343 protein-coding genes, 3 tRNA genes, 5 pseudogenes and 1 riboswitch (1 of these 352 only partly in view) are annotated in these 358418 nt (G+C 72.1%); of the genes and pseudogenes, 151 read left to right on the forward strand and 200 right to left on the reverse strand.

The window, feature by feature from the left end:
* Positions 1–389: the 5' portion of an ABC transporter permease gene (locus IE124_RS14790; RefSeq protein ID WP_189508213.1), read on the reverse strand. The gene continues 298 nt to the left of window position 1, outside the view; the window shows 389 of its 687 coding nt (coding positions 1–389); it begins with the start codon at positions 387–389; its stop codon lies beyond the left edge, outside the window.
* 145 nt (positions 390–534) lie between these two features.
* Between IE124_RS14790 and IE124_RS14795 the strand changes: the two genes are divergently transcribed.
* Positions 535–1527: an ABC transporter ATP-binding protein gene (locus IE124_RS14795; protein WP_189508214.1), complete on the forward strand. Its 993-nt coding sequence runs from the start codon at positions 535–537 to the stop codon at positions 1525–1527.
* Between the two features lie 41 nt (positions 1528–1568).
* Here IE124_RS14795 and IE124_RS14800 read toward each other — a convergent pair whose 3' ends face one another.
* Complete coding sequence (locus IE124_RS14800) at positions 1569–2681, reverse strand: alpha/beta hydrolase (RefSeq protein ID WP_189508215.1); 1113 nt, start codon at positions 2679–2681, stop codon at positions 1569–1571.
* A 165-nt stretch (positions 2682–2846) separates the two neighbouring features.
* Between IE124_RS14800 and IE124_RS14805 the strand changes: the two genes are divergently transcribed.
* The 6 genes from IE124_RS14805 (at position 2847) to IE124_RS14830 (ending at position 7729) form a co-directional block, all read left to right on the forward strand.
* Positions 2847–4709, forward strand: a complete 1863-nt coding sequence (locus IE124_RS14805; RefSeq protein ID WP_189508216.1) for a phosphatidylglycerol lysyltransferase domain-containing protein — start codon at positions 2847–2849, stop codon at positions 4707–4709.
* Between the two features lie 51 nt (positions 4710–4760).
* Positions 4761–5621 carry a dihydropteroate synthase gene (gene folP, locus IE124_RS14810; protein ID WP_189508217.1) on the forward strand — a complete coding sequence of 287 codons (861 nt, stop codon included), beginning with the start codon at positions 4761–4763 and terminating at the stop codon, positions 5619–5621.
* Entirely contained in the window at positions 5618–6106 is a 489-nt protein-coding gene (locus IE124_RS14815; RefSeq protein WP_189508218.1) for a nuclear transport factor 2 family protein, read from the forward strand. Before folP ends, IE124_RS14815 begins: the two co-directional genes overlap by 4 nt.
* A 121-nt stretch (positions 6107–6227) precedes the next feature.
* Positions 6228–6587, forward strand: a complete 360-nt coding sequence (gene folB, locus IE124_RS14820; RefSeq protein ID WP_189508219.1) for a dihydroneopterin aldolase — start codon at positions 6228–6230, stop codon at positions 6585–6587.
* A complete protein-coding gene (gene folK, locus IE124_RS14825) occupies positions 6584–7183 on the forward strand; it encodes a 2-amino-4-hydroxy-6-hydroxymethyldihydropteridine diphosphokinase (protein ID WP_189508220.1) in 600 nt (199 codons plus the stop codon). The genes folB and folK overlap by 4 nt, the downstream gene beginning before the upstream one ends.
* 60 nt (positions 7184–7243) lie before the next feature.
* Positions 7244–7729, forward strand: a complete 486-nt coding sequence (locus tag IE124_RS14830) for a DUF3180 domain-containing protein (protein ID WP_189508221.1) — start codon at positions 7244–7246, stop codon at positions 7727–7729.
* Between the two features lie 26 nt (positions 7730–7755).
* Here the strand turns inward: IE124_RS14830 and IE124_RS14835 are convergent, their stop codons facing one another.
* The 7 genes from IE124_RS14835 to dacB form a co-directional block, all read right to left on the reverse strand.
* Positions 7756–8748, reverse strand: coding sequence for a hypothetical protein (locus IE124_RS14835; protein WP_229832471.1), 993 nt, complete (start codon positions 8746–8748; stop codon positions 7756–7758).
* Between the two features lie 71 nt (positions 8749–8819).
* On the reverse strand, positions 8820–9425 hold the full coding sequence (folE, locus tag IE124_RS14840; RefSeq protein ID WP_189508222.1) for a GTP cyclohydrolase I FolE: 606 nt from the start codon (positions 9423–9425) through the stop codon (positions 8820–8822).
* Positions 9426–9523: 98 nt separating this feature from the next.
* The gene (ftsH, locus tag IE124_RS14845) at positions 9524–11542 is read right to left on the reverse strand and encodes an ATP-dependent zinc metalloprotease FtsH (protein WP_189508223.1); all 2019 of its coding nucleotides are present in this window, start codon (positions 11540–11542) and stop codon (positions 9524–9526) included.
* A gap of 182 nt (positions 11543–11724) precedes the next feature.
* On the reverse strand, positions 11725–12264 hold the full coding sequence (gene hpt / locus IE124_RS14850; RefSeq protein WP_030219931.1) for a hypoxanthine phosphoribosyltransferase: 540 nt from the start codon (positions 12262–12264) through the stop codon (positions 11725–11727).
* A 41-nt stretch (positions 12265–12305) separates the two neighbouring features.
* Positions 12306–13316, reverse strand: coding sequence for a tRNA lysidine(34) synthetase TilS (gene tilS / locus IE124_RS14855; RefSeq protein ID WP_189508224.1), 1011 nt, complete (start codon positions 13314–13316; stop codon positions 12306–12308).
* 207 nt (positions 13317–13523) lie between these two features.
* Positions 13524–14663 (reverse strand): zinc-dependent metalloprotease, encoded by a 1140-nt coding sequence (locus IE124_RS14860; protein WP_189508225.1) that lies wholly within the window; start codon positions 14661–14663, stop codon positions 13524–13526.
* An 82-nt stretch (positions 14664–14745) separates the two neighbouring features.
* Positions 14746–16305 (reverse strand): D-alanyl-D-alanine carboxypeptidase/D-alanyl-D-alanine endopeptidase, encoded by a 1560-nt coding sequence (gene dacB, locus IE124_RS14865; RefSeq protein ID WP_189508226.1) that lies wholly within the window; start codon positions 16303–16305, stop codon positions 14746–14748.
* 102 nt (positions 16306–16407) lie between these two features.
* Between dacB and IE124_RS14870 the strand changes: the two genes are divergently transcribed.
* On the forward strand, positions 16408–16899 hold the full coding sequence (locus IE124_RS14870; protein WP_024758444.1) for an inorganic diphosphatase: 492 nt from the start codon (positions 16408–16410) through the stop codon (positions 16897–16899).
* 157 nt (positions 16900–17056) lie between these two features.
* The gene (locus tag IE124_RS14875) at positions 17057–18715 is read left to right on the forward strand and encodes a threonine/serine exporter family protein (RefSeq protein WP_189508227.1); all 1659 of its coding nucleotides are present in this window, start codon (positions 17057–17059) and stop codon (positions 18713–18715) included.
* A gap of 92 nt (positions 18716–18807) precedes the next feature.
* Here IE124_RS14875 and IE124_RS14880 read toward each other — a convergent pair whose 3' ends face one another.
* On the reverse strand, positions 18808–19563 hold the full coding sequence (locus tag IE124_RS14880; protein ID WP_189508228.1) for a DedA family protein: 756 nt from the start codon (positions 19561–19563) through the stop codon (positions 18808–18810).
* A gap of 152 nt (positions 19564–19715) precedes the next feature.
* Here IE124_RS14880 and IE124_RS14885 point away from each other — a divergent pair, with 152 nt between their 5' ends.
* From IE124_RS14885 to gad, 3 genes are all read left to right on the forward strand, one after another.
* Positions 19716–20084, forward strand: a complete 369-nt coding sequence (locus IE124_RS14885) for a YbjQ family protein (RefSeq protein WP_189508512.1) — start codon at positions 19716–19718, stop codon at positions 20082–20084.
* Between the two features lie 105 nt (positions 20085–20189).
* Entirely contained in the window at positions 20190–21482 is a 1293-nt protein-coding gene (locus IE124_RS14890; RefSeq protein ID WP_189508229.1) for an ion channel protein, read from the forward strand.
* Between the two features lie 51 nt (positions 21483–21533).
* Positions 21534–22952 (forward strand): glutamate decarboxylase, encoded by a 1419-nt coding sequence (gene gad / locus IE124_RS14895; protein WP_189508230.1) that lies wholly within the window; start codon positions 21534–21536, stop codon positions 22950–22952.
* A 22-nt stretch (positions 22953–22974) separates the two neighbouring features.
* On the opposite strand, the gene IE124_RS14900 is transcribed toward gad, so the two are convergent.
* From IE124_RS14900 to IE124_RS14930, 7 genes are all read right to left on the reverse strand, one after another.
* Entirely contained in the window at positions 22975–24057 is a 1083-nt protein-coding gene (locus IE124_RS14900) for a beta propeller repeat protein (RefSeq protein WP_229832472.1), read from the reverse strand.
* A 274-nt stretch (positions 24058–24331) separates the two neighbouring features.
* Positions 24332–25096 (reverse strand): ABC transporter permease, encoded by a 765-nt coding sequence (locus tag IE124_RS14905; RefSeq protein WP_189508231.1) that lies wholly within the window; start codon positions 25094–25096, stop codon positions 24332–24334.
* The gene (locus IE124_RS14910; RefSeq protein ID WP_189508232.1) at positions 25093–26067 is read right to left on the reverse strand and encodes an ATP-binding cassette domain-containing protein; all 975 of its coding nucleotides are present in this window, start codon (positions 26065–26067) and stop codon (positions 25093–25095) included. The genes IE124_RS14905 and IE124_RS14910 overlap by 4 nt, the downstream gene beginning before the upstream one ends.
* Positions 26068–26159: 92 nt before the next feature.
* The gene (locus tag IE124_RS14915; protein ID WP_189508233.1) at positions 26160–26801 is read right to left on the reverse strand and encodes a PadR family transcriptional regulator; all 642 of its coding nucleotides are present in this window, start codon (positions 26799–26801) and stop codon (positions 26160–26162) included.
* Positions 26802–26845: 44 nt separating this feature from the next.
* Positions 26846–27385: a DinB family protein gene (locus tag IE124_RS14920; protein ID WP_189508234.1), complete on the reverse strand. Its 540-nt coding sequence runs from the start codon at positions 27383–27385 to the stop codon at positions 26846–26848.
* Positions 27386–27466: 81 nt separating this feature from the next.
* Positions 27467–28924 (reverse strand): aldehyde dehydrogenase family protein, encoded by a 1458-nt coding sequence (locus IE124_RS14925; protein WP_189508235.1) that lies wholly within the window; start codon positions 28922–28924, stop codon positions 27467–27469.
* 62 nt (positions 28925–28986) lie between these two features.
* Positions 28987–29859, reverse strand: coding sequence for a Sco1979 family transcriptional regulator (locus IE124_RS14930; protein ID WP_189508236.1), 873 nt, complete (start codon positions 29857–29859; stop codon positions 28987–28989).
* A 342-nt stretch (positions 29860–30201) separates the two neighbouring features.
* On the opposite strand from IE124_RS14930, the gene IE124_RS14935 reads away from it, so the two are divergent.
* The gene (locus tag IE124_RS14935; RefSeq protein WP_189508237.1) at positions 30202–30708 is read left to right on the forward strand and encodes an ATP-binding protein; all 507 of its coding nucleotides are present in this window, start codon (positions 30202–30204) and stop codon (positions 30706–30708) included.
* Between the two features lie 136 nt (positions 30709–30844).
* On the opposite strand, the gene IE124_RS14940 is transcribed toward IE124_RS14935, so the two are convergent.
* The 7 genes from IE124_RS14940 to IE124_RS14970 form a co-directional block, all read right to left on the reverse strand.
* Complete coding sequence (locus tag IE124_RS14940; RefSeq protein WP_030219358.1) at positions 30845–31057, reverse strand: DUF397 domain-containing protein; 213 nt, start codon at positions 31055–31057, stop codon at positions 30845–30847.
* Between the two features lie 271 nt (positions 31058–31328).
* Positions 31329–32120 (reverse strand): hypothetical protein, encoded by a 792-nt coding sequence (locus IE124_RS14945; RefSeq protein WP_189508238.1) that lies wholly within the window; start codon positions 32118–32120, stop codon positions 31329–31331.
* Positions 32117–32689, reverse strand: a complete 573-nt coding sequence (locus tag IE124_RS14950; protein WP_229832473.1) for a SigE family RNA polymerase sigma factor — start codon at positions 32687–32689, stop codon at positions 32117–32119. The genes IE124_RS14945 and IE124_RS14950 overlap by 4 nt, the downstream gene beginning before the upstream one ends.
* Before the next feature lie 109 nt (positions 32690–32798).
* Entirely contained in the window at positions 32799–33416 is a 618-nt protein-coding gene (locus IE124_RS14955; protein WP_189508240.1) for a hypothetical protein, read from the reverse strand.
* Positions 33417–33446: 30 nt separating this feature from the next.
* Positions 33447–35537 (reverse strand): FUSC family protein, encoded by a 2091-nt coding sequence (locus tag IE124_RS14960; RefSeq protein WP_189508241.1) that lies wholly within the window; start codon positions 35535–35537, stop codon positions 33447–33449.
* A gap of 422 nt (positions 35538–35959) precedes the next feature.
* Positions 35960–37084: a DUF2786 domain-containing protein gene (locus IE124_RS14965; protein WP_229832474.1), complete on the reverse strand. Its 1125-nt coding sequence runs from the start codon at positions 37082–37084 to the stop codon at positions 35960–35962.
* Entirely contained in the window at positions 37081–37470 is a 390-nt protein-coding gene (locus IE124_RS14970) for a winged helix-turn-helix transcriptional regulator (protein ID WP_189508243.1), read from the reverse strand. The genes IE124_RS14965 and IE124_RS14970 overlap by 4 nt, the downstream gene beginning before the upstream one ends.
* A 73-nt stretch (positions 37471–37543) precedes the next feature.
* Here IE124_RS14970 and IE124_RS14975 point away from each other — a divergent pair, with 73 nt between their 5' ends.
* The 3 genes from IE124_RS14975 to IE124_RS14985 all read left to right on the forward strand — a co-directional run bounded on the left by IE124_RS14975 (position 37544) and on the right by IE124_RS14985 (position 41404).
* Positions 37544–38362 (forward strand): NAD(P)H-binding protein, encoded by an 819-nt coding sequence (locus IE124_RS14975; RefSeq protein ID WP_189508244.1) that lies wholly within the window; start codon positions 37544–37546, stop codon positions 38360–38362.
* A 70-nt stretch (positions 38363–38432) separates the two neighbouring features.
* Positions 38433–39290 carry an ABC transporter ATP-binding protein gene (locus IE124_RS14980; RefSeq protein WP_229832475.1) on the forward strand — a complete coding sequence of 286 codons (858 nt, stop codon included), beginning with the start codon at positions 38433–38435 and terminating at the stop codon, positions 39288–39290.
* Positions 39284–41404, forward strand: coding sequence for an FtsX-like permease family protein (locus IE124_RS14985; protein ID WP_189508246.1), 2121 nt, complete (start codon positions 39284–39286; stop codon positions 41402–41404). The genes IE124_RS14980 and IE124_RS14985 overlap by 7 nt, the downstream gene beginning before the upstream one ends.
* A gap of 210 nt (positions 41405–41614) precedes the next feature.
* Here IE124_RS14985 and IE124_RS14990 read toward each other — a convergent pair whose 3' ends face one another.
* On the reverse strand, positions 41615–42205 hold the full coding sequence (locus IE124_RS14990; protein WP_189508515.1) for a GNAT family N-acetyltransferase: 591 nt from the start codon (positions 42203–42205) through the stop codon (positions 41615–41617).
* 83 nt (positions 42206–42288) lie between these two features.
* Entirely contained in the window at positions 42289–43248 is a 960-nt protein-coding gene (locus tag IE124_RS14995) for an NADP-dependent oxidoreductase (protein WP_189508247.1), read from the reverse strand.
* Between the two features lie 215 nt (positions 43249–43463).
* Here IE124_RS14995 and IE124_RS15000 point away from each other — a divergent pair, with 215 nt between their 5' ends.
* Both IE124_RS15000 and IE124_RS15005 read left to right on the forward strand, forming a co-directional pair.
* A complete protein-coding gene (locus IE124_RS15000; RefSeq protein WP_189508248.1) occupies positions 43464–44708 on the forward strand; it encodes a LuxR C-terminal-related transcriptional regulator in 1245 nt (414 codons plus the stop codon).
* 200 nt (positions 44709–44908) lie between these two features.
* Positions 44909–46600, forward strand: coding sequence for a bifunctional 3'-5' exonuclease/DNA polymerase (locus tag IE124_RS15005; protein WP_189508249.1), 1692 nt, complete (start codon positions 44909–44911; stop codon positions 46598–46600).
* 118 nt (positions 46601–46718) lie between these two features.
* Here the strand turns inward: IE124_RS15005 and IE124_RS15010 are convergent, their stop codons facing one another.
* Both IE124_RS15010 and IE124_RS15015 read right to left on the reverse strand, forming a co-directional pair.
* On the reverse strand, positions 46719–48023 hold the full coding sequence (locus IE124_RS15010; protein WP_189508250.1) for a hypothetical protein: 1305 nt from the start codon (positions 48021–48023) through the stop codon (positions 46719–46721).
* Positions 48024–48090: 67 nt separating this feature from the next.
* Entirely contained in the window at positions 48091–48600 is a 510-nt protein-coding gene (locus IE124_RS15015; protein WP_189508251.1) for a SigE family RNA polymerase sigma factor, read from the reverse strand.
* 141 nt (positions 48601–48741) lie between these two features.
* Between IE124_RS15015 and IE124_RS15020 the strand changes: the two genes are divergently transcribed.
* Together IE124_RS15020 and IE124_RS15025 are read left to right on the forward strand one after the other, a co-directional pair.
* Positions 48742–49128 carry a DUF6479 family protein gene (locus IE124_RS15020; RefSeq protein WP_189508252.1) on the forward strand — a complete coding sequence of 129 codons (387 nt, stop codon included), beginning with the start codon at positions 48742–48744 and terminating at the stop codon, positions 49126–49128.
* A gap of 29 nt (positions 49129–49157) precedes the next feature.
* Positions 49158–50006 (forward strand): sigma factor-like helix-turn-helix DNA-binding protein, encoded by an 849-nt coding sequence (locus IE124_RS15025; RefSeq protein WP_189508253.1) that lies wholly within the window; start codon positions 49158–49160, stop codon positions 50004–50006.
* Positions 50007–50030: 24 nt separating this feature from the next.
* Here the strand turns inward: IE124_RS15025 and IE124_RS15030 are convergent, their stop codons facing one another.
* The 20 genes from IE124_RS15030 to IE124_RS15125 all read right to left on the reverse strand — a co-directional run bounded on the left by IE124_RS15030 (position 50031) and on the right by IE124_RS15125 (position 69626).
* Complete coding sequence (locus IE124_RS15030; protein ID WP_189508254.1) at positions 50031–50747, reverse strand: pyridoxamine 5'-phosphate oxidase family protein; 717 nt, start codon at positions 50745–50747, stop codon at positions 50031–50033.
* Positions 50748–50794: 47 nt separating this feature from the next.
* A complete protein-coding gene (locus IE124_RS15035; RefSeq protein WP_229832476.1) occupies positions 50795–51478 on the reverse strand; it encodes a 4'-phosphopantetheinyl transferase family protein in 684 nt (227 codons plus the stop codon).
* A gap of 39 nt (positions 51479–51517) precedes the next feature.
* Positions 51518–52813 (reverse strand): MFS transporter, encoded by a 1296-nt coding sequence (locus IE124_RS15040; RefSeq protein WP_189508255.1) that lies wholly within the window; start codon positions 52811–52813, stop codon positions 51518–51520.
* 6 nt (positions 52814–52819) lie between these two features.
* On the reverse strand, positions 52820–53872 hold the full coding sequence (locus tag IE124_RS15045; RefSeq protein ID WP_189508257.1) for a polysaccharide deacetylase family protein: 1053 nt from the start codon (positions 53870–53872) through the stop codon (positions 52820–52822).
* Positions 53872–55242 carry a condensation domain-containing protein gene (locus IE124_RS15050; protein ID WP_189508258.1) on the reverse strand — a complete coding sequence of 457 codons (1371 nt, stop codon included), beginning with the start codon at positions 55240–55242 and terminating at the stop codon, positions 53872–53874. Before IE124_RS15050 ends, IE124_RS15045 begins: the two co-directional genes overlap by 1 nt.
* A gap of 296 nt (positions 55243–55538) precedes the next feature.
* Complete coding sequence (locus IE124_RS15055; protein ID WP_189508259.1) at positions 55539–56411, reverse strand: hypothetical protein; 873 nt, start codon at positions 56409–56411, stop codon at positions 55539–55541.
* Positions 56408–56674 carry an acyl carrier protein gene (locus tag IE124_RS15060; protein WP_055642736.1) on the reverse strand — a complete coding sequence of 89 codons (267 nt, stop codon included), beginning with the start codon at positions 56672–56674 and terminating at the stop codon, positions 56408–56410. Before IE124_RS15060 ends, IE124_RS15055 begins: the two co-directional genes overlap by 4 nt.
* Complete coding sequence (locus tag IE124_RS15065; protein WP_189508261.1) at positions 56674–57654, reverse strand: 3-oxoacyl-[acyl-carrier-protein] synthase III C-terminal domain-containing protein; 981 nt, start codon at positions 57652–57654, stop codon at positions 56674–56676. The genes IE124_RS15060 and IE124_RS15065 overlap by 1 nt, the downstream gene beginning before the upstream one ends.
* Positions 57654–58478, reverse strand: coding sequence for a class I SAM-dependent methyltransferase (locus IE124_RS15070; RefSeq protein WP_189508263.1), 825 nt, complete (start codon positions 58476–58478; stop codon positions 57654–57656). The genes IE124_RS15065 and IE124_RS15070 overlap by 1 nt, the downstream gene beginning before the upstream one ends.
* A 21-nt stretch (positions 58479–58499) precedes the next feature.
* Complete coding sequence (locus IE124_RS15075; protein ID WP_024755837.1) at positions 58500–58733, reverse strand: phosphopantetheine-binding protein; 234 nt, start codon at positions 58731–58733, stop codon at positions 58500–58502.
* Complete coding sequence (locus IE124_RS15080; protein ID WP_189508264.1) at positions 58730–59179, reverse strand: holo-ACP synthase; 450 nt, start codon at positions 59177–59179, stop codon at positions 58730–58732. Before IE124_RS15080 ends, IE124_RS15075 begins: the two co-directional genes overlap by 4 nt.
* The gene (locus IE124_RS15085; protein WP_189508266.1) at positions 59176–60078 is read right to left on the reverse strand and encodes a class-II aminoacyl-tRNA synthetase family protein; all 903 of its coding nucleotides are present in this window, start codon (positions 60076–60078) and stop codon (positions 59176–59178) included. The genes IE124_RS15080 and IE124_RS15085 overlap by 4 nt, the downstream gene beginning before the upstream one ends.
* Entirely contained in the window at positions 60075–60947 is an 873-nt protein-coding gene (locus IE124_RS15090) for a diiron oxygenase (RefSeq protein ID WP_189508267.1), read from the reverse strand. The genes IE124_RS15085 and IE124_RS15090 overlap by 4 nt, the downstream gene beginning before the upstream one ends.
* A 181-nt stretch (positions 60948–61128) precedes the next feature.
* Positions 61129–61776, reverse strand: coding sequence for a pyridoxamine 5'-phosphate oxidase family protein (locus IE124_RS15095; protein ID WP_189508269.1), 648 nt, complete (start codon positions 61774–61776; stop codon positions 61129–61131).
* A complete protein-coding gene (locus tag IE124_RS15100; protein WP_189508517.1) occupies positions 61773–62801 on the reverse strand; it encodes a LuxR C-terminal-related transcriptional regulator in 1029 nt (342 codons plus the stop codon). Before IE124_RS15100 ends, IE124_RS15095 begins: the two co-directional genes overlap by 4 nt.
* 379 nt (positions 62802–63180) lie before the next feature.
* Complete coding sequence (locus IE124_RS15105) at positions 63181–65979, reverse strand: BTAD domain-containing putative transcriptional regulator (protein WP_189508271.1); 2799 nt, start codon at positions 65977–65979, stop codon at positions 63181–63183.
* A 217-nt stretch (positions 65980–66196) separates the two neighbouring features.
* A tRNA-Thr gene (locus IE124_RS15110) sits at positions 66197–66270 on the reverse strand.
* An 85-nt stretch (positions 66271–66355) separates the two neighbouring features.
* Positions 66356–67915 carry an alpha/beta hydrolase gene (locus tag IE124_RS15115; protein ID WP_189508273.1) on the reverse strand — a complete coding sequence of 520 codons (1560 nt, stop codon included), beginning with the start codon at positions 67913–67915 and terminating at the stop codon, positions 66356–66358.
* A gap of 249 nt (positions 67916–68164) precedes the next feature.
* The gene (locus IE124_RS15120; RefSeq protein WP_189508275.1) at positions 68165–69367 is read right to left on the reverse strand and encodes a DNA polymerase III subunit delta'; all 1203 of its coding nucleotides are present in this window, start codon (positions 69365–69367) and stop codon (positions 68165–68167) included.
* A gap of 67 nt (positions 69368–69434) precedes the next feature.
* Positions 69435–69626: a hypothetical protein gene (locus tag IE124_RS15125; protein ID WP_189508277.1), complete on the reverse strand. Its 192-nt coding sequence runs from the start codon at positions 69624–69626 to the stop codon at positions 69435–69437.
* A 204-nt stretch (positions 69627–69830) separates the two neighbouring features.
* Here IE124_RS15125 and IE124_RS15130 point away from each other — a divergent pair, with 204 nt between their 5' ends.
* Together IE124_RS15130 and IE124_RS15135 are read left to right on the forward strand one after the other, a co-directional pair.
* A complete protein-coding gene (locus IE124_RS15130; protein WP_189508279.1) occupies positions 69831–71099 on the forward strand; it encodes a sensor histidine kinase in 1269 nt (422 codons plus the stop codon).
* Positions 71087–71731, forward strand: coding sequence for a LuxR C-terminal-related transcriptional regulator (locus tag IE124_RS15135; protein WP_189508281.1), 645 nt, complete (start codon positions 71087–71089; stop codon positions 71729–71731). Before IE124_RS15130 ends, IE124_RS15135 begins: the two co-directional genes overlap by 13 nt.
* On the opposite strand, the gene IE124_RS15140 is transcribed toward IE124_RS15135, so the two are convergent.
* From IE124_RS15140 to IE124_RS15205, 14 genes are all read right to left on the reverse strand, one after another.
* Positions 71721–74255 carry an FtsX-like permease family protein gene (locus IE124_RS15140; RefSeq protein ID WP_189508282.1) on the reverse strand — a complete coding sequence of 845 codons (2535 nt, stop codon included), beginning with the start codon at positions 74253–74255 and terminating at the stop codon, positions 71721–71723. The two genes, IE124_RS15135 and IE124_RS15140, sit on opposite strands and share 11 nt — an antisense overlap.
* Entirely contained in the window at positions 74252–75022 is a 771-nt protein-coding gene (locus IE124_RS15145; RefSeq protein ID WP_189508283.1) for an ABC transporter ATP-binding protein, read from the reverse strand. The genes IE124_RS15140 and IE124_RS15145 overlap by 4 nt, the downstream gene beginning before the upstream one ends.
* Positions 75023–75166: 144 nt before the next feature.
* On the reverse strand, positions 75167–78595 hold the full coding sequence (gene tmk / locus IE124_RS15150) for a dTMP kinase (RefSeq protein ID WP_189508284.1): 3429 nt from the start codon (positions 78593–78595) through the stop codon (positions 75167–75169).
* A gap of 185 nt (positions 78596–78780) precedes the next feature.
* Positions 78781–81651, reverse strand: a complete 2871-nt coding sequence (gene topA, locus IE124_RS15155) for a type I DNA topoisomerase (RefSeq protein ID WP_189508285.1) — start codon at positions 81649–81651, stop codon at positions 78781–78783.
* A gap of 282 nt (positions 81652–81933) precedes the next feature.
* A complete protein-coding gene (locus IE124_RS15160) occupies positions 81934–82131 on the reverse strand; it encodes a hypothetical protein (RefSeq protein ID WP_189508286.1) in 198 nt (65 codons plus the stop codon).
* Positions 82132–82304: 173 nt separating this feature from the next.
* Complete coding sequence (locus IE124_RS15165) at positions 82305–83096, reverse strand: ABC transporter permease (RefSeq protein WP_189508287.1); 792 nt, start codon at positions 83094–83096, stop codon at positions 82305–82307.
* A gap of 14 nt (positions 83097–83110) precedes the next feature.
* Positions 83111–83884, reverse strand: a complete 774-nt coding sequence (locus IE124_RS15170; protein ID WP_189508288.1) for an ABC transporter permease — start codon at positions 83882–83884, stop codon at positions 83111–83113.
* Positions 83881–84942, reverse strand: a complete 1062-nt coding sequence (locus tag IE124_RS15175) for an ABC transporter ATP-binding protein (protein WP_189508289.1) — start codon at positions 84940–84942, stop codon at positions 83881–83883. Before IE124_RS15175 ends, IE124_RS15170 begins: the two co-directional genes overlap by 4 nt.
* 77 nt (positions 84943–85019) lie before the next feature.
* A complete protein-coding gene (locus IE124_RS15180; RefSeq protein ID WP_189508290.1) occupies positions 85020–86024 on the reverse strand; it encodes an ArsR/SmtB family transcription factor in 1005 nt (334 codons plus the stop codon).
* Positions 86021–87601 (reverse strand): N5-glutamine methyltransferase family protein, encoded by a 1581-nt coding sequence (locus IE124_RS15185; RefSeq protein ID WP_189508291.1) that lies wholly within the window; start codon positions 87599–87601, stop codon positions 86021–86023. The genes IE124_RS15180 and IE124_RS15185 overlap by 4 nt, the downstream gene beginning before the upstream one ends.
* A 299-nt stretch (positions 87602–87900) precedes the next feature.
* Entirely contained in the window at positions 87901–88572 is a 672-nt protein-coding gene (locus IE124_RS15190) for a prolipoprotein diacylglyceryl transferase (RefSeq protein ID WP_189508292.1), read from the reverse strand.
* Between the two features lie 161 nt (positions 88573–88733).
* Positions 88734–91061, reverse strand: coding sequence for a sodium-translocating pyrophosphatase (locus tag IE124_RS15195; protein WP_189508293.1), 2328 nt, complete (start codon positions 91059–91061; stop codon positions 88734–88736).
* A 171-nt stretch (positions 91062–91232) separates the two neighbouring features.
* The gene (locus IE124_RS15200; RefSeq protein WP_189508294.1) at positions 91233–91691 is read right to left on the reverse strand and encodes an ATP-binding protein; all 459 of its coding nucleotides are present in this window, start codon (positions 91689–91691) and stop codon (positions 91233–91235) included.
* A 14-nt stretch (positions 91692–91705) separates the two neighbouring features.
* Positions 91706–92059: an STAS domain-containing protein gene (locus IE124_RS15205; protein WP_055642712.1), complete on the reverse strand. Its 354-nt coding sequence runs from the start codon at positions 92057–92059 to the stop codon at positions 91706–91708.
* A gap of 80 nt (positions 92060–92139) precedes the next feature.
* Here IE124_RS15205 and IE124_RS15210 point away from each other — a divergent pair, with 80 nt between their 5' ends.
* A complete protein-coding gene (locus tag IE124_RS15210; protein ID WP_189508295.1) occupies positions 92140–94620 on the forward strand; it encodes a DEAD/DEAH box helicase in 2481 nt (826 codons plus the stop codon).
* On the opposite strand, the gene IE124_RS15215 is transcribed toward IE124_RS15210, so the two are convergent.
* The 7 genes from IE124_RS15215 to ssd form a co-directional block, all read right to left on the reverse strand.
* Positions 94559–94987 carry an Rv3654c family TadE-like protein gene (locus IE124_RS15215; RefSeq protein WP_189508296.1) on the reverse strand — a complete coding sequence of 143 codons (429 nt, stop codon included), beginning with the start codon at positions 94985–94987 and terminating at the stop codon, positions 94559–94561. The two genes, IE124_RS15210 and IE124_RS15215, sit on opposite strands and share 62 nt — an antisense overlap.
* Entirely contained in the window at positions 94984–95331 is a 348-nt protein-coding gene (locus IE124_RS15220; RefSeq protein WP_189508297.1) for a TadE family type IV pilus minor pilin, read from the reverse strand. Before IE124_RS15220 ends, IE124_RS15215 begins: the two co-directional genes overlap by 4 nt.
* A gap of 10 nt (positions 95332–95341) precedes the next feature.
* Positions 95342–95539 (reverse strand): DUF4244 domain-containing protein, encoded by a 198-nt coding sequence (locus IE124_RS34900; protein WP_381861248.1) that lies wholly within the window; start codon positions 95537–95539, stop codon positions 95342–95344.
* Between the two features lie 140 nt (positions 95540–95679).
* Positions 95680–96318 carry a type II secretion system F family protein gene (locus tag IE124_RS15230; RefSeq protein ID WP_229832477.1) on the reverse strand — a complete coding sequence of 213 codons (639 nt, stop codon included), beginning with the start codon at positions 96316–96318 and terminating at the stop codon, positions 95680–95682.
* A complete protein-coding gene (locus IE124_RS15235; RefSeq protein ID WP_370468770.1) occupies positions 96315–97205 on the reverse strand; it encodes a type II secretion system F family protein in 891 nt (296 codons plus the stop codon). The genes IE124_RS15230 and IE124_RS15235 overlap by 4 nt, the downstream gene beginning before the upstream one ends.
* Entirely contained in the window at positions 97202–98395 is a 1194-nt protein-coding gene (locus IE124_RS15240; RefSeq protein WP_189508299.1) for a TadA family conjugal transfer-associated ATPase, read from the reverse strand. The genes IE124_RS15235 and IE124_RS15240 overlap by 4 nt, the downstream gene beginning before the upstream one ends.
* The gene (gene ssd, locus IE124_RS15245) at positions 98392–99489 is read right to left on the reverse strand and encodes a septum site-determining protein Ssd (protein ID WP_189508300.1); all 1098 of its coding nucleotides are present in this window, start codon (positions 99487–99489) and stop codon (positions 98392–98394) included. The genes IE124_RS15240 and ssd overlap by 4 nt, the downstream gene beginning before the upstream one ends.
* A 509-nt stretch (positions 99490–99998) precedes the next feature.
* Here ssd and IE124_RS15250 point away from each other — a divergent pair.
* A complete protein-coding gene (locus IE124_RS15250) occupies positions 99999–100865 on the forward strand; it encodes an HAD family hydrolase (protein ID WP_189508301.1) in 867 nt (288 codons plus the stop codon).
* 345 nt (positions 100866–101210) lie between these two features.
* Here the strand turns inward: IE124_RS15250 and IE124_RS15255 are convergent, their stop codons facing one another.
* Complete coding sequence (locus IE124_RS15255) at positions 101211–102092, reverse strand: Fic family protein (RefSeq protein ID WP_189508302.1); 882 nt, start codon at positions 102090–102092, stop codon at positions 101211–101213.
* 102 nt (positions 102093–102194) lie between these two features.
* On the opposite strand from IE124_RS15255, the gene IE124_RS15260 reads away from it, so the two are divergent.
* Positions 102195–103181: an ATP-binding protein gene (locus IE124_RS15260; RefSeq protein ID WP_189508303.1), complete on the forward strand. Its 987-nt coding sequence runs from the start codon at positions 102195–102197 to the stop codon at positions 103179–103181.
* A gap of 173 nt (positions 103182–103354) precedes the next feature.
* Here IE124_RS15260 and IE124_RS15265 read toward each other — a convergent pair whose 3' ends face one another.
* A complete protein-coding gene (locus IE124_RS15265) occupies positions 103355–104707 on the reverse strand; it encodes a polysaccharide deacetylase family protein (protein WP_229832479.1) in 1353 nt (450 codons plus the stop codon).
* A gap of 323 nt (positions 104708–105030) precedes the next feature.
* Between IE124_RS15265 and IE124_RS15270 the strand changes: the two genes are divergently transcribed.
* The 6 genes from IE124_RS15270 to IE124_RS34905 all read left to right on the forward strand — a co-directional run bounded on the left by IE124_RS15270 (position 105031) and on the right by IE124_RS34905 (position 113216).
* Positions 105031–107595, forward strand: a complete 2565-nt coding sequence (locus IE124_RS15270) for a SulP family inorganic anion transporter (RefSeq protein WP_189508304.1) — start codon at positions 105031–105033, stop codon at positions 107593–107595.
* A gap of 193 nt (positions 107596–107788) precedes the next feature.
* Positions 107789–109744 carry an acetate--CoA ligase gene (acs, locus tag IE124_RS15275; RefSeq protein WP_189508305.1) on the forward strand — a complete coding sequence of 652 codons (1956 nt, stop codon included), beginning with the start codon at positions 107789–107791 and terminating at the stop codon, positions 109742–109744.
* A gap of 243 nt (positions 109745–109987) precedes the next feature.
* Positions 109988–111379: a Na+/H+ antiporter NhaA gene (gene nhaA / locus IE124_RS15280; protein ID WP_189508306.1), complete on the forward strand. Its 1392-nt coding sequence runs from the start codon at positions 109988–109990 to the stop codon at positions 111377–111379.
* A gap of 89 nt (positions 111380–111468) precedes the next feature.
* On the forward strand, positions 111469–111954 hold the full coding sequence (locus tag IE124_RS15285; RefSeq protein WP_189508307.1) for a phage holin family protein: 486 nt from the start codon (positions 111469–111471) through the stop codon (positions 111952–111954).
* The gene (locus IE124_RS15290) at positions 111951–112886 is read left to right on the forward strand and encodes an alpha/beta fold hydrolase (protein ID WP_189508308.1); all 936 of its coding nucleotides are present in this window, start codon (positions 111951–111953) and stop codon (positions 112884–112886) included. The genes IE124_RS15285 and IE124_RS15290 overlap by 4 nt, the downstream gene beginning before the upstream one ends.
* 135 nt (positions 112887–113021) lie before the next feature.
* Positions 113022–113216, forward strand: a complete 195-nt coding sequence (locus IE124_RS34905) for a hypothetical protein (protein WP_078627229.1) — start codon at positions 113022–113024, stop codon at positions 113214–113216.
* A gap of 67 nt (positions 113217–113283) precedes the next feature.
* Here the strand turns inward: IE124_RS34905 and IE124_RS15295 are convergent, their stop codons facing one another.
* The 3 genes from IE124_RS15295 to nth form a co-directional block, all read right to left on the reverse strand.
* Entirely contained in the window at positions 113284–114483 is a 1200-nt protein-coding gene (locus IE124_RS15295) for a MarP family serine protease (RefSeq protein WP_189508309.1), read from the reverse strand.
* Between the two features lie 46 nt (positions 114484–114529).
* The gene (locus IE124_RS15300) at positions 114530–115264 is read right to left on the reverse strand and encodes an NUDIX hydrolase (protein ID WP_189508310.1); all 735 of its coding nucleotides are present in this window, start codon (positions 115262–115264) and stop codon (positions 114530–114532) included.
* Between the two features lie 130 nt (positions 115265–115394).
* Complete coding sequence (gene nth, locus IE124_RS15305; RefSeq protein ID WP_189508521.1) at positions 115395–116201, reverse strand: endonuclease III; 807 nt, start codon at positions 116199–116201, stop codon at positions 115395–115397.
* A gap of 465 nt (positions 116202–116666) precedes the next feature.
* On the opposite strand from nth, the gene IE124_RS15310 reads away from it, so the two are divergent.
* A complete protein-coding gene (locus tag IE124_RS15310; RefSeq protein WP_015034542.1) occupies positions 116667–117341 on the forward strand; it encodes a Crp/Fnr family transcriptional regulator in 675 nt (224 codons plus the stop codon).
* A 99-nt stretch (positions 117342–117440) separates the two neighbouring features.
* On the opposite strand, the gene IE124_RS15315 is transcribed toward IE124_RS15310, so the two are convergent.
* From IE124_RS15315 to sp36, 5 genes are all read right to left on the reverse strand, one after another.
* Positions 117441–118325: a prohibitin family protein gene (locus IE124_RS15315; RefSeq protein ID WP_189508311.1), complete on the reverse strand. Its 885-nt coding sequence runs from the start codon at positions 118323–118325 to the stop codon at positions 117441–117443.
* Between the two features lie 144 nt (positions 118326–118469).
* Entirely contained in the window at positions 118470–119300 is an 831-nt protein-coding gene (locus tag IE124_RS15320) for an MBL fold metallo-hydrolase (protein WP_189508312.1), read from the reverse strand.
* Entirely contained in the window at positions 119297–120175 is an 879-nt protein-coding gene (locus IE124_RS15325; protein WP_189508313.1) for an NUDIX hydrolase, read from the reverse strand. Before IE124_RS15325 ends, IE124_RS15320 begins: the two co-directional genes overlap by 4 nt.
* A gap of 124 nt (positions 120176–120299) precedes the next feature.
* On the reverse strand, positions 120300–120770 hold the full coding sequence (locus IE124_RS15330) for a RidA family protein (RefSeq protein ID WP_189508314.1): 471 nt from the start codon (positions 120768–120770) through the stop codon (positions 120300–120302).
* Positions 120767–120925: a Sp36 family protein gene (gene sp36 / locus IE124_RS15335; RefSeq protein WP_015034547.1), complete on the reverse strand. Its 159-nt coding sequence runs from the start codon at positions 120923–120925 to the stop codon at positions 120767–120769. The genes IE124_RS15330 and sp36 overlap by 4 nt, the downstream gene beginning before the upstream one ends.
* 73 nt (positions 120926–120998) lie before the next feature.
* On the opposite strand from sp36, the gene bagA reads away from it, so the two are divergent.
* Complete coding sequence (bagA, locus tag IE124_RS15340) at positions 120999–121961, forward strand: ATPase BagA (RefSeq protein WP_189508315.1); 963 nt, start codon at positions 120999–121001, stop codon at positions 121959–121961.
* A 68-nt stretch (positions 121962–122029) separates the two neighbouring features.
* Positions 122030–123385, forward strand: coding sequence for an ATPase BagB (gene bagB, locus IE124_RS15345; protein WP_370468771.1), 1356 nt, complete (start codon positions 122030–122032; stop codon positions 123383–123385).
* Positions 123386–123421: 36 nt separating this feature from the next.
* Here the strand turns inward: bagB and IE124_RS15350 are convergent, their stop codons facing one another.
* Entirely contained in the window at positions 123422–123766 is a 345-nt protein-coding gene (locus IE124_RS15350; RefSeq protein WP_015034550.1) for a WhiB family transcriptional regulator, read from the reverse strand.
* A gap of 417 nt (positions 123767–124183) precedes the next feature.
* On the opposite strand from IE124_RS15350, the gene IE124_RS15355 reads away from it, so the two are divergent.
* Positions 124184–126424, forward strand: a complete 2241-nt coding sequence (locus IE124_RS15355; protein ID WP_189508316.1) for a transglycosylase domain-containing protein — start codon at positions 124184–124186, stop codon at positions 126422–126424.
* Positions 126425–126492: 68 nt separating this feature from the next.
* On the opposite strand, the gene IE124_RS15360 is transcribed toward IE124_RS15355, so the two are convergent.
* Positions 126493–126957, reverse strand: coding sequence for a GatB/YqeY domain-containing protein (locus tag IE124_RS15360; RefSeq protein ID WP_189508317.1), 465 nt, complete (start codon positions 126955–126957; stop codon positions 126493–126495).
* A gap of 74 nt (positions 126958–127031) precedes the next feature.
* Here IE124_RS15360 and IE124_RS15365 point away from each other — a divergent pair, with 74 nt between their 5' ends.
* The 5 genes from IE124_RS15365 to IE124_RS15385 all read left to right on the forward strand — a co-directional run bounded on the left by IE124_RS15365 (position 127032) and on the right by IE124_RS15385 (position 130382).
* Positions 127032–127970: a metallophosphoesterase gene (locus IE124_RS15365; RefSeq protein ID WP_189508318.1), complete on the forward strand. Its 939-nt coding sequence runs from the start codon at positions 127032–127034 to the stop codon at positions 127968–127970.
* Positions 127971–127987: 17 nt separating this feature from the next.
* Positions 127988–128707, forward strand: coding sequence for a Pr6Pr family membrane protein (locus IE124_RS15370; protein ID WP_189508319.1), 720 nt, complete (start codon positions 127988–127990; stop codon positions 128705–128707).
* A 38-nt stretch (positions 128708–128745) separates the two neighbouring features.
* Positions 128746–128819, forward strand: a tRNA-Pro gene (locus IE124_RS15375).
* A 239-nt stretch (positions 128820–129058) separates the two neighbouring features.
* The gene (locus IE124_RS15380; protein WP_229832480.1) at positions 129059–129916 is read left to right on the forward strand and encodes a TIR domain-containing protein; all 858 of its coding nucleotides are present in this window, start codon (positions 129059–129061) and stop codon (positions 129914–129916) included.
* Positions 129917–129929: 13 nt separating this feature from the next.
* Positions 129930–130382: a hypothetical protein gene (locus IE124_RS15385; RefSeq protein WP_229832481.1), complete on the forward strand. Its 453-nt coding sequence runs from the start codon at positions 129930–129932 to the stop codon at positions 130380–130382.
* Positions 130383–130472: 90 nt separating this feature from the next.
* On the opposite strand, the gene IE124_RS15390 is transcribed toward IE124_RS15385, so the two are convergent.
* The 3 genes from IE124_RS15390 to IE124_RS15400 form a co-directional block, all read right to left on the reverse strand.
* A complete protein-coding gene (locus IE124_RS15390) occupies positions 130473–131990 on the reverse strand; it encodes a LacI family DNA-binding transcriptional regulator (protein ID WP_189508322.1) in 1518 nt (505 codons plus the stop codon).
* A gap of 28 nt (positions 131991–132018) precedes the next feature.
* Entirely contained in the window at positions 132019–132396 is a 378-nt protein-coding gene (locus tag IE124_RS15395; RefSeq protein ID WP_229832482.1) for a helix-turn-helix domain-containing protein, read from the reverse strand.
* Positions 132397–132531: 135 nt separating this feature from the next.
* Positions 132532–133047 carry a helix-turn-helix domain-containing protein gene (locus tag IE124_RS15400; RefSeq protein ID WP_189508323.1) on the reverse strand — a complete coding sequence of 172 codons (516 nt, stop codon included), beginning with the start codon at positions 133045–133047 and terminating at the stop codon, positions 132532–132534.
* Between the two features lie 270 nt (positions 133048–133317).
* Between IE124_RS15400 and IE124_RS15405 the strand changes: the two genes are divergently transcribed.
* The 4 genes from IE124_RS15405 (at position 133318) to IE124_RS15420 (ending at position 137955) form a co-directional block, all read left to right on the forward strand.
* Complete coding sequence (locus tag IE124_RS15405) at positions 133318–134574, forward strand: DUF3631 domain-containing protein (RefSeq protein WP_189508524.1); 1257 nt, start codon at positions 133318–133320, stop codon at positions 134572–134574.
* Between the two features lie 197 nt (positions 134575–134771).
* A complete protein-coding gene (locus IE124_RS15410) occupies positions 134772–135569 on the forward strand; it encodes a DUF2637 domain-containing protein (protein ID WP_189508324.1) in 798 nt (265 codons plus the stop codon).
* An 89-nt stretch (positions 135570–135658) separates the two neighbouring features.
* The gene (locus tag IE124_RS15415; protein WP_189508325.1) at positions 135659–136291 is read left to right on the forward strand and encodes a MobC family plasmid mobilization relaxosome protein; all 633 of its coding nucleotides are present in this window, start codon (positions 135659–135661) and stop codon (positions 136289–136291) included.
* Positions 136288–137955 (forward strand): relaxase/mobilization nuclease domain-containing protein, encoded by a 1668-nt coding sequence (locus tag IE124_RS15420; protein WP_189508326.1) that lies wholly within the window; start codon positions 136288–136290, stop codon positions 137953–137955. Before IE124_RS15415 ends, IE124_RS15420 begins: the two co-directional genes overlap by 4 nt.
* Before the next feature lie 191 nt (positions 137956–138146).
* Here the strand turns inward: IE124_RS15420 and IE124_RS15425 are convergent, their stop codons facing one another.
* A complete protein-coding gene (locus IE124_RS15425) occupies positions 138147–138386 on the reverse strand; it encodes a hypothetical protein (protein WP_189508327.1) in 240 nt (79 codons plus the stop codon).
* Positions 138387–138550: 164 nt separating this feature from the next.
* On the opposite strand from IE124_RS15425, the gene IE124_RS15430 reads away from it, so the two are divergent.
* From IE124_RS15430 to alaS, 9 genes are all read left to right on the forward strand, one after another.
* Positions 138551–139783: a helix-turn-helix domain-containing protein gene (locus IE124_RS15430; RefSeq protein WP_189508328.1), complete on the forward strand. Its 1233-nt coding sequence runs from the start codon at positions 138551–138553 to the stop codon at positions 139781–139783.
* A gap of 55 nt (positions 139784–139838) precedes the next feature.
* Positions 139839–140282, forward strand: a complete 444-nt coding sequence (locus IE124_RS34910) for a hypothetical protein (protein ID WP_229832483.1) — start codon at positions 139839–139841, stop codon at positions 140280–140282.
* On the forward strand, positions 140279–140497 hold the full coding sequence (locus IE124_RS15440; RefSeq protein ID WP_189508329.1) for a hypothetical protein: 219 nt from the start codon (positions 140279–140281) through the stop codon (positions 140495–140497). Before IE124_RS34910 ends, IE124_RS15440 begins: the two co-directional genes overlap by 4 nt.
* A gap of 108 nt (positions 140498–140605) precedes the next feature.
* Positions 140606–141436, forward strand: a complete 831-nt coding sequence (locus IE124_RS15445) for an aspartyl/asparaginyl beta-hydroxylase domain-containing protein (protein ID WP_189508330.1) — start codon at positions 140606–140608, stop codon at positions 141434–141436.
* A gap of 46 nt (positions 141437–141482) precedes the next feature.
* Positions 141483–142355 (forward strand): hypothetical protein, encoded by an 873-nt coding sequence (locus IE124_RS15450; protein WP_229832484.1) that lies wholly within the window; start codon positions 141483–141485, stop codon positions 142353–142355.
* Complete coding sequence (locus IE124_RS15455; protein ID WP_189508332.1) at positions 142352–142924, forward strand: SLOG cluster 4 domain-containing protein; 573 nt, start codon at positions 142352–142354, stop codon at positions 142922–142924. Before IE124_RS15450 ends, IE124_RS15455 begins: the two co-directional genes overlap by 4 nt.
* A complete protein-coding gene (locus IE124_RS15460; protein WP_189508333.1) occupies positions 142921–143475 on the forward strand; it encodes an orotate phosphoribosyltransferase in 555 nt (184 codons plus the stop codon). Before IE124_RS15455 ends, IE124_RS15460 begins: the two co-directional genes overlap by 4 nt.
* Positions 143472–144113 (forward strand): HAD family hydrolase, encoded by a 642-nt coding sequence (locus IE124_RS15465; protein WP_229832485.1) that lies wholly within the window; start codon positions 143472–143474, stop codon positions 144111–144113. Before IE124_RS15460 ends, IE124_RS15465 begins: the two co-directional genes overlap by 4 nt.
* 253 nt (positions 144114–144366) lie before the next feature.
* Complete coding sequence (gene alaS / locus IE124_RS15470; protein ID WP_189508334.1) at positions 144367–147021, forward strand: alanine--tRNA ligase; 2655 nt, start codon at positions 144367–144369, stop codon at positions 147019–147021.
* Between the two features lie 45 nt (positions 147022–147066).
* On the opposite strand, the gene IE124_RS15475 is transcribed toward alaS, so the two are convergent.
* Positions 147067–147609 carry a GNAT family N-acetyltransferase gene (locus IE124_RS15475; protein WP_189508335.1) on the reverse strand — a complete coding sequence of 181 codons (543 nt, stop codon included), beginning with the start codon at positions 147607–147609 and terminating at the stop codon, positions 147067–147069.
* A gap of 356 nt (positions 147610–147965) precedes the next feature.
* Between IE124_RS15475 and IE124_RS15480 the strand changes: the two genes are divergently transcribed.
* Positions 147966–149165: a PP2C family protein-serine/threonine phosphatase gene (locus IE124_RS15480; RefSeq protein WP_189508336.1), complete on the forward strand. Its 1200-nt coding sequence runs from the start codon at positions 147966–147968 to the stop codon at positions 149163–149165.
* Between the two features lie 37 nt (positions 149166–149202).
* Here the strand turns inward: IE124_RS15480 and IE124_RS15485 are convergent, their stop codons facing one another.
* Complete coding sequence (locus IE124_RS15485; RefSeq protein ID WP_189508337.1) at positions 149203–149697, reverse strand: DUF5994 family protein; 495 nt, start codon at positions 149695–149697, stop codon at positions 149203–149205.
* Between the two features lie 270 nt (positions 149698–149967).
* On the opposite strand from IE124_RS15485, the gene IE124_RS15490 reads away from it, so the two are divergent.
* The 3 genes from IE124_RS15490 to IE124_RS15500 all read left to right on the forward strand — a co-directional run bounded on the left by IE124_RS15490 (position 149968) and on the right by IE124_RS15500 (position 150981).
* A complete protein-coding gene (locus IE124_RS15490) occupies positions 149968–150522 on the forward strand; it encodes a DUF5994 family protein (RefSeq protein ID WP_189508338.1) in 555 nt (184 codons plus the stop codon).
* Positions 150523–150526: 4 nt separating this feature from the next.
* A complete protein-coding gene (locus tag IE124_RS15495) occupies positions 150527–150736 on the forward strand; it encodes a hypothetical protein (protein ID WP_189508339.1) in 210 nt (69 codons plus the stop codon).
* A gap of 95 nt (positions 150737–150831) precedes the next feature.
* The gene (locus tag IE124_RS15500; RefSeq protein ID WP_189508340.1) at positions 150832–150981 is read left to right on the forward strand and encodes a hypothetical protein; all 150 of its coding nucleotides are present in this window, start codon (positions 150832–150834) and stop codon (positions 150979–150981) included.
* 17 nt (positions 150982–150998) lie between these two features.
* Here IE124_RS15500 and IE124_RS15505 read toward each other — a convergent pair.
* Positions 150999–152218 (reverse strand): IS3 family transposase gene (locus IE124_RS15505; RefSeq protein ID WP_189508341.1). Its coding sequence is split into 2 segments (ribosomal slippage): positions 150999–151903 and positions 151903–152218, totalling 1221 coding nucleotides; the frame shifts between segments, so codons are not numbered across the junction.
* Between IE124_RS15505 and IE124_RS15510 the strand changes: the two genes are divergently transcribed.
* On the forward strand, positions 152217–152429 hold the full coding sequence (locus IE124_RS15510) for a hypothetical protein (protein ID WP_189508547.1): 213 nt from the start codon (positions 152217–152219) through the stop codon (positions 152427–152429). The two genes, IE124_RS15505 and IE124_RS15510, sit on opposite strands and share 2 nt — an antisense overlap.
* A 467-nt stretch (positions 152430–152896) precedes the next feature.
* Here IE124_RS15510 and IE124_RS15515 read toward each other — a convergent pair whose 3' ends face one another.
* The 3 genes from IE124_RS15515 to IE124_RS15525 form a co-directional block, all read right to left on the reverse strand.
* Positions 152897–153370, reverse strand: a complete 474-nt coding sequence (locus IE124_RS15515) for a hypothetical protein (protein ID WP_189508342.1) — start codon at positions 153368–153370, stop codon at positions 152897–152899.
* 73 nt (positions 153371–153443) lie between these two features.
* Entirely contained in the window at positions 153444–154322 is an 879-nt protein-coding gene (locus tag IE124_RS15520) for a glycosyltransferase family 2 protein (protein WP_229832486.1), read from the reverse strand.
* A 75-nt stretch (positions 154323–154397) separates the two neighbouring features.
* A complete protein-coding gene (locus IE124_RS15525; protein ID WP_189508343.1) occupies positions 154398–155006 on the reverse strand; it encodes a gamma carbonic anhydrase family protein in 609 nt (202 codons plus the stop codon).
* A gap of 116 nt (positions 155007–155122) precedes the next feature.
* Here IE124_RS15525 and IE124_RS15530 point away from each other — a divergent pair, with 116 nt between their 5' ends.
* The gene (locus tag IE124_RS15530; protein ID WP_268246726.1) at positions 155123–156319 is read left to right on the forward strand and encodes a serine/threonine-protein kinase; all 1197 of its coding nucleotides are present in this window, start codon (positions 155123–155125) and stop codon (positions 156317–156319) included.
* Between the two features lie 25 nt (positions 156320–156344).
* Here the strand turns inward: IE124_RS15530 and IE124_RS15535 are convergent, their stop codons facing one another.
* Positions 156345–156626, reverse strand: a complete 282-nt coding sequence (locus tag IE124_RS15535) for a hypothetical protein (RefSeq protein ID WP_189508344.1) — start codon at positions 156624–156626, stop codon at positions 156345–156347.
* A gap of 152 nt (positions 156627–156778) precedes the next feature.
* On the opposite strand from IE124_RS15535, the gene IE124_RS15540 reads away from it, so the two are divergent.
* Positions 156779–158620 carry an alkyl/aryl-sulfatase gene (locus IE124_RS15540; RefSeq protein WP_189508345.1) on the forward strand — a complete coding sequence of 614 codons (1842 nt, stop codon included), beginning with the start codon at positions 156779–156781 and terminating at the stop codon, positions 158618–158620.
* Between the two features lie 49 nt (positions 158621–158669).
* Here IE124_RS15540 and IE124_RS15545 read toward each other — a convergent pair whose 3' ends face one another.
* Positions 158670–159677, reverse strand: a complete 1008-nt coding sequence (locus IE124_RS15545) for a YdcF family protein (RefSeq protein ID WP_189508346.1) — start codon at positions 159675–159677, stop codon at positions 158670–158672.
* 42 nt (positions 159678–159719) lie between these two features.
* Positions 159720–161168: a tetratricopeptide repeat protein gene (locus tag IE124_RS15550; RefSeq protein ID WP_229832487.1), complete on the reverse strand. Its 1449-nt coding sequence runs from the start codon at positions 161166–161168 to the stop codon at positions 159720–159722.
* A 177-nt stretch (positions 161169–161345) separates the two neighbouring features.
* On the opposite strand from IE124_RS15550, the gene IE124_RS15555 reads away from it, so the two are divergent.
* A complete protein-coding gene (locus IE124_RS15555) occupies positions 161346–162377 on the forward strand; it encodes an Lrp/AsnC family transcriptional regulator (RefSeq protein ID WP_189508347.1) in 1032 nt (343 codons plus the stop codon).
* Positions 162378–162534: 157 nt separating this feature from the next.
* Positions 162535–162825, forward strand: a complete 291-nt coding sequence (locus IE124_RS15560; RefSeq protein WP_189508348.1) for a DUF6191 domain-containing protein — start codon at positions 162535–162537, stop codon at positions 162823–162825.
* Between the two features lie 93 nt (positions 162826–162918).
* On the opposite strand, the gene IE124_RS15565 is transcribed toward IE124_RS15560, so the two are convergent.
* The gene (locus IE124_RS15565; protein WP_189508349.1) at positions 162919–163749 is read right to left on the reverse strand and encodes a class I SAM-dependent methyltransferase; all 831 of its coding nucleotides are present in this window, start codon (positions 163747–163749) and stop codon (positions 162919–162921) included.
* A 71-nt stretch (positions 163750–163820) separates the two neighbouring features.
* Here IE124_RS15565 and IE124_RS15570 point away from each other — a divergent pair, with 71 nt between their 5' ends.
* Positions 163821–165674: a S9 family peptidase gene (locus IE124_RS15570; protein WP_189508350.1), complete on the forward strand. Its 1854-nt coding sequence runs from the start codon at positions 163821–163823 to the stop codon at positions 165672–165674.
* Between the two features lie 61 nt (positions 165675–165735).
* The gene (locus tag IE124_RS15575) at positions 165736–166476 is read left to right on the forward strand and encodes an SURF1 family protein (RefSeq protein WP_189508351.1); all 741 of its coding nucleotides are present in this window, start codon (positions 165736–165738) and stop codon (positions 166474–166476) included.
* A gap of 140 nt (positions 166477–166616) precedes the next feature.
* On the opposite strand, the gene IE124_RS15580 is transcribed toward IE124_RS15575, so the two are convergent.
* The 9 genes from IE124_RS15580 to IE124_RS15620 all read right to left on the reverse strand — a co-directional run bounded on the left by IE124_RS15580 (position 166617) and on the right by IE124_RS15620 (position 175739).
* A complete protein-coding gene (locus IE124_RS15580) occupies positions 166617–168029 on the reverse strand; it encodes a hypothetical protein (protein ID WP_189508352.1) in 1413 nt (470 codons plus the stop codon).
* Positions 168026–168754 carry a SigE family RNA polymerase sigma factor gene (locus IE124_RS15585; RefSeq protein WP_189508353.1) on the reverse strand — a complete coding sequence of 243 codons (729 nt, stop codon included), beginning with the start codon at positions 168752–168754 and terminating at the stop codon, positions 168026–168028. The genes IE124_RS15580 and IE124_RS15585 overlap by 4 nt, the downstream gene beginning before the upstream one ends.
* Positions 168755–169018: 264 nt before the next feature.
* Positions 169019–170086 carry an aspartate-semialdehyde dehydrogenase gene (locus IE124_RS15590; RefSeq protein ID WP_189508354.1) on the reverse strand — a complete coding sequence of 356 codons (1068 nt, stop codon included), beginning with the start codon at positions 170084–170086 and terminating at the stop codon, positions 169019–169021.
* The gene (locus IE124_RS15595) at positions 170083–171354 is read right to left on the reverse strand and encodes an aspartate kinase (RefSeq protein ID WP_189508355.1); all 1272 of its coding nucleotides are present in this window, start codon (positions 171352–171354) and stop codon (positions 170083–170085) included. Before IE124_RS15595 ends, IE124_RS15590 begins: the two co-directional genes overlap by 4 nt.
* Before the next feature lie 115 nt (positions 171355–171469).
* Positions 171470–173368 carry a tetratricopeptide repeat protein gene (locus IE124_RS15600; RefSeq protein ID WP_189508356.1) on the reverse strand — a complete coding sequence of 633 codons (1899 nt, stop codon included), beginning with the start codon at positions 173366–173368 and terminating at the stop codon, positions 171470–171472.
* Positions 173365–173808: a hypothetical protein gene (locus tag IE124_RS15605; protein ID WP_229832488.1), complete on the reverse strand. Its 444-nt coding sequence runs from the start codon at positions 173806–173808 to the stop codon at positions 173365–173367. The genes IE124_RS15600 and IE124_RS15605 overlap by 4 nt, the downstream gene beginning before the upstream one ends.
* A 194-nt stretch (positions 173809–174002) precedes the next feature.
* On the reverse strand, positions 174003–174668 hold the full coding sequence (locus IE124_RS15610) for a DUF5063 domain-containing protein (RefSeq protein ID WP_189508357.1): 666 nt from the start codon (positions 174666–174668) through the stop codon (positions 174003–174005).
* A gap of 44 nt (positions 174669–174712) precedes the next feature.
* Complete coding sequence (gene recR / locus IE124_RS15615; RefSeq protein WP_017240166.1) at positions 174713–175312, reverse strand: recombination mediator RecR; 600 nt, start codon at positions 175310–175312, stop codon at positions 174713–174715.
* A gap of 91 nt (positions 175313–175403) precedes the next feature.
* Positions 175404–175739 (reverse strand): YbaB/EbfC family nucleoid-associated protein, encoded by a 336-nt coding sequence (locus tag IE124_RS15620; protein ID WP_189508358.1) that lies wholly within the window; start codon positions 175737–175739, stop codon positions 175404–175406.
* Between the two features lie 270 nt (positions 175740–176009).
* Between IE124_RS15620 and IE124_RS15625 the strand changes: the two genes are divergently transcribed.
* Positions 176010–176735 (forward strand): SLATT domain-containing protein, encoded by a 726-nt coding sequence (locus tag IE124_RS15625; protein ID WP_229832509.1) that lies wholly within the window; start codon positions 176010–176012, stop codon positions 176733–176735.
* A gap of 206 nt (positions 176736–176941) precedes the next feature.
* Here IE124_RS15625 and IE124_RS15630 read toward each other — a convergent pair whose 3' ends face one another.
* The 3 genes from IE124_RS15630 to IE124_RS15640 form a co-directional block, all read right to left on the reverse strand.
* Positions 176942–177592, reverse strand: a complete 651-nt coding sequence (locus IE124_RS15630; protein ID WP_189508360.1) for a putative DNA-mimic protein — start codon at positions 177590–177592, stop codon at positions 176942–176944.
* Positions 177593–177717: 125 nt separating this feature from the next.
* The gene (locus tag IE124_RS15635) at positions 177718–178425 is read right to left on the reverse strand and encodes a GntR family transcriptional regulator (RefSeq protein ID WP_189508361.1); all 708 of its coding nucleotides are present in this window, start codon (positions 178423–178425) and stop codon (positions 177718–177720) included.
* A gap of 84 nt (positions 178426–178509) precedes the next feature.
* Positions 178510–179874, reverse strand: a complete 1365-nt coding sequence (locus tag IE124_RS15640) for an aspartate aminotransferase family protein (RefSeq protein ID WP_189508362.1) — start codon at positions 179872–179874, stop codon at positions 178510–178512.
* 166 nt (positions 179875–180040) lie between these two features.
* Here IE124_RS15640 and IE124_RS15645 point away from each other — a divergent pair, with 166 nt between their 5' ends.
* From IE124_RS15645 to IE124_RS15655, 3 genes are all read left to right on the forward strand, one after another.
* On the forward strand, positions 180041–180646 hold the full coding sequence (locus IE124_RS15645) for a DJ-1/PfpI family protein (protein ID WP_189508363.1): 606 nt from the start codon (positions 180041–180043) through the stop codon (positions 180644–180646).
* Between the two features lie 10 nt (positions 180647–180656).
* A complete protein-coding gene (locus IE124_RS15650) occupies positions 180657–181130 on the forward strand; it encodes a MarR family winged helix-turn-helix transcriptional regulator (RefSeq protein WP_189508364.1) in 474 nt (157 codons plus the stop codon).
* Between the two features lie 217 nt (positions 181131–181347).
* Positions 181348–182181 (forward strand): NAD(P)H-binding protein, encoded by an 834-nt coding sequence (locus IE124_RS15655; protein ID WP_189508365.1) that lies wholly within the window; start codon positions 181348–181350, stop codon positions 182179–182181.
* A gap of 101 nt (positions 182182–182282) precedes the next feature.
* Here the strand turns inward: IE124_RS15655 and IE124_RS15660 are convergent, their stop codons facing one another.
* From IE124_RS15660 to IE124_RS35520, 6 genes are all read right to left on the reverse strand, one after another.
* Positions 182283–183194 carry a glycoside hydrolase family 19 protein gene (locus IE124_RS15660; RefSeq protein ID WP_189508366.1) on the reverse strand — a complete coding sequence of 304 codons (912 nt, stop codon included), beginning with the start codon at positions 183192–183194 and terminating at the stop codon, positions 182283–182285.
* Between the two features lie 177 nt (positions 183195–183371).
* Positions 183372–184226: an FG-GAP repeat domain-containing protein gene (locus IE124_RS15665; protein ID WP_189508367.1), complete on the reverse strand. Its 855-nt coding sequence runs from the start codon at positions 184224–184226 to the stop codon at positions 183372–183374.
* 245 nt (positions 184227–184471) lie between these two features.
* Positions 184472–185317, reverse strand: a complete 846-nt coding sequence (locus IE124_RS15670) for an FG-GAP repeat domain-containing protein (protein ID WP_189508368.1) — start codon at positions 185315–185317, stop codon at positions 184472–184474.
* 180 nt (positions 185318–185497) lie between these two features.
* Positions 185498–185719, reverse strand: a complete 222-nt coding sequence (locus IE124_RS15675) for a hypothetical protein (protein WP_189508369.1) — start codon at positions 185717–185719, stop codon at positions 185498–185500.
* A 137-nt stretch (positions 185720–185856) separates the two neighbouring features.
* On the reverse strand, positions 185857–186798 hold the full coding sequence (locus IE124_RS15680; RefSeq protein ID WP_189508370.1) for an NADP-dependent oxidoreductase: 942 nt from the start codon (positions 186796–186798) through the stop codon (positions 185857–185859).
* A 140-nt stretch (positions 186799–186938) separates the two neighbouring features.
* Complete coding sequence (locus IE124_RS35520; protein ID WP_189508371.1) at positions 186939–187445, reverse strand: hypothetical protein; 507 nt, start codon at positions 187443–187445, stop codon at positions 186939–186941.
* A 135-nt stretch (positions 187446–187580) separates the two neighbouring features.
* Here IE124_RS35520 and IE124_RS15690 point away from each other — a divergent pair, with 135 nt between their 5' ends.
* Positions 187581–189470, forward strand: a complete 1890-nt coding sequence (locus tag IE124_RS15690) for a serine/threonine-protein kinase (protein WP_189508372.1) — start codon at positions 187581–187583, stop codon at positions 189468–189470.
* 3 nt (positions 189471–189473) lie between these two features.
* On the opposite strand, the gene IE124_RS15695 is transcribed toward IE124_RS15690, so the two are convergent.
* The 4 genes from IE124_RS15695 to IE124_RS15710 form a co-directional block, all read right to left on the reverse strand.
* Positions 189474–190763, reverse strand: a complete 1290-nt coding sequence (locus IE124_RS15695; protein ID WP_189508373.1) for a hypothetical protein — start codon at positions 190761–190763, stop codon at positions 189474–189476.
* A gap of 195 nt (positions 190764–190958) precedes the next feature.
* Positions 190959–191324: a hypothetical protein gene (locus tag IE124_RS15700; RefSeq protein WP_189508374.1), complete on the reverse strand. Its 366-nt coding sequence runs from the start codon at positions 191322–191324 to the stop codon at positions 190959–190961.
* Positions 191321–191878, reverse strand: coding sequence for a DUF6232 family protein (locus IE124_RS15705; protein WP_229832489.1), 558 nt, complete (start codon positions 191876–191878; stop codon positions 191321–191323). The genes IE124_RS15700 and IE124_RS15705 overlap by 4 nt, the downstream gene beginning before the upstream one ends.
* 171 nt (positions 191879–192049) lie before the next feature.
* Positions 192050–192964 carry a LysR family transcriptional regulator gene (locus tag IE124_RS15710; protein ID WP_370468768.1) on the reverse strand — a complete coding sequence of 305 codons (915 nt, stop codon included), beginning with the start codon at positions 192962–192964 and terminating at the stop codon, positions 192050–192052.
* 89 nt (positions 192965–193053) lie between these two features.
* Between IE124_RS15710 and IE124_RS15715 the strand changes: the two genes are divergently transcribed.
* Positions 193054–193884, forward strand: coding sequence for an oxidoreductase (locus IE124_RS15715; protein WP_189508376.1), 831 nt, complete (start codon positions 193054–193056; stop codon positions 193882–193884).
* 69 nt (positions 193885–193953) lie between these two features.
* On the opposite strand, the gene IE124_RS15720 is transcribed toward IE124_RS15715, so the two are convergent.
* Positions 193954–195237 (reverse strand): adenylosuccinate synthase, encoded by a 1284-nt coding sequence (locus IE124_RS15720; RefSeq protein WP_056653106.1) that lies wholly within the window; start codon positions 195235–195237, stop codon positions 193954–193956.
* 110 nt (positions 195238–195347) lie between these two features.
* On the opposite strand from IE124_RS15720, the gene IE124_RS15725 reads away from it, so the two are divergent.
* Positions 195348–196196 (forward strand): diacylglycerol kinase family protein, encoded by an 849-nt coding sequence (locus tag IE124_RS15725; RefSeq protein ID WP_189508377.1) that lies wholly within the window; start codon positions 195348–195350, stop codon positions 196194–196196.
* Positions 196197–196274: 78 nt separating this feature from the next.
* Positions 196275–197681, forward strand: a complete 1407-nt coding sequence (locus IE124_RS15730; protein ID WP_189508378.1) for a hypothetical protein — start codon at positions 196275–196277, stop codon at positions 197679–197681.
* Positions 197682–197710: 29 nt separating this feature from the next.
* On the opposite strand, the gene IE124_RS15735 is transcribed toward IE124_RS15730, so the two are convergent.
* From IE124_RS15735 to IE124_RS15820, 18 genes are all read right to left on the reverse strand, one after another.
* Entirely contained in the window at positions 197711–198907 is a 1197-nt protein-coding gene (locus IE124_RS15735; protein WP_189508379.1) for a cytochrome P450, read from the reverse strand.
* A 27-nt stretch (positions 198908–198934) separates the two neighbouring features.
* Positions 198935–199600 (reverse strand): response regulator, encoded by a 666-nt coding sequence (locus tag IE124_RS15740; RefSeq protein WP_189508380.1) that lies wholly within the window; start codon positions 199598–199600, stop codon positions 198935–198937.
* Entirely contained in the window at positions 199597–200919 is a 1323-nt protein-coding gene (locus tag IE124_RS15745) for a sensor histidine kinase (protein WP_189508381.1), read from the reverse strand. The genes IE124_RS15740 and IE124_RS15745 overlap by 4 nt, the downstream gene beginning before the upstream one ends.
* 96 nt (positions 200920–201015) lie before the next feature.
* Positions 201016–201885: an alpha/beta hydrolase gene (locus IE124_RS15750; protein WP_189508382.1), complete on the reverse strand. Its 870-nt coding sequence runs from the start codon at positions 201883–201885 to the stop codon at positions 201016–201018.
* Positions 201886–201988: 103 nt separating this feature from the next.
* Entirely contained in the window at positions 201989–203191 is a 1203-nt protein-coding gene (kynU, locus tag IE124_RS15755) for a kynureninase (RefSeq protein WP_189508383.1), read from the reverse strand.
* Positions 203184–204026: a tryptophan 2,3-dioxygenase family protein gene (locus IE124_RS15760; protein ID WP_056653149.1), complete on the reverse strand. Its 843-nt coding sequence runs from the start codon at positions 204024–204026 to the stop codon at positions 203184–203186. Before IE124_RS15760 ends, kynU begins: the two co-directional genes overlap by 8 nt.
* 124 nt (positions 204027–204150) lie before the next feature.
* Complete coding sequence (locus IE124_RS15765) at positions 204151–204966, reverse strand: DUF3152 domain-containing protein (RefSeq protein ID WP_229832490.1); 816 nt, start codon at positions 204964–204966, stop codon at positions 204151–204153.
* Between the two features lie 340 nt (positions 204967–205306).
* Positions 205307–205720: a DUF3151 domain-containing protein gene (locus tag IE124_RS15770; RefSeq protein ID WP_055642639.1), complete on the reverse strand. Its 414-nt coding sequence runs from the start codon at positions 205718–205720 to the stop codon at positions 205307–205309.
* 329 nt (positions 205721–206049) lie between these two features.
* Positions 206050–207501, reverse strand: a complete 1452-nt coding sequence (locus tag IE124_RS15775; protein ID WP_189508385.1) for an MFS transporter — start codon at positions 207499–207501, stop codon at positions 206050–206052.
* 72 nt (positions 207502–207573) lie between these two features.
* Positions 207574–208734, reverse strand: coding sequence for a MalY/PatB family protein (locus tag IE124_RS15780; RefSeq protein ID WP_189508386.1), 1161 nt, complete (start codon positions 208732–208734; stop codon positions 207574–207576).
* A 78-nt stretch (positions 208735–208812) separates the two neighbouring features.
* On the reverse strand, positions 208813–209835 hold the full coding sequence (fbaA, locus tag IE124_RS15785; protein WP_189508387.1) for a class II fructose-bisphosphate aldolase: 1023 nt from the start codon (positions 209833–209835) through the stop codon (positions 208813–208815).
* A gap of 220 nt (positions 209836–210055) precedes the next feature.
* Entirely contained in the window at positions 210056–210595 is a 540-nt protein-coding gene (pyrE, locus tag IE124_RS15790) for an orotate phosphoribosyltransferase (RefSeq protein ID WP_150268609.1), read from the reverse strand.
* A gap of 35 nt (positions 210596–210630) precedes the next feature.
* Entirely contained in the window at positions 210631–211416 is a 786-nt protein-coding gene (locus IE124_RS15795) for an aldose epimerase family protein (RefSeq protein ID WP_189508532.1), read from the reverse strand.
* Between the two features lie 35 nt (positions 211417–211451).
* Positions 211452–212498: an SRPBCC family protein gene (locus IE124_RS15800; RefSeq protein ID WP_189508388.1), complete on the reverse strand. Its 1047-nt coding sequence runs from the start codon at positions 212496–212498 to the stop codon at positions 211452–211454.
* A gap of 87 nt (positions 212499–212585) precedes the next feature.
* Positions 212586–214445 (reverse strand): spermidine synthase, encoded by a 1860-nt coding sequence (locus IE124_RS15805; RefSeq protein WP_370468769.1) that lies wholly within the window; start codon positions 214443–214445, stop codon positions 212586–212588.
* A 75-nt stretch (positions 214446–214520) separates the two neighbouring features.
* The gene (locus tag IE124_RS15810; protein ID WP_055642633.1) at positions 214521–215039 is read right to left on the reverse strand and encodes a DUF2617 family protein; all 519 of its coding nucleotides are present in this window, start codon (positions 215037–215039) and stop codon (positions 214521–214523) included.
* 278 nt (positions 215040–215317) lie between these two features.
* Entirely contained in the window at positions 215318–215527 is a 210-nt protein-coding gene (locus IE124_RS15815) for a hypothetical protein (RefSeq protein WP_189508390.1), read from the reverse strand.
* 51 nt (positions 215528–215578) lie between these two features.
* Positions 215579–215767, reverse strand: a complete 189-nt coding sequence (locus tag IE124_RS15820) for a hypothetical protein (protein ID WP_189508391.1) — start codon at positions 215765–215767, stop codon at positions 215579–215581.
* Positions 215768–215957: 190 nt separating this feature from the next.
* Here IE124_RS15820 and IE124_RS15825 point away from each other — a divergent pair, with 190 nt between their 5' ends.
* Entirely contained in the window at positions 215958–217136 is a 1179-nt protein-coding gene (locus IE124_RS15825; protein ID WP_189508392.1) for a pyridoxal phosphate-dependent aminotransferase, read from the forward strand.
* An 89-nt stretch (positions 217137–217225) separates the two neighbouring features.
* Here the strand turns inward: IE124_RS15825 and IE124_RS15830 are convergent, their stop codons facing one another.
* Together IE124_RS15830 and clpB are read right to left on the reverse strand one after the other, a co-directional pair.
* Positions 217226–217759 (reverse strand): type III secretion system chaperone family protein, encoded by a 534-nt coding sequence (locus tag IE124_RS15830; protein ID WP_055646184.1) that lies wholly within the window; start codon positions 217757–217759, stop codon positions 217226–217228.
* 106 nt (positions 217760–217865) lie between these two features.
* Positions 217866–220457, reverse strand: a complete 2592-nt coding sequence (gene clpB, locus IE124_RS15835) for an ATP-dependent chaperone ClpB (protein ID WP_189508393.1) — start codon at positions 220455–220457, stop codon at positions 217866–217868.
* Positions 220458–220589: 132 nt separating this feature from the next.
* Between clpB and IE124_RS15840 the strand changes: the two genes are divergently transcribed.
* On the forward strand, positions 220590–220994 hold the full coding sequence (locus tag IE124_RS15840; RefSeq protein ID WP_189508394.1) for a pyridoxamine 5'-phosphate oxidase family protein: 405 nt from the start codon (positions 220590–220592) through the stop codon (positions 220992–220994).
* 152 nt (positions 220995–221146) lie between these two features.
* Here the strand turns inward: IE124_RS15840 and IE124_RS15845 are convergent, their stop codons facing one another.
* Together IE124_RS15845 and IE124_RS15850 are read right to left on the reverse strand one after the other, a co-directional pair.
* Positions 221147–221464, reverse strand: coding sequence for a Rieske (2Fe-2S) protein (locus IE124_RS15845; protein WP_056653193.1), 318 nt, complete (start codon positions 221462–221464; stop codon positions 221147–221149).
* Between the two features lie 8 nt (positions 221465–221472).
* The gene (locus tag IE124_RS15850; RefSeq protein ID WP_189508395.1) at positions 221473–221721 is read right to left on the reverse strand and encodes a hypothetical protein; all 249 of its coding nucleotides are present in this window, start codon (positions 221719–221721) and stop codon (positions 221473–221475) included.
* Positions 221722–221854: 133 nt separating this feature from the next.
* Here IE124_RS15850 and IE124_RS15855 point away from each other — a divergent pair, with 133 nt between their 5' ends.
* Both IE124_RS15855 and IE124_RS15860 read left to right on the forward strand, forming a co-directional pair.
* Complete coding sequence (locus IE124_RS15855) at positions 221855–222835, forward strand: helix-turn-helix transcriptional regulator (RefSeq protein ID WP_189508396.1); 981 nt, start codon at positions 221855–221857, stop codon at positions 222833–222835.
* 5 nt (positions 222836–222840) lie between these two features.
* On the forward strand, positions 222841–223308 hold the full coding sequence (locus IE124_RS15860) for a hypothetical protein (RefSeq protein ID WP_189508397.1): 468 nt from the start codon (positions 222841–222843) through the stop codon (positions 223306–223308).
* A gap of 71 nt (positions 223309–223379) precedes the next feature.
* Here IE124_RS15860 and IE124_RS15865 read toward each other — a convergent pair whose 3' ends face one another.
* The 4 genes from IE124_RS15865 to dnaK are packed head-to-tail and all read right to left on the reverse strand — an operon-like array spanning position 223380 to position 227528.
* Positions 223380–223823 (reverse strand): heat shock protein transcriptional repressor HspR, encoded by a 444-nt coding sequence (locus tag IE124_RS15865; RefSeq protein ID WP_055642625.1) that lies wholly within the window; start codon positions 223821–223823, stop codon positions 223380–223382.
* A gap of 4 nt (positions 223824–223827) precedes the next feature.
* A complete protein-coding gene (dnaJ, locus tag IE124_RS15870) occupies positions 223828–225006 on the reverse strand; it encodes a molecular chaperone DnaJ (RefSeq protein WP_189508398.1) in 1179 nt (392 codons plus the stop codon).
* Between the two features lie 30 nt (positions 225007–225036).
* Positions 225037–225693 (reverse strand): nucleotide exchange factor GrpE, encoded by a 657-nt coding sequence (gene grpE / locus IE124_RS15875; RefSeq protein WP_189508399.1) that lies wholly within the window; start codon positions 225691–225693, stop codon positions 225037–225039.
* Complete coding sequence (gene dnaK, locus IE124_RS15880; RefSeq protein ID WP_189508400.1) at positions 225690–227528, reverse strand: molecular chaperone DnaK; 1839 nt, start codon at positions 227526–227528, stop codon at positions 225690–225692. The genes grpE and dnaK overlap by 4 nt, the downstream gene beginning before the upstream one ends.
* A 266-nt stretch (positions 227529–227794) precedes the next feature.
* Between dnaK and IE124_RS15885 the strand changes: the two genes are divergently transcribed.
* Positions 227795–228283, forward strand: coding sequence for a sugar transferase (locus tag IE124_RS15885; RefSeq protein WP_189508401.1), 489 nt, complete (start codon positions 227795–227797; stop codon positions 228281–228283).
* Positions 228284–228390: 107 nt separating this feature from the next.
* Positions 228391–230652: a (Fe-S)-binding protein gene (locus IE124_RS15890; protein ID WP_189508402.1), complete on the forward strand. Its 2262-nt coding sequence runs from the start codon at positions 228391–228393 to the stop codon at positions 230650–230652.
* Between the two features lie 63 nt (positions 230653–230715).
* Here the strand turns inward: IE124_RS15890 and IE124_RS15895 are convergent, their stop codons facing one another.
* A complete protein-coding gene (locus IE124_RS15895) occupies positions 230716–231399 on the reverse strand; it encodes a hypothetical protein (protein WP_189508548.1) in 684 nt (227 codons plus the stop codon).
* Between the two features lie 222 nt (positions 231400–231621).
* On the opposite strand from IE124_RS15895, the gene IE124_RS15900 reads away from it, so the two are divergent.
* Positions 231622–232548: a Yip1 family protein gene (locus tag IE124_RS15900; protein WP_189508403.1), complete on the forward strand. Its 927-nt coding sequence runs from the start codon at positions 231622–231624 to the stop codon at positions 232546–232548.
* Positions 232549–232692: 144 nt separating this feature from the next.
* Here the strand turns inward: IE124_RS15900 and IE124_RS15905 are convergent, their stop codons facing one another.
* Both IE124_RS15905 and dcd read right to left on the reverse strand, forming a co-directional pair.
* Complete coding sequence (locus tag IE124_RS15905) at positions 232693–233190, reverse strand: phosphoribosyltransferase (protein ID WP_141302456.1); 498 nt, start codon at positions 233188–233190, stop codon at positions 232693–232695.
* Positions 233191–233203: 13 nt separating this feature from the next.
* Positions 233204–233779 (reverse strand): dCTP deaminase, encoded by a 576-nt coding sequence (gene dcd / locus IE124_RS15910; RefSeq protein ID WP_150268561.1) that lies wholly within the window; start codon positions 233777–233779, stop codon positions 233204–233206.
* Positions 233780–234208: 429 nt separating this feature from the next.
* Here dcd and IE124_RS15915 point away from each other — a divergent pair.
* The 12 genes and pseudogenes from IE124_RS15915 to IE124_RS15970 all read left to right on the forward strand — a co-directional run bounded on the left by IE124_RS15915 (position 234209) and on the right by IE124_RS15970 (position 242447).
* A tRNA-Gly gene (locus IE124_RS15915) sits at positions 234209–234279 on the forward strand.
* A 119-nt stretch (positions 234280–234398) separates the two neighbouring features.
* Positions 234399–234833, forward strand: a complete 435-nt coding sequence (locus IE124_RS15920) for a WXG100 family type VII secretion target (RefSeq protein ID WP_189508404.1) — start codon at positions 234399–234401, stop codon at positions 234831–234833.
* A gap of 20 nt (positions 234834–234853) precedes the next feature.
* Positions 234854–235159, forward strand: a complete 306-nt coding sequence (locus tag IE124_RS15925) for a WXG100 family type VII secretion target (protein WP_189508405.1) — start codon at positions 234854–234856, stop codon at positions 235157–235159.
* Complete coding sequence (locus IE124_RS15930; protein ID WP_189508406.1) at positions 235159–236928, forward strand: RNase A-like domain-containing protein; 1770 nt, start codon at positions 235159–235161, stop codon at positions 236926–236928. The genes IE124_RS15925 and IE124_RS15930 overlap by 1 nt, the downstream gene beginning before the upstream one ends.
* Positions 236929–236955: 27 nt before the next feature.
* Positions 236956–237516, forward strand: a complete 561-nt coding sequence (locus tag IE124_RS15935) for a hypothetical protein (protein ID WP_189508407.1) — start codon at positions 236956–236958, stop codon at positions 237514–237516.
* A 41-nt stretch (positions 237517–237557) separates the two neighbouring features.
* A complete protein-coding gene (locus IE124_RS15940) occupies positions 237558–237857 on the forward strand; it encodes an RNase A-like domain-containing protein (RefSeq protein WP_189508408.1) in 300 nt (99 codons plus the stop codon).
* A gap of 13 nt (positions 237858–237870) precedes the next feature.
* The gene (locus IE124_RS15945) at positions 237871–238524 is read left to right on the forward strand and encodes a contact-dependent growth inhibition system immunity protein (RefSeq protein ID WP_189508409.1); all 654 of its coding nucleotides are present in this window, start codon (positions 237871–237873) and stop codon (positions 238522–238524) included.
* Between the two features lie 378 nt (positions 238525–238902).
* Positions 238903–239145 (forward strand): annotated as a pseudogene (locus tag IE124_RS15950) (hypothetical protein); the annotation flags it as partial.
* A gap of 588 nt (positions 239146–239733) precedes the next feature.
* On the forward strand, positions 239734–239937 hold the full coding sequence (locus IE124_RS15955; protein WP_030323642.1) for a cold-shock protein: 204 nt from the start codon (positions 239734–239736) through the stop codon (positions 239935–239937).
* Positions 239938–240195: 258 nt separating this feature from the next.
* The gene (locus tag IE124_RS15960; protein WP_189508410.1) at positions 240196–241707 is read left to right on the forward strand and encodes a DEAD/DEAH box helicase; all 1512 of its coding nucleotides are present in this window, start codon (positions 240196–240198) and stop codon (positions 241705–241707) included.
* Positions 241708–241753: 46 nt separating this feature from the next.
* Positions 241754–242086, forward strand: coding sequence for a CBS domain-containing protein (locus IE124_RS15965; RefSeq protein WP_189508411.1), 333 nt, complete (start codon positions 241754–241756; stop codon positions 242084–242086).
* A 49-nt stretch (positions 242087–242135) separates the two neighbouring features.
* Positions 242136–242447 (forward strand): SCO5918 family protein, encoded by a 312-nt coding sequence (locus tag IE124_RS15970; protein ID WP_189508412.1) that lies wholly within the window; start codon positions 242136–242138, stop codon positions 242445–242447.
* Between the two features lie 131 nt (positions 242448–242578).
* Here IE124_RS15970 and IE124_RS15975 read toward each other — a convergent pair whose 3' ends face one another.
* Entirely contained in the window at positions 242579–242938 is a 360-nt protein-coding gene (locus IE124_RS15975; RefSeq protein WP_189508413.1) for a hypothetical protein, read from the reverse strand.
* Positions 242939–243652: 714 nt separating this feature from the next.
* Between IE124_RS15975 and IE124_RS15980 the strand changes: the two genes are divergently transcribed.
* Complete coding sequence (locus IE124_RS15980; protein WP_189508414.1) at positions 243653–244024, forward strand: helix-turn-helix domain-containing protein; 372 nt, start codon at positions 243653–243655, stop codon at positions 244022–244024.
* 239 nt (positions 244025–244263) lie between these two features.
* Positions 244264–244776: a hypothetical protein gene (locus IE124_RS15985; RefSeq protein WP_189508533.1), complete on the forward strand. Its 513-nt coding sequence runs from the start codon at positions 244264–244266 to the stop codon at positions 244774–244776.
* Positions 244777–244824: 48 nt separating this feature from the next.
* Here the strand turns inward: IE124_RS15985 and IE124_RS15990 are convergent, their stop codons facing one another.
* The 5 genes from IE124_RS15990 to IE124_RS16010 form a co-directional block, all read right to left on the reverse strand.
* Positions 244825–245493, reverse strand: coding sequence for a response regulator (locus tag IE124_RS15990; protein ID WP_189508415.1), 669 nt, complete (start codon positions 245491–245493; stop codon positions 244825–244827).
* A complete protein-coding gene (locus IE124_RS15995) occupies positions 245490–246596 on the reverse strand; it encodes a sensor histidine kinase (RefSeq protein ID WP_189508416.1) in 1107 nt (368 codons plus the stop codon). The genes IE124_RS15990 and IE124_RS15995 overlap by 4 nt, the downstream gene beginning before the upstream one ends.
* Complete coding sequence (locus IE124_RS16000; protein WP_189508417.1) at positions 246593–247234, reverse strand: DUF998 domain-containing protein; 642 nt, start codon at positions 247232–247234, stop codon at positions 246593–246595. The genes IE124_RS15995 and IE124_RS16000 overlap by 4 nt, the downstream gene beginning before the upstream one ends.
* 183 nt (positions 247235–247417) lie before the next feature.
* A complete protein-coding gene (locus IE124_RS16005) occupies positions 247418–248203 on the reverse strand; it encodes a GNAT family N-acetyltransferase (RefSeq protein WP_189508418.1) in 786 nt (261 codons plus the stop codon).
* Between the two features lie 42 nt (positions 248204–248245).
* A complete protein-coding gene (locus IE124_RS16010) occupies positions 248246–249277 on the reverse strand; it encodes a helix-turn-helix transcriptional regulator (RefSeq protein WP_189508419.1) in 1032 nt (343 codons plus the stop codon).
* A 325-nt stretch (positions 249278–249602) separates the two neighbouring features.
* On the opposite strand from IE124_RS16010, the gene IE124_RS16015 reads away from it, so the two are divergent.
* The gene (locus IE124_RS16015) at positions 249603–250313 is read left to right on the forward strand and encodes an NIPSNAP family protein (RefSeq protein WP_189508534.1); all 711 of its coding nucleotides are present in this window, start codon (positions 249603–249605) and stop codon (positions 250311–250313) included.
* 34 nt (positions 250314–250347) lie between these two features.
* On the opposite strand, the gene IE124_RS16020 is transcribed toward IE124_RS16015, so the two are convergent.
* Positions 250348–250548 (reverse strand): hypothetical protein, encoded by a 201-nt coding sequence (locus tag IE124_RS16020; protein WP_189508420.1) that lies wholly within the window; start codon positions 250546–250548, stop codon positions 250348–250350.
* Positions 250549–250646: 98 nt separating this feature from the next.
* On the opposite strand from IE124_RS16020, the gene sigJ reads away from it, so the two are divergent.
* Together sigJ and IE124_RS16030 are read left to right on the forward strand one after the other, a co-directional pair.
* Complete coding sequence (gene sigJ, locus IE124_RS16025) at positions 250647–251591, forward strand: RNA polymerase sigma factor SigJ (RefSeq protein ID WP_189508421.1); 945 nt, start codon at positions 250647–250649, stop codon at positions 251589–251591.
* 123 nt (positions 251592–251714) lie between these two features.
* Positions 251715–252917 (forward strand): NAD(P)/FAD-dependent oxidoreductase, encoded by a 1203-nt coding sequence (locus tag IE124_RS16030; protein ID WP_189508422.1) that lies wholly within the window; start codon positions 251715–251717, stop codon positions 252915–252917.
* A gap of 184 nt (positions 252918–253101) precedes the next feature.
* Here IE124_RS16030 and IE124_RS16035 read toward each other — a convergent pair whose 3' ends face one another.
* Positions 253102–254514: an aminotransferase-like domain-containing protein gene (locus IE124_RS16035; protein ID WP_189508423.1), complete on the reverse strand. Its 1413-nt coding sequence runs from the start codon at positions 254512–254514 to the stop codon at positions 253102–253104.
* A 67-nt stretch (positions 254515–254581) separates the two neighbouring features.
* Between IE124_RS16035 and IE124_RS16040 the strand changes: the two genes are divergently transcribed.
* Together IE124_RS16040 and IE124_RS16045 are read left to right on the forward strand one after the other, a co-directional pair.
* On the forward strand, positions 254582–255775 hold the full coding sequence (locus IE124_RS16040; RefSeq protein WP_229832492.1) for an aminotransferase class V-fold PLP-dependent enzyme: 1194 nt from the start codon (positions 254582–254584) through the stop codon (positions 255773–255775).
* Positions 255776–255884: 109 nt separating this feature from the next.
* A complete protein-coding gene (locus tag IE124_RS16045; protein ID WP_189508425.1) occupies positions 255885–256100 on the forward strand; it encodes an antitoxin in 216 nt (71 codons plus the stop codon).
* A 125-nt stretch (positions 256101–256225) separates the two neighbouring features.
* Here IE124_RS16045 and IE124_RS16050 read toward each other — a convergent pair whose 3' ends face one another.
* Positions 256226–256828, reverse strand: a complete 603-nt coding sequence (locus tag IE124_RS16050) for an MBL fold metallo-hydrolase (protein WP_189508426.1) — start codon at positions 256826–256828, stop codon at positions 256226–256228.
* A 153-nt stretch (positions 256829–256981) separates the two neighbouring features.
* Here IE124_RS16050 and IE124_RS16055 point away from each other — a divergent pair, with 153 nt between their 5' ends.
* Positions 256982–257893 (forward strand): GlxA family transcriptional regulator, encoded by a 912-nt coding sequence (locus IE124_RS16055; protein ID WP_189508535.1) that lies wholly within the window; start codon positions 256982–256984, stop codon positions 257891–257893.
* Positions 257894–258008: 115 nt separating this feature from the next.
* Here the strand turns inward: IE124_RS16055 and IE124_RS36070 are convergent, their stop codons facing one another.
* Positions 258009–258566: a hypothetical protein gene (locus tag IE124_RS36070; protein ID WP_381861241.1), complete on the reverse strand. Its 558-nt coding sequence runs from the start codon at positions 258564–258566 to the stop codon at positions 258009–258011.
* A gap of 80 nt (positions 258567–258646) precedes the next feature.
* On the opposite strand from IE124_RS36070, the gene gadC reads away from it, so the two are divergent.
* The 3 genes from gadC (at position 258647) to IE124_RS16080 (ending at position 260929) form a co-directional block, all read left to right on the forward strand.
* Positions 258647–260107, forward strand: coding sequence for a glutamate/gamma-aminobutyrate antiporter GadC (gene gadC / locus IE124_RS16070; RefSeq protein ID WP_189508429.1), 1461 nt, complete (start codon positions 258647–258649; stop codon positions 260105–260107).
* Positions 260104–260544: a hypothetical protein gene (locus IE124_RS16075; RefSeq protein ID WP_189508430.1), complete on the forward strand. Its 441-nt coding sequence runs from the start codon at positions 260104–260106 to the stop codon at positions 260542–260544. The genes gadC and IE124_RS16075 overlap by 4 nt, the downstream gene beginning before the upstream one ends.
* A gap of 151 nt (positions 260545–260695) precedes the next feature.
* Complete coding sequence (locus tag IE124_RS16080) at positions 260696–260929, forward strand: hypothetical protein (RefSeq protein WP_189508431.1); 234 nt, start codon at positions 260696–260698, stop codon at positions 260927–260929.
* Positions 260930–261172: 243 nt separating this feature from the next.
* Here IE124_RS16080 and IE124_RS16085 read toward each other — a convergent pair whose 3' ends face one another.
* Positions 261173–262531, reverse strand: a complete 1359-nt coding sequence (locus IE124_RS16085) for a hypothetical protein (RefSeq protein WP_229832493.1) — start codon at positions 262529–262531, stop codon at positions 261173–261175.
* A gap of 140 nt (positions 262532–262671) precedes the next feature.
* On the opposite strand from IE124_RS16085, the gene IE124_RS16090 reads away from it, so the two are divergent.
* A complete protein-coding gene (locus IE124_RS16090; RefSeq protein WP_189508536.1) occupies positions 262672–263634 on the forward strand; it encodes a D-2-hydroxyacid dehydrogenase family protein in 963 nt (320 codons plus the stop codon).
* A gap of 130 nt (positions 263635–263764) precedes the next feature.
* Here the strand turns inward: IE124_RS16090 and IE124_RS16095 are convergent, their stop codons facing one another.
* Entirely contained in the window at positions 263765–264571 is an 807-nt protein-coding gene (locus tag IE124_RS16095; protein WP_189508432.1) for a CbtA family protein, read from the reverse strand.
* Between the two features lie 23 nt (positions 264572–264594).
* Positions 264595–264822 carry a CbtB domain-containing protein gene (locus IE124_RS16100; RefSeq protein ID WP_055642578.1) on the reverse strand — a complete coding sequence of 76 codons (228 nt, stop codon included), beginning with the start codon at positions 264820–264822 and terminating at the stop codon, positions 264595–264597.
* Between the two features lie 243 nt (positions 264823–265065).
* On the opposite strand from IE124_RS16100, the gene IE124_RS16105 reads away from it, so the two are divergent.
* Entirely contained in the window at positions 265066–265713 is a 648-nt protein-coding gene (locus IE124_RS16105) for a histidine phosphatase family protein (RefSeq protein ID WP_189508433.1), read from the forward strand.
* 216 nt (positions 265714–265929) lie between these two features.
* Here the strand turns inward: IE124_RS16105 and IE124_RS16110 are convergent, their stop codons facing one another.
* On the reverse strand, positions 265930–266286 hold the full coding sequence (locus IE124_RS16110) for a GntR family transcriptional regulator (protein WP_056653345.1): 357 nt from the start codon (positions 266284–266286) through the stop codon (positions 265930–265932).
* A gap of 2 nt (positions 266287–266288) precedes the next feature.
* Entirely contained in the window at positions 266289–267239 is a 951-nt protein-coding gene (locus tag IE124_RS16115) for a DUF1648 domain-containing protein (RefSeq protein WP_189508434.1), read from the reverse strand.
* Between the two features lie 121 nt (positions 267240–267360).
* Between IE124_RS16115 and IE124_RS16120 the strand changes: the two genes are divergently transcribed.
* Complete coding sequence (locus tag IE124_RS16120; RefSeq protein WP_189508435.1) at positions 267361–268359, forward strand: S8 family peptidase; 999 nt, start codon at positions 267361–267363, stop codon at positions 268357–268359.
* A gap of 89 nt (positions 268360–268448) precedes the next feature.
* On the forward strand, positions 268449–269435 hold the full coding sequence (locus IE124_RS16125; RefSeq protein WP_189508436.1) for a nucleoside hydrolase: 987 nt from the start codon (positions 268449–268451) through the stop codon (positions 269433–269435).
* A gap of 27 nt (positions 269436–269462) precedes the next feature.
* Here IE124_RS16125 and IE124_RS16130 read toward each other — a convergent pair whose 3' ends face one another.
* Positions 269463–269906 (reverse strand): MarR family winged helix-turn-helix transcriptional regulator, encoded by a 444-nt coding sequence (locus IE124_RS16130; protein ID WP_229832494.1) that lies wholly within the window; start codon positions 269904–269906, stop codon positions 269463–269465.
* Positions 269907–269998: 92 nt separating this feature from the next.
* Here IE124_RS16130 and IE124_RS16135 point away from each other — a divergent pair, with 92 nt between their 5' ends.
* Positions 269999–270346 (forward strand): DoxX family protein, encoded by a 348-nt coding sequence (locus IE124_RS16135; RefSeq protein WP_189508438.1) that lies wholly within the window; start codon positions 269999–270001, stop codon positions 270344–270346.
* Between the two features lie 116 nt (positions 270347–270462).
* Here the strand turns inward: IE124_RS16135 and cobN are convergent, their stop codons facing one another.
* Complete coding sequence (gene cobN / locus IE124_RS16140; protein WP_189508439.1) at positions 270463–274101, reverse strand: cobaltochelatase subunit CobN; 3639 nt, start codon at positions 274099–274101, stop codon at positions 270463–270465.
* A 77-nt stretch (positions 274102–274178) separates the two neighbouring features.
* Positions 274179–274314, reverse strand: a riboswitch (cobalamin riboswitch).
* 90 nt (positions 274315–274404) lie between these two features.
* On the opposite strand from cobN, the gene IE124_RS16145 reads away from it, so the two are divergent.
* Genes IE124_RS16145 through cobJ form a run of 3 tightly spaced genes read left to right on the forward strand, consistent with a single transcriptional unit; the run spans position 274405 to position 278047 of the window.
* Positions 274405–275865 (forward strand): ferredoxin-like domain-containing protein, encoded by a 1461-nt coding sequence (locus IE124_RS16145; protein WP_229832495.1) that lies wholly within the window; start codon positions 274405–274407, stop codon positions 275863–275865.
* A complete protein-coding gene (locus IE124_RS16150; protein ID WP_189508440.1) occupies positions 275862–276515 on the forward strand; it encodes a precorrin-8X methylmutase in 654 nt (217 codons plus the stop codon). Before IE124_RS16145 ends, IE124_RS16150 begins: the two co-directional genes overlap by 4 nt.
* Complete coding sequence (gene cobJ / locus IE124_RS16155) at positions 276512–278047, forward strand: precorrin-3B C(17)-methyltransferase (RefSeq protein ID WP_189508441.1); 1536 nt, start codon at positions 276512–276514, stop codon at positions 278045–278047. Before IE124_RS16150 ends, cobJ begins: the two co-directional genes overlap by 4 nt.
* 21 nt (positions 278048–278068) lie before the next feature.
* Here the strand turns inward: cobJ and IE124_RS16160 are convergent, their stop codons facing one another.
* From IE124_RS16160 to IE124_RS16175, 4 genes are all read right to left on the reverse strand, one after another.
* Positions 278069–278524: a hypothetical protein gene (locus IE124_RS16160; protein ID WP_189508442.1), complete on the reverse strand. Its 456-nt coding sequence runs from the start codon at positions 278522–278524 to the stop codon at positions 278069–278071.
* A gap of 86 nt (positions 278525–278610) precedes the next feature.
* Positions 278611–280206, reverse strand: a complete 1596-nt coding sequence (locus tag IE124_RS16165; RefSeq protein ID WP_229832496.1) for an alpha/beta hydrolase — start codon at positions 280204–280206, stop codon at positions 278611–278613.
* 7 nt (positions 280207–280213) lie between these two features.
* Positions 280214–280513: a hypothetical protein gene (locus tag IE124_RS16170; protein ID WP_189508443.1), complete on the reverse strand. Its 300-nt coding sequence runs from the start codon at positions 280511–280513 to the stop codon at positions 280214–280216.
* 169 nt (positions 280514–280682) lie between these two features.
* Positions 280683–282230, reverse strand: coding sequence for a serine hydrolase (locus IE124_RS16175; protein WP_189508444.1), 1548 nt, complete (start codon positions 282228–282230; stop codon positions 280683–280685).
* 158 nt (positions 282231–282388) lie between these two features.
* On the opposite strand from IE124_RS16175, the gene IE124_RS16180 reads away from it, so the two are divergent.
* Complete coding sequence (locus tag IE124_RS16180) at positions 282389–283801, forward strand: fibronectin type III domain-containing protein (RefSeq protein WP_189508445.1); 1413 nt, start codon at positions 282389–282391, stop codon at positions 283799–283801.
* On the opposite strand, the gene IE124_RS16185 is transcribed toward IE124_RS16180, so the two are convergent.
* Positions 283798–284523, reverse strand: coding sequence for a cobalt-precorrin-6A reductase (locus IE124_RS16185; RefSeq protein WP_189508446.1), 726 nt, complete (start codon positions 284521–284523; stop codon positions 283798–283800). The two genes, IE124_RS16180 and IE124_RS16185, sit on opposite strands and share 4 nt — an antisense overlap.
* Before the next feature lie 12 nt (positions 284524–284535).
* Between IE124_RS16185 and IE124_RS16190 the strand changes: the two genes are divergently transcribed.
* Entirely contained in the window at positions 284536–285669 is a 1134-nt protein-coding gene (locus IE124_RS16190; RefSeq protein WP_189508539.1) for a cobalt-precorrin-5B (C(1))-methyltransferase, read from the forward strand.
* Positions 285670–285767: 98 nt separating this feature from the next.
* Complete coding sequence (locus IE124_RS16195; protein WP_189508447.1) at positions 285768–286328, forward strand: GNAT family N-acetyltransferase; 561 nt, start codon at positions 285768–285770, stop codon at positions 286326–286328.
* On the opposite strand, the gene IE124_RS16200 is transcribed toward IE124_RS16195, so the two are convergent.
* Positions 286313–286990 (reverse strand): hypothetical protein, encoded by a 678-nt coding sequence (locus IE124_RS16200; RefSeq protein WP_229832497.1) that lies wholly within the window; start codon positions 286988–286990, stop codon positions 286313–286315. The genes IE124_RS16195 and IE124_RS16200 overlap by 16 nt on opposite strands.
* A gap of 96 nt (positions 286991–287086) precedes the next feature.
* Here IE124_RS16200 and IE124_RS36005 point away from each other — a divergent pair, with 96 nt between their 5' ends.
* Positions 287087–287161 carry a 50S ribosomal protein bL37 gene (locus IE124_RS36005; protein ID WP_099895366.1) on the forward strand — a complete coding sequence of 25 codons (75 nt, stop codon included), beginning with the start codon at positions 287087–287089 and terminating at the stop codon, positions 287159–287161.
* Positions 287162–287233: 72 nt separating this feature from the next.
* On the opposite strand, the gene cobM is transcribed toward IE124_RS36005, so the two are convergent.
* The 4 genes from cobM to IE124_RS16220 form a co-directional block, all read right to left on the reverse strand.
* Entirely contained in the window at positions 287234–287983 is a 750-nt protein-coding gene (cobM, locus tag IE124_RS16205; RefSeq protein WP_189508449.1) for a precorrin-4 C(11)-methyltransferase, read from the reverse strand.
* Positions 287980–289263, reverse strand: a complete 1284-nt coding sequence (gene cbiE / locus IE124_RS16210; RefSeq protein WP_189508450.1) for a precorrin-6y C5,15-methyltransferase (decarboxylating) subunit CbiE — start codon at positions 289261–289263, stop codon at positions 287980–287982. The genes cobM and cbiE overlap by 4 nt, the downstream gene beginning before the upstream one ends.
* A 51-nt stretch (positions 289264–289314) precedes the next feature.
* Complete coding sequence (locus tag IE124_RS16215) at positions 289315–290508, reverse strand: RNA-guided endonuclease InsQ/TnpB family protein (RefSeq protein WP_189508451.1); 1194 nt, start codon at positions 290506–290508, stop codon at positions 289315–289317.
* A gap of 222 nt (positions 290509–290730) precedes the next feature.
* A complete protein-coding gene (locus IE124_RS16220; protein WP_189508452.1) occupies positions 290731–290874 on the reverse strand; it encodes a DUF6126 family protein in 144 nt (47 codons plus the stop codon).
* Between the two features lie 100 nt (positions 290875–290974).
* Here IE124_RS16220 and IE124_RS16225 point away from each other — a divergent pair, with 100 nt between their 5' ends.
* The 4 genes from IE124_RS16225 to IE124_RS16240 all read left to right on the forward strand — a co-directional run bounded on the left by IE124_RS16225 (position 290975) and on the right by IE124_RS16240 (position 293608).
* A complete protein-coding gene (locus tag IE124_RS16225) occupies positions 290975–292054 on the forward strand; it encodes an LLM class flavin-dependent oxidoreductase (protein ID WP_189508453.1) in 1080 nt (359 codons plus the stop codon).
* Between the two features lie 4 nt (positions 292055–292058).
* Positions 292059–292700 carry an FMN reductase gene (locus IE124_RS16230; protein ID WP_189508454.1) on the forward strand — a complete coding sequence of 214 codons (642 nt, stop codon included), beginning with the start codon at positions 292059–292061 and terminating at the stop codon, positions 292698–292700.
* Between the two features lie 96 nt (positions 292701–292796).
* Complete coding sequence (locus IE124_RS16235; RefSeq protein WP_189508455.1) at positions 292797–293225, forward strand: universal stress protein; 429 nt, start codon at positions 292797–292799, stop codon at positions 293223–293225.
* A gap of 5 nt (positions 293226–293230) precedes the next feature.
* Entirely contained in the window at positions 293231–293608 is a 378-nt protein-coding gene (locus IE124_RS16240) for a VOC family protein (RefSeq protein WP_189508456.1), read from the forward strand.
* A gap of 68 nt (positions 293609–293676) precedes the next feature.
* Here the strand turns inward: IE124_RS16240 and IE124_RS16245 are convergent, their stop codons facing one another.
* The 6 genes from IE124_RS16245 to IE124_RS16270 form a co-directional block, all read right to left on the reverse strand.
* Complete coding sequence (locus IE124_RS16245) at positions 293677–294756, reverse strand: MerR family transcriptional regulator (protein WP_189508457.1); 1080 nt, start codon at positions 294754–294756, stop codon at positions 293677–293679.
* Positions 294757–294865: 109 nt separating this feature from the next.
* Positions 294866–295735 (reverse strand): ABC transporter permease, encoded by an 870-nt coding sequence (locus tag IE124_RS16250; RefSeq protein WP_189508458.1) that lies wholly within the window; start codon positions 295733–295735, stop codon positions 294866–294868.
* Positions 295732–296700, reverse strand: a complete 969-nt coding sequence (locus IE124_RS16255) for an ATP-binding cassette domain-containing protein (RefSeq protein ID WP_189508459.1) — start codon at positions 296698–296700, stop codon at positions 295732–295734. Before IE124_RS16255 ends, IE124_RS16250 begins: the two co-directional genes overlap by 4 nt.
* A 116-nt stretch (positions 296701–296816) precedes the next feature.
* The gene (locus tag IE124_RS16260) at positions 296817–297446 is read right to left on the reverse strand and encodes a DUF6879 family protein (RefSeq protein WP_189508460.1); all 630 of its coding nucleotides are present in this window, start codon (positions 297444–297446) and stop codon (positions 296817–296819) included.
* Positions 297439–298692 (reverse strand): hypothetical protein, encoded by a 1254-nt coding sequence (locus tag IE124_RS16265; RefSeq protein WP_229832498.1) that lies wholly within the window; start codon positions 298690–298692, stop codon positions 297439–297441. The genes IE124_RS16260 and IE124_RS16265 overlap by 8 nt, the downstream gene beginning before the upstream one ends.
* Before the next feature lie 125 nt (positions 298693–298817).
* Entirely contained in the window at positions 298818–299975 is a 1158-nt protein-coding gene (locus IE124_RS16270; RefSeq protein WP_189508461.1) for a ThiF family adenylyltransferase, read from the reverse strand.
* 344 nt (positions 299976–300319) lie between these two features.
* Between IE124_RS16270 and IE124_RS16275 the strand changes: the two genes are divergently transcribed.
* The gene (locus IE124_RS16275; protein ID WP_189508462.1) at positions 300320–300964 is read left to right on the forward strand and encodes a hypothetical protein; all 645 of its coding nucleotides are present in this window, start codon (positions 300320–300322) and stop codon (positions 300962–300964) included.
* On the opposite strand, the gene IE124_RS16280 is transcribed toward IE124_RS16275, so the two are convergent.
* The 5 genes and pseudogenes from IE124_RS16280 to IE124_RS16300 all read right to left on the reverse strand — a co-directional run bounded on the left by IE124_RS16280 (position 300922) and on the right by IE124_RS16300 (position 305271).
* Positions 300922–301338, reverse strand: coding sequence for a hypothetical protein (locus IE124_RS16280; protein ID WP_189508463.1), 417 nt, complete (start codon positions 301336–301338; stop codon positions 300922–300924). The two genes, IE124_RS16275 and IE124_RS16280, sit on opposite strands and share 43 nt — an antisense overlap.
* A gap of 140 nt (positions 301339–301478) precedes the next feature.
* Positions 301479–301976 (reverse strand): RidA family protein, encoded by a 498-nt coding sequence (locus IE124_RS16285; RefSeq protein WP_229832499.1) that lies wholly within the window; start codon positions 301974–301976, stop codon positions 301479–301481.
* A complete protein-coding gene (locus IE124_RS16290) occupies positions 301973–303193 on the reverse strand; it encodes an MFS transporter (RefSeq protein ID WP_189508464.1) in 1221 nt (406 codons plus the stop codon). Before IE124_RS16290 ends, IE124_RS16285 begins: the two co-directional genes overlap by 4 nt.
* A gap of 127 nt (positions 303194–303320) precedes the next feature.
* Positions 303321–303794, reverse strand: coding sequence for an RrF2 family transcriptional regulator (locus tag IE124_RS16295; protein ID WP_189508542.1), 474 nt, complete (start codon positions 303792–303794; stop codon positions 303321–303323).
* A 71-nt stretch (positions 303795–303865) separates the two neighbouring features.
* Positions 303866–305271, reverse strand: a pseudogene (locus IE124_RS16300) (aminotransferase-like domain-containing protein).
* A 74-nt stretch (positions 305272–305345) separates the two neighbouring features.
* Here IE124_RS16300 and IE124_RS16305 point away from each other — a divergent pair.
* From IE124_RS16305 to IE124_RS16345, 9 genes and pseudogenes are all read left to right on the forward strand, one after another.
* Positions 305346–306158: an alpha/beta fold hydrolase gene (locus IE124_RS16305; protein WP_189508465.1), complete on the forward strand. Its 813-nt coding sequence runs from the start codon at positions 305346–305348 to the stop codon at positions 306156–306158.
* A gap of 37 nt (positions 306159–306195) precedes the next feature.
* The gene (locus IE124_RS16310; protein WP_189508466.1) at positions 306196–306621 is read left to right on the forward strand and encodes a DUF7144 family membrane protein; all 426 of its coding nucleotides are present in this window, start codon (positions 306196–306198) and stop codon (positions 306619–306621) included.
* A gap of 50 nt (positions 306622–306671) precedes the next feature.
* A complete protein-coding gene (locus tag IE124_RS16315; protein WP_189508467.1) occupies positions 306672–307151 on the forward strand; it encodes a hypothetical protein in 480 nt (159 codons plus the stop codon).
* A 5-nt stretch (positions 307152–307156) separates the two neighbouring features.
* Positions 307157–308194 carry an endonuclease/exonuclease/phosphatase family protein gene (locus tag IE124_RS16320; protein ID WP_189508468.1) on the forward strand — a complete coding sequence of 346 codons (1038 nt, stop codon included), beginning with the start codon at positions 307157–307159 and terminating at the stop codon, positions 308192–308194.
* A gap of 45 nt (positions 308195–308239) precedes the next feature.
* On the forward strand, positions 308240–308476 hold the full coding sequence (locus IE124_RS16325) for a DUF2630 family protein (protein ID WP_189508469.1): 237 nt from the start codon (positions 308240–308242) through the stop codon (positions 308474–308476).
* A 252-nt stretch (positions 308477–308728) separates the two neighbouring features.
* A pseudogene (locus tag IE124_RS16330) lies at positions 308729–309223 on the forward strand (GtrA domain-containing protein); the annotation flags it as partial.
* Positions 309224–309480: 257 nt separating this feature from the next.
* Positions 309481–311444 (forward strand): annotated as a pseudogene (locus tag IE124_RS16335) (FUSC family protein).
* Positions 311445–311665: 221 nt separating this feature from the next.
* Positions 311666–313150, forward strand: a complete 1485-nt coding sequence (locus IE124_RS16340; RefSeq protein WP_189508470.1) for an APC family permease — start codon at positions 311666–311668, stop codon at positions 313148–313150.
* 119 nt (positions 313151–313269) lie between these two features.
* On the forward strand, positions 313270–314271 hold the full coding sequence (locus IE124_RS16345; protein ID WP_189508471.1) for a hypothetical protein: 1002 nt from the start codon (positions 313270–313272) through the stop codon (positions 314269–314271).
* Positions 314272–314310: 39 nt separating this feature from the next.
* Here the strand turns inward: IE124_RS16345 and IE124_RS16350 are convergent, their stop codons facing one another.
* Complete coding sequence (locus IE124_RS16350; protein WP_189508472.1) at positions 314311–316374, reverse strand: PhoX family protein; 2064 nt, start codon at positions 316372–316374, stop codon at positions 314311–314313.
* A gap of 271 nt (positions 316375–316645) precedes the next feature.
* Here IE124_RS16350 and IE124_RS16355 point away from each other — a divergent pair, with 271 nt between their 5' ends.
* The gene (locus IE124_RS16355; RefSeq protein ID WP_229832500.1) at positions 316646–318262 is read left to right on the forward strand and encodes a VWA domain-containing protein; all 1617 of its coding nucleotides are present in this window, start codon (positions 316646–316648) and stop codon (positions 318260–318262) included.
* Positions 318263–318386: 124 nt separating this feature from the next.
* Here the strand turns inward: IE124_RS16355 and IE124_RS16360 are convergent, their stop codons facing one another.
* Together IE124_RS16360 and IE124_RS16365 are read right to left on the reverse strand one after the other, a co-directional pair.
* Positions 318387–319478: a sensor histidine kinase gene (locus IE124_RS16360; protein ID WP_189508474.1), complete on the reverse strand. Its 1092-nt coding sequence runs from the start codon at positions 319476–319478 to the stop codon at positions 318387–318389.
* The gene (locus tag IE124_RS16365) at positions 319475–320131 is read right to left on the reverse strand and encodes a response regulator transcription factor (protein WP_189508475.1); all 657 of its coding nucleotides are present in this window, start codon (positions 320129–320131) and stop codon (positions 319475–319477) included. The genes IE124_RS16360 and IE124_RS16365 overlap by 4 nt, the downstream gene beginning before the upstream one ends.
* Before the next feature lie 88 nt (positions 320132–320219).
* Here IE124_RS16365 and metG point away from each other — a divergent pair, with 88 nt between their 5' ends.
* The gene (gene metG, locus IE124_RS16370) at positions 320220–321824 is read left to right on the forward strand and encodes a methionine--tRNA ligase (protein ID WP_189508476.1); all 1605 of its coding nucleotides are present in this window, start codon (positions 320220–320222) and stop codon (positions 321822–321824) included.
* A 65-nt stretch (positions 321825–321889) separates the two neighbouring features.
* Here the strand turns inward: metG and IE124_RS16375 are convergent, their stop codons facing one another.
* Complete coding sequence (locus IE124_RS16375) at positions 321890–322243, reverse strand: DoxX family protein (RefSeq protein WP_229832501.1); 354 nt, start codon at positions 322241–322243, stop codon at positions 321890–321892.
* 498 nt (positions 322244–322741) lie between these two features.
* On the opposite strand from IE124_RS16375, the gene IE124_RS16380 reads away from it, so the two are divergent.
* From IE124_RS16380 to IE124_RS16420, 9 genes and pseudogenes are all read left to right on the forward strand, one after another.
* Positions 322742–323611: a helix-turn-helix domain-containing protein gene (locus IE124_RS16380; protein ID WP_189508477.1), complete on the forward strand. Its 870-nt coding sequence runs from the start codon at positions 322742–322744 to the stop codon at positions 323609–323611.
* 565 nt (positions 323612–324176) lie between these two features.
* Positions 324177–324671, forward strand: coding sequence for a colicin immunity domain-containing protein (locus IE124_RS16385; protein ID WP_229832502.1), 495 nt, complete (start codon positions 324177–324179; stop codon positions 324669–324671).
* A complete protein-coding gene (locus tag IE124_RS16390) occupies positions 324668–325222 on the forward strand; it encodes a hypothetical protein (protein WP_189508478.1) in 555 nt (184 codons plus the stop codon). The genes IE124_RS16385 and IE124_RS16390 overlap by 4 nt, the downstream gene beginning before the upstream one ends.
* 16 nt (positions 325223–325238) lie before the next feature.
* A complete protein-coding gene (locus IE124_RS16395; protein ID WP_189508479.1) occupies positions 325239–325568 on the forward strand; it encodes a hypothetical protein in 330 nt (109 codons plus the stop codon).
* A 565-nt stretch (positions 325569–326133) separates the two neighbouring features.
* On the forward strand, positions 326134–326718 hold the full coding sequence (locus IE124_RS34920) for an SseB family protein (RefSeq protein ID WP_229832503.1): 585 nt from the start codon (positions 326134–326136) through the stop codon (positions 326716–326718).
* Complete coding sequence (locus tag IE124_RS16405) at positions 326715–327362, forward strand: hypothetical protein (RefSeq protein ID WP_189508480.1); 648 nt, start codon at positions 326715–326717, stop codon at positions 327360–327362. Before IE124_RS34920 ends, IE124_RS16405 begins: the two co-directional genes overlap by 4 nt.
* Positions 327362–331616: pseudogene (locus tag IE124_RS35525) on the forward strand (putative T7SS-secreted protein); the annotation flags it as partial. The gene IE124_RS16405 and the pseudogene IE124_RS35525, both read left to right, overlap by 1 nt.
* A 222-nt stretch (positions 331617–331838) precedes the next feature.
* A complete protein-coding gene (locus IE124_RS16415) occupies positions 331839–332030 on the forward strand; it encodes a hypothetical protein (protein WP_189508550.1) in 192 nt (63 codons plus the stop codon).
* Positions 332012–332353, forward strand: a complete 342-nt coding sequence (locus IE124_RS16420) for a hypothetical protein (protein ID WP_189508481.1) — start codon at positions 332012–332014, stop codon at positions 332351–332353. Before IE124_RS16415 ends, IE124_RS16420 begins: the two co-directional genes overlap by 19 nt.
* Before the next feature lie 115 nt (positions 332354–332468).
* On the opposite strand, the gene aspS is transcribed toward IE124_RS16420, so the two are convergent.
* Positions 332469–334277, reverse strand: a complete 1809-nt coding sequence (gene aspS / locus IE124_RS16425) for an aspartate--tRNA ligase (RefSeq protein ID WP_189508482.1) — start codon at positions 334275–334277, stop codon at positions 332469–332471.
* A gap of 171 nt (positions 334278–334448) precedes the next feature.
* Between aspS and IE124_RS16430 the strand changes: the two genes are divergently transcribed.
* Positions 334449–336566 carry a SpoIIE family protein phosphatase gene (locus IE124_RS16430; protein ID WP_189508483.1) on the forward strand — a complete coding sequence of 706 codons (2118 nt, stop codon included), beginning with the start codon at positions 334449–334451 and terminating at the stop codon, positions 336564–336566.
* A gap of 174 nt (positions 336567–336740) precedes the next feature.
* A complete protein-coding gene (locus IE124_RS16435) occupies positions 336741–337556 on the forward strand; it encodes an MBL fold metallo-hydrolase (protein ID WP_189508484.1) in 816 nt (271 codons plus the stop codon).
* An 85-nt stretch (positions 337557–337641) separates the two neighbouring features.
* Here IE124_RS16435 and IE124_RS16440 read toward each other — a convergent pair whose 3' ends face one another.
* The 3 genes from IE124_RS16440 to IE124_RS16450 all read right to left on the reverse strand — a co-directional run bounded on the left by IE124_RS16440 (position 337642) and on the right by IE124_RS16450 (position 340364).
* Complete coding sequence (locus IE124_RS16440; RefSeq protein WP_189508485.1) at positions 337642–338703, reverse strand: AI-2E family transporter; 1062 nt, start codon at positions 338701–338703, stop codon at positions 337642–337644.
* 245 nt (positions 338704–338948) lie between these two features.
* On the reverse strand, positions 338949–339743 hold the full coding sequence (locus tag IE124_RS16445) for a pirin family protein (protein WP_189508486.1): 795 nt from the start codon (positions 339741–339743) through the stop codon (positions 338949–338951).
* 126 nt (positions 339744–339869) lie between these two features.
* Entirely contained in the window at positions 339870–340364 is a 495-nt protein-coding gene (locus tag IE124_RS16450) for an SseB family protein (protein ID WP_189508487.1), read from the reverse strand.
* Between the two features lie 148 nt (positions 340365–340512).
* Here IE124_RS16450 and IE124_RS16455 point away from each other — a divergent pair, with 148 nt between their 5' ends.
* The 6 genes from IE124_RS16455 to IE124_RS16480 all read left to right on the forward strand — a co-directional run bounded on the left by IE124_RS16455 (position 340513) and on the right by IE124_RS16480 (position 347268).
* Positions 340513–340953: a hypothetical protein gene (locus IE124_RS16455; RefSeq protein ID WP_189508488.1), complete on the forward strand. Its 441-nt coding sequence runs from the start codon at positions 340513–340515 to the stop codon at positions 340951–340953.
* 4 nt (positions 340954–340957) lie between these two features.
* Complete coding sequence (locus IE124_RS16460; RefSeq protein WP_189508489.1) at positions 340958–342742, forward strand: alpha/beta hydrolase; 1785 nt, start codon at positions 340958–340960, stop codon at positions 342740–342742.
* Positions 342742–343314 carry a hypothetical protein gene (locus tag IE124_RS16465; protein ID WP_189508490.1) on the forward strand — a complete coding sequence of 191 codons (573 nt, stop codon included), beginning with the start codon at positions 342742–342744 and terminating at the stop codon, positions 343312–343314. Before IE124_RS16460 ends, IE124_RS16465 begins: the two co-directional genes overlap by 1 nt.
* 239 nt (positions 343315–343553) lie before the next feature.
* Positions 343554–345392 carry an acyl-CoA dehydrogenase gene (locus IE124_RS16470; protein ID WP_189508491.1) on the forward strand — a complete coding sequence of 613 codons (1839 nt, stop codon included), beginning with the start codon at positions 343554–343556 and terminating at the stop codon, positions 345390–345392.
* A 155-nt stretch (positions 345393–345547) separates the two neighbouring features.
* On the forward strand, positions 345548–346855 hold the full coding sequence (locus IE124_RS16475) for a M18 family aminopeptidase (RefSeq protein WP_189508492.1): 1308 nt from the start codon (positions 345548–345550) through the stop codon (positions 346853–346855).
* 68 nt (positions 346856–346923) lie between these two features.
* Positions 346924–347268 carry a hypothetical protein gene (locus IE124_RS16480; protein ID WP_189508493.1) on the forward strand — a complete coding sequence of 115 codons (345 nt, stop codon included), beginning with the start codon at positions 346924–346926 and terminating at the stop codon, positions 347266–347268.
* Between the two features lie 47 nt (positions 347269–347315).
* Here IE124_RS16480 and IE124_RS16485 read toward each other — a convergent pair whose 3' ends face one another.
* Positions 347316–347615: a hypothetical protein gene (locus IE124_RS16485; protein WP_189508494.1), complete on the reverse strand. Its 300-nt coding sequence runs from the start codon at positions 347613–347615 to the stop codon at positions 347316–347318.
* A 136-nt stretch (positions 347616–347751) separates the two neighbouring features.
* Complete coding sequence (locus tag IE124_RS16490; RefSeq protein ID WP_189508495.1) at positions 347752–349557, reverse strand: NHL domain-containing thioredoxin family protein; 1806 nt, start codon at positions 349555–349557, stop codon at positions 347752–347754.
* Positions 349558–349653: 96 nt separating this feature from the next.
* Here IE124_RS16490 and IE124_RS16495 point away from each other — a divergent pair, with 96 nt between their 5' ends.
* The gene (locus IE124_RS16495) at positions 349654–350139 is read left to right on the forward strand and encodes an LURP-one-related/scramblase family protein (RefSeq protein ID WP_189508496.1); all 486 of its coding nucleotides are present in this window, start codon (positions 349654–349656) and stop codon (positions 350137–350139) included.
* 14 nt (positions 350140–350153) lie between these two features.
* Here IE124_RS16495 and IE124_RS16500 read toward each other — a convergent pair whose 3' ends face one another.
* On the reverse strand, positions 350154–351422 hold the full coding sequence (locus IE124_RS16500; RefSeq protein WP_229832504.1) for a trans-sulfuration enzyme family protein: 1269 nt from the start codon (positions 351420–351422) through the stop codon (positions 350154–350156).
* Positions 351423–351485: 63 nt separating this feature from the next.
* Here IE124_RS16500 and IE124_RS16505 point away from each other — a divergent pair, with 63 nt between their 5' ends.
* Together IE124_RS16505 and IE124_RS16510 are read left to right on the forward strand one after the other, a co-directional pair.
* Positions 351486–352964, forward strand: coding sequence for an aminotransferase-like domain-containing protein (locus tag IE124_RS16505; protein WP_189508497.1), 1479 nt, complete (start codon positions 351486–351488; stop codon positions 352962–352964).
* A 26-nt stretch (positions 352965–352990) separates the two neighbouring features.
* Positions 352991–353587: a hypothetical protein gene (locus IE124_RS16510; RefSeq protein ID WP_189508498.1), complete on the forward strand. Its 597-nt coding sequence runs from the start codon at positions 352991–352993 to the stop codon at positions 353585–353587.
* Positions 353588–353915: 328 nt separating this feature from the next.
* On the opposite strand, the gene IE124_RS16515 is transcribed toward IE124_RS16510, so the two are convergent.
* Entirely contained in the window at positions 353916–354719 is an 804-nt protein-coding gene (locus IE124_RS16515) for a carbon-nitrogen family hydrolase (protein ID WP_189508499.1), read from the reverse strand.
* 155 nt (positions 354720–354874) lie between these two features.
* Here IE124_RS16515 and IE124_RS16520 point away from each other — a divergent pair, with 155 nt between their 5' ends.
* The gene (locus IE124_RS16520) at positions 354875–355702 is read left to right on the forward strand and encodes a maleylpyruvate isomerase family mycothiol-dependent enzyme (protein WP_189508500.1); all 828 of its coding nucleotides are present in this window, start codon (positions 354875–354877) and stop codon (positions 355700–355702) included.
* Positions 355703–355706: 4 nt separating this feature from the next.
* Here the strand turns inward: IE124_RS16520 and IE124_RS16525 are convergent, their stop codons facing one another.
* From IE124_RS16525 to IE124_RS16535, 3 genes are all read right to left on the reverse strand, one after another.
* Positions 355707–357017, reverse strand: coding sequence for an MFS transporter (locus IE124_RS16525; RefSeq protein WP_189508501.1), 1311 nt, complete (start codon positions 357015–357017; stop codon positions 355707–355709).
* Positions 357014–357688 carry a GntR family transcriptional regulator gene (locus IE124_RS16530; protein ID WP_189508502.1) on the reverse strand — a complete coding sequence of 225 codons (675 nt, stop codon included), beginning with the start codon at positions 357686–357688 and terminating at the stop codon, positions 357014–357016. The genes IE124_RS16525 and IE124_RS16530 overlap by 4 nt, the downstream gene beginning before the upstream one ends.
* A gap of 106 nt (positions 357689–357794) precedes the next feature.
* Positions 357795–358262 (reverse strand): hypothetical protein, encoded by a 468-nt coding sequence (locus IE124_RS16535; protein ID WP_189508503.1) that lies wholly within the window; start codon positions 358260–358262, stop codon positions 357795–357797.
* Positions 358263–358418: the final 156 nt, after the last annotated feature.

Raw genomic sequence — 358418 nt, forward strand, 5'->3', positions numbered from 1 at the left:
TACCCCATGCCCCGGGCGGCCTCGCGCGTCTCGGCCGGCACGGCGTCGAGCCCCGCCAGCGTGTTCCGCACGAGGATCGTCAGCGCGTAGAGCACGAGGCCGGTCACGACGAGCGCCGCCGAGAGCCCGAAGACGGGCAGGAGCAGCGAGAACATCGCGAGCGACGGCACCGTGTAGAGCAGGGTCGTCAGCCCGAGGACAGGGCCCGCGAACCGCGGCCTCGCCCGTACGAGCAGCGCCAACGGCACGGCGACGAGGATCGCGAGGAGCACGGACACGACCGTGATTCCCACATGCTGGAGGGTCGCCTCCGTCAGCTCCTCGCTGCGCGTCCGCAGATACTCCCCGCATATCCAGTCGTTGGTGACCAGACAGTTCGGCGTGCTCATCCGCCCCTCCCCCCGGGTCGCCCGCTCGCTCCGAACGTATGTCTGACGACCCTAACCCCGGCCACCGACAATCACCGGGATCCGCCACAATGCGGCAACACGCCCTTCACACACCCCCGTCGGCCAGGGGCCAGAATGGGGAACCATGATCCGGTTCGAGCACGTGACCAAGCGGTACGCGGACGGCACCACGGCCGTCGACGATCTCTCCTTCGAGGTCGCCGAGGGCGAACTCGTCACCCTGGTCGGGCCGTCCGGCTGCGGCAAGACCACCACGATGATGATGGTCAACCGGCTCGTCGAACCGACCTCCGGCCGCGTCCTCGTCGACGGCCGCGACATCGCCGGCGTCGACCCGGTCGCCCTGCGCCGCAAGATCGGCTACGTCATCCAGCAGGTCGGGCTCTTCCCCCACCGCACGGTCCTCGACAACACCGCGACCGTCCCCGCCCTCCTCGGCTGGAAGAAGGCCGCCGCACGCGCGCGTGCCGCCGAACTCCTCGACCTCGTCGGCCTCGACCCGGCCGTCTACGGCTCCCGCTACCCCGCCCAGCTCTCCGGCGGCCAGCGCCAGCGCGTCGGCGTCGCCCGCGCGCTCGCCGCCGACCCGCCCGTCCTCCTCATGGACGAGCCCTTCGGCGCCGTCGACCCGGTCGTCCGCGAGCGCCTCCAGAACGAGTTCCTCGCGCTCCAGGCCACCGTCCGAAAGACCGTCCTCCTCGTCACCCACGACATCGAGGAGGCCGTCCGCATGGGCGACCGCATGGCCGTCTACGGGCAGGGCCGCATCGAGCAGTTCGACACCCCCGCCACCGTGCTCGGCTCCCCCGCCACCCCGTACGTCGCGGACTTCGTCGGCAGCGACCGCGGGCTCAAGCGGCTCGCCGTCACGCCCGTCACCGAGGCCGACCTCGACATCCGGAAGGGAAGCCCCGAAGGGGACGTCGGAGGCCCCGAGGAATACGAGAACGGCGCCCACGTACCCCTCGGGTCCTCCCTCAAGGACGCCCTCGCCCTGCTGCTCCAGCACGACACCGGCCGCCTCACGGTGACCGACGCGGCCGGCCGCCCCCTCGGTGTCCTCACCCCGGAGGGAGTCCACCGCGCGCTCCGCAGGGCCACGGCGGAACAGACGTGAAGTCGTGAGGGGAGCGGACGCGCGGAGCCGAGGCCCCGGCCTCAGGCCGCGCTGAGCCGCCCGGCCATCCAGACCAGCCCCGGCGGGATCTCGCGGTTCCACGTGTTGAAGTTGTGGCCGCCGCTCTCCAGCGTGATCGACGAGACCCGCGCCGGGCTCTTCACCTTCTTGACGAAGTCGAGCGTCCCCTTCAGATTGCCCTCGCCCTGCTTCGACGTCGTCACCAGGAACGACGACTTCCCCTGCGGCAGATGGTCCAGGCTCCACAGCAGGTTCCCCCGCTTGCGCAGCCGGTCGTCGCCGTGGAAGAGGTCGCCCGTCGTCACGTCCTCCGCCGCCTTGTAGTACGCCGAGAGGCCCGCCCCCGCCGCGTACCGGTCCGGGTGGTGCAGCGCGATCTTCAGCGCGCAGTACCCACCGGTCGAGTTCCCCATGAAGCCCCAGTTCCGGGGCTTCGTCCCCACGCGGTACGTCTCCGAGACCGCCTTCGGCAGATCCTCCGCGAAGAAGGTCTCCGTCTGCGGTCCGCCCGGGATGTCCACGCACTCGGTGTCCCGCGGCGGCGCCACCGTCGGACGCAGCATCACCAGGATCATCGGCTGCATCTTCCCGGCCTTCGCCTGGGTGTACGCCGTCCTCGGGTACTTCAGGCCCTTGAGCAGGTTCTCGGCCGTGCCCGGGTATCCGGTGAGCACCACCGAAGCCGGGAAGGTGTTCTTCGCGTACTGCTTCTGGAAGTACTCCGGCGGCAGGTAGACGTAGGCCGGCGAGGTGATCCCCGACCTCTCCCCCTTGATGACGACCTTCTGTATCTGGCCGCCGACCTCGGGCCGGGACCCGCCGGGCACCTTCAGCGCCTGCTTCTCGACCACCTGCACGTCCTTCGCGGCGGCCGAGTGGTCGACGACCACCCCCATGTCCTGCTCCTGCCCGAACAGGTCCGCCCAGGAGCCGTAGAAGAGGAAGGAACGGTTCGCCGCGAGACCCACCGCCGCGAACAGCGCCACCTGGGTCACGAGCAGCAGCCCCACCCGCCCCACGACGGCACGCCAGCCGCGCCGCGCGAGCCGCGGCCAGAGCCAGACCGTGACGAGGAACAGCGCCACGGCCAGCACGACGGCCAGCACGAGGACTTTGTTGCTGATGAGCCCCATGAGACGCCCGAGCCTTCTTTCCAAGAATTTCCTGTGAACCGATGAACCCGGCTCCGTGCGACTCCGTCCTAGAGAGCGCACCAGCCGGTAAGGCCCGCCGAACGCGCCGCAGGGCCCGGCCGGAGTCAGAGACCCCTCGCAGGACCACGGGAAGTACGGGAAGCCATGTCTGTCACGGTAGATGGGGACAAATCGCGATTGGTTCCGGTTCAGGTACGCCGGATTCTGCGCGGCCCCCGCCCCGAGAAGGTCCCCGCCCTCGTCGGCACCGCCTGCACCCTCGGCGGCCTCATCGACATCGCCGCCGGAGTCTTCCCCCGCTTCCGCGCCAGCCGCATGCACGCGGTCGCCGAAGTCCTCCCCGGCACCCTCGGCCACCTCTCCGCCGCCCTCTCCCTCAGCGCCGGCGTCCTCCTCCTGCTCCTCGCCCACGGCCTCAAGCGGCACAAGCGCCGGGCCTGGCGCGCCGCCGTCGTCCTCCTCCCCGTCGGCGCGGCAGCCCAGTTCGTCTGGCGCCACTCCGTCATCGGCGCCCTCTTCTCCCTCGCGCTCCTCGCACTGCTGCTGCGCCACCGCGCCGAGTTCGCCGCCCTCCCCGACCCGCGCAGCCGCTGGCGGGCACTCGCCAACTTCGTCGTCATGGGCGCCGGATCCATCGCCCTCGGCCTCGTCATCGTCAGCGCCCACCCCCGCCGCGTCGTCGGCGACCCCAGCCTCACCGACCGCCTCGAACACGTCCTGTACGGACTCCTCGGCTTCGAAGGCCCCGTCGCCTACACCGGCGGCGTCGACTGGACCGTCGGCTACTCCCTCGGCGCCCTCGGCATGCTCACCGCCCTCACCACCACCTACTTCGCCTTCCGCCCCGAGCACCCGGCCGCCCGCCTCACCGACGACGACGAGACCCGGCTGCGCGCCCTCCTCGACCAGCACGGCGGCCGCGACTCCCTCGGCCACTTCGCCCTCCGCCACGACAAGGGCGTCGTCTTCTCCCCCAGCGGCAAAGCCGCCGTCTGCTACCGCGTCGTCTCCGGCGTGATGCTCGCCAGCGGCGACCCCATCGGCGACGTCGAGGCCTGGCCCGGCGCCATCGAACGCTTCATGGACGAGGCCAAGGCCCACTCCTGGACCCCCGCCGTCATGGGCTGCTCCGAGACCGGCGGCCAGGTCTGGACCCGCGAGACCGGCCTCGACGCCCTCGAACTCGGCGACGAGGCGATCGTCGACGTCGCCGACTTCTCCCTCTCGGGCCGCGCCATGCGCAACGTCCGCCAGATGGTCAAGCGCATCGAACGCAACGGCTACACCACCCAGGTCCGCCGCGTCCGCGACCTCGACGACGAGGAACTGGAACGAGTCCGCCGCGCCGCCGCCGACTGGCGCGGCACCGACACCGAGCGCGGCTTCTCCATGGCCCTCGGCCGCATCGGGGCCACCGGCGACGGAGACGCCGTCATAGCGACCGCCCACAAGGACGACCCCGAGGACCCGGCCCACCCCGCCTCCCCCTACGGGGACCTCAAGGCGATCATCCACTTCGTGCCCTGGGGCCCCGACGGCATGTCGCTCGAACTCATGCGCCGCGACCGCTCCGCCGACCCCGGCATGAACGAACTCCTCATCGTCGCCGCCCTCCAGGCCTCCCCCACCCTCGGCATCGAACGCGTCTCCCTCAACTTCGCCATGTTCCGCTCCGCCCTCGCCCGCGGCGAGAAGATCGGCGCGGGACCCGTCCTGCGCGCCTGGCGCGGACTCCTCGTCTTCCTCTCCCGCTGGTTCCAGATCGAGTCGCTCTACAAGTTCAACGACAAGTTCCGGCCCCGCTGGGAACCCCGCTTCGTCGTCTACCGCAAGAGCCGCGACCTCCCCCGCATCGGCCTCGCCGCCATGCGCGCCGAAGGATTCGTCACCGTCTCCCTCCCCCGCCTCTTCCCGCACCGCCGCCCCGCCCGCGCCCCACGCCCCTGCGCCCACATCGTGCCCACGCTCACCCCGGCACCCGCCGAGCGCGAGGTCCAGGCCGCCTGATCCACACCGCCTGATCCCACCCCGGCAGGCCCTGGGCCCTAGGCTGGAGACATGAGTACGACGATCGACCGGGGCACTGCCCAGGGCCTGCCGGAGTGGGACCGCTGCGCGGTCATGGGCGTGGTCAACGTGACCCCCGACTCCTTCTCCGACGGCGGCCGCTGGTTCGACACCACGGCCGCCGTCAAGCACGGCCTCGACCTCGTCGCCCAGGGCGCCGACCTCGTCGACGTCGGCGGCGAGTCCACCCGCCCCGGCGCCAGCCGCGTCGACGAGGACGAAGAGCTCCGCCGCGTCGTCCCCGTCGTCCGCGGCCTCGCCGCCGAAGGCGTCACCGTCTCCGTCGACACCATGCGCGCCACCGTCGCCGCCCGCGCGGTCGCGGCCGGCGCCGTCCTCGTCAACGACGTCAGCGGCGGACTCGCCGACCCCGCCATGGTCCCCGCCGTCGCCGCCGCCGAGGTCCCCTTCGTCGTCATGCACTGGCGCGGCTTCAGCCGGGGCATGAACGACCTCGCCGTGTACGACGACGTCGTCGCCGAGGTCGTCGCCGAACTCCGCACCCGCCTGGACGCCGTCGTCGCCGGCGGCATCACCCCCGAACGCATCGTCGTCGACCCCGGCCTCGGCTTCGCCAAGCTCGCCCCCCACGACCTGGCCCTCGTCGCCCACCTCCCCGAGCTCCGCGCCCTAGGCCGGCCCCTCCTCGTCGCCGCCTCCCGCAAGCGCTTCCTCGGCCACGTCCTCACCCGCGACGGCGCCACCCCGCCCCCCGCCCGCGAGCGCGACGCCGCCACCGCCGCCGTCTCCGCCCTCGCCGCCCACGAAGGCGCCTGGGCCGTCCGCGTCCACGAGGTCAGGGCCACCGCCGACGCCGTACGCGTCGCACGCGCCGTCGAAGGAGCCAGGTGACCGACAGCCACCGCCAGTCCGACCGCGCAGCCGTGGAAGCCGCCAACACCGCCTTCTACGAAGCCATGGAGACCGGCGACTTCGAAGCCGTCTCCGCCCTCTGGCTCGACGACGGGGCCACCCCCATCAGCTGCGTCCACCCCGGCTGGCCCGTCCTCACCGGCCGCGGCGAGGTGCTCCGCTCGTACGCCCTGATCATGGCCAACACGGAGTACATCCAGTTCTTCCTCACCGACCTCAGGATCTCCCTGGCCGGCGGCACCGCCGTCGTCACGTGCACCGAGAACATCCTCAGCGGCGGACCGGCCGAGGACGGAGCCGAGCTCGGCCCCCTCGTCGGCCAGCTCGTCGTCGCGACCAACGTGTTCCGCGACACACCGGACGGCTGGAGGATCTGGTCCCACCACGCCTCTCCCGTCCTTACGGAGACCGAGGACACGGACACCGAAGGCCCCGGCGTCGACGGCACGGAACCCCCGGCCTGAGCCACCCTTGGCCCCCCGAGGGCAAGCGCTGTCGGTCCTCGCGGGTAGATTCGAAGTGGACACCCGGCCGTCCGCACCCGGCTGCGTGGCCACCCGAACTACGACAGCAGGAGTGATTCGCGTGGATCGTGTCGCGCTGCGCGGCCTCAAGGCCCGAGGCCACCACGGCGTCTTCCCCAAGGAGCGCGAGGAGGGCCAGACCTTCATCGTGGACCTTGTCCTCGGTCTGGACACGCGCCCGGCGGCCGCCGACGACGACCTGGCGAAGACCGTGCACTACGGCGTCGTCGCCGAGGAAGTCGTCGACGTCGTCCAGGGCGAACCCGTCGACCTCATCGAGACCCTGGCCGAGCGCATTGCCCAGCAATGCCTCAGCCACGCCGGGGTACAAGAGGTGGAAGTCGTCGTCCACAAGCCGGACGCCCCCATCACCGTGCCCTTCGACGACGTGACCATCACGATCACCCGGAGCCGACGATGAAGCCGACGCAGAGCGACCCCACCGTCCAGCCCGTACCGGCCTCCGTCGTCGCCACCGTCGACGCGGCCGACACGACCCTGTCCAACCCCCGCTGGGCCGTCCTCTCACTCGGCGCCAACCTCGGCAACCGCCTGGAGACCCTCCAGGGCGCCGTCGACGCCCTCGGCGACACCCCCGGCCTCCGGGTCAAAGCCGTCTCCCCCGTCTACGAGACGGCCCCCTGGGGCGTCGAGCCGGGCACCCAGCCCTCATACCTCAACGCCGTCGCCCTCGTGAAGACGACCCTGCCGCCCTCCTCCCTCCTGGAGCGGGCCCACGCCGTCGAGGAGGCCTTCCACCGCGTCCGCGAGGAGCGCTGGGGCGCCCGCACCATCGACGTCGACATCATCACGTACGCCGACGTCGTCTCCGAGGACCCCGTCCTCACCCTCCCGCACCCCCGCGCCCACGAGCGCGCCTTCGTCCTCGCCCCCTGGCACGACGTGGACCCCGCCGCCCAGCTCCCCGGCCGCGGCGCCGTCTCCGACCTGCTCGCCGCCCTCGGCAGCGCGGGCGTCACTCCCCGTGTCGACCTGGAACTCCGTCTGCCCGAGTAGTCGTTACGCTTCGTGGCAGACCGCCCACGACCACGACCACGACCACGTGAAGGACACCCGGTGAAACAACTGCGGCTGAAGGTACTCACCGGACTGTTCCTCGTGGCGGGCATCCTCTCCTGGGGCGCCGCCCGCCTGTGGGACTCCGTCGGCACCCTCCCCAGCGTGCCGATCGCCGCACCGATCGTCCTCGCCGTGATCGCGGTCGTCCTCATGGCGACCGCCCTGTCGATCCGCATCCGCCTCAAGGCCCAGCGCGAGCGCCGCCCCGGCGCCAAGGGTGTCGAGCCCCTGATGGCGGCCCGTGCGGTGGTCTTCGGCCAGGCGAGCGCCCTGGTGGCCGCCCTCGTCGCCGGCATGTACGGCGGCACCGGCGTCTTCCTCCTCGGCTCCCTCGACGTCCCGGCCCGCCGCGACCAGGCCCTCTACGCGGCCCTCGCGGTCGTGGCGGGCATCGGCGTCATCGCGGCGGCCCTCTTCCTGGAGCGCGTCTGCAAACTCCCGGAAGACGAGAACGGCGAAGGCCCGGGCAAGGCCCGGGCCTGAGACCGTCCGGCGGCTCCACCCCGGCACTACCAGGGCTCACGCACGAGGTGCCCGTTCAGCAGGAAGGTCGGGTACGGGGCGAGCCGGTAGCTGTAGAAGGTGAAGGGCTTGGTGCCGAGGGCGGGGCGGGGGCGTACCTCTTGGACCTTGATCCAGGAGGACTCGGGCGGGTGGATGGGGTGGTCTTCGGGCGCGAAGGTTCCTCGATAGACCCAGCCGTCCGTCACGTAGAGCTGTGAGCGCAGTCCCCGCTTCGAGGGTGTGAACCGGGCCCCGATGATCTGTGCCAGATCCGCCAGGAACGGAACGTTCGCGCTGACGACATGGCGGCCTCCCCGGCCCTTGGCACGGCAGCCGTCCCCCTCGATGTACCCGTCGAGGAACCCGTCGAAGGTATCGATGTCCCGCAGCACCACACGGGGAAAAGCCTGCCGCATGTGGTGAGCGTCCCCACCCGCATAGGACCGCAGGGCGTCAGAGAGGTACGAGGAGACCACCCGTACGCGGAAACCGGGTAAGTCCCGCTTCAGATAGCCGGACGGCCGGGTCACCGCCTCAAGGCGGGCCGGGAGTCCTGTGCAGGCGGTCAGCGCGGTCGCGTACCGGGTCGCGAATTCCTCCTCGTTCACGACCAGCGACACATAGTTCTTGCCCACTGTGCCGTCGGCACACGTGGCACCGACGAAATAGCCGAACTCGTACCCGGACCTGATCGTCAGCCGCTCGCGGCACAGCTTCCGTGCATGCGTCCAGGCGACCGATTTCCCCAACACGTCCGCCGCGCGCGTCCAGCCGTCCGGCGTGGCCAGCAGCAGATCCGGACTGGCGGAGAACGTCATGTGATCCGTGACCACGTCGACGGCGGCACGGGCTTTCACCGCCGACACCTCCACGACCGTGGTCTGCACCGTCCGGTCTCCGTCCAGTGTCCACAGCGTGCTGCCCGGAGCTACGTTCTTCGCCTGGACACAGCCGTCCACCAGGTTCACCAGCATCTTGCTGGTCGGCCCGTACCCCATACCGATCCCCCTTGATCAGCGATCAACTCCACTGATCGGGGACGGTATGGAGCAAGGGGGACAGTCCGCGACTAACGGGCCAATATCAGGGACATAGCCTCAGCGCGTGTAGTAGCGTCGCGAAGTTGACCACGTACCGCCGAGGTGGTCGTCTTCGCGCCCGGCTTACGGACGCCACGCAGCGCCATGCACATGTGCTCGGCCTCGATGACGACGATCGCGCCACGGGCATCGAGGATGCGCATCAGCGAGTCGGCGATCTGCGTCGTCAAGCGCTCCTGCACCTGCGGACGGCGGGCGAAGACGTCGACGAGACGTGCCAGCTTGGACAGACCGGTGATCTTGCCCGTTTCTGCCGGAATGTAACCAATGTGAGCTACGCCATGAAACGGCAGCAAATGATGTTCACATTGGGACGTCAGTTCGATGTCCTTCACCAGGACCATCTCGTCGTGCCCGAGGTCGAACGTCGTCGTCAGGACATCCTCGGGCTTCTGCCACAGACCTGCGAAAAGCTCCCTGTACGCCCTCGCCACGCGCGCCGGCGTCTCGCGCAGTCCCTCGCGGTCCGGGTCCTCGCCGACCGCGATGAGGAGCTCTCGTACGGCGTTCTCGGCGCGCTTCTCGTCGAACTCGCCGATCGGGCCCTCGCCGTCCAGCGTCACCGGGTCGGTCATCTCTGTGCCTCGTTCCGTCTGAACCGTCGTGCGCGAAATGCCGCGCCCCCACAGGCTAGAACCTGTGGGGGCGCGGCAGCCATTCCGGATCGGGACGGTCAGTCCTCCGGGGTGTCCACCGGGGCGATCTCGATGCCCTTCGTGGTGTCGACCGCGGGGGTCGCCGTGCCGTTCGCGCTGTTCGTCAGTGCAAGCTCCTTGGGGGAGAGCACCGGCGGGCGCGTGGAGGGCGTGCGGCGGGAGGAGCCGGTCCAGGCCGGGCGGGCCGGGCGCTTGACGATGGGGGCGAAGATCTCGGCGATCTCCTCCTTGCCCAGCGTCTCCTTCTCCAGCAGCGCGAGGACCAGGTTGTCGAGAAGGTCACGGTTCTCGACGAGGATCTCCCAGGCCTCGTTGTGCGCGGTCTCGATGAGCTTCTTGACCTCTTCGTCGACCAGCGCCGCGACCTCTTCCGAGTAGTCGCGCTGGTGCGCCATCTCGCGGCCGAGGAACGGCTCGGTGTTGTCGCCGCCGAACTTGATGGCGCCGAGACGCTCGGTCATGCCGTACTGCGTGACCATCGCGCGGGCCGTGGCGGTGGCCTTCTCGATGTCGTTCGCCGCGCCCGTGGTCGGGTCGTGGAAGACGAGCTCCTCGGCCGCGCGGCCGCCCAGCATGTAGGCCAGCTGGTCGAGCATCTCGTTGCGCGTGGTCGAGTACTTGTCCTCTTCCGGGAGCACCATCGTGTAGCCCAGGGCGCGGCCGCGGGACAGGATGGTGATCTTGTGGACCGGGTCGGAGTTCGGCGAGGCCGCCGCGACCAGGGCGTGACCGCCCTCGTGGTACGCGGTGATCTTCTTCTCCTTGTCCGACATGATCCGGGTCCGCTTCTGCGGGCCCGCGACCACTCGGTCGATCGCCTCGTCCAGAGCCTTGTTGTCGATCAGCTTCTGGTCGCTGCGGGCGGTGAGGAGCGCTGCCTCGTTGAGGACGTTGGAGAGGTCCGCACCGGTGAAGCCGGGGGTGCGGCGGGCGACGGCGCCGAGGTCGACGTCCGGCGCGACCGGCTTGCCCTTCTGGTGGACCTTGAGGATCTCCAGACGGCCCTGCATGTCCGGACGGTCGACGGCGATCTGCCGGTCGAATCGGCCGGGGCGCAGGAGGGCGGGGTCGAGGATGTCGGGACGGTTCGTGGCGGCGATCAGGATGACGCCGCCCTTGACGTCGAAGCCGTCCATCTCGACGAGCAGCTGGTTGAGGGTCTGCTCGCGCTCGTCGTGACCGCCGCCGAGGCCGGCGCCGCGGTGGCGTCCGACGGCGTCGATCTCGTCGACGAAGACGATGGCCGGTGCGTTGGCCTTGGCCTGCTCGAAGAGGTCGCGGACGCGGGAGGCGCCGACGCCGACGAACATCTCGACGAAGTCGGAGCCGGAGATCGAGTAGAACGGCACGCCGGCCTCGCCGGCGACGGCGCGCGCGAGGAGCGTCTTGCCGGTTCCGGGCGGGCCGTAGAGCAGGACGCCCTTCGGGATCTTGGCGCCGACGGCCTGGAACTTCGCGGGCTCCTGGAGGAATTCCTTGATCTCGTGGAGTTCCTCGACGGCCTCGTCCGAGCCTGCGACGTCGGCGAAGGTGGTCTTGGGCGTGTCCTTGGTGATGAGCTTCGCCTTGGACTTGCCGAACTGCATGACGCGGGAGCCGCCGCCCTGCATCTGGTTCATCAGGAAGAGGAAGACGACCACGATGAGGACGAAGGGGAGGAGGGAGAGCAGGATCGAGACGAAGGGCGACTGCTTCGTCGGGGAGACGGTGTAGCCCTTCTCGATCTGCCCGGCCTCGAACTTCTCCTGCAGCTTGTCCGCGACGTCGACGCCCTGGGAGCCGATGTAGCTGGCCTGGACCTTGCTGCTGTTGTCGATCTTCTGACCGTCGACGAGTTCGATCTTGATGATCTGCTCGTCACCGGTGGTGACCTTTGCCTGCTTGACCTGGTTCTTGTCGATCGCCTGGACGACCTTGCCGGTGTCCACCGTCTTGTAGCCCTCGGACGAGCCGACGACCTGCATCAGCACGACCACGGCGAGGACGGCCAGCACGATCCACATGACCGGCCCACGGAAGTATCGCTTCACGTCCATCCATACGGAGCGAGAACGCCCCGTCCCTCCTGCCCGTAGGAAAATGCTGCTGTGAGAGCTGCATGAGTGCTGCTATGTGAAAAAGCTGTTCTTCGGACGGTACCTCAGCATCGTCGCCCGCGACCGCCTTCCCATGGTTCAACGGGGGGAAGGCGGTGCGGGTTCCCCGTCCGGGCGGGTGTTCAGCCGCCGTAGACGTGCGGGGCGAGCGTGCCGACGAACGGAAGGTTCCGGTACTTCTCCGCGTAGTCGAGGCCGTAGCCGACGACGAACTCGTTCGGAATGTCGAAGCCGATCCACTTGACGTCGATGGCGACCTTGGCGGCCTCGGGCTTCCGGAGGAGGGTGCAGACCTCCAGGGAGGCGGGCTCGCGGGAGCCGAGGTTCGACAGCAGCCAGGACAGGGTCAGGCCGGAGTCGATGATGTCCTCGACGATGAGGACGTGCTTGCCCTTGATGTCGGTGTCGAGGTCCTTGAGGATCCTGACGACTCCGGAGGACTGGGTGCCGGCTCCGTAGGAGGAGACGGCCATCCAGTCCATGGTGACGGGGGTGGACAGGGCGCGAGCCAGGTCCGCCATGACCATCACCGCGCCCTTGAGGACACCGACGATGAGCAGGTCCTTGCCCGCGTATTCCGCGTCGATCTTCGCGGCCAGCTCTGCCAGCTTGGCGTCGATCTCTTCCTTGGTGATGAGCACCGACTGGAGGTCGGTGCCCATGTCCTTCTCGTTCACCCGGGTCACTTTCGTTGCAGCGTGCGTCAGCCTTGCCGGATGACAAGTCTGCCACCCTGGCGGCGGGCTTCGACGCGACCGGGCAGGTTGATGGCGCCTTGGCCGCGCCAGCCGGTGATGAGCCGGTCGACTTCCTCGATGTGGCGGGCGAAGAGGGAGCCGGCGGGGGCGCCCTCGGCGATGACGGCGCGGCGCAGGACACGGCGGCGTACGGCGGGGGGCAGGCCGAAGAGCTTGGCGCACTCGAGGGCGCCGGCCTCGTCGCGTACGGCGGTCTCGGCGTCGGCGGCCCAGGTGTCGAGGGCGTCGGCGTCGTCCCGGGAGAGCTGGGCCGTCCGGGCGAGGGCTTCGACGACGCCCTTGCCGAGGGCCTTCTCGAGGGCGGGGAGGCCTTCGTGGCGAAGTCGGGAGCGGGTGTACGCGGGGTCGCTGTTGTGGGGGTCGTCCCAGACGGCGAGTTCCTGTGCGATGCAGGCCTTGCGGACGGTCTGGCGGTCGAGCTGGAGGAACGGACGCCGGTAGCGGCCGGCGGCGCCGGAGACGGCGGCCATGCCGGAGAGCGAGCGGATCCCGGAGCCGCGGGCGAGGCCGAGGAGGACGGTTTCCGCCTGGTCGTCGCGGGTGTGGCCGAGGAGGATCGCGGCGGCGCCGTGGCGTTCGGCGGCGGCGTCGAGGGCCGCGTAGCGCGCGTCGCGGGCGGCGGCCTCGGGTCCGCCTTCGCGGCCCACGGTGACGGTGATCGCCTCGACGGGGGTGAGGCCGAGGGCGGTCATGCGTCCGAGGACCTCGGTGGCCCGGGTGTCGGAGCCGTTCTGGAGGCCGTGGTCGACGGTGATGCCGCCTGCGCGTACGGGGAGCTTGCGGGTCTCGAAGGCGAGCGCGGAGGCGAGCGCCATGGAGTCGGCGCCTCCGGAGCAGGCGACGAGGACGAGCGGCTCGTCCGTGCCGGCGGGGTCGGTGGTGTGGTCGGTGAGGACGTCGTGGAGTACGCGGCGGACCGCCAGGCGTATCGCCGCGACCGCAGGATGGGGACCCATGTCCGGTGCCCTTCGTGATGGGGTGGGGTGCCTCGGTCGGAGTCTTAACGGTCGGAAAGGGGGTTTCGGTCACTCAGAGTGCGTCGATGGTGACAGAAACCCGGCCGTTACCCGAGCATTGCACGCCTCACCCCATGCCCAGGGTCCCTCGGATGGGTGATTGGCGGGTTGTTCTCCCGTGTCACTGCGCCGTCCGGCGCACCTGTCTCACGAGTCTGCCTTACGGTGCACCCTCGCGATCCAGTCGGCGGGGGCGGCGATCTCGGACTTGGTGGGGAGCGTGTTGGGGGAGGTCCACACGCGGTTGAAGCCGTCCATGCCGACCTGGTCGACGACGGCGCGGACGAAGCGCTCGCCGTCGCGGTACTGGCGCAGTTTGGCGTCGAGCCCGAGGAGCTTGCGCAGGGCGAGGTCGAGGCGGGAGGCGCCGCGGGCGCGGCGCTGCTGGAACTTCTCGCGGATCTCGGCGACGGAGGGGACGACGTCGGGGCCGACGCCGTCCATGACGTAGTCGGCGTGGCCTTCGAGCAGGGACATGACGGCGGTGAGGCGTCCGAGGATCTCGCGCTGTTCGGGGGTCTGGACGATCTCGACGAGGGAGGGGGCGGGTTCGCCGGCCTCGCCCTCGGGGCGGCCGCCGGCGAGGGCCTGGGCGGCTTCGCGGAGGCGTTCGACGAAGGTGCCGGGGTCGACCTCGGTGGCGGCGAGGAAGGACTGGATCTCGCCCTGGAGGTGGTCGCGGAGCCAGGGGACGGCGGTGAACTGGGTGCGGTGGGTCTCCTCGTGGAGGCAGACCCAGAGCCGGAAGTCGTGGGGCGAGACTTCGAGTTCGCGTTCGACGTGGACGATGTTGGGTGCGACGAGGAGGAGTCGTCCGCCGCCGTCGGCGCCGGCGGGGAGTTCGCGGGTGGCGGGGGCGAAGGTCTCGTACTGGCCGAGGATGCGGGAGGCGAGGAAGGACAGGAGCATGCCGAGTTCGACGCCGGTGACCTTGCCGCCGACGGCGCTGAGGACGGCGTTTCCGGGGGTGGTCGAGCGGCGTTCCTGCATCTTGCCGAGGAGCGGGGTGAGGAGTTCGCGGAAGCCGGCGACGTTGGCCTTGATCCAGCCGGCGCGGTCGACGACGAGGACGGGGGTGTCGTGGACGTCGGCGCCCTCGGGGAGCATCCGGGTGTAGGCGCGGACGTGCCGCTCTGAGGCTTTGGCGTGCTTGCGGAGTTCGGCGACGACCTCGCGGGCCTCGTCGCGGCTGACTTCGGGTCCGGGCCGCACGAGGCGGGTCGCGGTCGCGACCGCGAGGTTCCAGTCGACCATCCCGGATGTGCCTGCGCCACCGATGCTCGTCATGCGTCAACCGTACGGTCTCGGCGCCCGATCGGTGCGGGTTCGGAGCGGGTCGGGCGTCGGTGGGGTGCGGGTGGGCGGTGGGTCAGCCCTGGTCGGCGAGGGCGGCGGAGAGCCGGTCGAGGGCGGGCTGTGCCTCGTACGGGGAGAGGGTGCGGCCGGCGAGGAATGCGAAGGCGAGGAGCCGTCCGTCGGGGGTGACGACGGTGCCGGCGAGGGTGTTGACGCCCGTGAGGGTGCCGGTCTTGGCGCGGACGAGTCCGGCGCCGGCGGTGGCGGGTGCGGTGTCGAAGCGGCCGGAGAGGGTGCCGGTGAAGCCGCCGACGGGCAGGCCGGTGAGGACGGGGCGGAGGGTGGGGTGGGCGGGGTCGGCCGCGCGGGTGAGGAGGGTGGTGAGGAGGGCGGCGGAGACGCGGCCGCGGCGGTCGAGTCCGCTGCCGTCGGCGAAGCGGGCGCCGGCGAGGGGGAGGTCGAGCTCGGCGAGTTCGGCCCGTACGGCCTTGCCTGCGCCTTCGAAGCTCGCGGGCAGGTCGTGGGCGAGCGCGGTCTGCCGGGCGAGGGCCTCGGCGAGGTCGTTGTCGCTGAGGGTGAGGGTGCGCTCGGCGAGGTCGGTGAGGGGGGCGGAGTAGGTGCGGGCGAGGGGGTCGGCTTCCGGGGCGGGGCCGGCGCCGGGGGTGGTCGCTTTCGTCGTGGCCTTGGCTGCGGGCGCTGCCGAAGCCGTGGCTGCGGATGTGGCTGCGGGCTCTGTCGGAGCCGTGGCTGCGGCCGCCTTGGCTACGGCCTTGGCCCTTGCCGGGTGTCCGGTGGCCTCCGTCGGCGCTCCGGTGAGCTTGACGCCGGCGTCGGTGAGGAGGGCGGCGAAGGCGGTGGCGGTGTCGGCGGCCGGGTCGGCGGTGCGGGGCGCGGGGCCGCTGCCGCTCTCGTCGAGGCGTCCTTCGCGGGTCATGAGTGCGGTGACGGGGGCGAGGTTCTCGTTGGGTCCGATGGGGTGGAGCTCGGGGCCCTCGTAGAGGCTCGTGTCGTAGGTGAGCCGTACGGAGGTGAGGCCGCGGGTCCTGAGGGCGCGGGCCGTGTCGGCGGCGAGGCGCTCCAGGCGGGCCGGGTCGAGGGTGGGGTCGCCGCCGCCCGTGAGGGTGACGGTGCGGCCGTCGGGGGTGGCGGTGACGGTGGTGGGGATGCGGTGGTCAGGGCCGAGGGCGGAGAGCGCGGCGGCGACGGTGGCGATCTTGACGGTGGAGGCGGGTGTCATGGGGGTGCCGGCGCCTTCGCCGTACAGCTGGGTCCCGGTGGCGGTGTCGACGACGGAGGCCGTGCGGAGCGGGCCGAGGCCGGGGTCGGCGAGGAGCGGTACGAGGGTGGCGGCGAGGTCCGCGGGGCGGGTCGCGGGGCGGCCGGCGACTGCCGGGGCGTGGAGTGCGGGCAGGACGCCGGCGGCGCTGGGGGCGGGTGCGGGTCGGTGGGGCGCGATGGGCGGCGGGGGCGGGGCGTGATGTGCGCCACCCGCCACGGGGGCGGCGGCGCGGGCCCGCTCGGCCGTACGCTGGCCCGAGTCCCAAGGGCCCGCCGCGGTCACCGCCACGGCGGCCAGGGCCAGTCCGAGGGCGGCGGAGCCCGCCGTGAGCTGCCACAGCCTCGGCTCGGGCATTGCTGACCAGCCCCTTTCGCGATCACGGTCGTCCGTGAGGGACACTTAATCACCGCGCGTCGTCGCGAGCATTCACTTGTGTTGATTCAGGAGGAGCCACCCGTGGAGTTCGACGTTCTCATCGAGATCCCCAAGGGATCGCGTAACAAGTACGAGGTCGACCACGAGACGGGTCGCATCCGTCTGGACCGTCGTCTGTTCACGTCGACGGCCTACCCGACCGACTACGGCTACGTCGAGAACACCCTCGGTGAGGACGGCGACCCGCTGGACGCGCTCGTCATCCTCGACGAGCCCACGTTCCCGGGCTGCCTGATCAAGTGCCGCGCGATCGGCATGTTCCGCATGACGGACGAGGCGGGCGGCGACGACAAGCTGCTGTGCGTCCCGGCCACCGACCCGCGCATGGAGCACCTGCGGGACATCCACCACGTGGCGGAGTTCGACCGCCTGGAGATCCAGCACTTCTTCGAGGTCTACAAGGACCTGGAGCCGGGCAAGTCGGTCGAGGGCGCCGACTGGGTCGGCCGCGCCGAGGCCGAGGAAGAGATCGAGAAGTCCTACGCGCGTGCCAAGGAGCAGGGCGGCCACTGAGCTCCCGCTTCCTGACGGCCCTCACGGGCTGATCTTCTGATCGCGTGAAAGGCGGTGCACCCTTCGGGGTGTACCGCCTTTCGCACGTCTGTCGCACCTTCGTACCTTCGGACCTTCATACTGGAATCCACGATTCCCTGGGGATGAGGCGGAGAGAGTGGTGGCGGAGCCGGAGGGCCCCGAGGAGGCTCCGGAGGACCGGAAGCCTCAGTCGGACGAGGCACGGAGCGCGTTCGTCCCGCCGGCCGGCGTGGAGCAGCCGGCGCCACCCGAGGAGGAGCACCCGACCTCCGAGTTCGCGCTGCCGCCCGGTCTGACCCCGGAGCCGCCGCAGGAGCAGGAGGGGTCGGCGTTCGCGACACCCGCCACCTACTCGGCGAAGACCTCGCCGCCTGTGTTCACCCCGGCGTACGGGGTGCCCCTGGTGCGGCTCTCGCAGGACGCGCCGTGGCAGGACCGGATGCGGACCATGCTGCGGCTGCCGGTGCACGAGCGGCCGGTGCCGGAGGCGGCGGGCAAGGTCGACGAGTCCGGCCCTTCGGTGCCGCGCGTCCTCGACCTGACCCTGCGCATCGGCGAGCTGCTGCTCGCGGGCGGGGAGGGCGCGGAGGACGTCGAGGCGGCGATGTTCGCGATCTGCCGTTCGTACGGGCTGGACCGGGTCGAGCCGACGGTCACCTTCACCCTGCTGTCCGTCACCTACCAGCCGTCGCTGGTGGACGACCCGGTCACGGCGAACCGGACGGTACGGCGGCGGGGCACGGACTACACGCGGCTCGCCGCGGTGTACACGCTGCTCGCGGACATCAACGCGCAGGCGCACGAGGTGACGCCCGAGGAGGCGTACCGCAGGCTCGCGGAGATCCGGCGGAACCGGCACCCGTATCCGGGGTGGGTCCTCACTGCGGCGGCGGGGGTGCTGGCGGGCGCGGCCTCGGTGCTGCTCGGCGGCGGGCCGACGGTCTTCTTCGTGGCGGCGCTCGGCGCGGTGCTCGGGGACCGGCTGGCGTGGCTGTGCGCGGGGCGCGGGCTGCCGGAGTTCTACCAGTTCCTGGTGGCGGCGATGCCGCCGGCGGCGATGGGTGTGCTCCTGACGCTGCTCCACGCTGACCTTCGGCCCTCGGCGGTGATCACCGGTGGTCTGTTCGCGCTGATTCCGGGGCGGGCGTTGGTGGCGGCCGTGCAGGACGGTCTGACGGGCTTCTACATCACGGCCTCGGCCCGGCTCCTGGAGGTCGCGTACTTCTTCGTCGCGATCGTGGTGGGCGTGCTGTCGGTGCTGTACGTAGCCGTGCAGTTCGACGCGCAGCTGAACCCCGAGGGGGCGCTGCGGGCGGTGGAGCGGCCGGTGACGCAGATCCTGGCGTCGATGGTGCTGTGCGCGACCTTCGCGATCCTGCTGCAGCAGTCGCGGTCGACGGTGCTCTTCGCGACGCTGAACGGCGGGGTTGCGTGGGTGATCTACGCGTCGATCGCGGTGACGGCCGAGGGGTCGACGGTGATGGCGACGGCCGTGGCGGCCGGTCTGGTGGGGCTCTTCGGGCAGCTGATCGCCCGGTACCACCACACGTCGTCGCTGCCGTACGTGACGGCGGCGATCGGTCCGCTGCTGCCCGGTTCGGCGACGTACTTCGGAGTGCTCGCGATCGCCCAGAACAACCTGGACCAGGGCTTCGCCTCGCTGGCGAAGGCGGCGGCCCTGGCCCTGGCGATCGCGATCGGGGTGAACCTGGGGAGCGAGCTGGCGCGCCTCTTCATGCAGGCCCCCGGTGCGGCGGCGGCCCGCAGGGCCGCGAAGCGCACCAGGGGCTTCTAAAAGCCGGAGCCGCCCCGAGGGGACTCGGGACGGCTCGGGGCTGTGCGAGTGTCCCGAGGGGACTCGGGACGGCTCGGGGCTGTGCGCGGGGGTCAGCGCTTGGCGTGGCGGCCGCGGGAGGCCGGGGGGTTGGGGGTGCCGGGGGCGTCGTGCCCGCCGTGGGTCCCGTGGCCGCTCTGGCCACTCTGGTCGCTCTGGTCGCCGTGCTCGCCGGCGGCCTTGGCCTTCTTGGACTGGGAGCGGGCCCGGAGGTACTCGATCACGATCGGGACGACCGAGAGCAGGACGATCCCGACGAGGATCATCTCGATGTGCTGGTGCACGAAGTCGATCTTGCCGAGGGAGGCACCGAGCAGGGTCACGCCCGCGCCCCACAGCACACCGCCGATGATGTTGAACGTGATGAACTGGCGGTAGTTCATCTTGCTGACGCCGGCGATGATCGGCGTGAACGTCCGGACGATGGGGACGAAGCGGGCCAGGATCAGCGACTTCGGGCCGTGCTTCTCGAAGAACTCGTGGGCCTTCTCGACGTTCTCCTGCTTGAAGAGCTTCGAGTCGGGGCGCTTGAAGAGGGCCGGTCCGACCTTGCGCCCGAAGAGGTATCCGACCTGGTCGCCGATGACCGCCGCGGCCACGATCAGCGTGCACATCAGCCAGAGCGGCATGTCCAGCTTGCCGGTGGTGATCAGCAGGCCGGTGGTGAAGAGCAGCGAGTCGCCGGGCAGGAAGAACCCGATGAGGAGACCGGACTCGGCGAAGACGATGGCCAGGACACCGATCGGACCAAAGGTCTGAATCAGATAGTCCGGGTCCAGCCAGCTCGGTCCGAGGGCAAGCGTGTTCACGGGTTCCGGGCTCCTGCGGTCAGTGGGGGCATGGGGGGACGGCTCGCCCCAAGCTATCAACGCGGACGGGACCCGACCGGTTCCACCCGGCTCCCACAGGATGCGGAGCGGGACTCCGGGCCCGAGGGTGGGGGGCCAGGAGGTGTATGCCGATGGGCATCGAGGAGTACGGAGGCGGCCAGGAGCCGCACCCGGACGTGCTGGTCGTGACGACGAACGACGTGCCGGGATACGAGGTCAGACAGGTCATCGGTGAGGTCTTCGGGCTCACCGTGCGCTCGCGCCATCTGGGCAGTCAGATCGGCGCGGGGCTGAAGTCGATGATCGGCGGTGAGCTGAAGGGTCTGACCAAGACCCTGGTGCAGACCCGCAACCAGGCGATGGAACGACTGGTCGAACAGGCCCAGGCTCGCGGCGCGAACGCCGTGCTGATGTTCCGCTTCGACGTGACGGAGGCGGCGGACGTGGGCACGGAGGTGTGCGCCTACGGAACGGCCGTGGTGATCGCCCCGCGGGTCTGAGTCGCGCACGTCACGTGAGCCACTGGGGGGGCAGCACGTTCGTGCGGTTCCGTTTCGCATGGATTTCGGGATGTTGTGCGGCATTTGCTCACTTATGGTGGGCCGGTGGCCCCTGATCATGCTCCGCCCGCACCGTCACCCTCCCCCGCGGAGGACCAGTTCCGGATCCTGCTGCCCCAGGTCCTGCCCGCGCTCGTGGTCGGTGTGGCGGCGAGCCTCATGTACCTGGGGATCAGCTACGTCTCCGAGGAGTTCCAGGTCGTGCTCTGGGACGACCTGCCGGACGCGCTCGGCATCGGCAGGTACTCCTCCCTCTGGATCATCACCATGCTCACGGCGACCGGCATCGCCGTGGGCCTCGTCGTGTGGAAGGTGCCCGGACACGCCGGTCCCGACCCGGCTTCCCAGGGCCTCGGCGGCGCACCGCTCGCCCCGGCAGTGGTACCGGGTCTGCTGCTCGCGAGCGCGCTCGGGCTGGCCGGCGGCGTCAGCCTCGGCCCCGAGAACCCGATCATCGCCGCCAACATCGCCCTCACCTACTGGATCGGCCACAGGATCCAACCCTCGCTGCCGGGAGCCGCCTGGGTCGCCCTGGCCTCGGCCGCGACCGTCGGCGCACTCTTCGGTACGCCGGTGGCCGCCGCCCTCATCCTCTCCGAGGCCCTGGCGTCGCAGCAGCCGGGCCGCGGCTCCCTCTGGGACCGCATCTTCGCCCCGCTCGTCGCGGCCGGAGCCGGCGCGATGACCACCCAGCTGATCTCCAATCCCAGCTTCGACATCGGACTGCCGACGCTGACCGACCCCGGCTACGAGGACCTCCTGGCCGCCGTCGTCATCGCCCCCGCCGCCGCCGTCTTCGGGCTCGCCGCCTGCTACCTCTTCCCCTACGTCCACGCGGCCTTCCAGCGCCTGCGGCACCCGATGCTGATGCTGCCCCTGGGCGGACTCACCCTCGGTCTCCTGGGCGCCCTCGGCGGGCAACTGACCCTCTTCAAGGGCCTGGACGAGACCGAGGAGCTCGCCGCCTCGGTCGGCTCCTGGTCCTCCGGCGAACTCGCCAAGCTGGCCGTCGTCAAACTCCTCGCCCTCCTCGTCGCCGCCTCCTGCGGCTTCCGGGGCGGCCGCATCTTCCCCGCCGTCTTCATCGGCTCCGCCTTCGGACTGCTCGCCCAGGCGCTGGTCCCCGAGATCCACCCGGCCGTCGCCGTCTCCTCCGCCGTCCTCGGCGTGCTCCTCGCCACCACCCGGCAGGGCTGGATCAGCCTCTTCACCGGCGCCGCCCTCGCCGCATCGCCCTCGATCCTCGCCCTCCTCTGCATCGCCTCCCTCCCCGCCTGGCTGATCGTCACCGGCCGCCCCCAGCTCGAACTCGACCGCGAGGGCAGATCGCTGCACTGACCTCCCACCCCGCCCCATCCCACGCCCCCCACCCGGACAGAAGGAATCCCCATGCCGCTGCACCAGGGTCCCGATGCCTCCAAGCCCGAGCACGAACACCGGCTCGCGCTCAACCCCTTCTACGGGGCGGCCGACCCCATCGGCGACATGACCGAGGCCCCACCGCGCCACCAGCTCCCCGACGGGCCGCTGCCCCCGATGCACGCCTACCAGCTCGTCCACGACGAGCTGATGCTCGACGGCAACTCCCGGCTCAACCTCGCCACCTTCGTCACCACCTGGATGGAGCCCCAGGCCGGTGTCCTGATGGGCGAGTGCCGCGACAAGAACATGATCGACAAGGACGAGTACCCGCGCACCGCCGAACTGGAGCGCCGCTGCGTCGCCATGCTCGCCCACCTGTGGAACGCCCCGGACCCGGGCGCGGCCGTCGGCTGCTCCACCACCGGCTCCAGCGAGGCCTGCATGCTCGCCGGCCTGGCCCTCAAGCGCCGCTGGGCCAAGCGGAACGCCGACCGCTACCCGGCCACCGCCCGCCCCAACCTGGTGATGGGCGTCAACGTCCAGGTCTGCTGGGAGAAGTTCTGCGAGTTCTGGGAGGTCGAGCCCCGGCTCGTGCCCATGGAGGGCGGCCGCTTCCACCTCGACGCCGAGTCCGCCGCCGCGCTCTGCGACGAGAACACCATCGGCGTCGTCGCCGTCCTCGGCTCCACGTTCGACGGCTCCTACGAACCGGTCGCCGAGATCTGCGCCGCCCTGGATGCCCTCCAGGAGCGCACCGGCCTCGACATCCCCGTCCACGTCGACGGAGCCTCGGGCGCCATGGTCGCCCCCTTCCTCGACGAGGACCTGGTCTGGGACTTCCGCCTCCCCCGTGTCTCCTCGATCAACACCTCCGGTCACAAGTACGGCCTGGTCTACCCGGGCGTCGGCTGGGCGCTGTGGCGCTCGCCCGTCGAACTCCCCGAGGAGCTCGTCTTCCGGGTCAACTACCTGGGCGGCGACATGCCCACCTTCGCCCTCAACTTCTCCCGGCCGGGCGCCCAGGTCGTCGCGCAGTACTACACCTTCCTGAGGCTCGGCCGGGGGGGCTACCGGGCGGTGCAGCAGACCTCCCGGGACGTCGCCCGGGGCCTCGCCGAACGCATCGAGGCCATGGGCGACTTCCAGCTCCTCACCTACGGCAACCAGCTGCCCGTCTTCGCCTTCACCACCGCGCCCGACGTCACCTCCTTCGACGTCTTCGACGTCTCCCGGCGACTGCGCGAACAAGGGTGGCTGGTCCCCGCCTACACCTTCCCGGCCAACCGCGAGGACCTCTCCGTCCTGCGCGTGGTCTGCCGCAACGGCTTCTCCGCCGACCTCGCCGGACTGCTCATCGAGGACCTGACCCTGCTGCTGCCCGAACTACGGCGCCAGACACGTCCGTTCACCCACGACAAGGACGCGGCGACCTCCTTCCACCACTGAGCGGCCCACCGGGCCCCGCCCCTCAGGACTCCTCACCCTCACAGGCCAGCCGGAACTCCGACCACCGCACACCGTCGGCCGTCAGCGCGTACCGGCAGGGGGCCGTCTCCCGCAGCAGTCCCAGCGGGGTGCGGCGGGTGAAGTGCGCGCCGTCGCCGAGCCGGACGAACGTACGCCCGCCGTCCCCGCTTCCGTACCCCGACAGCTCCCCGCCGATCTCCACCCGGCCGCCGGGGCCCGGCACCGGCAGCCCCAGCAGCGTCCGGGGCTCCCGCTCCGGTCCCGTCGTCCACATCCGCTGCCACGTCCGGCCGCCGTCCACCGAGCGGTGCAGCGCCCGCATCGGGTTCTTCACGGGCTCGCCGCCCGTCAGCTCCCCCATCTCCGCCGCGTACACCGCGTCCTGGCCGACCGCCACCGCCGTGTACCACCCGGGACCCGTGGCCGGGCTCGGCAGCCGGCTCACCGTCCAGCTCCGGCCCGCGTCCCGGGAGACGGCGACCGCCGCACGCCCCGAGAGCGGATCCGTCCCCGAGACCCACCAGGACCCGTCGGGCTCCTGCCGCTCCGCCGGTCGCGGGTGCGCCCCCAGAAGCGGTACCCGGGCCAGCGCCCTGCGCCGCCCGTCCTGCGGCGAGACCACGACGACCCGCGTCCTCGCGCAGTCGTCCACCGAGGCCCCGGCCGGCGCCGGGCAGTCGGTGGCGAGCACCGCTCCCACCGGTATCTCCGGGGTCGTGCCGACCGTACGCCGGTCGCCCGCCCGCCAGGTCCTGCCCCCGTCCCGCGTGAACCAGGTCCGGTCCCCCGGCCCGGCGCCGCCGGCCTCGACCAGCGCCCGGCCCGGCCCGAGCACCAGCAGATTCGCCGAGATCCCCGTCGCCGACGACACCTCGGGCAGCGGCGACCGCCGCAGCACCCACTCCTTCGCCCCCGCGTCCAGCACGGCCACGTGCTGCCGGCAGACGCCGCCCTCCGGTGCCTCTTCGCCCTCCCGGCACTCGGCGAGGAGGGCGAATCCGCTGCCGTCGCGCGCGAGCCCCGGACTGTGCGACCAACCCGGCAGCGCCGGCGACGAGGGCAGCCGGGGCGCCGCCCCGAACACCCCCGTCGGGCGCGGGGATGACCCCCCGGAGCTCCCGGGCCCCGCGGATCCCCCGGACCCCGCAGCGCCCCCTGGCGCCCCGGCCCCGCGCGGGTCGTCGCTCCCGCCCGGGGCCGTACACCCCGTCAGTACCGCCAACACCAGCGCCACGACGGCGCCGGTCGCTCCCACGAGCCTGCGCATCGCACGACCCCCCTTGTCCCTCGGGCGGTTCGCGGTGAACCGCTGCTTTCAATACACCGCTCACCGCCTCCGGGTTCCCACTTCCGCGCGGCTACTTCCCGAGCCGCCCGAACCTCCGTACCGCCAGCGGGAAGAAGACCGCGAGCAGCACCAGCGGCCACACCACCGCCGCCATCACGTGCCCCGGTTCGCCGCCCGGATTGCCGAAGAGCTCGCGCACCGCCGTCGCGGTCGCCGACATCGGGTTCCACTCCACGACCGTGCCGAGCCAGCCCGGCATCGAGTCCGGCGAGGCGAAGGCGTTGGAGAGGAAGCCGACGGGCCAGACCAGGATCTGCACGGCCTGCACCAGCTCCGCCCGGCCCGCGACCAGGGCGAGGAAGATCCCGATCCACAGCATCGCGAAACGCAGCAGGAGCAGTAGCCCCAGCGCCCCCAGGGTGCTCCCGGCTCCGCCGCTCGCCCGCCAGCCGATCGCGTACCCGACGCCCACCATCACGAGCAGCCCCGCGGCCGACTGGAGCATGTCGGCCGCGGCCCGCCCGACCAGGACGGCCCCGTCGGTCATCGGCATCGCCCGGAACCGGTCGATCACGCCCTTGTTCAGGTCCTGCGTCACCGCCGTCATGGTGCCTTCGAGCCCGAAGACCATGGTCAGCGTGAGCATCCCGGGCACCAGGTAGTCGACGTAGTCGCCGTCGACGGTCCGCCCGCCGCCCACGAGGTAGCCGAACATCAGCAGCATCATCACTGGGAACACGAGCCCGACGAGGACCTGCACGGGCTGGCGCGCCCAGTGGGCCAGCTCGCGGCGGGTCATCGTCCAGCAGTCGCTCACCACGTACGCGACGCTCATGCCGCGACCTCCTTCCCGAGCAGGGCGTCCCGCCCTGATTCCCCCTCCGTCAGCCGCAGGAAGGCCTCGTCCAGCGTCGGCCTGCGCAGCGCGATGTCCTCCGCCTCGATCCCGGCCTCCCCGAGCACCCGGACGGTCTCCGTGAGCGAGGCCATCCGGTCCGCCACCGGGGCGCTGAGGAGCCGCCGGTCGGCGTCCACGCTCACCTCCGCCCGCGCCGCCGGCAGCAGCCCGGCCGCCTCTTCGAGGCGTGCCGCGTCCCGTACGACGACGTCGATGCGGTCGGCGCCGACCCTCGCCTTGAGCTCGTCCGCCGTGCCGTCGGCGACGACCCGCCCCCGGTCCACGACCGAGATCCGGTCGGCGAGCCGGTCGGCCTCCTCCAGGTACTGCGTCGTGAGCAGGACCGTCGTGCCCCCGCCGACCAGGGAGCGCACCGACTCCCACACCTCTCCGCGGCCGCGCGGGTCGAGCCCGGTCGTCGGCTCGTCGAGGAAGAGCACCTCGGGTTCGGTGATCAGCGAGGCGGCCAGGTCCAGCCGCCGCCGCATGCCGCCGCTGTACTGCTTGACGGGCTTGCGGCCGGTGTCCGTGAGGCCGAACCGCTCCAGGAGTTCGTCCGCCCGCGCCCCGGCGCCCCGCGCGCCCAGGTGGTGGAGCCTGCCGAACATCTCCAGGTTCTGCCGGCCGCCCAGCTCCTCGTCGAGGGCGGCATGCTGCCCGAGCAGCCCGATCCGCCGGCGCACCTCCCGCGCCTCGGTCCGCACGTCGTGTCCCGCGACCCGCACCAGGCCCTCGTCGTGGCGCAGGAGCGTGGCGAGGATCCGTACGGTCGTCGTCTTCCCCGCGCCGTTGGGGCCCAGCAGGCCGTGGACGGTGCCGCGGCCGACGGTCAGGTCCAGCCCGGCGAGGGCGTCCTTCTCCCCGTACCGCTTCCGTGCGCCCTCGACGAGGATCGCTTCCCTGTCCATTCCGATTCCTCCCGAAAAATCCTTAGTCAAATTTGACCACTTGCCGCCGACGGAGGAAGTTATGCCCCCACAGGGCATCTAGTCAACCTTGATCAGTCGGTGGATTCCGAGTCGTCGGAGCCCGTCGCGAAGGGGTTCTCCTCGCCCTCGGCGAGCACGCCCACGAAGGGATCGCCCTCCCCCGCGAACACGTACGCCCCGCCCTCGATCCGCTCGATCAGGCCGAGCGTCCACTCCTTGCCGGCGTCCGCCGAGTGGATCCACATGTGCATGATCTCGCCGATGTGCCCGAGCTGACCCGGGCCGCCCTCCGGCGTGTAGTACTCGGTGACCGCGTCCCGCCACTCGTCGAGCGCCCGCACCCGCCGCCGCAGCAGCTCCGCCGCCTCCTCCCTGGGGAGGTCCACGATGAAGCCGATGCCGGCGGACAGGACGTCCATCTTCTGGTCGTACGTGGTCAGGGCCTCGCGCAGCAGGGCGAAGTACTCCTCCGTGCCCTGCTCCGTCAGCTCGTACTCGACGCGCGGTGGCCCGCCGACCGTGCTCGGCGCGATCTCGGAGGCGTGCAGCAGTCCCTGCTTCGCCATCTGCTTGAGCGCGTGGTAGATCGAGCCGGGCTTGGCGTTGGACCATTCGTGCGCGCCCCAGAACTCCAGGTCGTTGCGCACCTGGTAGCCGTGGGCGCGGCCGTGCATCTTCACCGCACCCAGGACGAGCAGCCGGATCGCCGACATCGCCGTACCTCCTGGTCAATTTTGACCAGGGTACGCGCGCGGGGTCACCGCCCCTGCTCCTGCGCGATCAGGTCGAAGGAACCCTTGCCGTCCAGGGACTCGCGGATGACGTCCGCGTGCCCGGCGTGCCGCCCGGCCTCCTGGACGAGGTGGAGCAGCATCCAGCGGACCGACACCCGGCCGTCCTCCGGGAACCAGGGCGCCTCCGGCAGCGGGAAGGTGTCGTCGAGGCTCGGCACCGAGCGGGCGAAGTCCTCGGTCTCCTTGGCCACGCCCGCCCAGAACGCCATGATCTCCGGGATCGTCTCGTCCCCGACGAGCCGGAAGCCCTCGCCCCAGGTCTCCTGGGACCGCTGCTTCTCGTTCGGACGCTGCTGCGCGAGGCGGAGCCAGTTCAGCTCCACCTCCGCGACGTGCTTGAGCAGGCCGGACAGGCTCAGCTCGCTGACGCTGGGACGGCTCGCCGCCTGCTCCTCGGTGAGACCGAGGAGGGAGCGGCGGATCGCGGCGCGCTGGGCCTCGATGAAGTTGAGGAGCGCGCCGCGCTCGTCGCCGTGGGCCTCGATGGGAACGAGAGCGACCATGATGTCCACCTTGGGTAGGGGGCTTCTTTTCGACACCCTCAACCTACGGACCCTTGCGGACAGCTACGGTCCTCAACTCCGTCAGAAGGGGAAACGGCTCCGGCCGTGCTGGATGGAGATCCACTTCTGGGTGGTGAAGGCGTCCACCATCGCATCGCCGTTGAGCCGCCCGATGCCGGAGTGCTTCTCGCCGCCGAAGGGCACGATCGGCTCGTCGTGCACGGTGCCGTCGTTGATGTGGATCATGCCCGTGTGGATGCGCTGGGCGACCCGCACGCCCCGCTCGACGTCCCCGGTGTGGACGGCGCCGCTGAGCCCGTACGGGGAGTCGTTGGCGATCCGCACGGCCTCCTCCTCGCCGTCGAAGGGGACGATGAGCGCGACCGGGCCGAAGATCTCCTGGCTCAGCACGGGCGAGCCGGCCGGGATGTCGGACAGGACGGACGGGGAGACGACGTTCCCCTCGGCCGAGCCGTGCAGCAGCGCCGTCGCGCCGGCGGCGACCGTCTGGTCGACGAGCGAGGAGACGGCCTCCGCCTGCTGCGAGTTGATCAGCGGGCCGATGTGGGTGGCGGGGTCGGCGGGGTCGCCGACGCGCAGGGTCTTCACCTTCGCCACGAACTTCTCGGTGAACTCCTCCTCCACCGTCCGGTCCACCAGGATGCGGTTGGCGGCCATGCAGACCTGGCCCTGGTGCACGAAGCGGCTGAAGACGGCCGCGTCCACGGCGTAGTCGACATCGGCGTCGTCGAGGACGATCAGCGCGCTGTTGCCGCCGAGTTCGAGGACGGCGTGCTTGAAGTTCTGCGCGCAGACCGTGGCGACGTGGCGGCCGACCCGGTCGGAGCCGGTGAAGGAGATGACCTTCGGGACGGGGTGGGTCAGGAGCGCGTCGCCGATCTCGGCGATGTCGGTGACAACGACGTTCAGCAGACCGGCCGGGAGGCCGGCCTCCTCCAGGACCTTGGCGACGAGGGTGCCGCCGCAGATCGGGGTGTTCTGGTGGGGCTTGAGGACGACCGCGTTACCGAGGGCGAGGGCGGGGGCCACCGACTTGATCGAGAGGAGGAAGGGGAAGTTGAACGGGGAGATGACGCCGACGACACCGACCGGGAGGCGGTAGACGCGGTTCTCCTTGCCGTCGACCGGGGACGGCAGGATGCGGCCCTCGGGACGCAGCGCCAGCTGCACGGCCTCGCGCAGGAACTCCTTGGCGAGGTGCAGCTCGAAGGCGGCCTTGAGGCGGGTGCCGCCGAGCTCCGCGACGATCGTCTCGGCGATCTCCGCCTCACGGTCCTCGATGATCCGCAGCGCCCGCTCGAAGACGAGCCGGCGCGCGTACGGGTTGGTCGCCGCCCACTCGACCTGCGCGCGCTCGGCGGCCCGGTAGGCGCGGTCTACCTCGTCGGCGGTCGCGACGGTGATCGAGGCGAGCTTCTCCCCGGTGTACGGGTTGAAGTCGATGATGTCCCACGAGCCGCTGCCCGGCTTCCACTCGCCGTCGATGTACTGGTGGGCCAGGTCGGTGAAGTGCGACATGGTGGAGACCCCTCTAACCGCTACCCGTGATCAGACTGATGTGGCGTCATCGTACTGATGTGTCAGGAGAGTTGAAGAAGTCCACGGAGAAGATCCCGGCTTTCGGCCGGATCCGGACTGTCCTTCTGGAGGCGCTCCATCACGCGCTGGTACTGGGCGACCTCCTCGCGCTTGTCGACGTAGAGGGCGCTGGTCAGCTGCTCCAGGTAGACGATGTCGGAGAGGTCGGACTCGGGGAAGCTCAGCATCGTGAAGGCGCCGCTCTCGCCGGCGTGGCCGCCGAAGCTGAAGGGCATGACCTGGAGGGTGACCCCGGGGTGCTCGGAGATCTCGATCAGATGCTTCAACTGCCCCCGCATGACGGCCCGGTCGCCGTACGGACGGCGCAGCGCGGCCTCGTCGAGGACGGCATGGAACTGCGGGGCCCGCTCGGAGACGAGGACCTTCTGGCGCTCCAGGCGCAGGGCGACGCGACGGTCGATCTCGGCACGCGGTGCCTCGGGCATGCCGCGCGTGACGACCGCCTGGGCGTAGGCCTCGGTCTGCAACAGGCCGTGCACGAACTGGACTTCGTAGACGCGAATGAGGGAGGCCGCGCCCTCCAGGCCGATGTAGGTGGGGAACCAGCCGGGCAGGACGTCGCCGAAGCTGTGCCACCAGCCGGTGACGTTGGCCTCGCGGGCGAGCCCGAGGAGCGCGCCGCGCTCCGTCTCGTCGCCGACGCCGTAGAGCGTCAGCAGGTCCTCGATGTCCCTGGCCTTGAAGCTCACCCGTCCCAACTCCATGCGACTGATCTTGGATTCGGACGCGCGGATCGAGTAGCCGGCCGCCTCGCGGGTGATACCGCGCGACTCGCGCAACCTCCTCAGCTGGGAGCCCAGCAGGATGCGCCGGACCACACTCCCGCTCGTGCCACCGGATTCGCCTGCGGTCACGGCTCTCAGCCTCCCCTTTTACGGTGTCGAGCCCCCGTCGAGCCCCGGATTCTGCCACCAAACGCTTCAGCGCGTACACATTCGATTACGGAAAGAGGGCGACTTCCGGGCATCTGCTCGACGAACAGGGGCGCACGAGGGGGCGTATGCGCGCCGAATCGGCCGTCAACCCGCAGAAGATATGCACAGATTCACCACAGGGACGGACAGGTCCGGCGCGTGCACGTGCATCTGCCCTTGCATCCCGTCGGCGCATTCGGAACCATGGACCCCGCGCAGCCGCGTACTCGTTCGTGTTGTCGTGTTGTCGCACCACAGTCGCGATTCCCGGGAGTGCCTCGCATGGGGACCAATGGATCGACCGTGCTCGAGCCGTTACGGCAGGGCCTTCCGCCGATCGATCCCGGCGCCGTCTCCACCTCCGCCTCCTGCGCCCTGCCCGCCCGGTACGAAGCCGTGCGCGGGGCCCGGAAGTTCACCAGTGCGACGCTCGACCGCTGGGACATGGGCGACCGCTTCGACGACGTGGCCCTGGTCGTCTCCGAGCTCGTCACCAACGCGCTGCGGCACGCGGTGCCCACCGACGCGCCCCAGGAAGACGGCCAGAACCCGCCCGTGAGGCTGCATCTCATGCGCTGGGCCTCGCGCCTCGTGTGCGCCGTGCGCGACCCGAGCGGGGAGAGCCCGGAGGCACGCGGCGGCGAGGAGGACTTCGCCGCCGAGTCTGGGCGCGGGCTGTTCCTGGTCGAGGCGTTCAGCGACAGCTGGGGCTGGCACCCGCTCGCCGGGACGCTCCGGGGCAAGGTCGTGTGGGCGCTGTTCCGGGTCGGTCCGGAGCAGCAGCAGTAGCGGGGAAGTCCCCGTACGGACGAAGGAAGGGCCTCGGCGGAAACCGCCGGGGCCCTTCCTCATTTCCTCACGCCGCTCTCGCGCGGCCCTCGTGCCGTCGTCGCGCGGTCCTCGCGCGGCCCTGAGGGCACTCGGCTCACACCAGGTGGTCGAACTCCCCGTCCTTGACGCCGAGCAGGAGCGCCTCTATCTCCGCAGGCGTGTAGACGAGCGCGGGCCCGTCGGGGTGACGCGAATTGCGGACGGCGACGTTTCCCCCCGGGAGCTTGGCGAACTCCACGCAGGATCCCTGGGAGTTGCTGTGCCGACTCTTCTGCCACACGACGCCTCGCAGCTCCGTGGCCGCCATGCCGTTGTACGCACGATGCGCATGATGCACTGGTAGCTCCCCGAGTTGCTTGGTGCAGGTGTCAACTTCCTCGGATCATAGCTGTGTTCATATGCCGATGCATGAGCAGATGCACGTGCACGGGCGGTGGCGTAGCGGCTACGCGACTCAGCGTGCTACCGGCAAGTACGGCGGGCGCGCCCTCCGACCAGCCTACGACTCCTGATCTTCCTCGGACCGGCCTGCTTCCTGCCTGGGGTGCGGAAGGCCTCGTGGTGACGGCGGCCGTCGGTCAGCCCGGGAGGGCCGAGAGGAGCTTGCCCGCGCGGTCGTACATCGCGACGGAGAGATCCCCGCTCGTCGCCCCGGTGTGCGCGTACCAGACGCCCCAGCCGGGGCGGCCCGGCAGTTCGAGCAGGGTCGCGGTGATCCTCTCGCCCCCGGGGCCCGTGAGCTCGACGCCGCCCACCGCGCGGGTCCCGTAGTACAGGCCCGAGTGGAAGGCGCCCGCCGGGTTTCCGCTGCTCTGGTGCGACACACCGGGCTCGGCCGTGTCGACGTTCCCGTCGATGACGCTGCGGGAGTTCTCCAGCCCGTCCGGACCCACCCAGTGCTTGCCCTCGGCCGTCAGCCAGACCTTCCAGCCCTTCCCCGCGTCGACGCGCTCGCCGGGGGCCACGACCCGGACCTGCGTCGACGTCCGTGGCGGCGTGGAGGTGGGCTCGGGCGAGGACGTGGGCGAGGGGGCCCGGGGGGTGACGGTGGCCGGTGGCGCTGCCACCGGGGCGGGGGCCGAAGAGGACGGGTCCGTGTACGCCACTGCGACCACCACGGCCGCCGCGACCGTCGCGGCGCCGAGGGCCGACAGCGCCGAGAACGTCGCCGTGCGGCGGCGCCGGAACGACCGGCCCGCGCTCCGGACCGCCGCCAGCGGCACCGGACTCGGGGTGACGCCGAAGGCCTCCCGCGCGAACGCCTCACGGATCCGGTCGACTTCGGCCCGGGTCGCGGAGTCGTCCGGGTCGGGCGCGGGGGCGCTTCCGGGTCCCGTCTCGGGGTCGGGGGCGGTTCCGGGGGTGGTCATCGGCGGGCTCCGGACGGGGCGGGGGCGTACGGGACGGGGGCGGCGGCGAGCCGGGGGTGGGTGCGCAGCGCCGCCAGGCCGCGTCTGGCATGCGTCTTGACCGTGCCGATCGAGCAGCTGAGCACGCTCGCTATCTCCTGCTCGGTGAGGTCCTCCCAGTAGCGGAGCACCATCACCGCGCGCTGGCGGGCGGTGAGGTCCGCTAACGCCTCCTGGAGCGCGGTGCGCTGTTCGACGTGCTCCGCGTGTCCCGCGTGTGTGTGCCGGAGCGACTCGGGGAGTACGGGGGTGAGGAGCAGCGCGACCCGCTTGCGGCGGAGGCGGCTGAGGTTGTTGTTGACGAGGGCCCGGCGCACGTAGAGCTCGATCTCACTCCGGGGGACGCGCCGCCAGCGCCCGTACACCTTGGCGAGCGTCGTCTGGACCAGGTCCTCCGCCTCGTGGAAGTCGCCGGTCAGGAGCTGGGCCGTGCGTACCAGCCGGGGCCAGGCGGCGACGGCGAAGGCGGCGAAGCCGTCGTCGTCGGCGGTGGCTTCGGGCTCGGAGTCGGCGGCGGGCTCGTGCGGCACGGTGGCGGACCTCGCGATCGTTCGGTGGTGGAGAGGGCGGGGCCAGCCCCGTGCCGGGCCCCGCCACATTCATGGGTGCGGCCGGTCGTCCGGCCGTCCGGCCGTCCGGTCAGAAGTCCCAGGCCGGCAGGTCTGCCAGGAGCTTGCCCGAGCGGTCGTACAGCGCGACGGCCGGGCTCCCGCCCTGGGTCGGGGCGATGTGGACGTACCAGACGCCCCAGTCGGAGCGGCCGGGCAGCGCGACGAGGGTGGCGAGGGTCTTGCGGCCGTCCGCGTCGGTCAGTTCGACTCGGCCCGCGGCGCGGGTCCCGTAGTAGAGCCCGGAGTGGAAGACGCCGCTCTCACCGCCCTCGCTCTGGTGGCTCACGCCCGGCTGGGACCGGTCGATGTTGCCGTCGACCACGCTCCGGAAGTTCTCGTAACCGTCCGGCCCCGACCAGTACTTGCCCTTCTTCGTCAGCCAGACCGTCCAGCCCTGCCCGGCGTCGACGCGCTCACCGGGGCGGACGGTGCGGACGGGGGTGTTCTGGACGGGGGCCTTGGAGGGGGTGGTCCTCGTCTCCAGGGCCGTGGTCGTGACCGTGGACGGGGACGTGGACGTGGACGTGGCCGTGGCCGTGACGGTCTTGGCCGTCACCGTCCCGGCGGTCGCCGATGCCGGGGCGGCGAGGGTCGCCGCGGCCATCACGGCGACCACGGCCGACACGTACTGCTTCTTCGTCATCATGCGGTTGCTCCTTCGGGGTCTTCACTCCTCTCAACTCCGTTCGGGCCTCCGCTGGATGACACGATCCCGGAAATCGGGCGCCAGCGCGTCCGTGAGCTCGTCCAGGACGTCGAGGAGCAGCCGGCCGCCCCTTTCGAGGAGGAAGTGGTCCGGCGGGTCCGCCGACCAGCCGGCGACGGTCTCCCGGAGGTCGTCCCAGTGCGGCTCCCTGCGCTCGCGTACGTCCTTCGCGCCCTGCTCCGTCGAGCGGCGCAGGGCCTCCGCGAGGCCCGCGGCGGCGGGCAGCGGAGTGGCGCCGCGGTCCGGGAGGTGCGCCTCCAGGAGCATCGCCGCCCGGCCGAACTCCGCGACGGCGTGCCCGGCCGCCTCCGCCGTCGCGTGCGAGAGCCCCCGGTGGCGTACCGGCTCGTGGGTCGCCCGGTCCACCGCCTCCTGCCAGGCCACCCGGGCGGCCCTGGCGGCGAGGAGCGCCTCCCGGACGTCGGGGCAGGACTGGCCGGCGGGTTCGGCGTACCGGGCGGCGACGGCGGCGGCGTACCGGCCGGAGGCCGACAGCCAGTCCGCGAGGCGGCCACGCAGCCGGGGCGTCTCCCAGGCCGGGTAGACGGCGTAGCCGAGCATGGCGAGCACCCCGCCGAGGAGGGTCAGCAGCACGCGCTCCCGGACCGTCTGGGTGAGGCCGGCGCCGTCCATGCCGAGGAGGAAGACGACGTATGCGGCGACGCAGGCCTGGGCGACGGCGTACCCCGTGCGCATCAGGAGGTACATGCCGAAGGCGCACAGCACCGCGAGGGCGGCGGACAGGTACACGCCCGGGTGGGCTGTCCGGACGACCGCCGTCGCGAGCGCCACGCCGACGAGCGTGCCGCCGAAGCGGGCCACGGAGCGGGCGTACGTCTGCGTGAAGTCCGGCCGCATCACCATGACGGAGGCCATCGGCGCCCAGTACCCGTGGCCGAAGGGGAGCGCGGTGCCGAGGAGGTAGCCGGCGGCCGTGACCGCCGAGACGCGGACGGCGTGGCGCAGGATCGGGGAGTCGGGGCGCATCTCGGCACGCATCTTCGCGAGGACGATCGGCCCGAGCCGGACCATCGTGGGGCGGGTGCGGGCCTCGTCCGAGCTCGTCTCGGTACGCGGCTCCGCCGTCTCGACGACGTCGCCGAGCAGGGCGGCGAGCCGGTGGGCGGCGCGGCGGGGCGGGCCGGAGAGGATCGCGCCGGTGTCGGGGGTGCGGAGTGCGGCGACGGCCGGCGGGGGGAGGGTGACCGGCTCGCCGTGCCGGATCGCGTGCGCGGCGGCGTCGAGGACGGCGGCCGTGGCGGCGAGCAGCTCGCGCACGCGGTCCCGCTGCGGCCCCTTCTCCGGCACGCCGACGGCCGGGTCGGCGAGCGAGGCGAGGACCGGGCGGATCCGCTCGGCGAGGCCGCGCGCGCCGTGCAGTTCCGCCGGGCGGCGGCGGGCCTGTCGCGGGGTGACGGCGGCGGCGCTGCGGGCCGTCATGAGCGGGACGGGGTCGAAGGGGGCGACCGGGTCGTGGCGGAGGCGGCGGGCGTAGTCCGCCTCGGCGGCGAGCGCGTCGGCGAGGGCGTCGCGCTGGGCGCCCCAGCGGCGGACGGGGAGGAGGACGACGAGGGCGGCCTGGGCGACGCCGCCCGCGAAGATCATGGCGGCGTGGCCGGCGGCGGTGGCGACGGAGGTGGGGAGGGTGACCGTCACCAGCATGATCGCCACGTTGGAGGAGGCGATGATGCCGGCGGTGGGGCCGGCGGCCCAGGCGAGGCCGGAGAGGAACGTCCAGAGGAGCAGCAGGGCGAGGAAGAGGAAGGGGTGGGAGCCGGCGCCGGTGACGTAGCCGAGGAAGGTCGACACGGCGAGGCTGGCGCCGGAGGCGAGGGCGAGGGTGGGGCGGGGGCGCCAGGAGCGCTGGAAGGTGGCGATGGCCGCCTGGAAGGCGCCGAAGGCGGAGGAGGCGGCGACGGCGGGGCCGAAGAGGGCGAGCGAGAGGCCGACGACGAGGGCGAGGCCGAGGGCGCCGCGGGCTGCGATGACGGGTTCGAGCTGCCGCCGCTCGACGGTGAGCCCTGAGCGGGCGGTCTCCTTCAGGGCCCGGAGCCAACTCATGGGCCTGAGCGTATCCGCGAACCCGTACGAAACGGGTGTTTCCCTCCCCCGCCCCGCCCCTTCCCGAAACCCTGCCGGGGGCGGGTGGGGGTGCTGTCCGGGGGGACGCAGTCCCCCGGACCCCCTGGCGGGGGGGCGCGGCGGCTGCGCGCCGGGGGCCCGGCCCCCCGGGGGGCCGGTGGGGCGGTCGGGTCGGGGCTCGGCAAGCCCCCGGGGCGCGGGGCCGGTGAGGTCGTGGCCCGGCAGGCCCCCGGGGCGCGGGGCCGGTGAGGTCGTGGCCCGGTAGGCCCCCGGGGCGCGGGGGGCCGGTGGGGCGGTCGGGTCGTGGCTCGGCAGGCCCCCGGGGCGCGGGGGGCCGGTGGGACGGTCGGATCGTGGCCCGGCAGGCCCCCGGGGCCCGGACGGGAGCGGTGTCGGGGGTGTTACGGGAGGTGGGGGCGGTTGGGGTGGAGGGAGGTTTTGTCGGCTGCTGTGGTGCCGTGGGTCCAGCCGTCCTCGTCCCAGGCCGCTCTCACCCTCGTCGACCTCGTCTCCGGGAAGAGTTCGTCCGTGCGGTTCGTGACCGCGAGGTCGCGGGAGGCCAGGGCCGGGAGGAGGGTCGGGGTCTCCGCGGCGACCCGTCGGGACGTCGCCGACAGGCGGGCGCCCAGGCGGTTGGCGTAGGCCAGGAGGAAGGACTGGCGGAACGACTTCGTGCGCTTCCGGCCGCCCGCCCGCTGCTCCGCTTCCGCCCTCGTCATCGCCGCCGTGCCCTGGACCAGCAGCGAGGTGTAGAGCAGCTCCACCGGGTCCAGGTCCGCCTCGAAGCCGACCACCGTCGAGAAGCCGTACGCCTCGTTCCACACCGCCCGGCAGTGGTTCGCCGTCGCCACCGCGTCCAGCAGGATCGCCTTCGCCTGTTCGTACGGCGGCTCCACCCCGATCCGGATCGCGCCCGGCGTCTCCGGAGACGGCGCGCCCGCCGCGAGCGTCGCCTCGTCCAGGCTGTGCCGCGCCATCAGCTCCTGGGCCTTCGCCGTGAGGGCCTCCGCCTCCTCCGGGTACCCCGTCGCCTCCGCCTTCGCGAGCAGCGCCCGGATCCGGGACAGCATGCGGGGCTCCCCGGCGACGGGCGGCGGCAGCTTCTCGCCCGGGACCGGGCCGACCGCGTCGAGCCTCGGCAGCCGTACCAGGATCCGGTACAGCTCCAGGACGGTCGTCGCGGACGAGAAGCGGTCCGTCGGCCGGACGGCGCCGGGGTCCAGCTCGTCCAGCTGCGCCTGCCAGCGGTGCGGCAGCCGCTCGTAGCCCGCCGTCTCCGCCCTGATCACGCTCGCGAGGACGCGGACGTGCTCGTCCGAGAGCTCGCGGCGGACCGTGCGCGCCAGGTCCGCCGGCTGCCAGCCCCGCCCCCACAGCGTCCGTACGAACTCCTCGCCGCGCCGCGCCAGTTCCGCGTCGGCGGCCCGGTCCGCGGCGGCGAGGAGCGAGGCCGCCGTGTCGAGCGAGACGTCGTCGCTCGCATACAGCGCCTCGAAGGCCTTGTCGATGATGCCGGTGCCGCTCACGCCGTCCTCGCGTCCCATTCCTCGCGCGACCGGGCGATCACCGCACGGTGGTCGAGCGACCAGTCGATCAGTCGGCTGATGAGGTGGGTCATGCTCCGGCCCGTCTCGGTCAGCGCGTACTCCACCTGCGGCGGAGTCGTCGGGTACACCGTCCGCGAGACCAGTCCGTCGCGTTCGAGGCGGCGCAGGGTGAGCGTCAGCATCCGCTGCGAGATGCCGGTGACCAGCCTCTGGAGCTCGCGGAACCGCCGTGGCCCCGGGGCCAGTTCGACGACGACATGAACCGTCCACTTGTCGCCCAGGCGGTCCTGCACGTCCCGTACGCCGCACTCCTCCGCGCAGCTCACCGGCGCGCCGGTGGTTACCTCCGTGTGCCCTTCCGACATCGAAGTGCCTCCTTCCGCGATCTTTCCCGTCCCCTCACGATGGTCTCAGCCGTCACCACCCCAGGGGGAATCCATGCTGCTCGTCACCGGCGTCTCCGGCGCCCTCGGCTCTCTCGTCGCCGCCCGTCTCGCCGGCCGCGCCGACGTCGTCCTCGGCACCCGCGCCGGACTGCCCGGCACCCGCCGCGTCGACTTCGACGCGCCCGAGACCCTCCCGGAGGCCTTCGCCGGGGTCGGCACCCTGCTCCTCGTCTCCGCCGGGTACGGCGAGGACGACACGGTCGTCGCCCGGCACGAGGCCGCGATCTCCGCCGCCGAGCGGGCCGGCGTCCGCCACCTCGTCTACACGAGCCTGTCCGGCGACGGCGACCACCTCGCGTACTCCCTCGCCCACCGCTGGACCGAGCGGCGGCTCCGGCGGTCCACCACGCTCGACTGGACGATCCTGCGCAACGGCCTCTACGCCGAGCTCCTCGCCGGGATCGCCGCCCCCGACGCCGAGAACCGCATCACCGGGCCCCTCGGCGAGGGCCGGCTCGCCGCCGTCGCCCGCGAGGACCTCGCCGACGTCGCCGTCTCCGTCGCCACGGACCCCGCCGCCCACCGCGGCCGCGTCTACGAGCTCGTCGGCGAGCGCCCCCTCGGCGGCGCCGACCTCGCGGCGGCGCTCGGCGCCACCTACGCCCCGGGCTCGCTCGCGGACGCCCGCGCGGCCGTCGCCGCCTCCGGGGCCGTGCCCTTCCAGGTGCCGATGCTGGCGAGCACGTACTCGGCGATCGCGCACGGCTTCCTCGACGGAACGGGCGTCGAGAGCGATCTCCGCACGCTGCTCGGCGGGCGCGAACCCCTCGACGCACTGGATGTGTTCATGAAGGCCGTACGCGAGGGGTAGGGCCAGGCATACCTCCCGGACGCCCGGCAGTGGTCGTGATCGGTGGCGGCGGAAACGGTTCGCTTGAGCCATGACGAAGACGAGGACGACCGCGACCACGACCACCAGCACCAGCACCAGCACCAGCACCAGCACCAGCACCAGCACCACGAACGCGGCCACGAACACCGCAGCTGTGCGTCTCCGGGGCCTCGCCCGCCACCACCGCGACGTCCGCGCCCTCGACGGCGTCGACCTCGACTTCGCCGCCGGGACCTTCACCGCCGTCATGGGTCCCTCGGGCTCCGGCAAGTCCACGCTGCTCCAGTGCGCGGCCGGGCTCGACCGGCCCACCGCCGGGAGCGTGGAGGTCGGCGGAACGGCCCTGGAGGGGCTGAGCGAGCGGCGCCTGACCCTGCTGCGGCGGGACCGGATCGGCTTCGTCTTCCAGTCGTTCAACCTCCTGCCCAGCCTGACGGCCGCACAGAACGTCGCCCTGCCGCTCCGCCTCGCCGGCCGCCGCCCCTCTCGTACGGAGGTGGGAGAGGCCCTCGCCCGCGTCGGGCTCGCCGGGCGGGAGCGGCACCGGCCGGGGGAGCTCTCCGGCGGGCAGCAACAACGGGTCGCGATCGCCCGGGCGTTGATCACCAGACCCGCCGTCCTCTTCGGGGACGAGCCGACGGGCGCGCTCGACTCGACGACGAGCCGCGAGGTCCTGGCCATGCTGCGCCGGCTCGTCGACGAGGACGGCCAGACGATCGTCATGGTCACCCACGACCCGGTGGCGGCGGCCCGCGCGGACCGGGTGGTGTTCCTGGTCGACGGCCGCCTGGCGGGCGAACTGGCCGCGCCGACCGTGGAGTCGGTCGCGGCCCGGATGGCGGGCCTCGAAGCACCCGAGGATGCCCGCCGTGGCTCCGGCGAGCCCGTGGGGAGCCCGGCATGCTGAGCGTCGTCCTCTGCGGTCTCCGTGCCCGCTGGGCCTCCTTCCTCGGCGGATTCCTCGCCCTCGCCCTCGGCGTCGGGCTGCTCACCACGATGGGTCTCGGCCTCTCCGCCACTTTCCACGCGCCCGAGCGTTCTCCCCAGCGGTTCGCCTCCTCGCCGGTCGTCGTCCAGGGCCAGGACCGGCTGACGCTCGACGTGCGGCGCGGGCCGGACACCGTCCCCGTGTCGCAGCGGCTCGACCGTCCACAGCCTGTGGACAGAGAACTCCTGCGCGAGCTCCGCACCCGCTGGCCCCTCACCACCTCCGGCGGCCCCGACGCCGTCGGCCTCGACGCCCCCGCCGCCGAGGTCCGGGCCCTGGTCGGCGACCGCGCCCGGGTCCTCACCGGCGACGCGCGGCGCGACGCCGACCCCGACCCCGAGCGGGCCGCCCAGGCCCTCGTCGGACTCAACGCCCTCCTCGGCACCACCGGCGGCGTCACCGCCTTCGTCTCCGTCTTCGTGGTCGCCTCCACCTTCGCCTTCGCCGTCGCCCTGCGCCGACGCGAGTTCGGCCTCCTCCGCACCGCCGGAGCCACCCCCGGCCAGGTCCGCCGGATGCTCCTCGCCGAGGCCACGGCGCTCGGCGTGCTCGCCTCCGCCACCGGCTGCGCGCTCGGCGCCGCCGGCGCCCCCTTGCTGGCCCGGGCACTCGTGGACGGCGACCTGGCGCCCGAGTGGTTCGCGGTCGGCGACGCCGCCTGGCCCTTCCACCTCGCCTTCTGGACCGGCCTGACCGTCGCCCTCGCCGGGGCCGTCGCCGCCTCCCGCCGGGCCGGGAAGGTCGGCCCGACGGCCGCGCTCCGCGAGGCGGACGTCGACACCGACGTCCTGCCGCCCGGCCGGGCACTCTTCGGCGCGGGGCTGCTCCTCGCGGGGCTCGGGCTGCTCGTCTGGACGTACGCCACCGAACCGTCGGAGCTGCTCAAGCGGAAGACGTACACGACCTTGCCGATGCTCCTCGTCGGCGGCGTTGCGCTCCTCTCCCCGCTCCTGGTGCGGCCCGTCGCGCGGCTGCTGCGGCTGCGCGGGGCCGTGGGGACGCTCGTACGGGAGAACAGCGCCGCCTCCGTACGCCGCACCGCCGCCATCGCCGCGCCCGTCCTCGTCACCGTCGCGCTCGCCGGGACGCTCTTCGGCTCGGCGGCGAGCGTCACACGGACGCGGGGCGTCGAGGCGCGGGAGCAGACGGCCGCTCAGTACGTGGTGAGCGGCGAGGACTTGAAGGAGGTCGGGCCTTCCGCCCTCCCGGACGGGGCCGTCGCCTCACCCACCGCGTCGACCTCCCTCTTCGTACGGGACGGGGCCGAGGCCGTCGTCAAGTACGGGGCGCGGGCGGTGGCCGACCCGGCGGCCTTCGCGGAGCTGGCCCGGCTGCCCGTCGTCGCGGGGGACCTGCGGGACCTCGACGACCGGTCGATCGTCGTCAACGAGGAGTTCGAGCGGCACCGGATCGGCGAGACCGTCGAGATCTGGCGCGCCGACGGGAGCGGTCCCGTACGGCTCCGGGTCGTGGCCGTCCTCGCGCTCGGGACCGGCGACAACGGCCCGTACGTCACCCGGGCGAACGCACCCGGCGCCCCGCTCGACCGGATCGATGCGAGCGGCGGCGGCGCGGCCACGGTGCGGGCCCTGGAGGCGAGCGGCGGGACCGTCAGGACCGCCGGAGCGTGGGCCGCGGCCGGCCATCCGGAGAGCGGCCCGCAGGCCCGGCTCGGGATGATCCTGGTCCTCGGGATCGCGCTCGTCTACACGGTGATCGGGCTCGCCAACACGCTCCTCATGGCGACGTCCGTACGCGGCGGGGAACTGGCCTCCCTCCGGCTGGCCGGCGCCACCCGCGCCCAGATCCTGCGGGTCGTGACGGGCGAGGCGGTGCTCGCCACCGCGATCGGGGCGCTGCTCGGCCTCGCGGTGACGGCGGCCGTCCTCGGCACCTTGGGCGCGGGCCTCGCCGCGCTCTCGGCCCCCGTCGCCCTGGTCCTCCCGTGGGCCACGGTCGGCGCCGCCGCGGGGGTCTGCGCGGCGGTCGCGGTCGCCGCGTCGGCCCTCCCCGCGTGGCGCCTCACGCGCTGAGCGGCGATGGTGGGACGACGGGGCGGTGACAAGGGTCGGAGCCGGGTCACCGCCCCTCCACGCACGCGCGTGGCGGGTCGACGGCCCGCCACGCGCGCGTGCCCGGACCAGGGCCTGACCCCCGAGCAGGCCCTGGTCCGGGCCGCGTGCGTGGAGCGGGGCCCACCGCGTCACGACGTCACCGCGCCACGACGTCACCGCGCCACGACGTCACTCCGACCCCGACTCCGACTCCGACTCCGTCGGCTTCTTCGCCTCCCGCCACTCCCGCGCGAGGACCGACCAGACCTCCTCGTCGTGCAGCGCGCCCCGGTAGGCGTAGCTCTCCCGCAGGACGCCGTCCCTGGTCATGCCGAGGCGTCTGGCGACGGCGATGCTGGGCCCGTTGCCGGCGGCGACCACCCACTCCATCCGGCGGATGCCCCGCACCTCGATCGCCCAGTCGATCAGCGCCCGCGCCGCCCGGGTCACCAGGCCCTTGCCGGCCCCTGCGGGCTCCAGCCAGCAGCCCGCCTCGGCACGGCCGGACCTCGTGTCCAGCGTCCGGAGGATCACGGCGCCGACGAGCGTGCCGTCGGCCAGCCAGATGCCGTGGATGCGGCCCGTGTCGGCCGCCGCCTTCTCCGCGTACGCGCGGAGGAAGGCCCGGCTCGACTCCAGGTCGGTCACGACGTCGGGCAGGCCGTTGCGGGCTCCGATGAACTCCCGCCCCCGGTCCATGTGCGCCAGGAACTCGTCTGCCTGCCACGGTTCGAGCGGGCGCAGCTCCGCGCCGTCGTCACCCAGGGACATCGCGTACATCGTCGTCGTCGCCTTCCACTGCACGGTCGCCGGATCCAGCCACACAAGGGGTGGATCTTCTCACCCTCCGCCGGGCGCGGGACCTACGGGAGCAGGACCAACTTCCCGCGCATGTGGCCGGATTCGCTCAGTTCCTGCGCGCGGGCCGCCTCCTTCAGGGGGAGGGTGTCGGCGATCCGGACCGTGAGGGTGCCCTCCACCGCCTGCCGGGCCTGGGCGGTGAGCCCGGCGCGTACGACGTCGGGGGCGGCCGTGACGCCCGAGAAGGCGATCCCGTGCTCCGCCGCGTCCGTCGCCGCGATCGTCGCGATCCGCCGCTTGTCCGCGGCCCCCTCCCCGCCCAGGAGCTCGATCGCGACCGGGAGCACACCGTGGCCGGCCGCGTCGAAGACCGCGTGGACGCCGTCCGGCGCGGCGGCCCTGACCCGCTCGGCCAGCCCCTCCCCGTACGCCACCGGGATCGCGCCGAGCTCCCGCAGGTAGGCGTGGTTGGACTCGGAGGCGCTGCCGACGACCGTGATCCCGGCCGCCACGGCGAGCTGGACGGCCACCGAGCCGACGACCCCCGCCGCCCCGTGCAGGAAGAGCGTCTCGCCCTCCCGTACGCCGATCAGGTCCAGGACCCGCTGGGCGGTCTCCCCGGCCACCGGCAGGCTCGCGGCGGCCTCCCAGGAGAGCTCGGCCGGCTTGGGCGCGATGATGCCGGCGATGGCGTACTCGGCGTAGGCGCCGGTCTTCGTCCAGCCGATGACCTCGTCGCCGACGGCCAGGCCGGGGAAGCCGTCGCCGGAGCCTTCGGCGCCCTCGACGCCTTCGCCGAGCGCGTCGACGGTGCCGGCGAACTCAAGGCCGGGGACCGCGGGGAAGGTCGTCGGGTAGAACTCCTCGACCCAGCCGTAACGCCGCTTCCAGTCCACCGGGTTGACGCCCACGGCCTTCACCCGGACCCGGACCTCGCCGGGGCCGGGCTCCGGCACGGCGACACCGGTCGTGTGGCGCAGCACCTCGGGGCCGCCGAACTCCTCGTACACGATCGCTTCCATCTCAGCCTCCAGCGCTGCCTGTTCACATCGTTCGCCGCTTGTCGAGTTCCTCGAAGAGTCGCCGCTCATGGAATTGCTCGACGCGTTCCTCGTCGCCTTCTTCGACGTGCTCCAGCCTGCGCCCCGCCCCTTCCTCGCCCCGCCCTCCCAACGGCCAGTCCCACCTGTCCGAAGGACCGGCCGGACCCGTCCCCGCCCGCCGTACGCTGAACCGCATGGACGCGCTCACCCTGACCACCGCGTACGAGATCCTCCGGCAGCCGCTCGGCGAGATCCTCCCCAAGGTCTCCGCCGCCCTCGCCCCCCTGATCCCGCATGCGGACGCCGCCGAACTCTCCACGCACTGCGCCCACTCCCCCTTCAAAGCCCTCGGCGGTACGGAGCTGCTGACCTCCGCCGAACTGACGCCGCTGCTCCTCGCGGGCGTCCCCGGGGAGCCCTGGCAGGGCCTCGCGACGATCGGCGGCCGGGCGCGCGAGGCCGTCGCCGTGAAGAGCGACGCGACCCGGCGCGGGGCCGTCCTCGTGCTCGTACGGGAGGACGGCGCCGCCCCGGCACAAGCGCCCGAACTGGCCGTGGCGCAGGCCCTGTGGAACCTGGTGACCAGCCACTTCGACCGGTTCGCCACGGAGGCGATGCCCGGGGCCCTGGCTCGATCGCGCGCGGCCGCCGACACCCGGGCCCGGGTCATCGCCGAGCTGTCGACCGCGCACGCGGCCGCGCTCTCCGGGGTCCTCGGGGTGCTGCGCAGCCGCGCCCTCGACGACTCGACGGCCCGGGCGACCGCGACCGACCTGGCCGCCACGGCCCTGATCGAGATGCGGGCCGAGCAGCGGCGGGACCGGGCGCTCGCGGAGGAGCCCGCGCGGGACGCCTTCGAGCGGCTCGCCGGCGAGCTGCGCCCGATGCTGCGGCACAGCGCGGTCCGGCTCGACCTGGGCGCGCCGGACTCGGACCGCTCGCTCGCAGCGGACGTCGCGCACAGCGCGCGGGCGATCGTCCGCGCGCTGCTCCTGGTCGTCCTGGAGCAGGATTCCGTGCGCCGGGTCCACGTGGGCTGGCAGCTGACCGAGCACGAGCTGAGGGCCTCGGTGCGGGACGACGGGGCGGGCGCCCTGGCCCCGTGCGACCTGGGGGCGGGCAGCATCCGCGACCGGCTGGACGTGCTCGGCGGGCGGCTCGACATGGACGCGGTGCCGGGCTGGGGCACGACGATCACGGCGGTGGTCCCGCTCGCGACCCCGGAGGCGCCGGTCGAGGCGGCGCACCCGCTGACCGGGCTCGGCGAGCGGGAGGTGGAGGTGCTGCGGCACCTTGCGCTCGGCCACCGGAACCGGCGGATCGCGGAGGAGCTGCACATCAGCGAGTCGACGGTGAAGTTCCACGTCGCGAACATCCTGAACAAGCTGGGCGTCGACTCGCGCGGCGAGGCGGCCGCGCTCTTCCACGCGGCGGCGTAGGCGCCCTCCGGGGGGGGGGAGGCGCGACGCTCTTCCACGCGGCGGCGTAGGCGCCCTCCGGGGGGGGAGGCGCCGCGCTCTTCTACGCGGCGGCGTAGGCGCCCTCCGGGGGGAGGCGCCACGCTCTTCCACGCGGCGGCGTGACGCTCGCCTGATGTCGTGACCCGGCGCTGTCAGTGGCGGGTGCCAGACTCGCACCCATGAGCGAGAGGTGGGCGCTGGCCGCCGAGGCCGAGGGGGACGGGGCGCTGCTCGTGCCCCTCGGGCAGGACGGGCTGCCCGCCGGGGAGGTGCGGCGCGAGCCGGACCTGGTGGCCGCCGTGCGCACCCACCCCGAGGTGGCCCGCTGGGTGTGGCGGTCGACGGCCGAGGTGTACCCCCGGCTGCTCGCCGCCGGCGTGCGAGTCGAGCGGTGCTACGACGTGGAGGACGCCGAGCAGCTCCTCCTCGGGCACGAGGGGCGGCTCGGCGAGCCCCGGTCCGCGGCGGCGGCCTGGGCGCGCCTGCGGAACGCCCCGGTGCCGCCCGACCCGCCGCAGCGCAGCGCCGAGCCCGGTTCGCAGGACTCGCTCTTCGAGCCGCGGCCCGTCGTCTCCGTGCCCTTCGAGGGCCTCCTCGCGGTCTACGCGGAGCAGCTGCGCCGCCACGACCGGACCGAGCACCCGGGCAGGATGCGGCTGCTCACGGCCGCCGAGTCGGCGGGGATGCTGGTCGCCGCAGAGATGCACCGTGCCGGGCTGCCGTGGCGGGCCGACGTGCACCGGGACCTGCTGCACGAGCTGCTCGGCGAGCGGTACGCGGGCGGGGGCGAGCCGCGCCGCCTCGCCGAGCTCGCGGACGAGGTCTCCGCGGCCTTCGGGCGCCGGGTGCGCCCGGATCTGCCCGCCGACGTGGTGAAGGCCTTCCAGCAGGCCGGCATCCGGCTGAAGTCGACCCGCCGCTGGGAGCTGGAGGAGGTCGACCACCCGGCGGTCCAGCCGCTGATCGCGTACAAGAAGCTGTACCGGATCTGGACGGCGCACGGCTGGTCGTGGCTGGCCGACTGGGTGCGGGACGGTCGCTTCCGGCCGGAGTACCTGCCGGGCGGCACGGTCAGCGGGCGCTGGACGACCAACGGCGGTGGGGCGCTGCAGATCCCGAAGGTGATCCGGCGGGCCGTGGTCGCCGACGAGGGCTGGCGGCTCGTCGTCGCGGACGCCGACCAGATGGAGCCGCGCGTCCTCGCCGCGATCTCCCGGGACCCGGGCCTGATGGAGGTCGCGGGGCACCCCGACGACCTGTACGCGCGCCTGTCGGACCGGGCCTTCTCCGGCGACCGCGACCACGCCAAGATCGCGCTGCTCGGCGCGATCTACGGGCAGACGAGCGGCGACGGCCTGAAGAACCTGGCGGCGCTGCGGCGCCGCTTCCCGCGCGCGGTGGCCTATGTGGACGACGCGGCCAAGGCGGGCGAGGAGGGGCGGCTCGTCCGGACCTGGCTCGGCAGGACCAGCCCGCGGGCGGTCGGCGCGGGCGACGACGAGGAGGCCGGGCTGCCCCAGGAGAGCGGCGAACCGGTGGCGTCGGAGGGCGAGTTCGTCCCTGGGTACGCCTCCGGGAACGCCCGGGCGCGGGGCCGGTTCACCCGTAACTTCGTCGTGCAGGGAAGCGCCGCCGACTGGGCGCTGCTGATGCTGGCGGCGCTGCGGCGCTCCCTCGGGGGGATGCGGGCGGAGCTGGTCTTCTTCCAGCACGACGAGGTGATCGTGCACTGCCCGGCGGAGGAGGCGGAGGCGGTCACGGCCGCGATCAGAGCGGCCGGGGACGAGGCGGGGCGGATCGCGTTCGGGGAGACGCCGGTGCGGTTCCCGTTCACGACGGCGACGGTCGAGCGGTACGCGGACGCCAAGTAGACAGAAGAGGACGGTACGCGGACGCCAAGTAGACAGAAGAGGAGGGGTGGCGGGCCGCCGCCCACCACCCCTCGCTCCCCCGTGCACTCCCCGGTGCACGCCCCCGTTGGTCCTGGTGTTAGTTCTTGGGCGCCTTCAGCCACTTCGGGCTCAGCGCGATCGTCTTGAGCTGCTCGATCGTCAGCGCGGGCTCGGCGCGCGTGGCGTCCTGGCGGTGCCCCCCTGCGTTGAGGGAGGAGACGACGACCCGGAAGCCGTCGGCCGTCATGGTGTCGACGGTCCACGAGACGACACCGGAGCCGCCCTTCTCGGCGGTCCCCTGGGTGACCTTCACCCTGCGGCCGTCGGGCAGGGTGGTGACGTCCCCGCTGCCGTAGAGCTGGTGGGCCACGTCGCCCATCCTCGGCTGGACGTTGATCTCGAAGAGGCTCTTGCCCTTGCCGTCGTCGACGACCAGGAAGCCGTAGCCGTAGTCCCCGTCCCTGTCCGTCACGCGCAGGCCCTTGGGCAGGAGCGAGCGCATGGTGGACTGGATCTCGGGGCCGCCGGTCTCCCCGGGCATCGCCCCCGCGGGGGTGTCCGTCTTCGGGAGCTTGGGCAGCTGCTTGAGCAGCGGGCGCCAGCCGTCGGCCGTGACGAGGGCCTTCAGCTGGGTCGCGGTGAAGGGCGGGTTCTCACGGGTGACCTCGGCGCCCTTCTGGGCGGGGGCGTTCCACTCGCTCGCGTCGACCAGGAAGCCGTCCTTGGTGAGCAGGACCGCCCGCCAGTTCTTGGTGTCCTCGCGCTTGTCGGGGTATTCGTACCCCTGGATGACCATGAGCCGGTCGCCGCCCGGCAGCGTGCCACTGGTGCACTTGTCGAAGGGGACGTGGACCTTGCTCGGGCACTCGACCTGGCCCGCGCCGGCCTCGCCGTCACCGCCCGCCGAGCGGTAGAGGCCGACGGAGACGGCGGCCTTGCCGCCACCGTCGTCGTAGATCCCGAGGGCCGACTGGCCCTTGCCCTCCGGGTTCTCGAACTGCCACTGCCCGGACGGGGTGTTGGCCTGGATGACGGCCGCGATGTCCTTGACCGGGATCTGCGCCTCGGCCGGACCCACGCCCTCGGCCGAGCCGACCTTGTCCCCCGGAGCGGGCTTGGGGGACCCGGCCACGCCGGCGGACGTCGACGCCCCGCCGGTGCCGAGCAGCGAGCCGCCGTACACGCCGCCGATGCCGACGGCGGCGAGCGCGAGGGCGCCGCCGGTCACCGCGAGGCGGCGGCGCACCAGGCGGCGCCGGCCGCGGGTGAGTCCGCCCGAGACGAGCTCGCGCCGTCCTTCGACGGAGAAGCCTTCGCCCGTGCTGCGCAGGACCGCGCCGAGCTCTTCCTCGAAGCCCTCGCGCGGGGCGTCGTCGTGCGGGGAACCTTCGTTCAGAGGCATGCCGAGATCACCGTCTCCGGTCCGTGGGTGAAAAGAAGTCTGATGGATGGGCCCTGCGGGGTGCAGGTCAGCGGGTGGCGAACTCGGCGATGCTGCCGCCGAGCCGTTGCCGCAGCTTGGCCAACGCCCTTACGGAGCGGGTGCGGACCGCCGCCGAGCTGACGTGCAGGGCGTCGGCGGTCTCCTCGATGCTGCGGTCCTCCCAGTACCGCAGCACCACGACCGCCCGGTCCTTGGGCGCGAGTCCGGCCAGCGCGTCGAGCAGCGCGATCCGGAGTGCCGGGTCCTCGCCGTTCTCGGGTGCGCGGTCGGGCAGCTCGCCGAGGGGGCGCTCGGTGGCGGAGCGGCGCCTCTGGTGGCTGAGGAACGTGCGGACGAGCACGGTCTGGGCGTACGCGGCGGGGTTGCCGATCCGTGCCATGCGGCCCCACATGGCGTACATCCGGCCGAGCGTCTCCTGTGTGAGGTCCTCGGCGAGATGGGTGTCGCCGCTGGTCAGCAGGCATGCGGACCGGAACAGGTGCCCCGTGCGTGCGGAGGCGAACTCCAGGAACTCGTCCGCGCGGGACTTTCTCATGCCCCTCCTTTCCCTCGCGGTCACGTGGCGTGGTCGCCGTACACCTCATTGACGCGACGAGGGCGCGGGAATGTTTCAGAAATCTTCGAAGGGTTCCCCGCCCGACGGGTCCGAAGAAGCGGAATCGGGTAATCCTGAAGTATGAACACTCTCAGCGCAGCAGAGGTCCTGGCCGCTGGGGTTTGGCAGTCAGGCCTCGGACAGGTACTCGGCGGGATCGTTCTCGTCGCCATACTCATCGGCGCGTTCTGGCTCGGCTACCGGATCCGTGACCGCGAATCCGACACGCCCAAGCCGGAGGAGCAGCCACACCGGCCGGAGACCGACCAGCTGCCCGGCGAGATGTCCGAATACCGCAGGCCCGAGGAGATGCCGCACACCGACGGTGAGCACCGCCTCATGCCGTACCAGCTCAAGAAGTCCGGCGGCACCGAGACCTCGACGGACCCGCCGAGCGAGGAGAAGCGCAAGTGGGGCGGCATCTCCAGCGGAGGCTTCGGCAGCGGAGGCACCGGACACGGCGACTGACGCCCCCACCCTCACGGAGGTCATCACCCGTGGATGACGACGACGCCCTCGCCGGCCGCTCCCGCCTGGAGGCCGTGGCGTACCGGATGCTCGGCTCGGCCGACGAGGCCGGCGAGGCGGTGGACGAGGCGCTGCGGGAGTCGGAGCGCCTAGCCACCGTCGGCGGACGGCCGCTCGACACGCTGGCCCGGATCTGTCTGGAGCGGCTCCGGGCCCGCGAGACCCACCGGACGGCCCCCTGGGACCCCTGGGATCCGTGGGACACCCCGGCGGAGCGGCCCGGGCCGGGCACCACCCCGACCGGCCCACCGGATCCCGCCCTCCTGGCGGCCCTGGAGGCGCTCACCCCGCCCGAGCGGCTCGCCTTCGTCCTCCACGACCTCTTCGACGTGCCGTACGAGGAGATCGCCCCGGTCCTGGAGCGCACCCCGGCCGCCGCCCGGCAGCTGGCCGCCCGGGCCCGGCACCGGGTGCGGGGCACGGAGGAGATGCCGGAACCCGACCCGGCGCGCCAGCGGGAGACCGTCGCCGCCTTCCTGGCGGCCGCGCGGGACGGGGACTCCGAGGCGCTGCTCGCGCTCCTCGACCCGGACGTGGCGCTGCGGGCCGACCCCACCGCCGTACGGGCCGGGATGCGGACCGCGCACGGGGCGGGGACGGTGGCCCTGGCCCTCGCCGGACCGATCCGGGAGGCCCGTCAGGCGCTGGTGGACGGGGCGGCGGGCCTGGTCCTGACACGCGGAGGACGGCCGGACACGGTCTTCGCCTTCACCGTGCTGGAGGGCCGGATCACCTCGGTGGACGTCCTCGCGGACGAGGGCCACCTCGGCCGCCTCACGGTGCGGCCCCTGACGGAGAACAGCAACACCGCCCCCTGAGCCCGGCCGGGCCTCCGGCCACGCTCACTCCCCCGGGATCTCTCCCAGCACCCGGCCCGCGCGCGAGGCGACGTGCGCCGGCGGGGCGAGGTCCTCGGGCAGGACGGGGTCGGTGACCGGCTCGCCGAAGGTGGTCACGACGGGCAGGACACCCGCCCACAGGCCGAGCGCCGCGTCCTCGGAGTCGCCGTCGTCCGGCGGGCCGCTGCGGGTCTTCACCGAGGCCTCGGTGAGGTCGAGCGCCAGGACGGAGGTCGCGGCGAGCTCCTTGCGGCTGGGCTGCCGCACGTACTCCCACTGACCCGGCGAGCTCTGCTCGGTGAGCGCCCGCAGCCCGCGCAGCTTCTCCTCCGGGTCCGTCACGATCCGCGGTATGCCGTAGACCATCGCACAGCGGTAGTTGACGCCGTGCTCGAAGACGGAGCGGGCGAGGACCAGCCCGTCGACATGGGTGACCGTGACGCAGACGGTGGTGTCGGGGGCCTGGACCAGGCTGCGGCTGGCGACCGAGCCGTGCAGGTAGAGGTGGTCGCCGTCCACGCCGTACGCGGTGGGCACGACCATCGTCGTCCCGTCGACCGGGACCCCGAGGTGGCACAGGAAGCCCGCCGCGAGCACGGCGTCCAGATCGGCCCGCCGGTGGCTGCCCTTCTCCCGCATGCGCCGCAGCCGGGTCCGCTCGGTGACGGCCAGGTCGCCGTCGCCCGTCGGGCCGGCGGTGGCTTCTGTGGTGGTGCTCATGATGCCCTCTCGTTCCGCGTACCGGTTGCTGCTGGTGTTCTACGGGCTCACAGCCCGTCACCGCCAGCGGCGCCCACCTGTCGGAACGTCCCGCCCTGGACGCGCCGTTCGGTCCAGGCGCAGCAGGCCGGGACCGCCTGCGCCTCGCGCGGGGCGCTCCAACTGACCTGCTCCCAGGCGCCCGTTCGCTGCCCGAGCGTCACCGGGACGGTCCAGGGGCGGCCCGCGAAGCCCGTGCCCACGGCCTTCACGCAGGCCTCCTGGACGGTGAAGATCCAGGCGAACTCCCTTCTGCGGCCTTCCTCGGGCAGGGCGGTCAGCGCCTCGGCGTCGCCGGGCGCGCAGCACAGCCGCAGCAGGCGGCCGCCGACGGCACGCGGGGTCTGGACGTCGACGCCGACGTCCCGGTCCCCGGCGACGGCGGCGGCGACCCAGCCCGAGGAGTGCGAGAGGCTCACGCCCAGGTCGGGCCGGTCGGGGAGGTACGGCCGGCCGCTCGGGAGCGCGGCGACCGGACCGCCCCGGAGGTCCTCGCCGATCTCCCGCAGCAGGGCCCGCAGGAGGGTGCGCGAGGCGGTGTGCTCCAGGGTGCGCCAGGGCGGGAGTCCCGCGGCGGTCGCCCGGTCCGGCGCGGCGACGGGCAGCTCGGCGAGGACCTCGTCGCCGCGGCGGACCAGGTAGTGCACGCCCTCCGTCGGCGACCGGGCGTCCGGCGCGGATCGTCCGCTCACGTCCCCCGCCGATCGTCCGGTGGCGCCGCCCGGGGCAGCTCAGACGCGGTCCGGGACACGTTCGAGGGTCCGTATCGGACGGGCGGCCAGGAGGGCGGTGGCGGTGAGGAAGGAGACCACCACGCCCACCAGGAGCACGGTGTCCGTGCCGAACGCGCCGACGGCGGGACCGGCCAGGGCGCTGCCGATGGGGTACATGCCGACGGAACCGGCGACCTCGTAGGCGTGGACGCGGTTCAGCACCTCGCCCGGCACCTGCGTCTGCACGCTGGTGGCCCACATGACGCCCCAGACGCCGATCCCGGCGCCGACGAGGACCTGGGCGACGGCGAGGAGCCAGACCGGCCAGTCGAGGACGATGCCGAGCGGGTAGATCGGGTACGCCATCATCGCCACGGCTCCGGCGGCGAGCGGCCGTTGGGGCTTGTAGCGGATCGCGAGGAGACCGCCGGCGACGGTGCCGGCGCCCAGCGCGGCGTTGATGAGACCGAAGGCGGACGCGCCGTGCTCGGGCACGAGGACGCCGGCGGCCACCGACAGCTGCGGCCCCCAGGAGAGCACCGCGTAGAACATCCAGACCAGGATGACCCCCCAGAGCCAGCTGCGGGAGGTGAACTCCTGCCAGCCGACGGCCAGGTTGCGCCACAGGCTCTGGCCGGCCGGCGGGGCGGGCACCACACCGAGGCGCAGCACGAACAGGCAGATCGCGCTGGTCCCGTAGGCGACGGCGGAGATCACCATCACCCAGCCGGTGGACCCGAAGCCGACCAGCGCGCCGGCCAGGGCCGGGCCGCCGAGGCCGGTGATCGCCTCGGAGGTGCGCAGCACGCCGTTGGCGCCCTGCACGTCCCGGGAGACCAGCGGGACCGTGGAGGAGGCGCCCGGCTGGAACAGCGCGTTCGCCGTGCCGGCGACCACCAGCAGCCCGTACAGCTGCCAGAGGTGGTCGATGCCGTGGATGAAGAGGAGGGCCAGCAGGACGTGGGCGGTGAGGTTGGCCAGGTCCGCGATGATCATCATGCGGCGGGCGGTGAACCGGTCGGCGAGGACCCCGCCGAACAGCACCAGGCCGGCGAACGGAGCGACCAGGAAGGCCATCGAGTACCCGGCGGTGTCCAGGCCGTACCCGCCGGCGAGCAGACCGGCCGAGACCGCGACCGGCAGCATGGCCCAGCTGAGCAGACCGGCGCTGCGGGCCGTGAAGTAGTACCGGAAGTTACGGGACCAGATCGCCGGCTCCCCGGAGGACGGCGAGCCGGGCGGGGCTCCGTCGGGCCCGTCCTTCGTCGGCGGGGGCGCATCCGCCGCGGTGTGCTCGGCGAGACGTTCTTCCATGGCTGTTCAACCCTTCGATCGTTGAGCGTGGTCTTCGAGTTCCGCGACCGTGACCGGCTCCAGGCCGCGTTCGAGCAGGCCCTCGACGATCGACGGAAGGGCCGCCACGGTCTGGGAGCGGTCGCCGGCGCCCTCGTGCATCAGCACCACCGAGCCCGGGCCCGCGGACTCCAGGACGGTCGCGGCGATCCGCTCCGGCCCCGGCCTCGCCCAGTCCCGGGTGTCCACGTCCCACATCGTCAGCCTCGTCGGATACCCCTCCAGCGCGGCCAGCACCTCGGGGCTCAGCGCCCCGTACGGCGGCCGGAAGCGGGTCGGGGCCTCCTCGCCCGTCACCTTGGCCACGGTCTCCGCCGTCCGGTCGAGCTGCTCGCGCAGCTGCTCCGGGGTGAGGTCGGGCAGGTAGGGGTGCGACCAGGAGTGGTTGCCCAGCTCGTGGCCGGCGGCGGCGGTCCGGCGTACGAGATCGGGCAGCGCCGCGACGTGGTGCCCGACGCAGAAGAACGTCGCCCGGGCTCCGTAGCGGTCCAGGATGTCCAGGACCTGCCGGGTGAAGACCGGATCGGGCCCGTCGTCGAAGGTGAGCGCGACCCGGGGGTCGTCCCGGCGGCCGCGCTCGAAGCAGCGCCCGCTCGCCGTCAGCTCGGCCACGATCGGCTCGCCGCGCTTCACCCCGGCGAAGTACTCCTCGGCACGGCCGGTCAGGGTGCCGCCCTCGGCCGTGACCCGGGCCAGCTCGCCGGGCGCGGTCCTGGCCCGCTCCGCCAGCAGCCCGGCCGGGACGGAGCCGAAGCCCGGCCGCGGCGGCAGCAGCCACGGATCCGCGCGGTAGACCTCCAGGCCGGCCGCCGTCATCGGCCCGTCGAGCAGGCCGTTGGTGCTCTCCAGGACCACGGCCGGAGGCCGCCCGCCGTCGAAGTCCCGCAGCCAGGCGATGAGTTCGCGACACTGGGCGCCGCTCCAGCGGCTCGGCTCCACGACCCGGCGCCCCTCGCCGTCCAGCACCTCGACCCGGTAGCCCTCGTCGGTCCAGGCGATTCCCGCGTACGTCTGCGTCATCAGTCCCCCAGCGCTATCGCCTCGGCGACGATCAGCCGCTCGACCCCGCGCAGGAACCGCTCCATGCCGTCGCGGTCGAGGACGGCCGGGTCGGCGGTCATGGCGAGGTCCAGGGCGCCCGGGGCGGTCAGCACGTCCACGGCCATCGAGACGTTCTTGCGGGGCAGGAACTCCGTCGGCCAGCTCAGCTCGGTCCGGCCGATCAGCTCGCTCAGCGGGGCCTTCGGCCGCTCGCCGCCGTCGAAGGGCCCGACGCCCGGGTCGCGGGTGTCGTTCCACCAGTACGAGTGGTCGGCGGCCTCGCCCTTCTCGACCAGCGGCGCCACCTCCCGGTCCAGCGCCCACTTGTCGTACGCGGCGTGGCGGAAGGCGCTGAAGGCGACGGACCGCGTCCGCCGCACCGCGTCCTCGAAGTCCCGGTCCGCGTCCGTCAGCCGGAAGAGGGCCTCCTGCGCGACCGTGCTGACCGCCGCTGCGGCGGCCGGCTGGAAGCGGTTGCCCACGACCACCTGGAAGAGCACGTCGCTGCTCCCCGACATCCTGGCCAGTTGGTGGGCGGCCGCACCGAGCAGCACCGCGGCGTCGCTCACCTCCAGCTCCGCCGCCACCCGCCCGACGGCGACCGCCAGCGCGGGCGAGCGCAGCAGCGCGTTCGGGAACATCCGGTTCGGGTCGTCCGCGAGCTCCGGCGCCGCGGGCTCCCGGAAGATCTGCCGGGGTCCCGCGGTCAGCTGCTCGCACCAGTAGCGGCGGGCCGCCTCGTCCCGGCGGCGGCCGAGCGGCGAGGCCTGGACCTCGGCGGCGTCCAGCGGCTGGAGCGAGGGGCGCGCCTGGCGCAGCGAGGCGGCGGTCTCCCCCGACTCGACCGACTCCAGGTCGCGAAGGAGCCGGCCGAGGCCCCAGTAGTCCATCCCGGTGTGCGCGCCGACCAGCACCAGCCGGTGGACCAGGCCCTCGCACTCGACCAGGCCGACCCGCAGGGGCCATTCCCGGGTGTGGTCGAAGGAACGCCCGGCGAGCTCCCCCTTCAGGGCGGCTCCGGTCTCGGCGGCCCGGTCGGCGGAGCACGTACGGGTCTCCACCGGAAGCTCGCCGCTGCCGTCCACGACCTGCCGCAGTCCGTCCTCGCCGTCCGGCAGGAAGCGGGTGTGCAGGCTGTCGTGGAGCAGGAGCAGCTCCGTCACGTCCGCGAGGACGCGGGACGCGGGGCGGGGCGGGGTGACGGGGAGGTCGACCGGCACGTTGTAGCGGGGCGCGTCGTCGCCGAGCCGGGTGACGACGCCCCAGATGGCCCGCTGCCCCCAGGTCGCCGGGCCGGTGCCGGCCCTCGCGGAGTCCAGCCTGATGGTCCGCGTCTCAGCCGTGGTCATCGTGTTCCACCTTCCCTTCGGTTCGGTTCGGTTGCCTTGCGCGATGTCTGTCGAAAGCCGTGCCGTACAGCCGGTGTCTGTCGAAAGCCGTGCCGTACGGCCGGTGTCTGTCGAAAGCCGTGCCGTACGGCCGGTGTCTGTCGAAAGCCGTGCCGTACGGCCGGTGTCTGTCGAAAGCCGTGCCGTACGGCCGGTGTCTGTCGAAAGCCGTGCCGTACGGGCGACCGGGGCGAGCCCGTCCACCACGGCGGGGGCGTGGTGGACGGGCTCTCCCCGAGGGCCGCGCGGGTGGGGTGTTATCCCTCGCCGCGGGCGAAGACCGCCACGTGGCTGCGGCCGGTGCGGGGGTCCGTGTCGCACAGGACGATCCGCCGGTGGCTCTCCCGCCACTCCTGCCAGTGGTCGGCCAGCGCCAGCCAGAGGCTGGTGCAGTAGCTGCCCGGGGCCACTCGGTGCGTCGCGGAGCGCTCCGGGAGGTCCTCGGTGACCCAGGGGCCGAGGACGAGGAGGGTGCCGTCCTCGCCGGGGCCCCGGCCCAGGGCGCCCGCGCCGAGCGCCTCCGCCGCCGAGGCGGCCGAGTGGGCCCGTACGAACCGCAGACCGTCCTCGTCACCGGCACCGGCACCGTCCCCGGCGCCGCCACCGTCATCGGCACCGGCACCCGCGCCGGCACCGAGGACCAGCGCCGCCGCCGAGTCGATCAGCGGGGTCTCCTGGACCAGCGGGAAGGACGTCGGCAGCGTGGTCTGTTCGAGCACCGCGATCACCACCTCCGCGGCCCGCCCCGAGCGGTGGTACGCCGAGGCGATCCGCAGCGCGGTGAAGGGCGCGGCCAGACCCTGCTGGCCGATCGCGAAGTTGGCCGCCCGGCCGCCGAGTCGACCGGTCATGTGCGGCGCGACGGCGGTGAACGGCACCACGTCCGGCAGAGCGTGGGTGACGATCAGCAGCTCCGGCCTGCTCCGGCCGACGCCCTCGTCGGCGACGAGCAGGTCCGCGAGGTCCCGGTGCTGGACGTGCGCGCCGCGGCTCAACAGCTCCTCGTCCGGCTTCTCGCCGAAGGGAGTGAGCAGGTCGCGGAAGTAGTCCAGCGCGTCCGGCCGGTCCTCGGGGGCCCGGCCCTCCGGCGAGCGCACCGCGGCGGCGGCCCGGACGGCGAGTCCGCTCATGACGTCCCCTCTGCTTCGCGGAGTGCGGCCTCGACGTAGTCGGCGAAGGACCGCATGGTCCGCAGGTGGTCGATGTCGAGCTCGTCCGGGTCGACCGCGATGCCGGTCGCCTCCTCGACGGTCATGAGGAGCCCCAGTACGGCGATGGATTCGAGCTGGAGCTCGTCGAAGAGCGCGGTCTCCTCGGTGAGCCCGCTGACCGGCCGCTCCAGGACCTCGCTGAGCGCCTTCTCGATGACGAGCAGGATCTCCTGACGCTCCATCACTCCTCGCCCCCCGCACGGTGGGTGATCACCATCGCGCCGAAGGTGGCGCCCAGACCGACGGAGACCAGCAGGTAGTGAGCGCCGTCCACGAGGCGGCCCTCGTCCCGCAGGGTCGTGTAGTTGACGAAGACGTCCGAGGCGAAGGTGTGGCTGTAGCGCGGGACGTTGTCCAGGAAGACCTTCTCCGGCGCCACCTCCAGCTCCTTGATGGTCTGCCGCCAGGCCAGCTTGTTGACGTTGTGCGGGATCACCAGGTCGACGTCGTCGAGCGTCAGCCCCGCCTCCGCCACGGCCTGGTGGATCACCTCGGCGATCCGGCTGCCGTACTGCTCCCCGAACTGCGTGTTCTGCTCGGCGGTCAGCTCCAGCCACTGGGCGTACTCGCCCAGGGTCCGGGTGGCGAAGGAGCGGACGACATCGCCCTCGCCGTCCAGCGTGATCAGGCAGGACGCGGCGGCGTCGGCCATGATCGAGGTGTTGGGGACGTGCTGGACGATCGGCGAGTACGCCTGCTCGCCGGTGACCATCAGGGCGTACGCGCCCTCGGCGCCCTCCGCCCGCAGCAGTTCGCCGAGGACCTCGATGGCGCCCAGGCTGCTGACACAGGCCTGGTGGCTGAGGCCGAAGGCCTCGGTGCCGGTGCCGGTGAGACCGAGGTCCTCGCCGACGGCCTGGGCGATGTCCACATCGGCCGGGGCCACGGCCTGGGTGGTGTGGGCGTAGGCCAGGTAGTCCACCCGGCCGCCCTCGGGGAGGGCGGCCAGGGCTCCGCGCGCGGCGGGCCGCAGCAGGTCGAGCAGCGGCAGCTCGGGGTCGAAGCGGAGGGTGTCCAGGCCGTAGAACTTCCGGAACACCCCCAGCTCCGCCCGGCGCAGACCGAGCCGCTCGCCCAGCTCCTCGATCCGTACGCTGCGCTCGGGCAGGTACGACTCGATCCGCTCCAGGGTGATCCGCCGGTCCGTGGTCGGCCGAGCCATCAGGCCGTCGCCATCTCGGCGCGGATCAGCCACAGCCGGTTGGCGCCCCGGCGGTCCCTCGGCTGGACGTCGTACGGCCAGCGGCCCTCGCCGGCGCCGGGCTGGCCGGGCTCGCGCAGGTCGGTGGTCTTCCAGCCGTTCGCCGTCAGGAACTCCTCGGGCTCGTCCGTGCCGAAGATCCACGGCGTGCCGTCGGCGGCGAGGGTGTCCAGCCAGCGCTTCGAGAAGGGGCTGCGCAGCAGGGCGCGGCCGAGGATGTCGAATGCCAGGTGGCTGCCGGGCGCCGAGGCGGAGGCGAGCAGCTGGAGCAGTCCGGCGGCCTGCTCCTCGGTGAGGAAGAAGGTCAGCGCCTCCGCGACCCACAGGGTCGGGCGGGTGCGGTCGAAGCCGGCGGCCTCCAGGTCGGGCATCCACTCCTGGGTGAGGTCGGCGGAGACCTCACGCCTGTCGACGCGCGGCTCGGCCCCGAGGGCGTCGAGGCGGCGACGCTTCTCCGCGATCAGGAGGGCGTGGTCGACCTCGAAGACCCGGGTGGCCTCCGGCCAGTCGAGGCGGAACGCCCGGGTGTCCATGCCCGCCGCGATCAGCACGACCTGCTGGATGCCGCCCTCGGCGAGGACGTCCTTGATGGCGTCGTCCAGGAACCGGGTCCGGATGGAGATGAAGGGCAGCAGGCCGCCGCCGTCGTAGCGCTCGATCAGCTCGAAGCCGCGGGGCGCGGCGAGGTCCTTGGCCAGCGGGTCGACGAAGAGCGCGTCCTCCCGCTCGGACTCGATGGAGCGGGCGGCGGCCATCCACTGCGCGGTGTACGAGACTGCATCCATGGTGAAGATCCCTCCTCGGGATCAGGCGAAGAACGCCTTCTCGATGGTCGCGAGGGTCTGGAAGTCCTCGATGTCGATGTTGTCGAAGTCGATCTCGACGCCCGCGGCGTCCTCGATCGTGTAGACGAGCTCGACGAAGGCGAGCGAGTCGACGAGACGGCTCTCGATGAGGTCGACGTCGGCGGCGAGCTCGGTGCGCTCGGGGTGACGGCCGAGGATCCAGTCCCGGACCTTGTCGATACCTGCGGAACTCATGGCATTCCCTTCGGAGTCGCTGACTGCTGAGAGTGGGGGTGGTCGGGAGAAGTGGCGGGAAGGGCGGAGGAAGAGGTCGCGACCGCGATCGCGAAGCCGGCGTCGTGGCTGATGCTCACGTCGATCGGGCCGAGCCCGGCGTCGCGGGCCAGCTCGGCCGCTCTGCCGGAGAGCCGGATCCCGGGCCGCCCTCCGGGACCGCGCAGGACCTCGATGCCCTGCCAGGGGACGGGCCTTCCGACGGCGCCGAGGAGCTTGAAGACGGCCTCCTTGGCGGCCAGCCGGCCGGCGATCCTGGCCTGGTCGGGTGCGCCGTCCGGGGTCCGGGAGACGGTCAGTTCCTCTGCGGAGAGGTACTTCCTGAGCAGCGGCCCGATCCCGGGATCGAGGAGTTCGCCGACCCGCGAGATCGGCACGAGGTCGACGCCGATCAGGGGCAGGCTCACGACGGAACGGCTGCGGGGGCTGCTGCCACCGGGGCTGCCGCCGCTGCTGCCGCTGCTGCGGGCGCTGCTGCGGGCTCTGCTGCGCGTACGGCGGTCAGCGCGGCGTCGAGGTCCTCGCCGAAGTGCTCGGTCAGAACGGCGATCCAGCGTTCGAGCCCGAAGGCCACGCAGGAGGTGTAGGCGTGCTCGCCGGACTCCAGCCGGATGCCGCACCGCTCGCCGAAGAAGTTGCGGTGGGTGTTGACGGAGGCGATGGCCAGGTCGCCGTACTGGAACTCGTACTTGACCGGGCTGAGCTTCTGCAGCAGCGCGCGGCCGTTGTCGTTCTTGAAGAACGGGTCGCCGGCCGGCACCTTGCCCAGGTCGATCCCGAGCGTGCCGGCGAAGGACCGGATCCGCTCGGTGAAGCGGGCCAGCACCTGCTGGGTGTGCTCGAAGCTGCCGATGGCGACGATCTCGCGCATCTGGAAGCTGGCGAGGCGGCGCAGGCCGCCGTAGTGGTCCTCGTTGCGGAAGCAGCGGTTGACCAGGGTCACCAGGGTGTCGTCGGCGACCTGGTGACCCTCGTGGAAGAGGTAGGCGCCGTAGCAGGTGGCGTGCGGCAGCCCGTACCGCGCCTCGGTCACCGCGCCGGGCCCGAACCGACCGTCCACCGGCTTGAACTGATCTCTGGTCAGGTCGAGCGAGCCCGCCACCCAGGCGAGCTGGGGGAAGTTGGTGTAGACGTCGAACTTCTCCAGGTCGGTCACCGGGAAGAGCGGCGGGGCGCTGATCTCCTCGGCGCCGTCCTCGGTGCCCCACCCGGTGAAGACCCGGTCCAGCTCCTTGACGAGCCGGGTGGCCGGCGGCCCGAGGATGGCGAGTGCGGGCGCGCCGTCACTCCCGGTCAGGCGGTTCATCGGATGAGTCCCGTCTTCTCGAGGTACTTGGCGGTCTTGCGGAAGGTGCGCTGCTCGGCCTCGGCACGGGCCGGCGACTCCATGAGGGACCGACGCAGCTCGTGCGGGTTCTCCAGGCCGGCGTCGCGGTAGACCTGCGGGTGGTAGAGCGAGTCGAAGCTGTGCTTCAGGTAGCGGCGCAGGTAGGCGGAGATCTCGTCCAGCTCCTGCTCGGTGGCCGTCTCCTTGAGGTCCTGGTGGAGCAGGCCGACCAGTTCGCGGCCGAAGGCGATGTGCCGCGACTCGTCCTGGTGGTGGATCCGGTTGATGCCGCGGATGGTCTCGTGCAGGCGCTCGTCCTCGGCCATCAGCGAGTTGAAGTGGTCGACCAGCTCCTCGAAGATCAGGATGCGGGTGAACACCAGCAGGCTCTGGACCTTGGCCGAGGAGCCGGCCACCTCGGCGCCGCCGGCCGGCTGCTTGTAGATCTTCTTGCCGTAGCGCAGGCAGAATTCGGCAAAGAACCACATGTGCTCGTTCTCCTCACCGATGAAATGGTGGAAGAACTCCGAAGGCGTTTCAAAACCGGCGGTGTGAATCCGGGCGACCACCTCGATGAGCAGTTCCCGGATACCGTGCACATTGAGGCTGTAGAAATTGATGCTCTCGTGCTTGGAAAGCGTGTGAAGCTGCTGCGGACTGAGCTTCTCGGCCCATTCCGTCCCGTACGTGGTGGTGAGCTCGGGGCTCATCCACCACATGTCCTCGGGCAGTCGGTCCGGCCACTCGAACAGCCGGTACGGGTTGTAGTAGTCGTCGATCGACTTCGTGGCGAGCCGGTCCAGGATTCCCCGGAACCGATCGTTTCGGTCGATCACTTCGCTGACCATCGCGCGATGTCTCCGTCCGCTTCGAGGGCTCTTCGCTGAATCCAGAATGGATTCCGACTCGAGGTTCTCTCAAGGACCGGAACCGGCTGCCGAATTCGGTCAGCGGATGGTGTGGCCAGCCGGCGGAACGCTGCCCGGACCGGTCGGCAGGGCGCTCCCCGGACCGGTCGGCAGGGCGCTCTCAGGGCCGGTCGGACAGTTCCGCGCGCAGGGCGGCGTTCTCCTGCTCCAGGCGGGCGAGACGGTCCAGGACCGGCGCCATGGCGTCGGAGACCTCGGCCCGGGTGAACCGGGGCGTGATGTGGTTGGGGCAGTTCCAGGCGAAGGCCTCGACCCGGATGGTGACGAGCTGCTCGACCGTGCCCTCGGTACGGTGCGCGCCCAGCCGCTCGACGAGCTCGGCGGCCACGCCGCCCTGTCCGACGGCCTCGTCGACCGACACGGCGGTGGCGCGGCCGAAGAGCTTCAGGCGGGTCTGGCGGGCGTGGTCGATGAAGAAGAGCGCGATCCGGTCGTTGCCCCGGACGTTGCCGGTGGTGATGTACTGCCGGTTTCCCCGGACGTCCAGATAGCCGAGGGTGTGCTCGTCCAGGACGTGGACGAACCCCGGCGGGCCGCCCCGGAACTGGATGTACGGCCATCCGGTCTCGCCGACGCTCGCGAACAGGAAGCCGTCGAGGCCCTGGATGAAGGACGCCGCCGCCGCGGTGAGCGGCTCGGCCTCCCCTGCCGGCTCCCGCAGCCGGCGGTCGGTCGCCGTGGCGCTGCCCATCTCCTCCTGGACCCTGCGCACCGACGAGGTGTACGCGAGCCGGTCGTAGCGGCTCATGCGGCACCCCGCAGGGCCGTGTCGACCAGACCGGTCCGGGCGGCGAGCACACCGGCCTGGAAGCGGCTGGAGGCCGACAGGTCCTGCATGATCGTGGCCACATGGCGGCGGAGGGTCCGCTCGGACATGCCCACGCGGCGCGCGATCACCTCGTCCTTGGCGCCGGAGGCCAGCAGGTCGAGCAGGGTCGCCTTCAGGTCCCCCATCGTCCCCGCGTAGCCGGCCGCGCCGGAGTCGAAGTCGAACGCGGACTCCCAGACCCGGGCGTGCAGCCCGGCCAGGAAGGCCGCGACCGCCCCGTCGTAGACGACGGCGATGGCCTCGCCCTCGCCGGCCGGAATGAAGGCCGTCCTCCGGTCGAAAACCAGGAAGCGGTCGCGCACCTCGTTGGTGGTGCGCACCTGCCCACCCGCGGGGAGGAGTTCGCCGAGGTGCGCGCGGGTGTCGGAGTCGCCGCGGGCGGTGTGGGGGTAGAGGATCCGGCCCTGCGCACCGCGCCGGACCGCCTCCAGGACGAGCGGCCGGGCCAGCCGCAGTTCGCTGGTCTCGCGGGCCACGCAGGGCTGCATCACGAGGACCTCGGTGGTGCAGCCCTGGGCGGCCTCCAGGAGGCGCAGTTCGATCTCCTCGCGGTCCTCGGTGATCACCACCGGTTCCGCCCGGCTCCTGGACTGCTTCTCGAAGGCCGACACGAAGGAGCTCAACTGCCCCTTGAAGCCTTCGAGTCGGTGGCGGCTGTCGAGGATCTCCCGCTCCAGGGGGACCAGCAGCTCCATCTGGGCGGCCTCGGGACTGACCGCGACGAAGCGGTCCGCTCCGCCTTCCGCCGGCTTGACCAGACGCAGCTCACGCAGCACGCCGACCGCCTGCTCGGCGCGCTGCCGGGGGACGCCCAGCTCCTCGGCGATCCCGGCCGGGCTGAAGTCGGCACGTGCGAGGGTGCGTTCGTAGAACGCGACCACGAACTCGTTCACCTCGGCTGTGCGCCGGGCTTCCTGACGTGAGGTCTGTGCCGGGGATTCCATCGTCACCTTTCTGATCGCGCGGTGGTGCGGGTCTGTGGGCATGACCGAAGGAGAGGGTCCCGGAACGCGCTCGGCACGGGGTGGCCGCGAAGGCCAACGTGAGCTGTGGCAACGCGTCACCTCATGTATCGGCACGGGGAACGGCCTTCCGGTGCGGCCACCGTACGATTCCGGGCTGGGCGGGCTCCTACAGCGGGACCAGAGGACCGGAAGCCCCCGGAGCACCGCCCGCACCGCCCCTGACCTACGGTTCTGCCGGTAGCCGCAGAACGGCCCGCGGGGACCGGCAGAACCGGGGCAACTGCCGGAGTAATGGTCCTGCCGCCGGAGGCGGCCCGACCGCCCGACCGCCCGGGCCTCGGGCGCGGGACAGCGACCCTCAGCAGGTCAGCCCCACGTCGCGGACGTCGCCGAGGTCACCGACCTCACCTGCGTCGCCCCTGGCGGGCTCCAGCCCGCTGCCGCGCCGGGTGAGTCGCCGCGCCTGGGAACGGTGGTCGCAGGCCGGCCTCATGCCGCCGCCCTCCTGGTACGCGGCGCGGATGCGGCGCAGCGCGAGGTCCTGTCCCTCGTCCCAGTCGGCCAGCCGCGCGAGTTCCAGGGCGCTGCCGAAGAGCTCCAGCGCCTGTGCGGTGTTGGCCAGGACCCAGTGGCATTCGGCGCGCCGCAGCTGCGCGGCGGCCTGGGCCCGCAGCTCGCCCTCGGCGACGGCGGCGAACAGGCTGGCGGTCGCGACCTTGAGGCAGTCGCCGGTGTACATCCCCACCGAGAGGTAGTCGTGCAGGCTCTCCGCCAGCCGCCAGGCGAGGGAGGTGAAGCCGGCGCCGGAGGCCTGCAGGACGGCGCCCGCCAGGTTCTCCCGCTCGCTGTCCAGCCACTCCGAGGCCTCGCGCCGCCCTGCGAAGACGGGCGTGGACGAGGGAGCGGCCCCGCCGGACGGCTCCACCCCCGCCCCGGGATAGAGCAGCCGGGCGGCCGCGTCGGTGTGGTGGAGGTACCAGTCGAAGATCCGCCGCCGGGCGGCGTGCGCCTCCTCGCGGCTGACGAGCTCGCGGCCGTACGAGCGGAGCAGGTCGTGCATGCCGAAGCGGCCGGCGGCCCGTTCGCGTACGAGGTGGGCGTTCGTCAGGCTCACGAGGAGGCGGGCCGCTTCGGCCGGGGCGGAGTCCGCGAGCGCCGCGGCGCCGGCGGCGGTGACGTCGGGACCGGGGACGAGGCTGAGGAGCCGGAACATCCGCTGGGCCGCGGCGGGGAGGGCGCGGTAGGAGAGGTCGAAGGCGGCGCGCACGGTGGAGCGCCGGTCTCCTTCGATGCGCAGCCGGCTGAGCATGTCGTCGCCGGCCAACTCGGCGCAGTAGTCGGCGATGCCGGCGTCGCGGGCGAGGAGGTTGGCGCCGGCGATCCTGATGGCGAGCGGCAGGCCTCCGCAGAGCCGCACGAGTCTGCGGGCCGCTTCCTCCTCGGCGGCGACCCGGCTCTCGCCGATGGTGCCGCCGAGGAGCTGGCGGGCCTCGTCCGGGTCGAGCACGTCCAGGACGAGCTGGCGGGCGCCGTCGCTCGCGACGAGCCCCGCGAGCCGGCTGCGGCTGGTGATCACCACGGCGCAGCCCTGGGCGCCGGGGATGAGGGGCCTGACCTGTTCGGCGTCGCGGGCGTTGTCCAGCACGATCAGCATCTGCTTGTCGGCGAGCAGCGTGCGGTACAGCGCGGCGGCCTCGTCCTCGTCGGCGGGCAGCTGGTCGGGCGGGGCGCCGAGGGCGCGGAGGAACTGTGCGAGGACGTCGCCGGGGCGGAGGGTCGGGAGCGGCGAGTGGCCGCGCAGGTCGACGAAGAGCTGCCCGTCCGCGAAGTGCTCGCGCCGGGCGTGGGCCCAGTGCTTGGCGAGGGCGGTCTTGCCGACGCCGGGGGCGCCGACCACGGCGACGAGGTGCGAGCGCCGTGCGGGGTCGGGCGAGACGAGGGCGTCGAGCTCCCGCATCTGCCGCCGCCGTCCGACGTACGAGCCGGCGCTGGCGGGGAGTTGGGCGGGAAGCGGCCCGCTGGGAGCGGTACGGCCGGTGGCCACCGCGCGACCGGCGGGCCCGGGGCTCTCGGGGGACGCGGGCTGCTCGACCCGTCTTTGCGCGAGGGGAAGCTGCTGGCGCAGCACTCGCAGATGGGCGTCGCGGACCTCCGCGCTGGGGGCGATGCCGAGCTCCTCGTCGAGGCGGTCGCGCAGCCGGTTGTGGACGTTGAGGGCGGCGGCCTGTTCCCCGCAGCTGGCGAGGGCGAGGATCAGCCGGGCGTGCAGGCCCTCGTGCAGGGGCTCGGTGTTCACCATGTCCCAGAGCACGGGGACGGCCTCCTCGGGCCGGCCGAGGAGCAGTGCGGTGTCGGCGTGCAGCAGCACGGCCTTGACCCGTCGTTCGTTGGCGACCACGGCGGCGGGATGCTGGCGCAGCACCGGGTCGCCGTCGGCGAGCACGGGGCCGCGCCACCACTGGAGGGCCCGCGCCAGGGCCTCGTACGCGGCGCGCGGGTCGGGCGCGCGGTGCAGGCGCTCGGCCTCGGCAAGGAGGTCGTCGAAGTGGCCGAGGTCGATCTGGTTCCGGGGGGCCTCCAGCAGGTAGCCGATGGGCGTCCGGACGACGGTCGGGGGCGGGACGGTCCGCAGGGCGCCCTGTTCGAGGAGCCGGCGGACCTGGCTGACGTAGGTGTGGACGAGGCTCTGGTGGGAGCTGGGCGGCCCGGACGGCCAGAGCGTGTCGGTGATCTCCTGCTGCGTGGCGGGCTCGGGGTGCTTGAGCGCGAGGAGCCCGAGCAGCCGGCGCAGCATCGGGCTGGTGACGGGGACGGGGGTCCGGCCGCTCTGGAGGGAGAGCGGACCGAGGATCAGCAGGCGCGGCCGCCCGGCGTCGCGCGGGGGCCCGGTACCGGCGGTGGCCAGCAGGTCGGCCAGCTCGCCGTTGCTCAGCCCCAGCGCCTGGGCCAGTCGCTGGAGGGTCCGCGACTGGGGCCGCCGGACCCGGCCGCGCTCGATGTCCCGCAGCGCCCTGGTACTGATCCCGGCCCGCGCCGCCGCCACCTCCTGGCTCAGCCCGGCCCGCCCGCGTAACTCCTGGAGCCGCGCCCCGAACGCCCCGGCCTCGCCTGCCGGACCTCCCCGGGAAAGCCCCGTGGCCGCCGTCCTCTCTGACATGGCATCCCCCTCATCCGATGACCGCGACGTGTCGATCAAGACCGGCGGTGGCATTGCGGGCTGTGCATGGCCGACTCCGCGGAGGCTTCGTCAATCGATCAGTTTGGACTAGACCAATGAGCCAAGCAAGGGGCCCTGACACCCGCCCGGGGGCCGCAGCCGCACCCGGGCATGAAAAAACCCCAGGTCACGGCGAGTGAGTCCTGGGGTAATTCCGAGCCGCCTTCGGGATTCGAACCCGAGACCTACGCATTACGAGTGCGTTGCTCTGGCCAGCTGAGCTAAGGCGGCTTGCCGTGCAGACCCATGTTGGGTGCAGCAGCGCGGCCAAGTCTACACAGTTTCCGGGGGTGCTCCGACCACCCCCGGATCACGGCTATGAGCAGCGCTTTCCGTCCTGTGGAGGGGTGCCTTCCAGGAGGTAGGCGTTGATGGCCGTGTCGACGCAGTCGCTGCCCCGGCCGTAGGCGGTGTGGCCGTCGCCCTCGTAGGTCAGGAGGGTGCCCGAGGAGAGCTGGGCGGCCAGGGACCTGGCCCACTTGTACGGGGTGGCCGGGTCGCGGGTGGTGCCGACGACGAGGATCGGCGCGGCGCCCTCGGCGGTGATGCGGTGGGGGCTGCCCGTGGGCCGCATGGGCCAGTAGGTGCAGTTGAGGGCCGCCCAGGCGAGGCCCTCGCCGAAGACCGGGGAGGCCTTCTCGAAGGACGGCACCGCCTTCTCGGCATCGGCGGGACCCGTGTAGGCGGCCGGCAGGTCGAGGCAGTTCACGGCGGCGTTGGCGTACATCAGGTTGGCGTACGTGCCGTCCGCCTCCCGCTCGTAGTAGCTGTCGGCCAGGGCCAGCAGCCCCGAGCCCTCGCCGCCGATCGCCCTGGTGAGCGCCTCCCGCAGCTGGGGCCAGGCGCCCTCGTCGTACATCGCCGCGATCACGCCCGTCGTCGCGAGCGACTCGCCGAGCTCGCGGCTCTCCCCCGTCGGCACCGGCTTCGCGTCGACGTCACGGAAGAACGCCCTCAGCGCCTCCCCGGCCGCCGCGGCCGACTCCGTACCCAGCGGGCAGTCCTCCTTGCGGACGCAGTCGGCGGCGAAGGCGCGGAAGGCGGTCTCGAAGCCGGCCGTCTGGTCACGGTTGAGGTCGAGCGCGGACAGGGACGGGTCCATCGCCCCGTCGAGGACCAGCCGGCCCACCCTGTCGGGGAACAGCTCGGCGTACGTGGCACCCAGGAAGGTGCCGTACGAGGCCCCGACGTACGTGAGCTTCTCGTCGCCGAGCACCGCGCGCAGGATGTCCATGTCCCGGGCGGTCTCGACGGTGGAGACGTGTGGCAGGACCTTCCCCGAGCGCTTCTGGCACCCCGCCGCGAACTCCTTGAAGGCCGCGCTCAGCGCGTTGGTCTCCGCCACCGTGTCGGGGGTCTGGTCCACCTGCGTGTACGCGTCCATCCGCGGGCCCGTCAGGCACTCGACCGGCGCGCTGCGGGCGACCCCGCGCGGGTCGACGGCCACCATGTCGTAGCGGGCGCGGACGGCGGCGGGGTAGCCGATGCCCGCGTACCCCTGGAGGTAGCCGACGGCCGAGCCGCCGGGCCCGCCCGGGTTGACCAGGAGCGAGCCGAGCCGCTTGCCCGGGCCCGTGGCCCTGATCCGCGAGACCGCCAGCTCGACGTCACCGCCGTCCGGCTTCGCGTAGTCGAGCGGGGCCAGCAGCGTCGCGCACTGGAAGCCCGTGACCCCGCAGTCCCGCCACTTCGGCTTCTGCCCGTAGTACTTCTCCAGCGCCTCACTGTCGGGCGCGGCGGACGCGGACGCGCGGGCGGCGGCCTCCGTCGTCGTCCGGGACGCTGCGGCGTCGCTTCCGCCCGTGCAGCCGGAGAGGATCAGCCCGGCGGCCGCGAGGGCCGTGGCGGACGTACGGAGCAAACGCCTGGAGTCCATTCCCGGAGCGTATCCGGACGGGTACGCACCGTGTCCAATCGCGCCGGGGCCTTAGGTCCTGTCGTCGAACTCCCGTCGTCCGCCCGAAGGGCGGGCTCTGCCGCCTCAGGTGCGTGCTCTCGGCGTGCCGGGCGCGGGCCCGCGTACTGGATGTACGCGGGTCTGCGCCCGGTGCGGCGAGAGTGCGTGCATGGCGTCGCAGAGCAGGCGGGAGGTCGACGCCAGGGCCTAGCCCGCCCTCGAAAGGCGTCAGTCGCGGAGCGCCATCGTCATCGCCTCCACCGCGAGCAGCGGTGCCACGTTCCGGTCGAGGGCGTCCCGGCAGGCCAGGATCGCCTCGATGCGGCGCAGGGTCCGCTCCGGCGCGCTGTCCCGGGCGATCCGCTCCAGCGCGTCCCGCACGTCCGCGTTGGCGATGGGCGAGCGGGAGCGGAGCTGGAGCGCGAGGACGTCGCGGTAGAAGCCGGTCAGGTCGGTGAGCGCGAGGTCCAGGCTGTCGCGCTGCGTGCGCGTCCTTCGCCGCTTCTGCCGGTCCTCCAGCTCCTTCATCACACCGGCCGTGCCGCGGGGCATCCGTCCGCCCTGCGCGGCGCCCAGCGCCGCCTTCATGTCCTCGGTCTCCTTGACGTCGACCTCCTCCGCGACCTGCTTCGCGTCCTCGGCCGCCGCGTCGACCAGCTCCTGTGCGGCCTTGAGGCAGCCGCCGATGTCCCCGACCCGCAGCGGCAGCCTGAGGACGACGGCCCTGCGCGCGCGGGCCCGCTCGTCGGTGGCGAGCCGCCTGGCCCGGTCGATGTGCCCCTGGGTCGCGCGGGCCGCCGCGTGCGCCGCCTCCGGCTCGATGCCGTCGCGCCGGATGAGCACGTCCGCCACGGCCTCCACCGGCGGCGTCCGCAGCGTCAGGTGCCGGCAGCGGGACCGGATCGTCGGCAGCACGTCCTCGATGGAGGGCGCGCAGAGCAGCCAGACCGTGCGCGGCGCGGGCTCCTCGATCGCCTTCAGCAGGACGTTTCCCGCGCCCTCGGTGAGCCGGTCGGCGTCCTCCAGGACGATCACCTGCCAGCGGCCGCCCGCGGGCGAGAGCTGGGCGCGCCGGACGAGCTCGCGCGTCTCCTTCACACCGATGGACAGCAGGTCCGTACGGACGATCTCCACGTCCGCGTGGGTGCCGACGAGGGTGGTGTGGCAGCCGTCGCAGAATCCGCAGCCCGGGACCCCGCCCATCGCCCGGTCGGGGCTCACGCACTGCAGCGCGGCGGCGAACGCCCGCGCCGCGGTCGCCCGCCCGGAGCCCGGCGGGCCGGTGAACAGCCAGGCGTGGGTCATCTTCGACGCCGCGGGGGCGGGCTCTCCGGCGGCATGGGCGGTCACGAACACGTCGGCGTCGCGCGCGGCGGCGGCGAGCTGCTCCTCGACCCGCGCCTGTCCGACCAGGTCGTCCCATACGGCCATGTCTGCCCCTCCTCAGGTACGCCCTCCATTGTGGGGCAGCGCTCTGACGAGCCGGGCCGACCGGGCGTCAGACCGCGCCGCGGGCCCTGCCCCCGGCGGGCGTGCGGGTCAGCCACAGGCCGACCGCGGAGCCGAGCACGAGCACGCCCGAGACGACACTCGCCGCGATGTGCGCGGCACCCGTCCAGCCCGAGAGGATGTTGACGAAGGCGTTGACGAGGACGCCGGCCGTGAACAGCAGCCAGAGCAGGAACCGCATGATGATCTCCAGAGGGGAGGGGTGGGTGGGTCGTACTCGCGAGGAGTGGGTGGTCGTACTCGCGAGGAGTGGGTGGTCGTACTCGCGAGGAGTACTGATTCGATCTTCGTCGCGGATCCGTTCCGGCACAGCCGTGCCCACCCCCGGACCGATGGTGGAGCCTGCACCACCGTGTCCGTCGGGTCTGCCGCCTAACCTGTCGGGATGCGCGAGGCGATCAAGGAAGCGGCCCGGGCCTGGTGGCATCTGCTCATCGGGGCCGTGTTCGCGGTGCTCTGTCAGCTGATGGCGGCCGTGGCCCTCTTCACCGCCTTCCTCACCCTCACCGTCATCGGCGCCGGGGTCCTCCCCGAGAGCGTCCTGCTGCTGCGCCTGCTCGCGGGCCGGGAGCGGAGCCGTACCGCCGCCAGGACCGGTGCGCCCGTCCCGGAGGCGTACCTTCCGCTCGAAGGCCCCCTCCCCGCGCGCGTGCGGACCGCCGTCACCGACCCCGGCACGCACCGGGACCTGGTCTGGGCCGCCGCGCACGCCGTCTACGGCATGGCGCTGTGGTGCGTCTCGCTCGTGGTGTGGGCGTGCGCGCTGCCGGTCGACGGGGTGTGGACCGGGCTCGCGGGGCGCCGCCCGCTCGTGCTGCCGCTGATCGGCCGGCTGGCCGGTCTGGAGACCGACTGGGCGCGCGCGCTGCTCACCCCGGCCCCGTCCGCCGCCCGGGACGCGGCGCTCGCCGCCCGTGTCGAGCAGCTGACCGCCACCCGGGCGGGCGCGGTCGCCGCGCACGGCGCCGAGCTCCGCCGGATCGAGCGCGACCTGCACGACGGCGCACAGGCCCGGCTCGTCGCCCTCTCCATGCGGATCGGCCTGGCCAGAAGGGCGTACGACTCCGATCCCGCGACCGCGCGGAGACTGCTCGACGACGCCCAGGACCAGGCCGAAGAGGCGCTCGCCGAGCTGCGCCACGTCGTCCGCGGCATCCACCCGCCGATCCTCACCGACCGCGGCCTGACCGGGGCCGTGCGGGCCCTCGCCGCGAGCAGCGGCCTGGAGGTGGAGGTGTCCGTGACCGGCCTCGACGGCCATGGCGGCCACGACGAGGGCAACGGGCGCAAGGGGAGCGACGCGAGCAACGGGAGCGACGCGAGCAACGGGAGCGACGCGAGCAACGGCGGCTACGGGACCCGCGCCCCCGCCGCCGTCGAGGCCGCCGCCTACTTCGTCGTCGCCGAGGCCCTCACCAACGCCGCCAAGCACAGTGGCGCCGCCCGCGCCTCCGTCGCCCTCCTCCGCGAACCCGCCGGCCTGCGCGTCCTCGTCGAGGACGCGGGCCGCGGCGGGGCCGAGGCCGGCGAGCGCGGCGGCTCCGGCCTGACGGGCATGCGCCGCCGGGTCGCCGCGCTCGACGGCACCGTACGACTGACCAGCCCCCGAGGGGGCCCGACCGTGATCGAAGTGGAGCTTCCGTGCGTGTGGTGATCGCCGAGGACAACGCCCTCCTCAGGGAGGGCCTGGTGCTGCTGCTGTCCTCCTCGGGCCACGAGGTGGCCGGCGTCGCCGCCACCGGCCCCGAGATCCTGCCGCTGCTCCTGGAGCAGCGCCCGGACGTCGCCGTCCTCGACGTACGGCTGCCGCCCGGCTTCCGCGACGAGGGGCTGCGGGCGGCGCTCGCGGCGCGCGAGCAGCTGCCCGGACTGCCGGTGCTCGTCCTCTCCCAGTACGTCGAAGAGACATACGCGGCCGAGCTCCTCGGTGGCGGCGCCCGGGGCGTCGGCTACCTCCTGAAGGACCGCATCGGTCGGGTCGACGAATTCCTCGACGCCCTGGAGCGGGTCGCCGCCGGCGGTACGGCCCTGGACCCGGAGGTCGTCGCCGAGCTGCTCGCCCGGCGCCGCGACGACCCCCTGGACTCCCTCACCCCGCGCGAGCGCGAGGTCCTGGAGCTGATGGCCCAGGGGCACGACAACGGCACGATCGCCCGCTCGATGGTGGTCACCGAGCGGGCCGTGCACAAGCACATCGGGAACGTCTTCGCGAAGCTCGGCCTGCCGCCGAGCGACAGCGGCGGCCACCGCCGGGTCCTCGCCGTGCTCGCGTACCTCAACGCCTGAGGCGCCGCCCCGAGGCGGGCAGGAACACGCCCGCCACCACCGTCACGACCACCGTCCCCGCGATCAGCCCGGCCTGCGCCGGCGGCAGGTAGGGCAGCCCGCCGGTCAGGGCCCAGGCGAAGGCGGTCAGCGGCAGCGCGGCCACCACGGCCCCGAGGAGCAGGCCGGTGGCCGTCAGGAACCCGGCCTCCAGGCCGAGCATCCACCGCACCTGACCGGCCGAGGCACCCACCTGGCGCAGCAGCGCGAGCTCGCCGCGCCGGCCGGCGCCGATGAGGGCGAGGGTGCTCAGGACGGAGAGGACGGTCAGCGCGCCGATCGCGGTGACGATCGCCGCGGAGACGATCCCGTGCAGCTCGGCCCCGGCCGCCGTCACCCGCTCCGGTACGACGCCGCCGGCGGCGTCCGGACCCGCGGCCCCGTCCTCCGTCGCCGCCAGCACGCGCGCGGGGTACGGGTCGGTCATGTGCGGGGCCAGTTCGGCCTTCGGCAGCAGGAACTCGCCGAGCGCGAGCGAGCGCTCGTACACCGCGACCACCCGCAGCCGCTTCTCCGTGCCGTCGCCGAGCCGCAGGGCGACCGTCACACCGGGCCGCGCGTCCAGCGCGTCGGCCGTGTCCGCGCCGACCGCGACCGTCCCGCGCGCCTTGAGGCCGGCCAGGTCACCCGCGACGACGCCCGGGTCGAGCGTGCCCTTCAGACCGGCGGCGTCCACGCCGAGCACCGGGAGCCGGTCGAGGCGCGGCGTACCGGCCTCCGTGCGGGCCAGGACCACCGTCGAACGCAGCACGTCCGTCGCCGCGGTCACGCCCGGCAGCTTCCGCACCCGCTCCGCCGTCGTGCCGGAGACCGCGAGGTCGGCGGTGGTCGCGGCCTTCGCCTGCTCCTCGGCCGCCCGTCCCATGGTCGAGCCCGCCGTGAGCTGCACCAGCGCGAAGGAGGTGACGAGGACGACCGGGACGAGGGCGGCGCCGAGCCGCCGCGAGTGCGCGGTCGCGCCGGCCGCCGTGAGCCGTCCGGGCGCCCCGCCGAGCCGCCGCAGCGGCCCGTCCAGGAACCGCATCGCGCCCCGCGCGATCCACGGCCCGAGCAGCGCGCACCCGGAGACGAGCGTCACCGTGGCCGCACTCGCCGCGGCGCCGGCCGCCTCGCCGCCCTGGGCGGTGGCCGTCACGGCGGCCGCCGCGCCCAGGACCAGCAGGACGAGCCCGCTGATCCGGCGTGCGGAGCCCTTGCCTGCCCGGCCCGCACGGCGGGTCGAGAAGAGGACGACGAGCCGGGCGGTGCCCACGACGACGACCGCTACGACGAGCACGGAGGCGAGCAGCCAGGGCGGCGTGGGCAGGACGAGCCCCTCCGGTACGACTCCGGTACGGGCCCGCAGCAGCGACCACGCCGCCAGGAAGGCCGGTACGGCCGCCAGCGCGCCCAGCACGGCCGCGACGCCCGCCACCCGGGTCACCTCCCGCCCGGCGGCGGCCCGCACCTGACGGGGCGTCGCGCCGACCGCGAGCAGGAGCTGCCGCTCGGGGCCGCGCTGGCCGAGCGCCTGCGCGACGAGCGAGGAGAGGACGAGGACGGCGATGAGGAGAACCGTTCCGGAGACGGCGGCGAGGATCTGGAGGAGCTCGGTGCGGGCGGGCGGCGCGGCGAGGTGCTCGGCGGCGCCCCGGCCGTCGCCGGTGAGCGCCCGGAGGGGGCGGCCCGCCGCGGTGTCCTTGAGCCCGGCGTCGTCCAGAGCCGCCCGCACGCGCGCGTGGAGGGTGTCCACGGGGACGCCGGGCTCGGCGAGGACCCCGACCGCGTCCACGGCGCCCGGGTGCCCGGCGAGCCGCCGCGCCTCCTGCGCGGTGACGTACAGGGCGGCGGGCCCGTCGGCCACGCCGACGACCTTCCGCCCGGCCACGGTGTCCCCGACGCGAACCCCGGCTCCGCCTCCCGTCCCCGTCTCCGTCCCCGTCTCCGTCCCCGTTCCCATTCCCCCGCCGGTCCCGGCGACGACCTCTCCGGCCGTACGGGGCTCCCGCCCGTCGAGCAGCGCGTACGGCGCGAGCGCGGCGGCCTCCCAGGACCGCCCGGTGTAGGCCGTGCCACCGCCACCGGCGGCAGCCCCCGAACCGGTCCCCGAACTCGTCCCCGTACCCGTATCCGTCCCCGGCTCCCGTACGACGAAGACGTCGTCCGGGACCGCGGCCCGGACGCCCGGCACCTCGCGCAGGACGTCGACGGCCGCGGCCGGGATCCGTACCCGCTCGGTCAGCCCCGCCGAGACGGTCGTCGGCTCGCTGCCCCAGGGGTCGGTCGTCCAGCTGATCTCCTGGTCGCCCGCGACGACGACGGGCGCCGCGGCGTACCGCTCCACGTGCGCGTGGCCGACTGCGGTCGAACCGATCGCGAGGGCGAGCGCGCCGAGCAGCGCGGAGGTGACGACGACGGCCGCGAAGACGGCCGCCCATGCCTTGCGGTGCGTCCGCAGCGACCGGGCGGCGAGCAGCCTCACCGCCGGGTTCCCGAGCGCGCTCATCGGGCGACCGCCAGGTGCTGACCGGTCTGCGCGCCGAGGGCCGCACGGACCGCGGCCTCGTCCGGCCTGTCGAGGCGGCCGACCAGCCGGCCGCGCTCCAGGAACACCGCCTCGTCCGTCCACGCCGCCGCCACCGGGTCGTGCGTGACGAGGACCACGGTCCGGCCGCGCTCGTCCACCGCGCGCCGCAGCAGGGCGAGGACCCCGGCGGCGGTGACCGGGTCGAGTGCGGCGGTCGGCTCGTCGGCGAAGACGACCTCGGGTTCGTTGACGAGGGCCCGGGCGATCGCCACCCGCTGCCGCTGACCGCCGGAGAGGTTCTCCGGCACGTCCTCGGCCCGGTCGGCGAGTCCCACGGCGGCGAGACCGGCCAGTGCGCGGGCGTCGAGCTCACGGCCTTCACGGGCGCCGGCGAGCAGCAGGGGCAGGGTGACGTTCTCGCGAACGTTCAGGGCGGAGACGAGGTTCAGCGACTGGAAGACGAAGCCGACGCGGTCGCGCCGCAGCCGGGTGAGCGCGGGCGCCTTCAGGGTGGCGAGGTCGGTGCCTCCGACCCGTACCGTGCCCGCCGTCGGCCGTTCGAGGCCCGCCGCGCACCGCAGCAGCGTGGACTTCCCGGAGCCCGACCGGCCCATCACGGCCACGAAACGCCCGCGCGGGACGACGAGGCTCACCCCGTCGAGCGCGGGCGCCCCTCCTCCGTACGACCGGCTCACCCCGTCCAGGGCAAGGGCGGCACCGCTCTCCGTCACTGCTGTCGTCGTCATACGACCACGCTAGAAAAGCGCAGGTCACAGCGGTATGGAGCTGGCTTCCGAGTCGATGGTGGGGCTAGCTACACCATCGGCCCGGAAGCACTCGGTACGTACGTCGGCGCTGCGGCGGTGACGACCGCCGCCGTCGGCGCGGCATCAGCGGCGGCGTCGGCCGTCGTTCTCGTCGTCGTGCGGGCCGAAGAGCTCGTCCGCGAGGGTCGGCAGATCGTCGAGGGGAGTCTCCTCGGCCCAGTCCGAACGGCGGCGCGGCTGCCCGTTCTCGTCGAGCTGGGGCAGCTCACGGGTCCGGTCGTTCGCCCCGTCCGGCTGCGCCGGCCGCTGCTGCCGCTCGTCGCGGAAGATGCCCTGCGGCACCCGGTCGGCCGGGTCGGACACCCGAGGATCCCGGGATTCCCGGGGATCTCGGGGATCTCGGGGATCTCGGGGATCCTGTACGGCGGGCAGGACGGCGGTCTCGTCGACGGCCCGCGGGTCCCGGATCTGCGGCAGGACGGCCGTCTCGGCCTCCGGCTTCAGGATCGGGGTGGCCACGGTGACCTCTTCGGGCGAGACGGTGGGCGCCTCGCGCGCGGCGTCCGGCTTCACGACCGGCGTCGGCACGGTGACCTCGTTCGCCGACACCTCCGTGGCACGAGCGGCCCGCTCGGCAGCGGCCTTCTCCGCCACGGCCTTCGCGGCGGCCGCCTTCTCCGCCGCGGTCTTCTCGGCAGCGGCACGCTCGGCGGCGGCCTTCGCCTCGGCCGCCGCACGCCCGGCCTCCGCCTTCTCGGCAGCGGCCTTCCTCTCGGCGGCCGCCTTCCTCTCCGCCTCCGCGCGCTGCGCCGCCGCCAGCTCCGCGGCGGCCCGCTCGGCAGCGGCCTTCTCGGCGGCGGCCTTCGCGGCGGCCTCGGCGGCGACCTTCTCCGCGGCAGCCTTCACCGCGGCCTCCTCCGCCGCCTTGGCGGCGGCAGCGGCCTCGGCCATCCGGCGGGCCTCCTCCGCCCGGAGCAGGGCCTCCTCGGCCTTGCGCTGCTTCTCCAGGCGGCGCTCCTCCGCCTCGGCCCGGAGCCGCGCCTCCTCCTCGGCCTCCTTGCGGATGCGCTCCTGCTCCTCCAGGCGTGCCTTCTCCTCGGCGGCGAGCCGCTTGCGCTCCTCCTCGGCGGCGAGCTCGGCGGCGACCCTGGCCTCCTCGGCCCGGCGGCGCTCCTCCTCAGCCTGCCGCTCCGCCTCGAGACGGCGCGCCTCTTCCTCCTCGCGCCGCTTGCGCTCCTCCTCCTCGGCGCGGAGCCTGGCGAGCTGCTCCTGCCGCTCGCGCTCCAGGCGCTCCTCCTCGGCCTTGCGGGCGGCCTCTTCCTCGGCCAGGCGCCGCGCCTCCTCCTCGGCCTTCCGGCGGGCCTCCTCGGCGGCCTTCACCTCGGCCTCGGAGAGCGGCAGCACCCGGTCGAGCCGGTGGCGTACGACGGTGGTGACGTCCTCGGGCTCCTGCCCGGCGTCGACGACGAGGTAGCGGCTCGGGTCGGCGGCCGCGAGGGCGAGGAAACCGGCCCGCACGCGCGCGTGGAACTCCGGCGGCTCGGACTCCAGCCGGTCGGGCGCCTCGGTGAAGCGCTCCCGGGCGGTCTCCGGGGAGACGTCGAGGACCACGGTGAGGTTCGGGACGAGCCCGTCCGTCGCCCAGCGCGAGATCCGGGCGATCTCCGTCGGGGAGAGGTCGCGGCCGGCGCCCTGGTAGGCCACGGACGAGTCGATGTACCGGTCGGAGAGGACGATCGCGCCCCGCTCCAGGGCCGGCCGGACCAGGGAGTCGACGTGCTCGGCGCGGTCGGCCGCGTACAGCAGGGCCTCGGCCCGGTTCGAGAGCCCCGCCGACGACACGTCGAGGAGGATCGAGCGCAGCCGCTTCCCGATCGGGGTGGCACCGGGCTCGCGGGTGACGACGACCTCGTGGCCCTTCGCCCGGATCCACTCGGCGAGCGCCTGGACCTGGGTGGACTTCCCGGCCCCGTCGCCGCCTTCGAGGGCGATGAAGAAGCCGGTCGCGGCGGGCGCCTGGGCCGGGTCGGAGCCGCGCAGCGCGTCGCGCAGGTCGCGGCGGAGCGGGACGCCGGCGCGGTCGTCGGTCTTCGCGAGGACGAGCGCGGCGACGGGCAGCAGCAGCGCGCCGACCAGGGCGAGCGTGAAGGCGGCGCCGCCCTCCGCGATGACGGAGTCGCCGGAGGCGAGCCGGTACGGCCCGATGGCGGCGGCGAGCAGCGGCGCGGCGAGCGCGCCGAGGGCCATGCCGACGCGTGCGTTGGCCTGGAGGTGCTCGGTGGTCCGGGCCCGGCGCGGCTCCTCGGTCTCCTGGTCGACGAGGGTGTGGCCGGTGTTGGCGGCGACGCCCGCCGCGTACCCGGCGAGGACGGCGAGGAACAGCACGGTCGCCGTGTCCGGGACCAGGCCCATGGCGATGAGCGCGACACCGGTGACGGCGGTCGCGAGGGCGAGCAGCCGGCGCCGGGACAGGACGGGCAGGACCTTGCGCGCGGTGCGGATGCCGACGGCGGTGGCGCCGCTGAGCGCGAGGATCAGCAGCGCGTAGGTGACGGGGCCGCCGCCCAGGCCGTACGCGTGGAGCACGGCGAGGGACGCGGCCGCCGCGATGGCCCCGGCGACGGTGGCACAGGTCAGGACGAGCAGCGGCAGGGCGCCGGTGCGGCCCTTGTCGGCGGCACGGCTCTTGCCCTCGCCGGCGGAGTCGGCGCCGCCGGCCACCGGCGGGCGGCGCAGGCCCTCCAGCGGCGAGCGGGGCCTCGGCGTGGCTCCGCCGGGCAGGGCCATCGCGTAGAGGCCGGTGACGGAGGCGGCGAACAGGCCGGCCGCCACGTACGAACCGAGGGCGGCCTGGTGCAGCGAGAACCAGTCGAATCCGGCGCCGAGCAGATTGCCGACGAGGGTCGCGACGAGCAGGACGGCGGCCGCGGCGGGCACCGCGAGGAAGCCGGTGCGCTGGGACAGCCGCCGCAGCGAGCCGAGGTGGTCGGGGAGCGGCCGCACGGCGTCGCCCTCCAGCGGCGGGGCGGGCAGCAGCGCGGGCGCGGCGCCCTCGCGGCAGACCGTCCAGAGCCGCTCGGCCGCTCCGGTGACGAAGACGGTGCCGAGCACGTACCAGAGCGCGTTCTCGGGGGTCCAGTCGATCCACAGGGGCGCGATGACGAGGAGCGCGATCCGCAGCCCGTCGGCACCGATCATGGTCCAGCGGCGGTCGAGCGGGCCGTCGGGCCCGGTGAGCGAGGTGAGCGGCCCGAGCAGGACGGCCCCGAAGAGGACCGTGGCGAGCAGGCGCGTACCGACGACGGCGGCCACGGCGAACGCAGCGCCGCGGTAGCCGCCCCCGAGCGCACCCGCGGCGACGGCCGCCTGGAGGCCGAGGAGGACGAGGACGAGGAGGGCGAGGGCGTCACCGACGCCGCCGGCGACCTGGGCGCCCCACAGCCTGCGCAAGGGCTGATGGCGCAGGAGGGCCCGTACGGCACGCTCCTGGGAATCCGCGACGAGTGCGGCGTCGGAATCGCCGAGGCGGTCTGGCTGCTCTGCTCGCGTCATCCGTCCACCCTATCCGGACGCCCTTGCTCCCCGCGGCCTCCGACCGAACATCCGGACGAGCCTGTGACAGGACGGACGCGGGAGGGGCGAAGGCCACCGGCCCCCGCCCCTCCCGCACACCCTGCTCCGAACCTCGGAACGACTAGCTCCGAACTCGGAACGACTAGCTCCGAACCTCGGAACGACTACTCCGGCTGGGCCGCCGCGGTCTTCTTGGCCGCGGCCGTCTTCTTCGCGGCGGTGGTCTTCGCCGCCGTGGTCTTCTTCGCGGCCGTCGTCTTGGCGGCGGTGGTCTTCTTCGCCGCCGTCTTCGTGGCCGTCTTCTTGGCCGGCGCCTTCTTCGCGGTGGCCTTCTTCGCCGGGGCCTTCTTGGCGGCCTTCTTCGCCGGTCCCTTGGCGCGCTTCTCCGCGAGGAGCTCGTAACCGCGCTCCGGCGTGATCGTCTCCACGCTGTCGTCGGTCCGCAGGGTGGCGTTGGTCTCGCCGTCCGTCACGTACGGGCCGAAGCGCCCGTCCTTGACGACCACGGGCTTCTCGCTGACCGGGTCGGTGCCCAGCTCCTTCAGCGGCGGCTTGGCCGCCGCCCGGCCACGCTGCTTCGGCTGCGCGTAGATCGCGAGCGCCTCGTCGAGCGTGATCGTGAAGAGCTGCTCCTCCTCGGTGAGCGACCGCGAGTCCGTGCCCTTCTTCAGGTACGGGCCGTAGCGGCCGTTCTGCGCGGTGATCTCGACGCCCTCGGCGTCCGCGCCGACGACCCGGGGCAGGGACATCAGCCGGAGCGCGTCCTCCAGGGTGACGGTGTCGAGCGCCATCGACTTGAAGAGGGAGGCCGTCCGCGGCTTCACCGCGTTCTTGCCGGTCTTCGGGGTGCCCTCGGGCAGGATCTCGGTGACGTACGGGCCGTAGCGGCCGTCCTTCGCGACGATCTGGTGGCCGCTGACCGGGTCGGTGCCCAGCTCGAAGTCGCCGCTCGGCTTGGCGAGCAGTTCCTCGGAGTACTCGACGGTCAGCTCGTCGGGTGCCAGGTCGGCCGACACGTCGGCCTTCTGGTAGCCCTCCTGGTCCTTCTCACCGCGCTCGATGTACGGGCCGTACTTGCCGACGCGGAGCATGATGTCGTTGCCGACGGGGAAGGAGGAGATCTCCCGCGCGTCGATCGCGCCGAGGTCGGTGACGAGCTCCTTGAGGCCGCCGAGGTGGTCCCCGTCGCCGTTCCCCGCGTCCGCCGCACCGCCGGAGGCGCCCGCGCCGGAGCCGTCGCCCTCACCGAAGTAGAAACGCTTCAGCCACGGCACGGACTGGGCCTCGCCCCGCGCGATGCGGTCGAGGTCGTCCTCCATGCGGGCGGTGAAGTCGTAGTCGACGAGCCGGCCGAAGTGCTTCTCCAGGAGGTTGACGACGGCGAAGCTCAGGAAGGACGGCACGAGGGCCGTGCCCTTCTTGAACACGTAGCCGCGGTCGAGGATGGTGCCGATGATCGACGCGTACGTCGACGGGCGGCCGATCTCGCGCTCTTCGAGCTCCTTGACCAGCGAGGCCTCGGTGTAGCGGGCCGGCGGCTTCGTCGCGTGGCCGTCCACGGTGATCTCGTCGGCGGTCAGCGCGTCGCCCTCGGCGACCTGCGGCAGGCGCCGCTCGCGGTCGTCGAGCTCCGCGTTCGGGTCGTCGGCGCCTTCGACGTAGGCCTTCATGAAGCCGTGGAAGGTGATCGTCTTGCCGGACGCGCTGAACTCGGCGTCACGGCCGTCGGCGGCCCGGCCGCCGATCTTCACCGTGACCGAGTTACCGGTGGCGTCCTTCATCTGGGAGGCGACGGTCCGCTTCCAGATGAGCTCGTAGAGCCGGAACTGGTCACCGGTCAGGCCGGTCTCCGCGGGGGTGCGGAAACGATCACCCGAAGGGCGAATCGCCTCGTGCGCCTCCTGCGCGTTCTTGACCTTGCCGGCGTAGACGCGCGGCTTCTCCGGCAGGTAGTCGGCGCCGTAGAGCTGCGTGACCTGCGCCCGCGCCGCCGTCACGGCGGTGTCGGACAGGATCGTGGAGTCCGTACGCATGTAGGTGATGAAGCCGTTCTCGTACAGCTTCTGCGCCACCTGCATGGTCGCCTTCGCACCGAAGCCCAGCTTGCGGCTCGCCTCCTGCTGGAGGGTCGTGGTGCGGAAGGGGGCGTACGGCGAGCGGCGGTACGGCTTCGACTCGACCGACCGCACGGAGAACGCGGTGTCGGCGAGCGCGGCGGCGAGCGCCCGTGCCTTCTCCTCGTCCAGGTGGAGCACGCTGTCGGACTTCAGCCGGCCGTCGGCGCCGAAGTCACGGCCCTGCGCGACGCGCTTGCCGTCGATCGTGTTCAGCCGGGCGACCAGCGAGGACGGGTCGGACGCGTCACCGGAGCGGCCGGTGCCGAAGGTGCCGGTCAGGTCCCAGTACTCGGCGGAGCGGAAGGCGATGCGCTCGCGCTCCCGCTCGACGACGAGCCGGGTGGCGACGGACTGCACGCGGCCGGCGGACAGCCGCGGCATGACCTTCTTCCACAGGACCGGCGAGACCTCGTAGCCGTACAGCCGGTCCAGGATGCGGCGGGTCTCCTGGGCGTCGACCATGCGCTGGTTGAGCTCGCGCGGGTTGGCGACGGCCTCGCGGATCGCGTCCTTGGTGATCTCGTGGAAGACCATCCGGTGGACCGGGACCTTGGGCTTCAGGACTTCCTGGAGGTGCCACGCGATGGCCTCGCCCTCGCGGTCCTCATCGGTGGCGAGGAAGAGTTCGTCGGACTCGGCGAGCAGCTCCTTGAGCTTCCTGACCTGCGCCTTCTTGTCGGCATTGACGACATAGATGGGCTGGAAGTCATGCTCGACGTCCACTCCGAGGCGGCGCACCTCGCCGGTGTACTTCTCCGGCACCTCGGCGGCGCCGCTGGGGAGGTCGCGGATGTGCCCGACGCTCGCCTCGACGACGTAGCCGGGGCCGAGGTAGCCCTTGATCGTCTTCGCCTTGGCAGGCGACTCGACGATGACGAGTCGGCGGCCGCCGTGTGCGGTCTCGCTGGTCGGGGACAACTTCGCTCTTCTCTCCGGATCGACACTCTCTGGCACGTACGGCACTGGCACGCACGGCAGCGGCACGGACGGTGACGCTCCCGTCGCTGCGGAGTGTGACGGTACAACCCGCCCCCGTGTCAAACGGCGAAAGCCCGCAACGGCCACTCGAACGGTAACCCGAGTCCTGGCATTCCTGCCGCCCGGACTCCCGGTCGGGCGGGGCGGGCGGCGGAGCGGGCGACGCGCCGGAGCGCCTGCGGGAGACCCCGGGAGGATGCGGGGAGAGCTCCGGGGAGAGGTTCAGAACCGGCCGAAGCACCAGACGCCGAGGAGGATGAAGGCGGCGCCGAAGAGGCTCGTGGCCGCCAGGGCCGTCCGCGGCCCGACCCCGTACGCCACGGGCTCACGGTGCAGTGTCCGCACGGTGGTCCACAGCAGCAGCGCGCCTCCGAACAGCGTGAACGCCGCCCCCGCGAAGATCGCCGGCCCGCTCTCCATGCCCGTACCCCGTTCCGTCCCTGTGCGGGGTTCGGTCTCCCGCGCTCGTCTCCCGCAGCCGAGGCTGACACCTCCGGGCATCGAGGGCGCGAATTCCGGGTGAACGACGCGGACCGTCGCGTACGGTTTCACGAAGATGGCCGGTAGTGACCCACTCCCTCCCGCTTCTCCTGTCACATCACGTCGAGCGTGGCCCGGCGCCTGCTGCCGCGCTCGAAGACGGCGAGCAGGGCGACGGCGAGCAGCGCCCAGCCGGCCCCGACCGCGAGCTCGGTCCCGAGCAGGGCCCCGTCCAGGCCGCCTCCCGCGGTCAGCCGCCGTGCCGCGTCCGCCGCGTGCGTGAGCGGCAGCAGCTCGCCGGCGAACCGCATCCACTCCGGCAGCGACTCCCTCGGCACGGCGGCGCCCGTCAGCAGGAGCAGCCCCGAACTCGCCACGTTGGACACCAGGAAGACATCGCGGAAGCGGAGCCCGAGCGCCCCCAGCGCGAGCCCGAAGGCCGAGCACGCACCGGCGGCGGCGAGCAGCACCAGACCGAGCCCGGGCAGTGCCCCGGCGGGCACGGGCAGTCCGAGCACGAGCGCGGCGGCGGTGAGCACGAAGGCGCTGACGAACAGCCCGTTGAGGACGTACGGGAGGGCGCGGCCGATCCAGAGCGGGACCCGGTGCCGGGGCGAGAGCAGGACGGCGCCGAGCGTGCCGTACCGGCGCTCGTTGGCCACGGCCATCGTGCCGCCGTACACGCAGGAGGTGGAAGCCGCGAGAACGGCGTTTCCCACGAGATGGAAACGGTCGTCGGCGACGCCCAGTTCCCGTCCGAGGAAGACGAAGAAGAAGACTTGGAGAAGCGGCCCCACCAGCAGCGTTCCGATGAACATCGGCGGGGTCGTCCAGTTGAAGAGTGCCCGGTAGGAGATCGTGCCGCCGACGACGACGAGCCGGGCGGTGGCGAGGAAACGGAACATTTCTGGCCGGCCTTTCAGGCGAGGGCGAGGGTGGCGGCGGCGCGCGCCCGGCGCTCCACCCGCCCGAGGACGAGGACGGCGGCCAGGGCGTAGCCGGCCCCGAGCGCGGCGGCGGTGAGCAGCGGCGTGATGACGTCCCCGCCGGAGGTCGCCGCGTGCACGGCCCGCGCGCCCCAGGTGGTGGGCAGCGCCCAGGACAGCGGCTGTGTCCAGTCGGGGAGCACGGTGACGGGAACGAGGAGCCCGGACAGCAGCCAGACGGGCGTGTCCAGCGGGTTGGCCAGGGCGTTGGCGTTCCGCAGCAGGACGAAGGTGGCGGCGAGGAGGAGCCCCATCATGCCGAGGGCGAGGACGCAGACGGGCACGGCGAGCAGGAAGAGCAGCGGGTGCGCGAAGTCGAGCGGGACGCCGAAGAGGACCACGCCCCAGAGGACCGTCGCGCCCATCGCGTAGGTGCCGATGACGGCGGTCGCGAGGGTGATCGGGAGCAGGACGAGCGCGAGCGGCGCCGGCGCCACGACCAGGGTCTCCAGGGTGCCGAGCCAGCGCTGGTTCTGCACGGCGCCGCCCGAACCGAAGAGCACCGAGCCCCAGATGCCCATCAGCCCGGCGCCGACGGAGGCGGTGAGCAGCCGGTCGGGGTCGCCCGCGGCCCGGAAGAGGTAGACGGCGAGGGTCGCGTAGACGAGCGGGACGAGGACGGCGAAGGTGATCTCGATCGGGGAGCGCGACATGTACGAGACATGGGTGCGCACGCCGACCACGACCAGCCGCAGGACGCGCCTCATACGGCAAGCTCCTCGGCCTCGGCAGGCTGCTCGGCATCGGCCGACACCGCGGTCTCAGCGGGCTCCACGGAGGGGTCCACGGCGCCCGCAGCCTCCTCCACGATCGTGATGTAGGCGTCCTCCAGGGAGGGTTCGCGGCTCGTGACCCGGCCGATCCGCAGACCGTCGAGCGCGGCCAGCACCGGCCCGTGCAGCTCTGCGGAGCCCCGGCCGGTCTGCACGGTGACGACCTGGAGCGCGCCCCGGTCCTCGACCGACACGCCCCGCACGCCGGGAAGGCGCCGCACCCGGTCGAGCCGCTCCTCGTCCACCCCGTACGCCTCGATCTCCAGCACGTCCCGGTCCCGCACACGGGACTTGAGGCTCTCGGGCGTGCCGAGGGCGCAGATCCGGCCACCGGCGATCACGGCGATCCGGCCGCAGAGCTCGTCGGCCTCGGCCATGTAGTGGGTGGTGAGCAGGACGGTGGTGCCGGCCGCGGCGAGGTCGGCGACCGTGCGGCGCAGGTCGCGGGCGGCGACCGGGTCGACGCCGATGGACGGCTCGTCGAGGAAGAGCACGTCGGGGCGGTGGAGGAGGCCGCGGGCGATGTGGAGGCGCTGCCGCATGCCGCGCGAGTACCCCTCGACGCTCTCCTTCTCCCGGCCCACGAGCCCGACCAGGTCCAGGAGTTCGGCGATCCGCCGCTTCTGGTCGCGGGCCTCGACGCCGTACAGCTCGGCGAAGTAGCGGAGGTTGTCGAGCGCGGAGAGCCGGTCGTACAGGCCGCGGTCGCCGCCGAAGACGTACCCGATCCTGCGGCGTACGGCGACGGGGTCGCGGGCCACGTCGTGGCCGAACACCCGGGCCGTGCCGGAGGTCGGCAGGAGCAGGGTGTTGAGCATCTTGATGGTGGTGGTCTTCCCGGCGCCGTTGGGGCCGAGCAGGCCGAACAGCTCCCCCGGTGCCACCTCGAAGGTGACGCCGCGCACGGCCTCGGTCTCGGTCCGCCGGGGCTTCAGCCATCCGGTCCTGCTGGTGTAGGTGCGGCGCAGCGCGTCCGCCTCGATTGCGAGCATGAGGCGGACGCTAGAAGCCCGTGGAGGGGCCGGGCCATCGATTCGGGAGGCCCCGAATCGTCGGGCGCTGGCGCCGCTCAGGCCACGGCTCTGAGGATGTCCTCCCCGGCGAGCAGGGCGAGCAGCGACCGGCCGGTGTCCGTGAGCTGGTAGTACACCGAGCGTCCGACGCGGTGCCGGGTGACCACGCCGGCCTCCGAGAGCACCGACAGGTGCTCGGAGACGGTGCTGGGCGCGAGACCGAGCCGGTCGGCGAGCCCCGCCGTGGTCAGCGGTCCGCCCAGCTCGCGCAGGACCGCCGCGCGGCCCCGGCCGAGCATCAGCCCGAGCCGGTCCTCGGCGACGGGCTCGGCCTGTTCGCGCAGCGCGCCCGCGCCCCGGGCCTGGAAGCTGAGCGCGACCACCTCGGGGTCGTCCGTCGAGTACAGCCGGCAGCCCTCCGCGAAGACGAGCGGCACGAGGACGAGTCGCCGCTCCCCGGGCGCGTACTCGACGTCGATGTACTTGGTCAGTTCGAGCACGGGAGGGGCCCACCGCCCCCGCGTCTCCAGGCCCGCGAAGAGCGCGTCGACACCCTCGGTCGCGAACGTCCTGGCCCGGACGAGCACTTCGTCCTCGACGAGCCGGCGCATCGTCGGCCAGTACGGCTCGATGGCCCCCTCCCACCAGGCCGCGTACGCCTCGGCGAGCGCCGCGCAGGCCGCCTCCGGATCCTTCAGATACGGCTGTACGAAGGGCTCGTCGGCCATGCCCGGGTAGCAGACGTCCACCTGCTCGCGCACGAACGCGTGGTCGGTGGCCCGCAGCGCGTCGAGCTCCTCGCGGACGTGAACCGTGCCGAACGGTTGCGGCAGCAGGAAGTCGGAGACCTGGCCCCGCTCCGGGACGAACAGATCCCACAGCGGGCGCAGCCGGTCGTCCTCGCGCCACACCTCGCGCGCCTGCCCCACCCACTCCTGGTACGGCCAGGAAGGGTGTCGGTGCGGCAGCGCGAGGTGGGCCGCGCAGAACGCGTCCCGCAGCGGGCTGATCGCGATCCGGGTCGCCCCGAGCGAGGCCTCGTCGAGTTCGATCCGTATCAAGCGCCGCTCCCCTGGCCGACGGCCTCGCCGTCCTCGCCGACGGGCAGCAGGAAGCCCTCCTCGACGAGCAGCCGGATCGCCTGCGGGGTGCGGTCCCGCAGTATGACCGGGTCCTCCCCCATCAGCTGCCCGATCGCGTCGAGGATGCGGCCGGCGCTGAGGGTGCCGTCGCAGACTCCGGCGAAGCCGGCGCCGACGTGGTCGACCTTGGTGGCGCGGCGCATGCCGCGGTTCTGCCGGAGCACGACGTGCTCGGGGTCCTCGGCGCCCGGCAGCCCGACCTGCTCCTGCATCACCTCGGGCGCGAGCGTGAAGCGGTCGGCGAGCAGCGCGGCGTCGTCGTGGCTCCGCAGGTAGTCCTGGCGCTCGAAGTGGGCGCGGATGGTGTCGCCGAGGGGCTGCTCGACGGGGTGCGGCCACTCCTCGATCAGGATCGAGGGCTCGGCGCGGCCGGCCTCCACCGCCGCGTTCCGCCGGATCGTGATCCAGCCGAAGCCGATCGCCCTGGTCTTGCGGGCCTCGAACTCGTCGAGCCAGCGCCCGTAGGCCAGCCGGTACTCCTCCGGGTCGCCCCGGTGGTCGCCGCTGTCCCGCAGCCAGAGCTCCGTGTACTGCGTGACGTCCTGGACCTCGCGCTGCACGACCCAGGCGTCACAGCCCCGCGGCACCCAGGACCGCAGCCGGTCCTGCCACTCCTCGCCCTCCACGTGCTGCCAGTTGGCGAGGAACTGGGCGTATCCGCCGTCGTTGAGCCGCTCGCCCGCCTGCTGCACGAGCGTGCGGCACAGGTCGTCGCCGCCCATCCCGCCGTCCCGGTAGGTGAGCGTGGCGCCGGGGGAGATGACGAACGGCGGGTTGGAGACGATCAGGTCGTACGTGTCGCCGTCGACCGGCTCGAAGAGCGAGCCTTCGAGCAGCTCGGCCTCCCGGGCGCCGGAGAGGGCGAGGGTGAGCCGGGTGAAGTCCAGGGCGCGCCCGTTGAGATCGGTGGCGGTGACCAGCGTGGCGTGCTGGGCGGCGTGCAGCGCCTGGATGCCGGAGCCGGTGCCGAGGTCGAGCGCGGAGGACACCGGGGTGCGGACGGTGATCCCGGCGAGCGTGGTGGAGGCTCCGCCGACGCCGAGGACGACGCCCTCGGCCTTCTTCCCGATGCCCCCGGCGCCACCGACCGCGCAGCCGAGGTCGGAGACGATGAACCAGTTCCCGCCGTCCTGGGCGCCGTCCGGGCCGCCGTACGGCCGGATGTCGACCGTGGCGAGCACGGCGTCGTCCTCGCGGACCACCCAGCCGTCGGCGAGGGCCTCGGCCAGCGGGAGCGCCGCGGCGGCCTTGGCATGGTCGACGGCCCGCTGGAGCAGGAAGAGCCGGACGAGGGTCTCCAGCGGCGAGTCGCCGCGGGTGGCACGCAGGGCGGGCACGGTCTCGCTGCGGGCGAGCGCCGCGTAGGCGGGGGCGCCGAGCAGGTCGAGCAGTCCGTCGGCGGTGTAGTCGGCGGCGAGCAGTGCCTCGCGCAGACGGTCGGCGTGCGCGGGCACCGGGAGGCGGGGGGGCAGGCTGGTCGTACTCACGGATCCCATTGTGACGGCCGCCACCGACATCCGGGCGGCCGACCCGGCCGCAGACCGACGGCAGACTGGCGGCAGGCGGCAGGCAGACGGCCGACAGCCGCTGCCACCACCGGGCCGCCACCACCGGGCCGAGGCCTGCGCCGGACCTACCCCGGGGCCTGCTCCGGGGCCTGCCCCCAGGGCCTGCAACGGGCGTGCTTGGGACCGGGTCCGGACCGCTCCGGACCCGCTCCGGACCCGCTCCGAGGGTGGTTTCCGGATCGGCTCCGGGGCTACTCCGAGGACGTGGTTCCGGATCGGCTCCAGGCCTACTCCGAGGACTCCTCGCTGGGCTTGGCGGAGGTCGAGGGCTTCGCGGAGGTGGAGGCCTTGGCCGAGGCGGTCGCGCCGGACTGCGGCGAGGCCGTGGCCGATCCGGAGGTCTTCGGCGGGACCGAGGCCGTGGGCTTCTGGCAGCCCGGCTGCTTGGCCATCGCCTGGCCCAGCTCGCCCTCCTCCAGCTTGGCGAGCGCCGCCTGGTCCATCTTCTCGATCTTGGTCAGCCCGTCGGCGACGTCCTGGAGACCGTCCGCGAACTTCTGCTGGTTGGCCGGGTCGAGCGCGTCGACTTCCTTCTTGAGCCCCTCGTAGGCCACGGCGGTGGCGTTGAGCTCCTTGATCGCGTCCTGCTGGACCTTCTCGCCGTTCTCGACGGGTGGGGCGCCGGCGGCCTCTACGGCCTTGGCGAGCGCGCGGTCCGCGTCGGCGATGTCCTGGAACGCCTTCGAGTCCGCGGCCTGGATCTCCGCCGGCTTACTGTCGGCGGCCGTCGAGATGATGATCTGGTGGGCGTTGGCCCGCTTCTGGATCTGAGGCTTCGCCTGGTCGCAGAACGCCTTCGCCCAGTCCTCCACCTTGTTGCCCTCGTCGTCGCTGCAACCGGACAGCACGAGCACCAGTACCGCACCGCCGGACAGCGCGGCCGCAAGCTTCTTGTTCACCGGATCGGTCCCTTCCAAGGCTCTCGGCCCCGGAACATACACGCCGAACGGGCTACTTCCACCTTTCGTGGGACGGATTCATCCCACATTGCAGTCTTTTGAACCAAGGGAGAAGACCCCTCGGACACCGCCCACGACCGGGAAATGAGACGGACGACACGTCAGGAGACGGCTACCGAACGCCGCTTGGAGAGCCGCACCGCGACGACCACGACGAGGACCGCGAGTCCGGCGACCACCGCCCTCACCCAGTCGCTCGCGTCCTCCCCGTATCCGAACTGCACGACGGCGGGGGCGATCAGCAGCGCGACGAGGTTCATGACCTTCAGGAGAGGGTTGATCGCCGGTCCCGCGGTGTCCTTGAAGGGGTCGCCGACCGTGTCCCCGATGACGGTCGCCGCGTGCGCGTCACTGCCCTTGCCGCCGTGGGTACCGTCCTCGACCAGCTTCTTCGCGTTGTCCCACGCACCACCGGAGTTGGAGAGGAAGACCGCCATCAGGGCGCCCGTGCCGATCGCCCCGGCGAGGTACGCGCCGAGCGGGCCGACGCCGAGCGCGAAGCCGACCGCGATCGGGGCCGTCACGGCGAGCAGCCCGGGCGTGGCGAGTTCGCGCAGCGCGTCCCTGGTGCAGATGTCGACGACCCGCCCGTACTCGGGCTTCTCGGTGTACGTCATGATCCCGGGGTGCTGGCGGAACTGCCGCCGCACCTCGTGGACCACCGAACCGGCCGACCGGGAGACCGCGTTGATCGCGAGCCCCGAGAAGAGGAAGACGACCGCCGCACCGAGGATCAGCCCGAAGAGGTTGTTGGGCTGCGAGATGTCCATCGAGAGCGTCAGGAGGTCGGCCGCCCCGCCGATCGCCTTGGCCCCGCCGGCCTCGGCGACGGCCGTCGCGATGGCGTCCCGGTACGAGCCGAAGAGCGCCGCGGCCGCCAGGACGGCGGTGGCGATGGCGATGCCCTTGGTGATGGCCTTCGTGGTGTTGCCCACGGCGTCGAGGTCGGTGAGGACCTGCGCGCCAGCGCCCCGGACGTCCCCGGACATCTCCGCGATGCCCTGCGCGTTGTCGGAGACCGGGCCGAAGGTGTCCATGGCGACGATCACGCCGACCGTGGTGAGCAGGCCGGTCCCGGCGAGGGCGACCGCGAACAGCGCCAGCATGATCGAGGCGCCGCCGAGGAGGAACGCCCCGTAGACGGCCAGTCCGATCAGCAGGGCCGCGTAGACGGCGGACTCCAGGCCGAGGGCGACGCCCGCGAGGACGACGGTGGCGGGGCCGGTGAGCGAGGACCTGCCGATGTCCCGCACCGGCCGCCTGCCGGTCTCGGTGAAGTAGCCGGTGAGCTGCTGGATGAGGGCGGCGAGGACGATGCCGATGGCGACCGCGACGAGGGCGAGGACCCGCGGGTCGCCGTCGTGGCCGGGGATGCCGGGCTCGGTGACGCCTTCGAGCTCGGCGTACGAGGACGGCAGGTAGGTGAAGGCTGCGACGGCGACCAGCACGAGCGAGACGGTCGCCGAGAGGAAGAAGCCCCGGTTGATCGCGCTCATCCCGCTGCGGTCGGCGCGCCGCGGGGCGACCGCGAAGATGCCGAGCACCGCCGTGACCACGCCGATGGCCGGAACCATCAGCGGGAAGGCGAGGCCGTGGTCACCGAAGGCGGCCATGCCGAGGATGAGGGCCGCGACCAGCGTCACCGCGTACGACTCGAAGAGGTCGGCGGCCATGCCCGCGCAGTCGCCGACGTTGTCGCCCACGTTGTCGGCGATGGTGGCGGCGTTGCGCGCGTCGTCCTCGGGAATGCCCTGCTCGACCTTGCCGACCAGGTCGGCGCCGACGTCGGCGGCTTTGGTGAAGATGCCGCCGCCCACCCTCATGAACATCGCGATGAGCGCGGCGCCGAGCCCGAAACCCTCCAGGACCTTCGGCGCGTCGGCGGCGTAGACGAGGACGACGCAAGAGGCTCCGAGCAGCCCGAGACCGACGGTGAACATGCCGACGACCCCGCCCGTGCGGAACGCGATCCGCATGGCCCGGTGCGCGACCTCGGTGAGGTCCTTCTCGGGTTCGCCCGGCCCGGGGGTGGCCTCCCTGGCCGCCGCGGCGACCCGCACGTTGGCCCGGACGGCGAGGCGCATGCCGACGTATCCGGTGGTCGCCGAGAACAGCGCCCCGACCAGGAAGAACAGGGACCGTCCGGCGCGCTGCGCCCAGTCGTCGGCGGGCAGCAGCATCAGCAGGAAGAACACGGCGACCGCGAAGACGGCGAGGGTACGCAGCTGCCGCGCGAGATAGGCGTTGGCGCCCTCCTGCACGGCGGCGGCGATCTCCTTCATCTTCTCGGTGCCCTCGCCGGCCCTGAGCACCTGGCGGACGAGGAGCTGGGCGACGACCAGCGCGCCGAGGGCGACGGCCGCGACGACGACCACGATCGTCCGGTTCCCGCTCGTGAGCACCGCCGCGGCGAGCGAAGTGGGGTCCATGGAGACGGATCATAAGGAGAGGAACCGGCACAAACGGGGACCCCGCGGGGCCACCGCGCGGATGCACCAATCCGAGCGGGCCCATCGAGGCGGACCCGGGCCGGGAACGCAGAAGAGGCCCCGCACTGGGCGGGGCCTCTTCTCGTCGCTCTCGTGCCGCTCTGGGCGGGGTCAGGACAGGACGTCCGCCGGGCTGGTCGGCCAGCTCATGCGGATGGTGCCGCCGTCCTCGCCGGCGCTCACCTCGAAGTCGTCGACGAGCCCGCGGATCACCGCGAGACCCATCTCGTCCTCGCCGTCGGCGTCGTCGAAGTCGTCGGCCGGGGCCGAGGACCGCGCACCGGGCACACCGGCGGCATCCGCCGCCGCCACGCCCGCGCCCGGCACCTCGTCGCCGACCTCGATGGAGAAAGCCTTCTCCTCCTCGGTCAGCACGACCCTGATGGGGGTCGTGACGCCGTTGCTGCGATGCAGCCCGACCGCACGGGAACAGGCCTCGCCGACGGCGAGACGCACCTCGTCGAGGACCGCCTCGTCCACTCCGGCCCTGCGGGCGACCGCGGCCGCCACCAGGCGGGCCGTACGGACGTGCTCGGGCTGAGCGCTGAATCGGAGTTCAACGGTGGCCATGCGATCCCCCTGGGTCAGTCGACCGCGTTGACGGCCTCGTCGACCGACTGGTGGATCGGGAACACCTTGGTGAGCCCCGTGATCCGGAAGATCTTCAGAATGCGCTCCTGGTTGCAGACCAGACGCAGCGAGCCCTCGTGCGCGCGGACGCGCTTCAGGCCGCCGACGAGCACACCGAGGCCGGTGGAGTCGAGGAAGTCCACGCCCTCCATGTCGACAACCAGGTGGTAGCTGCCGTCATTCACCAACTCGACCAACTGCTCGCGCAGCTTGGGCGCGGTATACACATCAATCTCGCCACCGACCTCGACGACCGTACGGTCACCACCAGCGCCGGACACATTGCGAGTCGACAGGGACAGGTCCACGGATCCTCCAGCACCTTGCTATCGGGCGATCGCCCCCTCGGGCCTCCCGGGCGGAGCCAGGGAACTGATCGCCAGCCGCAATGGCATTCAATCACTTACGAGCAGCCATGCACGACGCCTTGGAAGCATTGTCCGTCCTGGCAGTGACACACTCGGTGCCGATGGCCAAGAATCAGCGCCCCCCTCGACCGGCCGGGGACACGGGCAGTCGCCCCTCCCCCGGCATGGTCCTCGACCGGCTCTCCGCAGGCGAGAGTCGGGCCGCGCGCATCACTCATATGGAGCACATGCCCGCCCGGGAGGGCCGTCATGCCGTCTGGCCGCACCTGATCCGTCCCGAGGTGATCAGCGCGATCCAGGAAGCCGGGATCGAGCACCCCTGGGCTCATCAGGCCGAGGCCGCGGAGGCCGCCCTGAACGGCGATTCCGTGGTGATCGCCACAGGAACCGCCTCGGGCAAGTCGCTCGCCTACCTCGCCCCGGTCCTGACGACCCTCCTGGACGGCGCGGAGGCCCCCAACGGACGCGGGGCCACCGCCCTCTACCTCTCGCCCACGAAGGCCCTCGCCGCCGACCAGCGCCGCGCCGTACGGGAACTGGCCGCCCCGCTCGGCACCCGGATCCGCCCCGCCGTCTACGACGGCGACACGCCGGTCGAGGAGCGCGAGTGGGTCCGCCAGTACGCGAACTACGTGCTGACCAACCCCGACATGCTGCACCTGGGCATACTTCCCTCCCACCCCAGGTGGTCCTCCTTCCTGCGCGCCCTGCGCTACGTCGTGATCGACGAGTGCCACACCTACCGAGGCGTCTTCGGCTCGCACGTCGCCCAGGTGCTGCGCCGCCTGCGCCGGATCTGCGCCCGGTACGGCTCCGATCCCGTCTTCCTCCTCGCCTCGGCCACCTCCGCCGAACCGGCCCTGGCCGCCGGCCGCCTCACCGGCCTGCCGGTCACCGAGATCTCCGATGACGCCTCCCCGCGCGGCGAACTGGTGTTCGCCCTGTGGGAGCCGCCGCTCACCGAGCTCCACGGCGAGCGCGGCGCGCCCGTACGCCGCACCGCCACCGCCGAGACCGCCGACCTGCTGACCGACCTGACCCGGCAGGGCGTGCGCTCGGTCGCCTTCGTCCGCTCCCGGCGCGGCGCCGAACTGATCTCGGTGATCGCCCAGGAACGGCTCGCCGAGACCGACCGCGCCCTGGCCCGCCGGGTCGCCGCCTACCGGGGCGGCTACCTGCCCGAGGAGCGCCGCGCCCTGGAGCGGGCCCTGCATTCGGGCGAGCTCCTCGGCCTGGCCGCCACGACCGCCCTGGAGCTGGGCGTGGACGTCTCCGGCCTCGACGCCGTCGTGATCGCCGGCTACCCGGGCACCCGGGCCTCCCTGTGGCAGCAGGCGGGCCGCGCCGGCCGCTCGGGCGAGGGCGCCCTCGCGATCCTCGTCGCCCGGGACGACCCGCTGGACACCTTCCTGGTCCACCACCCGGAAGCGATCTTCGAGCAGCCCGTCGAATCGACCGTCCTCGACCCCGACAACCCCTACGTCCTCGCCCCCCACCTCTGCGCCGCCGCCGCGGAGCTCCCGCTGACGGACACGGACCTGACGCTCTTCGGCCCCGCCGCGCCCGGTCTGATGCCCCAGCTGGAGGGCGCCGGGCTGCTGCGCCGCCGCTCCACCGGCTGGTACTGGACCCGCCGCGAGCGGGCCGCCGACCTCACCGACATCCGGGGCGGCGGCGGCAGTCCCGTCCGGATCGTGGAGGCCGGCACCGGCCGCCTCCTCGGCACGGTCGACGAAGCCGCCTCCCACACCGCCGTCCACGAGGGCGCCGTCCACCTCCACCAGGGCCGCACCTACCTGGTGCGGGAGCTCGATCTGAAGGACTCCGTGGCATTCGTGGAGGAGGCCGTCCCGCCGTACTCCACCACCGCCCGCGACACCACCTCCGTCTCCGTCCTCGAGACCGACACCGAGATCCCCTGGGGAGCCGGCCGCCTCTGCTTCGGCTCCGTCGAGGTCACCAACCAGGTCGTCTCCTTCCTGCGCCGCCGTCTGATCACCGGCGAGGTCCTCGGCGAGTCCAAGCTCGACCTGCCACCCCGCACCCTGCGCACCCGGGCCGTGTGGTGGACGGTCACCGAGGACCAGCTCGACGCCGCCCGGATCACCCCCGAGATCCTCGGGGGCGCCCTGCACGCCGCCGAGCACGCCTCCATCGGCATGCTGCCGCTCTTCGCCACCTGCGACCGCTGGGACATCGGCGGCGTCTCCGTCCCCCTCCATCCCGACACGCTGCTGCCGACGGTCTTCGTGTACGACGGCCATCCGGGTGGCGCGGGCTTCGCCGAGCGCGCCTTCCACACGGCCCGGGCCTGGCTGACCGCGACCCGCGAGGCCATCTCCTCCTGTGAGTGCGAGGCGGGCTGCCCCTCCTGCGTCCAGTCCCCGAAGTGCGGCAACGGCAACGATCCGCTGCACAAGCGCGGCGCGGTCCGCCTCCTCACGGAACTGCTGCGGGAGGCCCCGGAGCCGCCGCCCGCGGAGGCCCCGCCCGCGAGCTGACATCCGGCCGGTAGGGCCCGCTCACCGCCCTGGCCGTCACCTCGGCGAGTTCGCCGCGCACGGCGCACCGCAGCAGCTCGGCGCCCTGCGCGGCCGCCACCCGGGAAGCGACGCCGCATGCCTCGGCCTCGCCCCACAGGGCCCGGTCGGCCGCCGCGAGAGCGGCCAGATCCGCCGCGCCGCCGGCCTTGTGCCGGGCCGCCACCGCCTGCCCGAGCGCCAGCACCGCCCCGAACACCACACACAGCGCACAGGCCGCGAACGCCGCCCACACGGTCGCCGCGCCCCGGTCGCCACGGCCGCCCGGACCGGCCCGGAGGCCCCGGCCGAGCCGACGGGCAGGGCCGGACCCGCGGTCCGCCGTCACGGTGGGCCCCCGACCGCCAGGGCCTCGCCCACCGTGTCCTCCGCGAGGGCCGCCGCACCCGCCCGCAAGGTCAGTCCCATGCCCCGGGGGCCCGGCGCGGCCACCTCCACCGTCACCCGCCACAGCTCCCCCGACCGCGTCACCGACACCCGGGCGCCCTCGGGCGCCGCGGCCCGGGCGGCTCCTTCGGCGGCGGCCACCGGTTCGGAGCGGGCCGCGGCCCTGGCCCCCGCCCGCGCCGCGTCGACGCACCGGATCTGCGCGGCGGCCGCGGCCAGCGCCCAGAGCAGGGTCACCGTGAACAGCGCGACCACGGGCAGGACCATCGCCGCCTCCACGGTCACGAACCCCCGGTCAGAACGGCGCATCGAGGGCCTTGCCGATCATCGACTCAAGCGCTCCCGAGACGGTCCCGCTCGTCACGATCTTGTAGAGGACCGCGGCGAAGGCCGCCGCGGCGATCGTGCCCACCGCGTACTCGGACGTCGTCATGCCCGAATCGGACCGCAAGGCCCGCCGCCTGGCCCGCCACCACCCCCTCACCGCACGCAGCCGGCCGCCCTTCGCCGAGCCGTTCTCCGTCGCCGCGTCCGTCACGCCCGCCGTGTTCACGGTGTGCACGGTGTTCAACGTGTTCGCCATATTCGTCATGTCCGTCATGTCGATCTCCTTGTCCCGTCCTGTCGTTGCCTTCATCGGTCCATCAGTCCCGCAGCCAGCCCGATCACCACGGGCGCCACCCCCACCGCCAGGAACGCGGGCAGGAAGCAGAGCCCCACGGGCGCGCTGATCAGCACCTGTGCCCGGCGGGCCCGGGCTGCTGCCGTCCGGGCACGGGCGGCCCGCAGGCCGGCCGCGTGCCGGGCGACGGCCTCCGCCGCGGGCGCCCCCGAGGAAGCGGCTCGCTCCATGCAGCGGGCCAGCCCTTCGGCGCCCGGCATCTCGCCGAACCTCCGCCACACCTCGGTCGGTTCGCCACCGAGCCGCAGTTCGGCCGCCGTGCGGGCCAGCCGCTCGCCCAAGGGCCCGCCCAGCGAGCGGCCCACGGCCTCCGCCGCCTCTCCGGGCCCCGCTCCGGCGGAGGCGCAGGCGGCCAACAGATCCGCTGCGAGCGGAAGGTGACGTGCCGCCGTCTCGCTCTCCTCGGAGGGCGAAGGCGTCCGCTTGCGGCCCCTCCGCCTCCCTGGCCGTGGCGCGGGCGTCGCCAGCAGGCTCCCGGCCCGCCGCCGCATGCCCCGCACCCGCCGCTCGCGCACCACCTCGCGGCCCGCCTGCACACACAGCACCATCAGCAGGACCAGAAGCCCCGCGACCTGAACAGCCCCCGTCACGCCCGCTCCCCTCCCCGGACGATCCGCGCGGCCCACCACAGACCGGCCGCCTCCAGCGCACCGCCCACCACCAGGCACCCCAGCCCCGCCGGGGTGTGCAGGAGCACCCGAAACGGATCGGCGCCCAGCGCCGCGCCGAGGGCGAGCCCCGCCGCCGGCAGCACCGCGAGAACCGTGACCGTCGCCCAGGCCCCGGCCAGTTCGGCCCGTAGCCGCTCCCGCTGCTCGTGGTGGTCCCGCAGGGCCGCCTCCAGCCGGTCGAGCCCCGCCGCCAGGCCCGCGCCGCCGTCCACGGCCACCTGCCAGCAGGCCGCCAGGCCGGCGAGCCCGTCGGCACCGCCCTGCCGGGCCGCCCGCCGCAGCACTTCCGGCACGTCCCCGCCGAACCGGGCCGCCGCGAGCACCGCCGCCTCCTCGTCACCCAGCGCGCCGGTCTGCCGGGCCGCGAAGGACAGCGCCTGCGCGGGCTGCCAGCCGGCCCTCAACTCCCCGGAGACGGCCCCGCAGAGGGCCACCACCGCCCCGGCGCGCGCCTCGCACTCCTTCCGCCGCTCGGCCGCCCGCAGTCGCCGTGCGACCAGCGGCACCGCGACTCCTCCGGCGAGGAGCGGCAGCGGCGACCCGCCCAGCAGGGCGAGGGCCCCCGCCGCCGGCAGGCACAGCCAGGAGCGCCGGCGGACCACCAAGGCCCGCCACCGCGCGACCGCCGCCCACCACGCACGGAGCTGCTCCTGCCCTCCGGGCTCGTCCGGCACGACACCCGCGAGCACCAACCGGGCCCGGGCCACCCCGCGCCGCCACTCGACGAGCCCCCACAGGGCGAGCCCCGCACAGAGCACCGCCGCGCCCTCCGCCGCCGCCCGCACCGACACCAGCTCCACGATCACCACGTCCCGCCTCCGATCAGCGACCGCAGCCGCTCCCAGCCCCGCTCCCGCTCGAATCCGGCCGCACCCCATCGCAGCGCGGGAACCGTCCGCACGAGTCCGTCCCGATCCCGCTCCAGGACGTGGATCTCGGCGATCCGCCGCCGCCCGTCCCGGCCCCGCACGAGGTGGAGCACCACGGAGAGACCCGCGCCCAACTGGCTGTGCAGGGCGGCCCTGTCGAGCCCGGCAGCGGTCCCGAGCGCCTCCAGCCGGGCCGGTACGTCCGCCGCGGTGTTGGCGTGGACCGTCCCGCAGCCGCCTTCGTGTCCGGTGTTCAGGGCGGCGAGCAGGTCCACCGCCTCGCCGCCTCTGACCTCGCCGACCACCAGCCGGTCCGGCCGCATCCGGAGGGCCTGGCGGACCAGGTCCCGCAGGGTCACGAGCCCGGCGCCCTCCTGGTTCGCGGGGCGGGCCTCCAGGCGCACCACGTGCGGGTGGTCCGGCCGCAGCTCCGCCGAGTCCTCGGCGAGCACGATCCGCTCCCGATGGCCCACGAGACCCAGCAAGGAGGCGAGCAACGTGGTCTTCCCCGTCCCCGTGCCACCGCTGACCAGGTACGACACGCGGGCGTCGATCAGCGCCCGCAGGACGCGGGCTCCGCCCGGCGGCACGGTGCCCGCCTCGGCCAGCTCCTCCAGGGAGAAGGCGCGGGGGCGCACGACTCGCAGGGACAGACAGGTCGAGCCGACCGCCACCGGAGGCAGCACCGCGTGCATGCGGGTCCCGTCGGGCAGCCGGGCGTCCACCCAGGGCCTGGCGTCGTCGAGCCTGCGTCCCGCCACGGCGGCGAGCCGCTGCGCGAGCCTGCGGACGGCAGTGGCGTCGGGGAAGGCCACCGGGGCCCGTTCGAGTCCGGTGCCCCGGTCCACCCAGACCCGGTCGGGCGCCGAGACCAGGACGTCGGTGACCCCAGGATCGGCGAGCAGCGGCTCCAGGGGCCCGGTCCCGATCAGTTCGGACCTGAGCTCCTCGGCCGCGCCGAGGACCTCCGCGTCGCCGAGCAGCCGTCCCTGGGCCCGCAGAGCCGCCGCCACCCGCGCGGGTGTGGGTTCGGCCCCGCTCGCAGCGAGCCGCTGCCGTACGGCGTCGAGCAGTCCCGCACCGCCGGACCCGAGTCCGCCGCCGCCCGCGACGACGGTCCCGGTCACGCCGCACCGCCCGGGGCGAGGGCGCGCTCCCAGAAGGCGGCGCAGAACCGGCCGAGCGCCCCGCGGGGCTCCGCGCCCGGCGGTACGCCCGCGTCCTGGTCGGCGACGATCCCCGGGTCGTAGGGCAGTTCCCCGGCGAGCGGCAGCCGCAGCGCGTCGGCGACCCAGCGCTCGTCGAGCCCGGCCGCGTACGGTCCGCGGACCACGGCCCGGAGGTCGCGCACGACCACTCCGAGGACCGAGGCCACCCGGTGGGCCGCCGCGACGGCCCGCAGCTCGCCGGGGACGACGAGGAGTCCGAGGTCGAGCTGGGCCAGGGCCTCGGCGGCCGCCTCGTCGGTCCCTCGCGGCAGGTCGACCACGACGACCCCGCCGCGCCGGCGCGCGGCGGCGAGCACGGACCGCACGGCCTCGGGAGGCACCGGCGCGGCGGGCTCCCGACCCCAGCTGAGCACCCGCACTCCGCGCACGGCGGGCAGGGACTCCTCCAGGGCGCCGCCGGCCAGCCGTCCCTTCGAGGCGGCGAAGTCGGCCCAGCGTCTGCCGTCCTCGCGCTCGCCGCCGAGCAACACGTCGAGGCCCCCGCCCAGCGGGTCGCCGTCCACGAGCAGGGTCCGCCGGCCGGTGCGCGCGGCGGCCAGCGCGAGGCCGCAGGCCAGGGTGGAGGCGCCCGCGCCGCCCCTGCCACCGACGACCCCGACGGTCAGGGCCTGTCGCCCCACGCCCTCCGCCGCGTCGGCGATGCGGTCGACGAGGACGCTCTCGGCCTCCGGCAGCCGCAGCACACACTCCGCTCCGACCTCGACGGCCAGCCGCCAGACCCCCGGATCGTCCTGCTCACGGCCGACGAGGACGACCCCCGGGCGACGCGTCGCCGCCCGGCAGCGGGCCGCGACGTCGTCGCCGACGAGCACGAGCGGCGGGTCGGTCCAGCTCGCCCGCCGCTCCGGCACACGGTGGTGCACCTCGGGCTCCACCCCGGCCGCCGCGCACAGCCGCAGGAGGTCGTCGAGGAGCGCGAGGTCCTCGGTGACGATCAGCGGCCCGGCACGGCGCGACTCGCCCGCCACCCCACCCGGGACCGCGGCGCCCACGGCAGCCCTCCCCGCCGTCCTCGCCGCGCTCCCGGCTCCGGAAGTCCTTGTTCCCTCCACGGCGCACGCCCCTCTCGTGATTCCTGTCGTCCGCGAACTTCGCGTCAGGAATCACCGTGGGGCAGTACCGGAAATCTTGGAGATCTCACCGAAAAACTGTGGATAACCAAGGGTCTGTGAATATCTACGCCACCCCTCCGGGGACTGCCCGGAGCGCAGCCCATCGATTACGGTGAGTGACGAAACAAGTGCTCGACAGCAGGGCGGCCGAGCACGGCCGCGGAGCGAGGAGAGAGGAGTCCGCGATGACACGGAGGGCCGAAACGGCTCCGGACATGCGACGACCCCCGCCGGGGGGGAGAGCGGGGGTCGTCTTTCCGGCCGACTCGGGGGGGGAGGAGCCGGACCGGGTTAGCACGGTCGCGAACGATCCGTGACTTCCATGGTGTACCCGAGAGCCTTCTCAGGCAAACCCACGCGCCCCAGCGTACGCCGAATGGCGGGCACCTATGCTCAGGCTTGTGGAAAACCACTCCTTGCCGCGCACAGCCGCCTTCTTTGACCTGGACAAGACGGTCATTGCGAAGTCCTCGACGCTGACCTTCAGCAAGTCCTTCTACCGGGGCGGGCTGATCAGCCGCCGTGCCGCCCTGCGGACGGCCTACATCCAGTTCGTGTTCCTGGTGGGCGGAGCCGATCACGACCAGATGGAGCGGATGCGCGAATATCTCTCCGCGCTCTGCAAAGGCTGGAACGTCGCCCAGGTCAAGGAGCTCGTCGCCGAGACCCTGCACGACCTGATCGACCCGATCATCTACGACGAGGCCGCCTCCCTCATCGAGGAGCACCACGCTGCCGGCCGCGACGTCGTGATCGTCTCGACGTCCGGCGCCGAGGTCGTCGAGCCGATCGGCGAGATGCTCGGAGCCGACCGCGTCGTCGCCACCCGGATGGTGGTCGGCGAGGACGGCTGCTTCACCGGCGAGGTGGAGTACTACGCCTACGGACCGACGAAGGCCGAGGCCGTCCGGGAGCTCGCGGAGTCGGAGGGGTACGACCTGTCCCGCTGCTACGCCTACAGCGACTCCGCGACCGACATCCCCATGCTGGAGGCCGTCGGCCACCCGTTCGCCGTCAACCCCGACCGGACGCTGCGCCGTGAGGCCGTCGCCCGTGAATGGCCGGTGCTCTCCTTCGAAAAGCCGGTGCGGCTCAAGCAGCGGCTGCCGGAGTTCCGGATGCCGCCCCGTCCCGCCCTCGTCGCCGCCGCGGCCGTGGGTGCGGCGGCGGCGACGGCCGGAATCGTCTGGTACGCCTCGCGGCGCCGCCAGGCCGCACTCGCCCATCGCCTCGCCGGTGACTTTGCCCGAATTTGAGCAATGACGAAAGAAGCGGAGCCAGCACTTTCGCTTCCCCGCCGACAGGAGTAGAAAGGAATCAGGCCCGCGAGACCGAGGACATCCGAGAGGATCACCTGTTGAGCATGAAGGCCCCACGGACCTAGCACAGAAACCGAGCACCCACGCGACGTCGACCCGTCGATTACGGGCCAGCCGCACCAGGCCAAGGGCAAAGTTCCCGGCCTGATGGGCACTTATCGAGGACGCATGGTAACTGGGTAGACGTGCCAGCGGCGGTACCAGACCTGGTGCCGCCGCAACCCGTTTCCGGCCCGGCTCCGGATCGCAAACTGAGCCGGGCCGGAAGCGGACCGACCCTCGTCAGGCCGCGCCGCGCTGGAGCGCCTCGCAGACGGCCGTCGACTCGCGGACCCCCAGCTCGACGGATCGGCCACAGTGCGCGATCCAGCCGCCCACGCCCTCCGGGGTGCCCGACAGATACCCCTCGAACGCGGCGAGGTACGCCGCCGCACCCTGCTCGGCGTGACCGACCTCGGCCGGGCAGATCGCCTTGGGGTCGAGGCCGCTGCCGACCAGCACGATCCGCTCCGCCGCCCGTGCGACCAGGCCGTTGTACGAAGTGAAGGGGCGCAGGGCGAGGAGCTCGCCGTGCACGATCGCGGCCGTCACGAGCGCCGGCGCGTCGCCGCCCGCGACGATCAGCTCCGCGAGCCCGTCGAGACGGCCGGCCACCTCGGAGGGCGTCGGGAGCGGGGCGTCGACGAGGGGTTCGTCGACGGTCTCGCCGTCCAGCCGAGGCCGGCCGACCGAATCCGCGACGGCGCCGGCCGCCGTACCGGTGCCGGTACCGGCCGTGCCCGCGGTGCCTCCCGGGATGCCCGCGTCGCCCGAGGCGACCAGGTGGAGGCGGGCGAGCACCCGCATGGGCGACTGGCGCCAGATGGAGAGGAGCTGCCCGGCCTCCGCGCCCAGACGCAGGGCGGCGCCGACCGTGCGGGCCTCGGCGTCGGCGCTGAAGTCGGTGCGCCGCCGGACCTCCTCCAGGGCCCAGTCGGCACCGGAGAGGGCGGCCGAGCCGCGCGCGCCGCGCAGCGCCGCCTCGGAGGAGATCTCGTTGCTGCGGCGGCGCATCACACGGTGGCCGTAGACCCGGTCGACGGCCTTGCGTACGGAGTCCACCGCGTCGGCGACGCCCGGCAGGGAGCCGAGGGCGGCCAAGGGGTCAGAGGCGTGCGTACTCATAAGTAGGGAGGCTACGCGCACCGGCGGCCCGCCCCACGATGGAGTGGTCTTCTTCACGCACCTTGACCACGCCGCGCATTCATGCCGCTACGCTAGGTGAACATGAAGATCGCTTTCGTGGGGAAGGGCGGCAGCGGCAAGACCACGCTGTCCTCGCTCTTCATCCGCCACCTCGCCGCCACCGAGTCCCCGGTCGTCGCCGTCGACGCCGACATCAACCAGCACCTGGGCGCCGCGCTCGGACTGCCCGAGCCCGAGGCCGCCGCGATGCCCGCGATGGGCGCGCACCTGCCGCTCATCAAGGAGTACCTGCGGGGCTCGAACCCGCGGATCGTCTCCGCCGACACGATGATCAAAACGACGCCGCCCGGGGAGGGTTCACGGCTGCTGCGGGTCCGCGAGGACAACCCGGTCTACGAGGCCTGCGCGCGCACGGTGGGGCTCGACGACGGCGACATCCGGCTGATGGCGACCGGCCCCTTCACCGAGTCGGACCTCGGGGTGTCCTGCTACCACTCGAAGGTCGGCGCGGTGGAGCTCTGCCTCAACCACCTGGTCGACGGGGCCGACGAGTACGTGGTCGTCGACATGACGGCGGGCTCGGACTCCTTCGCGTCCGGCCTCTTCACCCGCTTCGACATGACCTTCCTGGTCGCGGAGCCGACGCGCAAGGGCGTCTCGGTCTACCGCCAGTACAAGGAGTACGCGCGGGACTTCGGCGTCGCGCTCAAGGTCGTCGGGAACAAGGTCCAGGGCGAGGACGATCTCGAATTCCTGCGCGCCGAGGTCGGCGACGACCTGCTGGTGACGGTGGGCCACTCGGACTGGGTCCGCGCGATGGAGAAGGGCCGACCGCCCCGCTTCGAGCTCCTGGAGGCGGAGAACCGCATGTCGCTCCAGGCCCTCCAGGACGCGGCCGACGACTCGTACGCCCACCGCGACTGGGACCGCTACACGCGCCAGATGGTCCACTTCCACCTCCGCAACGCGGAGAGCTGGGGCAACGCCAAGACCGGGGCCGACCTGGCGGCGCAGGTCGACCCCGAGTTCATGCTCGGCGAACCCCTGGCCGTCGCGCAGCTTGGCTGACGCGCCCCGGGCCGGCCGCCGCCGGACGGAGTCCGGCGCAGCGCCGCGAAGCCCGCGAGGCGCCCCCGGCGCCGAGCGGCGCGAGGGACGCGAGGGCAGAGGGGCCGGGGCCGACCTGGCGGCGCAGGTCGGCCCCGAGTTCATGCTCGGCGAACCCTGGTCGCGCGAAGGGCTCAGCGTCGTTCAGCCTGCTTGACGCCGGTCGCCGGGGCGCCCGCCGGGGCGGGGGGCCGGGCCGCCAGGAAGGTCCGCCAGCCGCCCTGCGGGGCCTCTCCCACCTTCAGGGTCCGCATCTTGGCGATGACGTCGGGGTCCTGGGCGTCGAGCCAGTCGGCGAGCTGACGGAAGGACACGCACTTGACGTCCTTCTGCACGCAGACCGTAGCGATGGTCTCCTCGATGGCGCGCATGTACGTGCCGCCGTTCCAGGACTCGAAGTGGTTGCCGATGATCAGCGGCGCGCGGTTGCCCCGGTAGGAGCGCTCGAAGGCCTGCACCAGGCCGTCCCGCATCTGGTCGCCCCAGTACGCGTGCCGCGAGGGGTCGCCCTGGGTCGTGCCGGGGGACTGGTTGACGAGGAAGTTGTAGTCCATGGACAGCGTCTGGAAGGCGCGGCCGGGGACCGGCACCAGCTGCATCGACAGGTCCCAGAGGCCCAGGTCCTTCTTGGGCCAGATCTGGTCGTTGACGCCGCTCGTGTCGTAGCGGAAGCCCATCTGCGCCGCCGCCTGGACGAAGTTCTCCCGCCCCTCCAGGCACGGCGTGCGGGCGCCGACGAGCTCCTTGTCGTAGTCGAAGGGGAGCGGCTGCTCCGCGCTCAGCCCGGCGTTCGTCTTCCAGTTCTTGACGAAGGACTTGGCCTGGTTGATCTCGCTCTTCCACTCCTCCGGCGACCAGTTGCCGACGCCCGACTCCTTGCCGCAGAAGTGGCCGTTGAAGTGGGTGCCGATCTCGTTGCCCTCCTGCCACGCCGCACGCAGTTCGCGGACGGTGGCACGGATCCCCTCGACGTCGTTGAAGCCGATGTCGGAGCGTCCCGCGCTGTGCTGCGGCGGGTCGTAGAGCTTCCGCTTCTCCTCGGGCAGCAGGTACACGCCGCTCAGGAAGTACGTCATGGACGCGTCGTACTTCTTGCCGACCGAGCGGAAGTGGGAGAACAGCTTCTGGCTGTCCTCGCCCGCGCCGTCCCACGAGAAAACCACGAACTGCGGCGGGGTCTCCCCCGGCTTGAGCCGCTCCCAGACCGGCTGGTGCGGCTGGGCTCCGGTGAAGGCCGTGGAACCGTCGCCGATCAGGCGGACCGCGTTCGGCGGAGCCGCGGCCGGGCTCTTCTTGGCGCCCGAGCCGCCCTGTGTGCCCTTCTGGGCGGCTTCGTCGGAGCCCGAGCAGCCGGCGACGCCGGTGATCAGGGCGACCGCGAGGGCGCCGGCGGCGAGCACCCTCTTGCGGACGGCCTTGTGGACGGCCCCGTGGACGCCCACGTGGACGGTCTGGTCGACTGCGGTCCTTCTCCCGGCGGCTGACATCCGCCCACCTCTCCTCAAAGCACATTTCCGTACGAGCGGCATCCCGTACGAGCGGCGTCAACGTCGCACCACACCTGCCGGAGAGATGAAACGACAAGCGGCATTTCGTTCGCCTATCACCGGAACCGGTGAATCATTGCCCTGTTTGCCCCGAAAATAATGCCGGAGACTTTACTCTCCATTACGATCCGTTTACCGAGCGTTGGCCTTCCCATCCCGGGGGTCCAACCGGAATCCCGCCGCTGCACGCCGTGACCCACGGCCGCGCCCCCACGTTCGTCCCGCACGAGCCGCGACCGCGCCGCCCCGGAGGAGACGGGAACATGACTCTCTGCACGCCTGCCCGCAAGTCCACCCACCACAAGAACACCCGGCCCCGAGGTCAGCGGCCGCACGGCCCGCCGGGCGGACCGCGCCGCTTCCACGTCGCGGGCGCGGACCTGTCCGCCTCGGTCGCCGTCTTCCTGATCGCCCTGCCGCTCTCGCTCGGCATCGCGCTCGCCACCGGAGCACCGCTCCAGTCCGGCCTGGTCGCCGCCGCCGTCGGCGGCATCGTCGCCGGCCGGTTCGGCGGCTCCCCGCTCCAGGTGAGCGGGCCCGCCGCCGGCCTCACCGTGGTGACCGCCGAACTCATCCAGCGGTACGGCTGGCGCACCACCTGCGCCATCACCGTCCTCGCCGGACTCGCCCAACTCGGCCTGTCCGTCCTGCGCGTGGCTCGATCCGCGCTCGCCGTCTCGCCCGCGATCGTGCACGGCATGCTGGCCGGCATCGGCGTCACCATCGCCCTCGCCCAGCTCCACATCGTGCTCGGCGGCACCCCACAGAGCTCCGCCGTGGACAACGTCCTCGGCCTGCCCGCCCAGTTGGCGGACATCCACCCGTCCGCGCTCGCCATCAGCGCCCTCACTGTGACCGTCCTGCTGTCTTGGCCGAAGCTTCCGGGCCGGGCCGGGCGGCTCGCCCGGAGAGTCCCCGCCGCGCTCGTCGCGGTGGCCGGGGCGACCGCTGCGGCCGTCGTCGCCGGGCTCTCCGTGCCCCGCGTCGACCTGCCCTCCTGGAGCAGTCACGCGCTGCCCGGGCTGCCCGAGGGGCCGGTCCTCGGCATCGCCGCCGGGGTGCTCACGATCACGCTGGTCACGAGCGTGCAGTCGCTGCTCTCCGCCGTCGCCGTCGACAAGCTGGTCGCCGCCCGCGGGGACCGCAGCCGGAGCGTCCCGCGCTCGAACCTCGACCGTGAGCTCGCCGGACAGGGCGCGGCCAACGTGGTCTCCGGGGCGCTCGGCGGACTGCCGGTCGCGGGAGTCGCGGTCCGCTCCGTCGCCAACGTCTCGGCGGGAGCGGTGAGCCGGACGTCCACCATGCTCCACGGCCTGTGGATCGTGCTGGCGGCCCTGCTGCTCGTCCCCGCGCTCGACCTGATCCCGCTGGCCGCGCTCGCCGCGCTCGTCATGGTCGTCGGCATCCAGATGGTCAGCATCACCCACATCCGCACGGTCACCCGGCACCGCGAGGTCGTCGTGTACGCGGTGACGACGGCCGGTGTCGTCCTCGTCGGCATCCTGGAAGGCGTCGCCCTCGGCATCGCCGTGGCCATCGCCGTCGCGCTGCACCGGCTGGCCCGCACGCGGATCAGCCGCGAGGAGCGCGACGGGAACCCGCTGCTGCACGTACGCGGCCAGCTGACCTTCCTCGCCGTCCCCCGGCTGAGCCGAGCCCTTCACCAACTACCCCAGGGCTCCCACGTCGTGGTCGAGCTTGACGGATCCTTCATGGACCACGCGGCCTACGAGACGCTGAGCGAGTGGACGACCGGGCACATCGCCCACGGCGGGACGGTCGAGACGACCGGCCCGTCCGGGGCCCGGATCGCCGAACCCGCCCCCGCCGCGGCCGCCGACTCGGCCGCGCCCACCTGCTGCCGCCCGTGGACCCCATGGCACAACCACCAGTGCGGGGAGCTGCCGGCCGAGGGACCGCCCGCCTCGGAGGAAGGGCCCGAGGGGCCGGAGTCCGACGAGCCCCGGCGGTCGTCGGGGCTGCACCTGGCCAGCGGCATCGGCAAGTTCCAGCGGAACACCGCCCCGCTCGTCCGGGACGAGCTCGCCCGGCTCGCCCGCGAGGGCCAGCGCCCGTCGCAGCTCTTCCTGACCTGTGCGGACTCCCGCCTGGTCACGAGCATGATCACCTCCAGCGGCCCGGGCGACCTCTTCACCGTGCGCAACGTCGGCAACCTCGTCCCCCTCCCCGGCGAGGAGAGCGGGGACGACTCGGTGGCGGCGGCTATCGAGTACGCGGTGGACGTGCTCCAGGTCTCGTCGATCACCGTGTGCGGCCACTCCGGCTGTGGCGCGATGCAGGCCCTGCTGGGCAGCGCGCCGGAAGACCCGGCCGTACCGCAGACCCCGCTGCGGCGCTGGCTGCGGCACGGCCGGCCGAGCCTGGAGCGGATGGCGAGCCACCGCCACGCCTGGGCCCGGATCTCCGGACGGCTGCCCGCCGACGCGGTCGAGCAGCTCTGCCTGACCAACGTGGTGCAGCAGCTGGAGCACCTCAGGGCGTACGAGTCGGTGGCGCGCCGACTGGACGAGGGCAGCCTCACGCTGCACGGCGTGTACTTCCACGTGGGCGAGGCGCAGGCGTACCTGCTCTCCGGCACGGACGAGGTGCACAGCTACGACGACGTCTTCACCCAGGTCATGCCGACGGACTCCGAGGAGGCGGACCCCGAGGAGGCGGACCCCGCAGAGACGGAGGCCGCAGAGAAGGAGGCCGGGAAGGCGGACCTCAGAGGGACCGACCTCGGCCGGACCGACCTCAGAGGGATCGACGCCAGAGGGACCGACCACAGAAAGGCCGAGGTCAGGGAGACCGCGCGCGCGTCCTGAACCATCCGGCGTCCCCGTCCGTGAGACTGTGTGGCCCCTTCTCCCACCGCTCGGGAGCAAGGGGCCACACCGCGTCAAGTCCCTCACAGGTCTAAACCAATTCCCTGGAGACTCTTGTCACCCGGGCATCTGACTGATGAGGTATGACGCGGGACACATACGCACAGAGGACGCCCTGGGAAAGGGAGATGTCGTGAGCAACGAATCCTTGGCCAACCTGCTCAAGGAAGAGCGGCGGTTCGCGCCGCCCGCCGAGCTGGCCGCGGACGCCAATGTGACGGCGGAGGCGTACGAGCAGGCCAAGGCGGACAGGCTGGGCTTCTGGGCCGAGCAGGCCAAGCGCCTGACCTGGGCCACCGAGCCGACCGAGACGCTCGACTGGTCGAACCCGCCGTTCGCCAAGTGGTTCGCGGACGGCGAGCTGAACGTGGCGTACAACTGCGTCGACCGCCATGTCGAGGCCGGCCACGGCGACCGGGTCGCCATCCACTTCGAGGGCGAGCCGGGCGACAGCCGCGCCATCACCTACGCCGAGCTCAAGGACGAGGTCTCCAAGGCGGCCAACGCCCTGACCGAGCTGGGCGTCCGCAAGGGCGACCGGGTCGCCGTCTACCTGCCGATGATCCCCGAGGCGGCCATCACGATGCTGGCCTGCGCCCGCGTCGGCGCCGCCCACTCGGTGGTCTTCGGCGGCTTCTCGGCCGACGCCGTGGCCTCCCGCATCCAGGACGCCGACGCCAAGCTGGTCGTCACCGCCGACGGCGGCTACCGCCGTGGCAAGCCGAGCGCCCTCAAGCCGGCCATCGACGAGGCCGTCGCCAAGTGCCCGCAGGTCGAGCACGTCCTCGTGGTCCGCCGTACGGGCCAGGACACCGCCTTCACCGAGGGCCGCGACGTGTGGTGGGACGACATCGTCGCCCGCCAGTCCGCCGAGCACACCCCGGAGGCCTTCGAGGCGGAGCACCCGCTCTTCATCCTCTACACCTCCGGCACCACGGGTAAGCCGAAGGGCATCCTGCACACCTCCGGCGGCTACCTCACCCAGGCCGCGTACACGCACCACGCGGTCTTCGACCTGAAGCCGGAGACCGACGTCTACTGGTGCACCGCCGACATCGGCTGGGTCACCGGGCACTCGTACATCGTCTACGGCCCCCTGGCCAACGGCGCGACGCAGGTCATGTACGAAGGCACCCCGGACACCCCGCACCAGGGCCGGTTCTGGGAGATCGTGCAGAAGTACGGCGTCACGATCCTCTACACGGCGCCCACCGCGATCCGCACGTTCATGAAGTGGGGCGACGACATCCCCGCGAAGTTCGACCTGTCCAGCCTCCGCGTGCTGGGCTCGGTCGGCGAGCCGATCAACCCCGAGGCCTGGGTCTGGTACCGCGAGCACATCGGCGCCAACAAGACCCCGATCGTGGACACCTGGTGGCAGACCGAGACCGGCGCGATGATGATCTCGCCGCTGCCGGGCGTCACCGAGACCAAGCCGGGCTCAGCCCAGCGCCCGCTCCCCGGCATCGCCGCGACCGTCGTCGACGACGAGGCGAACGAGGTGCCGAACGGCGGTGGCGGCTACCTGGTCCTCACCGAGCCGTGGCCGTCGATGCTCCGCACGATCTGGGGCGACGACCAGCGCTACATCGACACGTACTGGTCCCGCTTCGAGGGCAAGTACTTCGCCGGTGACGGCGCCAAGAAGGACGAGGACGGCGACATCTGGCTGCTCGGCCGGGTCGACGACGTCATGCTCGTCTCGGGCCACAACATCTCGACCACCGAGGTCGAGTCGGCGCTCGTCTCGCACCCGGCCGTGGCCGAGGCGGCCGTCGTCGGCGCAGCGGACGAGACCACCGGCCAGGCCATCGTCGCCTTCGTCATCCTGCGCGGCTCTGCCACCCAGGACGAGAACCTCGTCGCCGACCTGCGCAACCACGTCGGCGCGACCCTCGGCCCGATCGCCAAGCCGAAGCGGGTCCTGCCGGTCGCGGAGCTGCCGAAGACGCGCTCGGGCAAGATCATGCGCCGTCTGCTGCGCGACGTGGCGGAGAACCGGGAGCTGGGCGACGTCACGACGCTCACCGACTCCTCGGTCATGTCGCTCATCCAGACCCAGCTGCCGTCCTCCTCCAGCGAGGACTGATCGGCGACACGGTCACCACCTGACACGGAACGCCCGTCCCGAGCCTTCGGGGCGGGCGTTTCCCCTGCCGCGCCCAAGGGGGATGAAACGCCTTAATATCCATAAAGTGAACCCAGCCGGACACGCCCCGCGCTCGTTAGGTAAGGTAAGGATCGCGTCAGGAACGCGTCAGAAGGACCCAGGTGAGCCGGGAAGTCTGGTCGGCATGTGCTTCGCCCTGCCTGCCCGACGGAGGATTCCCACGTGTCTGCGCCCACCGACCGCAAGTTCCTCGGCCTGCTCTCCCTGCCCGAGCGGCGGTACATCGCCGACGCCCTGCGCACCGAGACCGTCGGCGGCGTACTGCTCCTCCTCGCCGCCGTCGCCGCCCTCATCTGGGCCAACACCCCCGCGGCGGACGGCTACAAGGCCGTACAGGACTTCCACATAGGCCCATCCGCCCTCGGCCTCGACCTGTCGATCCAGCACTGGGCGGCCGACGGCCTCCTCGCGATCTTCTTCTTCGTCGCCGGCATCGAGCTCAAGCGCGAGCTCGTCGCGGGCGAGCTGCGCGACCCCAAGGCCGCCGCGCTCCCCGTCATCGCCGCGATCTGCGGCATGGCCGCGCCCGCCGTCGTCTACACCCTGGTCAACACCCTCGGCAACGGCTCGATGGACGGCTGGGCCGTGCCCACGGCGACCGACATCGCCTTCGCGCTCGCCGTCCTCGCCGTCATCGGCACCTCCCTGCCGTCCGCGCTGCGCGCCTTCCTGCTGACCCTCGCCGTCGTCGACGACCTCTTCGCGATCCTGATCATCGCGATCTTCTTCACCAGCGACCTGAACTTCGCCGCGCTCGGCGGCGCGATCGCCGGACTCGTCGTCTTCTGGCTGCTCCTGCGCAAGGAGGTCCACGGCTGGTACGTGTACGTCCCGCTGGCCCTCGTCATCTGGGGCCTCATGTACAACAGCGGCGTCCACGCCACCATCGCCGGCGTCGCCATAGGCCTGATGCTGCGCTGCACCACCCGCGAGGGCGAGAAGCACTCCCCCGGCGAGCACATCGAGCACCTCGTACGGCCCCTCTCCGCCGGCCTCGCCGTCCCGCTGTTCGCGCTCTTCTCCGCCGGCGTCAGCGTCTCCGGCGGGGCGATCGGGGACGTCTTCACCCAGCCGGTCACCCTCGGCGTCGTCCTCGGCCTCGTCGTCGGCAAGGCCATCGGCATCTTCGGCGGCACCTGGCTCGCCGCCCGCTTCACCCGGGCCGAGCTCAACCCCGACCTGACCTGGCCGGACGTCTTCGCCGTCGCCTCCCTCGCCGGCATCGGCTTCACCGTCTCGCTGCTCATCGGCGAGCTCGCCTTCGCCGGCGACGCAGCCCTCACCGACGAGGTGAAGGCCGCCGTCCTCATCGGCTCCCTCATCGCGGCCGTCCTCGCCTCCGTCCTCCTCAAGCTCCGGGTCCGCAGGTACCAGTCGCTCATCGCCGACGAGGAGCGCGACGAGGACCAGGACGGCGTCCCCGACATCTACGAGCAGGACAACCCCGCGTACCACCTACGCATGGCGGAGATCTACGAGAAGAAGGCCTCCGAGCACCGCGAGCGCGCCCGAGCGGCGGGGGCATCGCGCGACGACGCCGACCGTCCGGCATGATCTGAGTCGGACCGTAGACGTCGGCCCGTGGCAGAGGACTCGCACCGGTGTGGAGAGCCTCGGACCGCAGAAGAGAAGAGGGAGCAGCGATGAGCGACCCGTTCGACGGCACCGAGCGCAGCCTCGGCCAGCTGGTCGCCTCGGCGACCGCCGAGATGTCCGCGCTGGTGCACGACGAGATCGCCCTGGCCAAGGCCGAGGTCAAGCAGGACGTCAAGCGCGGCGCGATCGGCAGTGCCGCGGGCATCGCCGCCGGCGTCGTGCTGCTGTTCTCGCTGCCGATGCTGAGCTTCGCGCTCGCGTACGCCATCAACACCTGGACCGGCGGGCACAACGGCAACGGGGGCTGGAACCTCGTCTGGTGCTTCCTGCTCTCCTTCACGGCGAACGTGCTGCTCGCGGGCCTCCTCGGCTTCGTGGCGTACGCCAAGTTCCGCAAGGTGAAGCCGCCGGAGAGGTCCATCGCCTCCGCCAAGCAGACCGCGGCGATCATGCAGAACGCGAAGCCGCACCCCCGTCCGGAGCAGCGCCCGGCACTGGACAAGGCCTCCGCTGTGGCACGCTCGTCCGTATGACCCTCCCCGAGAGCAGCAGCGGCAACGGCGGGCCCGTCCGGCTCGACGGGCCGTGGACCCATCGCGACGTGGCCGCCAACGGCGCCCGCTTCCACATCGCCGAGATGGGCGACGGCCCGCTGGTGCTGCTCCTGCACGGCTTCCCGCAGTTCTGGTGGACCTGGCGCCACCAGCTGCCGGCCCTCGCCGACGCGGGGTTCCGGGCCGTCGCGATGGACCTGCGCGGGGTCGGCGGCAGCGACCGCACGCCCCGGGGTTACGACCCCGCCAACCTGGCCCTCGACATCACCGGCGTCATCCGCTCCCTCGGGGAACCGGACGCGGCGCTCGTCGGGCACGACCTGGGCGGCTACCTCGCCTGGACGGCGGCCGTGATGCGGCCCAAGCTGGTGCGCCGCCTGGCCGTCTCCTCGATGCCGCACCCGCGCCGCTGGCGCTCGGCGATGCTCTCCGACTTCGCGCAGTCGCGGGCCGGCTCGCACATCTGGGGCTTCCAGCGGCCGTGGCTGCCGGAGCGCCGGCTCGTCGCGGACGACGCGGCGCTCGTGGGGGAGCTGATCCACGAGTGGTCGGGGCCGCGCCCCGCCGACGAGGACGCCGTCGAGGTGTACCGGCGGGCGATGCTGGTCCCGTCGACGGCGCACTGCTCGATCGAGCCGTACCGCTGGATGGTGCGCTCCCTGGCCCGCCCGGACGGCATCCAGTTCAACCGCCGCATGAAGCGGCCCGTACGGGTGCCGACGCTGCACCTCCACGGCTCCCTGGACCCGGTGATGCGGACCCGCAGCGCGGCCGGCTCGGGCGAGTACGTGGAGGCGCCGTACCGCTGGCGGCTCTTCGACGGTCTCGGCCACTTCCCGCACGAGGAGGACCCGGCGGCCTTCTCCACGGAGCTCGTCAACTGGCTGAAGGATCCCGAGCCGGATCGCTGACGCACCGTCCGCACCGCTTTCCGGCCAGGCTTCTGACGCACAGGCATCCGTCGAACGGCCATGTGCCCGGCGCATACTCCAATTGGCGGGCCCCCGGGCGGTTACCGACCTTGGGGCACGGGCAGACGTCGAGGTATGGGCTGGACGCACGACTACGGTGACACAGCACGCAACCGCCGCTCGGCCGCTGGGCCGGGCTCCCGAGAGAGGGGTGGCCCCCAGGACCAGGGCCACGCGCACGCCGTGCCAGGGGTAGGGATCTCACGCATTCTGCGCCGCCGGGCGCGCTGGGTCTCGGCCCGGCTCCGGCATCCACGCGACACGCCGTAGGGGGTACGACACCCGGGGCGACGACCTGGGGGGCCTCCTTTTCGGGAGGCCTCCTCCGAGTCGTGCGCTACAGCGCGCAGCCCTGGGTGTCGACCTGCTGGACGGCGGTCTTCCCGCGCTCGATGTCCTCGCGGATCTCGTCGACAGTCAGGGCGTAGCCGGTGTTCACGTCGTCGAGGGAGCGGGCGAAGATCACGCCGTTCACCTCGCCGTCCTCCGTGAGGAGCGGGCCGCCGGAGTTGCCCTGACGGACCGTCGCGTACAGCGAGTACACGTCCCTGCGCACCTCGTCCCGCTGGTAGATGTCGGGCCCCTTGGCGCTGATACGGCCCCGGACGCGCGCGGAGCGCACGTCGTACGAGCCGTTCTCCGGGAAGCCGGCGACGATCGCGTCGTCGCCGCTGCGGGCGTCCTGCTCCGTGAAGTTCAGCGGCTGCGCCTTGAGGTCCGGCACGTCCAGGACGGCGATGTCGCGCTGCCAGTCGTAGAGGACGACCTTGGCGTCGTAGAGCTTGCCCTCACCGCCTATCTGGACGGTCGGCTCGTCGACCCCGCCGACGACGTGGGCATTGGTCATGACCCGGCGGTCGGCGAAGACGAAGCCGGTGCCCTCGAAGACCTTGCCGCAACTCGGCGCGGTGCCGACGACCTTCACGATGGAGCGCTGGGCGCGGGCGGCAACCGGGCTGTCGGCGAGCTCCGGGTCGGGCGGGGTGACCGGGGTGATCGGCTCGTTGGCGAAGGGGCTGAAGACCGGGGGGAAGCCGCTGCGGGCCAGCATGGAGCTGAAGTCGTCGAACCAGCGGGACGCCTGATCCGGCATCACCTGCTCCACCCCGAGCAGGACCTTGGAGTTCCGCACCTCCTTGCCCACGGTGGGCAGCGAGGTCCGGGCCAGGGCCGAGCCGATCAGCCAGGCCACGAGCAGCATCGCGACGACGTTGACCAGAGCGCCGCCGGTGGCGTCCAGGGCGCGCACCGGTGACCAGGTGATGTGCCGGCGGAGCTTGTTGCCGAGGTGGGTGGTGAACGCCTGGCCGACCGAGGCGCAGATGATGACCACCATCACGAAGACGACCGTCGCCGTGGTCGAGACCTCGCTGTTGTCCGTCAGCTGGTCCCAGAGGATCGGGAGCAGCAGAACGGCGACGAGACCGCCGCCGAGGAACCCGACCACCGACAGGATGCCGACCACGAATCCCTGGCGATATCCGATGACGGCGAACCATACGGCGGCGAGCAGCAACAAGATGTCCAGCACGTTCACCGTCGATAGCCTCGCAAATTCGTTTCGGTCGCCCGGGGTCAGCCTGTCATGAGCGCCAGTCGAGCGGGACCTGCTTGGACCGGTCCCAAGGTCGCTCCCAGCCCGAGTAGTGCAGTAGCCGGTCGATCACTCCGGCCGTAAAACCCCAGACCAGAGCGGACTCGACCAGGAAGCCGGGGCCCTGGTGGCCGCTCGGGTGGACGGTCGTCGCGCGGTTCGCGGGATCCGTGAGATCCGCCACGGGCACGGTGAACACGCGGGCGGTCTCGCCGGGGTCGACGACCCCGACCGGGCTCGGGACGCGCCACCAGCCGAGGACGGGGGTGACGACGAAGCCGCTGACCGGGATGTAGAGCTGCGGCAGTACGCCGAAGATCTGGACGCCCGCCGGGTCGAGCCCGGTCTCCTCCTGGGCCTCCCGCAGGGCGGCGCGCAGCAGCCCGCCGTCGGCCGGGTCGCCGTCCTCGGGGTCGAGGGCGCCGCCCGGGAAGGAGGGCTGCCCGGCGTGCGAGCGGAGGCTGCCGGCGCGCTCCATGAGCAGCAGCTCGGGGCCGCGCTCGCCCTCGCCGAAGAGGACGAGGACGGCTGACTGGCGCCCCGCGCCGCTCTCTGGCGGCAGGAAGCGGCTCAGCTGCTCGGGCGCGACCGTGCGGGCGGCCCGGTCGACGGGGCCGAGCCAGGCCGGCAGGCCGCCCCTGTCGAGCAGACCGCCGGTACCGGGGGCGCGGGCCCCTTCGCCGTGCACGTGCTCGTCATGGATGTCTTCGTCAGTGCGCGTCATAGGCACCCCGTGTTTCACAACGCGATCGATGGTCGTCTTCGTTCCCTGCGGGTCGGGGCCGGCGGGTCGGCCTCGCGCGACCGGCCCGGGGCTCCGCCTCGGATCCTCGGCCTGGCGCGACCGCCCGGGCTCAGTCGCCGGCGCCCAGTGGGGGCGCGGGGCGGCCCGGGTAGCCGGGCGGCGGGTCGAGCCGCTGGCCGGGGAAGCCGCCCATCTCGTACTTGAGCAGCTTCCGCGCCTTCTCCGGGTCCGTCTCGCCCTCGCCGTACGAGGGGCAGAGGTGGGTGATCGGGCAGGCGCCGCACGCGGGCTTGCGGGCGTGGCAGATCCGGCGGCCGTGGAAGATCACCCGGTGCGAGAGCATGGTCCACTCGCTCTTCGGGAAGATCTCCGCGATTTCCGCCTCGATCTTGACCGGGTCCTCCTGCTCGGTCCACCTCCAGCGGCGGACGAGGCGCATGAAGTGGGTGTCGACGGTGATGCCGGGGACCCCGAAGGCGTTTCCGAGGACCACGAACGCGGTCTTGCGGCCGACGCCGGGGAGCTTGACGAGGTCCTCCAGGCGGCCGGGGACCTCTCCGCCGAAGTCGTCCCTCAGCGCGGCGGCCAGGCCCATGATCGACCTGGTCTTGGCCCGGAAGAAGCCGGTCGGGCGGATCAGCTCCTCGACCTCCTCCGGCACGGCGGCGGCGAGGTCCTCGGGCGTGGGGTACTTCGCGAAGAGCGCGGGGGTGGTCTGGTTGACCCGCAGGTCGGTGGTCTGCGCGGAGAGGACCGTGGCGACGAGCAGCTCGAAGGGGTTCCGGAAGTCGAGCTCCGGATGGGCGTACGGGAAGACCTCGGCCAGCTCGCGGTTGATCTTCCGCGCCCGCCGGACCATCGCGAGCCGCGACTCGGGCTTCGCGGCGGGCTTGGCGAAGGCAGGCCCGGCCGACACGGCGGGCTTCCCGGACTTGGCCGATGCGGCGGACTTCGCGGGCTTGGCCGATGCGGCGGACTTGGCCGCGGCAGGCTTGGCCGACTGGGCCGACTGGGCCGACGCGGCAGGCTGGGCCGACGCGGCAGGCTGCCCGGTCTTGGCCGGCTCGGAGCCCTCAGCCTTCCGATTTGAGGCTTTCACCCGTTTCGACACGCCGCGTTCGCCCACGGCGGAATTACCTTCGGCCGACACTCTTTCAGCCCCCTTGGCCTGCGCTCTCACCGGCGAGTTGGACACCCGGCCAGCCTAGGGGCCACCACCGACATCCGCCTTGGGCATGGCCGATCGGACCCCAATCGGGCCCCTGCCGTACGCACGGGTAGCCAAGTGCGTCAAACTTGTTGTGATTGATCGCACTGTTTTGTGCGTCCGGCATCATGGGACCCAGGTCCTTTGAGCAGGTCGACAGTATGGAGAGAACTCGTGGACGACGTTCTGCGGCGCGCCCCGCTCTTCGCGGCGCTCGATGACGAGCAGGCCGCCGAGCTGCGCGCCTCGATGAGTGAGGCGACGCTCGCCCGTGGCGACGCGCTGTTCCACGAAGGCGACCCCGGTGACCGCCTGTACGTGGTCACCGAAGGCAAGGTCAAGCTGCACCGCACCTCCCCCGACGGCCGCGAGAACATGCTGGCGGTCCTCGGCCCCGGCGAGCTCATCGGCGAGCTGTCCCTCTTCGACCCGGGTCCGCGCACCGCGACCGCCACGGCGCTGACCGAGGTCAAGCTGCTCGGTCTCGGCCACGGCGACCTCCAGCCCTGGCTGAACGCCCGCCCGGAGGTGGCCACCGCGCTGCTCCGCGCGGTCGCCCGCCGGCTGCGCAAGACCAACGACCAGATGTCCGACCTGGTCTTCTCCGACGTGCCGGGCCGTGTCGCCCGCGCGCTCCTCGACCTGTCGCGCCGCTTCGGCGTGCAGTCGGAGGAGGGCATCCACGTCGTCCACGACCTCACCCAGGAGGAGCTGGCCCAGCTGGTCGGCGCCTCCCGCGAGACGGTCAACAAGGCGCTCGCCGACTTCGCCCAGCGCGGCTGGCTGCGCCTGGAGGCCCGCGCCGTGATCCTGCTGGACGTGGAGCGCCTCGCGAAGCGCTCGCGGTAAGCGGGAAGCTGCAAGCGGTCCCGTCCGCAAGGAGTACGCGAAAGGCCGCCCCGGTCCGAGGACCGGGGCGGCCTTTCGTGCGTTCGTGTCAGCGCGCGGTCAGCGCTTCGAGCCGTCCACGATCACCGGGGCCGAGGCGCCGTTCCCGCAGGGCACGGTGTAGATCGCGTTCTTCGCCGCGGCCTCCTTGAACGCGTCGATGCACTGGTTCATCAGGACCTTGTCCGTCAGCGAGTCGTTGAGGATCTTGTTGGCGCGGGCGATGCCCTCCGCCTCGATCCGGCGCCGGTCGGACTCTGCCTTGGCCGTACGGGCGGCCTCGACGGCACGCTCGGTCGCCTGCTGCTGCTGGATCTTCCGGTCGATCTGGTCCTGCAGCGCCTTGGACGGCTTCACGTTCCGCAGGTTGACCGTGGTCACGTCGATCCCGCGCGGGGCCAGGCGCTCCTTGATCAGGTTGCCGATCTCGGCGTTGATCTTCTCCCGGGCGGAGCTGTAGCCCTCCTCGCTGGTGTGGCGGGCGAAGACGTTACGCACGATCTCCCGGCTGTCCGGGAAGACCAGCCGCTGCTGGATGGCGGACTCGCTGCCGGCGAGCCGGTACAGCTCCACGGCCTTGGCCGGCGCGACGGCCCACTTCACGGTCACCTCGACCTCCATCACACCGCCCTGTGAGGAACGGACCTCGACCACGTCGTTGTCGGAGAGGTTCAGGTCCACCGGGCGCGTGGAGAAGGAGGTGACCGTCGTGAACGGCGATATCAGGTTCACGCCCGGCGTCATGGGCGAACCCACCTTGCCGAAGGTCACCGGCACGCCGACCTCGTACGCTCCGACCACGTGGACGACGCTGGTGATGCCCGCGAGGAGAGCGGCGATCACCGCGCCCAGCGCGCCGAGGCGGAAGGCGGAGCGGTCCGTGGAACGCCCCACGAAGTAGAGCACCACTGCCGCGATGAACAGAAGAACGGCCAGGACGAGCACGAGAATCCCCCCGATGGAACGACTGCCGAGATGGCTTACGTAAAGGGACCGTAAAGCATGACGTGTCCCTGAACCATGCCGGGTCCCAGCAAAGACCGCCGGCCTCCCTTGCCGGACCCGGCCCCGCCCCACGGAGGGCGGCGGTCAGACCAGGCCGCGCTCCCGCAGGTACTCCAGCTGCGCCCGTACGGACAGCTCCGCCGCCGGCCAGAGCGAGCGGTCCACGTCCGCGTACACGTGCGCCACCACCTCCGCCGCCGTCCGGTGGCCGCTCTCGACCGCCGTCTCGACCTGCGCGAGCCGGTTCGCCCGGTGCGCCAGATAGAACTCCACGGCCCCCTGCGCGTCCTCCAGGACCGGACCGTGCCCCGGCAGGACCGTGTGCACCCCGCCGTCGACCGTGAGCGAGCGGAGCCGCCGCAGCGAGTCCAGGTAGTCGCCGAGCCGCCCGTCCGGATGCGCGACCATCGTCGTGCCGCGCCCCAGGATCGTGTCCCCCGTCAGGACCGCCCGGTCGGCGGGCAGATGGAAGGAGAGCGAGTCCGAGGTGTGCCCGGGTGTCGGGACGACCCGCACCTCCAGGCCGCCGACCTCCAGCACGTCCCCCGCGCCGAGCCCCTCGTCGCCGAGCCGCAGCGCCGGGTCCAGGGCCCGTACGGCGGTCCGGGTCAGCTCGGCGAAGCGGCCGGCGCCCTCCGCGTGGTCCGGATGGCCGTGGGTGAGCAGCGTGAGCGCGATCCGCTTGCCGAGCTTCTCGGCGGTCTCCACGACATGGCGCAGATGGCCCTCGTCGAGCGGGCCCGGGTCGACGACGACGGCGAGGTCGGAGCCGGGCTCGGAGAGCAGCCAGGTGTTCGTGCCGTCGAGGGTCATCGCGGACGGGTTCGGCGCGAGCACGTTCACCGCGCGGGCGGTCGCGGGCCCGGAGACGACGAGCCCGCGCGGCTGCCCGGGCAGGGCGGCGGCGTCGCTCATCCCGCACCCCCCGCCGGGATGATCTTCGTGAACTCCTCGTGCCCCGGCCAGCTCAGGACCAGCTCGTCGCCCTCCAGACGCGCCTGGGCGAGTACGGGGGCCAGATCCTGCTCCCCGGCCGCCTCCAGCGCCTCCTCGGCCGTGCCGTACGCCTCCAGGGCGCGCAGCGTCGAGATCGTCGGCGGCATCATCATCAGCTCGCCCCGGTCATAGCCGGCGGCGGCCTCCGAGGGCCGGATCCACACCGTGCGGTCGGCCTCCCCGGAGACGTCCCGGGTGCGCTGGCCGGCCGGGAGCGCGGCCACGAAGAACCACGTGTCGAACCGCCGCTGCTCGAACTCGGGGGTGATCCAGCGGGCCCACGCGCCGAGCAGGTCCGAGCGCAGGACGAGCCCGCGCCGGTCGAGGAAGTCGGCGAAGTGCAGCTCCCGGGCGACGAGCGCCTCCCGGTCCCGCTCCCAGTCCTCGCCCGTGGTGTCGCCGACCACGGTCTCCGCGGTCTCCCCGGCGAGCAGGACGCCCGCCTCCTCGAAGGTCTCGCGGACGGCCGCGCAGACCACGGCCTGGGCCTGCGCCGGGTCGTCGAGGCCGAGGCGCCCGGCCCATTCGGCGAGGGAGGGCCCCGCCCAGCGCACCGGCTGTTCGTCGCGCGGGTCGACCCCGCCGCCGGGATAGGCGTACGCACCGCCCGCGAAGGCCATCGAGGCGCGGCGGCGCAGCATGTGCACGTCGGGCCCCGCGGCCCCGTCCCGCAGGAGGAGCACGGTGGCGGCGCGCCGGGGGCTCACCGGGGTGAGCTCGCCCGCGGCGTGGGCCCGGATGCGGTCGGGCCATTCCGGCGGGTACCACTGACCGTTCGGCTGAGCATTCGACATGGGCGGATGCTATGCGCAAGCACCGAAATGCACGAGGGCCGGACGGTGTGGCCCCGGCCGTGAACGCGCGAGAGCCGGCTCCCCCGCCGCGGGAAAACCGGCTCCTCACACACCTCACGAGCGATCAGGCGTCGACGAGCTCCACCTGGACCTCGACCTCGACCGGCGCGTCGAGCGGCAGCACGGCCACGCCGACGGCGCTGCGTGCGTGCACGCCCTTGTCGCCGAGGACCGCGCCGAGCAGCTCGCTGGCGCCGTTGATGACGGCCGGCTGTCCGGTGAAGTCGGAGGCGGAGGCGACGAAGCCCACGACCTTCACGACCCGCTTGATCCGGTCCAGGTCACCGGCGACCGACTTCACGGCCGCGAGGGCGTTCAGCGCGCAGGTGGCCGCGAGCTGCTTGGCCTCCTCGGCGGTGACCTCGTCGCCGACCTTGCCGGTCACCGAGAGCTTGCCCCCCACCATCGGGAGCTGGCCCGAGGTGTAGACGTACACGCCGGACTGCACGGCCGGCTGGTAGGCGGCCAGCGGCGGCACGACCTCCGGCAGGGTCAGGCCGAGCTCGGCGAGCTTCGCCTCCACGGCCCCGCTCACGACTTGGCCCGCTTCAGGTAGGCCACGAGCTGCTCGGGGTTGTTCGGCCCGGGCACGACCTGGACGAGCTCCCAGCCGTCCTCGCCCCAGGTGTCCAGAATCTGCTTCGTCGCGTGCACCAGAAGCGGCACCGTGACGTACTCCCACTTGGTCATGGAGCCGACTGTATCCGCTGCCGCGGGGCGGCCTCCTGATTGGGCGGCGCCGCCAGTGGTTAGGCTCGACAGCGTGAGCAGGCTCCAGGTCGTCAGCGGAAAGGGCGGTACCGGTAAGACGACGGTCGCCGCCGCCCTCGCGCTCGCCCTCGCGACGGAGGGCAAACGCACCCTCCTCGTCGAGGTCGAAGGCAGACAGGGCATCGCACAGCTCTTCGAGACGGAAGCGCTTCCGTACGAGGAACGCAAGATCGCCGTAGCGCCGGGCGGCGGCGAGGTGTACGCGCTGGCGATCGACGCCGAGCGCGCGCTCCTCGACTACCTCCAGATGTTCTACAAACTCGGCGGCGCGGGGCGGGCGCTCAAGAAGCTCGGCGCGATCGACTTCGCGACGACGATAGCGCCGGGGGTACGGGACGTCCTGCTGACCGGCAAGGCGTGCGAGGCGGTCAAGCGGCGCGAGAAGCACGGCGGCCACACCTACGACCACGTGGTCATGGACGCGCCGCCCACCGGCCGCATCACCCGCTTCCTCAACGTCAACGACGAGGTCGCGGGGCTGGCCAGGATCGGCCCGATACACAACCAGGCGCAGGCCGTCATGCGGGTCCTCAAGTCCCCCGAGACGGCGGTCCACCTGGTGACGCTCCTGGAGGAGATGCCCGTCCAGGAGACGGCGGACGGCATCGCGGAGCTCCGCGCGGCCGAACTGCCGGTGGGCCGGGTCGTGGTGAACATGGTCCGCCCGCACGTCCTCGACGAAGCGGCGGTACGGGCCGCCTCCGGCGACCACCGGGAGGCGATCGCGCGGAGCCTGGGGTCCGTCGGCATCGCGGGCGGCACGCGTCTCGTCGAGCCGCTTCTCGACCAGGCGGCCGAGCACGCCCGGCGGGTGGAGCTGGAGCGGGATCAGCGCGCGGTCCTGGACGGCATCGGCGTGCCCGCGTACGAGCTGCCCTTCCTCGGGGACGGCGGGGACATCGCGGGGCTCTACCGGCTGGCGAAGGAACTGCGGAAGCAAGGGGTGGGCGCGTGACGGACAAGCCGACCGCCGGGACCGGCGCCGACGCGACGGGGCTCGACGCATCAGGGGCCGGGACGGCCGTGCGGGACACGGCCGAGCGGGACACGACCGGGCTCGACGCCGTGCCCGTGTTGGAGCTCGACCCGCTCATCGATGACCGGGGCACCCGCATCATCGTCTGCTGCGGCGCCGGCGGGGTCGGCAAGACGACCACCGCGGCGGCCCTCGGCGTACGGGCGGCGGAGCGCGGCCGACGGGTCGTCGTCCTCACCATCGACCCGGCCCGCCGCCTCGCCCAGTCGATGGGCATCGACTCCCTCGACAACACCCCGCGCAAGGTCGACGGCATCAAGGGCTCCGACGGCGGCGAACTGCACGCCATGATGCTCGACATGAAGCGGACCTTCGACGAGATCGTCGAGGCGCACGCCGAGCCCGAGCGGGCCCGGGCGATCCTGGAGAACCCCTTCTACCAGTCCCTGTCGGCCGGATTCGCCGGTACGCAGGAGTACATGGCGATGGAGAAGCTGGGCCAGCTCCGGGCGCGCGACGAGTGGGACCTGATCGTGGTCGACACGCCGCCGTCCCGCTCCGCGCTGGACTTCCTGGACGCGCCGAAGCGGCTGGGGTCGTTCCTCGACGGGAAGTTCATCAAGCTGCTCATGGCCCCGGCGAAGGTGGGCGGCCGGGCCGGCATCAAGTTCCTCAACGTCGGCATGTCGATGATGACGGGGACGCTCGGGAAGCTGCTGGGCGGTCAGTTCCTCAAGGACGTGCAGACCTTCGTGGCGGCGATGGACACGATGTTCGGCGGCTTCCGGACCCGCGCCGACGCCACGTACAAGCTGCTCCAGGCCCCGGGCACGGCGTTCCTCGTCGTCGCCACGCCGGAGCGGGACGCGCTGCGCGAGGCCGCGTACTTCGTGGAGCGGCTGGCGGCCGAGGAGATGCCGCTGGCCGGTCTCGTCCTCAACCGCGTCCACGGCAGTGGCGCGGCCGGCCTCTCGGCCGAGCGGGCGCGCGCCGCCGCGGAAAATCTTGACGAGGGGCGCATGGCGGATCGGGGGGACGGGAAGGCTGGTTTGAGTGGCTCCCCGGCCACGTCGCCCGAGCTGTCAGATCTCGCCACCGCCGCCGTTTCTTCCGTAACCGAGGCTGCCCCCACAGCCGAACCGGCCGCACAGCACCCAGACGTAGACGACGTAAGCACCGCCACGGACACAGACGTACGACATCTCACCGCGGGACTTCTGCGCCTGCATGCCGAGCGCATGCGGGTGCTCGCGCGTGAGCAGCGCACCCGCGACCGCTTCACCGCGCTCCACCCCGAGGTGGCCGTGGCCGAAGTGGCCGCCCTGCCCGGCGATGTGCACGACCTCGCCGGGCTGCGGGCCATCGGTGACCGGCTCACGGCCGGGCGCATGCCCTCGGCCTGAGCCACCGCCCCTTGCCCGTCTCCGAGCGGGGGGGGACTAGCCCACCGCGGCGTACGCCTCGTACGTCGCGTCGTCCTCGATCGCCACGGGCAGCAGGCCCGCACCACGCTCGTACTCCGTCCGCGCGGTCTCCAGGAGCCGGCGCCACGAGGTGACGGTCGGCCGTCGGCGCAGCAGGGCACGGCGCTCGCGCTCCGTCATGCCGCCCCACACACCGAACTCCACGCGGTTGTCGAGGGCGTCGGCGAGGCACTCGGTCCGCACCGGACATCCGGTGCACACCGCCTTTGCCCTGTTCTGTGCCGCTCCCTGCACGAAAAGTTCATCCGGATCGGTAGTGCGGCAGGCCGCCTGCGCACTCCAGTCAGCTACCCAGCCCATACCGGCGCCGTCCTCTCCCGAATCGAGGCTCCCCCACGGCGGCAGCGGCATATTCACCGCTGCCAGTTGGGACGTTACGGAAGGTGGGCACAGCGCAACACCCCCTTCGGGCCCAATCTTGAATGGCCCGAACGGACTATGCGTACGCGTCAGATCACCCAGGGGAGTGATCGAAGGACATGCGTGTGATAGCGGACATATCCCCATGGATACGCCCTTCTTGACCGACGCCACTTCGGGCACCGGGTGACGCATGATCCGGAAACGGACACGAGCTTCCCGCGTTTCGGGGTCACGGAAATTCATGCCGATGTCACGCACGGGTCTTGATGCGGGACCGCACTGCTGTGACAGTTGTGAGCAGCTTAGGCCAAGGCATATACGCGTGTCCGGCGAATGAGAACGTAGGCTGCCCCCATGGCAAAGAAGCGCTCGGGCGGTGGTCTGACCGGGACCCAGCAGGCCGCCAAGTTCCTCGGTGTCAGTGTGCTCTCCGGAGCCGTGCTGGCGGGCATCGCCCTGCCCGCGGCCGGAGCACTCGGGCTGGCCGCGAAGGGCACGGTCGAGGGATTCGACGAGATCCCCTCCAACCTGAAGACCCCGCCGCTGAGTCAGCGCACCACCATTCTCGACGCCGAGGGCGGACTTCTCGCCACGGTGTACTCGCGGGACCGGAAGGTCGTCCCGCTGGACAAGATCTCCCCGTACATGCAGAAGGCGATCGTCGCGATCGAGGACGGCCGCTTCTACGAGCACGGGGCGATCGACCTCAAGGGCGTGCTGCGCGCGATCAACCGCAACGCGCAGTCGGGCGGGGTCGCGCAGGGCGCGTCCACGCTCACCCAGCAGTACGTGAAGAACGTCTTCGTCGAGGAGGCCGGTGACGACCCCGAGAAGGTCGCGCAGGCCACCCAGCAGACCATCGGCCGCAAGGTCCGCGAGCTGAAGTTCGCGATCCAGGTCGAGGAGGAGCTGGGCAAGAAGAAGATCCTGGAGAACTACCTCAACATCACGTTCTTCGGTCAGCAGGCGTACGGCATCGAGGCCGCCTCCCAGCGGTACTTCTCCAAGCCGGCCGCCAAGCTGGAGCTGGGCGAGGCGGCGATGATGGCCGGGCTCGTCCAGTCGCCGAGCCGCTACGACCCGATCAACGACATCCAGGAAGCCACCAAGCGCCGCAACGTGGTCCTCCAGCGGATGGCCGACGTGAAGGACATCAGCCAGGCGGAGGCGGACAAGGCGAAGGCCGCGCCGCTCAAGCTGAAGGTCAAGACGCCGAGGAACGGCTGCATCACCGCCGTCGACGGCGCCGGCTTCTTCTGCGACTACGTCCGCAAGACGATCCTGACCAATCCGGTCTTCGGGAAGACGGCCGAGGAGCGGCAGAAGCTGTGGAACCTGGGCGGTCTCACCGTCAAGACCACGCTCTCGCCGAAGGCGCAGGCCGCGGCCAACGAGGCCGCCGTGGCCAAGGTCAACAAGGACGACGGGGTCGCGACCGCCGTCGTCCAGGTCCAGCCCGGTACCGGCAAGATCCTGTCGATGGGCCAGTCCCGCCCGTACGGCCTGGACCAGAAGCAGCACCAGACGACGCTCAACCTCGCCGTCGGCAGCAAGATGGGCGGCACCACCTACGGCTTCCCGGTCGGCTCGACCTTCAAGCCGATCACGGCCGCCGCCGCCCTGGAGAAGGGGCTGAGCCCGGCGCAGAGCTTCGACACGCCGTGGAAGATCACGATGCGGGAGAACGAGTTCACCCGCTGCGACGGCAAGCCCGCCGGCTACGCCGAATGGCCCGTCCAGAACGAGCTCAAGTCGGAGAAGGGGGCGTACGACATGACGAGCGCCCTCGGCAAGTCCATCAACACGTACTTCGCCAAGCTGGAGCAGATGGCCGGCCTGTGCGAGACGCTGACGATGGCGAAGAAGGTCGGCTACGAGCGCGAGCTGGGCAAGTCGATCATGCAGAGCCCGTCGGCCACGCTCGGCAGCCTGGAGAGCACCCCGCTCGACATGGCCTCCGTCTACGCCACCTTCGCCAACCGCGGCCTCTACTGCACCCCGGTCGCCATCGAGTCCATCAAGGCCGCCAACGGCGACAAGCTGAACGTGCCGCAGACCAAGTGCACGCGCGCCATGTCCGACCGCACCGCCGACACCATCAACCAGATGTTGAAGGGCGTGGTCGAGGACGGCACCGGTACGCGGGCCGGTCTGACCGACCGGGACAACGCGGGCAAGACCGGTACCACCGAGGGACGCAAGGACGCCTGGTTCGTCGGCTACACGCCGAACCTGTCCACCGCCGTCTGGGTCGGCGACGACGTCGGCAAGCGCGACGAGATGTTCGACATCACCATCGGTGGCGTCTACTACGACAAGGTCTGCGGTGGCTGCCTCCCCGGTCCCATCTGGCGGATCGCGATGACGGGCGCCCTGGACTCCGAGCGGCCGCAGTTCGCCCCCATCTCCGTGCCGCGGGCCGAGAAGCCCAAGGACAAGGAGAAGGAAGGCGAGGAGGGCCCGAACAAGCCGCGGAAGCCGCGCGACAGCAAGCCGGGCGACACGAAGCCGACGAACCCGTTCCCCGGGATCACGATCCCGCCGGACATGTTCGGCGACGACAACAACGGCAACCGCCGAGGCGGAAACCGCTGACGCACGCGTAGTACGAGGAAGGGCGCCCCGCTTCTGCGGGGCGCCCTTCCTCGTACGTACGCGGTTTCTCAGCCCGCGAGCAGCTTCTTCACGGAGGCGGCGACCCGGCCGCCGTCGGCCTGGCCGGCCACCTTCGGGTTCACGATCTTCATGACGGCGCCCATGGCACGCGGCCCCTCGGCGCCCGCCGCCTTCGCCTCCTCGACGGCCGCCGCGACGATCCCGTCGAGCTCCTCGTCGCTGAGCTGCTTCGGCAGGTACGCGTCGAGCAGGACGCCCTCCGCGCGCTCCCGCTCGGCGGACTCGGCCCGACCGCCCTGGGCGAAGGCCTCCGCGGCCTCGCGGCGCTTCTTCGCCTCCTTGGCGATCACCTTCTGCACCTCGTCGTCGGAGAGTTCGCGCTTGGTCTTGCCCGCGACCTCCTCCTTCTGGATCGCGGTGATGGTGAGCCGCAGGGTCGAGGAACGCAGTTCGTCGCGCTCCCTGATCGCGGCGTTGAGGTCGGCCTTGAGCTTCTCCTTGAGCGTGGTCATGGGGTCAAGTGTGGCAGGTGCCCCACCCCGCCCGCCCGCACATTTCCACCCGCCGGGTCTGCGACGATGGTGCGATGCGCGCACGGTACGGGATTCCCCTGAAGGTCACGGCAGGTCTCACGGCGACGGCCGCGGCCGGAATCGTCTACTCGGCAGGCTTCGAGGCCCGCTCCTTCCGGCTCCGCCGAGTGACCGTCCCCGTACTCCCGCGCGGCATGCGTGACCTGCGGGTCCTTCAGGTCTCCGACATCCACATGGTGAGCGGCCAGCGCAAGAAGCGGGCCTGGCTCCAGTCGCTCGCGGGGCTCCGCCCGGACTTCGTCGTCAACACCGGCGACAACCTCTCCGACACCGAGGCGGTGCCGGAGGTCCTGGACGCGCTCGGGCCGCTGATGGAGTTCCCCGGCGTGTACGTCTTCGGCTCCAACGACTACTACGGGCCGATGCTGCGCAACCCCGGCCGCTACCTGATGGAGAAGGTGCAGGGCCGGCACGGGCTCAACGGCAACAAGCCGGTCGTCGGCGCCGTCCACAACCCGTGGGAGGGCATGCGGGACGCCTTCGACGCGGCCGGCTGGGTGAACCTCACCAACACCCGCGGCACGCTCAAGCTGCCCCAGGCCGAGGTGGCCTTCACCGGCCTGGACGACCCGCACATCAAGCGCGACCGCTACGAGCGGGTGGCCGGCGGCCCCGACGCCTCGGCCGACTTCACGGTGGGCGTCGTCCATGCCCCGTACCTGCGCGCGCTCGACGCCTTCACGGCGGACGGGTACGAGCTGATCCTCGCCGGGCACACCCACGGCGGCCAGCTGTGCATCCCCTTCTACGGGGCGCTCGTCACCAATTGCGACCTCGACACCGAGCGGGTGAAGGGGCTCTCGACCCACTCCGTCGCCGACCGGACCTCCTACCTGCACGTCTCGGCCGGCTGCGGCACCAACCGCTTCACCCCGGTCCGCTTCGCCTGCCCGCCCGAGGTCACCCTGCTCACCCTGACGGCCCGCGCCTGACCACCTACGGTGGGGTGATGCTCACGCCTCGCTCCGCCGTCGCACCCCCCGTCGAGCGCCGCCCCCTCGCGGCGGCGTTCCGGGCCCTGATCGCCCTGGGCGCGGCGACGGGCATCGTGATCGAGTGCGTCCACGGGAGCGTGCCCGTCGTCCTGAGCTTCTTCACGATCTGGTCGAACATCCTGGTCGCCGTGGTCTTCGGCTGGGGCGCCGCCCGTGCCTGGAACCGCCGCCCGCCGCTGCCCGCGCTCTGGACCGGCGGGGCGCTGCTCTGCATCTCGGTGGTCGGCCTCGTCTTCCATCTGGTCCTCGACAACCCGTCGAGCCAGTTCAACCAGGCGGCCGAGATCGCCCGCCTCACCGGTGCGAAGGCCGTCGCGAACCAGCTGCTCCACACCGCCGCCCCGATCGGCGCGGCGCTCGACTTCCTCCTCCTCACCCTCCCCGGCGCCCTCCGGTGGCGCCACGCCGCCCAGTGGCTCGCGGCCCCGGGCCTCTACCTCGCCTTCGCCCTGGTCCGCGGCGAACTGATCTCGCCGGACGCCCCCGCCCGCTACACGTACCCGTTCCTCGACGTCACCGTGCACGGCTACACCGGCGTCCTCACGAACACGCTGGTGCTGGGCGCGGCCTTCTACGTCCTGGGCCTCGCGATCATCGGCCTCGACCGCGTCCGACCTGCGCCGCGCCCCTCCGAAAACCGGATTTCGCCTCAGCGCGCGCGTGGGCTAAAGTAAGCGATGTCGCCGCGACGTGAAGCACAGAGCAGCGACATCGGGGTGTAGCGCAGCTTGGCAGCGCGCTTCGTTCGGGACGAAGAGGTCGTGGGTTCAAATCCCGCCACCCCGACAGCCAGTAAGACCAGGTCAGGGGCCTGATCCGAGACATCGGATCAGGCCCCTGAGTGGTTTCCGGGGTCGTCTTGGGAGCCGTTTGGGAGCCGACTTCGGGATCCGGCTCCCCGCATCGGGCTCCCCTCGTTGTCAGTGCCTGCCGCTACCGTCGCTGGGGACAGTTCTCCCTCGACCTTGAGTGGTGAGCAAGACATGGCAGACCGAGTGGCCGAGGGCGGCGCAGACCCTCGCAAGGTGTTCGTGATCCACGGACGAAACGAACTCGCACGCAAAGGGCTCTTCGAGTTCCTGCGGGCGCTGGGCCTCGATCCCATCGAGTGGTCCGAGGCTATCCAGATGACCGGCAAGGGCTCCCCGTACATCGGTGAGGTCTTGGACACGGCGTTCTCGAACGCGCAGGCAGTAGTCGTCCTCCAGACTCCCGACGACGTCACCTACCTGCACGAGAGTCTCACGTACGCCGGGGACCCCGAGTGCAGTCCGCAGATGCAGCCCCGGCCGAACGTCCTGTTCGAGGCTGGCATGGCCATGGGCCGAGACGAGAACCGCACCGTCATCGTGGAGCTCGGGCAGGTGAAGGTCTTCAGCGACATTCACGGTCGGCATGTGATCCGCCTCGACAACTCCACAAGGAAGCGTCAGGACCTCGCGATGCGTCTGCAGACCGCGGGGTGCACTGTACGCCTGACCGGCACGGACTGGCATGACGCCGGCGACCTCACTCCCCCGGTGCCGCCGGGCGGCGGGCTTCCGCTGGGACGGAAGCTGCCGTCGTCGCAAGCAGCGGGTACCCCTCGGCTCAGTGCCCGGTACGTCGACAACGGTTCCCGGAAGATGGGGGCGGTCGTGATCACCAACCACGGTCCGGGAGATATCTACGACCTGGACGTGGAAGCCGAGGAGAAGGAGGGGCTCATCATCCGCAACGATGACGAGTTCCCCGTCCCCAAGCTGCCTGCCGGCAAGTCCGTGCGGCTGATGAGCACGCGGTCCATGGGAATGGGATCGAGCTCGTACTTCAACGTCGTCCTGACGGGCAAGACTGCCGATGGGGTTCCACTCAGGGTCGAAGAGTTCGTGGACGGGGCGTGACATGGAGATTCCGATGAGCCTGCCTCTGGACAACGACGGCTTCCTTCGCCGGGAGTGTCCCCACTGCATCGGCCAGTTCAAGTGGCACCACGGACCGGCAAGTGAAGAAGCCGAGGAGCAGCCGTCGCCGGCCTCCTACTACTGCCCTCTCTGCGGGCAGCCGGCAGGTCTGGACTCCTGGTGGACGCAGGAACAGCTCGACTACGCCCAGGGGGTGTTTGCCCCTGCCGCGGCGCGGATGGTGGAGGACGAGTTGAAGGCTGCCTTCAAGTCGGCTCGGAGCAAGCATGTGAAGTTCAGCCTCCAGGGCGGCGTGAATGCTCCGGGGGTCCCTTCGCCGCTCATCGAGCCCGACGACATGGTCATCGTCACGTCCCCCTGTCATTCGTATGAGCCGGTGAAGGTGCCCGAAGCCGCGTCCGGTCCCTACCACTGCCTCGTGTGCGGTCAAGCCTTCGCCGTCTGATTCGAGGCAGCCGAGCAACATCCCAGCGTGCCCGTGTGCCCCACGCGGTGATCGTGTGGGGCACACGGGGAGCACATCAACCAAGCGTCGTCAGTTCACCAGCAGCCTGTGTGCGCGCAGGAGTTCATCGAGCACGCGCACTGGTGACGCGGGGCACATCGCCAGGCGGGCGTCGAGCGCGGCCTCCCACTGCTCGGTCAGGCCGGCCATGAGGCGGCGGCGCATGCCGCGGGTGACGTGGGCGTAGCGGGCCGAGACTGAGCCGTCGATGTGGCCCATGCGTTCGTCCATGAGGACCTTCTCGGTGCCGAGGTCCTCCATCATCGTCCGGTGGGTGTGGCGGAGGCCGTGCGGGGTGAGGCCCTTGGCGATCGGGACCCAGCAGGCGTCCGCCCGGTCGGTGGCGTTGCGACCCCGGGCCGGGACGCCGGGCCACGGCTCGCCGAGGAGCGGGACGGGGCGGGCCTCCTGGGGCGCCTTCTTCGGGTACCAGCCGGAGACCGCTGGCGTGAACAGCCAGGTGGCGAAGCCGTTTCGACGCCAGTGGGCCGCGTACTCGGTGACCGTGCCACCGCGTACGAAGCTGAGGTCCGCGATGGCCTGTTCCACCTTGGCCCGCGTGGCTTCGGCGACGCGGTCGGGGTGGTTGAGGACGTTGGACACCGTGCCCGTGGAGACGCCTGCGCGGCGAGCGACGTCGACCAGCTTCGCGCCCTGGTGACCGCCCGTGCGGGCCACGCCGAGACCTCGGTAGACGTAGGTCTTGCCGTGGCAGGGGCAGGGCATCGGCTTCGTACGGGCCACGTGGTTGGCGACCAAGGCGGAGAGCCAGTCCATCGAGTCGATGGTGCGGTAGCTGTCGTCCTTGGGCGGTACGCGTACCAGCTCGCCAGTGTCGAGCTCGTACAGCTGCCACTCGACGCGAAAGGCGCCGGGGCGGGCGAACTCCGTCTCCAGGCCGACCATCTCGGCCCAGCGCATGCCGGTGTAGCCCTTGTGGACGATGGCGACGAACTCGTCGTCCCTGCCGGAGAGCAGGGAGGCCCGCTCTGCTGCCAGCAGGATTCCGAGCGCGTCGGTGATGACCTTCTCCGGGCCGCGGTCGCGTGAGCGGCCGGCGCGCTTGCCGCGCCCTCGGCGCCTGGCGGCGGGGTTCGAGGTGATCAGGCCCTCGTCGATGGCGTCTTCGAGGATCAGGTGGAGCGTCGAGCGCCAGGTCTTGACGCTGGAGGCCGCGTACACAGCCCGCTCCTTCTTCTCCCAGAGTTCGACGTCCGTGCGCAGGATGCCGGCGAGTGCCTTGTCCTCGAAGTCGGGGAGCAGGTGCTCCTCGATGTGGCGCTTGTAGTTCTGCATCGTCGAGGCGGCCAGGTCCTGGGCCTCGTACCAGCGGGTCGCGTACTCGCCGAAGGTCTCCTGGCCGAGCGCCGGGTCACGCCAGTCGCCGCGCCGGTACTTGTTCTCGGCCTCGCTCGCGGCGCGCTGGGCCTCACCCTTGGTGGCGAACCTGATGGTCTTGCCCTGGTCGTCGACGACCGTGAGGTGTTTACCGGGCGCGACCTTGTACCGGCCGCGCCAGTAGTTTCCGCGCTTCTCCGGGAAACCCATGTATCCCTCCCCTTCCTACGTCCTCCCGTTACGCGGCGGTCCCGAAGCGGTCCTGGCGGGCTCGGCGCGGGGGCCGGGCCTGGAGCCGGGTCGTGGGAACGGGCACGGTGGACGAGGCGGATGAGCGAGGGCGGGAGGGCGTGGCGGGGGCGGTCGAAGGCGGCTGCAGAGGCACGGCGGGCCGGGCCTCGTTCATGCGGATGATCTCCGCGAGGTGTTCGTCGGTGAAGCGGTACGCGCGACCGACCCGGGTGTACGGGATCAGCCGCCGACGGGCGCGGTCCTTCACCCACCAGGCGGAGCAGCCGAGCACAGCGGCCACGTCCTCGGGGAGGTGGAGGCGCGGAGGGGTCGTGTCGGCGCGCGGGGCCTGGACGGAGGCATGGGGTATCGACGTGTGGCGCAAGTGGGGTCCTCTCCTGGCTCGGCGTGTGGGGCGGCAACCCCGGCCGGGCCGGTCGTTCAGGGATGGGATGGGCTGGGTTTGCGGATGGGGCCGGGTCCTGGGGTTTGCGGGCCAGGGCGGCCGGAGGAGTGGGGGCTACGGCAGGAGCGGGTTCGGGGTCCCGTACTCCTCGATGTTGATCTTGATGGTGTTCTCGGCGATGGCGTTGCTGACCATCACGTCGGCCTCCCGGCTGATGTCCGGGTGCGCGTCGAGGTAGGCGATGAGCTCGTTGTTCGCCCTGCGGTACGCGTGCTGTGCTCTCTGGGCGGCGGCGTTGGCGGCCACCACGGTGTCGATCAGCTCCACGGCGCGGCCGGCGGCGGCCAGGCCCGGAGGGCCGACGAGGTTGGACAGGGAGACCCCGAAGACGTCGGCGAAGCCGATGGCCTCGTCGAGGTTGATGCGGCGCTTGCCGTTCTCGATGCGCCAGACGCCCGACGGGTTCATCTCGTAGCCGGCCTCGTTGAGGCGGTCGGAGAGCGTGGTGGTGCTCCAGCCGCGCCGCTCGCGCTCGAACTTGATGCGCTTGGCGGCGTTCTCCTCGCCCTGGAGCAGGACACCTTCCGGCTCTTCCTCGTCGCGCTCCTGCACGTGCTCGTCGTCCGACATCACCTCTCCCTTCCTCTCGCAGTAAGCCGCTGCACCTTGCAGGGCCAGTTAGACAGTACACCATCCACTGCGACTTGCAAAGCCTCTCTGCGTAGTGCATAGTGATCAGCGTGCCGGTTCCCTGCGCTCCGGCATGCAAAAAGCCCCCCGGTGCTGAAGACACCGAGGGGCTCAAGCGCAAACCTCACGCCACCCATCCCTGAATGACTACCTGCATGGCCGGGATTGCCGTCCCGTATGGCCCGCAGATCGAGGAGCTCAATGTCCAGTATGGACGAAGCCGCACCACTCGCGCCATCGCTTCCCGCCGCCTGGCCTCCGGTCGCCATACCCGGCCGACCTGCCACACCCGAGCCCGAGCCGGCGCCCGAGCCCGCCCCCGTACCGCCTTCCGAGGGCGAGCAGGCCCTGTCTGACCTCCGGGCGCAGTTCCGCCGGTACGTGGTCCTGCCGAGCGAGGACGCCCTCACGGCGGTGACGCTGTGGGTCGCGGCCACGCACCTGCAGACCGCGTGGCAGCACGCCCCGCGCCTCGCGGTCGTCGGACCCGCGAAGAGGTGCGGCAAGTCGCGGCTCCTGGACGTGGTCACCGAGACCGTCCACGACCCACTGATCACGGTGAACGCCTCGGCTGCCGCGGTCTTCCGGTCAATCACCGAGAACCCGCCGACCCTGCTGGTCGACGAGGCCGACACCCTCTTCGGGTCGGCCAAGGTCGCGGAGAAGAACGAGGAAATGCGCGGCCTGCTCAACGCCGGCCATCAGCGCAACCGCCCCACTCTGCGCGTCTCCGGCCCGAACCACGAGGTGTCGAAGTTCCCGACCTTCGCCATGGCCGCCCTCGCCGGGATCGGCGACCTGCCGGACACGATCATGGACCGGTCGGTCGTGATCCGGATGCGGCGGCGGGGACCGGGCGAGAAGGTCGCCGAGTTCCGCACCGTACGGGACACCCCCGCCCTCCACGCCGTACGGGACCGGCTCGTGGCCTGGCTCGGGCCGCTCCACGACACCGCCCTCGACCTCACCCCGGCCATGCCGGTCGAGGACCGGGCCGCCGACACCTGGCAGCCGCTCGTCGCCGTCGCCGACCTCGCCGGAGGCCCCTGGCCCGAGGCCGCCCGCGCCGCCTGCCTGGCGATGACGAAGCACGAAGCCGAGCAGGACCAGGACAACAGCGCCCTGAACCTCCGGCTCCTCGCCGACATCCGCCGCGCCTTCGCCGCCGAGGGGAACCCCGGCCTCCTCCGTACAGGCCGCCTCCTCGGCATCCTCAACGAGGACACCGAGTCGCCCTGGCCCGAGTACAAGGACAAGGGCCTGACCGCGCGTGGCCTGCAGCTCCTGCTCAAGGACTACGGCATCAGCGCCGCCAGCCACCGCTTCCCCGACGGCCTCCAGGCCAGGGGCTTCGCCCGCGAGCAGTTCGCCGACACCTGGGCCCGCTACTGCCCCGAGCCCGCCGCACCTGCCACCGCCCTGGCCGCCGAGCCGCTGCTCCTGCCGGTCCCCGCACCCGGCGCCTGACCCACAACGACCCGTCCCCACCCGTCCCCTCGCAGGTCAGGGCCGGGACGGGTCACCCGCCCGTGACGGGTCGACCCGATGTCACGGCCCTCACCCGTACCAGCGCTGACCAGGCATGCGACGAGTCGGGACGGTTCCCACCCGCCACCGGCCGCGCGCCCATCCTCAGCCTCCCCGAGCTTCCGGAGCACCCTGCCTTGTCCTCCCCCGGCACCACCGCACCGCCCTCCGCCCTTCCCGTCCTGATCCGTACGGGCGTCGCCCTCCTCGCCATGGCCGCCTTCGCGCTCTCATACGACGCCCTGCGCCAGATGGCCGCCGCCAGCCACATCCACCGGGTCCTGACGTACGCCTTCCCCCTGGTGATCGACGGCTTCATCGCGATCGGCATAGGCGCCCTCCTCGTCCTGCGCACCGCACCCCTGCGGCCCCGCCTCTACGTCTCGGCCCTGGTCGGCACCGCCACGGCCACCAGCATCTGGGCCAACGTCCTGCACGCCGTCCGCCTCAACCAACAGACGCGGCGAGGCGGGCTCGCCCTGGACGACATCACCGTCGGCGTCATCTCCGCCATCGCTCCACTCGCTCTCGCCGGCGCCGTCCACCTCTACCTCCTCGTCCAGCGCCGCCCCGCCCACCCGGAACCTGCGGCCGCCGAGGCCACGCCTCCGGAGCCCCGCACACCGCCAGCCACAACCGAGCCGGTCCCCGCCGGAGACGAGGCTGACGAGGGCGACGCCTCCGACGAGCAAGTGGCTGATCCGGAACCGCCACCCGCTCCCGAGGACGGCCGGCCGCCGATCGCCACGTACGAGCAGGTGCTCGCCATCGGCCGCACCGCCCGCCTGGGACGGGACGGCCGGGTCTCCCGCCGCCACATGGAGACCGCCATCCGCGACAAGGGCCTCAGGCCCGGCGGACGCGAACGCCTCGAAGAGGCCAGGGCCGAGCTCCAGACCGAGCTCGACCAGCAGCTCGCCAAGACCGCCGCGTAGCCCCGCCCCTGCCCCCAGGTCGCTCGCCTCGGAACTCGTCCGGGGCGAGTACCGCTTCCCCCTCCCCCACCTGATCGGAGAGCCCGCCCATGCACGCACAGCCCACCCCCGACTCCCCGCACACCGCCCAGCAGCCGACGACCCACCCTGCCCCGGGCGGAGCAAGGTATGGCGTTGGACCGTCCAGCGGCCGGTCCAACGCGGAAGCCTCCGCCCCGGGGGTGGCGGAGGCGGCGGGTCCCCGGCGCGAGGGCGCACCGAGGGCAGGGGGTGTGCGCGCGGCGGACGAGGCCGCGCTGCACCGTGTCGCCCGCCGTCGCGCCCGCCAGGATGTGCAGCGCAAGGAGCGTGTCGACGTCCGCTACAGCGTCGACGAGAAGCAGGCGATCTGCGCTGAAGCCAGCCGCCGCGGTCTGGCCGGCTCGCACTTCGTCGGCGCCGTCGTCATGGCCCACATCAACGGTGACCTCGCCCTTCCCACGGGGCGGACCGCCGTCGACGACCTGATTGACGAGTACGCGGCCTTGCGCGAGCAGGTCGCCCGGATCGGCACGAACGCGAACCAGATCGCCAAGCGCCTCAACTCCGGTGGCGACACACACCCTGTGGACGCCGCCGTCCTCGCCGAAGCCACACGGCTCGTTGCCCTCGTCCAGGACACGGTCAAGGCGGTCGACACCGCCGCCGATGTGGCGGCCACAACCCGCCTGGCGGCCTGGTGATCGCGAAGATCGGCAAGCCCGGCCGCAAGACCAGGGGAGTCCTGAACTACCTGTTCGGGCCCGGACGGGCGAACGAGCACACCGACCCCCACCTCGTCGCCTCCTGGGACGGCTTCGCCCCTGACCCCGGCCGCGACCCCGACGCCACCCTCGCCCAGCTCGCCACCGCCCTCGACCTGCGGGTCAAGCAGGCCGGCCACAAGGCGCCGAAGGGCCACGTCTGGCACTGCTCGATCCGCGCCGCCCCCGAGGACCGCCACCTGACCGACGACGAGTGGGCCACCATCGCCCGCCGCGTCCTGAACGCCACTGGCATCGCCCCGGCCGGCGACCCCGACGCCTGCCGCTGGGTCGCCGTCCGCCACGCCGACGACCACATCCACATCGTCGCCACCAAGGTCCGAGGAGACCTCCGCCCGCCACGGAACTGGAACGACTTCCTGCGCGCCGACAAGGAACTCGTCGCCATCGAGAAGGAGTACGGGCTCCGCCGGGTCCCGCGCGGCGACCGCACCGCCGCCAAGCGCCCCACCCGCGCCGAACAGGAGAAGGCCCGCCGCACAGGGACCACCCGAACGTCCCGCGAACGCCTGCGCACCATCGTCCGCACCGCCGTCTCGGCGGCCACTACCACCGAGGAACTCTTCCGGATCATCGAACGGACCGGGGCCCTCGTCGACGTCCAGTACTTCCCCTCCGGTGACGTCCGTGGCTACAAGGTCGCCCTCGCTGGCGACACCAACGCCCAGGGCGAGCCGGTGTGGTTCTCCGGCTCCACCCTCGCCCCCGACCTCTCCTACCCCAAGATCGCCGAACGCCTCACGGCCACAGCCACAACCACGGCGGAGCGGACCGAAGCCACCACCTGGCGACGGCTCGCCATCGCCGTCGACGAGGTGCCCGACCGCCTCTCCCAGGGCGAGGACCAGGACGGTCAGGCCCACATCGCCGTCCTCCTCGAAGCCCTCAACGCGCTGCCCGTGCTCGCTCCCGCCGGTCTCCGGCCTCAGCTCCTCCAGGCCGCCACTGTTTTCGAGCCCGCCGGCAGGTCCCGTATCCCCGCCCGCCACCAGCAGGCCCAGGCCGCACGGCAGGCGGTGAAGGCGATCTTGCGACAGCCCGCCCCCAAGGACGGCGCACTCCTCGTGCTCGCCCTCGACGCCCTCCTGCTCGCGGTCATCGCCGCCCAGCACTGGCACCGCACCCGCAACCACCACCAGCAGGCCGAGGCCGCACAGCAAGCAGCCATCCACCTCCGCGCAGCCCACCAAGCCGCAGCCACCGAGTCCCTGACCGCGCTCCGCCACCGGGGCGAACGTCTCCCACAGTGGCAACTGAACCGGCAGATCGCCGCAGTACGCCACACGCTGCCCGACCTCGCCAAGCAGATCCTCGCCGAGCCCGACTGGCCCGCCCTGGCCGCCACCCTCAACGAGGCCACGACAGCCGGCCACTCCCCCGCCCGACTCCTCACCCAAGCCGCCGGCCACCGGGAACTCGACACCGCCAACAACCTCAGCGAAGTCCTGACCTGGCGCCTGAACCGCCTGCGCGACCCCATGACCGAAAGGCCCTCGCCCCGCATAGCTGCGACGCCGATTCATCCCGGCTCCGCCACCCCACCGCATGCCCCGCCCACGGCCTACCGGCCAAGGAGTCGGTGACACGGCGCCAACCGCACGTGATGCATCGGCGTGTCCATTCAGTGGACAGCCGCCCCGTCCACTCACTGGACGGCCGCTCTGTCCACTGAATGGACGAGGCTCGCAGCGCCGTTCAGTTTCTGAACGGCGGCCGTGTTCAGAGACTGAACGGCCTACCTGTTCAGAAACTGAACAGGGACGCTTCCCTGCAATCAGTCGCTGTGGTTGAGGACATTGCCGTTGGTGCAGTGGTTGACGGTGTTGCCGTCCCACGCGCCACCCACCGGGACGACTGCCAGCTCCTGGAAACAGACGGCGGCAGCGCTGAAGTTCCAGTTGTTCGCGGCGTTCACCCCCGGCCCGAAGTTGCTGTCGTGGTCGTCGGCGTGGGCAGGGGTGGCCAGTGCCAGGCTCGTGAGAGCCAGGGCGGCTACGGAGATGATCTTCTTCATGGTCCGCCAACCGCCGACAACTCTCCCCGGTTACGGCGGCCCGGCAACAATCCGCCGGACGCCCCCTCCGACCGTCGTCCGTCTGGGTACCGTGCTGGTGACGAACTCCGCACGGACAGACCGGCGCACCCGCACGGCCGTCCGGCGGTTGGGGAGGTGTCCTGATGCTGGAGGAAGCCGAGGAGATCGGCCGGCGCGTCCGCAGGGCGCGGCTGCGGCTGGGGATGCCGCAGGCCGATCTGGCCACGGCCCTGGGGAAGTCGCAGGGCTGGGTGTCGAAGATGGAGCGGGGCCTGATCGAGCTGGACCGGGTCGGTCTGCTCAACCAGGTGGCCGCCGAGCTGCACGTTCACCCGAACGACCTGATCGGGCGCCCGTACAGCAGCTCCCCGGACGACAACCAGTGGCAGATCGCCGCCTCGTCGATCCTGCGCGAGCTGCGCCGCTACGACCTCGCCCCCGTCTTCGACGGGACGCCGAGGCCGGCGCCGCAGCTGTGGCGGGAGGTGACGCGGCTCCACCGGCTCCGGGACACCGCCGCCAACGTGGCGATCCTCCGCGTCCTGCCCGATCTGTTCCGCGAGGCCCGCGCCCTGGCGGAAGCCTCGGAGGAGGGGCACGAGCGGGAGGAGGCGTACGCGATCTACGCGGTGTGCTGCAAGTTCGCCCACACCGCCGCCCACTCCCTCGGCCACCCCGAGCTCGTCGCGATGGCCTGCGAGCGGGCCGCCTGGTCGGCCCGCCTCTCCGGGGACCCGGTGCTGCCCGCGGTCGCGGACTGGATGCGGGTCTGGGACATGTGGGCGACGGCCGACTGGGAGGACGCGCTGACGCTCTCGGACAAGGCGATCGGGTCGGTGCAGCAGGCGTACGAGCACGGCGACCTGCTGGCCGTACGGGCCTGGGGCACCCTCCAGCTCCGCGCGGCGATCTCGGCCGCCCGCGCCGGGCGCCCGTCGGAGGCGGAGGACCGGATCGGGTACGCGAAGGACGCCGCCGAGCGCATGGACGCGTACGTCGGTGCGCCCGTGTACGACCGGCACTCGCTCACGTTCTCCGCCGGGAACGTGCAGATCCACGCGATCAGCGTGGCCCTGGAGATGGGCGAGCAGGGCAAGGCCCTGGAGATCAACCGCCGCACCAGCCCCGAGCTCGTGGGCGCGCTCCCCAACTCCCGTCAGGGACACCACCACATGGACATCGCGCGGGCCTGGCTGTGGGACGGCAACCGCGACAAGGCCCTCGTCGAGCTGGAGACCGCCGAACGGATCGCACCCCAGCTCGTACGGAACCACCCCATCGCCCGCTCCACCCTCCGGAGCATCGTGTACGCCGAACGGGCAGCCACGCGCGAGAAGTTGCGACGCATGTCCGACCGCTTCCACCTGGACGGATAAGGGTCGTATTCCTCCGGCTCATATTCGGGGTTCCGCCCGTCCCTAACTTCGGGGCATGACCGGACGACGTACACCCCATCTCCCGTCCAAGGGACCGGAGTTACTCCCGGCGGCTCCCTTTGCACCCCGGCTCGGTGACCTCGCCGCCGACACCACCCACAACGGTCGTGTCGGCGTCGTGGTCGCCCTCCCCGGCGAGGACTCCGCCACCACCTACCACCTGCGTCCGCCCGGCGGCGGACCCACCTGGTCCGCGCCGGCCGACGGCTCCACGCTGCTCCCGGTGCCCGCGCAGATCACGCACGCCACCCTCCCGGCCGGCGGCGGCGCGGTCTACGAACCGCGCACCGGCCAGGGCTCGGTGCCCGTCGTGTTCCACTTCGCAGACGGATCGACCAGCGAAGGCGCCCTCACCCTCACCTCGGCAGAGCTGGAACGGCTGCACGCCCAGATCGGCCGCCTTCTCGCCAGCCACGACAAGGCCAGTGGCCTCGAATGAGCAGGTCCCGCCACCGCTGGCGCCCCGCCCCCGTACGCGTAAGGGCTGATCGCAGCAGTCGGTACGCCCTCATGTTCCTCGCCCTCGCCGGCCTGGCCGGGCCCGCCTGGGCCCTGCGGTCCCAGGCCGACCAGCTCCTCTCCTCCGCCGGTGACAGGGCTGCCGTGGCCGTACCGGACGCGCCTCCGCTCCCCCACACCACCACCGACCGCTGAACGGCCCTCCGCCGAGGAGACCCGGAGCCGGCCTCCCCGTACCGCTCCCGCACCACTCGGCGGAGGGCGACCAGCCACGCACTCACCGACTCGCGAAAGGTGAATCCGATGGACACCTTGACCGCCCTTGCCGGGCAGATCGCCCAGCTCGACACCGTCGACCCCGCCCAGCTGGAACGGATGCGCCACGAGGCCCTGACAGCCCAGGCGCCCTGGAAGGCCGAGTACAGCGCCTACCAGTCCGGGGGCTGGTGGACGACGTCGCTGATGAACGCGTCCGGCGACGCCGCCGACGTGACGATCGGCGACTGCGCGGCGCAGCCGACCGACCTGCTGACGCGAATGCCGGCCACCGCCGCCCTGCTCACCGAACTCGGCCTGAACTACATGTGGGTGCGGCTCGCCCGCCTCGAACCCAACGCCTTCCTGTGGGAGCACCGCGACTACGACGAGCTCGACCAGGTCGAGCGACACCGGCTGCACATCCCGCTGCACACCAACACGTCGGCGTTCCTCGTCACCGGCGGCGCCAAGGTGCACATGACCGGCGGGCGGATCTGGCGGCTGACGCCGACGTACGCGCACGGGGTGTGCAACCTGTTGGGTCCGGACCGGATCCACCTGATCGCCGACGTGTACGCCGACGACACCTACCGGCGCCTCGCCCGCCGGCCCATGCTCCACCCCGGCTCCGCCGAGCCGCTGCCCGTGGCCGGCCCGGCGGTGATCGCCGAGCGACTCCAGGCCGCCCGCGCGATGGCCGACCTCGGCTACGCGGACGCGGCCGAGCGGATGCTGCTCCGGCTCTTCTACACGTACGCGCTGCCCGAGGGCGCGGTCTACGACCTGATCGCCGAGCTGCACACCTCGCTCGGCAACGAGGAGGCCGTCACGCGCTGGACGACCGCCAAGCGCCGCCTCCTCGCCCTCACGGCCTGACCACCACGCTCGACCCCGCATGCCGGAATCCGATCGGAGGACGCACGTGCCCACCCTGCACCTGGCGGAACTCACCTTCGCCAACCGCCCCGCCCAGCTCCCGCTGCTGTCCCGGCTCGCCGACATCCTCGCCGCCTCCCCGGCCGTCACGCACCTGCTGGTGCGCGGCTCGCTGGCACACGGCACGGCCGACCGGCTCTCGGACGTCGACTTCGTCGTCGGCGTCCAGGACGCCGACCTGCCCGCGTTCGTCGGAAGCCTGGACGACCTGATGTCCGTCGAGGCCGGCGCCCTGCTGCCCGGCTGGCGCGACACGATCGTCGCCGACCTCGGCGGCGTCGGCATGGTCTTCCTCGTCCCGGACGAGGGGCACCTGCACCAGATCGACCTGTACGTGGCGCCCGCGTCGCGCGTCCCGCGCCTGCGGGCCACGGTCGCCACGGCCGTACTCCTCGACCGCGAGCCGGCGCTCGCCCCGGCCGAGGGAACGGCGGTCGCCGAGCGGTTCGCGGCCGAGTTCCTCGCCCGGCCGCGTACGTGCGCCGAGCTGCTCATCGAGCACCTGGTGCTGGCCGTCCTGCTGCACAAGCGCATCAAGCGCGGCCAGCGGTTCGTCGCGTACTCCGAGTGGCACCGCCTCCACACGGCCACGAAGGACCTGATCAAGACCGCGCTGGTCCCCGCCTCGCGGTTCTGGGGCTGGTACCAGCTGCGCGAGGAGATCGCCCTCACCCCGATCGGCCGGGCCTGCCTCGGTGACCTGGAGGCGGCGATCGGCGGACCGGCCGTCCCCTCCGCCGCCGACGTCGACGCGGCCGTCGAGCGGACGCTCTCCCTGGTCGAGCGGGCCTGCCCCGAGGCCATGAGCGGTTTGGAGGACGCGATCACCGCGTACCGCACATACCTGGAGCAGATGTGAACGGACTCCACCGAGCGAACCGGACCGCCGTCTTCTTCGGCGGGGTCCGCCCCGCTTCCCCTGAAGAGGAGAAGCTGGCCGAGGAGATCGGCCACGCTCTGGCCGAGGCGGGATACCGGCTCCTGCACGGCGGCTACAACGGCCTGATGGAAGCCGCCGCGCGCGGGGCCTCCTCCGCGGGAGCCCCGATAACCGCCGTGACCCTGGCCGACAAGCACGACGAGTGGGGCGCCTTCAACCCGTACGCCACCGCCTCCGTCCACCTGCCCGACCTCGGCGCCCGACTCAACCACTACCTGGACCACGCCGACCTCGTCGTCGCCATGGGCGGAGGCATCGGCACCCTCCACGAGCTGACCGCCGCCGCCTACTACGCGACCACCATCCGGCCCGTACTCGTCGTCCTCGCCGGAGCCATGGCACTGCGCCTACTCGACTTCCTGCGCGAGGAGAAGTGGCTGTACGAGACCCCGACCAGGCCTCTCGGGTTCCTCCGTACTGCCGAGTCCGCCGACGCCTTCCGCGCCCACCTCTCCGCGCTCCACACCACGCCGATCGGAGGAGCATGACCACCAACACCCGGCTGCCCGGCGGCCTCGCCACCCGGCTCGCTGAAACCGCCCTCGTGGCCGCCCCCTTCCACCTCGCCGACGGCGCCAGGCTCGACAGCTACTTCGACGAGTACCGCCTGGCCGCCGACCCCGAGCTCCTGCGCGACACCGCCACCGCCCTGGCCGCCCTCGTCCCCGACGATGCCCAGCTCCTCGCGGGCATCGAGCTCGGCGGCATCCCCCTCGTAGTCGCCCTGTCCGCCGCCACCGGCCTGCCCGCCGTCTTCCTGCGCCGCCGCCCGAAGGGGTACGGCTCCCGCCGACAGATCGAAGGCGCGCCCTTCGCCGGCCGCCGGACCGTCCTCGTCGACGACGTGGTCCGCTCCGGAGCGCAGCTGCTCGCCATGGCGCGGATCCTGCGCATGGCCGGAGCACCGGTACGCGACGCCCTGTGCGTGCTTGAGCGCCCGCTCGGCGGCCGGGCCCTGCTGGCTGAGCATCGTGTGACGCTCCACGCCCTCCTCACGGAGGCGGACCTCCCCGGGGCTCGGCGGGGTGATCCCGCGTGAAGGGGGCCGTGCTGTTCGACCTCGACGGCGTCCTCGTCGACAGCCGTCACGCCCAACTCGCCACCCTGGCGGGCTTCGCGACCTCCGCCCTCGGCCGCCGCATCGCCATTGCCAACCTGCCGTCGGAGGCCGCGACCACCCCGCGCGAGCAGGTACTCGCCGAGCTCGGCTACGCAGGAGCGATCAACCAGGATGGCTGGGACGCGGCGACGGCCACCGCCACCCTCACCGCCAAGGTGTTCCCGTTCGTGGCCGAGGCGCTCTCCGCGCTCCGCGCCGCCGGCGTCGGCACCGGACTGGTGACCCTGCGCAGCCGCCAGCGGGTCGGCTGGCTGCTGCCGCCCGCCGTCCTCGACTTGATCGACGTCGTCGTCTGCTACGAGGACGCGGCGCCGAAGCCCGCACCGGACGGTCTCCTGCTCGCCCTCGACAAGCTCGGCGTGGCGCCCGCCAGCGCCGTAATCGTCGGGGACATGGAGTCCGACATGCACGCGGCACGGGCAGCTGGCGTGACCCCGATCGGCGCCGGATGGGGCTTCTCCAGCCCGGCGGCGCTCACTCGGGCCGGCGCCACCGTCGTCCTGCCCCGAGCCGACGACCTCGTCGACACGCTCCTGTCCCTGATCTCGTTGGAGTGACAGAGCGGAAAACCTCGGCGATCTTGACTGCCGGACCGCTAGCGTGGGTTGCGCAGTCGCAGCGGACCGTTGCGTCCGGTGACGGCTGCGCCACCTCAGACAACGGATCTGGAGTCATGGTCTACACCGTGGGGGCGCGAGCTATCTGCGTCGAGCTGGAGAACTGAGAACCCCTCAGTCCCTGTTCTCGGCCCGGCTCGGCGTGTGATCGACCCCCATCTCTCCACGACTCTTCCGTGAGGGCCACACCACCATGCGCTCGACGCAGATCCGCTCCACCTTCCTGGACTTCTTCACCTCGCGCGGCCACCGCCAGGTCCCGTCCAGCCCTCTGATCCCGTCCGATCCGACGCTGCTGCTCGCCAACGCCGGCATGAACCAGTTCAAGCCGTACTTCCTGGGCGAGGTCACCCCGGACTTCCCGCGCGCCACCACCATCCAGAAGTGCGCCCGCACCTCCGACATCGACAACGTCGGCCGGACGAACCGGCACGCCACGTTCTTCGAGATGATGGGCAACTTCTCCTTCGGCGACTACTTCAAGGCCGACGCCATCGCCTTCGCCTGGGAGCTCCTCACCCAGGGCTACCACCTGGAGAAGGACCGGCTCTGGATCACCGTCTACCAGGACGACGACGAGGCCGAGCAGCTCTGGCGGAAGATCGGCGTCCCGGCCGATCGCATCCAGCGCCTGGGCATGGAGGACAACTTCTGGTCCATGGGTGTGCCCGGCCCCTGCGGCCCCTGCTCGGAGGTCAACTACGACCGGGGGCCGGCCTTCGGCCGCGAGGGCGGTCCGGCCGTCGACGGCGAGCGGTACGTGGAGATCTGGAACCTCGTCTTCATGCAGTACCAGCGCGGCGAGGGCGACAAGAAGGGCGACTTCCCGATCCTCGGAGACCTCGCCCAGCAGAGCATCGACACCGGCCTCGGCCTCGACCGCCTGGCCGCGATCCTCCAGGACGTCGAGAACGTCTGCGGCACCGACCTCCTGCGCCCCACCCTCACCACCGTCCAGGAACTCGCCGACCGCGAGTACCCCGGCAGCGGCGAGGAGAAGGTCTCCTTCCAGGTCGTCGCCGAGCACGCCCGCTCGATCGCGTACCTGATCGCCGACGGAGTCCTGCCCGCCAAGGACGGCCGCGGCTACGTCCTGCGCCGCCTGATGCGCCGCGCGATCCGCCACGCCCGTCTCCTCGGCATCGACCAGCCCGTCCTCGCTCCGGCCACGGCCAGCGTCATCGCCAACCTCGGCGGCGTCTGGCCCGAGCTGCCTGCCCAGGCCGCCCTCATCGAGCAGGTCGTCACCGCCGAGGAGGAGTCGTTCACCCGCACCCTCGCCCAGGGCACCCGGCTCCTGAACGCCGCCATCACCCGCAGCCGCGACAACCGGTCCACGACCCTGACCGGCGAGACCGCCTTCGAGCTGCACGACACCTTCGGCTTCCCCGTCGAGCTGACCGTCGAAGCCGCCCGCGACGCCGGCCTGACCGTCGACGAGGACCGCTTCGCCGACCTGCTCGCCGAACAGCAGCGCCGTGCCAAGGCCGGCGGCAAGGCCAAGACCGCCGAGGCGCTCCGCCGCCAGGACGCCTACCGCGAGCTGTCCGCCCGCCACGGCCGTACGGACTTCGTCGGCTACGACCGACTCGACACCGAGGCCACCGTCCTCGGCCTCGTTTCCAATGGAAACGCCGTGCCCGGCGCGGAACAGGGAAGCACCATTGAGCTGGTCCTGGACCGCAGCCCGTTCTACGCCGAGTCCGGCGGCCAGGTCGGCGACACCGGCACCATCCGCACCGCCGACGGCACCCTCCTGGAAGTCCTGGACACCAAGCCCGGTCTGGAGGGCTTCCACGTCCACACGGTCCGCGTCGCCGAAGGCGAGATCCGCGCCGGGCAGCAGGTCGAGGCCCTCGTGAACGGCGCCCGCCGCGAAGCCGTCGCCCGCTCCCACTCCGCCACCCACGTCCTGCACGCCATGCTCCGCCGCACGCTCGGCGACCACGCCCGCCAGCACGGCTCCCTCGTCGACGCCGGCCGCCTCCGCTTCGACTTCGCCCACTTCTCCGCCGTCGACCGCCCCCAGCTCGCCGCCATCGAGACCCTCGTCAACGACAGCCTCCTCGCCGACCCCGAGGTACGCGTCTGGCACGCCTCGCGCGCCGAGGCCGAGGCCGCCGGGGCGACCGCCCTGTTCGGGGAGAAGTACGGCGACCACGTCCGCATCGTCGACATCGGCGATTTCTCCCGCGAACTCTGCGGCGGCACCCACATCGGCCACGGCTCCAACGCCGGTCCCGTCCGCATCGTCGGCGAAGCCTCCATCGGCTCCAACCTCCGCCGCATCGAAGCCCTCACCGGCCGCGACGCCCTCGACTACTACGACACCGAACGCCGCCTCCTCGAAGAACTCTCCTCCCTCCTCGGCACCCGCCCCCAAGACGCCCCCGACGCCCTCCGCAAGCGCCTCGACACCCTCGCCTCCGCCGAGCGGGAACTCGGCCTCCTCCGCGAGGCCGAGCTACGAGACCGCGCTCAGCGGCTCGCCGCCTCCGCCCGCACCGTCGCCGGCGGCCGGGTCGTCACCGAGAAGGTGACCGGTCTCACCTCAGACGAGCTCCGCACCCTGGCCCAGCACACCGCGGGCCTTCTCGACACCGACCACGCCGTCGTCGTCCTCGGCACCGAGCACGACGGCAAGGCCCTCCTGGCCGCCGCGATCACCCGCAGCCTCCACGCCACCGGCACCGAAGCCAGCCGCATCCTCATCCCCGCCGCCCGCACGGTCGGCGGCGGAGCCGGCGGCAAGGGCCCCGTCGCCAGCGCCGGCGGCCGCCGCACCGAAGCCCTCGACGAGGCCCTCGCCATCGCCGCCCAGGACGCCGCCCGCGCCCTCGGCCAGTAGCACGCGGAGTGCCGGTGCCGCCACACGCGGCACCGGCATTCCAGGTCACTGCCCCTGCCCGCCCGCCGCCAGCTTCTTCAGGAGCACGACGCTCTCGTAGTTCGTCACGCCCCATCGCCAGGACCCGACGGGCACGTAGCCGTGCCTGCGATACCAACCGATCAGGTCCGTCGCCTCGGCCGACGTGTCGATCACCACCTGCGCCGAACCGAGCGCGGCGATACGTTCCTCCGCCAAGGCCAGCAGCCGCTGCCCCAGCCCCGACCCCCGGTACGCCGGATCCACCGCAAGCTGCCAGAACGAGCCTGCACCCGATGGAACGGGATAACCCTCGGGTACCGGGTACGGGGCCGCCACCGTCACCGACCCCACCAGCTCTGCGCCCCGGACGGCGAGCCAGCACTCCCCGCCACCCACTCGGTACTCGGTGTCATGCACTGACTGATACGAGGCGAAGAAGACTCGGCCGGCCACAGCGTGATCGGCATACGAGCGGTGAAGCAAGGCGGTCAGTTCTTCCATGGAGTCGCCCGCAGCAAGAAGGCGCAGCCCGAAGCCCCTGGTCAGCACCCCTGCCACTTCCTCCATGCCCTACCACCCGCCGTATCTCTTGGTCCCAGCTGCGCCATCACTCAATAGGCCCATATTGGAACAGAGTGAAGCAAAAGGGCTCACTGGCCAGGGAGATCGGATGGCTACGAGCCTGGTGACCGAATACGGACCGAAGCAGAGGCTGTGGCCGGGGCCATCGAGCGGCACCTCGGCCGCTGAGGCTTCAGGATCGGGCTGCCGGGTCGGTGGCGCCGACGGCCCCGTGTGGCGTGCCCTGCCTCCGAGGCGCATCCTGATGGCGAGATCGCCGGTGGCGGGCCCGGCTCCCGTGCCCGCCGGGCTGTGGCAGATGCGCTGCACGGCCCGTCCGCCGCCCTGAGGAAGGGAGCGGGATGACAGTCGGATCGCGCGGGGATCCCGATCGCTCGGAGAGCTTCGGGGAGGGGCTGCTGGGTGGCCTCCTGGACCGGTCCCACGAGCTGCCACCGCATCAGGTCGGGCCGGTGCTCGCCGACACGGTGGCGCGGCTGGGGGGACGGGAACCGCAGATCCTGCTCCAGGACTACGGACAGCAGCGGCTGGTCCCCCTGCCGGGCGAAGGGCTGGCGGCCGGCGAACCGCAGGCCATCGACGACTCCGAGGCCGGCCGGTGCTTCCTCACCTCGCGCCCGGTCGAACTCGTCCTGTCCGACGGCGTACGGGTCCTGCTGCCCTTGCTGGACGGGGGCGACCAGGCAGGCGTCCTGGCGGTCACCCTGGACGCCGTCGATGACGACGACCGCCGCCTCCTGCGCAGGATCGCCGGGCTGATCGCCGCCATGTTGCAGACCAAGAGCAGTCATACCGATCTCTTCTTCCGCACCCGTCGCAGCGAACCGATGAGCGTCGCCGCCGAGATCCAGTGGTCGCTGCTGCCGCCCCTGTCGATGGTGACGCCGCGTGTCACCGTCGCCGGCGTCCTCGAACCCGCCTACGACGTGGCGGGCGACAGCTTCGACTACGCCCTGAACGGGGACACCTTCCACCTCGCCATGATCGACGCCATGGGCCACGGTCTGGACGCGGCGACGATGGCGACCGTGGCCATCGGCGCGTACCGGCACGCCCGCCGGATCAGCATCGAGCTGTCCGAGATCTATCTCTTCATGGACCGCGCCGTGGCCGAGCAGTTCGCACCCGACCACTTCGTGACCGCGCAGATGATGCGGCTGGACACGGACACCGGCCGCCTCCAGTGGGTCAACGCCGGCCACCCCGCCCCCATGCTGATCCGTCGGCACCGCGTCGTAGGCCGCCTGGACAGCCCCACGACCCTGCCCGTCGGCTTCGGAGGAGCGCAGCCGCAGGTCAGCGAAGTGACGCTCGCGCCAGGGGATCGCGTCCTCTGCTTCACCGACGGGCTGATCGAGGAACACAAGAGCGGACAGGAAGAGTTCGGCGAGGAGCAGCTGATCGACTGGGTGAATCAGTTGGAGAAGGCGGACCGAGAGGTCCGCGCGGTGGCGCGGGACCTCTCCCACACGCTCAAGCGGGCACGCGGCGAAGCCACTTCGGACGACGCCACCCTCGTTCTGGTCGAGTGGCGCGGATGACGGAGCGCGCAGGCCGGAAGGAGCTGCGCCATCTGAATCACGCCGACTCCTGGCGGTCAGTCGCTGGTTCGGGAAGCATGGCGACAAGGATCTCGGCGGCCTGAGTGACGTTACCGGCGCCGACCGCACGGGCCATGGCGTCACGTGCCGCGTCGGGTGTCGTGTCCGGGGGCACCACCAGGAGGGCGAAGTGGTCGTTGTCGCCACGGGTGATGAGGACGGTGTCGTCGCCGACGGGGAAGGAGTCGAGGCGTACGACCCGGTCGTCGACGACCACACGCGTCGGGACCTCCTCCCAGGCGTCCGTGTCCAGGCCGACGCGCGTGACAGGGCCGAGGTGTGCGGTGAGCGCCCGGATCAGGTCGGGCAGCTCGGTCGCGACGTCGCGGGAGCGGGGCCACCAGGCGCCGTCGAGGACGCCTTCGCGGGAGTGGGTCGTCCGCAGCCGGAGCAGGGCCGTGCCGGGATTCACCGCTCGGTGGATCCCATCCGGAAGGAGCTTGGGAGGGGTGGGGGTGTCGGATTCGGCCATGGTGGTCCGCCTGCCTGAGCGGGGCTGCCGACACCTCATGGCCGGCGAGATACCGCCGTGGTCACACGGTACCCCGCGTGCCTGCGGTCATGCCCGCGGCCATCGCCCGGACGGTGAAATCGCCTGGTCAGAACGGCTCGTCCGGCCACTGGGCGGAGTACGCTGAAAGTACCGGGAGTAAGTCGAGCACCCGCTCCCACGCGGACGTCGTTTCCGGCGATCAAGACACTGGGCCGCCCTGCAGGGCGGCCCGGAGACGGGTCTGCGATCATGGCCACCTCCCTGGCACCCCCGCTTTCGGCGCGCCTGTCGCTGACGCCGAAGACCACCCTCGCCGGCCGCTTGGACGGCGCCTGGTGGCCTCGTTCGCGTGACCTCACCGCGGAGCTTCCGTCCCTGGTCGACGCGCTGGAGGAGCGCTACGGGCGCATCACACGCGTCACGGTGAACCCCACGCGCTGGCCCGTCGTCCCGCACAAGGTCGCCGTCGCCGGGCACACCGTGCACGTCGGCTGGTTCACCGAACAGGATCCCGACAAGATGATCCTGCTCTCGTACACCGTCGGCCGCTGCGACCTGCTGGTGATCCCGCCCGAGACCGAACCCGCCGCAGCCGCCCGGCTGATGACCGCCGCCGCCCTCCCCGGCAGCGTCCTGGCCGCCAGTGTCCTGATGTCCGACGAAGCCATGATCGACCGTCGCATGAGGGACGCCCGAAGCGGCGAGGACGCCTGGGAGACCGACGGCGGGGCCGCCCTGCCGCTTCTCCGGCACCCGGTCATCGGCGCGCGGATGATCCCGCTGCCGAGGAACATGCGGAGGTGACGTCGTGGAGACCCTGATCACGATCGCCGCGATCGCTCTGCTGATCGCGCTCGGCATGCGCCTGATACACCGGCTCAACGCCCAGCACGACGCACGCATCGCGGCCCACCACTTCAGCGACCCCTTCCCGGCCATCCGCCGGCCGCCCGGCCACAGCCACCCCACGCCGACGGAACAAGCCACCCGTCGCCGGCTCACGGGCACCTGGCCCTGACCACCTCAGACCGCCTCCGACCGAAGGCGGCGGGTGGGGCACCCGACACCCGGGACAACCCACCCGCCGGCCTCTCGCATGAAAGGACCCCGGTCATGGCGACACTCCGCGAGCGACAGGTCTACCGCGAACGGGTCCTGACCGCCCTCTACGAAGCCACCGAAGGCAACCGTCTCCTCGGAGTCCCCGGGCGGAAACTGCGGAACGACCTGCGCGTCCCGGAGGAGGACGGGGGCTTCCCCTGAAGCGTGGACACCGTTTGCTATGCGGCGGCGGTCAGCGTAACTGATCGCTGTTCGAAGGCGATCGGGCTGAGGTAGCCAAGCCCTGAGTGCCTGCGTCTGGTGTTGTAGCGGGTGACCCACCGGAACACCGCGAGACGGGCCTCACGGGCCCCTGACCAGCGTTTCTTCCCTTGCAGGGTCTCCCTTTTCAGGGTCGCGTTGAAGCTCTCCGCGGCGGCGTTGTCCGCGCTGGTGCCGACCGCGCCGCGCGAGCGGGTCACGCCGAGTCGGCGGCACACCTTCGCGAACTCCTTCGACGCGTACTGCGCTCCGTTGTCGCTGTGGAATATCGCCCCGTGAAGGCCGCCGCCACAACGGGTGCGGGCGGCAGCTTCGAGCGCGTCGGTTACCAGCTCGGTGCGCATATGGTCGGCGATCGACCAGCCTGCGAGGCGTCTGGAATACAGGTCCAACACCGTGGCCAGGTAGAGGAATTGACCATCTCCGATGGGCAGATACGTGATGTCGCCGACGTACTTGGTGTTCGGCTCGCTCGCGGTGAAGTCGCGCTGCAGCAGGTCCGGCACCGGGGCCGCTTCTGGCTCGGGGACCGTGGTGCGGGCCTTCTTGCGCAGGTGCACGCCCTGGACCCCGATCCGGCGCATCACCCGCTCGACCCGCTTGTGGTTGACGTCGATCCCGGCGGCCTTCAGCTCGGCCGTGACGCGCGGGATGCCGTAGGTGCCGTCCGACTCTTTATGGATCTCCCGGATCCGCCTCGCCAGCCGGGCATCGTCCCTCGCCCGCGCCAGGCGGGCAGGGGCGGCCTTCAGCCACCGGTAGAACCCGGACCGGGAGACCTCCAGCACCCGGCACAGCCGCTTGACGCCGAACGCGCCGCGATGATCCTCGACGAACTGGAAACGGCTCACCAGTTGGTCTCGCCGGCGAAATACTTCGCGGCCCTCCGCAGGATCTCCCGCTCCGTCTCCAGCTCCCTGATCCGGGCCCTGAGCTGCTTGTTCTCCTCTTTCAGCACATCATCGGAGGCTACCTCGGCACTCTGTGACGCCCGCGGCGAGCCGCTGGTGCCCGCCGCGTGGCCCTTGCGGGCCCGCTCGGCCCGCACCCAGTTCCGCAGCGTCTCCCGGCTGATTCCGAGGTCCTTGCTCACGCCCTCGTAGGTGTTCTTCGGGTCCGACAGGTACAGCGCGACAGCGTCCGCCTTGAACTCTGCCGAATACACCTTCATCACCATGCGTGACATCTCTTCCTCTGGACCCTCAAGGTCCAGTGTCCAAGGTGTCCACGCTCAGGGGGAAAGCCCCGACCTGGCCGCCGCCTGCACCTACCTCGCCGGCGAGGGCCTGATCAGCGTCGACTGGGAACCGGGCAACACCCCCGCGATGGTCTCCCTGACCCACCAGGGAATCCGCCGCATGGAGGCCGAAGAGGAGGAACGCGGCTGAGCCGGACTGCCCGATGGCCCGCTCTCTCTCCGGCCTGTCCGGCCCGCAGTCGTGGAATTGAACGTGGATCGAGCACGCTCACGTGTGAAGTCATGGAAACCTCCGGCACCCGGGAGGACCTGACCATGCCCCCGACAGCAGCAAGGTAGCGGCGGGCGCCCTCTCCCAAGCCCATGGCACGGGTTCGCTCCCGACAGGCGCCGGAGGTGTGTCCCTCCCGGGAGCCGACTGGGAGCCGACGTGCTCCCCAAGCCCCCGCGACACCACCCGAGCCCACCGCGCACCAACGCTGTGACCAGGCGAAACGGCAAACCAGCCGGTGAAGATCCGGACCGAACCTCGTTCGGGACGAAGAGGTCGTGGGTTCAAATCCCGCCACCCCGACAGCCAAAAAGCAGGTGGGGTAGTTACTGGATTCAGTAACTACCCCACCTGCTTTTGCGTGCGGCTGGGTCCTGTCCGAGCGATCAAGGCGTCGTCGGCTCCGCCGGTCGATGCAGGCTGTCGCTACGCGCGTACGTGGCGAAGGCACCTTCGCCGGAGAGGGTCGCTCGCCCACTCGAGTCTGCGACGTAGAGATCGAAATAGCAGGGCTCGGCCGTATCGGGATCCTGGAGTTCCAGGAACACCATTCGCGGTTCGTCGCTGTCGCCGAAGGCCCATGTCGCCCGCAGCGTCCGGCCGTTGTCCCGCCCCAGCGCCCATCCGCACGCATCGAGCTGCGCCTCCGGCGTCAGCTCGGCCGAACCGTCCCCGCGCACCACCAGCCGTGCGTCGCCGTCGTCCTCGGCAACCCATACCCTTTCCACCTCCGCCACGTCGAGGGCAACCGTGCCGTCCCTGTCGGCGATGATCTCGTACACGTCGGCTCCCGCCACCGCGACGACGACCATCGCCAGAACTCCGGCCACCCTGAGCAGCACCCGCGCTTCGTCGGTCATGGACGTCCTTGTCGTGTCGTCCGCGTGGCTCCCGGGAGTGCTCCGGGAGCCACGCAGGTGGGCATCACACCCCCTAGATGATCGGCGGGCGGCCCAGGCGGGTCATGCGGGCGACTGTGGACCAGCGCATGGGGCGGCGGGGGCCGCAGGGGCGGCGGACGCCTTCGGCGAAGCCGGCGAACCAGGATGCCAGGCCCGGGGCGGAGCGGGTGCGGGCCAGGGTCAGGAGGGTCCAGACGCCGAGGTAGACGGGGACCAGGAGGACCGGCAGGTTGCGCTTGGCCAGCCAGACGCGGTTGCGGGCGGTCATCCGGTAGTAGACCGCGTGCCGGGCGGGGCTGGTCCTCGGGTGCTGGAGGAGGAGTTCCGGCGCGTACAGGACCTTCCAGTCCGCGTCGAGGGCCCGCCAGGCGAGGTCGGTCTCCTCGTGGGTGAAGAAGAAGTCCTCCGGCCAGTCGCCGACCTGGTCGAGCATCCGCATCGACAGGCCGTGGCCGCCGCCGAGGAACGTCGTCACCTCGCCGCCGACCATCGGGTCCTTCGCCCCGAGGCGGGGGACGTGGCGGCGCTGCGTCTCGCCCGTCTCGTCGGCGATCCGGAAGGAGACGATCCCGAGAGCCGGGTCCGCCTCGTACAGGTCGCCGAGGCGGCGCAGGACGTCCGTGTCGACGAGCAGGCCGTCGTCGTCGAGGTCCACCACCACGTCGACGTCGCCGAAGGCGCGCAGCGTCTCGATCGCGACGTTCCGGCCGCCCGACACGCCCCTGTTCTCGGGCAGTTCGACTCCCGTGACGCCCTCGGGGAGCTCCGGGAGCGAGCCGGTGCCGTTGCCGACGACGACGATCCGGGCGGCCGGTTCGTCCTGCCCTGCCACGGCGTCGAGCAGGGCCCGCAGCTCGTCGGGGCGCGTGCCCATCGTCAGTACCGCCACACCCATACGCGGTCGTGCCACGACCCACTCCGTCCCACGCTGACCGACACTCGCCCCGGATGCTAACCGTCTGGCGTCACCTGCCGTTCACCCGCGTCACGTCTCGAGGACACGGTCCTCGCGGTGGCGGGCGAGCGCCCGGCCGTAGCGTTCGGAGACGCCCGGCATGAGGCTCTCCCCCTCCGCCGGGCGGTCCAGGCCGAAGACGTAGCCGGGGAAGTCCAGCGCCTGCTGCGTCTTCCAGATCTCGCCGTGGTCGTTCGGCGGGAGGATCCGTGCCGGGTCGCCGACCGCCACCCATCCGATCGGGACCGTCGAGTCGGCCGGGAGGACCGTCCTCAGGTGGACGACGCCGTTGATCCGGACCTCCGAACGCGTCCCGATCCGCGCCCCGTTGAACACCCGGCTCCCGGTCGCGAGGAAGACCTCGTCCTCCACCGTGCAGCCGGCGAGGGAGGACGTCGGGCCGACCAGGACCTGTCGGCCGAGCGTCAGGGGGTCGCGGGCGGTGCCGCGCAGGACCGCGTTCTCCATGACGATGCAGCCCTCGCCGAGCTCCACCGCACCGCCCTCTGAGGTCAGTACGGCTCCGAAGAGGATCCGGCAGCCCGCGCCGACGCGCACGTCGCCGGAGAGCGTCGCCGTCGGGGCCACGTAGGCGGTCGGGTGGACGGTCGGCGCCTGGCCGTCGTGTTCGATCAGCATCCCGTCATCATGCCGGGCGGGGCCCTGAGGGGACGCGCGGCGAGGAGCGTGTCCGGGCGGCTCTACGCTGGTCCCCTTCCGTCAAGTTGATCGATCGTCGAAAGGGTGGTCTCCAGGTGCTGGTCGCGGACCGATATCGGCTTCATGTGTGTATCGGCCGGGGCGGCATGGGCGAGGTGTGGCAGGCCACGGACGAGGTCCTCGGCCGGCCCGTCGCCGTGAAGCTGATGCTGGGTCACGGCACCGACCCGTCGGCGAGCGACCGCTTCCGACTGGAGGCGCAGACCGCCGCCCGGCTGAGCCACCCGCACGTCGTGGGCGTCTTCGACTTCGGTACGTGGGACGGAAAGCTCTTCCTCGTCATGGAGCTCGTCGAGGGCGACAGCCTCGCCGGCAGCCCCTCGGACCCGCTGGTCCTGCCTCCCGAGCGGGTCGCCGTCGTCGCCGCCCACGCCGCCGCCGGGCTCGCGGCCGCTCACCGGCAGGGGGTCGTGCACCGCGACATCAAGCCGGGGAACCTCCTGGTCGACGCCGAGGGGACGGTGAAGCTGGCCGACTTCGGCATCGCGCGGTTCGTCGACGACCCGTCGGCGGCGCTCACGACGACCGGTCAGATCGTGGGCACCGGGCTCTATCTGGCGCCCGAGCGCGCCCTGGGGCAGCCCGCCTCCTCCGCTTCCGACGTCTACTCACTCGGGTGCGTGCTCTACCAACTGCTGATCGGTCAGCCGCCGTTCCGCGCGGACACGGCCACGGCCCTGCTCTACCAGCACATCGACACCCCGCCCGTACCGCCCGGCCGGCTGGGGGTCACGCTGCCGCCCGTCTTCGAGACGTACCTGCTGAGCCTGCTCGCCAAGCAGCCCGAGCAGCGGCCCTCGGCGCAGGCGATCGCGGACTGGTTCTCGTCGGGGGCCTGGCGCGGTTACCCGCAGCAACAGCCGGGTCCCGCGCATCAGGTACCCCATCATGCGCAGCCCATGCATCAGGCACCGCACGCGCAGCCCGCGCACCAGGCACCGCACGCGCAGCCCGCGCACCAGGCCCCCCACGGGCAGCCCGCGCATCGGGGCCCTCAGCCCGTGCATCAGGCCCCGTCCGCGCGTCAGGGCCCGCCGGCCGCGCGTCCCCCGCAGTCGCCCGCCCCGCACGTGTCCGCCGAACCGTCCGCCTCGCGGCGGCGCGAGCGGCCGGCGCCCGGCGGGGGCGGGCTCGCGGAGCTCTCCCGGCGCCGGCCCCGTAAGACGGCCGCCGTCGCCGGGGCCATCGCCTTCGTCGTCTTCCTGGTCATCGGAATGGCCTGGCTGTCCTGAGTCGGGGCCCGCCCGTCATTACTCGTCAGTACAGCCTCGGCGCCATCACGTGCGGCTCGCCGTCCGCCGTCGTGAGCAGCAGGCAGCGCGGTACACCGGGCCCGGTGGTCGCCCGTACGGACACGGCGGTCGGCGGGTCGGTCGGCAGCTCGATCGGGACGGTGACCGGCCGGTCGTCCGTCGCCGTGGCGTGTCCGGTCTCCTTGCCGTCGACGAGCACCTCGACGACGGACGTGTGCCCGGTCTGGACGGTCACGGAGACCGAGTGCCCGAGGTAGTCGGTGTGGAAGTGGTGGCGTCGGCTCATGGGTTACCTCCGTACCCTCCAGAGTAGGTACGGAGCGGCTCTCCCGCCGCCTCCCGCCGCCTCCCGCCGCTCCGAAGTGCGGTCGTAGTGACCCGGTGTTCAGATGGACCGGAACGCCGCTCACCGCCCTTGCGGAACGGAGTACCCCGTCCATGCACGAGACCCTGCCCTCCTTCGAGGACACCACCGACTTCGACGACGCGGACAGGGGCTTCATCGGCGCCCTGGTCCCCGGCAAGGTCACGGGCGCCGGCGGCCGGACCGTCTGGGACGGGGACGCCTACGACTTCCTCAAGGAGGACTGCCCCGACACCGCGCACCCCAGCCTGTGGCGCCAGGCCCGGCTGTGCTCGCGCCAGGGCCTGTACAAGGTCACCGAGGGCGTCTACCAGGTGCGGGGGCTCGACCTGTCGAACATGACGGTCGTCGAGGGCGAGCGCGGGATCGTCGTCATCGACCCGCTGATCTCCACGGAGACCGCCGCCGCCGCGCTCGCGCTCTACAAGGAGCACCGCGGCGACCGGCCCGTCACGGGCATGATCTACACCCATTCGCACGCCGACCACTTCGGTGGCGCGCGCGGGATCCTCCCGCACGGCGCCGAGGAGGGCGTGCCGATCATCGCCCCGGCGGGTTTCCTGGAGCACGCGGTCAGCGAGAACGTGTACGCGGGCAACGCGATGACCCGCCGCGCGGCCTTCATGTACGGGGCGAACCTGCCGAAGGCCCCGGACGCACAGATCGGCGCCGGGCTCGGCCAGACCACCTCCCTCGGCACCCTCAGCCTCATCGAGCCGACCGTGGACATCACGGAGACCGGCCAGGAGGTGACGGTCGACGGCGTACGGATCGTCTTCCAGCTGACGCCGGGCACCGAGGCGCCGGCCGAGATGAACTTCCTCTTCCCGGACCTGCGGGCGCTGTGCCTGGCCGAGAACGCCACGCACAACATGCACAACATCCTGACCCTGCGCGGGGCGCTCGTCCGCGACTCCCGGGTGTGGTCCGCGTACCTCGACGAGGCGGTCGAGTTCTTCCACGGGCAGTACGACGTCGGCTTCGCCTCCCACCACTGGCCCACCTGGGGCCACGACAACGTGGTGCGGTTCCTGACCGAGCAGCGGGACCTCTACGCGTACCTGCACGACCAGACGCTGCGGCTGCTCAACGAAGGCCTCAACGGCCCGGAGGTCGCCGAGCGGATCGAGCTGCCGCCCGCCCTGGCCTCGTCCTGGCACGCGCGCGGCTACTACGGCTCGCTGAGCCACAACAGCAAGGCGGTCTACCAGCGCTACCTGGGCTGGTTCGACGGCAACGTGGCCCACCTGTGGGAGCACCCGCCGGTCGAGAGCGCGAAGCGGTACGTGGCCCTGGCCGGCGGCCCCGCCGAGATGCTCGTCAAGGCCCGCGAGTACGTCGACGCGGACGACCTGCGGTTCGCGGCGACCCTGCTCAACCACCTGGTCTTCGCCGAGCCCGGGAACATCGAGGCGAAGGAGGCCCTGGCCTCGGTCTACGACCGGCTGGGGTACGGCGCCGAGAACGGGCCCTGGCGCAACTTCTACCTGTCCTCGGCGCTGGAGCTCCGCCAGGGCATCGTCAAGACCGCGCTCGACGCGGCCAACCCCGAGATGACGAGGGCCCTCACCGTCCCGATGCTCGTCGACTCGATCGCCGTACGGATCGACGGGCCGCGCGCCTGGCACGAGGACCTGACCCTCGACCTGCTCGTGCTGGACGGCCCCACGAGTGCGGGGACGCGCCACCGGCTCACCCTGCACAACGGCGCCCTCACCCAGCGGGTGGTCACGGGCCCGCCCCGGACGCCCGCCGGGCTCACCCTGACGCTGGCCAAGGTCCAGCTCCTCGGCCTCCTTGCCGGTCAGAGCCTCCAGGAGCTCGGGGTCGGTGTGGAGGGCGACCCGGCCCTGCTCGCGCGGCTTCTGTCGTACGTGACGACGCCCGACCCGCAGTTCCCGATCGTCACGCCGTGAGCGGCCACGGGGCCCGCGGGGCGCACCGGGCCGGGCGCGCGCCGGGCGGTCAGCGGACGAACCAGGCCACCACGCCGAGCAGGATCAGCGCCGCGCAGATCCCGAGGTTCACCACCTTGTACTGGAGGAAGACGGCGACGAACTCGCGCATGGTCGCCGACGGCCAGAAGTAGGCGGCGGTGGGCGAGCCGACGACCTGGCCGTCCACCCCCGCCCGCCGGGCCATCAGCGCGGCCCGGAAGGCGTGGAAGTTGTTGGTGACGATCACGCAGGAGGAGCCGGGCCGGTCCCGCTCCATCAGCTCCTTGCTGAAGAGCATGTTCTCCTCGGTCGTGCGCGAGCGGTCCTCGCGCACGACCGCACCGGCGGGGAAGCCGCGCTCGACGAGGTAGTCGGCCATCGCGTGCGACTCGGGCACCTCCTCGTCGGGGCCCTGGCCGCCCGAGGCGATGAGGACCGGCGCGTCCCCGCCGCGCGCGGCCAGCGTCTCGTACACCTCCCGGCCGCGGTCCAGGCGGCTCGCGAGGAGCGGCGGAACCCGGCGGCCGCCGATCAGTCCCGAGCCGAGGACCACGACGTAGTCGGCGTCGCGGCGGAGCCTCATCCGGCCGTACAGGAACGCGTAACCGACGAAGCAGAGGAACAGGAACGAGACGTACCCGAGGACGAGCAGCGTGGTGACGGCGATCAGTCCCACGGCCCGCGAGTGCGTGGCGACCGCCGCCGCCATCAGGCCCATCACGCCGAACATGCCGAGGCCCGCGAGGAGCGAGAGCAGGTTCGCCGGGCGTCTGCCCTCCTTGCGGACCATCTTCACGCCGTTCATGCAGAGCAGCACGGCGAGCACGAAGGGGCCGAGGCCCAGCACGAGCAGCACCAGGATCATCACGGTCTCGGCGACGCCGGGCGGGGCCGCGTCGATCTCCGCGAGAAGACCGAGCCCGAAGAACGTGACGGCCAGGCCGAGGTACACGGCATTGCCGAAGCGGCGCCGGTCGCGCAGCACGCCGGCCCCGAAGAGCAGCAGGAAGACAGCGGCCACGACGAAGGCGATCATTGCGCCATCGTAGGCATCGGGACGGACACCCGACCCCTGTTCCTACTCCTCTCCCGCCAGGGCGAACAGGCCCAGGCGGGCGCCCTCTTCGTAGGCGCGGCGCAGCTCCTGGTCGTCGAGCAGCCCGCGCAGGAGCGATTCGCTGCGGTCGCGCGAGGTCGCGCAGTACTCCGCCGGGCGGTACGCCTCCTCGAAGACGGAGGCCCTCAACAGGTCCGCCGCGCCGAGGAGATGGGCGGCGGAGGTCATCCGGCCGACCATGACCCGCATCTGGGCGAGGAGTTCGGCCGCGCAGGCCGCCCCGACGGCCGTCCCGAGGTGCAGATGGGCGCGGAGCGCTCGCCGGGCGTGCTCGGCGGCCCGCTCGCGCTCCCCGTCCCAGGAGAGGAGTTCGGCCCGCGCGTGGTGCGCCCAGGCGTCGGCCCACAGGTCGCGCCCCGTCCAGGCCAGCCGGGCCGACGTGTCGAGAACCGCCTGGTCCAGGGCCTCCTGCGCGGCCTCCGGGTCGGTCCGGCTGAGGGTCAGGGCGAGCGCGACCCAGCACAGCTCCCGGCTCGGCCCGAACTCCGGGTGCTCCTCCATGAGGGCGAGCGCCTCCCGGAACTCTGCCGCCGCCTCGCGCGCACGCCCCTGGAAGAGGGCGGTCGCGCCGCGCAGGTGGGCCAGCATCCCGAGGCACCGGTCGTCCCCGTCCCGCACGGCCGCCGCCCAGGCCTGGACGAGCAGCGGGTCGGCGTCCTCGGGGCGGCCCGCCTCCAGCTCCAGGTAGGCGGCGAGCCACAGGGCGCGGGCCGGCGGCGGGCCCGAGTGCAGGGAGAGGGCGTGCCGCAGCCGGATGTGGCCCTCTGCGACCCGCCCGCAGGCCACCCACAGGAACCACAGCGAGACCACGATCTCGACGGACGTCTCGGCCTCGGCGCTCGGCGAGAGCGGGGCCGTCGTCGGGTCCATCGCGGCGGCCAGGTCGGGAAGTTCGCGCAGGGCGAGGTCCCGGGCGTCGATCTGGCGGCCGCTCTGCCACCAGTCGGCGGCCTGCCGGGCCACCTTCACGCACCATCTCCGGTGGTGCAGGACGACGGCCCAGCGGTCGCCGCGCCCGGTGAGGCGGCGGGCGCCGACGGCCCGCATCGGGTGCGGCATCCAGTAACGGGGCGCGCCGTCCTCGCCGTCGAACAGGTCGTCGACGGGGAGGAGCGCGAGGGGGGCGAGCCGGTCGAGGACCGCCTGGATCTCCCCCGCGGGCAGCGCGTCGGAGGCGCAGACCTCGCGGACCGCCTCCCGGCCGAAGGCGCCCTCGAAAACGGAGAGCCGCTCCCACAGGAAGCGCTCGGCGGGGCCGCAGCGCGCGTAGCCCTGCTCTGCGGCGGTCAGTTGGTCGGCACTGACCGGCTCACCCCACAGCAGCTCCGCCTCCGACGACTTCCCCATGTGCCCCACGTGCCCCACGTGCCCCATGTGTCCCATGTGCCCCATGTGCCCCATGGACTCCATCCCCCGCACCATCCCGTCCCGTGCCGTCCCGCCCTGTTCCTGTCCACATCTGCGACTTATGCCGGCCTTCATGGCGAACAATCGCCACTCCGGCTTGAATGCATATGCCCCAGACCACATCCTGGGGCGCCCTGGTGCCCACCCCCATGGTTTCCCAGGTATCGGCCAAGGAGGCATATGCATACCGGGGAATCCGTCCTGGGAGAGCCGGATCTGTCGCTGATCCACGCACTCCAGCTCGCCCCGCGCGCCAGCTGGACGCAGCTCTCGGCCGTCCTGGGGTCGAGCCCCGACACGCTCGCCCGGCGCTGGGACCACCTCACCGCGGGCGGCTGGGCCTGGAGTTCGCTGCTCGTCGCCCGCAGCCAGGAGTCCACGCTGTACGCCTGGGTCGAGCTCGAATGCGCCGCGGGTACGGTCGACTCGACCGCACTCGAACTCACCGACGATCCGTACACCCTCGGCGTCCACCAGGTGACCGGCGACGCCGACCTGGTGCTGCTCGTGGTCTGCCCGGACCTCTACGCCCTCGACGTCTACCTGGCGGGCCGGGTGCGCCGCCTGCCGGGGGTGTTCCGCTCCCGCACACAGGTCGTCACCCGGCTGCACAACCGGCCGTACCGGTCGCGGATCGAGCAGCTCGCCCCCGGGCAGGTCCGGCTCCTCGCGGACGTCACCGGTGGCGAGAAGCGGCCGCGCCCGCCCGCCCGTCCACGGACGCCCCTCACGGACCTCGACCGCCAACTGGTCGCGGAACTGGCCGGGGACGCCCGCCGCAGCGCCGCCGAACTGGCCCGGCAGTGCGGCACGAGCGAGTCGACGGTGCGGCGCAAGCTGGACGCCCTCATGGCGGCCGGCGCGCTGCACCACCACTGCCTGCCGGCCCCGAGGTTCTCCGGACGCCCGGTGTGGGCGCTGGTCACGGCCGACGTCCCGCCCCTTGAGGTCTCCTCGACGGTGGCGGCGCTGACCCGGCTGCGCCACACCCTGCTGATCACCTCGGTGACCGGGCCGCACAACCTGGCGCTCGCGATGTGGCTCCGTACGGTCGAGGAGCTGCACGAGGTGACGGCGACGCTCGTACGGGCCGCCCCCGCGCTGCGGATCACCGGCACCCAGGTCTCGCTGCGCACCCACAAGATCGGGGCGCAGGCCCTCGGCCCGGACGGGCGGCGCACGCACCACATACGGCCGGACGTGACGGTCTGAGTGGCGCACCGGTCCGGAGCCGGGAGGCGCACCGGTCCGGAGCCGGGAGGCGCACCGGCCCCAGGCCGGGAGGCGTGCCGGTCCCAGGCCGGGAGGCGTGCGGTCCGAGGCCGGTCGACCCGTTCCGCCGCACGGGCCCGCGTGGTCTCATGGGGGCATGGAGTTCGCCGTGTTCGTGACGCTGCCCGGCCTCGTCATCCTGCTGACGGTGGTCGCCTTCGCCGACCAGCTGCTGCGGGCGACCGGGCGCGGCAAGCGCACGGGCCAGGTCTCCTCCACGGGCTTCGAGCAGCTGCACGCGACGTTCTCGCAGGGCAAGCAGAACGAGCTCAAGGAGCGGCAGAGCGCCCTCGTGATGCGCGACGACGAGGAGGACGGCGCCCCGCCGCACCACTCGACGGTGGATCTGAAGGGCGGGCGGGCCGTCATCCGGATCGGCCGGTCGTGACCGCCTCGGCCGGTCGTGACCGCCTCGGCCGGGTCGTCGTCCTGTTCCTCGGCCTCGGCCTCGCCTCGCCCTCGCCTCGCCCTCGTCCGTCTTCTACGCCGGCCGGGACGCCTTGATCGAGTACATCAGCGGGATCCGGGGACGGTCCGCCGGGAAGCGGTAGTAGCCGTCCTCGTGCCGCTGGAGCGCGCCGTAGCGGGGGAACAGCGAGGCGTCGTGCTCGTGCAGGAACTCGATCCTCAGGCCCGCCTTCGCGAGCGCCGTGACGACCTCGCCGACCGGGTGCACCCACTCCACGCTGCGGTTGTGGACGGTGTCGGCGTCCAGGTCCGCGTACGTGCCCGGGGAGCTGTCCACCCACGGCTCGCGGACGAAGTAGTCATACACGATCCGGCTGCCGGTCTCGTCGTCGAGCGAGTCGGTCAGCGGATGGAACTCCGCCACGTAGACGAAGCCGCCCGGTGCGACGAGCGAGGCGACGGTCTCCGCCCAGCGCTCGATGTCGGGCAGCCAGTTCAGCGCCCCGCCACCCGTGTAGACGATGTCGTACGCGCTGTCCGGGACGGCCTGGGCGGCCTCGTACACGTCGGCGGCGACGAAGGCCGCGCGGTCCTGCGAGTAGCCGAGGTCCGCGGCGAGGGAACGGGCCGTGTCGACGGCCGGCTCGGAGAAGTCCAGGCCGACGACGTGCGCGGCGCCGTGCCGCGCCCAGGAGAGCGTGTCCAGGCCGATGTGGCACTGGAGGTGGAGCAGGGACCGTCCGGTGACGTCACCGACCTCGGCGAGCTCGAAGTCCCTCAGGGCCTCCTTGCCCGCGCGGAAGGCGTCGAGGTCGTAGAAGTCGCTGGAGGCGTGGATCGGAACGCGCTCGTCCCAGCGCGCACGGTTGGCCTCGCGCCAGTCCTCAGGGGTCGGGGAGTACATGTCGGCGAGGTTATCCACAGGTTGCGGACGACGCGACCGGATTGTCGGCCGCGCGGAGCATCATGGGTGTCATGACTGAGAGCAAGGACTTCACCGAGATCGCGGCGTGGGAGCGGACCCCGGCGTGGGAGCAGCGGTTCCGCGCACCGCGCGTCTCCCTGCCCGAGTGGGCCGAGGAGGCCCCGGACCGCTCGCTGTTCGTCTCCAACGCCACGGGGACGTACGAGCTGTACGCCTGGGACCGGGCGAGCGGCGAGCAGCGGCAGGTCACGGACCGGCCGAACGGCACGACGGACGGCACGCTCTCTCCTGACGGCGCGTGGATCTGGTGGTTCGCGGACACCGACGGGGACGAGTTCGGGGTGTGGATGCGCCAGCCGTTCGCGGGCGGCGCGGACGAGCCCGCCGTGCCGGGGCTCGACGCCTCCTACCCGGGCGGCCTCGCCATCGGCCGGGAGGGCACGCTGGTGATCGGCCGGTCCACGGACGAGGACGGCTCGACGGTCCATCTCGTACGGCCGGGGGCCGCCGCCCCGGTCGAGATCTACCGGCACCGGGAGTCGGCCGGGGTCGGCGACCTCTCGCACGACGGCTCGCTGATCGCGATCGAGCACACCGAGCACGGGGACGCGATGCACTCGGCGCTGCGCGTGCTGCGCGCCGCCGACGCGAGCGTGCTGGCCGAGCTCGACGACACCAAGGGCGGCACGGAGGAGCTCGGGCTCGCGGTCCTCGGCTTCGCGCCCCTGGCGGGCGACTCCCGGCTGCTCGTCGCGCACCAGCGGCGCGGCCGCTGGGAGCCGATGCTCTGGGACGTGGCGCAGGGGACGGAGACCGATCTCCGGCTCGACCTGCCGGGCGACGTGTCGGCCGAGTGGTACCCGGACGGCTCCGGACTGCTGATCGTGCACAGCTTCGAGGCCCGCAGCGAGCTCTTCCGGTACGAGATCGGCACGCGCGCCCTGGTGCGGGTGGAGACCCCGGCCGGCTCGGTGTCGGACGCGACGGCCCGGCCGGACGGCAGCGTCGAATACCTCTGGTCGTCGGCGGCCCGGCCGCCGGTGGTGCGCTCCACGGACGGCAGGATCGTCCTCGACCCGCCCGGCCCCGAGGCGCCGCACTCGGTGCCCGTGGAGGACGTGTGGGTGGACGGGCCCGGCGGCCGGATCCACGCGCTCGTGCAGCGCCCGGCGGAGGGCGAGGGACCGTTTCCCACGGTCTTCGAGGTGCACGGCGGTCCCGCCTGGCACGACAGCGACGCCTTCGCCTCGGGCCCGGCGGCCTGGGTGGACCACGGGTACGCGGTGGTGCGGGTCAACTACCGCGGCTCGACGGGCTACGGCCGGGAGTGGACGGACGCGCTCAAGCACCGGGTCGGTCTGATCGAGCTGGAGGACGTCGAGGCGGTCCGCGAGTGGGCGGTGTCGAGCGGCCTCGCCGACCCGGCGCGCCTGGTCCTCTCCGGCGGCTCGTGGGGCGGCTACCTCACGCTCCTCGGCCTCGGGACGCAGCCCGACGCCTGGGCGGTCGGTCTGGCGGCGGTCCCGGTCGCGGACTACGTCACGGCGTACGAGGACGAGATGGAGGCCCTGAAGGCGCTCGACCGGACGCTGCTGGGCGGCTCGCCGGAGGAGGTGCCCGAGCGGTACGCGGCCTCGTCGCCGCTGACGTACGTGGACGCGGTGAAGGCGCCGGTCCACATCTCCGCCGGCGTCAACGACCCGCGGTGCCCGATCCGGCAGATCGACAACTACGTGGACCGGCTCGCGGCCCGGGACGCGGTCCACGAGGTGTACCGGTACGACGCGGGCCACGGCTCGCTCGTCGTGGAGGAGCGGATCAAGCAGGTCGCTCTGGACCTGGCCTTCGCCGCGAAGCACCTGGGGGGTGACTCGGCGGCACGGGACGCCGCGGGCCCGGCCTGATCGACAGGACACCCGGTACCCGGCCGTCGGGGAGCCGATCCCGCTTGCGTACCGTGGGGGTGTGTACCGGTTCCTGAGAACGCCCCGCTGGTGGGGGATCAACGTCTTCGTCCTGCTGGCGATCCCGTTCTGCGTGTTCATGGGGACCTGGCAGCTGGGGAAGTTCGAGGATCGCGTCGACTCCCATCAGGAGGCCGAGCAGCGGCCCGCCGCGAGCTCGCTGAAGGCGGCCCCGCTGGCCACGCTCCTGCCGGTCGACAAGGAGACCTCGGGGCGGTCCGCCGAGGCGCGCGGCCGCTTCGGGGAGCAGTTCCTGGTGCCGCAGCGCGAGCTGGACGGCCGGCCCGGTTCGTACGTCCTGACGCTGCTGAAGACGGACGGCGGCCGGTCGCTGCCGGTGGTCCGGGGCTGGCTCCCCACGGGCGCGACGGCCCCGGCCCCGCCATCCGGCGAGGTCACGGTGGTGGGCGCGCTCCAGGCCTCGGAGAACCCGGGGACGAAGGGTGCCCACACGGCGGGCGGCCTGCCCGAGGGGCAGCTCGGCATGATCAGCGCGGCCGCCCTGGTGAATGTGGTCAACGACGACGTCTACGACGCCTGGATCACCCTCACCGACTCCCCCTCCGGCCTCACGCCCGTCCCGGCGGAGGCCGCCGCGGGGACGAGCCTGGACGTGAAGGCCTTCCAGAACCTCGGCTACACCGCGGAGTGGTTCGTCTTCGCCGGCTTCGTGCTCTTCATGTGGTTCCGCCTGGTGCGCCGTGAGGCGGAGGCCTCCCGGGACGAGGCGCTGGGTCTTTAGGGGGTGTCTTACCGATCAGGCCGGGCTCGCGGGGTCTGATCGGTAAGACACCCCCTAGGAGCGACACGGAGAAGGGCCTGGAGGACCGGCAGACGGTCTCCAGGCCCTTCTCCGTGTCCGACGAGGGACGCCGGCTCCGCTCAGGTGCCGGCGAGGATGCCGGTGCGGTAGATCGTGCCCGCGCAGGCGTTGGGGACGGTCGCCACGGCGACGGGGCCGCCGGGCTCCGCCGTGTGGCTGACCGAGACGCTGCCGTCCGCCGGCACGCCGTCCGCCCGGAGCAGCTGCGGTGCGGCGCCGCCCTCCGCCTCCGTACCGGTTCCGGTGTCCGTGCCGGCCGTCCCCCCACCGGGGTCCTGGGTGACCGGTTCCGTCGTCGGGGGCGTCGTCGTCGGCGGAGGGGTCGTCGGCGGGACCGTCGGCGTCGGCTCGGTCGGGGTCGGCTGGGTCGTCGGCGCGGTCGGGGTCGGCTCCGTCGTCGGGGTGCCCCCGGTCATCGGGCAGGTCTCGCTCGGCAGCCAGGCGAACCGCACCTCGTAGGAGCCGCTGGGCTTCAGGAGGAGCACGGTGGCCTCCTGCGCGGGATCGGGCAGTCCACTGCCGTCCCCTGCGGTGTGCCGGACGACCGAGATCCGGGCCGGGTCGGCAGCGCCCCTGGCCTCGAAGCTGACGATGCCGCTGCCGTCGACGACGCAGCTCTCCCCGGAGACGTTGGCGACGCGGAACGTGCCGTACACGCTCCCCGACCCGTCGGGGCCGCTCGTCTGGGTCGAACTGACTCCGAGCTGACCGGGCTCGCACTGCGGCGCGTCGCCGGGCAGCGGGTTCAGCGTGGCCTGCGGCCCCTGGGTGCTCGTACCGCTCCCGGGCTGCTGCGGCTTGCCCGTGGCCCCGTCGACCGTGCCCTGGCTGGGGGACACCTGTGACGCCGGGGACTGGGAGGTCTTCCCGCCCTCGATGCCCGTCTCGGCTCCGGTGCCGCCCTGGGCCTCCTGGCCGTGACCGGCGTTCACGGGGTTGGCGGCGGTGACCCCGCCCGAGTTCGCGACGTGGACGAAGGCCGGGACGGCCGTTCCGATGAGGACGGCGGCCGCGGCGGCGCCGACGACGGCCTGCCGCTTGCGGGCCCGCCGCGCGGGAACGGCCCGGCGCAGGTGGTCCAGCGAGCCGGCGGTGGGCTCCAGGCCCGCGACCGCGCCGTGGAGCAGACGCCGCAGCGCGAGCTCGTCATCGAGACCGCCGTCGGAATCCGCGTCCGCCCGTGGGCCGGGCTTCCCGCCGAACGCCGCGCCGAACGCCGCGCCCAACTCCGCGCCGAACTCCGCATCGGGCTCCGGATCAGACTCGGAACCGCGCTCGATGTTCAGCATCCGTCGTCCACTCAGATCGTCACGTTCATCACGGGCGGCACGCGCGGCGGCACTGCCGTCACACTCGCCGTCGCGCTCGCCGGCACGGCCGTCGCGCTCACCGGCACGCTCACCGTCACACTCGCCGTCACGCTCGCCGTCGCGCTCGTCACGGGGCTCGTCCTTCTCGTGTTCGTGGCTCATGCGTTCGCCTCCATCGCGACGCGAAGCGCCGCGATGCCCCGCGAACCGTACGCCTTCACCGATCCCAGCGATATCCCGAGCGTCTCGGCGACCTGGGCCTCCGTCATGTCGGCGAAGTACCGCAGCACGAGCACCTCGCGCTGACGCCGCTGCAGGCCCTTCATCGCCTTGATGAGGTCGTCACGCTCCAGCTGGTCGTACGCCCCCTCCTCCGCGCTGGCCATGTCCGGCATCGGCTTGGACAGCAGCTTGAGGCCGAGGATGCGGCGGCGCAGCGCGGACCGGGAGAGGTTCACGACGGTCTGGCGAAGGTAGGCGAGCGTCTTCTCGGGCTCGCGGACGCGCTTGCGGGCCGAGTGGACGCGGATGAACGCCTCCTGGACGACGTCCTCGCAGGAGGCCGTGTCGTCGAGGAGGAGCGCCGCGAGGCCGAGCAGCGACCGGTAGTGGGCACGGTAGGTCTCGGTCAGGTGGTCGACGGTGGTGCCGGCGGCCATGTCCCCTTCAGCGCTCGTGCGGGGGGACGGGATGCCGTCCGCCGCTCTCATGCGGGATCCCGTGGGCACGGGGGCGATCACCGGCATCCCGCCGAGCCCGCGCGGACGTCCGAACGGACGGACCGCGGAGCCGCGTACGGGGATGACGGCGGCGCTCCGCACGGGGAGCACCCCGGTGCCCGCGCCGCGCAGCGGAGCGATGGTCGCGATGTCGAGTACCTCTGCCACGCCTGTTGGACACGCCTCCCCCCGCCAGGGTTGTACGCGTTCGCCACCGAAATCGACGGTGACCCGTTTGTCCTCATGCGTAACCGTTCTCCCCCGATGCCCCGCTTTCGCAGCGTGCTCCGCGCCACACGATGGTGAGTGAACGCAGAGACGCGCCCCGCACAACTCGTGGTTGCAACACGGCGGAACAGCATCGTCGAACACGGAATCACCGCAGTTCAAGAGGTATCTGACGCCTTTTTGCTCACAGCGCCTTCACAGATCCTACAAATCCGTGACAACCGATTCCGCGATCTGCAGTGCATTGAGCGCCGCGCCCTTGCGGAGGTTGTCGGCGCAGACGAAGAAGTCGAGGGCGCGCTCGTCGTCCATCGACCGCCGCACCCGTCCGACCCACGCGGGATCGGTGCCGACGACGTCGGCCGGGGTGGGGAAGTCGCCCGCCGCGGGATCGTCGTACAGCACGACCCCCGGAGAGGTCGCCAGGACCTCGTGCGCGCGCCCGACCGTGACGGGGTGTTCGAAACGCGCGTGGACGGACACGGAGTGGCCGCTCACGACGGGAACGCGCAGACAGGTCGCGGCGATCCGCAGCCCGGGCAGCCCGAGGATCCTGCGGGTCTCGTCCCGGACGCGCTCCTCCTCCGAGGAGGCGCCGTCCTCGCCGGCCGTGCCCGACCAGGGCAGGACGTTGAGCGCGAGGGGCCCGGGGAAGGGGCCGGTGTCCTCGCCGACGGCCCGGCGGACGTCACCGGGCTGCGTGCCCAGCTCGGCGTCACCGGCCACCAGGCCGAGCTGCGCGCGGAGCGCGTCGGCGCCCGGCTGCCCGGCACCGGCGCCGCTCGCCGCCTGCTGGGCGGTGACGACCAGTTCGGCGACCCCGAACTCGGCGTGCAGGGCGCCCACGGCGGCGATCAGCGCGAGCGTGGTGCAGCCGGGGCTCGCGACGATGCCCCGGGGGCGTACGCGCGCCGCGTGCGCGTTGACCTCGGGGACGACGAGCGGCACGTCCGGGTCGCCCCGGAAGGCCGCGGAGGTGTCCACGACGACCGCGCCCTTGGCGACGGCGACGGGCGCCCACCGGGCGGCCACCTCCTCGGGCACGAGGAAGAGCGCCAGGTCGACGCCGTCCAGGGACTCCTCGGAGTCCTCGTCGAGCGCGAGGACCTCGCACTCCACCCCGCGGACGGCGGCCTTGGAGCCGGCCGCCCCCGGGGTGTCGAGCAGGCGTATCTCGCCCCAGACGTCCGCGTGGTGCGTGAGCATCTGGAGCATCACCGAGCCGACGGCTCCGGTCGCACCGACGACCGCGAGCGTCGGCTTCGGCGTCATCGGCCGGTGCCTCCATAGACGACGGCCTCGTCCGAGTCGCTGTCCAGACCGAAGGCGGTGTGGACGGCGCGCACGGCCTCGTTGACGTCGTCGGCGCGGGTGACGACCGAGATGCGGATCTCGGAGGTCGAGATGAGCTCGATGTTCACGCCCGCGTCGGAGAGCGCCTTGAAGAAGTCCGCGGTGACGCCCGGGTTCGTCTTCATACCGGCGCCGACCAGGGAGATCTTGCCGATCTGGTCGTCGTAGCGGAGCGAGTCGAAGCCGATCGCGCTCTTCGCCTTCTCCAGCTCGTCGATGGCCTTGCGGCCCTCGGCCTTCGGGAGGGTGAAGGAGATGTCCGTGAGGCCGGTGGAGGCGGCGGACACGTTCTGCACGATCATGTCGATGTTGATCTCGGCGTCCGCGACGGCGCGGAAGATGGCCGCGGCCTCACCCGGCTTGTCCGGCACGCCGACAACGGTGATCTTCGCCTCGGAGGTGTCGTGGGCGACACCCGAGATGATGGCCTGCTCCACCTTCTGGGCTCCTTGCGGTTCGTTGCTGACCCACGTGCCCTGCAGTCCCGAGAAGGACGAGCGGACGTGGATCGGGATGTTGTAGCGGCGCGCGTACTCGACGCACCGGTGCAGCAGCACCTTGGAGCCGGAGGCGGCAAGCTCCAGCATGTCCTCGAAGGAGATCCAGTCGATCTTCTTCGCCTTCTTCACGACGCGCGGGTCGGCCGTGAAGACACCGTCGACGTCGGTGTAGATCTCGCAGACCTCGGCGTCGAGCGCGGCGGCGAGCGCCACGGCGGTCGTGTCGGAGCCGCCACGGCCCAGGGTGGTGATGTCCTTCTTGTCCTGGGACACACCCTGGAAGCCGGCGACGATGGCGATGTTGCCCTCGTCGAGGGCGGTACGGATCCGGCCCGGCGTGACATCGATGATGCGCGCTTTGTTGTGGACCGAGTCGGTGATGACACCTGCCTGGCTGCCCGTGAACGACTGGGCCTCGTGGCCCAGGTTTTTGATCGCCATGGCCAGCAGGGCCATGGAGATCCGCTCTCCGGCGGTCAGCAGCATGTCGAACTCACGCCCGGCAGGGATCGGGGATACCTGCTCGGCGAGATCGATCAGCTCGTCCGTCGTGTCGCCCATCGCGGAAACCACGACGACGACCTGATGGCCGTCCTTCTTGGTGTCCACGATCCGCTTGGCGACGCGCTTGATGCCTTCGGCATCGGCAACGGAGGAGCCTCCGTACTTCTGCACGACAAGGCCCACGTGCGCTCCTCGCTCAGTGTGTGCCGCAGCCGGCGCTGCGATCGGCTCAGTCTAACGAGGGACCGAAAAACGCCAGCGTGATATCGCATGGTGAGATGCGGTGATCGAGGAGTGATCACACCGGCAGCTCCGCGAGGGCGTCCGCCACGAGGGCCGTGTGCGGGTGGTGCTCACCGAGGACACGTACGCAGACGGGCAGCAGCTCCTCGTAGTCGGCCCGGGCCCGGTCGACCGCCCCGGCGCTCGCGTACAGGCCGGCCAGGTTGATCCGGGCGTTCAGGGTCTCCAGGTGTTCCTCGCCGAGGAGCGTCCGCAGCTCGCCCAGCGCGTACACGCACACTCCGACGGCCTCGCGGATCCGGTGCGCGGCCTGGTACATCCCGGCGAGTTCGGCGAAGGCCACGAGTGTCTCCCGGCACCTCACGCCCAGCACACGGACCAGGTCCGGGAGCACTCCCGCCGTAAGGGCGATCGCCTCTTCCGTGCGCCCGGCACGCAGCTGGGACTGCGCGAGACTGACCCGCATCAGGAGCGTGTCCCTGTGGTCGGCCCCGAGCACCTCGGTCAGCCTCCGCACCAGCTCGACCGACCTCTCGACCGCCTCCTCCGGGCGCCCCGTCGAGGCAAGGCTCTCGGCCACCGCGCCGCGCATCGCGAGGGTGAACGGATCATCCCGGCCCAGCAGCCGCTCGGCGCTGATCGCCGCCCGCTCGTGCACATGGACCGCCACCTCGGGCAAGCCGTTGAACGACAGATACGCACCCGCCGCGACCAGCGGCGGGAGCAGCTGCTTGCCGTCCTGCCCCGGATCCGCGCACCGCAGGTACGCCTCCACGTGCGGCATCAGCCCCCGCCATGTCTCCCAGTGGGCCGGATCCTCGGTGTCCAGCGGTACGGCGCGTGAGAGCGCCGTCTCCGCGACCAGCCGGGCCCGCGCGATCAGGCCCGGCTCCCGGTGCGGGTCCTCGGGATCCGGGCGCCGGGCGACCGCCTGCACCAGTCTGTGCACCGACACCGAGCCGTCCTCGTGGAGCGTGACCATGCTGTGCGCGGCCAGCTCCCCGAGCGCCCGGCGCACGTCGGGGTCGGGCGGCAGGAGGAGCGTGGGTATCCGGTCCGGCGCGAACCAGGCGAGCAGCCGCAGGACCGCTCCCGCGTACGGGTCGGAGGCGGCGAGCCGGTCGAGCGTGACGCGCAGGGTCCGGGCGACGGCGTCCTCGGCGTTCCCCGGCCAGCCGCTGCGGTCCAGCTCCATCAGATACGCGAGCGGGGGCGAGGCCGTGCGGCCGCAGTACGCGGCGGCGATCTCGACGGCCAGTGGCAGCCCCCCGAGGGCGGCGCACAGGACATCGGCGCCGGTGGTGTCGCGGGGGCCCGCGTGCGTGGCGACCCGGGTGAACAGCTCGACGGCGTCGGCGGCCGGCAGGACGGGCAGGGTGAGGACCCGCCCGATCCCGTACCAGGCGTCCGTCGTCCGGCTCGTGACGACGATCCGCCCCCGGCCGCCGCTCCGGGCCAACAGGCCCTCCACATCGGCCGGATCGGTGACGTTGTCGAGGACGAGCAGCCACCCGTCGTGCGCCGACAGCCACTGCAACGCCCGCTCGCGCAGGGCCTCCTGCGGGAGTACGTCGACCAGCGCGGGCTGCATCGCGACGGCGAGGGACGCGAGCCCGGCGTCCACGTCGGCCCGGCTCTCGGCTGTGATCCACCAGACGGGGTTGCGGTGTGCCGCCTGCCGGACGGCCCAGCGGGCGGCGAGCGAGGACTTGCCCACCCCGCCGAGGCCGCAGATCACGACGGTCCCGCCCTCCCGGTCGAGAAGGCCGCCCTCCTCGCCGCGCCCCACGAAGTGGGCCGCTTTACGGGGCACGTTGACGAGTCCGGCCGGGCAGACCACCGGCCCGAGGACCCCGGGCGGCAGCACCGTCACCCGGTCCCCGGTGTGCACCCATCCGATGTCCCCGCCGGCCGCGACGGACCGCTCCCCCGACGCGGAGACGCCCTCGCTCACGCGCCGCCGGTCGATACGGAACCGATGTCACCGCCCGCCGCGACGGACCGGTCACCGGATGCGGTGACGGAACCGGGGGCGGGCCGCGCGGGTGCGGCGGGGGCCGGGGGCGCCGCCGGGGCGGGCGCCGGAGCCGTACCGCTACCGCCCTGCGCCACGGACCCGATGTTCCCGCCGGCGGCAACGGAGCCGACGCCGGAGGCGGTCACGACCGGTGCGGCCGGATGAACCGGAGCGGGCGAGCCAACGCGCCCGAACTGGGCCCAGAGGGAGAGCCCCAGACCGACGGCCGCCAGTACCGCGCCTACGACGCTGGCGAGTTGGTCGGCCTTCCCGAGGTCGGCGACGGCGACGGCGACCAGCGCGCCGATCCCGACGACACCGACGCCCGCGCCGCTCCGCAGCACTGCCTTCGACCGACCGCGTGTCTGCGTTGCCATGTGCTCATGATGGCAGCGCGGCGGCCGTCTGACGGGATTACGCCGGCATCTCCCTTACCATTCGCGTCAGTTCGGACTCCCCGAGGATTCCGATCGTCCCGCCGGCCGCCACGGGACCGGTCGCCGGACGCTGCGGCACCGCCCACTCCCCCAGTCATCGGCCCATGATGACAGGGGGCGGTGGGAGCGGTCCGCTACTTCTTCGCCTTTGCCCGCAGGCCCAGCGGCGCCGCGATCTCCTCCAGCATCACGCGGCCCGCCGCCTCCGCGAGGTCGTCCTCCGTCAGGTCCTCGTCCGTGTCGAGGCCGTCCAGCTCGGCCAGCGGCTGGTCGAGGCGGACGTGCGCGACCAGGGACTGGAGGGCGCGGAGGGTCGCCGAGGCGGTGGGGCCCCAGTTGGAGAAGTACGAGAACTGCCACCACCACAGCGCCTCGCTGGTGCGGCCCGCCCGGTAGTGGGCGAGGCCGTGCCGGAGGTCGGTGACGATGTCGGCGATGTTGTCGGAGATCCGCGCCGGCACCGGAGCCTTGCGCGGCTCGTACGGGTCGAAGACCTCGGAGAAGACGTCGACCGGGTCCAGCATGACCGCGAACCGCTCGCGGAGGTCGTCCACGTCCGGCTCCGGGCCCGTGTCCGGCTCGTACCGCTCATCGGGGACGATGTCCTCGTGCGCGCCGAGCCGGCCGCCCGCGAGCAGCAGCTGCGAGATCTCCAGGAGCATGAACGGGACCGCACTGTCGGGCTCGTCGCCCTTCGCGACCTCCGTGGTCGCGACGATGAAGCTCTCGATCGAGTCGGCGATCTGGACCGCGAAGTCGTCGGGGTCCTGCGTGACGGAGTGAAGCGTGGCGTCAGACATCGAGAAGCCTTCCTCGGGGCGCACCTGCGTGGGCTCGGTCCTCGTCATACATCTAGCAGTCGCCGCCCCTCGAAGGCACGGCCGAGGGTCACCTCGTCGGCGTACTCCAGGTCGCCGCCGACCGGGAGCCCGCTCGCGAGACGGGTCACCTTCAGCCCCATGGGCTTGATCATCCGCGCCAGGTACGTCGCGGTGGCCTCGCCCTCCAGGTTCGGGTCGGTGGCGAGGATCAGCTCGGTGACCGCGCCGTCCGCGAGCCGTGCGAGGAGCTCCCGGATGCGCAGGTCGTCCGGGCCGACGCCCTCGATCGGGCTGATCGCGCCGCCGAGGACGTGGTACCGCCCCCGGAACTCGCGCGTCCGCTCGATCGCCACGACGTCCTTCGGCTCCTCGACCACGCAGATGACCGTCAGGTCGCGCCGCGGATCCCGGCAGATGTTGCACTGCTCCTGCTGTGCCACGTTGCCGCAGACCGCGCAGAACCTGACCTTCTCCTTGACCTCCAGGAGCGCGTGCGCGAGCCGCCGTACATCCGTGGGCTCCGCCTGGAGGATGTGGAAGGCGATCCGCTGCGCGCTCTTGGGACCGACGCCGGGCAGCCTGCCCAGTTCGTCGATGAGGTCCTGAACCACGCCTTCGTACAACGGAACGCCCTTCTCGGGGGTGCTTGATTCTTACGGTAGTGGCTGGAAGTGCACCTTTGAAGGTGTACGGGGATACGGGTGGGGACCCGGGTCAGAAGCCCAGGCCGGGCATGCCGCCCATGCCCTGCGCCAGCGGGCCCAGCTTCGCCTGCTGGAGCTGCTCCGCGTTCTCGTTCGCCGCGTGCACGGCGGCCACGATCAGGTCGGCCAGCGTCTCCGTGTCCTCCGGGTCGACCGCCTTCGGGTCGATCACCAGGGCGCGCAGCTCGCCGGAGCCGGTGACGGTCGCCTTGACCAGGCCACCGCCCGCCTGACCCTCGACCTCGGTCGCGGCCAGTTCCCCCTGGGCACGGGCGAGGTCCTGCTGCATCTTCTGGGCCTGCTGGAGAAGCTGCTGCATATTGGGCTGGCCACCACCGGGAATCACGGGCACTCCTGAGGTTCGTTACGTCCGAATGTCGGGTACGCCCGAGCCTACGTGTTCGCCGCCCGCCCTGCCTCCATCACTCTTTCGGGTGAGAAACTGCGGGCTTCTCTACCTGATCAACACCCTCTTGCGGGCGGAAATCCCGGGATTCCGGGCCCATCGCCCACCATTCGGCGGTAGGAAGGGCAGGCACCACGTGCACCGCACGTCACAGAAGGACACGCGCGCTGAGCTGAACAGAGGAGTCCCCCGGTGAGCCAGCAGCCGGATATGCAGCCACCGGGTCACTCCGGGGAGAACCGGGAAGACACGGAGCGGCCGGACCGCGATCTCACCGGCACGCCCTTCCCGCTGGGCGACTGGGGCGAGCCCGCCGAGCGGCTCGACGAGCTCTACCGCTGGGTCGAGTCCAATGCCCTGCGCACGGCGGAGTGGTATCTCTCCGACCGCGTGTGGAAGCGCCGTGGCGCCCGGATCCTGCGGCTCGGCACCGCCGCCGGCGTGATCGCGGGCGCCGCGCTGCCGCTGCTCGACCTGACAGGGGCGGCCGAGGGTGCGGCCGGCTGGGGCTATCTGTCGCTGCTGATCGGCGCGGCCTGCCTGGCCTGCGACCGCTACTTCGGCCTGACGTCCGGCTGGATAAGGGACGTGGCGACCGCACAGGCCGTGCAGCGCCGTCTCCAGGCCCTGCAGTTCGACTGGGCCTCGGAGAGCGTCCGCGAGGTCCTGGGCCCCACGGAGGGCACGGCGAGCGAGGCCGCCGAGCGATGTCTCGGCGTACTGCGCCGCTTCTCGGAGGACGTGACCGAGCTGGTACGGGCGGAGACCGCGGACTGGATGGTCGAGTTCCGCTCGGGCCCGGCGCCGCTGATGCTCCAGTCGGTGGGCGTGGTGCCCGCGCGCGCGGAGAACTTCACCCACCCGTCGAGCCGCTTCCCGCTGCCGCCGGGCACCCGCCCGAACATGCCGCGCCAGCGGCCCCCGGAGGCCCGCTGAGCCTTCCGGAGGCCCGCTGTGCCCGGAGGGGGACCCGCCGGCCTCGGGAGTCCGCTGATACCTCCGGAGGGCCCGCTGGACCTCCGGAGGGCCCGCTGGACCTCCGGGAGGGACCTTCAGGGACCCCTCGGGGCCGCGAACGGCTCCAGGGGCTGTCGGGCCCCCGAAGCGCCGAGGAAGGCCCGGGCCGATCCTCGGCCCGATCCTCAGCTCAGGATGATCATCGAGCCCTGTGCGAGGCTCCTGGTCGCCGCCGCGTGCAGTCCCAGCCACACGTGACGCTCCCGCGCGAAGGGGCTGTCGTCGTACGGGATCGGGTCGGCCGGCTCCTCCAGGGAGGTCGGTCGCTCCGGCGGCACCGGAAGCGCCGGCGGGTTCATCGGGTCGATGCCGATCGAGGGCGCCACGAACTCGAGCTCGCGGAGGAGCCCGTACGAGGAGCCGAGCGGGCCGCCGCCTTCCAGGAGCTCGTCGCTGGAGAGCGGCGCCGGGAAGTCGACGGGCACGTACGAACCCGCGTGGTCGTAGTGCCAGACCAGGTGCGACTGCTGGGCTGTCGCCTCGAACATCTCCAGGAGCTGTTCGTAGTCCCCGCCGAGCTCGCCGACCGGCTCGACCGGCAGCCCGCACACCTGGAGCAGGTAGGCGCGACGCAGGAAGTGCAGGGCCTCGTAGTCGAAGCCCGCGATCGGGGCGACGTCGCCGGAGAGCCCCGGCATGTAGGCGTAGACGGGCACGGTGGGCAGGCCGGACGCGCTCAGCACGGCGTCGTAGGCCGCTATCTCTTCGGCGAAGGGGTTGTCGGGGCTGTGGCACAGCAGGTCGACAAGGGGGACCAGCCACAGGTCACAGGCCAAGGGAGGCTCGCTCTCCGTCGGTTGCAGGGACGGCCAGGGTAGTCGGCGGCGCCGGCCACGCCCACCCGCTCAGGAACTGCCCCCGGATCAGCCGCCTCAACCCGGCCGCCACCCGGAGGTTCCCCTCAACGCGCGCGGTTCTCCAGGCGGTCGGCCCACTCCAGGGAGTGCGTGTTGTAGTCCCGTACGACCGCGACGGCCGCCTCCGCGTCGCCGCGCGTGACCGCGTCCACCAGGTCGACGTGTCCGCTCCACAGCCAGCCGTTCATGTCCCGCTCGGAGCGCAGGTAGGGCACGGAGAAGACCCATGCCTGGACGCGGAGCCGGTGCAGGAACTCGGCGATGTAGTCGTTGGCGGCGACCAGGCGGGCCAGTTCGCGCCAGTAGCGGATGTCGTAGCCGATGAGGACGTCCAGGTCGCCGGCGCGGGCGGCGCGGGCCGCGGCCTCGCCCCGGCGGCGTACGGAGACGAGCGCGACGCCGACCCCGAGGTCGGGTTCCGTGGCAGCGGAACGGGGCGGCACCATGGCCGCGTCGCGGCGGAAGATGCCGTCGACGACGAGCATCCGGGCCTCGACCATCCGCCGGTAGTCGTCGACCGAGTACTGGTGGACGCGGAAGCCGCGGTGCTGGTCGGAGTCGAGGAGCCCCTGTGCGCAGAGGTCGACGAGGGCCTCCCGCACGGGCGTCGCGGACACTCCGTACTGCTCGGCGATCTGCTTGACCGTGAACTCCTGGCCCGGCTGGAGACGGCCTGCGAGCACCTCGTCACGCAGCGCGTCCGCGATCTGCTGCCGCAGGGTGTTGCGGGTGACAGCTCCGCTCGCGGGCATGTGGTCGGCCCCCTCCGTCCGGCTTCGGACACCCTAGTCCAAACGGAGGGAACCTCCCCGAATCACCTGTAGGCGACGATTCGATTACGCGGTGTACTCGTCGGCCACCGACAGCGCGGCGTCAAGGGCCGCCAGGCCCTCCTTGACCTCGGCCTCGGAGGCGTTGCAGGCGGGGACGGCGTGCGTGCGGTTCATGTTGATGAAGGGCCACAGGCCGTTCTTCTTCGCCGCGGCGCCCAGGGCGGCCATCGGCGCGGCGGCCTCGCCGGCGGCGTTGTACGGGACGAGCGGCTCGCGCGTCTCGCGGTTCCTGACGAGCTCCAGCGCCCAGAAGACGCCCATGCCGCGGACCTCGCCGACGGACGGGTGGCGCTCGGCGAGCTCGCGCAGGCCGGGCCCGAGGACGTTCTCGCCGAGGTGGGCGGCGTGCTCGACGACCTTCTCGTCCTCCATCACCTGGATGGTGGCGACGGCGGCGGCGCAGGCCAGCGGGTGACCGGAGTAGGTCAGGCCGCCGGGGTAGGGCCGCTTGTCGAAGGTCGCGGCGATCTCGGCGTTGATGGCGACGCCGCCGAGCGGCACGTAACCGGAGTTCACGCCCTTCGCGAAGGTCATCAGGTCGGGCACGACGTCGAAGTGCTCGGCGGCGAACCACTTGCCCGTGCGGCCGAAGCCGGCCATGACCTCGTCGAGGACGAAGACGATGCCGTACTTGTCGCAGATCGCGCGGACGCCGGCGAGGTAGCCGGGCGGCGGGGTCATGATGCCGGCGGTGCCGGGCACGGTCTCCAGGATGATCGCGGCGATCGTCGCCGGACCCTCGAAGGCGATCGTGTCCTCCAGGTGCGCGAGGGCGCGCTCGCACTCCTGCTGCTCGGTCTCGGAGTAGAACGGCGAGCGGTAGAGGAAGGGCGCCCAGAAGCGGACGACGCCGGCGGAGCCGGTGTCCGAGGCCCAGCGGCGCGGGTCGCCGGTGAGGTTGATCGCGGTGGAGGTGGCGCCGTGGTACGAGCGGAAGGCGGAGAGCACCTTGTGGCGGCCCGTGTGCAGACGGGCCATCCGGACGGCGTTCTCGACGGCCTCGGCGCCGCCGTTGGTGAAGAAGATCTTGTCCAGGTCGCCCGGGGTGCGCTCGGCGATGAGGCGTGCGGCCTCGGAGCGGACGTCCACGGCGAAGGCGGGCGCGAAGGTCGCGAGCTTGCCGGCCTGCTCCTGGATCGCGGCGACGACCTTGGGGTGCTGGTAGCCGATGTTCGTGTAGACGAGACCGCTGGTGAAGTCGAGGTAGCGGTTTCCGTCGTAGTCCCAGAAGTACGAGCCCTCGGCGCCGGCGACGGCGAGCGGGTCGATCAGACCCTGGGCGGACCAGGAGTGGAAGACGTGCGCGCGGTCGGCGGCCTTGACGGCCGCGCCGGCCTGGGGATCGGGTGCGGCGACATGAGGGGTCATACGGTCGAGGGTAAGGAATCGCAGGTGGGGCGGGCCATGACCATCTTGTCCACCGAGACCGGGCCGGACGCGACACCTTGCTCCGTCCCGATTCGCGCGCGGGCGGAGCCTCGGAGGAAGCCACATCCTCATTGACAGCAAGCTGTCATCATGACAGTCTTCTGTCATGGGAATCGAGAGTGCCACCACGACCGTCCACCTCGCCGTCTACGACACCCTCGCCGACTGGGAGACGGGCCACGCCACGGCCTGGCTCGCCCGCGCCGGGTTCACCGTCCGGACCGTCGGCGCGGTCGCCGGAGAGCCCGTCACGACGATCGCCGGCATCCGGATCGTCCCCGACCTCGCGCTCGACGACCTCCGCCCCGAGGACAGCGCCCTGCTGATCCTTCCGGGCGCCGAGAAGTACGACGAGGGCGACGAGCTCGCCCCCTTCACGGCCAAGGCCCGGACCTTCCTCGACGCCGGCGTGCCGGTCGCCGCGATCTGCGGCGCCACGGCGGGCCTGGCGAAGGAGGGCCTGCTCGACGACCGCGCGCACACCAGCGCCGTCTCCTTCTACCTCGCCGCCACGGGCTACAAGGGCGGTGAGCACTACGTCGACGCGGACGCGGTGACGGCCGGGGACCTGATCACCGCGGGCCCGACGGAGCCGGTCGCGTTCGCACGGGAGATCTTCGCCCGGCTGGGCGCGTACGAGGGCAAGCGCGACGCCTGGTTCCGCCTCTTCCACGACTCGGACCCGGCGGCCTTCGTCGAGCTGAACTCCTGAGGCGGCCCGCATGAGCCACGAAGCCGTGAGCCGCCGGGAGCAGCAGGACGCCCTGTCCCGTACGGCCCTGGGCGTCTTCCGCCTCAACGGGCAGTTCCTCGCCCTCTCGGAGAAGCTGGCCGAACCGGCCGGCCTGACCGCCGCCTGGTGGCAGGTCCTCGGCGCCGTCCTCCCCGAGCCGCTGCCGGTCGCCGGGATCGCCCGCGTCATGGGCATCACCCGGCAGAGCGTCCAGCGGATCGCGGACCTGCTCGTCCGCGAGGGCCTCGCGGCCTACGAGCCGAACCCGGCCCACCGGCGCGCCAAGCTCCTCGCGCCCACGGCGGCGGGCCGGGCGGCGATCGACCGCATCGACCCGGGGCACGCGGAGCTGGCGGCCCTGCTCGTGCGGGAGCTCGGCGGCCAGGAGGCCTTCGACGAGACCGTACGGGTGCTGGAGCGGCTCTCAGGAGCACTTGAGGCCGTCGAAGCGGATCACCCGTAGGCGACCCGCCGCGGGGAGACGCACTCCGCGGCGGAGACGCACTCCGCGGCGGGGCAAAACGAGCCGGCGGAACATGCCGCCGGGGGACGAGCGGGACTCGCCGCCCTGCCCGGTCGGCCACCCGGGAAGCTCCGGGTGGCCGACCGCCGTTGACCTGAAGCGTGATTGAGGTCCTAGCGTGGTGCCCACGTGATCATCTGACGACGGGAAACACGCCATGATCCTCGTGACCGGAGCCACCGGAAACATAGGCCGCGCCCTGCTCAAGGAGCTGCACGCGCACGGTGCCGGGCCGCTGCGAGGACTCACCCGTGATGCCGGACGGGCCGTCTTCCCCGAGGGGGTCGAGGCCGTCGAGGGCGACTTCGCGGAGACGTCGTCGTTGAAGCCGGCGCTGGAGGGGGTGCGCTCGCTCTTCCTGGTGTCGCGCCTGGGCTCGGACGCCGACATTCTCGAAGCCGCCCGGCAGGCGGGCGTGGAGCACGTCGTCCTGGTGTCGTCGATCACCGTCCAGACCCACCCGCACCTCGCCCCCGCCGCCGAGAACCTGGCGGTGGAGCAGCTGCTCCAGGCGAGCGGCATGGCCTGGACGATCCTGCGGCCGACGCAGTTCGCCTCGAACGCCCTGATGTGGGCCGCGGCCGTCCGCGGCCACGAGACCGTCCACGCGCCGTACGCCGGGACCGCGCTGCCGACCGTCCACCCCGCCGACATCGCCGCGGTGGCGCGCGTGGCGCTGACCGAGCCCGGCCACCGCGGACGCACGTACGCCTTGACCGGGCCTGAGCCGGTGACCGCCCGGCAGCAGGTGGAGGCCATCTCCGCGGCACTGGGGCGGGAGGTCCCCTTCGCCGAGATCAGCCGCGAGCAGGCCCACGCGCAGATGGCCGCGGTCTTCGGACCCGAGGCCGCGGACGCGGTGCTCGACGTCACCGGCGGGGACGTGAACGACGAGCTGCTGAGGGTGCGCGACACGATGTCGCAGGTCACCGGGGCGGCGGCCCGCCCGTTCCGGCAGTGGGCCTCGGAGAACGCCGCGGCCTTCCGCTGAACCGGAACCGGAACCGGAAAGCCCTCGCCCCGCACCGGGAGCATCACGGTGCGGGGCGAGGCGAGGCGAGGCGAGGAGAGAAGCGGAGCCGAGCGGAGCGGTCAGCAGTACAGGTTCGCGCCGGCGGGGACGCCCAGGATCTGGGTGAACTGCTGGTACTTGGTGACCCGGCTCTGCACCTGGGCGGGGTTGCCGCCGTTGCACTCCAGGCTGCCGTTGATCGCCCAGATGGTCTGGCCGAAGCCGGCGCCGTTGACCATCGCGTTGTGGGCGGTCATCGTGCCGGGACCGTTCTGGGTGTTCCAGTACCAGAGGCCCGTCATCATGGCGACGGCCGGATCCTGCTCGACCCGCCAGGGGTTGTTGAGCAGGTCGATGCCGAGGGCGTCACCGGCCGCCTTGTAGTTGAAGTTCCAGGAGAGCTGGATGGGGCCGCGGCCGTAGTACGCGGCCTGGCCGGCGGGACAGCCGTAGGGCTGGTTCCGGTCGCAGTAGTGCGGGTAGTTGGCGGTGTTCTGCTCGACGATGTGGACGAGGCCGCCCGTCTCGTGGGAGACGTTCGCGAGGAAGGCCGCGGCCTCCTGCTTCTTCACGGTGTCGCTGCCGGTGTTGGCGAAGCCGGGGTACGACTTGAGGGCCGCGGTGAGGCCCGCGTACGTGTAGAAGGGGTTCCTGTTCGGGAACATCTGGTTGAACTGAGCCTCGGAGACGACGAATCCGGAGCTCGGCGGCGTGGTGGGCGGGGTCGTGGGTCCGCCGCCACAGGCTCCCTGGTCGGCCCAGACGCCCCACTCGCCGGTCGTACCGGGGGTCTCGTTCTGGGTCCACCACTTGGCCTGCCAGTTGTGGCCGTTGTGCGAGGCCGTCATCCCGCCCGTGTAGACGCTGGAGGAGTTCCATGCGGCCGCGCAGGCGGCTGCCGCTCCTGCCGAGGCGGCGGGGAGGAGGAGCAGGGCGAGTCCAACGGCCGTACAGAGCGCGGCCAGCGAGGTGGCCAACTTACGCAGCAGCATGCGTACTTCCTTCCGGGTGGGGCCGGGTCGGGGAAGCACAGCGAAGCGCTATTGGTCTGGACCTGTCAAGGTCTAGACCAGAATTCGTGACAGTCGGGGTTCCGGTTGCATACGAAGCGGCCCCGGGCTCGGAGATCCGAGGCCCGGGGCCGCCGTCAGTCGCGTGAAGCGGTACGACTAGAGCAGGTTGAAGTTCTGCAGACCGGTGTTGATCTGGACCGGCGGCTTGAACGGCGCCGCGGCGTTGCCCGTGCCCGAGTAGCGGAAGAGCTTGCCGTCCGCCTTGCGGGCGAGCAGGTCCGCCTTGCCGTCGAAGTTGATGTCACCGGTGGACAGGAGGCGGTTGAACGCGCCCCAGCCGCCGCCGATCTTCGCGCGGGTGGCGAACGGGGCCCGGTAGTTGCCCGTGCCCTTGTAGAGCCACAGGACACCCGCCGTGTCACGGGCGACGATGTCGACCTTGCCGTCACCGGTCAGGTCGCCCTGGCCCGCGATCTGGTTGTAGATGTTCCAGCCGCCACCGATCTTCGTGCGCGTGGTGAGGCGGCCGTCCGGGTAGGACAGGTAGCTCCACAGCACACCGGACGCGTCGACGCCGAGCAGGTCGGCCTGCTGGGCACCGCCGAAGTTACCGGGCGAGATGACCGTCTTGTAGATGTTCCAGCCCCGGCCGACGGTGTCGGAGTCAGCGGCCTCGCCCTCGAAGGAGAAGAAGTCCAGGCGGCCGTTCTTGTAGAGCGTCCACTCGGCCTCGCCGAAGCCGTCGTTGTTGTTGTCGGCGACGATGATGTCGGCGATGTCGCCGGCGTCGCTCGCCACCGGAAGCCCGGCGCTGAAGCCACCGGTGCCATTGGGGTTCCACACGTACAGGTCGTTGGTCGACTTGTTGACGCCGTACATCTCGAACGTGGGCGTCTCCGACGCAGCGGCGGGCGCGGCGGAGGCGGTGCCGGCGACGGTCGCGGTCGCGACGGCGACGGCGGAGGCGACCAGCGCGCCCTTGAGCACACGCTGACGACGGTTGATCTTCATCAAGATCCCCCCCTGGGATTCTCGGTCCACGACTGCGCATTGACGCGCCGTCGATCATGGAAATCTTGCCACAGTGACTCGAACGCGTGCGCCATCGGAGCCTGTTACAAAGCAACAGCTCCGGGGCGGCGAGTTGCCGCTTCGGAGCCGACGGGGAAGATCTGGATCAGAACGTGCGACAAAGCGGCCCCGGGCTCGGAGATCCGAGGCCCGGGGCCGCCGTGAGGTGGGTAACGCCCGTACTGCTACAGCAGGTTGTACGCCTGGTAGCCGGTGCCGATCTGGGTGGGCGCCTTGAACGGGGTCGCGGCGAGGCCCGTGCCGTAGTAGCGCATCAGCTGACCGGCGGGCTTGCGGGCGAGAAGGTCCGCCTTGCCGTCCTCGTTGAGGTCGCCTACCGAGATCAGTCGGTCGTACGCGTTCCAGCCCTGGCCGATCTTCGTACGGCTGCTGAAGGGGGCCTTCCAGTTGCCCGTGCCCTTGTAGAGGTACAGGTAGCCGGTGGACTTCTCCTTGGCGACGATGTCGGGCTTGCCGTCACCGGTCAGGTCGCCCTGGCCGGCGATCTGGTCGTACACGTTCCAGCCGCCACCGACGCGCACACGGGTGGTGGTGGTGCCGTTCGGGTACGCGAGGTAGCTGTACAGCACGCCGGTCTTGTCGACACCGACCAGGTCGGCTTCCTTGGCCCCGCCGATGTTGCCGGGCGAGAGAACCGTCTTGTAGATGTTCCAACCCGAGCCGACGCGGTTCGCGTCCTGATCGGGCCCGTCGGTCGAGAAGAAGTCCAGACGCCCGTTCTTGTAGAGCGTCCAGTCGGCCTCGGGGTAACCGTCGTTGTCGTTGTCGGCACCGATGATGTCGGCGACGTCGGAGAAGTCGTAATCGAACGTCTCCCCGTTGAGACCGCCGGTGTAGTTGGGGAACCACACCCGAAGGTCCTGCGTCGTCTTGTGGACGCCGTACATCGGGAAGGTCGGCTGCATCGGCAGCTCCGCCGCGGTGGCGGTGCCGGCCACGGTGGCGGTCGCGACCGCGACGGCCGTGGCGACGAACGCCCCCTTCAGCGCACGACGACGAATGATGTTCATCGAAAATCCCCCCTGGGACTCTTCAGCGGCCCACTTCACGCGCCGCCAGCGATCCGAATCCTGCCACAGCGTTCGAACGATTTCGGACACGCCAAGCCCGCATACGGAGAACGGCTCCGGGGCGGCGGTTTGCCGCCCCGGAGCCGGCCGGGAGGGGAGCGAGAAGCGAGCGCCCTGGGCCTAGAGGGGCAGGGCCTTGGTGACGTCGCCGAGGGCGGCGGGGTTCGCGGCGTCCGTGACGGCGCCCAGGGGGGAGTCGGACTGGCTGGCGGCGCCGGCGACGGGGCCGAGCAGGCCCGTCGCGCCCGCCAGAGGGTCGGCCGCGGCGGCGGCACCTGCGCCGAGACCGATGGCGGAGGCGGCGAGGGCGAGGGCGGTGAGGACACGCTGGGAAGAGTTCATGCCCCGCTAACGAGCCCCCGCGCCGCAGGTACCGGTGATTCCGCATCCGCCGACGGTTTCCGCCCGGGTCGAGGGGACCCGGGCGGACGAGGTTGACGGGGCCGGTCGCGGATCAGGTCGGGGCCGGTCGGATCAGGTCAGATCATCAGGACGATGCGGCCCGGGCGGTGGCCCGCCTCCGCGCGGCGGTGGGCCTCGGCTGCCTCCTCCAGGGGGAGGACGTCGGCCACCCGGGTGATCACCTCGCGGGCCGCGACCTTCTCCAGCGTCTCCTTCAGGCGGGCGGCGTCCGGCCTGGCCCGGACGGTCTCGACGCGGATGTTCCGCTCCGGGGTCGGGACACGGTCGGGGGCGAGCGCGACGAAGACGCCGCCGTCCTTCAGGACCGGGAGCAGACCCTCGCCGGCCAGCGCCCCGTCGAAGACCGCGTCCACCCGGTACGGGTCGCCCTCGATGACCCGGGCGACCACGTCCTCCGTCGCACCGCGCGTGACGACGTGATGCGCGCCGAGGACCCTCAGTTCGCTCTCGTCGCCCTCGTGGGCCACCGCCACCACCCGCAGCCCGGCCGCCGAGGCGTACTGCACCGCCAGCCGGCCCACCACCGCGCTCGCGCCGGTCACCAGCAGCGTCGCCCCCTCGGAGAGCCGGAGCTTGTCGAGGCCCAGCTGGGCCGTCGCCGAGGCCAGGGGGATGGACGCGGCCACGGTGAACTCCACGTCGTCCGGGATCGGCGCCAGCCACTCCGGGGCGACCCGGACGACCTCCGCGTACGTCCCCTCGCCGGTCAGCTCCTCGTACCAGGGCACGTACCCGGCCACCCGGGTCCCCGGGGCCATCCCCGGCACGGGATCCAGCAGCTTCCCCGCGAAGTCCGTCCCCAGGACGAACGGCGGCTTGAGCGCACCGACCGCGTCCGCGTACCGGCCGGCCCGGATCCGCAGGTCCGCCTGGTTCACACCGGCGGCCTTGAGACGCACACGCACCCGGCCGGGGACGTCCCCGGCCTCCGGCTCGGGCCGGCGGGCCATTCTGAGCACCTCGGGTCCGCCGTAGGCGGTCACTTCGACGACACGCATGGGGTACTCCTCAGACGGAAGGCCCCCTCGTCGCCATTACACCCACGCCCGCGATCCCCGGGCAACCCCTGTTGGCCCGCCCGCGAGCCCCCGGCCGGAGGACCCGCCCCAAGGAAGGGCGAACTCCGGGTGACGGGGGCCTACGTACACCCCGGAACCGCACACCCGTGCGTACCGTCGCGCGGGTGGACTGGCTCACCGCTGAGAACCTCATCGCCCTGGTCACCGCCCTCCTCGGCGTCCTCGTCTCGACCGGCGCCGTCTGGTACGAGCGACGGGTGCCGCACCAGCGGCGGATCGGCTACCGCGTCCAGCTCGACACGGCCATCGGGAACGCCGCCGCCAACGGCGCCGTGACCGGCCCCGGCGCGGCCGTCCGGCGCGGCACCCGTCTTCAGCCGGGCCGCCCGGACGGTCACCGTCGCCCTCACCGTCTGTGTCGTCGCGCTCGCCGCGATCATCGTCCGCGAGCAGACCCCGCCGCCGATCGGCTGCGCCACGGGCACACTCACCGTCACCGGCTCGACGGCCTTCGCACCGGTCGTACGGGAGCTGGCGAAGAAGTACGAGAAGGACTGCGCGGGCTCGAAGGTGAACGTGACCGCGCACGGCCTGATCCGGGGCAGCGGCCAGGACGTCGTCCTCACCCACGGCCACCTGCCCTGCTCCACCCCGAAGGGCCTGAAGGTCTGCGGGGACGGCTGACCGGGGTGGGGGACGGGGGCTGCGGGCGGGGGCTGCGGGCGGAGACGGCCGAGGCGTGGTCTGGCATGCTCGTCGCCGTGGATCCATTGAACGCGGAAGACCCGGTCAGCATCGGTCCGTTCCGTCTGATCGGCCGTCTCGGGGTCGGTGGGATGGGCCGGGTGTTCCTCGCGCGCTCGGCCGGCGGCCGGACGGTCGCGGTCAAGGTGGTGCACTCCGAGCTGGCCGCCCAGGAGGAGTTCCGGCGGCGGTTCGCCCGCGAGGTCGAGGCGCTGGAGCGGGTCGGCGGGACGGGCACGGCGCCCGTGCTCGGCTCGGACACCTCCGCCGAGGCCCCCTGGGTGGCCATCGGATACGTCCCCGGGCCGTCGCTGCGGACCGTCGTCGGCGACGAGTACGGGCCGCTGCCGCCCGCGACCGTACGGTCCCTGGCCTCGGGGCTCGCCCGCGCCCTCGTCCACATCCACGCTGCCGGGCTCGTCCACCGCGACCTCAAGCCGTCCAACGTCCTGCTGACCGTCGACGGGCCCCGGCTCATCGACTTCGGCATCGCCCGCGCCGTCGACACGGTCGCCGACGGCGGCGGACTGACCTCCACCGGCGCGGTCGTCGGCTCCCCCGGCTTCATGTCGCCCGAGCAGGTCCGCGGCGACCGGGTCAGCCCCGCGTCGGACGTCTTCTGCCTCGGCTCCGTCCTCGCGTACGCCGCGACCGGCCGGTCCCCCTTCGGTACGGCCGACAGCGGCGTCCACGCCACGATGTTCCGCATCGCCCACGACGAGCCCGACCTGACGGACCTCGCGCCCGAGCTCTCCGGCCTCATCCGGGCCTGCCTCGCCAAGGACCCGGAGGCGCGCCCCTCGGCCACCGAGATCGTCGAGACGCTGCCGGTCGTCGCCGACCCGTGGCTCCCGGCGGACGTCCTGGCCCGGCTGGGCCGCCACGCGGCCCGGCTCCTGGAGGCGGAGGCCGGGACGGGGCCCGTGGCCGGGGGAGCCTCGGTGGCCGCCGTCGGCGCCGGTGACCCGACGCCCGCCACTCCCCTGCCGCCCACCGCCCGCACCGCGCCCCGCCCCCGGCGCCGTACGGCCCTGGTCGCCGCCCTCGCGGCCCTGGCGGTGGCCGCCGCGGCCACCGTCACGTACACCTTCTGGCCCGACCCGGACACCGGCGGCGACGAGCAGAGGAACCGCGGCAAGGGCCGGACCGACGGCGTCTCCGCCCGGCCTGCCGGGATCGTCCCCGGCAGCTTCCTCGGCGCCTGGGAGGGCGTCATCCAGGGCACCGCCGACCATCCCCGGGAGACCGCCCGGATCGAGATCACCCAGGGCGCGGCGGGCGCCAAGAGCGCGGTCTACGTCCAGGTCGCCGAGAGCCGGCTCTGCATGGGGCGCTCGCGGCTCGTCTCGGCCGACGAGGACAAGGTCGTGCTCGGCGAGTCCGACGTCACGACCAGTGTGCCCGCCGAGCGCTGCACTCCCGCCGCGCACCAGACGCTCACCCTGCGCTCCCCCGACGTCCTGGAGTGGACCTCGGGCGCCGCGAAGGCCACCTTCCGCAAGGCGCCCACCGGCACCGCCGTCGTCCCCGCCCGCTACCTCGGCCGCTGGCGCAGCAAGCCCATGACGGAGGTCTACGGCGACAACGACGACCGCTACCGCACGGAGGTGACGGTCACCCAGGGCCCGATCGGCACGCCGGTCGTCCGCATCACCGACGTCTTCCCGCGCGTGAACGACGCCGGCGAGATCACCACCGACGTCGTCAGCTGCGCCTCCACGTCCGTCCTCGCGGGTGTCGGTGACCTCCTCGTCATCGGCCCGCAGGTCAGGGAGCCGGGCAGCACGGACTCCGAGTGCCCGTCGAACGGCTCCAGTTACGTGGCCGTGGACAGGTGGGAGGGCAAGGAACGGCTCCTCGTCCACCCGATGGTGGACGCGGAGCCGGGTGAGTTCCTGCGACTGTAGGGGCTATTCGGGGATCCGGTTGGTGCAGGTGCTGAACGGCTGGTCCAGCACGCACTGGAAGAGGGCGCTCCAGTCGCTGTCGGTGTCCGCCGCACCGGCCTGCACGGTGTCCGCGCACGCCTTGTCGGTCAGACCCCAGAGGGACCCGTCGGGCCAGCCGGCCTGCTGCGTGCGGTTCTGCACGACGTCGAGGCAGGACTGCGGCGCCTTCAGCCGCTTCAGCTCTTCCACGAGCTCCTGGTACTGGGAGTTGTTCACCGCACCGGCCTGCTCGTCGAGCGTCGCCTTGGCGGCGGACCGCTGCTCCGGAGAGGAGTCCGCGCTCTGGTAGACCTTGAGCGCCGCGGCGCTCTTCGCCAGCTTCTCCTGGACCTTCTTCTTGTCCTCCGGCTTCGTCGGCGCGGTACCCGGCTGCTGGGCGGCCAGCACACCGCCGAGGAGCACATCCGCGTACTTGGAGTAGAGCACCTTCTCCTGCACGGTCAGGTTCTTGTCCGTGAGTTTCGTGAGGACGAGGTTGAGGTCGTTGAGGACCTTGAAGTAGACGAGCCGCTCGGCGAGGGAACCGTTTCCGTTGACCTTCTCCAGCGCATTGGTCACGCCGAGGACGAGCTTCGCGTACCTCTCCCGGTCCTCCTTGGGGAAGTCCGTGTCCTTGCTGAGCCTCAGCGCTTCGGCCAGCCCCTTGGCGAGGGCCTTGGCATCGTCCTTCTCCTTCTGCGTCCCGTTCCCGTTGATGATGGCCTGGAGGTCGTCCAGCTGCTTCTTGACCTTCGCCTTCTCCGCGGCGGAGAGGTTGGTACCCGCGAGGTTGGCCTGCGCCTGCTTGAGCTCGTCGGCGGTCAGGGTCTGAATCGCGACGTTCTGGGCGGGGGGCGCTTCCTCGCCCTCGGCGGGCAGCTCTGCGGGCTGCTCGGCAGGGTTCGCCTCCTCCTCCGCCGGGTTCTGTTCTTCCTCCCCGTCGGGGTTGTTCTGCTGCTGCTCCTCGCCGGGAGGCACTTCCTCCTCGCCGGGAGGCACTTCCTCCTCGGCGGGCGGCGGCACCTCCTCCTCGACAGGTGGCGGCACCTCCTCCTCGACGGGTGGCGGCACCTGCTCCTCGACCGGCGGCGGCACCTCCTCCTCCGGAGGCGGTGGCGGCGTCGGCTGGGCCCTTGCGGTTTCAACGGCCTGAACCTGCGCCGGGGCTGCCGAGGCCGCCATGGCGCCCATGCCTGACGACAAGGCCAAGCCGGCCGCCAGGAGGGACGCGCTCGCAGCTCGGACGACTCGTCGCTGGGCGGTTGTGGTCATGGTGAATCCAGGTGGCTGTCAGGGTGCTGCTTCGTCCGCGGGGGCCGACCTCCGAAGGCGGCCCAACGTGACCGGAGTTCCACGACTCAACGGTTCACAGGAATCACAGGAACCACTCTTCTCCCGTGGCCCCGAGTCGGCAACTCGGGGCCGGGGCAGCGAACACACTGCGTGAGCACAGCCCCTGAAGGGGCGCTATCCGCCTACGCCGAGTAGTTCCAGGGCCGCGCGGGCCGAGTCGAGCAGCGGTGCGCCGAGCGTCCCGAGCATCGCGGCGATTCCCGCGACCGTCAGCAGCGCGCGGCGGCGTACCGGCGCCTCGACAGCCGCGTCGGTCGCGTCGGCGGCGAGGACGGGCAGCGCGTCGTCGAAGGACTGCCGGTCCTCGGGCGCGACCTCGGCGCGCAGCCCCTGCATGAGCGCGACGACGGTCCGCAAGGCCTCTTCCAGGGTGGGCGGCTGGGCCGGGGCGGCGTGGTTGTGGACGATCCCCTGATGACCGGTGCCGCCCTGAATGTTCACGGCGTCGCCGAAGTAGTAGCTGTTTCCGTCCCCGCTCATGCGCCCACCTTGCCCGTGTGACCGGAGCCGCCGTAGATGTTCACGGCGTCGCCGAAGTAGTAGTTGCTGGGGTTGCTGATCGAGAGCGCTCCGACGACGACGCTGAGGTTCGCGTCCGGCTCGTCGATCGCGGCCGCGATCTGCCCCACGAGTCCGTCCAGGTGACGAGGCTCGCCGGCGACCATCGCGGTCGACTGCCCGTTCGTCTCGATGGCCAGGACGTAGTGCGCGGAGGCGGTCACCACGACGAGCATGTCGGCCGCGAACCAGATGAACGCGCCCACGACGGCGAGGAGGGAGAGCCCGGAGAGGAAGGAAGCGAAGTCGTCCCCGTCCGACGAGCTGCTTAACGTGTCGGCGACGGCCCCGAAGAACAGGACGAGGATCAGAGCGAGCAGCGTGAAGGCGATCCGCTTCAGGAACCTGCGGAAAGCCTCTGCCTTGCGCGGCCGAAGGACGAAGGTGTAGACGCGGACGATGTTCTCCAGCGGATAGGCGGCGCCACCCACCCAGAGCAGTCTCTTGCTGATGACCAGCGGCAGATGCCTTGCCACACCTGAACCGGCACCCGGTTGCGGCGGGGTGGCCGGTGTGTCGGCGGGGCGATGCCACGGCCGAGGCGGTGTGGCGGGAGGTTCGGGCGTTTCCATGCTTCCCCCTGAGACGGAACCACGCACGAGTGGGAACTCATTAAGCGCTCAACTCCTTTGGTTGACAAGGCGAGTTCAGGCCTCACGAGGGCCGAGTCCGGCCGCCGCCCGGGCATAGCCGCGGACCAGGGGGCGGGTGTCGCCGGTCCGCCAGGCCAGGACGAGGTGGCTGGGGGTGAGGCCCCGGACGGGGCGGACGACGACGCCCTCGCGGGCGAGCAGCGGTGCGTTGCCCTCCGCGACCAGGCAGACGCCGAGGCCGCCGACGAGCGCCTCGTACGCCTCGTCCACCCCGCCGATCTCGCCGCCGATCACCGGCGGGCGTCCGCCCCGCGCGTCCAGCGCCAGCCAGTGGTCGCGCAGTTCGGGCACGCCGTCCGGCAGGGCGAGGAAGGGTTCGTCGAGCAGGTCGGTGAAGTCCAGGCTTTCGCGCGCGGCCAGCGGATGGGCCTCCGGGAGCGCGACGAGCCGGGGCTCGGCGGCCACGACGACCCAGCGGAACCGGTCCGCGCCGGCCAGCGGCAGCCAGACGAAGGCGACGTCGCTGCCGCTGTCGGCGAGCCCGGCCGTCGGGTCGTCCCAGGCGACCTGGCGCAGCTTCAGCCGGGCCCCGGGGTGGGCCTCGGTGAAGCGGGAGCGGATCGCGGGCAGCAGACCGCCCCGCCCGGGGCTGGTGCTCATGCCGACGACGAGGGTGCCGTCCGCCGCCTCCCGCGCCCGGCGCACCGCCTCCCGGCCCTCCTCCCAGGCGGCGAGCACGGCGCGGGCGTGCGGCAGCAGGGCCGTACCGACGGGGGTGAGGACGACGCCCCGCCGGTCGCGGTCGAAGAGGGCGGCGCCGAGCTGCCGCTCCAGGGCCCGTATCTGCTTGCTGAGCGCGGGCTGGGAGACGTACAGCCGCTCGGCGGCGCGGGTGAAGTGGAGCTCCTCGGCGACCGCGAGGAAGTACCTCAGGTCGCGGCCGTGGACATCGCCGGTCGTCATGCCCATGGGTTATCACAGCAGATCTTGGACGACCAAAGGCCTTGCGGAGCACGCTTGTTGCATCACCGAACAGCGCACTTCGAGGGAGTACGGACATGAGCAAGGTCTGGTTGATCACGGGTGCCAACAGCGGTTTCGGGCGGGCCTTCACCGAGGCGGCGATCGCCGCCGGCGACGTCGTCGTGGCCGCCGCCCGCCGCCCCGGGACCCTGGACGACCTGGTCGCCGCCCACCCCGACCAGGTGGACGCGGTGGCCCTGGACGTCACGGACGCGGCGGCGGTCGACCGGGTCGTCGCGGAGGCCGCCGAGCGGCACGGCCGTATCGACGTCCTCGTCAACAACGCGGGCCGCACGCACGTCGGTTCGGTCGAGGAGACCGCCGACACCGAACTGCGGTCCCTCTTCGACCTCCACGTCTTCGGCCCGGCCGCCCTCACCCGGGCCGTCCTGCCGCACATGCGGGCCCGCCGCTCGGGCGCGATCGTGCAGCTCAGCAGTGTCGGCGGGCAGGCGTCCATGGCGGGCTTCGGCGCGTACAGCGCGACCAAGTTCGCCCTGGAGGGCATGTCGGAGGCGCTCGCGGCCGAGGTCGGCCCGCTCGGCATCCGGGTCCTGATCGTCGAGCCCGGAGCCTTCCGTACGAGCCTCTTCGGCAACCACAGCCTGAGCGGCGACGGCATCGCCGACTACGCGGACACGGTGGGCGCGACCCGGGCGTTCGTGGAGACCGGGGGCGGCGCCCAGGCCGGCGACCCGGCGAAGGCCGCGGCGGCGGTCCTGGCCGCGCTGGACGCCGACGGGACACCGCTGCGGCTCGCCCTCGGCGACGACTCGATCGACACGATCCTGGGCCATCTGGAGCTGGTCCGGAAGGACCTCACGACGTGGGAGAAGATCGGCCGGGACACGAGGCTCGACGGCTGACCCATGAGGAAGGGCCCGCACCCCGGTCTCCCGGGGTGCGGGCCCTTCCCTCGTACCGCTTCGTACCGCTTAGAGGAACGAGTTGATCTCGATCGTCTCGGTCCGGCCGGGGCCGACGCCGATCGCGGAGATCGGGGCACCCGACATCTCCTCCAGGGCCTTCACGTACGCCTGCGCGTTCTTCGGCAGGTCGGCGAAGGTCTTGGCCTTGGTGATGTCCTCGGACCAGCCCGGCAGCATTTCGTAGATCGGCTTCGCGTGGTGGAAGTCGGTCTGCGAGTAGGGCAGCTCCTCGACGCGCTTGCCGTCGATCTCGTACGCGACACAGACCGGGATCTGCTCCCAGCCCGTCAGCACGTCGAGCTTGGTGAGGAAGAAGTCCGTCAGGCCGTTGACGCGGGTCGCGTAGCGGGCGATGACCGCGTCGAACCAGCCGCAGCGACGGTCACGGCCGGTGGTGACACCGCGCTCGCCACCGATGCGGCGCAGCGCCTCGCCGTCCGCGTCGAAGAGCTCCGTCGGGAACGGGCCGGCGCCGACACGGGTCGTGTAGGCCTTGAGGATGCCGATGACCCGGCTGATCTTCGTCGGGCCCACGCCGGCGCCGGTGCAGGCGCCGCCCGCGGTCGGGTTCGAGGAGGTGACGAAGGGGTACGTGCCGTGGTCCACGTCCAGGAGGGTGCCCTGGCCGCCTTCGAAGAGGACGACCTTGTCCTCGTCGAGCGCGTTGTTGAGGATCAGCGTGGTGTCCGCGACGAACGGCTTGATCTGCTCCGCGTACTGGAGCATCTCCTCGACGATCTGGGCGGCGTCGATCGCACGGCGGTTGTAGAGCTTGGCGAGCAGCTGGTTCTTGCCCTCCAGCGCCGCCTCGACCTTCTGGGTGAGGATCGACTCGTCGTACAGGTCCTGGACCCGGATGCCGACGCGGTTGATCTTGTCGGCGTAGGTCGGCCCGATGCCGCGACCGGTGGTACCGATCTTGCGCTTGCCGAGGAACCGTTCCGTCACCTTGTCGAGGGTGACGTTGTACGGGGTGATCAGGTGAGCGTTACCGCTGATCAGGAGCTTCGACGTGTCCACGCCGCGCTCGTTCAGTCCGCTCAGCTCGGAGAGCAGGACCGCCGGGTCGACGACGACACCGTTTCCGATCACCGGGGTGCACCCCGGCGAGAGGATTCCGGAAGGGAGAAGATGCAGCGCGTACTTCTGGTCGCCCACGACGACGGTGTGGCCGGCGTTGTTGCCGCCCTGGTAACGCACTACATAGTCAACGGATCCACCGAGGAGATCGGTGGCCTTTCCCTTGCCCTCGTCACCCCACTGAGCACCGAGCAGCACAAGTGCGGGCACAGGCGTACACCCCTTCCGGGTGGGGCATGTCCAAGGTCAGGGGGCGTACGCCGCCTCACCGGTGTGCCCCGGAATAGACGAAGCCCCTGGCGCAATAGCGCAAGGGGCTCTTGCACAAAGATGCTACCCGAGGAAGGACCGAGGTGTCGGATCACGACCAGCTGCTGGTCATCGTCGACCCGGTCGCCCGCCGAAGTGACGGCGAGTCCGTACGGATCGCGAAGGATGTCCTGTCCGCGCGCGCGGAAGCGAAGATCTGCCTGCCGGACAGTCCGGAAGAATTCACCAGGGCCCTGGCCCGGCGCGGCTCCCGGCACCCCGTGGTGCTCGGCGACGACCGCGCCCTGCTCCGAACGGTGACGCTGCTGCACCGGGAGCGGGACCTCGCCGAGGGGGCGCTCTCCCTCGTCCCGATCGGCCCGCCGGACGCCCTGGAGATCGCGCACGCGCTCGGCGTGCCGCGCTCCACCCCGGCGGCGGCCCGGGCGGTCCTGGACGGCGTCGTACGCCGCCTGGACCTGCTGGTCGACGACAGCGACGGGGTCGTCCTCGGCGACCTCCTCATCCCCGGCGGGTCGGCCGTCCGCGCCCTGGGCGGCCCGACCACGTCCGTCTGGGGCACCTGCCGCTCCCTGGTCCGCACGCTGGTCCGCCCGGCCCCCACGGCCCTCGCGGTCCGCACCCACCGGCTGCGGGTGGAGGCCGACGGGGTGCTCCTCGCGGACGTGGACACACCGGTGGAGGGCGTCTCGGTCCGCTCGGTCGCCGGGACGGCGGAGGTGACCGTCCACCCGTCGGACGCCCCGGCACGCCACGAGACCGCCCGCATGCTCACCGTCTCGGGCCCGGACTTCCGCTACCGCGCGGACGGCCGCGTCACGGGCCCGGTCCGGCGCCGGACGTGGACGGCCCGGGCGGGCGCCTGGGGGCTGATGCTGCCCCGGGACGCGGCTCCGTAGAACCAGCTGGTGCGAGGTGCGGCTGACGTCTACCGTCACGGACGAGACGGGTGGGAATCGGCCAACGGGGGATTTGTGATGGCTCGCGCGCTGGAGCTGCCGGGGACGGCGGAGGCACTGGACCGGTACGGGAACAGAGCGGGCAGCGTCCTGGTGGGAGGGGGCCTCGTGTGCGCGCTCGCCGCGGGCGTCGCGCTGGTGGTGCCCGGGGAGCCGTGGACGGACGACCTGGTCGGCGCGCTCGTCGCCCTGGGCGTGCTCACGCTCGCCGCCGGTGCCGGTTCCTGGGCGCTGGCGCGGCGGATGCGGCGCGTCCTCGGCTCCGGGGTCTGGTCGGCGCACCCGGCCGTGTCCGTGCGGAGCATGCGGAGCACCGAGGCCGTCGTGCTGAGGTCCCCGGCCGGGGACGAGCTGTGGCCGCTGGAGGTGGCCGCGCTGCGGCACCGCTACGAGCCGCTGCGGCCGGGCCCCGACGGGATCATGTGGTGGTGCGGGGACCCGGCCAAGGGCGGGGTGCTCGCGCCGCCCGGCGGTGGAGCGCTGCTCTGGACCAGGCCGATCAAGCACCGGCGGGCGCGACAGCGGATCGTGGAGCAGGCCGAACGCGCCGGCGTCCTCGGCCGGGCGATTCCCGCGCAGCCGCAGGAGCGGCACGAGCCGGACCCGCACGAGCCGGACCGGCACGTGAGGGGTCCGGTCCCGGAGCCGGTCCTCGCCCCGGCTCCTCCCGTGAGTCTCGTCAGGCCGCCCGAGTCCGACACCTCCGGCGCCCCGACGTACGCGCGGCTCGCCGCCCATGCCGGGCGGCAGGCCGTGCCGGCGACGGGGAAGCGGGCCGAACGGCCCCCGCGCGCCGAGGCGGACGTCCGCGAGGTCGCGTGGTGGCGGGTGCGGAGTCTGCGGCGGGTCGCCGGGACCGGCCGGCTCCTCGGGGCGCTGGTCCTGTGCCTGGCCACGCTCGGGGCGGTGCTCCTCCGGCTCGACGGCGGCAGCCTGATGAAGCTGTTCTTCCTGGCGATCGTGGGACTCGCGGCCCTCGGCTACTCCGGCTACCAGCTGGTCGCCCGGGGCCTGCCCTGGGTCCGGGCGATGCACCGCGCGGCGCGCTCCCCCGTACCCGTGCCCCGGCGGTACGTCCTGCTCCACGACCCGCAGGACGGCGTGCCCGTCCTGGTGCTCTTCCCCGCCGACGCCGAGGGCCACGACCGGCCCGAGGGTCTTCTCCCGCTGCTGCCGCCCGGCACCGCGAAGCACCCGCGGCGGGGGCTGCCGCCGGAGCCCACCGGGGCCGTCGAATTGCGCGGCTGGCGCGACTCCTCCGCCGACGGGCGGTCGGTCGTCGTGCCGTTCTTCGAGGGCCGCGCGCTGTGGCCCGCGGAGCCGTACCGCCCGGCGGCCGGGGCGGGGAGCGCCGCGCTCCTCGCCCGGCTCGCCCCGCCACAGGAGCCCCTGCTCGCGCCGCCGGGGGAGCCCCGGGGCGCCTGAGGTCGGGGGGTGTCCGCGGCCCCGGGTCCTCACACCTCCACGAGCAGCTCGTCGAAGCCCCGGATCACGTACCCGGGCTTCCACACCGGCTCCGCCGCGAGCCGCAGATTCGGGGCCCGGCGGAGGAGCTCGCCGAAGACCGCCTCCAGTTCGAGGCGGGCGAGCGGGGCGCCGAGGCAGTAGTGGATGCCCGCGCCGAAGGTGATGTGCGGGTTGTCGGCGCGGGTGAGGTCGAGCTCGTCGGCCGTCGGGCCGAAGCGGGCCGGGTCGCGGTTGGCGGAGCCGAAGAGGAGGGCGACCTCGGAGCCGCGCGGGATGACCTGGCCGCCGACCTCGATGTCGTCGAGGACCCAGCGCTCGAACATCTGGAGCGGGGTGTCGTACCGCAGAAGTTCTTCCACAGCTGTGGACAACTTTTCGGGATCGGGCCGGACGCCGTGCTTGAGCAGGGTCCACCAGCCGTTGACCGTGGTGTTCACGGTGGCCTCGTGGCCCGCGTTCAGGAGCAGGACGCAGGTGGAGATCATCTCCTGCTCCGTCAGCCCCTCCACCGCGATCAGGGACGAGATGAGGTCGTCCCCCGGGCTCTTCCGGCGCCGCGCGATCAGCTCCCGCAGGTAGTCCGAGAACTCGATCGAGGCCACGACCGCCCGCCGGGCCGTCTCCTCCGAGGGATTCAGCTCGAACATCCCGCAGATCGCCGCCGACCAGGGCCGCAGCCGCGCCCGCTCCTCGTCCTCCTCCGGGACGCCCAGCATCTCGGCGATCACCGCGACGGGGAGGGGCTCGGCGACCGAGGCGAGCAGATCGCCGCCGCCCGCCGCCACCAGGTCGCCGACGAGCCCGGCGGCGAGCCGCCGTACCGTCGGCGCCAGGTTCTCCACCGTCCTCGGCGTGAAGGCCTTCGACACGAGCCGCCGGATCCGGGTGTGGTCGGCGGCCTCCAGGTCGAGCAGCCCGTGGTCGTTCAGCGTGTGGAAGGGCTCGTGCGCGGCGGGCGGCGCCTCCCGCCCGAACTCCTCGTGGGTGAACCGGTGGGTGTACGTCCGCCCCAGCCGCCGGTCCCGCAGGAGCGCCGACACGTCCTCGTAGTGCGGGATCAGCCACTGCCGGGTCGGACCGTGCCAGTGCGCGCGGCCGGCGGCGCGCAGCCGGGCGTACGCGGGGTACGGGTCGGCGACGAACTCGGGGGACCAGGGGTCGTACAGCGTCTCAACAGCGTCCATGACCGGACGCTACCGTTCGAAGCGGCGTCAGCCCCCGACCCGCACCAGACCCGCCTCGTACGCGAAGACCGCCGCCTGCGTCCGGTCGCGCAGGCCCAGCTTCACCAGGATGCGGCTGACGTGCGTCTTGATCGTGGACTCGGCGACGACGAGGTGCTCGGCGATCTCGACGTTCGACAGGCCCTGCGCGATGAGCACGAGCACCTCCGTCTCCCGCTCCGTGAGCTCCCCGACCTGTGCCAGGGCCGGCGGCTTCGGGGAGCTGCCGGGCGCCTTCGCGAACTCGGTGATCAGCCGCTTGGTGACGGTCGGCGCGAGCAGCGCCTCGCCGCCCGCGACCACCCGCACGCCCTCCGCGAGCTGCCTGGCCGAGGCGTCCTTGAGCAGGAAGCCGGAGGCTCCGGCGCGCAGCGCCTGGTACACGTACTCGTCCAGGTCGAAGGTGGTCAGGACGAGGACCTTGGCGTCCGCGTCGGCGGCGACGATCTCCCGCGTGGCCTCGATGCCGTTCAGCTCGGGCATGCGGATGTCCATGAGGACGACGTCCGGGTGGAGGGCGGCGACCTGGGAGATCGCCTCCCGCCCGTTGACGGCCTCGCCGACGACCTCGATGTCGGGCATCGCTCCGAGCAGGACGGAGAAGCCCTCGCGGACCATCATCTGGTCGTCGACGATCAGCACACGGATGCTCATTCCACGCTCTCCTCGCGGCTCACCGGGATGAAGGCCGCCACCTCGTAGCCGCCGTCGGCGGTCTCCTCGGCGGTCATCTCCCCGCCCAGCATCGTCACACGCTCCCGCATGCCGGTGATGCCGTGGCCGGCGCCGGGCGAGGGCTTCACGAGGCCGCGCGCGGGCCCGTTGGCGATCCGCAGCCCGAGGCCGCCGAGGACGTACGACACCTCGACCTTCGCCGCGGCTCCCGGCGCGTGCCGCAGCACGTTCGACAGGGCCTCCTGGACGATCCGGTACGCGGAGAGCTCCACGCCCTGGGGCAGCTCCCGCACCGCGCCGGTCACCGTCTTCTCGACGACGAGCCCGGCCTCGGTGACGTTGCGGACGAGCGAGTCGAGGTCGCCGAGGGTGGGCTGCGGGGCGTCGGGGGCCTCGTAGTCCTCGGCGCGGACGACCCCGAGGATGCGGCGCAGCTCGGTCAGGGCGGCGACGGCGTTCTCGCGGATGGTGAGGAAGGCCTGCTCCAGCTCCGGCGGCGGGTTCTCGACCCGGTAGGGCGCGGCCTCCGCCTGGATGGCGACCACCGACATGTGGTGGGCGACGACGTCGTGGAGCTCGCGGGCGATGGTGGTGCGCTCCTCCAGGACGGTCCGCTTGGAGATCTCCTGGGCCGTGACGGTCTGCTGGGCGGTGACCTCGCGGTCGGCCTGGCGGCGGACCTGGAAGACGGTGACGGTGAGCAGGACCAGGGCGGCGACGAACAGCAGCGGGACCGAGTCGGAGCCGCGCCCCCGGCCGAGGCCCACCTCGGCGAAGAAGCAGTAGCCGGCCGTCACGACCCACATCCACACGGCGGTACGGGGCCGGGTGCGGGCGGCGACCACGGCGAGGACCACGAGGTGGGCGGCGAGGGTGTTCGCCGCCCAGGGCCAGCCGCCGTCATAGCCGGTGGCGTACCCGATGAAGGGTGTCGTGGCGAGCGAGGCCCAGAAGGCGAGGACCGGCCGGACCAGGGTGAGCAGCACGATCGCGGCCGGGATGCCCGTCGTCACGAAGGCGAGCAGGCCGAAGGAGTAGTAGATCCGGTCGTACCCGAGGGCGAAGACGATCACCGCGCAGAACGCGACGACCGCGTGCGGCAGCAGCCCCGCGTACACCCGTATCCGCTGGGGCAGGAAGCGCGTCGGCCCGCTGTTCACGTCCATGCGCGGCAGCGGCCGGTAGGCGAAGGCGTCGTGGAAGAGTTCCTGCCGCAGCCCCCCGAGCGCCACCTGCACCAGGCGGAACTCGGGGCTGCGGCTCGTCTCGGGGATCTGTGTCTGGGTCACGCGAACCACGGTACGGGGGCGGGTGACGCCGGTCGTCCCGCTCGATACGGATCCTCGGCCGTCCCCCCTGAGGACTACGCGCGGCCCCTCGGTCCGTCACACGCCTCACCAGGCCAGCTGGGCGATCTCCTCCGAGACCACCGCGCAGGCGTCCGCCGACGGGTCGATCAGGGGGAAGTGGCCGACGCCTTCGAGGAGGGTGAGGCCGATCTCCTCGCCGGCCTTCGCCGCCGCGTCCGCGTAGGCCTCGGCGACCGTGTGCGGGACGTCGGTGTCCTCGCGGCCCTGGACGATCGTGGTCGCGATGCCCGTCGGGAGGAGGGCAGCCGGGTCCGTGAAGGGTGCCCGGCGCTCGTACTCCGCCTCGCCGCCGAGGAGTTCGGTGACCGCGCCGCCGCAGACGCCGAGTTCCACCGCGCGCTCGAAGTGGGCGATCGGGGCGAGGGCGACGACGCCGCGCAGCGCGGGCGGGGCGGGCAGGCGCCAGGGGGAGTCCGCGGGCAGGACGTGCCGGGCGGCGGCCCAGAGGGCGAGGTGGCCGCCGGCCGAGTGGCCGGTGAGGACGATCCGGCCCGTGTCGGCCTGCGGCAGGTGGGCGGCGGCGAGCTCCGGTACGGCGTCGAGGGCGGCCGCCACGTCGTCGAAGGTCTCGGGCCAGCGGCCGGCGACCGGGGACGTACCGCCCTGCCTGGGGATGTCGCTGCCGCGCCGGTACTCGACGCTCGCCACGGCGAAGCCGCGCCGGGCCAGGAAGTCCACGAACGGGGTCAGGTGCTGCCGGTCGTACGGCGCCCGCCACGCGCCGCCGTGCAGGGCGACGACGAGCGGGGCCCGGGTGCGGCCGTCGCGCGGGGCGTAGAAGTCGACCACCTGGTCCGGGTGGTCGCCGTACGCGGCGGAGGCGTCCGGGGGGACGGCCGGGTGCGAGAAGGCCGACGCCTCTTCGGCGGCATCGCGCGCGGCGGGGTCCGGCATGCTGTTCCAACCTCTCGGTGACGCGGCCGAATTGGCCTGACCTGCGGGGACGGTACCAGCACCGGAGCCCCCACAGATCAGGCGATCATCGGACGGTCATACCTCAGGCCGGGAGGTCGGCCAGGACCTCCGCGAGGACGCGTGCCGCCTTCTCCGCGTCCGCGAAGCCGACGTACAGCGGGGTGAAGCCGAACCGCAGGACGTCCGGGCGGCGCAGGTCGCCGACGACCCCGCGCTTGATCAGCTCGGCCATCACGGCCGGCGCGTTCTCGCAGCTCAGCGCGGCCTGGCTGCCCCGCTCGCCGTGCGCGTCCGGCGTCACGGAGACGACGCGGCCCTCCGGCACGTACGCCCGCACGCACTCCAGGAAGAAGTCCGTGAGCGCCAGGGACTTGGCGCGCACGTCCTCGATCGCGACTCCGTCCCACACGTCCAGCGCCGATTCCAGGGCCAGCATGGAGAGGATGTCGGGCGTCCCGACCCGGCCCTTCAGCGCGCCCTCGGCCGCCTCGTAGCCGGGGGTCATCGCGAACGGGTCCGTGTGCGAGTTCCAGCCGGGCAGGGGCGAGTCGAAGGCCGCCTGGTGGCGCTCGGCGACGTACAGGTACGCGGGCGAACCGGGGCCGCCGTTCAGGTACTTGTAGGTGCAGCCGACGGCCAGGTCGACCCCGTGGGCGTCCAGGCCGACGGGGAGGGCGCCCGCGCTGTGGCACAGGTCCCATACGGCGAGCGCGCCCGCCGCGTGGAGCGCGGCGGTGAGTCCCGGCAGGTCCCGGAGCCGGCCCGTCAGGTAGTCGACGTGGTTGACGAGCGCGAGCGCCGTGCGGCCGCTCACCGCGTCGGCCATGTCTGCCGGGTCGCACGCCACGATCTCGTGACCCGTCATGCGCGCCGCGGACTGTGCGATGTACCCGTCCGTGGGAAAGGTCGTCGCGTCGACGAGGATCTCCTCGCGATCGTCGCCGTTGATCCGGGCCGCCGCGACGACCGCCTTGAAGACGTTCACGCTCGTCGAGTCGCCCACCACGATCTGCCCGGGGGCGGCGCCGACGATCGGGGCGATCCGGTCGCCGATCCGCTCGGGCGCGGTCCACCAGCCCGACTCGCCCCAGGAGCGTATGCGCAGCTCGCCCCACTCGCGGGTGATCACGTCGGCCATGCGGGCCGGGACGTGCGCGGGGAGCGCGCCGAGGGAGTTGCCGTCGAGGTAGACGGTCCCGGCGTCGAGGGCGAACCTCTCGCGGTGAGCGGCGAGGGCGTCGGCCGCGTCGAGCGCCTTCGCGCGCTGTATGTACGTCTCAGACATGGCTGCGGGCCGTCCAGAGCTCCGGGAACACGTTCTTCTGGGCGCGCTTCTCCAGCCAGGCCACGCCGGCCGAACCGCCGGTGCCGGTCTTCGCGCCCATCGCGCGCCGGGTCGCCACCAGGTGGTCGTTGCGCCATCGCCAGACGAGCTCGGCGACATCGCTGAGGGCCTCGCCGAGCCGGACCAGCTCGGTGTTCTGGTCGGCGTCCGCGTAGATCCCGGCCCAGACGGCCTCGACCTCGGGGGACGGCTCGTACCGCTGCGCGAGGTCACGGCCGAGGACCGACTGCGGCACGGGCAGGCCGCGCCGGGCCAGCAGGCCGAGGACCTCGTCGTACAGGCTCGGCTCCTGGAGGGCCTTCTCCAGCTCGGCGTGCACGCGGGGCGCGCCCCGGTGCGGGACGAGCATGGACGCGGACTTCTCGCCGAGCAGGAACTCCATGCGGCGGTACATCGCCGACTGGAAGCCGGAGCCCTCGCCGAGCGCGGCCCGGTAGGCGTTGAACTGGCCGGGGGTGAGCTGGGCGAGCGGCCGCCACGAGTGGTTGAGGGCCTCCAGCTCGCGGACCGAGCGCTTGAGCGCGTCCATCGCGACGGGGACGCGGTCCTCGCGCAGGGCGCGGCTCGCGGTCTCCCACTCGTGGACGATGACCGTGAACCACAGCTCCATGACCTGGGTGGTGACCAGGAAGACCATCTCGCCGGGGTCGTCCGAGCGGAGGTGCTGGAGGTGGGTGAGGACGTCCGCCTGGACGTAGTCCTCGTACGGCGTGGTACCCGCGAAGTCGAGGTTCGGGTCGACCGAACCGGCTCCGGCATCGGGGAAGGTGGACATTGCTGTCTCCTCGATACGAACTACCGGGTAGCGGTCTGCTCCACCGTGCGCGCCTTCTTCCCTGCGGCACGGGAGCCCCGGTCCCCTCGGGAGGCGTGCTTCGTCGCGCGCCGTCCCAACGGCATCATGACACGATCGGACCCGTGATGTAGCTACCGTCTTCGTCATACGGAAATGCGTTCGAGCGGCAGCCGTTCAGGCCCTTGATCTGCTGCATCATCGCGGGCGCGAGCTTGCCCGGACCCGGGCAGCTCATGTGCTGCCGGATGCCGATCTCGTGCCCGACCTCGTGGTTGATGATCAGGTGCCGGTACTCGGCCGGCTCCCCCGCGAAGGTCGGCGAGCCGAGCATCCACCGCTTGAGGTTCACGACGACGCCGTCGGTGGTCTCGCAGTTCAGCTCGCCGTGGGTGTTCAGGCCCTGCTGGGCGCAGAGGGCGTCCGCCGTGTCCGGAGTGGCGATCCGGATGACGAAGTCGGCGTTCTGCGAGACCAGCTGGAAGCGACCCCGGCCGTGCGCCGCCCAGCTGCGCGGGTGGGCCAGGATCTGCTGGATCTCGGCGGCCGCGCCGTGCGCCGACAGTTCGATGCCGTCCTCGACCTGGACGCGGTAGCGGCGCAGCGATCCGCCGGTGCCGACGGCGTCGCCGGAGGCCTGCGCGCTGGTGAAGGTCCCGGCGCCGGACTGCGGCACGGTCGTCTTCTTCGGGGTCGGTTTGGGTTTGGGCTTGGGCTTCGCCGTGGTGGCCCTCGGCTTCGGCTTCGCCGTCGTGGGCCGGGGAGTGGGCGCGTCCGTCGTGGGCGCCGCCGTCGCGGTCGTCGCTCCCGGCGCGGGGGCGGCCGCGTCGTCGGCCGTCCGGCCGTTGAAGTGGGCGAGGGCGGCTCCGCCGCCGAGCGCCAGGGTCGCCAGGACCAGGACCGGCAGTGCGAGCCGGCGCACGGGGCCGCGTCTGCCTCTGCCCCGCCGGCGGCTCTGTTTTCCTCGCCGTCCTGCGGGTGCGGCACGCTTGCCCACGACAGACTTCTCCCCTGTGTCGGCCGGTGTGGGGGAAGAGGAGATGGGGCCTCGGAAACCGGCGTCTTCGGTCCTGCGGTCCCGGGGATCGTACCGGCCCCGTCCCTCCGCCCTCGAACGCGCTCGAACACGTCGAGGGGTCTGTCCCGATTTCCCCCGGCCCGATGAGACGGGGGAAATCGGGACGGATCAGGTCGCTCGGAGAGCCGAAACGAAGGCCTTCCGGAAAGCCTTCCGGAAGGCCTTCGGAGGGGCGTCCGGAGAATCAGCCGAGCGTCTCCGCCGCGGTCTCCGAGGAGTCCCGCAGGAAGGTCGTGCAGCGCTCGAACTCCTCCTTCTCGCCGATCGCGCCGGCCGCCCGGGCGAGGGCGTGCAGAGCGCGCAGGAAGCCGCGGTTCGGCTCGTGCTCCCACGGCACCGGGCCGTGGCCCTTCCAGCCGCTGCGGCGCAGGGCGTCCAGGCCGCGGTGGTAGCCGGTACGGGCGTAGGCGTACGACTCGACGACCCGGCCGCCCTCGAAGGCGTCGTCGGCGAGCTGGGCCCAGGCGAGCGAGGAGGTCGGGTACTGCGCGGCGACCTCGGCCGGCGCCGTGCCGTTCGCGAGCAGCTCGCGCGGACCCGGGTCGTCGGGCAGGTGGGTGGGGGCCGGTCCCCCCAGGAGGTTCTCGTGGATGGCCATGGCCACAGCCTAGGGGGTGTCTTGTCGATCAGGCCGGATCAGGGAGCGGCGTCCGGTGCGGTGCATCGCAAGGCGCCGGAGCGACTTGATAGCGGAGCTATTCAGGCGTTTCGGCAACGCGGCGAGGTGCCGTGCCGGACGCCGCGAGCCCGGCCTGATCGGCAAGACACCCCCTAGGGGGTGCCCGGCTCCAGGCTCTCGGCCCGAGCGGGCAAGACGGCCGGACCGCCCGGCCTGACGGGCGGCGAGGCCTGACGGGCGGCGCGCCAGGCCGGCGGCCGGCGGCTCGCCAGGCGGGCTGCGCGCCAGGCGGGCCGGGCCGCTCAAGCTCAGGCGCTCTTGGCCCCCGGGTCCAGGGGTGGGGACGTCACCCCGCAGTGGACGCGGCACTCCGGGTGGCAGCGGGGGCGCTCGGCCGGGGTGCGCATCGTCGTCCAGGCGAGTACCGCCCCGGCCACCAGGAGCCCCGCGCACATCGGCATCGCACGCCGAAAGGTCTCGTCGAACTCCTCCGCCGAGCGGTACGCCTCCGGGCCCATCCCGGCGAGCAGCGGCAGCGCGGCCACCGCGAGCAGCCCGGCCGCCCGCGCCGCCGCGTTGTTGATCCCGCTCGCCAGGCCCGCCCTGGCCACGTCCACCGAGGCCAGGACGGTCGCGGTCAGCGGTGCGACCAGGGCCGTCATGCCGAGGCCGAGCACCAGCAGGGCCGGCAGCACGTCCCGTACGTACGAGGCGTCCTCCCCGACCCGCAGCATCAGCAGCATCCCCGCGGCGCACAGCAGCGGCCCCACCGTGAGCGGGATCCGGGGCCCGATCCGCTCCCCCAGCTCCCCGGACTTCGCCGACAGCAGCAGCATGAGCACGGTCGTCGGCAGCAGGGCCGTACCGGCGCCGAGCGCCGAGTAGCCGGAGACCACCTGGAGCTGGAGCGCGGCCAGGAAGAAGAACCCGCCGAAGGCCGCGTACACGCACAGGGTGACCAGGTTGACCGCCGTGAACAGCCGGGACGCGAAGATCGACGGTGGTGTCATCGCGCGCTCGCCGCGCCGCCGCTCCACCACCACGAACCCCGCCCCGAGCACCAGCCCGGCCACCCCCGCCCACCAGGCCGCGCCGATCAGCGCGTACGTCACAAGGCCGAGCGCCGCCGCGCCCAGGAACGCGCCGAGCACGTCGAAGCGGCCGTGCGCGGTCTCGTCCCGCGACTCGGGCACATGGCGCAGTGCCACGGGCACGCAGACGGCGGCGAGCGGCACGTTCAGCAGGAACACCCACCGCCATCCGGGCCCGTCCACCAGCCAGCCGCCCACGAACGGCCCGATCGCCGCGCCCACGCCGCCGAAGCCGGACCACAGGCCGACCGCCCTGGCCCGGTCGTCCTCGTGGAAGCCGGCCTGGATCAGCGCGAGCGAGCCGGGGGTGAGCAGCGCCCCACCCACGCCCTGGAGCGCGCGGGCCGCGATCAGGACCCCGGTGTTCGGCGCGAGCCCGCACAGCAGCGAGGAGAGCGCGAACCACACCACCCCGATCACGAAGACCCGGCGCCTGCCGTACCGGTCGCCGAGCGCCCCGCCGAGCAGGATCAGCCCGGCGAGGGTCAGCATGTAGGCGTTGACGGTCCACTGGAGCGCGCCGAGGTCGGCGTCCAGGTCCTCGCCGATGTGCGGGAGGGCGACGTTGACGACGGTGGAGTCGAGCAGCGCCATGCCGGAGCCGAGGACAGTGGTGAAGAGGATCCACCGGCCGGTTCTCGAGGCCATCCGCACGTCCCGGTCACCCATGCCTGCATGGTCCCGCGAAGCCACCGGTGCCGCTCGCCGACGCCCTCGCCGGGCGGACTCCGGCCGGCGCCGTCAGCTCGTCCGCAGCCGGGTCGCCGCCCTGATCAGCGCGTCCACGCCCCGCTCGGCCTTCTTCCGCGGGCAGCCCACGTTCAGCCGGACGAAGCCGGGCGTCCCGTACACCCCGCCGGGCATGATCGCGACCTTCTCCACGGACACCAGTTCCTCCTGGAGCCGACTCTCCTCGATCCCGAGCGGACGCAGGTCGATCCAGGCCAGGTAGCCGGCCTGCGGGGGCTCCCAGACGACGCCGGGCAGCCCCGTGGCCAGCCGCTCCCGGAGCAGTTCCATCGTGCCCGCGACATAGCCGCGCAGCTCGTCCAGCCACGGCGCGCCCTGCCGGTACGCGGCGATGTGGGCGGTCAGCGAGAGGACGGCGGGCGAGGCGAGGCCCTCGCCGGTCTCCATGCGCCGGACGAACTCCGTGCGCGCGTCCGGGTCGCCGACGATCCCGTACGAGCCGGAGAGCGCGGGAAAGTTGAAGGCCTTCGTGCCGGAGGTGACGAGCGCCCAGCGGCGGCCCCGGCCCGGCTCGGCGACCCGGGTCCACGGGACGTGCCGGTGCGCGTCGGTGGTGAGGTCGGCGTGGATCTCGTCGCTGACGACGGCCGCTCCGTGCCGTTCGGCCAGCTCGGCGAAGGTGGCGAGCTCCTCTTCCGTCCACACCCGGCCCGTCGGGTTGTGCGGGGAGCAGAGCAGCAGCATCCGGCTGTCGGGGCGGGCGAGCTCCCGCTCCAGGGCGTCGAGGTCCCCGAGCGGCGCGCCCCGCAGCTCGCGCCCGAGCCCGGTGACCGCCTTGCGGAAGCCGTCGTAGGTGGGGGTGTGGACGACGACGCCGTCGCCGGGCTCCGTCCACATCCGCAGGAGCTGCGAGAGCTGGTTGAGCACGGACGGCGCGTACACCAGCGCGTCCGGGTCGATCTCGGTCGCGTACCGGCTCGCGTACCAGTGGCGGATCGCGTCGCGGAACTCCCCGAGCCGCCAGTCCGTGTAGCCGAAGACGCCGTGGTCGACGCGGTCGCGCAGGGCGGCGAGGACCTCCGGCGGGGAGGCGAAGTCCATGTCGGAGATGGTGAACGGCAGCAGATCGGGCACGCCGAAGCGGTCCGCGATGCCGTCCCACTGGACCGACCAGGTCCCGTGCCGGTCTATCTCCCGATCGAAGTCGTACATCGTGCCCTCCCCTGGGAAGTGTCCTGGACGCACGAGGGCCCGGCACCTCGGGAGGTACCGGGCCCGTCGCTCACCGCTTTACTTCAGCTTCGTGCCGGTCGAGCGCAGCGCCGCGCACGCCTCGGTCACGCGGACGGCCATGCCGGCCTCGGCCAGCTTGCCCCAGGTGCGCGGGTCGTAGGTGGACTTCTTGCCGACCTCGCCGTCGACCTTCAGGACACCGTCGTAGTTGCGGAACATGTGGTCCGCGACCGGACGGGTGAAGGCGTACTGGGTGTCGGTGTCGAGGTTCATCTTCACGACGCCGTTCTCCAGCGCGGTGGCGATCTCCTCGGCGGTCGAGCCCGAGCCGCCGTGGAAGACGAAGTCGAACGGGTTGACCTTGCCGAACTTCTCGGCGACGCCCGCCTGGAGGTCCTTGAGGAGCTCGGGGCGGAGCACGACGTTGCCCGGCTTGTAGACGCCGTGGACGTTGCCGAAGGAAGCGGCCAGCAGGTAGCGGCCCTTCTCGCCCAGGCCGAGGGCCTCGGCGGTGCGGATGGCGTCGTCGACGGTGGTGTACAGCTCGTCGTTGATCTCGTGGGTGACGCCGTCCTCCTCGCCGCCGGTCGGGGTGATCTCGACCTCGAGGATGATCTTGGCGGCGGCGGCCTTCGCCAGCAGCTCCTGGCCGATGGCCAGGTTGTCGGCGAGGGTCTCGGCGGAGCCGTCCCACATGTGCGACTGGAACAGCGGGTTCTCGCCACGGGCGACGCGCTCGGCGGAGATGTCGAGCAGCGGACGGACATAGCCGTCCAGCTTGTCCTTCGGGCAGTGGTCGGTGTGGAGAGCGACCGTGATGTCGTACTTCGCGGCGACGATGTGCGCGAACTCGGCCAGGGCAACGGCGCCCGTGACCATGTCCTTGTTGTACTGACCGCCCAGGAACTCGGCTCCGCCGGTCGAGATCTGGATGATGCCGTCGCTCTCGGCCTCCGCGAAGCCTCGCAGCGCCGCGTGCAGAGTCTGGGTCGAGGTCACATTGATGGCCGGGTAGGCGAACTTGCCTGCCTTCGCCCGGTCGAGCATCTCGTTGTAGACCTCGGGGGTTGCGATGGGCATTCGTCCGCTCCTTGTGATGTGCGGGGTGTGTGCGTTGCTGTCCCTGACCTGGGGGCGACGTCATCGTCGCCCCCATCCTTTCAGACTCTCGTCCTGGCTCCCACGGGCGCGGCACACCAAAGGCGGGGTGTTTCACGTGAAACACCCCGCCCCTGAAGGAAAGCACAGGTCAGGACCGGTATCGCCGGGGTCCCGGACCTAAGTCACGACTTCGCGGCGGTTACGCCAGGTCCAGATCCGTGAGCTGGTAGCCCGTGAGGTACGGCAGACCCGCCTCGGCGATCGCGCCGGCCGCGCCCCGGTCCACGATCGTGGCCACGGCCACGACCTCGCCGCCCGCCTCGCGGACGGCCTCGACGGCGGTCAGCGGGGAGCCGCCGGTGGTCGAGGTGTCCTCGACCACGAGGCAGCGGCGGCCCTTCACATCCGTCCCCTCGATACGGCGCTGCATGCCGTGCGCCTTCTGCGCCTTGCGCACGACGAAGGCGTCGAGGCGCTGTCCGCGCGCGGCGGAGGCGTGCAGCATCGAGGTGGCGACCGGGTCCGCGCCGAGCGTCAGACCGCCGACACAGTCGAAGTCCAGCTCGGCGGTGAGGTCGAGCATGACCTGACCGACCAGCGGCGCGGCCTCGCCGTCCAGCGTGATGCGGCGCAGGTCGATGTAGTAGTCGGCTTCCAGACCCGAGGAGAGGGTCACCTTGCCGTGCACCACGGCCTTGTCCTTGATCTGCTGGAGCAGGTCAGCGCGTACGTCAGTCATGGTCAGCAGCTTAAGGGGCCTCCCCGCGCGATCGCTTACAGCCGTCGCCAGCTCCAGACGCTCTCGACCTCCAGGGGGTCGATCGGGGTCACGTACCGCGGGTGGGTGTTGAGTCCGTTCGGCGGGCCGGACTGCGGCTCGACGCAGACCGCCTCGGCCGGCTCGTCGTAGATCACGACCCACTCGGCGCGGCTGCCGACCTTCAGCTCCAGCTCCTCCGGCCAGGTGAGGGTGACGTCGACGCCGCCGGGCATCCCGAAGCAGTCGTCCCAGGGGCCGGGGAGGGGGTCGATCCGGCGGCCGGTGGGGAGGTGGTTCTCGCCGCGCTCCTCCTGCCAGCCGGGGGTGAAGTCGAGCTCCACGTCCCGGCCGCCGTTGCCGAGGTTGCGCAGGAACCAGGGGTGCCAGCCGGCCTGTGCCGGGAAGGAGGCGTCGTAGGTCTCGACCCCGAAGCGGAGGGTCAGGGAGTCCTCGGCCAGCTCGAAGACCTGGGTCACCCTGCCCTTGTAGGGCCACGGGTCCCCGAGCTCGCAGGTGAAGACCGCCTCCGTCCCGGAGACGCGGGCGGTGTTCCAGGCGAGGTCGCGGACGGTGCCGTGGATGGCGTGCGGGGGCGCGTTGACCGGCAGCTGATGCGTGGTCGCCCCGTCGCGGAAGCGGCCGTTCTCGGTCCGCCCGCACCAGGGCACCATCGGGAAGCTTCCGAACCGCTCGCCCTGGCGCAGCACTTCGGTGCCGCCGATGCGCAGGCTCTCGATCCGGCAGCCGTGCTCGGGGCTGATGGTCAACTCGGCGTCGCCCGCCGTCAGTCGCGTCTGCATCGTCACAGCCCGACCCTAGCCCCGAGTGGACCGTTTCAACGACGGCGGCGCAGGGCCCTTCCGACGACGACCGCGGAGGCGATGGCGAGCGCGGCGGCGGGGGCGATCCAGCGCAGGGTCGCGGTCGCGCCGGCGGCCTCGGGCGCGGGGACGGGGGCGTACCGGCCGCGCGGCGGAGCGTGGTCGACCTCCTCGGCGCTGCGCCCGATCATGGTCCGCCGTGCGTGGGCGGCCTCGACGGGGGGCTGCGGGGCGGGGAACTCGAGGGGGGTGACGCCGAAGTCCTGGTCGAGGAGGGGGTCGAGGGAGGGGGGCGGGCCGGGAGCGTCGGCGGCGGAGGAGCGCGCGGGCTCCTCGACCCCGTCGTCCACACCGTCGTGATCGGAGTCGGAGTCGGAGTCGGGGTCCGAGTCGGAGCCCGCGTCCGCGTCGGAGTCGGAGTCGGCGTCCGAGTCGGAGTCGGCTTCGGCGTCGGCGTCGGCGTCGGCGTCGGCGTCGGCGTCGGCGTCGGCGTCGGCGTCGGCGTCGGCGGAGAAGTTCGCGGCTGCGCCCGGGGCGGCTTCGGCGGAGGAGTGCGCGTCGGCGTCGGAGTCGCCGCCCTCGGGGTCCGCCGCACGGGCCGTGCCCCCGGCCTTCGTCCGCTCCCCCGGCTTCTCCTCCGCGAGCGCGGCCAGCGCCTCCACGAACTTGTCGAGCAGTCTGGCGCCGGCCGTGGCCCGCGCCTCGTCCGTCGCCTCGGCGAGCCGGCCGGCCGCCGTCAGAGCGCCGGTGAAGCTGAGGCTCGTCCCCTCGTCCACAGGGGTGAGGACGACGGTCAGGGACAGCTCGGCCGTGCCCTTGCCCCGGGCCTCGGCCCCCTGCCCCTCGTAGGTGATGGCGCCGTCCCGCTCGACGACCCTCAGGGCGCCCCGGTAGGTGATGGTGTGGCCGCCGACCCGGATCTTGAGCCGGCCCGCGAGGGGGCCCGCCTCCGCGTCGGCGTCCCGCTGGAGGCCGGGCACGCAGCGCACCACCCGGGCCGGGTCCGTGAGCGTCGCGCGCAGGGCCTCGGCCGGGACCGGAACGAACACCTCATGCTCCATGGAAGCCGAGCCTACTCAGGCCGGGGCGCGGCGTCGCCTCTTTGCGCCGGGGCCCGCGCGCCCCCGGGAGAGCGTCTCCGCCGTCCCTCAGTCGCCGTACCTCGGGTGGACGAGGGTCGAGGGTGGCAGCTCGGGGCCTCTGGCCCGCTCGGCGCGGCGCGCGGCGGCCGCCAGGGTGTCCGGGCCGAGGGAGCGCAGCCGGGGCGCGTCGGGAGCGAGGCCGAGGGCGGGCGGCCGGGCGCCCGGGACCGCGAGGAGGAAGCCCCAGTCCCCCGGCCCCTGCTCCGTACCGCCCGTGCGGTCGGCGCGGTCGGGGCCCGCCGCGAAACCGGGGGCACGGCCGCTCGCGCTGTACGGGCGGGTGCCGAATCCGGCGGCACGCAGGGTGGCGTCCACCGTCCAGTAGGTGTGGGCCCGGTCGGTGACCGAGCCGGCGTGGACGGCGAACCGCCCCGAGGGGGTGAGGACGCGGGCCACGAGTCCGTGGAACTCCTGCGAGTAGAGCTTGGTGCTGGGGGTGATGCCCGGGTCCGGGAGGTCGGAGATCACCACGTCGTACCGTTCCTGCACACGATCGGCGGTGCCCCGGAGCCAGTTGAAGGCGTCCGCGTAGACCACCCGGACGCGGGCGTCCCGGAACGCCTGCGCGTTGAGCGTGGCGAGGGCCGGATCGGTGCGGGCGAGGCGGACGACGCCGGGGTCGAGCTCGACGACGGTGACGGAGGAGACGCCGGGGTAGCGCAGTACCTCGCGGGCGGCGAGCCCGTCGCCGCCGCCGACGATCAGCACGCGCACGTGCGGGCCGTTCATCGCGGGGTGGACGAGCGCCTCGTGGTAGCGGTACTCGTCCTGTCCCGCCACCCGCAGCCGGCCGTCGAGGAACAGGTCGGGCGGCCCCTCGCGGCCTCCCGTCACCACGACCTCCTGGAGCTCGGTGTGGACGGCGACCCGCACCTGCTCCCCGTACACGGCCCGGCGCGCGGCCTCCTCGAAGTCGTCGACGAGCACGGTCGCCGTGGCCAGGACGGCCAGGACCGACATGTTCACCGCGATCAGCAGGGCGCGGGAGCGGGAGGTCAGGTCGCGGCGGAACACCCACAGCACGAGCCCGCCGCCCGCGATCACGTTGACCGCGCCGGTGACGAGCGCGCCGGTGAGCTGACCGAGCCAGGGCAGCAGCAGGAAGGGGAAGGCGAGGCCGCCGACGAGCGCGCCGACGTAGTCGGCGGCGAAGAGGTCGGCGACCGTCCCCGCGGCATCGTCCTGCTCGGCGGCGGCCGGCGCCTGCCGCCTCGCCCGCTTCGCCGCCCCCACCCCGACTCCCGCCCCGACACCGACACCGGATCCGGAACCGGTGCCTGACGCGGGCGCGGATCCGGCCCCGGCCCCGGCCCGGGATCCGGATCCTGTCCCCGCTCCCCCGGCCCGCTGTATGAGGGACATGAGGAGCGGGATCTCCGCGCCGATGAGCACGCCGATGGCGAGCGAGAACGCCACGACGACGTACCGCGACTCGCCCAGCCAGGCGAAGGCCGCGTACAGCGCGAGGGCCGAGCAGCCGCCGATGAGCGCGAGCCCGGCCTCGACCATGCCGAAGCCCACGGCGGCGCGGCAGCGCAGGCGCTTGGCGAGGAGGGAGCCCACGCCCATCGCGAAGACCATCACGGAGAGCACGACGGAGGCCTGGGTGACCGAGTCGCCGATCAGATAGGAGGCGAGGGCGACCAGTTCGAGTTCGTACACCAGCCCGCAGGCGGCGCAGACGAAGACCACGGCGAGGACCGGGAACCGCACCCCGTCGGCCGACCGCGGCGACCTCGGCGGCCGGGACGACCGGCGCGACCTGGGCGGTCTGGACGGCCTGGACGGTCTGAGCGGCCGCCCGCGCCGCCGCACGGGCGGTTGTCGCACCCTGGTGGGTGGCATGGTCACGGTCGGCTCGATCATGAACGTAACGCTACGTCACGACTTACACACTCTTTGTCACCCACACGAGTGCATCTGGAGCTCTGAAGGGGCGTATCAGAGTGTTGCAGGCATACGTGCGCCGATGCGGGTCCTGGTCACCACGAGCTGCCCTTCCTGCGGGTAGGCGTGCCAGGTGCGCCAGCGCACCTGGCCCTCGTGGCGCTGCGCCAGCATCGCCGTGAAGGCGTGCGGGGAGCCGGGGAAGGTCCCCGCGAGGCCGTTGGGGTGGTCGGCGACGAGCGCGAGCAGCTCCTGCGCGCGGCCCGCGAAGGAGCCGTGCGAGAGCGTCTCGACGCGCGCCGCGAATTCGTACTCCCATTCGCCGACGCGCTTGGAGACGCCGAGCGGGAGGGGGGTGCTGCTGCCGGGCATGCAGGCGACGGTCTCCGAGCAGCTGCGCCCCTCCTCCTCCAGGAGTACCTGATGGGAGGCGCCGAGCAGTCTCAACTGGAGTCTGGCGCCGGAGAGTTCGAGGTCGAGTACGGCGAGGGCGGGCAGCGGCTCGCGCCCCAGGGCCCAGGCCAGATCGGCCGCACGGGTATCGGTGTAGGAGGTCTTCAGGGTGGTGAGCATGGGTCGGCTCCGCAAACACGGTTTGACGGGTGGGCCGGGGGCGCCCCGGAGAGGGTCCAACGGGAGTGGGGATCGCCGGCTCGGTTCCACACACGGTCCGAGGGCTGTCGTTGTCAGGAGCGAGAGAACCACGGACGCCGGGCGACTCGCAGCGTTTTTACCCAACTTGCCGTGGTTTCCAACCCCTTCGGGGACCCCACAGTTCAATTGTTCAATCAGAATCGATCGACAAGATCCGCCGAAATGCCAACGTCACGTGCCTCCGGGGCCGTTACGTATCAGCTGCCGCCGCAGCCGCCGCCTCCACAGCTGGACCCGCAGGAACTCGAGCCCCCTCCGCAGCCACCGGAGCCGCTGCCGCCACCGTCGGCCCAGCTGCGCCCCTTCTTCCGGCCGCCCCGCCGGCTGCCGGAGCCGGTGGCGTTGCGGACGGTGGAGATCAGGCCGATGAGGACGACCGCCCCCACGAAGATGATGAAGAGTTCCATCAGTACTACCCCCGTTCTTCTGTGCGAGGGAGATGCCCCCTGGGGCCTCCCTCAAAGACGACTTGAGCGATTCCAGAGCTTCAGCTGCACGAGGAGGAGGAGCTGGAGCAGGAGGAGGACGAGCACGAGGAGCTCGAGCACGACGAGCTGGAGCTGGAGCAGGAGGACGACGACGAGGACGACGAGGACGACGAACAGGAGGACGAAGAAGATCCGTCCGAGGAGGACGATCCGGCCCACCAGCTGTCGGAACCGCCGGAGCGGCTACCGGAGCGCACCGTGCCGCGCAGGGACAGCGCGACGACCCACACCACGATCGCGATCACGGCCGCGATCCCGAGGATGAAGAATGCGATGTTCATGCCAGGGCGATCCCCCCGGCGAACCGTCGCCAAAGCGCACTTGAGCAAGTCCAGAGCTTCCCCCCAGGATGGCGGTCATGACACGACCGCTGCTCAACCGCCGGCTCGCCGAATTCGGGACGACGATCTTCGCCGAGATGTCCGCGCTGGCCGCCAGGACCGGGTCGATCAACCTCGGTCAGGGCTTTCCCGACACCGACGGCCCCGAGGAGATCCGCGAGGCCGCGGTCCGCGCGCTGCGCGACGGCCGCGGCAACCAGTACCCGCCCGGCCCCGGCATCCCCGAGCTCCGCCAGGCCGTCGCCGACCATCAGCGGGAGTGGTACGGCCTCACCTACGACCCCGACGCGGAGGTGCTGGTCACCGCCGGCGCGACCGAGGCGATCGCGGCGGCCCTGCTCGCGCTCGTCGAGCCGGGCGACGAGGTGATCGCCCTGGAGCCGTACTACGACTCGTACGCGGCCTGCGTCGCGATGGCAGGCGGCACCCGCGTCCCCGTCACGCTCCGCCCGCACGAGGGCGCCTACGTCCTCGACCTGGACGAACTGCGGGCCGCCGTCACCGACCGGACCCGGCTGATCCTGCTCAACACCCCGCACAACCCCACCGGCACCGTCCTCACCCGGGGCGAGCTGACCGCCGTGGCCGAGCTGGCGATCGAGCGGGACCTGCTCGTCGTCACCGACGAGGTGTACGAGCACCTGGTGTTCGACGACGCCGAGCACGTGCCCCTCGCGAGCCTCCCCGGCATGCGGGAGCGCACGGTCACCATCGGCTCGGCCGGCAAGACGTTCTCGTTCACCGGCTGGAAGGTCGGCTGGATCACCGCGAGCCCCGAGCTCGTCTCCGCCGTCCGCTCGGCCAAGCAGTTCCTCACGTACGTCTCCGCCGGCCCCTTCCAGTACGCGGTCGCCGAGGCGCTCCGCCTCCCGGCCTCGTACTTCGACACCCTCCGCGCGGAGCTCTCCGCCAAGCGGGACCTGCTGAGCGAGGGCCTCGCGCAGGCGGGCTTCGAGGTCTACCGCCCGGCGGGCACCTACTTCGTCACGACCGACATCCGCCCGCTCGGCGCCGAGGACGGCTTCGCCTTCTGCCGTTCGCTCCCCGAGCGCGCCGGGGTCGTCGCCATCCCGAACGCCGTCTTCTACGACCACCGCGAGGCCGGCGCGCCCTTCGTCCGCTTCGCCTTCTGCAAGAAGACCGAGGTTCTCGAGGAGGCGGTCTCCCGCCTCAAGCAGCTCGCCTGAGGCCTGCGGGGACGCACGAGAGCCCGGACCCCCTCGGAAGGGGAGCCGGGCTCTCGTGGCCGTGTGGCGGGGCTGGGCGGCGGGGAGGCTCAGGCCTCCTCGTCGCCGGCCTTCTGCTCGGGGGTCTCCAGGCCGAACTGCTCCACGACCCACTTGTCGAACTCGATGGAGGCGCGGACCCAGCTGACCGTGGAGGACACGAAGTGCTCCAGGGCGACGCCGGTGCCGATCAGCATCTGCGCCTCACCGATGAGACGGAGGGTGGCGGAGCCGTCCTCCTCCTCGTGCAGGTGGGTGTAGACCTTGGGCCACAGGGTGCGGCGGTTCCAGTCGTCGATCGCGTCGAGGACCTTGGCGCGGTCGTCGGCCGAGTGCGGGCGGTCGTAGAACGTCCGGACCGAGAAGACCTGCTGCTCGTCCTCGCCGCGGAACATGAAGTACGTGCGGAATTCCTCCCACGGCGCCGCGAGGTCACCCTCGTCGTCGACGACGTACTTCAGCTCCATCTGCTCGAGCAGCTGCTTGACGAGGTCCTGGTCGGGGACGACGGGGCCCGCCGGTCCTGCGGCCTGAGGCTGGGGCTGGCCCCCGAAATTCGGAATCGAGGACGGGTCGATGCTCACCGTGAATTTCCCTTCGTACGGATGCTCGCCATCCTCCCCCATGTCGGGCGGTTCGGGGGAGCCCCACCAGCCGCGATCCGCTGCGGGCTGACAAGAACGTGCCCGTTCACCGCGCCGGGCCCACGATCAGACCGTCCTCGAACCGGTCCACGCGGACCGTGTCGCCGTCGACGACCTCGCCCGCGAGGATCTCCTTCGCGAGGCGGTCGCCGATCGCCGTCTGGATCAGGCGGCGCAGCGGCCGCGCGCCGTAGGCCGGGTCGTTGCCCTCCTCGGCGAGCCACTCCAGGGCCTCCGGGGTGACGTCCAGGGTGAGCCGCCGGTCGGCGAGCCGCTTGGCCAGGCGGTCGATCTGGAGCCGGGCGATCCGGCCCAGCTCGGCGCGGTCGAGCGCCGAGAAGACCACCAGGTCGTCGAGCCGGTTCAGGAACTCCGGCTTGAAGCTCGCCCTGACGACGTCCAGGACCTGCTGCTTCTTGACGTCCTGCGAGGTCAGCGGGTCGACGAGGTACTGACTGCCGAGGTTCGAGGTCAGGATCAGGATGGTGTTGCGGAAGTCCACCGTCCGGCCCTGCCCGTCGGTGAGCCGGCCGTCGTCCAGGACCTGGAGCAGGACGTCGAAGACCTCCGGGTGCGCCTTCTCCACCTCGTCGAGCAGGACCACGCTGTACGGGCGGCGGCGGACCGCCTCCGTGAGCTGGCCGCCCTCCTCGTAGCCGACGTAGCCGGGAGGCGCGCCGACCAGGCGGGCGACGGAGTGCTTCTCGCCGTACTCCGACATGTCGATGCGGATCATGGCCCGCTCGTCGTCGAAGAGGAAGTCCGCGAGTGCCTTCGCCAGCTCCGTCTTGCCGACGCCCGTGGGGCCGAGGAAGAGGAAGGAGCCGGTGGGGCGGTCCGGGTCGGCGATGCCAGCGCGTGTGCGGCGCACGGCGTCGGAGACGGCCTGCACGGCCTCGGACTGGCCGATCAGCCGTCGCCCGAGCTCGTCCTCCATGCGGAGCAGCTTCTGCGTCTCGCCCTCCAGGAGGCGGCCGGCGGGAATGCCGGTCCAGGCGCCCACGACGTCCGCGATGTCGTCGGGGCCGACCTCGTCCTTGACCATGGTGTCCTTGGACGTCTCCTGCTGGGCCTCGGCCTCGCTCGCCTCCGCCAGCTCCCGCTCCAGGGCCGGGATCTCCCCGTACAGCAGCTTGGAGGCGGCGTCGAAGTCGCCGTCGCGCTGGGCGCGCTCGGCGCGTCCCCGGGTCTCGTCGAGGCGCTCCTTGAGCTCGCCGACCCGGTTGAGGGACTGCTTCTCCTTCTCCCAGCGGGCGGTGAGGCCGCGGAGCTCCTCCTCGCGGTCGGCGAGGTCGCGCCGCAGCTTCTCCAGGCGCTGCCGGCTCGCCGGGTCCGTCTCGTTCTTGAGGGCCAGCTCCTCCATGCGGAGCCGGTCGACGGAGCGCTGGAGCTCGTCGATCTCGACGGGCGAGGAGTCGATCTCCATGCGGAGCCGCGAGGCGGCCTCGTCGACGAGGTCGATGGCCTTGTCGGGGAGGAAGCGGGAGGTGATGTACCGGTCGGAGAGGGTGGCCGCGGCGACCAGCGCGGAGTCGTTGATCTGCACCTTGTGGTGCGCCTCGTACCGGCCCTTGAGGCCGCGGAGGATCGCGATCGTGTCCTCGACGGTCGGCTCGGCGACCAGGACCTGCTGGAAGCGGCGCTCCAGGGCGGGGTCCTTCTCGATCCGCTCGCGGTACTCGTCGAGGGTGGTCGCGCCGACCATCCGCAGCTCGCCTCGGGCCAGCATGGGCTTGAGCATGTTGCCCGCGTCCATGGCGGAGTCGCCGCCGGCGCCCGCGCCGACGACCGTGTGCAGCTCGTCGATGAAGGTGATGATCTGGCCGTCGCTCGCCTTGATCTCGGAGAGGACGGTCTTCAGCCGCTCCTCGAACTCGCCGCGGTACTTCGCCCCGGCGACCATCGCGCCGAGGTCGAGCGAGACCAGCCGCTTGTTCTTCAGCGACTCCGGCACGTCGCCCTTGACGATCCGCTGGGCGAGCCCCTCGACGACGGCGGTCTTGCCGACGCCGGGCTCACCGATGAGGACCGGGTTGTTCTTGGTGCGGCGGGACAGCACCTGCACCACGCGCCTGATCTCGTGGTCGCGGCCGATGACCGGGTCCAGCTTGCCCTCGCGCGCGGCGGCCGTGAAGTCCGTGCCGAACTTCTCCAGCGCCTTGTACTGCCCTTCCGGGTCGGGTGTGGTCACCCGGCGTCCTCCCCTGCTCTTCTCGAAGGCGTCGAGCAGCTTCGCCGCGCTCGCACCCTGCCGGTCGAGGATCTCACCGGCCTGCCCGCCCTTGGCGGCGAGCCCGATGAGCAGGTGCTCGGTGGAGAGGAAGTCGTCGCCGAGTTCCTTGGCGCGCTTGTCGGCGTCCGCGATGACCGCGAGGAACTCGCGGTTGGGCTGCGGGGGCGCGACCGTGGACCCCGTGATGCTCGGCTGGGCGGCGATCAGCCGCTCCGCGCCGGAGCGCACGACCGCCTGGTCGGCCTCGACGGCGGCGAGCAGATCGGTGATGTTCTCGTTGTCCTGACCCGCCAAGAGGGCCAGGAGCAGGTGCGCGGCGGTGAGATCCGGGTTCCCCTCGGACACGGCGCGGCTCGTGGCCGCGTTGATCGCGTCCCGGCTCCGGTTGGTCAGTTCGACGTCCACGTGCGGTGTTCCTCCTTGATGCCTGCGGCTGCTGAGCCCACTCTTTCTCTATGACCCTTCCAACGTACACAAAGTTGAGTCCATTCCGCTCAATGTTTCGGCGGGACTCCTGCCACGGGTAGTTTCCGGAGCATGGCCACAGACCCGAGGAACCCTTCCGACTCGTACCTCAGCTTCTGGCGCGAGTACCACATGTGCACCCTGACGACCCCCCGCGCGGACGGCACCCCGCACGTCGTGGCGGTCGGCGTCACGTACGACCCCGAGGGCGGGTACGCGCGAGTGATCACGAACAAGAACAGCCGGAAGGTCGCCAACGTCCTGGCGGCGGGCGCGGACGGGGCGCGCGTGGCGGTCTGCCAGGTCGACAAGGGGCGCTGGGCCACCCTGGAGGGCGTCGCCCACATCCGTACGGAGGCGGAGGTCGTCGCGGACGCCGTCGGCCGCTACGCGGAGCGGTACGGCCGGACGCCGGCCCCGAACCCGGACCGGGTCGTCATCGAGATCGCCCTCACCCGGGCGATGGGCCGCGCCTGACGCCCGTCGGGGCAGAGCCGCCTGACGTCCGTCGGGCCGGCCGCCCGACATCCGTACGGGCGCAGCACAGCGGCGCCATCGCGTTTCAGGTCCGCGATGGCGCCGCTGTGTGGGGGAAGTGCCGGAGCGATCTACAACGACGGGGGAATCGCTCAGGCACTGCGGGGGGTGGCGGTGATGGTCTCGGGTTCGATCAGCTGGTGGTCCCGCTGGTCGAGGTTGACGAAGATCATGCCGTACCGGATGGCACAGCGGATGGGCTGCGGTGCGCCGCGGGGACGGCGCAGACAGCGGTACGCACGGACGTCCTCGTCCTGTTCGCGGGCTACGACGATCGGTTCTCCGAAGAGGGTGACCTTCAGCGCGTCGCCACGGTGGGGGATGGCCGTGGCGAGGTCGACGAAGTGCCAGCCGGATCGATAGGCCGAAGCCATCTCCCTGCGGAACCGGGGGTCATCGGGAACGTTCATGCGCCCGTCTAACTCCAGCCCGGATCCTGCGCGGGGGCCACGCTCCAGCCCGGGTCACCGAGCTGCGCGGGGGCCACGCTCCACCCCGGGTCACCGGCCAGGGCAGAGTTCACGCTCCAGCCCGGGTCGAGCGGAGCGGCCTGCACCGTCGCCGGTGCCGTGCTCCAGCCGGGGTCCTGGGTCACTCCCACGGCGCCCGCTGCGGCCGCCGCGATGAAGGCGACTCCGGCCACCGTGCGTATGAGCTTCTTCATCATCACCGAGCAACCTCACTTGAAGGCAACGTCTCTTTACCAACCCCCGCGAGTAAGACGATGGCTTACTCTCTGCACCTGCACCACCAAACCCAGGCATCATGTTCCTGAGATGCAGGAGCCTGGGGGTGTACATATGCAGAAACAATCGGACGAAACGGGTCACCCGCATTCGTATGCCGAACTCTGCAAAGCGGGCTCCGAGCTGTACGCGGCCGCCCTGCGGACGGGGCGAATACCCCGGTCAGAGACCATCGAGGCCCCCTGCCTGCTCGATCTGTCCCTGCTCCACCCCGACCCGGACGACGCCCAGTGGCTCCGCCCTGTTCCCCCTTCGGCCGCCCTCGCCCAGCTCCTCCAGCCGATCGAGCGGGAGATACTCGACCGGCGCCGGCGCACCGTCGCCCTCTCCGACGCCTTCGAGCCATTCATGGCGATCAGCGCCCACGACTCCCCCACCACACACGCCATCACCGTGCTCGAGGGCATCGACCGCATCAATTCGACCCTCGACCGCGTCGTCGCCAACTGCCGCTCCGAGCTGCTCACCGTCCAGCCCGGCGGCGGACGCCCCGCGCAGGCCCTGACCGAGGCCCTCGACCGCGTCTCGCCGCTCCTCGGCCGCGGCATCAGCATGCGCACGCTCTACCAGCACACGGCCCGCCACACCGAGCTCACCCTGACGTACCTGGAGCACGTCGGCCCCGAGGTCCAGGTGCGCACGCTCGAGGAGATCATCGACCGGCTGATCATCGTCGACCGCGAGGTCGCCTTCATCCCGGCCCGCAGCGACCGCCAGGTCGCCCTGGAACTGCGCCATCCGGGGCTCGTCGCCTACCTGGGCGGCGTCTTCGACCAGTTCTGGCAGCTCGCGGTGCCGATCCGGGACGAGATCCCGTACGACATCAAGACCGACGGCATCGGCGGTGTCCAGCGGTCCATCGCCAAGCTCCTCGTCGAAGGCCACGTCGACGAGGCCATCGCCCGGCGGCTCGGCATGAACGTCCGCACCTGCCGGGCCCACATCGCCAAGCTCGCCTCCGCCCTCGGCAGCGGCAGCCGGGCCCAGCTCGGCTATCTCATCGCCCAGTCCGGCATTCTCGAACGGGACAACTGACCAGCGTGTACGTACAGATCGACCTCGACGGACCCGCCGGGACGCTCCGGGTCTCCGGCCACGGCCTGCCCACCGTCGAGCTCGTACGGGCCCCCGGGACCGACCCCGACGCCCACACCCCCATCGGAACCCGCAAGCCCGCCCTGCTCGCGCTCGGCGTCGACGGGGAGGCGGCCGTCATCCGGCCCGCACGCGGGCGGCTCCTGCGGCGCTCCTACCGGGTGGACGTCCGGACGGGCGGCGTCCGCTACCGGCTCGTGCCCTGCGGGTACGCCGAGAGCCGGCTCACCCGCGACGGGCGCCGGATCGGCACCCTCGTCTGCTCGGGCGACGGCACGGTCATCGACGAGTGGGACGGCGACCCCACGCCCCTCGACCGCGCCGTCGGCACCGCCCTCGCCGCGGCGTTCGGCACGGGCGCCTCGCCGTGGTGGGAGACCGTCGGCGACATCGTGGGCGAACTGATCCCCTGAGAGACGGCCTGGACAAGGCGAGAGGCCCCCTCCACCGAAGTGGAGGGGGCCTCTCTCGTGTCCTCGAGGAACTATTCGCCGCGCTTCGGGCGCCAGACCACCAGCGCGCTCGCCTGCTGCACGTCCTGGTAGGGCACCAGGTCGCGCCGGTACGAGGCGTGCACCTGGGCCTCGCGCTGGCGCATCGCCGCCGCCGCGCCGTCGACCGCGGCCGACAGCTCGGCGATCCGGCTCTGCAGCGCCGCGACCTGGTTCTCCAGCTCGATGATCCGCTTGATGCCCGCGAGGTTGATGCCCTCGTCCTGCGACAGCGCCTGCACCTGTCGGAGCAGCTCGATGTCACGGGCCGAGTAGCGCCGCCCGCGGCCCGCCGTGCGGTCCGGGGAGACCAGGCCGAGACGGTCGTACTGCCGCAGGGTCTGCGGGTGCAGACCGGAGAGCTGGGCCGCCACCGAGATGACGTACACCGGCGACTCGTCGGTCAGTTCGTACGGATTGCGTCGGCGCCCGTCCACGGGGTCACGCTCCCTTCGCGGCCTGGAACAGCTCCGCCCGGGGGTCCTCGGAGGCGGTCGCCTCGCGGAAGGTCTCCAGGGCCTCACGTGCCTTGTCGTCCAGCTCCTTCGGCACCGCGACCTCGATCGTGACGAGCAGGTCGCCGCGGGTGCCGTCCTTGCGGACCGCGCCCTTGCCCCGGGCGCGCATGGTCCGGCCGTTCGGAGTGCCCGCCGGCAGCTTGAGCGTCACCGCGGGACCGCCGAGCGTCGGGACCTTGATCTCGCCGCCGAGCGCCGCCTCCGTGAAGGTGACCGGCACCGTGACGGTGAGGTTGTCGTCCTTGCGGCCGAAGACCGCGTGGTCGTCGACGTGCACCACGACGTACAGATCGCCGTGCTGCCCGCCGCGCTCACCAGGAGCGCCCTTGCCGCGGAGCCTGATCCGCTGCCCGTCGGAGACGCCCGCCGGGATGCGGACCTGCATGGTGCGGGAGGACTTGGCCCGCCCGCTGCCCTTGCAGACCTCGCAGGGGTTCTCGGCGATGAGGCCGCGGCCCTTGCAGTCCACGCACGGGTCGGTGAGCGAGAATCCGCCGCCGCTGCCGCGCGAGACCTGGCCGGTGCCGACGCAGGTCGGGCACACCCGGGGCGTGCCGTTCTTGTCGCCGGTGCCCGAGCAGGCCGTGCACGGCTGCTGGCTGGACATGCGCAGCGGTACGGTCGCGCCCTCGACGGCCTCGATGAAGCTGAGCGTCACCTCGGACTCGATGTCCTGGCCGCGGCGCGGCTGGGTGCGCGCACCCGTGCCGGCCCCGCGGTTGAACAGGCCGCCGAAGACGTCCCCGATGCCGCCACCGCCGCCGAAGCCGCCGCCGCCCGCCCCGCCCTGGGCGCCTCCGAAGAGGTCGCCCAGGTCGAAGTTGAACGAACCGCCGCCCGGGCCGCCGGCCCGGAAGCCGCCGTTCCCGAAGAGCGCGCGCGCCTCGTCGTACTCCTTGCGCTTCTTGGGGTCACCGAGGATGTCGTTGGCCTCGGAGATCTCCTTGAAGCGCTCCTCGGCCTTGGTGTCGCCCTTGTTGGCGTCCGGATGGTTCTCGCGGGCGAGCTTCCGGTACGCCTTCTTGATCTCGGCCTCGGTGGCGTCCTTGGGGACGCCGAGAACCTTGTAGTAGTCCTTCTCGACGAAGTCCTTCGTGCTCATCGACGTCCCTCCTTCCGGACGATCGTTGCGTCACCCCTCGTCGGGGGCACCGCTCTCCTCGTCGGCCTTCTCTTCCTTGGAGCCGGGCGTGGCGCCCGGCTGGGGCTCGGCCACCGCGACCCGCGCGGGCCTGATGGTCCGCTCGCCGATCCGGTACCCCGGCTGCAGGATCGCCACGCAGGTCGTCTCGGTGACGTCCGGCGCGTACGAGTGCATCAGGGCCTCGTGGATCGTCGGGTCGAAGGGCTCGCCCTCCTTGCCGAACTGCTGCAGGCCCATCTTGGCGACGACGGTCTCCAGCGATTCCGCCACCGACTTGAAGCCGCCCACGAGCTCGCCGTGGTCCCGGGCCCGGCCGACGTCGTCGAGGACGGGCAGGAGGTCGGACAGGAGCGTCGCGACGGCGATCTCCTTGACCGTGACCCTGTCCCGCTCCACGCGGCGGCGGTAGTTCTGGTATTCGGCCTGGAGCCGCTGGAGGTCCGCGGTGCGCTCTTCGAGCGCGGAGCGCACCTGGTCCAGCTGGGCGGTGAGGCCCGCGGTACCGGCCGACTTCTGGCTGCTTGCGTCCCCGGCCGGGGCCGCCGACTCCTTCTCGGAGGAGTCGGCGGCCTCGGCGGCGTCGTCAGGGGTGGCGCCGGAGGGGACGTCGGACTTCTCCTCGAAGCCCGGGGTCTCCTCGGTCACGCCTGGCCGCCCTTCGGCTGCTCGTCGTCGATGATCTCGGCGTCGACCACGTCGTCTTCCTTCGACATGTTCGGAGCCTCGCCGCCCGCGGCCTGCGCGCCCTGGGCGTCCGCGTACAGCGCCTGGCCGAGCTTCTGGGAGACGGCCGCGACCTTCTCGGTGGCGGTGCGGATCTCGGCGGTGTCCTCGCCCTTGAGCTTCTCCTTCAGCTCGACGAGCGCGGCCTCGACCTCGGCCTTGACGTCACCGGGGACCTTGTCCTCGTTGTCCTTGAGGAACTTCTCCGTCTGGTAGACGAGCTGCTCGCCCTGGTTGCGGGACTCGGCGGCCTCGCGGCGACGGTGGTCCTCGTCCGCGTACTGCTCGGCCTCCTGGCGCATCCGGTCGACCTCGTCCTTCGGCAGCGAGGAGCCGCCGGTGACGGTCATCTTCTGCTCCTTGCCCGTGCCCAGGTCCTTCGCGGTCACGTGCATGATGCCGTTGGCGTCGATGTCGAAGGCGACCTCGATCTGCGGGACGCCACGCGGGGCCGGCGGCAGACCGGTCAGCTCGAACATGCCGAGCTTCTTGTTGTACGCCGCGATCTCGCGCTCGCCCTGGTAGACCTGGATCTGCACGGACGGCTGGTTGTCCTCGGCCGTCGTGAAGATCTCGGACCGCTTGGTCGGGATCGTGGTGTTGCGCTCGATGAGCTTGGTCATGATGCCGCCCTTGGTCTCGATGCCGAGGGACAGCGGGGTCACGTCGAGGAGCAGGACGTCCTTGACCTCACCCTTGAGGACACCGGCCTGGAGCGCGGCGCCGATGGCGACGACCTCGTCCGGGTTGACGCCCTTGTTGGCGTCCTGACCGCCGGTCAGCTCCTTGACGAGCTCGGCGACGGCCGGCATACGGGTGGAGCCACCGACGAGAACGACGTGGTCGATCTCGCGGAGCTCGATGCCCGCGTCCTTGATGACGTTGTGGAACGGCACCTTGCAGCGGTCGAGCAGGTCCGAGGTCAGCTGCTGGAACTGGGCGCGCGTGAGCTTCTCGTCCAGGTGCAGCGGGCCCTCGGCGGAGGCCGTGATGTACGGCAGGTTGATGGAGGTCTCGGTCGAGGACGAGAGCTCGATCTTCGCCTTCTCCGCGGCCTCGCGGAGACGCTGGAGAGCCATCTTGTCCTTGGCGAGGTCCACGCCGTGGCCGTTCTGGAACTGCGTCACCAGGTAGTCGACGACGCGCTGGTCCCAGTCGTCACCACCGAGGTGGTTGTCACCGTTGGTGGCCTTCACCTCGACGACGCCGTCGCCGATCTCCAGGAGGGACACGTCGAAGGTGCCGCCACCGAGGTCGAAGACGAGGATCGTCTGGTCGTCCTTGTCGAGGCCGTAGGCCAGGGCGGCCGCGGTCGGCTCGTTGACGATGCGCAGGACGTTGAGGCCCGCGATCTCACCGGCCTCCTTGGTGGCCTGGCGCTCGGAGTCGTTGAAGTACGCGGGGACGGTGATGACCGCGTCGACGACCTTCTCGCCCAGGTACGCCTCGGCGTCACGCTTGAGCTTCTGCAGGATGAAGGCGCTCATCTGCTGCGGGTTGAAGTTCTTGCCGTCGATCTCGATCTTCCAGTCGGTGCCCATGTGGCGCTTGACCGACCGGATGGTCCTGTCGACGTTGGTGACGGCCTGACGCTTGGCCACCTCGCCGACGAGCACTTCGCCGTTCTTCGCGAAGGCGACGACGGACGGCGTGGTCCTGGCACCCTCGGCGTTGGTGATGACGGTGGGCTCGCCGCCTTCCAGAACGCTGACGACGGAGTTAGTCGTGCCCAGGTCGATGCCGACCGCACGTGCCATTTCAATTCCTCCAGCTGACTGACTTGAGTGGATCTGACTCAAGGATGCACGACACCCCCCGCCTCGTCAACAGACCTGAGTGGAGGCGACTCAACTCTTCGCGCGTCCGGGCGCTCAACGGGGGCCGTAAGGAGGGGTTGAGCGCGTCGATCCCGCTCCAGACCGGGGCAGCCGTGAGAGAGTCCGGACGCCCCTTGTCGGGCAAAGCAGGCATATCCCACGAATATCCCATGATTCTCATCGGCTCACTCGGAAGGGTGTGGGGAATGACGGCCAAGCGCACCTTCGACGTCCTGGGCGGGCTCGCCCTGCTGGTCACGCTCTCCCCTCTTCTCGCCGCCGTCGCCCTCTCGGTCGCGCTGGGCGACTCGGCCCCGGGGCGCGGCGTGCTGCGCCGCCGGACGGTGGCCGGCCTGGAGGGCCGCGCCTTCACGATGCTGACCTTCCGCACGAAGAGCCCGCTGGCCGCGCTGCCCCTGCTCCTGCACGTCGTCGCGGGCCGGATGTCGCTGGTCGGACCGTGCCCGCTGGCCCCGAGCCACCGCGAGTGCGCGGGCGAGGGCCGGCGCCGGCTCTCCGTACGCCCCGGGCTCACCGGGCCGTGGCAGATCAGCGGGCGCTCGGAGCTGCCGTGGGAGGAGCGCGAGCTGCTCGATCTCCACTATGTGGACCACCATTGGCTGGGGATGGACCTCGCCATCCTGGCGCGTACGCTTCCAGCAGTCCGCAGGCGTCGCGCGGCAAGGTTTGCCTGAGCGACACATATCACCGCGAGCGCCGCTACAGCGCGGCGCCGTGACCGGGTAATCTCAGCGGGAACTCAATAAGTTACCGCTTAGTAGGCCCGCCCGAGGAGCCCGTCATGCAACTCGCCGCGATCATCGTGTCGATCGCCATCACGGTGGTGGCCGTCGCGCTGTTCGGCCGCGCCACCGTGCAGATCTACCGCTTCGTGCGGCTCGGTCAGCCGGTGCCCGCCGGCACACGCACCGGTGACCCCAAGCAGCGCACCATCACGTTGGTCAAGGAGTTCCTCGGCCACACCAGGATGAACCGCTGGGGCATCGTCGGCTTCGCACACTGGTTCGTCGCGGTGGGCTTCTTCTCGCTGCTCCTGACGATCGTCAACGCCTTCGGCCAGCTCTTCCAGGCCGACTGGCTGATCCCGATCATCGGCGACTGGCTGCCGTACGAGATCTTCACCGAGTTCCTCGGCCTGATGACGGTCCTCGGCATCGTGACCCTCATCGTGATCCGCCAGCTCAGCAAGCCGACCAAGGCGGGCCGCAAGTCCCGCTTCGCCGGATCCAAGACGGGCCAGGCGTACTTCGTCGAGGCCGTCATCCTGATCGTCGGCGTCTGCATCATGACGCTCCGCGCCCTTGAGGGCGTCCAGCACCACGTGACGAGCTGGGAGCCGGGCTTCTTCGCCTCGTACCCGCTGATCGCGCTGCTCGACGGCCTGGACCTGAGCACGATCCAGTACCTCACCTACTTCTTCGCGTGCCTCAAGATCGTCACGTCCTTCACCTGGATGATCACGGTCTCGCTCAACACCAACATGGGCGTCGCCTGGCACCGCTTCCTCGGCTTCCCGAACATCTGGTTCAAGCGCAACGCCGACGGCTCCACCGCCCTCGGCGCGCTCCAGCCGATGACGACCGGCGGCAAGGAGATCGACTGGGAGGACCCGGCCGAGGACGCCGTCTTCGGTGTCTCCCAGGTCGAGCAGTTCTCCTGGAAGGGCATCCTCGACTTCTCCACCTGCACCGAGTGCGGCCGCTGCCAGTCGCAGTGCCCCGCCTGGAACACCGGCAAGCCGCTCTCGCCGAAGCTCCTCATCATGTCGCTGCGCGACCACGCGCACGCCAAGGCGCCGTACCTGCTCGCGGGCGGCGGCAAGGACATGGAGGGCAACGAGAAGGCCACCGAGGAGCAGCTCAAGGACGTCCCCGCCTCCGCGATCGCCGAGGCCGAGCGCCCCCTCATCGGCACCGCCGAGGAGAACGGCGTCATCGACCCCGACGTCCTGTGGTCCTGCACCACCTGCGGCGCCTGCGTCGAGCAGTGCCCGGTCGACATCGAGCACATCGACCACATCGTCGACATGCGCCGCTACCAGGTGATGATCGAGTCCGCGTTCCCGTCCGAGGCGGGCACGATGCTCAAGAACCTGGAGAAGAAGGGCAACCCCTGGGGCCTGGCGAAGAAGCAGCGCGTCGAGTGGACCAAGGAGGTCGACTTCGAGGTCCCGATCGTCGGCAAGGACGTCGAGGACCTCTCCGAGTTCGACTACCTCTACTGGGTCGGCTGCGCCGGCGCCCTGGAGGACCGGGCCAAGAAGACCACCAAGGCCTTCGCCGAGCTGCTCAACATCGCGGGCGTCAAGTTCGCGATCATGGGCGGGGACGAGAAGTGCACCGGTGACTCCCCCCGCCGCCTCGGCAACGAGCCGCTGTTCCAGCAGCTCGCCCAGGAGAACGTCGCCATGCTGAACATGGCGTTCGGCGAGGATGACGAGGACGAGTCGACGAAGAAGCCGAAGTCGGCGAAGAAGATCGTCTCGACCTGCCCGCACTGCTTCAACACCATCGCCAACGAGTACCCGCAGCTCGGCGGCGAGTACGAGGTCATCCACCACACCCAGCTGCTCCAGCACCTCATCGACGAGGGCAAGCTGATCCCGGTGACCCCGGTCGAGGGCCTCATCACCTACCACGACCCGTGCTACCTGGGCCGTCACAACAAGGTCTACACGCCGCCGCGCGAGATCATGTCCGCCGTCCCCGGCCTGCGCCAGCAGGAGATGCACCGCCACAAGGAGCGCGGCTTCTGCTGCGGCGCCGGTGGTGCCCGGATGTGGATGGAGGAGCGGATCGGCAAGCGCATCAACAACGAGCGCGTCGAGGAGGCCCTGTCCCTCAACCCGGACATCGTCTCCACCGCCTGCCCGTTCTGCCTCGTCATGCTGACCGACTCGGTCAACGGCAAGAAGAACGAGGGCAAGGCCAAGGAGTCCGTCACGGTCGTCGACGTGGCCCAGCTGCTCCTCGAGTCGGTGAAGGCCCCGGTGGACCCGGAGCCGGAGCCGGCGGAGGAGCCGGAGCCGGAGCCGGCGAAGTAGTCGGTACGTGAGAGAGGGCCGCCCCGCGTGATCGCGGGGCGGCCCTCTTCGTCGTGCGGCGCCTCAGCCGGCCTTCTGGGCGGTGTACTTCTCGATCAGCTTGCCCTGGAAGTCGTAGACCCAGCTGTTCGCACCCTGCTTCGGGGTGTCGATCGCGGCGAGCTCGTAGCGGTGCTTGCCCGCGTCGACGAGCTTGTAGGTCCAGCCGTGGTGGCCGGAGGCGGAGTGCTTCAGGTCGAGGGTGCCGACGGCGTGCCCGTTCGACCGGGTGATCTCGACGCGGGGCCAGGTCTTGCCGGGGAAGAACCGGGCGATGTTCCCGTCGGGCAGCGTGACCTTGGCGGAGGCCTGGTGCGGGGCGGGTTCGGGCGTCGGCTTGCGGTCCGGCTTCGGGGTGGGGGTGCTGTCCAGCCAGGAGGAGACGGTGCCGTCCGGGCGGAGGACGACGTGGAGGCCGTTGTTCTCCCCGTACGCCGGCTTCCCGTCGGTGCTGGTGAGGGTGTCGACCAGGGAGCCGTTCGCGTAGATCTCGGCGGAGAAGCGGCCCGGGCCGTCCTGGTAGACCTTCGCGAGCGAACCGTCGGCGAGATCGACGTTGCGCCACAGGACCGACTGGTCGCTCCCGGCGGGAGCCGGGTCCTGTGCGGGCCCGTCGGCGGCGAAGGCAGCGGCGGCCGGCAGGAGGAGGGCGGCGACGGCCCCGGTGGCGACGGCGGCGGTACGGGCGGAACGACGGGTGACACGCATCGGAAGAGCTCCTTGGTCGGGTCGCTGACTCCTCCGAAGCTACGAGCACCACACTGAGGCGATACGTCGGATTTGTAACAGCACTCCCGCGCTTCCCCCGCGACCGCGTCACGGCCCACCGCCCCCTGAGCGCTCCTTCGGACCCCCTAGGGGATGTCACAGCTCAGTGGCAAGGGGCGGCCGGAGGAGCGCCTCCACAGCCCGAGCGGGTACGTTCAAGGCGTGGCTGGATTCAGGAACGGACGCGGCCGGGACAACCGCCCCCCGCAGCAACAGCAGCAGCAACCGCAGCAGGCGCCCTACGGGTACAACGCGGCTCCGCCGTCGTACCCGCAGCAGCAGTGGCCCCCGCAGGGCGGAGGCCCCCAGTACGGCGGCCGGCAGGGCGGTCCTCAGGGCGGCCAGTACGGCGGTCAGCGCGGCGGCCCCCAGGGGCAGCAGCAGCCCTACGGCGAGCCGGAGTACTTCGGCGAGCCCTACGGACAGCAGCAGCCGTCGCAGGCGCACCCCGGCACGGCGAACAACCCGGGCCACACGCAGATGTTCAGCGTCGACGACCCGTACCGCGACGGTGGCGGCGGCTACCAGCCCGCCCCCGTCCCCACCGGCCCCCGCCTCCCCTGGAAGGCCCTCCTGAGCGGCATCGTGCTGCGCCCGGCGGACACCTTCCTCCGGATGCGGGACCACGCCGTCTGGGGCCCGGCGCTGGTCGTCACCTTCCTCTACGGCCTGCTCGCGATCTTCGGCTTCGACAAGGCGCGCGACGAGGCGATCAACGCGACGCTGTCGACAGCGATCCCGTACGTCCTGATGACGGCCCTCGGCTTCGTCGTCGGCGGACTGATCCTCGGCGCGGTCACCCACACGCTCGCCCGCCAGCTCGGCGGCGACGGCTCCTGGCAGCCGACCGTGGGCCTGTCGATGCTGATCATGTCGATCACGGACGCGCCCCGGCTCGTCTTCGCGCTCTTCCTGGGCGGCGAGAACGGCTTCGTCCAGGTCCTCGGCTGGCTGACCTGGCTCGCGCTCGGCGCGCTGCTCACGATGATGGTGAGCCGCTCGCACGACCTGCCGTGGCCGAAGGCCCTGGGCGCGTCGGCGATCCAGCTGGTGGCGCTGCTGAGCCTGACCAAGCTGGGCATGCTGTAGACGGCGTACACGGACTCCGGGAAGCCCTCCATCGCACGGCGGTGGGGGGCTTCCCGCTGTCCGCGACGCGCGTGAGCAAAGAAAAGGACCCCCGTCGACCGAAGTCGACGAGGGTCCTTCCATCTCATCCACGGGTCACGCCACTCAGGCGTCGAGGACCTGGCCCTCGCGCTTCACCACGGGCGGCTCGACCGACCAGGGGAAGTTGATCCACTCGTCGGTCTTCTTCCACACGTACTCGCACTTCACGAGCGAGTGCGACTTCTCGTAGATGACGGCCGAGCGGACCTCGGCGACGTGGTCGACGCAGAAGTCGTGGACGAGCTTGAGCGTCTTGCCGGTGTCGGCGACGTCGTCCGTGATCAGGACCTTCTTGTCGCTGAAGTCGATCGCGTCGGGCACGGGCGCCAGCATGACCGGCATCTCCAGGGTCGTCCCGACCCCGGTGTAGAACTCCACGTTCACGAGGTGGATGTTCTTGCAGTCCAGGGCGTAGGCCAGACCGCCGGCGACGAAGACTCCGCCACGGGCGATGGAGAGGACGATGTCCGGCTCGTAGCCGTCGTCGGCGATGGTCTGCGCCAGCTCGCGGACGGCCTTGCCGAAGCCCTCGTACGTCAGGTTCTCGCGTACTTCACTCATGCCGGCTACCGCCTCACACCTGGGTCCGATGGAAGTTCATGAACGAGCGGGAGGCCGTCGGCCCCCGCTGGCCCTGGTACCGCGAGCCGTACCGCTCGCTCCCGTACGGGAATTCGGCGGGCGTGCTCAGCCGGAACATGCACAGCTGGCCGATCTTCATGCCCGGCCACAGCTTGATCGGCAGGGTGGCGAGGTTCGACAGCTCCAGGGTCACGTGCCCCGAGAAACCGGGGTCGATGAACCCGGCGGTCGAGTGCGTGACGAGCCCCAGCCGCCCCAGAGAGCTCTTCCCCTCCAGGCGCGACGCGATGTCGTCCGGCAGGGTGATGACCTCGTAGGTCGAGGCGAGCACGAACTCGCCCGGGTGCAGGATGAACGCCTCGTCGCCCTCCGGCTCGACCTCGCGCGTCAGGTCGAGCTGCTCGATGGCGGGGTCGATGTGGGGGTAGCGGTGGTTCTCGAACACCCGGAAGAAGCGGTCAAGCCTCACGTCGATGCTCGAGGGCTGCACCATGGATTCGTCGTACGGGTCGATGCGTACCCGTCCGGCATCGATCTCGGCCCGGATGTCCTTGTCTGAGAGAAGCACGCCCCCACGATACGCAGAGGGCGCGGACCTGCCCCAATCGGCAGGGCCCCGCGCCCACGGGCACCGCCGGGTGCCGCCCGGCTCAGCGCTGTCCGAGCACCACGGGCACCGCGTGCCGCAACCGCGCACACCGCGGACACCGGATGAGCCGCCCGGGCCCGATCCGCCCGGCCCCGAGCTGCTGAAGCGGGAACGAGGCGGTACTGAAGACGTGCCCCTCGGCACAGCGGACGACGGTGCGTTCCATGGAACCCATCAAGTCCCTTCCCCTACACATGCGGTGGACGAGACAGCCACATTAGGGGATCAACAGGACACCCTCCAGACGCCGCTCCGCACCCACCCGCACACACGCAGACAGGAGCTTCGCCTCAAGTGGCGCATGGGGTACAGTGTGCAACGATGCGGCACGGATCACCCGGCCGCTGTGCGGATGTAGTTTAATGGTAGAACATGAGCTTCCCAAGCTTATAGCGCGGGTTCGATTCCCGTCATCCGCTCTTCGAACGAAGCCCCAGGTCAGCGACCTGGGGCTTCGTCGTTTTCCAGCCTCATCCATCTCCCCGCCCCGATCAGCAGGACCCGCCCGTTAGGCTGAACGGCCGAACACGGGGAACACATGCACGAACAGCACGGCGAGCGGGGGCTCAGGATGCGGAACGCCGATCTGGACGTCTCGGAGGACGGCCTGACCAGGCTGGCGGACGACCTCGACGCCATGCAGCGCTATCTGGAGCAGCAGACCCGCCGCATGGACGAGGTCGTCGACAGGGTCGCCGCGGGTTGGCAGGGGCCCACTGCCACCGCGTACCGCTCGCTGCACCGTGGGGTCGCCGAGGACGCCGTGCGCATCCGCCAGGTGATGGTCCTCCTCGAAGCGGCCATGCGTGCCTCGCGCGACGGCTTCACCGAGCGGGAGCTCGACACCCTGGCCCGGATTCGGCGGATGCAGGACAGCGAGGACGTGTCCGCCGCTGCCCGCGGACTCACCACGCCCGACCAGGCCGCCGGGGCGGACGCCGACCAGCCGCAGAGCCGCATTCTGGACGTCTGAACCACGGGGGGATCAGCAGCATGACGGACGAAGACCGGATCACCGTCGACTTCGCCACCCTCCAGCGCCTTTCCGGGGAGCTGGAGGACATCCTCCGCACCCTCAACGAGAAGCTGGAGACCCTGTACGGGCGGGCCGCAAAGGTCGTCCTGAGCTGGGACGGCGAGGCCCGCGAGGCCTTCATCGACGAGTTGGACAAATGGAGCCGCTCCGCCGACGACCTCAAGGCCGCCCAAGCCTGGGTCCATGAGGTCGTGGTCAAGGCGCATCTCAACTACGCCGCGGCCAACAGGTCCGTGCTCGAAGGCTGGGGAGGCGGCGCCTGATGGCCGGCCCTTCCACCCCCACCCAGTCCCCGGGCGGCAGCGGCGCCGTCGACGTCAAGCCCAGTGACCTCTGGTCGGTCTCCGGCCAGGTCGCCGCACAGCAGGACTTCCTGGTGCGCGGTGCCAACAAGCTCCTGGAGGAACTGCGCGAGTACCCCGACGCCGGAGGCGCGGGCAGTGAGGCCCAAAAGTTCGCCCAGGCGTACAAGAAGATCGGCGACCGCTGGTTGGAGGTCTGGGGCCGGTCCGTGCTCAGCGTCGGCGGCGTGGCCGTCGGGTTCACGGAGACGGCCAACGCCTACACCCGGGCGGACGCGGCGGCTCATCCCAAGCCGGGAACAACGGCTGAGCAGCGCCCACGTCCCGCCGTCATCGACCAGGCTCCGAAGTTCGGTGGGATACCGGACATCAAGTGGGGTGACGACGACGGCGGCGACGACATCCTGCGCGGCCTGATGGAGGGCATACCGGAGATCGTCCGGGACGTCCTCCAGCCGCTGTGCAAGCACGTGTTCCGGGTCGGCAGGGTGGCGGACGTCCACCCGTTCCCGCAGCAGCACTACCTCAACTCCCTGTGCCACAGCTGGATGAACGTCTCCATCGTCGCCACGACGGGGGCGGACCAGCTCACCCAGGCCGTCGGCGCCATCACCAACCACCAGCAGGCCGACTGGGAAGCGGCCATGCGGACCTTCTGCAGCGCATTGTGGGGCGCGACGGCCTGGGGGCAGCAGCGGAACGGCTACCAGTGGGCGCAGACCGCCAACTCCGGCCCGGGCACACCCCACTCCCCCACCGGCAGCGAGCCCGTCATGGCCGTACTCAAGGACACGGCCGACAACATCGCTACCATCCTGCGCGAGTATGCCGAGGCCGCCGTCGACCTGAACCGCGACGTCGAGGACGAACTCCACCGCGCCATGCGGAAGGCCGCCCAAGAGATCATGGACGACCTGGCCAAGCCCAAGAATCCCAAGGATCTCCTCGGCAAGGTCACGTCAGTGATCGGCAAGGGCGCGGGCCTGATCCTGTCGTTCGACGTCAAGACCGTGCTGAACTTCGACACGGCCAAACTGAACCGAATCGTCAACACGTACACCGGCATCCTGGAGGGCCTGACCACCCGCATGGAAGCGCTGAAGGGGCCCCTGAACGAGGCCTACCTGAGCGCCCCCAAGTTCGAGGCCGGCGTCGCACGCGCCCACGGCTTCGGCACGCGGGCCCTGGAGGAGTTCAAGGATTCGCAGGTCTGGCTGAAGGTCGACTCGAACGGCAATTACGATCTGAACCTCGCCGCCAACGAGTACATGGCGAACGGCCACACGCTGGACAAGCATGTCGGCAAGACCGACGAACAGCTTGCGCAGCGCTTGCGCGACCAGCAGTCAGGCGGCCCGACCCTGACCTGGCCGTACGGCAGGCCGCGGCCAAGCGCCTCCTCCGCCTTCCCGAACTACCAGCGGGCGGAAGAGCTGACCGAGTACAACCTCAACAAGAACAAGGCCGACATCGACGCCTGGCTCAAGGGCCCGCCCCCGCCGTCCGACGGCGATGTCAAGTCGTTCTATGCGACGACGCCCGATGGTGAGCCCAGCGGCAGGAGCGTGAACAAGAAGCTGGACGACAATCCAGACGACCTGTCCGATTACAAGCGGAGCGGCATGAAGGCCAAGGCGTACGACGTCAACAGCATCGACACGCGGATCCGGTACGACAGCAGCAGGAACCCGCCGTTCACCGTCATGACGTCGATGCCCTCCAAGTCCTAGCGCCCCGCCGAGAAAGGCCAACACCCCATGTCCGTCGACCAAGCCGCCTGGGAAGCCGCGGTGCACCACCTGTACGAGGACGCGTCCCCGTACGACGCCACGGGCCCACGCCGGCACGAGGACTGGGTTCTCGACGTCCTGGCCCTGATGGCACGGGTCCCTGACCCTCGGGGCTGGGCCGGTCTCGACGACGAGGCACAGAACCCGGAGCGCACGGCCTTCCCCCTGTACCCCTTCGTCGACCACCCTCCGGACTACGTCGCCGTACGCCTCCAGGAGATCGACCGGGACAGCGCCGAGAACCTGCTCCTGGCGCTCACGGACGACCGTTGCACCTTGTCCAACCTGCGGCGCTTCAGAGAGAGCGAGGAGGAACTGCGGGCCATGGCACGCACGATCCTCGCCCGTTACGGGGACGGGGCCATCTATCACACCAACGTCCAGAAGCCCGGACACATGCGCGGCACACTCGATTTCACAGCGTCGGGCTGGGCGTACAGCCCGCTCAGCATCTACTCGGAGGACTACGGCCTGATCGTCGTCTCCGACACCGAGGTCGGCATGTTCTGGAACTTCTCCGACTACTGAGCCGTACGAGCCCTGACCAGGTGCTTTGAGAGGATGCCCCCGTGCTGACCCGTTCCGCTACCTACCCCGACCGGGACACCGCCCACTGGGCCGCTCAGCAGGTGGTGAACGCCAACGAGCAGGCCATCCACCGCTGGCTCGCCCAGAACACCCGGGCCCGCCTCACCATCGAGGCCGCCTGGCCGTCCCGCGAGGAGCCCGTGGGCCGGGTCCAGCTGGAGGCCGAGCTGCTGGCGGGTCGCGGGCCTATCGACGTTCGCGCGGCGCGCGTGGTGCTGCGCCGCGAGCCGTCGAGCCCGCACGGCTTCGTCGTCCACACCACCGTCCCGTTCTACCTGTAGGGGCCGCACGCACATGTCCATGAAGCCCCTCGAACACGACCGCCGGTACGGCGAGCTCGACCAGGTGATGCGCGCCTACCTGGGACAGCCGGCCGACGACACCCCGGAGCGGCGCAGCCGCGCCCTCGACGCGTACCTCCGCCACACCTGGCACACTCGCCCCTCGGCCATCGCGGAGGCGGAGCGCCAGCTGCGCGAGTACAGCCGCAACCCTCCGGGACGGGTCCGGCTGGAGTTGGGCGAGTTCTACGCGATCCCCGACACCGGGATGCCCCAGTCGGAGATCGGCGGCTGGCTGACGGTGCTGGCCGACCACCTGAAGAAGAGCATCGAGGAAGGCTACGTCCCGGAGCCGGCGTCCCCGCAGACGCACTGGGAGTGGCACGCGCGCTTCCCGGAGACCGCGCAACTGCTCGGCGGCTGGTTCTCCCAGGACATCGTCGACGAGTTCCCCGACCACGAGGCCGCCGTCGCCGACTACGCCGCCACCACCCACCCCCAACTGGTCGCCCGGCTCGTGGGCGAACTCCACGAACTGCTCGCCCTCCCTCTGGACGAGGGCGACTACGCCCTGGCCGCCGCCGAACTCGGCATGGAGGTCGGCCCGCCCGAGCCGTTCTCCCACGGCGCCTGGTTCCAGTCTGTGGCGACGACGCTGTCCGGCTGATTCAACCCTGTGGCCGGCCTCCCTCTCCTCTCGGTACGAGAGGGACCCGTGCCACAACGTGCCAGTAGGGGCGGTGAACAGCGGTCACCAGCAGACGCCGGAGGCAATCGAGAGCCCTACCGAGGAAACCCGTTTCCGCAGGTCAGACGGCTCTTTAGGCCCAAGTGCCGGGAGATTCCCAAGCTTATAGCGCGGGTTCGATTCCCGTCATCCGCTCTTCGAACGAAGCCCCAACCTGGGGCTTCGTTGTTGGCAGGCCGGTCTCGCCGTTCGTACACCCTTCAGCCCGGCAAGGTGGGGCACGCGGAGGGCATGAACATTGCGTTGTCTGGCCGGAGGCGTCGCATGAGACCTCTGACCTGCCCTTACGGCGGAGTTGACCTGATCGACGTCCGAGCGGCAGCGGGTCGCTGGAGTCACATCGAGCTCGAAGAGCTCGGCCGCCGCCACGCGCGTGACAGCTTCGACCTCTCCGACCTTCAGTCCCGGCTCGCCAGCGCGGACTGGATCGATGACACCGAATTCGCGGCCTACGGACTCGGCATGGAGGTCGGCCCGCCCGAGCCGTCCTCCCACGGCGCCTGGTTCCAGTCGCCGGCGACGACACTGTCCAACGCCTGATCCCGTTCCGCGTTCGGGCCCCAGCGTGTCCCAGCCGTACCCCAGCCGTGCCCTTCAGAGCGGACAACAGCGGTCAGTACGGGTGCCCAGCGACCTGCGGGATGGGTGCCAAGGTTGCCCCCCAGCTTCTCGGCCCGCGCGCGCGTGCCTTGGATGCCGTGCCCGCCGACTGTCGCGGCTCCTCGCCGGGGGCCCGTCGTCGCGTACGGCGATGTGCAGCACGTCTCCGTGTAGGACGGTTCCAGGCGCGAGTCCCGGACTCGCGGGGCTGGGCAGGTCTTGCTTTTGAACGCGCGTTCGGAGGAATGAATACCTGTGTTCGCGGTCTGAGATTTTGACGGTCATCGCAGAGAGAGTTTTTATCGGCGACACACAGGGGGAAATTTTCGACGCACACAGGATGCGACGGCGTGCTACTGTCGAAGTCAGTTGCAGTTTTGGTACCCAAAAAATTTCAAGCGCCTCCCGTCGACCTCGTGTCGCACGGAAGCGCTTTGCATTTCCGGTCATTTTCCGGGCAGGGCATCATCGCGGCGACACGGCGTCCGTACCGTACGGATGCCGTTGCACTGCCCAAGGAGATATGACATGGCTACTGGCACCGTGAAGTGGTTCAACGCGGAAAAGGGTTTCGGCTTCATCGAGCAGGACGGTGGCGGCCCTGACGTCTTCGCCCACTTCTCGAACATCGCCGCCCAGGGCTTCCGCGAGCTCCAGGAGGGCCAGAAGGTCTCCTTCGACATCGCGCAGGGCCAGAAGGGCCCGACGGCCGAGAACATCGTCTCCGCCTGACGCTGACGCGTAATACGTAGCTGGGGCCCGCATCCCTCGGGGTGCGGGCCCCAGCTACATGCATTTCGCAGGATTTTCCCACACCGCGCACCTGCCTCTCTCGCGCTTCTTTCGCTCGCCCGCTTGCGCCGACAATTTCTTTGTCCTGGGCCAGGCCGCTTGCTCTCGCATTTCATTCGGCCCGTGCCCGTGATTCCCCACGCTGTTCGTCCGCTGCCGGAATTCCTCGAATACGCGCCGTATCAAGGAAGGTTCTGTATGAACCCCACACGCACGAACGGCCGTTCCGCCCGCAGCCGCCGCAACGGCGGTCACGCGTACGACTCCTCCGCAGGAACGGGCCGGGGCGGTCGCCCCGGATCGTCCGCCGCGAGCCGGTCGGGAGGTCCGAGCCGGTCGGGCGGATACGGCAGGCGTCCCGCCGCCGTGCAGGGGGAGTTCGCCCCGCCGAAGACGATCACTCCGGCACTGCCCGCCGTCGAGACCTTCGCCGACCTGGCCCTGGACCGGCGCCTCCTGGCCGCGCTCACCGCACAGGGCGTGTCCGTCCCGTTCCCCATCCAGGGCGCGACCCTGCCCAACTCCCTGGCGGGCCGCGACGTCCTGGGCCGCGGCCGGACCGGCTCCGGCAAGACCCTCGCCTTCGGCCTGGGCCTGCTGGCCCGAACCGCCGGACAGCTCGCCGAGCCCCGTCAGCCGCTGGCGCTGATCCTCGTCCCCACCCGGGAACTCGCCCAGCAGGTCACCGACGCGCTCACGCCCTACGCCCGCGCCGTGAAGCTGCGCCTGGCCACCGTCGTCGGCGGAATGCCGATCGGCCGGCAGGCGAACGCGCTGCGCAGCGGCGTCGAGGTCCTCGTGGCCACCCCCGGCCGCCTCAAGGACCTCATCGACCGCGGTGACTGCCGGCTGAACCAGGTCTCGATCACCGTCCTCGACGAAGCCGACCAGATGGCCGACATGGGCTTCATGCCCCAGGTCACCGCGCTCCTGAACCAGGTCCGCCCCGAGGGCCAGCGCATGCTGTTCTCCGCGACCCTGGACCGCAACGTCGACCTCCTGGTCCGCCGCTACCTCACCGACCCCGTCGTCCACTCCGTGGACCCCTCACAGGGCGCGGTCACCACGATGGAGCACCACATCCTGCACGTGCACGGCGCCGACAAGCAGCGGCTGACGACCGAGATCGCGGCGCGCGACGGCCGGGTGATCATGTTCCTGGACACCAAGCACGCCGTGGACCGCCTCACCGAGGACCTCCTCCACTGCGGTGTCCGGGCCGCCGCCCTGCACGGCGGGAAGTCGCAGCCGCAGCGCACCCGTACCCTCGACCGGTTCAAGGCCGGGCACGTCACCGTCCTGGTCGCCACGAACGTCGCGGCGCGCGGCATCCACGTCGACAACCTCGACCTCGTCGTCAACGTGGACCCGCCCACCGACCACAAGGACTACCTCCACCGCGGCGGCCGGACCGCCCGGGCCGGCGAGTCCGGCAGCGTCGTCACCCTGGTCACCGCCAACCAGCGCCGCGACATGACTCGCCTCATGGCGGCCGCCGGCATCGTGCCCGAGACCACCCAGGTCCGCTCCGGCGAAGAGGCGCTGCGCCGGATCACGGGCGCCCGGACACCTTCCGGCATCCCCGTGACGATCACCGCGCCGTCGGCCGAGCAGCGCAAGCGCGGCTCGGCCCCCCGCGGTCGGCGCGGGCCCGCCTCGGCGGCGAGGCGCGCCGGCGGACGGCGCTCCGTCGGCGACGTGGCGGCCTGAGCCGTACACCGTCCGGAAGCCGACCCATCTCTGCAGGAGGCACGTTGTGACGCCGGTCCAGATACAGCCCCACCCGACGCACCCCGCCCCCGCGCACCCGACGGCAGCCGACGCCGTGGACACGGCGCCACAGGTCTGCGACGACATGACCGTCGAGGTGGCCCTCTCGGTCATGGCCGGAGCCCGCACCGGGCACGTGCTCGTCTGCGACAACGACGGCCTGTGCACCGGCCTGGTCACCCGGGCCCAGCTCACCACCGTCCGCGAGAGCTCCACCTACACGGACCGGCTCCAGCTGCGCGACCTCCCCGGCGACGGCGGGCCGCTCACTTCTGCCACCGCCCTGACGACCGGGCGGGCCGCCCTCGTCCTCGCGTGAACCGCCTCACCCCGGCGGAACCATCCCCTTCCTCTCCCTGTGAGGCATCGTGCGCTGTGTCATCGCCCGCTTCCCCTTCGACCTCACCAAGAGCGGCGTCCTGGACTCCATGAAGGGCGTCAAGCCCGAGGAGGTCGCCGGCGAGTCCGTGATCATCGGGCGCCGCACCTACCCCGTCATGCAGGTCGGCCAGGTCGTCACCCGCCAGGACCGCCGCGACTTCAGCGCGGGTGAAGTCCTCCGTGCCATGACCAAGCTCGGCTTCACCTGTCGCGGCCTTCCGCAGAACACCGCGCCCGCCCGCGCCCGCGACGCCTTCCAGCACGCCTCCGCGATGCTCGGCACCCCGTCGGCGGCCTGACCGTGACCCACGGGCGAACGTGAGGCCTCACCTGAACAGCCCGAACAGCCCGAACCACCAAGAGGGCCCGACCGCATCCGCCGGTCGGGCCCTCTCGCGTATCGAACGGGCGGTTTCTCTACGGGTCTCGGTCAGTGATCGGAGTAGCTGAAGTCGCCCATGGTCCAGGCGCTGACGTCCGCGATCGAGACGCGGTACATCCCGCCCGTCTCCGGGATCCCCACCGCGCCCTGAAGGATCCGCGCCATGTGGAAGTGCAGATGTGCGGGCGGCCCTTCCCTCCGTGTCGTGGCGGTGAAGACCGCGGAGAACTCTCCCAGGCTGGCCGAGTCCGCCAGGACCTCCGAAACCCGCTGCCTCCACACCGCTTCGGGTGCCAGCCGACCGGTGATGACAGCTCCACCGGTGACCACGGTCAGGGACATCTGGTTGCTGTGCCCGGACTCCACCAGCGTGGCGACGTCAACGAGCAGCTCGTCAAGCTTCGACATGAGAGCCGATCCTATGCACCGAGACGACGAGGATCACAGTGCTCGACCTGGCGGTGACCGCCCCGCGCCCCCTGCCGTCACCGTCGCGTTCGATTACCTGCTCACCGGACACACGGAAATCTATGTCCGCCAGAGTAGACATTGGGCTTTGGCGCGCTTATGGTTTCTCTCGTAACGCAGAGAGACAGCAGGGCCTGGCAGAGACGAACTGCCGGCCGGCACTACAGGTAGTTGCAGTGAGCAGGGCGGTGCGGCGGCGGAGTTTCGAAGCCAGGCTTTCGTAGGACGGCGACGGGACTGGCGGCCGGACCGGGTGGCCCGCAGTGATCAGGGGCCGCCGCAAGCGGGACCGCTGTCATGGCAGATGCGGTACCCGCGAGTGCAGTGCGCAGTACCCGTAGTACGCAGTACCCGTAGTACGCAGTTCCCCGCAGTAGGTAGTTGATCGCCGAGGAAGAACGGAGGAACCCGCGCCATCAGGATCGCCCGGGCGTGAGGCCGAGGCTGAGCCCGGGTACCGCAGGACATCGATAGTGAGGTGGTCTCCGGTCAAGCAACCGCGATCCCCGCAGCCCCGACAGCAGGCAGGTCGGGTGCGCGGACACAGAACGCCGGCGCAGTATCAGGGCCGGCGGGTGGTGTAGAAGTTCCTTCGGGGCCCTGGTGCCAGTACGGCACCAGGGCCCCTCGATGTGTTTCCCCAGAGAGGTGCAAATGACAGCAGACGACTCGTACGGCCGTCTCGACGACGACGACTACCCCGCCTACACGATGGGCCGGGCCGCCGAGATGCTCGGCACCACACAGGGCTTCCTCCGCGCCATCGGCGAGGCCCGCCTGATCACCCCGCTGCGCTCGGAGGGCGGCCACCGCCGCTACTCCCGCTACCAGTTGCGCATCGCCGCGCGCGCCCGCGAACTCGTCGACCAGGGCACACCGATCGAGGCTGCCTGCCGCATCATCGTCCTTGAGGACCAGCTCGAAGAGGCACAGCGCATCAACGCCGAATACCGTCGCCGCGACGCGGCGTCCGACAGCGCGGCATCCGGCACCGCCAACTCCGACGCGCCACCGGACTCGGCCTGAGGTGAGTCCGCCCCCGTCGGCATCGGCCGGAGGGTGCGGCCCGAGGGCTCGGCAGAGGACGGCACGGGCGACCTCGGTGGTTTCCACCACTGCTCCTCCAGCTCCGTGCCCGGACCGGCCCGGTCGCTCGCACCCCCGGGTCGTGCGGCGGGCGGGATCTCCGGTGGGCCTTCATGCTGGAGGGAGGCTCTGTCGAGGGCACCGCGGAGTCGGCGGTCGGAAACCTGCTGGAGGCCGGAGTGCGCCGAACCGAGGACGTCGCGGCCAGGCGGGCGGAGCGTCGCGAGCACGCCGACTACACCGGCGCCGTCTACGGGTCCATGCTCGCGGCCTCGGTCGTCGTCGGTGCCGGCAGCCTGGGGCAGTTTCCGCGCCTGGAGCTCGTCCTGCTCCTTCTGCTCACCGGCGCGGTGTTCTGGATCGCGCACGTGCACGCGACGCTGTTCGGTGAGCGGCTGGCGCAGCGGTCCCCGACCCGAGGGATCGTGCTGCGCGCCTGCCGCGACGAGTGGCCGATCCTCAAAGCGGCGATCCCGCCCGCCGTGGCGGTCGCGGTCAGTCCGCTCCTGGGTCTGGACATGGCCGGGACCCTCTGGCTGGCGCTCGGAGTCGCGATCGCCGGTCAGATCGGCTGGTCCGCGGCAGCCGCCCGCCGGGTCGGAGCCTCGTGGCGCGCGGTGGCCGTCACCGCCACGGTCAACCTGCTGCTCGGCCTGCTGATCGTCGCCTTCAAGCTGCTGCTGAAGCACTGACGCCGTGCGGGAACACCGCCGGAGGCGGCGAGCGGCGGTCAGTGGCGGTCAGGGATGGTCCCCCGGGCCGGTCCGCGGAGCGCCGACGAGGCCGTGCTCGTAGGCGGTGATGACCAGTTGTACGCGGTCACGCAGGCCCAGCTTGGTGATGGCCCGGGAAACGTGGGTCTTCGCGGTCAGCGGGCTGATCACCAGCGCGGCGGCTATCTCGTCGTTGGACAGTCCTTCCGCCACCAGCCTGACCACCTCGTTCTCACGCACCGTCAGCGCGTCCAGGGCGACGGCGGGTCGGGGGCGGTGCGCGAAGCGTTCGACGACGCGACGGGTGACGCCCGGTGACAGCAGGGAGTCACCCGCCGCCACGACCTCGACCGCCCGGCGCAGTTCGGCCGGTTCGACCTCCTTCGTGAGGAACCCGCTCGCGCCGGCGCGCAGCGCCTCGAAGACGTGCTCGTCGGTGTCGAAGGTCGTCAGGATGATCACCCGGGTCGCCGGCTGCTCGGCCAGGACGCGACGGGTGGCCTCGATGCCGTCCGTGCCCGGCATCCTGACGTCCATCAGGATGACGTCCGGCCGCAACAGAGCGGCCTGCCGCACCGCCTCCTCCCCCGAGGCGGCCTCGCCGACGACGGACAGGTTCTTGGCGCGGGCCAGCAGGCTGCGGAACCCCGCCCGCACGAGCGCCTGGTCGTCGGCGAGCAGCACACTGACGGTCATGGCGCCAAGCCTGTCACGTCATCCGTCAGGGGCAGGACGGCCCGTACGGTGAAACCCCTGTCGGCGTCGACGCGCAGCGTTCCCCCGAGGGCCGTCACGCGCTCGCGCATCCCGGTCAGTCCGTGTCCCGCCGTGAACCCCGCTGCCGAGCGCCCGTCGTCGACGACCGTCACCTCCAAGGCCCGCGGCCGGGCCCGCACCCGGATGGCGAGACGCCCGGCGTCCGAGTGGCGCAGGGTGTTGACCACGGCCTCCTGGACGACCCGGTAGGCGGTGAGCGCCTGGGCCGCCGGAACGCCATCGGGGTCGCCCTCCGCGTCGTAGCGCACCTCCAACCCGGCCGCCTCGGCCTGCTCGACCAGCCCGGCGACGGACTCCAGGCCGTGTTGCGGCACGTCGCGGAGCCCACCCACGAACGCCTTCAGGTCGGTCATGGCCTGGTTGCGCACGGAGATCGCGGTGCGCAGGGCGGCGTGCGCCTCCTCGGGCGAATCGTCCAGGGCCTCGACGGCGACGTTCAGGTGGACACCCACGACGGCCAGGGTGTGGGCGACCACGTCGTGCACCTCCCGGGAGATGATCAGACGTTGCTCGACCAGGCGGGTCTGTTCCAGTTGCAGGAGACGCGCCTGGTGTTCGGCACGCCAACGGCCGTACTGACGCCAGGAATTCGCCGCGGCACACACGAGGGCCAGCCAGAGCAGCTCGACCCCGCCCCGGGCGAGGGCTTCGGAGGTGTCGTCCAGTCCTTGCAGGGCCAGGCCGCACGCCAGGGCGAAGGCTCCGACGGCGGCGGCCCGGCCGGGGCGGCCGAGCGCGGCGGTGAACAGGGCGACGGACAAGGGCCAGACCGCGCCGCCCTCGAACAGGCCGGCGCTCTGGTAGCCGAGGAGGGCGGCCGCGGACAGGGCGAGCACGAGCACGGGTCGGCGTCTGCGGACCAGCAGCAGACCTCCCAGAATCACCCCCAGGCCGAACGTGCCGTGCCACGACGAGGGCGCGCCCATCGCGGCAGGACCCGCTCCGATGCCCACCGCGGTCGACAGCGCCAGGGCCGGGTCCACCAGCCGCGCCCCCCACCCGTTCTGCGGAAGGGAGTTCACTTGACGTCTCCTGCCACCGCACGGCCCGTCGCGCCCGATATCGCAGCCCAGGGCCTCACGGACGTGGCGGCCAGAGCCAGCCAGGCCAGGTCCAGGGCGATGACGACACGCTCGGCCAGACCCAGGGGGGCCGTGTGGGTGAGGGCCGCCTTGTCCACGAACGCCACGGCGAACAGCACGAACGCCGCCGCCGACGCCCACGCGAGCACGGTCAGCCCGCGCCTCTTCGAGGCCCACGCCGGATCGCGCCGCCATACGGTGGTGAGTCGGACGATCGCGATCGCCAGTGCGAGGAACCCCGCCCAGGCCGCGACCCCGTGCACGCCGTCGGAGAGCGAGGGGCGGCTCCAGTTGCCCGGCGGATCAGCCGGAAAGACGGCGGCGACCAGAACGCATCCCGCCCAGAAGTGCAGCAGCCGCCCACCCCACCCGCTGCCACCGGCCCGGACGGCCACGGCCACGGCCGCCGACCCGCCCGCGACCGCCAGTAGGCCGACGGTCACCAGCCAGCCGTGCGGCTGGTTGACGTACCTGCTGACCGTCTCGGTCAACGGGTCGTATCCCCTGTTGACCACATCGGACAGCGCGAGGGCGAAGACGGCGACGGCGAGCCCGGCCAGAGAGAGTGTCTTGGTCATAGGGCGAGACAGTAGGTCCGGCCTCCCCGCGGGAGCATCGTCCCGGACGCGTCACCCGAGCCTGCGCCGGCGGAGTACACGACTACTCCGATCGATGTACGCCGAGCCGACGCGCGACCGGCCATGCGGCGGGGCCGACCGGCCGACGGCTCTATGGCTCTACGGCTCTACGGCTCTACGGCTCTACGGCGACGGTGTCCCGGGAGCGGCGGCCCACCAGGTCGAGGGGGCCGCGGCGACGTAGCCCAGTGACTCGTACAGCGGCCTGCCCAGCTTCGAGGAGGTGAGCGTGAGCGGCAGTTCCGGCAGGTGGGCGAAGGAGCCGAGCATGACGGCCCGTCCCACGCCGCGCGACCGGAACTCCGGCGACGTGGCGACCCAGTAGTGGCTACCGATGCCGTCGTCCACGACGCTGACGCAGGCTCCCGCGGGCACGCCGTCGCGCAGGGCGACGAAGACGTCCACCCCCGAGTCCTCGATCAGGGCCGACGGGAACAGCTCACCGGGGCGGTGCGGCTGGAATCCGGCCAGCTCGAAGCCCTCGATCACGATCCGCTCGGCCGCCTGGAGGTCCTCGGGCCGCCGGACCCTGATCACGTCCGGCACAGGGTCGCCGACGGGGCCCGGCGGGCGCAGCATGACCGGCATCTGCCAGTTGCGCATGCCGAGGTGGTTCAGGTCGGTCGAGCTGAACGGGTCCTCGACGTTCACCGGGCCCGCGGCTCGGCGCACGAGCTCGCTCAACTCGGCCAGTTCGCCCGGGTCGAGGTCCGGCTCCTGGATCAGGATCCGCAGGCCGGCGCGCTCGCCGCCGTCGACCGCGACGAAGCCGCGGCGACGGACGACCTCATGCCCCCGGGACCGGCCGGTCGCGGTCCAGAAGGCGGCGGAGTTACGGGCCTGAAGCGTCGGCGCCTCGGCCAGGGTCGCGGGCGAGGACCGGCGAGGAGAAGTGGATCTTGTCGTCATTGCGCCTACGGTACTGGCCAATTCGCCGTCCACGTGGGCCAATTACGTGCCCGCCGGCTGGGCCACGTCCGCATCCCGGCACCTCTCGTCGGGGCTACCGGCTCCGTAGGTCCCGGCCAGTGCACGGACGGCCTCGGCCATGGCCCGGCGAAGTTCCTCCGGGGCGACGACCTCGACGTCGACGCCGAGCCTCAACAGCTCGCCTCGCGCGTGCTCGGTGCTCTCGGTCGGGATGACGGCCTCGGTCCAGCCGTCGTCGCCGACGGCGGTCGCGGTGGCCTCGAAGGCCCGTACCACCTCAGGGGGGACGTTGGCGGCCAGCCGCTCCCGTCCCCTCGGCGACAGCCTGACGGTGGCGCTGCCCGTGTAGCGGCGCGCCTGGAAGTCCTCCAGGTAGGACGCCCAGTACGCACCGAGGGCGAAGTCCTCCGGGCGTTCGAAGCGCTCGTCGCTCAGCGCCGCGTCGAGGATCTGGGTGATCTTGTACGTGGCGGTATGGCCGCCTCCGGACGCCGCCACGACGTACCAGGTGCCGGACTTGAGCACCAGGCCGTACGGGTGCAGCCGGCGGTCCACCTCCTGCGGTTCGCGCCAACGGCGGTACCGCACGTCCACCGCACGCCGGCCGAACACCGCTTCCACGAGCAGGGGCAGATACGGGGTCTCCTCGGCCTCCCGGTACCAGCCCGGAGCGTCCAGGTGGAACACCGCGTCGGTCCGCGTCGCCTCCTCGCGCAGGGCCGCGGGCAGAGCGGCCAGCAACTTCAGCCGCGCCGCCGCCACTTCCTCGGCGAGGCCCAGATCGGCGGCGGGCGTGGGCAGTCCGGCGAGGAACAGCGCCCTTGCCTCGCGCTCGCTCAGCCCGGTGAGGCGGGTGCGGTAGCCGTCGAGCAGCTGATAGCCACCGGCACGGCCGTGCTCGGCGTAGACCGGGACCCCGGCGGCCTGCAGACGGTCCAGGTCGCGGTACGCGGTACGCACGGAGACCCCCAGCTCGTCGGCCAGCCGTCGCGCCGACATGCGGCCACGGGTCTGGAGCAGGAGCAGCATCGACAGCAACCGGTCGGCGGACATACGAGGATTCTGCTCCGAGGGGCGGGAGTTCGGGACTCGGGACGTCGGGACTTGGGGACTTGGGGACTTGGGACGTCTGGACTCCGGGACTCCGGGACTCCGGGACTCCGGGACTCCGGGACTCCGGGACTCCGGGACTCCGGGACTCCGGGACTCCGGGACTCCGGGACTCCGGGACTTCGGGGAAACACTGACAGGTCCTGGCACACCCGCGCCCTACGGTCGGCTCGAAGCGAGCGAAAGAACGGAGTCCGCCGTGCCCAGAACCGTCCCCGCCGTCCCCGCCGTCCCCGCCCTCCCGGACGTCCCCGCCCTCCACTCCGCCGTGATCGAGCTGCGTCAGTACACCCTGCGCCCCGGCCGGCGGGACGAGCTCATCGAGCTGTTCGACAGGGAGCTCGTCGAGACGCAGGAAGAGACCGGGATGACCGTCCTCGGCCAGTTCCGCGACCTCGACGATCCGGACCGTTTCGTCTGGCTGCGCGGCTTCCCGGACATGGAGGCCCGGCGGGAGGCCCTGTCGGCCTTCTACGGCGGGCCGGTCTGGGCCGCGCACGGCCCTCAGGCCAACGCCACCATGGTCGACTCCGACGACGTCCTGCTGCTGCGGCCCTCGCCGGACCGGAGCGGCTTCGCGAGGCCCCCGGCCGAAGGGCGAGCGCAGGCGGGGGCGGCGGCACCGCACCGGTTCGTGGCCGCCGCCCTGTGGCACTTCCCCCCGGGCACCCACGACGGCACCCGACTGATCCGGGACGGCCTCGTCCCGCTGCTGCGCCAGACGGGGCCGGCACCGCTCGCCGTACTCGTCACGGAGCCGGCGGCCAACACGTTCCCCAGGCTTCCCGTCCGCACCGGGGAGAACGTCGTCGCGGTCCTCACGTCGTACCCGGACGAGGACGCCCACCGCCGCCACCTCGCCGACGCGCTGGCCCGTCCCCTCGTACGGAACGAGATCCTTCCCGGCATCGAGCGGGCGCAGGCCGCAGCCCCCGTCTTCCTGCGGCTCGCGCCCACGGCCCGCTCGCTCATCCGCTGAGCGACCTCCCGGGGAAGCCCGGGAAGCCGCACGCCTACGGCGCCGTACGGGCGCCCTGGGCGTCGCAGGACAGAGGGCGGCCCGGATGGTCCTCGGCGAAGTCCTCGCCGATGTCGCCCACGGTGTCCTCCATGGCCGTGCTGGAGATGTGGATCTGCCCGGAGAACGGCCGGTCGATGTCCGCGATGAGGAGCAGCGATCCGGTGAAGAGCCCGGCCAGGACGAAGAGCGGCACCAGGACAGCCCCGGTCCGTCGGCCGTGGCGGCGGCGCCGTGGCCCCCGGAACGCCTCCCGGCCTGCCGTTCCGGCCCAGGGCCGCCTAGGATCGCGGCATGGCGCTGATCATGAGTGACGTGGACCGGTTCGAGGCCGCGAGGCCCCGGCTGGAGGCCATCGCCTACCGGCTGCTGGGTTCGTCGAGCGAGGCGGAGGATGCCGCGCAGGAGACGTTCCTGCGCTGGCAGGCAGCCGACGTCGAGCGGATCGAGGTGCCCGAGGCCTGGCTCACCAAGGTCCTCACCAACTACTGCCTCAACCAGCTGACCTCGGCCCGGGCCCGGCGCGAGTCGTACGTGGGGCAGTGGCTTCCCGAGCCGTTGCTCGCCGGGGACCCGATGCTCGGCCCCGCCGACACCGCAGAGCAGCGCGATTCGGTGTCGTACGCCGTCCTCGTCCTGCTGGAGCGCCTGTCGTCCAACGAGCGGGCGGTGTACGTGCTGCGGGAGGCCTTCGACTACCCGCACCGGGAGATCGCCGAGATCCTGGACATCACCGAGGCCGCCAGCCAGCAGATCTACCACCGGGCCAAGAAGCACGTCGCGGATGGCAAGGCCCGCACCGAGATCGACGACGCCACGGCCCGGCGCATCGTCGAGGAGTTCCTGGCCGCGGCGACCAGCGGCCGTACGGAACCCCTCGTACGCCTCCTCACCCAGGACGCCGTCTCGGTCGGCGACGGCGGCGGCAAGGTCCCGGCCCGCGCGAAGGCCTTCGAGGGCGCGCTCGCGGTCGCCACCTTCATGCGCGGCCTGTTCAAGCCCAGCAAGGCCAAGCGGAACATCCTCGGCGGCGCGGCCGAGATCTACGCCACGACCGCCAACGGCGGGCCGGCGATCGTCGCGGTCGTCGACGGCCGGGTCGTCGGCATCACCTGCCTGGAGGTCGGCCCGGACGGCATCGTGGCGCTCCGCAACCAGGTCAACCCCGACAAGCTCGTCCGCGCGACCGAGCTGTGGGCCGCCACGGACCACGAGGAGAGCCCGCTCCTCACCCTCTGACACCCTCCGATCCAGGTGTGACCCAGGTCACACCTGGATCCTGTCAGGAATCGCGGGGCTGTCCGGTTCAAGGTGCGAAACCACGCCGGACAGCGGCGGAACCGCCCAGACAGGAGCACGGACATGGAGCACCGCATCGTCGTCCTCGGAGCCGGCTACACCGGTGCCGCCGCCGCCGGCCGTATCGCCAAGCGACTGCGCCGCGAGGACGTCACCGTCACCCTCGTGAACGCCGAGCCCGACTTCGTCGAGCGCGTCCGACTGCACCAGATCGCGGCCGGCCAGGAGCTGAAGCCCCGGCCGTTCGACGAGATGTTCGCCGGTACGGGCGTGGAGCTGAAGCTCGCGAAGGTCACCGCCGTGGACGTGGACCGCAAGACGGTGGCGGTCTCCGCCGCGAACGGCCTCGGGCAGGAGGAACTGGCCTACGACACCCTGGTCTACGCCCTCGGCAGCGGCTGGAACGACGGCGGCGTCCCCGGCACCGCCGAGCACGCCCACGAGGTCTCCAGCCGCCCCGGCGCGCTGCGCCTCCGCGACCGCCTGGCCGCCCTGGAAGCCGGCCGCCCGGTCGTCGTGGTCGGCGGCGGGCTGACCGGCCTGGAGGCCGCGACCGAGATCGCCGAGGCCCGCCCCGACCTCGACGTCTCCCTGGCCGCCCGCGGCGTACTCGGCGACTGGCTCTCGGAGAAGGGCCGCGCCCACCTCCGGAAGGTGGTGGACAGGCTCGGCATCACGGTCCACGAGCACGCCGCGGTCGACGCCGTGGAGGCGGACCGCGTCACGACCGCCGACGGCCGGACCGTCCCCGCCGACGTCACCGTCTGGACCACCGGTTTCGCCGTCCGCCCGATCGCCGGCGCCACCACCCTGGAGCTCACCGACGGCGGCCAGATCGTGGTCGACAGCACGATGCGCTCGGTCTCCCACCCGGACGTGTACGCCATCGGCGACGCCGCGATGGCGCTCGGCCCGGGCGACAAGCCGCTGCGCATGTCCTGCGCCTCGGGCGTCCCCATGGCCTGGCAGGCCGCCGACGCCATCGCCGCCCGGCTGGCCGGCACCAAGGTCCCCCACATCGCCATCCGTTACTCGCAGCAGTGCATCTCGCTCGGCCGCGGCGACGCCCTGATCCAGTTCGTCACCGCCGAGGACCAGGCCGTCGAGAAGGCCCTGACGGGCCGTATGGCGGCCCGCTACAAGGAGATGATCTGCAAGGGCGCGGCCTGGGGCACCGCCAACCCGACCCTGGGCATCCCGACCCGCCGCCGCCCCGTCGTGGTGTCGGAGACCCCGAGCCTCGTCGCGGCGGAGGCAGCGGCCTGAGTACGCCCGTCATCCGTTCTCCTCGAAGAAGAAGGCCCGGGTCGCACGCCGACCCGGGCCTTCGCCCTGCCCGGGCCTTCGCCCTGCCCTGGCCTGCCTGACCTGACCTGGCCTGCCTGACCTGACCTGGCCTGGCCTGCCTGACCTGGCCTGCCCGCCCGCCCTGCCCTGCTCCGTCTCGCCCTCACCCCGCCGCGCAGGCGGCGGCCGTTCGGGTCAGGCGGTGGATGCCTTCCGTGAGCTCCGCGGGGGTTTCGGTGGCCGCGAAGCCCAGGCGGAGGTAGGCGGCTGGCGGGTCGGCCGGGAAGGAGGGGGTGCCTGCGTTGACCGCTACTCCGTGGGTGCGGGCCGTCTGGGCGACGGTGGTGTCGTCGAAGCCGGGCGGGAGCTGGACCCACAGGTGGAGGCCGCCCGTCGGGACACGGGCGGGGGTCCATTCGGGGAGTTCGCGGGCCAGGGCGTCGGCGAGGACGGCGCAGCGTTCTCGCAGCCTGGTGGAGAGGGAGCGGAGGTGGCGGTCCCAGGCGGGGGTGCTGAGCAGTTCCAGGGCCGCCTCCTGCAGGGGGCGGGCGAGGAAGAAGTCGTCGACCCTGCGCATGCCCTGGAGTCTGCGCATCACCGGTCCGCGGGCGATCACCGCGCCGATCCGGAGGCTCGGCGAGGCCGGCTTGGTGAGCGTGGCCAGGTGGATGACTGTGCCGTCGCGGTCGTCCGCGACCAGCGGGCGGGGGACGGGCCCGCCGTGGCCGAGGTGGCGGGCGAAGTCGTCCTCGACGACGAACGCCCCGGCGGCCCGGGCCACGTCGACGACCTGGCGGCGGCGTTCGGGGGCGAGGACCGTGCCGGTGGGGTTGTGGAAGGTGGGCTGGCAGTAGAGCACCCGGGCGCCGGTCACGGCGAAGGCCTCGGCGAGGAGGTCGGGGCGGATGCCGTCCGCGTCCATCGGTACGGGCACGGGGCGCAGTCCCGCCGCGCGGGCGGCGGCCAGCGCGCCGGGGTACGTCGGCGACTCCACGAGGACCGGGCTGCCGGGCGCGGCCAGGGCCCTGAAGAGCATCGACAGCGCGCCCTGTCCGCCGCCGGTGACCAGGACGTCCTCGGGTCCGACGTCTCCGCCGGCCGCGCGGGCGAAGACCGCGCGCAGCGGAGCGAGGCCCGCGGCGGGGGCCCGGTCCCAGGCGTCGGGGCGGCGGGCGGCGCGGGCGAGCGCGGCGCTCAGCGCCCGGTCGGGGCGGAGCGAGGGGTGCAGGTAGCCGCCCGCCATGGCGATGACCCCGGCGGGCGGCGGGTCCTGGGGGCCGTCCTGGGTGCCGGGGTCGAACTCGCGGCCGGCGAGGGCCACCGCCTGCCAGGAAGTGTCCGGGGCGTCGGTCGCCGTGCGCGCGCGGCGCGGGGAGACGTAGGTGCCGCTGCCGGGGCGGGTGACCACCTCTCCCTCGGCGGCCAGTTGGGCGAAGGCCCGGGACACCGTGACCGGGCTGACGCCGTGACGGCTCGTCAATTCCCTGCTGCTGGGCAGCCGGTCGCCGGAGGCGAGCCGGGAGATCTCCGCGCGAAGGAGCGCGACAACCACCTCAGTACTGCTACTGTCAGACATGGGACATAAGAGTAACGCTTCTCTCCTCGCTGGAGAATCACTCCTCTCCGGAGAGCCTCTCCTCGACGTGACGGCCCTCCGCGCGGACACCCCCGGCTGCGAGTCGGTCGTCCACTTCAACAACGCGGGCTGCGGACTCGTCGCCCGCCCGGTCCTCCAGGCCATGACCGACCACCTCCAACTGGAGGCGGAGATCGGCGGATACGAGGCCTCCGCCGCGCAGGAGGTCCGCGTCCGGGACTTCCACGCCTCGATCGCCGAGCTCCTGGGCACCCGCCCCGGCAACATCGCCTTCGCCGGCAGCGCCACCCACGCCTACACCAAGGCCCTGTCGGCGATCGACTTCCAGCCCGGCGACACCGTCCTCACCACCCGCAACGACTTCGTCTCCAACCAGATCGCCTTCCTCGCCCTGCGCAAACGGCACGGCGTCGAGATCGTCCACGCCCCCGACCACCCCGACGGCAGCGGCGTCGACGTCGACGCCATGGCGGCCCTCATGCGCGCCCACCGGCCCCGCCTGGTCGCCGCGACCCACGTCCCCACCAACTCCGGCCTCGTACAGCCCGTCGCCGAGATCGGCCGGCACTGCCGCGAACTCGGCCTGCTCTACCTCGTCGACGCCTGCCAGTCGGTCGGCCAGTACCCGCTCGACGTCGAGGAGATCGGCTGCGACCTGCTGACCGGCACCTGCCGCAAGTTCCTGCGCGGACCGCGCGGTTCGGGCTTTCTCTACGTCTCCGACCGCGTCCTGCGGGAGGGGTACGAGCCGCTCTTCATCGACATGTACGGCGCCCGCTGGACCGGACCCGACACCTACCGCCCGGTGGACACCGCCGCCCGCTTCGAGGAGTGGGAGTTCCCGTACGCCACGCTGCTGGGCTGTGCGGCGGCTGTGCGCTACGCCCTTGCCGTCGGCCTGGAACCCATCTCCCGCCGGACCCCCGCCCTCGCCGCCCGGCTGCGCGGCCGGCTGGCCGAGATCGACGGCGTACGCGTCCTCGACGGAGGACCGGCCCCGGCGGCGCTCGTCACCTTCGCGATCGACGGGTGGCAGCCCCAGCCGTTCAAGGCCGCCCTGGACGAGCTGAGCATCAACTCCGCTCTGAGCCTGCGGGAGTTCGCGCAGTTCGACTTCGGCGACAAGGACGTCGACTGGTGCCTGCGGCTGTCGCCGCACTACTACAACACCGAGGACGAGGTCGGCACGGTCGCCGCGGCCGTCGCGGAACTGGCCGCACGCGGGCAGCGGATCCACTGATGCCCTCGGCTCACGTGACGGCGACCGGCCGGGTCAGGGCGGCCAGGATGCGGAAGCATCGGTTCACCGGGATGCTGGGTGCGTCGGCTTTTCGTGAGGAGGACACGTAATGTCCATGCTCGACAAGCTCAAGGGCATGATCAAGGGCCACGAGGACACTGCACGTCAGGGTGTCGAGAAGGCGGGCGACGCCGTCGACGCCAAGACGGGCAACAAGTACCAGAGCCAGGTCGATGCGGCCCAGCGGAAGATCCACGAGCAGCTGGGCACTCAGGAGCAGCAGCCGAACCGGCAGCAGCCGCCGCCTCCGCCCGCGCAGGAGTAGCCCTCCCGTAGAGCCGGAACGGCCGACGAGGCCCCGGGGTGGATTCCCCGGGGCCTCGGTCGTTCGTGGAGGACCGGTTGGCTCAATTGCTTCAGCCGGTCGATCCGGTCGGTCCAGCCGCCCGGCTAGCGCGGTGCCGTGTCGTCCGCCGGGAAGGCCGGGCCGTGGCCCGGGACGATCACGTCGGCGGCGGCGAGGACGCGGAGCCGGGAGTCGCGCAGGACCGTGTGGTCCGGGGCGACCGGGTCGTCCACCGGGCCGTTCGGCCGCCACCACAGGTCGCCCACGAAGGCGACGACCTCGGTCTCGGTGCCCGCGAGGAGCGTGATGTCCTCGCGGCTGTGGCCGGGGGTGCGGATCAGGCGGAGCGACGGGGTGATCTCGTGGCCCTCGGCGTCCCGGTCGGTCCACTGGTCGTTCTCGTAGATCGCCTTGTGGTCGTGGACGCGCGCCCGGCCGAAGAGGCCGACGTTCATGGTGTTGTCGGGGTGGTGGTGGCTGAGGACGACATCGGTGATGTCGTCGGGGCCGAGGCCCAGTTCGGCGAGCGGGCCGAGGATCCGGTCGCGGCCGGCGACCATGCCGGGGTCGACGATCACGTGCCGGTCGCCGTCGTGCACGTAGGAGACGGTGGCAGCGACCCCGGGACCCGTGGAGAGGGTGTAGCCGGTGGTCAGGACCGTGTAGCGGGCGGTGCGGGCGAGGGGCGCGGTGTCGTTGGTGTTCATGGGCCCAAGTCTTCGCTCGCGGCGGGCCCTTCACGAGTGGCCGTGCTGCCAGCGATCGCGTGAATCGTGCCAGGCGGCCACCGTGCCGCGTGGCAGACTCCTTGCGTGCCGCCCTTCGTGACCGTCGCCGCCTATGCCCCGTCCGGCGTCGGCATGCTCGGCGCCGGCATCGTCTCCGAGGTGTTCGACGCCCGCGGACAGGGCCTGCCGCTCTTCGACTTCGCCCTGTGCACCGACCGGCCCGGCCGGGTCCGCACCGATGTCGGCCTGCCGCTCGTCGTCGAGCACGGCCTGGACCGGCTCGCCTCGGCCGACCTCGTCATCGCCCTGCCCTGGGCCGACTTCCGTACGCCTCCGGCCCCCGCCGTACTCGCCGCACTGACCGCCGCCCACGAGCGCGGCGCACTGGTCGCGGCACACTGCGTCGGCGCCTTCGCACTCGCCGCGGCCGGGCTCCTCAACGGCCGGCGGGCCACCACCCACTGGCGGTTCGCCGGGCTCCTGGCCGAGCGCCATCCGGCCGTCACCGTCGACCCCGACGCCCTGTACGTGGACGAGGGCAGCGTCGCCACGGGCGCGGGCGCCGCCGCCGGCTTCGACCTCTGCCTGCACCTCCTGCGGCGCGAGTACGGCGCCACCACGGCCAACGCCATCGCCCGGGACCTGGTGCTCCCCTCCCACCGGGACGGCGGCCAGGCGCAGTACCTGGCCACTCCCGTGCCGGAGGACAGTCAGGACGAGCGGCTCTCCGAGGTCCTCGGCTGGGCCCGCGAGCACCTCCACGAGCCGCTGCCCGTCGCCGAGCTGGCCCGCCGGGCCCTGATGAGCCGACGCTCCTTCGCCCGCCGCTTCGCCGCCTCCACGGGCACCACCCCGCACGCCTGGCTGCTCGGGCTGCGCCTCAGCCGCGCCGAGGAGCTCCTGGAGACCACGGACCTCCCGGTCGAGGAGATCGCCCGCGCGGTCGGCTTCGGCAGCGCGGCCGTGCTCCGCGCCCAGTTCGTCCGCCGCCGGGGCGTCCCGCCCCGCTCGTACCGACGCGCCTTCGCCCGCACCGTCGCCTGACGGGCGGGCGATCGCGTCGGGCGAGCCGAGCAGGACAGGGGGCGGGCAGGGCGGGTCAGGCGAGCAGGGGGGGGCGAGCGGGGCGGACGAGGGGTGGGGGTGCGTATGCCTGCCGTCAGACCAGGGCTGCGCAGGTCAGGGTCAGGGCGGAGCCGGCGAAGGCCACGGTGTGGCGGACGTTCTGCAGGACGCGGGTCCAGGCGGGGAAGGCGCCCTCGGCGGCGGTGAGGAAGGCCGGGACGTCGACCCGCAGGAGCTTCGGGTCGCCCGTGCGCCGGAAGGCGGCCCGGACGGACGACACGGCGCCGAGCTGGCTCTGCAGGATCGCGATGTTGGCGAGGAAGGCGATCGAGGAGAAGACCCACGTCAGGGTGGTCCCCCAGGGGCTGCCGGCGAGGTTGAGCACGGCGGCGGCCAGCGAGCCGGCGGCGAAGGCCCCGGGCGCCCACCACTCGTGGCCGCTCGCGTCGAAGCGGAGCCGATTCTCCTCGCCGGCCGGTTCCCGCGGCTGCGGAGCCGTATCGAGACCACGGCCGCCGCCGACTCCGCCGAAGCCCCCGACGACACCTTCGCGTTCGGCCTCGCCGCGCTGCTCGACGGGCTGGAGCGGCAGCACCTGGATCCGGAGCGGTAGCCCGGACCATCCCTCCCGGGGGGTGACGGCGTCCGTCACCCATACGGACGCCTCCGGTTGCCGACGCCCAGGGGCCGTTCGAGCCTGAGCTGATCGTCCGAGACGCCGGGAGGGCCCCCTTGAGCAGCATCGACACGCCGGCCGAGGTCCCCAGGCCGCGGGCGGCGGTACGGCCCGCCCCCACCACCCTCACCTGGGTCACCCTCGCCCTGATGACCACCGCGTCGGTGGCGAGTCTGCGGGCCGCGCCGACCATGGCCGTGTACGGCCTGGCCTGCGTGTTCCTCTACCTCGTCCCGGCGATCGTGTTCCTGCTGCCGACCGCGCTGGTCTCGGCGGAGCTCGCCTCCGGCTGGAACGGGGGCGTGTACCGCTGGGTCTCGGAGGGGCTGTCGAAGCCGCTCGGATTCCTGGCCGTGTGGTGCCAGTTCGCGATGACGATCTTCTACTACCCGAGCCTGCTCGGGTTCGTCGCCTCCACCATCGCGTACATCATCGATCCGGCCCTCGCCTCCAGCGGCCCGTACACCGCGATCGTCATCGTGGTCCTCTACTGGACCGGCGTGTGGGTCTCCTCACGCGGCACGAAGGCGCTTGCCGGACTCGCCAGTTGGGGCCTGATCATCGGGACCCTGATCCCCGGGACCCTGCTCGTGGTCCTCGGCATGGTCTTCCTCGGCCAGGGCAACCCGTCCGCCGCCCCGATGACCGCCTCACACCTGCTCCCCCAGTGGACGGGACTGGCGAGCCTCGTGCTGATCGTCAACAACTTCCTGTCGTACTCCGGCATGGAGATGAACGCGGTGCACGTCTCCTCGCTGAAGGACCCGGCGAAGGAGTACCCGAAGTCGATGTTCCTGGCGATGGGCCTGGTGCTGCTGATCTTCATCCTGCCGGCGCTCGCCATCAGCTGGGTCGTGCCCGCCGACCAGCTCAGCCTCACGGCAGGCGTGATGCAGGCCTTCGACGCCTTCTTCGAATACTTCAACATCGGCTGGCTCACCCCGATCGCCGCCGTCGCCCTGATCTCCGCCTCCCTCGGCGGCATGCTCACCTGGCTCGCGGGCCCCTCCAAGGGCCTGCTGGAGATCTCCCGCCAGGAGGGCTACCTGCCGCCGTTCCTGCAGAAGCTGAACAAGTTCGGCATCCAGCAGAACATCCTGGTCACCCAGGGCGTCGTCACCACGGTCATCGCCCTGGGGTACGCCCTGATCCCGAACGTCTCCAGCGTCTACTGGATCTTCTCGGTCATCACCACGCAGGTGTACCTGATCGTCTACCTGCTGATGTTCGCCGCGGCGATCCGGCTGCGGAAGACCCAGCCCGACCATCCCCGCGGCTACCGGGCACCCGCGCTGAGCGTCCTGTGCGTCGTCGGTCTCCTCGCCTCGCTCGCCGCGCTGTGCATCGGCTTCGTCCCGAGCTCCCAGTTCGGCAGCGGAAGCGTCTGGTCGTACGTCGCCATCGTCGGTGGCGGCCTGGTCATCCTGGGCTTCGTGATCCCGTGGGCCTTCCTGAAGTTCCGCAAGCCGAGCTGGCGCACCGCCGTCGGCACTCCTAGCGAGGGAGACCGGTCATGAGCCCCACCCGCTTCGCCTCCGAGCACAAGTGGATCTACTGGGGCGCGATCGTGATCCTCGTCGGGCTCGCCGTCGTCGGCGTCATCCGGTACACGTACATCACGTCGAGCACCCTGTCCCTCTCCAGAGCCAACCAGCTCCAGGACGAGCTTCTCGAAGCCGGCTACTCCGCGCCCCCCGACACCGACACCATCGAGCAGCTGCTCGGCACGGACGGCGGCCCGGTCTGCGAGCGGCCGGACAGCGCCCTGAAGACGGCGCTCTGGAAGATCCAGCAGTCCAACGGCGCCGCCGGCCCCGGCCAGCGGCCCGTCATCGCCGACACGAAGGCCGTCGAGATCGAGCGGATCGTCCTCCAGGTCTACTGCCCGGACAAGGTCGACGAGTTCGACGAAGAGGTGGAAGACCTCAAGACCGACGACACCGTACGCCGGTGATGCAGGGAGCCTGACGGCTCCGGCTCCGGCTCCGGCTCCGTGCTGGTTGGAGCCGGAGCCGGAGCCGTTGCCGGTGCCTGTGCCGATACCGGAGCCTGTGCCGGAGCCAGAGCCTGTGCCGGTGCCTGTGCCGATACCGGAGCCTGCGCCTGTGCCTGTGCCTGTGCCGGAACACCAGCACCACGACCCCGACGCCCTCCACGACTTCCTCGTCGAGCAGGTACGGGACACCCGGCCGGGCTGCGGCGCCCTGGCCCGGGGAGGTCGTGGGCATTTTCGTCGCCGCCACGACCCTCGCCGCCACGGCTCCCCTCGCCGTCACGGCAGACCTGCTCGCCCGGCCGCCTGGGTGGCCGCCCAGGCCGAGCCGGGGCGGCCCGGCTAGGGCCGCCCCGGCTAGGGGGTGTCGTCACATTCCCGTCGTCGCCCGAAGGGCGGCCCCGCGGCGTCTGGTGCGTGCTCTCGGCGTGCCGGGTGGAAGCCCACGTACTGGACGTACGTGGGCTTTCTCCCGGTGCGGCGAGAGTGCGTGCCTGGGGGCACCTCCCAGCGGTAGCTGGGGGAACGCCGCGGGGCAGACGGGAATGTGACGACACCCCCTAGGCCTCTCCTGGGTCCCCGCCCGGGGCTACCAGCGCTGAGGGGTGGGCGGAAGGGTGGGCGGAGTCGCGGGCGGAGGCGGGGGCGGGGGCGGAGGCGGGGACTGATCAGTGCTCTCCGTCGGCTCCTCCGCCAGGAAGGCCGTCACCGCGAGGGCGAAGAGCAGCGCGAGGGCGAGCCCGACGACGACCCAGCCGGTGGGGTGCGGCCAGAAGACACAGGCCGCGGCCGCCCCCGCGACGAGGATCCAGGTGATCCAGGTGCGGTACCGGCGGACGAAGGGGCCGACCGGGCCGAGGCGCATCCCCGCGCGGTCGGCGGTGGCGCGGGTGGCGCTGATGCCGGAGTGCCAAAGGCCGCGAACCAGGACGGCGGGGCGGCTCGGCCCGGAGAGCCAGGCGGCGAGGGCGATCAAGATGCCGAGGACCGCGAAGACCCGTACCGAGGTGCGGAGATAGCGGATCAGGGTGTCGTAGACGGAGCCCGCGGCGGCCGGGGAGACGCCGGCGGGGAGGGCGTTGAGATAGACCGTGCGGAAGACGGTGAGCGCGACGCCGAGGACGATCGCCGCGAAGGCGACGCCGAGGGCCGCGGCGATCAGGGTGCGGCGCCGGCGGCCGGCGAGCAGCACCCCGCCCGCGACGAGGAGGACGGCGATCACCGGCAGCCAGCGGCCCATCAGCTGGAGCAGGGAGAAGCCGGTCTTCACCTTGCCGATGTCGTCGGACCTGAGGATCGTGAAGTCGGTGTGGATCTCGGGGATCTTGGCGGCGACCGTGAGTCCGGAGTCCACGAGCCGCTGCTTCACCCGGTCGATGATCGGCGCCAGGTCGAGGGTCACCGAGTCCGTCTCGATCTTCACCGCGCCGTCATCGCTACCGGTCAGGGCCCGGTCGACGGCCGTGTGGATCGCGCGGTTGGCATCGGTCCACAGGGTCGCGAAGGCCTGGGAGGCGACCACGTCCTGCGTCCGGTCGCGGACGAAGCTGGCGACCGCGCTCTCCAGGGAGCCGCCCAGCTTGCCCAGCGCCTTCTGCACGAGGGGCCGCTGTTCGGGCGCGACGCCCTCAAGGAGGGCGGGCAGGTCGATGTGGTCCATGACGGCGTTCGTCACCCGGTCGGTGACGGCGGCCTGGACGGCCGGGTCCTCGGCGAGCGGGGCGACCGTCTGCACGTACCGGTCGGTGTCGCCGACGATGTCCGAGGTCCAGGAGGCGACGATGCCCAGCGGGACGAGGACGCAGCCGATGACGATCAGCAGGGCGGCACAGAAGGAGCGCAGCCGGTGGCGGGGTGGTGGGGCGGCGGCGCGGTCCGCTTCGAGGGCGGCCACCCGGGCGCGGAGTGCGGTGATCTCGTCGGCCTTGTCACCGGAAGCGTCGTCCATGGCACCAGCCCTCCTGAGGGGACAATCCAGGCAATTCTCCGCGAGCTGGGTGCTTCTGTCGCTCCGAGAGGTGCGGAAGGCGGCCATGCGTGGGAACAGACACCTGCCCGGTGTACGCGCCGATCCGCGATCATGCGGTCATGAACCTGCCGCGCTGCGCCGTACTCGACGACTACCAGGGCGTCGCCCTCTCCTCCGCCGACTGGAGCCCGCTCGCCGGGCGGGTCGAGGTCCGCGTGCTGCGCGAGCACCTCACCGACCGGGACGCGCTCGTCGCGGCCGTCGAGGACTGTCGGATCCTCGTCGTCATGCGCGAGCGCACCCCGGTCGACGCCGCGCTCCTCGACCGGCTCCCCCGGCTCCGGCTGATCGTCACCTCCGGCCTGCGCAACGCCTCCGTCGACGTCGCCGCCGCCCGCGCGCGAGGCATCACCGTCTGCGGCACGGCCAGCAGCTCCGAGCCGCCCACCGAGCTGACCTGGGCCCTGCTCCTGGGTCTCGCCCGGCACCTACGGACCGAGGCGCAGGCGCTGCGCGAGGGCGGGCCCTGGCAGTCCACCGTCGGCGCCGACCTGGCCGGCCGGACCCTCGGCCTCGTCGGACTCGGCAAGATCGGCGGCCGGGTCGCCCGGATCGGCCTCGCCTTCGGCATGGACGTCCACGCCTGGAGCCCGAACCTGACGAAGGAGCGGGCGGCGGAGCACGGCGTGCGACTCGCGAAGGACCGGCGGGAGCTGCTCGGGAGCAGCGACTTCGTCTCCCTGCACCTGGTGCTCTCCGACCGCACCCGCGGCCTGATCGGGGAGCCCGAGCTGCGGGCGATGCGCCCGTCCGCGTACCTCGTCAACACCTCACGGGCGGGGCTCGTCGACGGCGGGGCGCTGCTGCGGGCGCTGCGCGAGGGGTGGATCGCGGGGGCCGGGCTCGACGTCTTCGAGACGGAGCCGCTGCCGGCCGACGACCCCTTGCGGACCCTGCCGAACGTCCTGGCCCTCCCCCACCTGGGATACGTGACGGAGGGCAACTACGGCCGCTACTTCGGGCAGGCGGTCGAGGACATCGAGGCGTTCCTGGCGGGCGCCCCGGTGCGCGAACTGAGTTGAACGGGGGCCGGGCCGCCTCGGCCGGGGCCGCGCCCGACCACGGCCGACCGCGGCCGAGGTCAGCCCCGACCGCGGCCGAGGTCAGCCCCGGCCACGGCCGAGGTCAATCCCGACCGCGGCACCGGGGCACTCAGGCCGCCGGGACGGTCTCCCTGGTCCCGGCGGTGGCGCGCACCGTCTCCGGGGCGAGCAGCCGCTGGGCCAGCGCCCCGAAGGCGACCGCGAAGACCGCCCACAGGACCGCCTGGATCCCGAGGGTGGCGAGCCGGAACTCCCACAGCACGGCCGCCGGGAAGCCGGCCTGCACCGCGTCGTCGTTCCCCGGCAGGAACGCGCAGGCCACGGCGACGGCGGCGACGAAGCCGGCGCCGGCGACGAGGGTGGCGTTCCAGTTCCCGAGGCGCGGGGCGAGGCGGCGACCGAGGACGACCGCGGCGACGCCGAGCAGCACGCTCAGAAGGATCATCAAGAAGAAGAGCGTGGTGCGCTTCCCGATGGTGTCCGGGTTCCCGACGGCCGGCGGGGTCGCCGGGTACTTCAGGAACGGCACGAGGTAGACGGTCGTGAAGGCGGCGGCCGCGACGAGCGCGGCGGTGGCCTTCGGGGTGAACCGGCCGACGCGCCCAAGGACGAAGGCGAACGCGAGGGAGGCGATGCCGCCGAGCGCGACGCCGTAGACGAGGACGCCGGTGGCCAGTCCGGCCGTGGACTGGACGGCCCGGCTGACGAGTTCCTCCTCCTCCGGCTCCGCGGCGGCGGCCGCTCCGTGGCCCGCGTGCTCGGCCGCCGCGGCGGCCTCCTCGACGGCGATCGAGGCGTCGACGGACGGCTCGCCGGCGACGTACGCGAGGGCGAAGGCGAACAGTCCGGCGATCAGACCCGCGAGCATGCCGCGGACCAGCAGTCTCCTCACGGTGGAGGACGTCGTGTCATACATGTGCGTGAGCTCCTCCGCCCCGGTCAGTGGCAGGGGAAGCCGAGCAGATGACGGCCGTCGTGGACCCACTCGTGGACATCACTGCCCGCGAAGACGGAGAGGGCGCCCTGCTCGGCGCCGACGAAGTAGAGCGCGACCAGCGCCAGGAGCCCGGCGAACAGGGCCCAGGGCAGCACGGTGCGGACCGGCAGGGAAACCGGCAGCACGACAGGGGTGGTGGGGGTGACGGACGGGGCGACGGCCTCGGCCATGGCGGTACCTCCTCGGGAACTCGCGTCCCAGTACGGTGGTGTGCGACGACGGTCGTCGGGTCTGACTCGCCGGGTCCCGGGGGTGCCGGGCCGGCTCACAGTGGCGCGACCGTGCCGGTTTCTCACCGGACTTCCGTGTCGCCGTCGTCGGTCTCTGGAATTGTCGCCGTGACCGTACCGCGCGGGCCCCACCCCGCCAAGGGCGTACGGGCGGACGACCGAGCACTGAGGGATGTATCACCCATGAACGCGCCCCCGCCCGCACCTTCGCCCCCGCCCGAGTCTCCGCCCGCCTCCGCGCCCGCCTCCCCGCCGCCCGCCCCGCCTCCTGCCCCGCCCGAGCGGACCGTACGACTCGTCCTGGTCGCCCCGGCCATGAGCGCGGCCCAGCGGGAGGCCCGGTTCGACGACGGCTCGGCCGTGGAGCCCGGGTCCGCCGATCCGGTGTGTCTCGGACGGTCGGTACGGGTGCTCGGCTCGCCGTCTCCGCGCTGCCGGGGCACGGCCGAACTCCTCGGCCTGACGGTGGCCGAGGAGCCGGCGGCACTCGCGGGGTGCGCGATGGGCCGGTGGCGGGGCCGGCGGTTGGACGAACTCGCTGCCGAGGAGCCGGAGTCCGTGGCCGCCTGGCTCTCTGATCCGGACGCGGCCCCGCACGGCGGCGAGTCCCTGCGGGAGCTGCGCGCCCGGGTCGCCGGCTGGCTGGACGGCCTGGAGCCGGGCACGGTCTGGGCCGTCGCCGAGCCGGACGTGATCCGGGCGGCCGTCGCGCACGCCCTCGGCGCACCGGAGGCCGCCTTCTGGCGCCTGGACGTGCGCCCGCGGTCGTCGGTCGAACTCACGGGCCGCGCCGGCCGTTGGAACGTCGGCATCGGCTCCGTACGGGACTGAGCCCGGCCGACGGAGGGGTCTCCTGACCGAGGAGGTCCGCCGACGGAACGGGGCAGCCGACCAAGGAGGTCAGCCGACGGAAGGTCCGCCGACGGAACGGGGCAGCCGACCAAGGAGGTCAGCCGACGGAAGGTCCGCCGACGGAACGGGGCAGCCGACCGAGGAGGTCAGCCGACGGAAGGTCCGCCGACGGAACGGGGCAGCCGACCGAGGAGGTCAGCCGAGGCTCGTACGGGCGAGCTCCAGGAACTCCGCCTCCGTCAGGCCCAGTTCACGGGCCTCCGCCGCCGCCTCGCGCAGCCGGGAGACCAGCCGGGCGCGGTCGGGGGCGGCGACTCCGGGGACGATCACGGCGCCGCGGCCCCGGCGGAGCTCGATGAGGCCCTCCTCGCGGAGCCGCTGGTAGCCGCGGAGGACGGTGTGGACGTTGACGCCCAGGGAGTCGGCGAGCTCCCGGGCGGCCGGGAGGCGTTCGCCGGGCTCGGCGGAGCCGTCGGCGAGCGCCCCGCGGACGCAGGCGGCGATCTGGTCGCCGAGGGGGACGGAGGAGGCCGGGTCGACGCGGAAGAGCACGGTCAGACCTTCCCATGCCGCTCGGCCAGCGTGTTGAGGAGGGCGGCGGCGGTGCGCGCGTCGGGCACGGTCACCGCGAACTCGCGGCCGCCGTCCCGCCGCACGACGAGGGCCTCGCCGGAGCGGAGCACCACACCGGTGCGGTGGGCCCGGACCCGGTAGCCCCAGCCGCCGAAGTCCGTGACGGCGTCGATCTCGCGGACGCTCGCGCCCTCGACGCCGTCGAGCGGGACCCGGACGCGGGGGCGGGAGGCGAGGGCGGACCGGACGGTGAGGCCGTGCCGGTCGACGGTGACCCGGACGCGGGCGAGGGCGAGGCCCGGCACGCCGATGACGAGACCGAGCAGGCCGAGCAGGGCGTCGGGCCAGCTGACGACGAGGAGGGTGACGGGGGCGGCGGCGAGGGCGAGTGCCGCAAGGACGGTCAGTGTCCGGGACCCGGTGTCCTTGGACCAGCGGGCGGTCTCGCCGGAGCCGAGCGGGAGCCGGGGGCCGGCCGCCGCCGGGCCTCGGCCGGCGGCCGGCGGCTCCTCGGGGACGAGCGAGCCGAGAGCCCAGCCGGCGCCTCCGGCCACGGCGGCGACCGCCAGGGCCACCCCGAGGTCCATTCCGGGCGAGAAGACCTGCACCTCGAACTCGTCGACGCGGTTGGCACGGAGGAGCTGGACGAGGAGCCCGCCGGCGAAGCCTGCGGTGGCCCACGCCGCCCACAGGTACCGGCGCCGGACGAATGCGGTCCAGCCGGCGGCCAGGCCGAGGAACAGGGCCGTACTGACGACGATGTAGGCGGTCCTGCCGGTCCAGCCGTCGGCCTCTCCCCCGACGGAGAAGTGGGTGGCGAGTTCGGCGGGCAGCTCGTCCCGCCAGCGGGCGAAGAGCAGCAGGTGGACGGCGAGGGCGAGGACGAAGGGGAGCGCGACGAGCGCGCGGAGACGAGGCGTGGCACGGTTCATGAAAACCTCCCTTGTTTGCACTCTACTAGAACAATGAGCTTTGAGGCTGGCCGATCTTCAAGATGCGAGGGCTCCGCACCGACGGTTGACTGGGTCGGACGCAGACAAATGGGGAGATTTCATGCGCCGTCGGCCCACCACCGCCACCTTCGCCGCCCTTATCGCCCTCGCCGCGCTCACCGCCGCCTTCGCCACGGGCTGCGGCAGCGACGACGACAGGCCCGACCCGCTGCGGAACCAGCAATGGGGTCTCGACGCGCTGAAGATGCCGGACGCCTGGTCCACGGCGAAGGGCGACGACACGGTCATCGCCGTCGTCGACACCGGCGCCGACCTCGACCACCCGGACCTCAAGGGACGGCTCGTCGACGGCTACGACTTCGTCGACGAGGACGACGAGCCCAAGGACCTCAACGGCCACGGCACGCACGTCTCCGGCATCGCCGCCGCCCACACCGACGACGGCATCGGGGTCTCGGGCGGTGCGCCCGGCGCCAGGATCATGCCGGTGCGGGTGCTCGGCGCCGACGGCAGCGGCACCGACGCGAACATCGCCAAGGGCATCGTCTGGGCCGCCGACCACGGCGCCGACGTCATCAACCTCTCCCTGGGCGAGTCCGGCCTGATGGCCCGCCTCCTCAAGGGCGGCATCCTCAACCGGGCCATCGGCCACGCCACCGGCAAGGGCGCGGTCGTCGTCGCCGCCGCGGGCAACGACTCGACGGCGCTCCAGCCGTACAAGACCGACACCCCGGTCCTCGTCGTCAACGCCGCCGACCGCACCGGCGGCCCGGCCTCCTTCACCAACTTCGGCGCGCAGAACGCCGTGACGGCCCCCGGCGTCGACATCCTCTCCACGCTCCCCACCTACACGACGAAGGAGACCCTGAAGAACCTCTCGGGGTACGGAAAGCTCTCCGGTACGTCGATGGCCTCGCCGTACGTCTCCGCCGTGGCCGCGCTCCTGCACCAGCAGGGCCTGGACCCGGCCGCGATCATGCAGACCATCCGCGACACGGCGGCCAACCCGCAGAAGCTCGCCAAGCTCGGCCTCGGGAACGTCGACGCGGCGGCGGCCGTGAAGGCGGCGCAAGCGACCCAGGCGGCGAAGAACAGGTAGGCGCGGGCCGGGCCGCCGTCCCGGGGACCCGGTCCGACACCCGCCCGGCACCCGTGACGGCGGCCCGCCCCCTGTGGGACGGTGGAGACATGCCCGTACCCGTGATCCTCGACTGCGATCCCGGTCACGACGACGCCTTCAACATCCTGCTGGCCGCGGCGCACCCCTCCGTCGACCTGCTCGCGATCACCACCGTCGCGGGCAACCAGACGCTGGAGAAGACCACCCTGAACGCCCGCCGGGTGTGCGAGGCCGCCGGGATCCGGGGCGTGCCGATCGCCGCGGGCGCGGCGGGCCCGCTGCACGCCCGGCCGCAGGGTGTGCTCGTCGCCGAGCACATCCACGGCAGCTCGGGGCTGGACGGCCCGAGCTGGGACGCCTGGGAGTCCGGCCCTGGTGCCGGCTTCGGTCACGGGCAGCCGACGGTCCCGCAGGACCCGCGCGACGCGCTGACGCTGCTCCGGGAGACCCTGACCGGCCACCCCGCGCCCGTCACCCTCGTCCCGACGGGCCCCCTGACGAACATCGCGACGCTGCTCCTCGCCCACCCCCGGCTGACGGACCGCATCGAGCGGATCGTCCTGATGGGCGGCTCGGTGGAGCGCGGAAACACCACACCCGCCGCCGAGTTCAACATCCTCTGCGACCCGGAGGCGGCGGACATCGTCTTCGGCTGCGGGGTGCCGGTGACGATGTTCGGCCTCAACGCCACCCACCAGGTACGGGCCACTCCCGAGGTCCTCGGGCGGCTCACGGCGCTCGGCACCCCACTGAGCCGGCTCTGCGTGGAGCTGCTCACCTACTTCGCGTCGACCTACCGCGAGGTGTACGGCTTCGACGCTCCGCCGCTGCACGACCCGCTGACCGTGGCGCACCTCATCGACCCGTCACTGGTCAGCCTGGTGCGGGCGGCGGTGCGGGTGGAGCTGACGGGGACGTGGACGCGCGGCGCGACGGTCGTCGACCTGGACGGGGTGACGGGCCTCCCGCCGAACGCGGAAGTGGGGATGGACGTCGACGCCGACGGCTTCTGGGACCTGATCGTGGAGGCGGTCAGGGTCCTGGGCAGCGCCTGACGTCCCTCGTCGCCCGCTCCGGTCGCCTCAGCCGGCGCCGCAGTCGTGATCGGTCGGATCGACGACGACCCGGTCCAACAACCCGCGCAGCACGGCCTGTTCGGCAGCACTGAGATCCCCGAACAGCTCGCGCTCCGCCGCGCTCACCGCCGAGTCGACCCGCTCCAGGGCCTCGGCGCCGGCGGGCGTGATCTCCACGATGTGCCGCCGCCGGTCGGCCGGGTCACGCCGCCGCTCGGCCAGCCCCTCGGACTCCAACTCATTGAGGATCGCCACGAGTTGACTGGGGTCGACCTCCATCACGGCGGCCAGTTCACGCTGACTCATGGCCCCGGGGGCGAGCTGCATCAACGTCATCGCGTTCCGCGGGTGCAGCCCCACGACCCCCAGGGCCGCGCGGATGCGCGCACCGGTGAGCTCCCCCCGGAAGGAGAGGAGGAAGCCGAGGCGGTCGGTCGGATGAGCTGCCATGCCGTCCACGGTAACAGCGGCCCTATTGTGGAGCGAGAGAAATCGTTGATACCGTTCAACGATTGCTGGTCTCGCATCATTGGAGCTCTACCATGTTCATCGGCTATGCCGTGGTCGCCGCGCTGCTCGCCTTCGCGCTCTCCGCCTCCGCGTTCCTGACCTTCACCCGGAACCCGCAGGTCACCGGCAACATGACCAAGCTGGGCGTGCCCGAGTCCTGGCTGCCGTGGCTCGGGACGGCGAAGGCGGCAGGCGCGATCGGCCTGCTCGCGGGCCTCGCCGTGGCCCCGCTCGGCGTGGCGGCGGCCACCGGCGTGACCCTCTACTTCCTGGGCGCCGTGATCACCCACGTCCGCGCGAAGGACTACGAGATGGCCCCGGCGGTGATCCTCACCCTGATATCGGCAGCCGCCGTGCTCCTGCGCATCGCCTCCGCCTGAGCCGCCCCGATGCGCGCACGCGGGCATGCCGAAGGCCCCGCCCACCGACCCCCGTGCGGTGAGCGAGGCCTTCGGAGACCACGCGGAGAAGGGGACGCCGCCCCTTCGGAGGAGGTTTACTCCTCGTCGGAGCCCTCGCCCTCCAGGTCGCCCTCCGTCTCCAGGAAGACCTGCCGCAGGGCGGCCAGGGTCTCCGGGTCCGGCTTCTCCCACATGCCGCGGGACTCGGCTTCGAGGAGGCGCTCCGCGATGCCGTGCAGGGCCCAGGGGTTGGCTTCCTTCAGGAAGGCCTGGTTGTCCGCGTCGAGGACGTACTCCTGGGTGAGCTTGTCGTACATCCAGTCGGCGACCACGCCCGTCGTGGCGTCGTAACCGAAGAGGTAGTCGACCGTCGCCGCCAGTTCGAACGCGCCCTTGTAGCCGTGGCGGCGCATCGCCTCGATCCAGCGCGGGTTGACCACGCGGGCGCGGAAGACCCGGGAGGTCTCCTCGACCAGCGTGCGGGTGCGGACCGTCTCCGGGCGGGTGGAGTCGCCGATGTACGCCTCGGGGGCCGTGCCCTTCAGCGCGCGGACGGTCGCCACCATGCCGCCGTGGTACTGGAAGTAGTCGTCGGAGTCCGCGATGTCGTGCTCGCGGGTGTCCGTGTTCTTCGCCGCGACCGCGATCCGCTTGTACGCGGTCTCCATCTCGGCGCGGGCCGGACGGCCTTCGAGCCCACGGCCGTAGGCGTAGCCGCCCCAGACCGTGTAGACCTCCGCGAGGTCGGCGTCCGTGCGCCAGTCGCGGCTGTCGATCAGCTGGAGGATGCCCGCGCCGTACGTGCCCGGACGCGAGCCGAAGATACGGGTCGTGGCGCGGCGCTCGTCGCCGTGCTCGGCCAGGTCCGCCTGGGCGTGCGCCCGGACGTAGTTGTCCTCGGCGGACTCGCCCTCCAGGCCCGCGACGAGCCGTACGGCGTCGTCGAGGAGGCCGATGACGTGCGGGAACGCGTCGCGGAAGAAGCCGGAGATGCGGAGCGTGACGTCCACGCGGGGGCGGCCGAGCTCGGCGAGCGGGATCGGCTCCAGGCCGTTCACACGGCGCGAGGCGTCGTCCCAGAGCGGGCGGACGCCGAGCAGGGCGAGCGCCTCGGCCACGTCGTCGCCGGCGGTCCGCATCGCGCTCGTCCCCCACAGGGAGAGACCCACCGAGGTCGGCCACTCGCCGTTGTCGGTGCGGTAGCGCTCCAGGAGCGAGTCGGCGAGCGCCTGGCCCGTCTCCCACGCGAGGCGGGACGGCACGGCCTTCGGGTCGACCGAGTAGAAGTTCCGGCCCGTCGGCAGGACGTTGACCAGGCCACGGAGCGGGGAGCCGGACGGGCCCGCCGGGACGAAGCCGCCGTTCAGGGCGTGCACGGCGTGGGTCAGCTCGTCGGTCGTCACGGCGAGGCGCGGCACGACCTGCTCGCAGGCGAAGCGGAGGACGGCCGCCACGTCGGGGCCGTGGTCGGCGGCCACCGCCGCGACCGCGTCCACCGACCAGCCCGCCGCCTCCATCGCCTCGACCAGCTCGCGCGCCTTCGCCTCCGCCTCGTCGGCGGTCGTGCGGGTCGCGGCCGACTCGTCCAGGCCGAGGGCCTCGCGCAGGCCGAGGAGGGCCTGCGTACCGCCCCAGATCTGGCGGGCGCGGAGGATCGAGAGGACCAGGTTGACCCGGGCCTCGCCCTCCGGGGCGCCGCCGAGGACGTGCAGGCCGTCGCGGATCTGCGCGTCCTTGACCTCGCACAGCCAGCCGTCGACGTGCAGCAGGAAGTCGTCGAAGCCGTCGTCCTCCGGGCGCTGCTCCAGGCCCAGGTCGTGGTCGAGCTTGGCCGCCTGGATCAGCGTCCAGATCTGCGCGCGGATCGCGGGCAGCTTGGACGGGTCCATGGACGAGATCTGCGCGTACTCGTCGAGGAGCTGCTCCAGGCGCGCGATGTCGCCGTAGGACTCGGCGCGCGCCATCGGCGGCACCAGGTGGTCGACGAGCGTCGCGTGGACGCGCCGCTTGGCCTGCGTGCCCTCGCCCGGGTCGTTGACGAGGAAGGGGTAGACCAGCGGGATGTCGCCGAGGGCGGCGTCCGGGCCGCAGGCGGCGGACAGGCCGGCGTTCTTGCCGGGCAGCCACTCCAGGTTGCCGTGCTTGCCCAGGTGGACCATGGCGTCGGCGCCGAAGCCGCCGTCCTCGGCGCGGGCGGCGATCCAGCGGTAGGCGGCCAGGTAGTGGTGGGACGGCGGCAGATCGGGGTCGTGGTAGATCGCGATCGGGTTCTCGCCGAAGCCGCGCGGCGGCTGGATGAGGATCAGCAGGTTCCCACGCCGCAGGGCCGCGAGGACGATGTCTCCCTCGGGGTTGCGGGAGCGGTCCAGGAACATCTCGCCGGGCGCCGGGCCCCAGTGCTCCTCGACGTCCGCCCGCAGCTCGGCGGGGAGTTCGGCGTACCAGCGCTTGTAGTCGGCGGCCGGGATGCGGACCGGGTTCCTGGCGAGCTGCTCCTCGGTGAGCCAGTCCTGGTCGTGGCCGCCGGCCTCGATCAGGGCGTAGATCAGCTCGTCGCCGTCGCCGGAGACCAGGCCCGGGAGGTCGGCCTCCGGGCCGAAGTCGTAGCCCTCGGCGATCAGCCGGCGCAGGAGGGAGACGGCGGAGGCGGGGGTGTCGAGACCCACCGCGTTGCCGATGCGGGAGTGCTTCGTCGGGTACGCGGAGAGGACGAGCGCCAGCTTCTTCTCGGCGTTCGGGATGTGCCGCAGGCGCGCGTGGCGGACCGCGATCCCGGCGACGCGGGCGGCGCGCTCGGCGTCCGCGACGTACGCGGGCAGGCCGTCCGCGTCGATCTCCTTGAAGGAGAACGGGACGGTGATGAGCCGGCCGTCGAACTCGGGCACGGCGACCTGGCTGGCCGCGTCCAGCGGCGACAGGCCCTCGTCGTTCTCCTCCCAGTTCTCGCGCGAACCGGTCAGGCACAGCGCCTGGAGGATCGGCACGTCGAGCGCGGCGAGCGCGCCCGCGTCCCAGGCCTCCTCGTCGCCGCCGGCCTGCGCCTCGGCGGGCTTGGTGCCGCCGGCCGCGAGGACGGTCGTGACGATCGCGTCGGCGGTACGGAGCCGGTCGAGCAGCTCGGGCTCGGGGGCCCGCAGGGACGCCACGTACAGCGGGAGCGCCCGCGCGCCCGCGTCCTCGACGGCCGAGCAGAGGGTGTCGACGAAGGCGGTGTTCCCGCTCATGTGGTGGGCGCGGTAGTAGAGCACCGCGATCGTCGGGCCGTCCTCGCGGCGGGCCGTGCGCTCCAGCGGGCCCCAGGTGGGGGCGGCGGCCGGGGCCTCGAAGCCGTGGCCGGTGAGGAGGACGGTGTCGGAGAGGAAGCGGGCCAGCTGCTCCAGGTTGGCGGGGCCGCCGTGCGCGAGGTAGGCGTGCGCCTCGGTGGCGACGCCGACGGGGACGGTCGAGGTCTCCATCAGCTGGGCGTCGGGGGCCTGTTCGCCGCTGAGCACGACGACCGGCTTCCCGGTCGCGCGGATCGCGTCGATGCCCTCCTCCCAGGAGCGGATGCCGCCCAGGAGGCGGACGACGACCAGCTCGACGCCGTCGAGGAGGCCGGGGAGCTCGGCGAGGGGCAGCCGGGAGGGGTTGGCGAAGCGGTACTCCACCGGGCCACCGGATCCGGCGGCGGAGGCGGCGTTCGCCGCGCGGGCGCTGAGCAGGTCGGTGTCGGAGTGCGACAGCAGCAGAAGCATGGCGAGCGCAGGCCCTTCCTCGGGGTTGTCCGCGCCCCGGGTGGTCGTATGGGTGGGGGCCTCCCCTGCTCGAGCGAAGCCGAGAGCTTGGGGAAGGGAGTTCCTGACTCACCCGTACCGTCGCCGGTACGGGCTCACAGTGGCGGGACCGCGCCGGATTCTCACCGGGCTTCCTCCCCGGGGTCCTGGGACCCCATGCCGATCTGCATCCTAGATCGTGGCGTCGGCGGGGCGGGGCGGGTCGTGAAGTCGGCCGGATCACACTCGGTGGCGGCCCGGTTCCCCGTGGGTATGCTCGCCGCCATGCCGCCCACCCCACCCTCGACGCCCGCGCGGGACGAAGCTCGCATTCGGGACCGTGGCGACGCCTGTCCCGGGGCGCTGCGCCTGCACGCCGCCGACGACGGCGGGCTGGCCCGACTGCGTCTGCCCGCAGGGCGCTTGACGGCTCATCAGGTCGAGGCGCTGGCGGTCGCGGCGGAGACCCTGGGCGACGGGCGGATCAGCCTCACCTCCCGGGGGAACGCGGAGCTGCGCGGCCTCGCGGAGGAGTGCGGGGCGGAGCTCGCCGCGCTGCTCGCGGAGGCGGGCCTGCTGCCCTCCCCCACCCACGAGCGCGTCCGCAACATCGTGGCCTCCCCGGCCGCCGGCCTCGACGGACTCGGCGGCCCCGAGGTCCAGTTGTGGGCCCACGAGCTGGACGCCCTGCTCTGCGCCGAACCCTGGGCGGCGGCGCTTTCCGGCCGTTTCCTCTTCGTCCTCGACGACGGGCGCGCCGACGTGGCGGGCCTGGGCGGCGATGTGACCTTGGTCGCAGTACGACCGGGCGCCGGGCAAGAGACGACCGCCGGGCAGGAGACGCCCACCCGGCAAGAGACGACCGCCGGGCAGGAGACGCCCACCCGGCAAGAGACGACCGCCGGGCAGGAGACGCCCACCCGGCAAGAGACGACCGCCGGGCAGGAGACGCCCACCCGGCAGGAGCCGACCGCCTGGCAGGAGCCGGCCGCCGGGCGCCTCTACGTCGGTGGGCGGGCCTGGCTGGTCGCCGGAGCCGACGCCCCCCGCGCCGCGCTCGCCGCCGCCGGTGCCTTCCTCGACGCCGCCCGCACGGCCGGGAACGGCGCCTGGCGGGTGCGGGAGCTGCCCGAGGGCAGCACCCCGGACGTGGCGGGCGCGCTCGACCGCGCGGGCATCGCGGCGGAGCCCGTACCGCCGGCGGAATCCCTGCTGGTGCACGCCCCACCGCTCGCCCCCGGCCCCCTCGGCGCCGCCTCCCTCCATGTCCTCGCGCCCCTCGGCCGCCTCACCGCCGCCCAGCTGCGCGCCCTGCTGCCCGCCGAGGAGGTACGGCTGACGCCGTGGCGCGGCGCGGTCGTCGTCGGAGCGGCGCCAGGCCATCAGGACCACGCCCGGCTCGCCGCCCTCGACTCCCTCGGGCTGATCACCCGCCCCGACTCCCCCTGGGCCGGCGTCAGCGCCTGCACCGGGCGGCCGGGCTGCGCGAAGTCCCTAGCGGACGTCCGCGCGGACGCCGCCCCGGGGTCCGCGCGGGGCCTCCCCGTCCACTACTCCGGGTGCGAGCGCCGCTGCGGGCACCCGCACGGCACCTGGGTCGACGTCGTCGCCACCGCCGACGGCGCCTATCTGGTGGACGGCGCCCCCACCCCCCGTACCGCCCTGCACGACGCGGTGACCACGGCCCGCAACGGCGCCATCGCCCGCGCCACCACCCCCTCCACGCCCGCCGAGACGACGAGATGAGCGAGAGCACCAGGATGTTCGACTACGAGAAGGACGGGGCGGAGATCTACCGCCGGTCCTTTGCCACGATCCGCGCCGAGGCGGACCTCGCGGGGCTGCCCGCAGACGTCGCCCAGGTGGCGGTCCGGATGATCCACGCCTGCGGCATGACCGACCTCGTCCAGGACATCGCGTACTCCCCTCAGGTCGTCGCGAACGCCCGCGAGGCCCTGCGCGCCGGCGCGCCGATCCTCTGCGACGCGCAGATGGTCGCCAGCGGCGTCACCCGCAAGCGGCTGCCCGCCGACAACGAGGTGCTCTGCGCGCTCTCCGACCCGGCCGTCCCGGGCCTCGCCGCCGAGCTCGGCACCACCCGCTCCGCCGCCGCGCTCGAACTGTGGCGGGACCGCCTCGAAGGCTCCGTCGTCGCCATCGGCAACGCCCCCACCGCGCTCTTCCACCTCCTGGAGATGATCGCGAAGGGCGCCCCGAAGCCCGCCGCCGTCCTCGGCATACCGGTCGGCTTCATCGGCGCCGCCGAGTCCAAGGACGCGCTCGCCGAGAACGTCCTCGGCCTCGACTACCTGGTCGTACGGGGCCGGCGCGGCGGCAGCGCCATGACGGCCGCCGCGATCAACGCGATCGCTCACGAAGCGGAGATCCAGGCATGAGCACCGCGCACACGAACGGCAGCACGACCGGCAGCACGACGGGCAGCACGGCCGGCCGGCTGTACGGCGTCGGCCTCGGCCCCGGCGACCCGAACCTCATGACGGTCGCCGCGGTCAAGGCCATCGCCGCCGCCGACGTCGTCGCCTACCACTCGGCCCGCCACGGCCGCTCGATCGCGCGCTCCATCGCCGCCGAGCACATCCGTGCGGACCACGTCGAGGAGCGGCTCATGTACCCGCTCACCGTCGAGACCACCGACCACCCCGGCGGCTACCGGGGTGCGTTGAACGACTTCTACGAGGAGGCCGCGGCCCGCCTCGCCGCCCACCTCGACGCCGGCCGCACGGTCGCCGTCCTCGCCGAGGGCGACCCGCTCTTCTACGGCTCGTACCAGCACATGCACAAGCGGCTCGCGGACCGCTACGACACGACCGTCATCCCCGGCGTCACCTCGGTCAGCGCCGCCGCCGCCCGGCTCGGCGAGCCGCTCTGCGAGGCCGAGGAAGTCCTGACGATCATCCCCGGCACCCTGCCGGAGGACGAGCTGACGGCCCGCCTCGCGGGCACCGACTCGGCGGTCGTCATGAAGCTCGGCCGCACCTTCCCCACCGTGAAGCGCGCCCTGGAGCGGGCCGGCCGCCTCGACGACGCCCGGTACGTGGAGCGGGCGTTCATGACGGGCGAGCGGACGGGCACCCTGTCCGAGATCGACCCCGAGTCGGTCCCGTACTTCTCCGTCGCCGTCCTGCCCTCCCGCATCGACCAGGAGCCTCCCGTACGGGAGCGGGGCGAGGTCGTCGTCGTCGGCACCGGCCCGGCCGGCGCGCCCTGGCTGACGCCCGAGTCGCGCGGCGCGCTCGTCAACGCCGACGTCCTCGTCGGCTACACCACCTACCTGGACCGGGTCCCGGAGCTCCGCCCCGGGCAGATCCGCCACGGCTCCGACAACAAGGTCGAGTCGGAGCGCGCCGAGTTCGCGCTCGACCTGGCCCGGCGCGGCCGGAAGGTCGCGGTCGTCTCCGGCGGCGACCCGGGCGTCTTCGCCATGGCCACCGCCGTCCTGGAGGTCGCCTGCGAACCGGAGTACGCGGACGTGCCCGTCCGGGTCCTCCCCGGCGTGACCGCCGCCAACGCGGCCGCCGCGGCGGCGGGCGCCCCCCTCGGCCACGACTACGCCACGATCTCCCTCTCGGACCGCCTCAAGCCCTGGGACGTCATCGAGGCCCGGCTGCGCGCCGCCGCCGGCGCCGACCTGGTCATCGCCCTCTACAACCCGGGCTCCAAGTCCCGTACGCACCAGGTCGCCGCGGCCCGCGACCTCCTGCTCGACCTGCGCTCCCCGGAGACGCCGGTGGTCGTCGCCCGTGACGTCGGCGGCCCGGAGCAGTCCGTGCGGGTGGTGACGCTCAAGACCCTGGAGCCCTCCGAGGTCGACATGCGCACCCTGCTCCTCGTCGGCTCGTCGCAGACGCGGGCCGTGGAGCGGGCGGACGGCCGCACGATCGCCTGGACGCCGCGCCGCTACGGCTGACGTCCGGGCGAGCGGACGACCTCAGAACTCCTGCTGCTCGGCGTCGGGCGGCAGGAGGCACGGGGTGTTGACGCCGAGGCTGATCAACTGGTCGGTCACGTCCCCGGCGCTCACGTACTGACGGTCCTTCGGGTGCTCGGCCTGGACGAGATACCCGCCCTTCTCCGCCGAGGCGTCGGCGCGCGACCCGACGATCCGGAAGCCCTGCGCCTTGAGCTCGGTGGTGATCGCCTGGATGGCCGCGGCGTGCTGCGCCTTGGGCAGCTTGGCCCGCACGTGGTACGAGAGCGTGAACCGGCCGTCATCCGCCGACTCGCCCTTCTTCCCCAGGCAGTTGGTGAAGTTCGCCTCGTGGGTCGAGGGCACGATCTCGGCCTTGGCGGTGCGGGCCATGGACTCGGTCCAGTGCTTGGCCCACGCCTCAGCCTTGTCCTTGCTCATCCGGGGCAGCGGATCGTTCTTGCCTTCGTCGGACATGCAGCCCCCCAGGAGCAGTATGAGAGCGGGTACGAGAGCGAGTGATGCCCTCCGGAACGCGGACACGGGTCCGGGACTCCTTCCTGTCATGAACGTGGCGCGTTGTTGGGCGGGAGCCCGGCGATGATGCGCCCCTGATTCTCCAGGCTCTGGCTGCCGTCGTCCCAGTAGTCGCTGTGCTCGCTGGTGTCGACGTACATGTGCTCGGCTCCGAAGCCGGAATCCGCCGGGTTGGGACCGAGGGTCTTGTCGGCGGCCCAGTTGACGACCCCGTCGTCGGAGCCGATGCCGACCCAGAGTCGCGAGGGTGAGACGTGGAGCTGGTCGGCGTGGTCCACGTTCATGCCCGGGCTGCCGACGACGATCATGTCATCGGTGTCCAGTCCCCGGCCGCCGGAATCGGCCGTGCCCACCATGGTGGAGCCGTAGCTGTGACCGATGACGGTCATATGGCTCCGCTCGCCCTCGTGCGAGACGCGCAGACCGTGCGTGAAGTCCCGGAGGGTCTCGGCGTCGTTCTCGGCCCGGGCCGGCGTGGCGACGCTGGCGTCCAGCTCGGGGGCGTCGTAGTCGAGCCAGGCGATGACGGCGACGCTCTCGCTGCCACCCTCACTCCACTTACCGGCCGAGTTCTGCAACTTCTCCGCCCGGTCGATCGAGTCGGTGTAGTTGTCGAGCTGGTTGTCCGTCCCCGGCACCGACACCGCCGTGTGCGCCGCCTTGTCCGGGTTGCCGACCGCGACGATCGCCCTGCCGTCCCCCTCCGTGCTGAAGCCCAGCAGGTGGAGCCGCTTGTGCTCCGGGGCCGAGTCCGACGCGTCCAGCCGGTCCTTCATCGCCTGCAGGCCCCGGTAACTGGAGCGATCGTGGTAGCCGAGATCGCCCTCGCGCTGCGCGTAGTCGTTGAGACGCATGTCGAGGACCGTCCGGTTGGCCCCGTCACGGGTGGTCGTGGGCAGGCCGTCGAGCCCGCCGATCTGCTCCGGGTACGAGGCCAGGTAGAGGCGCTTGTCCTCCTCGTCCAGACCCTTCCACCAGTCCGCCGAGCGCTGCGGGTCCGTGCCGTCGGGGATGTCCTTCTTGTCGACGCCCGCGAAGGCGGCGACCCGGGCCGCGTCCTCCTGGGCGTGGGCGCCGCCGTACCGCTTGTCGAGGTCGAAGGGGTCTATCTGGCGCAGGATTTCGGCGCCCTCGTTGCTCGCCGACTCCGCTTCCTGCACGGCCGCGTCGATCCTGGCGCGGAAGCCGCCGAGCCCGGAGTTGGCGTCCCGCTGGATGTCCGCGTAGTCCGGGTCGTTGTGGTACTTCGGGTCCACGGCCTGCTTGGGCTCGACCCAGCCGTCGTCGCGGACCGTGTGGCCCGCGGCCTCCGCGTCGGCGACGGCGGCACGGAGCTTGCGCTGTGCCGCCTGCATCTTGGTGTTGAGGGCGTCCAGGGTGGTGGCGATCAGCTGGGCGTTGGTGCGGCCCGTCCCGAGCTTGCTCTCCGTGGCCTCCATCGCGTCGAAGCCGTACGAGGCGCTGACGCCCGTCCAGCCCGCCCGGTGCAGCGGTCCTGTCACCCGCCTGCCGCTGCCCGTCTGCGCGTTCGTCAGGGCTTCGGCGAGCTTCTTCCACGAGCCCACGGCACTGTCCAGGTCCGCGAAGTCCTGCTTCATCAACTGGGCGAAATGCTCCGTCACGACGCCGTCACCAGCCCTGGAAGTTGGAGATGACGTCCTGCTCCATGACGTCCCGCCCGTCGGCGAGCTGGCGGAGCCCGTTGGCGTGCTCGGACAGCCTGCCCCGCAGGGTCTCCAGGGCCGTGCCCCAGCCCTCGCCCGTCTGCGACATGCGCGGGCCGACGGTCCACGGCCCGAAGGCCGCGGCGGCCGAGGCCAGATCCGAGCCCGCCTTGCGCAGCGGCTCCTGCAGATCCACCGCCAGAGCGTCGGCGGCGCCGGCGGAACCCCGCAGCTCCCCCGCCGACACGTTCAGATCCCAACCCATGAGTGCAGCCCCCCGTACACACGCCACGCTTCTCGATTCCCGGGCGAGATTAACCGACCCCACCCGGTCGTGATCAAGAGCAAAGCCGAAACTGTGATCTGCCCGCTCACCGCAGGGGGCGGTGCGGTGACACCGTTCGCAACTGCACCCGAACCGCCGCCTCTTGGGGTCAGTCGCGGGTGAAGGTGCCGAGCCCCTCCTGGTCCAGGTACTCGACGCGGACGGTCTTCCCGTCCGGGGAGAACGTGACCGCGGTCGGGCCGACGGCGTTCTCCCCGCGCGTCGGGAAGCTGAACGTGTTCCCGTCGTAGTGCGTGAGCTTGTACGTCTGGGGCTCCGGCCCCAGCCGCACGACCAGGCCGCCGCCCTCCTCGGCCACCGTCAGCCTGCCGTAGTAGTCGTTGGCGTACGTGCCGGTGTAGGCGCCGGCGGCCTTTGCGGGGGCGGGGTCGGCGGGCGGCTTCGCGAAGTCCGTGGCGGACTTCCCGGCGTCCTCCTCCTGCTGGTAGAGCGCGTCGACGAGCGGCAGCCAGTCCCGGCTGGGCTCGCCGGTCTGCGCGACGTCGAAGAAGTCGAGGGCGACGGCGTCCGCGACCCCCGCCGGCGCCCCGTTGGTGAGGACGACGATCCCGAGCTCCTCGCCCGGCAGCATCGTGACGTTGGTGTGCGCGCCGAGCGCGAAGGCGCCGGTGTGCGACAGGCGCAGCCGGCCCTCGTCGTCGTACGACACGTTCCAGCCGAGGCCGTAGAAGCCGGTGCGGCCGGCCGGTGCGCGGGGCGGGGAGAGGACGGCCTCGGGGTGGTGAGTGAGGGTCAGGGCGTCCTCGGCGATGATCCGGCGGCCGTCGAGCTCGCCGTTGGCCAGCTGGAGCCGCAGCCAGACCGCCATGTCCCGGGCGGAGGAGCTGACGCCGCCGGCCGGTGACTGGGCGTCGGGGTCGCGGACGTACCGCGGTTCCCAGGTCCCGTCGGGCATCTCGACGTGGCCGCGGGCCCGGTCGGGGTTCGCGGCGAAGTCCTCGAAGCGGGAGCTGGTGTCGTTCATCCCGGCGGGCTTGTAGAGGGTGTCCTCGGCGAGCTTCTCCCAGGCCACGTTCTTCTCGGCGGCGACGGCCTCGGCGGCCGCCGTCAGACCGAAGTTGGTGTACGCGTAGCTCGCGCGGAACGGAGCGAGGGGCTCGTACCGGAGGTGGGACAGGATGTACTCCTGGTCGTAGCCGAGGTCCTCCAGCAGGTCGCCCGCGTGGTCGGGCAGGCCGCTGCGGTGCGAGAACAGGTCGGCGACGGTCGCATGGGAGCTCACCCACGGGTCCTTCAGCCGGAACTCGGGCAGTTCGGGACTGACGGGCTTCTGCCAGCCCTCCACTCCCACCGCCCCGGCGACGACGGTCGAGGCGATCGGCTTGGACACGGAGGCCAGCTGGAAGACGGTGTCGGCGTCGATCCGGGCCGCCTTGCCGACCTCCCGGACCCCGTACCCCTTGAGGTGGACGACCTTGTCCTCGTACACGACGGCGACGGAGACGCCGGGGACGCCGGTGCGCTTCATCAGTTCGGCGACGGTGGCGTCGAGCCTGCCGACCGCCCGGTCCACGTCCGCCTGGTCGAGCACGGGCGGCGGTTGCGGAGGCGGCGGGTCAGGGGTGGGCGAGGGGCCCGGCGCGGCGCCCAGGAGCGCCACGAGCCCCGCTGTCACGAGCCAGCGGACGGTAGCCACCCCTCCATTGAACGCCGGACCGAATCCCCTGTCGCGCGGAAGGAACCCGCCGGTAGAGTGCGCCTCCGGCGGAACACCGGCCCCACCCGCACCGCCCTTCCCCCACGCATCGTCTTACCCCCGCGTTCCCTGCAGGTCCGGAAAGGGCCCCACTCTTCGTGATCACTCGTACCCGACTGAGCGCGCTGGCCACCACGGCCGCCCTCGTCGCATCCGGCGGTCTGCTGACCGCCACCCCGGCCGCAGCGGCCGTCACCTGCGCGTCGCCCCTGTGGAAGGCGGACTACTACGCCAACACCACGCTCACGGGCACGCCCAAGCTGACCACCTGTGACTCCGTCATCTCCGAGAACTACGGACTCGGCGACCCGGCCGTCACCACGCTGCCCAAGGACAACTTCGGCGTCCGCTGGACCCTCAGCCGCGACTTCGGCTCCGGCGGCCCCTTCACGTTCACCGCGGAAGCGCAGGACGGCGTCCGCGTCAGCCTCGACGGCGTCCGCAAGATCGACCTCTGGAAGAACAACGCCGTCACCCAGAAGAAGACGGTCGACCTCACCATCCCGTCCGGCCGCCACACGATCGTCGTGCACTACGCGACCTGGACGGGCGCGGCGAACGTCAAGTTCGCCTACACGCCCCGCACTTCGGCGACAGTCGACAAGGTCCGCCCGCTCGTGCCGGCCGGGTTCACCGTCGCGTACGACAAGACCCTCAACAAGGTCACCGCGCGCTGGACGGCCAACAAGGAGATGGACCTCGCCGGTTACCGCGTCTACCGGCGCCTCACCGGCACCACCGCCTGGTCCCGCGTCGGCGGCACGACGACCCCGCTCACCACGACCACCTTCACCAACAGCCCCCCGCCGACCGGCCAGGCGTACGCCTACGAGATCCGCGCCGTGGACAAGGCGGGCAACGAGTCCGTCGGCACCGTCGACCTGCCGATCACGTCCGTGGACCGCACGGCTCCCGGCGCGCCGACCGGCCTGAAGGCGGTCGAGAACGCCCTCCGGGGCGTCGATCTGAAGTGGACCGCCCCCACCGCGACGGACGTGGCCGCGTACCGCGTGTACAGCGACGGCACGCTCGTCGACACGGTCACCGACACGGCGTACAGCAATCATTGGCTGACGCCCGGTACGACGTACACGTACACGGTCCGGGCCGTGGACCGGGCCGGGAACGTCTCCGCCGCCGCCTCGGCCTCGTTCACGCGCAGCGGCGACCTCGTCGCCCCCGCGCCGATCACCGGGCTCAAGGCGACCCCGCGCGAGGACGGCGTGTTCCTGGAGTGGACGCGGAACACCGAGCCGGACGTGAAGTACTACAGGATCTACAAGGCCGAGCGGTACGACAACGGCGAGGGCGGGACGGGCTGGGTCGCCTACAAGCTCGGGTACTACCTCGGCCCCGACGAGTCGTCCTTCCTCCACGAGAGCACGCCCGACGGCGAGAACGTCCTCTACGGCGTGGTCGCGGTGGACACGTGGGACAACGAGATGGACGCGATGGACCCGGCCATGAACTGGGTCGAGGTCACCGAACTCGGCACCCCCGAGGCCGGCTAAACCCGCAGCGCCCAGGCGGCGGCCTCCTCGGGGGTCGCCGCCGTCGGTACGCCCTCCGGGGCCGGGGGGCGGTGGACCACCACGACCGGGATGCCCGCCTCGCGGGCCGCGGTCAGTTTCGGGGCGGTCGCCGCGGCGCCGCTGTCCTTCGTCACCAGGACGTCGATCCGGTGGCGGGCGAGGAGCTCCCGCTCGCCGTCCAGGGTGAAGGGCCCCCGGTCCAGGAGGATCTCGGTGCGGGCCGGCATCGGGGCGTCCGGGGCGTCGACCGAGCGGACCAGGAACCACTCCGGGCGGTCCGCGAACGTCGCGAGCCCCAGGCGGCCCGTCGTCAGGAAGACGCGGTCGCCGAGGCCGTCCAGGGCCCCGGCCGCCGCGTCGAGGGACGGCACGGACACCCACCGGTCGCCGTCCACCGGGACCCAGCCGGGACGGCGCAGCGCCAGCAGGGGAACATGGGCGGTGGCGGCCGCCCGGGCCGCGTTGAAGCTGATCCGCTCGGCGAAGGGATGGGTGGCGTCGATGACCGCGTCCACGGTGTGCTCGCGCAGCCAGGCCGCGAGACCGTCCGCGCCGCCGAACCCGCCGATCCGCACCTCGCCGGCCGGCAGCCGGGGGCTCGCCACCCGCCCCGCGAGGGAGCTGGTGACCCGGACCCCGCCGTCGAGCAGTCCGGCGAGCGCGCGGGCCTCGGTGGTCCCGCCGAGAATGAGTATGTGCACAGGAGCCTCTTCGTGACGTCGGGCGGCGGGCGCGAGGCCCAACTCAAGCACACCGGTCTGCGCCCCGGGTGGACGACCGGTGCCTGCGCGACGGCGGCGACGACCGCCGCGTACACCGCGCTCCTCACCGGTGACTTCCCGGACCCGGTGACGATCACGCTGCCGAAGGGCCAGACCCCGGCGTTCGCGCTGACGGCCGAGTCGCTGGAGGGCGCCACCGCCATGGCCGCCGTGGTCAAGGACGCCGGCGACGACCCCGACGTCACCCACGGCGCCGTGATCCGCTCGACGGTACGGCTCCTGCCGCCCGGCTCCGGCGTCGTCTTCCGGGCGGGCGAGGGCGTCGGCACGGTCACCCTCCCCGGCCTCCCCCTCGACGTCGGCGAGCCCGCGATCAACCCGGTCCCCAGGCAGCTGATGCGCGAGCACGTGGCGCAGGTCGCGGCCAGGCACGGCGCCCCCGGGGACGTGGAGATCACGGTCTCCGTCGACAACGGAGCCGAGATCGCCCGCTCCACCTGGAACCCGCGGATCGGCATCCTCGGCGGCCTGTCGATCCTCGGCACGACCGGTGTCGTCGTCCCCTACTCCTGCTCGGCCTGGATCGACTCCATCCGCCGCGGCGTGGACGTGGCCCGCGCGGGTGGCCTCACGCACGTCGCCGGGTGCACGGGCTCCACCTCCGAGCGGACGGTCGGGGAGATCTACGACCTGCCGGAGATCGCCCTCCTCGACATGGGCGACTTCGCCGGCGCGGTCCTCAAGTACATCCGCCGCCACCCCGTGGACCGGCTCACCGTCTGCGGCGGCTTCGCCAAGCTCTCCAAGCTGGCCGCGGGCCATCTGGACCTGCACTCGGCCCGCTCCCAGGTCGACAAAGGCTTCCTCGCGGACCTGGCCCGCACGGGAGGAGCCTCCGAGTCCCTCGCGGCCGAGATCGCGGCGGCGAACACGGGCCTTGCGGCCCTCCGCCTCTGCGAGGCCGCCGGCGTCCCCCTCGGCGACCTCGTCGCCGCCCGCGCCCGCGACGAGTCCCTCGCGGTCCTGCGCGGGGCGCCGGTCACGGTCGACGTGATCTGCATCGACCGCGCGGGCACGGTCGTGGGCCGCTCGACGGCACGGGGACCTGCGGCGGGCGAGGCGTGAGCCCGGCGCCCGGCCCGGGGGACCCGCGCCGGGCGGAGTCTGACCCCGTCCCGGAAATCGCCGCGACACCGCCTCCCCCCGCCCCCGAGAATCCGGGGATGACCGTCTTCTCGCACAAGCCGACCCTCACCGGTGACCTGGTGATCCTCCGTCCCCTCACCGAGGACGACGTGCCCGCGCTGCTGCCGCTCTTCGAGGACGCGGAGATATCCCGGCTGACCGGGGACGCCACCCGGCTCGACGAGGCGGCGCTGCGCAAGTGGTACGGCTCCCGGAGCGCCCAGGACGACCGGCTCGACCTCGCCGTCGTGGAGCGGGCGACGGGCAGGGTCGTCGGCGAGGTCGTCCTCAACGAGTGGGACGAGCAGAACGGCTCCTGCTCCTTCCGCACCGTCTTCGTCCCCGACGCGGTCGGCCGGGGCCTCGGCACGGAGGCGACCCGGCTGATCGTCGGACACGGCTTCGAGGCGCTCGGCCTCTACCGCATCCACCTGGAGGTGTACGCCTTCAACCCCCGCGCCCGCCGCGCCTACGAGAAGGCCGGCTTCCGCGCGGAGGGCGTCCTGCGCGGGGCCCTGCTCTGGGAGGGCGAGCGGGTGGACGCGACGGTGATGTCGGTGCTGGCACCGGAGTGGGCGGCCGGTCAGGCGGCCGGGTAGCCGATCTCCGCGATGTCCTCCGCCAGGTCCGCGAGCGTCACCCCCGGGTTGAGGGCCGCGACCACCTCGGGCGTCAGCGGGCGCAGGGCCAGGACGTGGCGTACGGCGTCCGGGGCGACCGGGGTCTGGTAGAAGTCCGAGGCCCACTCCGCGTACGCCTCCGCCGAGCGGTCCGTCAGCAGGCGGAGGAAGCGGCCCGAGCCGTCGGGGTCGTCGTGGTCGTCCAGGCCGTCGAACTCGACCGGGCCCGTGTGCCAGGAGGTGTCCCCGCTCTCGCGCCACAGGCAGGCGGTGGTCACGTGCACCCCGTCCTCGTCCGTGAAGGCGGGCTCCGTCAGGTACTCGCGGAAGGCCTCCGGGACCCCGTCGAGGAGCCCGGGCCAGGTCAGGCCGTCCGCGAGCTCCCCGAACGGGCTCATCGGCGACTCGTGGTCGAAGACGCGCGCGAACGCCCCCGCCGGGGAGAGGACGATCGTGTACTCGCCGCCCTGGCCGTCCTTCATCGACGCCAGCTGCTCGGTCTCCGACCAGTGCGCGTCGAAGGAGTAGTAGCGCCTCTCCCACTCCGGGCTCAGGACGGCGTCCAGCATCGCGAGCCCCCGGGAGTGGTCGCGCAGTTCCTCGATGCCCGGCAGCGCCCGGGCGACGTCGTAGACGGTCACGGGTCCATTCAAGACCGTGGCACCGACATGCGGGCCCCCGGCCCCGAACCTAGGCTCGACAGCGCAGGAACCCCCACCGAAAAGGGAGGCATCCCCATGGCGAAGCGCGGCAACAAGAAGCGGGCCCGCAAGAAGAAGAAGGCGAACCACGGCAAGCGGCCGAACGCCTGAGCGGGACACGCGGCGGGGCCCCGGGGATCGGACTCCCCGGGGCCCCGCCGCGTGTCGCGTGACGCCGACGCCTCAGCAGACGTGGCGGTCGCGGGCCGGGTCGTAGAGGTGGCTGTCACGGAACTCCGAGGCCGCGAGGGTGCGGCCCACCAGGATGACCGCCGTCTTGGTGATGCCGGCCGCCTTCGTCTGCTCCGCGATGTCGTCGAGCGTGCCCCGCAGGACCAGCTCGTCGGGGCGGCTCGCCATCGCGACGACCGCGGCCGGGCAGTCCGCGCCGTAGTGCGGGACGAGCTCGCCGACGACCCGGTCGACGTACCGCGCGGCGAGGTGGAGGACGAGCAGGGCGCCGCTGCGGCCGAGCGTCGCGAGGTCCTCGCCCTCGGGCATCGGGGTGGCCTGCTGGGCGATCCGGGTGAGGATGACCGTCTGGCCGACGGTCGGCACGGTCAGCTCCCGCTTGAGCGCGGCCGCCGCCGCCGCGAAGGCGGGGACGCCCGGCACGACCTCGTACGGGATGTCCAGCGCGTCGAGGCGGCGCATCTGCTCCGCCACCGCGCTGAAGACCGACGGGTCGCCGGAGTGGAGGCGGGCCACGTCCTGGCCGGCCTCGTGGGCGGCGGCGATCTCGGCGACGATCCGGTCCAGGTCGAGCTGGGCGGTGTCGACGAGCCGGGCGTCCGGCGGGCACTCGGCGAGCAGCTCGGTGGGGACCAGGGAGCCGGCGTAGAGGCAGACCCCGCACTTCGCGAGGGTCCGCGCACCGCGCACGGTGATCAGGTCGGCCGCGCCCGGGCCCGCGCCGATGAAGTAGACGGTCATGCTTCCTCTTCCTTGGTTACGGACCCCTTGGTCACGGACCCCTCGGTCACGGACCCCTCGGTCACGGACCCCTTGGTCACGGACCACTGGGTGACCGGCATCGCCTGGCGCCAGCCGGTGAAGCCGCCGACGGGGACGGCGGCGGAGACCGCGAGCCGGATCAGTTCGCCGCCGTGGCGGCGGTAGCGGTCGGCGAGCAGCGCCTCGGACTCCAGGGTGACGGTGTTGGCGACGAGCCGTCCGCCGGCCGGGAGCGCGTCCCAGCAGGCGTCGAGGAGGCCCGGGACGGTGAGGCCGCCGCCGATGAAGATCGCGTCGGGCGTCGGGAGGCCGTCGAGGGAGGCCGGGGCCGGGCCCGTGACGACGCGGAGGGCGGGGACGCCGAGGGCGTCGGCGTTGCGGGTGATGCGGGCGGCCCGCTCCGGGGACCTCTCGACGGCGACGGCCCGGCAGTCGCGGTGGGTCCGCATCCATTCGATGCCGATGGAGCCGGAGCCGCCGCCGACGTCCCAGAGCAGCTCGCCCGGGGCGGGGGCGAGCGCGGCGAGGGTGGCGGCGCGGACGTACCGCTTGGTGAGCTGCCCGTCGTGCTCGTACGCCTCGTCGGGGAGGCCGGCCGCGGCGCCGAGCCGGAGCGTGCCCGCGTCGCGTACGCAGTCGAGGGCGAGGACGTGGAGGGCGTCGGTCCGCTCGTGCGGCCAGTCGGCGGCGGTCGCGTCGAGAAGCCGCTCGTCGGGTCCGCCGAGCTGTTCGAGGACGCGGATGCGGGTGCCGCCCCAGCCGGTGCGGCGCAGCAGCGCGGCGACCTCGGCGGGGGTGCCGGGGCCTTCGCCGAGGACGAGGAGCCGGCGGCCCGGGTGGAGGGCGGCGGAGAGCGCGGCGAGCGGCCTGGCGACGAGGGAGACGGTCTCGACGGCTTCCAGGGGCCAGCCGAGGCGGGCGCAGGCGTACGAGACGGAGGAGGGGTGCGGGTGGACGCGCAGGCGGTCCGCCCCGGTGGTCTCCGCGAGCGTGCGGGCGATGCCGTAGAAGCTCGGGTCGCCGCTGGCGAGGACGGCGACCGCGCGCCCCTCGTGGGCGGCGAGCAGTCCGGGGACGGCGGGCCGGAGGGGGGAGGGCCAGGCGATCCGCTCGCCGGGGCACTCGTCGGCGGAGAGGAGGCCGAGCTGGCGCGGGGCGCCGATCAGCACCTCGGCGGCGCGCAGGACGCGTCGGGAGCTCTCGGGGAGCCCGTCCCAGCCGTCCGCGCCGATTCCGACGACCGATATCGCAGCGTTCACGTCGGGGACTCTACTTGACTGCTTCCCTCCCTAAGGGAGGGAATTCCTGGCTCAGACGGCCTGGTGGGGCAGCGCCTCACCAGGTCTTATGTCCTCAGCACCAGCAGGGCACAGACCAGCCCTGACAAGCATCACGCGGGCGGAGTTCTTGTCCCGAGGAGATGAGACTCCGCACACGGAGCAGGTGTAAACACGCATCCCCAGCGGCAGTACGTGCTTGGCTCTCGCTCCGCACTGCGCGCAGTCCATCGTGGTGTACGCGGGGTGTACCAGGTGCACGGTACGACCGTGCTTGCGACCCATCTCGATCAGGACTCGCTTGGTGATGCCGATGGCGGCGTCTGCGGCCTTCCTGGCCATGGTGGTCTTGGCCAGGAACTTGGGCCGGAAGTCTTCCACCGCGATGGCGTCATGGTCACGGACCACACGCTTGGCCCACTTGCGTGCGGTGTCCACTCGCCGACGGGCGGCCTTCTTGCACTGCTTGGCGCGCAGTTGTTTCGCCTCGCGGTATCCCTTCGAGGCAGCCCCACCCTTCTTCGGCTTGCGCCGGGCCATCATCCGGTCGTAGCGCGTCAATCTCGGCTGGGCCTTCCTGCCGTACTCGGCGTGCGCCAGATCATGTGCATCGGACGTGGTGGTCGCGGTCTCCTTCACACCCCAGTCGACACCGATCACCCGACCGGTCGCGGGCAGCGGTTCGACCTGGGCGGGGACGCCGAACGAGCAGTGCCAGTGCCCAATGACGTCGCGGTATACCCGCACGCTGGACGGATCGGCCGGGAGCTCCCTCGACCACACCACCCTCAGCACGATCCCACCCGCCAACCACAGGCAGCCGTCCTTGACACGGAATCCGCGTCGGGTGTGGTTCAGGCTCGGGTCGGTCTCCCGCTTCCTCTTGTATCTGGGCATCCCCGCTCGCCTGTGCGTTGGCAGCCGGTCCTTGATGTCCTTCTGTGCTTTGGCGCGGGCGGCACCGAAGTCACGGATGATCTGCTGCTGCGGAACCGAGGACCCCTCACGCAACCAAGGAGTATGCCGGCGGGCCTGCGTCAGCATCCGGTCGAGCTGGGCGGGGCCACACGTCTCTCTCTCGCCCGTGGCCTTGTTGCGCTCGTGCACGTGCTTGGATTTGGCGACGCACTCGTTCCAGACCCAACGGCTCCGGTCCCACTCCGCCTGCAACGCGGCCTGTGCAGTGGACGACACACGAAGCCGGTACGTATACCGGGCCACGTCCATGATCGCCCCTATCCCGCATCGCACTCGTCGCCGGGTCCTCGGTCCGGATGTCATCACGTCCCGAACCTTCCGCGAGCACCGTATGTGCGAGCACCGCACACGCACGCCCGTGTTGTCCGACCACCACTCCACCCGGCGGCCAAGGGAACATGCATTCGCTTCACGTAGCCGAGCTCACCTCGCACGCAAGCCGGCTTCGCGTGAGACCGGACCACGCAAGCTCTATTTCTGGGCGTTCTGGCCGACGTAGAAGAGGAGCCAGACGAAGCCCGCGAAGGCGTGGGTCGCGAAGACGTAGACGAAGACGCGGAGCATGACGCCCCGCTCCTTCCAGCGCTCGTTGTCGTACGTCTTCTCCTCGGCCATGCGGTCCAGGGTACGGGCTGGAATATGCCGGAGGGTGGCACCGTTGGACGTGATGATTTAAGCTTCAACTACTTACTCAGGAACGCGAGAGGTGAGAACGATGCAGTTCGGGATCTTCACCGTCGGCGACGTGACGGCCGACCCCACCACCGGCCGCACCCCCACCGAGCACGAGCGGATCAAGGACACCGTCGCCATCGCGCTCAAGGCCGAGGAGGTCGGTCTCGACGTCTTCGCCACGGGCGAGCACCACAACCCGCCCTTCGTCCCCTCCTCTCCCACCACCCTCCTCGGGCACATCGCCGCCCGCACCGAGAACCTGATCCTCTCCACCTCCACGACCCTCATCACCACCAACGACCCGGTGAAGATCGCCGAGGACTACGCGACCCTCCAGCACCTCGCCGAGGGCCGGGTGGACCTGATGATGGGCCGCGGCAACACCGGGCCGGTCTACCCGTGGTTCGGGCAGGACATCCGCCAGGGCATCCCGCTCGCCATCGAGAACTACGCGCTCCTCCACAAGCTGTGGAGGGAGGACGTCGTCGACTGGGAGGGCAAGTTCCGCACGGCCCTCCAGGGCTTCACCTCCACCCCGCGCCCGCTCGACGGCGTCCCGCCCTTCGTCTGGCACGGCTCCATCCGCTCCCCCGAGATCGCCGAGCAGGCCGCCTACTACGGCGACGGTTTCTTCGCGAACCACATCTTCTGGCCCAAGCAGCACACCGAGAAGATGGTCCGGCTCTACCGCCAGCGGTACGCGCACTACGGCCACGGCACCCCCGAGCAGGCGATCGTCGGCCTCGGCGGCCAGATCTTCATGCGCAAGAACTCCCAGGACGCGATACGGGAGTTCCGCCCGTACTTCGACAACGCGCCGGTCTACGGCCACGGCCCGTCCCTGGAGGAGTTCTCCCGGGAGACCCCGCTGACCGTCGGCTCGCCGCAGGAGGTCATCGAGCGCACCCTGTCCTTCCGCGACTACGTGGGCGACTACCAGCGCCAGCTGTTCCTCGTCGACCACGCCGGGCTGCCCCTCAAGACGGTCCTGGAGCAGCTCGACATCCTCGGCGAGGAGGTCGTCCCGGTGCTGCGCAAGGAGTTCGCGAGCCTGCGCCCGGCCGGCGTGCCGGAGACGGCCCCGCTCCACCCGTCCGTACAGAAGAAGCTGGAGGTCTGACGCCATGCAGACGTTGAAGCTGGTCGCCGTGTCCGCCGGACTCGGCACGCCCTCCTCCACCCGGCTGCTCGCCGACCGGCTGCTCCAGGCCGCCCGCCACCGGCTCACCGAGCAGGAGTACGCGGTCGACGTCGAGGTCGTCGAACTGCGAGACCTGGCCCTCGACATCGCGAAGAACTTCGTGACGGGCTTCCCGTCGGCCGCGCTCCAGGAGGCGATCGACAAGGTGACGGGCGCGGACGGCGTCATCGCGGTGACGCCCGTCTTCACGGCCTCCTACAGCGGCCTCTTCAAGTCGTTCTTCGACCTGATCGACCCGTCGGCGCTGACCGGCACCCCCGTCCTCATCGGGGCGACCGGCGGCACCGCCCGCCACTCGCTCGTCCTCGACCACGCCCTGCGGCCGCTCTTCGCCTACCTGCGGGCCCTGACCCTCCCGACCGCCGTCTACGCGGCCTCGGAGGACTGGGGCACCGGCGGCGGCGAGGCCGCCCCGACGGGGTTCAGCGGGGAGGGTCTGCCGTCCCGGATCACCCGGGCGGGGAACGAGTTCGCCGACGCGGTCGCGGCCCTGCCGTCCCGGCGGACCGAAGAGGACGAGATCGTCCCCTTCGAGAAGCAGTTGGCCGACCTGCGCCTGGATTGACCTCTTTGTTACGTTGTGAGGGAGCTTTGCCTTGGTTCCTGAGGGCCTGACGGCCCTGAGGGTCCCCAGGCTCCCGACAACGAACGGAGGTCGGCGATGGCCGGCGGCAGGATCGTGGTGGGTGTGGACGGATCGGCGCCTTCCCTGAAGGCGCTGAAGTGGGCGGCCGCGCAGGCCGCCCTCACCGGGGACTCCCTCCAGGCGCTGATCAGCTGGGAGTACCCGGCGTCATGGGCGACCGTGATGCCGGGCGTGCCGCTGGAGTTCGACCCCGAGCGGCTCGCCAAGCAGATCCTGGACGAGTCCCTGGAGAAGACCCTCGACGCCAAGGCGGCCGGCGCGGCCACCCGCACGGTGGTCAGCGGCAACGCCCCGCAGGCCCTGCTGGACGCGGCGAAGGGCGCGACGCTCCTCGTCGTCGGCGACCGCGGCTACAGCGGCTTCAAGGCGGCGGTCCTGGGATCGGTCTCGTCCCACGTCACCCACCACTCCCCCTGCCCCGTCGTCGTCGTCCGAGGAGAGTGACCCCCATGGACATCAAGCTGGAACTGATCGGCGTCCCCGTCAGCGACGTCGACCGGGCCAAGGCCTTCTACGAGAAGGTCGGCTTCCACGCCGACCACGACGTCCCCGTCAGCGACGCCATCCGCTTCGTCCAGATGACCCCGCCCGGTTCGGCCTGCTCGATCGCCTTCGGCAAGGGCATCACGGAGATGGCCCCCGGCTCCCTCGACAACATGCAGGTCGTCGTCACCGACATCGAGGAGGCCCACGCCGACCTCACCGCCCGCGGCATCGAGGTGACCCCGATCGACGACCAGCCCTGGGGCTCCTTCGTCTACTTCGCCGATCCCGACGGCAACCGCTGGGCCGTCCAGCAGACGACTCCGCGCACGGCCTCCTCGTAATTCCCGCTGCCTGCCCCGTGGTTCAGGGCCCCGGCCCAGCCCAGGCCCTGAACCACACCGGACACCGTTCAGGAGCCCGCGGGGACCACGTCCGCCACCACGCACGACACGTTGTCCGGGCCGCCCCGCCCCTCGGCGAGGGCCACGAGCGCCCGGACCGTGTCGTCCGGCCCCGAACCCGCCGCGAGCACGCCATGGATCTCCGCTTCCGGCACGACCGCCGAAAGCCCGTCCGTGCACAGCAGCCAGCGGTCGCCGGGCCTCCCGTCGTACAGACCCAGATCCGGTACGGGGCCGCCGTCGGCACCGTCGAGGGCCCTCAGGAGCAGCGCCCGGTCCGGGTGCGCCGCCGCCTCGGCCGCGTCGAGCTCACCCGCGTCCACCCGCGCCTGCACGACGGTGTGGTCCCGGGTGAGGCATACGAGCACCCCGTCGCGGAGCAGGTACGCCCGGCCGTCCCCGACATGGGCGAGCGCGAGCCGGTCGCCCGTCCACACCCCCGCCGTCAGGGTCGTCCCCGAGCCGGGCGCCGCCGCCCCGACCACCGTGTCCGCGCGACGGACGGCGTCCTCCAGGGCGTTGAGCAGATCCCCGGCCCGGCGGCCGGCCTCCGGGACACCGGGCGCCGGGAGCAGCGCCTCGATCTCCGCGAGCGCGGCCGTCGCCGCCCTCTCCCCCGCCTCCCCGTAGCCGTCCGCGACGGCGAGCAGACGCGCTCCGGCGCGCGCCCGGTCCTGGTTGGTCTCCCGCACCCGCCCGCGCTCCGAGAGCGCGGCGGAGATGAGGCCGTACGGCCGTACGGTCGTCGTCATTCCGGTACTTCCCCTCAACCGGTCCGCCAGGGAGGCCGCCAGATCCCGCCGCGCCGCCGTCTCCGCCTCGACCCGCGCCCAGTAGGCGCGGACGGCGCGGGCCGCCGACCCCGGGTCCGTGGCGTGCAGCGCGCACACGTCCCGGACCTCGGCGAGCGGCATCCCGATCCGTCGCAGCCAGGCCACCAGGCGCGCCCGTTCCACCTGCGTACCGGCGTAGTAGCGGTAGCCGCTGTGCGCGTCGACGCGGGTGGGTGTCAGCAGGCCGAGCTCGTCGTAGCGGCGCAGCGCCTTGGCGGAGAGCCGGGACGCGCGGGCGAACTCCCCGATCGTCATGAGCCGTTCCACCGGCGTGCCACCTCCCCGTACCGGAAGCCCCGTCGGCCTCCGGCACCGCCGATGCTGGGCCTTCCCCCGCGGGGAAGGTCAACATCCCCCGTAGGTGCTACTTCCGGTTGTACAGCCTCATCGTGAACCAGCCGAAGACCAGGACGAACAGCGCCGACCAGCCCAGCGTCCAGGCGATGTCCGCGCCCGGCCGGCCGCCCGCCATCAACTCGCGGACGCCGTCCGCGAGATGGGTCACCGGGTTGTTGTTCACGAAGGCCTGGAGCCAGCCCGGCATCGTCACGGGGAGGACGAAGACGCTGGAGAGGAAGGTCAGCGGGAAGATCACCATCATGCTGACGCCCGTCACCGACTTCTCGCTGCGCAGCAGCAGGCCGAACATCGTCCAGATCCACGAGAAGGAGAACGAGAACACCAGCAGCAGCGCGACCCCGAGCAGGACGCCCGCCGGACCGCCCTCCGGCCGGAAGCCGATGATCATGCCGACGGTGAGCATGACCGCCGAAGCGATCAGATAGCGGACGACGTCGCCCAGGAGGTAGCCCACCATCGGCGCGGGACGCCAGATCGGCAGCGTCCGGAAGCGGTCGAAGACGCCCTTCTCGATGTCCGTGTTCACCGACATGCCCGTGTACATCGTGATCATCACGACGCTCAGCACGAGGATCCCGGGCAGCAGGAACTGGATGTACTCCGAGACCGAGCCGGCCAACGCGCCCCCGAAGAGGTACGTGAACATCAGCACCATCATGATCGGGAACGCCGTCACGTCGAACAGCTGCTCCGGCACGTGCTTGATCTTGAGCATCGCCCGCCAGCCGAAGGTCAGCGACGCGGAGAGCGCGCTCGGGCGCGGCGGGCGCGAGTGACCCACGAGCAGCGCCGCGAGTTCGTCGGCCTTCGGAGCGGCGAAGTCGAGGGCCTCGTCGGTCGTCTGCGTGTCCTTGCCGGTGGTGACGGAGGTCATGCCGTCGTTCCCTTCCGGTCGGTGAGGGCCAGGAAGACCTCGTCGAGGCTGGGTTGCCCCAGGGCGAAGTCGTCGACCGTGATCCCGGACCGCGACAGCTCGGCCAGGGCGCGGGCCGCCTGCTCGGCGGCGCCCAGGTCCGTCCCGTGGCCGTCGACGGTCGCGGTGAGCGCGACCGGGTCCGCGTCGAGCTGGACGGTGGTCTTCAGAGCGTCGCGCAGCACCCGCTCCGCCTCCGGCCGCTGCCCGGGGTCCCGGAGCCGCACGTGCACGGAGCCCGAGCCGACGGAGGCCTTCAGCTCGCCCTTCGTCCCCTCGGCGATCACCTTGCCGTGGTCGATGACGGCGATACGGGACGCCAGCTGGTCCGCCTCGTCCAGGTACTGGGTGGTGAGGAGGACCGTGGTGCCCTGGGCGACGACCGCGCGGACGATGTCCCAGACCTGGTTGCGGCTGCGCGGGTCGAGCCCGGTCGTCGGCTCGTCGAGGAACAGCAGGTCGGGGGTGTTGAGGATGGACGCGGCGATGTCGATACGGCGCCGCATGCCGCCCGAGTAGTGCTTGACCTGCTTGTCCGCCGCCTCCGCGAGCCCGAACGCGCCGAGCAGCTGCCCGGAGCGCTCCCGGGCGTCGGGGCGGGTGTGGCCGAGGAGCCTGGCGAGCAGGACCAGGTTCTCGGTGCCGGTCAGGTCCTCGTCGACGGAGGCGTACTGGCCGGTGAGGCTGACCCGGCCGCGCACCGCGTCGGCGTCCTCGACGACGTCCTTGCCGAAGACGCTGGCCCGGCCGCCGTCGGGGCGGAGCAGGGTCGCGAGCATCCTGACGACAGTGGTCTTGCCGGCGCCGTTGGGGCCGAGGACGCCGTAGACGGTGCCCGCGGGGACGCGCAGGTCGATGCCGTCGACGGCGCGGTTCGTACCGAAGACCTTGACCAGGCCCTCGGTCCGGATGGCGAGGTCGGTCATACCGTGGCTCCTCCGGGAGAAGACGGCGCTTCCCCCAGTCTCCGCCGCCCGGCACGGTACCGCCAGGGCGGGGAGCCGCCTGTAGGGCGGTCGCCGGGCCCCGCCCCGGACAGGCCTTAGGGCCTTCCCTCCGCGGCCGCCGCCCGCGGGGGCTCCAGGTGGGCGATCTCCCGGGGGAAGTAGCTGCCCAGCTCCTCCCCCGCCGCGTACAGCTCGCGCACGAAGGCGCGGGCCTTCGCCACGACGTCGGGCCGGGTGAAGACCAGGGCCCCGTCGGGCACGCCCTCCGGCGTGTACTCGACGATGTACACGGCCTCGTCCCCCAGCACGCACAGCTCGGGAAGCGGCCCGTCCGTCTCGTACGGGGCGACCCGCTCCGCGTCGAGGACGGCGACGTCCTCCCCGTAACCGTTCTTGACGTGCAGGATGTTCAGCTCCCACTGGACGTACGGGTCGAGGGGCCGCTCGACGATCCGCACCCGCCGGTGCCGGAAGCCCGCCTCGGCGATCTTCCCGTAGTACTCCGCGTACTCCGGCCGGGACTCCTCGATCAGCCGCAGCGACTCGTCCCACTCACCGCGGCGGAAGGCCAGCCAGCTCGGGAAGTCCCCCTCGTCGTAGGACTGCATCCGCTCCAGCTTCCAGAACCCCTCCGGGCCGATGCGCCAGAAACGCTCGCCGAAGTCGGCCTGGTAGGCGGCCTGCCCGATCCGGACCCCGTCGGCGTCTTCGAACAGCTCACGCATGTGCAGATCTCCTCCTGTGGGCACGGGCCCGCCGGTCCCGGCGGTTCCTCCACCGGGTGACGAGCCAGATGATGTGGACGGCAGCGATGGCGGCGAGGGTCAGGACGGCGTCGGACACGTCGAGGGCGGAGCCCGGCGAGGCCAGGCGGGCGGCGGCACCGGTCACCAGGCGGACCTCCGCCGGGAGGGTGAGGGCGGCGAACCCGGCCAGGCACAGCGCCGTCCCGGTCACCAGGACGAAGCTGTAGAGCCGCACCGCGCGCCGCTCGGCGGCGGGCAGGGCGCGGCTCGGGTCCTCGGCCGCCGACTCCCTGCGCCGCAGCCTCCGGACCAGGTGCCGGGCGTAGGCCCCGCCGTCCCCGTAGAGGTCGCGGCAGCCGGTGAGGTCCTGCAGGACGAAGTACACGTCCGTGCGCATGAAGACCATGAGTTGGAAGGTGAGGGGCAGCGCCGCCCACAGGACCGTCGCCGCGAGGAGACGGTGCGCCGTCGTGCCCGGCGCGGTGAGGCCGAGCAGCAGGACGGCCGAGGACGCCACCGAGAGGTTGACCCCGATGCCGGCGAGATAGGCCGTGAGGCGGTGGCGGCGCGGAGCGATCTCGATCCCGCTGATGTCGGTCTGGAGGACGAGGAACTGGAGGCGGGTGCCGAAGCTGATCCGCCCGGGGACCCCCGCGGCCCTCGCCACGGCGAGGTGCGCGAGCTCGTGCAGGAGGACGATCGACCAGCCGACCACCGCCCCGCCCACGACCACGAGCGTGCCGTACGGGCTCCACACCAGGTCCCGGTAGGTCGGGAGCAGCTCGGGGCGCAGGAGGAGCAGCACCACGGCGGCGGCGACCAGCACCGCCGGGACCAGGGGGACCCAGGGCTCCAGCAGGAAGGCGACGTGCCGCCGCCGGAGCCCAGGGAGGCTCGCGGGGACCACCGGGCCGGACGAGATCCGCCGTCCGTCGACCTCGGCCACGAAACCGAGCGCGAGGAGGTCCCGCACGAACTCCGCGACGTCCGGCTCCTCGCCCGTCGCCGCCGGCAGCCGCTCCTGCACGGAGGCGACGCTCGCGCCCTTCTCCAGGAGGTCGAGCGCCTCCACCCCCTGGGCGGGGAGGGCCACGAAGACCCTGGTCTCGGCGCGGCCCACGATCCACTCGGCTCCGTCCGCGCGCCTGCTCAGCGGATGCAGCAGCACACGGGTGGCCGGCCCCACGGGGACCGCCGCGACGCCCTCGTCCGGCCCCTCAGGCACCGGCCCCTCAGGCACCGATCCCCCCGACACCGTTCCCTCCGGCACCGACCCCCCTGACACCTCTCCTCTCGGCACCGCTCCTCCCGGCACCGCTCCCCCCCGGCACCGCTCCTCCCCCTGCCACCTCACGCCCCACCGCAGGCAGGGCAGTCGGCGCGCCGGAGGACCGGTTCGAAGCCCGGCTCGCCCGGCCGCACCAGGTTGAGTTCGAGGCGGAATCCGGCGGGGAGCGCGGGCACGCCGGTGAGCGCCGCGATCGCCGCGTACACGAAGAGGGCGCCGGCCAGGGACGCCGTGACGGCGTTGACCGGGCTCCAGGGCATCCGGGGCGAGACCGTCGCCTCGTCCTCGCCGGCAGGCAGCCTGAGGTCACGGGAGTCGGCCTGCGTGGCCCTGTGGCACTGCAGGCAGCCGCTCCGGCCGGGTGCGTACACGCTCGTCGTGACGAGGGGGCCGCGGTACCCGCCGTCCGCCCACGGCGTGTCCGCATCCAGGCAGGCCTGGTTGACCCAGGAACGCAGGGCCGCCGGCTGGTCGGCGCACAGGACCAGGAGGTCGTACCGCCCGCCGCCCGCCGCCGCCCCGGTCCCGAGCAGCCGGGCGAGGTCCTCGGGGCCCCGCACCTCGGCGGCCTCGCCGGTCACCACGACGTCGGAGTTCAGCGCCCGGAGCGATTCCAGGGCCGCCTCCACCTTGGGCCGGCCGATGTCCCTCTCGCGGTACAGGACCTGGCGGTTGAGATTGGAGAGCTCGACGACGTCCGGGTCGACGCAGTGCAGGAACCCCACTCCGGAGGCCACGAGCCCCTGGGCCGCGACGCCTCCGGCGCCGCCGAGTCCGATCAGCAGGACCCGGGCGCGGGACAGGGTGCGCTGCACGTCCCAGCTGTCGGTCCGGGGCGAGGTGTCCATCCAGCGCAGCAGCGGGACCCCGCGCCCGTACCGGATCCTGTCCCGCTCGGAGAGTCCCTCGGGACCGCCGGCGGCGGCGTCCTCCAGGAATCCGGCCTCGCGCAGGTCGGCGATGGCCCGGAGCACGTCGTCCTCGTCGGGGGCCGGGTGGGCGGCGGCGACGTCGACGGCGATCCGGCCGGGGTCGCGGGTCCCGTCCAGGGCCCGGACCAGTGTCCAGACCCAGCCGTCCGTGTCCTCGATCTCGGCGCCGAGGCCGTGGACCACGCTGCCTATGCGCACATGGCCGTCGGCCGTCCGGTACGGACGGTGCTCGGGTTTGACACGCGGCAGCGCCAGACCGTCGAGCACGGCACCGACCTTCCGCCCCATGGGCAACTCCCGTACGCCGGGACACTCTTGATCACACGCGCTACTGTCACGACGTTGGCATGCTAGCGCCAGAAGCGAGCCCGGGAGGGAACAATGGCCATCAAGATCACGATCCGTCCGCTCGACAAGAAGGAGACCACGAGCGACAGTCAGGGATCCAGCAACTGAAGACCCGCCGGAAGGGCGGACACCGCCCTCCCGGCGCACCCGGCCCGCCCGCGGGCACGGCATGCAGGCGACCGGGCTCCCCTGCCACGGAGGATGACACCGCCTCCGCCGCACGGCGGAGGCGGGCGGCCCCCGGGGGCGATGCCCCGCCCGCGTCCCGGCGGGACGCTGGACGCATGCTGAAGATCAAAGCCCTTCCCGAGGTGCCCCGTTGGGCCGTCCTCGCCGCCCACGCCGTCCCGCTCGTCACCCTCCCGTCCGGGCTGTGGCGCCTCGCGCTCGTCGCGGGGCTCCCGGTCACGCAGGACGCCGAACTCGGCGCGATGGGCTTCTGGACGTCCGCGTACGTCGTCTCCCTCAGCGTCGTCTCCGAGCTGCTGGCCTTCCTCACCCTGGGGCTCGTCCGCTCCTGGGGCGAGGTCTTCCCCGGCTGGATGCCCTTCCTCGGCGGGCGCCGGGTGAACCCGGCCGCCGCGACGGGCGCCGCCTTCGCCGGCGTGGCGGGGCTGTGCTCGATCGTCGCGTGGGGCGTGTACGCCTCGTACGCGGACCTCGGACCCGGCATCCCCGCCGGCCCGGCGCAGGACGCGCTGCTGATCGCCTGCTACACGCCCCTGCTGGCCTGGCCGGTGCTCCTCGCCGCCGTCGCGGCCTCGTACTACCGGCGCCGGACCCGGACCGCGCACTCGGGTCCGGGCCCGCGCTCGGGCTCTGGCTCGGGCTCTGGCTCTGGCTCTGGCCCGCGCTCGGGCTCTGGCTCTGGCTCTGGCTCGATCGGTCAGTACGGTGCCGGGCGGCCGGCGGCGTCCTCGTGGGTGTAGTAGAGGTAGAAGGCGCCGGCGGTGACGCCCGCCCCGACGATCAGGCCGAGGATCGACGCCGACAGGATGCTCACGTCGGACAGGCTGTAGAGGAAGCCGATCGCGATGCCCGCGAGGCCGCCCCAGGCCGCCGCGTGGAGCTCACGCGGCAGCGAGCGTCCGTAGCGGTGGATGGCGTACACCGCCCCGCCGAGCACGACCGCCGAGATCAGTCCGAGCCAGAACAGTCCCCAGGTGACCGGGGCGCCCGACTTCTGGATGAACGCCGCGTAGAAGCCGTAGATCACGCCGAGCGCGACGGGCATCGCCCAGACGGGGACCGCCCTGGCACTGCTCGCCCGCCGCCGGGCCGGTACCGCTGCGTGTGCGGCCATGGCTGGAGCTCCTTAGGTCTCGCCCCCCTGGCTCTGGCCCCCTGGGTCCCGCACCCTCCAGGGCACACCCGCGCCCGGCCCCCCGCAAGTGGATCAGAGGGAAGTCAGGTCCCTGAGGGCCGTCAGGGACCTCGGACGCATCAGATTCCCTCGCGCTCGGCCGGCCGTACGGCGACCGCGTCGATCTCGAAGAGCATGCCCGGCAGGGCGAGCGCCGCGGCCCCGCTGAGGGTCTGGGCGGGCAGCCGCTCGCCGAAGTGCGCGTGCAGGGCCTTGCCGAGGACCTCCAGCTTGGCGAGGTCGTGTTCGACGACGTACGAGCCGAGGCGGACGACGTGGGCGAGGCCGAGGCCGACGCCCTCCAGGGCGAGCCGCAGGTTGGTGAGGGAGAGCTCGACCTGGGCGGCGAAGTCCCCGGGGACGGGGGCTCCGGTGGCGTCGGAGGCGTACTGACCGCCGATGAAGACGAGCTCGCCGGGCGCCGAGACGGCATGGCTGTAGCCGAAGGGGGTGGGGTCGTGGAGCGTGCCGGGGTTGGTGATGACGCGCTGGTCGGTGGGGGCGGCGTGGGTGGCGGGGGCGACGGGGGTAGCGGGGGCGACGGGGGTAGCGGGGGCGGCGTGGTGGTTCTGGCTCATGAGTGATCGTTCCTTCCGGAGAGGGCGGCCACCGGGACGGCGGCCAGGGTGAGCGCGGCACCCGCGAGGAGTACCGCGGTGAGGTCGTACGCATCGGTCAGCAGCCCGCCGAGGAGGGCGCCGAGCGCGATGGCGAGGCAGAAGACGCTGACGTTGAGGCCGGTGGCGGCCTCGACCTCGCCGGGGGCGGCGGCCATGAACCAGGACTGGAGCGCGACCGAGACCCCGCCGTAGGCGAGCCCCCACAGGAGCAGCAGCCCGGCGGCGGCCGCCGGGGTGGTGGCGAGGAGGAGGAAGAGGAGGAGGACCGTGCCGAGCGCGGCGGCGATGACCGCGAGCGTACGGCGGGGGGAGCGGGCCGCCCGGGAGCCGGCGAGGAAGTTCCCGGCGACGCCCGCGAGGCCGTAGCCGAGGAGCAGGGCGCCGAGGAGCGCCTCGGGGACCCGGGCGTGGCCGGTGAGCAGCGGGCGGACGAAGGAGTACGCGAGGAAGTGGCCGGTCACGAGGGCGAGGGTGAGCAGTAGCCCGGCCCGGACGCGACGGTTGCGGCGGGGCAGCGCGGCGAGCGAGCCGAGCCCCGTGGCGCGGGACTCAGGTGCTCCCGCGCCCCGTCCCGGGAGGCGGGGAAGCAGGTCCAGGAGGGCCGCCGCGGCGAGCAGGGAGAGGAGACCGGCGGCGGCGAACGCCCAGCGCCAGCCGAGCCGTTCGGCGAGGACGGTCGCGGCGGGGACGCCGAGGACCGAGGCGGCCGAGACCCCGCCGAAGACCACGGCGGTGGCCCGTCCCACGGCGTCGGGGGCCACGAGCCGGGGCGCGAGGCCGCCGGCGAGCGCCCAGAAGCCGCCGATGGCGAGGCCGAGGAGGACGCGGGCGGCGAGGACGACCGCGAGGTGTCCCGCGACCGCCGACGCGAGGTTGGCGGCGGCGGCGAGGAGCATGAGCCCGACGAGGAGCGTCCGGCGGTCGGCGCCGGCGGCCCGGACGGCGACGAGGGGCGCGGCGACGGCGGCGACGAGGCCGGGCACGGTCACCATGAGGGCCGCGGCGCCCTCGCTGACGGACAGGTCGGCGGCGGCCGGGGTGAGCAGTCCGACCGGCAGGAGTTCGGCGGTCATGACGGTGAAGATGCCGAGCGTGACGGCGGTGACGGCGGGCCGCCCGGAGGGCCGGCGCGTGATGCCGCCCGGACCCTGTTCTCCAATCTGGATATCTAACATCCAGAATTACCCCCTTCACATGCCCTCCCCGGAGGGAGGGCGGTCGTTTCGGACACGGGTCGCGCCGGTCGCGCCGGTCGCGCCGGTCGTGTCACACGCGCCGGTCGCGTCACACGCTCCGGTCGCGTCAGACGTTGGCGAACCAGTGGCGGATCCGGTCGGGCGCGGCCGGCGCCTGGAGCTCCGCCCGCTCCCGGACGTCGTCCAGGGTCTGGGCCATGAGCGCACGTCGCCAGGCCAGTTCGGCCCGGCCCATGGCACCGGCGATGGCGCACTCGGCGGCGTACGACCCCGGCGCTCCCGCCCCCGGCCCCTGCTGCCGGATCTCGGCGCAGCGGAAGGCCTCTTCAGGGCCTTCGACGGCGGCGACGACGTCCATGAGCGTGATCCGGTCCAGGCCGCGCGCCAGCCGGAAGCCACCCTTCGGCCCGGAGACCGAGGTGACGATCCCGGCCCGGGCGAGCGCCTGGAGCTGCTTGGTGAGGTACGGGGCCGGCAGCTCGTGATAGGCCGCGAGACGCGCGGCGGTGACCGCCCGCTCCGACCCGATCCAGGCCAGGTTCAGGCAGCTGTGCAGTGCCCATTCCACGCCTTCGCTCATCCTCATGATTCAGGACTCTACATATCTCGAATAAGGGATGCAAGGAGGTCCCGAGGCCCTCGCACACGCCCTCACGCGCCTTCGCCGGCCAGAGCCGCGAGGCGGGCCAGCGCCCCGTCCAGGACCTCGCGGGGCGGTGACGCGAGGCCCACCCTGATCGCGTCCGGGGCCGTGCCCGCGCCGACTGCGAAGGCGCTCCCGGGCGTGACCGCGACGCCCGCGCGCGCGGCCGCCGCGGCCGTGAAGGTCTCCGCCCGCCAGGGCGCGGGCAGCTCCCACCAGCAGTAGTAGGCGTGCGGGGAGGTCCGGACCGCGTACCCGCCGAGCCGCCGCCTGACCAGGGCGTGCCGGGCCGCCGTGTCCGCGCGCTTGGCGGCGACGACCTCCGCGACCGTGCCGTCCCCGGCCCAGCGGGTGGCCGCCGCGAGCGCGAGCCCGCCCGCCGTCCAGGCCCCGGAGCGCAGGGCCTCCGCCACCGCCGGGCGCATCCGCCCGGGGACGACGAGATAGCCGACGGTCAGCCCGGGGGCGAGCCGCTTGGAGAGGCTGTCCACGAGCAGGACCCGCTCGGGGGCGAAGGCGGCGAGCGGCGGGGGCGCGGCGCCCGGCCCGGCGCCCGGTGCGAGGAACGCCCAGGTCGTGTCCTCGACCGCGGTCAGGTCCAGGCTGCGCAGCAGCTCGGCCAGTTCGGCCCGCCGGGGCCCGCTCATGGTCGTGGCGAGGGGGTTGTGGAGGGTCGGCTGGAGATAGACCGCGGCCAGCGGGTTCGCCCGGTGGGCCGCCACGAGCGCCTCCGGCCGTATCCCGCCCCCATGTCCGCCCCATTCCCATGCCCGTCCCCGCGCCCATGCCCGTCCCTGCCCCCGCGCCCGTCCAGGGCGAGCGGCACCAGGCGTATGCCGAGCCGTTCGGCCACGGCCTTGACCAGCGGATACGTGAGCGCCTCGACGCCCAGCCGGCCGCCGGGCGGGACGAGGGCGGAGAGCGCGGCGGCGATGGCCTGCCGGCCGTTCCCCGCGAAGAGGACGGCCTCGGGGTCCGGCGCCCAGCCGGGCCGGGTGAGGACGGACACCGCCGCCTCCCGCGCCTCCGGGGTGCCGGCCGCGGCGGCCGGGCCCGAGACGGCCTCGGCCAGCACGTCGGGCCGGGCGAGCGCCGCGAGCGCGCGGCCCATCAGCCCCGACTGCCCTTCCGCGACCGGGTAGTTGAGCTGGAGGTCGACCGGAGCGGCCCCGGTCGCCTCGGCGAGCGCGGGCCCCGGCAGCGGCGGCGCGGCCCGCACGAAGGTGCCGCGCCCGACCTCGCCGACGACCAGACCCCGGCGGGCCAGCTCGCCGTAGACCCGGATGGCCGTCGAGTTCGCGATCCGGTGGCGGCGGGCGAACACCCGCTGCGGCGGCAGCCGGTCACCGGGCGTCAGCCGCCCGTCCCGTACGGCGGCCTCGACGCGGTCCGCGATCCTCCGGTACTCCTCCATCCGGAACTCCTCTCATTGCACCGAGAGCAAAGATCTCATTGCACCGAGCTCGCGCCGCTGCCTAGCCTGCCGACATGCGCTTCACCGACACCGCCACCACCCGCGTCTACTTCGAGGACCGGGGCAGCGGCCCCGCGCTCCTCCTCGTCCACGGCCACCCCTTCGACCACACCATGTGGCAGCACCAGATCGACCGCTTCTCGCTCACGCACCGGGTGATCGTCCCCGACCTGCGCGGCTACGGCATCACCCCGCTCGGCGCGACGGAGCTCACCGGGTTCACCGACCTCGGCGACTTCGCCGAGGACCTCGTCGCCCTCCTCGACGACCTGGGGATCGAGGAGGCCGTCGTCGCGGGCCTCTCCATGGGCGGCCAGATCGCCATGGAGCTGCACCGCCGCCACCCTGAGCGCGTCCGGGGCCTCGTCCTCGCCGACACCTTCCCCGCCGCCGAGACCGAGGAGGGCAGGGCTGCGCGGAACGCCATGGCCGACCGGCTGCTCGCCGGCGGGGCGGACGCGATGCAGGAGTACGCGGACGAGGTACTGGACCGGATGGTCGCCCCGTACAACACCCATGCCGCGCCGCACGTCCACCGCATGATGTGCGCGACCGACCCCGCGGGGGCCGCCGCCGCGCTGCGCGGCAGGGCCGAGCGGCCCGACTACCGCGAGTCGCTCACCACCGTCGCCGTCCCCGCGCTCGTCGTGGTCGGACGGGACGACACGTACACACCGGTCGAGGACGCGGAGGAGATGCACGCGCTGCTGCCGCACTCCACGCTCGCCGTGATCGAACGGGCCGCGCACCTGCCCAACCTGGAGCGGCCCGAGGAGTTCGACTCCGTACTGGACTCCTACCTCCGCTCACTCGTTCGGCCCAGCTGAAAGTTCGCGATCGTACGAACGCTCCGACGATGGGGTCATGAGCCAGAACACCGCACCCCGCAAGCCGAGCACCTCCGGCGCCTGGGCCTCCGGCGGCACCCTGTTCGCCGGTGTCCTGATGCTGGTCACCGGATTCATGGACATCTTCCAGGGCATCGCCGGGATCGCCGAGGACGACGTCTACACCCGGGTCGGCGACTACGTCTTCAAGTTCAACCTCACGACCTGGGGCTGGATCCACCTGATCCTCGGTGTCATCCTCGCCGTCGCCGGCTACGGCATCCTCAAGGGCGCCGAGTGGGGACGGGTCGCCGGTATCGCGCTGGCCTCCCTCAACGTCCTCTTCCAGTTCCTCTTCCTGCCGTACCAGCCGTGGTGGGCGCTCTTCAACATGGCCATCTCGATCTTCGTGATCTGGGCGCTCGCCACGGACAAGGCCTACGGCACGGACGAGAAGTTCTGAGGCGGCTGCGCATGAGCCGCCCCGGACAACCCACGAGCTCCACGAGCCCCATGAGCTCTACGCGACCCACGCGACCCACGCGACCCACGAGACCCACGAGACCCATCGGAATCGCGCTCGCCCTCGCCGCCACGACCGCCCTCGCCCTCACCGTCACCGGCTGCGACACCGTCGCGGACACGGCCGGCGACATCGTCTCCTCCGCCACGGCCGCCGTCGCCTCGGCGGCCCAGGACAAGATGAACGAGGTCAAGGACGGGGTGAACGCCACGGCCGACGTGAAGGCGGGCGGGACGAGCAGCGACGGGGACCGCACGGTCGCCGAGATCACCGCGACCAACCCCAAGGAGCAGAACGCCGACTACACGATCATGGTCAACTTCCGTGACGACAGCGGGAACCTCCTCGACGCGGTCGTCCTGAACATCAACGGCGTCGAGCCCGGAGCCTCCAAGTCGGGTACGGCACGCAGCAATCGGACGCTCTCCGGCGCCACTACGGCGGAGATCGCCCAGGCTTTGCGACACTGAAGGGCGTGGACCGAGCCCCTGTCGCCATAGCCGCACCCGTGACGAGCACCGCCGCCCCGGAGGCCCCCGAACCGCCGCCCCTGCGGCCCAGGCACCGCCTCACCGCCTGGGCCGCGGGGCTGCTCCTGATCGTGCCCGCGGTGATCAGCGCCTGCCGCTTCCTCGACACGGACGGGATCACCCCCGTACCGCAGCTGCTCTCCCTGCTGCCCTGGCTCGCGGTGCCCGCCGGACTCGGGGTGCTCCTGGCGGCCGTCGCCCGGCGCCGGGCGCTCACCTTCCTCGCCGTCCTCGTCCTCGGCGCGGTCGGCTGGAGCTCCCTGCCCTACATGCCACAGCTCGTCACCTCGTACGGGCTGCCGCTGGCGAAGATCCGGGTGCTCGCCGCCAACGTGGAGTTCGGCCAGGGCACACGGGCGCTGATCGACACGGTCGGGCGCGAGCGCCCCCAGCTGGTGTTCGTCTCCGAGTGCGACCGCGCCTGCGGACGCGCCCTGACCACGGCCTTCGCCGCCGAACTCCCCCACCACACCTCGGTGGACGCCGAGGGCTCCGTCGGCTCCGTCCTCCTCAGCGCCTACCCGCTCACCGACGAGGGGGTCATTCCCGCGGTGATGGGGATGCCGGGCGCCACGACGAGGATCGCCGGGAAGTCCGTACGCCTCCAACTCGCCCACCCGCTGCCGCCGCTGCCGGGCCAGATCGACCCGTGGAAGCGGGAGCTCGGCCGGATCGAGGACGAGGCCGCCGCCCGGCGCCGCGCCGGGCCGCTGATCATGGCCGGGGACTTCAACGCCTCCCAGGACCACTCTGCCTTCCGCGCGATCCTCGGCGCGGGCAGTCTCCAGGACGCCGCCCGGCTGGCGCGCACCAGCCGCACCCCCACCTGGCCCGCGGAGGGCCCCCTGCCGCTGTTCGTCCAGATCGACCACGTCCTGGTCAGCGACGACTTCAGCGTCCGGAGCATCCGTTTCCTCGATGTCGACGGCTCCGACCACCGGGCCGTCCTCACCGATCTCGACCTGCGCGGAGAGCCGCGCTGAGCTCTCGACCTGCGCGCGGGACGCTGATCGGCCACGCTTGAAGATATGGACAACGAGGAGATCCTGGGCGACATCGGCGCCCTCGTCGAGGAGGAACGCGCGCTGCGCACGCGCACGGGCGGTCTCCTCCCGGAGGAACGCGCCCGCCTCGCCGACCTGGAGGTCAGGCTCGACCAGTGCTGGGACCTGCTGCGCCAGCGCCGCGCGAAGAGCGAATTCGGCGAGGACCCTGACACGGCCGCCCTCCGCCCGGCCTCGGAGGTCGAGTCCTACCGCAACTGACCGCGCTCCCCTCACCCACGCCGCGCTCGAGCACGAATCGTGCGTCTCTCCAGCCGCCGACCCGAGGATGAGGCACTCCGTCGCACCCGGACACCACTGACGCCACCCATGGCGCCATTGGTGCCAAACATGCCTGGCAATGGCACCACCCATGTGCCATCATGGCGCCATCGATGACGCGCACCCTGCTGCCCACAGGCGGGCGGGTGCGCGTCTCGCGGAGCGAGCCAGCAGAGGGGTCGGGGGCGGATCATGGAGACAGCACAGAGCCGGCGGCACACGGCACCCGGCGCCTTCACCGCGTTCGCCCGCTTCGTGTTCTGCGGCGGCGGGGTGGGCATCGCCTCCAGCTTCGCCGTGACGGGCCTCGCCTCCTGGATCCCCTGGTTACTGGCCAACGCCCTGACGGCCGTGGCCTCCACGCTCCTCTCCACCGAGCTGCACGCCCGCTTCACCTTCGGCGCGGGCGGCCGCGCCACCTGGCGCCAGCACACGCAGTCGGCCGGTTCCGCGGCCGCCGCCTATGTGGTGACCTGCGGCGCGATGCTGCTCCTCCAGCACCTGGTGACGGCGCCGAGCGTGACGCTCGAACAGGTCGTCTACCTGACCGCCTCGGCACTGGCCGGCGCCGCGCGGTTCGCGGTGCTGCGCCTGGTCGTCTTCACGAGGACCCGCGCGCGGACCACGACGACGACAGCGACAGCGACACCGACACCGACACCGACGGCAACGGCAACGGCAACGGCAACGGCGACGGCGACGGCGACGGCGATCCCGGCACCGACCACCACCCGCCCCGCTGCCCTTCCCCACCCCGCTGCCACAACCCGCCCCGCTGCCCTTCCCCGCCCCGCCGCCACAACCCGCCCCGCCGCCACCGCCCATGACACCCGCATCCCCCGCCCCGCACCCCCGGCCGCCCGCACCGACCTCTGCCGCGCCGCCTGACCGCGCCGCCGCACCAAGCCCCCGTCCCCCGCACACCCCGACGTAAGTTGGGGACCATGGCACGCCCCGCTCGGCCCGCACGGCTCTCCCCGCCCGCCTGGCTCACGGCCGGGCTCCGGCCCGCCCCCACCCCCATCCCCTGGGCCGCCGTCGTCCGCGCGTCCGTCGCGCTCTCCGCCCCGCTCGCGGTCGGACTCGCCACCGGGCAGCCCGCCTACGGCGCCCTCGTCTCCATGGGCGCCCTCTCCGGAGTCATCGGCGACACCGCCGACGCCTACCGGATGCGGATCTACAACATCGCCGTGCCGCAGCTCTTCGGCGCCCTCGGCGTCACCCTCGGCACCCTCGTGTTCGGCCACGGCTGGCTCGCCGTCGCCGTCCTCACCCTCGTCGCGCTCGTCTCCGGAATGATCTCGTCGATCGGCGCCGTCGCCTCCGTGTCGGGCCTGCTGCTGCTCCTCAACTGCGTGGTCGGCGCGGGCCTCCCCATGCCGGATCCCTGGTGGAAAGCGCCCCTGCTCCTCGGCGTCGGCGGCCTCTTCGTCCTCCTCCTCACCCTCCTCGGCTGGCCCCTGCGCCGCGCCGCCCCCGAACGCGCCGCCGTCGCCGCCACCTACCGGGCCCTCGCCGAGCTGTACGAGGTCACCGGAACCACCACCGCCTACGACGAGCAGCGGCAGGCCGTCACCGCCTCCCTCAACCAGTCATACGACCTGGTCCTCGCCCGCCGCACCCGCCAGCACGGCCGCGCACCCCACCTCGTCAGGCTGCTCTCCCAGCTCAACGTCCTCGTCCCCCTCCTCGAAGCCGCCCCCGCCGCCCATCTCCGCGCCCGGCTCGTCGGCCCGCTGTCGCCCGCGATCCCCGCCGCCGTACGCGAACTCGCCGACGCCGTCGAGGAAGGCCGCACCGGGACACCCGTACTCGATCTGCCGACCCCCGAACGGCCCGCCGAGAAGGCCGTCGACCACGCCCTGCGCCACGCGGCGGCCGTCGTCCACAAAGCCGAGCCCGACCCTTACAACGTCGACGACCGCCTCGGCCGCCCCGCCGCGCTCCGCGTCCGGGTCCGCCGGGCCTCCCGTGACGTCATGCTCTCCGAGGCGTCCTGGCGGTACGGGCTGCGCCTCGCGCTCTGCATCGGCCTCGCCCAGGCCCTCGTCTCGCTGATCGCCGTCCCCCGCTCGTACTGGGTCGCGCTCACCGTCACCTTCGTCATGAAGCCCGACTTCGGCTCGGTCTTCTCCCGGGCCGTGCTCCGCGCCTTCGGCACCGCCGCCGGCCTCGTCCTCGCCGCCCTCGTCCTCGCCGAGGTGCCAGAGGATGGTGGGACGTGCCCGTGATGATGGTGCTCGCGGCCCTCATCCCGGCCTTCTCGGCGAAGGGGTACGCCTTCCAGACCGCGGCCATCACCCCCGTCATCCTGCTGCTGTCCGACACCCTCAACCAGCAGGGCTTCGACCTCGTCCTGCCCCGCCTCTACGACTCGCTCATCGGCTGCGCGATCGCCCTGGTCGCCGGCTATCTCCTCTGGCCCGAGTCCTGGCACACCCGCATCGGGGACCGCCTCGCGGACGCGGTCGCCGACGCCGCCGCGTACGTGGAGACCGCCTTCGCCCCCGCCCGCCCGCAGCACCACGCGACCGAGCGGCACCGGGCCCGGCGGAAGCTCTACCGGGACCTGTCGACCGTCCGCTCCGAGTTCCAGCGCGCGCTGACCGAACCGCCGCCCACCGGCCCCCTGGCCGCCGCCTGGTGGCCGCTCGTCGTCGCCGTCGAGCGGATCGTCGACGCGACGACCGCGGCCCGGATCCGCGTCGACCACGGCGCCCCGGTCCCGGACGCGTCCGAGGTCGCCGCGGTGGAGCGGGAACTGCGCGAACTGTCCGAAGGACTGCGGTCCTCGGAGACGCTCGTGGAGGTCCACACCGAACTCCCCGGCGACGAGAGCGGAGTCCTCGCCCCGCTCCGCCAGGAGGTCCGCGCGGCCCGCGCCATCGCCGGTCCCGACCTGCGGTAAACCTCTCCCGAGGGGCGTACGGGAGAACTTACCGGCGGTCACGGAGCGGAACCCTCCCCACTGCCGTTACCGAACCCCATCCGGGCGACTACGATGCGCTCGATTCCCCGAGATCCGGGGAGCGCCAAAGTCGCCAGAGCCAATCCGCCGAGTCGCTCAACCGGCCCCGGCGGGCGGGCCACTTCGCCCAGCCTCACCCCCCGCGCCCCGAGGACTCCGCCATGCGCACCACCCCCCACAGCAGAGGGCTCCAGCCCAATGTCCTCGGCACCTTCGACACGATCGTGATGGCCGTGGCGGGCAGCGCGCCCGCCTACTCGCTCGCCGCGACCACCGCCGTCCTCTTCGGCGCGGTCGGCTTCGCCGGACCCGCCGCCCTGCTCTACTGCGCGATACCGATGCTCGGCATCGTCCTCGCCTACGCCCGCCTCGGCCGCATCGACGTCAACGCCGGCGCCGGCTACTCCTGGGTGGGCCGCACACTCCACCCCTTCCTCGGCTTCCTCTCCGGCTGGGCGCTCGTCATCGCCGCCACCGTCTTCATGGTGGCCGGCTCGCTGCCCGCAGGCTCCCTCACGCTCTCCCTGATCGACCCGGACCTGGCGAACCACACCCCGCTCGCGGCGGCCGTCGGCGCCGGCTGGTTCCTGATGATGCTGCTCGTCGTCCTGGGCGGCGCCCGGCTGACCGTCCGGGCCCAACTGGTCATGTCGGGCGTCGAGATGCTGATCCTCATCGGCTTCGTCCTCGCGGCCGTCCTGCACCGGGGGCACGCGACCGCCTTCGACTGGTCCTGGTTCGGCCTCGGCCAGTTCGACGGCCCCCAGGGCTTCGCGGCCGGCGCCCTCATCGCGGCCTTCTACTACTGGGGCTGGGACGTCACCAGCAACCTCAGCGAGGAGACCAGGAACAGCCGACGTACGGCGGGGCTCGCCGCACTCGTCGGCGTCGGCTTCGTCTTCGTCCTCTTCGAGGCCTTCACCGTCGCCGTGAACGTCCTGCTGACCGCCGACGAGATCCGCACGGCGGGACCCAACGTCCTCGCCGTCCTCGGCCAGGAGATCTGGCCGGGCGTCGGCGGGAAACTCCTCGTCGTGGCCGTCGTCCTGTCGACCGTCGCCACCCTGGAGACCACCCTCCTCCAGGTCACCCGCTCCCTCTTCGCGATGGGCCGCGACCGGACCCTGCCCGCCGCGCTCGGCACCGTGCACCGCCGCTGGAACACCCCGTGGGTGGCGATCGCCGCGGTCGGCGGCGCCGCGCTCCTCATGTTCGCCGCCGCCGCGGCCGCCGGCTCCGTCCAGCGGATCCTCAGCGACGCCGTCGCCGCGATCGGTCTCCAGATCGCGTTCTACTACGGACTCGCGGGCATCGCCGCCGTCGTCGCGTACAAGTCGCTCCTGCTGCGCTCCGTACGGAACCTGCTCCTCGGCGGCGTGTGGCCGCTGCTCGGCTCCGGCTTCATGCTCTGGTGCTTCGTCGAGTCCCTGGGCGAGCTCTCGACCACGGCCCTCACCATCGGCCTCGGCGGACTGCTCGTCGGCGTCGTCCCGCTGCTCGTGTACTGGCGCAAGGGCAGCGACTACTACCGCCACCCGGCCCGCCTGGACGCCGTCCGCGCGCTCGCCGCCACGCAGGACGCGGGCCCGTCGACGCCGAACGCCCGCAGGGGCACACACGACAAGAGCTACGCCACGGACTTCTGACAGGACGCACGAGACAGAGCACCCGACAACACCATCCACACCCTGCGACACCGTCAACACCCCGCAAGACCCCGCAAGACCCCGCATCATCCATCGGCAGCCGAACCGAAGGAGGCCCCATGGCCGTCGTACGCCGCCGCTCCACGCGCTCGGCACGCCAGGCGCGGGCGGAGCGCTTCGCGCCCGACTTCGACCCGGACTTCGGCGACCGCCCGCTCACGGAGGCGCGGCACGACATCGTGATCGGCCGCTGGCAGGGAGTCCGTGACCTGCTCGCCGCCACGGGCGACGACTGGGCGCGCCGCACGCACCGGCTGCGGCTCCTCTCGCACGCCGCCGCCGGCAGCTCCACGGTCGAGACCTGGCGGGCGGCCGAGCCCGGCAACCCGGACGCGGCCGTGCTGCGGGCGGCGACCGAGGTCGTGCGGGTCTTCGACGCGGCCATCGCGGCCGGCCGGGGCGCCGCGGTCGAGCGGGGCCGGATCGACGCCGCGGTCGACGCCTGCCGGGGCGCGGCGGAGGCCGCGCCGGCCGACCCGATGCCGTGGGTGTCGCTGCTGTCGGTGGCGAGGCTGTACGAGGGAGGGGTGGCGCGTCGCGAACTGCGGCACTGGTTCGACGAGTTGCGGCGCCGCGACCCGTACAACACCGAGGGGCACATCCAGGTGCTGCGCTACTGGTCGGCGCGGTGGCACGGCACGCACGGCAGCATGTACGACTTCGCGCGCGACGCGGCGGGCGTGGCACCGCCCGGCTCGCCGCTGCCGGTACTCGTGCAGGTGGCCCGGGTGGAGGAGTACCGGTACATCGCGGACGGGGCACTGGGCAGGGGGCCGGTACGGGGCTTCGACCAGCACTGGAAGCACGAGCTGGCGGTGACGGAGCTGCGCCGCACGTACGCGCGGTGGATCGGCGGCAGGGACCCGGAGCGCCCGGTGGCGCCGGAAGAGGTGGGCGACCTCAACTTCCTCACACACGCGGCCTGTTACGCGGGTCAGGTGGAGATCGCCAGGGTGCTCCTTGGAATGCTGGGCGCCCGGGCGGCGTGGGTGCCGTGGGCGTACACGGGGGACCCGGAGGAGCAGTTCACGAGATTCAGGGAGGGCCTGGGGGTGGAGTGAGGCCATCGGCCGTCACCCCACCCCGGCCCCTGGCCGGCGTCAGACGCCGATGTCGCGGCCGTCCGTACGCCAGACGGAGACGACGGCCGGGCGGACGATCTTGCCGGGTCCATCGGGCCACTGAGACTTCGGGTTCTCGACGGAGGCTCCGTCGAGCTCGCCCGGGTGCTGGACCGCGACCAGGACGCGGCGGTCCTGGATGATCGGGCCGCAGGTCTCGGCGCCCTTGGGCACGGTCAGGAACTGCTTCAGCTCACCGCGCCGCTCGCCCTGCGTGGCGACGCCGAAGAGGCCGTCGTGCGAGCCGAGCTGGTTGCCGTCGGTGGAGATCCACAGGTTGCCGTGCGGGTCGAAGGCCACGTTGTCCGGGCAGGAGATCGGGGAGACCTTCTCCTTCGGGAAGCCGGCGAAGTAGGTCGCGGGGTCGTTCGGGTCGCCGGCGACGAGGAAGAGCCGCCAGGCGAACCCGTCGGAGGCCGGGTCGTCCCAGTGCTCGGCGAGCTCCAGGATCTGCCCGTGCTTGTTGAGGTTGCGCGGGTTGGCCTCGTCAGCAGGGGCGTAACCGGCCTTGCCGCGGTTGGAGTTGTTGGTGAGCGCCACGTACACCCGGCCGCTGCGCGGCGAGGGCTCGACGTCCTCGGGGCGGTCCATCTTGGTGGCGCCGACCTTGTCACCGGCGAGGCGGGTGAAGACGAAGACCTCGTCCGCGGTCATGCCGGGCACGTGCGAGACGGCGCCGTCGGGGCCGGCCGTGGCGAGCGGGATCCACTGGCCCGAGCCGTCGAACTCGCCGTCGTTCGGGAGCTTGCCGGTGCCGTCGATCTGGGCGGCCGGGGAGTCGCCGGTCAGCTTGGCGACGTAGAGGGTGCCCTCGTCGAGAAGCGTGAGGTTGTGCTCACGGGCGCTCCGGGACCCTCCCTTCTTCATCCGCTTGCTGGAGACGAACTTGTAGAAGTAGTCGAAGCGCTCGTCGTCGCCCATGTAGACGACGGGACGGCCGTCCTCGGTGAGACGGGGCTGCGCGGCCTCGTGCTTGAAGCGGCCGAGGGCGGTGCGCTTGCGGGGCGTGGAGTCGGGGTCGTACGGGTCGAGCTCGACGACCCAGCCCTGGCGGTGCACCTCGTTCGGCTCCTGGCGGAGGTCGAACCGCTTGTCGAACCGCTCCCACTTGCGCTCGGAGGCGCCGGTGCCGACCCCGTACCGCTTGTCGGTGGCGGAGCTTCCGTAGGCGAAGTACTGGTTGAAGTTCTCCTCGCCGTGGAGGGTGGTGCCCCACGGGGTGGTGCCGCCGGCGCAGTTGTTGAGCGTGCCGAGGACGGTACGACCCTCGGGGTCGGCGGAGGTCTTGAGGAGGTCGCTGCCGGCGGCGGGGCCGGCGACCTCGAACTCGCTGGTGGTGTGGAGCCGCCGGTTGAGGTGGTGGCGGGTGACGGGCGTCAGCTTGCCGGAGCGGTGCTCCTCCTGGACGACGACGACCGAGAGGCCGTGCGCGGCCCAGGCGATCTCGACCTGCTCGCGGGTCGGGTTCTCGGAGTCGTAACCCCGGAACATGAGCACCTCGTCGGTGTACTCGTGGTTGGCCACGAGGACCTGCCGGTGGTGCTCGCCCCGGAGCGGCAGCAGGGAGAGGAAGTCGTTGTTGTAGCCGAACTGGCCGGCCTGCGCCTTCGCCGTCTGCTTCTCGGAGTCGAAGGCGGGCGTGCCGCGGAGGATGGGCTCGCCCCACCGGATGACCACGTTCTGGGCGTAGCCGGCGGGGACGGTGACCTGGTCGGCGGTGTTGGGCGCGACGGCGGCGAAGCGGAGCCCGCGGGCACCGTCGACCTTGCCGGGCTTGCCGGGCTTGCCCGGACGCGCGACGGCCTCGGGGGCACCACCCAGGACGACGGCGCCGCCGGCGGCGGAGGCGACGGTCACGACGGCGGCGGCACGGAGGGCCGAACGGCGGGAGAGCACACCGGCTATGACGTCGCCGACGTACTCGTTGTCGCTGGTGTTGGGCACCTCGTGGAAGCAGGCGTCACCACACCGGAACCGGCAGGTGAGAGCGGAACGGCCGCCTCCGTGGGGGTTCGTGCTCAGGAGCGGCAGCAGTTTGCGCACTTCGTCCTCCTCCGGCGCACACTGCGCCGACATGGTGTCGGGAATCCTTCGGCGGCGACGCTATGTGCGCACATCTGCACAGGGGCGGCGCCGGAGTGAACGCCGAATGAATGCGCGGCAACCGGAGGCGACCGGGTCACGGAGGAGGGAGGGGGTGGCCGCTAACCTTACGTGTCCGCCCTGGCCAGGGATGAACGTCCCGAAACGCCCAGTACGGACATTCACACTGCACCCACTCATGCGAAAGGGTTCGCCCATGGGTATTCGGAGCATGCTGCGCAAGGTATTCGGCCGGGACCGCGAGGACACCCCGTCGACCTCCGTCCCGGCCCAGACGCGTGAGGCCTCGTCGGCATCGACGGACACGTCCAGGGACACGGACGCGGACACGTCGACGTCGACGGACACCGAGGATGCCGAGGCCCGCCGCGCGGCGGACGACCTGGTGGCCGCGTCCTTCGACAACCCGCAGGTGCCGAAGGCACGGAGCGGGGAGCCGGCGGACACGTCGGAGGCCGTGGACACGTCTGAGGCCGCGGGCACGGCGAAGACCTCGGACGAGTCCGCGGTCGCGGGCACGTCGGAGACGCTGAACGCCGAGGCGACGGCGGTCGAGACGCCGGAGACGGAGACGCCCGCCGAGGCGACGGCGCCCCAGACGGACACGGCTACCGAGGCGGAGGCGCCTGCCGCCACGGTCGAGGGTGAGGCCGCCGAGCCGGCTCCGCCGCTTGACGCCGAGGTAGAGGCCGAAGCCGAAGCCGGCCTGGCTGAGCCGGAGGCGGCCGTCGCGACCGACATCCCGGCGGAGGCGGCGGCTGCCGCTGAAGTCGAGCCCGAGGCGGTCGTCACCGTCGACGCTCCGGAGGAGCAGGCGGACGCCGAGGACACGGACGCGACCGCCCAGGCCACGGCGGAGCCGGAGACGGACGCTGCCGCCGAGGCAGAGCCCGTCGTGGCGGACGCCGACGACACGAACCCGGCCGAGGCCGAGGCGGTCGTCACCGTCGACGCTCCGGAGGAGCAGTCGAGCGAGGCGGAGCCCGAGGCCGCCGTCGCGGCGGACAGCCCGGCGGAGCCGGAAGCGGAGGTCGAGCCCGAGGCGGCCGTCGCCGCGGATGCTCCGGCGCAGCCGGAGACGGTCGGCGCCGAGGCGACGGTCGGCGAAGCCGACACGGACGCCGAGGCCGACACCCACACAGACACGGACGCGGACACCGACGCCGCGCCCGCGCTCCCCCTCGCCCGGCTCAAGGCCGCCGCCCCGCACCTCGCCGACGCGTACAAGGCGGCCGGGGCCGTGCTCAAGAAGCAGGGGCTCACCGGGGCGCGGGCGGCCGTGTACCTCGTCGTGGACCGGTCCGGTTCGATGCGCGGGTACTTCAAGGACGGCTCCGTACAGCGCCTGGCCGAGCAGACCGTGGCTCTCGCCGCGCACCTGGACGAGGCCGCCACCGTCACGACCGTGTTCTTCTCCACGGACATCGACGGCACCGTCGAGCTCGCCCCCGCCGACCTCACGCCCACCCGCGTCGAGGAGATCAACGGCACGCTCGGCCGCCTGGGCCGCACCAACTACCACCGCGCGGTGGAGGAGGTCCTCGCCCACCACGAGAGGACCGACCCGACGCGCCCCGCCCTGGTCGTCTTCCAGACCGACGGCGCGCCCGAGTCGAAGACGGCCGCCACGCAGGCGCTCGCCGAGGCGGCCGACCGCCCGCTGCACTGGCGGTTCGTGGCCTGGGGCGAGGAGGACAACAAGGCCTTCGACTACCTTCGGAAGCTCGACGGCACGCCCCGTACCGCCACGTACTTCGCGGGCGCGACCCCGGTCGAGACGGCGCACCCGGCGTTCTACCGCGGACTCCTCGACGGCCTGGAGTTCTGACGACCTGGGGTCCTGACAGCCTGGGGTCCTGACAGCCTGGGGTCCTGACGACCTGGGGTCCTGACGACCTGGGGTCCTGACGACCTGGAGTTCTGACGACCTGGGGTCCTGACGGCCTGGGGTTCTAGGAGACAGCGGCAGGGGTGGCGGTGACCGGCAGGGTCACCGCCACCACCAGCCCGCCCCCCGCCGCCGCGTCCCGCGCGACGGCCCGCACGCTCCCGCCGTGGGCCACGGCGATCGACCGCACGATGGAGAGCCCGAGCCCCGCGCCCGGCCCCATCCGGTCCCGCCCCTCGCCCCTCCTGAAGGGCTCGAAGAGCCCGCCGACCTGGTCCGGCGGGACGACCGGCCCGGTGTTGACGACGGTCAGCACCCCGCCCTCCACCCGTACGCCGACGGTCCCGCCCTCCGGCAGGTTGTACGCGACCGCGTTGGCGACGAGGTTCCGGACGAGCTGCCCGAGCAGCACCCGGCTCCCCAGGACGACACCCCCGTCGAGGACCACGTCGGCGTCCTCGTGCTCCTCCGTGACGACCTCCCCCAGCGCCACCGCCTCCCGCTCCGCGAGCCCGCGCTCGCTGCGGGCGAGGAGGAGCAGCCCGTCGATGAGCCGTTCGCTGCGCCGGTTGGAGTCGAGGAGCACCTGCCGCACCTCGCAGTCGTCGCCCAGCCCGACCTGGATGGCGGCGCGCTGCGTGGCGAGCGGGGTCCGCAGCTCGTGGGAGGCGTTGGCGATGAAGCGGCGCTGGCTGTCGAAGGCCGTCTCCAGGCGCCCGAGGAGCGCGTCGATCGTGTCGCCGAGCTCCTTCAGCTCGTCGTCGGGGCCGCTCACCGCGATCCTCTCGTGCAGGTTCCGCTCGGAGAGCAGCCGGGCCCGGGCGGTCATGTCGTGCACGGGCCGCAGGACGCGCCCGGCGGTCCACCACCCCACCACGACCGCTCCGCAGGCCATGAGGAGCAGGCCGAGGCAGGACCACATGAGCATCTGGTCGCCGGCGGCGTCGCTGATGTCGGCGCCCAGCCGGTACGCCTCCACGACGGCGATGTCGTCCGCGCGCGCGACGATCGCGTCGGTCTCCCCGTCCGTACCGGCTCTGACCAGCAGGTTCACGAGGAGGAGCAGGAGGGCTCCGAGGACCAGGAAGACGCCGCCGTAGACGAGCGCGATCCGGGTCCGGATGGTGGACCCGGCCCCGAGCAGGGGAGTGGTCACAGCACGTACCCCACACCCTGCAGGGTCCGGATGACCGTCGGCTCCCCCAGCTTCGCCCGCAGCTTGCTCATGCAGACGCGTACGGCCCCGGTGAAGGGGTCGGCGTGGGCGTCCCAGGCGCGTTCGAGGAGTTCCTCGGCGGAGACGACCGCGCCCTCGGCCTCCAGGAGGATCTGGAGGACGGAGAACTCCTTGGGGGAGAGGTCGAGGTCCCGCCCGTCGCGGGTGGCGGTCCGCCGGACGGTGTCGACGAGCAGCCCGTCCCGTCCGAGGAGCGGCGGGAGGGCGGGGCGGGCGGAGCGCCGCCGCAGGGCGCGTACGCGGGAGACCAGCTCGGGGAACTCGAAGGGCTTGCCGAGGTAGTCGTCGGCGCCGAGGTCGAGGCCCTCGACGCGGTCCTCGACGGCGGTGGCGGCGGTCAGCATGAGGATCCGGGTCGGGGAGCCGGCGGCGACGAGGCGGCGGGCGACCTCGTCGCCGTGGACGCGGGGCAGGTCACGGTCGAGGACGAGGACGTCGTACGCGTACAGGTCGAGCCGCTCCAGCGCGGCCTCGCCGTCGTGGACGGCATCGACGGCGAATCCGGCCCGGCGCAGGCCGAGGGCGACGAGCCGGGCGAGGTCCCGCTCGTCCTCGGCGACGAGTACACGCATGCCTCCATCTTCCCCACCCCGCCCCGCCGCGGGCGCCCGGGGTTTATCGATGTGAGTGGATCTTCGTACGACCGTTAGGATTTCGACCATGGCGGCCACTGGATCCGAGAAGCAGGGGGCGAAGGCGTTCTACGTCACGACCCCCATTTACTACGTCAACGACGCTCCTCACCTGGGCCACGCCTATACGACCGTCGCAGGCGACGTGCTCACGCGCTGGCACCGTCAGCGCGGCGAGAAGGTGTGGTACCTCACCGGCACGGACGAGCACGGTCAGAAGATCATGCGCACCGCGGAGGCGAACGACGTCAGTCCGCAGGAGTGGTGCGACAAGCTCGTCGAGGAGGCCTGGAAGCCCCTCTGGGAGCACCTGAACATCGCGAACGACGACTTCATCCGCACCACGCAGAAGCGTCACACCGATCGCGTGCAGGAGTTCGTGCAGGACCTGTACGACAAGGGTCAGATCTACAAGGGCGGGTACGAAGGCCCGTACTGCGTGGGCTGTGAGGAGTTCAAGCTCCCCGGCGACCTCATCGAGGCCGAGGACGGCACCAAGCTGTGCCCCGTCCACAAGAAGCCGGTGGAGATCCTCAAGGAGGAGAACTACTTCTTCAAGCTGAGCGAGTACGGCCCGAAGCTCCTGGAGTTCTACGAGGCGAACCCGGGCTTCGTACAGCCGGAGTCGGCCCGGAACGAGGTGCTGAACTTCGTCAAGCAGGGCCTGGAGGACCTCTCCATGTCGCGCTCGACGTTCGACTGGGGCATCCCGGTCCCGTGGGACGACAAGCACGTCATCTACGTGTGGATCGACGCGCTCCTGAACTACGCGACGGCCGTCGGCTACGGCGCCGACCAGGCGAAGTTCGACGAGACGTTCCCGGCGAACGTGCACCTCATCGGCAAGGACATCCTCCGCTTCCACGCGATCATCTGGCCCGCGATGCTGATGGCGCAGGGCCTGCCGGTCCCCGGCCGGGTCGCGGCGAACGGCTGGCTGATGGTCGGCGGCGAGAAGATGTCGAAGTCGAACCTGACGGGCATCAAGCCGCAGGACCTGACCTCGCACTTCGGCGTGGACGCGTACCGCTGGTACTTCCTGCGGGCGATCGCCTTCGGCCAGGACGGTTCGTTCTCGTGGGAGGACTTCACCGCCCGGTACACGTCCGAGCTGGCGAACGACTACGGCAACCTCGCCTCGCGCGTGGCGGCGATGGTCGGCAAGTACTTCGGCGGCGAGCTGCCGGCCTCGGCGGCCGACGGCGACGCGGAGAAGGCGATCCAGGACGGCCTGGCCAAGGCGGTCGCGACGGCCGACGCGAAGATCGGCGAGGAGCTGGACTTCCAGGCCGGCATCCTGGCGATCTTCGACTTCGTGAAGCAGGTCAACGGCTACATCACGGAGCAGGAGCCGTGGAAGGTCGCGAAGGACGAGTCGGAGGAGGGCAAGGCCCGCCTCGCGACCATCCTCTACACGGCGGCCGAGTCGCTCCGCGCGGTCGCGGTCCTGCTCAACCCGATCATGCCCGAGACCTCGCAGGCCCTGTGGGACTCCCTGGGCGCCGAGGCGTCCCTGGGCGCCCTGGCGGCCCAGCCGGTCCAGTCCTCCGCCACGTGGGGCCGGCTCCCGGCGGGCGCGACGGTGACGAAGGGCGCGGTGCTGTTCCCGCGCCTGGAGGAGAAGAAGGACTGACGTCCTCTGCCTCACGCAGAAGGCCGCCGTCCCCGCTGAGCGGGACGGCGGCCTTCTGCGTACGGTCACCAGGTCAGAGCGAGGGCGGCGACGGCGGGTGCCATGTAGACGAGCGGGAAGGGCACGTGTCCGTACGAGCGGGCCCGCAGGACGGTGATCACGGCACCGGCGAAGTACAGGACGAGCCCGATCGCGGCGAGGGTCCCGATGACGGGCACGAAGAATCCGACGACGAGCCCGACGGCCCCTGCGGCCTTGGCGGCCCCGAGCCAGTTCCACCAGGAGCGCGGGACGCCGTACGCGGCGAGCGGCTCGACGACGAACGCGGCCCTGAAGAAGATCGCCGCCCCGGAGAACCCGGCCATGAACGCGGCGACGGCGGTGACGACGACAGCGGTGGTGGACATCTCGGTGAACATCGCGACGGCTCCTTCAGCCTCTTCCGTGCCCGCCTCGACCGAGCCGGACACAGCACTGACGGAGCCCGAGAGGGATGTGTGACGGCCCGAGCGAAAAACTTCAGTGGACATCAGAGGACGTCAGTGGACCCGGTTCTTCAACGGTCCCGTGACCAGCTCCGTCCCGACCGGCCGTACTCCGCCTCCCATGCCCCTGACCTGCGGGGAAGGAGTGGTCACCGAACCCCTGGAACGCGGAGTCCGGTGAGGCGGACGGTCTCCTCAAGGACGACCACAGTGAGAAAGAACCCGTACCAATCCCCACCCCTCCTCCCCGCTGAGGCCGGACTCACTCGCTTGAGTGAAAAACCCCAAATCGGCTGGCTACAGGGCGGGGTGCTTGATCTACGCTCAGCGCGACACACCGCACCACCACACAACTGCTGACATACGTCGGCCCCCGCCGGGACGGCAATCCCAATGCGAGGGCCTGACCACCGAGGAAGCAGAACCTTCCCGATGGATACCCAAAACACTAGCGCGCGCCCGTACGCCGAGTCCCGTAACGACGGGAAAAACCACTCCTCCCGGGGTACGGAGGGACGCCTTGGCGGCGTCGTGCACGACAACGCCCGCCACACCACCCGCTTCACGGTGATCGGCAACCACCTGGCCCAGCACGTCGAGCTGTCGCTGACGGCGATCGGCCTGGCCGTCCACATCCAGTCCCTCCCCAGCGGCGCACGGGTCGACATCGACACCCTCGCGACCCGCTTCCCCGAGGGAAAGACCCGGATCGCCAACGCGCTGCGCGAGCTGGAGGCCCACGGCTACCTGCGGCGGACGCGAGTACGGACGGAACAGGGCCGCATGGTGACCCGTACGGTCTCCTGCAACCGCCCGGGCGGGACGGCCGGCGGGAACGAGCCGCCTCCGCAACCCCCACCCCGGCGCACCACGGAGAACCCACCCCGCCGCCGCGCCCTGCCTGCCGTACCGCAGCCCGTGTACCCCACCCCGGATCTCCTGCAAACGGCTCTGGGCGTGCTCTCCGGCCTACGCCGCACAGACCCGCGACTCCTGATCTCCGCGACGGACGCGGAACACCTCGTCCCGGGCGTCGCCGCCTGGCTGGAGCGCGACCTCACGCCCGAGGAGGCCCACCGCGCCCTGACCCACGCCCTGCCGCCGGACCCCCTCCACCGCCCGGCCGCACTCCTGGCCCACCGCCTCACGGCCCAGCTCCCACCCCTGCCACCGTTCCGCGCGGCGGAGGACCCGGCCACCCGGCACCCCCTCCAGAACTGCGACACCTGCGACCGCGCCTACCGCGCTCCCGAGCCGGGGAGCTGCCGCGACTGCGCGACCGAAGGAGGAAGGGCTGCCTAGCATGAAGGTGATGACTCGGCCCGACGGCCACAGACGAGGAGCCACCATGAGCGCCGCCCCGGACGACTCGCGGCCCAGCCAAAAGCATCATGCTCTGCTCGGCGTGCCCGTCCACGCAGCCTTCGGCCCCCGCGCCGCCGCGGCCGTCACAGCCGTCACAGCCGCCACAGCCGTCACAGCCGTCAGGGCCTCTCCGGCCGATGAGATCTTCGCGGACGAGTAGAACGAGGTGACACCGCCGCCCAGCGACAGCCGGCCCGCGCGCGAAAGCCCGTTGCTCGGACCGGACGGAGGCTTCGCGCAGGCATGGCTGACGGAAAAGCACGTGGCCCCTGTCCCGGCCGGCATCCACCTGGCCGCCGCCGTGATGCACCGCGTCGAAGCCGGGTGCCGAGGGGTTGACGCGCAGCACCTTGTCGACGCTCGTACCGAGGCCGTCGCCCACCGCATCACGGCTCCAGCGGCCCCGCGTCGGCCCACCGAGCCCGGCCTCGTAGCTCCTGCTGCTCCTGCTGCTCCTGCTGTTCCTCCCGTACTTCTGCACACCCCGGACCTGCGAGGAGCCGTGCTGTTTCCTGAAGCGGGATACGCGCTGATCGCCGGGACGGAGGCGTTCATGAACGCTGCGGTGCCGGAGGGAATCGATGCGGCGCGCGCTCGATTCGGGCGGTACGCCCGGGCGATGAAGAAGCGCCGGCCGCACCTCCAGGGAATCGCCGCCGCCTACCCGCCCGTACACGAGGCGTGGTCGCGCGCGGGCGATGTCACACCAGGTACGGCCACGGCACATCTCATGTCGCTGCTGAGCGACTTCGCTCAAGGAACAATCACCGCGGCGGAGTTCACGGACGGATGGCGGGAGGCCCGGCGGGCTGCACAGACCCGCGGCGAGCGGGCGAGCGGAGACTTGGCCGAGCTTCTGGACCGGGTGTTCATGGCGCTGGAGGACTACACCCCGGACCCTGAACTAAGAGACCCGGGCGACCTGACGGACGGCGAGCTGCGACAGGGCGTCCAGAGCCTGGTCCGGAACACGCAGCGAAGGACGGAGCAAGGATGACCGCACCCACTCCCTGCGACGGGATCCCGAGACGGCTCCTCACCGCCTCGGCGCCGGCGGAGCTGGAACGCTACCTGCTGACGCCTGCGCCCGAAGCCTGGTCGCAGGCGCACTGGAGGCAGTTGAGGGTCCTCGCGGTCGGCCGCATGCAGTCCTCCGCCCTCGCACACGAGACCAGGCTCCGCTGGGGACGCCTCGCCCTCTCCGCAATCTCGGGAATGGCCCGGAGCCAGACGCCCCAGCAGACGACGGCCGACGCCGCCCGCGTGCGTGCCTACCTGATCCTGGAGTTCGGGGTGAGCGAATCCGATGCGACGCGGAACCTCACTGCTCTCTGCTCGGAGATCCTGCGGAACCTGGAAGTCTCGCTGGAGGTGGCCGAGCGGCTCGCCGAGGATTGGCGGTCAGCACCTGGGGATCGGATACTCCGGCTACGTCGCATCAAGAACATGCTGACTCCCCTGCTCCCCCTTCAGGCAGTCCTGAAAAAGGGTGGCCCTGCATTCCAGGAGGCTCGAGACTGGATGAGGCTCATTCCGGACCTCCCTTGATTGGCGTACCCATCAGATGAACGAAACGGAATTCGGCGAGCTCCAGATCTATTCCGTGGAGCAGGACGGCCATGACGGAGGGGTCTGCATCGCTAGGGTCATCGCGGGCATCGTCCGGACCGGGCAGTCATTCGCCGTCGAAGCGGGCGACGATCCGCGAAGGTTCACAGCGGACCGGATCGAGAAATACGGTCGCCCAGTGGACTTCATGGACCCTCCGCACTCGGTACTGGTCCACCTGTCCGGCGGCCCCCTCACCGGGCTCGGGGACGGGGATGTCCTGGTGTGTCGACCTGACGTCGACGACGAGGAAGGGGAGGCCCCGGCGCATGTCAGAGCTCTTTGACCTGGCCGGGGAGACGCTCAGCGAGCTGGATTCCTTGAGGTGGATACGGGTCAGCGGCGGGCGCCACCCGGAATACCCTGCCACCCGAAGAGGAGGTTCTGGTGATCTGGTGTCCACGGTGCGAGCAGGGGTGGGTGGTCAAATGCCGAGTTGTCGGAACGGAAGAGACTTTCGGAATCTGCGAGGAGTGCGACACGGTATGGGCGGCCGAGGAGCCCTCCAGTCGCCCACCTTTCACGATCCTCGATGAGTACATGGAGAAATTCGGGAAAGCTCCCCTGTGGTCGAACCTTGAGCGCCTGGAGAAGGGCACAGAAACGGCGTCCTGACACAGGACGAAGGGCCCGGAAATCCGTACGGATCCCGGGCCCTCGCCTCAAGCGTGCCGACTACCGCGCCGCGCCCGCCTGGACCGCGTCCGTGATGTCGGTGGTCTTCCTCTCGACCGGCTTGCGGAGCTGGATGTTCGGCCTCGCACACGGGGAAGTCCACCTTCCACGCCAACATGACGAGCTCGGTCCTTTGTTCGTTGCTCGTGTGAATGGGCGCATGGAAGCATGCGTGAGTGACGGAGAACAGGGACGGGGACAAGGAAGGCATACCGGAGCCTCAACGGATTTCGAGGCTGACGGACTTGGCGGGCGGATCCGTCCCCGAGGCGGCGCCCGAGCCTGAGGCGGTTCTCGCGGTTCCGGCCACACGGGCCCTGACGCAGCCAGAGGCCGGGCCTGAATCCGGACCTGAGGCCGGCGACGAAGTCGCTGCGGCGCGGCGGGAGTTTGCGCGTTTGCTGGGGGAGTTCCGGCGTACTGCCGTGCTCGTGCCGTTCGACGACTCCGAGAGTCTGTGGACCGCGGACTTCAACGGGGTCCGGTGGATCTGCGCGTTCTCGGACGAGGAGGCGCTGGCGCGGTTCGCGGTCGCGCGGGGGGACGCGGCTCGCGAGTGGACGTACCGGACGATCCTCGGCGCACGCCTCCTCGACGTGATGGTGCCGATGCTGCCCGGGCCGGGCGGGGTCGCGCTGGATGCGGGCAGCGCGGACGGCACGCTGTTTCCGCCGGTCGCGGGGATCGTCCCGGCTGAGGTGGCGGTGGATCTCGGTCTCGCGGACAGGCAGGGGAACACGAAAGAGCGGGGGACACGATGAGCGGCAACGATCCCGACCTCGCGGCGCCGGCGGAGGCGCTGGCGGCGATCGCGAAGGGCATCGACCTGGCACATGCCGAGCTGAAGGAACTCGGCTTCACCGGCGTGGCCTCGACGGGACGGGGATTCTCCGATCTCGCCCTGTCCGGGCTTGAGTTGGGACACTCCGGCTTGACGGCGGAGTTCGAGACGTTCTGCAACCGGTGGGAGTGGGGCGTCCGCACGCTGACCCTGAAGGGGAACGGTTTCGCGCAGGGAGTCGGGCTCTCCGCGGGCTCCTTCGCCGAGCAGGAGCAGTACATCAAGGACTCGATCAAGGTCGGTGTGAACTCCCTCAACGGCAACCCGCACCTGTCCGAGGACGAGGTCAAGAAGATGAGCTGGGAAACGGTCCGTGATCAGCACGCGTGGGACGACGCGAACTGGGACCCGGAGTCGTTCTCCGACGCCCACCAAGAGGTCAAGCAGACCTGGCAGAACACGACGTACGACGTCGAGGACGCGCTGCTCGACTCGATGGAGCGCTCGGGCGTACTGGACTCGAAGCTGCGGGACGGAATGGACGAGCAGCTCAAGGAGACGCTCGATCCCGACCAGGCCACCCTCGACCAGGCCGAACAGCCGCGGTGGGGAGAGAACCGCTGATGGTGGACTGGGGCGGCCTGGCCGACAAGGGCATCGACAAGATCGGTGGCGCCATCGACAAGGGCAAGCAGGCCCTCGGCGAGGGCGTCGACTACGTCACCGACAAGACCGGCCAGGGCCTGGAGAGCCTGGGCGCGCGCGACTGGGCGGACGCGGTCGAGGACTGGGGCGACAAAACCGCCTCCTCACTCGGCGCGGAGGTCGGGGAACAGCAGCTCGGGCAGACCGAGGACGCGAACGAGCTGATCCACGGCAAGCCGGAGAAGATCGCCGAGGCGGTGAAGAACCTCCGGGACTTCCAGCGGGCGTTCGACCTGGTCGGCGGCGGGATGAAACAGCTGGACTCGGGTCACTGGAAGGGTGAGGCGGCCGACGCGTTCCGGGAGAAGTTCCAGACGCTGCCGACCGACTGGCTGCGTGCCGCCGACGCGATGGAGAGCGCGGCCAAGGCGCTGGAGACGTACTCCAACGCCGTCGTGAGCGCGCAGGGCAAGGCGCGTGAGGCGATCGCTCTGTACAAGGAAGGCGACCAGGACTCCAAGGCGGCCGTCGACACGTACAACAAGAAGGTCGACGCCTACAACGCGGCCCGCACCGGGGACAGTCCGCTGCCGGATCCGGGGGCGTTCACCGACCCGGGCGCGGCGAAGCGGCTGCGCGCCCGAGAGGTCCTGAGCGACGCGCGGAAGGCCCGTAACGAGGCCGGGGAGACAGCGAAGGCGGCGGTCGCCGCCGCGCTGGCACACGCGCCGAAGGAGCCGACGGGACGACAGCGGGCCATGCTGGAGCTGGCGGACTACAGCCTGGGCCAGAGCATCGAGCTGGCCCATTTCGGCGGCGGTGTCGTCAAGGGCTCGGCCGGCCTGATCAACTTCGTCCGCTCGGTCACCCCGTTGGACCCGTACAACGTCACCCACCCGGCGGAGTACTACAAGGGCGTCAACATGACGCTCGCCGGCCTCGTGTCCACCGGAGCGAACCCGGACAGGGCGCTGAAGGGCGCCTGGGACGCGGCGAAGGGCGACCCTTCGGAGTTCATCGGCCGGCTGCTGCCGGAACTGCTCGGCACGAAGGGCGCGGGTGCGGTCCGGAGCGGTGTGCGCGTCGGGCTGAACGGCACCAAGCACTTGCCCGAGGGGACGAAGCCGGGCAGCAGCCGCGGGGACCAGGAGAAGGACCCGCACAGCAACGGCAAGAAGTGCAGCGAGACGGTCTGCAAGAAGGACCCGATCGACATCGCCAGCGGCCGGATGCTGCTGCCGCAGACGGACATCGCCCTGCCGGGCGCGCTGCCGCTGGTATTCCGGCGTACCTTCGACTCATCGCGGCGCTCGGGCAGATGGTTCGGCCCGACCTGGTCGGCGACCGTGGACCAGCGCTTGGAGGTCGACTCCGAGGGCGTGGTCTTCAGCTGCGACGAGGGCAGCCTGCTCGCCTACCCCCACCCGGCCCCCGGCGTCCCGGTCCTGCCCACCCACGGCCGGCAGTGGCCCCTGGACCGGGTCGAGGACGGCTACACGATCACCGACCCGGACACCGGCACGGTCCGGCACTTCACCGACCACGACGACAATCTCGCGCTCCTCGCCCAGATCGATGACCGCAACGGCCGCTGGATCGCCTTCGAGCACGACGAGACGGGCGCCCCCACGGGGATCGTCCACCACGGCGGCTACCACCTGAAGCTCACCACGGCGGAGGGCCGCGTCACCGCGCTCCACCTCGCGGGGGCGGCGCAGGACGGCTCCGACCAGGAGATCCTGCGCTACGGCTACACGGACGACGGACACCTGACCGAGGTCACGAACTCCTCGGGCGTCCCCCTGCGCTTCGGCTGCGACGAGCAGGGTCGCATCACCTCGTGGACGGACACGAACGGCAGCCGCTTCGACTACGTCTACGACGACCAGGACCGCTGCACCTACCAGTCGGGCGCGAACGGCCACCTGGAAACCCGCTTCACCTGGGACGACGTCGACCCGGCCACCGGGCTCCGCCTGACCACCGTCACCGACGGCCTGGGGCACACCGAGCGCCACCTGATCAACGACCGCGCGCAGGTCGTGGCGGAGATCGACGCCTTGGGCGCGGTGACCCGCTTCGCGTACGACCGCTTCAACCGCCTGCTGTCCCATACGGACCCGCTGGGCAACGAGAGCCGCTTCAGCTACGACGAGCGGGGCCGCGTGACGGCGGCGGAACGCCCGGACGGACGACAGGCGCAGGCCGAGTACGACGCATCCGGGCTTCCCGTACGCATCACCGGCACGGACGGGAACGTCACCCGGCAGACCTTCGACGAGCGCGGCAACCGCACGTCGATGACGGACCCCTCGGGCGCGCGGACGGAGTTCGCGTACGACGAGTCGGGCCGACTGACCTCGGTGACGGACCCGCTCGGCGCCACCACCAGCCTGGACCTGAACCCTGCGGGCCTCCCCCTCTCGATCACCGACCCGCTCGGCGCCACGACCCGCTACGCGTACGACGCGTTCGGCCGCACAGTCCGGGTCACCGACGCGCTGGGGGCGGAGACACGATTGGAGTGGACGGTCGAAGGGCACCCGTCCCGCCGCATCGCCCCCGACGGCACGGCGGAGTCCTGGACGTACGACGGCGAGGGCAACTGCCTCAGCCACACCGACGCGCTGGGCGGCACGACCCGTTTCACGTACACCGACTTCGACCTCATGACGTCCCGCACGGGCCCGGATGGGGTGCGGTACGAGTTCTCCCACGACACGAACCTGCGCCTGACACGGGTGACCGATCCGCAGAGCCTGACGTGGGACTACACCTACGACCCGGCGGGCCGACTGGTCACGGAGACGGACTTCGACGGCCGGGCGCTGAGCTACGAGTACGACGCGGCGGGCCGGCTGGGCGCACGGGCGAACGGACTCGGCGAAACGATCCGGTTCGACCGCGACGCCCTCGGGCGGATCGTCCGCAAGGACGCCGAGGGCGCGGTGAGCTCCTACGAGTACGACGTCTTCGACCAACTGGCCTCGGCGACCGGCCCTGACGCGACCCTGGAACGTCTCCGGGACCGCTACGGCCGGCTCGTCTCCGAGACGGTGAACGGTCGCACCCTCGCGTTCACGCACGACGCGGTGGGGCGGCGAACGGGGCGGACGACACCGGGTGGTTCGACGAGCACGTGGTCGTACGACGCGGCGGGCCGCCGTACGGAACTGACGTCCTCGGGCCGGACGCTGTCCTTCACCCTCGACGCCCTCGGCCGCGAAACCATGCGCCACGTGGCCGACTTCGCCGTCCTCACCACGTCGTTCGACCCGATGGGCCGCCTCTCCTCCCAAGAGGTCACCGACGGTGCGAACCGCCGCCTGCAGCACCGCGCGTACACGTACCGCCCGGACGGCGGACTCGTAGGCATCACCGACGCGCTCTCCGGCCCGCGCCGCTTCGACCTGGACGGGGCGGGTCGGGTGACGGCCGTCCACGCGCGGGACTGGACGGAGCGGTACGCCTACGACGAGACCGGCAACCAGACGGAAGCGTCCTGGCCGGCCACTCACCCGTCCCACTCCGCGACAGGCACCCGCGCCTACCAGGGCACCCGCATCGCCCATGCGGGATCCGTCCGCTACGAACACGACGCCCAGGGCCGGACGGTCCTGCGTCAGAAGACCCGGCTCTCACGCAAAGCGGACACCTGGCGCTACAAGTGGGACGCGGAGGACCGCCTCACCGCGGTGACGACTCCGGACGGCACGGTCTGGCGGTACGCGTACGACCCGCTGGGTCGCCGCATATCCAAGCAATCCCCCCCGGGAGACAGTCCACTTCACCTGGGACGGCACGACCCTCTGCGAACAGACGACCACCGACGTCACCCTCACCTGGGACCACGCGGGCCTCCGCCCCCTGGCCCAGACGGAACGCCACACGGACCCGGACTCCACGGACGACCGCTTCTTCGCGATCGTCACGGACCTGATCGGCACGCCGACGGAACTCGTCGACGAGTCGGGCGCCGTGGCCTGGCGAACCCGCTCGTCGCTGTGGGGAACAACGGCATGGAACCGCGACGCCACGGCGTACACCCCACTCCGCTTCCCGGGCCAGTACTTCGACCCGGAATCAGGCCTCCACTACAACCACTTCCGCTACTACGACCCGGAATCGGCGCGTTACCTGAGTCAGGACCCACTGGGTCTGGCCCCGGCCCCCAACCCGACCCTGTACGTCCACAATCCGCATACGTGGGCGGATCCGCTGGGCCTTGCGCCAGACGCCTGCGAGAACGGCGGCTCCTGGGATCCCGACGAGGCGCCGTACCTATATCGCGGGATCGGATACGCCGACAAATTCAGCCCTCTAGAGTGGCAGAAGATGTACAACGATGCGTTGAACGGGACAGCGGAACCTCTGGGCGGCCATTCCGACCCACAACTGCATGCCGGTGGTAGAACCGAAAGTATATTCACGTCCTGGACGACATATTACGAGGACATGGCACTGGAGGAGAGCTTCAGAGGAAACGGCATTGGAATCGTCCTGAGGATTCCAAACGCCAACGGAACCGAGTATTTCAGAGTACCTGGCGTTTCCTTCCCCTACGACGAAGGCGAGGTCATGATTCGAGGCCCGGTACACGGAGCGGAAATCAGCATCGGCGGGGGGCCATGGAAGCGAGTCGGCTGAGAGAGCTCGTCCACGCCGCGGCCCGCAAAGGGATCTGCCACAAGGAGACCCTGGATGCGATTCAGAGGGGCTTCGACTTCGAAGCAGGTGAGGTTTCACGCAGCAGCCTCCTGCGCACCTACGAACGGCGCCTGTCCCGAACAGCACAAGGGAGTGACCTTCGCGAACAGACGAGAGACCTCGTCGCCTTCTTGGGCGGATTCCCCGACGAAAATCTGATGATGATCAGCATTCGGCCGGAAGCGGGCGGCTTCTACCTCTTCCTGGCGGACGAGGAAGGCACGGAGATCCTCTTCTGGATGCGAATGTTCTCGCAGACGTGACAGGCCGACAGGCTACTTTCAGGAACGGTCATGGGCGGTGGGCAGCCCGGAGCTGACACGAAGGGCCCGGGATCCGTCTGGATCCCGGGCCCCTTCAGCTGCTCGACGTCAGTGACTACCGCGCCGCGTCCGGGTGGACCGCGTCCGTGATGTCCGTGGTCTTCTTCTCGACCGGCTTGCGGAGCTGGATGTTCAGTTCGCGCAGGCGGGACTCGTCCAGCTCGGTCGGGGCGCCCATCAGGAGGTCCTGGGCGTTGCCGTTCAGCGGGAAGGCGATCGTCTCGCGGATGTTGGGCTCGTCCGCGAGGAGCATGACGATGCGGTCGACGCCCGGGGCGATGCCGCCGTGCGGCGGGGCGCCGTACTCGAAGGCGCGGAGCATGCCCGCGAACTCCTGCTCGACCGTCTCGCGGGAGTAGCCCGCGATCTCGAAGGCCTTGAACATGATCTCGGGCTCGTGGTTCCGGATCGCGCCCGAGGACAGCTCGATGCCGTTGCAGACGATGTCGTACTGCCAGCCGAGGACGTCCAGCGGGTCCTGGGTCTCCAGGGCCTCGATGCCGCCCTGCGGCATGGAGAAGGGGTTGTGCGAGAAGTCGATCTTGCCCGTCTCCTCGTCCCGCTCGTACATCGGGAAGTCCACGATCCACGCGAAGCGGAAGACGTTCTCCTCGAACTGGCCGGCGCGCTTGGCGGCCTCGACCCGGACCGGGCCCATGATCTTGGAGACCTCGTCGAACTCGCCCGCGCCGAAGAAGATCGCGTGGCCCGGCTCCAGGCCGAGGCGCTCGGTGAGGACCTTGACGTTCTCCTCGGTGAGGAACTTGGCGATGGGGCCGGTGAGGGCGTTGCCCTCGCCGACGCGGACCCAGGCCAGGCCCTTCGCGCCGAGGGAGACCGCGAAGTCGCCGAGCTGGTCGAAGAACTTGCGCGGCTGGTCGCCCGTGTTCGGGACGGCGAGGGCACGGACGTGCTTGCCGGCGAAGGCCTTGAACTCCGACGCCTCGAAGACGTCGGAGATGTCGACGAGTTCGAGGGCCGTGCGCAGGTCGGGCTTGTCGTTGCCGTACTTCAGCATCGACTCGCGGAAGGGGATCCGCGGGAACGGGGACGTGACGTGACGCCCGCCGCCGAACTCCTCGAAGATCTCCGTCATCAGCTTCTCGATCGGCTGGAAGACGTCCTCCTGCTCGACGAAGCTCATCTCGACGTCGAGCTGGTAGAACTCGCCCGGCGAGCGGTCCGCGCGGGCGTCCTCGTCGCGGAAGCAGGGCGCGATCTGGAAGTAGCGGTCGAAGCCGGAGATCATCAGCAGCTGCTTGAACTGCTGCGGCGCCTGCGGCAGCGCGTAGAACTTGCCCGGGTTCAGACGGGACGGGACGACGAAGTCACGGGCGCCCTCGGGGGAGGTCGCGGCGAGGATCGGGGTCGCCATCTCGTTGAAGCCGAGGGCCACCATCTTCGAGCGGATGGAGGCGATGACGGCGGAGCGCAGCATGATGTTGCGGTGCATGCGCTCGCGGCGCAGGTCGAGGAAGCGGTACTCCAGGCGCCGCTCCTCGTTCACGCCGTCGTCGGTGTTGACGGTGAAGGGGATCTGCTTGGCCGCGCCCAGGACCTCGACCGTGGCGGCCTCGATCTCGATCTCGCCGGTGGGGAGCTCGGGGTTGACGTTGTCCGCGCCACGCGAGACGACCTTGCCGTCGACGCGGACGACGGTCTCCTTCGTCAGCTTGTCGAGGACCTCGGCCGCGGCGGTGCCGGGGCGGGCGACGAGCTGCGTGATGCCGTAGTGGTCGCGCAGATCGATGAAGAGGATGCCGCCCAGGTCGCGCCGATTGTGCAGCCAGCCGCTCAGCCGGACGTCGGTGCCGACGTCAGAGGCGCGGAGCTCGCCGCAGGTGTGGGACCTGTACCGATGCATCGTCGTTCATCCAGTCTTCGGGGTCTTGGGTGAGGTGTCGCCACCCTGTGGCCCCTGTCACAGATGTCACAGGACACGCGGGCAGACCCACCCAGAGTACCGGCCACCCCATGATCCCTTTTCGAATACTCTCAGTGGCGACCTGGTGTCCGATATTCATAAAGTGGGGCAATGCGCACCGAGGACGTCCTGGCCGCGATCGCGACCGGCCTGTGGCGCTGGGACAACGCGTCCGGGATCGTCTCGCTCGACGCCGAGGCGGCCCGGCTGCTCGGGCTGCCCGCCGAGTCGGTGCAGCTGACCGAGGCGGCCGTCCGGTCCCGTTTTCACCCGGTCGACTGGAACGAGATCGACGGGGTCGTCAACCTGGCCGTCGCGGAGGGCACCCTCGCCGAGGCCCGGCTGCGGATCATGGACGAGCGCGGACGGGTGATCCGTACCGTACGGAGCAGGTCGAAGCCGCTGATCGAGGGCAACGACTACCAGCTGGTCGGCACCCTCCAGGAGGTCGCCGAGCAGCAGCCCGGGACCGCCGCGCACACCCCGATCACCGGCGACTGGCGCCGCTCCCGCGAGGCCTTCCTCCTCGACGCGGGACGGGCCCTCGCCGAGGCCCGTTCGACGGCCGAGGTGCTGCGGGTGGCGGCCTCGCTGTCGATGCCGGGCTTCTCGCCCGACGGGCTCGCCGTCTTCGGCGTGGCGGGCGACCGGCTGACCGTCATCGGCCACCACGGGCACAGCCAAGGCGACGAGGGGCCGTTCTCGTCGATGGCCCTGGACACCGACTACCCGGCGGCGGAGGTCGTACGGACCGGGCGCGCGATCTACCTGCCGACGCCCGACGAGTACCTGCGCCGCTACCCCATGACCTGGCCGCTCGCCCAGCGCTTCGGCCGCCGCTCCTGGGCCTTCGTGCCGCTCGTCGTCGCCGGGCGCACGATGGGCGCCTGGATGGCCGCCTTCAAGCACCCGGTGGCCTTCACGCCCGACGAGCGCTCGGTGCTCACGACGGTCGCGCGCATGCTCGCGCAGGCCCTCGCGCGCGCCGGCGTGGCCGAGTCGGAGCGCGAGCTGTCGCTCGGGCTCCAGCGGACGATGATGCCGGTCCTCGGGCCGGGCATCCCCGGCATCCAGGTCGCCGCGCGGTACGTGCCGACCGGCGGCGGACTCCAGGTCGGCGGCGACTGGTACGACATGATCCGGCTGCCCGGCGGCACCACCCGGACCGGCGGGCGCGGCGCCGGGCGCATCGCCCTCGTCATCGGCGACGTCCAGGGCCACGACGTGCGGGCGGCGGGCCTGATGGGGCAGCTGCGGATCGCCCTGCGCGCGTACGCCTCCGAGGGCCACCGGCCGGACGCGGTGCTCTCGCGCGCTTCGCGCTTCCTGTACGGGATCACCGACGGGGACGACGCCGAGGGGAACGGCGGCCCGCGCTTCGCGACCTGCCTCTACCTGGAGGTCGACCTGGAGACGGGCACGGTCGACATCGCGCGGGCGGGGCATCCGGATCCGGCGGTACGCATGAACGACGGAACGGTTCTCCTGAGGCCCACGGCCGGCGGCCTGCCCCTCGGCATCGATCCCGACACCGACTACCCCACGACCCGGCTCACCCTGGACCCCGGCGAGACCCTGATGATCTGCACCGACGGCCTCCTGGAGACCGGCGGGCACGACCTGGACAGCGGCTGGGAGCGGGTCAAGCAGCTCCTGGAGTCCCATGACGGCCAGGATCTGGAACAGCTCGCCGACACGCTCGTCGAAGCCGTACACGGTCCCGGCTCGCACCACACGACGGGGCCGCTCGCCGACCGCCGCGAGGACGACATCGCGGTCCTGCTGCTCTCCCGCCGGCCCGCGGGTCCGCTCGTGGAGGCGCCGCGCCGCACCCTGATGACGATCGCCCAGGCGGAGCCGGAGCGGATCGCCGAGGCCCGCGAGCAGCTGCGCCAGCTGCTGCACGACTGGACGGACGAGGACCAGCTCGACTCGGCGGTCCTGATGGTCTCCGAGATGGTCACGAACGTCCTCGTCCACACGGACGGCGACGCGCTCCTGGTCGCCGAGGTCGCGTGCGGCGGGAAGTCGCGTCGGCTGCGGGTCGAGGTGTCGGACCAGAGCGACGAGCTGCCGCACAAGCGGCACCCGGGCGAGATGGCGTCGAGCGGCCGCGGGCTGCTCCTGATGGAGATGCTGGCGGACGCGTGGGGCTTCGACCCGCGCGGCGAGGGCAAGTCGATCTGGTTCGAGCTGAACGAGCCGCCCGCTCCGGAGACGGGTCTCTGAGAAGGGCCTCTGCGAGGGACGTCCGAGAAAGGCCTCTGCGAGGGACCTCTGCGACGGACCTCTGAGAAACGCCTCTGCGACGCCCTCCGCCCGTCCCGGAGCCCGGCGCGCGCGGCACCCTCGTACGGCGCAGACTGGTGTCGTACGGCCGCCGGGGGGACCACGGAGCATGCCATGGACATCCACAAGGTCGGCAGCGACACCACCGTGATCGCCGACAGCCTCGAAGCCCCGGGAGTCGGCCACATCCCCGTCAACGCCTTCGTCCTGACCGCCTCCGAACCGGTCGTCGTCGACACCGGCCTCTCCGTCGAGGACCGCGACTTCCTCGCGGCGCTCGGCGAGGTCATGGACCCGGCCGACGTGCGCTGGATCTGGCTCACCCACCCCGACCGCGACCACACGGGCGGGATCTTCGACCTGCTCGACGCGGCCCCGCACGCGCGCGTGGTCACGACCTTCATCGGCTTCGGCATCATGATGACCGAGCGGGCACTGCCCATGGACCGGGTGTACTTCCTCAACCCCGGCCAGTCCCTCGACGTCGGCGACCGCAGACTGCACGCATTCCGGCCGCCCCTCTTCGACAGCCCCGCCACCGTCGGCTTCTACGACGACAGGACCCACATCTGCTTCAGCTCCGACTGCTTCGGCGGCCCCATGCCGAGCCGGGAGATCGCGGAGAGCGGGCACGCGAGCGACCTCAAGCCGGAGGAGCTGCGGGGGACGCAGCTGCTGTGGGCGACGCTCGACAGCCCGTGGGTGCACATCGTGGACGCCGAGAAGTACCGGGCGACGATCGCACCGCTGCGGGAGATGAACCCGGAGATCGTGCTGTGCACGCATCTGCCGCCGGCCGTGCGGATGACCGACCGGATGCTGGAGACGATCGCGATGGCCCCGGACTCCGACCCGTTCGTGGGTCCCGACCAGGCGGCCCTGGAGCAGATGCTCGCCTCCTTCGAACTGGGCGGGATGGCGACCGCGTAGGGGTGTCGGCCTGCGGGGTCGGCCTGCGGGGTCGGCCTGCGGGGTGCCCGGTTTACGGGATGCCCGCCCTACGGGATGCCCGTCCTCATGGGGTGTCGGCGCGGGGCGGGCCGTACCGCGAGCGCAGCTCGCCGAGGACGCCGGTCGCGGCCGCCGTCAGCGGTACGGCGAGCAGCATGCCCAGGATGCCCGCGACGGACGCGCCGGCCGTGATCGCGAGGAGGACCGCGGCCGGGTGCATCTGCACGGTCTTGCTCTGGACGAAGGGCTGGAGGACGTTCCCCTCCAGGACCTGGACGGCGAGGACGACGCCGAGCACCCACAGCGCGATGACGAAGCCCCGGTCGGCGAGGGCGACGAGGACGGCGACGGCGCCGGAGAGGAAGGCGCCGAGGTACGGGATGTAGGCGGTGACGAAGACGAGCGCGGCGAGTCCCACCGCGCCGGGCACGCCGAGGATGAGCAGTCCGATGCCGATGATGACCGCGTCGACGAGGGCGACGAAGGTCGTGCCGCGCATGTACCCCTCGACGGCCTCGAAGGCCCGGCGGGCCATGGCCTCCGCGGTGTCGCCGGCGTCGCGGGGGGCGAGGGAGCGCAGGGCGCCCATGGCCCGGTCGGAGTCCTTCAGGAAGAAGAAGATCAGCAGCAGGGCGAGGACGGCGGTGGCCATCGTCTCGGCGACGACGCTGAGTCCGCTGATCACCCCGGAGGCGGCGGTGCCGCCGAACCGTTTGAGGAGGCCCTCGGCGTTCTTGGCGATGTCGTCGAGGGAGGTGCCTGCCGCGCCGAAGTGCTCGGCGATGCCGGCGGCGGCCTGCCGCAGCGAGGCGACGATCTGGTCGCCGGTCTCGATGAGGGCGAGGACGACGATGTACGTGGCCCCGCCGACGACCGCGACGACGGCGGCGACGGTGAGCGCGGCGGCGAGCCCCTTGCGCACCTTCAGACGGAGCAGGCGGCGGTAGAGCGGCCGGAGGAGCGCGGTGCCGAGGACCGCGAGGAGGACCGGAGTGACGACGGTCTGGAAGACGATGCAGAGCCAGATGCCGAGGGCGGCAAGCGCCGCGGCGAGCAGCAGGACGACGCACCAGGCGGCGAAGCGACGGGCGGGTTCGGGGAGGAGCGGCGCTCTGGTCGTCTGCACCTGTCCACCGGACCACGCCCGTCGGCGTGTCGTCGCGCGCTGACGACCGTACGAGTGACGCTCCGTCAGCGAACGTCAGCGGCCGCGAACGACCGCCAGCGACCGCCAGCGACCGCCAACGAACGTCAGCGGCCGCGAACGGGCCGCGTGGGCCGCGTACCGGCGCACTCCTCGTACGCCACACACACCTCGCGCGCCTCATACGCCTCGCGCGCCTCGCGCACCTCGTACGGCGAGTACCCCGGCTACTCGCCCATGCCGTGGACCGCCGGGATCGTGCCGAGGCGGCCCGCCTGGAAGTCCTCGAAGGCCTGGCGGAGTTCGGCCTGGGTGTTCATGACGAACGGGCCGTAGTGCGCCATCGGCTCGCGGATCGGCTGTCCGCCGAGGAGCACGACCTCCAGGTCCGGGGTGTGCCCGTCCTGCTTCTCGTCCGCGCGGATCGTGAGCGCACCGCCCTTGCCGAAGACGGCGGTCTGGCCCGTGTGGACGGGCCGGCGCTCGGCGCCGACGGTGCCGCGGCCGGCCATGACGTACGCGAGGCCGTTGAAGTCCTCGCGCCAGGGCAGGCTGATCTCCGCGCCCGGCCGCAGGGTGGCGTGGATCATCGTGATCGGCGTGTGGGTGATGCCGGGGCCGTCGTGGCCGTCGAGCTCACCCGCGATGACCCGGAGCAGCGCGCCGCCGTCGGGGGAGGTCAGCAGCTGGACCTGGCCGCCGCGGATGTCCTGGTAGCGGGGGGCCATCATCTTGTCGGCGGCGGGCAGGTTCACCCACAGCTGGAGGCCGTGGAAGAGGCCGCCGCTGACGACGAGCGACTCCGGCGGAGCCTCGATATGAAGCAGTCCGCTACCCGCTGTCATCCATTGCGTATCGCCGTTGGTGATGGTGCCGCCGCCACCGTTGGAGTCCTGGTGGTCGAAGATCCCGTCGATGCCCTGCGGGGCCGTGGTGACGGCGAGCACGGGGCGGGAGACGGCGTCGGCCGGAGCGGCGACGCGCGGCAGGGTGAGCGGGTTCTCGACAGTCACAGCGGGCATGACCGGACCTCCTTGGGTGCGACCTCGTACGTCCACTTTAGTTGAACGATGAACTTCCTGCCACCTGGAACGCGGAACGCCCGGGAGGAATTCCTCCCGGGCGCTCCCACACGTACCCAGCGTCGGTCAGCCGTACATCCGGCGCATCGCGTAGTCGACCATCTGCTCCACGGCCTTGGCGTCGAAGACCATGCGGTGGTCGCCCTCCATGTCGAGGACGAAGCCGTAGCCGGTCGGGAGCAAATCGATCACCTCGGCTCCGGTGATGACGAAGTACTTCGACTCCTTGCCCGCGTACCGCCGCAGCTCCTTGAGCGTGGTGAACATCGGGATCACCGGCTGCTGGGTGTTGTGCAGGGCCAGGAAGCCGGGGTTGTCGCCGCGCGGGCAGTAGACCTTCGACGTCGCGAAGATCTGCTGGAAGTCCTCGGGGGCGAGCGTGCCCGTCGTGAAGGCGCGTACGGCGTCGGCGAGGGAGGGCGGCGACGGCTCGGGGTAGAGCGGGGCCTGCTGCTGCCCGTACCCGCCCTGCATGCCCCCCTGCATGCCGGCCTGCATCCCGCCCTGCTGCGGCGGGGCGTACTGCTGCTGGGCACCCGGATTCTGCTCGTAGCCGTACATGGGGCCAGCCTAGCGACCCGGGGGTGGTCGCCGTACTGCGCAGGGGTGACTCGGAGCCCGGCCCGACCGCTCGTACGCGTTTTCGTGCGCGGCGCCCCCTCTTGCTAGGTTCGCGGAAGCAAAAATCCGGTCACCACGGGGGTGGAACATGGCGTTGAACGCCGCTTGGGACGAGTTGTTCGGCGGAAGCGCACCGCCCGGACCGTCGGCACAGCCCGCGGCGATGACCCTCGCGGGCGTGCCCGCCGCCGGTCCCGGCGGCGGCGACGCGAACCTGAAGGCCGACGAGAGCCCGTGGCACGAGGCCGGGAACACCGCCGGCGAGCTGCGCACCTCCACCACCACGTCCCTCACCGACCTCGACACCGCGAACGAGGGCTACGCCGCGGGCACCGCCGGCTTCGACTCCTCCGGCGCGCTCACCGAGATCCTCGGCACCTGGAAGGCCCGCCTCACCGCCGTGCGCGACGAGTGCGGCCGCTTGGAGGGCGCCCTGAAGAGCACCGGCCGCGACTTCGGCGAACGCGAGGACGCGACCAGGCGGAAGATCGCCGCCGGAGCACCGGCTCCCGCGCAGAAGGAAGGCTGAGCCCGTGCCCACCTGGCAGCAACTGCGCGATGTGAAGCTCGACGAGTACTCGGACGCCGCCGACGGCTGGGGCAAGGTCAGTTCCCGCGCCAACGCGGACAAGGACCGTGTCGACAACGGCATGTTCGCGAAGATCCACAGCACGCAGAAGGGCGAGGCCGCCACGAAGGCGGGCGGCGACGTCCAGCAGCTCTCCCGCAACTACCAGTACCTGCACACCGAGTGCGGCCTGATCCGCACCGCGCTCAACGGTCTCGCCTCGGAGCTCGCAGCCCCACAGCGGAAGCTGAAGCAGGCCCTCGAGGACGCCGAGAACCTCAAGTTCACGGTGAAGACCGACGGTTCGGTGGAGTATCCGACCGACTCCTTCGTCCTCGCCCCCGGCAGCAACACCGCCGAGCACGGCGCACCCGTCCCGCTCGCGCCCGGCAAGGGCGAGGGGGTCGGCAGCCCCGACGCCAACAAGGGCAAGGCCGAGGACATCGCCCAGCGCATCGGCGACGCCGTGCGCGAGGCCACCGAGATCGACGGCCGCTACGCCGGCGCCCTGCGCAGGCTCAAGGCCGGCCCCGGCCTCGACGTCAGCGCCGCGGACCTCGTCGACGCCGCCGCCGACACCAAGGCGCTCCAGCAGGCAGCCGGGAAGTACGCCGACGACGACCGGATCCCGCACGGCAAGTCCCCCAAGGAGAACGCCGACTGGTGGAACGGCCTCAGTCAGGAGCAGCGCGACGAGTACGCCACGCTCTACCCGGCCTCCGTCGGCGCCCTCGACGGCCTCCCGTCCTCGGTCCGCGACGACGCCAACCGGACGGTCTTCGCCGAGACCCGGGCGCAGATCCAGACGGATCTGAACAAGCCCGCGCCGAACCAGTACGTCCCGAACCCGAACGGCAGCTACCCGGCCGCGGTGCTCAGCCCCGAGTACAAGCAGTGGCAGAAGGACCAGGAGCGACTGAAGGAGCAGCTCGCGGGCAGCGACTCGATCCAGGCCCGCTTCGACGCCACGGGTGAGGGGGGCCTGCCGGAGGCGTACCTCCTCGGCTACGACAAGGAGGGCATCGGCCGGGCGATCATCGCCAACGGCAACCCCGACACGGCCGACCACACCGCCGTCTACGTGCCGGGCACGAAGACGAACCTGAAGGCCTTCGACGAGGACATCAGCCGGATGACCGACATGTGGCGCGAGACGCAGGCCCTGTCGCCGGGTTCGAACGTCTCCACCATCACCTGGTTCGGCTACGAGGCTCCGCAGTCCGTCGCGACCGACGCCACGCAGAAGGACTACGCGTACAACGGCTCCCCCAAGCTGCTCCAGTTCATGGACGGCCTGGAGACCGCGCAGGGCGGCCCCGACAAGAGCCACACGACGATCATCGGGCACAGCTACGGTTCGACCGTCGTCGGCGACGCCTCCAACAAGGGCGATCTCGCCGCCGACGACATCGTGGCGGTCGGCAGCCCCGGCATGCTCACCGGCAGGGCCGAGGACCTCGACGTCGGCGCAGACCACGTGTGGTCCGCCGCCGCCACGAGCGACGTGGTGCCGGCGGGCGGCAAGCTCGCCGGTCTCGGCGGCTACACCTGGGGCGTCGAGACCTGGAACGGCGTCCCGTACCACGCCGGATACGTGCAGACCGTGCCGTCGGACGAGCTGTTCGGGGCGCACCGGATGGATGTGGACACCAGCGGCCACACCTCGTACTGGGAGAGGGACTCGGAGAGCCTCTCGAACCAGGCGAAGGTCGTGATCGGTGAGTACGACAAGGTGAACGAGGACGACTGATGACCATCCGCAACCAGCCCACCAGAGTCCGTGGCGCGGCGCTCGGCGCCCTCGCCCTCTGCCTCACCACCCTCGTGACGGGATGCTCCATGAACGACTCCGGCGGCGCCGACGACCTCGGCTACACCCCCACGACCCTCGGCGTCGAGGACGCCAGGAAGCGGACGAAGCAGGTCTCCAGCCAGATCTTCGACATGATCGGGCTGCCGGGTGCCGCGTCCACCCCGGTCGGCCCGGGCGCCTCGACCTGCCCGGAGGACCGTGAGCACCTCTTCAAGATCCGCCACCCCTGGTCGGTGTACGACGTCTCCGAGGAGGAGCTGAAGCAGGGCTTCGAGCGGCTGCGGCAGGCGCTGCCCGCCAAGGGCTGGAAGGTCGTCTCGTACGGCCCGAACAACAGCAAGGCCAAGAGCCTGGAGCTGCTCGCGGAGTCCGAGAAGGAGCACTTCGCCGTCAAGGCGGAGCTGTGGGTCGGCAGCACGGATCCGAAGAAGAAGAACCTGATCGGCGTCAGTGTCGTCTCCGGCTGCTTCCGTGCGCCCGAGGGGACGGACCTCAAGGGCCTGTACTGAGGAGTACCGAGGAGTACCGAGGAGTACCGAAGAGTCCTCCTCGGGGCGTGAGGGAGGCCCGGGGCACATGCCCCGGGCCCTTTTTCTGCGGCTCGTGTCACAGATCTCCGGATAGGGGTTGCCCTTATTACCGGCGGGTAGCATCATCGTAGAGAAGCGTGGGCTACTCACCGGTAGTACGAGCACCCGACGCGCGCATTCCGGACATCCGCCTCCCCGAGCCTTACGGAGCCGTCGCCATGGGGCACTACAAGTCGAATCTCCGCGACATCGAGTTCAACCTCTTCGAGGTCCTCGGCCGCGACAAGGTGTACGGCACCGGTCCGTTCGAGGAGATGGACGTCGAGACCGCCAAGAGCATCCTCGACGAGATCCGCCGTCTCGCCGAGAACGAGCTCGCGGAGTCCTTCGCCGACGCCGACCGCAACCCGCCGGTCTTCGACCCGGAGACCAACACCGCCCCCGTGCCGGCCTCCTTCAAGAAGTCCTACAAGGCCTTCATGGACTCCGAGTACTGGCGCCTCGGCATCCCCGAGGGCATCGGCGGCACCACCTCCCCGCGCTCCCTCGTCTGGGCCTACGCGGAGCTGCTCCTCGGCTCGAACCCGGCCATCTGGATGTACTCCTCCGGCCCGGCCTTCGCCGGCGTCCTCTACAACGAGGGCAACGAGGCGCAGAAGAAGATCGCCCAGATCGCGGTCGAGAAGCGCTGGGGCTCCACCATGGTCCTCACCGAGCCCGACGCCGGCTCGGACGTCGGCGCCGGCCGCACCAAGGCCGTGCAGCAGGAGGACGGCTCCTGGCACATCGAGGGCGTGAAGCGCTTCATCACCTCCGGTGAGCACGACATGGAGGAGAACATCCTCCACTACGTCCTCGCCCGCCCCGAGGGTGCCGGCCCCGGCACCAAGGGCCTCTCCCTCTTCCTCGTCCCCAAGTACGAGTTCGACTGGGAGACCGGCGAGCTGGGCGAGCGCAACGGCGTCTACGCGACGAACGTCGAGCACAAGATGGGCCTCAAGGCCTCCAACACGTGCGAGATGACCTTCGGCGACCAGCACCCCGCCAAGGGCTGGCTCATCGGCGACAAGCACGAGGGCATCCGCCAGATGTTCCTCATCATCGAGTTCGCCCGCATGATGGTCGGCACGAAGGCGATCTCCACCCTCTCCACGGGCTACCTCAACGCCCTGGAGTACGCCAAGGAGCGCGTCCAGGGCACCGACCTGGCCAACTTCATGGACAAGGCCGCCCCCAAGGTCACCATCACGCACCACCCCGACGTCCGCCGCTCGCTCATGACGCAGAAGGCGTACGCCGAGGGCATGCGCTCCCTCGTCCTCTACACGGCCTCCGTGCAGGACGAGATCGCGATCAAGGAAGCGGCCGGCGAGGACGTCAAGGCCCTCCACGGCCTGAACGACCTGCTGCTCCCGATCGTCAAGGGATACGGCTCCGAGAAGGGCTACGAGCAGCTCGCGCAGTCGCTCCAGACCTTCGGCGGCTCCGGCTTCCTCCAGGAGTACCCGATCGAGCAGTACATCCGGGACGCCAAGATCGACACCCTCTACGAGGGCACCACGGCCATCCAGGGCCAGGACTTCTTCTTCCGGAAGATCGTCCGCGACCAGGGCGCGTCCCTGAACGCCCTCTCCGAGGAGATCAAGAAGTTCCTCGCGGTCGGCACCGGTGGCGACGACCTGGCCGGTGCGCGTGACGCGCTCGCCAAGGCCGCCGTCGACCTGGAGGCCATCGTCGGCACGATGATCACCGACCTCACCGCCACCGGCGAGGACGTCAAGAACATCTACAAGGTCGGCCTCAACACCACCCGCCTGCTGCTCGCCTCCGGCGACGTCGTCGTCGGCTACCTGCTGCTGCGCGGTGCCGCCGTCGCCGCGGAGAAGCTGGCCGCGGGCGCGGCGGACAAGTCCGCCAAGGAAACCGCGTTCTACCAGGGCAAGATCGCCGCCGCGAAGTTCTTCGCCGCCAACATCCTGCCGGGCGTCTCCGCCGAGCGCGCGCTCGCCGAGGCCGTCGACAACTCGGTGATGGACCTGGACGAGGCCGCGTTCTGAGCAACGCCCACTCGTCCTGCCGGCACGGTCCGTCCCCGGGGAGGGGGGCGGACCGCGCCTGTTTCCTCCGGCGGGCGCTTCACCACAGCGGCCGGTCCGCGTTCCGCTTTCCGGGGTCCCCAAGCCGTATTCCGGTCGCTGACTAAGGTGAACCCATGAGCAGCGCAGCGTCCCGCCCCACGGCCGGCCCCTTCGACCGCGGTCACACCGATGACCTCATCTCCTTCCTGACGGCCTCCCCGTCGGCGTACCACGCGGTGGCGAGCGCCGCCGACCGGCTGGAGAAGGCCGGTTTCCGGCGCGTCGAGGAGACCGCCGAGTGGGACGGGACGAGCGGCGGGAAGTACGTGATCCGCGGCGGCGCGATCATCGCCTGGTACGTGCCGGAGGGCGCCGGCGCCCACACCCCGTACCGCATCGTCGGCGCCCACACCGACTCCCCCAACCTGCGCGTCAAGCCCCGCCCCGACATGGGCGCCCAGGGCTGGCGCCAGGTCGCCGTCGAGATCTACGGCGGGACCCTGCTCAACACCTGGCTCGACCGGGACCTCGGCCTCGCCGGCCGCCTCACGCTCCGCGACGGAAGCCACCACCTCGTCAACGTGGACCGGCCGCTGCTGCGCGTCCCGCAGCTCGCCATCCACCTCGACCGCCAGGCCAACGACGGCCTCAAGCTGGAGCGCCAGCGCCACATGCAGCCCGTGTGGGGCCTGGGCAAGGTCCACGAGGGCGACCTGATCGCCTTCGTCGCCGCAGAGGCCGGCGTCGACGCCGAGGACGTCACGGGCTGGGACCTCATGGTCCACCCCGTCGAGGCACCCGCCTACCTGGGCCGCGACCGCGAGCTCCTCGCCGGACCGCGCATGGACAACCTCCTCTCCGTCCACGCCGGCGTCGCCGCGCTCGCCTCCCTCGGGGGCCGCGACGACCTCCCCTACATCCCGGTCCTCGCCGCCTTCGACCACGAGGAGAACGGCTCCGAGGCCGACACCGGCGCCCAGGGCCCCCTCCTCGGCAACGTCCTGGAGCGCTCGGTCTACGCCCGCGGCGGCTCCTACGAGGACCGGGCCCGCGCCTTCGCCGGCACGGTCTGCCTCTCCTCCGACACCGGCCACGCCGTCCACCCCAACTACGCGGAGCGCCACGACCCGACGCACCACCCGCGCGTCAACGGCGGCCCGATCCTCAAGGTGAACGTCAACCAGCGGTACGCCACCGACGGCAGCGGCCGGGCCGTCTTCGCCGCCGCCTGCGAGAAGGCGGGCGTGCCCTGGCAGTCGTTCGTCTCCAACAACGACATGCCGTGCGGCACCACGATCGGCCCGATCACCGCCGCCCGCCACGGCATCCAGACGGTCGACATCGGCGTCGCGATCCTCTCGATGCACAGCGCCCGCGAACTGTGCGGCGCGGACGACCCGTACCTCCTGGCGAACGCGCTGGTCGCCTTCCTGGAAGGCTGACCGACCGCCGCCGAACGGGACGGTCCGCGAAACATCAGCGAAAGCCCCCGCCTGACAGCGTCTCCCTCATGCACCGTCACGAGGGCCCGTCCCGAGGGAAGTTCACCGCAGCAGTCACCGCCGCCGTCACGCTCGCCGTGACGGCGGTGGGCGTCGTCATCGCCCGGTACGACGACCGGCCGCCGTGGGCCACGGACATCGCGTACGAGGGCGGCTTCATCCTGGCGTCCCGCATCCGCGGGTACGACGTCGACGGCTCACGCACGAAAGCGCTGCTCGCCGGGGAGTGCGCGCTCATGCAGCGGCAGGGGATGGGCGGCGACAGGGCGGTTCACGACCCGGCGGCCTGGGTGGCCGGCTGCCTGGACGGTGCCGCGGGACTCCCGTCCAGAAACCAGGGACTCCTCCACTGACGGCGCCGGCCGACACCGACCCGCGCCGGACGGTTCGAACGGCCGGTTCAGGCGCCGGACGTCAGAGCGGCGAGCCCCTCGGCCAGCTCCTCGCGGTTCATGACCGGGGTGTACGAGACCTTGGCCCCGACCTCCAGGAAGAAGGGTTCGGAGAACTTCGGCATCTGGGAGGACTCGGCCAGGTCGAAGAAGATGTATGCCGTCCGGCAGCCGTCCTGCGTGGTGAAGTACGCGGCCTCGGGACGCAGCTGACCCAGCGCCTTCTCCACGATCCCCGGCAGAGTGCCCTGCCTGATGGCCTCGTTGGAGGCCGTGGTGTCCATCTGAACCTTCAGCAGCATGCGCATGACGCGGCCTTTCCGACCGGGCAGACGCTCCGTTCGGTACGCCTCGGCACCCGGACGCGCTCACTTCAAGCGTCCTCCTCCCTCTCCCCCGGAGCCACTCGGAGCCACTCGGGGGAGAGGGGAGGACGGGCGATTCCTAGCCGTCCAGGCCGGCCAGGATCAGCGGCAGGCGGGCCACGCCCGTCTCCGTGACCTTCACCGGGACGCCCCAGTCCTGCTGGTGGACGTGGCAGGCCGGGTACTCGTTGGCGGGGTCGTCGTCGCAGGACGCCGCCATCGCGGAGACGTGCAGGACGCCCTCCGTGACCTCCGGGTTCAGCTCCAGCTCCCGGAAGAGATCGGTCCCCGTGCCCTCGCCGCCGAGGAGCAGCTCCGGCGGGGTGGAGGAGACCAGGAGGCGGGTGGAGGGGCCGTACCGCTCGTCCAGCTTCTGCCCGGTCGGGGCCTGGAAGACGACGTCGAGGCGGAGGCGGCCGGGGGCGACCTCGGTCGCCTCGCGGCGGGTGCGGTGGGCGACCGCCTCGACCTGGACGGCCTCCTCGGGGAGGCGCAGCCGGGTGAGCCGGTGCCGGGCGGACTCGACGACCACGATGTCGTCGTCGACGAGGACCGCGCCGCTGGGCTCGCGCAGATCGGTCGCGAGGGTGCTGACCTCGCCGGTGGCCGGGTCGAAGCGGCGCAGGGCGTGGTTGTACGTGTCGCTGATCGCGACCGAGCCGTCGGGGAGGGCGGTCACGCCCAGCGGGTGCTGGAGCAGGGCCTGACCGGCCTCGCCGTCCCGGTGGCCGAAGTCGAAGAGGCCGGTGCCGACGGCGGTGTGGACGACCCGTTCGGTGTCGATCCAGCGGACGGCGCTGGTCTCGGAGTCGGCGATCCACAGCCGGTCCTCGGTGGCGGCGAGCCCGGACGGCTGCGCGAACCAGGCCTCGGCGGCGGGGCCGTCGACGAGTCCCTCGTTCGTCGTCCCGGCGGCGACCTCGACGGTCCCGGTCACGGGGTCGTACGTCCAGATCTGGTGGACGCCGGCCATGGCGATCCACACCTTGCCCTGCCACCAGGCGACGTCCCACGGCGAGGAAAGGTCGACCTCCAGGGCGGGCCCGGAGGTGGGGGAACCCTGCCACCACTGCTTCCCGGTGCCGGCGACGAGCTCGATCGCCCCGGTCTCCGGGTCGAGGACGCGCAGGGCGTGGTTGACGGTGTCGGCGACGACGACCTTGCCGTCGGGCAGCAGCGCGAGGCCCTGGGGCTCGCGGAACACCCCTTCGCCGATGCGCCGCACGACGGTCTCCCCGTCCGCGGCCAGCTCGACGAGCTGGTGCCGGGTGGTGTCGGAGACGAGGAGGTTCCCGGAGGGCAGCAGGACCGCCTTGCCGGGGAACCGCAGATCGGTGGCGACGGGCTCCGGCGCCACGTAGGGGCCGTCCCCGCGCCGCAGCGTCCCCTTGGCCTCGTGCTCGGCCTCCAGCTCCTCGACGAGCGTCCGGATCGCGTTGGCGTGCCCCTCACCGGCGTGCTGGGCGACGACGTACCCCTCGGGGTCGATCACCACGAGCGTCGGCCAGGCCCGCACGGCGTACTGCTTCCAGGTCGCGAGCTCCGGGTCGTCGAGCACGGGGTGATGCACCTCGTACCGCTCGACGGCATCGACGACGGCCTGGTGCTCGGCCTCGTGCACGAACTTCGGCGAGTGCACACCGACGATCACGAGCGTGTCCCGGTGCTTCTCCTCCAGATCACGCAGCTCGTCGAGCACGTGCAGGCAGTTCACACAGCAGAAGGTCCAAAAATCGAGAAGAACGATCTTTCCTCGCAGATCGGCGAGGGTCAGTTGATCCCCTCCCGTGTTCAGCCAGCCGCCCTTGCCGATCAGCTCGGGGGCACGGACACGGGCACGTCGGGGCGCGGGCGCGGGGATGGGCGCCGGGGCGGCATCGTTCATGGTTCAAGCTTGCCATCCGCCGGGCATCCGCCGCGTGAGGGGTGTGGGGTGACGGGTGTGGCGTGGGGGGCGGGGCTTCGGGGCAGGCATATCGGTGTGAAATACCTCGTACGAGACAAGATCTTCGCGATCGGCGACGACTACTGGATCGAGGACGAGCAGGGCCGCCACGCCTTCCTCGTCGACGGCAAGGCCATGCGGCTGCGCGACACCCTGGAGCTGAAGGCCCCCGACGGGCAGGTCCTGATCACCCTGCGCCAGAAGATGTTCAGCCTGCGGGACTCGATGACGATCGAGCGGGACGGGGAAGCCCTCGCGAGCATCCGCCGCAAGCGCCTGTCGCTCCTGCGCAACCACTACCGGGTGACCCTCGTCGAGGGCACCGAACTCGACGTCAGCGGGCGGATCCTGGACCGGGAGTTCACCGTCGAGTACGACGGCGAGCTCCTGGCCCACATCTCCCGGCAGTGGTTCCACGTCCGGGAGACGTACGCCGTGAACGTGGTCCGTGAGGACGCGGACGCGGCCCTGCTCGTCGCCGTGGCCGTGTGCGTGATCCGCATGGCCGAGCGGGAGGACTGAGCCACCCGCGGGGGCTATCCGGCCTTGGCCAGGGCCTGTTCCAGTGCCTGCTCCAGGTCCGTCCACAGGTCCTCGACGTGTTCGATGCCGACCGAGATCCTGACCGTGCCCGGCCCGATGCCCGCCGCCGCCAGGGCCTCGGCGTCGAGCTGGTGGTGCGAGGTGGACGCCGGGTGCATGACCAGGGTCTTCACATCCCCCAGGGAGACGCTCAGCGAGGCCACCCGTACCGCCTCGACGAAGATCCGGCCCGCCTCCCGGCCGCCCGCGAGGTCGACCGAGATCACCCCGCCGCCCCCGTCCGGCAGCAGCCGCTCGGCGATCTCCCGGTCCGGGTGGCTCGCGAGCGCCGGGTGCCGGACGGCCGCGACCGCCGGGTGCGCGGCGAGACGGGCGCCGAGCTCGGCGGCGTTCGCGCACTGGCGGGCGATGCGCAGCGACAGGGTCTGCATGCCCCGGAGGGTGAGCCAGGCGGCGAACGGGTCGGTGGACGCGCCCTGTTCGACCGTGTGGCGGCGGACCCGGCGGTGGACCTCGGCGTCCTTGAAGACGGCGATGCCGCCGAGGACGTCGGCGTGGCCCGCGAGGTACTTGGTCGCGGAGTGGACGACGATGTCGGCGCCGTGGTGGAGGGGACGGCAGAGCAGCGGGGAGGCGAAGGTGTTGTCGACGACCACCGGCACCCCCGCCTCGCCCGCGACGGCGGCGAGCGCGGGCAGGTCGGAGACGCGGGTGGTGGGGTTGGCGATGGTCTCCAGGTAGAGGAGCCGGGTCTCCGGGCGCAGGGCCGCCCGCACCTCCTCCGGGTCCGTGCCGGAGACGTAGGTGACGTCGACGCCCCAGCGCGTGGCGAGGTCGGTGAGGACCGCGTACGTACCGCCGTACAGGCAGGTCTGGGCGATGACGTGGCTGCCGCTGCCGAGCAGGGCGTGGAGCACGCCGTTGACGGCGCCCATGCCGGAGGCGAAGGAGAGGCCGGCGGCCCCGCCTTCGAGGCGGGCCACGGCGTCCTCCAGGGTGCGGACGGTGGGGTTGCCGAGGCGGCTGTAGAGGAAGGTGTCGGGGGAGGTGAACGCCTCGGCGAGGGCGTCGGCCGAGTCGAAGGCGAAGACGTGGCCCTGGTGGAGCGGGACGCCGAGCGGCCTGCTGCCGGTGATCTCGACGTGGGGCGGGTGCACGGCGAGGGTCTCGGGGCGGATCGCGGCGGTGGCGCCGGCACCTGCGGTGGTGGCGGCGGTCGCGGTGCGGGTGGTGGTGGCGGGAGCGGGGTCGGCGTGGCTCATGCGGACAGTCTGTGGACAGGGCGTTTGCCATCCCAGGTCCAATCCCGGCAGATTGGTTCGGCAATGGAGCCGATCAGCCTTGCCCCGCACACGATCGACGCGCTCGTCGCCCGGCTCGGCCGCTGGTCCGCCGGGCGCGGCCCCCTCTACCTCCTGCTCGCCGCCCGGCTGCGCCGCCTGATCGACGAGGGCGCGCTGCCGCCCGGCACCGCGCTGCCCCCGGACCGGCGGCTGGCGGTGGCCCTCGCCGTGGGCCGTACGACGGTGGTCGCCGCGTACGACACACTCCGTCAGGAGGGGCGGCTCGTACGGCGCCAGGGCAGCGGCACCCGTGTCGCGCGGGCGGCGCTCGCGCCGGAGCAGCCCCGGGTGACCGAGACGTCGAACCCGCTCTTCCTCCACCTCCTGGAGTCGCCCGACGACGTGATCCTGCTGAGCTGCGCCGCGCCCGCGCAGCCGCCGCCCGAGCTGGCGGAGGCGTACCGCTCGCTCGTCCTGCCGGAGGCGGACCTCGGCTACCACCCGGCGGGTCTCGGGGCGCTCCGGGCGGCGGTCGCCGCGCGGTACGAGGCGCGGGGCGTGCCGACCGGTCCGGAGCGGATCCTGGTCACCACCGGTGCCCAGCAGGGGCTTTCGCTGCTCACCCGGCTGCTGCTCGCGCCCGGCGACGGCGTGCTGGTGGAGGCGCCGACGTATCCGGGTGCGCTGGACCTCTTCCGGGAGGCGGCAGCCGTACCGCTGCCGGTGGCCGTGGGCCCCGACGGCGTGGACGTCGCCGAGGCGGTGCGGGTGATGGAACGTCACCGTCCGGCGCTCGCCTATGTCGTGCCGCGGTTCCAGAACCCGACCGGGACCGTCCTCCCGCCGCTCGCCTGCCGCCGGCTCGTCGAGGCGGCGAACGCGCTGGGCGTGCCGCTCGTCGACGACGAGGTCCTCGCCGACCTGGCCTTCGACGGGGGCGGGGCGGCCGGAGATCCGGCTCTCGCACTCCCGTCCGCCGCGTACGGAGAGGTGATCTCCGTGGGCTCGCTGAGCAAGGTGGTGTGGGGCGGGCTCCGGATCGGCTGGGTCCGGGGGCCGGCGCCGCTGATCGCCCGGCTCGCGCGGCTCAAGGCCCTCCACGACCTGGGCAGCGACCTTCCGTCCCAACTGGCCGCGGTCCGGCTCCTCGGCGACTACGCGTCCGTCCTGGCGACCCGCACGGCGGCGGTCCGCGCGGGCCACGACCACCTCAGGGCCGAGCTCGCCCGGCGGCTTCCCTCCTGGTCCTGCGCGCCGACGACGGGCGGCCAGACGCTGTGGGTACGGCTGCCGCACGGCGACGGCGTGTCCTTCGCCCAACTCGCCCTCCGGCACGGAGTCGCCGTCCTGCCGGGGGCCACGGCCGACGCCCTCGGCGGCAGTCTCCGCCACCTCAGGCTGCACTTCCTCGCGCCGCCCGAGGTCCTGACGGAGGCGGTACGGAGGCTGGCGGCGGCATGGGCGGAGTACGCGCCGGGCCCGGATCCGGAGCGCGCTGCGCTCCATGCGATCGTCGTCTGAAAAGCACACGAGGCCGAGGGGGCGCCATGCACACCACCGTCACACCGTTCACGCTGCTCCCGTGGCGCGAGGGCAAGGGGTACGAGCGGCGGGCCGGCTGGCGGGGCGCGTCCTCCGAGTTCGGCGAGATCACCGTGGAGGCTCCGCTGCGCCAAACGGTGCCGCAGGTGGTGATGTCGGAGCTGCGGGGCGGGCTCGTCCCGCCGGCCTCGTACGAGACGCGGGGCGTCCACACGGACGCGATCCGGCTGCCGACGCTGAACCGCGCGACCCTCCGCGTCGGCGACGCCCATGTGTACGTGTCGCGGAACCGTTTCGGCGCGACCGCCAGGCAGCGCGGGCTGAACCTGCGGTACGGCGGAGACCGTTACCGGCTGTGGGCCGTGAACCGGCGCTCCTGGGTGCTCGCCCGGGAGGCGGACGCCGAGGACCCGGGCGTCACCGTGTCGGTGCGCGGGAAGCGGCGGCGGCTGGACGTGACGGTCGCGGGCCGGGCGGGGGCGGCGGACCTGTCCCTGGCGCTGATCTTCGCGGGGGTGGACCGCGGGGCGCTCACCCGCGGCGGGGCGGTCCGCGCGAGCCTCTCCCGCATCACACAGCTCTGGGCGGAGAGCCAGGCCTAGGGGGTGTCCGGAAAGTAGCGCCGTCTGCCCGCAGGGCAGGGTCCTCGGCGTCTGGTGCGTGCGATCGCAAGGCGCCGGGATGCCCGCGTAGCTCGCTACGTGGAGATTCTGGCTTGGGGTCTCCCCAGGCCCTCTGGGCCTAGGGGAAGCGGCGAGCGTGCGTGCCAGACGCCGAGGACCAGGCGGGACTTTCCGGACGCCCCCTGGGAAGTGTCGGCCCTTTCAGCCCTGGTGGGCCCGGCGGGCCCCCAGCCCCGGCGGGCCCGTCAGCCCCGACGGCCCCCGTCAGCCTCTCAGCGCCCGCGGCCCCGTCAGCCCCCAGCCCCCCTCAGCCCCGGCGCCCGCGCGGTGTCGCGACGCCCAGGACGCGGTCCTTGAGCGCCGGGAACTGTTCGCGCGTCGCCGTCACCTTCGTCGGGTCGAGGACGACCCGCAGGATCTCCTCGTCCGGGCCGGCCTCCGCGAGGACCTCGCCCCACGGGTCGACGACGATCGAGTGTCCGGCCTGTTCGACGCCCGCGTGGGTGCCGGCGGTGCCGCAGGCGAGGACGTACGCCTGGTTCTCGACCGCCCGCGCCTTGGCGAGGAGCGTCCAGTGCGCGCGGCGGAGCGCGGGCCAGCCGGCCGGGACGACGAAGGCCTGGGCGCCCGCGTCGACGAGGCCGCGGAAGAGCTCGGGAAAGCGCAGGTCGTAGCAGGTGCCGACACCGAGCGTGAGGTGCGGCAGGTCGACGGTGACCAGGTCCTCCCCGGCGGCCATCAGCACCGCCTCGCCCTTGTCGAAGCCGAAGCGGTGGATCTTGCGGTAGGAGGCGGCGAGTTCGCCGTCGGGGGAGAGGACGAGCGAGGTGTTGTAGAGGGCGCCGCCCTCCGCCTCGACGAAGGAGCCGGCGTGCAGCCAGACCCCGGCGTCCCGCGCGGCCTCCGCCATGGCGCGGTGCGTCGGGCCGTTCAGCGGCTCGGACTCGGCGGCGAAGAGGTCGGACGCGAAGGCGCCGACGGTCCACAGTTCGGGGAGGACGACGAGGTCGGCGTGGCCGGATTCCTCCCGTACGAGACGGGCCGCGCGGGCCCGCCTGGCGTCGACCGGTTCGTCCGGGTCTACCGCGATCTGGATCAGCGAGGCGCGCACACTACCACCGTCCTGGCATTCGAGCCGTCAACACCGGCCTACGATCGTCACACGAAAGCACTGCCGGGGTGCCTCCGGGCAGCGTAACTTAGCGTCCGAGCCTCCCACCCAGTCGTGTTTTCAGCCCGCGCACCGAAGAACCGCCGAGGGGTCCCGTGACCGTCCATCCCAGCCTCCAGAACTACGCCGACGCCTGGACCCACTCCATCGAGGCGATAGCCGAGCTGGTGCAGCCGCTTGTGGAGGGCGAGTGGAACCGGCCGACTCCGTGCATCGGCTGGTCGGTTCGGGACATCGTCTCGCATGTCATCGGCATGGAGACGGAGATGCTCGGCGACCCGCGCCCCATCCACTCCCTGCCGCGCGATCTGTACCACGTACGCAGTGACTTCGCCCGCTACATGGAGGTCCAGGTCGATGTGCGGCGGCACCACACCGCGCCGGAGATGACCTCGGAGCTGGAGTACATCCTCATCCGCCGGGCCCGCCAGCTCCGCAACGAGAACCGCTCCCCCGAGCACCTGATCCGCGCCCCCCTCGGCGCCGAGCAGTCCCTCGAACTGGCCTACCGGATGCGCGCCTTCGACGTGTGGGTGCACGAGCAGGACCTGCGGGCCGCGCTCGGTGTGCCGGGCAACCTGGACTCGGCCGGCGCGCACGTCACGCGGGACGTGCTCCTGGAGGCGCTCCCGAAGGTCGTCGCCAAGGACGCCGGGGCGCCCGCCTCCTCGGCGGTGGTGCTCGACGTGACCGGGCCGGTGGAGTTCCTGCGGACGGTGCGGGTCGACGCGGACGGCCGGGGATCGGTCGACGGCGCGCCCTCGCTGGGGCCGGCGGTCACGCTCGCGACCGACTGGGAGACGTTCGTACGGCTCGCCTGCGGCCGCGTCCGCCCGGCCGACGTCGCCGACCGCGTCAAGGTCGAGGGCGACGAGGGCCTGGCGCGGGCGATCCTCGACAACTTCGCGGTGACGCCCCGCTGAACCTTCAGGCCGGTACGTGCACGGCCTCCACGCGGCTCGCGACGAGCCGCTCCCGCTCCCTGCGGTGGGTGCGGGCCTTGAGGCGCAGGATCTGCACGACGCCGAACGCCTCCAGGACGAAGACCGACGAGAACGCGATCCGGTAGTTGCCGCCGGTCGCGTCGAGCAGGACGCCGACGGCGAGCAGCGTCGTCATCGAGGCGACGAAACCACCCATGTTGACGATGCCCGAGGCGGTGCCCTGACGCTCCGGCGGGTTGGCCGGGCGCGCGAAGTCGAAGCCGATCATCGAGGCCGGTCCGCAGGCTCCGAGGACCGTGCAGAGGGTGATCAGCAGCCACATCGGGGCGTGGTCGCCGGGGTACGCGAGGGTGGCGCCCCACAGCAGCGCGGTGGCCGCGACCGTACCGAGGGCGAGCGGGGCCCGGGCCGTGTGGTGGCGGGCGATGATCTGCCCGTAGGCGAGGCCGATGACCATGTTCGAGACCACGACGAGGGTCAGCAGCTCTCCGGCGGTGCCGCGGGACAGCCCCTGCGCCTCGACGAGGTACGGCAGGCCCCACAGCAGCAGGAACACCATGGCCGGGAACTGGGTCGTGAAGTGGACCCACATGCCGAGGCGGGTGCCGGGCTCGCGCCACGACTCGGCGATCTGGCGGCGTACGAAGGCGGCGCCCGCATGCTGGGAGGGCTCGGGCTCGTACCCCTCGGGGTGGTCCTTGAGGAAGAGCAGCATCAGGAGGAGGACGAGGACGCCCGCGAGCGAGCTGCCGACGAAGGTGGTCGTCCAGCCGAGGCCGTGCAGGGCGCGGGAGATGAAGACGGTCGAGACGAGGTTGCCGGCCATCCCGATGAGGCCGGCGAGCTGGGCGATCAGCGGGCCGCGGCGGGCGGGGAACCAGCGGCTGCCGAGCCGGAGGACGCTGATGAAGGTCATGGCGTCGCCGCAGCCGAGGAGGGCGCGCGAGGCGAGCGCCGTGCCGTAGGTGGGCGACAGCGCGAAGCCCAGCTGACCGAGGGTGAAGAGCAGCACCCCGATGGTCAGGACCTTCTTGGTGCCGAGCCGGTCGACCATGAGCCCGACGGGTATCTGCATGCCCGCGTAGACGAGCAGCTGGAGTATGGAGAAGGTCGAGAGCGCGGAGGCGTTGACGTCGAAGCGGTCGGCGGCGTCGAGTCCGGCGACGCCGAGGCTGGTGCGGAAGATGACGGCGACGAAGTAGACGGCGACGCCGACGCCCCAGACGAGCGCGGCCCGTCGGCCGCCGGGCGGGTCGCCGGGGAGGGTGACCGCGAAGCCGTAGGACCTGCTCACCGGTCCTCACCCCGGACCAGGACCTTGACCCAGCTGAGGTGCTGGCGGACGCAGTGGGCCGCGCCCTCCACGTCGCCCGCGCGGATCCGGTCGAGGATCTCGGCGTGCTCGGTGATGTTCTTGGCGATCCGGTCCGGCTGGGACTGCATCACGGCGACGCCCATGCGGAGCTGGCGGTCGCGGAGTTGGTCGTACAGGCGGGAGAGGATCTGGTTGCCGGCGTGGCGGACGATCTCGGCATGGAAGCAGCGGTCGGTGACCGCGACTTCGGCGAGGTCTCCGGCCTCCGCGCGGCGCTTCTGCTCCTCCAGGAGCTCTTCGAGCCGCTCGATGAGCGCGGCGGACGCGGGTACGGCCCGGCGGACGGCGAACTCCTCGACGAGCAGTCGGGTCTCGACGACGTCGGCGATCTCCTGGGCGGAGACGGCCAGGACGAGGGCGCCCTTCTTCGGGTAGAGCTTGAGCAGCCCTTCCATCTCCAGCTTGAGCAGCGCCTCGCGGACGGGGGTCCTGGACACCCCGACGGCCTGGGCGAGTTCACCTTCGGTGAGGAGGGTGCCTCCCTCGTACCGCCGGTCGAGTACGGCCTGCTTGACGTGCATGTAGACGCGGTCGGCGGCGGGGGCCTGCTTGGTGGGCTGGGTGGCGGGGCCGGCTGGCGCTGATGGCATGCGCACAGCATAGATACAACAGAGGTGCAACAGATCCCCCGTCCGCATCGTGGACGGGGGAGTCCTGCGCTTAGGGCCTATCCGACCCTGATCCGCCGGACAGGCCCTAGATCCGGTGGTCGTAGTAGTCGGTGCCGGCGACCAGTACGGAGGTCATGCACACGGGAAGGCCGCTCCGGGCGCGGGGAACCTCCTGGGAGGTGCGCCGGGTGAAGCCGAGCGAGAGGCGGGGGACGAACGGCTCCTCGCCGTCGGCGTCATGGGCCGCGAGGCCCCGCAGCAGCTCGTCCGCCGGGGTGCGGAACACGTCGGTGCCGTCCAGGAGCACCCGGGTCGAGGTCGTCCGCCCTTCCCCCGGCCACCACAGCTCGACGGCCGTGACGGTGTCCTCCTCCTCCAGGAGCACTTCGACACCCACCGCGTCGCACCGCGCCGAGACGGTCACCAGGGCGCGGTTCGGGCGGGCGCGGACCCGGGGTTCGCCCCAGGGGGAGACGGCCGCCAGAGCCTCGTCCAGCGTCATGCCGAGGCGCACGGGTCCGGCACCGTGCGGCGGTTCGAGGGGCAGATCCATGCCGCACAGCAAAACACCCGGTGGCGGCTGATGCCACCACCGGGTGTTTCACGTGAAACGGGGCGAACCCTCGTGCTGTCAGGCCCAGGTGATGAGGCGCTTCGGCTGCTCCAGGACCGCGGCGATGTCCGCGAGGAACTTGGAGCCGAGCTCGCC

This window comes from Streptomyces narbonensis (assembly GCF_014649015.1).
Lineage (GTDB): Bacteria > Actinomycetota > Actinomycetes > Streptomycetales > Streptomycetaceae > Streptomyces > Streptomyces narbonensis.

Coding starts and splice junctions, on each gene's coding strand:
- IE124_RS16375 (WP_229832501.1), bottom strand. CDS start 322,243: ATGTTCACCGAGATGTCCACCACCGCTGTCGTCGTCACCGCCGTCGCC.
- IE124_RS15070 (WP_189508263.1), bottom strand. CDS start 58,478: ATGGATGCAGTCTCGTACACCGCGCAGTGGATGGCCGCCGCCCGCTCC.
- IE124_RS15200 (WP_189508294.1), bottom strand. CDS start 91,691: ATGGCCACCGTTGAACTCCGATTCAGCGCTCAGCCCGAGCACGTCCGT.
- IE124_RS16310 (WP_189508466.1), top strand. CDS start 306,196: ATGAGCCAGAACACCGCACCCCGCAAGCCGAGCACCTCCGGCGCCTGG.
- fbaA (WP_189508387.1), bottom strand. CDS start 209,835: ATGCCCATCGCAACCCCCGAGGTCTACAACGAGATGCTCGACCGGGCG.
- IE124_RS16255 (WP_189508459.1), bottom strand. CDS start 296,700: ATGACCGACCTCGCCATCCGGACCGAGGGCCTGGTCAAGGTCTTCGGT.
- IE124_RS15355 (WP_189508316.1), top strand. CDS start 124,184: ATGGCAAAGAAGCGCTCGGGCGGTGGTCTGACCGGGACCCAGCAGGCC.
- IE124_RS15955 (WP_030323642.1), top strand. CDS start 239,734: ATGGCTACTGGCACCGTGAAGTGGTTCAACGCGGAAAAGGGTTTCGGC.
- IE124_RS16220 (WP_189508452.1), bottom strand. CDS start 290,874: ATGGCCGAGGAGAAGACGTACGACAACGAGCGCTGGAAGGAGCGGGGC.
- IE124_RS15415 (WP_189508325.1), top strand. CDS start 135,659: ATGCACGCACAGCCCACCCCCGACTCCCCGCACACCGCCCAGCAGCCG.
- IE124_RS14800 (WP_189508215.1), bottom strand. CDS start 2,681: ATGGGGCTCATCAGCAACAAAGTCCTCGTGCTGGCCGTCGTGCTGGCC.
- IE124_RS15550 (WP_229832487.1), bottom strand. CDS start 161,168: ATGGAGTCCATGGGGCACATGGGGCACATGGGACACATGGGGCACGTG.
- IE124_RS15145 (WP_189508283.1), bottom strand. CDS start 75,022: ATGACGACGACAGCAGTGACGGAGAGCGGTGCCGCCCTTGCCCTGGAC.
- IE124_RS15445 (WP_189508330.1), top strand. CDS start 140,606: ATGGACACCTTGACCGCCCTTGCCGGGCAGATCGCCCAGCTCGACACC.
- IE124_RS15285 (WP_189508307.1), top strand. CDS start 111,469: ATGAGCGACCCGTTCGACGGCACCGAGCGCAGCCTCGGCCAGCTGGTC.
- IE124_RS14835 (WP_229832471.1), bottom strand. CDS start 8,748: ATGGGGTACGGGCCGACCAGCAAGATGCTGGTGAACCTGGTGGACGGC.
- tmk (WP_189508284.1), bottom strand. CDS start 78,595: ATGACGCGAGCAGAGCAGCCAGACCGCCTCGGCGATTCCGACGCCGCA.
- IE124_RS15095 (WP_189508269.1), bottom strand. CDS start 61,776: ATGAGCCGCTACGACCGGCTCGCGTACACCTCGTCGGTGCGCAGGGTC.
- IE124_RS14795 (WP_189508214.1), top strand. CDS start 535: ATGATCCGGTTCGAGCACGTGACCAAGCGGTACGCGGACGGCACCACG.
- IE124_RS15265 (WP_229832479.1), bottom strand. CDS start 104,707: ATGTCAGCCGCCGGGAGAAGGACCGCAGTCGACCAGACCGTCCACGTG.
- IE124_RS15795 (WP_189508532.1), bottom strand. CDS start 211,416: ATGCAGACGCGACTGACGGCGGGCGACGCCGAGTTGACCATCAGCCCC.
- ftsH (WP_189508223.1), bottom strand. CDS start 11,542: ATGGACGTGAAGCGATACTTCCGTGGGCCGGTCATGTGGATCGTGCTG.
- IE124_RS16430 (WP_189508483.1), top strand. CDS start 334,449: ATGCGCACCGAGGACGTCCTGGCCGCGATCGCGACCGGCCTGTGGCGC.
- IE124_RS15020 (WP_189508252.1), top strand. CDS start 48,742: ATGAACACTCTCAGCGCAGCAGAGGTCCTGGCCGCTGGGGTTTGGCAG.
- IE124_RS15815 (WP_189508390.1), bottom strand. CDS start 215,527: ATGGAACTCTTCATCATCTTCGTGGGGGCGGTCGTCCTCATCGGCCTG.
- IE124_RS15990 (WP_189508415.1), bottom strand. CDS start 245,493: ATGACCGTCAGTGTGCTGCTCGCCGACGACCAGGCGCTCGTGCGGGCG.
- aspS (WP_189508482.1), bottom strand. CDS start 334,277: ATGCATCGGTACAGGTCCCACACCTGCGGCGAGCTCCGCGCCTCTGAC.
- IE124_RS15855 (WP_189508396.1), top strand. CDS start 221,855: ATGCAGAAACAATCGGACGAAACGGGTCACCCGCATTCGTATGCCGAA.
- IE124_RS16240 (WP_189508456.1), top strand. CDS start 293,231: ATGGACATCAAGCTGGAACTGATCGGCGTCCCCGTCAGCGACGTCGAC.
- IE124_RS16075 (WP_189508430.1), top strand. CDS start 260,104: ATGAGCCCCACCCGCTTCGCCTCCGAGCACAAGTGGATCTACTGGGGC.
- IE124_RS16095 (WP_189508432.1), bottom strand. CDS start 264,571: ATGTATGACACGACGTCCTCCACCGTGAGGAGACTGCTGGTCCGCGGC.
- IE124_RS15000 (WP_189508248.1), top strand. CDS start 43,464: ATGGACGCGCTCACCCTGACCACCGCGTACGAGATCCTCCGGCAGCCG.
- IE124_RS16270 (WP_189508461.1), bottom strand. CDS start 299,975: ATGGGGCGGAAGGTCGGTGCCGTGCTCGACGGTCTGGCGCTGCCGCGT.
- IE124_RS15085 (WP_189508266.1), bottom strand. CDS start 60,078: ATGAACCGCCTGACCGGGAGTGACGGCGCGCCCGCACTCGCCATCCTC.
- IE124_RS15060 (WP_055642736.1), bottom strand. CDS start 56,674: ATGGAGCGTCAGGAGATCCTGCTCGTCATCGAGAAGGCGCTCAGCGAG.
- IE124_RS15675 (WP_189508369.1), bottom strand. CDS start 185,719: ATGAACTCTTCCCAGCGTGTCCTCACCGCCCTCGCCCTCGCCGCCTCC.
- IE124_RS15980 (WP_189508414.1), top strand. CDS start 243,653: ATGACAGCAGACGACTCGTACGGCCGTCTCGACGACGACGACTACCCC.
- IE124_RS16500 (WP_229832504.1), bottom strand. CDS start 351,422: ATGAGCCACGCCGACCCCGCTCCCGCCACCACCACCCGCACCGCGACC.
- IE124_RS14960 (WP_189508241.1), bottom strand. CDS start 35,537: ATGAGTTGGCTCCGGGCCCTGAAGGAGACCGCCCGCTCAGGGCTCACC.
- IE124_RS16455 (WP_189508488.1), top strand. CDS start 340,513: ATGGCGTTGAACGCCGCTTGGGACGAGTTGTTCGGCGGAAGCGCACCG.
- IE124_RS15650 (WP_189508364.1), top strand. CDS start 180,657: ATGAGCCACGAAGCCGTGAGCCGCCGGGAGCAGCAGGACGCCCTGTCC.
- IE124_RS15090 (WP_189508267.1), bottom strand. CDS start 60,947: ATGGTCAGCGAAGTGATCGACCGAAACGATCGGTTCCGGGGAATCCTG.
- IE124_RS16420 (WP_189508481.1), top strand. CDS start 332,012: ATGGAAGCGAGTCGGCTGAGAGAGCTCGTCCACGCCGCGGCCCGCAAA.
- IE124_RS15905 (WP_141302456.1), bottom strand. CDS start 233,190: ATGAGTGAAGTACGCGAGAACCTGACGTACGAGGGCTTCGGCAAGGCC.
- IE124_RS16055 (WP_189508535.1), top strand. CDS start 256,982: ATGCTCGGCGCCGGCATCGTCTCCGAGGTGTTCGACGCCCGCGGACAG.
- IE124_RS15635 (WP_189508361.1), bottom strand. CDS start 178,425: ATGCCCGCGAGCGGAGCTGTCACCCGCAACACCCTGCGGCAGCAGATC.
- IE124_RS16355 (WP_229832500.1), top strand. CDS start 316,646: ATGCTGCGCAAGGTATTCGGCCGGGACCGCGAGGACACCCCGTCGACC.
- IE124_RS16415 (WP_189508550.1), top strand. CDS start 331,839: ATGGCACTGGAGGAGAGCTTCAGAGGAAACGGCATTGGAATCGTCCTG.
- IE124_RS15840 (WP_189508394.1), top strand. CDS start 220,590: ATGGCCACAGACCCGAGGAACCCTTCCGACTCGTACCTCAGCTTCTGG.
- IE124_RS15165 (WP_189508287.1), bottom strand. CDS start 83,096: ATGTTCCGTTTCCTCGCCACCGCCCGGCTCGTCGTCGTCGGCGGCACG.
- IE124_RS15120 (WP_189508275.1), bottom strand. CDS start 69,367: ATGGCCGTATGGGACGACCTGGTCGGACAGGCGCGGGTCGAGGAGCAG.
- IE124_RS16100 (WP_055642578.1), bottom strand. CDS start 264,822: ATGGCCGAGGCCGTCGCCCCGTCCGTCACCCCCACCACCCCTGTCGTG.
- IE124_RS15250 (WP_189508301.1), top strand. CDS start 99,999: ATGCTCAGGCTTGTGGAAAACCACTCCTTGCCGCGCACAGCCGCCTTC.
- IE124_RS16380 (WP_189508477.1), top strand. CDS start 322,742: ATGGATACCCAAAACACTAGCGCGCGCCCGTACGCCGAGTCCCGTAAC.
- pyrE (WP_150268609.1), bottom strand. CDS start 210,595: ATGACTGACGTACGCGCTGACCTGCTCCAGCAGATCAAGGACAAGGCC.
- IE124_RS15850 (WP_189508395.1), bottom strand. CDS start 221,721: ATGATGAAGAAGCTCATACGCACGGTGGCCGGAGTCGCCTTCATCGCG.
- IE124_RS16250 (WP_189508458.1), bottom strand. CDS start 295,735: ATGACCTCCGTCACCACCGGCAAGGACACGCAGACGACCGACGAGGCC.
- IE124_RS14910 (WP_189508232.1), bottom strand. CDS start 26,067: ATGGACAGGGAAGCGATCCTCGTCGAGGGCGCACGGAAGCGGTACGGG.
- IE124_RS15730 (WP_189508378.1), top strand. CDS start 196,275: ATGGCTCGCGCGCTGGAGCTGCCGGGGACGGCGGAGGCACTGGACCGG.
- IE124_RS14940 (WP_030219358.1), bottom strand. CDS start 31,057: ATGGCGGCCACGGAGCTGCGAGGCGTCGTGTGGCAGAAGAGTCGGCAC.
- IE124_RS15045 (WP_189508257.1), bottom strand. CDS start 53,872: ATGACGCAGACGTACGCGGGAATCGCCTGGACCGACGAGGGCTACCGG.
- IE124_RS16395 (WP_189508479.1), top strand. CDS start 325,239: ATGAACGAAACGGAATTCGGCGAGCTCCAGATCTATTCCGTGGAGCAG.
- IE124_RS15175 (WP_189508289.1), bottom strand. CDS start 84,942: ATGCTCGCAATCGAGGCGGACGCGCTGCGCCGCACCTACACCAGCAGG.
- IE124_RS15370 (WP_189508319.1), top strand. CDS start 127,988: ATGCTCACGCCTCGCTCCGCCGTCGCACCCCCCGTCGAGCGCCGCCCC.
- IE124_RS16325 (WP_189508469.1), top strand. CDS start 308,240: ATGGACAACGAGGAGATCCTGGGCGACATCGGCGCCCTCGTCGAGGAG.
- folE (WP_189508222.1), bottom strand. CDS start 9,425: ATGACCGACCCGGTGACGCTGGACGGCGAGGGCCCGATCGGCGAGTTC.
- IE124_RS14995 (WP_189508247.1), bottom strand. CDS start 43,248: ATGGAAGCGATCGTGTACGAGGAGTTCGGCGGCCCCGAGGTGCTGCGC.
- IE124_RS15975 (WP_189508413.1), bottom strand. CDS start 242,938: ATGTCGAAGCTTGACGAGCTGCTCGTTGACGTCGCCACGCTGGTGGAG.
- IE124_RS14990 (WP_189508515.1), bottom strand. CDS start 42,205: ATGTACGCGATGTCCCTGGGTGACGACGGCGCGGAGCTGCGCCCGCTC.
- IE124_RS16125 (WP_189508436.1), top strand. CDS start 268,449: ATGCCCGTACCCGTGATCCTCGACTGCGATCCCGGTCACGACGACGCC.
- IE124_RS15115 (WP_189508273.1), bottom strand. CDS start 67,915: ATGGACTCCAGGCGTTTGCTCCGTACGTCCGCCACGGCCCTCGCGGCC.
- IE124_RS15390 (WP_189508322.1), bottom strand. CDS start 131,990: ATGGGTTTCCCGGAGAAGCGCGGAAACTACTGGCGCGGCCGGTACAAG.
- kynU (WP_189508383.1), bottom strand. CDS start 203,191: ATGTCTGAGACGTACATACAGCGCGCGAAGGCGCTCGACGCGGCCGAC.
- IE124_RS14905 (WP_189508231.1), bottom strand. CDS start 25,096: ATGAGCGTCGCGTACGTGGTGAGCGACTGCTGGACGATGACCCGCCGC.
- IE124_RS15885 (WP_189508401.1), top strand. CDS start 227,795: ATGACGGCCAAGCGCACCTTCGACGTCCTGGGCGGGCTCGCCCTGCTG.
- IE124_RS15750 (WP_189508382.1), bottom strand. CDS start 201,885: ATGCCGGACCCCGCCGCGCGCGATGCCGCCGAAGAGGCGTCGGCCTTC.
- IE124_RS15760 (WP_056653149.1), bottom strand. CDS start 204,026: ATGTCCACCTTCCCCGATGCCGGAGCCGGTTCGGTCGACCCGAACCTC.
- IE124_RS16465 (WP_189508490.1), top strand. CDS start 342,742: ATGACCATCCGCAACCAGCCCACCAGAGTCCGTGGCGCGGCGCTCGGC.
- IE124_RS15525 (WP_189508343.1), bottom strand. CDS start 155,006: ATGCTGATCGAACACGACGGCCAGGCGCCGACCGTCCACCCGACCGCC.
- IE124_RS15270 (WP_189508304.1), top strand. CDS start 105,031: ATGACTCTCTGCACGCCTGCCCGCAAGTCCACCCACCACAAGAACACC.
- IE124_RS16490 (WP_189508495.1), bottom strand. CDS start 349,557: ATGAACGATGCCGCCCCGGCGCCCATCCCCGCGCCCGCGCCCCGACGT.
- IE124_RS16365 (WP_189508475.1), bottom strand. CDS start 320,131: ATGCGTGTACTCGTCGCCGAGGACGAGCGGGACCTCGCCCGGCTCGTC.
- IE124_RS15680 (WP_189508370.1), bottom strand. CDS start 186,798: ATGCGTGTCGTCGAAGTGACCGCCTACGGCGGACCCGAGGTGCTCAGA.
- IE124_RS15605 (WP_229832488.1), bottom strand. CDS start 173,808: ATGGCAACGCAGACACGCGGTCGGTCGAAGGCAGTGCTGCGGAGCGGC.
- IE124_RS16505 (WP_189508497.1), top strand. CDS start 351,486: ATGGAGCCGATCAGCCTTGCCCCGCACACGATCGACGCGCTCGTCGCC.
- IE124_RS15515 (WP_189508342.1), bottom strand. CDS start 153,370: ATGACCGACGAAGCGCGGGTGCTGCTCAGGGTGGCCGGAGTTCTGGCG.
- IE124_RS15480 (WP_189508336.1), top strand. CDS start 147,966: ATGACAGTCGGATCGCGCGGGGATCCCGATCGCTCGGAGAGCTTCGGG.
- IE124_RS15740 (WP_189508380.1), bottom strand. CDS start 199,600: ATGAGCATCCGTGTGCTGATCGTCGACGACCAGATGATGGTCCGCGAG.
- IE124_RS16030 (WP_189508422.1), top strand. CDS start 251,715: ATGGAGCACCGCATCGTCGTCCTCGGAGCCGGCTACACCGGTGCCGCC.
- IE124_RS16475 (WP_189508492.1), top strand. CDS start 345,548: ATGAGCAGCGCAGCGTCCCGCCCCACGGCCGGCCCCTTCGACCGCGGT.
- IE124_RS16130 (WP_229832494.1), bottom strand. CDS start 269,906: ATGGCAGCTCATCCGACCGACCGCCTCGGCTTCCTCCTCTCCTTCCGG.
- IE124_RS15945 (WP_189508409.1), top strand. CDS start 237,871: ATGTCCATGAAGCCCCTCGAACACGACCGCCGGTACGGCGAGCTCGAC.
- IE124_RS16275 (WP_189508462.1), top strand. CDS start 300,320: ATGCTGAAGATCAAAGCCCTTCCCGAGGTGCCCCGTTGGGCCGTCCTC.
- IE124_RS15360 (WP_189508317.1), bottom strand. CDS start 126,957: ATGACCACGCTCAAGGAGAAGCTCAAGGCCGACCTCAACGCCGCGATC.
- IE124_RS15490 (WP_189508338.1), top strand. CDS start 149,968: ATGGCCACCTCCCTGGCACCCCCGCTTTCGGCGCGCCTGTCGCTGACG.
- IE124_RS15040 (WP_189508255.1), bottom strand. CDS start 52,813: ATGGAAGAACGTCTCGCCGAGCACACCGCGGCGGATGCGCCCCCGCCG.
- IE124_RS15210 (WP_189508295.1), top strand. CDS start 92,140: ATGGCATTCAATCACTTACGAGCAGCCATGCACGACGCCTTGGAAGCA.
- IE124_RS15350 (WP_015034550.1), bottom strand. CDS start 123,766: ATGGGCTGGGTAGCTGACTGGAGTGCGCAGGCGGCCTGCCGCACTACC.
- IE124_RS15005 (WP_189508249.1), top strand. CDS start 44,909: ATGAGCGAGAGGTGGGCGCTGGCCGCCGAGGCCGAGGGGGACGGGGCG.
- IE124_RS15365 (WP_189508318.1), top strand. CDS start 127,032: ATGCGCGCACGGTACGGGATTCCCCTGAAGGTCACGGCAGGTCTCACG.
- dacB (WP_189508226.1), bottom strand. CDS start 16,305: ATGCCCGAGCCGAGGCTGTGGCAGCTCACGGCGGGCTCCGCCGCCCTC.
- IE124_RS15565 (WP_189508349.1), bottom strand. CDS start 163,749: ATGTACTCCCCGACCCCTGAGGACTGGCGCGAGGCCAACCGTGCGCGC.
- IE124_RS16120 (WP_189508435.1), top strand. CDS start 267,361: ATGCGCCGTCGGCCCACCACCGCCACCTTCGCCGCCCTTATCGCCCTC.
- IE124_RS14955 (WP_189508240.1), bottom strand. CDS start 33,416: ATGATGACGAAGAAGCAGTACGTGTCGGCCGTGGTCGCCGTGATGGCC.
- IE124_RS16135 (WP_189508438.1), top strand. CDS start 269,999: ATGTTCATCGGCTATGCCGTGGTCGCCGCGCTGCTCGCCTTCGCGCTC.
- IE124_RS15430 (WP_189508328.1), top strand. CDS start 138,551: ATGCTGGAGGAAGCCGAGGAGATCGGCCGGCGCGTCCGCAGGGCGCGG.
- IE124_RS15715 (WP_189508376.1), top strand. CDS start 193,054: ATGAGCAAGGTCTGGTTGATCACGGGTGCCAACAGCGGTTTCGGGCGG.
- IE124_RS14925 (WP_189508235.1), bottom strand. CDS start 28,924: ATGTCGCACTTCACCGACCTGGCCCACCAGTACATCGACGGCGAGTGG.
- IE124_RS15810 (WP_055642633.1), bottom strand. CDS start 215,039: ATGCTCACCACCCTGAAGACCTCCTACACCGATACCCGTGCGGCCGAT.
- IE124_RS16105 (WP_189508433.1), top strand. CDS start 265,066: ATGAACGCGCCCCCGCCCGCACCTTCGCCCCCGCCCGAGTCTCCGCCC.
- IE124_RS16510 (WP_189508498.1), top strand. CDS start 352,991: ATGCACACCACCGTCACACCGTTCACGCTGCTCCCGTGGCGCGAGGGC.
- metG (WP_189508476.1), top strand. CDS start 320,220: ATGGCGGCCACTGGATCCGAGAAGCAGGGGGCGAAGGCGTTCTACGTC.
- IE124_RS15510 (WP_189508547.1), top strand. CDS start 152,217: ATGCGTGACATCTCTTCCTCTGGACCCTCAAGGTCCAGTGTCCAAGGT.
- IE124_RS15645 (WP_189508363.1), top strand. CDS start 180,041: ATGGGAATCGAGAGTGCCACCACGACCGTCCACCTCGCCGTCTACGAC.
- folP (WP_189508217.1), top strand. CDS start 4,761: ATGAGTACGACGATCGACCGGGGCACTGCCCAGGGCCTGCCGGAGTGG.
- IE124_RS15105 (WP_189508271.1), bottom strand. CDS start 65,979: ATGTCAGAGAGGACGGCGGCCACGGGGCTTTCCCGGGGAGGTCCGGCA.
- IE124_RS16145 (WP_229832495.1), top strand. CDS start 274,405: ATGCCGCCCACCCCACCCTCGACGCCCGCGCGGGACGAAGCTCGCATT.
- IE124_RS15825 (WP_189508392.1), top strand. CDS start 215,958: ATGGCGGTCATGACACGACCGCTGCTCAACCGCCGGCTCGCCGAATTC.
- IE124_RS16195 (WP_189508447.1), top strand. CDS start 285,768: ATGACCGTCTTCTCGCACAAGCCGACCCTCACCGGTGACCTGGTGATC.
- IE124_RS16345 (WP_189508471.1), top strand. CDS start 313,270: ATGGCCGTCGTACGCCGCCGCTCCACGCGCTCGGCACGCCAGGCGCGG.
- dnaK (WP_189508400.1), bottom strand. CDS start 227,528: ATGGCACGTGCGGTCGGCATCGACCTGGGCACGACTAACTCCGTCGTC.
- IE124_RS15545 (WP_189508346.1), bottom strand. CDS start 159,677: ATGATCGCCTTCGTCGTGGCCGCTGTCTTCCTGCTGCTCTTCGGGGCC.
- IE124_RS16340 (WP_189508470.1), top strand. CDS start 311,666: ATGCGCACCACCCCCCACAGCAGAGGGCTCCAGCCCAATGTCCTCGGC.
- IE124_RS16230 (WP_189508454.1), top strand. CDS start 292,059: ATGCAGACGTTGAAGCTGGTCGCCGTGTCCGCCGGACTCGGCACGCCC.
- IE124_RS15130 (WP_189508279.1), top strand. CDS start 69,831: ATGCGCGAGGCGATCAAGGAAGCGGCCCGGGCCTGGTGGCATCTGCTC.
- IE124_RS15290 (WP_189508308.1), top strand. CDS start 111,951: ATGACCCTCCCCGAGAGCAGCAGCGGCAACGGCGGGCCCGTCCGGCTC.
- IE124_RS15625 (WP_229832509.1), top strand. CDS start 176,010: ATGCAGCCACCGGGTCACTCCGGGGAGAACCGGGAAGACACGGAGCGG.
- alaS (WP_189508334.1), top strand. CDS start 144,367: ATGCGCTCGACGCAGATCCGCTCCACCTTCCTGGACTTCTTCACCTCG.
- IE124_RS15010 (WP_189508250.1), bottom strand. CDS start 48,023: ATGCCTCTGAACGAAGGTTCCCCGCACGACGACGCCCCGCGCGAGGGC.
- IE124_RS14920 (WP_189508234.1), bottom strand. CDS start 27,385: ATGGTCGCTCTCGTTCCCATCGAGGCCCACGGCGACGAGCGCGGCGCG.
- IE124_RS16245 (WP_189508457.1), bottom strand. CDS start 294,756: ATGACGATCGGGGAGTTCGCCCGCGCGTCCCGGCTCTCCGCCAAGGCG.
- cobJ (WP_189508441.1), top strand. CDS start 276,512: ATGAGCACCGCGCACACGAACGGCAGCACGACCGGCAGCACGACGGGC.
- hpt (WP_030219931.1), bottom strand. CDS start 12,264: ATGGGCACCGACCTCCAGTCGGTGCTCATCACCAAGGAAGAGATCGAC.
- IE124_RS15300 (WP_189508310.1), bottom strand. CDS start 115,264: ATGACGCGCACTGACGAAGACATCCATGACGAGCACGTGCACGGCGAA.
- IE124_RS15655 (WP_189508365.1), top strand. CDS start 181,348: ATGATCCTCGTGACCGGAGCCACCGGAAACATAGGCCGCGCCCTGCTC.
- IE124_RS16035 (WP_189508423.1), bottom strand. CDS start 254,514: ATGTCTGACAGTAGCAGTACTGAGGTGGTTGTCGCGCTCCTTCGCGCG.
- IE124_RS14915 (WP_189508233.1), bottom strand. CDS start 26,801: ATGTCGGCGATCCGGCTGCTCGTCCTGGGTGCGGTGAAGATGCACGGC.
- IE124_RS15170 (WP_189508288.1), bottom strand. CDS start 83,884: ATGAGGCGCGTCCTGCGGCTGGTCGTGGTCGGCGTGCGCACCCATGTC.
- IE124_RS15590 (WP_189508354.1), bottom strand. CDS start 170,086: ATGACGCCGAAGCCGACGCTCGCGGTCGTCGGTGCGACCGGAGCCGTC.
- IE124_RS15935 (WP_189508407.1), top strand. CDS start 236,956: ATGTCCGTCGACCAAGCCGCCTGGGAAGCCGCGGTGCACCACCTGTAC.
- IE124_RS15640 (WP_189508362.1), bottom strand. CDS start 179,874: ATGACCCCTCATGTCGCCGCACCCGATCCCCAGGCCGGCGCGGCCGTC.
- IE124_RS16315 (WP_189508467.1), top strand. CDS start 306,672: ATGAGCTCTACGCGACCCACGCGACCCACGCGACCCACGAGACCCACG.
- IE124_RS34905 (WP_078627229.1), top strand. CDS start 113,022: ATGGGCTGGACGCACGACTACGGTGACACAGCACGCAACCGCCGCTCG.
- IE124_RS15665 (WP_189508367.1), bottom strand. CDS start 184,226: ATGAAGATCAACCGTCGTCAGCGTGTGCTCAAGGGCGCGCTGGTCGCC.
- IE124_RS15960 (WP_189508410.1), top strand. CDS start 240,196: ATGAACCCCACACGCACGAACGGCCGTTCCGCCCGCAGCCGCCGCAAC.
- IE124_RS14860 (WP_189508225.1), bottom strand. CDS start 14,663: ATGACGAGCATCGGTGGCGCAGGCACATCCGGGATGGTCGACTGGAAC.
- IE124_RS15890 (WP_189508402.1), top strand. CDS start 228,391: ATGCAACTCGCCGCGATCATCGTGTCGATCGCCATCACGGTGGTGGCC.
- IE124_RS14980 (WP_229832475.1), top strand. CDS start 38,433: ATGACGAAGACGAGGACGACCGCGACCACGACCACCAGCACCAGCACC.
- IE124_RS15800 (WP_189508388.1), bottom strand. CDS start 212,498: ATGGAGCATGAGGTGTTCGTTCCGGTCCCGGCCGAGGCCCTGCGCGCG.
- dnaJ (WP_189508398.1), bottom strand. CDS start 225,006: ATGAGCACGAAGGACTTCGTCGAGAAGGACTACTACAAGGTTCTCGGC.
- IE124_RS15770 (WP_055642639.1), bottom strand. CDS start 205,720: ATGGCCATCCACGAGAACCTCCTGGGGGGACCGGCCCCCACCCACCTG.
- IE124_RS34910 (WP_229832483.1), top strand. CDS start 139,839: ATGACCGGACGACGTACACCCCATCTCCCGTCCAAGGGACCGGAGTTA.
- IE124_RS16090 (WP_189508536.1), top strand. CDS start 262,672: ATGAACCTGCCGCGCTGCGCCGTACTCGACGACTACCAGGGCGTCGCC.
- IE124_RS15325 (WP_189508313.1), bottom strand. CDS start 120,175: ATGTCGAATGCTCAGCCGAACGGTCAGTGGTACCCGCCGGAATGGCCC.
- IE124_RS15580 (WP_189508352.1), bottom strand. CDS start 168,029: ATGAGCCACGAACACGAGAAGGACGAGCCCCGTGACGAGCGCGACGGC.
- IE124_RS16085 (WP_229832493.1), bottom strand. CDS start 262,531: ATGGACGACGCTTCCGGTGACAAGGCCGACGAGATCACCGCACTCCGC.
- IE124_RS15015 (WP_189508251.1), bottom strand. CDS start 48,600: ATGAGAAAGTCCCGCGCGGACGAGTTCCTGGAGTTCGCCTCCGCACGC.
- folK (WP_189508220.1), top strand. CDS start 6,584: ATGAAGCCGACGCAGAGCGACCCCACCGTCCAGCCCGTACCGGCCTCC.
- IE124_RS16000 (WP_189508417.1), bottom strand. CDS start 247,234: ATGACCAAGACACTCTCTCTGGCCGGGCTCGCCGTCGCCGTCTTCGCC.
- IE124_RS16005 (WP_189508418.1), bottom strand. CDS start 248,203: ATGACGACAAGATCCACTTCTCCTCGCCGGTCCTCGCCCGCGACCCTG.
- IE124_RS15695 (WP_189508373.1), bottom strand. CDS start 190,763: ATGACCACAACCGCCCAGCGACGAGTCGTCCGAGCTGCGAGCGCGTCC.
- IE124_RS15405 (WP_189508524.1), top strand. CDS start 133,318: ATGGACGAAGCCGCACCACTCGCGCCATCGCTTCCCGCCGCCTGGCCT.
- IE124_RS14935 (WP_189508237.1), top strand. CDS start 30,202: ATGGGGACCAATGGATCGACCGTGCTCGAGCCGTTACGGCAGGGCCTT.
- IE124_RS15100 (WP_189508517.1), bottom strand. CDS start 62,801: ATGGAATCCCCGGCACAGACCTCACGTCAGGAAGCCCGGCGCACAGCC.
- IE124_RS16405 (WP_189508480.1), top strand. CDS start 326,715: ATGAGCGGCAACGATCCCGACCTCGCGGCGCCGGCGGAGGCGCTGGCG.
- IE124_RS15255 (WP_189508302.1), bottom strand. CDS start 102,092: ATGAGTACGCACGCCTCTGACCCCTTGGCCGCCCTCGGCTCCCTGCCG.
- IE124_RS15540 (WP_189508345.1), top strand. CDS start 156,779: ATGCACGAGACCCTGCCCTCCTTCGAGGACACCACCGACTTCGACGAC.
- IE124_RS16290 (WP_189508464.1), bottom strand. CDS start 303,193: ATGTTAGATATCCAGATTGGAGAACAGGGTCCGGGCGGCATCACGCGC.
- IE124_RS15735 (WP_189508379.1), bottom strand. CDS start 198,907: ATGGACGCTGTTGAGACGCTGTACGACCCCTGGTCCCCCGAGTTCGTC.
- IE124_RS16450 (WP_189508487.1), bottom strand. CDS start 340,364: ATGTACGGCTACGAGCAGAATCCGGGTGCCCAGCAGCAGTACGCCCCG.
- IE124_RS15570 (WP_189508350.1), top strand. CDS start 163,821: ATGACTGAGAGCAAGGACTTCACCGAGATCGCGGCGTGGGAGCGGACC.
- IE124_RS15700 (WP_189508374.1), bottom strand. CDS start 191,324: ATGAGCGGGGACGGAAACAGCTACTACTTCGGCGACGCCGTGAACATT.
- cobM (WP_189508449.1), bottom strand. CDS start 287,983: ATGACCGTCTACTTCATCGGCGCGGGCCCGGGCGCGGCCGACCTGATC.
- IE124_RS15560 (WP_189508348.1), top strand. CDS start 162,535: ATGGAGTTCGCCGTGTTCGTGACGCTGCCCGGCCTCGTCATCCTGCTG.
- IE124_RS16305 (WP_189508465.1), top strand. CDS start 305,346: ATGCGCTTCACCGACACCGCCACCACCCGCGTCTACTTCGAGGACCGG.
- IE124_RS15440 (WP_189508329.1), top strand. CDS start 140,279: ATGAGCAGGTCCCGCCACCGCTGGCGCCCCGCCCCCGTACGCGTAAGG.
- IE124_RS16470 (WP_189508491.1), top strand. CDS start 343,554: ATGGGGCACTACAAGTCGAATCTCCGCGACATCGAGTTCAACCTCTTC.
- IE124_RS16260 (WP_189508460.1), bottom strand. CDS start 297,446: ATGCGTGAGCTGTTCGAAGACGCCGACGGGGTCCGGATCGGGCAGGCC.
- IE124_RS15660 (WP_189508366.1), bottom strand. CDS start 183,194: ATGCTGCTGCGTAAGTTGGCCACCTCGCTGGCCGCGCTCTGTACGGCC.
- IE124_RS14805 (WP_189508216.1), top strand. CDS start 2,847: ATGTCTGTCACGGTAGATGGGGACAAATCGCGATTGGTTCCGGTTCAG.
- IE124_RS15500 (WP_189508340.1), top strand. CDS start 150,832: ATGGCGACACTCCGCGAGCGACAGGTCTACCGCGAACGGGTCCTGACC.
- IE124_RS15460 (WP_189508333.1), top strand. CDS start 142,921: ATGACCACCAACACCCGGCTGCCCGGCGGCCTCGCCACCCGGCTCGCT.
- IE124_RS16530 (WP_189508502.1), bottom strand. CDS start 357,688: ATGCCATCAGCGCCAGCCGGCCCCGCCACCCAGCCCACCAAGCAGGCC.
- IE124_RS15920 (WP_189508404.1), top strand. CDS start 234,399: ATGCACGAACAGCACGGCGAGCGGGGGCTCAGGATGCGGAACGCCGAT.
- IE124_RS15065 (WP_189508261.1), bottom strand. CDS start 57,654: ATGGCTCGGCCGACCACGGACCGGCGGATCACCCTGGAGCGGATCGAG.
- IE124_RS15160 (WP_189508286.1), bottom strand. CDS start 82,131: ATGGAGAGCGGGCCGGCGATCTTCGCGGGGGCGGCGTTCACGCTGTTC.
- gad (WP_189508230.1), top strand. CDS start 21,534: ATGCCGCTGCACCAGGGTCCCGATGCCTCCAAGCCCGAGCACGAACAC.
- IE124_RS16445 (WP_189508486.1), bottom strand. CDS start 339,743: ATGCCCGCTGTGACTGTCGAGAACCCGCTCACCCTGCCGCGCGTCGCC.
- IE124_RS15775 (WP_189508385.1), bottom strand. CDS start 207,501: ATGGGTGACCGGGACGTGCGGATGGCCTCGAGAACCGGCCGGTGGATC.
- IE124_RS15670 (WP_189508368.1), bottom strand. CDS start 185,317: ATGAACATCATTCGTCGTCGTGCGCTGAAGGGGGCGTTCGTCGCCACG.
- IE124_RS15555 (WP_189508347.1), top strand. CDS start 161,346: ATGCATACCGGGGAATCCGTCCTGGGAGAGCCGGATCTGTCGCTGATC.
- IE124_RS15930 (WP_189508406.1), top strand. CDS start 235,159: ATGGCCGGCCCTTCCACCCCCACCCAGTCCCCGGGCGGCAGCGGCGCC.
- IE124_RS16160 (WP_189508442.1), bottom strand. CDS start 278,524: ATGTCCGACGAAGGCAAGAACGATCCGCTGCCCCGGATGAGCAAGGAC.
- IE124_RS16225 (WP_189508453.1), top strand. CDS start 290,975: ATGCAGTTCGGGATCTTCACCGTCGGCGACGTGACGGCCGACCCCACC.
- IE124_RS14885 (WP_189508512.1), top strand. CDS start 19,716: ATGGGCATCGAGGAGTACGGAGGCGGCCAGGAGCCGCACCCGGACGTG.
- IE124_RS16115 (WP_189508434.1), bottom strand. CDS start 267,239: ATGAACCGTGCCACGCCTCGTCTCCGCGCGCTCGTCGCGCTCCCCTTC.
- IE124_RS15400 (WP_189508323.1), bottom strand. CDS start 133,047: ATGTCGGACGACGAGCACGTGCAGGAGCGCGACGAGGAAGAGCCGGAA.
- IE124_RS15125 (WP_189508277.1), bottom strand. CDS start 69,626: ATGCGGTTCCTGCTCTGGCTGCTGTTCACGGCCGGCGTCCTCGTCAAC.
- cobN (WP_189508439.1), bottom strand. CDS start 274,101: ATGCTTCTGCTGCTGTCGCACTCCGACACCGACCTGCTCAGCGCCCGC.
- IE124_RS15845 (WP_056653193.1), bottom strand. CDS start 221,464: ATGAACGTTCCCGATGACCCCCGGTTCCGCAGGGAGATGGCTTCGGCC.
- tilS (WP_189508224.1), bottom strand. CDS start 13,316: ATGGGTCCCCATCCTGCGGTCGCGGCGATACGCCTGGCGGTCCGCCGC.
- IE124_RS15805 (WP_370468769.1), bottom strand. CDS start 214,445: ATGATCGAGCCGACCGTGACCATGCCACCCACCAGGGTGCGACAACCG.
- IE124_RS15385 (WP_229832481.1), top strand. CDS start 129,930: ATGAGCCTGCCTCTGGACAACGACGGCTTCCTTCGCCGGGAGTGTCCC.
- sigJ (WP_189508421.1), top strand. CDS start 250,647: ATGGCGCTGATCATGAGTGACGTGGACCGGTTCGAGGCCGCGAGGCCC.
- IE124_RS16150 (WP_189508440.1), top strand. CDS start 275,862: ATGAGCGAGAGCACCAGGATGTTCGACTACGAGAAGGACGGGGCGGAG.
- IE124_RS15140 (WP_189508282.1), bottom strand. CDS start 74,255: ATGAGCGCGCTCGGGAACCCGGCGGTGAGGCTGCTCGCCGCCCGGTCG.
- IE124_RS16280 (WP_189508463.1), bottom strand. CDS start 301,338: ATGGCCGCACACGCAGCGGTACCGGCCCGGCGGCGGGCGAGCAGTGCC.
- IE124_RS16485 (WP_189508494.1), bottom strand. CDS start 347,615: ATGCGCATGCTGCTGAAGGTTCAGATGGACACCACGGCCTCCAACGAG.
- IE124_RS15710 (WP_370468768.1), bottom strand. CDS start 192,964: ATGGGCATGACGACCGGCGATGTCCACGGCCGCGACCTGAGGTACTTC.
- IE124_RS15475 (WP_189508335.1), bottom strand. CDS start 147,609: ATGGAGGAAGTGGCAGGGGTGCTGACCAGGGGCTTCGGGCTGCGCCTT.
- IE124_RS15055 (WP_189508259.1), bottom strand. CDS start 56,411: ATGAGCGGACTCGCCGTCCGGGCCGCCGCCGCGGTGCGCTCGCCGGAG.
- IE124_RS16010 (WP_189508419.1), bottom strand. CDS start 249,277: ATGTCCGCCGACCGGTTGCTGTCGATGCTGCTCCTGCTCCAGACCCGT.
- IE124_RS15780 (WP_189508386.1), bottom strand. CDS start 208,734: ATGTACGACTTCGATCGGGAGATAGACCGGCACGGGACCTGGTCGGTC.
- IE124_RS16170 (WP_189508443.1), bottom strand. CDS start 280,513: ATGGGTTGGGATCTGAACGTGTCGGCGGGGGAGCTGCGGGGTTCCGCC.
- IE124_RS16215 (WP_189508451.1), bottom strand. CDS start 290,508: ATGGACGTGGCCCGGTATACGTACCGGCTTCGTGTGTCGTCCACTGCA.
- IE124_RS15195 (WP_189508293.1), bottom strand. CDS start 91,061: ATGGACCCCACTTCGCTCGCCGCGGCGGTGCTCACGAGCGGGAACCGG.
- IE124_RS14975 (WP_189508244.1), top strand. CDS start 37,544: ATGCTGCTCGTCACCGGCGTCTCCGGCGCCCTCGGCTCTCTCGTCGCC.
- IE124_RS16295 (WP_189508542.1), bottom strand. CDS start 303,794: ATGAGCGAAGGCGTGGAATGGGCACTGCACAGCTGCCTGAACCTGGCC.
- IE124_RS15320 (WP_189508312.1), bottom strand. CDS start 119,300: ATGAGCGACGCCGCCGCCCTGCCCGGGCAGCCGCGCGGGCTCGTCGTC.
- IE124_RS15925 (WP_189508405.1), top strand. CDS start 234,854: ATGACGGACGAAGACCGGATCACCGTCGACTTCGCCACCCTCCAGCGC.
- IE124_RS15260 (WP_189508303.1), top strand. CDS start 102,195: ATGAAGATCGCTTTCGTGGGGAAGGGCGGCAGCGGCAAGACCACGCTG.
- IE124_RS14945 (WP_189508238.1), bottom strand. CDS start 32,120: ATGACCACCCCCGGAACCGCCCCCGACCCCGAGACGGGACCCGGAAGC.
- IE124_RS15535 (WP_189508344.1), bottom strand. CDS start 156,626: ATGAGCCGACGCCACCACTTCCACACCGACTACCTCGGGCACTCGGTC.
- IE124_RS16050 (WP_189508426.1), bottom strand. CDS start 256,828: ATGAACACCAACGACACCGCGCCCCTCGCCCGCACCGCCCGCTACACG.
- IE124_RS16045 (WP_189508425.1), top strand. CDS start 255,885: ATGTCCATGCTCGACAAGCTCAAGGGCATGATCAAGGGCCACGAGGAC.
- IE124_RS15485 (WP_189508337.1), bottom strand. CDS start 149,697: ATGGCCGAATCCGACACCCCCACCCCTCCCAAGCTCCTTCCGGATGGG.
- IE124_RS14985 (WP_189508246.1), top strand. CDS start 39,284: ATGCTGAGCGTCGTCCTCTGCGGTCTCCGTGCCCGCTGGGCCTCCTTC.
- IE124_RS15425 (WP_189508327.1), bottom strand. CDS start 138,386: ATGAAGAAGATCATCTCCGTAGCCGCCCTGGCTCTCACGAGCCTGGCA.
- IE124_RS16480 (WP_189508493.1), top strand. CDS start 346,924: ATGCACCGTCACGAGGGCCCGTCCCGAGGGAAGTTCACCGCAGCAGTC.
- sp36 (WP_015034547.1), bottom strand. CDS start 120,925: ATGACCAAGTGGGAGTACGTCACGGTGCCGCTTCTGGTGCACGCGACG.
- IE124_RS16390 (WP_189508478.1), top strand. CDS start 324,668: ATGACCGCACCCACTCCCTGCGACGGGATCCCGAGACGGCTCCTCACC.
- IE124_RS16435 (WP_189508484.1), top strand. CDS start 336,741: ATGGACATCCACAAGGTCGGCAGCGACACCACCGTGATCGCCGACAGC.
- IE124_RS16285 (WP_229832499.1), bottom strand. CDS start 301,976: ATGAGCCAGAACCACCACGCCGCCCCCGCTACCCCCGTCGCCCCCGCT.
- IE124_RS16535 (WP_189508503.1), bottom strand. CDS start 358,262: ATGGATCTGCCCCTCGAACCGCCGCACGGTGCCGGACCCGTGCGCCTC.
- IE124_RS16235 (WP_189508455.1), top strand. CDS start 292,797: ATGGCCGGCGGCAGGATCGTGGTGGGTGTGGACGGATCGGCGCCTTCC.
- IE124_RS15895 (WP_189508548.1), bottom strand. CDS start 231,399: ATGCGTGTCACCCGTCGTTCCGCCCGTACCGCCGCCGTCGCCACCGGG.
- IE124_RS15185 (WP_189508291.1), bottom strand. CDS start 87,601: ATGGGATCCGTGAGTACGACCAGCCTGCCCCCCCGCCTCCCGGTGCCC.
- IE124_RS15050 (WP_189508258.1), bottom strand. CDS start 55,242: ATGACCACGGCTGAGACGCGGACCATCAGGCTGGACTCCGCGAGGGCC.
- IE124_RS14970 (WP_189508243.1), bottom strand. CDS start 37,470: ATGTCGGAAGGGCACACGGAGGTAACCACCGGCGCGCCGGTGAGCTGC.
- IE124_RS15030 (WP_189508254.1), bottom strand. CDS start 50,747: ATGAGCACCACCACAGAAGCCACCGCCGGCCCGACGGGCGACGGCGAC.
- IE124_RS15075 (WP_024755837.1), bottom strand. CDS start 58,733: ATGAGTTCCGCAGGTATCGACAAGGTCCGGGACTGGATCCTCGGCCGT.
- IE124_RS15610 (WP_189508357.1), bottom strand. CDS start 174,668: ATGTCTGACGCCACGCTTCACTCCGTCACGCAGGACCCCGACGACTTC.